Origin of the sequence: Methylobacterium brachiatum (assembly GCF_020523825.1) — a bacterium.
GTDB classification, from domain to species: Bacteria; Pseudomonadota; Alphaproteobacteria; order Rhizobiales; family Beijerinckiaceae; genus Methylobacterium; species Methylobacterium brachiatum.
On sequence record NZ_JAJALK010000001.1, the window covers coordinates 334,396 to 751,871 of the forward strand.

Genomic DNA, 417,476 nt, shown 5'->3' on the forward strand with positions numbered 1-417,476 from the left:
ACGTGATGTACCGCGCCTTTCCCGGGATCGAGACCGGCTTCGACCCGGCGACCGGCATTTTCGACCAGGAGCGCATCCTCCGGCGGTCCGGCTGGGCATGCATGCTGCACCTCCACGGGTCCGTCCATTTCGACATGCAGCCCGGCCCGACCGGAGACATGCACGAGATCCGCTGGCAGCCGGATATCCGCGGCCGTTTCCATCAGAACGCCGGTGGCCGCAGCACGCGCTCCCACGTCGAGGGCATCGATTTCCCGACCTCGGTCATCGTCGCGGGATACGGCAAGACGACCCAGATCCTGAAACGGCCCTTCCGCACCTACTACTCCGAACTCGACCGCCTCGTGGCCGGCTGCGACGCCGTGCTCTTCGCCGGGTACGGGTTCGGCGACGAGCATCTGACAGTGGCCTTCGAGGGCTTCCGGGATGCACGGAACCGCCCGGTCGCCATCATCGATTTCGCTCGGGACGACGCCATGACGATGGGCGGCGCCGATCTCGGAGGCCCCAACGCCATGGTCGACGAGATGGTCCGGACGTTCCTGACCGAGCCGAGGACCATGCGCGCCCTCGGCTACTCCGCCCCGCAAACGGTCGCGGATCTCAGGGCTGCCCGGGAATTCGAGACCTGCCTGGACCCCGCGACGCCCCTCGCCATCTGGTACAACGGCATGCTCGCAGCCTGCGACGCGCCATCCAAGGTGCTCGCGCGTCTGGCGTGACGTTCGGGTCGAGGGACTGGTGCGCAACGACCCGGAGGGCGGTGCCGAAGGACCGTGGCTCTCCGGGACCGTACCGAAGGAATTCCGATTCCGCACCGTCCAGGAGGTGGCGCAGCTCAGGCGCCGACGCCAAGTCGACGTTGCGCTGGCGAGCCTCCCGTCGGGGCGGCCAGCATCGCCGCGACGCCCTGGTCGAAGGTGCCGGGTATGTCTTGGCTGGAATCATGATCCCTGCCCGCAGGGTCGCGGGACCGGTGTCGGTCGACAGAGCCAAGGGTTCGGTTGACGAGCTTGGCCAAGCGGTATGCGGCCAGCGTTCCGCGGAAGTCGTCGGAGGCGATGCAAGCCCTCCTTGCAGGATGACGGCGCCGTTCCATCGGGTTGATGCGCCGAGCGACGGCCCGAGGTCTTCGGAGATGGATGTAAATCTTGCTTCCGGTATCCGCAGTTGCAGTCGGCTGGGATGATACGGGGCTTCAGAAGCGCGTTAGTAGCTCTTCCGCAACACCGGCGGCGGAAAGCCTGTCCAAGGCGTGCATTCGCCCGACCGACCCTTCCAATATCCGCCCGACCAAAATACCCCTAAGGGGTATCGAGTCGGAGGGTGGCATGATCGGACGGCGGACATTCCTCACCGGCGCCCTGGCGTCGGCGGCCTCGGCCCCCTTGGCAGGGACCGCCGCGCGAGCCCTGGACGGCATCGAGCGGCGGGACGAGGTCAGCTTCCTCAGGGGGCCCTACAACCTCGCCTTCTACTACCGGCTCAACAAGGCCTACCGCATCGGCGCCGGGATGCACTTCTTCCACTCGAAGCAGCACGACCTGCTGCAGCACACGCGGTTCGAGGACCGCGCCGGGGTCGATGCCCGCTTCGACAAGGAGGCGCAGGAATGGCTGCGCGATCCGCCGGCCATCGAGCCGGAGATGCCGTACTACTCCAACTACGTCGACCGGGCGATGCACACGCTGTTCCGGACCATCGACTGGACGCACATGCATCACGAGCAGACCTACGACGTGATGGCGTTCCGCGAGATCCCGTGGGCCGAGAAGAAGGCGTGGACCGACCGCGCGGTCAGATACTATCTCACGATGCAGACGCCGGGCGTGCCCCGCAGCGTCGCCCCGCTGGAGCTGACCATGCGGCGGGCGGGCATCATGATGAAGCCATACTTCAACTACTTCCGGAACTTCTACCCGCTCGACCAGAGCCTGTTTTACGTCGCCCACTGGTGGCACCCGGCCGCGTACGAGACGCAGATGATCTCGGGCAACAGCGACCAGGAGGCCGCGATGGCCCAGACCATCGACCTCATGTACCGCGAGGTGATGGCGGACCGGCCCGGCCGCATGCTGCTCTCGCGCGAGATCATGCCGCGCTACGCCCGGATGAGTCCCGAGAGCGCGAACATCTTCGACAACCTGCACATGCTCCACGGGATCGCCTACTCGATCCTCGCCTATCCCGGCTGGTCCATCGAGGAGAAGCGGGCTGAAATGTACCGGGTCATCGAGGCCATGGGCTACCAGCCCGGCGACGAGGCCTACACGCGCAGGTTCCGGGAGCCCCATCCCGAATTCGATCCGAGGACCTATCCGGCGTGGGTGCGCTCGCCCCAGGGCGCCATGGGCATGATCATGATGGACATGCTCATGGAGATGCTGCCGATGATGTACCCGGGCGGCCTGTCCAAGGCATCCCACGCCGCCATCATGCAGCAGATGATGAAAAACGGGCGGCTTGGGATCGAGCCCGGCGAGATCCCCGGCTCGCTCCACGACGCATTCATGCAGGTCGCCCCCGGCATGCGGATGATGCCCGGCTCGACCGAACCCGGCGAGACCCCGACCATGATGGTCGAGCACATGCTCTCCGCCTGGAACGCCAAGGCCGCCGGCATCCCGGACGTGGCGCCCATCGACATGACCGTCGAGCCGAGCCTCGGCCCGGCCCGTGTCGCCGTCCGCTGAGGAGCCGCGCCATGCCGAAGCTCGTCCGCACCGCCCTCGCGGCCCTCCTCGCCCTCTCCGCTGGCTCGGCGATCGCCGCGGACCACTCCAACCTGGAGGAGGGGCTGCCCATCACCATCGAGGACGCCTACCCGATCAAGGAGAACGGCCTCGAAGTGCAGTCCTACTTCCAGTACAACCGCATCCGGAACGACCCGCGCGGCGCCAGCAGCCTGATGGCGGTGCCGCGCCTGGAATGGGGCGCGTTCAAGAACTTCCAGCTCTCGGTCGAGGCCCCGTACCGGCTCGGCAACGCGAGCGACACCGACCAGGGCGAATTCCTGGCGCAGGGGTTCTACAACTTCAACCAGGAGGGGCTAGTCCTGCCCGCCATGGCGGTCGCGCTCGGGGTGAACACGCCCTACGGCCATATGGCCGGCGGCACGGAGACCGAACTCAAGTTCCTGGCGACCAAGTCGCTCGGCACCCCCGATCCGGAGGGATTGTCGCCGTATTCCTACGTCCCGCGCCAAGTTCACTTCAACGCGTCGTGGTTCCACAACTACGACCCGACGACCGGCCGGGAGGCCGAGCGGCGCGACCGCTACCGGGTCGGCGTCGCCTACAGCCAGCCGGTCTCGAACTCCGTCGTGCTGGTCGCCGACGTCTACCGCGAGACCGACCGGGAGCGCGGCCGGGCGGTCAACCTGGCCGAGATCGGCGCTCGCTACATGGCGACGCCGCAGACGGTGCTGGTCGGGGCGGTCGGCGTCGGCTTCGGCGGCGACCGCCGGCAGGACTTCCGGGTCACGGCCGGCCTGCAGCACTCCCTGAGCTTCCCGTACTCCTGGGACCCGCCGCGCTGATCCGCCCACCGCCGGCATGGGAGGGTTGCACCGCGTCGGGGAACCTTACCCCTAGGGGGTATGTTGCACCGGCATTTCCGTGGGGGTGCCGCATGTTCCCGGAGTGGTTCCACATCCTGTCCGTCTGCGCCCTGCTGCTGGGCGCGGCGTGCTCGCTGCTGCTGTCGGTGCAGGTGATCCGGCAACCGCAGCACATGACGGTCATGAACGTCGTCTGGCCGGTGAGCGCGCTGTTCGGGACGCTCGTCGTCGTCTGGGCGTATTACCGCTATGGACGGCTAGCCACGATGGAGGCGCACCATAACGCCAAGGAGCGCGGCGAGAAGCCGCCGAACATGACGCAGACCCCGTTCCCGGTCATGGTGGGCAAGGGCGCGCTCCACTGCGGCAGCGGCTGCATGCTGGGCGACGTCGCCGCCGAGTGGCTCGCTTTCCTGGTTCCGGGCGTCGCCGTCTGGTTCGGCTGGCATTCCCTGTTCGAGGAGAAGATGTACGCGGTTTGGGTGCTGGATTTCGTGTTCGCCTACGCGCTCGGGATCGCGTTCCAGTATTACGCCATCGTGCCGATGCGCGGGCTCTCTCCCGGCGAGGGTCTGGTGGCGGCCGTGAAGGCGGACACCGTCTCGCTGATCGCCTGGCAGGTCGGCATGTACGGCTTCATGGCGTTCGCCCAATTCTTCCTGTTCCCGCACTTGACCGGCCAGCGCGCGCCGGTGAACTCGGTCGAGTTCTGGTTCGCCATGCAGGTCGCGATGGTGGCGGGATTCTTGACCAGCTATCCGGTGAATTGGTGGCTCGTCGGCTCCGGCATCAAGGAGCGGATGTAGGCCGGTCCGCGCCTATCGGCGAATCACGAGGAGCCAGAAGAGGACGGCGCACGCGGTCGCGAGCATGCAGATCCGGTATGCCGCCTCGTTCGGGGCAGGGCGCATGCCCGCCCCGGTGGCGGCGCGACAGCTCGGGCACCTCGTCGCCTCGGTGCGAACCGTCCGCCCGCAGCAACCGCACTTGGATAAGAGCATGGGCGCCCCTCCCGTCCCGTGCCGAGATCTCGCGGGCCGCCGCACCTCGGTGAGGCCTCTGCGTACGGGCCGACAGGATCACCCTCTGGTCGACCGCGATGGTCCTGAATGCCTTCGTAGTGCGGCGGGGCAGGCCGACGAAGTACGTCTTCGGTGGTAGCGAGGTTTCCGGCGGCTCAAGGCGGGATGGCGGCTGCTGCCGCCGGCGGTTGGCACGCGACTCAGAGACGTACGCATAATGAGTAACGTTATGCGTACGCGTTACACGACGGGGGCGTTCGCCGACTGGGCGTTCCTCAATCCGAAGGCCTCCCGCGGCCTATCTGTCCGGTCGCCCTCGGGTCCGGCTCGCTCTCGCGCCCACACCGAGCCTCCACGCGGACCGCGACCGTTTCTTCACCGCTCGCGGCGATGATACCGGTAACGGCTTGGGATGGCGGGCATGGTGACGGAGAACGGGGTCTGGACAGCCGCGGATCGGATACGGGCCAGGCCGGCACCGCCCGGTGGCACCAAGGAGCGGGTCTCGGTCCGCACGGTCCGGAGGGAACTCGGCGGCGGGTCGTTCGGCGACATCGCTCGCGAGCTCAGGAAGTGGAAGGACAGAGAGGACTACCGGCCGGCCATCGAGCGGGCGGACCTGCCGGAGGCGTTCGAGAGGCGGCTCACGGTGATCGGGCGGGAGCTGCTTGAGATGGCCCGGGTCGAAGCGGCCCGGGCGGGTCTGGCGGACTTCGTCGGAGCGGAGGATTGCAGGGCCGCGGCGAGGGATCTGCTCGACGAGGCGCTGGACCGGGTCGATCTCTTGGAGGAGCGGGTCGCGGCATTGCAGGCCGAGCTGGACCGGGTGCGGGCCGTCGGCACTCAGGCCGGCGGGGCCGCGCCGCCCGTTTCCGCCGCGGGTGAGGCGGACTCCCTCGCGCAGGGTCGCGCCGGGCCCAGGTTTGTCGATACCGCGCACGGGCTCAAGCTGGCGCGAGAGGCGAACGACTTCTGGGGACAGGTGCGGGACGCGGTCGAAGCGGCGGTGCGCCAACGCGGCCCCATGGCGGTCCACCCGCTCCTGAGAGCGCTCTCGACCCGGCTCAAGCAGGAGGGCGAGCGGGCGGGTTTCCCGCTCACAGAGGCGTGGCTGCGCTATCACCTCCTGCGCCTGGTGCAGGACGGCAACGGGCTGACCCTCGTCGGCCACCGGTTCGGGCTGGCCGAGCCCGAGCCCGAGCCGGACGTCGCGGCGACGTCCGAGCCGCCACTCGCCGAGGCGGTCGCGGCGATGGGGAAGCGGCCGTTCTGGCGCTTGTTCATGCGGGAGGTCCACGCCCTTCTCGCCAGGAGCGGGGCCCAGACGGCGGAAGGCATCCTCGGCGGCCTGGATCCTGAGTTGGTCGCGGCGACGGGGCGCTTCCAGAGGATCACGCCCCGGCTGCTCCGGTGGAAGCTGCGCCAGCGCATAGCGGAGCGGAGGCCGTTCGAGGAACTCCCGGATGGGCGCTTCGCCGCCCTCGTGGGCGAAGCTCCCTGGGACGGTGAGAGCCCGGCCGGGGTCCCGGCGGCGAGGGCCGGACGACGCCCGCGGCCGAGGCCCGCGGCGAGCGGGGCCACCGCGGCGCGACAGCCGACTTATCCGACGCCCGCCCGCAGGCTACGCCGCGGGGTCCGGCCGCACCGGCGGGGTTCGTTGTCGTGGGGCCACCGGCATCCCGGCCGGCGGCGGGGCATCGGCCGCGCCGCGAACGTCTTCGGCGACCGTCGGGATCTGCGCGTGCGGTCCGGCGCCCTCGGAACCCGCGCCCGCGGCCGGACGCCCGATGACGACGGCGGCCACCCGTGACACGGTGCTCGCCCATCGCGCGATGGTCGGACGGCACCAGCGGGTCGGGTCCAGGGCGTCGGCGTGGTGGTTGGTCGGTCCCTCGTCGAGGACGGCGCGATGGAGGCCGATGCGGTTGCGCGACCTCCGGACGCTCTCGGCCAGCCGCTGGAATGACGACCGAATCCCTCCGGCCGGCTTCGTCGCGCCGGTCACCGGGGTCAGCGCGGACGCCCGACGGGCTTAGCGATGGCGAGCACGCCCTTCAGGCCGCTCCCGAAGCGGGCGATCGTCTCCCGGTGCCCGCGCAGCTCGCTGTAGGGCAGGTAGCGCAGGTCGAGCTCGGCCACACGCGAGAAGGCGGGCCGGGCGAACTGCGCGCGCACGTCCTCCTCGCGGTTGTCGGGCGCCACCAGGAAGAAGTTGCGCGCGGCCCCGCCCTCGACCCCGAGCGCCAGGTCGAGCATCCGCACGATGCCCGAGTAGATGCTCGTCGTGTGCTCGACCTCGAAGGCGGCCGCGACGTCTCCGGCCGACTTGTCCAGCCAGATCACGTCGATGAGCCGGACCGTCTCGGCCGACCCGTTCGCCGTCAGGCGCCCGGGCAGGCGGTCGAGGCAGCCGTCGGACAGGCGGCCCGCGGCGTAGGGGCGGTTGCCGTCGTTCGACGCGATCCAGACGTCGAAGCCGAGGGCGAGGCCGAGGTCGCGCAGCCAGCCCTGGACCTCGGTGTGGGTGTGGTCGGCCTCACGCGCGGCCAGCGCGGCCTTGGAGGCCGTGTCGGCGGCCTCCGCGCGCACGCGGTCGAGGTCCTCGCGCCAGCGGGCCAGCGCGGCGGCCCCGTCGCGCTCCGGCAGCGGGTATCGCCCGGACCCGACGTCGAACAGGAAGCCCGCGATGGCGCCGTAATCGTTGGAGAGCAGGCCGCGATGGGCGGCGTTGAGGGCGACGATGCCCCGGCGCATGGCGAGGTACTCGTCCCACTTGCCGAGCTTCACATTGGCGCCGGCGACGGCGTTGTAGCCCTTCACGATGGCCGTGTTGAACGGGGGCACAAGGGTGGGGTGCAGGAAGTACAGCAGGTTCGCCGCGGCCGGACCCAGCCCCTTGATGCGTTGCCGGTCGAGGGCGTGGATGGCGGCCAGCACCCCGTCCTCTGCGCTGCAGCACAGGCAGGCGTCGAGGAACCGGCCGAACGCAACCTGGTTGGCGCGGTCTTCGTAGATGTCGGGGATGCGCAGCTTAGGCTTCCAGAGGAAGGCGTGGTCGGCGCCCTTGAAGACCTGGCGCTGCTCCGCGATGGAGTGGACCACCGTTTCCAAGGACGAACCGCGATAGGCGTTGCCGAACGCGTCGGCCCGGATCTCGTCGATCACCGCCTGGAGGCCGCGCCGGATCGAGCGGAAGTTCTTGATGCGCTCCTCCCACAGGAACCAGGTCCGATAGGAGGCGCCGGGGTCCTCGCGCCAATGCCGGATCAGGTTGCCGATCCAGGCGTCGTCCGAGGGGCGGTGATCCGTCCCGGTCTCTTCCGTCAGGCGCATCGGCGCGGCATTCCCAAAATCCGGATTCGGGCCGGAGCATACCATCGCCGCCCCGGTCGGCGCTGTCGTCGGCAAGTCTCAGCGGCGCGCCTCTGCCGGGCAAGGCCGCGCGGGCCCGGACAGGTCGCGGCGGTCGGGACGGCGCCGTTCGGGCGGCGGTTCCATGCCCGGTCGCGAGCCCGGTCCATCAGGCCGACACCGAACCGGGACCGGCCGACCACTTCCGGTGCCCCCCCTCAGCGAGGAAGCCGATCAGGGCGTTCATCGCCGGATCGACCGCCCGGCAGACCAGCGTCGTGGCTTGGCGTTCCTGGGCGACCAGACCGGTCTGGATCAGACGGTGGAGATGATGGGAGAGCGTCGAGGCCGGGACATCGATGCGCTGCTGGAGGGCACCGACCGGCAGGCCGTCTCGGCCCGCCCGCGCGAGCGTACGGTACACCCTCAGGCGGGTCAGATTGCCGAGCGCCTCCAACTGTCGTGCCGCTAGTTCGAGCTCCATGGAAGCACCATGAAGACGCGGGACGGGGTGCGCAACCCTTATTTCTATATATCTAGAACTATCGCCGCGGAATGGGCGTTCGACCACGCGCGCCGACGCAGGGAGGTTCCGCTCCCTCGCGACCGACCGCTGCGCCCCTTCACGCTCGGATGCCCGACCCCATCAGCGCGGCGCGATGCCGTGGGGCAGCGGATCCATCGCCACCGGCGCCGAGATCGGTCGCGAGGCGCGTGACCACGGTAACCGGCTCAATCTTCCGGCACGCACGCGAACCCGAACCGTCTCCGGCGGCACCGCCTGCCCGGGCGTCCGGCAGCGGCGCGGCATCCCCGATGCGCCGTCGCCTCGTCCCTCCCGGACAAAGCTTGGGCAGCTCGATCGACCGTTCCCTGACCATGGCGCAACCCCCGTGTCCCGGCTTGCCGATTATGCCGGGAGTCGGCCACCCGTAACGCGTTACGCATAACGATACCCGTTACACGTTCGTCGAGAGGGCGCGTCCGGGACGATTTCCGAGGCTTCGAACGCCGGTCTTTCGACGTGCGCCGGCTCGCGCTGCGAAGCGGAAGCCGGTCCTCGTCGGCTCGCATCCTCCGGGCGCCCTTGCCGTGGGCCGCCTGGGAAGCGGTCAAGCGTCGTCCGGCTCGTCGCCGCGGTACGGCGACAGGCCGACGAGAACGCACGGGTCCAAGTCCCAGTCGTCGAAACCGGGGTCGAGCAGGCCGACCCCGTCCGCCGACAAGGCGTAGAACGCCTCGTAGGGGTTCGCGTCCCGGTGCGGAGCCGCCGTCGGCGCCCGGTCGCGGGAGAGGTCGCCCTGACCGATCCGGGCGCGCGAGGAGCCCGCCCCGGCGCGCACCCGGCGAGCGCTTCCGGAGCGACCGGGACGAACGGTCCCGGGCGAGGCGACGCGCGGCCGGGGTGCCGGCGAGACGCGGTTCGGTTTCGTGCGGTCGATCATCGCTCTGGTCCTTTCCGTCAGGCGCGAAGGCGGGCGGGTTGCAATGCGCGGAGGCGAGCGGTCGCCACCGGCGTCGGGCGGGCTTTGCGGACGCGGTCGCCGACGGCCTCGGCGGTGCCGACGGGCGCGTCCCGGAGAAGCGGGTCGCCCAGGGCGGCGGCGCAGTCGAGGAGCCGCTCGTGCAGGGCACGGTCCCGGGCCGGGGAGAGCGGCGACATGAGCGCGGCCAGGTCACCCGCCTCGAAGCGCTCGGCGTCCGGATCCGCCGAAACGGCGAGGAGGGTGGCGGCGAGCGCGACCGCCGCGTACCGCATGCCGCCGCCGAGATCCCCCGCGAGCAGCCGCATCTGTTCCAGCGGCGAGAGCCTCGGCAGCCGGAGCGGCAGGACGCGCGGGGCGATCCGCCAGGCCGGCTGGCCGAGCCCGCTGTCGCAGCGAAGGTGCCACGCCCCCGACGCGGTCGCGTGCAGGGCCTGGGCCGCGGTCAGCCGGCACGCGGTGGCCACGACGCGAAGGTGCCCGGGTTCGCCCGGACCGCCCTCGCGAAGCAGGTCCGTCGGCAGGACGGCGATCACGTCGCCTTCCGACCGTGCCGCCAGTCCCGAGAGGACGGCCGCCGCGTCGCCGGGATCGGGGCGGAGCAGGTCGAACGAACCCGAGAGGCGTGCCAGGCCACAGGCCTGGGCGCCGTTGGCGCCGACGGCGACGACGGTCGGACGGGTGCCGGCGGCGGTCAGGCCGCCGGCCACCAGCGCTGCGGCCAGGAGGCCGGTGCGGTCGTTGGAATGGATGGTCGCGATCACGGCGTCCTCCTTTGGGCCGATGCATCGAGGGAATCTTGCCATCTATATTTCCATAAGTCTAGAAATACAGAAATTACTGGTTATCGGATCCCTGGTCGCGCCCGGCGTACTGTCTATCGCGCTTCGCGCGGTCCCGTGCTCGTGACGACCGCCATCGGCGTCCCGCCCTCCTCGAAGGCCGGGCCGTGGGCACGGCCCCTTGTCGCGTCCGTCAGCGCCCGCGAGATCCGCACCCGTCAATTCCTGAAAGGCCTGAGGTGTGGTCCCCTCGTGCGACGCCGCCGCCGGCTCATCCCGGCATCGGCGCCTGAACGGGCGACCGTCGCGCCGAACCGGCGATCACGACGGTCGGTCAAGGCCGGCTCTCAGGGGCGCAGCGGGTCGTCTGCGCGACGACCGCCTGGGGCGTGGAAATCCAAGGACCGGCCGGCTTCGACCGCAGGTAGCCGCTCGGGTCGCCGGGCGCGGTTCGAAAGTGTCACACGATGCCTCATGCCGGTCGCGGGGAGCGGCCTCCGGCATCGTGACGCCGTTTCACCTCGGGCGTATGCGTAAGTAATTCGAGGCGCCCAACACTGTACGCCACGCCACCGTTAACCATTCCAAAAATATGGCTCTTGATAATAGTTGGAATATGCTGTTCATTTCCGCTCTTTTGCCTTAAGATTCGCGGATCAATCACAACGTGTCCGACGTCGCGCGCCCTGTGGCCATTCCACCGGGCGTGCCGGCGTCCGGATTCCGTCATGGAGATTGCCCTTGATCTCTGCCTTCTTCGGTTCCGCTGGCCGGACCCATGCCGCCTACGCCGCGCTCCTTCTCGCCGACGCCTATGGCGTTCTCGGCCGCCCCGTCACGCTCCTGCGCGTCAGGTTCCCCGAGGAGGCCCCGTTGCCGGGCCGGACGGTCACGGAGGAGGGCCTCACCGTCAGCGAGCGCGAGGCGCGCGACGCACGGGAGGCGGGAGAGATCGCGGCCGAGGCCGTGGGGCGGGACGATGATCTCGTCCTCGACCTGCCGGCGGCGTGCCTGGGGAACCTCGGGCTGAGGGCGCGCATCGACGCGCCGGTGCTGCCGGTGGGCCCGACCCCCTTCGAGGAGCATGCCGCGGCGTCGGCGCTCGCGGGCATGAACCCGTCGGAGGATTTCGGTCTGGACGTGGTCTCGCCGCCCTGGCTCCTCGGGTGCGGGCGCAGCGGCGGAGCCGCCGCTGCCGACGCGTTCGGCCGCGTCATGCGTGGGCACGAGGCGCTCGTGCCGGGTCGAGGCCGTGTCCGGACCCTGCCGACGGTCGTGCCGGCGTTCGGCCGCGGGGAGGCACAGCGCATCGCCGAAGGGGATCGCACGAGCCGCAGCCTCGGGGCCTCCGTCACGCTGCTCGCCGCCCTGCGCGCCGCCGCCGCGAACCCACATGCCGCCGAGGTCGACCCCGCCGCGTTCGCCGCGAACCTCGGTGTCGACGTCGAACAGGCTCGGGCGCCGGACGAGCGCGAGGCCGGCGACCGGCTGCGCGACCTCGCCGACGAGCTCCAGGGGATCCGCGACCAAGTCAAGCCGACGCGGGAGGACCTGCACGGCGCCCCGCGCCTTGAGCGGTGGCGGGCCTCCACCCGGTCCGTGAGAGTGCTCACCGGCGAGGTCCACGGGCATCCGAACTTCCCCGACGGCCGCCGCATCACCACGAGCGATCTGTACGCGTCCGATGGCCGGCGCTGGGCGCGCACCCTGTCGAGGTATTTCGTCCTGGGCCAACCCGACACGGGCGCCGAGCGCCTCGACCGGCACTAGCCACCGCCATCCCGTCCGAACGAACCCCGCCCGCGCGCCTCGGCGCGCGGGAGCGGGTCCGTCTTGCCCGTCACGAGCCCGGAGGACGCATGCGCGCGAGCGACGATTCCCATCCCCGCGACCGGACCCTCCCGCGCCGCGAGCCGCCCGCGGGAAGCCATCCGCTCGCGCTCTGGCGCACGGAGCGGCTTCCGGACATCGAGGCCTCCGCGATCCGGGAGGTCCGCCGAGCTCTCGCCGGCGGCGTTTGCCTGCATCATCGGTCCTGGCCCGCGGCCCGGAGGGGCGAGGCCGCGGCCGCCATCGCCGTCACGCTCGACCTAACGCGGCGCGCCGAACCGGACCCCGCCGTCGTGGACCTCGCGCTCTCGACGGTGCTCGTCGCCGCCTGGCGGGGCGATGCGGCGGCCCGCACCGTCCTCGCCCACGTCCTCGCCGGCCTGCCGCCGGACGTGCGCGGCGGGCGTCCGGGCCGACCCGGAAGGCGGCGGCCCGGACGCCGCCCCCCGCCGCGGCGGTGACCGCCGCATCCCGAACAACGGGACGATCCCGACAACCAAGGAGTCGATCACGTGCGGATCTGGACCTTCAGCGACTTGCACCGCGACCTGTCGCGGGCGCCGTGGACGCCCGGGCACATCCCCGACGCCGACGTCGCCGTCGTCGCAGGCGATGTTGGGCAGGGCCTGGCGGACACCATCCTCTGGCTGGGCCAAGCCATCCGACCGATCATGCCGGTCGTGGTCGTGCCGGGAAACCATGAATTCTACGGCTCGGCCGTGGACGAGGAGCGCGCGCTCGGACGCCGGGCCGCGGAACGGCACGGCGTGACCCTGCTCGACGACGACACCGTCGAGATCGGCGGCGTCGCCTTCTCCGGCGGCACGCTCTGGACCGACTACGGCCTCGACGGCGCGGGAAACCGCCGGCGGGCCGTGGCGGCCGCGCAGGCCGGCCTCAACGATCACCGTTGCATCGCGACGACGCGCAACCCGGGCTGGCGCACCTTCCGGCCGGAAGACGCGGCGGCCCTGCACGCCGCCAGCCGCGCCTTCCTGGAACGCGCGCTGCTGGAGGTCGACCCGCCGGGCGCGCGGGCGCGACCGCACGTCGTGGTCACGCACCACGCCCCCGCCCGTGCCTCGCTCGACCCGAGCTTCGCCGGCAGCGTGCTGAACCCGGCCTTCGCGAGCGACCTCGGCGGCCTCATCGCCGCCAGCCGCCCGGACCTCTGGCTTCACGGCCACGTCCACGCCAGCCGCGACCACCGGATCGGTCCGACCCGGATCCTGTGCAACCCCCTCGGCTACGACGGCGAGAACCCCGCCTTCGACCCCGCCTGCGTCGTCGAGGTGCCGTCGTAGGCCGTCGCCGGCGGATGCCTGCCGCGACCCGGGCCCGACGTGACCCGGCCCCGGACCTCGACCCATCCTCGGAGCAAGGCGACCATGCCCCACCTGACATTCCTGCGCGACGACCTGAACGAGGCGGAGACCGGGGACGTCGCCGCCGACGAGCGCCGTCCCGCGACCGAGACGCTCGCGGCCTTCGCGCTCGAAGCGGCGCTCTCGCCCGCCCAGCGCCGCCGCATCGCCGCCGACCCCGCCTTCGCCCTCGTCGTCCAGGTTCCGGCCGCCGACTGGGTCGAGCCGGTCCGCGAGGCGTGCGGGCGCCTGGCGGCGTGGGGTCACGTGGTGGCGCGCAACGGCGGTTCGAGAAGCGAGGACCGTGCGGACCGCGGAAACGACCGAGTGGCGGACCGGCTCGCCCGCGGCGACCGGGTGCTCGGGGTCTCGCAATCGCCTGCGCGCTACCTGCCTTCGGCCCTCGTCGCCGCGGCGGACCCGCACGTTCGGCTCCCTGGCGCGACCGACGCCGTGATCGCGCGGGTCGTCCGGGCCGCCACGGGGCGGCGTCCGACCCTGCCGCCCGGGATCGCCCGCGGGCTGGACTTCTTCGAGATCGCCGCCGCGGTGCGCGGGACGACGGCGCGGTCCTGCGTCGCGCGCCTCGCCGCGGCGGCGCGCTCGAAGGCCACCGCGGATCCCGCCGTCGGGTCGGCGCCCGATTTCGCGACCCTGGTCGGCTTCGGCGATGCACATGCCTGGGGTACGCGCCTCATCGACGAGATCGCGACCTGGCGCGCCTCCGGCGGCGCGCCCGCGTTCCAGCGGCTCGACAGGCACGTCGCCCTCAGTTCCGCCCCGGGGTTAGGAAAATCATCTTTCGTCCGCTCGCTCGCGAAGGCCGCGGGCCTGCCGCTGGTCGCGACCTCGGTCGGCGCCTGGTTCACCGGATCCGACGGACACCTGGGTGGCGTGCTCCGCGCCTGGGATGCCGCGTACACGCACGCGTGCGCGCTGGCGCCTAGTATTTTGTTCCTAGATGAGGCTGATAGTATTCCTAACAGAGCCACGATGGACAACCACGCGCGCGAGTGGTGGACCCCCTTGTGCACGAGCATTTTGCTCGGTTTCGATGCGCTCAACGCGCCCGGCGCCCCCGAGGTGTGCATCATCGCGGCGACGAACCACGGCGACAGGCTCGATCCCGCCTTGATCAGGCCCGGACGGCTGGGCCGGGTGATCGAGATCAAGCCGCCCTCGGCCGCCGACCTGGCGGTCATCTTCCGGCAACACCTCGACGACGGCGAGGTGCCCGACATGGACCTCGCGCCGCTCGGCGCGCTTGCGCTCGGCGCCAGCGGCGCCCAGGTCGCCGGGTGGGTGTCCGAGGCCCGTGCCGCCGCGCGCGCCGCCGGACGGCCGATGCGCCCGGAGGACCTGCTCGGCCGCGTCGCGCCGCCGGATCAAGGGAGCCCGGCGGACCGACGTCGGAGCGCGTACCACGAGGCGGGGCACGCCGTGGCGTTCGAGCGGATCGGTGCCCGCGTCGCCCAGGTCGACTTGGTCCCGCGCCGGGATTCGCTCGGCGCGACCTCCGTGGCGACCCGCCTCGGCCAGTCGCCGACCCGCGCGGAGATCGAGGGCCTCGCGGTCGCGCTCCTGTGCGGACGGGCCGCCGAGATCCTGTTCCTCGGGGAGCCGAGCGCCGGGGCGGGCGGCGATAGCCGCTCGGACCTCGCGCGCGTGACGACCCTGCTCGCCGGCAACCACGCCTCGCTCGGCCTCGGCGACCGGTTGACGTATCGCGGCGCCCCCCACGAGGTCGCGGTCGCGCTGTCGCTCGACCCCGCCCTTCTCGGGGCGGTCGAGCGCGACCTCGACCGGCTGAGCGGCGAGGCTTTGGCCGTCATGGAGGCGAACCGCACCGCCGTGGCGGCCGTCGCCGAGCTGCTGATCGCGCGGCGCCTGGTCTCGGGCGACGCGCTCCGGGCGCTGATCGCCGAGGCGGACCAACACCGCGCCGCGCAGGACGGAGGACAGCCGTGACGCTCCACGTTCCCGATCCGGTGGCCCGGACCGAGGTGCATGCACCGGTACCGACGGAAGGCCCGTCCGCCGTGCCGGCCGCCCCCGGGGCGCGGTCCGCCCCGTCGGAGCCCGTCCCGTTCCGTCTGTGGACCCTGTCCGACCTCAGGGTCGACCGGGCGCCCCACGTGCTGCCGGACCCGCTGCCGGACTTCGACGCCTTGCTCGTCCCGGGCGGGATCGCGCCCGGCCTGTGCCGGTCCGTGCGCTGGCTTGCGGACGCGCTCGGCGGCCGCCAGGGTCGGCGGCCGGTCGTCCTCGTCCCGGGACCGGCGGAGTACCTCGACGGCGAACCCGTGGGCGAGGCGCTCGCCGAGGCCGTGCCGCTCGGGGCGGCGCTGGGCATCACCGTGCTCCACGACGGCGCCGTTCGCCTCGGCGATCCGCTCCGGCCCGGGTTGGTCATCCTGGGGGCGACGCTCTGGACGGACTTCGCCCTCGACGGCGTCGAGAACGCCCGGACCGCCCGCGCCCACGCCCGGAGCCGCTGGACGGTGACGGACAGGGCGGCGAGCGCGCCCGGGGTGCCCTTCTTCCCGCACGACGCGGCCGGCGCGCACGCCCGCTCGCGGGCCTTTATCGAGGACGCCCTCAACGCCGTCGCCGTCGGTGCCGGCCCGTACGGCCATATGCCGAATCCGGTCCTGCGCGACATCGGCCCGGGCGACCGGGCCGCGGTCGTCACCGGCTTCGCCCCATCACGGTCCTGCCTGCCGCCCACCCTGGCGAGGCCCGTGCTCGACCCGTGGCGGGTCTGCTGGCACGCCTCCGCCCTGGACCCCGTGATGGAGGGGTGGGGCGCCCCGGCCGTCTGGATCCACGGGAACGTGCCGCAGGCCTGCGACCTGCGGCTCGGGCGCACGCGCGTCGTGAGCAACCCCTACGACCCGGACGACCCGACGAACGGGTTCGACGCCAGCCGCACGATCCTGGTCTGACAGCCGCCCCGGAGAACCGCCCCATGCACGAGACCTGCTCCCCGTCGCCCCGGCTTCGGCTCCCCTCCATGTCCGACGCGAGCGCACCCGCGGCCGGCGCGCGCTCCGCCGTCCGCCACGACCGTCGGCCGGCGGCGGAACCCGGCGCGGAAGCGGACGCGCTCCTCGTCGTCGATATCGAGACCGTGCCGGACGAAACGCTGATGCCGCCGCCCGAGGTGTGGGCCCGGGACAGGTTTCCGAAATGCGCGTGGCACGCCGTGGTCGCGGTCAGCTTCGTGCAGGCGGAGATCCTGCGCGACGGCGACACGGGACTGGAGGAATATCGGGTCACCGCCTGCAGGAGCGGCGGCGAGGCGGGCTGGGACGAGGCCCGCATCCTGCGCGGCTTCTGGCGGCACTTCGCCTCCGGCAGATTCCGGCTCGTCACCTGGAACGGCCGCGGCTTCGACATGCCGACGCTGCTCCACCGCACGATGCTCCACGGCATCTCGGCGGAAGCCTGGTTCCGGCGCGGCACGCGCTGGTCGGGCTACGGCAACCGGTACGGCGGCGCCCACGTCGACGTCATGGACGAGATGTCCGGGTTCGGGTGCGCCAGCCGGCTCACCCTGGAGGAGGCGGCCGCGCTGGTCGGCATGCCGGGCAAACTCGGCGAGCACGGGTCGCTGGTGGCCGACATGGTCGCCGCCGGCGAGATCGAGCGCGTCCGGGCGTATTGCGAGACCGACACGATGACGACCTTCGGCATCTACGTCCGCCATGCGTATCTCGCCGGCCGGACCGACGCCGCGGCCCACGACAGGGCGATCGCAGGCCTCCAGGATTACCTGGAGCTGGAGCGGACCCGCAGACCGCATCTAGGCGCCTACCTCGATGCCTGGCGACGCCTGTCCGACACGCGGCCGGCGTTCGTCGTCGACAGGGACCGCCGGGGCGGATGACCCTCGCCCTCGGGTCCCGGTCCCGTCCTCCCGGGTCGCGGGGCGCGGGGCGCGGCACCCGGATCGGGCTCGGGGCCCCGGTCCAGATCGCCGCGTCTCGGGCCCGGGCCGCGCGGCGTCGCCGGCACACCGGACCGGCCGCCGGCGCACGCGCCCGGACCGGTGACGCCCACCGCGGGCGCCGTCGTGCGACGGATGCCGAAGCGGCGCGCCGCGGTCCGGCGCCCCATGCGTTCGCGCCGTGCCGCCTGAGGCGGCCCGGTCCCCGAGAACCCCTGGATGTCGAGGCGGGACATGGCGGAACGCGCGAGCGGAACTTCACCGGGGTCGCCGTCGGGAACGTCGCGGCCGGCGGCGGCGCGGCGGCGCGGCGGCACGTCCCGGCAGGGTCGGGGACGGCGTTTGTGCCTTGCCGCGCGCCTCGCACAATGGGCTGTGCGCCCGAATCCCGGGCGCCGTCCAAGGACAGGACCGACCCGGCCCGGCCTCCGCGCACAGTCCCGGTGCGAGGTCGTGCCGTGCGCCTCGACCGGACGCCCGCGCGCCTGGGGCACCGTCCGGCCATGCATCCCGACCCCGAATTCCCGGTTTCCCCCGCCGGCGTCCGCCCGGCGCGGGCGGACGTGCACGAACTCGCGCGGGCGCGGCAGGCCATCTCCGCCCTGGCCCATCCCGACACGCGGCCCATCGTTGATACGGCCATGGGCACCCTGCATGCGGCGCTCTCCGGGGGCGGTCTCCAGGTCTCCAAGATCCCCGGGCTGCAGAGCGCCATCCGCAAACACGTCAGGCAGGCCTGGATGGATGGCATCGTCGCCCCCCTCGCCCGGTCGCGCCATCCGGCCGACCGCGCCGTGCTCGACGCGATCCCGAAGGATTTCGCCCTGAGGGCCCACGCCGAGGTGCTGGCCGCCCTGGAACGGATCGCCCGTTGGGTCCCCGAGGATGCCGAAGGCACGCGGGCGCACCTCGGGCGGGCCTTCGAGTACCTGCGGATGCTGCCGCTCATCCTGCAGGCCCTCGCCGACCTCGAAGACCTCGCGCCGGGCGCCACTCGAACGGGCCGCCCCGCGTCCGGACCCGGTTCCGCGGCCCTTGCCGACGCCGCCGCACTGGTCCAGCGCCGGCTCAGGGCGGCGCTGTCGCCGGGCCTTCCATCCTTGATCGGCGACCTGGCCGACCTGGTTCACCGCGCCCCCCCGGCCGCGGCCGACGTCCCCGCGCTGCGCTGGACGGCCGCCGCGCTCCTCGCGCCGCCCGCGCGCGGCGCCCGGACATCGGACCGGGGCGGTCCGCAATGGCGCCGGAGCCTCGCCGGCGCGCTCTCCCGCGACCTGATAGACGAGGCGCTCGCGCCGGCCGCAGGTCGACTGCTGCGCCGGCATGCCGGCCTGGAGATCGGGGACGCCCGCTATGCCCGGCAAGAGGGACACGGAGGCCGGCTAGACCTCGCCCTGTCCCGCGCCGGCGTCAGGCTGCTCCTGACGGTCCGCTTCGACGTCGCCGCCGGGCGGTTCGAGCAATCCTCCGCGGTCGTCTCGTCGGACGGCGCGCCGACGACGCTCGCGCCCGAAGACACCGATGCACTCCTCGATGCGTCCATCCCCGACGAGCTCGACACACCCGCACATCGCGCGATGCGCCGCCTCTCGCGGCTGGACCGCGCGCCCATCCTCCACATGCACGTCAACGGGACCGGCGAGCTCCAGGTCGCTCCTGAGGCGGTTCGGACGCAGGATGCCGGGTTGCTGGAGGAGCTTGTCCGCACCGCCGACGAGGAGGGAAGCGCCGTCAGGTTCGACCCGGTCCGCGACCTCGTGCTGGCGTCCGGCTTGGTCGAGATCGGCTTCGAGTGGCACGACGGGCCGGCCGGTCGGTGCCTGATCCGCGCCCCGGCCCAACCCACCGGTCGGCCAGGCCCATGACGACCAGGTCCGGGACGGCCGGGTCGCCGACCGGCTCGGGGGCCCTGTCGACGGCAAAGCCGCTCGGCCAGTGCGAGGGTCGCGATACCCGCTGACCCCCGAGGGCCAGCTTGATGAACTGCGGCATACGCCTTCGTCTCGGCGCAGATGCTGATTAGAATACGCAGACCGACATTTGGTACGGCGGCCTGTGCTCGAATGAATGCTTCATCGACTTGAAGATCGACGAACGCGGACGTGGCGTTTGCGGGCGCCCTTGGTCACTTCGATGGTCGCCAGCCGTTCGATACACGCGACACTCCGCCGGAGGATGACCCGGGGACGCGACGGACAAGATTGGCCGGGTGCGCGATCCGGTTTCACTCACCCGGTCGACCGGGCCGACCGGGTGAGGTTCCGTTTACCACGTCCGGTGGACCTGGGCGAAAGAACTTGCGGCCTGGCGGGCACCCGGTCTATGGTCCGATCAGCAGGTCGCGGAGCTACTCCGGACCTGGATGCGGACCTGGACCTGGTCGGGGGTGCCGAATGGATGTGATCATTCAGATGTGCCAGGAGCGCGACCGGGCCCGGCAAGCCGCCGCGGACAGGACGCGGCAGCTTCAGGAGCTCATGTTGGAACACGTGAGCGCCATCGCGGCGGAGACAGCCAAGGCGGCCCGCCTCGACCAGGTGATCGCGACCCTGCGGCAGGGGGCTGCCTACGCGCCGGAGCCGACGCCGGCGGCCGACCAGGCCGAGACGGAAGCGCCGGCCCAGCCGCTGCCGGCCGACGAGCCGGTCTCGGGCGGGGCCGAGCGGGAGCCGGTGCCGCAAGTCTCGGGCCTGGTCGCCCAAGTCATCGTCGACGCACTCGCGAAGGCGGGCGCCAAGGGGCTGTCGGGAAGCGAAGTCAATGACGCGGTTCGGGACGCCGGCTTCACGCTCGATGCCTCGGAGAAAAACAAGACCCGCCTTAAGAATAAAAACCTCGTTTACCATGATCGCAAGGCACAACATTGGTATCTGAAAGATCCAACGAAGGCCTCGGCGTCATAAGACCAGTCTAGATCCAACAACTCATCAATCATCGAGGAGAATGGCAATGCGCAACATATCTCGCGCAGCCCTCCGCGCGCGCTCGCGCGACCCACCGGATCGGGAAGTGATCGGAGCGGCAAAATAAAAGCGCACGGTCCGATCCGGACCGCACGCTTTGAGCTTGCCCGCAACCGAGCTGCGAAGCCGTAGCAGGTTAGGACTGGCCCGTCGGCCGAGAGCTTGAGCCCTCTCGACCGCGTCATTGCCAGACCTCGTGATCACGATTGCCGAAAACCAGACCGGCCAACCACCGGGATCAAGGCCGACATTCGAGACCGACGACGTATGCCAGCTCTCGCCTGCGAAAGCAAGCGGGCTGCGCTCCGCCTCCTCGGGATCCGCCGGCCCAAGCCGGCCGCGCCCGGACCGTCCCCGCGACGGATCCGGACCGGCCCCGCGCGACCCCATCCGAGGAGAGCATCATGAACGAGCCGTACCGCGTCGAGCCCCTCACGGCCGACTTCCAGCCGCCCCTCGCCCCCCTGATCGACCGAGCCTTCGATGCCTGGGACGGGGACGTCGCCGCGCTGCTCGGCGTCCCGCGGGGGACGTTCGAGCGGGAGACCGAGGCCAGCGAGCCCACCGAGTTCTGAGCCGCCGACGAAGCCCCGGCCTCCGGGCCGGGGCCGCCATCCCATCCCATCCCATCCCATCCAATCAACAAGGCTGGCCCCGTCCGCCTTTCAAGGACCCATACGACCATGAAGCAGCTCGAACTTTTTCCGTCGACGACTGCCGACGCTGACCGTCTCCGGGCCGAGATCCAGGCCCTCGACGAGATGACGGAGCGCGAGCGCGCCGCCGCGCTGCGCCGCCACCGCTATGTGCGGGCGGTCGAGGACCTCCCGCAGGGACGGCGGGGTGACCGCCACCTGCGGGCCGCGATCCGCGCCGTCTGCGAGCTGAGCGACGACGTCGATCCGCCCACGCCGCGCCAGGTCAGGACATGGGAAGCGCGGCTTAGGGAGGCCGGCGGCAACCCGGCCGGCCTCGCCGACCGGCGGATGGCGCGGTTGCCCCGGCAGCAGACCCACTGGGCCCCGTGGATCGGCGAGCTTGTCGACCAGGTCGTGGCCGAGGCCGACCCGCGCCTGGGCGTCACGCTGACGGCCATGGCCCGCCTCGCACAGGCGAGGTGCTTGGAAGCGGCGCCTGCGCGGGGCGGCGCGGCCGCCCACGTTCCCGGTTTCCGGACCCTCGTGCGGATGGTCGGCGACCGTCTGCGTTCCCTGCAGCAGGCGTATCGGTACCGGCAGCTCTCGTGCGGGCGTCCTCTCGCCGAGGTCGTCGTCGCCCGGGAAGTCCTGCGGCTCGCCATCCCGGAACTCGGCGCCGACCGCGTCCACCTGGTCACCGCACGCGACAGCTACAGCGGCGTGATCGTGGCGGCGGCGCTCGGCATTGCGCCGCCGGACGGGGAGGACCTGCTCGGCCTGTTCGGGGCGCGGACCGCGACGGCTGCCGCGGAGCCGCTCGGCGCCGCCCGCCTGTGCATGGGGCTGCCGGAGGTGATCGTGCTGGACCATGATCCCGCCTTCCTCGGCGCCACGTTCCAGCATTCCGCGGCGGCGCTCGGCATCCGGCTGCACTTCGCCGGGGTCGACCATCCGGGCGCTCCCTGCCGGGCAGCGGGCCTGCAGCGCTGGCTGACGGCCCGGGGGGAGGCGGTCGAGGACGCAGGAGGCCTGATGGCGGGGGCGCACGCCTGGCTCGCCGATCTGGACTTCCGCCGCTCCGGAGCGGACCGGCGGACCCCGCTGGACCGCTGGCAGGAGGGGGTCGCTCGCTATCCCATCCGGCTGTCGCCGGGGGCCGCTCCCGCGATCCGGACCGGCGAGGAATCGGGTGGCGCCGACGCAGCCGAGGGGCCTGACGGCCGCGACACCCGGCGGCGGCCCTGATGCCGGCGACCCTGCGAAGCCGTCATGTCGGCAAGCCGAGCCCGTCGCGCCCGGTCGTCACCGGCCGACGGGACTGCATCACGGGCGAGGTCCCCTCCGGCAAGGTGGGGATGGGCTATCGCATGGTGGCCTACGAGGGCCTCCTCGCGCGGGACTTCATCCTGATCCTGGAGCAGGACGATGCCGTCCTGCGCTACCAGGAGGAGCCCGCTCCCTTCCGGTGGCACGACGGCGTCCGGTGGCGCCGCTACACGGCCGACTTCGCCGTGGAGATCGACGACGGGCGGCGCATCGCCGTCGAGGTCAAGCCGCGGAAGAGGGTGATCAGGCTGGGCTGGGACGGGATCCGGCCCCGCATCGAAGCCGGCGCCAAGGCCGCCGGCTACGACGGCTTCGAGCTCTGGACCGAGGTCGAGGTCGACGCGCTCCGCGTCGCGAACGCCGCGCTCGTCGCGAGCGAGCGCACCTTCGTGGCCGACGAGGCGGAGCAGCACACCATGCGCGTCGTTCTCGACCGCTTCGGCGGCCAGGGCCTCGTCCGGGACCTCCGGGCGGCATCGGGGCTCCAGGCCCGCGCCTTCCGGGCCGTCGTGGCCCTGGTCGCGCGAGGCGAGGCCGAGCTGGCCGACCCCGGCCGACCCTTCGACGACCACGCCATGATCCGCCGCCCCGCGAACCTCAGGAGTGCACCTTGAACAGGCTCGACCAGCAGTTCCGCCTTCCCATCGGCGCGGTCGTCGTCGTCGACGGCGTCCCCTACGCCTCCGTCGCCCGCGAGCGGGCGGGCCTCGCCCTGCGCAGGCTCGCGGGCGGTTCCGAGACCGTCGTGCTGAGCGACGCCGTCCTGGTGGACCTCCACCGCGGCGGGAGGGTGCGCATGGCGGGACCCGGTGCATGCGGGGGGCTGCGCTGACCATGGGCGCGTGCCAGATCCGTCTCCAAGCGGACGCGCTCGTCATCGTCGAGGGCGTCTACCACAAGGTGCTCTCGCGCGACGAGGCCGGCGTCACGCTGCGCACCCTCGGGGCGAGGCCGGTCACGGTCACGAAGACCCATGCCGAGTTGGCCGACCTCTACTTCGGCGAGCCCAGGCGGCTCCAACTGGTGGAGGACACCGCCGCCGGGCTCCCCCAAGGCGTCAGGGACAACCTCCTGCGCAACATCGACACCTTCGACGTTCGCCAGCAGGACGCGGCGCTGATGCGCCTCGACTACGTGCAGGCCTGCGACCGGTGCTTCGCCGAGCGGACCCATAGGAAGGTCCCGAAGGGCTACGCCGATATCGCGAGGCTCGTCGCGGCCGAGCGCCGGCAGCGGGCCATCGAGAACGAGGGCTCCCATCCCGACGACGTGCCGCTCGAACGGGTGAGCGGCTCCTCGCTGAAGGGTTGGTACGGGCGCTGGCGCAAGGGCGGCAAGTCCATCGTGGCGCTGATCCCGCTGGACGACCTGAAGGGACGGGCGGGTTTCCGCCTCGATCCCGAGGTCGAGATGATCATCGCGGAGCGCGTGCGCGAGGACTGGCTCACCCGGAACGGACCGCCGCTGAGCCATGTCATCGTCTTCATCCAGGGCAGGATCGAGCGCGAGAACAAGACGCGCACCGTGCCCTTCGACGTGCCCGATGGCATGACGATCCGGCGTTGGGTGAAGGCGAACGTCAGCCAGTTCGACGTGATCTACCATCGCGAGGGCCCCGCGGCGGCGGAGCAGGCCTTCCGGCACGTCAAGAAGGCCCCCCAGGCGACGCGGCCGCTCGAAATCGTCGAGGTCGATCACACGCCCCTCGACGTGCTGGTCCTGGAGGGCGACGGCACGCCGGCGCGCGACCGGCGCCGCAAGGACAAGCGCACGAGGCGGGTCTGGCTCACGGTCGCGATCTGCGCCGCGACCCGCATGATCGTGGGATTCCACCTCAGTGACGAGCGTCCCTCCTGGACTTCGGTGATGCACTGCCTGCGCATGGCGGTGCTGCCGAAGGACCTGACCGGCATCCGGGTCGACACGGCGTGGCCCGTGTTCGGCGTGCCGGAAGTGGTCAAGCTCGATAACGGGAAGGAATTCCACTCCCGGTCGATGAAGGCGGCCGCCGGGCAGCTGCGGTTTGAGCTCCGCTACATGCCCCGGCGCAAGCCCCACCTGAAGGGCAAGGTCGAGCGCGCCCTCGGCACTATCGCGCGCGACTTCTGCGCCTACCTTCCCGGACGGACCTTCCGCGACGTGCGCGAGCGCGGCGACTACGACAGCGTCGGGCAGGCCGCCCTGACCCTGGCCCAACTCGTCGAGTTCTTCACCATCTGGGTCGTCGACATCTACCACAACCGCAAGCATGGCGGGCTGCTCGGACGAACGCCCCTGCTGCGCTGGCAGGACCTGGCGGGCTATGGCACGCGCCTGCCGCCGTCGGCCGACGACCTCGACCCGCTCATCGCCCTGGTGGTCCCGCGGACCATCCAGCGGAACGGGATCACCTTCCTCGGCCTCACCTACCAGTCCGACGAACTGAAGGGCGTCCGTCGCAGGAAGGGCTTCCACTTCGGCGACGAATTCCTCGTCAAGGCCGAAGCGTCCGATCTCGGCCACCTCCTCGTCCTGGTGGACGAGGAGGCCGGTTGGATCAAGGTCCCCTGCGAGGACGGGTTGGCCGACGGGACGTCTCTGGCGGAGTGGCGAGACGTGGTCCGCACGGCGCGTCGGATGACGCAGGAAGGCCAGCGCGTCGCTCGCGCGACGCTCGTCCGCGCGATGGAGCTGCTGCGCGCCGAATGCCGCAAGGCCGGCGTCAAGCCGAAGCGCCTGGCGAGCGCCGACGTCGACTGGTTCCGCGACCACGCCGACGACCCGATGTTCGAGGTCGCCTGGGACGTCGCGGACGAGGGCGCCCACGAGGAAGAGCGGCTGCGGACCCGACGCCCGCGGAAGGCCGCGCCGCCGGCCGCGGCCGACGCGGCACCCGCGCCCCGGGTCGGGCAGGGTGGCCGCAAGACCGCCCCGCGCCCGGCCAGCGCCCCGCAGGAAGCCCCGCAGGACGCCGCGCCGGCGGCCCGACCGGCCGGTCCGAGGCCCGTCGCCGCCGAGGCCGATCCGCGGAGCGTGACGGCGGATGTCGGCGCCGAGTTCGACCCCGACGATCCTGACAACTGGACTGCCGAGTGAGGGCCATCGCATGCCGCAAAGCCAGGACGGGGAGATCTTCCGCCCCGACGTCACCATCCTTCCCGGCCCCCAGGCCGCCCCGGTCCGCCGTGAGCGGTTCGCGATCCGCTTGAGCCCGCAGGACCTCGAACGGCGGGCCTGGAAGCGACGCGTCGACACCATCCACGTCAACACCGACGTCGTGATCAAGACCGTCGCGCGCTTCGACGAGATGCTCAAGGACCTCGGCGACGATGTCGAGGGTCAGTGCCTCGTCATCCCGGCCGCTTCCGGGGCCGGGAAGTCGCATCTGCTCGCCCGGTTGCAGCTCCGCCCGGCGCTCGTGCCGTTCCGCGACGAGTTCGGCCCCGTGCGGCCGCTGGTCTACATCAAGGCGCCGAGCCCCTGCACGCTGAAGACGCTGGGTCTCGCGCTGTACCTCGCCATGACGGAGAAGGAGCTCAGCGCCAACCTGAAGGAGCACGATATCTGGACCCGGGTGCGCCACCAGATGCACGCCCAACTCGTCTCCATCATCATGATCGACGAATTCCACCATGCCTTCCGCGGACGCACCGGTGACGAGCGGCGCACCCTGGTCGAGACGCTGAAGAACCTCGTCATCCCGGATCCGGACGATCCGCTTCGGCCGCCCGGTGCGGAGTTGCGCCCCGTCTCCCTCGTGCTCTCGGGCATGCCCTGGCTCAAGAAGGTGCTGAAGGAGGATTTCCAGCTCCTCCGGCGCTGCGTCTTCAAGCCGATCAAGCCGCTGGGTCACTCGGAAGCCTGCGTGAAGAAGGCCACGAAATTCCTGTCGCTGGTCGAGGCAAGGCTCGGCTTCCCGGCCGCGTGCGGCCTGTCGGAGCACGACATGGTTCAGCGCATGCTCAAGGCTTCGAACGGCTACACCGGTCGCATGATGCACCTCGTCAAGAAGGCGGCCTTCCGCGCCATCCAGTCGGGCAAGCCGAGCATCGGGCAGGTCGACCACCTCGGCTTCGTCTTCGAGGAGATCTTCGAGCTCGGTCCGCGCAGGAACCCGTTCCTGGTGGTCGACATCTCGACCCTGCCGAAGATGAAGGAGATCGAGTTCGAGAGGCTCACGCGCCTGACGGGGACCGCCGAGGCCGGGGTCGAGACGCAAGCCGACGACGCGTAGGGGGAAACCGATGCGGCTGACCATCATCCCGCCCGTCATCGACGGGGAATCCGCCGCGGCCCACCTGCTGCGCGCCTTCGACGTCAACGGCGAGCCGTGGAGCCGCGAACGCCTCAGGACCGCGGGCCATTCCATGAGCGACATCCTGCAGGGCCGCGCCGCCGGCCCCCTCGCGGATCGGCTCGGCCGTGGCGAGGACGCGTTCCGGGGTTGGACGCCCACCGAGATCACCAAGAAAAAGGTCGTGATCGCGGACGAGGTGGTCCACCGGGACGATTGGACGACGAACGTGCGGCGGTGGTGCCCCTGCTGTTGGCAGGACGACCTTCGCAGGACGCCGTCGGGACGACACGCGCACTGGAACATCCACCGGCGCTTCTGGTGGGACGTGGCCGCCGTCGGCACCTGTCCCCTCCATCATGTCCGCCTGGAGGCGTCCTGCCCGATTTGCCGGACGGGCGTCACCTGGGAAGCCGGCTCGCTGACCCGTTGCAGGAACGGCCATTCCCTTCTCGCCTGCGACGGCGCCAGGGTCCCGCCCGCGACGACGCTGGCGGACGCCTACGTGGTCGGCCGCCTCGGCGGCATGGCCCGGACCAGCGTGCCCCTCCTCGACGGCCTGACGCTCGCCGAGGCCTGCGACGCCATGGAGCGGTTCGGCGTCGCCCTGCTCGGGGGCGCCGACGGGGCCCTCTCGAAGTTTCCGGCGGAGCGCCATCCGGAGGTGTTCTCGGCCGGTCTCGCCACCGCCCGGGACTGGCCGCACGCCTTCGACGCCCTGCTCGACGGGATGGCCCGAGCCGACCATGTCGGCCTCGGCGCCTGGGGGGCCGAACAGGTCTATGGCTACCTGTATCTCTGGGCGAAGCGGCTGCCGGCGGGAGCGAGCGGGGATGCGGTTCGGGCGGCCCTATACGCGCATCACGCCGGTCGGGGCCCGGTTCACAAGACCTCGGTGGTGATCCGGCATGCCGACGTCCCGTTGGTCAGCCTCGCCGACATCGCCGCGGAATGCGGCCGAAGGCCGGAGTTCATCGCCGGCTACGTCAAGGCCCTGGGCGCCTGGCCGCAACGGACGAGGAGGGGTACGCCCATCGGCATCGCCCGCGAGACCGCCGCCCAGATCCGGGCGATCCTCGACCGCGCGCTCCGCGCGGAGGATCTGCCGGCGGCGCTCGGGCTGGCGAAGCGCCAGACGCGGATGTTGGTCGCGGCGCGAATCGTCCCACCCGCCGAGATCCACGCGCGCGCCGGCATCAAGGCCGACGTCTTCGACCGGGATGCCGTGGCCGCCGTGCTATCCCGGATCCGTGGCTCGGCGCCGACCGTCGGGGCCACGCCCGCCGGCCTCCTTCCGCTCGCGCGAGCCAGCCAGCACGGCAAGGTCGACGGCGTGCGCGGCACCTGCGACATGATCCTGGCCGGCCAGCTTCGGGTCAGGGCGGTCCTGCGGGACGTACCCGGCCTCGCGGGCTTCCTGGTCAACCCGGAGGACATCAGGGTCGCGCGGCGTTCGCGCGAAGGTGGGGGTCTCACCCTCGAAGAGGTCGGCCGGCGGCTCACGGTCCCGACGGACAGCGTCGGCCTGATCGTCCGGGCGGGCCTCATGGCGGGGACAGCGATGCCGTGCGGGGAGATCCTCGTGCGGGACGATGCGCTCGCGGCTTACGAGGCCGAGTACGCCACCACGGGTGCGCTCGCCAGGGAGATGGGATCCGGCGCGCGGTGGGTGCGGGAAGCCTTGGATCGGGCCGGCGTCAGGCCAGCTTTCGCGATCACATGCCGAAAGACCACGACGGTATGGCGCCGGATGGATGTCCCGACGGACCTTCGGCGCCGCATCGCCAAGACCCACGCGCCGCGACCCTAGGAGCACGCCGGGACCGCCGTTCCGCGCGAGCGCCGTCGGCGCAAAGCCATGAGCGGGGCGATGAGGATCTGCGCGGGGCGTCGACCGAGGAAGGATGTTACGCCGTCTTGGTTCGGGGACCCCGTCGCCTTCCAGGGGACGTGAACAGATTGGATCATCGCCGCGACCGTGATCGCGGCGGCCCATCGGTTCGGCTGGCGCGGCCTCGCGCTCGGATCCGTCCTCGGTGCGACCGGCGTCGCGGTGCTGGCGGCGCTGCAGGCGGCGACCTGCCGGATCGCCCGGCATTGGCTGGATTGGATCTCCGTCCTGCCGCCGCTCGGGTTCGGCCTCCAACGCGCTTATGAGGTCACCGCCGGCCTGCAAGGCCGAGACGGTGCCGACGTCCACCCTCGCGGTCAGGCTTGCACCTGCCCATCGACGCCGGCGGGCTCGGTTCGCGCCTCGGGCATCGGCAGCGGCGGGGCTGGTGAGCCTCGTGGTCTGGCCCGGCGTGTCCCGGCGCAATAAGACGGCGACCGCGACCGCCGGAAACGGATCGGGGCTCGCCGTCCTCGTCCGCCGGGCTTGCTGCTGTGGGATGGAGCGCATCGTCCGACGCATGCCGCCCGACGTGCCGGACGCAATCGCGGCGGTGACGGTCACCGGTCACGACGCCTTTCGATTCCGGCTCGGCTACACCGGCGTGGCTTGACGGGGCGTCCGGCTGGACGAAACCCATGTCGGGGACGATCTGACCGGGGCCGCCGTTCCGCCCTGCGGATCCTGCGATCTAGGAGCGGCTCGGGGTCCTGCCGGGCTCGACTTCGACCTGCGCGACGGCGACCTGCTGAACGCGCCGCGGCAGTTCGCGAGCGAGGGCGGCCTTCCTGTAAGGCGTCATCTTCCGCCACGCGCGTATTTCCGGGACCGTGCGGCCGCAACCGAGGCACCAGCCGGTCCGCCCATCCCACTGGCAAACCCCGATGCATGGGTCGTCCTTCCTCATGCTAGGGCCTCCCCGCCACGCGACGCATCGGTCGCTGGACACAGATAGGGTACCCCCCTATATATTGCGAGTACGAGGACGCCATTCATGGCTCACACGATCAAGGACAGGACCAAGCTGCTGGCGCGGGTGCGCCGGATCAAAGGACAGGCGGAAGCCGTCGAGCGGGCCCTGGAAGCCGAGCTCGGCTGCAGCGACGTCCTGATGCTGGTCGCCTCGATGCGCGGGGCCATCAACGGCCTGACCGCCGAGCTGATGGAAGACCACATCCGCCACCACGTCGTGAACCCGGACGCCGAGCCGGACGCCGAGCGCGCCCGGGGCGCCGCCGAGCTGATCGAGGTGGTGCGGACCTACCTCAAATGACGAGAGCCGCCCCATGACCCCGTTCGCCGACCTGCTGCAGCAGGGGACCGCGCATGCCTGGCTGTTCGTGCCGAGCGCGATCCTGCTCGGCGCCCTGCACGGCCTGGAGCCCGGCCATTCGAAGACGATGATGGCCGCCTTCATCATCGCGGTCCGGGGCACGGTCACGCAGGCGGTCCTGCTCGGGCTGGCGGCGACGCTCTCGCACACCGCGGTCGTCTGGGTGATCGCGCTGGGCGGACAGTATCTCGGCCAGGAATGGGGAGGCGAGACGGCCGAGCCGTATTTCCAGCTGGCGTCGGCGGTGCTCATCGTCGGCATCGCGCTCTGGATGGCGTGGCGGACCTGGCGCGAGCAGCACCACGGTCACCATCATCACCATGGCGAGCACCGGCACGTCGTGACCGGCGACAGCCGGTTGACGCTGGAGGTGTACGAGGACGGCGTGCCGCCGCGCTGGCGCCTCCGGGCCGGGACGGGTCCGCTGCCCGCGCCGGGTGCGGTCACCGTCGAGACGGTCCGTCCGGACGGCGGGCGGCAGACGTTCGCCTTCGCCGATGGGGGCGACTTCCTGGAGAGCCTGGAGGAGATCCCCGAGCCGCACGCCTTCACGGCGCGACTGCGCCTTGACGGGTCCGAGGGTGCGGAAACTCACGAGGTCGCGTTCGAGGAGCAGGATCACGACCACGGTCACATGAACCTGGGCGACGAGGACGACGCCCATGCCCGGGCGCATGCGGAGGACATCCGGCGACGCTTCGCCGGGCGTCAGGTGACGACTGGACAGATCGTGCTGTTCGGGCTGACCGGCGGCCTGATCCCGTGCCCGGCCGCCATCACCGTCCTGCTCCTGTGCATCCAGCTCAAGCAGTTCAGCCTCGGCTTCGCGCTGGTCGTCTGCTTCAGCATCGGCCTCGCGGTCACGATGGTCTCGGCCGGGGTGCTGGCCGCCCTCAGCGTCAAGCACGTCGCGTCGCGGTGGTCCGGGTTCGGTGCCTTCGCCCGTCGGGCGCCCTACGCCTCGGCAGCCCTGATCGTGCTCGTCGGCCTCTACACCGGCTGGCTTGGCTGGCAGGGCATCCATCCCGACCCCGCGGCGCACGCGGTCGGGATCGTCCCATCGGTCAGCCCATCGTAAGCGCGGTCCCGGCGGGCTTGGTCGCCCCGCCGGTCCTCGCCGCGAAAGCCCACAGCCGTCGAGGCGCCGGTGCATCGGCGGATTTAGGCGAGATGGACGCGGCTGCCCGCTCGGAGCGAACCGGTTGAGCCTCAGGACGCGTGGGTCAAGCCGACGGACTTACCGGGCTGCCACCGCGAAGACCCGCATGGCGGGGTTCCGGCGGCGCATCGCCCCGCACCTTCGCCATTCGATCGAAGCCGCGGCGCGTGGCATCCACGGCCTCGTGACCGAAGCGCCCGACGAACATCCGGCTCGGTTCAACCCGGCCGGGCCGCGGGCCAGCGTTGGTGCAGGTCGTCGATGACGAAGGCGTGGGCATGCCGGCGCGTCCCGACGCCTTCCAGGTGCGGATGGCCAGATTCGAGGTCGGGGTGCGCGTGCTCGACGACGTCCGGGTCCGAGGCCGGCCAGAGCGCCGCCGCCGCGGCGATGGCGACCAAGGTCAGCGCGCCCAGCACCGCCAGCGTGACCGGCATGCCCGCCTTCGCGCCGAGCCAACCGGCAAGTGGATAGGTCAAGAGCCAGGCGACGTGCGAGAGCGCGAACTGGGCCGCGAACACGGCCGGGCGGTCGCCGGGCGTCGCGGAGCGCCGGAGCAGCCGTCCGGTCGGGGTCTGCGCGGCGGAGTAGCCGATCCCGAGCGCCAGCCAGGCGGCCAGCAGCATAGGCCAGCCGATGACGCCGCCCCAGGTCGTGGCGGCAAAGCCGAGCAGCACGACGCCGAGGAACGCCGCCGCCGGGAGCATGACCGTGCGGTCGGGCAGCCGGTCGAGCACCCGCGGCAGCAGCAGGGCCGCCAGCATCGAGCCGCCCCCGAACAGCCCGAGCGCCACCGCGACGTCGTTCTGGGGCCGTTGCAGGAGGGCCTGCACGATCACCACCGTGTTGACGATGACCATGGAGCCGGCCGCCGCCACCGCGAGGTTCAGGGCGAGAAGCCCGCGCAGCCGCGGCGTGGCGAGGTAGATCCGCAGCCCCCGCGTGGTGCGCTCGTACACCCCCGCTTGGCGCTCGGGCGGCGTCGGGGACGGGAGCGCCACCGAGACGACCAGGGCGGCCGAACACAGGAATCCGACGACCGTGCCGCCGAACAGCCAGTGGAAGTCGATGACCGTCAGCAGCAAGGCGGCCAGTGTCGGACTGAGCAGGTTCTCCAGGTCGTAGGCGAGGCGCGAGAGCGACAGCGCCCGGGTGTAGTCACGCTCGTCCGGGAGGATGTCCGGGATGGTCGCCTGGAAGGTCGGCGTGAAGGCCGCCGAGCAGGCTTGCAGCACGAACACCAGTAGGTAGACCTGCCAGACCTGGTCGACGAAGGGCAGGATCAGGGCGACGCCGGCCCGGACGAGGTCGGTCGCAACCAGGAAAGCGCGGCGGGGCAACTGCCCGGTGAAGGCGTTCGCGATGGGCGCCACCAGCACGTAGGCCACCATCTTGATGGCGAGCGCCGTGCCCAGCACCGCCCCGGCCTCTGCCCCGGCCAACCGGTAGGCGAGCAGGCCGAGGGCCACCGTCAGCAGGCCGGTGCCGATCAGGGCGATGACCTGCGCGGCGAACAGGTGCCGGTAGGTGCGGTTCGCGAGGACGCTCAGCATCGGGGCCTTCACAGGTACTTGGCCAGCGCCTTGAACTCGGCCAGCGCCGCCTTGGCGGACTTGCCGCCGTCCGCGACGCCGTCGCCGATGCAGTGCTCCATGTGGTCCTCGATCAGCGTGCGCTTCGCGTTGGCGATGGCGCTCTCGACCGCCTGCAACTGCTGGGCGAGGTCCACGCAGGGGCGGCCCTCCTCGATCATCGCGATGACGCCGGCGAGATGGCCGTGGGCGCGCCTCAGCCGCTTGATGATCTCCGGGTGGGAGGCGTGCACGTGATTCATGTTGACATGCTATCCCCCCGGAGGGGATAAGGGAAGGGTGTTCGACGCGCCGGGATGGACGGCGCTCGCCGGGAAGAGGGTGTCGGGTGTCATTCGGACGGCGTCTCATGACGGTGGCCGTCGCGTTGCTCCTGGCGGCCGTGACGGTGATGCCGTTGCTCGCCGAGGCCCGGCACGCGGCCTCCGGTCCCGTCGCGATCGCCATGCCGCCGGTGGCGGGACAGGACCACGCCAAGGCCCACCAGGATGCCGATGACCTGGTCCACCACGCGCAATCGCACGCGCAGGGCGTGATGCCCGTCGCCGCCAAGGCTCCCGCGAGCGTGACCACGTCGGCGGCGCGGTCGTTCGCTTGCCTGGACGACGTCTTTCGAGCCGGGGGCGGGGCGCAGGGACCGTTCGAGCCTCCGAGGACCTGAGGCTTTCCGCCTCTTCCCATCCTCGAACGACGGCGCCGTGCGAGTGCGGCCGCCCGTCCATGGCACCGACATGTCCAGACTTCTCATCCCCGTTCTGCTGGCCCTCGCCGGCGGCGTCCTGATCGCGACCTGGTGGCCCGGCGCTCCCGATGCGGTCCGCACCATGCTGGCGGGCGCCAGGGGGGCCGCCGCGCCCGCCAAGCCCGAACCGCACGCGGCGGCCGGTCCGGAGCCGGAGAGATCCGGCCTCGTCAAGCTGACGGACGACCAAGTCGGCAAAGCCGGCATCCGCACGGACGGGGTCGGTGGCGGGAACCTCTCGCGCCACCTGCACGTGCCGGGCACCATCGTCCCGAACGCCAACCTGACCGCCCGCATCGCGGTGAAGACCACCGGCACGGTGGTGGAGCTGCGCAAGGGGCTCGGCGACAAGGTCGCCAAGGGCGAGGTCGTGGCGCTCCTCGACAGCCGCGAGATCGCCGACGCCAAGGGAGAATACTTGGCGGCACGCGTGTCGGCCGCCCTGCAGAAGACGCTCTACGAGCGCGACAAGGAGCTCTGGGACAGGCGCATCTCATCCGAGCAGCAGTACCTGCGCTCGCAGGCGAGCTACCAGGACCTGAAGGTCAAGGAGGACGCGGCCCGCCGCAAGCTGACCTTCCTCGGCCTCAGCCAAGCCGAGATCCAGGCGTTGCCGAACCAGCCGGAGGCGCAGTTCGAGCGCCAGGAGATCCGCTCGCCGCTCGGTGGCAAGGTCGTGGAGCGGCGCGTCGACCTCGGGGCGGCCGTCGGCCGGGACAACCTGGAGACCGAGCTCTACAGCGTCGTCGACCTGTCAACGGTCTGGGTCGATCTCGCGGTGAGCCCCGGCGACCTGCCGCTGGTCCGCGAGGGCCAGACGGTGGCCGTGCGGGCCGAGGCGACCGGCGGGGCCGCGCGCGGTCGCATCGTCATCATCGTGCCCGTCCTCGACCAGGCCACGCGCGCGGCGCGGGTCGTCGCGGAACTGGCCAACCCGGACGAGACCTGGCGGCCCGGGTCTTTCGTGGGTGCCGAGATCGTGATCTCCGACAAGCCGGTGCGGGTGCTCATCCCGGCCTCGGCCATCCAGACCTTGGAGGGCAGACCGAACGTCTTCGTGCGGGTGGCCGCGGGCTTCGAGGCTAGGCCGGTGAAGCTCGGGCGGTCGGACGACGCCGCCGTGGAGGTGACGGAGGGGCTGGAGCCCGGCGAGGCCGTGGCGGTGGCCAACACCTTCACGCTGAAGTCCGAGCTCGGCAAGGCCGCGGCGGAGGACTGAACCGTGATCCGCCCGATCCTCGCCTTCTCCGTCGCCAACCGCTACGCGGTCATTCTGGTGACGCTCATCGCGGCCGCTTTCGGGGCCTGGTCGCTTGCGCGGCTGCCCATCGACGCGGTCCCGGACGTCACGAACAACCAGGTCCAGATCAACGTCATCGCGCCGGCTCTGACGCCGGTCGAGATCGAGAAGCAGGTCACGGTGCTGATCGAGCGCGCGCTCGCCGGCACGCCGAGCCTGGAGAGCATGCGAAGCTTCTCGCGCAACGGGTTCGCCCAGCTCACGGCCGTCTTCAGCGACAAGGTCGACGTCTACTTCGCCAGGCAACAGGTGAACGAGCGCCTGGGCGAGGTGCGCAACACCCTGCCACCCGGGGCCGAGGTCAGGCTCGGGCCGATCTCGACCGGCCTCGGCGAGATTTACTGGTGGGCGGTCGAGTACCAGGCCGCCGGCGACGGCGCCCCGGTCCGCGATGGCCTGCCGGGCTGGCAGTCGGACGGCAGCTACCTGACGCCCGAGGGCGAGCGGCTGAGGTCCGACTTCGAGCGCACGGTCTACCTGCGCACGGTCCAGGATTGGATCATCCGGCCACAGATGAAGAGCGTGCCGGGCGTGGCCGGTGCCGACGCCATCGGCGGCTTCGTGAAGGAGTACCAAGTCCAGCCCGACCCGATGAAGCTCGTCGGCTATGGCCTGGGCTTCGCCGACCTGACCCGGGCCATCGGAGCCAACAACGTGACCCGGGGCGCCAACTACGTCGAGCGCAACGGCGAGGGCTATGTCGTCCGGGCCAGAGGGCTGATCGAGAACGTCGACCAGATCCGCGACGTCGTCGTGGCGACCCGGGCCGGGATACCGATCCTGGTGAGGGACGTCGCCGAGGTCGGGATCGGCCGCGAGCTCCGGACCGGCTCGGCCAGCGAGAACGGCCGCGAGGTCGTGCTGGGCACCGCCCTCATGCTCATCGGCGAGAACAGCCGAACCGTCTCGGCGGCCGCGGACGCCAAGATCAAGGAGATCAACAAGCTTCTCCCGCCGGGCATCCAGGCCCGGACGCTGCTCAGCCGGACCGACCTCGTCGACGCCACGGTCCGGACGGTGTCGAGGAACTTGGCCGAGGGGGCGCTGCTGGTCGTCGCGGTGCTGTTCCTGGCGCTCGGCAACATCCGGGCGGCAATCATCACGGCCCTGGTCATCCCGATCGCCATGATGCTGACGGCCACCGGCATGCTGGCGGGCCGCATCAGCGCCAACCTGATGAGCCTCGGCGCGCTCGACTTCGGGCTCATCGTCGACGGCGCGGTCATCATCGCCGAGAACAGCCTGCGGCACCTGGCGGAGCGGCAGCACGCGCTGGGACGGAAGCTGAGCCTGGACGAGCGGCTGGAGACCGTGCGCGTCTCGGCCGAGGAGATGATCAAGCCGAGCGTCTACGGGCAGGCCATCATCATCCTGGTCTACGTGCCGCTGCTGACCTTCACCGGCGTGGAGGGCAAGACCTTCGCACCCATGGCGCTGACGGTGCTGATCGCGCTCGTGGCGGCCTTCGTGCTGTCCCTGACCTTCGTCCCGGCGATGGTCGCGACCTTCATCACCGGGCGGGTCGGCGAGGGCGACAACCTGCTGATCCGAGGACTGAAGGCGGCCTATCGACCGGTGCTGGGCGGGGCGGTTCGGACGCCCTTGGCTTTCATAGGCGGCGCGGTGGTCGTCCTCGGGCTGGCCGGGGCCCTGGCGACGCGGCTCGGCCAGGAGTTCACCCCGACGCTCGACGAGAAGAACATCGTCATGGAGGCGCGGCGCATCCCCTCGACGGCCATCTCGCAGTCGCAGGCCATGCAGCTCGGCGTCGAGGACGCCATGAGCAAGTTCCCGGAGGTGGCCTTCGTCTACTCGCGCTGCGGCACGCCCGACATCGCCGCCGACCCGATGCCGCCGAACGCCTGTGACACCTACCTGATCCTGAGGCCCCAAGCGGAGTGGCCGGACCCGTCCGAGGCGAAGGAATCGTTGATCGCCCGCATGGACGCCGAGGCGAAGCTGATCCCTGGCACGCTGCTCGGGTTCTCGCAGCCCATCCAGATGCGCTTCAACGAGCTGATCGCGGGCGTTCGCGACGACCTCGCGGTGAAGGTGTTCGGCGAGGAGTTCGGCCCGATGGTCGAGGGCGCCCGCAAGATCGCCGGCATCCTGCGCAGCCTGGAGGGCGCCGCCGACGTAAAGGTCGAGGAGGCGGTCGGGCTGCCTTTCCTGGAGATCAAGGTCGACCGGCGCGAGATCGCCCGGCGCGGCTTGAGCATGGCGGACGTGCAGGACGTCATCGGCACGGCGGTCGGCGGCAAGGACGCCGGGCTGGTGTTCGAGGGCGACCGCCGCTTCGCCATCGTGGTCCGGTTGGCCGACGACGTCCGGGGCGACGTCGAGGCGCTGAGGAACCTGCCGGTGCCGCTACCGCCCCCGCAGGCCGCGCCCGCGCGGTCGGGCACCGGGGTCCCGGCCGCTCCCGCGCCGGCCGGCGGGATGAGCGTGCCGCTGCGGCAGCTCGCCTCGTTCGCCTTCGGCGAGGGGCCGAACCAGGTGAGCCGCGAGAACGGCCGCCGCCGCGTCGTGGTCACCGCAAACGTGCGCGGGCGCGACATCGGCTCGCTGGTGGCCGAAGCGCAGGCGCGCATCGCCGCCGAGGTGCGGCTGCCGCCCGGTTACGAGGTGAAGTGGGGCGGGCAGTTCGAGAACCTGACGGCCGCTCGCCAGCGCCTGACGGTGGTCGTGCCGGCCTGCTTCGCGCTGATCTTCATCCTGCTCCTCGGGGCGCTCGGGTCCGGGCGTGACGCGCTGATCGTGTTCAGCGCCGTACCGATGGCCCTGACCGGCGGCGTGGCGGCCCTGTGGCTGCGCGAGATGCCCTTCTCGGTCTCGGCAGCGGTCGGGTTCATCGCGCTCTCGGGCGTCGCGGTTCTGAACGGCTTGGTGCTGCTGAACCACATCCGCGCGCTCGTGGAGGAGGGAACGGCGATTCCGGATGCCGTCCGCGAGGGCGCCCTGACCCGGCTGCGGCCGGTGGCGATGACGGCCTTGGTCGCCGCCCTGGGCTTCGTGCCGATGGCCCTGGCGACGGGCACGGGTGCGGAGGTGCAGCGGCCGCTGGCGACCGTCGTCATCGGCGGCTTGGCCAGCGCGACCGTCCTGACGCTGCTGGTCCTTCCGGCGCTTTACGTCCGGTTCGGCAAGGCCAAGGCGTCCTTCCCGTCCGCTCCACGAGGCCATGTCGTGGCGTGGACCGACACACCAACACCTTAGCCGGACGACCTCGTGAGCGGTCGGATCAGGGCGTCCGCATCGCGGCGCGACAAGGTCCCGGGCAAATCGGGACAAGCTGTGTTGAGAGCGGCGCTGTCGCGGAGCCGAAAACGGGACAAGCTTTCATGAGAGTGTGTCCTGCGCAGCCGCGCGCATGGATCGGCATCACCGAGGCTGCCCGGACCGAATGAGATGGCGCCCAAGCGGCGGGGCGGCGTAACCCGATGCGTGCCGCCGTCATTCATCGCCTTTGGGAACGCCCTGTCTCTGATCGCGTGCCGCCACCGTGGCTCGACGGATCGAGGCCAGATCGGGGGCCACGAGCGGCTGTCCGCCCGGGCTTCCGACCGGCTCGGATGAAAGGTCGCCGCCCGTCGCCCCTACTCGAAAGCCCCTGGGCATCGCACGGGACAACTCGGCGGTAGAGGCTTCTGAGCCAGGCTCATTCCGGCAGGCGCCGCGCCTTCCGAGCCGCCCGTCGGGGGCAGCCGGCGCGCGGCGTCGATGTCGCCGAAGGACCGGGGTGAGGCCACCTCGCCGCGGGTCACGCCCATGGCCTCGTGGCCGGGTTCGCCGGCCGTCCTCGCCGGCGGTGGGGCCGCCGGGGCGCTCGGCTCTCAGGCTGGCCAGTTCGCCGGCCGACCCAGGAAGCCGCGGCCCGGCATGCCGCGGAGCCATGTCACGAAGGCGCTCACCCGCTCGGGCGTGAACTGGTTTCGATGGCCCTGCGTGCTGTGCACGAGATCGCGCAGTTCCTGGGGGACCAGCGGGCCCGACCCGCCCCAGTAAGCGTATTCGCGCCCGAGAAGCACCCGGTCCGTCCGACCGGTGTCGCGCACCAGGTTCGGCAGGCTGGTGACGCCCCCCGGCTCGCTATGGAAGGAATCGGCCTGGACGAAGGTGCCGTCGGCCAAGCGGCGATAGATGTTGTCGCCGTAGATCTGCATGCGGCTGCCGGACATCACGGGTCGCTTGGCGCCGAAGCGAGCGTCGTCCCAGTACCGGTCGAAGGTGAGGATCTCGTCGACCCGCATCCAGTAGACGACACGGTCCTTGATCCCGTTCGGGATCGAGCCGGTCCCGACCACGAAGTCCCCGACGCTCGCGTGCTGCCGGATCAGCGGTTTGCACGCGCTCAGCGTGCACACCCGGTGAAACGGATTGGGCGCGAACCCGAGGTCGTGGTCGATCACGTAGGAGTGGACGCGCACGCCGGCCTCAGCACTTGTTCCGCTTGGTCTGGCGCTCCGCCCGCGGCTGGGCGTCGGGCTTCAACCACTCGGGCTTCGCGTTCCTCCGCGGTAGGGCGCCCCGCAGGCTGCCCGCATCCCAGGGAACGGTATCCCCGCCGTAATCCTCGAACGCGCGCGGCAGCGTTTCGTCCTGGGTTCCAGGAGGCCAGATCCCGATCACGCGACGACCCTGGGCGGCGGCCCGCTGCATCACGCGCCCCAGCTCCTCGTCCGCGAGGCAATCGGGAGACAGCACAATCACCCCCAAGTCCTCGTCCGGCGTCTCGGCGTGACCGGCCGGGGCCTCGTCATCCGCGGGCGCGGGCTCGTCGTCTTCCGGTGCAACGGGATCCTCGACGTGCTCGCCGTCTTCCTCCTCGTCGTCGTCCCCTTCGTCGGGCTCGACGGCGGCGACCTCCTCGTCCACGACCTCGCAGCCCGCCTCGGCCAAGAGCTTGAGCAGGGCCGTGCGTTCCTCGTCGTCGACAGGACCGAGCACGCAAACCTTCGGCATGTGCGGCTTCTCCCCGGTGCCCAGGTCCTTCCGTCGCGCATTCCGCCCGGGAGCCTGGCTCAGTAAAGCTTAGGTGGTCAGCCGCGGTCGGTATGGCAAGGGTGCGTCCGGAGCGTGTGTGGGTACAGGCAACCCTGGACTGAGCGCCGGAAAGGTCCGACGATGGCAACCTGAGGATAGGCCAACCGGGAGCGGGGAGGGGACATGGATACGGTGCCGCTTAGCCTGAACGGTTATCAAGCCGGGGCGGTCCGGACGGACCGGACGCGAGGGAAGGGCACCGGCCTCGACCTGGCCGTGCTCGGCCTCTTCGGCGAGACGGGCAGCCTGCTGAGCGAGACCAAGAAGAAGCAGCGCGACGCGCGGTCCTATCTCGGCTACGAGGCGAGCGTCGTCGAGGAGATGGGCGACGCGCTCTGGTACCTGGCGGTGATCGCCGATCACGCCGGGCTGCGCTTGGGGGATCTCGCCGGCCGGGACCTCGCCGGGGGACCCGAGCCGACCTTCGCGGACCTGCAGCCGCAGCGTGCCTTGCCTTTGCACGTCCCGACCGTCGCCTTCGAGCACACCCTGCTACAGCTGGCCGGGGCCGTCGGCCGGCTGGCCGCGCTGGGGGCGCGGGGCGACCTCGCGGGAAGCCCGGACCTCCTGGAGCGTCTCTCCGCAGTGTTCGGCCTTCTCGTCGCGGCCGCGAACGAGGCCGGCGTCACCCTGGAGCAGGCCGCCATGCGCAACCTCGCGAAGGCCGAGGACCGTTGGCCGGCGACGCGCGTCGCCCCGCCGCTGTTCGACGAGGCGTTCCCGGACGAAGAGCGCCTGCCCCGCGCGTTGACCATCGACATCTTCGAGCGCACCGGCGGGAACGACAGGCGGTACGTCGTGCAGCGATGCAACGGCATCTTCATCGGCGACCGCCTGACCGACAACATCATGAAGCCGGACGATTACCGGTTCCACGACGCCTTCCACTATGCCTACGCCGCCGTCCTCGGCTGGTCGCCGGTGACGCGCGCGCTGTTCCGCCTGAAGAGGAAAAGCGAGGCCCGCGTCGACGAGGGGCAGGACGGAGCGCGCGCGATCCTGATCGAGGAGGGCGTGGCGACGTTCGTCTTCGGTGAGGCGAAGCAGCTCGGCTTCTTCGAAGGACAGCGCCCGGGCGACCTGAGCTTCGCCTTCCTGAAATCGGTGAGGCAATTCGTGCGCGGCTACGAGGTCGAGGCCTGCCCGCTCTGGCTTTGGGAAGAGGCCATCCTCGCCGGTAACGAAGCGTTTCGTTTCTTGCGGGAGAAGCGCCGCGGGCGCCTTCGGCTCGATCTGGTCGGGCGGAAGATGCTGGTCGAGGACCTGCCGACATGACACCTGGCGCCTTCATCGAGGCCCTCGCGGCGCTTCGCTTCATCGACACCTTCAACCCCTACGCCGAGGCCTGCCCGGACCACGACGGCGTCGGTGCGCCCCAGGTCCGGCGTGAGAACCTGCGCCTCGTGCTGGAGGCGGCCCTCGCCGGAGGCGTCGACTCGATCTGGATCGCGCGCGACCTCGGGTACCGTGGCGGGCGGCGCACGGGCCTGGCGCTCACGGACGAGGCCCACCTCTCCGCCCATGCCGGCCTCTACGGTCAATTGCCGCTGGCGCGGGCAACCCGCGGCCCCGCGATGACCGAGCGCACGGCGACGGTGATCTGGCAGGTTCTCCGGGACCTGCGACGTCCGATCTTCCTCTGGAACGTCTTCCCGCTCCATCCGCACGCGTCGGGCGACCCGCTGTCCAATCGCTGCCACACTCGCCGGGAACGGCAGGCGTCCCGCCACCTCCTCGAATGGCTGGTGTCGGAATTGCGGCCCCGGGTCCTGGTCGCCATCGGGAGGGATGCCGAGGCGGCGTTGGCGGACTTGGGTATGGCGGCCGAGCGGGTCCGGCACCCCAGCTACGGAGGTCAGACCGAGTTCGTCGCTCGGATGGGCGAGTTGTACGGCCTACCCGCCAAAGCTCCGCACGCGGTGCAACTCACGCTGCCGTAAGGAAACCGCAGCCGGATCTTCCCGACGTTGGTCTGGCGGGCCTCCAGGTCAGGCATGACGCACCAGCACGTGTTCGTATGCTGGCCCGGGATGAGACGCCTCGAACCTTCCCATCGCCCCGGCGGCCACGCGCACCTATGCCGGCGAGACTTCCAGGGTGCGACGCACCGGTGAACCCTAGGGGCGGGCAACGGGAAGCCGGATCACCTTGCTTTACCTTAGGCGTGCCTCCGGTCTATCGCCTTGGCGAAGATCCGGCGGACGAAGGGGGGCGGTTTGGACGCGGCGGTTCGTGCGCGATTGCTCGCCTCCATGGAAGCCGGGCGCCTCGTCCTCCTCTGCGGCGCCGGCCTGTCGATGGCGCCGCCGAGTTCCCTGCCGTCGGCCTGGACCGTGGCCGCCAGGTGCTACGACCGCTATGTCATGAGCATCGATCCGGCGTGCCCGCAGGAACTGCGCGGCGACCTGGAGTCCCTGGCGGAGATCTTCGCCAAGGAGGACATGCTCGGGTCGGTCTTCATCGACGCTCTCGTGCCCTGGGAGGATTTCGTCCGGCCGCCCAACGTCGGGCACGCCGCGGTGGCGGACTTCCTGATCACGCGCTTGGCCGCCGGTGTCGTGTCGGCGAATTACGACACCCTGATCGAGCGCCGCGCGCAGGAATACGGGTTCGATCTCCTCGCCTCCCTCGACGGCGACGAGGCAAAGGTCCAGGCCCGCAAGCACGCGCCCCTGCTCAAGTTTCATGGCTGCTCCGTCCGCGAGCGGCGCGCCACGGTCTGGACGGCCTCACAGCTCACCGAGGACCGGGTGATCGCCGCGCGCATCGAGAAGACGAAGACGTGGATGGCCCACCACCTCCGCGAGAGCGACCTGCTCGTCGTCGGCTTCTGGTCGGATTGGTCCTATCTCAACACCGTTCTCGCCGAGGCATTGACGGGCGTCGCGCCGCTGTCGGTGACGCTGGTCGACCTGGCGCCCGAGGACGTCCTGCAGGCCAAGGCGCCCGAACTCTGGACCCTGGCCAATTCGGAGAACGTCCGGTTCACGCATGTTCAGCGTTCGGGGGCCGAAGTCCTGGACGAACTCCGGAGGGCGTTCTCCCAGGCGTACCTGCGCAAGGTCCTGCACGCCGGGCGCGCCGCGTTGGAGAGCGAGCTCGGGGCGGAGTGCGAGGCGGGCTGGCTCGATCCGCCCGACCTGGGCAGCGAGGAACTCTACGACCTTCGACGGGACGCCGAGGGCGTGCCGGCCACCGCCGCGGCGACCTTGCGGAACCCGGGGCCGTCCGAGGTCCTGGGCTACGCGCACCTGTTGCTGCGGCGTGCCGGTGCCAGCCAGACCCCCGTCGGCTATGATCTCGCGGGCCGCCGGATCAGGGTCGTGAACGGCTCGGGCATGCTGCTCCAGACGGTGCAGGACCGGTTCAGGGAGACGCCGTTCGAGGTCGCCGACATCGTGGTCTGCGCCGGAGCCACCGACGTCGGCCTGCCGTTGAACGTCGTTCGGGAAGGGCGACCGGGCGACATAATCCGGCCGAGCGCCTCCGCGGCATGGCTCGACCTTCCCGCCGCCCGCAGGGAGCTCGAAGTGTGATGGACATAGCGACCCAGTCCGAGGTGCTCCTCCGGTCGGCAGGCTATGAGACTTGGACCTGGCCGGGCGGCAGCGTGCCGGTCGTCTGCTTCGAGAACGCGGCGGTCGTCGGATTCCTGCACGTCTTCGCGAGCGGCGAGAGCCTGCTCGCCGATTGGCAGCAAATCCAGCAGACCACGCTCGGCCGGCATGCGGCCTCGTTGCGCTCTGCAGGCACAAAGGCCTGGAACGTTTACGCCTTGTTCCTGGCTTGCGGCTCCGAACCGGCCCTCGCGCGGCAGATCGAGCGGATCGAGGAGGACTTCTCCATGACCCGAAAGATCGCGCGCGGCGACTTGCGCACGGTCGCCGATTTGCGAAGAACGTTGTTGCCCCTCCTGCCGGTTCTCAGCGCACCCGAGATCGGCGGGGCCGATTACCGGGCCCGTCTGCGGGCGCGGTTGAGCGACCTGCCGGACGACGCGGTGGCCGCGTTCCTGGGCGCGGCGAGCGCTTCCGAGGTGGCGCGCATCCTGGTGGATGCGCCATGAGGCTCGACTACCTCGAACTGTGCGGCTTCCGGGGCTTCCTGGAGCGCCAACGGGTGGATTTCGGCACTGGCTTCACCGTGATCTGCGGACGCAACGGCGTCGGGAAGAGCACGCTGTGCGACGCGGTCGAGTTCGCCCTCACCGGCCAAATCGACAAATACCTCGTCGACAAGGCGGCGAAGGAAAGCCTCGACGACTACGTCTGGTGGCGCGGCGAAGGCCAGCCGGAGGCGCACTTCGTCACCGTGGGATTCCGCGCCGATGACGGGAGCGGCTTCGCGGTGACGCGCTCGCGCGAGACCGGCGCAGACCGGGACGCGGCACGCATCGAGGCGATGCTCTGCGTTCCGGGCGCGAAGCCCGAGCGGGCCCTCCAGCAGGTCTGCAGGACATCCATCATTCGCGACGAATGGATCGCTGCGCTCAGCCTCGACCTAACGGAAACGCAACGGTTCGAGTTCGTGCGCGCGGCGCTGGGCGCCATCGAGGGTCCGGATTACGCCGCCAAGGCTCGCGAGGCCCTGTCCTCCGCCGAGGCCGTACACAATGCCGTCGCGCAGGCCTATGAGGAGGCGCGCGCACGTCTGACCGCGGCGCTGACCGACTTGGAGCAGATCCGGGACGTCGCCCTGCAGGCCGGGGACGTCGCGGCCGTCCTTGCCACCCTGGACGAGCTTACGCCTGGGGCCGGCCCCGACCTGGGAGCTCGGGTCGCGGCAGCTCGGAAGACGCTGGCCAGGCGCCGGTCGAACCTCGGCGAGATGGGATGGGTCGCCGACGAGGCTCGCGCGGTGGCCGCATTGCGCGACACGGTCGCGCGACAGGGCGACAGCGCAGGCCGGGACGCGGTGGCGGTGGCCGAAGCCGAGGTCGCGGTCCAGGAAGCCCGCCGCCAGCTGCAGGCCGCCGAGGCGCGCCTGGACCGGGAACAGGAAAGCGACGGCCTCGCCGCGTCGCTCGCGATCCTGGTCGATCACGGCAGCCGGATCGGCCTGCATGACGACCGTTGCCCGCTATGCCGCGCGCCGCAGGGCGCCCCCGAGTTCGAGACGGGGCTCGCATCCGCGCGCCAGCGCCTCGCCGCCCGGCGGTCGGCAGTGCCGGAGGCGCGAGGCGAGGTCGCGGCGGCCCGAACCCGGGTCGAGGATGCCGGCGAGATCCTGAAGCAGGCCGAGACGGTCGTCCATCGCCTCGCGTCCGCCCAAGCCGAGCTGGAAGCCCGGGAAGAGGCGCTTTCGGCCGAGCTCGTGCGACGTTCCCTGGATGGAGAGCTGGCCTACGACCCAGAGGCCCTGGAGGAGGTGGTGGAGGCCGAACGGAGTCGGTTGATCGACCTGGAACGGAGCATCCTCACCTTGGAAGCTTCGCAGGCGGTGGAACGCGTAACGGAGCTCGAAGCGCGCCTCGAAGCGCTTCGGGCAGAGGCCGACGACGCGAGCGACCGGCTCGCGCGCGCCCACGCTGCGGTGACGACCGCCCGGACGCTGGACCGTACGGTCCGCAGGACGAATGCCGAGATCATCGACGAGCGCCTGGCGGTTATCAGCCCGCTGCTGAACGAGCTGTACCAGCGGCTTCGCCCGCATTCCGAGTGGCGGACCATCGATTACGGCATACGCGGCGACGTCAGGCGTTTCCTGAGCCTGCGGGTCGGCAACGGCTTGAACCCGCAATTCGTGTTCAGCAGCGGGCAGAGGCGTGCGGCCGGGCTGGCCTTCCTCCTCTCCGTTCACCTGTCCCGGCCGTGGTGCAATTGGCGGACGCTCATGCTCGACGACCCGGTCCAGCACATCGATGATTTCCGGGCCTTGCACTTGGTCGAGGTCCTGTCGGCCCTGCAGCGGTCGGGCCGGCAGATCGTCTGTGCCGTCGAGGATCCGTCGTTGGCGGAATTGCTGTGCCGGCGCCTCATGAGCGAGCCCACGGCGCTCGGTCGCCGCCACGACCTGGATCTTGTTCCCGGCGGGGGTGCCTCGGTCACTCGCTCGACGGACATCGCACCAGCCATGGTCGGCGTGCTCAGGAGGGCAAGGGACCTGAGCGCGGCGAGCTGAAACGGCCTTGATTACCGACGGCGTCGGGACTGTGCTCGCCCCGGACCGGTGCTTCGACCCGCGGTCCCCGATTTCGTGACCTCGACGAGGGAAGAGGGCAGGGAGCTCGACGACCGCCTCGCAAACGCTCCCCGCTCTCCGCAGACCCCGTCCGACGTGGGTGGCGCCCTGCCCGTCGAAAGCGGAGAGCATTCCTGCGCGCGGCAATTCCGGGGAGTGGATGCCCGATCAGGCCGCGAAATCGAAAAGGTTTCGTCCCGGCCAGCGGTCCTGGCTCAAGCCCGACACGGGGATCATCATGTCCGCAGAGGGGCGCGCGGTCACGGGCGCCCCTCTGCGGAGGCCATCGGGTTCAAGCACATCCCGGGCGTGAGGACAGGATTCCCTGACAATCGGGACAAGCTCTCTTGAGTGCATACCATTGGCAGGGCCGCAAATCGGGACACGCTTTCCTGATAGTCTGCCTCGGCTGTCCTAGCCGTCCGGCTCGCCTCGTCCCGAGGCGGCTTCCTCGTGCGTGCCGGGCCGCCGTCCAGATCATCGTGGAGCGGCCGATCCGACCACGTGAGGACCGCAGCGACTGTATCGGCGAAGCCAGCCGAGCCGACCGCCAGGACGCCTTCGCGGGCCTGACCGATCTGGGCGCTCGACCGGATGCCCACCCCGGCGTTGGGGGCCGGTGGTATCCTCGCGGCCATTCCGAAAAGAAAGTACGGAAACCCGAAGGGCATGGCCCGGTCCGCAGATCACACTAAGGGTGCGGTCTGGACCCATCGGCCCTATGATCGAGCCGGCATCGGGTTTGATGCCGGCCTCTGTTTCCAAGGGTTGGACCAGGCATCCGCGCCTGGGCATGTCGGGTCTAGGGAGCAGGCGGACCACGTTCCCTACAAATCGAGATAAACTTAAATGAGGCCGCCCCTCGGGGAGTAACAGAAATCAAAACAAATTCTCATGTTAGCTTGCACCAAGGCGGGTTGTCGGATCTACTGCGGGCTGTGCTGCGCAGACTCGTTTCCGGAACCAGGCTGTAGTACAGCCGCCTCAATCCGAAAAACTGTGCCGGCGTGACGGTGAGACGAGGGCAATCTGTTATCCTCCGAGCCATTGAGGAAGCCGCAGTCGGTCGAGAACGCGGAAACGCGAGGCTGAGCGGACGTGAGGGGCCGTTCGCGAACAAGGTCAAACTTCTCTGTAAGCATGGATCTGTAAGGACAGAGTTCCGTGTGCTTTGGGCCAAGCTCATTTGAGAGCACTCCCTGTGGGGATCCCTCAAATCAGGACAAGCTTTGCCGAGAAATGACACGCTACGACGCGCCGCGCTCGGGCAGCCGCATCAGCGGCTCGCCCATGCGCAGGCGGGTGCCCTCCTGCAGATCCGGCATCAGGGTGAAGCCGGGCGGGGCCAGGACCACGATGGTCGAGCCGTGCTCGAACCAGCCCATCTCCGCGCCCTTCTCAAGGCGGGCGGTGCAGGGTAGGGGCCGGCCGGCGGTGCGGCGCAGGGCGACGCCCTCCGGCAGGAAGCCGAGGCGCAGGCCGGCCACCAGGATCGCCGCCACCGGCACCAGGGTCACGGTGTGGCCGGCGATCCGCAGGCGCAGCACGGCCCGCTCGTTGCGGCAGAACAGGGCCTCGACGCGCTTCAGCGCGATCGGGTTCACGTTCCAGGTATCCCCCCAGATGTGGCGGACCGATTCGACCCGGAGGTCGTGGGGCGCGTGGAAGCGGTGATACATCCCGGCCGTCAGCCGCAGGGTCGCGTAGGCGCCGCCCTCATGGGTGCGGGCCAGATCCGCATCGCCCCCGAGCAGGTCGGCCAGGCTGTAGGACAGGCCCTTGATCTGGAGCAGCCGGCCCGCCTCGATCCGGCCATGCGCGCCCAGGATCGCGTCGCTGGGGCTGACCAGGACGGTCGGATCCCGGGCGATCGGTCGGGCACCGGGGCGCAGCGCGCGCACGAAGGCGGCGTGGAGGCTCGGGAATCGGGTCTCGGCGGCGTCGCTGAGGTCGACGTCGCAGAACAGGCGCCAGGTCGCGATCGAGACGTCGCGCACCAGCGGCTGCTCGATCCGGCTGAACCAGCCCATGAACCTCGTCGCCAACCGTCGCGGCAGCCGGTTGGTGAGCAAAAAATTCAGATCCTCCTGGGCGCCGACCTGCGCCAGGGCGCGCCGCAGCCGCGATCCCGCCGAAACCGTCATCATGCCGTGAACCGCCTCCGATACGGCGTGGGGCGATGTCCGCACTCCTCGCCACCCTGTCCGCCACCGCCGCAGCCGCGGTGATCGCTCTGCCGAAGGCAGCGCAGCGCCTTCACTTGTCCCGGGCCAAGCATCCGTCCCTGACCGGGCACGCCCGGATGGCCCGACGGGTGGCGGGGCTGATCCCGCACTACGCCTATTCCGAGCGCGCCTTCTTCCGCTCCGACGATCCGGACGAGACGGTGGCGCTGCGCCGGGAGAACGGCTTCGCCCGGCTGGCCGAGCTCTACCGCACGCGGTTCGCCCGCACCCGGGCCGAGACCGACGCGGTGCGCGACGGGCTCTCGGACCTGCAATTCACCGGCCTGTACCGGGTGCCGTTCCAGTATGCCGGGCACGTGCGCGCGCATCTCGGCGCCGGGGCCTTCGCGGCCGCGTCGGAGGGCGTGACCGTCACGGATCTCGACGGCAATGTCTTCTACGACCTGGCCGGGTCCTACGGGGTCAACCTGTTCGGCGTCGATTTCTACCGCGCCTGCCTGGAGGCGGGTGCCGCCAAGGTCGCCGCCCTCGGACCTGTCCTGGGGCCGCTGCACCCGGTGGTCACCGGCAACGTCGCGCGGCTCAAGGCCCTGTCGGGCCTCGACGAGGTCTCGTTCCACATGTCGGGCACCGAGGCAGTGATGCAGGCGGTGCGGCTCGCCCGCTACCATACCGGCCGGCGCCGGATCGTGCGGTTCTGCGGCGCCTATCACGGCTGGTGGGGCGAGGTGCAGCCGGGCATCGGCAACCCGGTGCCGACGCGTGACACACTCACCCTGGCCGACATGTCCGAGCGGACGCTGAAGGTCCTGGCAAGCCGGCGGGACGTCGCCTGCGTGCTGGTCAACCCGCTCCAGGCGATGCACCCGAATGCCGGTGCGCCGTCCGATTCGGCGCTGGTCGACAGCGGCCGCAAGGCGTCCTTCGATCGCGCCACCTACACGACATGGCTGAAGGCGTTGCGCGCGGTCTGCACGGCGAACGGCATCGTGTTGATCCTCGACGAGGTCTTCCTCGGCTTCCGCCTCGCCCGGGGCGGGGCGCAAGCGTATTTCGACGTCCGCGCCGACCTGGTGACCTACGGCAAGACCCTGGGCGGCGGCCTGCCGGTCGGCGTGCTGTGCGGCCGGGCCGACCTGATGCGGCGTTTCCGGGAGGACCGCCCGGTGGACATCTGCTTCGCCCGCGGCACCTTCAACGCGCATCCCTACGTGATGGGTGCCATGAGCGCGTTCCTCGACCGGCTCGAGACGCCGGAGGTCGCCGCCCTGTACCGCGACCTCGACGCCACCTGGGACGCCCGGGCCGCGCGGCTCAACGCCCTGCTGGCGGAGGCCGAGTTGCCGGTACGGGTGGCGAACATGTCCACGGTCTGGACGGTCCTCTACACGCGGCCGTCGCGCTACAACTGGATGCTGCAATTCTACCTGCGTGCCGAGGGGCTGGCCCTGTCCTGGGTCGGGACCGGCCGGATGATCTTCAGCCTCGCCTACGACGACGCGGCGTTCGAGGCGGTCGCCGCCCGCTTCGTGGCGGCGGCGAACGCCATGCGGGCCGATGGCTGGTGGGAGGGCGGCGCCCCGACCGACAAGGCGATCCGCCGGGCGATCCTGCGCGAGGTCGCGGCGGTCCGGCTCGGCAAGCTGGGCGCCCGTCTCGGCCTCCGTGCGCCCGATCGGGCCTGATTGGCCTTCAGAGGGCTGCGGGCCCTTCGGAAGTGCCGTCGCAGCGCTCTGCCCTGCACCGGAACAAGGTCGAGGACCTACTGGAACCGGGACATGTCCGGCATCGCCGGGACCGGGGATCCCCCGGCTCGGCGATGCCGGTGGGGTCAGGCGCCGCGCTCGTGCGGCTCGTGCTCTTCGTTGAGCTCGCCGTGCAGCAGGGCCAGCGGCGCCTTGTGGTACAGCTTGATGTCGTGGAACGGGTCCGTGAGGATCTTGGTCGCCCAGACCAGGCCGGTCTGCACGTCGCGCACGAAGAACAGCTGCACGGTGCGGAACAGCAGGCCCGCGCCGGCCAGCCACAGCCAGATCCAGCCGACGTTGCGGATCAGGTCGGCGGTCGTCTGGTGCGGCTCGAGCAGGCCGAACAGGCTCGGATCGAAGTAGAGCGGCAGCGGCGACAGCGCCCAGATCGCCAGCAGCACGATCTTGCGCTGGAGATTGTAGCCGACCTTGATCTCTTCCTTGTGCTCGTGCGTCGCGTTGTTGACGTGGTCGTAGCCCTTCGGCTCGAAGAACAGATGGCCGGCCTGCCGGCTGGTCATCGCCACCAGCCATCCGACCAGCGCCGCCGTCGCGGGATCCTTGAAGGCCAGCGCGTAGGCCACCAGGAAGCTCACGGCACTGACCATGTGCAAGCTCTGGTTGATCCGGTTGTGGTGATAGTAGCGGTGGTCATCCCAGCGCTGGATGCGCAACGCCTCGAGAAAGCTCGCCATGCCGTACGTCTCCGTTCGATCGTGGGTGGGCTGGTAGAAGGCGGGCGCGATCAGGCGTCGCGCTTGCGCAGGCGGATCAGGGAGAAATGGCCGAGCGGCGGCAGGGCGCGGCGCTCGACGACCTCCACCGGGGCGGTCGCCGCCCAGGCGGCGTAGCGCTCCCAGGAAAACTCGGTCCGCCATCCCAGGCGGCTCGTGATCGGCATGAGCGTGTGCTCGACCAGGCGGCGCAGGCCGCCCTCGGCGCCGATCCGCGTGGTGATGACGATCTCGCCGCCGGGGCGCAGAACCCGGGCGAACTCGTCGAGGGCGGCCTCGGGATTCGGCACCGCGGTCACGACATACTGGGCGACCACCACGTCGAAGGAGGCGTCGCCGAAATCGAGATGCTCGGCATCCATGACGGCGAGGCGCTCGACGTTGCGCAGGGCCAGCCGGGCGACGCGGCTGCGCGCCTTCTCCAGCATCGGCGCCGAGATATCGATCCCGACGATGCTGGCCGCCCGCCGGTAGGCCGGCAGGGACAGGCCTGTGCCGACGCCAACTTCGAGGACGCGCCCGCCGATCCGCTCGGCCGCGGCTGCCGCCAGGGTCCGGCCCTGGGCGAAGACCGGGCCGAACACCAGGTCGTAGACCGGCGCCCAGCGGCCATAGGCCTTGGCGACGCCGTCGCGATCGAGGTCGGGGCCGAGCGTCGCCGCCCGCGGTGAACCGGTGCTCTGCGTTCCGAGGGCCATGAGGGTCCTGTCTCTCGCTGTCTGTCAGGCTGAGGCACCCGGCCGCCGGCCGCGTCGCGGGCCGAGGGATCCGGGATTCAGGGGGTGACCGGGCTCAGGCCCGGACCAAGATCACGCTGGGTTCGGGCACCGCCGCACGGCTGGGTCGCGACGCCGGTTCCGGCGGCGCCGATCCGCGGGCGGGAAACACATCGGAGCGGCCGCATGGGCTGGCTGAAAGCGGTCGATCCGCCGATGACATCACAGACATCGCGCGGGCGCGATCAGACGAAACGGCGGCGCCGGAGGCGCAAAGCTAAGCGGAACGTCATCGGCCCCACACCGTTTCTCCGCGGCGATCTTTCCGCCGGCAAAACTATGATTGTCGTTTGACGATGTTGTGACATCACAAAAGGGTCTTTTACGGAAATCCGCTTCGCTGGCAAAGCATTGGCTATGCAACAACACGGCTCGAGACCCCGATCGTCTGCGGAATCTCGTTCGGCAGCCGGATGCGACGCCCCCGATACGGGCGCGCCGATACGGGCTTCACCGGCCCGGACCGGCGGCAGGTCTCGTTCACGATGATGCGAAACGCCGGGCCGGACGTCTCAGCGGTCGGCCGGGCTTGCGCTATGGTTCGAATACCACAGTGCTGGCGGACGGTTTGTCCGACATCTTCTCGCCCTGTTGTCGACGAGATGTTCCCCGGTATCGGTTGAAGACCATGGCGCCGTTTCGCGCCGAAGGAGTGTTTCGCGTGATCGAACAAATGCGGCGTATGACCCTGGCTGTGGCGGCGATCGCCGGGCTCGCCGGAATGGCCGGTGCGGCGGAGGCCGCGCAGTGCGGCAACACGGCGGCGGGATTCGAGGCCTGGAAGCGGGAATTCGCTCAGGAGGCGCGCGGCAAGGCCAGCGCGGCGAGCCTGGCCGCCCTCGAGGGCACCAGCTACTCCACGGCCACGATCTCGGCCGATCGCGGCCAGCGCAGCTTCAAGCTGTCCCTGGAGCAGTTCCTCGCCAAGCGCGGCGGCCCGACCATCGTGTCGAAGGGCCGTCAGCTCAAGCGCACCAACGCGGCCCTGTTCGATTCGATCGAGCAGCGCTACGGCGTCCCCCCGGGGCCGCTCCTGGCGATCTGGGGCATGGAGACCGGCTTCGGCGCGGTCCGCGGCAACGTCAACACCCTCTCGGCGGTGGCGACCCTCGCCTACGATTGCCGCCGCTCCGATTACTTCACCGACCAGCTCTACGCGGCGCTGACCCTGGTCGACCGCGGTCTGCTGTCGCCGAGCACCCGCGGCGCGGCGCACGGTGAGGTCGGCCACACCCAGTTCCTGCCCAAGAACGTCCTGACCTACGGCACCGGCGATCTGAACAATGTCGGCGCCGCGCTGTCGTCGACCGCGAACTTCCTGAAGGCGCATGGCTGGCGCGCCGGCGCGGGCTATCAGCCCGGCGAGCCGAACTTCGCGGCGATCCAGGGCTGGAACGCCGCGTCGGTCTACCAGCGGGCCATTGCGCAGCTCGGAAAGCAGATCGATAACGACTGAAAATTGATCGATTGCGGATGAGACCAAGCATTCAGGCCTGAAATCTCTATCCGCCCGAAAATGGTCCCGATCGAACCGCAATCGACCACGTCGCCGCCGCAGAAAAGCCGGCCGGGCCCCGCTGATTCATCCCGGCGGGGCCGGCCGGCCCATCGATTCGCGTTGACGGCCTTCAGAGGCCGCAGCGCCGATGATCCGGCAGGCGCCCGCTCCGCGACGAGAGCATTGGCGCCCGCATGGCTATCGACTCCGTGCCGCTGGACGGCCCCACCCCCCGTACTGCGCGCCATCCCTATGCGGCGCCCCTGGCAGCCCTGACCGCCGCGGTGGCCCTCGCCGCCCTTGGAACCGGTCTCCCGCCTGCGGGACGTCCGTCCGCGGACCGGCCGGCCGCAGCCGCCCCGCCGGTCGCGCAGAGCGAATCACCCATCGAGTCCGCGACCCACGCGGCCGACGCGGAAGCCCCGGCGCCCGAAGCCTGGGGCGATGCCATTGGCGGGCCCCTCTCACGGTGGGCGTGGACGCAGATCGAACCACCCCTGCCGATCCCGGAGGCCGCGCCCGCCCCGGAGGTGCAACCGACCGAGACCCCACGGGCGGCCATGATCGTTCCGCTCCCCGTTCCGCGGCCGCCCGAATTCCGATCCACCCGCGGCCCCGATCTCGCCCGCAGGGCCGAGCGGCGGATCGCCCGCCGCGAGCCCGCGCCGGTGCCGATGCAGCCCCGGGAGGACGACCGCTCGTTCCTGGAGAAGCTGTTCGGCGTCGAGCGCGCCCCCGGGCTCGCCTATGCCGCCCTCGAGAGCCGGCCCGCGGATCTCGTGCCGCAGCGGCGCATCTCGCCGCCGCTCGCCCCCACCGATGCGCGCCCCACGGCCGGCACCGCCGTCTACAACATCGCGGCGCGGGTCGTGATCCTGCCGAGCGGCGAGCGCCTCGAAGCCCATTCCGGCCTCGGCGAAGGGTTTGACGAGCCGCGGATGGTCAATGTGCGGATGCGCGGCCCGACGCCTCCGGGCACCTACGATCTGAAGGAGCGGGAGCAGCTGTTCCACGGGGTGCGGGCGATCCGGCTCACCCCGGTCGGCGGCAACGAGGCGGTCTATGGCCGCGACGGCCTGCTGGCCCATACCTACATGCTCGGCCCGCGCGGCGATTCGAATGGCTGCGTCTCGTTCCGCGACTACGACCGGTTCCTGCAGGCGTATCTGCGGGGCGAGGTCCAGCGCCTCGTCGTCGTTGCGGGGACCCAGGATCCGCTTCCGAGCCTCGCCATGGGCTCGGCGCGCACCCAGATGGCCCGGAACGGCAACTGAGCTTCGCCCGACCGAAGCTCCACACGTCCGCCTCCGGTCAGACGGGTCAGCGATCGACGCCCGAGCGTTCCGCCTGCAGCAGGGCTTCGACCGCGCCGACGAAGCGGGCACGCGCCTCGGGCTTGGCCGCATCGAGATACGCCGCGACGAGCTTGAGCAGATAGCTCTCCGTCTCGTCCCCGGTACCGTAGAAGGCCGAGACGGGCAGCCCCAGGGCGTCCGAAATATTGCTCAGCCGATCCCGGGACACGGCCGCCGGTTTGTCGGACCCCTGCCTCATGAAACCGTCTCCCGATGCCCCGTCCGGGCGAGGCTGGCATACCGTATCCAGGCTTTACGTCGCGCGTTCAACGCACCTTTGTGCCGCGGCTCACTATAGAGGTCCATAACGCGGGCGATATCCATAATAACAACCGGGCAACGCGATCGTCCAACCCGGTTATTTTGCACCATCATGGTTCGATATGACTATGGGTCGCCTGCCGGCCGATCCACCGCAACGTCGGATAAGGAGCCCCAGAGCCGGAGAGCGCTCCGATCCGACGGATCGGTTTGCCTGTCCCCGTCGGCCCGGGGTCAGATCCCGAGGCGGCCGATCGCCGGCAGCTTGATCCCCGGCCGGCGCAGGTCGATCCCGGCCACGCCACCCAGCAGGTTGAGCTCAAGCCCCTCGACCCAAGCAAGCGTCAGGCCGAGATAGCCGCCGAAATTGATCCGGATTCCCGTGCCCGACGGCGTCCAGCCGATCCAACGGCCGTCATAGGGAAAGTCCTTGCCGATCGCGGTGGCCGGCAGGCTCGCCCGCATCTCCGGCACCGCGGCCATGACGGCCGCCACGAAGGTGTTCGAGTTCGGGCCCGGCCAGACCACGTAATCGCCCGGACTCGCGTAGCGGTACTCAGCCACCGCCTTGCGGATGCGCGGGACCATCGCCTCGGCGTCGGACCCGTCGGCCGCGAAGACGACCTCCGGGGCGTTCCCGAACCAGCGCCCGTCGGGCACGAAGCGGTCGATCCAGATCGGTTGGCCCCAAGCCGTGTAGTCGAAGCGGCGATAGCGGCGCTCGCCGCTGCCCTTGATCACGATCCAGCTATGGGTCGCGACGATGCCCCGCCAACTCACGGTGCGGGCGGAGAAGATCCGCACGACGGCATCGGGATGGGATTCGGCCGGCGGAAGGAGACCGGCGCTGGACCGGTCGGCCGAGCGCCAGTCGCCGTCGGCACGCAGCCAGTACAGCGTCGCCGAGACCGCGACCGGCACAAGGAAGAGGAGGACGAGCGCGAGGAGCGCGAACCTGATCAGGGACACGAAGCGGGCCGGGGCGTGACGGGGGACGGGCCGGATGTAGGGACGGCAAACCGCGGTTCACATGCGGCCGAACGGTGCAGCTCGGCTCAGACTTCGCGCGACAGCGCGTCGAGGAACAGTGTCGTGGCGAGCAGGTCGGCGCAGCCCCCCGGGCTCAGGCGCGCCGCCACGAAGCCGCGATGGATCGCGACGGCGCGGTCGCGCCAATCGGGGGCGGCGATCCCCCCCGCGTCGAGAAAGGCCGTGGCGGCGTCCCGCGCCCGGGTCAGCCCGTCCGCGCCGCCGCGGTGGAGCAGGTTGGTGTCGTCGAGGACGGCCAGGAGCGCGAAGAAACACTGCACCCGGGCGGCCTCGGGATCGTCCGGCGCGTGGACTCGACCGAGGCGCAGCGCCGGCAGGCCCACGGCGCGGATAGTCGGAAATCCTCCGGCCGCCTCCGCGCTGGCGCCGCCGACGCCGTAGCGGCGCGCGGCCCGTCCGCCATGGCTGTCCGCCGAGGCCGGCGCGCCTGCGATCGCCCCGCCCCACAGACGCGCCACAGCCTCGGCCCGCACTTCTGCCGAAGCAGGGACCGGTCCGGCCACGCCCGCGCCGGCGCAGATCAGCCCGAGCGAGAAGATGGCGCCGCGATGCGCGTTGACGCCACCGGTCGCCGCCAGCATCGCCGCCTCGGCCCTGAGGCCGATCGCCCGGAGCTCGTCCATCCCGGCCTCGCGCCTGCCGGCGGCCACGAGCGCGGCGAAATAGGGCCGGATCGCCGCCGCGCTGCGGCGCAGCGTGCCCGCATCCATGTCGTGGTGGCTGCCCGAATCGACCGGGCTGACGAGACCCGGCTTGGGCCAGGTTTCCAGCTCGTCGATCAGCGCCGCATGGGCGAGATCGGCGACGCGCTCGGCCCAGAGTTCCGACGCGGGGAGGGTATCCTGGAGGCCGAGGTCAGAAATGCGGCCTCTCCGGCGCAGCTTCGACATGTCGCCGTGGGTCGCCCAATGCAATCGACCCTGCAAGCGTAGCGCGGGCCTGCTACTGATCCGCGGATCACTGGTCAATTCCGCCGCCCTGCTGCGCCGAGGACCGCCGAGAAAGCCGGTGCTCGGTGCCGTGATCCTAGCCGAGCCGGACCGGCGTAGTTGCGTAGACTTCAACCGCGTACTTCAGCCCTGCGGACACGATCACAGCTGTAGAGGAAGGATGCAATCGGCACAGGCTCCGCGCGTCGCGACGAGGCGCACCGGACAACGCTCGAGACGAGACGCCGGCAGTGTTTGAGCAAGGCACGACCTTGGATCCATCGCGCCGGCCTGACCCCATGCTTGCGCTCAGCGGCGGAATACCACCCCGATGAAGGCGTGATGGCGCACCCCGCCGTAAGCGGCGGCCAGAGCGGGGGCTGTCGGCTTATTTTGTAAGTGCCTTAAGAAAGCTACAGCGAAAACCCCATTTGCGCACGCGGTTCCCCGGGGGGTACATTCGCTTGAATAGGCGAGCACTGGCTTGGCCCGGCTCTTGTTCAAACGCTTTGCCGCCCGGGGGACGCCCACCGTCGGGCCGGAGGCGGTGCGCCACGCGGTGCTGGCCGAGGAGAGCCGGAAGGTTCTCGGCGTGCCGCGCGCCTGAGGGTTCACCGCGCCGGCGGCTCCCAGATCGCGAGGGCGGAGGCGTCCACGGGGCGGGGCAGGAGGCCTTCGGCCCGGAAGGTGTCGGCGATTGTCTGCTGCTCGGACAACCCGGCGCGGGTGACCGGCTCCACCCGGTAGCTGCGGCGCGCGTTCGCCCGCAGGATCACCTCGGGCTCGATCTTCCAGAGGGGCGCCAGGCGCGCCGCCGCCTCGTCCGGCTGGGCCTTCACCCAGGCGCCGGTCTCGGCCAGCTGACCGAACAGGGCGGCGAGCACCGGGCCGTTGGCGGCCACGTAGGGATCGGCCGCGAGATAGTAGCGCTTGTACAGCGACAGCCCGGCGCCGTCGCGCAGGACCCGCGCGCCGGATTGCTGCCGGGCCGCGGAGAGGAACGGATCCCAGGCGACCCAGGCCTCGACGCCGCCGCTGGTGAGCGCGGCCCGGCCGTCGGCGGGCGTCAGGTAGGCCGGGGTGATGTCCTTGAAGGTCATGCCGGCCTCGGCAAGGGCGGCGAGCAGCAGGTAATGGCTGCCCGCCCCCTTGGTGACGGCGACCCGCTTCCCGCGCAGATCCGCGACCGCCTTGGCAGGCGAGGCTTCGGGCACCAGGATCGCCTGCGCATCCGGGGAGGGCGCCTCCTGGGCGATGTAGGTGATCCGGGCGCCCGCCGCCTGCGCGAAGATCGGGACGGTGTCGGCCACATCCGCCGAGACGTCGATCTGCCCGGCATTGAGGGCCTCCATGATCGGAAGCCCGCTGGTGAATTCGTGCCAGGACAGACCGGTCCCGAGCGGCGCCAATGCCTTCTCCAGGTTGCCGTTCTGGCGCAGCAGCGCGATCAGCGTCGAGGACCGCTGGTAGCCGATGCGCAGCGTCGTAGCCGCCTGGGCGGCGCGCAGGGGCGTGACGAGGGCGGCGGCGGCAAGGCCGGTGAGCAGGCTTCGGCGGGTTTCGGGCATCGTATCATCCGGGGCGAGGGCGCTTGCTGCACTCTACCACCCGGTGCGCGCCTCCGGTGCAAGCGGCCGGTGTGACGCAGCCGGCCGACTCCGATCAGGTCGCCTGGCCGAGGATCTCCAGGATCGTCCGGCGCAGCCGGACGAGGTCGGGATCGTCCCGGTGGCGCGGGTAGGGCGCCACGACCGGCAGCTCGGCCCGGATCGCGGCCGGGCGGTCGCCCAGCACGATCACGCGTTCGGCCAGGATCAGGGCCTCCTCGACATCGTGGGTGACCAGCACCGCCGTGAAGCGCTTCTCCTGCCAGAGCCGCAGGATCTCGGCCTGCATCGCCAGGCGGGTCAGGGCGTCGAGCTTGCCCAGGGGCTCGTCGAGAAGCAGCAGGCGCGGCTCGTTGACCAGCGCCCGGGCCAGGGCCGCCCGCTGCGCCATGCCGCCGGAGAGCTGGTGCGGGTAGGCATCCGCGAAGCCGGACAACCCGACGAGCCCCAGCGCCCTGTCGATGCGCGCCGCGCGGGCGGCGCGGCCGACGCCCTGGGCCTCGAGCCCGAGGGCGACGTTCCCGCGCACAGTCCGCCACGGGTACAGGGTCGGATCCTGGAACACGAGGAGCCGGGACGGGTCCGGCCCCTCGACCAGCTGCCCATCGACCGTGATCGCCCCCTGATCCGGCGGCTCCAGGCCGGCCACAAGCCGCAGCAGGGTGGACTTGCCGCAACCCGAGGGTCCGAGGAGCGCCACGAACCCGCCCGGCGCGACGGTGAGGCTGACCCGGTCGAGCACCGGCAGGGGCGCACCGCGGATGTCGAAGGCGTGGCTGACCGCCTCCACCTGCAGGCTGGCTCCGAGGGCCTGGTCGATCGCTTGTTCCTGCGTCGCGGCTACCATTGCACCAGCCCTTTCTGCCAGGCGAGGAGCCGGTCTCGCAGGCGGAACAGCAGGGTGATCAGCGACGAGCACATCAGGGCCATCACGATCAGCGCCGCGTACATGTTGGCGTAGGCCGCCCAGCCCTGGGCCCATTGCAGGTACCAGCCCAGCCCCGACTTCACGCCGAGCATCTCGGCCACCACCAGCACCGCGAAGGAGCCGCCGAGCCCCATGAAGAGCCCGACGAAGACGTGCGGCAGCGCCGCCGGGATCGCCACCCGCAGGATCAGGAAGCTGCGCGAGGCACCGAGCGTGCGCGCCACGTCGAAATAGGCATTGTTGACGCCCGCCACCCCGGACCAGGTCAGCACCGTCACGGGAAAGCCGGTGGCCAGGGCGACCAGGAAAGTGCTCGCCGACCACGAGGACGGGAAGACGAAGAAGGCCAGCGGGAGCCACGCGGTCGCCGGAAGCGGCCCGACGAAGCGCAGCACCGGATGGGCCCAGTAGCCGACCGCTCTGAAGGTCCCGATCGCGACCCCGAGCACGAAACCCAGCCCCGCCCCGAAGGCGTAGCCGCCGGCCAGCAGGATCAGCGAGTTCAGCGTGCTGCCGCCGAGCTTCGGCCAATCGTCGAGGAATACTTCGAGGATCGCCTGGGGCGGCGGGAAGAACGGCATCGGCAAGAGATCGAACTTCGCCGTGACCAGCTCCCAGGCCAGCAGGGCGACGGCCAGAGCCACCAGCCACGGGCTCCAATGCCGGAGTCGCGAACCGGCGGTCCCGAGCCGCCCGGCGGCCAGCCCCAGCGGCAGCAGCACCAGGCCGACAAGTCCGGCGCCCTGCGCGAAGAAACCCGTCCGCGGGAAGTCGCCCGCCTCCGGCAGTTCGAGGGTCGCGCCGGCCAGGACCAGCCAGGCGAAGCCGGCCGTGAGGATACCCCAGGACGGGATAGGCAGGCGCGTGACGCCGGCGCTGCTGCGCGGGGCCGTGCCGGCGGTGATGCTTCCGGACATGAGGCGCCTCAGCTCAGCACGTCGGCGTAGATCCGCTCGGCGAACTTGGCCGTGTCGGTCGAGCGCTTGAGAACGTTCACGAGCTTCAGCTCGTCCCCGTAAAGGGCGAGCTGCTGCTTGAGCCGGCCGCCGACCGGGCTGTCGCCGTGCTGCTGGTTGCGCAGCATCGCGGCGAGATCGCCGATCGAACCCTTGCCGCCATATCCGGCGAACGCCTTCGCGGCCGCCTCGGGGTTCTCGTGGACGGCGTGCCCGCCCTCCAGGATCGCCCGGGTCAGCGCGGTGGCGACCGCCCGATCGTTCCGCAGCAGGGTGCCGCGGACCGCCACGACGCAACAGGTTCGGTCGGCGTATTCCCCGGACAGGTTGGTCGAGATCTCGGTGAAGCGGGGATCCTTCAGCCAGATCCAGGTGCGCGGGTCGCCATCGGCCAGGGCCTGGGCCTCGCCCTTCTCAACGGCGAGGTTCAGGAGCTCGGCCGGGTATTGGCGCCATTCCACGCCATTGTCCGGGTCGATCCCGGCCTTGGCGAGCAGCAGGCTGAAGAAGTTCTTGGCCGGGCTCGCCTGATCGCTGATCGCGACGGTCTTGCCCTTCAGGGACGCGATGTCGGTGATGCCGCTGGCCTTGTCGGCGAGGAGGCGCAGGCAGCCGCCATGCACGCCCGCGGTGATCTTCACGTCGAAGCCCTGCTCCAGGGGCTTGAGCCAGCGCAGGGCCATGCCGATTCCCGCATCGGCCTTGCCGGTGGCGATGGCCTCTAGCAGCGCCTCCGTGGAGCCGCCGAAATTGACGAACTCCACGTCGAGCCCGTGCCGGGCGAAGATGCCCTGCTCCTTGGCGACCGGGGCCGCGGCGGTGCAGATCGCGGTGGCGTTCCAGGCGAGCTTCACCGGCCGCAGCGGGGCCGCAGGAGCCTCGGCCGCCACGGGCCGGCAGAGCGGGCCGGGATCGAACGGGGCGCCGGGCCCGGGCGCCCAGGCCTGGCTCGCACCGATGCCCAGGCCGAAGGGCGAGGCCATCGCGGCGGCGCTGGCGCGCAGCAGCAGGCGGCGCGAGGGCATCCGGGCCGAATCCTGGGGTCCCGGATGTGACGGGTCGTCAATCATCGCACGTCTCCGGGCCGCGCGACCGCGCGGCGATGTGGTCCGACGCAGGACGTGGCCCGGCCATGTGGCCGAGCCCATCATGCATCCTCATATTTGGTGAATGATCCGTCGAGGGATCAACAGAACGAGTATTCGGTCGCACCGGAGCAGAGTCAACGAAAGCGTCTTCTGATCTTTTCGGGGACTCGGAAAAGTTCTTCGCTAGCTTGGCTCGTCGCCCGGGACGATCTGCGTTCCACAATCAGGCCGAGCCGACGCGGTACTGGCGCGGCGGCTCGGTGCCGTTCACCGCGAAGGCGCCGACGATCCGGTCCCGGTAGATCCGGGGATTGTGCGACGCGATGGTGCGGGCGTTGCGCCAGTAGCGATCAAGGCCGAGCCCCTGCTTGACCGCCGAGGCACCCAGCGCGTCGAACAGGATGGTGGTCGCTTCGAGGACGAGATTGGTCACGACGGTGACCGCCTGGTTGACCTCGACATCCGCCAGGGCCGTGGCGCGCTCCGCCTCGGGACCCGGCGCGTCGCGGTGCAGCTCATAGGAACGTTGCAGCGCCTCGGCCGCCTTCAGCGCCACCGCACCGGCCGCGTAGGCGTTGCCGCGCACCCGGCCGACCACGGCCAGGATCTGCGGATCCTCTGCGGTGCGTCCGGCATTGCCGTGGCTGTAGACACGGTTCCGCTCGGCGACCAGGCGCCCGACATCCTCGGCCGCGGCGCGCCCGATCCCGGCGAGCGTCGCGAGATGGACCAGCTGGAAGAACGCCATCGCGTAGGGGAAGCGCGCCGGATCGGGCTTGATCAGGTCGGGCGACAGGACGACGTCCTCGAAACGGATCGTGCCGCTCGCGGTGAGCGCCTGGCCGAACCCGTCCCAATCGTCCACGATCTCGACGCCCGGCGCCCGGGTCGGGACCGCCGCCGTCAGGGCGTTGCCGTCCTCGTCATCGGCGGAGAGATGGATGTAATCCGCAAACAGCGAGCCGGTGGTGTAGAACTTCTTGCCCGACACGACCCGCTCGGCGCCGCGGCGGCGCACCACCGTGTCGAACTGGCCGACCTTGGCGGGGCCGGTCTCGGAGACGCCGCTGCCCACCGTCGCGCTGGCGGCGATCCTGACGATCCAGCGGGCGCGCCAGTCCGGGTCGGTCGAGCCGAGCACGTCCTCGGTGAAGCCGAAATGGGCCCGCAGCGCGTTGGTGACGTTGGAATCGGCCTGCGACAGCTCGATCAGCAGGTTGAACAGCTCGGGCAGGCTGGCCCCGTGGCCGCCCGCCTCCACCGGCAGGCGCAACGTGGTGAAGCCGGCCTCCTTCAGCCAGCCGATCTCCGCATGCGGCAGGCGGTGCGTGCGGTCGCGCTCGACCGCCGTGGCCCGGATCTCGGCGAAGGTGGGCCGGAAGCGCGCGGCCAGTTCCTCGTAACGCTCACTCGGGCCAGCGCCCCAACCCGCATCCCGCTGCGTCATCGCCCGAAGCTTCCCATCCTGATCGTCGCGGCCGATGCCGGACGGCGTTCGGCGCGAGACCTATGGATTCGCCAAGTCGAGCTGTGATCTCAAGCGGCAATGCGAGGAAAACGACCCGTGTCGATCGATTTGGAACCGCGATCTCTTCGCGCACTACTGTGCGAACAGGTGTTTCTCAGCGTCTGCTCTTTCGAGAAACAACATTCTCGTCGAAAAGCGACGCGGTGGGCGCAGGGCGGCATCGTGGAGAGAGACGCGCTCCCGAAGCGGCCCGGCGGGACCGCCGGACGAATCGTCTCGCAACACGCGGTCGGCGATGTGCCGACCGCTGTGATTGCGCCCGCTACCAGCTCGGCAGCACGGTGCTGCCGAACGTCTTCTCGATGAACGCCTTGACCTCGGGGCTGCGATAGCTCTCCACGAGCGCCTTCACCCAGGGCTGATCGCGGTCGGCTTCCCGGACCGCCAGGAGGTTCACGTAGGGCCCCTTCGGCTCCTCCTTGAGGATCGCGTCCGAGGGTTTCAGGCCGGCGGGCGTGGCGAAATTGGTGTTCACCGCCGCGGCGTCGACATCGTCCAGCGACCGGGGCGTCTGCGCCGCGTCGACCTCGATGAACCGGAGCTTGCGCGGGTTCTCGACGATGTCGGCGACCGTCGGCTTGAACCCGGTGCCGGCCTTCAGCTTGATCACGCCCTTGTCCTGCAGGAGCAGGAGCGAGCGGCCGCCATTGGTCGGATCGTTCTGGATCGCGATCGTGCCGCCATTCGGCACCGCGTCGAAACTCTTGTGCCGCTTCGAGTAGATCCCGAGCGGGAAGTTCACCGTCGGGGCGACGCCGACAATCCTGTAGCCGCGATCGGCCTTCTGGTTGTCGAGGAAGGGCTGGTTCTGGAACGAGTTCGCCTCGATCTCCCCGGCCGACAGCGCCTCGTTCGGGACCACGTAATCCGAGAACTCGATGATCTGCAGGTCGAGGCCGTTGCGCGCCGCGACGGGTTTCGCCGCCTCCAGGATCTGCCCGTGCGGTCCCGGCGTCGCGCCAATGCGGACCCGCTTCAGGGGCTCCGCGTGCCCGATACCGGGCAGCACGAGGAGGGCGGCAAGCACCAGGCGACGCAACATGGCAGGCGGTCTCGCGATTTCGGGGGCGAACGGGTCTGCGGCTCAGCTCTGGCGGTGGCGCCGGTTGAGGCGGCGCGCGAGGCGCTCGCCGGCACTCTGGAACACCTGCACGAGCACGATCAGGACGATCACGACCGCCAGCATCATGTCGGGCCGGAAGCGCTGGTAGCCGTAGCGGATGCCGAGATCGCCGAGACCGCCGCCGCCGACCGCGCCGGCCATGGCCGAGTAGCCCACCAGCGACACCACCGCGAGGGTGAGCCCTAGGACGATGCCGGGCAGCGCCTCCGGGATCAGCACCTTGCGGATGATCTGGGCCGGGCTCGCACCGAAGGCCCGGGCGGCCTCGACCAGACCGTGATCGACCTCGCGGATCGCCGCCTCGACCAGCCGCGCGATGTAGGGCGTGGCCGCCACCGTCAGCGGCACGCTGGCGGCGTAGGTCCCGATCGAGGTGCCGGCCACCAGCCGGGTGAACGGGATGATCGCCACCACCAGGATGATGAAGGGCGTCGAGCGCGTCGCGTTGACGATCACGCCGAGGGCGGCGTTGAGGGCGGGCGCGGCCAGCAGCTCGCCGCGCTGGCTCGTCGCCAGGAACACGCCGAGCGGCAGACCGAGCAGCGTGCCGATGACGGAGGCGAGCGCCACCATGGTCAGCGTGTCGGCGGTGGCCTGGACCAGCAGGTTGATCAGCTCAGGCGACACGGGCGGCCCCCTGGGCGGCGTCTTGAGCGGCGTCTTGGGCCGGCGGCAGATAGCCGAGGAAGTCGGCCGGGATGCCGAGGCCGGCGAGATAGGCCTGGGCCCGGGCGGTGACGTCCGGTCCCGGCGAAAGGCCGACGGCCAGGGAGCCGAAGCGCTGGCCGCCGATCTCGTCCACCGCGCCCGCCAGGATCACGGCCTCGATCCCGGTCTCGCGGGCGAGTCGGGCGATGATCGCGGTGTCGGCCTGCGCCCCCCGCAGCGACAGGCGCAGCACCGGCACGCCACCGGGCCGCGGATCGGCGGAGATCCGCTCGGCGAGGCCGGCCGGCAGGTCGAGCCCGACTTCGCCCGCGAGCAGGCTGCGGGTCACCTCGGCCTGGGGCCGGGTGAACACCTCGTAGACCGTGCCGCGCTCCACGATCGCGCCGCGGTCGATCACCGCCACATCGTCGGCGACCGCCCGGATCACCGACATCTCGTGGGTGATGAGCACGATGGTCAGGCCGAGGTCGCGGTTGATCCTCTTCAGCAGGGCCAGGATCGAGCGCGTCGTCTCCGGATCGAGGGCGGAGGTGGCCTCGTCGGAGAGCAGCACGTCCGGCTCGGTGGCGAGCGCCCGCGCGATGCCGACGCGCTGCTTCTGGCCGCCGGACAGCTCCGCCGGGTAGCGGCCGGCCTGCGCCTCAAGCCCGACGAGGGCGAGCAGTTCCGCGACGCGCGCCCGGATCGCCGCGCGTTTCCAGCCCGCAAGCTCCAGCGGCAGGGCGACGTTGTCGGCGACGTTCCGCGAGGACAGCAGGTTGAAGTGCTGGAAGATCATGCCGACCCGGGCCCGCACATTCCGCAGGTCCCGCTCGGACAGGCTCGACACCTCGGCGTCGCCGACCACGACCCGGCCGGCGCTCGGCCGCTCGAGGCCGTTGATCAACCGGATCAGCGTCGACTTGCCCGCGCCGGAGCGCCCGATCACCCCGAGGACCGTGCCGGCCGGGACCGAGAGGTCGATCCCCGAGAGCGCCGAGACGAGCGCCGCGCCCTTCCGCGCCGGATAGGTCTTCGAGACGTTCTCGAACCGGATCAACGGCGTGCTGGCGGGTTCGCTGGACGGCGGCAGGGTGGACACAGCCTGTGGGTGCTCCTCGAGCGGGACCGGTGGGTCCGCAATGCTATCGGGTGATCCGCAAGCGATCTGTATGACGGCCGACGCCGAGAGCGGTCAAGGAAAGGCGGGCACATAGTTTCCCGGCTCCAGAGAACGTTTTTTTGTGTTTCGCAATTCAGGCAGAATAATTTTTCCAGCCAAGATCGCCGATTGGCCTTGGCTCAGGGCGAGTGCGCAAAACCCAATTCCGGGGGACTCACGGCGTGCGGAAGTCTCCATCCTTCATCCTGTCGCCTGAGGAGAAGGTCTGTTCTTCGAAGCGCCGCGAATTCGAAACCTTGTTTCATTGATCGCCCGACGCCCGCGGGCTTCAATAATGGTCACGCGCTCCCGCAGCCGTCGAACCGAGGATGTCGGTTCCGGCGTGCACGACGCCGGGCGCTCACCGACCGGAGTCCACGATGACCGACGATACGCCCGCAGGACGGTTCCCGTCCCGCCGGACGCTCCTCTTGGCCGGCCTGGGCGCGGCGGCGCTGCCCGTCGCGTCGCCTCCGGCGCGTGCGGCAGCGCGCGAGGTGAAGATCAGCATGCAGCGCTCCTCGGTGTTGTTCACGATCCTCAAGGTGAAGGGCACCCTGGCCGAGCGCCTGGCGCCGCTCGGCTTCACGCCGACCTGGCACCTGTTCACCAACGTCCTCGAACCGATGAATGCCGGCGCGGTCGACATCCATGCCGACGTCGCCGACGCGGTGCCGATCTTCACCCAGTCGGCGCGGGCGCCGCTGACCTTCTACGCCCGCGAGCGCGGTGCGCCGGCCGCCGAGGCGATCATCGTGCCGGCGGATTCGCCGATCCGCACGGTCGCCGACCTCAAGGGGCGGACGGTGGGCGTCTCGCGCGGGTCCGGCAGCCACTACGTCCTGGCCGCGGCCCTGAAACGGGCGGGCCTCGGCTTCGACGACATCCGGCCGGCCTATCTCCAGGCGCCCGAGGGGGCGGCCGCCTTCGAGCAGGGCAGCCTCGATGCCTGGTCGATCTGGGACCCGTTCCTGGCCTTCGCCGAGGCCAAGCGGCCGGTCCGCACCATCGCGGACGGGTCCGGCCTGACCAGCTACCACCGCTACTACCTCGTGAACGACAGCTTCGTCGCCGCCCATCCGGAGGTGGTCGCCACGGTGTACCGGGCGCTGGTCGAGGCGGGGCAGTGGGCGAAGGCCAACCCGGAGGCGGCGGTGGCGCTGCTCGCCCCCGTCTGGGGCGACCTGCCCCCCGCCGTCGTGGCGGCAGCCAATGCCCGGCGCACTTACCTGGTGGAGCCGGTGGAGCGGGGGCAGCTCGGCGAGCAGCAGGCGATCGCCGACACCTTCCTCGACGCCAAGCTGATTCCGCGCCGGATCGACGCCACCGACGTCCCGGTCTGGACGCCGCCGGCGGTGAAGGGCTGAGCCGATGGCCGACGCACCCCGTTTCGGCATCTGGGCCGCCGTCCACGGCTCCCGGGCCGCCCATCACGATCCCGACGAACCGGACGACGCGAGCTGGGAGCGCAACCGCGCCCTGGTGCTGGAGGCCGAAGCCCTCGGTTTCGATTCGGTGCTGGTCGCCCAGCACACGATGAACCCCTACGACGAGAACCGCGACCAGCTCGAAGCCTGGACCGCCGCGGCGGCTCTGGCGGCCCTGACCCGGCGGATCGAGATCATCGCGGCGATCAAGCCGGGCCTGTACCACCCGGTGGTGCTCGCCAAGATGGCGCTCCAGATCGAGCATGTCAGCGGCGGCCGCTTCGCGCTGAACCTCGTGAATGCCTGGAACCGGGCCGAGTTCGAGCGGGCCGGCCTGCCGTTCCCGGCCCATGACGACCGCTACGCCTACGGGCGCGAGTGGATCGCCCTCGTGGACCGGCTGATGCGCGGCGAGCGCGTGACCTTCGCGGGCGCGCATTTCCAGGTCCAGGATTACCAGCTCCGCCCCGCCGGCACCGACCGGCCGCGGCCCCGGATCTATCTCGGCGGCGAATCCGAGCCGGCCCGGGCCCTGGCGGCCGATCACGCCGATATCTGGTTCATCAACGGCCAGCCGCTCGCGGATGTCCGCGGCCTGATCGCCGATGTCGCAAGCCGTCCCGCGGCCAACGGGCCGCTGCGCTACGGCCTCTCGGCCTTCGTCATCGCCCGCGAGACCGATGCGGCGGCGGAGGCCGAGCACGACCGCCTCCTCGCCCTGGCGCAGCGCGACGCGGCTCTGCGCGCCAACACCCGTGCCCGGACCGATACGGCGAGCGTCATGTTCGCCAAGACCGACGCGGCGGCGAGCCGCCATGTCGGCACCAATGGCGGCACCGCGGCCGGCTTGGTCGGCAGCTACGAGACGGTCGCGGCCCGCATCCGCGCCTTCCACGCGGCCGGTATCGACCTATTCATGCTGCAATTCCAGCCATTCGAGGCCGAGATGCGCCGGTTCGCCGAGCAGATCCTGCCGCGCGTTCGCTGACTCAGGATCTCCAATGAGCGCGCGCCGCGAACTCCACCTCAACGTCAACCTGCTGCATGCCGGCGTCTATCCCTCGGCCTGGCGGCTGCCGGACAGCCGCCCGGACGCGTTCGTCGATATCGACCACTACGTGCGCGTCGCCCGGGTGGCGGAGCGCGGCAAGCTCGACGCGATCTTCCTGGCCGACACACCGGCGATCAACGACCGGATCGATCACCGGCCGTTCATGGCGCTCGAACCGACCATCGTGCTGGCGAGCGTGGCCGCCGCGACCACCCATATCGGGCTGATCGCGACCGCCTCGACCAGCTACAACGAGCCCTACAACCTCGCCCGGCGCTTCGCGACGCTCGACCTCGTCAGCCGCGGCCGGGTCGGCTGGAACGTGGTCACTACGGCGGACGCCGCAGCCGGCCGCAATTTCGGCTTTGCCGGGGCCTCCGAGCACGGGGCGCGCTACGCCCGGGCCCGGGAATTCACCCAGGTCGTTCACGCCCTCTGGGACAGCTGGGAGGACGACGCGCTCGTGGGCGACAAGGCGACCGGGCGCTTCGCCGACAGCGCCAAGGTCCATGCCATCGACCATCGCGGCACCCATTACAGCGTCGCCGGCCCGCTCACCGTGCCGCGCTCGCCGCAAGGGCGGCCCGTGACGGTGCAGGCCGGCGGCTCGGAGGACGGCCGCGACCTCGCCGCCGCCACCGCCGACGCGGTGTTCTCCCTGGCCCAGACCATCCCGGACGGCGCGGCCTATGCCGCGGATCTGCGCGCCCGGGCCGCGCGCTATGGCCGGGATCCCGCCGCGATCGTCGTGCTGCCGGGCCTCGCCACGGTGATCGGCGGCACGGAGGCCGAGGCGCGCCGGCGCCAGGACGAACTCTGGGAGCTCGTGCCGATCGCGTACAGCCTCGCGCGCCTGGCCGGGACGCTGCGCATCGATCCCGAGCGGCTCGACCTCGACAAGCCGCTGCCCGACCCGCTGCCGCTGCCCCCCGACGCCAACCACACGATGTTCCAGGGCACCGTTGCGCTCGCCCGGCGGGACAACCTGACGGTGCGTCAGCTCCTGCGCGCGCTGGGCGGCGGCGTCGGCCACCGCATCATCGTCGGCACGCCCGAGCAGGTCGCTGACGACATCGAGGCCTGGTTCCGCGCCGGCGCCGCCGACGGGTTCAACCTGATGCCGGACGTGCTGCCGGACGGCTTCGAGACCTTCGTGGACGCGGTCGTGCCGATCCTGCAACGGCGCGGCCTGTTCCGGCGGGATTACGAGGGCACGACGCTGCGCGAGCATCTCGGGCTCGAACGGGTCGCCTGGACCCCGCCCGCCGGCCGCCGCTAGCGCGCGCATGACCGGCCCGGATGCCGGTTCGACGGAAAGCGCGCGCGGATCGTCGCGGACTGAGCGTCGAGTCGGATTGCAACCCGGGCGGGAACGGCTTTAAGGCACTTTCGCTCGCCGCCATCGGTATCGGGCCGTGCTGTAAGCCCGCGCTGTCCCGTCGGCTCACGCGGCGCGTATGGAGCGCGGCCGCTGCAGCCGGCCGGCGCGCGATCGGATCGCCCCGGGCCCGATGGGCCGGCAGAACGTCAGGAAACCGGAACCGTCATGGCGCGCACCGCATCCACGAAGCTCCCGCTCTGTGCCCTGGCGCTCACGCTGCTGGCCGGCGCGTTCGGCTCGGAAGCCCGTGCGGATGCAACCCTCGACCGGATCAAGGGCCGGCAGAAGCTGACGGTCGGGATCATCCTGTCGGGCGCGCCCTTCGGCTACATCGATCCGCAGAGCCGGGCCGAGAAGGGCTTCAACATCGATCTGGCGAAGGCGCTGGCCGAGAAGCTCGGCGTCAAGGTCGAGCTTGTCACCGTCACGCCGCCCAACCGGGTGCAGTTCCTGCAGCAGGGCAAGGTCGACGTCCTGATCGCCAACATGCAGTTCACCGAGGATCGCGCGAAGATCATGGATCACGTGCAGACCCCGTACGACCGGGCCGGCGGGGCCGCGCTCGGCCGCAAGGACAGCGGGATCAAGGATTGGACGGACCTGAAGGGCAAGCCGGTCTGCATCTCGCAGGGTTCCAACTACGCGCAGCCCCTGGCCGACACCTATGGCGCCGAGGTGAAGGGCATTCCGAGCCAGCCGGAATCCATGTTGGCGCTGCAGGGCGGCAATTGCGTCATCGCCGTCCACGTCGCCCCGACGATCAAGCTGCTGCTCGCCGACCGCCCGGACGCGTGGAAGGACTACGCCATCGTCATCCCGACCGAGCTGGAGCCGGCCGATTCGGTGATCTGGCTGCGCAAGGGCGAGCGCGACACCGGTGCGGCCCTGGACGCGGCGGTGCGCGAGCTGCACGCGTCGGGAGCCATGCTGGAGATGGCCAAGGCGAATCGCCTGGTCGATCCGACCTTCCTGGAGGAGGCACGGCGCAAATACGCCGCGCCCGCCAAGCCGTGATCGCGTCGCTGCCGGCATGATCGACCAAGCCGTCCGGACCTTCGTCGCCCTCGCGGGCGAGGTCGGCCTGCACTACGATTTCCTCCTGAGCCCGTCCGAGGTCCGGCCCTGGATCGCCGGCATGGGCACGACGCTCCTGCTCGTGCTCCTGGCGATCCCGCTGAGCCTCGCCGCGGGCGTGGCCTTCGCGGCGGCCCTGACCTCGGGCCGCCCGTGGCTCGCCGGACCGGTGCGGGCCTATGTCGAGCTCACCCGCAACACGCCGACCCTCGTCCAGCTCATGTTCGCGTTCTTCGCGCTCAACATGCTGCTGTCGAAGGCGCTCGGCGGCGCGGCGAACAACCCGTTCACGCCGTTCTTCTGGGTGGTGGCGGTGACCGGGCTCCACATCGCCGCCTTCCACGCGGAGGCCCTGCGCGGCGGGATCGAGGCCGTGCCCGCGGCCATGGTCGAGACCGCCCATGCCATCGGCTTCTCTTCGTTCGAGGTCCTGCGCTACGTGACGCTGCCGCTCGCCCTGCGCACGGCCATGCCGGCCATCGTGAACAACCTGGTCAACCTGGTGAAGCTGACCACCATCGGGTCGGCGATCGCCGTGGGCGAGGTGACCTACGCCTCGATCATGATCTGGACGCAGCGCGACAACGTCCTCGAGCTGATGATCGTGATCCTGCTGTTCTTCGGGTTCATCAACACGGTGCTGTCGCAGATCGGCCGCTACGTGGAGCGCCGGCTCGCGGTCCCGGGATACGGCGTTTGAGCACCGCGGCGCTCCCCGCGCGCGGCCGTGCCGCCCTCGGCCCGGCCTGGGCCTGGCTGGCGCTCGTCGCCGCCGGCTTCCTGCTGTGGACGGTGCTCGACGCCCGCCTCGCCCGGGACCTGCTCGACTGGCTGCCCTACCTCGCCTCGGGCTTTGCCATGAACATCCTGATCAGCGTGCTCGCCATGAGCGCGGGCACGCTCGCGGGCGTCACGCTGGGGGCGATGGAGCTGTCGGCCTCGCGGCTCGTGCGGGCGCCGGCGGTGGCCTACGTCCAGGTCTTCCGCAACGCGCCGCACCTCGTGCTGATCTTCGCCACGACGTACATCTTCCCGTTCGAGATCGTGGTGGCCGGCAACTACCTGCCGTTTCCGGACTGGTTGAAGGCGGTGTTCGGCCTCGCCATTCCGGCGAGCGCCTACGTGGCCGAGATCGTCCGCGGGGCGATCCAGTCGGTCCCGACCACCCAGTGGGACGCCGCCAAGGGCGTCGGGATGTCCCGGGGCCAGACCCTGCGCTGGATCATCCTGCCCCAGTGCCTGCGCCGGGCGCTGCCCCCCTGGATGAACCTCTACGCCTCGATCACCATGAGCACGGCCCTGGCCTCCCTGGTCGGCGTCCACGAGCTGCTGCACGCCGCCACCGACGCGAGCACGGCGGTGCGCCGCGACGACTTCACCATCGCGGTCTACCTGACGGTGCTCGCCGCCTTCTTCCTCTTCTGCTTCCCGATCTCGCGCCTGACGCGGCGTCTCGAACGCCGCTTCGCCCCGCGCTGAAGGCTGTACCCCGCCCCATGGCACAGGATTCCACCGCCCGGCCGATCCTCGTCGAACTGCAGGACGTCCACCTGTCCTTCGGGGCGGCCGAAGTCCTCAAGGGCATCGATCTGACGGTCGCGAAGGGGGACGCGGTCTCGATCATCGGCCCGTCCGGATCGGGCAAGTCCACGATCCTGCGCTGCATCAACGGCCTCGCCCAGCCGCAGGCGGGGCGGATCACCGTGGCCGGGACCCGGGTCGACACCCTGCGCAATGAGGCCGAGCGGATCGCCCTGCGCAAGCGCATCGGCATCGTGTTTCAGCAATACAACCTGTTCCCGCACCTCACCGTGCTCGAGAACATCACCATCGCGCCGACCCGCATCCTCAAGGTGCCGCGGGCCGAGGCCGAGGCCCTGGCCCGCGATCTGCTCGCCCGGGTCCGCCTGGCCGACAAGGTGGCGGCCTATCCGGGCGAATTGTCCGGCGGCCAGCAGCAGCGCGTCGCCATCGCGCGGGCGCTGACCATGCGGCCCGAGCTCGTCCTGTTCGACGAGGTCACGTCCGCCCTGGACCCTGAGATGGTCGGCGAGGTGCTCGCCGTCATCCGCGAGCTCGTCCGCGACGGGCTGACCAGCATCCTCGTCACCCACGAGATGCGTTTCGCCGAGGAAATCAGCGACACGATCGCCTTCACCGAGAACGGCCGGATCGTCGCCCAGGCCCCGCCGGCCGAGCTGTTCTACCGGTCCGGCAATCCGCGCATCCGCCAGTTCATCGGCGGCTTCCAGGGCTACCGGGACGCCGTGCAGGATCGGGAGGGAATCTGATGCCGAACCCGCGCACCGCCGCCCTCGCCGAGGCGATCGTCGCCTCGCGCCCGGAGGCCGATCCCGCCGCCATGGGTGCGGCGCGGATCGCGCTGGTGGACTTCCTCGCCTGCGCGCTGGCCGGCAGCACCGACCCGTCGCTCACGACGTTACGCGGCGTGTTCGGCGATGCCCCCGGCCGCGCCCTGGTGATCGGCTCCGCGCAGCCGGCAGACCCGTTCCTGGCGGCCCTCCTCAACGGCCATGCCGGCCACGTGCTCGATTATGACGACGTGCATGCCAGCGTGCGCGGCCACCCGACGACGGTGATCGTCCCGGCGCTGCTCGCCGCCCTCGACCCGGACGCGCTGCCCAGTGCGGACGCGTTCCTGGCCGCCTACCTGGTCGGGCTGGAGACGATGGCGCATCTCGGGCGCGCGATCGGCCCGGCCCATTACGAGCGGGGCTTCCACGCCACCGCCACCCTCGGGCCCCTGGGGGCCGCGGCGGCGATCGCGCATCTGCGCGGCTTCAGCGCCGGGACGACCGCGATCGCCCTGGGGCTCGGCGCGACGCAGGCCGCCGGGCTGCGGCTGCAATTCGGATCGGATGCGAAGCCGCTCCATGCCGGGCTCGCCGCCCGCAACGGCCTGGCGGCGGCGCGCCTCGCCGAAGCCGGCCTGTCCGGCGCCGACGATTGCCTCGACGGTCCGAACGGGTTCCTGCAGGCCTACGGCTTCGGCGACGAGGCGCCCGAGCGGGTGCTCGAAGGTTGGGGCGCTCCCTGGCAGATCGTCCGGCCCGGCCTGACCCTGAAGGCGTTCCCGTGCTGCACGGCGGCCCATCCCGTCGCGGTGGCCGGCCTCGCCCTCCACCGCGAGGGCATCCGCGACCTGGCGCGGGCGACGATCACCTTCCCGCCGGGGGGCGACGCCGCCCTGGTGGTCCGCACGCCGCGCACCGGTATCGAGGCCCGGTTCAGCCCGGAATACATCCTGGCCGCCGCCCTCGTCGACGGTGCAGTCCGGATCGACCATTTCGATGAGCGCCCGGTAAGGCCCGACCTCGCCGCCCTGGCGGCGCGGGTCGAGCGCCGGCACGACCAGACCGCCCGCCGCCTCTCCTCGGATCCGAGCACGCGCTTCGTCGTGGTCGAGCTGACGGACGGGCAGGGCCGGACGCATGAGCGGCGCATCGACGGCCTGCCGGGGCTCGCCGATGCCGACGACAAGTTCCGGGACGCGACCGCCGCATCCGAGGCGTTGCGCACCGTGCCCGATCGCGTGCGCGCCATGCAGGACGCGACGGATCTCGCCCGCCTCCTCGCCTGCCTCGCGCAACCGCGGCAGCCGTAAGCACCCCGGCCGCCCCCGAACCCCAGCCGTGAGCCCGCCCATGACGACGACCCCGCGACAGATGCATCTCGGCCTGTTCCTGCAGGGAGCCGGCCATCACGTCTCGGGCTGGCGCCACCCGCGCGCCGAGGCCGGCAGCGAGAACTTCGACCTCCTGCGCCGGGTGACGCAGATGGCCGAGGACGCCAAGTTCGACATGGTGTTCCTGGCCGACGGCCTCACCAGCGCGGTGGATGCCCACCCGTCGATGATCGCCCGGTTCGAGCCGCTGACGCTGCTCAGCGCGCTGGCCATGGTCACGAGCCGCATCGGCCTCGCGGCGACTTCCTCGACCACCTACGGCGAGCCCTATCACACCGCCCGGGCCTTCGCGTCGCTCGACCATCTGAGCGGCGGACGCGCGGCCTGGAACGTCGTCACCACGTCCTACGCGCGCACCGCCAACAACTTCTCCAAGGAGCATCCGGCACACGACGAGCGCTACGCGGTCGCCGAGGAATTCGTCGACGTGGTCTGCGGCCTCTGGGACAGCTGGGACGACGACGCCTTCGTGAAGGACAAGGCGCGGGGCATCTACGCCGACCCCGCGAAGGTACGGGTGCTCGACCATGTCGGCCGCTACTTCCGCGCCAAGGGCCCACTCAACATCCCGCGCTCACCGCAGGGGCATCCGATCCTGATCCAGGCCGGCTCATCCGGGCCGGGCCAGGATCTCGCCGCCCGCCGGGCGGACGTGGTGTTCACCGCCCAGCAGACCATCGAGGAGGCCCAAAAGTTCTACGCCAGCCTCCGGCAGCGCGTCGCGGGCTTCGGCCGCGATCCGTCCACGGTGGCGGTCATGCCGGGGATCCTGCCGGTCATCGGCCGGACGCTGGAGGAGGCGAGCGCCAAGCTGATCGAGCTCGACCACTGGACCGACATCGCCAGCGCCATGCCGCTGCTGGAAGAGCGCCTCGGCCATTCGCTGGCACCCTACGACCTCGACGGCCCGCTCCCAGACCTGCCCCTCTCGGACCAGCTGCGCAGCCGCGCCGAGCTTCTCACCGAGCTGGCCCGCCGGGAGAACCTCACCATCCGCCAGCTCGCCCTCCGGGTCGCGGCCGGACGCGGACACCACATGATCGTCGGCACGGCCACCGACGTCGCCGACCGGATGCAGGCCTGGTTCGAGGGCGGCGCGGCGGACGGCTTCAACGTGATGCCCCCCTTCTTCCCCGACGGCCTCAGCGACTTCGTGCGAGAGGTGGTGCCGCTGCTTCAGGAGCGCGGCCTGTTCCGGACGGACTACGAAGGCGCGACCCTGCGGGACCATCTCGGCCTGGCGAGGCCGGAGCCGGAGCAGCGGGCCTCCGCGGGGTAGGGGGGACCAGGCCCGGCCGCTCTTCAGGACGCTCCCGGGAGAGGCGGCATCGCTTTGGCGGGCGGGTGGACGAGGGTGCGCTGCAGGATCGATCCCAAGCGAGAGCTTCGAGCCCCATGCGTCCGCTGCTTCTGGCTCTGCCGCCTCTTGCGTGCGGCCTACGCTGTTCACGCCTCGGCGCATGAAAAATGGAAAGCCCGCGCCTCCCCCCGGTGGCTGAGGATTGCACAGGCGGATGTTTTCATTTCCCCCGGCGTGGAAGGCTCGGTCTTCGCGTCCGAGCAGTGACGCGATCGATGCGACCCACGCCATCATCCCGGGGCCCGGGATCCAGAACCGCCGACATGACAAACTCTTGCGCCAGCAGCGCTTCCGGATTTCGGGCTCATCTGCGGCGCCTCGGATTGACGGCGCCCTTGACCGGGCTTGGGGACCAGCTTTCGGATCGTGGGTCTTTCGACCCGCGTAGCCCGAGGCCCCCGCAGGCCAGGGGAAACGCACGGCGCTTCAAGCGCGTGCTGTCGACCGCGATGCGTGAATCCGCGCGTCGTCACGGGGCAGCGGGGCCGGCGCCGCACCCTGGGACGCCGACCGGTCTACGGCCTCTCCAGCGCCGGCGGCGTCGCAGGGGAAGAGCGCCCCATCGAGGCGCGATGTTTTCCGGATGGCGCCAGCCCTGAACCCTACCGGGCCCGCTCCACTTGGCCGCGGATCTCACCCTTCGGGTTCGCGGCGGTGTGGATGTTGAAATAGAGCTTGCCGGCTTCGAGGTCGGCGGCCTTGGCCTCGTCCAGGGTCGCCTCGCCGGAGAACGGGCTGCTGGTCGCGGTCACCGGCACGAGGACGCCGGCATTGACGCCGGGCAGGGCGGGGCCGTGGAAATGGGCGGTCGTGACGGGGCCGGTCAGGCCGCTATAGGTGCCGTTCCAGCTCAGCCGCTTGGTCGCCGGATCGTAGGTCGCCGTCACGGCTCCGGTGCCCTTCGACTCGGTCGCGGGGACTTCACTGCCGCCGCTGAGCGCGGCCCTGTAGGTGATGCTCTCGCCCGCGGCACGCGCGCCGGACGTCGCCAGCGGTAGGGTGAGGGCGAGGAGGGCGGCGAATCCGGTTCTGGCAAGGCGTGACATCGTACGCTCCGCTGCAGCACGGCCCCCGAGCGGGGCCACGTGTCGCAAGATAGGGGGCGGCGCCGCGCCGGTCATCGGGTTACTGGTCATCCTGGGATAAAGGTCCGGCCGCACGCGCCGGTGGGGGCGCAATGGCGATCATGGACGCGGGCGCCCCGGCGAGCGGGCATGGGCGGGAGATCACCGCCCGGGGGATCGTGCTCGGGGCCCTGATCACGATCGTGTTCATGGCCGCCAACATCTATCTCGGCCTCAAGACCGGGATGACGTTCTCGTCCTCGATCCCGGCGGCTTTGATCTCGATGGGGGCGCTTCGCCTCGTGGGCGGCGCCGGCATCCTCGAGAACAACATCGTCCAGACCCAGGCCTCGGCGGCCGGCACCCTGTGCAACGTCATCCTGGTGCTGCCGGGCCTCGTCCTGATCGGCCATTGGCACGGCTTCCCGTTCTGGGAAACGAGCCTGGTCTGCCTGATCGGCGGCTGGCTCGGCGTGGCGTTCTCGATCCCCCTGCGCCGGGCGCTGGTCTCGGGCAGCGACCTGCCGTACCCCGAGGGGGTCGCCGCCGCCGAGGTGCTGCGCGCCGGCCATTCCGAGACCGGCGAGCGCGGGCTCACGACGCTGCTCGCCGCCGCGGCCAGCTCCGGGCTGGTCGCCTTCGCGACCAGCGGCCTGCGCATCCTGGCCGACGGCGTGCTCACGGCGTTCAGTTTCGGCGGCGCCGTATTCAGCATCGGCAGTGGATTCTCCCTGGCGCTCGTCGGGGTCGGCTACCTGGTCGGGATCGGGGCGTGCCTCGCTTTGCTCACCGGCGTGGTGATCGCCTGGGGCATCATGGTCCCGGTTCTCACCGCCCTGACGCCCCAGCCGGGCCTCACCCCCGGGGAGGCCGCGCAGGCGGTCTGGTCGGGACAGGTCCGGCTCGTGGGCGCCGGGATCATCGCGGTCGGCGGGTTCTGGACCGTCGCGACGCTCGTCCGGCCGATCGCCCGCAGCGTCCGGTCGGCGCTGGCGGCCGGCGATCCGGCCCGGGCCGCCGTCCGGCAGGACCGCGACCTGCCGCTGCCCCTGGTCGGCGGGGTGGCGCTGGCTCTGTGCCTGCCGCTCGGCGCGCTGTTTGCCGGCTTCGCGGCCGATCTCGGCATCGCCGGCCCGATGCTCGTCGCCGTGGTGGCGGCCGGCCTGCTGTTCTGCCTGGTCTTCGGCGCCGCCATGGCGGCGGTCTGCGGCTACCTCGCGGGCCTGCTCGGCTCCTCGACCAGCCCGATCTCCGGGATCGGCATCCTCACCGCCATGGTCGGCGCCGCGCTGCTGCCGCTGGTCCTCGGGCCGGCGGAGAGCCCTGAGGCGCGGCGCGTCACCGTCGCGCTAGTCCTGCTCGCCGCCTCGGTGATCATCACCGCCTGCTCCATCGCCAACGACAACCTGCAGGACCTGAAGACCGGCCAGATCGTCGACGCCACGCCCTGGCGCCAGCAGCTGGTGCTGATCGTCGGGGTCGCGGTCGGCTCGCTGGTGATCGTGCCGCTTCTGTCGCTGCTCTACGGCGCCTACGGCTTCGTCGGATCGCTGCCCCGCCCGGGCATGGACCCGGCTCTGGCGCTCACCGTGCCCCAGGCCTCGCTGGTCACCCAGATCGCCGACGGCATCGTGGCCCGGACCCTGCCCTGGCCGATGCTGATGATCGGCTGCGCCCTCGGTGCGGTCATGGTCGGCCTGGAGGTCGCGCTGAAGCGGCGGGCTTTCAGCTTTCCCGCTCTCACCGTGGGGATCGGCATGTACCTGCCGCTCTCCGTCGAGATGACGATCGGGCTCGGCGGCCTCCTCGGCTTCCTGTGCCTGCGCGCCCTGCGCCGCAGCGGCGCCGATCCCGAAACCCTGGAGGCCGCCCGCCGCCGCGGCGTGCTGATCGCCTCCGGATTTCTGGTCGGCGAGAGCTTCGTTGGAATCGGCCTGACCGCGATCGACGCGGCTTCCGGCCGATCCTCGACCCTCAGCCTGGTCGGGCCGGATTTCGCCCAGACCGCGACCTGGCTGGGCGGCGCAGTGTTTGTCGGGGGATTCTTCGCGGCGATGCGGTTCATCCGCGGTTCCTTCGCAGACCCTGCGCAGAGACGCCCCGTCGGGACCCCCAAATTCCGCGCAGAGAACCGTTGACAGCCCGCGCCCGGCCTCCCTATACCCCGGCCGCTGGTCGCTGCCTTCCGGGGCACGCGCGGCTTGTGGCGGGGTAGCTCAGCTGGTTAGAGCAGAGGAATCATAATCCTTGTGTCGGGGGTTCAAATCCCTCCCTCGCTACCATCGGCATCATCGAGTTTTTTGGCGCCGCAGGCGAACAAAGTCCTAAAACCGTGCCGACCGGGTTCCACAGTCGTTGACGCGCTTGGACAGCCCCAAGTCCGTTGCTTCGCGCGGATGGGCTGATCCCCCAGCGCGAGTGATCATCATTCGGCACCTGTACCCACGGCGGCGATTTCGTCGGTCGGCCGCGAGTTCAGGCGGACGGCAGGTCTCATCCCGAGACCGGGACTTACTAGTTCCCACATCGTGTTCCGAAGAGATTTCGCCTCCTGCTCGGAAGGATTGAGGAGGGAAAAGCTTCTGCACGAAGGAGCCCGGTCTAGCCCGAACGCAGTCTCTCCGAGCCGCCGCCGAGATCGGCGCACATTGGGCGCCCACAAGGTAATTGGCAGCAGCTCTGGCTTGTCGTTGCACGCGAGGATGCGCTTGGCATTGACGATCCCGCACTCCTGACGCCGGCAGATCTGATCGCAGGAAAGCGCGATCTGCTCGCTTCTGGCCGCGCACCATCCGCGACGCCCCTATCGTCGCGACGCCAATCCAGCCGTCGGCGACGTCATGATGGTCCCCGACATGCAGCGGATTTACGGCCGGGAGTTCACCGACGGTAAGGCGCAGACCATCCTGCGGGCTTGGCGTGGGAATATTCGTCTCGACGACCTGTTCATAGGTCGGGGACAGGTCGAGCGCATGGGGCCACGATCGGCGAGCGAAGCCAGCTTGGGGACGATGGCCGGCAAGCGCCTGCGGCGATCGCGAGCGGCTCGTCTGACAAGCCAATCGGCCATGCCAGCTGCGACGTGGCCCGATCCGGTGTCGGCGCTGGGGCGCGGCTCGTGCATCCCCTCAACCTGAGCGGGCCCGACGGCGATCGATGCAGCGAGCTTCCGGCCAGAAACGGCGAAGCTTTGATCTGAATCACGGCCGCGGAGTCGTCGGCGCCGTAACCTCTTCGGCATCGCAGGCGACTGCGCATGCGCGAAGCAGACATGAAAGCCTTGGCTACGATCAACACGGATTTGGCCGCCGGGGGAGCCTCGCTCTCGGTCGCCGAACTCTGTCGCCCGGCGTCGCGTTCGGACCCCGACGAAAACGACGACGATCTGATGCCGCTCCGGCACGCGATCGATGAGAGTGTGCACGCCGCCGTCGCCCGGATGACCGGGGCCTGTCGCCGGCGGCGCTGGCCGAGGCCTGGTTCGACTGGGCCATCCATGCGGCCTTCTCGCCGGGCAAGCAGGCGGCCCTCGGTATGAAGCTGCTCCGCGAGCAGAGGCGCCTCGCCCAATCCGCGGCGCGGTACGGGCTGCTGCAGGGCGAGGCTCCGCCCCGCATCGATCCGCTGCCCCAGGATCACCGATTCGACGATCCGGCCTGGCAAGCCTGGCCGTTCAGCTTCGCCTGCCAGGCGTTCCTCTCGGCCCAGCAATGGTGGCACGACGCGACGACCGACATGCCCGGCGTGTCGAAGGCCCACCAGAACCTCGTCTCATTCGCCGCGCGCCAGGCGCTCGACGCGCTCGCGCCGTCGAACCAGCCCTGGACCAACCCGGTCGTTCTGCGCGAGAGCCTGCGGAGCGGCGGGACGACCTTTGCCAGCGGCCTGATCAACGCCGCCGAGGATACCGTGCGCGCGACCGCCGGCCCGGGGCCGGTGGGCACCGACGCCTTCCCGGTCGGGCGCGCGGTGGCAATCTCACCCGGCAAGGTCGTGTTCCGCAACCGGCTGATCGAGCTGATCCAGTACGCCCCGACCACCGATGCGGTCCGGCCCGAGCCGGTACTGATCGTGCCGGCCTGGATCATGAAATTCTACATCCTCGACCTGTCGCCCGGGAACTCGCTGGTCCGCTACCTCACGGCCCAGGGCCACACCGTCTTCATGATCTCCTGGCGCAATCCGGGCCCCGAGGACCGGGCTTTGTCCTTCGACGATTATCGCCGGCTTGGGATCATGGCGGCCCTTGACGCCGTCTCGGCGATCGTACCCGGGCGTCCGGTCCACGCGGCCGGCTACTGCCTCGGCGGCACGCTCGCAGCCATCGCGGCCGCCGCGATGAGCCGGGACGGCGACGCGCGGCTGGCCTCCCTCACCCTGTTCGCCGCGCAGCTCGATTTCACCGAGGCCGGCGAGCTGACGCTGTTCATCGGCGAGAGCCAGATCAGCTTCCTGGAGAGCCTGATGCGCAGCCAGGGCACCCTCGATTCCAGCCAGATGGCTGGGGCCTTCCAGCTCCTGCGCTCGAACGACCTGATCTGGTCGCGGATCGTCCGGGACTACCTCATCGGGCGACGCGAGCCGATGACCGACCTGATGGCCTGGAACGCCGATTCCACCCGCCTGCCGGCCCGGATGCATTCGGAGTACCTGCGCCGCCTGTTCCTCGACAACGACCTGGCGGAAGGGCGCCTGGAGGCCGGCGGCGAACCCGTGTCGCCCGCCGACATCCGGATCCCGGTCTTCGCGGTCGGCACCGAGCGCGATCACGTCGCGCCCTGGCGGTCGGTGTTCAAGATCCATCACCTTGCCGAGGCCGAGGTCACCTTCGTCCTGTGCAGCGGCGGCCACAATGCCGGCATTGTCGCGGAGCCGGGGCATCCGCACCGCCGCTATCGGATGCGCACGAAGGACGTCGCCGCACGCCACCTCGGCCCCGACGCCTGGATCGCCACCACGGACTCGACGGAAGGCTCGTGGTGGCCGGCCTGGTCCGGCTGGCTCGCTGCGCGGTCGGGGCCGCTCGGGCCGCCGCCCGGGATGGGGGCACCGGCCTCGGGCTACCCGGAGCTCGGGGACGCGCCCGGAACCTACGTCCTGGAGGCTTAGAGCCATGCCCCTCAAGCAGCCGCTTGCCGGCAAGGTCGGCCTCGTGGTCGGCGTCGCTAACACCCACTCCATCGCGACCGGCTGCGCCCGCGCCTTCCGCGCCGCCGGCGCCGACCTCGCGCTGACCTACCTCAACGACCGGGCGCGGCCCTACGTGGAGCCTGTCGCCCACGCGGTCGAGGCCGCCCTCCTGATGCCCCTCGACGTCGAGCACGAGGGCCAGCTCGAAGCCGTCATGGACCGGATCGCGGCGGGCTGGGGGCGGCTCGACTTCCTGCTTCACGCCATCGCGTTCTGCCCGAGCGACGACCTGCACGGCCGCGTGGTCGATTGCTCGAAAGCGGGTTTCACCCGGGCGATGGACATCTCGGTCCATTCGCTGATCCGCATGACCCGCTTGGCCGAGCCGCTGATGCGCGACGGCGGGTCGATCCTCACGGTCAGCTATTACGGCGCCGAGAAGGTGGTCCCGCACTACAACGTCATGGGTCCGGTCAAGGCCGCGCTGGAGGCGACGGTTCGGTCGCTCGCCGCGGAACTCGGCCCCGGCGGCATCCGGGTGAACGCCCTCTCGCCGGGGCCGATCGCGACGCGGGCCGCCTCGGGCATCGCGTGTTTCGAGGACATGCTGGCGAGCGCGATGGAGAAGGCCCCCGAGCACCGGCTGGTGACCATCGATGAGGTCGGTGCCGTCGCGGCGATGCTGGTCGGTGACGCCGCCCGAGGCGTGACCGGCAACGTGACCTTCGTCGATGGTGGCCTGAGCGTGGTGGCGTGATGGAACCGCTGCACTTCATCGAGAACCGCACCCTCGACGAGATCGCGGTGGGCGACACCGCCAGCCTGACCCGCACCCTGCGGGCGCAGGACATCAGCCTGTTCGCGCTGGTCTCCGGCGACGTGAATCCGGCCCATCTGGACAAGGATTACGCCGCCACCGACCGCTTCCACGGCGTGATCGCCCACGGGCTCTGGGGCGGGTCGCTGATCTCGGCCGTGCTCGGGACCGAGCTGCCGGGGCCGGGCACGATCTATCTCGGCCAGTCGCTGCGCTTCCTCCACCCGGTCCGGGTCGGCGACGCGATCACCGCCCGGGTGACCGTGCGCGAGAGAAACGCCGCAAATGCGCGCCTCGTGCTCGACTGCGTCTGCCTGAACGCCCGGGGCGACACGGTCATCACCGGCGAGGCCGAGGTCCTGGCCCCCACCGAGAAGGTGCGCCGGCCGCGGGCCCTCCTGCCCGAAGTCCATCTGCACGAGCGGGGCGTGCACTGGAACCGCCTGATCGCCGCGGCACGGGCCTTCGCCCCGGCCGCGACGGCCATCGTCCATCCCTGCGATGCGGCGTCCCTCGGCGGCGCCCTGGCGGCCCGGGAGGCCGGTCTGATCGTGCCGGTCCTGGTCGGACCCCGCGCCAAGGTCGAGGCGGCCGCCCGCGACGCCGGCCTCGCCCTCGATGGCATCGAGATCGTCGACGTGCCCCACAGCCACGCCGCCGCCGAGCGCGCGGTGGCTCTGGCCCGAGCCGGGACGGTGGCGGCGCTGATGAAGGGGGCGCTGCACACCGACGAGATCCTGACGCCCGCCTTCGCCCGGGACACCGGCCTGCGGACGGAGCGGCGGATGAGCCACGTCTACGCCCTCGACGTGCCGGACTATCCCAAGCCTCTGTTCATCACGGATGCCGCGGTGAATGTCGCGCCGAGCCTGGAGGACAAGCGCGACATCGTGCAGAACGCCATCGACCTGTGCCGGGCGCTCGGCCTCGCCGAGCCCAAGGTGGCGATCCTCTCGGCGGTGGAGACGGTCTCGACCAAGCTTGGCTCGACGCTGGACGCCGCCGCCCTGTGCAAGATGGCCGAGCGCGGCCAGATCACCGGCGGATGGGTCGACGGACCGCTGGCCTTCGACAACGCGGTCTCCCGCCAGGCCGCCGCAGCGAAGGCGATTGCCTCGCCGGTCGCGGGCGAGGCCGACATCCTCGTCGCGCCGGATCTCGTCTCCGGCAACATGCTGGCCAAGCAGCTGATCCACCTCGCGGGGGCCGACGCCGCCGGCCTGGTGCTCGGTGCGCGGGTACCGATCATCCTGACGAGCCGCTCCGACAGCCGGGAGGCACGGCTCGCGTCCTGCGCGCTGGCGCAGCTCTTCGCCCACCGCACCGGGACGCCCCCATGAGCCCGACGATCCTCGTGCTGAATGCCGGCTCGTCGAGCCTCAAATTCGCGCTCTACGCCGCGGGCACCGCGGAAATCCTGTGCCGGGGCGGCGTCTCCGGCATCGGCGGTGCGGTGAAGGTCGCGGCGACCGGTGCGGAGGCGTCGTTCCTCGACGCCGCGCCGCCGGTCGCGCATGACGATCACGAGACCGCGGTGGCGTGGCTGCTCGACGCGTTGCGCCGCACCCCGCGTCTTGCCCCCGGGGCTGCCGGGCATCGCGTGGTCCATGGCGGAGCGGACTTCGCCGATCCGGTCCGTGTCGATGATGCGGTGCTGGAGGCCCTGGACCGCCTCGTGCCCCTGGCCCCGGCCCATCAGCCACACAATCTCGCGGCGATCCGGGCCGTCGGGAAGGCCTGGCCCGGCCTCCCGCAGGTCGCCTGTTTCGATACCGCCTTCCACCGGACGGTGCCGCGGCTGGCGCAGCTGTTCCCGATCCCGCACGCCCTCACGGACGAGGGAATCGTCCGCTACGGCTTTCACGGCCTGTCCTACCAGCACATCGCAGAGGTGCTTCCGCAGATCGCCGGCGACGGGGCCGAGGGCCGGGTGATCGTCGCCCATCTCGGGCACGGCGCGAGCCTCTGCGCCCTGAAGGCGCGCCGCAGCGTGGCGACCACGATGGGGTTCACCGCCTTCGACGGGCTGATGATGGGCACCCGCTCCGGAGCCATCGACCCCGGATTGGTGCTCCACCTGATCCGCGAGCGCGGCCTGGATCCGGAGGCCGTCGCGGACCTCCTGAATGCGCGCTCCGGCCTCCTCGGAGTCTCGGGGCTGAGCGACGATGTCCGGGTGCTTCAGGACAGCTCCGATCCGCGCGCCGCCGAGGCCCTCGCCCTGTTCGCCTACCGGGCGGTGCGCGAGGCGGGCTCGCTCATGGCCGCGCTGGGCGGCCTCGACGCGCTCGTGTTCACGGCCGGCATCGGCGAGCACGCCCCTGCGGTCAGGGCGGCGATCTGCGCCGGTCTGGCCTGGGCCGGGATCGCCCTCGACGAGACACGCAACGAAGCCGGCGCCGGGCGGATCAGCCGGGACGGATCCGGGATCGCCGTCTACGTAATCCCGGCCGACGAGGAGGCGCCGATCGCCCGGGCGGTCGATCGTCTCGTGTTCGGCGCCTTGCCGGACTGACCGGGCTACGAGGCCGCAGCCTTATCGCCGGACGCGCGCCCGGCCGTCGTCGCACAGCGCGTGCACGGCGTCGCGCAACGCATCCAGGGGTTGCCCGGCATCGAGGCGATGCCAGACGATCGCCCCGGGGTCGCGCGCGAGCTGGCCGGACAGGACCGCCACGGTTGCGTCGGACGGATCGTTCGTCCGCCCCTCGACCCGGCGCGCCAGCGTCGCCGCCGGCGCTTCCAGCCAGATCCCGCAGAACCCGATGCCCAGCTCTTCGGCGGCCGCCGCGATGGCCGCCCGCGCGTCCGGACGGTCGAACACCGCATCCGCGACGGCGCAATGGCCGGCGGCCAGGACGCGCCGCGCCTCCCGTCGCAGCGCGGCATAGACCTGCGCCGAAACCGCCGGCTCGTAGGCCGCGGGCGGCAGACGCGTCAGGGCGTCGGCCCCGTGCAGGCGCTTGCGGATGCGATCGCTCGCCAGGATGCGGGCGCCCGGGGCTCGGCCGAGCCCCGGCGCGACCGAGGCGGCCACGCTCGACTTGCCCGAGCCGCTGAATCCCCCGATCGCGAGCAGTCGCGCGGGCGCCTCGGCGAGGAGGCTGTCGGCGAGATCGATATAGGCCCGCGCCTCCGCGATGGTGGCTGTGGGATCGGGCGCATCGGCCGCCTGGGCACCCGTGACGTGGGCACGGATCACCGCGCGCAACGCCATCAGGAACGGCAGCAGGCCGATCCCATCGGTCTCGTCGGCCTCGTCGAGGTAGCGATTGAACAGAAGGTTCGCGAGGTCGAACCGCGCCCGGTGCCACAAGTCCATCAGCACGAAGGCGAGGTCGTAGAGGACGTCCGTCGTCGCGATGTCCTCGCTGAACTCGATGCAGTCGAACGGCGTCGGCACGCCCTCGAACAGGCAGATGTTGCGCAGGGTGAGGGCGCCGTGACAGCGGCGGACCTTGCCGGCGGCGCGGCGCGCATCGAGGAGCGTTGCGTGCCGCTCCAGGGCCGCACGGAAACGCGCCGACAGCGCCTGGGCCTCGGCCTCCGGGACGAGGCCGGCGTTCCGGAGCGCGGCATCGTTCATGGCGATGAGCTTCGCGATGGCGGCGGTCCCACCGTGGTCGCGGCTGATCGCGGCGTCGGCATGGAACGCCGCGATGCGGTGGGCGAGGTCGGCGATGTGGGTGGGGCCAAGGCGTCCGGACCGCGCCATGGCGTCGAACAGGTCCGCCTCGGGAAACCGCCGCATCTCCACCACCGCGTCGACCAGCGCGCCGGACCCGTCGAAGGTCAGCGCGCCCCCGGGTTCGCGCGTGATCCGGCGGACGCCGCAATAGAGCGCGGGCGCCGTGCGCCGGTTGAGCGCGACTTCCGCCTGGCAGGCCGCGAGCCGGAGCTCGGGCGTCGAGAAATCGAGATAGGGGAAGCGGACCGCGCGCTTGCATTTGAGCACGCGATCTCCCGCCAGGAACAGGCTGGAAATATGCGTGGAGACCCTCTCGACCGTCCCGTCGCCCGCCAGTGCGCGGGTCAGGAATTGCGCGACGTCGATCTGGCTCTCGGGCAGCATGCGGGGCGTCCTCGACGGGGATCAGGCGGGTCTCGTCCGGACCCGCTCCGCGGATACGGCCGCCCCCGCGCCGGCCGTGCCGACCGACCCGAGGGCGAACGGTTTCACGATCTCGGCCACGACCAGGTACGCGACGGTGATCGCGGCGATTCCGGCCAGGACCGGGGCGGGCGGCACGACGAAGCCGATCCATGCGCCGGCCGGCGTGAACGGGAGCGCGAGCGCGACCGCCAGCGCGAGCAGCGAGGACCCGGCCAGCACGGCGCTCGGCCGATTGTGCCAGGGGCGCCCGATCGTGCGGATCACGAAGATGACCAGGATCTGTGTGGCCATCGATTCGAGGAACCAGGCGGTGCGGAACTCGTCCGGCCTGGCGCCGAAGACGACGAGCAGGAGCGCGAAGGTCGCCAGATCGAACAGGGACGAGAGCGGTCCCATCACGCCGGCGAACCGGATCAGCCGCGCCATGTCCCAGGCCTGGGGCCGCGCAACCGCCTCGTCCGGCACGCCGTCGAACGGGATGCCGACCTCGGACAGGTCGTAGATCAGGTTGTTGAGCAGGATCTGGGTGGGCAGCATCGGCAGGAACGGCAGCGCCACCGAGGCCGCGGCATGGACAGCATGTTGCCGAAATTCGAGCTGGCGCCCATGCGGACGTATTTGAGGATGTTGGCGAAGGTCCGGCGCCCTTCGGTGACGCCGTCGGCCACGACCGCAAGGTCGGGGGCGAGCAGGATCATGTCGGCGGCGGCCTGGGCGACACCGGTGGCACCTTCGACCGAGAGGCCGATATCGGCCTGCCGCAGCCCGGGCGCGTCGTTGATGCCGTCGCCCAGGAAGCCCACCACCGCGCCGTTGGCCTTGAGGGCCCGCACCACCCGCACCTTCTGGTCCGGCGTGAGGCGGCCGAAGGCTTCGACCTCGCGCACCCGCACGGCCAGGGCCTCGTCGGTCAGGGCCGCGACCTCAGGGCCGGACAGGGTGACCTCGGCCTTCAGGCCGACAAGTCCCGCGAGGCGGCGCACCACGACCGGATCGTCGCCGGACAGGATCTTCACGTGCACGCCGGCCTGCGCGAGCCGGGCGATGGCCGCGGCGGCGGTCGCCTTGGGCGGGTCGGCGAACGCGCAGAACCCCTCGAACACGAGATCGGCCTCGTCCCCGGGCTCGACCGCGCCGACCGGCCCCGTCCAGACCCGCGAGGCGATCGCGATGCTGCGCAGTCCCGCCTCGGCCAGCGCCTGCACCCGGCCGAGCGCCTGCTCGCGCTCCGCCGGGGAGAATGGCCGGACTTGGCCGTCCGCGCGCCGGCTGGCGCAGGCCGCGAGCACCGCCTCCGGCGCCCCTTTCACGATCAGGATTGCCCCCTCTGGGCCCTCGGCCAGGATCGAGCCGGTCCGCTTGGCGTAATCGAAGGCCCGGCGGCTCGCGAGGCGCCATCCCGCCGCCGCACCGGGCTCGGCCCGGACCAGGGCGGCGTCGAGGGAGCCTCGGTCGCCGCCGAGATCGGCCGCGATGGCCGCGAGCCTGGCAGGCCGCGAATCCTCGCCGCCGGCGGCGTCGAGGCTGCGGGCCAGGGCGATCTCCGCGGAGGTCAGGGTGCCGGTCTTGTCCGTGCACAGGATCGTCATGGCGCCCAGATCGTGGATGGCGGCGAGCCGCTTCACAATCACCTTGCGCTTGGCCATGCGCAGCGCGCCGCGCGCGAGCGTCACGGTGGTGATCATCGGCAGCAATTCGGGGGTGAGACCGACCGCCAGCGCGACGGCGAAGAGCAGCGAGTCGAGGACGGGCCGGCCGAAGGTGACGCGTAGGGCGAGGACGGCGATGACCAGGGCCATCGTCAGCCGCGCGACAACCAGGCCGAACGCGCGCAGGTCGTTCTGGAAGGGCGACGAATCCGCGGCCTCGGCCAGGGATGCCGCCGCAGCGCCGAACACCGTGGTGGCGCCCGTGGCGGCGACCAGGGCGACGGCCTCACCCGTCTGGGCGACCGCGCCGCGGAACAGCGCGTTCGACGCCTCGGCCGGGCTCGCCGCGGTGACGGATCCGGGGCGCTTCTCCACGGGATAAGGCTCGCCGGTCAGGGCGGCCTCCGCGGCCGTGAAGGCGCTGGCCTCGATGATCAGGGCATCGGCCGGGACGATGTCGCCGGCCCGGACCCGTATGATGTCGCCGGGCACCACCGCGTCGACCGGGACGGTGACGAAGCCGCCGTCACGCCTGACCTCCGCCTTGAGCGCCACCGACCGGCGCAGGGCTTCCGCCGCCCGGAGGGCATGCCCCTCCTGGACCGTGTCGAGGCCGACGGAGAGCGTGAGGATGGCGGCGATGATCACCCCGCCGATCCAGTCGCCGGTCACGATCGAGACCAGCGCCGCCGCCAGAAGGATGAGCGAGAGCGGCTCCATGAACCGCCGCAACACCGCCCGCAGGGCGCCCTCGGTTCGTGCGGCGGCATCGACGTTGGCCCCATAGGCGCCCAGCCGACGGGCGGCCTCCGCGGACGAGAGGCCGTCGAGACCGCAGGCCAAAGCTGCCGACAGGCTCTCGGGCGTTGCCGTCCAGAAACTCGGCTCGGGCGGTCCGGGGCGCGGCCCAGTCGGCGAAGCGGTGGTGGGGGAACGTTGAAAGAGGGCGCGTCTCGACATCGAGGAATTCCGTTGACGCAGGCAGCGACCCGGGCATGGCGCCGCTCAAACCGATGCGCACTGGCCCGGTCCCGCGAATGCCGCGGCAGCCCACGGAGCCGCGGGAGGGGGCTGTTTCTCCCTGGGGGGGGCGGGCGTCGCGGGCCACCCGGTTCGCTTGGCCCGCGACGCGCCGGGCCCGTGGTGGTCCGATATCACCCGGCCTTCGGCAGCCACCGGCGCAGGAGGGCGATGGCCGTCAGCCCGGCGATGCCAGCGGCCTGATGGTGAAGGTGGGGAACAGGACGTGCCAGACGACGGTGAGGGCGAATTGCGCGCGGGCGAGGTCCACCGCGCTGGGTAAGGTAAGGGGCGGCATCGGGTACTCCGGCTGAGCCTAAAACTTTCGACTCGGTGCCCCATGCTTGGCCGGTGCGGTCCGCGACGCCTTGCGCTGGATCAAGACAGGTGCGGTATCGGCGTCGCGGCGCAGGGGCTCGGTCGGACCGGACGCGGCCAAACCTTTGAGAACCCCGCCTTCCTGAACGGCCGGACTCTGCGGGCTGATGGCGGCCTCTTCTGGCGATCGGAATGAGGCCGGCTGCGTCGCGCGGGCGCGGCCGCGAGCAGAGCCCGGCCATGCCCATTCCGCATCCGACGCGGCGGCGCCGGAGATGACCGCTACACAGCGGGACCGAGCATCAGCTCCCCCGGTGAGAGGCAGTCGGCGGCCGCCCGTTCAGGGCACGATCTCGGGCGGCATCCCGCCGGGGATGCCGAGCGGCTCGTTCGCCGGCGGGACGTCCTCCCGCCCCGGGCCGGGCATGCCCAGCGGCTCGGGGAGCGGGTCCTGGCTGGGTTCCGGCGGGTGGGCCGGGGTCGGCGGCGGGAAGCCCGGATCGGGCTGGCCGGGCTGGCTCGGATTGAACATCGGCGTGCTCGCGCAGCTCAGTGGGACATGAGGCAACAGATGGAGGCGTTCTTGAGCAGGTCGCGCGTGACCCCGCCGAAGAACCACTCCCGCAGGCGGCTGTAGCCGTAGGCGCCGGTCACGATCAGGTCGGCGCCGAACGCGCTCGCCCCCGTCCGGAGGTCGTCCGCCACGGTCCAGCCCGAGCGCTTGGCCTGCAGCGCCCTCGCATTGACCGCGTGCAGCGACAGGTAGCGGACCACGTCCTCGATCTCGGATCGGTTCTCGACATCGTCGGCGATGCGCATCACCTGAACGGCCTCGGCCCGCCTGAGGATGGGCATGGCGTCCGACAGCGCCCGGCGCGTCTGGGGCGTGTTCTTCCAGCCGACGACGATGCGTTCGGCCGCCAGGTGCTCGGTGCCGGGCGGGACCGCCAGGACCGGGCGGCCGAGCCCCATCAGCACGTCACCGATCTCGACGGCCATGCCGGGCGTGACGCCCTCGTCGTCGGCGTAGCGTCCGACGACGATGAGGTCGGCCGCCCGCGCCTGCTGCTCGAGGAAGCGGACCGGAGGCTCGAGATCGGAGCGCCACTCGACGCGGTCGTTGAGGCAGGCGGCGTGTTGGAACACCTGCTCGGCACCTGCGAGGCCGTTCAGGGCCGCCTGGCGGATCTCTTCGATGACCATGCCCATGGGCACGGCCGTCTCGCCGTACCCTTGCGGGTAATCGGGCCGGCAGGCGGCGGTGCCGATGAGGCGCGCGCCGAGACGGAGCGCCAGGTCCGACGCGAGCCGGACCCGTGCTGGGGCATGCAGGCCGTCATCGACCGCGACCATGATGCTGGCGTAGGACATGGGGCTCGCTCCTGCGAGAGGGGGATCGAAGGACCCAGCTTGCGGGCGCTCGGGTGACGCGGCCTTGATCTGTCTCAACCCCCGGTCGTCGTGGGCGGGAGAAGGGAGCCGCTGCTGCGCGTGCAGCGCGCCGCGTCGTTTCAGCGGCTCCCGGGTTCGGAAGCCTTCAGGCCGAGAATGTCGTCGATGACCGCGTCCGTCTCGTCCCTGTTCAGCCGCAGGCTCGGCATCCGCTGATGGTGGCTTTGCAGGAAGACGTTGAGGGCGAGCCCCGTCGTCGACGGCATATGGGCGATGCTCACGAAGGACGGGCCGACGAACCCGCCCTCCTGCGGTTCGCGTCCCATGACGTGGCACTGGCTGCAGAGCTGCACGGCGACGGTCCAGCCCCGGACGCGATGGTTTTCAGCGCAGGCAGCAGATGCCGGGTCGCAGGCGCGGGCGATCAGCAGGCCGGCCAGGATTGCGGTTCGGACGGTGCGGATCGAGCTCGTCATCGCGCGTCCGCGCGCCGGAGCCAGGCCGCCGCGGAGATCGTGGCCATGCACCCGAAGGCGAGATGGGCCCATGTGGCGTTGTCGTTCGCCGCGAACCCGAGCACCCAGGGCGCGACGAGGGCCCAGATGCCGATCAGCAGCACGGCCCGTTCCAGGACGGCCCGGAAGCAGAACCGGTCGGCCCCGTAGAGCGTCGTGATCAGCAGGCCGGGAACGAGCGCGGAGGCGGCCGCACGGCTCTGATCCGTGGAAATCATAACCCAGGCCGCCAGCACCAGGGCGGCACCGGCCGCCGCCTGCAAGGTGCCGGCCGGAAGGCCGATCCCATGCCAGGCTGGCGGAGCGGCGGTTGCGCGATGGTTCGGAGAGGACATGCGACGCCTCCAGGCCACGGTCCCGGCAGCGGCCGCGACGTGCGGAGTCGATCCTTCCGCGCGCTCGATGGCTCGGCCTTGATCTGGCGCAAAGACGCGGGCGCCCGGGGCCTTGAGGCAGGTCAATGACGCGCCCGCTTCATCGGGCAGGCTTCGGCTGGCACAGAGTCCGGATCGCGCCATGCTCCTCGCCATGACGGCCAGCGTCGTCCTCGTCGTCACGACGATCCTGGTGCTCTACGAGACGCTGCGGCTGACCTCGGAGCACCTGTCGGACCTCGCGATCCCGCCCCGCGCCCGCATCCTGGCCGTGGTGCTGATGACCTTCGTGGGCCACACCGCCGCGGTCTGGATCTATGCCGGCGCCTACTGGCTGCTGGTACTCCAGCTCGGCGTCGGCGCCTTTGCGGGCGCGCCGGTCACATCCTTTGAGGATTGCCTCTACTTTTCGGTCGTGGCCTACACCTCGCTCGGCTTCGGCGACCACTTTCCAACATCGCATACCCGGCTGCTGGCCGGGGTCGAGGCGCTGAACGGCCTGCTCCTGATCGGCTGGTCGGCCTCGTTCACCTACCTCGCGATGGAGCGGTACTGGCCCCTCCACGGGAAGGCCCGCGCGCATCGGGCAGCCGGGGCCAGCAGCGACACGATGGCGGCGCCTGGCCGGGAACGCTTCTTCCCGCCGACGCCGGGCGGCTGATCGCAGGAGCGTCCTTGCGCTGGATCAAAGCGGCGGCGTCCGAGGCCCCGCAGAGTCGGTGACTCACGCGTTACGGAGGCCCGCGATGCGCACCTATCTCGTCACCATCCGCAAGCTCGTACCGGACGGCTGCGGACACGACCATCGCGCCCTCCAGAAGCGCGTCGTGGTCGCCGCGCGTTCGGATGTCGCCGCGGCCTACGCCGCCAAGGCGATGTTCTGCGAGGCCGTCGGCATCCTCGACTGGCGGCTGCGGGCCGATACCTGCGACGTCGTCGAACTTCCCAAACTGGCCGCCTGAGGAGCGAGCGATGAGCCACGATCTCGCCGAACCGGTCCACTGGCGGGGCCGGCAATGGGCCGTCACCGGCTACGGCATCGAAGCGCTGGACGGGCGGTACCATGTCCCGTTCTCCGAGATCTCGGAGGCGAGTCGGGGCCGCATGGCCTGGTTCGACGCCCTCTGCCGCCGGTACGGAACCGATCGCGACGACCTGGCCGCGGCCCTGAAGATGGCCCAGGCAATCCGGGCGGACACCGCTGATGCCGGCTCGAAACCGGCGCCATGAGCGCGCCCACGCTCCTGCCGCGCAGGACGATGGCGATCCGGAGGCACCGAGCGCGCGGTCGGATCGTTTCATCTGCGACGGCCGCGGGGCCTGTGGCTGGGGATGTCCTGATCGACGCCGGTGTCCCGGTATTCGAGCGGGGGTTCGCCGCCAAAGCGATGATCGAGGCGATGGCGTCCCGCTACCCGTATCCGGGCCGTTGCGAGGATGGCGGGCGCTCGTCGATGCGCGGTTGGATCGACTCGGCTGAGACCTTTGCGCTGGATCAATGTTCGATTGCCGGCCGAACCTAGTGTCAGCATCGGCCGGGTGCGGCCCGGGCATCTGCGAGGAGATTTCCGATGAGCGACAAGCTGATCCGCCAGAACGTCGTCGATGAACTCGACTTCGAGCCGAGCATCGACGCGGCCCATATCGGCGTCGCGGTCGACAACGGCATCGTGACCCTCACAGGACATGTGCGAAGCTACGCGCAGCGCACGAGTGCGGAGAAGGCGGTCCGGCGGGTGCGCGGCGTGCGCGGCGTTGTCGAGGAGATCACCGTGCGCTTCGCCGGTGAGACGCCGCCCCGCGACGAGGACTTGGCCATTCGGGCGGTGCAGATGCTGGACTGGTCGGCCACCGTTCCGAAAAACGCTGTGCAGGTTCAGGTGAACGGGGGCTGGGTGACGCTGACCGGTCAGGTCGAATGGCAGTACCAGAAAGAGGAAGCCTACCGGTCGATCCGGCGCCTCGCCGGCGTGTCCGGCATCATCAACGCGATCGAGGTGACGCCGAAGGCGAGTGCGCCCCATGTCCTGTCGAAGATCGAAGCGGCGCTCAAGCGCAACGCCGAGATCGAGGCGGATGGGATCAAGGTGACGGTCAAGGACGCCAAGGTCATCCTCGAGGGCAAGGTGAACGCTTGGTACGAGCGCGGCCTCGCCGAGAACGCCGCCTGGTCGGCCCCGGGCGTTCGCGCCGTCGAGGACCGCCTGACCCTGGCTTAGACCCATGCGGGGCGGGGTGGCAGGGCCATCGATCCGGCGCACCCCGCGGACGTCTCCATCACCTGTCCGTCCTTCCGGAGTCCTGCCATGACCTACGCAAGCATCATGGTCGCGGTCGATCTCGGCGACCAAGCGCGTCCCCGCACCGGCCTCGCCGCGGATCTGGCCGACACGTTCCACGCCCGGCTCATCGGCCTCGCTGCGCAGATGCCGGATTATGGCGGTTGCCCGGTCGGTCCGACGCCGGGGGGAACGTACGGCATCCCGGCAATCCGGGACGCCGTCCTGAACGATCTCAGCCGCGCCCGCACGGCGTTCGAGGACGCCGCCCGTGGGCGAAGCCGGATCGAATGGCGGTCGAGCCTCGATTTTCCGCTGGCCTTCCTGACTTCGCAGGCCGCCGCCGCGGACCTCGTGGTGCTGGGACGCGGCGATGACGGAGATCCCTGCATGGCGGTCGATCCCGGCGATGCCGTGATGCGCCTCGGCCGCCCGGTTCTGATCGTGCCGCCCCGGGTCGATCATCTGGAGGCCCGGCGCGTCGCGATCGGCTGGAAGAACACCCGCGAGGCGCGCCGGGCGGTCCAGGACGCCTTGCCGTTCCTCAAGCGCGCGTCCCAGGCCGTGATCGTGTCCATCGACGATGGGCGGGGTGCCGCCGATACGCGGGATGTCGTCGGCTTCCTGCAAGCCCATGACGTGGACGCGACCAGCGTTGCCCGGGATGCCCTCGGTGCCCCAGCCTCCGAAGCCCTTATCGACGTGGCCGCCGAATACGGCGCCGATCTGATCGTCACGGGCGCCTACGGCCATGGCCGCCTGCGCAAATGGGCCTTCGGCGGCGTGACCCGGGACCTGCTGGCCGGTGCCCCGGTCTGCTGTCTGATGAGCCACTGATCGCCGCAACGACGCGCGATCGTGCAGGCCGCGACACTGCGCAGGCTCGCCGCTATGGCCCCCGGCATTTGCGGCGGATGCGGAGGTCGTGCGCGCGCGTAACGTACCGTCGGAGTGCGGGCCGCTGCCGGATCGTCGGACCAGCCGCGTGATCGTGCCGGTCAACGGCCGGTGTTGATCCGCCTTCGGATTTCGAACGCCGCCATCGGATCGTCGGAAACCGGGGCCTGCCGGCCCGCAATCCGTGCCGCGCTGGTCGCGGAGGCGGCTCGATCGCAATCGCGCAAAAACGTCAGTGCGCCATCAGGACCGGCAGGCGCGCGTGCTCGATGACATGGCGCGTGACGCCCCCGAGCAGGAACTCGCGGACGCGGCTGTGAGTGTAGGCGCCCATCGCGAGCAGGGAGGCGGTGCGCCGTTCGGCCTCGCCGAGGATCGCCGCGCCGACCGATGTCCCGTCATGAATCGGCAGGGTCACGGCCTCGGCCACGATGCCATGCCAGCGCAGATACGCGCACAGGTCCGCGGCTCGCGCTTCGTCGAAGCGCTCGGTCTGCGCATGCACGACCGTGACCCGCGTCGCCTCGTGCAGCAACCCGATGGACTGGCCGATGAGGCGCGTCGCCTCCAGGCTGCCGTTCCAGGCCACGAACACATGGTCCAGCAGATCGTGCGGAACGGTGTCGCCGACCATCAGCGTCGGCCGCCCCACCGAGAACAGGGCCGTGTCGAGCGCGCGCCCCGTGAACGACACGTTCGGATCGGGCCGATCGACCACGACGAGGTCATGGACGCGTCCGGCCAGGGTCAGGAGCGGCTCGACCTCGCCGTAGAGCTCGGTCCAGGTCGCGAAGGTGGCGTCGAGGCGCTCGGGTCTCGCGATCAGCGGCACGGACCTGCGCTCGCACCAGGCCTGCAGGGCGGACTTGCTCTCCGCCGCCGCGGCGCGCACGCCCTGCTCGATCGCCTCGACCGTCCTGGCATCGAGGGGTACGAGGCTCGCCATGCCGGCCAGCACGTGTTCCGGCCCGGGCGACAGGAAGCTGACGCCGATATGGGCCTCGAGGCGGCGACCGAGGCGCAGCGCCGCCTCCAGCCTGTGGGTGGGATCGATCCCGGGGGCGGTGGGGACGAGCAGACAGCGCATGGACATCGGGGGACTCCTCGCTCAGCGCGCAAGGGATCTCAGGTAGGCGATGAGGGCGTCGGCCTGGTCGGGCTCGAACCGGAACTCGGGCATGCTCGGATGCCCGGTGCGAATGCCCTCGGTAAGCGCCTCGCCCAGATCCTCGACGGGATAGCGCGTGTGAACCTCGCGGAAGGGCGGCGCAGCGCGCCACGGGCTGGTTGCGGCGCGACCCACGGCATGGCAGCGAGCGCAGTGCGTCCTGGCGAGGGTCTCGCCCTGGTGCACCTGCCGGTCCCAGGCCGCGGCCTGACCACCCTGGACAGCCAGCCATGCGGCAAGGGCCGCCGCGAGGGGAGAGGCCGCGCCCATCAGTGGCTCATCAGGCAGCAGAGCGACGTGCCCTGCAGCATGTCCCGGGTGGCACCGCCGAGGATCCACTCGCGCAACCTGGAATGGCCGTAGGCGCCCATGACGATCAGGTCCGCCTCCTCGCGCCGGGCGAACCGGCGCAGCTCGTCGGCCGCACCGGTCTCGGGCTGGTGCAGCGGATGGGTGCTGACGTGGACGCCGTGACCGGACAGGTACGCCGCGACATCCGCGGCCCCCTCCTGGCCCGCGCCGGCCCCGACCACCGCGACGTGGACCCGGTCGGCCCGGGTCAGGAACGGCAAGGCGTCGTGGACCGCCCGGCGCGCTTCGCGCGTGTCCTTCCAGGCCACCACGATCCGGCTGGCGGCAAGGCGCTCGATGCCGGGCGGCGCGACGAGGATCGGACGCCCGACTTCCATCAGCAACGCCCCCACGGGAACGTCCATCAGGCCCGGGTCGCCATCGCCCGGGCCGCGACGGCCCATCACCACGAGATCGGCCGCGCGGGCCTGCTCGATGAGGTAGCTCAACGGCTCGGCCAGGGCGGAGCGCCATGCCGTCTTGACCCGCATCCCGGCCTCGCGCTCGAACAGCGCCCGGGCCTCGGCCAGATCCTCGCGCGCCCGCTGCTCCTCGATCGCGAAGATGCGTTCCGACGCGTCGGGGCTTTCCACCGGGATCATGGTGACGACCTGCCGCGCGGCGACGCCGGTCAGCTTGGCCTCGAAGCGCTCGGCGATGCCGGCGGCGAGCTGGATACGGTCCGCGGCCGCGGCCCCGAGATCCACCGAGACCATGATGTTGCAGATCGTCATGACCGCCTCCCGTTCTCGGCCTCGTTGATCCCGCGGAGGCACCCTCGCGCCCTTTTCCGGGCCGGACGTTGATCCACCTCAAAGGGAAGTCTTGCCGGCTTCGAGGCGGGTCGACCGTGGATTCACGGCACGAGGATGCCGGCGCCCTGGAGGGCGCCGGCCCCTTTCGGAACCCCGGCGAGCAGCCGCGCGCCCTTATCCTGCCAGGGTCAGGCGATCCTCGACGGCCCGCACCCCGGGCGCGGACCAAGCGGCACGCTCGGCCAGATCGCGCTCGCGCCAGACATCGACGCATCCGTCCAGGATGACCACGTCGCCGTCCACCTCGACGCGGATCGTGTCCGGATCCTTGGCGTTCCGTTTCAGGGCCGCCAGGATGCGGGCCTTCACCGCGTCCGGCTGGACCGGCGGCGTGACGGCGATGAGATTGACGATGTCGGTGACCCCGGCCAGGCGGCGCAGGGCCTTATCGACCGCCGCCTTCTGATGGTAATGGGGCACGCAGCCCTGCAGGGTCACGCAACCCTTCGCGACCTTGATCTCGACCGATCGCTCCGGAACCTGCACGTCCCATTCGAGGACCTTGGCACACCGGTCGGCGAGGGCCTCGTCATCGACCCGGACGCTGTCCGGAGGGCGGACGCCGATCTGCTCGACGACGGCGCGGACGCCGCGGACCCGGAGCGCGACGCGTTCCGCGATGCGCTTCTCGGCGTAGTTCCGGACATGCCCGGTCAGGGTCACGACGCCGTTCTCGACTGCGACCCCGATCTGCGCCGCGTCGATCATGGGGGCGAAGTCCAACTCGTCCGTCACGTGCCGGCGTACGGTCCTGTCGTCCATCTCAGGTCTCCTCCGGTCACCGGGCCTTACAGGGCCAGCCCGAGCAGCGCCGGCGTCACCACCGCGGCCGCGACAGCCAGGGCCAGCGCCTGGAAGCTGCCGATGGTCTGGTAGCGTGCGGCATCCGCGATGATCCTGGCGCCGGCGTCATTGCCGGCCTCCAGCGTGATGGGCGGCCGTACGCTGCGGGCTGTCGTGCCGTGTGTGGATCGCAGCACCAGAATCATCGTTCGCTCCCGTCTCGTCTGACGGGGCCATCCTGCCGGGTCGGTCCACGGCCGCGTTGATCCACGTCAACGCCGTTCACCTGCCGCGCCGGCATCGTCGCCCCTGAGATTCGCATCTCCTGGGAGCCCGACATGGACGCATCGCACGAGCCGAGGGACAGCCGCAGCCGCGCACGCCCGGACGCCGGGAACGACCTGGCCTTCGTGCCGGGCCCACTCGGACCGGACAGCCTCCGGCGGATCGACGCGTATTGGCGCGCGGCCAACTACCTCTCGGTCGGCCAGATCTACCTGATGGCGAATCCGCTGCTGCGCGAGCCGCTCAAGCCGGAACACATCAAGCCGCGGCTTCTCGGCCATTGGGGCACGACGCCGGGCCTCAACTTCATCTACGCGCACCTGAACCGGGCCATCTGCCAGCGCGACCTCGATATGTTGGCGGTCTGGGGACCGGGCCATGGCGCGCCGGGGCTTGTCGCGAACGCGTATCTCGAGGGGACCTACAGCGAGATCTACCCGGACGTGGCGCGCGATCTCGATGGGATGGGCCGGCTGTTCCGGCAATTCTCGTTCCCGGGCGGCATCCCGAGCCACGCTTCGCCGGAACTGCCGGGCTCGATCCACGAGGGCGGTGAGCTCGGCTATTCGCTGACCCACGCTTTCGGCGCGGCCTTCGACAATCCCGGCCTGATCGTCGCCTGCGTGGTCGGCGACGGCGAGGCCGAGACGGGCCCGCTCGCCGCCGCCTGGCACTCGAACAAGTTTCTCGACCCGCGTCACGACGGGGCCGTCCTGCCGATCCTCCATCTCAACGGCTACAAGATCGCCAACCCGACGCTGCTCGCCCGCATGCCGCAAGACGAGCTGCGCAGCCTGCTGATCGGCTACGGCTACGAGCCGACCTTCGTCGCGGGCGACGACCCGGCCTCCATGCACCAGGCGATGGCGAAGGCGCTCGACGCGGCCTTGGACGACATCGCGCAGATCCAATCGAGCGCGCGCAGCGGCGGAGCCGGGCGGCCGCGCTGGCCGATGATCGTGCTGCGCAGCCCCAAAGGCTGGACCGGCCCGAAATCCGTCGACGGGAAGCCGGTGGAGGGGACGTGGCGCGCGCATCAGGTGCCGGTCGCGGCCGTGCGCGAGAACCCCGACCATCTCGCGATCCTCGAACAGTGGATGCACGCCTACCGGCCGGAAGAGCTGTTCGACGTCGACGGTGCGCTCGTGCCCGAACTCGCGGCTCTGGCGCCGAAGGGCCCCCGGCGCATCTCGGCGAACCCGCATGCCAACGCGCACGGAACACGCGCCCTGCGTCTGCCGGATCTGCAACGCCTCGCCGTTGCCGTGGCAAGTCCGGGCCGCTCAGTCGCCGAAGCGACCCGGGCCCTGGGGACTTATCTCCGCGAGGTCCTGACCCTCAATGCGGAGGCGCGCAACTTCCGAATCATGGGTCCGGACGAGACCGCCTCGAACCGGCTGGACGCGGTGTTCGACGTTACGAACCGCGCCTGGCAGGAAACGCTCCTCCCGGGGGACGACCATCTCGCCCGCGACGGGCGCGTCATGGAAGTTCTGAGCGAGCATCTCTGCGAGGGCTGGCTCGAAGGCTACGTGCTGACCGGCCGGCACGGCCTGTTCGCGACCTACGAGGCCTTCGCCCACGTGGTCGATTCGATGGTGAACCAGCACGCCAAGTGGCTGAAATCCTCGCGCGACCTGCCCTGGCGGCGGCCGGTGCCGTCCCTGAACATCCTGCTGTCCTCCCATGTCTGGCGCCAGGACCATAACGGCTTCAGCCACCAGGATCCGGGCTTCATCGACTTCGTGGCCAACAAGCGCGGCGACACCGCCCGGATCTACCTGCCGCCGGACGCGAATAGCCTGCTCTGCGTGACCGACCATTGCCTGCGCACCTATGACCGCATCAACGTCGTCGTGGCCGGCAAGCAGCCCGCCCTGCAATGGCTGACCCTGGACGAGGCCGCCAAGCACTGCGCGGCCGGAGCCGGGATCTGGGATTGGGCCTCGAACGCGGGCGATGCGGCGCCCGACGTGGTCATGGCCTGCGCCGGCGACGTCCCGACCCAGGAAACCCTCGCGGCGGTCGACTGGCTGCGCCGGCACGTGCCGGAGCTGCGGGTGCGGGTGGTCAACGTCGTCGATCTGATGACCCTGCCTTCGCCGGACATCCACCCGCACGGGCTCGACGATTCGACGTTCGACGGTCTGTTCACCCACGACCGGCCGGTGGTCTTCGCCTATCACGGCTATCCGTGGCTCATCCATCGGCTGACCTACAGGCGGACGAACCACGCCAACTTCCACGTCCACGGCTTCATCGAGGAGGGCACCACCACGACGCCCTTCGACATGTGCGTGATGAACCGTCTCGACCGGTTCCATCTCGCGCTGGCCGCGTTGCAGGCCGTCCCGCGCCTCGGGGAGCATCGCGAGCGCGCCGAGCGCGCGCTCCGGGAGATCCTGGCGACGCATCGGGCGTTCGTCCGCCGGACCGGCGACGACCTCCCCGAGGTCAAGGACTGGACCTGGCCGGAACGGCCTCCGTCGGCGCATTCCGACCCGCGCCGGATCGAGGGCGACATCATGCAGGGCGGTCCGGAGACCGTGGAGGCTCCCCGCCCGGGCGAGACCGTGGATAGCTGGATCGCCACCCGGTAAAGCCAGGCGATGATGCACCGAATTTCGGGCAACAAATCAACCCGAAGGCCAAACCGCGCTTTCGGGTCGATGCTGGCTCGCAGGCGTGTCCTCCCGCCTGTGCCGCGGCTCAGGCCGGTGCACATCGCACTGGTATCACGGGGCCGCTCGGGGATCCGGCGAGCCGAGATGGGTTGAGCGCGCGGCCACCGGAGCGATGGCCGCGCGCGATCTGAGAGCGATCAAGGATTCAGCTCTGACCGATCGCGCCGAGTATCGCCTCCGAATAATCCCCGCATCCGAGGCCGAGTGCGACAGCCACCTCCGGCGTCACAGAAGCGTCGACCATCCCGAGCCCCGTCTCACCGCCATTCTCCCGACGTCCATCGGGGAGCAGTGCGGCGCCGGTCAGCGGTCCCGCCTCCCGGTCCAGCAACCGATCGATCTCGTTGGCCCAGAAGATTGGCACGTCGAACCAGAGGGTGCGCCACAGGATCAGCCAGGGATTCTCGAGCGGGTCCAGCCCCGGATGGCGATCGGTGTCGGCCGCGGGCAAGGGCGCGGATAGCGGCGTCATGGCGGACCTCCGGGAATGGCGTCGCCGACACGGGCGACCATGAAGGTGCGGTAGGCCGCGTCGTCGACCTCGCGGATCGAGACGTATTCGCCGGGGACGAAGGCGTGCGCGCCGAGGCGGTAGCCCGGCTCGTCGTCCGCGGTGGTGCGGTCGTCGTAGTCGATCAGCCAGGTCGCGCCGCCTTCGCCGCCGGCGCGGTGGACGAGGCGGCCGTGCCGGTCGGGCTCGCCGGTCCAGAAGCGGAGCACCCGGCAATGGTCGCGGATGGCCCGCCAGAGCGCCGCGTCGAGGTGACCGTCCGGGCCCAGGGGCGCGACGATCTCGTAGCCGCGGCCGGCACTGCCGTCCGGATAGTCCGGGCAGCGCGCCAGCGTCAGGGTCACCCGGTGCAGCGCGGCGGACGTCGTGTCGTGTTTGGAATGGGTCATGGCCCGGCTCCTCAGGACAGGGCGACGATCCGGTCCTCGACGGACCGCACGCCCGGCACCGACCAGGCCGCGCGCTCAGCGGCCTCGCGCTCGGCCGAGGCGGTCACGGCGCCCTCCAGGATGACCTTGTCGCCCGCGACGCTGACCTTGATCGCGTCCGCCTCGAACAGCGCCCCCCGCTTGAACGCCTCCAGGATCCGGTCCTTGATCGCCGTCGACCGGATTTCGGGCTTGATCGCGATGAGGTTCGTGACCCCGAAGACGCCGCCGAGCCGGCGCACGGCCGCCTCGGCGCCCATCGCCTGATACTTCCAGGGCACCGCGCCGGTCAGGGTGATCCAGCCGCCGGCGACCTTGACCTGGATGGCGTCCTTGGGGAGGTGGACGGACCAGTCGATGATCGCGAGCGCCCGCCGGGCGATCTGGTCGTCCTCGATCTTCTTGGCGTCGGCGAAGCGGACCTGGATCTCCTGGGCGATGGCGCGCACGCCCTTGACCCGGCGGACGGCGCGCTCGGCCTCGACCTTCTCGGCATAGCTGCCGACATGGCCCGTGAGGGTCACGACGCCGTTGGAGACGGCGACGCCGATATCGCCGACATCGAGGCTGGGGTCGAAGTCGAGCTCGTCGAGGACGTCGCGGCGCAGATCCTTGTCGGTCATGTCGTCTCTCCCGGTATCTCCACGTTGCGCGGAAGACCGGAATGTGGACGCGCTAGGCCGACGAGCCTTGATCCAGCGCAAGGCCGACGCGCCGTTCCGCCTGGGCGAGCCGGGCGCATCGCTCCATCTCGGTGCGCAGGACCGGGAGCGGCGCCTCGACGCCGGCATCCCGCAGGTCGTCGTGAAGCCGCGCGAGCAGATCCTCGTCGCGGGTCACCACGGCGCCGTCGGTGAAGGCCGTGACGTAGCCCTCCGACGCCTTGCCGGTCAGACCCATCCGCTCGCAGGCCCAGGTGGCCAGGAGCCTGTTGCGCCGGTTGCGGGTGTGAAAGCGCGCCTCCTCCTCGTAGGCGAAGCGGCGCTCGAAGGCTTGTTCGCGCTCGTCGAACGTCGTGGTCATGGGACGCCTCCCTCGCGGAGCTGTGCCGATTGTACCGGCAACGGACCAGGCATTCTCCGACCGGCCGCTGCGGCGGACCTTGAGACAGATCAACGTGCGCGTGGGGGGCCGGTGCCCTGCGCCGGTGGCCGCCCGACCTCGGCCGACGCGCGGGCGATCAGATCTCGTAGGCCGCGGGCGAGTCGCGCAGCCGCCACAATGCGGAGCCGGCCGAGACGATCAGGGCGACGCCGAAGCCGACATGCGCCCAGATCCCGGCGGCCGTACCCGCGAAGGCGAGGATCCAGGGCGCCGCGCAGCTCCAGAGCCCCGCGGCGGCGATGGCGTATTCCTCCCAGGCGTGGGTCTGCTTCATCGTGAGGAGGGCGAGCGCGATCACCGTCGCCCCGGTCGCCCAGGCGTTCCAGGCGGCGACGGGTTCGCCGGAGAAGTCGAAATACCAGGGGGCGACGGCCAGTCCCGCGCCCAGCAGCAGGTTCCAGATGCCGAGAAACAGGTCTTCGGGCTGGTTCTTGATCGTGCGCATCGTCCGCTCCCCTGAGCAATGTCAGGTGGGGAAGCGTGCGCCGCGCCCGTCCACCGCTCCTTGAGGTGGATCAAGCCTCAATCCTCGACCATCCGCCGCAGGCGTGCGCGGTGCAGCGTGACGGTCCGGGCGCCGGAGCGCACCAGGGCTCGCTCGGCTTCGAGCAGCGAGAAGGTGCGCGACACGGTCTCGATCGTGAGCCCGAGATAGTCGGCGATGTCGCGCCGGGTCATCGGCAGCTCGAAGGTGCCCGTGCCCCCCAAGCGGGTATCGACGTCGAGCAGGATGGCGGCGACGCGCTCATGCGCCGAGCGGCGTCCGAGCAGCAGCATGTGGTCCTGGGCGCCGCGGAGGCCGTTCGCCGCCATGTCCCAGAGATGGCAGGCCACATCGGCCCGCTGGGCCGCGACGCGCTCGATCTGCCGCCGCCGGAAGATGCGGACCTTCGTGTCGGAGAGCGCCTCGGCCGTGTGCCGGTAGCTTTCGCCCTGCTCGAAACCGAACAGGTCACCCGGCAGGTGGAAACCGGTGATGAGGCGGCGTCCGTCGCTCAGTACCTTGTGCGTGCGCACCGCGCCGGCGACGACCCGGTAGACGAATTCCGCGTCCTCGCCTTCGCCGTAGATTTCCTCCTCACGGGCATACGCGAAGGGCGTCCCGATGAGCTCGGGGCAATCCGCGAACAGAACGCTGTCCCGGTCGTCGACGGCCGGCGAGGGATGACCGGCCGGCCTGTTCGACACGATCGGCTGCACGAACGGGTTGGTCATCGGTCGCTCCTCATCGGTATCGATGGGGGCGAGACTGGCCGCTTCTCGAACGCCGCGAAATTCCGTGCGGTCGCTTAAGCAAGCTTGCATAAGGGGACTTACGTAGGCGCTCCGTACGGCTTCACATCGCCCCGGCCGCCACGAAGACCCAGCCCACCGTCGGGTTGGACGGCGCCATCGCGGCCGCCCGGATCGCCAGCATCCAGCCGACGGCAACGAGGAGCCCGTAGGCCAGCACCGCCAGGACGAGGGTTACGAGCTCGGCATGGCGCTGCAGCGCGTGGATCGACGCGCAGCCCATCGTGAAGGATGCGGCGGCGGCGACGGCGAAGAGGTCGATCGGCATGATCCTGCTCCGCGTCGGGACGAGCCGTGCTCGCAATCGCGCCGCGCCGGACGCGATGTCCCGGCGCGGCCTGTCGCGGGACGGTCGCGGCCCGATCAGATGGAGTGCGTCCGGGGGCCGTAGAGCTTCCGAAGCTCCGCACCGGCCATGATGGTGACGGCGAGCCCGACGATGACGTGGACGCCCATGGCGGAGCGAAGCTCTTCCAATCCGAGTGCCCAGGGCGCCATCGTCACCCAGAGGCCGAGGGCGAGGTTGAGGTATTCCTCCCATTCGTAGGTCACGCCGAGGGCGAACACCGCAATGAACGTGATGGCACCGCCGCAGGCGAAGGCGTTGCGCGCGGCGGCGGTCTCGTAGCCCAATCCCAGATACCAGGGCGCCAAGGCGAGCGTGATGCCGAGCAGGATGGTCACGGCATTCGGGGCCATATCTTCGGTTCGGTTCTCCAGAACGCGCATGCGTCCCTCCTCAAGACAGGGACCACGGCCGCTATCGGGCCCATGGTCGAGCGGCGGAAGACCCGTCGCCTGCACTGAGAAAATCCTTGCCGGATGCTGCGCCCAGACATTGATCTGCATCAATACGCTTTTCGCAACGCGGGGCGCGCTCTGTTATCTGTTTTCATCATCGCCGAAAGCTTGACGGATCGCTTGGCAGGCGATGCATTCGCATTGACTATCGGCTTCGTCTCTCGGGGCCGCGACGTCGAGCCTGGACTGTCGGGATCGGCGAAACGCGCCGACCGCGGCGGCGTCCACATTGCATGGAGAGTAGGGTCGCAGACCGTTCGGCCTCGCATTCCCCGACGTGCCAGGGGCGGGATTGCGCTGGATCAAGGTCGGGCCGCCCGGGAGCGGTCAGGCTCTCGGTTCAGCCGGAACGGGGAAAGTGCAGGCCGTGTCACGCACGCTGCGCCCTGGGCCACTCCGCGCAAGCCGCCGCGCCCGCAAGATCCCGCGGCGGGCTGTCTAGTCCGTCGAACCTTCGCGCGAACGCGGCTCGGCTTCGCCGGCAGCCAGCATGGTCATGAAGGCGTCGAGCGCGAGCGGCTTCTCGATCAGGGGCAGGCCGGCGTCACGGGCGCGGGCGCGGATGCCGGGGTCGGGGTGCCCGGTCATCAGCACGGCCGGCGTCGCGAGGCCGGATGCCCGCAGACGCCGGAACACTTCCAACCCGTCCATCCCGGGCATGACCTGATCGAGGATCACGAAGGCCGGGCTCGGGCCGGGAAAAGCCTGCAGCACCGCGTCGCCGCTCGCGAAGGCCTCGACGCGGTGCCCCTCGCTCTCGAGGAGGAAGCGCATCGAGTGCAGGATGGCGGGATCGTCGTCTACGACGAAGATGGTGGATGGGTCGGATGACATGACGGCGGCCGGAGGGAGCGCCCGGCTGGGGCGCCCGAGAATTGAATCTTGGCGAAAGCGTACAAGCCGACCTTGACCTATCTCAACGGCCTCTCAGGCGATGCCGGCCAGGACCGCCCAGCGCACCAGTTCCTGAAGGCTGGCCGCATGCGTCTTGGCCATGAGCTTGGCCCGATAGATCTCCACGGTCCGGTAGCTGATATCGAGGGCGCGACCGATATCCTTGCTGGTCCCGCCGGCGACGAGGCGCTCGAGCACTTGGCGCTCGCGCTCGCTCAAGGTCGCGACCCGCCGCATGAAGTCCTGAAGGGCGGGGTCGGCTGCCTCGGACGGATTACCGCGCTCCGTCGCGGCGCGCAGCGCCTGGAGAAGCAACACGTCGTCGAACGGCTTCTCGATGAAGTCGCAGGCTCCGAGCTTCATCGCCTCGACCGCCAGCGGCACGTCGCCGTGACCGGTCATCATGATCACCGGGAGCGTGTGGCCGACGGCCCGCAGGCGGCGGAGGAGTTCCAGCCCGTCGATCCCGGGCATCCGGATATCCGTCAGGATGCAGCCGGAGGCGGGCGCCGTGAGGCGTTCGAGCAAGCTTGCCCCGTCCTCGTAGAGCACAACCGTAAATCCCGCGGTGTCGAGCAGGAAGCTGATCGAGTCCCGCATGGCCGCATCGTCATCCACCACGTGCACGAGGCTATTCGCCATCGGTGATGTCTCCTTCGTGCGCGGCCTGCAGGGTCAGCCGGAAGGTCGCACCGCCGTCCGGGTTCCGCTCGACCGTGAGGCGCCCGCCATGCGCCTCGATGATGGTCCGGCAGATCGACAGCCCGACGCCCATCCCGGTCCGCTTGGTCGTGACGAAGGGCTGGAACAGGCGATCCGCCACGACCTCCGAGATACCGGGCCCGGTATCCGCCACGGCGATCTCGACCATCCCCGGGGGCAATCGTCGCGCCACGATGGCGAGGTCGCGCCGCGGGCTGTGCAGCATGGCCTCGCGGGCGTTCCGGATCAGGTTGATCAGGACCTGTTGAACCTGCACGCGGTCGGCCAGCACCGCGCCGATGCGGGGGGCGAGCGTCACCCGCAGGCTGACCCCCTCCTGGCGCCCGCCCACCAGGGCGAGGGCTGCGGCCTCCTCGATCAGCCGCGAGACGGGTTCGACACGCTTCTCCGTCTCGCCGCGGGCAACGAACTCGCGCAGGCGGCGGATGATCTGCCCGGCCCGCAATGCCTGCTCGGCGGTCTTGTCGAGGATCTCGATGGTCTTGGCGATATTCTCCGGTTCGGCCCGCGCGAGCAGGCGGCGGCAGCCCTTGGTATAGTTGCTGATCGCGCCGAGCGGTTGGTTCAGCTCGTGCGCCAGGGCGGAGGCCATCTCGCCCATCTCGCTGACACGGGACATGTGGACGAGCTCGGCCTGAAGCTCCTGGAGCCGGGCCTGGGTCTGCTGGCTCTCCGTCAGATCGTTGATGAAGCCGGTGAAGAAGACTTGATCGCCCGACCGCATCTCGCCGATGGCGAGCTCCATCGGGAAGGTCGAGCCGTCCTGCCTTCGGCCGGTCACGACCCGCGTAGTTCCGATGATGCGCCGCTCGCGGGTCCGCCTGTAGCGGTCGAGATAGCCATCGTGCTCGCCGCGCATCGGCTCCGGCATCAGCATGCGGACGTTCTGCCCGGTCGCCTCGGCCGCCGTGTAGCCGAACAGGCGCTCGGCCGCCGTGCTGAACGAGTGGATCGAGCCCACCTCGTCGATGACCACCATCGCCTCCGGAACGGTGTCAAGGATGGATTGCAGATGCGCCTCCCGCGCGCGCAGATCCGCCTCGGCGCGCTTTTCCGCGTCGATGTCGAGGACGACGCCCCGGTGCCGGACCGGGCGGCCTCCGGGATCGAGCTGCACCCCGCCGCGCGACCGAAGCCAGCAGACATGTCCGTCCGGCCGCAGCACGCGATAATCGACCTCGTAGCGTCCGCCCTCGCGCAGGGCCGTGTGGATCGCGTCCGCCCTGGCCTGGCGGTCGTCCGGATGAACCAGGGCCTGCGTGGCGGCGAAGGTATCGAGCTGCTCGGGCCGGACGCCGAACAGCTTGGCGCAGGTCGGCGAGATCGTGGCCCGACCGGTCGGAATGTCCAGCGACCAGATGCAGATGCCGACTTCGTCGAGGAGCTTGCGGAGTTCGTCGGCGGCCAGGATGCCGCCGGCCGGATCCGTGCCGGACGACACGATGGAATTCGTCATCGCTCCCAACCGAAGTGGTCACTTGGGCTGCGGTGCCGGGGGGCTTACCGGTTCGCCACCGGCATGATCCGCACGTGACCTATAGCTCGCGCCCCGGATCGGCCAAAGCTAACTTGCTCGGAATCCGGACCTTCTCCGGTGCCGGCGACAGCAATCCGTCCCATCCAGTGCCGGCAGTCGGCTCGACCCCATCGGCAGCGTCGGCGGGGTTCGGCATGGCCGGTCTTGCGCTGAATCCTTGCGCTGAATCAAAGTGACCGCGCGGCAAAGGAGCCAACCTTGGGCCCGGTTCAAACCGGAGGCGACCCATGTCGAGAAGCACGCCAAACCCTCTCACGTCCATTCGCGACGTTCTGGTCGGCACCGCCGTGGAGAGGGAGCGCGAGGAATCCTCAGCGGCGATCGGCTACGGGTTAACGCTGGCGAAACAGGCCGGCGCACACCTGACGGTGCAATCGGCCTCCTGGCGGCTGTCGGGCGATGATTCCTGGCTCTGCGAGTTCGACAGCATCGGCGCGGCGGCGATCGATCGCCGCCTCGACGCCCTGGCCCGCTCCATCGCCGACCGAACCGCCGGGAATGCGGCCCAGGCCGGGGTGATCTGCACGACGGAGACCCCGAGCCTGTCCTACCCGGAGGTGGCGAGCCGGCTCGCCGCCCGGGCGCGCCTGCACGACCTCGCCATCCTGGATGCCGGTCCGCGGACCTATGACCTCGACCGTGAGATGATCGAGAAGACGCTGTTCCATAGCGGTCGGCCTGTCATCGCCGTCCCGCCGGATCAGACGGCGTTTGCCGCGCGGCGCGTCATCGTCGCCTGGGATGGCAGCGCGCAGGCGGCCCGCGCCGCCAATGACGCCCTGCCGTTCCTCCGCGCCGCCGAGGCCGTCGAGATCGTGTCGGTCGGCGAGGACGAGGAGATCGAGGCATCGGTCCCGGGCGCCGAATTCGCCCCCCACCTGGCGCGGCACGGCGTGAGCGTCAGCGTCAACGACCTACCGGTCAAAGGCCCGGTCGCCGAGAGCCTTCGTGCCCAAGCCGGCCTGTTCCGAGCCGACATGATCGTGATGGGGGCCTATCGGCATTCCTGGACGCGGGAACGCCTCTTCGGCGGCGTCACGCGCTCGCTCCTGAGGAGCAGCCCCGTCGCGCTGTTCCTGTCCCATTGACGGCGCGAGGCGGATCATGAGCGATTGTAAATTGGCGGGTCCGGACGCCGACCCATCACGGGCTCTGGCTCGGCCGGGCCCGGTCGAGGGCAGCCCGGTGCCGGACGATGCGCACCGGGGCGAGGCCGTTGCGCAGACGCCTGTTCAGAATCGGATCCCGTGGACGGCACCGCTGGACGAGGAGAAACTCCGCGCCCTGAAGGCCGGCTGGGGATTCCTAGAATGACAGGCCGGCAAACCCGCGGCGCTGAGGCGACGGCGCCCCATCCGCGCTGATCACCGCGTCTGTCATCGCGCGACATGCGGGGCCTGTGCGAACCCCCGCATGACGTCGATCAGACGCCGCAGATGGTGCGGATCCGGTTGCGGCGACGTCCGCTCCACCAGGATCCTGATCAACCCGTCAACGAAGACCGAGGCGCCGGAATAGGCCAGCGACCAGTCCGGGAAACGACGTCCGTCGATGGCGTCGTACAGGAGAACCTCGACCTCCGCATGGCGTGGATCGCGACGGATGCTGTCCATCAACTCATCCACAGCAGCCCGCGGCCCCTCGAGGATCTGTGCGAAACGGCCCGGAGACGTGATCAGCGCGCCGGTGACCTGCAACCGCGCATTCCGGGCTCGTGACACCGCGACGATGTCGTCCACATCAGCGTCGCTCGCCATCCGCTGGCTGACGTAGAGAAGCGAACCTTCCATCCTCGTTCCCCCGACTACCTGAGGTCGACTCAGATCCCGCTGCCTCCGAGACCGGCTTTCAAGCTGCGATGTAAGGCGCGTGCGCGCGCCGGGCCTCCTGTGCGTGGGACGGCACGACGAGCCTCGTTCGAGCGATCGGCGTACCGAGGACGAGACCGCGTCAATCCATCAGTGGCTCATCAGGCAGCAGGCCGGCGAGCGGTCGAGAAGGTCGCGCGTGACACCGCCGAGGATCCACTCCCGAAGCCGTGAATGGCCGTAGGCGCCCAGGACGATGAGGTCAGCATCCTGGCGCACGGCGAAGTCGATGAGTGCGTCGCCTGCACGCCCGCGTGTCCGCAAAGAGTCGGTGGTGACGCGCGCGCCATGCCGGGCGAGATGCTCCGCCACCGCCTCGGCGGTCCCGCCTCGGCCGTCGTCGCCGACGGTGGCGACCAGAACGTGGTCCGCGACGCGCAGACAGGGCAGTGCAGCCAACACGGCCCGCCGCGCCTCGGGACAATCCTTCCAAGCGACGACGACGCGGCCGCCCTTGAGATGCCTGGCTCCCGGCGGCACGACCACGACGGGGCGACCCGCTTCCATCACGGTCGGTCCCGGCCGCACGCCGAGCGGGCCCGCATCCGCGTCGTCCGATCCGCAGCGGCCGACGACGACGAGGTCGGCGGCGCATGCACACGCGACGAGATGCGCGATCGGGTCGGCAAAGGCCGCGTTCCAGGCCGTGCGGAGCCGAGGCCCCGCGCAGCGTTCGAACACGTCGCGCGCCTCATCGAGAAGCTTGCCTATCCGGTCCGCGTTCTGCTGGAGGTGGGCGACGGCGGCCTCGATATCGTTCACCAGGATCGGGACCGGAAGCGGGTGGGCGGCAACACCGGTCAGGGTCGCCGCGAACCGGCGAGCCAGATCGGCGGCGAGGCCGATCCGGTCTGGCGCGGCACCACCGAGGTCGGCGGAGACGAGGATGTTCGCATAACCCATGGCCGGCTCTGGCCTCCGTCGTGGAGACGGAAGCTGGCCCCCGGACGGGCTCGCCGCCTTGATTCAGCGCAACCATGAGCGCCGACGCGGGCGCGTCAGGAGGGCCGCAGGCTGGCCGGCCCTTCCGCCGCGCCTTCGCCGCTGCCGCCGAGGACGCGCATGGCGTTCAGGATGACGGCGACGTCGATGGCCTCCTGAAGGAGCGCCCCCTGCAAGGGCGAGAGGTAGCCCAGGGCCGCCGCGACCATGCCGGCGACGGACAGCCCGAGACCAGCCAACACGCTCTGCAACGCGATGGCGCGGGCCCGCCTGGCGATGCGGATGGCCTTCGGCAGGGGGGCCAGGCTGTCGACGAGAAGCACGATATCGGCCGCCTCGGCGGCGGCTGCCGCCCCCCGCGCACCCAACGCGACGCCGAGATCGGCGGCTGCCAGGGCGGGCGCGTCGTTGATCCCGTTGCCCACCATCATCACCCTGCCGTTCGCCCGCTCCCGCGCGACGATGGCGGTCTTGTCCGCCGGGTCGAGGTCGGCCGCCACCTCATCGATGGTCAGGCCGGCGACGAGCGTATCCGCGACGGCGCGCCTGTCGCCGGTGGCGAGCACCACCCGCGCGATGCCGGAGGCCCAAAGCTCGGCCAGCAGCCGCGCCGCGTCGGGCCGCAACGGGTCCTCGAAAACCAGGATGGCCGCCGGCATGCCGTCGACGGCGACCAGGACCGTCGCGGCCGCCGAGTTGTCTCCGCGAATGCCGTCCGGGGGCGGGAAGGCGATGCCGCGCGCACGCATCATGCGCGGGCCGCCGACCTCGACCTGCCGTCCCGCGACGAGACCGCGAATGCCTTCGCCGGGAAGCTCCGTCACCGCCGTGGGCGGCACGAGCGCAAGGCCGCGTCCTCGCGCGTCCTCGACCAGGGCGCGGGCCGTCGGATGGCCCGAGGCCTGGTCGAGGGAGGCCGCCAGCCTCAGGACGTCCGCCTCCGTGAAGGACGGCAGGACAAACGCCGACTTCAGTCGCGCCCGGCCGAGCGTCAGGGTCCCGGTCTTGTCGATGACCAGGACCCGCACCTTGGCCAGGGCTTCCAGAGCACCGCCCCCCTTGACGATGACACCGATGCCGGCCGCTCGCGACAGCCCGGAGACCAGAGCGACGGGCACGGCCAGGATCAGGGGACAGGGCGTGGCGACGACCAGCACAGCCAGTGCCCGCAGGGGATCGGCCGTGGCGGCCCAAGCGATCCCGGCCAGAAGCAGCGTCAGCGCGAGGAAGACGAGACTGTAGCGGTCGGCCATGCGGACCATCGGCGCCTTCTGGGCCCGAGCCGCTTCGACCAGCCGGACGATACCGGCATAGGTGCTCTCGGCGGCCCGGCGCTCGGCCACGAGGGTGAAGGGCGCTCCGACATTGAGCGTGCCGCTCACCACGGCAGCGCCCAGCTCGAAGGTGACCGGCCGCGCCTCACCGGTGAGGCTCGCCTGATCGAGGACGGCCCGGCCCGCGCACACGCAGCCATCGACCGGAAGGACATCGCCGACCCGCACGAGGATGCGGTCGCCCGGCACAAGGAACTCGACGGGCACATCGCTCACGACGCCGTCCGCCTCGCGCAAAGCGGTGCGCGGCTGGCGGCCGACCAGAGCCGTCATCGCCCGACCGGCCCGCCCCGCTGCGTAGGCCTCCAGCGATTGCCCGCCTGCATACATCAGCGCGATGACGACGCCGGCCAGCGGCTGGGACAGCGCGACCGTGCCGCCCATGGATAAGGCTGCGACGAGGTCGAGGCCGATATCGCCATGGGCCAAGCTGATCGCGATCCGGATGGAGAGAACCGCGAGCACGGTCACAGTGGGAAGCGTCCAGGCCCAGGCCGCGAAGCCGGGCTGTCCCTGGGCTTGCGCCGACAGGCCGACGCAGAGGCCGATCAGCGGCAGGATCGCGAGCCAGCCCCGAAGGCCCAGGAGCAGCGCTGTCAACCCGCGCCATCGCGTTGCGGTCGAGCCCACGGCCATCCCTATATTTTCACGGCTGACGCGGCTCTCGCCGGACGGGCCTGACCGGATATTCGCGCTTCGACGAGGCAATGACTTCGATGAATCGCCGGAATACCCGCGTCCGGGTAACAGCTATCGCGGGTCGCTGCGCCGCCACGAGGCTGAGCCGTCGCCTGTCCACCTCAGCATGCGTGACCCATCATGTATCCGAAACCCGGCCTCTCACTGCGTTGCGATGGATCAAGATCATGGATCTCTGCGCCGCTCGGCTTCCCGGGCGGATCAAGTGCCATTCGGCGTCGCGCTATGGAGCGCCGACACCCGCCAGCAGCGCACCGGATCTTGTGTTCCGGCGACCCAGGGTCGCTACGATGCAACAGCTTCCGACCCGGTGCGGTCGATAATGCCGCGCCGGGCCGTCGTGGGCAGGCGCCACGACTGATTTCGAAGCCCCGCCCCGTGTCGAGCGGGCCTTTTTCATACAGCCACGCGAGATCCGCGCAGCTTCACGCTCGCCGCGAGGATGACCGAGCGTAGTTCGGCCGGCCGGACCGGCTTTGACAGGATCGGGACATCCGTCCTGCCGAGATCTTCCTGCACGCGCCCCGCATCGTGGCCGCTGATGACGACGACCGGGACGTCCCGCCCCAAGGCCTCCTGCACCGCCGCGATGCACTCTGTCCCGGTCACGCCGTTCCCGAGTTCGAAATCGGTGATGAGAAGGTCGGTTGCGGTGATGGTCTTCGGGATCGTCGGTTCCGGCTGGACCTGACATCCCCAGCGCCGGAGCAGGTTGGCGGTCGCGGCCAGGACGGCCTCGTCATCCTCGACCAGCAGGACCCGCAACCCGTTGACGGATGCCGCCGGATCGAGCGCGGGCTTGCGGCTCGCCTCGGCCGGCCTGCCGACGATCGGCAGCGGCCCGAAGGTCACGCAGGTGCCGTGGAGCGGGACGGAGCGAAGCCTGAGCTCCAGGTCCAGGAGTTCGCAGAGACGGCGCACGATGGGCAGGCCGAGACCGACGCCGTCGATGTCTTTGTCGCCCCGCTGGCGAACCCGATAGAACTCGTCGAACACCTTCGTTTGATGCTCCGGCGCGATGCCCGGGCCGCGATCATAGACCTGGACGGCGAGCCCGCCCTTACGCCGACGGCAGGCGATCAGGATCGGTCGTCCGGGCGCGTATTTGATCGCGTTGTTGACGATGTTCTGCAGCATCGTCGTGAACAAGGCGCGGTCGGTCTCCACGATCACGCGGCATGCGCGGCTGCGCAGTTCAGTCCCCGTACGCTGAGCGGCCTCCGAATTCTGGCGCAGCACATCCTCGATGATGTCATCGATCGCGACGGGTTCGATCCGGGGCTGGACCTTGCCGCTGTCGAGGGTCGAGACATCCAGCAAGGACTTGAACAGTCGCGACACGCTCTGCAGGGACCGGTCGATATTGTCGACCATCTGGAGTTCCTTGGCGCCGAGATTGGCATCGCGCAGGCAGGCGGTGAACAGGCTGATCGCGTGGATCGGTTGGCGTAGATCGTGACTCGCCTGTCCGAGGAAGCGCGACTTGGCGAGGTTCGCCTCCTGCTCCCGCTGGTAGGCGCCGCGCAAACGATTGAGCAGGATGTAGATGTAGTTCGGCACCAGAAGGGTGATGATGAACAGCGTCACGACCAGGAACGGGTTCTGCCGCCAGTAGGCGCTGAAGAACGTCGTCACCCCCATCGAGGCGAGCGCCAGCCCGGTGGTGATCTTGAGGTCGGTCTGACCGTGGCGCAGGCCATTGCCGACGATGATCCGGAGCACGATCACGTAGAGCGGCACGAACGGCGCGCCGCCGATCGCCATCGCATAGGTGATGCCGGCGAAATCGAGGCTGGTGGTGAAGGTGCGTCGCAATCGGTTCTCGCCCGGGTGATGCGAGATCCACCAATACATCCCGGCGGACAGAACCAAGTGGATCGGCACCAGATAGACGATCAGATACGTTTCCGGCGGCGCATAGCCGAGAAGGATCTGTGGAACGAGGTACAGGCACACGGATCCCATGGAGACGATGCGGATGAGTGCTTGCGCCGTCTCGTCGTCGGCGTTGCCGCCGCGATTGCGTCGTGCGGTCGTCATGGCACGATCAGGGGGTGCGGATAACGGATCCAGCCTTCGATCGGGGCCTGCCCTGAACCTCGCCGCAAGCCTGGTCCAGTTCGGCCGTCGGGCTGTCAAAGGTCCTTGCCAAGGCTGCATCGAAGCCGTCCGGTGTTTGCCGGGCCTCGCCGATCGCAGCCTTCTGCCGTCGCGTCAGATCCTGAAGCGGCGCTGCAGGACAGCCACCGCGGATTTCGGCCGCGACATGCATCCGGCCGCCGATCGCGACCCTGTTCGCCGGTTCTACGAAAACCCTGGTGACAAGACCACGTGTTTCCAGAACAAACATCAACGCAAAATTGTCTTATGTACCATGGCTTGCAGTGCGTTCTGATGATTGTTAATAAAATGATCTTAATAATTAGGCGTGTTGAACAAACAAATCGCCGATCCTGCCAAATAATGGGACCGCGTGACGCTCAATGATCGCGACAGGTTCCGGGACCGGGTCGCTGGCTCACACGGATGCCATTGTCATTGTTCCATCCGTATCAACGGTAGGTGCCGGATGCCTCGTCGAACCGGTAGACCCGGGCATCGCGTTCCGATGCCGACCGGACTTTGCCGTCCGGGCCGGCCAAGGTTCCGGTCAGCGTGACGCGGATCGGCGGCCACGCGGTAAGTCTGGCCGGATCCTCCGGAAGGATCTCGAGACGGCCCATGCTCTTGCCCATCTGACAGGGTTGGTCGCCATCGGACTCATCGCAGGCGGCACTCTCGTCGGAACCGGCCTCCACCTCACCGGCCAGTGTCCACCGCAATGGTGTTTCCCTGAAGTGCAGCAGGAGGAACGCGAAGCCGCGTGAGCCTGCGGACCCGTAAGAGGTCAGGCGCACCCCCATCATGAGACGCCCGCCGCTCACGGCCCGGACGATCGCCCCCCGGCCTTCGTCGATGTCCGGAGCGTCACCGTTCCTGTTGCCGGTACCGACTTTCCCGACCTGAAGCTGAATGCCCTTCAGACGCCAGCGCGTGTCCTCTAGCGCAAAGGTCGCGGCGGCGACCGTCCGTGTATTGGGTGTGTCCGGGTCCTCGCCGGGCGCGGGGAGCGTCGCGAACCCGGTGAACCACCGTCCGGTCTCCGTAGAGAATGCGGCGCCGTACCAGAACTCCGCCGAACGGCCGTCCTTGGCCCGGCAGGTCTTGGTGTCCTGGCTTGCGGGCCGCCCGCAGATTGCCGCCAGCACGGTCTCATTCGCGGGCGCGACGATGTCCGGGGCAGCTCGGGAAGGCGACACAATCGATGCCGCGGCCAGAGCCAGCCCCAGGACCATCAATCTGCGCAGTCGGGTCGAACGCCCGATAAGACCGCCATATCGCCTCATGGCGCCCTGCATAGCCAGAGACAAGGCCAAGCTTAAACTAGGACACCTGTACTACGAGCCCTGGACGGGGGGGGGATCGGACTGCCGTTGCGCATCGTGCCGTGCGGAGATCGGAAAAGCCGTCTGCAGGGGAATCGACAGGGTTACCCGCACAGACCGGCATTGGCGGCCTTGGCCGCCGCTGCGGATCGGGAGCTGACATCGAGCGCCCGCAGGAGCGCCGAGACGTGGATCCGGACCGTGAACGGTGAGATGTTCAGCTCCCGGGCGATCTCCTTGTTGGTGCGGCCCAGGGCGACGAGGCGCAGGACATCCTGTTGGCGCTGCGTCAGGCAAGGCAGGGTGCAACGGGGCGCCGCGAGAACCGGAGCGGGGTTTCGTTCGATGACGAAGGCTCCGTCCCGAATCGCCGCGATCGACGTCGCGATATCCGCCGCCGGCACCGACTTGCCGATGAATCCATCGGCGCCTGCGGCCATCACCGCCTCGATCGCGTCGTCGTCCTCGATCATCGAGACGATGATGATGGAGGCCTTCGGGAACTCCGTGCGCAGGGCCCCGATGGAGTGCCGGGGATCCAGGCCGGGGAACAGCAGGTCGAGGAAGAAGACCTGGGGCGGCGGGCCGGCGCGCGACAGCGCCCGAACATCGTCCATCGTGGCCGCCTCGTGGATCGTCGCCTGCGGGTAGAGCCGTTCGGCGATATGCCTCAACCCCTCGCGGAACAGGGGATGATCATCGGCGACGACGATTCGTTCTCTCGCCCAGCCGGTCATCCAACTCCCGATCGTCACATACGCTTGGGTGCAGTCCCGGACGGGACAGTCCGACCTTTAATGCCAAGCTGGCGGCTCGGGCAGTCAAGGCCAAAACCCTAGTCCAAATGCACTAGTAGACCGGTTTTGGTCGCCTGCCTAGAAGCAGTTTCCCGCAGCGTTCATGCATTTGCGGGATAATTCGAAATCTCTGGCAACTGAAGCGCGCTATTCCGGCAATCGAAAGCGTAAACTTCTCGAAGTCTTTACGCTCAACAACGTTCAGGAACCGGACGGATGTCGAACATTGAGCATCAGGCTCAGGCGCAGAACAAGACTGCCGGCCAGAGGGCGCCCGCGTCCGCTGGGGCTCCGGCCAAGCCGCCGCTTTCGCCGAGTGTGATCGCCTTCGCCGGAGGCATCGTAGCCGCTGGCGCGATCGCGGGGATCCTGCTCCTGGGCGGCGGCGAGAAGGTCGGCACGCCCGAGCGGCCTGCTCTGAGCCTGATCAAGAAGACCGATATCGATAAGGCTTCCGACACGCTGGCGCCCGAGGAGAAGGACAAGATCGTATCCGAGGCCAAGGCCTGCCAGGCGCCCCTCGCCAACATGCGCATCTCGAAAACCACCGCCGGCGCCGGCGGCGTGGTCCGCATCCGGGCAGGAAACTACCTCTCGCCGGCTTTCAACGTGGCCGATGGGCCGATCAACGTCGCGGTGCCGTTCCCGGGCCCCTACGAGGCCGGCAAGGGCGAGGTCGTCATCGAAGGCGCGGCCAAGGACGTGTTCGTCGAGTTCACGCCCGGCCTGAAGATCGACACGACCGCGGGCGTCCGGCGGGTGCCGGTCTTCTGGGACACCAGCAAGCCGTGCGGGGGCTGAGGGATGTCGAAGCAGGCCATCATCCCGTTCGTCATCTCCGGACTTGCCGTCGCCGTCCTGACGCCGCTGCTGCTGAGCACCGACTACGGCCCGGTCGCCTGGTGGAACGCCGCCGGAACGGAGATGAGATGGCGGGCCGCGATCGGGATCGCCGTCGGCCTGTTCGCTGCGCTCGGCCTCCTGGCGACCGCGACCGCCGCCCGCAAAGCCGAGGCCGCCCTCGGTCAGCCCGCCGGCGGGATCATGAGCCTGCCACGCCTGATCCTCGCGCCGCGCCGTGTCGTGGAGCCGCGCTTGCCCGAGGACGTCATCGCCACCCTCGAGGGCATGGTCGGACTCGCACCGGTCAAGCGCGAGGTGAATGCCCTGATCGCCCGGCTCGAAGTCGAGCAGCGCCGGCGTGCGGAAGGTCTCCCGGTTTCGGCGATCAGCCAGCACATGATTTTCACCGGGCCTCCCGGCGTCGGCAAGACCGAGGTCGCCCGGGCGATCGGCGAGATCTTTCGCGCCCTCGAAGTCCTGCGCCGGGGCCATCTCGTCGAGGTCGATCGGGCCGGGCTGGTGGCGGGCTATGTCGGGCAGACCGCGGCCAAGACCCTGGAGAAATGCCAGGAGGCGCTCGACGGCATCCTGTTCATCGACGAGGCCTACACGCTCGCGGGCGGGGGCGGCGGCAACGACTTCGGCAAGGAAGCGATCGACACCCTCCTCAAGTTCATGGAGGACCATCGCGACCGGATCATCGTGATCGTGGCCGGCTACACGAACGACATGCGCCGGTTCATCGACACGAATCCGGGGCTCGCCGGGCGCTTCACCAAGACGATCGAGTTCCCGCCCTACAGCCCGAAGGATCTGTGCGAGATCCTGAAACGGATGGCTGCCCGCCAGCACTTCGCCCTGCCCGACGGGTTCGAGGCGGCGCTGACGCCCTGGCTCGCGCAGCGCGCCCGCGCCGAGGATTGGTCGAATGCCCGCGAGATGCGCACGCTCCTGGAAAAAGCCCGCGAGGCGCAGGCGGCCCGCGTCGCCGTTCATGGCGGCGACCTGAGCCGTCTCGAGATCGTCGATCTGCTCCGCGCGACGGGTGAAGACGCCTGAGGACGAGGCCCTACCCGAACCGCGCAACGCTGCGCCCGCCCAGCATCAAGGCTCGTCAACCCCCATGGAACGCCTCGACAAGCATCCTGCGGCCGTCTTCCTGGTGATCGCCGGCGGCGCGACCGCCCTCCTTCTGGCCCTTCGGCCGGACCTGCTCGGCCCGCTCATGGCGACGCCCTCGGCGCTGCTGCGCAACGGCCTGATCCTCGGTGGTCTCGCGACCGGCCTGCTGGCGGCGAGCTACATCCCGGCACGCATCGAGAACATGCGGCGGGCGCTGGACCAGGCCCGGGCGAGCCGGAAGATCCGGCCGATCCAGTTCGTGGATGACGGGGCGGCGGTGGAGAAGAAGGATCTTCTCGCCACGGCGCTTGCGACCCTGGACGGCATGGTCGGCCTGGCGCCGGTGAAGCTGGAGGTCAAGGGCGTCATCGCCCGGATGCAGGTCGAGCAGCAGCGCCGCGCCCAGAACCTCCCGGTGGCGGCGATGAGCCAGCACATGGTGTTCACCGGGCCACCGGGCGTCGGCAAGACCGAGGTGGCGCGCGTGCTCGGGACCATTTTCAAGGCATTGAAGGTGCTGCGTAAGGGACATCTGGTCGAGGTCGACCGCGCCGGCCTGGTGGCGGGCTATGCCGGCCAGACCGCGATCAAGACCCTGGAGCGCTGCAAGGAGGCGCTCGACGGCATCCTGTTCATCGACGAGGCCTACGCCCTGGCGCCGGGCGGCGGGGGCGGCAGCGATTTCGGCAAGGAGGCGATCGACACCCTCCTCAAGTTCATGGAGGACAATCGCGACCGGATCATCGTGATCGTCGCCGGCTACACCAACGACATGCGCCGGTTCATCGATACGAATCCCGGTCTGGCGAGTCGCTTCACCAAGACGATCGAGTTCCCTCCCTACAGCCCATCGGAACTGGCCGAGATCCTGAAGCGGATGGCCGGGAGCCAGGGCTTCGTCCTGCCGGACGGGTTCCAGAAGGAGCTGATCCCCTATGTCGGCGCGCGGTCCAAGGCCGAGGACTGGGCCAATGCCCGCGAGATGCGCACGGTGCTGGAAAAGGCCCGCCAGGCGCAGGCGATGCGCCTGGCGGCCAATCCAGGCGGCGACATCAACCGGCTCGAACTGTCCGACATCGCCGCGGCGCTGGGCCGTCAGGCGGCCGGCGCGGTCGACATGGACGAGGCCCGGAAGGTCATCGCGCGTCTGGACGCGATGATCGGGCTCGCGCCGGTCAAGCAGCAGGTCAAGACCGTGGTGGCGCGAGTCCTGGTGGATGCCAAGCGGCGCGCGGAGGGCATCGAGGTCGGCGCGGTCAGCCAGCACATGGTGTTCACCGGACCGCCCGGCGTCGGCAAGACCGAGGTCGCCCGCATCATGGGCGACATCTTCAAGGCCCTCGGCGTCCTCCGGAAAGGCCACGTGGTCGAGGTCGACCGCGCCGGCCTTGTGGCGGGCTATGTCGGCCAGACGGCGACCCGGACGCTGGAGCGCTGCAAGGAGGCGCTCGACGGCATCCTGTTCATCGACGAGGCCTACACCCTGGCCGCCGGCGGCGGGGGCGGGGGCGGGGGCGGCAGCGATTTCGGCAAGGAGGCGATCGACACCCTCCTCAAGTTCATGGAGGACAATCGCGACCGGATCATCGTGATCGTCGCCGGCTATACCGACGACATGGCCCGGTTCATCGACACGAATCCGGGGCTCGCCGGGCGCCTCACCAAGACGATCGAATTCCCCGCCTACGATCCGTACGATTTGGTCGAGATCCTGCGCCTGATGGCGTCGCGGCAATCGTTCCGCCTGCCGCCGCGCTTCGAGACCCTGCTGATCCCGTGGATCGAGCAGCGCGCCCGGGCGCGCGACTGGTCGAACGCGCGCGAGATGCGGACGCTCCTGGAGAGGCTCCGCGAGGCCCAGGCCATCCGGCTGTCGAGCGATCCGCTCGGCGATCACGGGCAATTCGAATTGGTGGATGTCGAGCGCGCCCTGCAGGGCCGCGGCGGCGGCACCGTGTATCCGGCGACGGCGTCGTGATCCGGTCGAAACGATGAGCGTCGCGCGAGAGGATTGGCTCCGCGCGCACGGAGCCTTGTGGTACGGCGATGCCCGCTACCGGATGGCGTGGTTCGTCCTGCCGCAGGCCGTTACCTGCGCGGTGGCCGGCCTGTGCCTGGCGCTCGCCGCGCACGGCGAATGGGGCCGGCCGGCGACCGCCTCGAAGGAGCGGCTCGCGGAACTCACGGCCCTGCGCGATCGGGCCGGAAAGAGCGGCGACCGCAAGGCGTTCGAGGAACTGAGCGCGGCAGCCGCGCGCAACCAGATCGACGCGTCGACCAAGCTCGGGACGCTCTACGATCCCCTGACAGCCCCGTATTTTCCGAAGAAGCCGTCGCCGGACGACTTCTCCCGGGCCACCGCGCTCTACGGCCCGGGTGCCGCCGCCGGCGAACTCCTGGCGGTCACGCGTCTCGCCGACGTGCTCCTCGACCCGGCGAATTCCAACGGCGACCTAAAGCGCGGCTGCCGCCTCGCCCAGACCTGGATCGACGATCCGGAGACGCTCAACCGCACGATCACCGGGGAGGAGCGCCTCACCGTCAAACTGGCCAAGTGCTACGTCCACCCCGAGAGCGGCTTGCCGCAGAACCCGGTCCGGGCGGGCGAATTGGTGACCGCGGTGCTGTGGCGCAAGCATCGGCCGACGATCGACGCCTTCATCAACAATCTCGGCGCGCAGGACCCGGCGCTTGTTACCGGCATCCAGCGGCACCTGGCCGAGCAGGGGCGCTACATCGGCCTCGTCGATGGGCGTGCCAACCCGGCCCTGATCACGGCCCTGCAGGTCGAGGCGGGCATCAAGGATACGGTCGCCACCCCGAGGCCGGAGCCGCGCCGGGTGACGCCGAGCGGACCGGATCCCGAGGTGCGGGCGCTCGCCGGCGCGGCCCGGACCGATCGCCAGGCATTGGCGCGCCTGAAGAGCCTGGCCGAGTCCGGGAATGCCGACGCCCTGATCTTCTATGCCGACCTGTTCAACCCGGTAAGCAACAAGGGTGAGGTCTTCGCGCCGGATGCACAGGTCGCCGTCGCCTATTACGAGCGGGCCGCGGCAGCAGGCCAAGGCAGGGCCGCCTCCCAGGCCGCCGCGATCTACGACGAGGGCTGGGGCAACGTCGCGAAGGATCCCAAGAAGGCCGCAGCGCTCGCGATACAGGCCGTCGATCTCAAGGACTACCAGATGGAATTCTGGCTCCTGTTCGAGGAGGGCAGCAGCTGGAGCGGCGCCTTCTGGGGGGCGCTCCAGGCGGAATTGAAGGCCCGCGGCTTCTACACGCTCCCGGTCGAGAACAAGCGCAACCCCGCCGTCATCACGGCCGTGCGCGCATATCTGAAGGCAAGGTCATGAGCGGCACCGATCGAGTCAGAGCGCACGCGGCGCTCTGGTACGCGGATGCGCGTTACCGCCTCGCCTGGCTGGTCCTGCCTCAGGCCGCCGTCGCCCTCGCGGCCGGCCTCGCCCTCGCGGTCCTGAAGCCGACCGGCGAATGGGGCAAGCCGGCCGACAGCAAGGAGGACGAGAAGCTCTACCACGAATTGCTGGATAAGGCCGGCAAGGATGGCGACAAGGCCGCCTTCGACAAGCTGAAGGCCGGGGCGGATGCCGGCAATATTTCGGCGCGCTCGTTCCTCGGGACGCTCTACAATCCGGAATGGGCCTCGCTCTACCCGAAGAGCCCGGTGAAGGCCGACGCGGCCAAGGCCCTGACCTACTACCAGCAGCCCGCCGACCTCGGTTATCCCGGCGCCCAGCGCGGCATGACCGAACTGCTGCTCAATCGCGGGCGCGGTCAGTACGACCTCAAGCGGGGGTGCCGCTACGGCCTCGCCTTCTACGGAAATCCGGCCGCGATCCGGGACAACCACTTCGATTCCTGGTCGACGCTGTTCTGGATCGCAGGCTGCTATATCGACTCGGACAGTGGCGTGCCGCGCGACGCGCAGAAGGCCGCCGACATCTACATGGATACGGTGGCGGCCAAGCTGCCCCTGTCCGTCACGACCTTCACCGACGACCTCGGACGCCAGCCGCCCGATCTCGTGGCGGCGATCCAGCGCAATCTCGCGCGCCGCGGCTTCTATTCCGGTCCGGCCGACGGATCGGCGACGCCGCAGACGCTCGCGGCCGTGCGGGCGTTGGCCGGCAAGGCTGCCGGAACGGGCGGCGGAAACACCGGGAGGCCCGCGGGCAACACGCCGCCGGCACCGCCATCCGGGCCGAAGCCGACCGTCGAGGAACTCATCGCGCTCGCCAAGAGCGCGACCACCAACGCTGCCGACGAGGCGAAGCTCCGCGACCTGGCGGAAGGCGGCACGATGGTCGCGCAGTACCTCTACGCCCAGCTTCTGTCGCCGACCAACACGGTCCAGCGGATCACCGCCCCCGATGCCGCCCGGGCGATACAGTATTTCGAGCGGCTGGCGCGCGAGGCGTCCTTCGCCCCCGCCGCGACCTCGGCCGCCTTCCTGTACGATATCGGCGCCCCGAACCTGCCGCGCGATCCCGAGAAGGCGGCGGACATGACGATCCGCGCCCTCGAGCTGAAGGACGCCGACATCCTGAAGAACATCGAAGAGGACAAATGGGGCGCCGGCTTCTGGGCCGCCCTGCAGCAGCGCCTCGCCCAGCGAAACCTCTACCAGGGCCGTATCCTCGACCAGCGCAACGACCGGACCGTCCAGGCGGCGCGCAGTCTCCTCGGCAAGCAATAGGCGGCGGGCATCATGGCTCTCGATCGTGTGACGGCTCGGATCCGGACGGCCCGGTATCGGCTCGCCCTGCTGCTCAGCGCCATCGCGGTCGGCCTCCTCCTGCCGGAGGCCGCGCAGGCCCAGATCCGTGTGCGCCAGGCCGATTGCTTCCTCGAGGCCGACGGCAAGACCTACATCGACGGTCCCTGCGAGTTCCTGACCGACCCCCGCAGCTACGGGAATGGCGGCTTCCGCCTCGCCAGTTACGAGAACGGCTATCTGCGCTACGGCGCGGTTGTCACGGTGACGGCTCCCGGCAGCGGCATGGCGACCTGGACCGAGAGGCCCGGATCAAAGCCCGACGATGGCCCCTCCGACATTGTCAGATCCCCCGGCGGCGCCTGCTGGACCGGATCGCGCGTGCGGGCCTGTGCCTGGAAGATCGGGGAAGGCCGTCCGGGCTTCACGGCACCGGCGGCACCACCCGATCCCGGCACGGCCCGCACCGCCGATTGCCTGCTGGAAGTCGGGGGCGAAACCCGCATCGATGGGCCATGCCAGTTCCGGCCGGATACCGGGCGCGACGGCGGGCGCGGGTTCGAGGTGCGCTCCTATGTCGGCGGCAAGCTGGACATGATCGCGCAGCTCATCCGCGATCCCAAGGCACCGCTGGAGGCCACCGGTTTCTGGAACGGCCGTTCCGGCGCGCTCCGGGCAGCCGATCCCCTCGGCGGCCTATCTCCGAACGGCCCGTGCTGGGAGAACGGCGATGTCCGGCTCTGCGTCTGGCAGCCGGGCCAGCCCCGCGGCGCCTGGAACCGGCGTGCCGGCGACCGGCCGGCCGAGGCACGATCGGCGCCTGCCCCGGCGCCGCCCCCGCCCGCGCCCCGCGACACCGCGGAGGCGAAGGATCCGCCGCCCGGTACGTTCCTGAAGCTGTCCTTCATGGGCCGCTGCGAGTCCCTGGTGATGGACGGGGAGGACCTCACCGCCATCTGCGTCCCGGCGGCACAGAACACCTCCGTCATCGGCAGCGCGAAGGCCGGGTTCATCTTCGGCACCACCGACGGCAAAGCCATGGCGTTCATGGCGTCAACGAAGGGCTTCGTCGAAGGCGGCACCCTGCACCAACCCATCGACGAGCTCGTCTACGCCGAGCGCGACCAATCGACGATCAAGGTCAAGGGCACCTGCGAGATGCCCAACCCGATGGGCGGCCCCGTGGTCATCACGTGCAACGCCCAATCGGCGAACAGCACCTATGCGGTCCGGTTCCGCACCGACGGCAGCAAGCCGACCCTGGAGCAATCCGCACCGAAGTGAGCGTCTCGCCACGGACAGCGAGCACCCCGACCGCGTCACATCCGAGGAGCAAACCCATGGGACAAAGCATCCTGAGGACGGCCGTAGCTGCGGGCGTCTCGGTGGCGCGGTCCGGCCTCGCCGGTGCCCTCGCGCTCAGCCTGACGCTGCCGTCCTGGGCAGAGACCGTGAGCATGAACGCCCGCCCGGGCCAGCGGGCCTTCCTCCAGGGCTTCACCCATTATTTCCCGGATCAGGGCTGCCGCTCGCAGGCGGCCTCGATCGAGCTCGTCGCGCCACCGCGGGGCGGACGGATCGAGCAGCGGCGCGAGTTCAAGGTCCTCAGCGGCAAGCTCGATCAGACCGGCGGTTCGATCGACGTCGTGGACGGCTGCGAAGCCGTCAAGAAGGATTCGATGTCGATCTACTATACGGCGCGGCCCGATTTCTCCGGCCTCGACACGCTGTCCGTCGCCGTGACCTTCGGAGACGGTTCGACGGTCCCCTACACGTTCAGGATCAAGGTGGCGGACGTCGAGCGTCGCCAGGCTCCGGCGGTGACGCGAGCGCCGGCCCCGCGCGACGGCGACCCGGGTCGAGCAGCCCAGACAGCGCGCGAAGCCCCGGCGGAGCGAGCGGCCAGCACAGGCGATTTCCTCCGCGATACGGCTCGCCAGGCAACGCCCACGTCCAGACCCGCCGCGGCTGCCGCGCCTCCGAAGGCGGCCGCCCCGACCGAGACGGACGCCCCGATACCGCAGCCTCCTGCGCCGCGCGAGATGATGCCGCCCCCGAGCCCTCGGCCGCCTGCCATGCCCCAGCTCTGACAAGCCCGGACCTGCGCCGGATGACGGGGTCACTACTCAACGTCCGCGAAGATCGCAAGATCTTCGCCCGACCGCGATGTCCGGGCGGCACCGTAGATGCCGCGCCATCGAATGGAGCCCGGAGATGACGATCATCATCGGATCCATTCTCGCCGCGGGAGCCCTCTATGGGGCGGTTTACGTTTATCATGTGCGACGAGCGTTGCATTCCGCAGACCGCAATCACTTTCCCAAATCAATATTTCTTGCCTATACGGCTCTACAGGCGTCCTTGTTTATCATTGTTTTGACAGCATGCGTCTGGTTGGTGTTCCAGCTGATGTCGTAAGCATAGCGCAAGGAGTTGGTGGATATCGCATTCTGGCGGCTACAGACCGTTGTGGTCCGTCGTCCGAACCGGAGGGCGCAGATCACTCCTGGCGGGCGCTCCCGGGGCATACAATCGGATTGCCTCGCCGAAACCCGGTGTTTGCTCAGCCTCGCAACGCGGTCCGGCCTTGATCCGCGACCACGCGCAAAACCCAGCAGAGCCCCCATGTCGAACGCTCGGAAGATCCCTTCGTGGTCTTCGGCACCGAGATCGTGGATCTTTGGGTAACGCTGGTTGAACCTGGCCGGGGTGGCCGCCGCCGCCCCGCAGATCAACCCGATCCGAAGACACGATCCGAGTGTTGATCCGATCCCGACGCAGGTGGTGGCGCCGAGGGGTTGCTCGCCCGGACGCAGCCGCTGGTCGCTGCCGGAATGCAGGTCTAGGCGCTCCTTGCCCCGTCAGGTGCGGGTCCATCGGCCTATGACCGCGCGCTCGCGGCCAAGCGCGCCGCTCTCGGGTGCCGGCTACCGATCTATGAGGACCGAGCCCAGGGCACGGCGAGCATACGACCCGGCCGCCCCGGCACGGTACCCCCTCCATCTGTACGATTTGACGGTCCGGTCGCAGCCCGATGTTGTCTGCACGCATTCATGGGCCAACGTGCCAGAAGACCGGATGCGAAAGAATGTGGCCGGTCGTCTTCAAACGAGACGCGGCACTTGCTGTCGTCCTGCCTGACCGGTCCCGCCTGTTCGCGATGCGGCTCGATCTTCAACGGCGAAAACCCATGACGACGATTCCATGGACGTCTCGACAGAGCGGACGGGTCGAGCGCGAGGGCAAGCAAACGACTCGGGAGGAGGTGACGATGCGATGGTTCGACCGTGGGTCCGGCGCCGCCGTGCTCGGTGCGGTCTTGGCCCTCAACCTCGCCGCCGCGGGGCGGGTCGCCGCGCAGGCGCAGCAATCGGTGCCGCGCGTCGAGTCCGCCGTGACGGATCTGCGCTTCGTCCCTTTGAGCGATCTGCCGCGCGCCCCCGAGCGGCGGGCGACGCGCGACGCGTGCAACGATGTTCCGGTGCCGGCGCGGTCCGAGGCAGCACGATCGGTCGCCGAACGCGGCTGGTCGATCACGGGGGAGGCTGCGCTCGGCCGCTACCGGGCGGTCAGCTTCGCGGGTTCCCTAGGCCGCGGTCCAAGCGGCACCTGCCTGATCGGTGACGGCAATGTCGGCGTGTTCGACGGGCAGCGTCTCGTCGCCCTAATCTACGGGCGCGACGGGGCGCAGCGTATCGGCCGTATCGGCGCGCGCGACGACGGCACCGTCCGAATCTGGGACGGTGATGTTCAGCGTTTGCCGGTCGGCGACCTGACGGTGCATGCGGACGGAAGCCTCCTGCTGGCTTCGCTCCCGAGCGAAGACACCGTCTGTGGGGGACGCGGATCGGTGCCCGCCATCACCACCATGCCGATCGACAAGGCGCGGGCCGCCCTGATCGCCAAGGGCTGGACGCCAATTCGCGGCGCACCGAGCCCGGATTCCCGAGAACAGGACCTCGCCCGGCAGGGCATCATCGAGGTCGACAGCTGTTCCGGGACCGGACTGGCCTATTGCGCCTTCGCGTATACCGGCCCGGCGGGCAGGCTCTCGGTGACGACCATCGGCGACGCGGAGATGCCCGAAGTGTCCGCCTACGAGGTGACGTGCCGATGAGCCGATCATCCCGCGGCGGATTGCCGATCCTGGTGACGGGCATGCTCCTGTGCGGCCCCGCCTCAGCCGGGTCACCCGTCCAGCACTATAGCAACGACCGCTTCGGCTTCTCGGTCGATCTTCCGGCCGAACTGATCGCGGAACCGCCACCCGATAACGGCGACGGACAGGCCTTCCACGCCCCCGACAACACGTTGCGCGTGACCGTCTCGGGCCTGAACAACGCGCTCGATCAGACTCTGACGGACTTCATTGCGTCCGACCGCGCACGCTGCCGGCACCAGCCGCCGGACTACCTCCTCGAGCGGCCGGACCGCATCGTCTTTTCCTGCATGACGGCGGACGGCATCCTCTATCAGAAGACCATCCGGTCGGGCCGCGGGACCGACACGGCTTTCGTCAGCCTGCGCATCCGCTACCCTGCCAGCGAAAAAGCCCGGTGGCAGGCGGCGGTTGTCACCGCGTCGAACACCTTCCGGATCCTGGCTTCAGCGCGGGAGCGATGAGGGCGCGACATTCTCCACGGTTGCGGGCGACTGACGCGCGTTTGCGATCGGCGACCGACGCACGCTAGGTCCGAAATCCGGCGACATTTTCACCGCCCACCCGGTGACCCCTCCCGCAAATGATGCTTAGGCGGATCATCCCGAGCCGCCGGAGGTGCCGATGAAGCAGATTGAGGCCATCATTGCGTGGACGCCCGCGCGATGGGCGGAGCTGAAGCCCGAGACGGCGGGGCAGGTCGTCGTGGTGCCGGTGCCGGACGAAGCCGGTACTTCCAAACGCTACATGATGCGGGCGGGCGCCAGCTCCTCGGCGCTGGCCGCATTGTCGGACGAGGCGCGGATCGCCCGGCTGTTCATCGATTTCCAGACGCTCGTGGTCCGCGACGGCCTCGACCCGCAGGACGTCCACCGCGCCTTCCTGGCGATCGACGAGTACCGGTTCCGGATCGCACCGGACACCGAGGGCGCCGAATTCGAGGACCCGCCCGAGGAGGATTGAAGCCGCCGGTGAGACCGCGGTCGGACTGGGCCGCTGCGCGGTCTCGACGGCAGCCGACAATTTCAGAGGTCGGCCGTCAGCGACAGTTTGAAGGTGCGCGGCATGCCAAGGATCAGTTTGCCGGCGCCGGTCGAGGCGTAATAATCGCGGGCGGCGACATTCTCGACATTGAAGCTCGCGATCAAAGGTGTGTCGTTGATCGTGAACCGATAGCGTATACCCAGGTCGAAGCGCGTCCAATCCGGGATCTTCTGGGTGCTCACCTGGTCGTAATACTGCGCGGCCGTGTAGAGCACCCGACCCGCCAGCGAGGCGCCTGGAAGCAGATGGCGCGGCAGGTCGACCTCCGCGGTAAGATTGAGTTGCACCGCCGGAACGCCGGGCGCGACCTTGCCGTCGAACGCACCGCCGGCGGTTTTGACCAGCCGGCCGTCGAGCAATGTGATGCCGCCCAGGAGGCGGATGCCATCGACCGGCGAACCGAAGACGTTGAAATCGATACCCTTATTGTGCTGCTCACCGGTCAGCCCGTAGATGCGGGTGACCGGGTCCAGGAACGGTGACGGCAAGGCGATGTCGTAGAAGGCGAGCGTCAGGCCGAGTTCGCCGAGATCGAACTTGGCGCCCGTCTCGAGTTGGGTGGACACGGTCGGCGGGAAGACCGCGCCGGCATTCCGGGCGTCGCTGGGCGCCGTCGGACCGAGGCTCAGACCTTCGGCATAGCTGGCGTAGAGCGACATCCACGGCACGGGTTTGACCACCATGCCGGCGAGCGGCGTGACGGCACTCTTGGCGTAGGTGGACGCCAAAGCGGCCGTGACAGGATCGTAATTCCTGTTTTCGACGGATTGCCCGCGGACCCCGACGATCAGATCGATGACGTGCGGGACGACCGATACGGTGTCGACTGCCGCCAATCCCTTCAGCTCAGCCGGTTGCTGCGCGACGATTCTCGGAATGCGGGCGAAGTTCGGCGGCAGGCTCGCCAGGGGCCTGTAGAGGTTGGAGACCACGGACGGCCCGAGGCCGGACGCGTATGGATTGTCGTTGCTGTACGCCGTTCCCACGATGGCGACCGCATGGTGGACGGTGCCGGTGTCGAAGCTGCCGCGGATTCCAGCCTCGGCCGTAAGCTGCGACTGTCGATCCGGGAAGAGGATCGTCCGCCCGTTCAAGTCCCCACGGGCATTGGTGATCGTGAAGGTGGGATAGGTGAAGAACTCGCTCGTCCGTGAGCCGCCGAAGGCCGCGAAGAGCGTCCAGTCCGGCGCCACGTCGTATTCCGCCCGGGCCACGGCAAAGCCGGACTCGGAATCCGTGAAAGCCCAGCGCGGCTGCTGGTTGATCGTGAGGTCCGGTGCCCGCGGGACCGCTATGCCGGGCAGGATGCTGAAGGCTCCCGTCGGGCTGCGGTAGGCGAGGTTGTGATAGCCGGCATCCAGGCTGAAGCGGAACGCCTCGCCCCGGTAATCGAGCCCCAGCGTCGCGCCGCCGTTCCGGATCGCCTGCTGATCGATCGGGGTCTGGCCGTCGCTGTAGAACGCGTTGAGACGCACGCCCAGCGCATTGCCCTCGCCGAACCGGCGACCGACATCGACCTGGGTGCTACCGCTGGCGCGCGACATGTAGGTCGTCGTGACCCGCGTGACCGGGACGTCGCCCGCGCGTTTGGGGATCAGGTTCACGACACCCGCGACGCTGCCGTTCGGCGGAAATCCATACAGGAACGCCGCCGGGCCGTGTTGAACTTCGAACCGCTCGATGCCTTCGATGATCGGCTTACGCGCATCGCTGATGCCGTAGAGGCCGTCGAAGGCGAAATCGCGCGAGTTCAACACGACGCCGCGGACGAAGACGATGTCCTGGCTGCCGAACGGGGGTTGGGCTGTGCGGACCGCGGGGTCGTTGGCGAGCACATCGGCGACGGTGCGGGCACCCTGGTCGCGGGCCAGCTCGGCCGCGTAATTGTTCTGCGTGAACGGCGTCTCGAAGATGCTTCGGTTGCCGAGCAGGCCGACGCGGCCTTGCGCAGCCACCTGCCCGCCCGCGTAGAGCGGCGACGGCTGACCGATCGTGCCGGAGGTTGGCGGCCGGCCGATGCCCGTCTGCGTCACGCTGAGTTCGTCCAGCATCACCGCGTCTGCAGGCTCCTGCGCGACAGCCGGCGTGGCAACGGTCGCCCCGACAAGTATCGCGCACGCCGACGCCATCGAAACGAGATATCCGTGTCGCGATCCAGGTTCCGCAACAATCATGATTCTTGATACTTCGTAATTTGGAGCAAAACGCGCGGAACCGTCGAAATAATTGATCGAACATGCTCGCGGCATGTCGGCGATATCGCGATCGATATGAAATGAGTCAAGAATTTTATTCGTATTATTGAGTTAGAAAATTTCTAATTATCTGATGATCATGAGTTAATTAGGGTAAAATGTGTATTATAACCGATCAAAAACATAATCTTTCTATCGAAAATATGATCTTGAGGACATGAGTTGCGACGTGCCGACATTTACTGAAGCCGCGCTCTATATCCCGTGGCTCGGATCGCGCAGCCCACATGTCATCTTCGGATCTCGCAGCGGCTTCACGACCTCCTCGCAGCCGACGCTCGCGCAAGCGTGAGAATAACGAATACACTTCTCCCGAGAACCGCCCTATCTTCCGGTTGTGTCCTGACACCGCCGGAGGCCGGCCATGCCTGTATCCCGTCGTGCCGTCATCGCGGCCGCTGCCCTCGCGCCCCTCGGGGGGCGCCTGACCTGGGCCGCGGAGCCGCTGATCCGGCGGCCGATCCCGTCCAGCGGCGAGATGCTGCCGGCGATGGGGATCGGGACGTCCCGGCGCTACGAGGTCGAGCCCAATGCCGAGGCGGTGGCGCCCCTGAAAGCCGCGGTGCAGAGCTTCGTGTCGCTCGGCGGCTCGGTGATCGACACCGCGCCGAGCTACGGCACAGCCGAGGACGTGCTCGGCCTGATCCTCGCCGAGCCCGGCTTGCGCCAGAAGATCTTTCTGGCCAGCAAGGTCGACACCCAGGGCCGCGACGCGACGCTCGCCGAGTTCGAGCGATCCCTGAAGCGCATGAGGGTCGAGAGCCTCGATCTCGTGGCGGTCCACAACCTGATCGACGTGAACGAGAATCTGGCGGTCCTGCGCGACCTGAAGCGGGACAAGCGGATTCGCTATGTCGGCGTCACGGTCTGGAAGGACGGCCAGCTCGACGCGCTCGAAGCCGTGATGAAACGCGAACCTCTCGACTTCATCCAGGTGAATTACGCCATCGACAACCGGGCCGCGGCCGAGCGCGTGCTGCCGCTCGCCGCCGAGAAGGGCGTCGCCGTGATGACCAACGTGCCCTTCGGCCGCGACCGCCTGTTCAAGGCGGTGCAGGGCAAGGAGCTGCCGCCGGTGGCGAAGGATCTCGGCTGCACCAGCTGGCCGCAGGTCTTCCTGAAATACGTGCTCGGCCAACCGGCCGTGACCTGCCCGATCCCCGGCATGGCCAAGGTCGCCTATGTCGAGGACAACCTCGCCGCCGCCCGGGGCCCGCTTCCCGACCAGGCCCAGCGCAAGCAGTTGGAGAGCTTCATCGATGCGGTCTGATCGCACCACGCGGCGCGCTGCGCTCGCCCTCGCCGCGGGCTTCTCCTTCGCGGCCGCCCTTCCGGCGCTGGCCCAAGACAGTCCCAAGAAGATCCGGATCGGGGTGATCGGGGCCGGCAATATCGGCGGTACGATCGGCACCCTCTGGGTCAAGGACGGCCACGAGGTGATGTTCGCCTCGCGCCATCCGGACACCCTGGCGCCGCTGATCGCCGCGCTCGGGCCGAAGGCCAAGGCCGGGACGCCCGACGAGGCGATCAAGTTCGGCGACGCCGTGTTCGTGGCGGTGCCGTACAAGGCCTATCCGGACCTCTCCAAGGACCTCGCCTCCGCGCTCGCCGGCAAGGTCGTGCTCGACGCCGGCAATGCAACGCAGAAGCGCGACGGCGCGCTCTACGACGAGGTCCAGGCGAACGGGATCGGGCCGACCTCGGCCAAGTATCTTCCCGGCGCCAAGCTGGTCCGGGCGTTCAACGCCGCCAACTACAAGGTGTTCGCGAAGGCGGGCGCCGATGGCGGCAAGGACCGGCCCGGCGGCCGGATGGCGATCCCGATCGCGGGCGACGATCCGGCCGCGCTCAAGGTGGCCGAGGGTCTCGTCCGCGATGCCGGTTTCGACCCGGTCGTGGTCGGTTCGTTGAAGGACGCCGACAAGTTCGCCATGGGCTCCCCGGGCTTCGGCCACGAGGCGACCGCGCCCGAACTGCGCGAGAAGCTCGGGTTGGGGAAGTAAGGGGCGCGTGGCCGAGGCTTCGACTCCCCGCGGCCCGCTGGCGCGCCTGATCGACATCCGGCCCGGCGAGGGCCAAGCGCTCGCCTGGTCCTGGGCCTACATCTTCTCGATCCTGGCCGCCTATTACGTGCTGCGCCCGATCCGTGACCAGATGGGCGTGGCCGGGGGCATCGAGAACCTGCCCTGGCTGTTCACCGCCACGCTGGTCGGCATGCTCGCCCTCAACCTGCCCTTCGCCTACCTGGTGAAGCGCATGCCGCGGGCGCGGTTCGTGCCGATCACCTACCGGTTCTTCGCGGCCAACATCGTCGCCTTCGCGCTGACCCTGTACCTGGCGCCTCCCGATTGGGGCATCTGGATCGGTCGGGTGTTCTTCGTCTGGCTGTCGATCTTCAACCTGTTCGTGGTCTCGATCTTCTGGGCCACCATCGTCGACGTGTTCTCGAACGACCAGAGCAAGCGCCTGTTCGGCTTCATCGCGGCCGGCGCGACCCTCGGCGCCATCGCGGGCTCGGCCACCACGGCGATCCTCGCCAAGAACGTGCCGACCTGGGGGCTGATGCTCTGCGCGGTGGTGCTCCTCGAAGTCGCGGTGTTCTGCATGCGCGGGCTCGCCGCCCTGTCGGCGCGGCTCCACGCGGTGCCGGGCAGCGCCGACATGGCCCATGACGGCCAGGACCGCACCATCGGCGGCAGCGTGCTGGCCGGCGTCACCCGCACCCTCGCGTCGCCCTACCTGCTCAATATCTCGCTGTTCCTGCTGCTGTTTTCCGTCACCTCGACCTTCCTGTATTTCGAGCAGGCCGGCATCGCCAAGAACAGCTTCCCGGACCGGGGTGCCCAGACCGCGTTCTTCGCCAGCGTCGACCTCGCGGTGAATGTGCTGACTTTGGGCGTGCAGCTGTTCCTGACCGGACGGATCGTGAAGCGCCTCGGCGTCGGAGTCACGCTGGCGCTGCTGCCGGCCTTCAGCGTGCTGGGTTTCGCAGCCTTGGCCGTCTCGCCGACCATCGGGGTGATCGTGGCGTTCCAGGTCCTGCGCCGGGCCGGCAATTTCGCCATCGCCAGGCCGATCCGGGAGGTGCTGTTCACCGTGGTCCCCCGGGAGGACCGTTACAAGGCCAAGAGCTTCATCGACACGGTGGTCTACCGCCTCGGCGATCAGGTCGGGGCGTGGTCGTTCACGGGTATCCAGGGGCTCGGCTTCGGCAGCACCGGCATCGCCGGTATGGCGGTGCCGCTCTCCGTGGCCTGGCTGCTCAACAGCCTCTGGCTCGGCCGTGCCCAGGATCGGCGGCGGGCGGCTCTGGATGTCGATGGCACCGAGCCCGCGCCGGTGCCGGTCGCGACGCCGCGCCCCGCGATCTAGCGGGTCTCATTGCGGCCCGTCCAGGCGTCGGGGCGGGTGTCGACGGCCCGCCGGATGCGCCATACATCGCCAGGATGTTAAGCGGCGGTTTACCATGAAGCGCGAGGTCTCCGGATCGGCTCAGCGGGGAGCGGGGACGGCATGACGTGTGCGGCGCAGCCGGTTGCAGGCCCGAGACTCCGTGCCCTGGCGCTGCTGGCGCTGCTGGCGGCCACCCCGGTCCCGGCCGTCGCGGAGGAGCCGCTGTTCATCCGCATCCGTCCGTCCCCCGAGGGCGAGCGCGCCGCCCGGGAAGCCCTCTGGGCGCGCCGTCAGGCCCATGCCCGCGCGGTGATCGAATCCGTCTGCACCGGCTGCCTCGGGGCCTGGAAACCGGAGCCGGCGCCGCCGCCGGCTGCGACGCCGGGTCCCGTGCAGGCCAGGATTGCGGACCTGACGGCACCCGCAGGGCTTGAAACCGACACCGGCTCCGGGGCATCCGGGCCAGCTTCCGATCCATCGCTTCCCGAGAGCCAACCATGACGCAAGCGCACCCGACCAGCGGCGCCGAGCCCGAAGTCGATTGCCCCGTGAGCCTCGAGGTTCTGGGCGAGGTCTACCGGGCCGACGAGTTCGACCTGCCGATGATCCTGGAGCAGATCCCGCCGCTCAAGCGCGCCCAGCTGGCCGCCTACCTCTACGGCAAGAGCCACATGCACAAGCTCGGCCTCAAGGTCGCCCGGTCCTGCGACCGGGAGGACCTGATCCGGGTCGCCGGCGAGATCGGCTCAGTGATCCACGGCCAGGCCCATCTGAAGCCCGCCAAGCCGGCGCCGGCCGCCGCCCCGGAGCTGCGCGCCAAGACCCTGCCGGGCCAGAAGAAGGTCAGCCTCGCAGGGGCTCCGGCCAAGCCCGCGATCAGCCTCGGCGGCTCGGCCAAGGTCCGCAACTTCGACTGACTCTACCCGCGTCTGGCGCGGGCCTTGCGCGGCGATCCCCAGCCTGAGACGGGCGCATGCGTTGCGTGCGCCCCGACCTTCGGATAATCGCCCGCGATGAACACCGACCACGACAAGATCCTGATCGTCGATTTCGGCTCTCAGGTGACCCAGCTCATCGCCCGACGGGTGCGGGAGGAGGGGGTCTATTGCGAGATCGTGCCCTTCACCAAGGCCGAGGCCGCGTTCCGCGAGCAGAAGCCGAAGGGCGTGATCCTCTCCGGCGGCCCCGAATCGGTGACCGTCGAGGCGAGCCCCCGGGCACCGCAGCTTGTGTTCGAATCGGGCGTGCCGGTCTTCGGCATCTGCTACGGCCAGCAGACCATGGCGGCCCAGCTCGGCGGCGCGGTCGAGGGCGGGCACCATGCCGAGTTCGGCCGGGCCGAGGTCGAGATCCTGGCCGATTGCCCGCTGTTCAACGGCGTCTGGCACAAGGGCGAGACCTACCCGGTCTGGATGAGCCATGGCGACCGGGTCACGAAGCTGCCGGACGGCTTCACCACCGTGGCGATCTCGAAGAACGCGCCCTTTGCGGCCGTGGCCGACGCGGCACGCAACTACTACGCGGTGCAGTTCCACCCCGAGGTGGCCCACACCCCGCACGGCGCCCTGCTGATCCGCAACTTCGTGCGCGACATCGCCGGCTGCTCCGGCGACTGGACCATGGGCGCCTATCGCGAGGAGGCGATCGCCAAGATCCGCGAGCAGGTCGGCTCCGAGAAGGTGATCTGCGGCCTCTCGGGCGGCGTCGATTCGGCCGTGGCGGCCGTGCTGATCCACGAGGCGATCGGCGACCAGCTCACCTGCGTGTTCGTCGATCACGGGCTGCTGCGCCTCGGCGAGGCCGAGCAGGTCGTGGCCCTGTTCCGCGACCACTACAACATCCCGCTGGTCCACGTGGAGGCGAGCGGCATGTTCCTCTCGGCGCTGGACGGCGTCAGCGACCCGGAGGTCAAGCGCAAGACCATCGGCCGCCTGTTCATCGACGTGTTCGAGGCCGAATCCAAGAAGATCGGCGGGGCGGCCTTCCTGGCGCAGGGCACCCTCTACCCGGACGTGATCGAGAGCGTGTCGTTCACCGGCGGCCCATCGGTGACGATCAAGAGCCACCACAATGTCGGCGGCCTGCCCGAGCGCATGAACATGAAGCTCGTGGAGCCGCTGCGCGAGCTGTTCAAGGACGAGGTCCGCGTCCTGGGCCGTGAGCTCGGCCTGCCGGACGCCTTCGTCGGCCGCCACCCGTTCCCGGGCCCGGGCCTGGCGATCCGCTGCCCCGGCACGATCACGCCGGAGAAGCTCGAGGCCCTGCGCAAGGCAGATGCGATCTATCTCGACGAGATCCGTCAGGCCGGCCTCTACGACACGATCTGGCAGGCCTTCGCGGTGATCCTGCCGGTCAAGACGGTGGGCGTGATGGGCGACGGCCGTACCTACGACCACGTCTGTGCGCTGCGCGCCGTCACCTCGGTGGACGGCATGACCGCCGATTTCTACCCGTTCGACATGGCCTTCCTGGGTCGCGTCGCGACCCGGATCATCAACGAGGTGAAGGGCATCAACCGGGTGACCTACGACATCACCTCGAAGCCGCCCGGCACGATCGAGTGGGAGTGACGGGCGGGCGTCCTTGATTCGGATCACCTCGGCTGCAGCCGCGAACGTGTGATGCAATCTTATGCGTCGGGGCGGCTCGGTTCACGCCAACAGTTGAGTCGGAATGCCGAGCGCCGGCCCGGCAGCAGCTAACCGTTGGTCGAGCGTATGCACCGTGGCGCCGTGCTCCGACGCAACAGCGAGGTGCAATGCGTCGCCGCCCCGAAGTCCGAGGGAGTACTGGTCCGCGAACTTCGCTGCCAAGCGGAAATGGCTGGTCGTCACGCCAAGGACAGTGAAACTCTCGGCGAACAGTTGGGCGAATATGGCGAGTGCCGCCGCACGCTGTTCCAAGTTGACCTGTTTCGTCCGCACCTTGATGGCCATGGCCGAGGACATTTCGGTGATGGTCCAATCACTGATCAGAAGCTCGGCTTGGTTTTGCTCGGCCAGCCACGTCTGAACACGGGACGTCATCGCTTCATTCGAGAGCGCCGCGACGATCAGCGACGTATCGAGATAGATCATCAGTATCGGTCGCTGTCCCGCATCGACCGCACGAGATCGACGGCGCCTTCGGATTGTGGCGGCATCGCTGCCGTCAGCGCTTGAAGCAGCGCGAGGTCGATCGGCTTCCGCGGCTTCGTTACGGCTGTCAGGCGAGCAACCGGCTTGCCGCGACGGGTGATCTCAATCGAATCGCCTGCCGCGACCCGGTCGACCAGGGCGCTCAGTTGGGCCTTGGCATCTGCCAGCGTGATCGCGTCCATGCCGTGCTCCTGCCTATCGCAGTTCAAGTAGCGTGTTGCGCTTCGCAATTCGAGTTGGCCTGATCAGAGCCTGTCCGGAAAGTGCGACCTGTCGTTACGGCCCGCTCAGCAGCAACTCGGCCGCGATCACCCACATGGTGAGCGCGATCACGCCTTCGAGCACGCGCCAGGCGACCGGCTTGGCAAAGAGGGGCCGGAGGATGGCCGCGCCGTAGCCCAGCGAGAAGAAGAACGCGACCGAGGCCGTCATGGCACCGGCCGCGAAGGCGGGTTCCTGGCCCGGGAAGCGCGTCGAGATCGAGCCGATGAGCAGAAGGGTATCGAGATAGACGTGCGGATTGAGCCAGGTCAGCGCGAGGCATGTCGCCAGCGTCCGTCCGAGGCCGGCCGCGGATCCCGGCGCGGGTCGCAGCGCCTCGGTGGCCGCGAAGGCCGACCGGAGGCTGCGCGCCCCGTACCAGATCAGGAAGGCCGCCCCGGCATACAGCATCGCCGGCCTCAACCAGGGGGCGAGGACGACGAGGCTTCTGAAGCTGGTCACGCCCACCAGGATCAGGAGCGCGTCGGAGGCCGCGCAGGTGGCGCAGACCAGCGCCACGTGCTCGCCGCGCAGGCCCTGGCGCAGCACGAACGCGTTCTGCGCGCCGATCGCCAGGATCAGCCCGGCGCTGACGGAGAAACCGGTCAGGTAGACTTCGAACACGCGCTGTCGCTCATCGAGGGTCGAAGGTTCACGCCGCCGTCACTTCAACATCGCCATCGCCAACGCGGCGAAGCAGACGAGGGCAGCACGCGATCGCAGGACGTAGCGCCACACGAGGTTGCTTCGCTGCGCGCGCATTGACGGTGAGGATGGCAGATCTCTCAAAGCCCAGGTCGCAGGGGAAGCACGATCGCGTCCGGTGGGCCGGCACAAGCGATCGCTCTGCAGCCGGACGCCCTGCGCGCTCTGCACGCATCGCTCACGGCCCGCATAGGACCGGCTCCATGGCTGCCATGGCGGGCCGGTAGGCGGCGAGGTGCAGGCCGTCCCGGAGCGCGCCGGGCTTGGCGTACCCGGTGTCGCCGTCGCGGAGCATCGCAAACGGGTCCGCGAAGGCGCAGCCGAGGCGGGTGCACAGGGTGTGCAGGCGTTGCGAGTAATCCGGCACGGCCGCGGCATCGAGGAAGCGAGCACTCTCGCGGCCGATGGGGGGTAGGGCAGTGACGACCACCCGAGGGCTCAAGGCCTGCAGGCGCTTCACGATCGCTTCCGCACTCACCGCGAAGCGTGCCGCCGCCTCGGCCGAGCGCGGGTTGTTCTTGAGCAGGATGTCGTTGGTCCCGATCGTCAGCGCAGCGACTTTCGGATCGTGGCGGAAGATCAGGCCGGCGAGGTGATCCTGATAGGCCGCGGCGGTCGCGCCGCTGAAACCGCCATTGACGAAGTCCAAACCGCAGGGCCGCTGGCCGCCGGGCTGCAGTTCCACCTGGGAGTCGCCGGCCCAGAACATGTAATCCGCCGGCGTCTCATCCAGGCTGACTTGAACGGCGATGCCGCGCATCACCGCGTAGGCGCGGGCATCCGCGGCGGGCTTGTGCAGGTGCCATCCGGCAAGTCCGCCGAGCGCCAGCAGAACGAGGCCCGCGAGGATTGCGGAAAGGAGCCGCCTCACGGTTCGGCGCCGGCGCGGTCGACCTGCGCCTCGGGTCGCGAATCCGTCGTCGCGTAATACGGCTTGATGTCGAGGAGCGGTGTTCCGTCCAGGCAATCGAGCCCGCGCACGCGTAGACTATCGCCCTCCCGGGCGATCAGCTCGACCACCGACAGGGCGATCGGGTTGGGTCGGGCCGGGGAGCGCAGCGAGAAGGTCCCGCGCGGTCCGTCGGCGTGGCGCGGCTGCTGCACGATGAGACCCCGGGTCGCCCGATCCATCCAGTAGAGCAGGATCAGATGGGTGCAGCCCGTGATGGAGCGCAGGCCGGGCGCGTAGGCCGCATCCACCTCGACGGTGCAGACAGCATCGCTCTGCAGGCCGTTCTTCGGGCAGTCCTGCCGCGCCTGCCAGGGGGTGCGCAGCCGGCCGATGAAGTACAGGCCGGCATCGAAGCGCGCGGGCAGCGCCGCCATCTCCTCGCCGGGACGGATCCCGAACTCGTCCGTGCCCATGCATCCTCGCTCCAAGAACGCCGGGTTCTCGGGCAAGCGCCGTCTGGCCGCAAGCCCGGGTCGCGCGGCCGGGCGGGGCGGTGTAGATCCGGGCCGGGGACGGGAGGGTTCATGATCGAGCGGGAATTGCGTCCGATGCGAGCCGTCGCCGATGCCGGCAGCGCGGTCGACCGTCTGGCCGAGCTCTATGACGGCGCCGCCGAGGCCCTCCGGCAGGCGCTGGAGCGCTACCTCGCGGGCGGTCCGCCGCCGGACGCCACCGAGCGGCTCGCCTTCCGCTATCCCGAATTGCGGATCAGCTACCGCCCCGCCGGCCCGCTGCCGCGGGTGCGGCGGGCGACTGCCAAGCTCCAGGCGGCCGGAACCTACGCCACCACGGTGACGCATCCGGCCTTCTTCCGCCATTACCTGACCCGGCAGCTCCAACCGCTGATCGACGATTACGGCATCCAGATCGAGGTCGGCCTCAGCGCGCAGGAAATCCCCTATCCCTACGTCCTGGAGGCGGGGCTCGATGCGCGCGGGAGCGCGGTGGACGGCGCCGAGCTCGCCACCTACTTCCCCGTCCCGCTCCTGTCGCTGGTGGGCGACGAGATCGCCGACGGCACCTTCGATCTCGCCCAGGGCGAGCCGCTGCCGCTGGCCCTGTTCGACGCCGTGCGGGTCGATTACTCCCTGCGCCGCCTGGTCCATTACACCGGCTGCGATTGGCGCGAGGTCCAGCCCTGGATTTTGCTGACCAACTATCACCGCTACGTCGACCAGTTCGTCCGCCACGGGCTCGAGCGCCTGGCCTCGGGCGAGGAAGGGTTCGAGCGGCTGGTCCTGCCCGGCGGCATCTCCGTGAGCCGGGCGGAAGCGGCCACGGCCGATCCCGCCGCGGTGATCGCCGCCTCACCGTGGCACCGGCACCAGATGCCGGCCTATCACCTCGTTGCCCGGGGCGCCGACGGGACCATGCAGGGCACGAGCCTGGTCAATATCGGGGTCGGCCCTTCGAACGCGAAGACGATCACCGACCATCTGGCGGTGCTGCGCCCGGATTGCTGGCTGATGGTCGGCCATTGCGGCGGCCTGCGCCAGTCGCAGACCATCGGCGACTACGTGCTCGCTCACGCCTATCTCCGCCGCGACCGGATTCTGGATGAGCTGGTGCCGCCGGATGTGCCTGTGCCGGCGCTCGCCGAGGTGCAGGTCGCGCTCCAGAGCGCCGCCGCCTCGGTGACCGGCGAGCAGGCCGACGCGCTCAAGCGTCGCCTGCGGACCGGCACGGTGGTCACCTACGACGACCGCAACTGGGAGTTGCGATTCAGCCAGGAGCGTCGGCGGATCAACCAGTCGCGCGCCATCGCGGTCGACATGGAGAGCGGCACCGTGGCCGCGCAGGGCTTTCGCCTGCGCGTGCCGTATGGGGCGCTGCTCTGCGTTTCCGACAAGCCGCTTCACGGCGAGATCAAGCTGCCCGGCGCCGCCAACGCCTTCTATGACCGGGCGGTCTCCGAGCATCTGCGGGTCGGGCTGGCGGCCCTCGACGCGCTGCGGGCCGACCGGCACGGCCTGCATTCGCGCAAGCTGCGCAGCTTCGACGAGCCGCCGTTCCGATAAAGCGCGTTCCCCCGCGCATACGGACAAGCTTTCGCGGCCTTTCGGTGCTGCATTGCCGAACAGCGACGGACTGACACGCCACAATCAATCATCGAACGTGGATACGTGGGATCGATGGCACGTTGAAAAGTCATACTCCTCTCGAGGATTGGACTTTTCAATGAAGCGCTTTGCTCTCGCATCGACGGCACTTTTGGCAGCTTTCGCCTTCGTTCCCGGGGGCGCCGACGCCCGCGGGTTCGGCGGCGGCGGCGGTTTTCACGGCGGCGGGTTCGGTGGTGGCGGCTTCCATGGTGGTGGCTTCGGCGGCGGCGGCTTCCGGGGCGGCGGACTGGGCGGCGGTGGACTTGCTGGTGGCGGGTTCCGCGGCGGCGGTCTAGGTGGCGGCGGCTTCCGCGGTGCCGGTCTCGCCGGTGGTGGGTTTCGTGGCGCGGGTGTCGGGGCACCGGGGATCGGTGTCGGCCGGGGCTTTGGCGGTGGCGGTTTCCAGCGCGGCGGAGGCGTCTATGGCGGGCGCGGCGTGATCGGAAACCGCGGCTTTGCCGGTCGGGGCTACGCCAATCGCGGTTATTACGGACGGGGCTATGGCGGCTACGGGCGCGGCCTCGGTTACGGCTTGGCCGGCGTCGGACTTGGGCTGGGCGTCGGCTACGGCCTGGGTGGTTTCGGCTACGGCTATGACGATAGCTGCGCCGGCGGTTACGGCTACGGCTACGATCCGGCCTATTGCAGCACCTACGGTTACGGCTACTGAGCGTCGCACCTCTTAAAGTGGCCTCTCGACGGAAAAGCCCGGCCGGCAACGGCCGGGCTTTTCCATGTCCGCTCAGGTCTCCGGACCCGTCAGCCTTCGTCTGGGGCGAAGGCTGCGTCGTGGAGTCCCGAATTGCGAACCATTCCAAACCGGCCCATGCCTGCGGCCGCACGTGGAGCCGGGGGGCGTGGATGAGCGGGGCGGCGACTATTCCGGCGACGGCGGCTTTGCTGGTCCTATGCATGGGTCTGTGGGCGACCGCGCTTCTGCCCGAGATCGTCACCGCGCTGGCCTTCTTCGGGCTGGCGATGCTGCTGCGTCTCGGCAGCGCCGCGACGGTGTTCTCCGGCTTCTCGGCCGCAGCCTTCTGGCTGGTCCTGTCCGGTATGGTGGTGGGTCAGGGCATGACCCGCACCGGCCTCGGCGCCCGGATGGCCCGGGCGCTGGCCGGGCGCCTCTCCGGTTCCTACGCGTACTTCATCGCCGGTCTGGTGACCTTGAGCTTCCTCATCGCCTTCGTAATGCCGTCCAATCTCGGCCGGATCGCCCTGATGATCCCGGTGACGCTGGCGCTCTGCGACGGGTTCGGGCTGGTGCCCGGCCGGCCGGGGCGGACCGGCGCCGTCCTGGCGGTGGGCGTGGCGACCCCGATCCTGTCGGCGGCGATCCTGCCGGCCAACGTGCCGAACCTCGTGATGGCCGGCTCGGCCGAGCAGGTGCTGGGCTTGCACCTCTCCTACCTGTCCTATCTCCTCCTGCACGCGCCGGTCCTGGCCCTGGTCAAGGGCGTGATGCTGGTGGTGCTGATCGTGCGGCTGTTCCCCGATCGCCTCAGCCACGGCGCCCAGGCCCTTCCCGTGCTGCCGCCCGTCTCCCCGGCGGAGCGGCGCCTGGCGGTGATCCTGGCCTGCACCCTGGCCCTCTGGGTCACCGACAGCCTGCACGGCCTCGCCCCGGCCTGGGTCGGGCTCGCGGCCGCCGTGATCTGCCTGCTGCCGCGGATCGGGGTCCTGCCGCCCGAGTCGTTCCAGCAGGTGAACCTGCGGACCTGCTTCTATATCGCGGGGCTGCTCGGCTTGGTCGCGCTGGTCAACGAGACCGGGCTCGGGGCGCGGTTGGGCCATGGGCTGCTTGCGGTAGCGCCGCTCACTCCCGATGCGCCGACCCAGAACTTCGCGGTGCTGACCGGCATCAGCACCCTCATGACGCTGCTGGTCACCGCCAACGGCGCGCCGGCCCTCTACACGGCGCTGGCGGGAGAGATGGTTCAGGCCAGCGGTCTCTCAGCGCTCGCCGTCGTGTCGATCCAGGTGATCGGCTACGCGACCCTGTTCTTCCCCTACCAGGCCCCACCCATCGTCTTCGCCAGCGAGCTCGGCGGCGTGCGCCTGCGGGACGCCACCCGACTCACCCTGGCCTTCGGCCTGGCCTCGCTCCTGGTCGCCGCCCCCCTCGATTACGCCTGGTGGCGTCTGCTGGGGCAACTCAAGTGACAGATCCGCCGCTCTATCAACACGCCCTCTGCATTGCGCCGCAGCATGACACATTGCGGCTTGCCGCCGGAGGCACTAGCGCTACCACCAGATTAGAGACGGTCCAGTTCGCAGCTGCGAGGCTTCAACCCAATGGCACCCACCGCGCGCCCGACAGTGGCACAGCCGCTTTCACCGCATCTCCAGATCTATCGCTGGACCTGGACGATGGCGATGTCGGTGTTTCACCGTATTACCGGCACCGCGCTCTATGGCGGGACTGCGCTGGTGGCGATCTGGCTCGTCGCGCTTGCATCCGGGCCGGTCGCCTATTCCTACGTGGCCGGCTTCTTCGGCTCGATCGTCGGCCGGCTGATCTTGTTCGCCTACACCTGGGTGCTGATGCACCACATGCTCGGCGGGCTGCGCCACCTGGTCTGGGACACCGGCGTCGGGTTCGACCGGGAGAAGCGCCTGAGCATGGCGCGCCTGACGCTGATCGGATCCGTCGCGCTCACCATCGTCATCTGGGCGGTCGCCCTTCTGGTCCGCTGAGGAGGCCGGCATGGCTAAGGAAGAAATCCGCCAGGACACCCGCGTTTCCATCCGCACCCCGCGCGCCCGCGTTCGCGGCCTCGGCGTCGCCCATCACGGCGCCGGCCATTGGTGGCAGCAGCGGGTGACTGCCGCGGCGAACATCGTCCTGATGCTGGCCTTCGTGGTGATCGTCGCCAGCATGGCCGGCCGGGGCTACGTCGAAGCGACGCACCTGATTGCCAAGCCCCTGGTCTCGATCATCCTGATCCTGGCGCTGCTGTCGGTGACCATCCACATGCGGATCGGCATGCAGGTGGTCATCGAGGATTACGTGCACGGCCAAGGCACGAAGATCGCCGCGGTGTTCGCCAACAATGCCTACGCGGTCCTGGTGGCCGTGGCCTGCCTCTACGCGGTCCTGCGCATCGGCTTCGGACAGCCGGCCTGAACCCCGCCATCACGCATTTCGAGGAGCCGACCATGGCCGCCAACGGCACAAACGGCAGCGGGCCTGCCTACACCATTCACGATCACGCCTTCGACGTGGTGATCGTCGGCGCGGGCGGCGCGGGCCTGCGCGCCACCGTCGGCTGCTCCGAGGCCGGCCTGCGCACCGCCTGCATCACCAAGGTGTTCCCGACCCGCTCGCACACCGTGGCGGCGCAGGGCGGCATCTCGGCCTCGCTCGGCAATATGGGCCCGGACGATTGGCGCTGGCACATGTACGACACCGTCAAGGGGTCGGACTGGCTCGGCGACCAGGACGCGATCGAGTACCTCGTCCGCAACGCGCCGGCCGCCGTCTACGAGCTCGAGCATTGGGGCGTGCCCTTCTCGCGCACGGAAGAGGGCAAGATCTACCAGCGCCCGTTCGGCGGCATGACCACCGATTACGGCAAGGGCACCGCCCAGCGGACCTGCGCGGCGGCCGACCGGACCGGCCACGCCATGCTCCACACCCTCTACGGGCAGGCGGTGAAGAACCAGACCGACTTCTTCATCGAGTATTTCGCCCTCGACCTGATCATGGACGAGGAGGGCCGCTGCCGCGGCGTCATCGCCCTCGACCAGGCCACCGGCGAGATCCACCGGTTCCGCGCCCAGCAGACCATCCTGGCCACGGGCGGCTACGGCCGCGCCTACTTCTCGGCGACCTCGGCCCATACCTGCACGGGTGACGGCAACGCCATGGTGCTGCGCGCCGGGCTGCCGCTCCAGGACATGGAGTTCGTGCAGTTCCACCCGACCGGCATCTACGGCGCCGGCTGCCTGATCACCGAGGGCTCGCGCGGCGAGGGCGGCTACCTGACCAATTCCGAGGGCGAGCGCTTCATGGAGCGCTACGCCCCGTCGGCCAAGGACCTCGCCTCGCGCGACGTGGTCTCGCGCTCCATGACCATGGAGATCCGCGACGGCCGCGGCGTCGGCAAGAACAAGGACCACATCTACCTGCACCTGGACCACCTCGACCCGAAGATCCTGCACGAGCGCCTGCCGGGCATCTCGGAGAGCGCGAAGATCTTCGCGGGCGTCGACGTGACCAAGGAGCCGATCCCGGTCATCCCGACCGTGCACTACAATATGGGCGGCATCCCCACGAACTATCACGGCGAGGTGCTCACCCTCCGCGACGGTAACCCCGACACGGTGGTGCCGGGCCTGATGGCGATCGGCGAGGCGGCCTGCGTCTCGGTCCACGGGGCCAACCGCCTCGGCTCCAACTCCCTGATCGACCTCGTGGTGTTCGGCCGCGCCGCCGGCAAGCGCTGCGCCGAGATCGTCGAGCCGAACGGCCGGGCCCAGGAACTGCCCAAGGGCGCCACCGACAAGGCGCTCGAGCGCCTGGACCGCTTCCGTCACGCCAACGGCTCGACGCCGACCGCCGAGCTGCGCGCCGAGATGCAGAAGACGATGCAGAACAACTGCGCCGTGTTCCGCACCGGCGAGGTTCTGGAGGAGGGCAAGGGCCTGATCCACAAGGTCTGGAACGCCGCCGCCGACGTGAAGATCACCGACCGGTCCATGATCTGGAACACCGACCTCCTGGAGACCCTGGAGTTCGACAACCTGATCGGCCAGGCGGTGGTGACGATGGAATCGGCCGCCAACCGCAAGGAATCCCGCGGCGCCCATGCCCGCGAGGATTTCCCTGATCGCGACGACAAGGAGTGGATGAAGCACACCCTCTCCTGGCTCGATGAGGGCCGGCACCAGGTCAACATCGATTACCGGCCGGTGCACACCTACACGATGTCGAACGAGATCCAGTACATCGAGCCGAAGGCGCGCGTGTACTGAGGCCAACCATCACGATGCACGTGCCGATGCGCGGCGCGTGCATCCCCTCAGACCGGTTTCCGGTTCTGACCGATATTGCCGGATATAATCGCAATGGCCCAGTTCAACCTTCCGAAGAACTCCCAGATCACGCAGGGCCGCACCTGGGCGCCGCCGCCCGGCGCCAAGAACCTGCAGACCTTCAAGATCTACCGCTGGAACCCGGATGACGGGGCCAACCCGCGGATCGATACCTATCAGGTCGATCGCGACGATTGCGGCCCGATGGTGCTCGACGCGCTGCTGTGGATCAAGAACAAGGTCGACTCGACCCTGGTCTTCCGCCGCTCCTGCCGCGAGGGCATCTGCGGCTCCTGCGCCATGAACATCGAGGGCCAGAACGCGCTGGCCTGCACGATGGGCATCGACGAGTGCAAGAGCCCGGACAACGCCCTGCCGGTGATGACCCGCAAGGACAAGGACGGCGCGGTCCGGATCTACCCGTTGCCGCACATGCCGGTGCTGAAGGATCTGGTCCCCGACCTGACCAACTTCTACGCCCAGCACGCCGCGATCGAGCCCTGGCTGCAGACCGAGACGCCCGCCCCCGAGAAGGAGTGGCGCCAGACCCCCGAGGATCGGTCGAAGCTCGACGGCCTGTACGAGTGCATCCTGTGCGCGTGCTGCAGCACGTCCTGCCCGAGCTACTGGTGGAACGGCGACAAGTTCCTCGGCCCGGCGGCCCTGCTGCAGGCTTATCGCTGGCTGATCGATTCGCGCGACGAGAATACCGGCGACCGGCTCGATGCCCTGCACGATCCGTTCCGGCTCTACCGCTGCCACACGATCATGAACTGCGCCAACACCTGCCCCAAGAGCCTGAACCCGGCCAAAGCCATCGCCGAGATCAAGAAGATGATGGTCGAGCGGGTGGTCTGACCGCATACCGGTGAGGCGCCCCGGCCACACCGGGGCGAAAAGGCCGCTCCTCCGCAGCGGAGTCGGGGGCGGCCCAGGCGGCCGCCTTGCGGTCAGCGCATTTGGCACGGAGTCAGGGGTGAAGCGCCATCGCGCGCGACCCCAAGCCTGATCCGAAGTGGTCCGATGCTGCGCCCGAGCCTGCCGATCTTCGCTGCCCTCTGCCTGAGCGCCACCCTGGGCGCCTGTGCGACGACCCGTCTGGAGAGCCCGAGGGGCCGGGCGCCGTCTCAGGCGTCCCTGGATGCCGTGCAGGCGGTCCCGTCGGGGACCGTGACGGCGGCGCCGCTCGCGCCCCCGCCCGGTGCGAGCGCGAGCCCCGACGCGCCGCCCCCGCCCGGCGCCCAGGCGAATGCTGCGCCGAACGGGCCGACGGTGATCGCTGAGCCGGTGGCGCCCCCCGCGCCGCCGCCGCCGGTGGTCACGAGCGGCCGCGCCTCGGTGGTCGGCAGCTGGGATGCCAAGGACGCCACGGGCGCGAGCTGCAAGGTCACCCTGTCCAGCGCGCCGGCCCTCGACCTCTACAAGGCCTCGGCCTCCGGCTGTCCCAACAAGGACCTGGCACGGGTCTCGGCCTGGGACTTCCGCGACGGCGAGGTCTATCTCTACCAGCCGGGCGGCACCGTCGCGGCGCGTCTGCGCCAGGGCAACGGCGCACTCGAGGGGGCGCTGACCAAATCGGGCGCCACGCTCGCTCTGGCGCGCTGAGCCGGACGGCGCGGCCACGCACGTGGAGAGGGATCGGCCGCGACGGGCCGGTCCTGCATAAGGAATATGGTCTGGATTTCCGGCGCCGCGACGACCGCGCGCGCTTGGCGGCCAGCGCACCGCCCTTACATCAGGGCTTCCCACAGCGGTGCGCCCCAAAAATATGTTTTTGAATTGGCTTGAGCGCCGGGTCGATCCGTTCGCGCCCTTCGACGAGACGCGAACCCCGCCGCAGACGGTCCTGGGTTTCGCCGGCTTCTACCTGCGCCCGATTCGGGCGGCCCTGGCGGCCCTGTTCGTCATCGCGGTGGTGGCCGGGACGGTCGAGGCCTCGCTCTACCTGGTGATGCGCTGGTTCATCGACCTGCTCGCCACGGCCGACCGGGCCACCGTCCTGTCCGACCATGCGGTCGGGCTGGGCCTGGTATTCTTGCTGATCGCCCTGGTCCGGCCGCTCTCGATCTGGCTGCACGAGGTGCTGTCCAACCAGCTGATCGTGCCGCAATCGACCAGCCAGATCCGCTGGCGGGCGCATCTCTATACCCTGGGGCACGCGCTCTCGTATTTCCAGGGCGACTTCTCCGGCCGCCTCGCCAACCGCGTCGTGCAAGTCGGCCCGGCGGTGCGGGAGTTGGCGGTCGTGTTCATCGACACACTGCTCTACGTGGCGATCTACGCCGTGACGGCGGTCGGCCTGTTCGGCTCGATCTCGCCCTGGCTCGCCCTTCCGGTGCTCATCTGGATCGCCGCCTACGCTGCGCTCACCACTTGGTTCGTGCCCCGGGCCCGCGCCCGCTCGCACAAGACCGCCGACACCCGATCGGTGCTGATCGGCCGGATCGTCGACAGCTACACCAACATCCTGACGGTCAAGCTCTTCGCCCGTGACCGCGAGGAACGGGCCACGGTGCGCGACGCGGTCGAGGTCCATACCGACGCCTACCTGTACCAGTTCCGGCTGGTGACCCTGACCACCAGCCTGCTCGGCCTGCTGAACAGCACGCTGCTGATCGCCACCGGCGCGGCCTGCCTGATTCTCTGGCGCGAGGGCGGCATGACCACCGGCGAGGCCTCGGCCGGGCTGGCCCTGATCCTGCGGCTCATCGCCATGTCGGGCTGGGTGATGCAGACGGTCCGCGGCGTGTTCGAGAATGTCGGGGTGATCCAGGAGAGCATGCAGACCATGGCGCGGCCCCACGCGCTGGTGGACGCCCCGGAGGCCCGGGACCTCGTCGTGAAGGGCGGCGAGATCCGGTTCGAGAATGTCGGATTCCATTACGGCCGCGGCGACGCCACCGTGATCGAGGATTTCAGCCTGACGATCCGACCCGGCGAGAAGGTCGGGCTGGTCGGGGTCAGCGGTGCGGGCAAGTCCACCCTGGCGAGCCTGCTGCTGCGCCTCTACGAGGTCGAGAGCGGGCGTATCCTGGTGGACGGCCAGGACATTGCCACCGTGACGCAGCAATCCCTGCGCGAGGCCATCGCCATGGTCAGCCAGGACACGTCGCTGCTGCACCGCTCGATCCGCGAGAATATCGCCTACGGCCGTCCGGGCGCCACGCAGGAGCAGATCGAGCGCGCGGCGAAACTGGCCCATGCCGACCGGTTCATCGCCGATCTCATCGATCACAAGGGCCGCCGGGGTTACGACGCCCAGGTCGGCGAGCGCGGGGTCAAGCTCTCCGGCGGCCAGCGCCAGCGCATCGCCATCGCCCGCGTGATGCTGAAGGACGCACCGATTCTGATTCTCGACGAGGCGACCTCGGCCCTCGACAGCGAGGTCGAGGCGGCGATCCAGGACTCGCTCGACACGCTGATGGCCGGCAAGACCGTGGTGGCGATCGCCCACCGCCTGTCCACCATCGCGGCGCTTGACCGCCTCGTGGTGATCGACCGCGGCCGTATCGTCGAGGAGGGCACCCATGCCGAGCTGGTCGCCCGCGGCGGCGTCTATGCCGGGCTCTGGGCCCGCCAGTCGGGCGGCTTCCTGGACGGCGGAGCGGCGCAGTTCGACGACGCCGTGGCGTAGCGATGCGGCCGAGCTGGCATTCGGCAACATATGACAACGATCGTGACCTAACCGCCTCGCGAGGCCCTCTCTGGCAGCTTGACTTGGGGGTGGCACACGGTCTCATTGCTCAGATTAGAACGATAATGCTTTGATCGCGGCCCGGCCGGGAAATCAGGGCAGGGCACCTGCGGCCCTCACGCCAACGCACGGAGTTCCGAATCTTGGCGACCACCTCCGCCACTGCTCCCGCGACCCGGGATGGCAGCGCCCGAACGGACGGCCCCCACGAGGGCAGCCGCCGTGATTTCCTGTTCCTCGCCACCGGGGCCGGACTCGCGGTCGGGGCAGCCGCTACGGTCTGGCCGCTGATCTCGTCCATGGCGCCCGATGCCGAGACGATCGCGGCCGGCGCGCCGATCGATGTCGATCTGACACCGATCCAGGACGGCCAGATCATCAACGTGTTCTGGCGCGGCAAGCTGATCTTCGTGCGCAAGCTCACGGCCAAGGAGGTGACCGACATGCAGGCGGTCCCGCTCACGGCCATGATCGACCCCGCGCCCTTCCCGACGCGGGTCAAGAGCGGCCACGACCAGTGGCTGGTCGTCTACGGCAACTGCACGCATCTCGGCTGCGTGCCGATCGGCCACCAGGGCAATTTCGAGGGCTGGGCCTGCCCCTGCCACGGCTCGCAGTTCGACGCCGTCGGGCGCGTCCGCCACGGACCGGCACCGATCAACCTGCCGATCCCGCCCTACGCCTTCGAGACGGATACCAAGATCCGGATCGGCGAGGGTGGCAAGGAAGCGGCGTGAGAAGGACGCGGACATGAGCGGAACTGCCAGCACCTACGTCCCGAAGAGCCGCGTCGCCAAGTGGTTCGAGGCCCGGCTGCCGATCGCCGGGCTCGTGCACTCGTCCTTCATCGCCTATCCCGTCCCGCGAAACCTCAATTACTTCTGGACCTTCGGGGCCATCCTGGCCGCCTTCCTGGGGATCCAGATCGTCACCGGCGTCTGGCTGGCGATGCACTACGAGCCTTCGGCGACGGGCGCGTTCAATTCCGTCGAAAAGATCATGCGCGACGTCAATTACGGCTGGCTGCTGCGCTACGCGCACGCCAACGGCGCATCGATGTTCTTCGTCGCCGTCTATCTGCACATGTTCCGGGCGCTGTATTACGGGTCGTACAAGGCCCCGCGCGAGGTGCTCTACATCCTCGGCGTGATCATTTACCTCCTGATGATGGCCACGGCCTTCCTCGGCTACACGCTGCCCTGGGGTCAGATGAGCTTCTGGGGCGCCACGGTCATCACCAACATCCTGGCGGCGATCCCGGTGGTGGGCGACACCATCCAGACGCTGCTCTGGGGCGGATACTCGGTGGGCAATCCGACCGTGAACCGCTTCTTCTCGCTGCACTACCTGCTGCCCTGGATGATAGCCGGCGTGGTCGTGCTGCACGTCTGGGCCCTGCACGTCACCGGCCAGAACAACCCGGCCGGCATCCCGATCAAGTCGGGCAAGGACGCGGTGCCGTTCACGCCCTACGCGACCATCAAGGACGTGTTCGCGACCTGCGTGTTCATGATCCTGTTCGCCTGGTTCCTGTTCTACCAGCCGAACTACCTGGGCCATGCCGACAACTACATCGCGGCCAACCCCGCGGTGACGCCGGCGCACATCGTCCCCGAATGGTACTTCCTGCCGTTCTACGCGATCCTGCGCGCGGTCCCGAGCAAGCTCGGCGGCGTGATCCTGATGTTCTCGGCGGTGCTCATCCTGGCCTTCGCGCCGTGGCTGGATACGTCGCGGGTTCGGTCCTGCAACTACCGGCCGATCTACCGGCAGTTCTTCTGGGTGTTCATCGGTGCGACGCTGCTGCTCGGGTGGCTCGGCTCGCAGCCGCCGGAGGGGGGCTATGTCCTCGCCGCGCAGGTCTGCACGGCCTACTACTTCGCGCACTTCCTGATCGTGATGCCCCTCTGCGGCCTGTTCGAGACGCCGAAGGCGCTCCCCGGGTCGATCCTGGAGAGCGTCACGGGGCCGGGCAAACAGGTGAGTGGATCGGGTATGCCGGCGGGCGCCGCCGCCGCTCCGACCACCAAAGGCTGACGGGCTGACGACGGAACCATGATGATGACCCGCGTCCTCTCGACCACCGCCGCCGTCGCTCTCGCGGCGCTCCTGTTCGGCGCCGCGCCGGCCTCCGCGGAGGACGGGCATGGCGGCCCGATCCCGGGCCGCGTGAACTGGAGCTTCGCCGGCACGTTCGGCCGGTTCGACACTGCGCAGTTGCAGCGCGGCTTCCAGGTCTACAAAGAAGTCTGCTCCTCCTGCCATTCGATGAAGCTGGTCGCCTTCCGCAATCTCGCCCAGGAAGGCGGCCCGCATTTCTCCGCCGCGCAGGTCAAGGCCCTGGCCGCGACCTATCAGGTGAAGGACGGTCCGAACGATGCCGGCGAGATGTTCGACCGGCCCGGCCGGCCGGCCGACACGTTCCCGCCGCCCTTCCCGAACGACCAGGCCGCGGCGGCTGCCAACGGCGGCAAGGCGCCGCCCGATTTCTCGGTGATCGCCAAGGCGCGGACCTATTCCCGCGGCTCGCTCTACTTCCTGACCGACTGGCTGCCGTTCGTCGGCTATTCCGAGCACGGGCCCGACTACATCCATGCCCTGCTCAACGGCTACGAGGAGCCGCCGAAGGACTTCTCCGTTCCCGATGGCGGCCACTACAACAAGTACTATCCCGGCCACATCATCGCGATGCCGCCGCCGATCACGGACGGGCAGGTCACCTACGCCAAGGGCGAGGACGGCCAGCCCGTGGTCCCCGAGACCGTGGACCAGTACGGCAAGGACGTCTCGGCCTTCCTGATGTGGGCGGCCGAGCCGCACATGATGGACCGTAAGGCCCTGGGCTTCCGGGTCATCCTGTTCCTGATCGTCATGTCGGGGCTGCTCTACTACGTGAAGAAGAAGATCTGGGCCGATGTCGGCGGCGAGGTCCACGGCCTCCAGCCGGAGCTGCACAAGACCTTCTGAGCCGGCTCCGCACCGACTTTGCCGGATGGGCCTCCTTCGGGGGGCCCATCTTTTTTGGGCGGGGGCTGCGTGCTACCGCTCGGCGAGCGCGGCCGTCCGTCTTCCGGCGGGGCGGATCCCTTCCACCCCCTCATCCTGAGGTGCCCGCGCCGGCGAGCCTCGAAGGACGGGTCCAGGGATCGCTTCGCGTTATGGAGGCTCCTTCGAGGCCTCCGCTTCGCCCCGGCACCTCAGGATGAGGTGGCGGATGGGACATCCGACGCCCCGGCGGCGGCGCCACGACATTAGGACAAGCGGCATGACGGCAGCGGTGCTCGGGGTGATGGGCGGGTCCGGCGTCTACGATCTGCCGGGGCTCGAGGACGTGCGCGAGGAACGCGTCGCCTCGCCCTGGGGTGAGCCCTCGGACGCCCTGCGCATCGGGCGGATCGGGAAAACCCGGATCGTGTTCCTGGCCCGCCATGGCCGGGGCCACCGGCTGTCGCCGTCCGGCATCAACTACCGCGCGAATATCGATGCGATGAAGCGCGCCGGCGTCACCGACCTCGTGGCGCTCTCGGCCTGCGGGTCGTTTCGCGAGGACTTACCGCCGGGCCTGTTCGTTCTGGTTGACCAGTTCGTCGACCGGACGCATGGGCGCGCCTCCTCGTTCTTCGGCGACGGCTGCGTCGCGCATGTCTCCGTCGCGCACCCGGTCGGCCCGGCGCTGCAGGCGCGGATCGCCACGGCCGCCAAGGCCGAGGACATCGCGGTCCATCGCGGCGGCACCTATGTCTGCATGGACGGGCCGCAATTCTCATCGCTCGCCGAATCCCGCGCCTACAAGGCGCAGGGCTTCGACGTGATCGGCATGACCAACATGCCCGAGGCCAAGCTCGCCCGCGAGGCCGAGATCACCTACGCCACGATCGCGATGGTCACCGACTACGATTGCTGGCACCCCGGCCACGATGCCGTGGACGTCGCCGCGGTGATCGCGGTCGCCCGGACCAACGCCGACAAGGCGGCCCGCTTGGTGGCGCGGCTCGCCCGCGACTTCCCGGCCGAGCGTGAGCCGTGCCCGGCGGGCTCGCACCGCGCCCTCGACGGCGCGATCATGACCGCGCCGACCGCCCGCGATCCGGCGCTGCTCGCCAAGCTCGACGCGGTGGCGGGGCGCGTGCTCCAGGGATAGGGCGGCTTCGCCCTTTCCATTCCGGACGAACTCACACTAGAACGCGCTCGCGGCCCCTGGCCGGCCCCGACGCAAAGTCCGAAACAAGATGCGCAGCGCCTCCATCAGCCGGAAGACCGCCGAGACCGATATCGCGGTCAGCGTCGGCCTCGACGGGACCGGGCAGTCGAAGATCGCCACCGGCATCGGCTTCCTCGACCATATGCTCGACCTGTTCGCCCGGCACGGCCTGTTCGACCTGGAGGTCAAGGTCGACGGCGACCTGCATATCGACCAGCACCACTCGGCCGAGGATTGCGGCATCGCGCTGGGCCAGGCCTTCGCCAAGGCGCTCGGCGACAAGCGCGGGGTGACGCGCTACGCCGACATCCACCTGCCGATGGACGAGGCGCTGACCCGGGTCTGCGTCGATATCTCGGGCCGGCCGTTCCTGGTGTTCCGCACAAGCTTCCGGGTCGAGAAGATCGGCCAGTTCGACACCGAGCTGGTGCGCGAGTGGTTCCAGGCCTTCGCGATGAATGCCGGGCTGACGCTGCACGTCGAGACCCTGTACGGCGACAACGCGCACCACATCGCCGAGAGCTGCTTCAAGGGGCTGGCCCGCGCCTTGCGGAAGGCGGTGGCGATCGACCCCCGCGAAGAGGGGCGCGTTCCCTCCACGAAGGGCTCCCTGTAGACCAAGGTTTCGTCGCGCTCCCGAATGGCCGTTCCGGCTGTCGGCGAACGCTCTCACCGGGAGTTCCGCGATGCGGATGCGCAGCTACACGCTCCACCTGCCGGCCGATGCGCGGCCGGGCGAATCCATCGGCCTGGAGCGGGCTCTGCTCGTGCGGGACGGATTCTCCTGGCCGGCCTTCGCGTTCAGCGTGCTCTGGTTCCTCTATCACCGCCTCTGGATCGCGGCGCTGGTCGTGCTCGCCGGCCTGATGGCGCTCGCCGGCCTCGGTCATGCCCTCGGGCTGCCCCCGGGTATCGCCACCCTCGTGACCCTGCTGGCTTCCTGGCTGATCGGCCTCGAGGCGTCGAGCCTGCGCCGCTGGACCCTGGCGCGCCGGGGCTGGCCGGCGCGGGACGCCGTCATGGCCGCCACCCCCGAGGAAGCCGAGGCCAAGGCGCTGGGCCGCTGGCTCGACGCCACCGCGCCGGCGCCCCGCCCGCCGTTCCCGGCCGGCCCGACCCGTCGCAGCGAGCCGGTGATCGGCCTGTTCCCCGCCCAGGAAATCGCCCGGTGAGTGGCAGGTCGAGACGCGCATGAGCACCGAGACGGTCGCGATCATCGATTACGGGTCGGGCAACCTCCATTCGGCCGCCAAGGCGTTCGAGCGCGCAGCCCGCGAGGCCGGGCGCGACGCGCGCATCCGCCTGACCTCCGACCCGGCCGTCGTGGCCGCCGCCGATCGCGTCGTGCTGCCGGGCGTCGGCGCCTACGCGGATTGCCGGCGCGGGCTCGATTCCGTCCCCGGCATGGTCGAGGCCATGACCGAGGTGGCGCAGGTCGCCGGCCGGCCGTTCCTCGGCATCTGCGTCGGCATGCAGCTGCTTGCGAGCCGCGGGCTGGAATACGAGACGACGCCCGGTCTCGGCTGGATTCCGGGCGATGTCGCGCCGATCCGCCCGTCCGACCCGGCGCTCAAGATCCCCCATATGGGCTGGAACACCCTGCGGATTGCGCGCGACCACGCGTTGCTCGCCGGCATTCCAACCGGCGAGGACGGGTTGCACGCCTATTTCGTGCACAGCTTCGCGCTGGCTGCGGAACGCCCGGAGGATGTCGTGGCCCAGGCCGATTACGGCGGTCCCGTCACCGCAATGGTCGCCCGCGGCAACGTCGCCGGCACACAGTTCCACCCCGAGAAGAGTCAGCGCCTCGGCCTGGCGCTCATCGCGAATTTTCTGACCTGGCGCCCCTGAACGCGCTCCGGATTCGGCGAGAAGGAAGACAGCACCCGTGATCCTGTACCCGGCGATCGACCTGAAGGAGGGACGCTGCGTCCGCCTCGTCCAGGGGGACATGGCGCAGGCCAAGATCTTCGGCGACGATCCGGCCGCGCAGGCCGCGACCTTCGAGGAGCAGGGCTTTCCCTGGCTCCACGTGGTCGATCTGGACGGCGCCTTCGCGGGCGCACCGCGCAACGCCGCCGCAGTGGACGCGATCCTGGCCCGGGTCGGCATCCCGGTGCAGCTCGGCGGCGGCATCCGCGAGATGAAGACGCTGGAGGGCTGGCTCGCCAAGGGCGTCGCCCGGGTGATCATCGGCACGGCGGCGGTGCGCGATCCCGCCTTCGTCCGCGAGGCGGCGCGCCTGCATCCCGGCAAGATCGCGGTAGGCATCGACGCCAAGGACGGGCGCGTGGCCGTCGAGGGCTGGGCGCAGACCTCCAGCATGACCGCCGAGGAGCTCGGCCGTCGCTTCGAGGATGCCGGCGTCGCGGCGATCATCTACACCGACATTGCCCGCGACGGCATCCTGAAGGGTCTCAACGTCGAGATGACTCTGGCGCTGGCCCAGGCCGTGCGCATCCCGGTGATCGCGTCGGGAGGCCTCGCCTCCATCGACGACGTGCACCGGCTGCTCCAGCCCGATTGCGCCCTCATCGCCGGCGCCATCACCGGACGGGCCCTCTATGACGGCCGCATCGACCCGCAGGCCGCGCTCGCCGCCATCGCGCGCGCGCGCGGCCCGTCGGCGTGATAGGTTTTTGTGATCGAAGGACCTCGACTCGGAGGCTGTGATGGCCTGCCGCGGAACGGCTTACCAAGACGACTTTTACATCTGGACACAGGAGCAGGGCGCCCGCCTGCGGGCGGGCGATGTCGCGGGGCTCGACTGCCCGAACCTCGCGGATGAGATCGAGAGCTTAGGCCGGACTCAGTTCGCGACCTTGGTCGATGCTCTGCGGGGATTACTCGTGACCATGCTGACGATCGATCGCCGCCCCGGTTTGCAGAACCGACGCGAGGCGATCGAGATCGCGATGCACCGGAATCACGTCTCCGACGAACTGCAAGACAGCCCGAGTCTCAGGAACCGGCTGAGCGACGCTGTCGAGCGGGCCTATCGCTCCGCCCGCCTCGAAGCCGCGGACGCCACAGGCTTGGCGTTGAGGCACTTCCCAGAAGCCTGCCCGTACACGTATCAGGACATCATGGATCGTCCGTTCGCGATCGATCCCGAATCCTGATCGGACCGCCGAGGGCTCGTGCTCAAAACCCGCATCATCCCCTGCCTCGACGTGAAGGACGGCCGCGTCGTGAAGGGCGTCCGCTTCGAGGGGCTGCGCGATGCCGGCGATCCGGTGGAGGCGGCGAAGGTCTACGACGCGGCCGGCGCCGACGAGCTCTGCTTCCTCGACATCACCGCGAGCCGCGAGGCCCGGGGCACGCTGCTCGATATCGTCAGCCGCACCGCCGAGGCCTGCTTCATGCCGCTCACCGTCGGCGGCGGCGTGCGCACTGTCGAGGACGTGCGCGCGCTGCTGCTCGCCGGCGCCGACAAGGTCGCGATCAACACCGCCGCAGTGAAGGACCCGGACCTCGTCGCCCGGGCGGCGGAAAAATTCGGCGCGCAGTGCATCGTGGTGGCGATCGACGCCAAGCGGGTCTCCGGTCCCGGCGAACCCGCCCGGTGGGAGATCTTCACCCATGGCGGCCGCGACCCGACCGGGATCGACGCCGTCGCCTTCGCCCGCCTGGTCGCCGAGAAGGGCGCCGGGGAGCTGCTGGTGACCTCCATGGACAAGGACGGCACCCGTTCCGGCTACGACCTGGCCCTCACGCGGGCGATCAGCGACGCCGTGACCGTGCCGGTCATCGCCTCGGGCGGGGTCGGCGGCCTCGACGACCTCGTGGCCGGGGTGGCTCAGGGCGGGGCGAGCGCCGTGCTCGCCGCATCGATCTTCCATTTCGGGCAGGCGAGCGTCGCCGAGGCGAAGGCCCATATGGCGGCCGCCGGCCTCGCGATGCGTCTCGACGGCCCGGCATCATCCGCGAGGGCGCCCCTGTGACCAGCATTCTTCTCGTCAACGCGACCCTCCTCGATCCGGCGACGGGGCGCGAGACGCGCGGTGCCGTGCTGGTGCAGGACGGCCGCATCGCCGACATCGCCGAGGGCGCCGCGCCCGGAGCCCCGGCGGACGCCGCCCGGATCGACTGCCGCGGAAGAATCCTGACCCCGGGCCTGATCGACATGCGCGCCTTCGTGGGCGAGCCGGGGGCCGAGCATCGCGAGACGCTGGCCTCGGCCAGTGCCGCGGCGGCGGCGGGCGGCGTCACGACCCTGGTCTGCATGCCCGACACCAACCCGGTGATCGACGGCCCGGCGATCGTCGATTTCGTGCTCCGCCGCGCGCGCGATACCGCCTGCGTCCATGTCCTGCCCGCCGCCGCGATCACCAAGGGCCTGGCCGGCAAGGAGATGACCGAGTTCGGCCTGCTTCAGGAGGCCGGCGCGGTGGCCTTCACGGACGGGCTGCACGCCGTGGCGAACGCCCAGGTGATGCGCCGCGCCCTGACCTACGCCCGGGATTTCGACGCCCTGCTGATGCAGCATGTCGAGGATGCCGACCTCGTCGCCGAGGGGGTGATGAACGAGGGCGAGCTGGCCTCGCGCCTCGGGCTGATGGGCATCCCCCGCGAGGCCGAGACCGTCATGCTGGAGCGCGACATCCGCCTCGTGCGGCTGACCGGCGCCCGCTACCACGCGGCGATGATCTCGACCGCCGATTCGGTGGAGATCGTGCGCCGGGCCAAGCAGGACGGGTTGCCGGTGACCTGCGGCGTCTCGGTCAACAACCTCGTGCTGAACGAAAACGATATCGGCCATTACCGAACCTTCTGCCGGCTCTCGCCGCCGCTCCGCGACGAGGCCGACCGGCATGCCATGGTCCGGGCGCTCGACGAGGGCGTGATCGACGTGGTCGTCTCCGACCACAATCCGCAGGATGTCGAGACCAAGCGCCTGCCCTTCGCGGAAGCCGCCGACGGCGCGCTCGGGATCGAGACCCTGCTCGGCGCGTCCCTGCGCCTCGTCCATACCGGCGACCTCGCGCTCAACAAGCTGATCGCGGCGCTGACCGTGAACCCGGCCCGGATCCTCGGGCGCGAGGCCGGACGCCTGGCGGTCGGCGCGCCTGCCGACCTCGTGCTGATCGATCCCGATCTGCCCTACGTGCTCGACAAGCGCCGGCTGAAGTCGCGCTCCAAGAACTCGCCCTTCGACGAGGCGCGGCTCCAGGGGGCCGCGGTGCTGACCCTGGTTTCCGGGCGGATCGTGCACGCGATCGACGATCTCGCGGCGGCGGCCTGATGCTGGCCGATCTCGCGACGCCGGCCGCCCTCGGTGGCCTGGCCCTCGGCTACGCCCTGGGCTCGATCCCGTTCGGGCTGATCTTCACGCGCGTCGCCGGTCTCGGCGACGTCCGGGCGATCGGCTCGGGCAATATCGGCGCGACCAACGTGCTGCGCACCGGTCGGAAGGGCCTCGCCGCCGCAACCCTGCTGGGCGACGCCCTGAAGGGGACGGCCGCCGTGCTGATCGCCCGTCAGCTGGGCGGCGAAGGCCCGGCGCTGGCCGCCGGGCTCGGGGCCTTCCTCGGCCATCTCTTCCCGGTCTGGCTCGGCTTCAAGGGCGGAAAGGGAGTCGCGACCTTCATCGGCGTGCTGCTGGCGTTCAGCCCCCCGGCTTTGGCCGCCTTCGCGGTGATCTGGCTCGGCCTCGCCTTCGCGCTGAAATACTCGTCGCTCGCCGCCCTGGCGGCCTCCGCGGCGACGCCGCTGGTGCTGTGGGCGCTCGACGCGCCGACGCAAGCTGTGCTGCTCCTGCTGCTCGGCGTGCTGTTATGGTGGAAGCACGCGCCCAACATCCGGCGACTCGCGGCCGGCACCGAGGGGCGCATCGGCCAGAAAGGCTGAGCGTACGCGCCGGATGGCGTGATCCCGGGGGTGCGTCATGCAGCTCACCGATGCGCAGCGCCTCGACTGGCTGCGCCTGATCCGGACCGAGGGTATCGGCCCGCGCAATTTCCGTTCCCTGATCAACCGGTTCGGCGGCGCGGCGGCAGCGCTCGAGGCGCTGCCGGATTTGAGCCGTCGTCAGGGCCGGCGCATCGAGCCGTTCAGCCGGGCGCGAGCCGAGGACGAAATCGCCGCCCTGGCGCGCCTCGGCGGGCGCCTGCTCGCCACCGGGGAAGCGACGTATCCCCGTCTGCTCCAGCTCACCGACGCGGCGCCGCCGCTGATCGCCCTGCGCGGCGCGCCACAGATCCTGAACCGGCCTTCGGTGGCGCTGGTCGGATCGCGCAACGCCTCGACCGCCGGGCTCGCCTTCACGGAGCGCCTGGCCCGCGGCCTCGGCGAAGCCGGACTTGTCGTCGTGTCCGGCCTCGCCCGCGGGATCGATGCGCGGGCGCACAAAGCCACCCTGCAGACCGGCACCATTGCCGTCATGGCCGGCGGGCAGGATCGGATCTACCCGGCGAGCCATGTCGGCCTGGTGGACGCGATCCTGGGGGAGGGCGGGGCGGTCCTGGCCGAGATGCCGATGGGCTGGGAGGCGCGCGGCCGCGACTTCCCCCGGCGCAACCGGATCATTTCCGGTTTGGCCTACGGTACGATCGTCATGGAGGCGGCGCGCCGGTCCGGCTCCCTGATCACGGCGCGCTACGCCCTGGAGCAGAATCGCGAGGTCTTCGCGGTCCCGGGCTCGCCCCTGGATCCGCGGGCCGAGGGCACCAACGACTTGATCCGCCAGGGGGCAACCCTGGTGGCCGACGTGGATCACGTCCTCGACGTGATCGGCCCGATCATCGAGCGCGGTCCCGATCCCGACGCCGCCCCCGCGCGGCAACGGCCCGACCTCGCCGAGCAGCCGGATTTCTGGGACGAGATCGATCTGGAGGGACGGCCGAGCCTGCCGAACGGTGGCGCAGACCCGGATCTCGTTTTCGACGCCCCGGTCGTCGAGCCGGACGAGCCCGCGGACGACCGTCAAACAATCATCGCCCTGCTGGGGCCGAGCCCGGTCGGCACCGACGAGCTCGCGCGCAGCGCCGGCGTCGGCGCCCGCGTGGTGCAGACCGTGCTGCTGGAGCTGGAGCTCGACGGCCGCATCGAGCGGCACGGCAGCGGCGCGGTCTCGCTGGTCAGTCGCTGACCGGGTCCGCGTCGGAATCGGCGAGGTTGCGCATCACGTCGAGGCAGCCCTGCAGGATGTAGGCGGCGGCGAGCTTGTCCACGAGTTGGCCGCGCCGCGCGCGGGACGCATCCGCCTCGATCAGCGCCCGGGTCACGACGGCGGTGGACAGGCGCTCGTCGAAGAACACGTGCGGGATGTCGATGATCGGCTTCAGGTTGCGCACGAAGGCGCGGGTCGACTGAACGCGAGGCCCCTCGCTGCCATCCATGTTGAGCGGCAGACCGATCACCAGCCCGCCGACCGCGTGCTGCCGGCAGAGCGCGGCGAGGCGCTGGGCGTCGGGGGTGAACTTCACCCGGCGGATCGTCTCGAGGGGCGTGGCGATCTGGCGACCCAGATCCGACAGGGCGAGCCCGATCGTCTTGGTGCCGAGATCGACCCCGATCAGGCGCGCGCCGCCCCGCGAGGCGGCCGCGAAGGTACGGATCTCGTCGAAATTCATGGCCTGGCCCTACGCCAGCCCGGCGCCCCGCGCCAGCGTCGCCTCCGCGATCCCGTCGAACCGGGCCGGAAGCGGCGTCGCGCCCGGACCCAGGACGATGGCGGCGGAGGGTCGGGTCACGCGGTCGAAGAAGTCGGCCAGGCTCTCGCCGCCGAAACGCACGGTCTCGAGATCGGGGGCGAGCAGCCAGATGTCGTACTCGTCAGTCGCTCCGGCGACGTCCCAGAACAGGAAGCTGCCATCCTCGCCCGCGCCGAAGAAGCAGGCGCGCTCGATCACCGCCGGGTCGCCGTCCTCGACGTCGAAGCGGTGCGGCTCGCCGTCACGCTCCAGCATCGCCACCGCGTTGCCGACGCTGACGGCGATCACGCCGGCCTGGGTCGCGAGATCGCTGGCCTCGAACGGGGCCGGCACGGCGATCCGGAACTGCTCGGCGGCCAGGCCGATGCCGCAGGTCTCGCAGAAGCTCCGGTAGGAGGCCGGCAGGGGGAAGCCGAGCTCCGCGGCGGCGCGGTCGAGATCCGCCGGCTGTGCCAGGAAGCCCGCCGACAGGCTCGTGAACACCTGCTCCCACATCAAACCCGCTCCCTCGTCCACAGCGTTAACGCTCTCCGCAGATCGACCCAGATGCACCCGGATCCGTTCGCGAATAGGTAGGTTAAAACTTCGTTAATCCACGTTTCGGGTATCGCCATGCCGACGATAGGCCAGCCCAGCGCCCCAAGCCCGTCCCGCCGCAAGCAGCCCATGACCCGCAAGCAGTGCTGGATGCTGGTCCTGGCCTTCGAAGTTCTGGTCTTCGGTGTCTCGCAATCGGTCTTCCGGCCGGCGCGGCAGGCCGGGATCACGATCGAGATGTCGGTGACGCCGAACCACGTGGTGACCTGATCCACCCGGTCTAGCCGGATCTCTTCCCACGGCGCGGCCATGCAGACCACCGCCCGCGTTGCGGCGCGTCGAAGCGCAGTGCTATAGCCCGGCCCGGCGCCGGGGATGCCTCCCGGGCAGGGACGAACGGGACGGCATGTCGGTCGACGAGAAGACGGTTCGGCGCATCGCGCATCTGGCGCGGATCGCAGTCACCGACGACGAGGTCGGTCCGCTGCAGGGTGAGCTGAACGCCATCCTGGCCTTCGTCGAGCAGCTCGGCGCGGTGGACGTGTCCGGCGTCGAGCCGATGACCTCGGTCACCCCGATGGCGATGAAGAAGCGCGAGGACGTGGTCACCGAGGGCGGCCGCGCCGCCGACGTGGTCGCCAACGCCCCCGAGACCGAAGACAATTACTTCCTGGTTCCGAAGGTCGTCGAGTAGGCTGCTTCCGGCCTTCGGCGAAGCATGAATTCTGGCGGCATGCGCGCGGCGGCGCGCGCGAGGACGTGAACAGCGTGGATCCGAACGAACTCACCCTGGCCGAGGCGCGCGACGCCCTCAAGGCGAAGCGGATCTCGGCCCGCGAGCTGACCCAGGCGCATCTCGACGCGATGGCCAAGGCCCGCGTGCTGAACGCCTTCATCCGCGAGACGCCCGATCACGCCCTCAGGATGGCGGACGAAGCGGACAAGAAGATCGGCGCCGGCGAGGCCCGCCCGCTGGAAGGCATCCCGCTCGGGATCAAGGACCTGTTCTGCACCGACGGCGTCAACACCACCGCCGGCTCGAAGATCCTCGAGACCTTCGTGCCGCATTACGAATCCGCCGTCTCAGCCAATCTGTGGCGCGACGGCGCGGTGATGCTGGGCAAGCTCAATCTCGACGAGTTCGCCATGGGCTCATCCAACGAGACCAGCGCCTACGGCAACGTGGTGTCGCCGTGGCGGCGCAAGGGCTCGGACGCCCAGCTGGTGCCGGGCGGATCCTCCGGCGGCTCGGCCGCGGCGGTCGCGGCGCGGCTGTGCCTGGGCGCCACCGCCACCGATACTGGCGGCTCGATCCGCCAGCCCGCCGCCTTCACCGGCACGGTCGGGATCAAGCCGACCTACGGCCGTTGCTCGCGCTGGGGCACGGTGGCCTTCGCCTCCTCCCTCGACCAGGCCGGCCCGATCGCCCGCACGGTGCGCGACTGCGCGATCCTGCTCGGCTCGATGGCCGGCCCGGACGCCCGCGACACGACCTGCGTCGACCTCCCGGTGCCGGATTTCGAGGCCGCAATCTCCCGCGGCGTGAAGGGCCTGACCATCGGCATCCCCAAGGAGTACCGGGTCGACGGCATGCCGGCCGAGATCCAGAAGCTCTGGGACGACGGCGCCGCCTGGCTGAAGGCGGCCGGCGCGACGATCAAGGAAATCTCGCTGCCGCACACCTCCTCGGCGCTGCCGGCCTATTACATCGTCGCCCCGGCAGAGGCCTCCTCGAACCTCGCCCGCTACGACGGCGTCCGCTACGGCCTGCGCGTGCCCGGCAAGGACATCGCCGGGATGTACGAGAACACCCGCGCCGCCGGCTTCGGCCGCGAGGTCAAGCGCCGGATCATGATCGGCACCTACGTGCTCTCGGCCGGCTATTACGACGCCTATTACGTGCGCGCCCAGAAGATCCGCACGCTGATCAAGCGCGACTTCGAGCAGGCCTATGCGGCCGGCGTCGATGCGATCCTGACCCCGGCGACGCCGTCCTCCGCCTTCGGGATCGGCGAGAAGGCCTCGGCCGACCCGGTGGAGATGTACCTCAACGACGTGTTCACCGTGACGGTGAACATGGCCGGGCTTCCCGGCATCGCGGTCCCGGCCGGGATCGACGGGCAGGGCCTGCCGCTCGGCCTCCAGCTGATCGGCCGGCCGTTCGACGAGGAGACGCTGTTCGCGGTCGCCCAGGTGATCGAGGAGGCCGCAGGCCGGACGGTGCTGCCCGAGCCCTGGTGGGCATGACGGTCCCGTTCTATCCCTGGACGGTCTGGATCTGGGCCGCGTTCGATCCGGCGCTGATCGTGGTGGCGGTCTATCTCGGCTGGACCGCCAGCCAGTTCGGCAAGGTGTTCATCGCGGCGATCGCGGCGCTCGGCTTCTCGGTGCTGTTCTCCTGGGCGGTGAGCGCGGCCGGGATCCCCTGGCCGGCCCCGATCACCCATGACGGCCCGACCTTCTTCCCGGTGCGCGCGGTCGCCGCCCTGCTCTGGGCGATCTTCGGCTACGGTGCCCGGCGGGCCATCGCCCGGCGCGCTTGATTCTTGCGCGGGGCGACCCGTAAGTGATTGGACGACACCTGCTCCTACTCGCGCCCTCATCCTGAGGTGCCCGCGCGAGCGGGCCTCGAAGGAGCCTCCAGCGGCCGCGCGATCCCTGGAGCCCTCCTTCGAGGCCGCTTCGCGGCACCTCAGGATGAGAGTGGGAATGGAAGCCCCTGACAAGCCTTTCCGGCCCGGACGACCATGAACGCACCTGTCGATCCCAAAAAACTCATCAAGGGCGGCCTGCACGACTGGGAGGTGATCGTCGGCATGGAGGTCCATGCCCAGGTCTCCAGCCGGGCCAAGCTGTTCTCCGGCGCCTCCACCGAGTTCGGCGGCGAGCCGAACGACCACGTCTCGCTGGTCGATGCCGCGATGCCCGGCATGCTGCCGGTGATCAACGCCGAATGCGTCGCCCAGGCGGTGCGCACCGGGCTCGGGCTGAAGGCCCAGATCAACCTGCGCTCGGTCTTCGACCGGAAGAACTACTTCTACCCGGACCTGCCGCAGGGCTACCAGATCTCGCAGTACAAGGACCCGATCGTCGGCGAGGGCGAAGTGCTGGTCGACATGGCCGACGGCACGTCGATCACCGTCGGCATCGAGCGCCTGCATCTGGAGCAGGATGCCGGCAAGTCGCTGCACGACCAGGATCCGACCAAGAGCTTCGTCGACCTCAACCGCTCGGGCGTGGCGCTGATGGAGATCGTCTCCCGGCCGGACCTGCGCTCGTCGGAGGAGGCCAAGGCCTACGTGACCAAGCTGCGCACGATCCTGCGCTATCTCGGCACCTGCGACGGCGACATGGAGAAGGGCTCGCTGCGCGCCGACGTGAACGTCTCGGTGCGCCGCCCCGGCGAGCCGCTCGGCACCCGCTGCGAGATCAAGAACGTCAACTCCATCCGCTTCATCGGACAGGCGATCGAGACCGAGGCGCGCCGCCAGATCGCGATCCTGGAGGATGGCGGCAAGATCGACCAGGAGACCCGCCTGTTCGACCCGGGCAAGGGCGAGACCCGCTCGATGCGCTCCAAGGAAGAGGCGCACGATTACCGCTACTTCCCCGATCCCGACCTGCTGCCGCTCGAATTCGACCAGGCCTATGTCGACGCCCTCGCGGCCGGCCTGCCGGAACTGCCGGACGCCAAGAAGGCGCGGTTCGTCAAGGATTACGGCCTATCGCCCTACGATGCCGGCGTGCTCGTGGCCGAGCGGGCCTCGGCCGACTACTACGAGGCCGTGGCCAAGGGCCGTGACGGCAAGGCCGCGGCCAACTGGGTGATCAACGAGCTGTTCGGGCGCCTGAACAAGGAAGGCCTCTCGATCGAATCGACGCCGGTCTCCGCCGACCAGCTCGGCGCGATCGTCGACCTGATCGGCGAGGGCGTCATCTCCGGCAAGATCGCCAAGGACCTGTTCGAGATCGTCTGGACCGAGGGCGGCGACCCGCGCGCCATCGTCGACAGTCGCGGCATGAAGCAGGTGACCGATACCGGCGCCATCGAGGCCGCCATCGACCAGATCATCGCGGCCAACCCCGACAAGGTCGCCCAGGCGAAGGAGAAGCCGACCCTGCTCGGCTGGTTCGTCGGCCAGACCATGAAGGCCACGGGCGGCAAGGCCAACCCGGCGGCGGTCAACGCGCTGCTCAAGACGAAGCTCGGGATCGCCTGACCCGCGCTCGGATCGCGACACGATGAGATCCCGCCGCGGCTCAGCCGGGGCGGGTGATGGCAGAGCGGGTCCTGACACAAGAAACCGTAGCGGCAGCAGCTTGAGGTGGGGCCTTTCGCGTCTTCGAAGACGTGCCGTATCGGCCGCTTCTGCGCCCCTGGAGCTGCCTTCCGTCCGGCTGTTCGTTCAATGCCGCTAGGTTCCGGGCCGAACCTGTCCCTGAACCGTCTCAGCGGCGTCACGCTGCGGTGGAGTCATGCCTGTCTCCTCCAGCCTCAAATGACCGATCAAGACCAGCACATCCCTGATGCGCTGAACTATTGATCTGGTTCGTGTCCGCTGTCGCTGAACACATCCGAAGACTGCGCCGGCTTCGGAGTCGCGTCAACTCGGAATTTCCGGCCACGCTCGCTTTTCTCTGCTTTCGTCCGGCGGCACCGCAGCGCGGCGTCGCCGGATCAAACACTTATGGCGGCCCGCACGGCAGCGCAAAAATTTAGCTCGCGCCCATCCGGATCGACCGCATCCTACTTGCCGGCACCCATGTTGTTCTCGACGAGAAACCGGATCCCGCGCGCGAAGGACTCGTCGGTGTCGCCGCGCAGGTCGACGCTGTAGGCCTTCTCCGGGACGTTGCCGGAGAGCTGTTTGACGTAGACGTTGAGGTTCAGGATCAGATTGGACACCTTCTGAACCTCGCCGGTGATCGCCACGTCGGCGCCGAGCTTGCGCGCGAAATCCTCGGCGCAGCCGTTGCAGCGACGCAGATCCGCGCTCTTGGCGACCTCCTCCTTCACCGGATCGGTCGGCACGACCTCGAACAGGCCTTTCTTCGCCAGAAGGTCGCGCAGCTGGGCACTGGTGCGGTCGAGCCGCGCCCGGTCGGCCTCGTCGCCCGGCACCGGCGAGAGGTTGGAGAACTGAAAGTCGAACACCGCGGCCTTCTCGGGAGCGGCGACAGCCGGGCCGGCCGCGAGCAACAGGGCGGCCGCGCAGAAAGCGGTCCGGAACATGGGCGTCTCCTCGTCGGCGCGCAGGCGGCGCCGTAGAGAGCCAACGCGGCAAGGCACGGCGATGTCCCGATCAGCGCCGATCGGCTTCGACCTGCCCGTCGGCGGCCCTGGCGGTCGGGCCAGCCACCCGATCGCGCAGCCCCGTGAACCACGTCGGCAACGGTGCCCGGCCGGTGCCCACCACCACGGTGGCGGTCATGCCCGCCACCAGCGGCACGTCGTCGGGCTTGTGGTCGATCCGGACGCGTACCGGGACGCGCTGGGCGAGCCGCACCCAGGTATAGACCGGGTTCACATCCGGCAGCCCCTGGGTGCTGGCGGCGGCGTTGGCCGTCGAGATGCCCAGCGTGATGCTCTCCACCGTCCCGGTCAGGTGCGGCGCGTAGCCCATCAGCTTGATGTCGGCGGCGTCGCCGACATGGACGTTGGCCATCTTCGTCTCCTCGAAATAGCCGTCGATCCAGAACGAATCCGTATCGACGACGCTGATGTTCGAGGTGCCGGTGCGGGCGTAATCGCCGACGCGCATCAGCAGGTTGGTCACGCGGCCGTTGACCGTGGATTTCACCTGCGTGCGCTCGAGATTGACCTTGGCCTGGCGCAGCTGCGCCTGCGCGCTCTCCAGCGACGCCTCGGCGATCTTGGCGGTGCCGGCGTATTGCTGCTTCTCCTCCACCGAGGTCGAGACGGTGGTGAGCGCCTGGCGGCGGGCCGATTGCGCATTCTTGACCTGAAGGTCGGCCTCGCGATTCTTCACCTCGGCATCCGCCGACGTGACCGCGACCTCGAAATCCACCGGGTCGATGACGTAGAGCAGGTCGCCCTTGTGGACGAACTGGTTGTCCTGGACCCGCAGGTCGACGATCTGCCCGGACACCTGCGGGGCGATGTTGGCAACCTGCACGCGCACCCGGCCGTCCCGGGTCCACGGCGCCACCACGTAGAAGTCCCAGACGAACACGGCCGCCACGAAGGCGAGAAGCAGGATCACCCCGGTGGCAGCCAGGCGAACGATCTTCGCCCTGCGGCCGCGGCGGGCGGTCAGCCGCGGCGGATCGGCCTGGCTCTGCGCGTCCGTGCGGGAAGCGGCCTTGGGATCGTCCTCATCGGCGGTTGTGGCGGGCATCTAGATGAACGCAATCAGGAGGGCGAGGACACAGACGTAGATGCCGGCCTCGGCCAGCGGGGCGTTGGCGACGTAACGGCTGAAGCGAATGCGGGCGAAGAACCACCGCAGGCAGACGAGGATCCCGAAGGCGATGAGCGCATAGGCGACGAACGTGGAGATCAGCACCCCGCCGATGTGGATATCCTCGTACATGCCGGTCCCGAGCCAACCTCTGCGTCAGAAGCGTGCGATGTTGAGCCGACGCAGGAAGCGTCGATGGCGCGCGATGGTACGCGCTGCCGTCACCAGGTCGCTGGCAGCCCGCGCCGTGGTGAGCCGCACAATCCGGTCCTGCCGTGACGCGGCCCGGATGAGATCCCGCGCACCGGTCTCGAGCACGTGATCATCGCCGGCGGCCAGCCCGGCGCCGGCTCGCTGGATCGCGTCGCGCAGCGGCTCCACCGCCCAGAGCCGCCGAAGCTCGGCATGGGCCCGGGCCGCCGCCGCCTCCAGGCGGGCCAGCGCGAAGGCATGCGAGAGGCTGGCCCGGCGCACGGCGCCGCTTCCGGAGCTGTAGCCAGCGAACTGGAGCAGCCGGTCGGCGTTCAGGCTCGTGCGCGTCGTCGCGTCGCCACCCTCGCCGACCAGGGCATCGGCCAGGGCGCGCTGCGCCGAATCGAGGGCATAAACGCGCTGACGCTCGCGCGTGGTCGGCAGCACCAGGCGCACCACGATCGACAGGATGGTGGCGGCCACCACGACGAGGAACGCGTTCAGCAGGAAGCTCTGCGCATCGTAGCTCTGCGGATTGGACGGGCCGAGCAGCACCGGGAAGAACACGATCACGATGAAGCCGATGCCGAAGGTCTTCGGGTTCAGCGACAGGAAGCAGCCGACGAAGATCACCGGCGCCATCACGATGGCGAGCATCGGGAAGCCCTGGACCCCGTCGAGGAACACGAACCGGGCGATACCCGCGAAGGTCGCCGCCAGCGTCATGCCGATCACGACGCCGTTGGCGAATTTCTTCGGATCGGGTGTGGTAGAGGATAGAGCGGCGGTCGCGGCGACCTGTACCAGCGCGAAGGACGCCTCCGGCAGGCCGAGCGCCACGAAGGCGGCGGCGGTGATCGCGAAGCCGATCGCGACCCGCAGGGCCCCGCGCAGGGCGACCGGAAAATCCCGATGCGTCGGCAGGGTCGCGTCCCGAAGCGGCCGATGGCCTTCGGCCACCGCCCGCATGCCGTCCTGCGCGAAGGCCGCCGCACAGACCACGTCGAGGGCGCGCTGGAGGACGACGACCTCGTCGAGAGGCCGGTCGCCGTCGCGGATCGCGTCGTCGATGAGGGCGCGCAGGCGTTCGTCGTCCCGTTCGAGGGTCTCGGAATCGGGATCCTCGGTGACGCGGTGGCAGATCTGAAGCGCCTCCTCGACCGCAGGGCTGCGGGTGGGCAGGCACGCGGCCGCCGCCGCGACCGCACGGATCGCCGCCGCCAGGACGTAGAAAGCCGCGATGCAGCTGCGCGCGCCCGCGGCCCGCCAGGGCCCGTCGTCGAGTTCCCCGGCGATCGCGTTGGCGTCCGGCCGCATCGGCGCGATCGTCCGGATCAGCGCGGCGGTGCGGGACGCGCCGAGATCGCCGTTGGCGAGGGTCTCGCGCGCGTAGGCGCGCGTGTCGTCCCAGGCCTTTCGGAGCTGCGGGAGCAAGGTCCGCCACGTGCTCGGAGAGACGAGGGCATCGTTGATGAAGGTGATCACGATGATGCCCAGCACGATCACGGCGACGCGGGAGACCGCCGCGTCGAAGGTGCCCTGCGGCTCGTCGATCTGGCCCAGCGCGATGATCGCCACCGTGTAGCCCGACAGCATCGCGCCGTAGGCGCGCGTGTCCTGGAGGTATTGCGCGGTGAACACGCACAGGCCCAGCCAGGTCGTGAACGAGACCAGCAGAAGGACCCGGTCCTGTCCGAACAGCGCCATGAACACGATCGACACGGCGGCACCGATCAGCGTGCCGAGCAGGCGGTAGACGGCCTTCGAGATCGCCTGCCCGCGCTTCGGCTGCGCCAGGATCGCCACGCAGGTTGCCGCCGACGAGGCGCTGTCGAGCTGCAGCCAGAAGGCCGCAGCGAGCGCCAGCATCATGGCGATCCAGATGCGCAGGGCGAAAGCCCAGGCCGCCGGCTTGGGCACCCAGGCGTCGAGAAAGCCGAGCAGACGATCGAGAGCCGGGGCGGGGAGCGCAGGCCCGTTCGCGGCGGATGTCTCAGACATGCCGCAAGAGGCCCGTCAACGGCCAAGACCCTTGCCGATCCGCCATCTTCGCAACGGGTCCCGTTCCTGCTCGATACAAATCCAGCAACGAACGAGAAGCGCGGCGGTTCGCGTGAAAGTCAGGCTTTATCGCCGCCTTTCAAGCGCTTGTTGCAGCTGCTCCAGAATTGCGGCCATTTGGGTCCCTGCGCACTCTTCTGAGCATCGGTGAGCGCACGCCACTCGGCCCCGCACTTCTTCTGCCGCTCCCGTGCCGCGCTCTGCCCGGCGCTCGGCGCCTTCGCAGCCGGCTCCTTGGCGGCTGGCGCCTCGCTGGTGGCCGGAGCACTCGCCGGCGCCTCCTTGGCGAGGAGCGGCTGAACCATGAAGAGCGGCGCGCTCAGCACCGCGATCCGCACAAGACGGTCGATCATCGAGAATCCCCCCGGTATCGCAACGATTCCGCACCGCAGTCTCGCCGCACGGTCGCGCTTCAGACAAGAGCGTGGCGGTTTTCGCCAACAGGTCCGGGGCTCGCTCTCCGAAACGTGAGCCGCGCTCGCGCGCCGCCCTTGAGCGCGGCCGGGAAATCGTCTTCACTGCCGGGATTGTCCGAGATCGGCGGGGGATCGCCGCGCCGCCGTGTGATCGGTCGAGGAGCAGGTAGATTATGGCAGCGGTGTCGGGGCGGCCGATCGACGTCCATACCTGGAGCACGCCGAACGGCTGGAAGATCCCGGTGATGCTCGAGGAGTGCGGACTCCCGTACCGGGTCGTCCCGGTCAATATCGGCAAGAACGAGCAGTTCGCGCCGGATTTTCTGGCCATCTCGCCGAACAACAAGATTCCGGCGATCGTCGATCCGGACGGCCCGGGCGGAGAGCCGATCACGGTGTTCGAATCGGGCGCGATCCTGCAATATCTGGGTCGCAAGACCGGCCAGTTCTACCCGACGGACGAGCGCGCCCGGGTGGCGGTGGACGAGTGGCTGTTCTGGCAGGTGGCGGGGTTCGGCCCGATGCTCGGCCAGACGCACCATTTCAAGATCTACGCGCCGGAGAAAGTGCCCTACGCCATCGAGCGCTTCACCGCCGAGGCCAACCGGCTCTACGGGGTGCTGGAGCGCCGGCTCGAAGGACGGGACTACCTGGCGGGCGCGTATTCCATCGCCGATATCGCGACGGTGACCTGGGCGAAGCTGAACTTCAAGCAGGGCGTCGACATCGCCGCCCTGCCGAACGTCGCGCGCTGGCTCGAGACCGTCTTGGCGAGGCCGGCCGTGCAGCGCGGCCTCGCGGCGATCTGAGCCTCAGTTCTTGTTGGCGGCCTGCTGGTTCACGTCCGGCACGCGCGTCCAGGTCTGGGACCCGCACAGCACCTTGAGCATGCAGCCCGAGACGCTGAGCTCGGCCTCGCTCTCACGCTCCAGGCTGACGGTATAAACCTTGCCTTCCTCGATGTTGTAGAGCTCGCCGGTGAACTTCTCCTCGTCGGGCTTCAGGCCATCGATGAGCTGCAGGCCGATCACCGGGCGGTTGCGCTTCTTCGGATCCGGATTCTTCAGATCCGTCTTGGCGGCGCCGTTCTCCGCGGTCGGCGCCTTCAGCCACACGACCTTGCCGCAGACGAGCTTCTGACCCGGGCCGCACCGGTCGATCCGGATCTTGGCGCGGCCATCTCCGGTGAGCCAGGTGCCGGACGGATCCTTCCCGGTATCGGCGGAGGCGGTGGAGAGGCCGGCGAGCAGCAGGGTGGCGGACAGGGCGAGGCGCATGGTTCGTCTCCGAGTTTTGGGCACCGAGGGCGCCTGAGAGGCTGACGAAATCGGCTTGCGGCGACTGAGCCGTCGCAATCAGGCGATTTTTCGGCGGTGTTGCGGCGGAGCCACGGCCACGCTTGTTTCATAGCGCGAACGCGCGCAGCTTGAGGCCCAGTAGGGCGCCCGCTATAAGCCTGCCGCCGAAGCGAAATTTTCGCGCCTGAGATGCGCCCGGCAGCCCGGCGCGCACCCTCCGCCTTTTCCACAGACAGACCGGACAGACCATGGCCACCGAGCGCACCTTCTCGATCCTCAAGCCCGATGCCACCCGGCGTAACCTGACCGGCGCCGTGAACGCGGTGATCGAGGAGGCGGGCCTGCGCATCGTCGCCCAGCGCCGCATCCGCATGACCAAGGAGCAGGCCGAGAAGTTCTACGAGGTCCACAAGGAGCGCCCGTTCTTCGGTGAGCTCGTGAGCTTCATGACCTCCGGCCCCGTGGTGGTGCAGGTGCTCGAGGGCGAGAACGCCGTCGCCAAGTACCGCGAAGTCATGGGCGCCACGAACCCGGCCCAGGCCGCCGAGGGCACCATCCGGAAGCGGTTCGCCGAGTCGGTCGGCGAGAACACCGTGCATGGCTCGGACAGCGCCGAGAACGCCAAGATCGAGATCGCGCAGTTCTTCAAGGATTCCGACATCGCCGCTTGAGGCGGATGCCGGGGTGGCGGGCCGGGCACACCGTTCCGCCATCCTGCCACGGCGCCCCCACGGTGGGGTGAATGCCGCCCTGTGTGTCCGGTCCGCCATTGACGGATCGGCGCCCGGCGGCGTCCAACGGCCAAGGTTACTTGAACCTCAGCCCGGACCCCCAAGACCATGACGATGCGCCGCCTGCCCCTGCTGATCGCGACCGGCCTGATCGCGCTCGGCGCCACTGCCGCTCTCGCGGGCGGATCCCCGGCCCCGTTCCAGCAGTACGAGCCGGATCCGGCGCTCAAGACCGCCACGAAGGGCAATCTCGAGGGCCGCGTGCGCCACGCCTGCACGATCGTCCAGGCCCGGCTGACCAGCGCCCCCGAGGCGTCCCTGGAGCGTCCCTGCGGCTGCTACGCCAAGCAGACCCTGCGCAGCCTCGACGAGTCCGAGATCGAGGCTTACCGGGCCACCGGCTATTTCAACGATTCCGCCCGCGCGAAGGCCCTGTCGGCGCTGGACAGCTGTAAGCTGCAGCGGCCGATCTGATCATTCCGGGGCGCTGCCCCGGACCCTGCCGAAGGGACTTGTCCCTTCGGAATCCCGTTACAGGCTGAACAGGACGCCGTCCGGAGCCGCGTCGGCGATGACGACGCGGTCGCCCTCGAGGCGGGCGCGGCCGCCGGCCACCAGAGCCAGCACCGCCGGATAGAGCCGGCGCTCCTGGACGATCACCCTCTCGGCGAGGCTGTCGGGGTCATCGCCCTGGCGTACCGGGATCGCGGCCTGCGCCACGATCGGCCCGGCATCGAGCTCCGGCACCACGAAATGCACCGTGCAGCCGTGGAGCCGCACGCCGGCTTCCAGCGCCTGGGCGTGCGTGTGCGTGCCCTTGAACAGGGGCAGCAGCGAGGGATGGATGTTGAGCATCCGCCCCGCCCAGCCGGCCACGAAGCCCGGCGTGAAGATCCGCATGAAGCCGGCAAGGCAGACGAGGTCGATATCGGCGGCCCGAAGCTCCGCATCGAGGGCGGCGTCGAAGCTGGCGCGATCCGGGAAGGCCTTGTGGTCGATCGCGCGGGCCGGGATCCCGGCCTCGGCCGCCCGGGCCAGGCCGGCGGCGTCCGTCCGGTTCGACAGGACCAGCACGATCTCGGCCGGGTAGGCGGGATCCTTCGCTGCCTCGATCAGCGCGACCATGTTCGAGCCGCGCCCCGAGATCAGGACCGCGACGCGAATCTTGCCCGTGGTCGCCATCAGAGCGCGAGACGCCCGCTGAAGGTCACCGGCTCGGGCCCGCGCGCGGTGATCCGGCCGAGGCGCACCGGTGCCTCGCCGGCCCGGGTCAGGGCCTCGTCGACGTCGTCGACCGCGTCGGCAGCGGCGATCACCACCATGCCGATCCCGCAATTGAACGTCCGCAGCATCTCCGCCTCGGCGACGCCGCCCTCTCGGGCGAGCCAGCCGAACACCGGGGGCGGGGTGATCGCGTCGAGGTCGATGGCGATGCCGACATCGTCCGGCAGGACGCGGGGCAGGTTGTCCGGGAAGCCGCCGCCGGTGATGTGGGCGAGCGCGCGGATGCCGTCGGTCGCCTCCAGCGCGGCCAGCAGGGGCTTCACGTAGATCCGGGTCGGCTCCAGCAGGGCATCGCCGAGACTGCGCGAGGGATCGAACGGCGCCGGGGCGTCCCAGCCGAGGCCGGTCTTGACGACGATCCGGCGGACCAGCGAGAAGCCGTTGGAATGGACCCCGGAGGAGGGGAGGCCGAGCACCACATCCCCGGGGCGGATGCCGGGTTTCGGCAGCAGCGTGCCGCGCTCGGCGGCGCCCACGGAGAAGCCGGCGAGGTCGTAATCGGATCCGTCGTAGAGGCCCGGCATCTCGGCGGTCTCACCGCCGATCAGAGCGCAGCCCGCCTGCCGGCAGCCCTCGGCGATCCCGCGCACGATGTCGGCGCCGACGCCCGGCACCAGCTTGCCGGTGGCGTAGTAATCCAGGAAGAACAGCGGCTCGGCGCCCTGAACCACCAAATCGTTGACGCACATCGCCACCAGGTCGATGCCGATCGTGTCGTGCCGGCCGGTTTCGATGGCGATCTTGACCTTGGTGCCGACGCCGTCATTGGCCGCCACCAGGATCGGGTCGCGGAAGCCCGCAGCCTTCAGATCGAACAGGCCGCCGAAGCCGCCGATCTCGGCATCCGCCCCCGGCCGGCGCGTCGAGCGCACCAGCGGCTTGATCGTCTCGACCATCGCATTGCCGGCGTCGATATCGACGCCCGCCTCCGCGTAGGTCAGTCCCTGTCCGTCCTTGGCCGTCATGCCAGCGTCGTCCCGGTCATCATCGGGTTCGCCTTAGCGGCTTCCAACGCGCGGCGCGAGTCGGCAACGTCGAGGCTTGATCGCGAGTCTTGATCGACAGATGACCGATGCCCACTCTGCGACAGGGCGTCGTAGGTTGCGTCAGGGGCGACATCATGCGGACGCGGGCTGTGATCGGGCTGGGGGCCCTCGTCGCCCTGAGCCTTCTCGTCTACCTGCTGCGGGAGGTCATGCTGCCCTTCGTGGCCGGCATCGCGCTCGCGTACCTGCTCGATCCGCTGGCCGACCGGCTGGAGCGACTCGGGCTCGGCCGGCTGGCGGCGAGCCTCCTGATCCTGGCGCTGTTCGTGGTCGCGCTGATCGTCTCGTTGCTGATCCTGATCCCGCTGACCGCCAACCAGATGGCCGCACTCGTCAACGCGCTGCCCGGCATGGTCTCGCGGCTGCAGGGAATCATCGCCGAGCGTGCCGGCCCGCTGCTGGAGCGGATCGGCGGCGACAACGTCCTGACCGAGTTGCAATCCTCGGTGGGCACCCTGGCGAGCCAGGGCGGCGCCTGGTTGCTCGCCTTCCTCAAATCGATCTGGTCCGGCAGCCAGGCCCTGATCTCGATCGCCTCGCTGCTGGTGGTGACCCCGGTGGTCGCCTTCTACATCCTGGTCGACTGGGACCGGATGATGGCCGCGCTCGATAGCTGGGTACCGCCCCGGCACCGGGCCACGGTGCGCGACCTCGCCCGGCAGATCGACGGCGCGATCACCGGCTTCGTGCGCGGCCAGACCCTCGTCTGCCTGATCCTCGGCAGCTTCTACGCGGTCGGCCTCTGGCTGGTGGGGCTCAATTTCGGCGTGCTGATCGGCCTGATCGCCGGCTTCCTGACCTTCATCCCGTATGTCGGCACGCTCACCGGCTTCCTGCTCTCGGTCGGCGTCGCGCTGGTGCAGTTCTGGCCGTCCTCCGACTGGCTCCATCTCGGTCTGACGGTGGGGGTCTTCCTCATCGGCCAGTTCCTCGAAGGCAACGTCATCGCGCCCAAGCTCGTCGGCGAATCCACCGGCCTGCATCCGGTCTGGCTGATGTTCGCGTTGCTGGCCTTCGGCACCCTGTTCGGCTTCGTCGGCCTGCTGCTGGCCGTCCCGGTGGCCGCCTCGATCGGCGTGCTCGTGCGTTTCGCCCTGGCCCGGTATCTCCAGAGCCGCCTCTACCATGCCGAGCAGCCGGTGCTGATCGATCTCAACGACGAGGCCGGCCGGACCTTGACGGCGACCGGTACCCGGTCATCCTGACCGACCCATCTGAGCAACCCATGCGCGAGAACGCCCCACCCCGGCAGCTGGCCTTCGACCTGCCGCTCGATCCTCGCTACGGCCGCGAGGACTTTCTGGTTGGGCCGGCGAACGAAGCGGCCTACGCGCTGATCGAGGCCTGGCCGGACTGGCCGGACAGCGTGCTCGTGCTGACCGGCCCATCGGGCAGCGGCAAGAGCCATCTGGCGGCGATCTGGGCCGAGCGCGCCCATGCCTGGACCGCGTCGGCGAGCGAAGTCGGATCGGATACGGTCCAGCACCTCGTGTCGAATGGGGCGCTGGTGATCGAGGATATCGACCGGGATGCCGGCCGTGACGAGGCCGCCCTGTTCCACCTGCTCAACCGCGCCCGCGAGCTGGCCTGCCCGGTCCTGCTGACCAGCGCCGCCGGGATCGACGCGCTGGGGCTCGCGACGCCGGATCTCCGCTCGCGGCTGCGTCTCGCGCCCAACATCGCGATCGAGGCTCCGGACGACGCCCTGCTGCGCGCCGTCCTGGTCAAGCTGTTCGTGGACCGCCAGCTGGTGGTCGATCTCAGCGTGATCGACGCGCTGGCGTTGCGAATCGATCGCTCCCTGGGCCGGGCCAGGGACCTGGTGGCGGAACTCGACCGCGACGCGCTCGGGCGCGGCCGGCGGATCAGCCGACCGCTGGCGCTGGCGGTGCTCCGTCGGATGGGCTTCGACGACGAGGCCGACGCGGAGGCGTAAAACGGGAAACCGGTGGCCGTCACGAAAGCGTCGTGAAAGCTACGGGTGTAGAATGCTAAACGCGCCGCGACGGGCAAGGACAGGAATCGGAATGGAATCGACGCAGAAGCCCATGGATCGCGACGCCGCCGAAGAGGCCGCGGAGCCCCGTCGGCCCGACGCGACCAATCCGCCGCAACGCCGCGCCCCCGTGAGGCGCGCACCGGCCAGGACGACGGCCGACCAGGGCGCAACGGCCCCGGCCGCGCCGAGCGCCGCTCCGAGGACGGCATCCGCAAGGACGCCCGCTGCCAAGGCCCCATCCGCGAAGAGCGCCACGGGTTCGAACGCCGCCGCAAAGTCCGCGGGTGCCGGCAGCACGGCCGCCCCGGAGGCGGGCACGACCAGCGGAACCCCCAAGGGCGCGCCGCTTGATACCGCGCCGGCGTCCCGGGAGGCGGCCCCCGCGCCGGTCGATACCGCCGACGAGTGGCCCGCTGCCGCTGCCGCCGCGCCTGCGGAACCGGCCGCGAGCGCCGCCCGCGAGCCGGTGGTCGAAGCCGGGCGATCGCTGCGCCATTCGCCCGAGCGGTTCGTGAACCGCGAGCTGTCCTGGCTGCAGTTCAACCGCCGCGTGCTGGAGGAGGCCTCCAACCCGAACCATCCGCTGCTCGAGCGCCTGCGCTTCCTGTCGATCTCGGCGAACAACCTCGACGAGTTCTTCATGGTGCGGGTGGCCGGCCTGATCGACCAGGTCCGGGCCGGGCTGACTCTGCCGTCGCAGGACGGGCTCACGCCGTCCGAGCAGCTGAACCGCATCGGCATCGAGGTCTCGCGCCTCGCCGCCGATCAGCAGGCGCGCTGGCGCGAGTTGCGCTTGGAGTTGCAGGCCTCCGAGATCGAGATCGTCGAGCCCGCGGGCCTCACCTCCGAGCAGGCCGCCTGGCTGGAGGAGTATTTCCTCAACCACGTCTCGCCGGTGCTGACGCCGCTGGCGATCGACCCGGCGCACCCGTTCCCGTTCATCCCGAATCTCGGCACCACCATCGCGCTGATGCTGGTGCGGCCGCGCGACGGCCGGCTGTTGCGCGCCCTGATCCGGGTGCCCGGCGTCATCGACCGGTTCGTCCGCCTGCCCACCAGCGAGAGCGAGACCGCCGCGCGCCTGATCTCGATCGAGCAGGTGATCGGCATGTTCACCGGGCGGCTGTTCCCGGGCTACCTGGTCAAGAGCAGCGGCGCGTTCCGGGTGGTGCGCGATTCGGATCTGGAGATCGAGGAGGAGGCCGAGGACCTCGTCCTGCATTTCGAGACCGCTCTGAAGCAGCGCCGCCGGGGCGTGGTGATCCGCCTGGAGGTCGAGGCCGGCATGTCGGAGGAGCTGCGCAGCTTCGTCGCCGACGAGCTGGAGATCTCCGCGGACGCGATCTTCCTGATCGAGGGCATGCTCGCCTTGAACGAGCTGTCCCAGATCGTCGGGATCGACCGGCCGGACCTGAAGTTCAAGCCGTACAACCCCCGCTTCCCCGAGCGCATCCGCGAGAGCGGCGGCGACGTGTTCGCGGCGATCCGGCAGAAGGATTTCATCGTCCACCACCCCTACGAATCGTTCGATTCGGTGGTGCAGTTCCTGGCCCAGGCGGCCCGGGATCCGAATGTGGTGGCGATCAAGCAGACGCTCTATCGCACCTCGTCGAACTCGCCGATCGTCGCCGCGCTGGCCGAAGCCGCCGAACTCGGCAAGTCGGTCACCGCGCTGGTCGAGCTGAAGGCGCGGTTCGACGAGGAGGCCAATATCCGCTGGGCGCGCAACCTGGAGAAGGCGGGCGCGCAGGTCGTGTTCGGCTTCGTCGAGCTGAAGACGCACGCCAAGCTGTCGCTGGTGGTCCGGCGCGAGGGCGACAAGCTCGTCACCTACTGCCACGTCGGCACCGGAAACTACCACCCGATCACGGCCCGCATCTACACGGACCTGTCGTTCTTCACCGCGGACCCGGCGATCGCGCGCGACGTCTCGCGGATCTTCAACTTCATCACCGGCTATGCCGAGCCGGCCGAGTTGGAGCGGATGGCGGTCTCGCCCCTGACCCTGAAGAACCGGTTGCTGGAAAACATCGAGGCGGAGGTCGCCCACGCCAAGGCGGGCCGTCCGGCCGCCATCTGGATCAAGTGCAACTCCCTGGTCGATGCGCAGATCATCGACGCGCTCTACGATGCGTCCTCCGCGGGGGTTCAGATCGACTGCGTCGTGCGCGGTATCTGCTGCCTGAGGCCGGGCATCCCCGGTCTTTCGGAGACGATCCGGGTCAAGTCGATCGTCGGGCGCTTCCTGGAGCACGGGCGGATCTACGCCTTCGGCAACGGCGTCGGGCTGCCGCACCCGAAGGCCACGATCTACATCTCGTCGGCCGACCTCATGAGCCGCAACCTCGACCGCCGGGTCGAGGCGCTGTTGCCGATCACGAATCCGACCGTGCATCAGCAGGTTCTCGACCAGATCATGCTGGCCAATCTCCTGGACAACCGCCAAAGCTGGCGGCTGCTCGCATCCGGCGGCTGCGAGCGGATCCAGCCCGCGGAGGGCGAGGAACCGTTCAACGCTCACAAGTACTTCATGACGAACCCGAGTCTTTCCGGACGCGGCAAAGCATCGAAGAAGTCGAGCCCCCGGGCTTTGAGCCGCCGGGCGCAGCGTGGCTAAGTGCCCCGGCGCATGCGCAGACAATTCGACAGGTTTCGCAAGCGGGTTGTGCAGTTCTGCGTGCGAACTCTGCGCCCGGGCAGAAAGCCGGGCGGGCGTAACGTTGCCCTGCTGGTGCCATTGGGCTTAGAGCAGTCGGCGTCGCCAAGGACAGCGGCGCGGTCGAAGGCACTTCGTATCATCGACTTGGAGCCGAGTTCGGTGGCAACATCGCCGAACACAGCTCTGGATTGCACCCGTGGCCCGCCGGTCCGGCCGGCCGCGCTCCATCAAGGACTCGGACGTTTGGGCAGCCCTCGCGCCAACCTCACCCTCGCGCATTCTGCGGACAGGCCCTCGCGCGACCCGCAGCCGCCGGTGGCGATCATCGATATCGGCTCCAACTCGGTTCGGCTCGTGGCCTATGACGGCCTGAGCCGCGCGCCGACGCCGCTCTATAACGAGAAGGTGCTGTGCGGCCTGGGCCGCAACGTCCTGACCACCGGCCGGCTCAACGAGGATGCGGTCAACCGCGCGCTGACCGCCCTCGGGCGGTTCCGGGTGCTGTGCGAGACGATGCGGGTCGGCCGGGTGTTCGTGCTGGCGACCGCGGCCGCTCGCGATGCCGAGAACGGACCCGATTTCCTGCGCGCGGCCGAGGCGGCCTGCGGCCAGGAGATCCAGCTGCTGTCCGGCCGGCGTGAGGCGGAGCTCTCCGCGATGGGCGTGATCTCGGGCTTCCACGCACCGAACGGGGTCGTGGGCGACATGGGCGGCGGCTCCCTCGAACTGGTGGATGTGCGCGGCACCGTGGTCGGTCAGGGCGTGACCATGCCGCTCGGCGGCCTCGCCCTGCAGGATCTGTCCGGCGGGTCGATCAAGAAGGCCGCGAAGATCGTGCGCGAGCACATGCGCAAGGCCGAGCCGCAGCTCGAGACCCTGCGCGGACGCACCTTCTACGCGGTCGGGGGCACATGGCGGGCGCTCGCGCGCCTGCATCAGGCCGCCCGCGGCTATCCCGTTCACGTGATGCACGGCTACGCGGTGGAACCCACCGACGAGATGAGCTTCCTGCAGATCGTCGAGGAGACCGACGTCGCGATGTTGCAGGATGTCGACGCGATCTCGGAGGCGCGTCGCCCGCTCCTGGCCTACGGCGCCGTCGTCCTCGAAGAGATCATCCGGGTCGGACGGCCCCGGGAGATCGCGATCTCGGCCTCGGGGGTCCGGGAGGGGCTGTTGTTCGAGCAGCTCGACCGCGATTCCCGCCTGATCGATCCGCTGCTCGCCTCGGCCGCGGAATTCAACGCCTTGCGCGCCCGCTCGCCCCGCCACGGGGAAGAGCTGGTGGCCTGGACGGACCGGTTCGTGGCGACGCTGGACGGGCCCGAGACCGCGGACGAGCGGCGCCTGCGCCATGCGGGCTGCCTGCTCTCGGATGTCGGCTGGCGGGCCCATCCCGATTATCGCGACGAGCAGAGCATCGCAGCGATCCAGAACGCCGCCTTCGTCGGGGTCGATCATCCCGGACGGGCCTATCTCGCCCTCTCGGTGTCGCTGCGGCACAGCGGGCTGGCGCCGGAAAAGGCCAACCCGATTCTCCGTTCCATCGCTGGCCCGCGCCTGTTCGAGCGGGCGCGCCTCCTCGGCGCGCTGCTGCGCGTCGCGTTCCCGATCTCCGCCGGCATGGACGGCGCGCTCACCCGGGCACCGCTCCTCATCGAGGAGGGCCGCGTCACGCTGCGGATACCCCAGGATTGGGCCGCCCTCGCCAGCGACCGCCTGCTGAACCGCGTCCGCGGTCTCGGCCGTGTGGTCGGATTGGACGGCAGGATCGAGATCGGCGGCACCGCCGGCTGATCGTTTCGCGGCCGCGGACACCGCCTGGGCCGGCGGCCGGGACACATCGCTGCCCGTCCCGATCCCGATCTGTGATGTCGCGCGACTACGCCGGAGCGATCGGCTTTCCGCTTCCCGGCCGTAGGACCCGATGCACGCCTTCGACTGCTGCCATCCCGCTGACGTTGCGGATGGCGCTCCACGATTCTGGACCGGCGCGCTGTTGCGGCGGAACGTCCGCCGCCGGTGACCGGTAACTTGCGACGACTTCAAACCACATGAGCGCCCGTAGAAACAACTTAAGATTGAAAATATTTTCTTCGAGATCGATATTTTAACAGAAACGCCTCGAACAATATGAAAAACCAAAGATCATTATAGATCGGACTGAGGGTAGTTTCCTCATTGATTGAAGCTGCCATTTAGTATCGCGCAGACGTTGCTGTAGTCAGATGCGTGGAAATCGAGACTAAGGTATCAAATCTTCGCGAGGCCCTGCGCGGCCACCGGAGTTTGACCATGCACTGGCTCGGACGTGTCTCGATCAAAACGCTGCTCTGCCTGGTGATCGGTGCTTTGGCATTGATGTTACTGGGCTACACGACAACGGCACTCTTTCAAGCACGGGAACAAGCCAGGCAGGCCGACCGGGCCGTCACCCTGGCCCAGGCGAGCCGGCGCCTGCTCAAGACGATCCTGCCGCTGCGTCTCGAGCGCGGCTCGACCCTTGCGCTGAGCAGCGCGGAACCCGCCGGGCCGGAGACGCTGGCCTTGATCGCGACGAACCGGCAGGCCTCGGTCTCGAGCTTCGACCAGGCACAAATCCTGTTGCGTCAACAGGACGTCCCGGCGGTCACCGCGACGTTGACGCGGCTGAACGCGACGTACGAGTTCCTGAACGCCTTGCGCCCCCGCATCGACGCGGCCCTGCGTCTTCCGAAGGCGCAGCGTGACGCGACGCTCCTGCCCGCGACGCTGTCCGCGTTCCAGGATCTGCTCGACGCGCTGACCGTCACGACGGACGCGGTCGATAGCGCCATCCCGCGTTCGGATACGATCCTGCAACGCTACCTCGCGCTGAAGCGTGCAGCCTGGGCGACGCGCGTCGCGATCGGCAACGTCGCCCTGCGAATCCAGGCCTCGCTGGCGGCGGGGACGTCGTGGACCCTCCCCGAGACCGTCGCCGCCGCCGAAGAGCGCGCCCGGTTGCAGACCGCCTGGGCCAGTACGAGCGAGGCGGCAACGGAAGTCTCGGAGACGGTCCGCGCCGCCTTCCGGAAGGCCAGCGTCGAGAATTTCGAGGGCGAGGCCGCCTCAAAGTCGAAGGCGGTGTTCGACGCGCTCAGCACCGGGACGACGCCAAGCGAGACGTTCGAGAAATTCCGGGAACGGAACACGAGCGCGCAACCGTCCATCGTCCATCTCGCCTATGCAGCGCTCGACGAGATGGTGGCCCGGGCCGAGAGCCTTGCGGACGAGGCGCGCGGCGTCCTGACCCGGAATGTGGCCGCGTTGGCGGCCGTCATCGTGCTGGTCGGTCTCGGCCTGCTCGCCGTCTTCGGCGGTGTCCTGCGGCCGATCCGGACGATCTCGGCGACGATGCGAATCCTCGCCGAGGGCGATGCGAGCGTGGAAGTCCCGGCCGGCCTTTATCGGAACGAGTTCGGCCCCATGGCGGCGGCCGTGCAGGTTTTCAAGGACAACCTGATCCGCAACCGGCAGCTCGAAGCGGAAGCGACGCAGGCCCGCGTCGCGGCCGAGGCGCAGCGCAAGGCGGGGATGCACCAGATGGCCGAAGCCTTCGAGCGGGCGGTCGGCGGTATCATCGCCCAGGTCTCGGCCGCGGCTGCCGAATTGCAATCCACGGCCCAAACCCTGACGGCGACCGCGACCCAGACCGCGGACCAGTCGAGCACGGTGGCGGCTGCGGCCGAACAGGCGGCGAACAACGTCAACACGGTGGCGGCCGCCTCGGAGGAACTCGGCTCGTCGGTTCAGGAGATCGGCCGCCAGGTCGATGGAGCCGCCAAGCTGGCCCAGGGCGCGGTCGCCGAGGCGGGGCAGACCGGTGCGATGGTGCAGGAGCTGACCAACGCCGTGTCGCGGATCGGTGACGTGGTCGGGCTGATCTCGTCGATCGCCGGCCAAACCAATCTGCTCGCGCTCAACGCGACCATCGAGGCGGCCAGGGCTGGCGAGGCCGGGCGCGGCTTCGCGGTGGTGGCGTCGGAGGTGAAGGCGCTGGCCGAACAGACCGCGAAGGCGACCCAAGAGATCGCGGCCCAGATCTCCCAGGTTCAGGCGTCCACGGGCCAGGCGGTCACGGCGATCGGTTCGATCACGACGCGCATTCAGGAGATCAGCTCTGTGGCGACCACGATCGCCGCGGCGGTGGAGGAGCAGGGCGCCGCCACGCAAGAGATCGTCCGCAACGTCGGAGAGGCGGCGCAGGGGACCGGCTCGGTCACCCACAACATCACCGGCGTCGCCGAAGCCGCGGATCAGACTGGCAAGGCGACGAGCCAAGTGCTCGATGCCGCCACCGAACTATCCCAGCAATCCGAGCACCTCAGCGCCGAGGTCGCCCGTTTCCTCGACACCGTCCGGGCGGCCTGAGCCGACCATGTTGACCGATCCCGGCGGTACAGGCCGCCGGGATCGAGGCGATCACGTCACTCGGAGATCATACCGACGCCGCTTTCGCCGCTGGGCAGCGGCGCCGGCTCGGACTGCGCCTCGACCACGGCCGCGGCCGTGACGTTGACGATGCCCCGGGCGGTGACCGACGGCGTCAGGATGTGGGCGGGCTTGGCCGGGCCGATCAGCAGCGGCCCCACCGGAAGCGCGTCCGCCAGCACCTTGGCGAACTGGAACGCGATGTTGGCCGCATCGAGGTTCGGGAAGATCAGGACGTTGGCCGCCCCCTTGAGCCGCGAGCCGGGCAGCACCCGGTCGCGGACCAGCTCGGAGAGGGCCGAATCCGCCTGCATCTCACCATCGACCATCAGGTCGGGGTCGCGGGCCTGCAGCAGCGCCAGCGCCTCCCGCATCTTCATCGCCGAGGGCGAGTCCGACTGGCCGAAATCCGAGTGGCTGAGCAGGGCGATCTTCGGCGTCAGGCCGAAGCGGCTGACATGGCCGGCGCAGGCCTGGGCGACCTCGGCGATCTCTTCCGCCGTCGGATTCTGCCGGACATGGGTGTCGGCCAGGAAGTAGGCGCCCTCGCTGGTGACGATCAGGCTCATGGCGGCGCATTGGGCGATGCCCGGCGCCAGGCCGATCACGTCGCGGATGATCCGCAGCCGGGTCTCGAACCGGCCCTCCAGGCCGCAGATCAGCGCGTCGGCCTCGCCGCGCCGGACCGCGATGGCGCCGATCACGGTGTTGTTGGTGCGCACCAGGGTGCGGGCCGCATCCGGGGTGATGCCGCGCCGGCCGGCGACATCCAGGTAGGTCTGGACATAGGCCCGGTAGCGGGGATCGTCCTCGGGATCGATCAGCTCGAAATCGCGGCCCTCCTGGATCGACAGGCCGAAGCGCTTGAGCCGCGACTCCACCACCCGCGGGCGACCGACCAGGATCGGCAGCGCGACCTTGTCCTCGACGATGGCCTGGACGGCGCGCAGCACGCGCTCATCCTCGCCCTCGGCGTAGATCACGCGCTTCGGCTGGGCCTTCGCCTTGGAGAAGAGCGGCTTCATGATGAGGCCGGACCGGTGCACGAACCGGTCCAGGCTCTCGACATAGGCGTTGAAATCCGCGAGCGGCCGGCCGGCCACGCCGGACTCCATCGCGGCCTTTGCCACCGCCGGGGCGATGCGCACGATCAGGCGCGGGTCGAACGGGCTCGGGATCAGGGATTCGGGGCCGAACGGCCGAGCCTCGCCGCCATAGGCGCGGGCGACCACGTCGGAGGGGGTCTCGCGGGCGAGCGCCGCGATCGCCTTCACGGCGGCGCGCTTCATCTCCTCGTTGATGCTGGTCGCGCCGACATCGAGCGCCCCGCGGAAGATGTAGGGGAAGCACAGGACGTTGTTGACCTGGTTCGGGAAGTCCGACCGGCCGGTGCAGATCATCGCGTCGGGACGCTTCTGCTGGGCCAGATCCGGCATAATCTCCGGATAGGGGTTGGCCAGCGCCATGATCAGCGGCTTCTCGGCCATTTTCTCCAGGAGCTCGGGTTTCAGGACGCCGCCGGCCGAGAGGCCGATGAACACGTCCGCGCCCGGGATCACGTCGGCGAGCGTGCGCGCATCGGTCTCCTGGGCGTAGACGTCCTTCCAGCGGTCCATCAGCTCGGGGCGGCCCTTGTAGACCACACCCTTGATGTCGGTGACGGTGATGTTCTCGCGGGTCGCGCCGAGGGAGACCAACAGGTTGAGGCAGGCGAGCGCCGCCGCGCCGGCGCCCGACGTGACGATGCGAACGTCGGAGAGAGTCTTGCCGGCAAGCTCCAGCGCATTGAGGACCGCAGCCGCGACGATGATCGCGGTCCCGTGCTGGTCGTCGTGGAAGACCGGGATGTTCATCCGCGCCCGGCACTGCTCCTCGACCTCGAAGCACTCCGGCGCCTTGATATCCTCGAGGTTGATGCCGCCGAAGGTCGGCTCGAGGGCGCAGACCACGTCGACGAGCTTGGACACGTCCTTCTGGTCGACCTCGATATCGAAGACGTCGATCCCGGCGAATTTCTTGAATAGGACCGCCTTGCCCTCCATCACGGGCTTGGAGGCGAGCGGGCCGATATCGCCCAGGCCCAGCACCGCTGTGCCGTTGGTGAGCACCGCCACCAGGTTCTGGCGGATCGTCAGCTCGGCAGCCTGCTGCGGATCGTCGTGGATCGCCATGCAGGCGACGCCGACGCCGGGCGTGTAGGCCAGCGCCAGGTCCCGCTGGTTGCCGAGCGGCTTGGTCGCCTGGATCTCCAGCTTTCCGGGCTGCGGCAGGCGGTGGTAGACGAGCGCCCCGGCCTTGAGGTCCTCGGACATGTTATCGGCCATCGCGCACCTTCCAGCTCGCCTGCTTTCCCGGAGACGACGCGGTCGCAAACCGCGCCGGATCCCATCGTGAGGGGTCTGTTGCACCGGCTGCGCAGGGGGCGCAACCCGCATAACGAGACCCGGATCCACCTCGCCGCGCTGGCGAGGACCTTCGGTTTCTCCATAGGCTCTTATTCGTACGGGCGTCCAAAAGTGCGCTTCCCGGAGAGCGGGCGGCGCCTGACGATCGGCCGCTATTGTTCCATCGCCGACAAGGTCGAGATCCTGCTCGGCGGCGACCACCGTCTCGACTGGGCCTCGACCTACCCGTTCGCGGCGATGCGCGGGCTGTTCCCGGATGCAGGCGCCCCGGAGGATTACCATGCGTCGCGCGGCGACGTGGTGATCGGGCACGATGTCTGGCTCGGCTCCGGCTGCATGATCCTGTCCGGCGTGACCGTCGGGCACGGCGCCGTGGTGGCGGCCCGGGCGGTGGTGACCCGGGACGTGCCGGCCTACGCGGTGGTCGCCGGCAACCCGGCCCGGGTGGTGCGCCGCCGCTTCGACGAGGCCACCGTGGCGGCGCTCGTGGAGACGGCCTGGTGGGACCTGCCGCACGATGCGGTGACGCGGCTCGTGCCGCTGCTGCAGAGCGGGCGGATCGCAGACCTGCTCGCAGCGTTGCGCGCCGGCGCGGATTCCCGTACCGGCGAGCCATCCTCCCCGCCGCATGCCCGCGGGGCCGCACACGAAACCGACCCGAGATCCGGACGATGACCGACACGCCTCCCGACCGCCTGGCCGCGAACCCGAACAGCCCGTTCTACGACGAGAAGATGCTGGAGCGCGGCGTTGGCGTGCGGTTCAAGGGCGTCGATAAGACCAACGTCGAGGAATATTGCGTCAGCGAGGGCTGGGTCCGTCTCTCGGCCGGCAAGACCCTCGACCGGGCCGGCAACCCGATGACCGTGAAGCTGAAAGGCACCGTCGAGCCCTATTTCCGCGAGCCCGAGACCGGCGAGGCTTGAGACGCCCTATGCCTCACAACTCCAGGGGGAACGGGGTCGGCTCCCAGTAACGCTCTAATTCCGTACCCTGGACGTTGGCGGCCTCCCAGCCGTGCAGGATGCGCGCGAGAGCCGGCCGGTCGCCGGCGTGCAAGGGCTCGGCGACCGCATCGAGCTGCTCCCGCAACCAGCGCTGCCGCGGGACCGGATGACCCGGCAAGTTCCGATGCCAGAGATCCTGCTCCTGCCAGATCGTGCGGGCGGCATCGAGTTCACCCATCGCGATATGGACGAGCATCAGATCTTCGGGTGCTTCGTGCAGCGGACCGTATGTCTCGGGCGGGAGGGTCGCGTAGGATTCCACTGTCTCGTAGTATGACAGTTTTGGCATCGCCGTCGTCTCGATGGCTTCGATAAGGTCGGAGACCATCGTCGGATCGGACCAATGCCAGAACCTATCCGCCGACGTATCTGGCCGACTCAGATTTTCGTAAATGGTCCCTAGCGCAAGATAGTGAAATATTCTGTAGACGAAGAGTGGTGTCACCGACCATCTTGGCCAACAGCAGTTCGCATCTGAGGATCGTTCTACGAAGATACCGCAAGCCAAATGATGGACGGGCGTTTTGCATAAAAAGCGCATGCTCGTCATTTTATAGTTCGGATGACGTTTGATCAGATCTCGATAGATCGGATTAACTTGACGCGCGTTTTTCATAGCTTCGGTTTTATCATAATCATAATATACCTATAGCCTGGACCGAAACGTTTCTGAACGGCGCTTATGATATCGATTGCACGGGTAGGCCTCAAGTCGGCATTCCCCGTTTTGTGGTCGTAGACGCACACTGTTGAAAGCTGAGTTCGCTCCAGTAAGTCGAGGCGCAAAGAACATTTTGCGCCAGAATTTTGATCAACGCCCGTTGCTGGATCGTATGACGTCTCTGCAACGAAATTTGGATCTTTCCGACCATTGACGTTCTCGGCGATCCGCGCATGAACCTTATTTCCGAAGTCCTGCGCGGTCCTGAAATCATCGGACGCTCGCACCTCAGCTGCGACCGAATCGGCAAGAGCCTGCACCTCCCGGTTCCGCGGGCAAATCTGGTCCAGCTCGGTCTACCCCACTGCACCCACCCATATGGCCCGATCATCATATGCGTCCCTTGGAATGTACTCACTCGCAGGCGCTGCGAACACGGCTTTACGACCGTTGCCACTCCGCCCGGCAAGCACCGGGAAAAGCGTTCCCGCCGCCTCCAGGGTCCGCCAGATCCGCTGCCCCACCTTGCCTGGCAGGCCCCGCGCCGGTTGGCTGAACGCCTCCGACTCGGCGCCGTCCGCGGTCAGCGTGCTCCGACCCAGGATCTCACCGGTCTCGCCGTCGCGGATGGTCTGGGTCAGGCCAGAGGTCTCGAACACCGTGCGCGTTCCGTCGGGCGCGGTGACGGTGTGCTGCGCGTCCCAGTCCGCGCGGGCGTTGGCCCGGATGCGAATCGACAGCACGCGCGACCCGTCTTCGGTCACGGCCTCCTCGGTTTGGGTCTCCGCCTGACCGCCCGAATTCGCCGACATCCAACGCGCGCCGCCGGACGGAGCGGAAACCCAACGGCCGCCGTCAGGCTGGCCGGCAGGCGCCCGCGGCTGATCGGACCGGTACTTCCGGGCGAGCATCCGCTCAACCCGGATGAATCCGACTTCGACCGCGATTCCGGCAAGTTCCGAGCGGAGCGCGGCGACGTCTCGGTCGTGATGTCGGGTGGTTGATCGCGGCATCGGCCAAGCCCCAGCTGACGGACTAAAAGCCTCCACGCCGCCGCGCGCATTGCCACTACAATCCTAACGCGCGGGGCTGTCCTCCGCAGGGACTTCGTCAGTGAGCACCGCGTGTCTCGCCGCGATCGCCAAGACATAGTTCCGCTTGGCAGCCGCAATCAGGGACTCGATCTGCGCGGCGCTTCGCGCTTCCCGGATGACGAGGCTGGTGGCGACCTCGGGATGGGTTCGACGCTGCCTTGGGCGTCGCGCATGGTTCGAGAGGCGGAGCGTGGCGCGCTCGCCCTGGCGCGCGAGATAGAAGCTATCACCACGTTCGTTCCGGGCGACGATGGCGAAGCCCTCGGCCTCCAGGAGTCGCGCAGCCAGAGCCAGAGCGGCCGATGGGGGGAGGGTACTCACGGTCCCGCAGGCTCGATCGTGCCGAGGCTGCGTCGTCCGAGCGCCCGCGCCTTCAGCGCCAGCGCCGGCCGCTCGATCCCGTACCAGGACAGGGCCGCCACCGGCAGCGTCAGCGCGAGGGCAGGCGCGAGCAGGGCGAGGCCGGACGGGTCGGGCCAGAGGGCATGCAGGCTCTGCTGGATCGGCCAGCCGTAGAGATAGATCCCGTAGGACAGGTCGGCTTTTGGATCGAACAGGTCGCGTGCCATCGGTCCAAGCGCCAGCCATACGGCGCCGTAGGCCTCGGCGAGGAACAGCAGGGCCGGGTAAGCCGGCGTCCGGGCGAGGACCACGGTGGCCACAACCAGGCAGGCGAGGGCGGCGCCCGACACAAGCAGGCGGTCACGCCAGAGATACAGGCAGGCCCCGGCCGAGAAGATCAGCGGCAGACGCAGCGCGGTCTCCAGCCCTTTGGGCAGCTCCGCGCCACGCAGAGCTGCGGCTGCCGTCAGGGCAATGCCGAGCCCCGCAACGATCAGGAGCGCCGGGATCCGCCGGCGGAGGAGGCCGCAGAGGGCGGCGACCAGGACCCCGAGGTAGCAAAAGACCTCGTATTTCAGGGTCCAGATCGTGCCCAGCGGTGCCCGGTAGGGATTGGCCTCGAAGACGCCGGGCAGCGCCGCGTTGCTCTTGAAGGTCGTCAGGGTGCCGCGCATGAACGACCAGAGGCCGGGCTCGCGCAGGTATTCGGCCGGCGGCAGGCGGGTCATCGCGGCCCCGAGGACCAGCGATACGAGAAGCGTCGCGGCGACGAAGCCCGGGAGGATCCGCAGCGCCCGGGCGAGGGCGTAGTCGCGGATGCCGCGCCGGTCGCAGCTCATGGTGACCAGGAAGCCCGAGACCGCGAAGAAGCCGTTCACCGCGTGCTCGCCCAGCGTGTAGCCGGTGAGCGCCGCCAGGGGCTCGTCGCCGGCGGCCCCGGTGGCGACGCTGAAGGCGTGCGAGACGACCACCGCCAGCGCCAAAGCCAGGCGCAGGCCGGTGAAACCGTTGCGGCCCCTGTCGAGTGCGTCCGCGATCGTGGCGCCAGCCATCAGCGCAGACCCTCGCGGGCGAGGGCGTCCTGCCCGCGCAGGAAGGCGAGGGCGCCGGAAGCAGAGCCGCCATAGCGCTCGAGACCCGACCGGCGCAGGACCAGGGCCGAGAGCACGGCCTTCGGCAGGTTGGTCATGAGATGCGACACGCTCGGGTCGGGCAGGCCGTATTTGCGGCTGACATAGGCGCGCGACCACGCCTGGTGCCAACGCGACCGGAAGATCCGGCCCGGCTCCGGCGCCGAGGAGCGGCCGCGGCCGTGCAGCGCCTCGGCACCGTGGACGTGGATGAGGGCGCGCCCGGCATCGGCCACCCGCCGGCACAGGTCGTCATCCTCGTAGAACAGGAAGATGTTGTCGTCGAAGCCGCCGAGGTCGAGGAACAGGGTGCGCTCGACCATCAGGCAGGCCCCGGACAGGAACGGCGCGCAGGCATCGCCCTGGGGCAGCGACAGGCGGCCGCCGGGATTGGTCAGATACGGCGCCAGCAGCGAGCGCGCCTGGTAGAAGAAGCGCCCGTCCGGCTCGACCAGGCGCGGCGCCAGCAGCCCCGCATCCGGCCAGGCCCGGGCTGCGGCGAGCAGGGCGTCCACCGCTCCCGGTCGCAGGACCACGTCCGGGTTGACGATCAGCACCCGGTCCGCGGTCTCGGCCGCGGCGACGCCGCGATTGTTGGCGCGGCCGTAGCCCTCGTTGCGGGCGTTGCGGATCACCCGCGCGCCGGCGGCTTCGGCGATTGCCGGGGAGCTGTCACGGCTCGCATTGTCCACGACGATGGCCGGCACGTGCTGCCGGGCCAGAGCCGCGAGGCAGGCCGGCAGCACCTCCGCGCTGTCGTGGGCGACCACGATGGCGACGAGGCCGACCATCGCGGGTCGGCCCGTCCGGGCCTTACGCCTTCTTCTCCGGCAGGTTGAGGCGGATATGCAGCTCGCGCAGCTGCTTGGGCGTCGCCTCGGCGGGGGCGCCCATCATCAGATCCTCGGCGCGCTGGTTCATCGGGAACAGCACCACCTCGCGGATGTTCGGCTCGTTGCACAGGAGCATGACGATGCGGTCGACTCCCGGGGCGATGCCGCCGTGCGGCGGGGCGCCCATGCGCAGGGCGTTCAGCATGCCGCCGAACTTCTGCTCCAGCACCTCGTGGCCGTAGCCCGCGATGGCGAAGGCCTTCTCCATCACGTCGGGGCGATGGTTGCGGATCGCGCCGGAGGACAGCTCGATGCCGTTGCAGACGATGTCGTACTGGAACGCCTTGATACCGAGGATTCTCTTCGTGACTTCGCCGTCCTGGCCTTCCGTGGCCAGGGCATCGAGGTCGAGGGCCAGGAATTCCTCGCGGTCGATGTTCGGCATCGAGAACGGGTTGTGCGAGAAGTCGATCCGCTTCTCCTCCTCGCTCCACTCGTACATCGGGAAGTCGGTGATCCAGCAGAAGGCGTACTGGTCCTTGTCGCACAGGCCCAGCTCGTCGCCGATCCGGATGCGGGCCTTGCCGGCCAGCGCCGCGGCCTTCGCCTCCGTGCCGGCGGAGAAGAACACCGCATCGCCGGCCTTGGCGCCGGTCTTTTGCGCGATCAGCGCCTGGACCTCGGCCGGGATGAACTTGGCGATCGGCCCCTTGCCGGTGAGCTGGCCGGCCTCCTCCTCGAACACCACGTAGCCCAGCCCGGGGGCACCCTCGGTGCGGGCCCAGTCGTTCAGCTTGTCGAAAAACGAGCGCGGCTGCGACGCGGCCCCGGTCGCGGGGATCGCCCGGACCACGCCGCCGGACGCGATCACGCCCTTGAACGCCTTGAACGCAACGTCGTCCCGCGCGAACTCGTCGGTCACGTCGGCGATGATGAGGGGATTGCGCAGGTCCGGCTTGTCGACGCCGTATTTCAGCATCGAATCCGCGAAGGTGATGCGCGGGAAGTCCTTCGTGACGCGCTTGCCCTCGGCAAACTCTTCGAACACCCCGCGCAGGACCGGCTCCACCGCCTGGAACACGTCCTCCTGGGTGACGAAGCTCATCTCGATGTCGAGCTGGTAGAACTCACCCGGCGAGCGGTCGGCCCGGGCGTCCTCGTCGCGGAAGCAGGGGGCGATCTGGAAGTACCGGTCGAAGCCGGCGATCATCGTCAGCTGTTTGAACTGCTGCGGCGCCTGCGGGAGCGCGTAGAACTTGCCGGGATGGACCCGCGACGGCACGAGATAATCGCGCGCGCCTTCAGGGGACGAGGCGGTCAGGATCGGCGTCTGGAACTCGAAGAAGCCACCGTCACGCATCCGCCGGCGCAGCGCGTCGATGATCGCCCCGCGCTTCATGATGTTGGCGTGGAGCTTGTCCCGGCGCAGGTCGAGGAAGCGGTAGCGCAGCCGCGTCTCCTCCGGGTATTCGAGGTCGCCGAAGACCGGCAGCGGCAGCTCGCCGGCCGGGCCCAGCACTTCGAGGTCGTCGATATAGACCTCGACCGCCCCGGTCGGCAGCTCGGCATTCTCCGTTCCGGCGGGCCGGGTGCGCACGCGCCCGTCGATCCGCACGACCCATTCCGAGCGCGCCACCTCGGCCGCCTTGAAGGCCGGGGAGTCGGAATCGACCACGCATTGCGTCAGCCCGTAATGGTCGCGCAGGTCGATGAACAGCACGCCGCCATGGTCGCGGATGCGATGGCACCAGCCGGAGAGCCGGACGGTCTGTCCGACGTCGGACGGGCGGAGCGCCCCGCAGGTGTGGGAACGGTAACGGTGCATGACGGGCTTCTTCTCTGGGAAGGCCGGCACCATTCACGCGAGGCCCCCCAAGTCAAGCATGAGCGGCCGGAATCCGGTGCCGGATCGGGCCGCCGACCTACCGGATCGAGCGGTCGATCCCCATATGATGTCCATGAGGCACAACGCTTTTTCCGATCCGAAGGGCCGCCCCGCCCGGCCCGTCGAAAGCCCGCCCGGCGCCTGGCGCACGCTGCCGCTCGATGGCCGTTTCGACCTCGTCTACGAGGACGCGACCGGCACGTGGAGCAACCGCTCGCTCTCGGCGCGCGAGCTGAAGCTCGGGCCGGGGCGCACGCTGCTGGGCGGTATCGACACGCGACACGGCGGTTATCGCGGCTTCCGGGTCGACCGGATCCGCCGCCTCACCGACGGCGCGACCGGTGAGCGCGTCGAGACCGGCATCCTGGACCGGCTGCTCGGGCGCGCCGAGGCCCAGCGCCGGGCCGACGCGGTGCGGATCCGCCGGCAGACTGAGGCGCGCCGGCGTGCGGCCCTGGCCGGCCCGGCGTAGACGGCGCGACGACGTTGACCGTGTGAAACATGGGGACCTTCGCGTCGGCGGCTCCCCATGACGGCGTCGGTTGCGTATAGCCGGATTCATGGACCTGATTACGACCACCGCCGCGCTGCACGACGTCTGCACGCGTCTCGCCGAGCAACCCTTCGTGACCGTCGACACGGAGTTCATGCGCGAGACGACGTACTACCCAAAACTGTGCCTGATCCAGATCGCGGCGCCGGACGGGTCCGGCGTATTGGTCGATCCCCTGGCCACGGGCATCGACCTGCAGCCGTTCATTGACCTGATGGCGGACGAGCGGACCGTGAAGGTGTTCCACTCCGCCCGTCAGGATCTCGAGATCATCTGGCTGATGGGCGGGATCCTGCCGCAGCCGTTCTTCGACACCCAGGTCGCCGCCATGGTCTGCGGCTACGGCGACTCCGTGTCGTACGAGCAGCTCGTCAACGACGTCGCCAAGGCCAAGATCGACAAGTCCTCGCGCTTCACCGACTGGTCGCGCCGTCCGCTCTCGGAGGCCCAGCTCAGCTACGCCCTGTCGGACGTGACGCATCTGGTGAAGGTCTACGAGGTCCTCGTCGCCGAGCTCCTGCGCACGGATCGCGGCGCCTGGCTCGACGAGGAGATGGCGGTTCTCACCTCGCCGGAGACCTACCGGGCCGATCCCACGCAGGCCTGGCGGCGGCTGTCCGGCCGGATGCGCAAGCCCCGCGAGATCGCGGTGTTGATGGAGGTGGCGGCGTGGCGCGAGAGCGAGGCCCAGGCCCGCAACGTCCCGCGTGGTCGCGTGCTGAAGGATGAGGCGGTCATCGACGTCGCCTCCGCGGCACCGCGCAACGCCGAGGCCCTGGGCCGGCTGCGCACGATCCCGGCCGGGTTCGAGCGCTCGCGCACCGGCACCGATATCCTGGCGGCGGTGGAACGCGGCCTCGCGCGGGATACCGGCGACATCCGCATGCCCGAGCGGATGCGCCGGAGCGGCGGCAACGGCGCGATCGTCGAGTTGCTGAAGGTTCTGCTGAAGGCGGTGTGCGAATCCGAGGCTGTCGCGCCGAAGATCATCGCGACGGTCGACGATCTCGAAGCCATCGCGGATGACGACGCCGCCGAGGTGCCGGCGCTCCAGGGCTGGCGCAGAACCCTGTTCGGCGACAAGGCTCTGGCACTCAAGCAAGGCCGTCTCGCGCTCTCCGTCGAGAGCGGGCGCATCGTGGTCCGGGAAGTGGAGCCGACGGGCGCCGCCGATCGGCCCGTCGCGCTCGGCTGATCTGGGCGTTCCTGCTTGGACCGCCTTTGAGAGTCGGGCTTCCGGGACAGGGAACATCGACGGCGGGTCCGTAGCCGGGGCGCGCGCTCCCGCCGGCAACCCACCCGGTTTCTCGGGCTAGGGCGTCACGAGGGCGTGACACGCCGCGGTGGCAGGATTAAGTGGCAAAGGCCATTGCCACTTAATCCTGCCACCGCGTCCCGCGTATGTTCGAGCCGAACGAGATTCTCACGACGCTGACCGGGCGCGGCCTCGTTACGGCCGAGGGGTGCGAAACCGTGCGGGTTCGCTACCGCGTCGTGGTGGAGCGCCGGCAAGGCGGTCTCTTCGCCTATGGCGATCTCCATGGCAGCCATGCCGGGCTGCGGCCGATCTGGCTCGAACCCGATGCGCAGCTGCGCCTCAAGACCGGTCGCCGCCTCGACATCTCGCTGACGGACCTCGTCGGCGATACCGCGGAGTTCGAGAGCACTGGCGCGGTCGGAGCCCTCTGACGGGCGGTCTCGGGCGCAGAAATCGGTCAACCGCCGCGCAATACAGATTTGAGGCGAATCGCCCGCCCCGATTCCTCTGTTTTGCCGTCCGCCTAGATTCTGCGGCTTGCTGGCAGCGCGTGATCCGCTGAACGCTCGGCGTCCTGATTGTCCCGCTGCTCGAAGCGTCAGGACGATTCGGCAATCACAGCATCGCGATCACCGCCGCTCATTGCGTAGCCGGACAGCTTACAACCCATGCGGCGAGAGAACGCAGCATGCTCAACCTATGAAACAGGCGGCCGGTTTCCGAAGCCGGCGATTGCGCACCGCAACCCCGGGGAGGGTCGGGCGGCGTGCCAGACGGACACAGGTCAAGACCAGCCTACGCAACCGAAGCATAGTTAAACGCGGCATTCTCGCGGGCTGTGCAAGACTTGCATGGGCCTGCGTCACGCGGACGCGAGATCGAACCGTAGACCTCCTGCCGCGCTTGTGCGCCGCAACATTTCTTTTCGCGCAGCAATGACATTCCACCGGACTTTGTCATGCGAAAAGAAGCTTTCACCGTGTCGTCAGGGTCGGAGAACAGCGAGTTGACGGCGCTCAAAAATCTCTTAAGGTCCGTTCAAGCTTCGGTTTCGAGGGGGCCGCCTCAGGGATGGCGGCTCCTGGCGAGGGGATCTTTTGGTCTCCTCAAGTCCGCTACGCCCGCTACCGAAGCGTCCATCCCTGTCGCAAACAGTCAGGTCGGGGTCCGAGCGACGCCACTCTCTCAGCGCGTCTGAAAGACTCTTAAGACTTGTCGGAGGAACCCATGAGAGCGGTACATCTCCTCGCGCTCGGCGCAGGTGTCGCGGCCATCGCCGCGCCGGCGCTGGCCAACGAAAGCGTCCTGAAGAGCATCGCCAACCCGGCGGAGCAAGCGCTTCAGACCGTCGACTACGCCAATACGCGCTATTCGAAGCTCGATCAGATCAACGCGTCGAACGTGAAGAACCTCCAGGTCGCCTGGACCTTCTCGACCGGCGTGCTGCGCGGCCACGAGGGCTCGCCGCTCGTGATCGGCAACATGATGTACGTCCACACGCCGTTCCCGAACATCGTGTACGCTCTCGACCTCGAGCACGAGGCCAAGATCGTCTGGAAGTACGAGCCGAAGCAGGATCCGTCCGTGATCCCGGTCATGTGCTGTGACACGGTCAACCGCGGCCTCGCTTACGCCGACGGCGCCATCCTGCTGCACCAGGCCGACACCACCCTCGTGTCGCTCGACGCCAAGACCGGCAAGGTGAACTGGTCGGTCGTCAACGGCGACCCGAAGAAGGGCGAGACCAACACCGCCACGGTTCTGCCCGTGAAGGACAAGGTCATCGTCGGCATCTCGGGCGGCGAGTTCGGCGTGCAGTGCCACGTCACCGCTTATGACCTGAAGACCGGCAAGAAGGTGTGGCGCGGCTACTCCGAGGGCCCGGACGATCAGATGATCGTCGACCCGGAGAAGACCACCTCGCTCGGCAAGCCGATCGGCAAGGATTCCTCGCTGAAGACCTGGGAAGGCGATCAGTGGAAGACCGGCGGCGGCTGCACCTGGGGCTGGTTCTCGTACGATCCCAAGCTCGACCTGATGTACTACGGCTCGGGCAACCCCTCGACCTGGAACCCCAAGCAGCGTCCGGGCGACAACAAGTGGTCCATGACCATCTGGGCGCGTAACCCGGATACCGGCATGGCCAAGTGGGTCTACCAGATGACCCCGCACGACGAGTGGGACTACGACGGCATCAACGAGATGATCCTCACGGATCAGAAGATCGACGGCAAGGAGCAGCCGCTCCTGACCCACTTCGATCGTAACGGCTTCGGCTACACGCTGAACCGCGAGAACGGTGCCCTGCTGGTCGCCGAGAAGTTCGATCCGGCCGTCAACTGGGCGTCCAAGGTCGACATGGACAAGGGTTCGAAGAACTACGGCCGGCCGCTGGTCGTGTCGAAGTACTCGACCGAGCAGAACGGTGAGGACACCAACTCCAAGGGTATCTGCCCGGCGGCCCTCGGCACCAAGGATCAGCAGCCTGCTGCCTTCTCGCCGAAGACCAACCTGTTCTACGTGCCCACCAACCACGTCTGCATGGACTACGAGCCGTTCCGGGTGACCTACACCCCGGGCCAGCCCTACGTCGGTGCGACCCTGTCGATGTACCCGGCCCCGAACTCGCACGGCGGCATGGGTAACTTCATCGCCTGGGACGGCGTCAACGGTAAGATCAAGTGGTCCAACGCCGAGCAGTTCTCGGTCTGGTCCGGTGCTCTCGCCACCGCCGGTGACGTGGTGTTCTACGGGACCCTCGAGGGTTACCTGAAGGCGGTCGACGACAAGAGCGGCAAGGAGCTGTTCAAGTTCAAGACCCCGTCGGGCATCATCGGCAACGTGATGACCTACCAGCTCAAGGGCAAGCAGTACGTGGGCGTCCTCTCGGGCGTCGGCGGCTGGGCCGGCATCGGCCTCGCGGCTGGCCTGACCGACCCGAACGCTGGCCTCGGCGCGGTGGGTGGTTACGCGGCTCTGTCGCAGTACACCAACCTCGGTGGTCAGCTGACCGTCTTCGCTCTGCCGAACTAATCGGCCGCAGGGTCTCGGTAGCAAAATGGTGCCGGCGCGGGTTTCCGCGCCGGCATCCTTGTGATTAGAATTTGTTGTAAGAGGCTGCGGCTCAACGCGAGACGAAGGGCCTCGCTCTAGGGAGACTACACGTTGCACAACCTCAGCAACATCGTAACGCGGCCGGTTCTCGCCGCCCTCGCCCTAGCGACCGTTTCCGCGGTTGCCGTACATGCTGAGGATGCCAAGCCTGCCGATCCGGCGCTCGCCAATTCGCTCAACGCGAACGACAAGACCGCCGAGCAGGACCCCGCACTACTGAAGAAGAACGCCGCCGTTAAGGTCGAGGACGGCAAGTATCTCGATGCCGACGGCCATCCGACGTATCACGTCACCAACGACGGCAAGAAGCTCGACTGGTACACCTACTCCGGTTACCGCCGCTATCACGCCGAGTGCCACGTCTGCCACGGTCCCGACGGCATGGGCTCGACCTACGCGCCGGCACTGAAGGACTCGCTGAAGACCCTCTCGTACGAGGAGTTCATCGGTATCCTGGTCGGCGGCAAGCAGGACGTGAGCGCGTCGGAGCAGAAGGTCATGCCCGCCTTCGGCGATAACAAGAACGTCATGTGCTACTCGGACGACCTCTACACCTACCTCAAGGCGCGCGCCGACGGCGCGGTGGGCCGCGTGCGTCCCTCCGAGCACGAGGACAAGCCCGAGGCCGCCCGGAAGGCCGAGAAGGAGTGCATGGGCGGCTGATGTCCTCCCCTGCATCGTCCTTCACCCGGACGCTTGCCCTCTGCGCCCTGTCGATGACGGTGGCGCAGGGGGCTGCCGCGCAGCACCTGCCGGACACGGTCACGACCGATGTGCTGCGCGTCTGCGGCGATCCCGGCAACATGCCGTTCTCCGAACGCAAGGAAGACGGCTTCGAGAACAAGATCGCGGCGATCATCGCCGACGAGCTGAAGGTCAAGCTCCGCTATTACTGGCTGACGCAGGGTCCGGGCTTCGTGCGCAACACGCTCGGCACCGGCCTGTGCGACCTGATCATCGGCCAGGCCTTCGGCAGCGACCTCGTCCAGACCACCAACCCATACTATCGCTCGTCCTACACGCTGGTCACCCGGGCGGGTGAACTCGACGGGATCAACGCCCTCGACGACCCGCGGCTGAAGGGCAAGGCGATCGGCGTGATCGCCGGCACGCCGCCGGTGAACCGGATGGGCGATCTCGGCTTGGTCTCGACCATGAAGGCCTACGCGCCCTACCAGCTCGACCCGTCCCGCAAGTTCCAGACGGTGGGCGCCGAGATCATCGGGGCGCTCGCCGCCAAGGAGATCGACGCGGCCGTGCTGTGGGGACCGGCCGCCGGCTGGCTCGCCAAGCAATCCGGCACGCCGATGACGGTTGTCCCCCTCCTGAAGGAACCGCCGCGTCCGCCGATGGCCTACCGGATCGCCATGGGTGTGCGGCTCGGCGAGAACGACTGGAAGCGCTCGCTGAACACCGTCCTGCGCAAGCGCAAGTCCGATATCGACACGGTGCTGCGCGAGTACGACGTGCCGCTCCTCGACGACGAGGAGAGCAAGCTCGCCGAGCCGAACGAGCGCTGAGCGGGTTCAGGCCCGCTCGATCCCGCTCCGGTCGAGCTTTGCCAACGCATCGACGACCCGCTCGCCGCCGATCACGAGATCGGGGGCGATCTCGGCCAGCGGCACCAGAACGAACGCCCGCTCGCGCACATGGCGGTGCGGCAGCACGAGACGGTCGTCGTCGACGGCCGCGCCCTCATAGGCCAGGACATCGATATCGATCACCCGCGGCCCCCAGCGCTCCTCGCGGATCCGTCCGAGCGCGTGCTCGACGGCCAGGCACGCATCGAGCAGGCCGTGCGGGTCGAGGTCGGTATCCACAGCCACCGCACCGTTGAGGAACCAGGGCTGATCGGTCTTGCCCCAGGGCGGTGTCCGGTAATCGGCCGAGCGGGCAACCACCCGGATACCCGGCGTGGCGCCGAGCCCCGCAACCGCGCGGTCCAGCATGGCGGCCATGTCGCCGATATTGCTGCCGATGCCCAGATAGGCTCTCACGCGTTCTCTCCGCGGTGCCGCGTGATCTCGATGCTGACCCCGTCCAGGATCGCCGGGACCGGCGCGCTCGGCTTGTCGACCCGCACCGTGATCGCTTCGACCGTGCCGAAACGCTCGAGAATCGTGGCCGCGATCGCCTCGGCCAGAGCCTCGATCAGGTTGAAGCGCCGCTCCGTGGCGATATCCACGGCGATCTGCGTGAGATCCGCATAGCTCACCGTGTGGGCGACGTCGTCCGAGCGGCCGGCGGGCGCGAGATCGATCCGCGCATCCAAGGAGATATAGAAGCGCTGGCCGAGCACCGCCTCCTCGGGCAGCACGCCGTGGCGGCCGAACACCGCGATGCGCGCGACCCCGATCCGGTCCGTGCTCATCGGGCCTCCGGGCGCATCACGGCGTCGACAACCCGCATCGCATCGATATGGGCGGCGACATCGTGCACCCGGACGATGTCGGCCCCCAGGGTCGCCGCGAGGGTATGGGCCGCCAGGGATCCATGGAGCCGGTCCGCGGGACGGGTCTCGCGATCGTGCAGGCGGCCGAGCAGCGACTTGCGGGACACGCCGACCAAGACGGGGAAACCGAGAGCCCGGATCTCGGGCAGGCGACGGAGCGCCTCGAGGTGCTGCGACCAGGTCTTGCCGAAGCCCACACCGGGATCGAGCACGATGTCGCGGTCCGGAATGCCCGCCCGGCGGGCGATATCCAGCGAGCGCTCGAAGAAGGCCCGTATATCGGCAACGATGTCGAGGTCGGGGTCGATGGTCTCGCGGTTGTGCATGATCACGACCGGCGCGCCATGCGCGGCCGCGACCGTGGCGATGTCGGGCTCGCGCTGGAGGCCCCAGACGTCGTTGACGATGCGGGCCCCGGCCTGGAGGGCGACGCGGGCCGTGGAGGCCTTGTATGTGTCGATTGAGATCGGGACCGTCAGACGGGGCGCCACGGCCCGGATCACCGGCAGGACTCGGGCCTGCTCCTCCTCGGCCGGGACGGGAACGTGGCCGGGCCGGGTCGACTCGCCGCCGATATCGAGGATCGCGGCACCCTCGGCCACGAGGCGCTCGGCTTGCGCGACGGCTTCGGCCTCGCCGGTGAACAGGCCGCCGTCGGAAAAGGAGTCGGGCGTGACGTTGAGGATGCCCATGACCAGTGTGCGCGACCCGAGGCCGGGCAACAGGTCGGACAGGCCGGGGGAGGGGGGCACGGATCGGGTCCCGTTCTCAGGAGCGGTTCGGGACCCGGTGTGATCGAAACCACAGGCCAGCGCAACGCCGACCGTCACCGTCGCGTCATCAGCCGCGATAGCAGCGGATTTCCGCCTCGGCCTGGGCGCGCCGAAGATCCGCGACCTTGTCGTCGAAGATCTTGGTGGACTTGAACTCGTTCGCCCGGTTGCCGATGCCCTGGCGCATGGACAGGACCGTGCTGGCCTGGACGTACTTGTCGTAGGGCAGGATCGCGGCGAGCTGGTCGAGCGAGCAGGAGCAGCGCTGCATGCTCTCGCGGGTCTGGCCGTTGGCGGCCATGCAGCCGAAGACGTAATCGACCCGCGCGTCGGTGGGATAATCGTTCTCGTCCGCCGCCCAACCCGCGATGGTCGAGAGGGACAGGGCGAGGGCGGCCAGCGCGCCGCGTTCAGCCAGCTTTCTGATCATAGCTCAGCTTCTCCTCAAGCAATTCGCCACCTTCGGCATTCTTCGACTGCGCCTCGATGGAGACGATCTGGCCGGGAACCTCCGGGGACGTGATGAAGGTGTAGGTCATCTTGTCCATGCCGCGCATGCGCTGTTCCATGGCATCCTTGGCGAAGGGCTGGATCTCGACCCGCCAGCCATCGACTTCGCGACCGCCCACCGTGACCTTGGTCGGCGTCACGGCCGCGCCCTCGCGCAGACCCTTGCGGATCGCGAGCTTCAGGTAACGCGGATTCGCCTCCAGGACCTTCGCCAGCGAGCGCAGATGGTTCTCGAGGAAGAGCGAGACCACCGGGTTGCCGCTCATATCCTCGAAGGGGCCGGCCGGCATCCGGTTCATGCCGGAGAACATCGTCACGCTGATGTCCCGCCCCTCGGGGCTCTTCCCGGGCTCCAGCTTGAGCGTGACCGTATCCGAGAGCGGCGGGCCGAAGGGGCCCTTGGAAATGCCCGACCGGCGCAGGTAATCGTACGTGATCGTCGAACCGGGGGCGGCATTTTTCATATGCGGCTGGTCGAACAAGAGATCGGCCGCACTGGGCGGAGCCGCCGCGTTGACCTGGGTGACCGCTCCGGGCTTGGGCGCATCCTCGGCAAGCGCCGGCATCGCGGCCAGCACCAGCGCGACGGCTGTCGTGGCGAGAAGCTTCACGAGTTGACTTCCTCCTTGAACGGCGACCGGACGTTGCTGCCGATCGTCCGATAGACGTAATCCGGCGGGGTCTCGGCCGCCTCCTCGACGGCGAGCGCCCGCACCTTGGCGTGGAGCGGCGAGAGCGAGCAAGCTGGGTCCGTGGCCGCGGCATCGCCGGCGAGCGCCAGGGCCTGGCACCGGCAGCCGCCCCAATCCTTCTCCCGCCGGTCACAGGAGCGACAGGGCTCCTGCATCCAGTCGGTCCCGCGATAGGCAGTGAAGGCCGGGGAGTCCCGCCAGATCTCGCCGAGGGAGTGCTCGGTGACGTGCCAGAATTCGAGGCCCGGGATCGTCTCGGCCGCGTGGCAGGGCAGGACCTTGCCCTGGGGCGTGACGTTCATGAGCTTGCGGCCCCAGCCGCCGGCACAGGCCTTCGGGTATTTCGCGTAGTAATCCGGCACGACGAGGTCGATGACGAGCTGACCCTTGAGGCGCTCGCGCGCGGCCTCGACGATCCGGATCGAGGCATCGACCTGCGCCTTGTCCGGCATCAGGGCGGCGCGGTTGACGTAGGCCCAGCCGTAATACTGCGTGTGCGCCACTTCGAGCCGCTTGGCGCCCATCTTCACGGCGAGGTCGATGAAGCCCTCGACCTCGTGAATGTTGCCGCGGTGGATGACGGAGTTCAGCGTCAGCGGCAGACCGAGATCGACCACCTTGGCGGCGAATTCGAATTTCTGCGGCTGTGCGTTCTTCAGGCCGCCGATCTTCTCGGCATTCTGCGCGTCGACGCCCTGGACCGAGAGCTGCACGTGGTCGAGCCCGACATCGTAGAGCGCCTGAAGCTTGGACAGCGCGCCGCCGACCCCGGAGGTGATCAGGTTCGAGTAGAGCCCGAGATCCGCGCAGGTCTTGGTGATCTCGACGATGTCGTTGCGGGCGGTCGGCTCGCCGCCCGACAGGTGAACGTGAAGCACGCCGAGGCCGGACGCCTCGGTCAGGACGCGCTGCCAGGTCGCCGTGTCGAGCTCGCCGGACCGGCGATCGAGCTCCAGCGGATTCGAGCAATAGGGGCAGCGCAGCGGGCAGCGATGGGTCAGCTCGGCGAGCAGACCGACCGGCGCCGGCACGTCCGGCCGGTTCGGCGTCAGTGCGTTCATCGCTCCAGGACCCGTTTCTCCGCCAAGCCGTCCAGCATCACGAGGATGTCGGCTTCGATGGCGCGCGGGTCGGCCGCATAGGTCCGACCCAATTCATCGGCGATCGCCGCGACGGTGCGGTTGCCGTCCACCAGCTTGAGCACCGCCACGGCGTTGTCGTCGAGGTCGAAGGTCCGCTCGGGGGCGAGCAGGACGTGTTTGCCGCGGGTTTCGTCGTGGCGCAGGCGGACGCCGCGCGGCAGGCGCGGCCGGTCCCCGGCGACCATCTTGCGGACACCGGACGCCGCCTGAGACGCCGGCGCCTCGGCGACCAGCCCGGTCCCCGGCGTCCAGGCATCCGGCGGGATCATCCCGGGGGCGACATAGGCGAAGTAGAGGGCGTCGAGCTGGGTCCAGAGCACGTTGCACTTGAACGTCAGCGCGGCCATCGCCTGGCGCTGCAGCTCCGGCGTCGTCGCATGCGTCTTCACGTAGTCGAGGGCGAAGTCGGCGTCGCGCGGCGCCTGGGTGAGGCGCTTGTCGAAATAGGCCAGCGTGTCCTTGGTGATGAAGTCGTAGTTCTTCAGCATTCCGGCGACGCGCTCGGAGATGATGGTCGGCGAGAACATCTCCGTCAGCGACGAGGCGATCGCCTCGAGCAGGCTCTTCTCGGCGACGAAGTGGACATAGGCCTCGACGGAGAACTTCGTCGCCGAGAGGATGCCCCGGGTCGAGAGGACGTAGTCGCGCTCGAAGCCGACGCCCTCGGCGAGCTTCAGCCAGCGCTCGATCCCGCCGTCGCCCGGATGGTCGCCGTCGTGATCGACGATGCGCTGCCGCCAGATCCGGCGCAGGGACGCGTCGGTCATACGCGCGAGGACGGCGGCGTCCTTCACCGGGATCATCGCCTGGTAGTAGTAGCGGTTGAGCGCCCAGGCCCGGACCTGATCCTTCGAGAGCTTGCCATCGTGCAGGAGCCGGTGGAACGGATGCAGGTTGTGGTACCGGCGCGCGCCGATGTCGCGGAGCGCCGCCTCCAGCTCGTCCGGGCTCAGGAGGCGCTGGCTGTCAGCAGCATCGGGGGTCGGGAAGACTGCGTTCATGGCGTTTCCGGAATCCGTCCTCGGGTCGCGTTTCCTGTATTCCGATCCCGCCCTGGCTGAGGGCGTCGTCGTCATCCCAAAACCGGTCGCTGCCTTTCGAGACGAGACCCCGGTCGGGTGAATATCCGGGCTTGGTCTCGATATAGTGCCGACCGGGCCCGCACCCAACCGCTGGTCGAATGTGCCTCAGAGGGCGAGGCTCAGTCCGTCATGGCCCACTGTCCAACCGGCCGCCTCGACATCGGCCCGTTCCGGCGAGCCCTCGACCAGGACCGGGTTGGTGTTGTTGATGTGGACGAAAACCCGACGCCCGATCGCTGTGCCGGCCAGGGCGTCGATCGAACCGTTCGCGCCGCGCATCGGGACATGGCCCATGCGCCAGCCTGTCTTGGTGCCGACCCCGACCCGGATCATGTCGTCGTCGTGCAGGACGGTGCCGTCGAACAGAAGGGCGTCCACGCCGGCGATCCGGTCGCGCAGGCCGTCCGTGACCCGAGCGCAACCGGGGATATAGGCGAGGCGACGGCCATTCGCCTCGATCAAGGCGCCCACGGTGGTCTCCGTTTCGGCGCCGATCTCCATGGTCTCGTCTTCGAGCCAGAGCGGCACCTTGCCGGGTACCGGGAACAGCGTGACCGACAGGCCGGGCAGCGGCTCGAAACGCCGGTCCATGGCGACCGCCTGCCGGGCGACGACGCCCTCGGCCATCACGTCGAACACGCGGTTGGCGTTGACCGAATCCAGAATGCCGCGGGTGGCGTAGAGCGTGTAGGGCTGGCCCTCGCGCAGGGTCAGGAGACCCGCCACATGGTCCACGTCCCCGTTGGTCAGGAGGACGGACCGGATCGGCGAGTGTCGCAATCCCTCTTGGGGATGCATCTGTGGATTGTCGAAGAGCTGCTGCCGGATGTCGGGCGACGCGTTGATCAGGAGCCAGTCGGTTTCGTTTGCGGAGACCGCGATGCTCGACTGCGTCCGGGGTCGCACCCGGTCGGGCTCGGACCGCGCCATGGCGCAGATGGGGCAGCGGCAATTCCACTGCGGAAGGCCGCCGCCGGCCGCGGAGCCGAGGATCACGACGCGCATGGTGCGGTTCCCGCGATCCCCGGCCCCTGGAAACTCAGTTGAAGGTGTCGATCTCAGCGGACTCGTAGCTGGTCACTTCCATGCCGACGCAGATCTCGGACACAACGGGGGCAGCCCACTTCATGGTGTTTCTCCTTGGCGGTATCCTCACCAAGCGTCACGGGTTCCTAAGAGGCCCCTAAGACACTGATGGCGCTCTGGTTTCCGGCGCGCACTCGATATCGGCGATTCAGCTGCGGTCTTCAAGCACTAACTTGCCGGATCCTCCCAAATTTTTCGTGAGACTCGACCTAAATGCCCGGCGCCGCGTCGGAAACGTTACCGAATTCGACTTAAGTATAGTCGGTCATTGACGGAAGTCGGGACCGCGCAGCTCGAGCATGAAGCCCTTGCCCCGGACGGTGACCAATCCCGGGCCGCCGAAGCGCACGAAGTCGGCCATCTTGGAGCGCAGATAGCCGATATAGACGTCCACCACGTTGAGCGAGAGGCCGCCCTGGCTGGCCCAGAGACGGTCGAAGATGTCGGCCCGGGACACCGGCTTGCCGATGCTCTCCATCAGCATGGCGAGCAGGTCGGCCTCCCGGGGGGTCAGGCGCGCGCTGGCCTCGCCGCAGCTCGCCTGGCGGGTGTCGAGATCGAGCATCAGCCGGCCGGCGGTGATGCGCGAGCGCGGGGCCTCGGCCTGCTCCCGCCGCATCAGATGCGTGCGCAGGCGCGCCACCAGCTCATCGAACACGAACGGCTTGACGATGTAGTCGTCGGCGCCGAGCGCAAGCCCCTCGGCGCGGTCGCGGATCTCGTCGCGGGCGGACAGGAACAGGATCGCGCCCGGGAAGCCACCCTCGCGCAGCGACCGGCAGACATCGTGCCCGGACCCGTCCGGCAGGTTGATGTCGAGCAGGACCGCGCCGGGCGCCGGATCGTGGGCGGCCTTCAGCGCCTCATCGACGCAGGCGGCGGTGCCGACCTCGAACCCCTCGGCTTCCAGGCCGCGGGCCAGAAGGCCCCGGATATCGATATCGTCCTCGACGATCAGGATCCGCGTCATGCGGCCGGCTCCCTCACCTGCGCGTCGCCGGCCGCGTTCCCGGCCGTGCCGATCTCCCATGCCGGATCGAGCGCCGGCATGTCCAGGCTGACTCGGGCGCCGCGCCCGTCCGGGCCGGCGCCGAGGCGGATGGTGCCGCCATGCTGCTCGACGATCCAGCGCGCCAGGGCGAGCCCGATGCCGAAGCCGGTCTCGTCCGGGCTCGCCCCGGCACCGCGCCGGAACCGCTCGAACAGCTCGGCCTCGGAGGCGCCGAAACCCGGGCCGTCATCCGTGACGGTGATCCGGGCGCGAGCGCCGGGCTCCGCCGACAGAGCGACCTCGACCCGGGTCAGCCCCTTGGCGTGGCGCAGGGCATTGTCCACCAGGCTCTCGACGGTCTGGCGAAGCCACTCGCGGTCGGCCAGGCACTCGACGTCCTGGCTGCCGGGATCGAGGCTCAGCGCCACCCGGCGGCGGGCGGCCTCGGAGGCCATATTGTCGACGGCCTCTGCGAGCACCGAGGCGAGGCCCAGGGGGCGCTTGTCGAACTCGATCTCGCCGGATTCGGAGCGGGCGACGCGCAGCAAGTCCTCGACACGCAGCTTCAGCCGCTGCGCCCGCTTGCGGATCGTCGTGAAGACCGGCCCCGGATCGGCGCCCCGGGACACGCCGCGCAGGGCGAGATCGCATTCGCCCAGGATCACGGTGAGCGGCGTGCGCAGCTCGTGGCTGACATCGGCGAAGAAGCGCCGTCGCGAGCGGTCCACGGCCTCAAGCCGGGCATTGGCCGCGCGCAGATCCGCGGTACGCGCCGCCACCGTATCCTCCAGTGCCGCCCGGTCGGCCGCGACCCGGGATTCGCGACGGGCGAGCCGCGCGGCCATGCGGTTGACGTTGGTCATCAGCAGGCCGAGTTCGTCGCGGGTCGCCACCGAGAGGCGGGTGTCGAGGGCGCCGTGGCCGATGGCGCTCGCGGCCCGCCGGACCTCCTCGATCCGCGCCAGGGTCGGCCGGGTCACACCCCGATAGAGCACCGCCAGCAGCACCAAGGCGGCCGCCACCGCGGAGGCCGCAGCCACGCGCAGCCGTGCCGAGAGGGCCCGCGCCTGCTCTGAGCCCAGCGCCATGCTGCGCCGTTCGGCCTCGATCAGGAACGAGAGCGGCTGGCCGGTCATCGCCCCGAAGCCGTTGAGCGCGCCCTTGATCGCGTCCTGGCGCTTCTCCGGCTCCGTCTGGCGGTTGATCCGGGCCACCTGCCGGTCGAGCACGACCCGGGCGGCGCGCAACTGCGCCATCGGCCGCGTCCGCGCGGCGTATTGCATGCGGTCGGCCGGGTCGTCGCTCGGCGGGAAGCTCTGCGCGAGCGCCTCGTCCACCGTGGTCAGCGCCCGGTCGGCATTGTCGCGGGCGATCGCCATCGCCTCGGGCTGCCCGTCGGGATTGCCCACGGTCTCGACCGCCGCCAGGCCGAACTGGGTCAGGCGGCCGGACAGCTCGGCGAGCAGTTCCAGGCGTCGCTGCGCCTCCAGCGTACGGTCGACGGTGCGCTCGGCGGCCGCGATCGAGGCCAGAGCCGCGATGGCCGCGAGCATCACCACGACGGCGGTGCCGCCGAGCAGCAGCGCGAAGCGGAGCTTCAGCGAGCGCATCGGCCCCGTCCCGGAGGAAAGCGCCGTGCGCGGTTGCCGCGCGCCGTCACAGATTCTTCGGTAGGCTGCCACGCGCGGCGCAGCGCCAGCGCTCGACATGCCAATCCGGGTGGGCGGCCTGCCAGGTCGCCAGCGCGCTCTGCGAATGGCGCAGGCAGATGAACGGATTCGAGCCTTCGTAGGACATCTCGATCCGGTCCTCGCGGCAGGTCGAGGGCTGGGCGACGAGGCAGATGGACAGAAGCAGGAGCATGGGCGTCTCCCTCGTGCATCATCCCGATAGACGGTGACCGTCGCTCGGCGCGGATGATGCAGAGCCTTGCCGGCCTCGTGCGGGCCGGCTTGGGCAGAGCATATGCCGCGCGCGGCCGCTCTGCCCAGAGCGGCGTCAGGACGCGACCCAGATCTCGCCCTTGGCGATCGTGGCGAGGTCGCCGGAATAGCGGCGCAGCGGCCGGCCCAGCAGCGCGGCATGCTCCGCGCTGAGGCCCGACAGGGATTTCGCCAGGAGCTTCAGGAACACGAGGTCGTGCGTCCCGGTCTCCACGAAGGTCGGCGATAGCCGCCCGTGCGACCCGACCAGCAGGGTCCCGCGGCGCATGCCGTAACCCGGATGGTCGCCCACCGCGAGCGCGGCCAGGGTGCCGGCGATCATCCGCGATCCGGCATAGGCGCCGGCCCGGCCTGCCAGAAGAAGCCCGCGCCGCATCCGGTCGCCGAGATGGGCACCGGCCGTCCCGCGAATGATCAGCGTCGCGCCGTCGAGACCGGCTTTGGCCGCGTAGACGGCCCCACCGGCATAATCGCCGGCATCGCCCTCGATCGTGATGGTACCGCCGGTGGCGCCGGCACCCGCATAGGGGCCGGCATGGCCCGCCACGGTCAGGCTGCCGCCGGCCATGCCCTCGCCGAGGCGTTGGCCGACATCGCCGGTGACGCGGATCGCGCCCTCGGACAGGGAGGCGCCGACGCGGTCGAGGCGCTCATGGCCGCCCTCGATGGTCAGGGTGTCGGAGCCGTCGAGCGCGACCGTGAAGCAATCGCCGAGACGCATACCGGTGCGGGTCGTCCCGACCTCGAGGCGCTCGGCCTCGGCCTGGGACAGGCGGCTGAGCACCAGCGGGTTGATGTTGAGGAAGTCGAGCCGCTCGGGCGGGGCCGCGCGCAGGGTGAGGGTGCTCAAGGCTCAGCCCTCCGTCTTGGCGTCGTCGCGCGCGAGCAGGTCGCGCAGATGATAATGGTGGCGGCCGAGATTGCCGCCGTAATTTCCGGCCGTGACCGCGATCAGCCCGTGCTTGCCGCCGATCTCGGTGCCGGCATGGAGGCCGGCGCGCATCGAGTCGGACACGCCCTGCGAGGTCAGGGCGTCGATCACGATTTCCAGCACGACGCCGCACTCGGCGGGCAGCGCCGAGCCGGCCCGGCCCTTCAGGGTCGGGCAATAGGCGTCGTTGGTGGAGGCCATCATGCCCTTGGTCCGGCCGCCGACCTTCGAGCCCGAGCGGACGATGCCGCCCGGGAAGGGCAGGATCGCGCCTGGGACCGCCTTGGCGGCTTCGACCGCCGCCTCGGCGACGATGAGCGTATCCTTGTGCGTCCGCCCGAGGAACAGCAGGTTGCCGCCGCCGACCGCCCCGTCGACCGCCCGGACCGAATCCTCGCAGAGGAACTCGCCGTCCATAACGGGGATGCGCCAGTAGCGCCGGGCCTTGCCGGAGGCATCGGGCAGGCGCTTGGCGATGGCGAAACCGTCACCGAAATACCGGATCGCGCCGCCGAGCTTGATCTTGGTCGGCCCGTCCACGCCGGCATAGCAGGCTGTGCCCGGGCAGGTGAGGATGCACTGGCCGACGCGCTTGATCAGCTGTTCCTTGAGGCCGTTCGGCTCGAAGCCGAACAGCAGGATGCGCACGCCGGGCCGGCCGTCCGGAGTCTCATCCGGCGCCAGCTCGGCATCGATGCCGGCCTCAGCACCGCAGCCGATCACCGACGTGGCGAAGCCCGTCATGGTGGTGGCGGCGATCATGGCCCATTTGGCGGTGTCGTTAGTGACGATGATGGCGGTCCCGGCCACGTCGAACGCTTCCGCGAAGGTGTCGACGATCGGGATGCCGTTGAGGCTGAGCTCAGACATGGTTGTTTCCGCCACTCGCCTCGCTGATCACGCCCGGCATGGCACGGCCTCGAAGGTGTCCGCATCCGCGTCGAAGGCCGCATCCGGCACTGCGAAGCTGTCGAGCCCCGCGCCGAACCGGTCCGTCAGGTAGGTATCGGCGCGCTTGGCCATCGCCGGATCCGACTCGACCGACAGCGACAGCGTCCGGCCCGCACGCCACTCGACCACCTCGCCGTCCTCGACGATCGGCACGCCATCCTTGAGGACGAGTTTGGCGGCGGTGAACATCGCGGTGCGGTTCGTGTCGTCGCGATAGACCGCGACGTCGGCGCAGGCGCCCGGCCGCAGATGGCCGCGATCGGCGAGGCCCAGGAGCTTGGCCGGGCCGGACCGGGTCAGCTGGGCGATCTCCGAGAGGGTGTATTCCCGCTCCAGGCCCGGAAGGCCGGACCGCTCGCCGACGATGCCCGGCAGCGTCGCGATCTCGCGGTCGCGCTCGGACTTGTCCATCAGCAGATGGATGATCCGCGGATATTGCGTGAACGGGCCGCCATTGGGGTGGTCGGTGGTGAGGATCGTGCGCTCCGGATCGGTGGAGAGCAGCATGATCTCCAGGCCGATCGCCCATTGCAGCGAGCTGGTCGGGCCGCGCGGCCGGTACAGGAACGGCACGACGCCGCCGCCCTCGGCATCGCCGGCATTCAGCACCCACTTCTTCGGCTTGGCGCCCTTGCGGCCGGCGAACTGGCGCAGGATGTCGAGCGACACGGTCACGGTCTGGCCGAACACGACCTGCCCGATATCGAGGGTCGCGTTCGGGTTGTCGGCGATCGCCTGCGCGATCCGCTCGGCGGCGGAACGGAAGCCGCCGCCTTCGGTCGCGCCGTAGGCGTAGAATTGCGCGTGGGCGAAGTGGATGCGCCGACCCTCCGCCGCGTCCAGGGTCTCGACGAAGGAATCGTCCGCCCCGGGCAGGCCGAGATTGTTGCAGTGGACGTGCAGCGGGTGCGGGACGCCGATCTCCTCGACCGCGTCGAGGAGCGAGCCCATGATCTGCCGGGTCGAGAGACCGTAGACCGGGATCTCGTCGTCCAGCGACAGGCGCAGGGCGCCGTCCTTGAAGGCGGAGGCGCCGCCGGCATTGATGCACTTCACCCCGAGGCCGCGCGACGTGGCGACCGAGAGCGCCACGAGGTCGCGCACGGCGTTGCCGCCCTGGCGCTCGCGCAGCAGCTGCAGCAGCTGGTCGTCGTTGCCCATCACGGTGAGCGCGCCGCGATCCAGCAGCGGGATGTCGGCGAGTTCGAGCTGGGTCGCCAGCGCGTGGGTCGGCGGCATCGCCGGCTCCACCGCCGTGGTGTAGCCCATCCGCGCGTAGGTCGACCCGATCCAGCCCGCAGCTCCGCCCGCATGGGCGAAGGGATGCCCCTCGGGCGAGGCCTCGCTCACGTAGAGGTCGGGCAGAAGCAGGCGCGACGTGATCACGTTGCCGCCGGCGATGTGCGAATGCACCTCGACACCGCCCGCCATCACGACGCAGCCCGACGCGTCGATCACCCGATCGGGCTCCCGGCCCGCCGGCTCGACCACGCGGCCGTCCTCGATCCAGACGTCACCGACGGCATCGCGGGACGCGGTCGGATCGACGACGCGCCCGCCCCGGATCACGCTCAGCATGCGGGCTCACTCCTCGACGCGACGCGACCTTCGGCCAGGCGCTCCGTCAGGGCACCCAGCACCGACGCGGCGGACGGCAGGTCCGTCGGCGCCGAGGCCGGCCAGTAGGTCAGCGCGGCGCGCTGCTCATTCCATAAGACGCCGCCGAGATCGCGGCCGGGACGCCCGACCGCGATCACCACATCGGCGAGAGAGGCCTCGGCCTCGGCGACCAAGGCGACGGACGGCACCGCAGCCAGCCATTCCGGCCGGTCGACGGGCAGAGCGGCGAGCCAGATGACGGCATCGACCTCGCCGGCGGCGACCTGGCGGGCGACATCGAACCGCCAGGGATCGTGTTCGGGAACGCGGCGTCCGAAGCCGCTGCGCGGCGCTTGGCCGGTCAACCAAGCGGCCACGGGCACCACGGCGCGGTCCTGATCGGGCCCTGCGACGGCAAGCGTGAAGCAGCGCGTGGTCTCGTTCAGCTCCATGGCGAAGCCCTGAAGCATCTCCACGCCGAGCTCACCGAGTTCGGCGGGATCGTACAGAAGGACGCCGTATTGTGCGGCGGCGATCCGCGCGACGAGCTCGGCCCGCGGCGTGTCACCCGCGAGATGGCCCTTGGCGTAGGCGCGCAGCTCCGCGACCGCCTCAGCCAACCCGCCCGCGGACGGGCAGGACAGCGCGGCCTTCGAACCCTCGGACCCGGCGCCGAGCGCCAGGAGCGTCCGGTCCGCACCGGCGGCGCGGCCACGCGTGGGCTTTGCCCCCGTCAGGCGCTTCAGGAGCGGCGCATGCCAGGGCGCCGCGCCGACGACCAGGACGGTATCGGCCCGGCCGACCGCCTCGGCGGGCGTCGAGGTCATGGCGCCGACCCGGCTCAGCGCGCCGAGCTCGGCATAGGTGCCGACCGCGCCGGCCGTATCGATCGAGGCGCCGATGCGTCCCGCAAGATCGTAGGCCGCGCGGATCGCGGCGACGTCGGCGCTGAGGCCGGCGATCACCGGCGCGCGCGCCTTGGCGAGCAGGGATACGGCCGCCCCGATGGCGGTGTCCGCGTCCGTCGCGCCACCCTTCACCCAGGCTGCCATGCTCCCTCACGCGACGTTATTGTTTGGCTTCGGAGCGGGCGACGGCCGTAAGACCGGACGAAGCGGGTTCACTCCCGAAGGAGAATCCCGCCGGATCGGAATGGCTCGACCGCCCGACTGGTCCGGGCGGGCGGCAACTCGGCGCGCCGTCGCTGGCCTAGGTTTGCATTCATCCGCGCCCCGCGGCAAGGGGGGGGCCCACCGTGGTTCGTCCGATCGGCAGCAAGATCCCGTTGCTTCGGGCGCCCGCCGCATGGGAAAAGCCCGGCGGTTCGGCGGTGGATTGCGAAGGAATGGGCGTGGGCGAGGTCCCCCAGCGGAACACGGCAACCGCTCCGAGCAGCATCGTCCGAGTCGAGGCGCCGGCACGGCTGCATTTCGGGTTCCTCGACCTGCATGGCGGGCTGGGACGACGCTTCGGCAGCATCGGCCTCGCCATCGACGCCCCGTCCGTCGCGCTGACCGCCCGCCGGTCCGCGCATCTCTCCGTCACCGGCGCGGAAGCTGAGCGGGTCCGGGGCTACGCCCGCGCCGCGGCGGACCATCTCGGACAGCCTGACTCTGTCGCCATCGAAGTCGAGCGGACGATCCCGGCCCATGCCGGGTTCGGATCCGGGACCCAGCTCGCCTTGGCCGTAGCGGCCGCCTTGGCACGCCTCGGCGGCCACGCGTTTTCGGCGGCGGCTTTTTCCGCGAGCCTCGATCGTGGCAACCGGTCGGGCGTCGGCCTGAGCGCCTTCACGGAAGGCGGCCTGATCGTCGATGGCGGACGCGGCGGCGACGGCGGCCCGCCGCCGGTGATCGCGCGCCTGTGCTATCCCGAGGCTTGGCGCATCGTCCTCATTCTCGATCAGAGCATGGCCGGCGTGCACGGCACGCGGGAGGTGGAGGCCTTTCGCGACCTGCCGCGCTTCCCAGAGGCGCAGGCGGCGGAGATCTGCCGAATCGTGCTGATGCAGGTGCTGCCGGCGGTCGCGCTCGCGGAACCGCAGGGCTTCGGCGCCGGCATCACCCGGATCCAGGATCTGATCGGCGACCACTTCGCCCCGCATCAGGGCGGCCGCTATGCCAGCGCCGCAGTCGCGCAGGCGCTGGCCCAGGCCGCCGCGCAGGGCGTGCCCGGCTACGGCCAGTCCTCCTGGGGGCCGACCGGCTTCGTGCTGATGCCGAGCGAGGCCGAGGCGAGCGCCCTGGTGGAAAGTCTCGACCGCGGCGGGCCGCTGCGCTTCCTCATCGCCCGCGGCCGCAACACCGGCGCATCGATAACCACGGCGGACTGAACTGCCGCCCCCGGACTTGACCGCGGCACCCGCAGCGGGTTTGGACGGTCGGCAGGCGCAGGTTGATGCGCGCCCCACGGGATAGAACGTCATGGCCCGCTCGATCCTCCACATGTTGACGCCGCTCCGGCACATGAGCCCGTTCGACGTGAACATGGCCATCGATGCCGGCTTCGAGACGGTGGTGACCTACACGGAGGTCAGCCTCGCCGACGTCGTCTCGCTGACCCAGGATTCGATCTTCTCGCGCGCCCCCGCCGACGGCACCCGCACGGGCATCTTCATCGGCGGCAAGAACGCCGAGGACGCCCTCGACATGGTCGACCGGGCCAAGAAGGCGTTCGTGCCGCCCTTCGTGAACCATGTCTTCGCCGATCCCGCCGGCTCGTTCACCACCGGCGCCGCCATGGTGGCGCAGGTCTCCCGGGCGCTGCGGCAGAAATTCAACACCGACCTGACCGGCAAGCGCATCGTGATCTTCGGCGGCGCCGGCGTCGTCGCCTACGTGGCGGCGGTGATCGGCGCGCTCCAGGGCGCGCAGACCGTCCTGGTGGGCCATGACGGCGAGGAGAGGGTCTCGAAGATCGCCTTCACGATGAAGTGGCGCTTCGGCATCGAGGTCGGCGCCGTCGACGGCACCACACCGGAGGATCGCCGCCGCGCCATCCGCGACGCCGACGTGATCCTGTCCGCCGGTCCGGCCGGCATCCCGATCCTCTCGGCCGAGGATCTGAAATCCGCTCCGAAGCTGCTGGTCGCCTCCGACGTGAATGCGGTGCCGCCGGCCGGCATCGCCGGGATCGACGTCAACGCCGTCGACGTACCGCTTCCGGCCGGCAAGGGCGTGGGCATCGGCGCCCTGGCGGTGGGCAACGTCAAATACCAGACGCAGCGCCGCCTGTTCGACCGGATGCTCGCCTCCGACACGCCGCTCTGCCTCGATTTCCGCGACGCCTATACCCTGGCGGTCGAGATCGCCGGCTGAGCCGACACGGGCGCATCCCGGCATGTCCGAGGCGATCCTGATCGCCGCGCAGGCCGGGCGCGCCCTCGCGGAGGCGGCTCGGCGCGCAGGCCTGCGTCCCTTCGTGGCCGACCTGTTCGGTGATTCCGATACGCTGGCACTCAGCGAAGCCTATAGGCCGCTGCCGGGCCGCTTCGGCAGCCGGATCGCCGCCGACGCGACGCTCGCGGCGATCGACGACCTGGCGGCTTGCGCCGGATCTCGCCTCGGCATCGTCCTCGGCAGCGGGTTTGAGGACACGCCCGACCTCGTCGCCCGCATCGCAGCGCGCCACCGGCTGATCGGCGCCGACGCGGACGCCGTCGCGGCGCTGAAGGACCCGCTCGGATTCGCCGCCCTCTGCGACCGCTTCCGAATCCCGCATCCGGCGATCGCGACGGGTCCGCTGCCCGATCCGTCCGGCTGGCTGCTCAAGCGGGTCGGCGGCAGCGGCGGCAGCCATATTCGGCCAGCCACGCGCGGCCCCACGCCGGAGGGCCATTATGTCCAGGCCCGAGCACCCGGCCGGCCCCACGCCCTGAACTTTTTGGCCGACGGGCGGACGATGCAGGTGCTGGCCGTCACCGAGCAATGGTGCGCGCCGTCGCCGATGCGGCCCTATCGCTACGGCGGCGCCCTGGTCGGGGCTGCCGCGGAGGCTCCGCCTCTTCCCGAACCCCTGCTGCAGGCCGTCGCGGCGGCGGTCGAGAGCCTCATCGCGGCGACGGGGCTGCGCGGGCTCGCCAGCGCCGATTTCCTGGCCGACGAAACCGGCTGGTGGCTCACCGAGATCAACCCGCGGCCCGGCGCGACCCTCGATATCCTGGATCGCCGAAGCACGCCTCTGCTCGCCGCCCATATCGAGGCCAGCCTCGGCGCCATGCCGGCGCTCGGCCCGCAACCGGCGGATGCGGCCGCCGCGCAGATCTGTTACGCGGATCGCGAGCATGCGCCCGTCCCGGATTGTCCGTGGCCGGATCACGTGCGCGACCGCCCGCGCCCCGGCACGGTGGTCCGCCGCGACGCGCCCCTCTGCACGGTGCTTGCCCTTGGGGCCGACCGGCAGGCGGCGCTCGACAGTTTGAAGACGCGGACGGCGCGGCTCCAAGCCGACCTGGCCGCAAAGAAAACGCACCCCGAGGAAACCCTGTGATGAGTGCCAGCCAAACCTATCCCAGCGTCAACGCGCTCACGGCGCCGCTGATCGAGCGGTTCGTGGCCGATGCCGCGACCCTACGCCTGTCGGTCACGCAGGCTGCGGGCGGTGCCCGGATGGTCGATGCCGGCGCGCAGGCACGGGGCTCGATCGAGGCCGGACGGCGCATCGCCGAGATCTGCCTCGGCGGCCTCGGCACCGTGAGCATCGCCCCGAGCGGCCCGATCGCGTCCTGGCCGTATTCCGTGATCGTCCACGCGGCCGATCCGGTGCTCGCCTGCCTGGGCAGCCAATATGCCGGCTGGAGCCTCGCCGACGAGGCCGGCGATTCCGGCTTCTTCGCCCTCGGCTCCGGCCCGGGCCGCGCGGTCGCGGCCGTCGAGCATCTGTACGAGGAGCTAGGCTACCGGGATTCGGCCACCAAGACCGCCCTGGTCCTCGAAGCGGCCGGCGGACCGCCGGAGAGCGTCGTCGCCAAGGTCGCCGAGGCCACCGGCCTGCGTCCCGAGGACCTGACCTTCATCTTCGCGCCGACGCAGAGCCTCGCCGGCTCGACCCAGGTCGTCGCCCGCGTACTGGAAGTCGCCCTGCACAAGGCCCACACGGTCGGCTTCGACCTGCACGCGATCGTCGACGGGATCGGCTCGGCGCCGCTCTCGCCGCCGCATCCGGATTTCATCAAGGCGATGGGCCGGACCAACGACGCGATCATCTACGGCGGCCGGGTCCAGCTCTTCGTCGATGCCGACGATGCCGACGCCAAGCAGCTCGCCGAGCAGATCCCGTCGACCACCTCGAGCGATCACGGGGCGCCCTTCGCCGAGATCTTCTCGCGCGTGAACGGCGATTTCTACAAGATCGACGGCGCCCTGTTCTCGCCGGCCGAGGCGATCGTCACGTCGGTGCGCACCGGCGCCACCTACCGCGGCGGCCGCCTGGAGCCGACGCTGGTGGAGGCGTCGTTCGCGTAGGCGAGACAGCGCCGTCCGGCCGCGGTTCATCTCGTCAAAGTCAGCGGCCGGGACACGATCAGTCATCGGTCGCATGAGGCGGAAACTCCCTCTCCCGTGCGGGAGAGGGGACCCGCGCCATGCCAAGCGCTCCGTGGATCGGCTAGCCGCTTCGGAGAGGGAGCGTTTCGCGGGCGGCCCCGGCGACGACACCTCAAAATAATAATGACCGTAGCATTTCCCCAGCGGGGAAGCGCCGTCGAGAGTCTTCCAACCATGCGCATCGCCCTGGCGGCCGATAACGGCAATTGGCACAAGGCCCGGCTCCTGGCGGCCCTGCGGGCGCAGGGCGTCGAGCCGGTGCTGTTCTCGCTGGCCGACGTGATCGTGGCCACCGGCGGCGGCGAGCCCCTGCGGGTCCCGGGTTTTGCCGGCTCACTGCCCGGCGGCGTGCTCCTGCGGACCATCGCGGGCGGCACGTTCGAGGCGACCACCATGCGGCTCGGCGTGCTGCACGCCCTGGTCTCGGCGGGTGTCACCGTCTGGAATGCGCCCACCGCCATCGAGCGCTCGGTCGATAAGGCAGCCACCTCCCTGCTGATCGCCCGCGCCGGCCTGCCGACGCCGGAGACCTGGGTGGTCTCGACGCGCGAGGCCGCCACCGGGATCGTCGAGCAGGAGAGCCGCCCCGGCGCGCCGCTGGTGCTCAAGCCGCTCTTCGGCTCGCAGGGGGAGGGGCTGGCGCTGATCGAGCGGCCCGAGGACCTGCCGGATGAAGAGGCCGTTGCGAGGGTCTATTATCTCCAGCGCTACGTGCCCCGGCGCGACGGCCTGTGGCGCGACTACCGCGTCTTCGTCTGCGACGGCCGGGCGATCGCCGGCATGATCCGCGAGGGCGACGGCTGGATCACCAACGTCCATCGTGGCGGCCGTCCGCTGCCCTGGGCGATGCCGCCGGCTGCCGCCGAGATGGCGGAGGCCGCAGCCGCGGCGGTCGGGGTCGATTATTCCGGAGTCGACCTGGTCGAGGACGGGGAGGGCGGCTTCTCGATCCTGGAAGTCAACTCCATGCCGGCCTGGTCGGGCCTCCAGACCGTGTGCGAGACCGACATCGCCGCCACCGTGGTTCGGGGTTTTCTCGCCGCCGTCCGGGGCGCCAGCGTTCCGCGGCTCGTGGTGGCATGAGCGCCCTCGACCCGGGGCTGATCGGGACGCTCTACCGCGCCGCCTGCCTGGCGGAACTCGAAGCGCTGAAGCCCGGCAATGTCCACGCCTACGCGGCCGGCCATCGCATGGTGGTGGCGGATTTCGTGACCAGCGCCGATGTCTCGGCCCCGGAACTGGCCCGGGCCGGGGCGGGGATCGGCGAACGGGTCCGCGCCGGCGTCGCGGCGACCCTGGCGGCCGTCGGCCAGAACACCAATCTCGGCATCCTTCTGCTCTGCGCCCCGCTGGCCGCCGCAGCCGAGCAGGGGCGATCGGTCGCCGCGGTGCTCGACGCGCTGGAGGCTACGGATTCCGAAGCGGTGTTCGCGGCGATCCGGCTCGCCAATCCGGGCGGCCTCGGCCGGGCCGAGCGGCACGACGTCACGTCTGACGCCCCGCCCTACCTGCGCGCGGCCATGGCGGAGGCGGCCGGTCGCGACCGCATCGCCCGCGCCTACGACACCGGCTTCTCGGATATCGCCGCGATCGGATTGCCGGCCCTCGCCGAGGCCCGCGCCGCCGGTCTCGATCCGACATGGTGCACCACGGCGATCCACCTAGCCTATCTCCGCTCGGTCCCGGACAGCCACATCGCCCGCAAGGCCGGCCCATCGGTCGCCGAGGCCGTGCGCCGGGAAGTCGATACGATGCTGGCTAACCTCAACCTCGCGGACCGGCCGGTGGACACGTTGCTCGCCCTCGATGCCTCCCTGAAGGCACGCGCCTTGAATCCCGGGACCAGCGCGGATTTCACGGTGGCGACCGTCTTCTGGGATGCCCTGACGGCGGCCGGCGCCGCCCTCGCGTGAAGCACGGAAAAGTTCCGGCCTTTCGCGGCCCGCCGTCAAAGAAATTCCTCAGGTCCAGGGCCTTGCGCGGGTTGTGAGCCGCAGGGCCGCACTGTAGGGTCCGGCGCGCTGTCCGGCCCAACCGGCTCGGCCCAACCGGCTCGGCCGGAGGATCGGGCGCCGATAACAAGGATGGCTTCCCGGCCGCTGGCATCGCCCGGCGCCGCGGCCCTATTTCGGAATCCAGGGAGAGACACCGAATGGCGAAGATCACCAAGGTTCAGGTTGGCGAAGCCCTCGTCGGCGACGGCAACGAGGTCGCTCACATCGACCTGATCATCGGACCGCGCGGCTCGCCCGCCGAGACGGCTTTCTGCAACGGCCTCGTGAACAACAAGCACGGCTTCACCAGCCTGCTCGCGGTCATCGCGCCGAACCTGCCGTGCAAGCCGAACACCCTGATGTTCAACAAGGTCACCATCAACGACGCCCGTCAGGCCGTCCAGATGTTTGGCCCGGCCCAGCACGGCGTTGCCAAGGCCGTCCAGGACGCCGTTGCCGAAGGCATCATCCCGGCCGATGAGGCCGACGACCTGTTCATCCTGGTCGGCGTGTTCATTCACTGGGAAGCGGCCGACGACGCCAAGATCCAGAAGTACAACTACGAGGCGACCAAGCTCTCGATCCAGCGCGCCGTGAACGGCGAGCCGAAGGCTTCGACCGTCACCGAGCAGCGCAACTCGGCCCAGCATCCCTTCGCCGCCAATTAGATCGGGGACCGTCCTGGGCAGAGTGAGCCTCCGCCCGCACCGCGGGGCCTGCTCCAGCGACTGGCTTCGATCTTCTTAGGCCGATAGGAACGACCACCGACGGGACGGCGCAAGCCGTCCCGTTTTTCGTTTTCAAAGCACGCCCGAAGCTGAACGCCCCGTGTTCAGCCCGATCTGGCCGTCGATGCGGTCCGGTTGACGCGCTCGTTGGCACCGCCTAGAGGCTCCCCACCATGCTAAGCTTGTTCCCCACCGGATCGTATTACGCGCCGCTCCCTTAGCGGCGGCCTGCTTATCATGCCCATCCGCTGCGTCGTCGGCGGTTGCTCCTGTTCCTGATCCGTCGACCTCGCGCCTGCCCGAGGTCACCGTGTCAGTCTCCCAAGCCACTCAGCTCCGCCCGTTTATCGGAATCATCGGCTTCGGCGCCTTCGGTCGTCTCATGGCCCGATACCTCGCGCCCCATATGGCGTTGCGCGTCTACGACCCGCGCCCGGCCGAGCCCGAAATCCAGACCTACGGTTCCGTGCGGACGGACCTGGCGGCGGTGGCTCGCTGCCCGGTCGTCATCCTCGCCGTTCCGGTTTCCAGCCTGGCTGCGGTCGTCTCCACGATAGCCCCGCATCTCCGGCCGGGAACGCTGGTGGTCGATGTCGGCTCGGTGAAGATGGAGCCCGTGGCGATCATGCGGGCGGGACTGCCCCAGGGCGTCGAGATCCTCGGCACCCATCCCCTGTTCGGCCCGCAGAGCGCCGCCGACGGGATCGCCGGCCTGAGGATCGCCGTGTGTCCGGTCTCTGGACGGCGCGGACGGCGTGCAGCCGCGTTCCTTCGGAAAGTGCTGAAGCTGAAGGTGATTGTCACGACGCCGGAAGCCCACGACCGCGAGGCTGCAGCGGTCCAAGGCCTGACCCATCTGATCGCGCGGGTGCTCGTCGCCATGGAACCGCTCCCGACGCACATGACGACGCGCAGCTTTTCACTGCTCATGCAGGCAGTGGACATGGTCCGGCATGACGCGCCCGAGGTCTTCGAGGCGATCGAGCGGTCGAACCCGTTCGCGGCGGAGGTCCGCCAGCGCTTCTTCAGCCTTGCTGCTCACGTCGAGGCCGATCTCGCCCGGGACGGCTAGTCCGCTGCCGGCGAGCGGCCGGCCACACGAACCGCCCGGACACAGGCCGCGGAGCGTGATGGGCGAACCGGGCCGCCCAAAAGAAAAGGGGCCGCCTCGCGGCGACCCCCTTCCTCGTCTCGACGAATGGCGTGGACTTAGAAGTCCATGCCGCCCATGCCGCCGCCCGGCATGGCCGGAGCAGGGCTGTCCTTCTTCGGCGCGTCGGCGACCATCGCCTCGGTGGTGACCAGCAGGCCGGCGACGGAAGCCGCGTCCTGCAGGGCGGTGCGCACGACCTTGGCCGGATCGACGATGCCGGCCTGGATCATGTCGACATACTCCTCGGTCTGGGCGTTGAAGCCGAAGGTCTCCGAGGAGGTGTTGTCGGTGATCTTGCCGACCACGATCGAGCCTTCCACGCCCGCGTTCTGGGCGATCTGACGGATCGGGGCTTCCAGCGCCTTCAGCACGATCTTGATGCCGGCCTGGACGTCCGGGATGTCGGACTTCAGCGCGGCGACCGCCTTCTTGGCGCGCAGCAGCGCGGTGCCGCCGCCCGGGACGATGCCTTCCTCGACCGCCGCGCGGGTGGCGTTGAGGGCGTCGTCGACCCGATCCTTCTTCTCCTTGACCTCGACCTCGGTCGCGCCGCCGACGCGGATCACCGCGACGCCGCCCGCGAGCTTGGCCAGACGCTCCTGGAGCTTCTCACGGTCGTAATCCGAGGTGGTCTCCTCGATCTGCGCCTTGATCTGCGCGATCCGACCCTCGATGTCCGACTTCTCGCCGACGCCGTCGATGATCGTGGTGTTCTCCTTCTCGATGCGGACGCGCTTGGCGCGGCCGAGCATCGGGAGCGTCACGTTCTCGAGCTTGATGCCCAGATCCTCGGCGATCATCTGGCCCTTGGTCAGGATCGCGATGTCCTCGAGCATGGCCTTGCGGCGATCGCCGAAGCCCGGCGCCTTCACGGCCGCGACCTTCAGGCCGCCGCGCAGCTTGTTGACGACGAGCGTGGCGAGCGCCTCGCCCTCGATGTCCTCGGCGATGATCAGCAGCGGCTTGCCGGTCTGGACCACGGCCTCGAGCACCGGCAGCATCGCCTGGAGCGAGGACAGCTTCTTCTCGTGGATAAGGATGTAGGGATCCTCGAGCTCGGCGATCATCTTCTCCGCGTTGGTGATGAAGTACGGGGAGAGGTAGCCGCGGTCGAACTGCATGCCCTCGACGACGTCGAGCTCGGTCTCGGCGGTCTTGGCCTCCTCGACGGTGATGACGCCCTCGTTGCCCACCTTCTGCATGGCGTGGGCGATCATCTCGCCGATCTCCTTGTCGCCATTGGCGGAGATCGTGCCGACCTGGGCGACCTCGTCGGAGGTCGAGACCTTCTTGGCGCGCGCGATGATGTCCTTCACCGCAGCGGCGGTGGCGAGGTCGATGCCGCGCTTCAGGTCCATCGGGTTGATGCCGGCGGCGACGTACTTGGCACCTTCGCGGACGATGGCCTGGGCCAGAACGGTGGCCGTGGTGGTGCCGTCACCCGCGATGTCGTTGGTCTTCGAGGCCACTTCGCGCACCATCTGGGCGCCCATGTTCTCGAACTTGTCGGCGAGCTCGATCTCCTTGGCGACCGTCACACCGTCCTTGGTGATGCGCGGGGCGCCGAAGCTCTTCTCGATCACGACGTTGCGGCCCTTCGGGCCCAGCGTCACCTTCACCGCGTCGGCGAGGATGTCGACGCCGCGCAGCATCTTATCGCGCGCGTCGGCGGAGAAACGAACGTCTTTCGCTGCCATGGTTTGCCTCTTGTGGTTGGGTTGAACCCCAAGGCCTCGGACGGCCTCAAAGGGCGGGGAAAGGCGATCCGATCAGAGAGCGACGACGCCCATGATGTCGGATTCCTTCATGATCAGGAGGTCCTGACCGTCGATCTTGACCTCGGTGCCGGACCACTTGCCGAACAGGACGCGGTCGCCGGCCTTGACGTCGAGCGCGTTGACGCGGCCCTGCTCGTCGCGAGCGCCGGGGCCGACGGCGACGATCTCGCCTTCCTGCGGCTTCTCCTTGGCGGTGTCCGGAATGATGATGCCGCCCTTGGTCTTCTCCTCGCTCTCGATGCGACGGACGACCACGCGGTCGTGCAGCGGACGGAACTTCATGAGCTGCCCTCTTGCTTCAGGTCTGCAGTTGGCGTTGATGCGGCCTGCGGGACCGCTTCCAAACCCGACTGTTAGCACTCTGTCTTGGCGAGTGCCAATGACGGCGGCGAGATAGCCCTCGCCTGGTTCCGAGTCAAGGCTGTCGCACCCGCGCGCGACGGCGCGATGACGCGACATCAGCCTCCATTTCCCACGGACAACGCGCTCTCATGCTGAGCCTGCACGGACCCGACGGCGCGGTTGCGCTGGACCTCGGCGGACCGATTCCCGGCAACGCCGTCTGGCTCGACCTGAACGATCCGAGTTCCGAGGAAGCCGCCGCCGTCGAGGCGGCGACCGGTCTGCGCGTGCCGTCCCGGGCGGCGCTGTCGGAGGTCGAATCCTCCAGCCGGCTACGGCGGGTGAAGGGCGGCCTGTCGCTGTCGACGCCGATGATCACCTTCGAGCGCAGCGAGTCGCAGCTGAAGCCGCTCGGCTTCCTCCTGTCGAAGGACCACCTCGTCACCATCCGGTTCCACGAGCTGCGCGCGGTGGACTCGGCCCAGAAACGGATCGCCGACGGCGACGGCAGCGTATCCCCGAGCGAGATCTTCCTGGTCATCCTGGAGGAGCTAGTCGACAGCCTGGCGGACGCCCTCGAGGACATGGCCTCTGAGCTCGATCAGCTCTCGACGCGCATCTTCGACTTCGACCTGCGCGGCGCGAATCGCCGCCGGATGGAGAGCCCGCCGCCGCGCCGCCGCGACCTGGCGCTGCGGCGGATCCTGCGCGGGATCAGCAACCGCGGGAAGGTGCTGGGGAAGATCCGCGCCAGCTTGCTCGGCCTCGAGCGGATCGTACCGTTCGTGTCGGCCGCCTGCGACGGGCTCGGGCTGCCGGAGGACGGGCGCTTCGAGACGATTCGGCGGGATATCGAATCCCTCGACGAGTTCGAGACACGGCTGGCCGAGAACGTTCAGTTCCTCCTCGACGCGACGCTCGGGCTCATCAACATCGAGCAGAACAACGTTTTCCGCGTCCTCACCGTCGTTTCGGTGGTGGGCGTACCGCCGACCCTGATCGCCTCGATGTACGGCATGAACTTCAAACACATGCCCGAACTGGACTGGGCCTACGGCTACCCTTACGCGCTCGGCCTGATCCTGTTCAGCGCCTTGGCGCCAATCGTGTACTTCCGGATACGCGGCTGGTTCTGATATTCGCACCTACGTTTGGATCGTTTGCCGGAGGTTCCCCGAAAATCTCGGAATACTAGAAGTACAAGAGTTCAAAAATTCGCATTTCTGTCTTGCGCGCCGTAATCTAAGCCGGCACCGTTTCTGAATTCGGCAAGTTAGGTCAAAATTAACGTACTATGCGCTAGGTTTCCGCTCGAGAAGCGCGAGCAGTGATATGTTCAAAAAATCGGTTTACAGCGAGTCGCAGGCCAAGCTCGACGCCTTGAATCGGTCGCTGGCCATCATCGAATTCTCGATGGACGGCCAGGTTCTCGATGCCAACGAGAACTTCCTTAAATTGATGAAGTACACGCTCGCGGATGTCCGCGACAAGCACCATCGCATCTTCGTCGACCCGGCCTTTGCCAAGAGCGCGGAATACACGGATTTCTGGGCGAAGCTGAAGGACGGGCAATACGTCACCGGCGAGTTCCTGCGCCTCGACAAGGACGGGTCGGAGGTTTGGCTGGAAGCGACCTACAATCCGGTGCTCGATGCCCGCGGCAAGCCGGTGAAGGTGGTCAAGTTCGCCGCCGACATCTCGGCCAAGAAGAATGACATCGACCGCCTGATGTCGATGATCGACAACATGCCGGTTGCGGTGATGACCGCTGATCCGCGCAACGATTTCAAGATCAACTACCTGAACACGACCTCGCGCAAGACGTTGGCGCCCCTGGAGCAATACCTGCCGATCAAGGTCGACGAGATGGTCAACAACTCGTTCGACGTGTTCCACAAGAACCCGCACCACCAGCGCAACATGCTGGCGGATGCGAGCCGGCTGCCGCACCGGACCAAGATCAAGGTCGGCCCGGAGACGCTCGACCTGCAGGTCACCGCCGTCAACGATCGGAAGGGCCGGTATATCGGACCGATGCTGACTTGGGCGGTCGTGTCCGCGCAGGTGAACATGGCCACCGACGTGAGCCGCGTCGTCGACGCCGTCGGGTCGGCGGTCCGCGACATGCAGCACTCGGCCGAGGGGCTGACGCAGTCGGCGGATTCCGCACGCCAGAAGGCCTCGTCGGTCGCGTCGAATTCCGAGCAGATGAACGGTGCGATCCAGGAGATCTCCGGCCAGGTCGGGCGGGTCTCGGAGCGCGCTCGGCAGATCGCCATCCAGGCCGAGACCACGGACGCGACGATGCGGCAGCTGGCCGAGAACGCCCGCGAGGTCGACGCGGTCGTGAGCATGATCAAGTCGATCGCCGGCCAGACCAACCTGCTGGCGCTGAACGCCACGATCGAGGCGGCCCGGGCCGGTGCCGCCGGGCGGGGCTTCGCGGTGGTCGCCAGCGAGGTCAAGGCTCTAGCCGAACAGACCGCCAAGGCCACGGGGGAGATCACCCAGCAGGTGGCGGCGATCCAGAACGCCACCGGCGAGGCGGTCGGGGCGATCGAGATGATCACCGCCGCCGTGGCCGAACTCTCGACGCTGACCCTGGCGATGGCCAGCGCCGTCGAGGAGCAGGCGGTCTCGACCCACGAGATGTCCGGCAATATCGGCGGAGTCTCGCAGGCCGCCAATGCCACTGGTCAACTGGCGGAGGCCGTCCTGGGCGTCGCCGAGAGCCTGGCCGTCCACTCCTCGGATCTCGCGGAGAGCATCGACCGGTTCATGAAATCCGCCTGAGCCACCGGACGGGGGCAGGCCGCGGCATGAAACCCGCACGCGGCTTCCCCCGTTCCGTGGTTCGACCCGTCCGGACGGAGCTGAACCAATCGCCTACGCCCTGACCAGAACCCTGCGGCCTGCCCTCATCACCCTCGCGTGCTGCGCGCCGGCCTTCGCCCTTGCCGAACCGGCGCGCCTCGCGCCGCCGGCCGGAAGCGTGTCGATCGCCAGCTTCGCCGCGCGGGGAGCGCAGATCTATACCTGCATCGCCGGGGAGGGGGCCCCGGTCTGGAGCGCCGCCAAGCCCGACGCGGACCTTGCCCAGCCGGATGGGCGCGTCGTCGGGCGCCATTTCGAGGGTCCGACCTGGGAGATCCAGGACGGGTCCCGGGTGGTCGGGTCGGTGATCGACCAGGCCCCGGCACCGCAACCGCACGCCGTCGCTTGGCTGATGCTCTCCGCCCACGCCACCGGATCGGGAATGCTCGCGGGGACACGCTACGTGCTGCGCAGCGACACGGATGGCGGAGAGAAGCCGGCGGGCGGCTGCACGCCGGGACAGACGGTGCGCGTGCCCTACACCGCGACCTACACGTTCTATCGCTGAGCGCGCGTCAGTCCCGGGCGAGTTGTGCCCGGCCGATGGCGAAGACCCGTCCGTCCCCGAGCAGATGCGCCGTGAACCCGTTCGGGAAGAGGCCTTCGATCGCCCGGTCGCGGACATTCAGCCCGCCCGCATAGGCGCCGAAGGCCGGCATCACCAGCCGGGTGCCGTCGGTGACGAAGCAGCGCCGGCGGACCGCCCGGCCGCGCATCGCGACCTTGCCGCAGGGATGGAGATGGCCCGCGATCTCGCCGATCACAGGTTCCGCGCTCGGCTCGTGGCGCAGGACCAGGCCGCCGAGGGTCAGCGCGTCGGCATAGCGGCCGCCCACGCCCTCGCTGACCGCGGCATCGTGGTTGCCGGCGATCCAGACCCAGTCCCGTCCCTCCTGCAGGGCCGCCACCATGGCCCGGTCGCCGGGCTCCATCCGCTCCGGCCCGCGGTCGTCGTGGAACGAATCGCCCAGGGCGACCACGCGAGCGGGATCGTGGCGGGTCACAGCCTCGTGCAGGCAGGCCAGGGTCTCGCGGGTATCGTAGGGCGGCAGGAACTGGCCGGTGCGGGCTGCGTAGGACGACCCCTTCTCCAGGTGGAGGTCGGAGACGATCAGCGTGCGATGCTCCGGCAGCCATACGCCGCCGCACAGGTCCAGCATCAGGGTCTCGCCCGCCAGCAACAGGGTCGGGTGCTTGTGAGTCTTCTCGAGTCTCAGGCCGGCCGCCAAGATCGCATCCTCGGATTCGTCGGGGGAGGGCGGATCGCCGGTCAGGACAGAGCTTCCTGAAGAAGCTCGGCCTCCGCCTCGGCCAGGATCTCGTCGGCACCCTCGCCGTAGACCCGCTCACGCCCGATCTCGAGCATGACGGATACGGAGAGCGGCGAGACCCGGTCGAGAGCCCTGTGGATGATTCGCCCCTGGATGCGCTCTAGCATCATGCCGAGGCGCCTCACGTCGAGGAGTCCGGTTGCCGCATCCTGCCGCGCAGCCCGGAGCAGGAGGTGGTCGGGCTGGTGCTTGCGCAGCACGTCGTAGATCAGATCGGTTGAGATCGTGACCTGCCGGCCGGACTTCTTCAGGCCCGGATGGTGGCGCTCGATCAGGCCGGCGATCACCGCGCATTGCCGGAAGGTGCGCTTCATCATCGCCGATTCGTCGAGCCACGCCTCGAGGTCGTCACCCAGCATGTCGACCGCGAACAGGTCGCCGATGAAGTCGGGATCGAGCACGGCCCGCTCGGACACGTCCCGGGTGGTCCAGATCGCGATGCCGTAATCGTTCGCCGCGAAGCCGAGCGGGCGCAGCCCGTCGCGCTCCAGCCGGCGGGTGAGCAGCATGCCGAGCGTCTGGTGGGCCAGCCGGCCCTCGAACGGGAAGGCCGTGAGGTAATGGCGCTTGCCCCGGGGAAAGGTCTCGACGAGCAAATCGCGCTCGCCCGGCAGGACCGAGCGGCGGCGCTGCTGCTGCAGGTACTCGCCGATCTGCTTCGGAAGGCGGTCCCATTCGAACGGGTCGGCGATGATCGCCCGGACCCGCTCGGCCAGGAAGGTCGAGAGCGGAAACTTCGCGCCCGCATATGAGGGGATCGCCGGATCGGTGCCGAGCGGCGCGCGGGTCACCAGAGCCTCGTCCTCGGCCAGGCCCTCGAACCGCAGGGTCTCGCCGGCGAACAGGAAGGTGTCGCCGATCGTGAGCGTGTCGGCGAACTCGTCCTCGATCTCGCCGAGCACCCGTCCGCCCTTCGGCAGGACCGTGCCGGGCTTGCTCCGGAGCGTCCGGCCGAGCCGCACCCGCACCCGCGCCGCCTCGACGATCGTGCCGACATTCATCCGGTAGGCCTGGGCCGTCCGGGCGTCGCGCACCCGCCACAGCCCGTCGGGCCCGCGCAGGATCTTGGCGAAGCGCTCGTAGGCCCGCAGCGCGTAGCCGCCGGTGGCCACGTAATCGACGACCTGCTCGAAGGATTCCCAGGTCAGCCCCGCATAGGGCGACGCGGAGACAATCTCCTCGTAGAGACCCAGCGGATCGAAGGCGTCGGCGCAAGCCATGCCGAGCACGTGCTGGGCGAGCACGTCGAGGGCGCCGAGCCGGGCGTCTGGGGTGTCCTGCGCGGCCTCCTCGACGGCGTCCAGGGCCGCCTGGCATTCCAGCATCTCGAAGCGGTTGCCCGGCACCAGATAGGCCTTCGACGGCTCGTCCATCCGGTGGTTGGCCCGGCCGATCCGCTGCATGATCCGGCTCGCACCCTTGGGCGCCCCGACATTGACCACGAGATCGACATCGCCCCAGTCGATGCCGAGATCGAGGGTCGCGGTGCAGACGATCGCCCGCAGCTGGCCCGCCGCCATCGCGGCCTCGACGCGCCGGCGCTGCTGCGCATCGAGCGAGCCGTGGTGGATCGCGATCGGCAGGGCGTCGTCGTTGAGCCGCCAGAGCTCCTGGAACGTGTACTCGGCCTGGAGCCGGGTGTTGACGAAGACCAGCGTGGTGCGGTGCGCACGGACCAGGTCGTAGATCGCCGGCATCGAGTGCCAGGCCGTGTGCCCCGAGATCGGCAGCGACCGCCCGAGATCCAGCATGCGCAGGTCGGCCTTGGCGCCGCCCCGGACGGTGACGAGGTCGGCCATGGCGGGCGGCGAATCTGCGCGCTGCGGCACCAGATACTTGCGCAGCTCGTCCGGCTCACGGACCGTCGCGGACAGGCCGATCGACGCCAGGTCCGGGCTGAGGCGGTGCAGCCGGGCAAGCGCCAGGGCCAGCAGGTCGCCGCGCTTCGAGGTCACGAGGGCGTGCAGCTCGTCGAGGATCACGCAGCGCAGCCCGGAGAAGAACGCGGCGGCGTCGCGATGGGCGATCAGCAGCGCCAGCTGCTCGGGCGTCGTGAGCAGGATGTCAGGCGGGCGGCTGATCTGCCGGGTGCGCTTGTGCGCGGGCGTATCGCCGGTCCGGGTCTCGACCCGCACGGGCAGCGCCATCTCGGCGATCGGCGTGTCGAGGTTGCGGGCGATGTCGACCGCGAGCGCCTTCAGCGGCGAGACGTAGAGGGTGTGCAGCCCCCTCGCGGCCTTGGGCTCGGCTTTGGCGGCTTCCCGTTCCGAGAGGGCGACGAGGCTCGGCAGAAACCCCGCCAGCGTCTTGCCGGCCCCCGTGGGTGCCACCAGGAGGGCCGAGCGGCCCGCCCGGGCGATCCGCAGCAGGTCGAGCTGGTGCGACCGGGGCGTCCAGCCATGCGCCGCGAACCACGCCCGGAAGGCCGGCGGCAGGATCTCTTGGGCGTCGCTCAGGCCAGAGCCATCAGGAAGCGGTCGATCAGCTCGAGGGCGCGCTCGCTCATCGCGCTCGGGTAGCGGGCGAAGACGTGGCAGCCGCCGGGATAGATCGCGGTGTGGCCGCCATTGCCGGCCGCCGCCCAGCGGGCCGACATGTACAGCGTGTCGTCGAGGAGCGGATCGGCGGTGCCGATGGTGAACAGGGCCGGCGGCAGGCCCTTCAGGTCGGCGTAGATCGGCGAGACGTCCGGCCGGCGCCGGTCGATCCCCTCGCGGACGTAGCCGTCGGCGAATTTGGTGAGATCGCGGGTGTTCACGACGAGGCGCTCGTCGCCCCAGTTGCGCACCGACGGGGTCAGGCCGAGGTCGTAGAACCCGGCATTGAGGTTGGCGCCGCGGAACGCGCGCGGCTGGTCATGCAGGTCGCGCAGGCGCAGCAGCACCATCACGGCGAGGTGGGCGCCGACCGATTCGCCGCCGATCGTCAGCGCATGGATCCCGAACTCGGCCCGGCCCGGCCCGGCGAGCCACAGGGCCGCGGCCTCGCAGTCGAGCAGGGCGGCGGGGTAGGGATGTTCGGGGGCGAGCCGGTACTCCACCGACAGCACGACGAAGCCGCAGGCATCGGCGATGCGCTCGAGCCACGGATCCTGCTCGTCGGCGGCGCCCCAGACCCAGCCGCCCCGGTGAATGTGGAGATAGGCGCCGCGCAGCTTCGCCGGGGCCTTCGGGCGGATGACCCGGAGCTTGAGCGGGCCGGCGGGCCCCTCGATGGTCAGCCACTCGGCCCGGGCGCTGTGCGGCATCGCCGGCGCGGCCTTGGTGCCGGCGCGACGGCGGGCGCGCACCTCCTCGATGGGCAGCGACCAGGGGTCGGGCAGGGCGGCGTGAGCCGCGACGATCTCGGCATTCAGCCGAAGCGTCTCCGGATCGATCGTCGCCGGGTCGAACAGGGCGTGGTCGATCATGCTGGGTCTCGTCCCGTCGGCTTTGTCCCGCGGCCATTCCCGGCATCTTGGCGGGACGGGTCTCGCTTGCCATCTCGGGTCCGTGGGTGAAACCCGCTAACGCCTGATCCGGGATCCGGTTTCGACGCGGTGTGGTGTGCCGGCCACGGTTCCGCCCGCTTCGTCGCCGATCCGGGTGCCCCTGGCTTCATGAGGACGCGATGCTCGTCGATCACGACCGGCGCCGGCACGGTGCCCCGCCGCCGAATGGCACCTACGACGCGGAAACCTATCCGCCGCGGGCCTCCGCGCTGCGCCGATTCCTCGGCGGCTCGCCCGCCGGCGTGTTCCTGCGCCTGCTGTTCCTGTCGATGCTGGTCGGCGCCGGCATGTCGCTGCTCGGCCTCACGCCGGGCCGGCTGTTCTGGCGGATCTACGATTCGGCCCAGGCGCTGCTGGAGATCGGCCTCGCTTCCCTGCACGATTTCGGCGGCTGGATCGTCGCCGGGGCCGTCGTGGTCATCCCGCTCTGGCTGATCTCCAGGCTGTTCGCGACGGCGCGCTGAGCGCATCGCAAATCGTCTGGGTCGGCTAGGGTTGCGGCATGACGCATTCGCCTGCCGCCGCCCCGGTCCTGCCGACGCACCGTCGCGTCCTGGCCCTGGCCCTGCCGATGACGCTGGCCAACGTCACGACGCCGATGCTCGGCTTCGTCGGCGCGGCGGTGATCGGGCGGCTCGGCGACGCGGCACTGCTCGGCGCGGTGGCTTTGGGCGCCGTCATCTTCGACGCGATCTTCTGGTCCTTCGGGGCTCTGCGAATGGCGACCGCAGGCCTGACCGCGCAGGCGGTCGGCGCCCGCGACGGCGCCGAGGTCGACCGCATCCTGGCCCGGGCGATCATGGCGGGCGCCCTGATCGGCCTGAGCTTGGTCGCGCTGCAATGGCCGATCGCTCAGGCGGCCTTCGCGGTGAGCGGCGCGAGCGAGGCGGTGATCGCGGGCCTCGCCACCTATTTCCACATCCGCATCCTGTCCGCCCCGTTCGTGCTGGCGAGCTACGGCGTGCTCGGCTCGGTCCTGGGGCGCGGGCGGACCGATCTCGGCCTGCTGCTCCAGGTGGCGATCAACCTGGTCAATGTCGGGCTGACCCTCGCCTTCGTCCTCGGCCTCGGCATGGGGCTCGCCGGTGCCGCGCTGGCGGCGCTCTGTGCGGAGGCGGCCGGGCTGGCGCTCGGGCTGGTCGTGCTGGCGCGGCTCGGCTCGCGGCCGTTCCGGGTGCCTCTGCGCGATCTGCGGGACGCCGCCGCCCTGCGCCGGACGCTCAGCGTCAACCTCGACGTGATCCTGCGCACCCTGGCGCTGATCACCGCCATCGTGCTGTTCTCGGCGCTGGGCGCCAGGCAGGGCGACGTGGTGCTGGCGGCCAATTCCGTCCTGTGGAATCTGTTCATGATCGGCGGGTTCTTCCTCGACGGCTTCGCCACCGCGGCCGAGACCCTGTGCGGGCAGGCGGTGGGCGCCCGCGACGCGGAGGCGTTCCGGCGGGCGTCGGCCTTGAGTTTGCGCTGGTGCCTGGGGTTCGGGATCGCGGTCGGCCTCCTCGCCTTCCTGGGCGGGCCGGGCTTCATCGACTTCGTCACCACCAGCACGCCGGTGCGCGAGACCGCGCGGGCCTATCTGCCGCTCGCCGCCCTGGCGCCGCTCGCCGCGGCCGCGCCCTTCGCCTATGACGGGATCTATATCGGGGCCACCTGGACCCGGGCGATGCGCAACCTGATGTTGGGCGCGCTGGCGATCTACGGCGCGGTCCTGGCGCTGGTCCTGGCCTTGGGCCTCGGCAATACCGGGCTGTGGCTGGCCTTCGTGGCCTTCTTGGGGGCGCGGGGCCTGTTCCAGGCCGTCGCGTTCCCGGGGCTGTTGCGCGAAACGTTTCGCAGGCCGCCACCCTCCGCCGCCGGAAAAACCGCGCCCGACTTCGCGTAGCTTTGGCGGGCTGGCATTTGCGGCGGCCCTTCGCCGAAGGGGCAGCCTTGCCAGGAATCCGTTGCCGGCTTCCCGGTTAGTGCGGATCCTTCCAGGCCGTGGCAGCCGGCGGCGCGGCCCGGGCGACCGGCGCGGCCGGGCGCGGCAGTTCGGCCTCGGCCCGCCGCTGCGGCGCCCGGCGGACGCTGCCGGCGCGCCGGACCCGGCGGACGTGGCGCCGTCCGCGCTCACTGGAATTGCCGACGAACCCGCCGACCACGGCGCCCGCGACGGCCCCGATCGGGCCCGCCACCAGGGCGCCTGCCACCGCGCCGGAGCCGACCCCCAGGGTCGTCCGGCTCTGGGCCCGGGCGGGATCCGGTACCCCGGCCAGGGTCAGGCCGGCCAGGATGAAGACAGTCGTGAGAGCGCGCATAAGACCGGATCCCGGGATCCAAGGATGGGATAGGGCTGGCCTTTAGCCGTGAGAACATGACCAAAGCACGGCTCGATACAGTCGCCCGCCGAACTGTATCAAATGCCGCACGGACTCACCGATCCCGCAAAAGCCGATGTGGCGCGCGGGACGTTCTGCTCTAGGGTGCAGCGCAACGAAGACCGGCCGAGGAGCGGCCGCAGGAGGGAGATGCTCATGGCCACGACGACGGACCTGCGCCTGCGCCGGAGCGTGCTCTACATGCCCGGCTCGAACCAGCGGGCGCTCGACAAGGCCAAGACCCTGCCGGTGGACAGCATCATCCTCGATCTCGAGGACGCGGTCGGCCCCGAGGAGAAGGAGATCGCGCGCGATCAGGTCTGCGCCGCGGTCAAGAGCGGGGAATATGGCAGCCGCGAGCTGGTGATCCGGGTCAACGCCCCCCAGACCCCCTGGGGCGAGGCCGACCTGCACGCCGCCATCGAGGCCAAGCCCGACGCGATCCTGATGCCGAAGGTGTCGTCCTCGGCGGTGCTGGAGAGCATCGCGGACCGGCTCGAATCCCTCGACGCCCCTGAGGGCATCGCGGTCTGGGCGATGATCGAGACCCCGGCCTCGATCCTCAACATCCAGGAGATCGCCCGGGCCAAGCGCGACCCGCGCAACCGCCTGACCTGCCTGGTGCTCGGCACCAACGACCTGGCCAAGGACACCTGGGCCAAGATCGTCCCCGGCCGGGTGCCGATGCTGCCCTGGATGATGATGGCGCTCGCCGCCGCCCGGGCCGAAGGCCTGGCGATCCTCGACGGCGTCTACAACGACATCGCCGACACCGAGGGCTGCCGGGACGAGTGCCGCCAGGCCCGCGACCTCGGCTTCGACGGCAAGACCCTGATCCACCCGACCCAGCTCGAGCCGGCCAACGCCTCCTTCGCGCCGACCGAGGAGGAGGTGCGCCGGGCCAAGCTGGTGATCGAGGCGTTCGAGCGCCCGGAATATGCCAAGCGCGGCGCGATCAAGCTCGAAGGCCGCCTCTACGAGCGCCAGCACCTCGGCGTGAACCGCCGCGCGGTGACCTGGGCCGAGGCGATCAAGGCGAAGGGGTTCTGAGACGTCGCTCCCGCCCGCACCCTGCGGCGAACGATGAGCCCAGCAGGACGCTTCCGGAGGATGCGCAGCCTTGCGGTGACAGAGGCGGATGTCTCATGTCCCCAGCGGGAAGGCTTCGTCTCCTTCGTGTGGAGGCTGGACCGAAGCCGCCACGCACCGTCATCCCGGGGCCGCGCCGCGGAGCCCGGGATCCGGAGACGCCGACATGCCAAGCTCTTGCAACGGCGCCGTTTCTGGATGGCCGCCTCCGGCGACCCGTTCGGGTCCGGGCCCGCCTGCGGCGCCGCGAAACGACGGCGCGGGTTGCCGGGTATCGAGCTCCGCGCTTGATCGTCCGACCCGTGTCGCCCGTCGCCGCGAAGGGCGCGGAAACGGTTTGCCGCTGAAGGCGCTTACGACGGCGGGCGCAGGTAAGCCGATTCGAATGTCGAGCCGACAAGCCTAAGCCGGCTCGCGGTCCCGGACATAATCCCAGACCTTGGAGATGACGACCGATCCCTCGCCCACCGAGGAGGCGACGCGCTTGACGGAATGGGCGCGCACGTCGCCGACCGCGAAGATGCCCGGCTGCGAGGTAGCGTAGGGCGAGCCGGCGCCGATCGCTTCCCCGGTGAGGACGAAGCCGTTGCGATCGAGCTCGACGAGGCCGGACAGCCAGCCGGTATTGGGTGCCGCCCCCACCATGACGAACACGGCGCAGGTCGGGATCGTCCGGACCGTCCCGTCCGCGATGGTGCGGATGGTCACGGCCTCGAGCGCGTCGTCCCCGTGCAGCGCGCTGAGTTCGGCGCCGTACTCGATGGTGATCGCCGGATCCGCTTCCAGACGGCTCGACAGGTAGCGCGACATCGAGGTCGCCAGCGACGGCCCGCGGACCAGGAGCCGGACATGCCGGGCGGAGCGGCTGAGGAACATCGCCGCCTGTCCGGCGGAATTGCCGCCGCCGACGATGATGGTCTCGGTGTTCTTGCAATAGCGGGCCTCGATTTCGGTGGCCGCGTAATAGATGCCGGCCCCCTCGAAGGCCTCCAGGCGGTCGATCGGCAGGCGCCGGTACTGAACCCCGGTGGCGACGACGACCGCCTGTCCCCGGACGCGCTGATCGTTGTCGAAGGTCGCGCAAAAGGCGCCGTCTTCGAGCCGCTCCAGCTTCACCACCCGCCGGGGCATGGCGAACCGCGTCCCGAACTTCACGGCCTGGACCTCGCCGCGCCAGATCAGGTCGGCCCCGGAGATCCCGGTCGGGAACCCCATATAGTTCTCGATCCGGCTCGATGTGCCGGCCTGTCCGCCGATCGCGATATCCTCGACCACCAGGGCGCGCAGGCCTTCGGCGCCGGCATAGACGCCCGCGGCCACGCCGGCCGGGCCGCCGCCGACGATCAGAACGTCGAAGGCCTCGTCGTCCATGAGGTTGTAGTTGAGGCCGAAGAGCTGCGCGACCTTGTCGGGGGTCGGATCCGTCACGACGGTGTTCCGGCCGAAGACCACGGCGGGCCGGTCGGCGGGAACCGAGCAGCTCGTGGCGACGGACGCAGCCTCCGCGCTGCCGAGGGCGTAGGACCGGTAGGGCAGGCGGTTGCGGCTCGCGAATTCCGCGATCCGCCGAACGGCCCGGTCGTCGTCCTCGCCGATCAGCACGAGGGTGCCGTCGCGCGAATCGAGCTGGCGCCGCCGCCGCGCCGCCAGGACGGTGATGACGATGTCCGACATTTCGGGGATCTCGGCCATCAGCCGCAGCATCGCGGTGCGCGGCACCTCGATCACGTTGGTGTCGATGACCGCCCGCATCGGCATCGACCAGCTGCCGCCGTTCAGGAACGCGATCTCGCCCATGAAATGCGTCGGCCCGAGGGTGGAGGGCAGGTGCCGCTCGTCCGTGAACGGGTTCACCACCTCGACCTCGCCGTCCTCGACATAGACGAAGCGGTCCGCCGGCTCGCCGGGCCGCGCCAGGAAGGTCCCGGCCGGGTAGAGCCGCGGAACGCCCGCGGCCCGGATCGCGGCGACATGCGAGGCCGCCAGGGGAACGCGCTGCATCACGCGCAGATCAGGGCCGATCGTCTCCATGTCCTGCCCCTTTCACACAGTGGCATAGGCGGATTGGCATCGCGGGCCTGCGACACAGCCGGCATCCGGATGCCCGGCCGAGGTGCAACGAAGGATTGTCCAAGGTCAAGCTTGGCTCGCGTCCTGGCTGGGCGCGCGCAGCACTGGGTGGCCTCCCGAGAGCGGGGATGCCCACGAGGACATTCGGTTCCGCGCCGCACCTGCGCTCAAGACCCTGCCGCCTCGATCTGGCGAATACAGGCATCCAGTGTAATGCGTCGGCGGCATTCAATATTCGCACACGGCTCGACTGAGCGGCCCGGGAATGAGACGATATTCGACCGGTCGCGTCGGATGCCGTTCGATTCGTGCATCTTGAGCGCGCGGCTGAAAACCCGGGGCGGCACGATGAGCAGCGCGAACCCAGAGATTCCGGCCGAGGCCCCGGTGAAGGGCGGGCTCGTCGCCTACCTGACGGTGGACGGCGCCATGAAGGCGGCCGAGTTCTACGTCCGCGCCTTCGGAGCCGAGATCGTCACCGCGATGCCCGTCGACGACCAGGGACGGACCATGCATGTCCACCTCCACGTGAACGGCTCGTCGCTGATGCTGAGCGACGCTTTTCCCGAACACGGCCATCCCCTGCAGGCACCGCAAGCCTTCTCCCTGATGCTCATGGTTGAGGGGATCGATGCGCGCTACGCCCAGGCCGTCGCGGCGGGAGCCACCGCCCTGATGGAGCCGGCCGAGATGTTCTGGGGCGACCGCTACGGCCAGCTGCGCGATCCGTTCGGGATCGTCTGGGCGATGAACCAGGGGAAGCGCTGAGCGCCCCGTCATCCGGAAGCCGAACGCGCGGCCGGCTCCGGGAGCCGCGCCGATCCGCCCGGGAGATGCCGCCATGCCGACGATCAGCACCTGTCTGTGGTTCGCCCACGACGCCGAGGCGGCGGCGCGGTTCTACGTGTCGCTGGTGCCGGGCTCGAGCCTCGGCCCGATCCTGCGGGCGCCGGGCCCCTGGCCCGGGGGCGAGCCCGGCGCCGCGATCCTGGTGGCGTTCACGCTGGGCGGCCAGAGCTTCCAGGCCCTGAATGGCGGGATTCCGGCCGCGTACGGGACCGCCGCGTCGATCTCAATCTCCTGTGCCGATCAGGCCGAGGTCGACCGCCTCTGGCGCGCCCTCACCGCGGAGGGCGGCGCGGAGATGATGTGCGGCTGGCTGCGCGACCGCTGGGGCGTGCCCTGGCAGATCGTACCGGAAACCCTGCCGCGCCTGCTCGCCGATCCCGATCCGGCGGTGGCGGCCCGGGTCTTCGCGGCCATGCAGGCCATGGTGAAGCTCGACATCGCGGCCCTGGAGGCCGCCGCTGCCGGCCGGTGAAGTCCCGGATCCGGCGCTACGCCGCTAGGTCGTAGCGCGTCCGCTGGGTCCGCGCATCGCGGGCGGTCACGGTGACGTGGCCGTCCTCCTCCAGCGCGGAGAGCGCGCGCAGCACCAGGGCGTGCTCGACCCCGAAGCTGCGGGCGAAGGCCCGGCTGTCGCCCGGCAGGCCGAGATCCAGGGCCGCCAGCAACCCCGCTTCCAGCGCGTCCATCCCGGGCTGGGCCGCGGTCCGGCGGTCCAAAGCGGCGACGAACGCCGCCTCGTCGAGATCGCGGCCCACGCGTCTCAGGCCGCCGCCCGGGCTTCCAGGGTGACGAGCACCGACTTCGAGGTCGGCGTGTCGCTCTTCTCACCGAAGGTCGAGAGCGGCACCAGCACGTTCAGCTCCGGGTAGTAGCCCGCCACGGCGCCCCGGGGCATGTCGAATGGCACCAGCCGGAAATCCTCGGCCCGCCGGGTCACGCCGTCGGCATGGAGGCCGACGATGTCGACGCGCTCGCCGAGCCGGTCGCGGATCTCCGCGAGGTCGTCCGGATGGGCGAACAGCACCTTCCGCTCGCCGTAGACGCCGCGGTAGCGGTCATCGAGCCCGTAGATCGTGGTGTTGTACTGGTCGTGGCTGCGGAAAGTCTGCAGCACGAACGTGTTCTGGGACTTCTTCGCGACCTGGTGCTCGGTCTCGGCCGGCAGGGCGTCGGCGGAGAAGTTGGCCCGGCCGGAGGCGGTCTCGAAGACGCGTTCGGCGGCGAGGTTGCGCAGCATGAAGCCGCGCGGCTTGCGCACCCGGGTGTTGTACTCCGAGAAGCCCGGGATCGTCGCGGCGATGGCCTCCCGGATCCGGTCGTAATCGACCGCGAGCCCGGCCCAGTCGATGGCGGCCGAGCCGACGGTGGCCTGGGCCATGCCGGCGATGATCGCGATCTCCGAGCGCAGCTCCTTCGAGGCCGGCTTGTTGATGCCGCCCGAGCCGTGGACCATGCTCATCGAATCCTCGACGGTCACGATCTGGGTCTTGCCCGCGGCGTTCCGGTCGATCTCGGTGCGGCCCATGCAGGGCAGCAGGTAGCCGATGGCGCCCGGCACCAGGTGGGCGTGGTTGAGCTTGGTCGCGATGTGGACGGTCAGGCGGCAGGAGGCGAGCGCCTGGGCCACCACCGGGGTATCCGGCGTCGCCCGCAGGAAGTTGCCGCCGAGCCCGATGAACGCCTTCGACGTGCCGTCGCGCATCGCCCGGATCGCCGCCAGGACGTTGTGGCCGTGCTTGCGCGGCATGGCGAGGCCGAAATGCCGCTCCAGCGATTCGAGGAAGGCCACCGAGGGGCGCTCGTTAATCCCGACCGTGCGGTCGCCCTGCACGTTGGAATGGCCGCGCACCGGGCACAGCCCGGCACCGGGCCGGCCGATATGGCCGCGCAGGAACAGCAGGTTGGCGATCTCGCGCACGGTCGCCACCGAGTGGCGGTGCTGGGTCACGCCCATGGCCCAGGTGGCGATCACCCGCTGCGCGCCGAGATAGACATCCGCCATGGCGGAGATGTCGTCGTAGGTCAGGCCCGACTGGTCGAGGATCGCGTCCCAGCTCGTGGCCTCCACGGCGGCGCGATAGGCGTCGAGCCCGGCGGTGTGGTGCTCCAGGAAGGCGCGGTCGAGCAGCGAGGGCCGGCCGGAGGCCAGCGCCTCTTCGTCCCGGGCGAACACGATCTTGGCGATGCCCCGGAAGGCCGCCATGTCGCCGCCGGAGCGCGGCTGGAGGTAGTGGCTGGCGATCGGCTGGCTGGAGCCGCGCAGCATCTCCACGGTGTTCTGCGGGTCGGCGAAGCGCTCGAGCCCACGCTCGCGCACGGGGTTGAGCACCACGACCTTGGCGCCGCGCTCGGCCGCCCGGCGCAGGTCGCCGAGCATGCGCGGATGGTTGGTGCCGGGATTCTGCCCGACGCAGAAGATCGCGTCCGCCTTCTCGAAATCCTCCAGCAGGACCGTGCCCTTGCCGATGCCGATGGCGTCGATCAGCGCGACGCCGCTGGCCTCGTGGCACATGTTCGAACAGTCGGGGAAGTTGTTGGTCCCGTAGGCGCGGGCGAACAGCTGGTACAGATAGGCGGCCTCGTTCGAGGCGCGGCCGGAGGTGTAGAACTCGGCCTGATCGGGATGGTCGAGGCCGCGCAGGGTCGAGCCGATCTCGGCGAAGGCCTCGTCCCAGCTCACCGGCAGGTAGCGGTCGCTCGCCGCATCGTAGCGCATCGGGTGCGTGAGGCGGCCCTCGCCCTCCAGGGCGAAGTCGCTCCAGGTGCGCAACTCGGTCAGCGTGTGGCGGGCGAAGAAGGACGGCTTCGTGCGCTTGTCGGTGGCCTCCCAGGAGACCGCCTTCACGCCGTTCTCGCAGAACTCGAAGGACGAGCCGTGCTCCGGGTCGCCCCAGGCGCAACCCGGGCAGTCGAACCCGTCCGGCTGGTTCGCCTTCAGCAGGGCGCGCGCGCCCGACAGCGGCGCGCGCGAGCCGAGCAGATGCTTGCCGCAACTCTTCAGAGCGCCCCAGCCGCCGGCGGCGGATGAGCGCTTCGGAGCCCCGTCAGGCTGGGCCATGGATTGTCCTGGATGCTCTCTGAACGCGAGACCGGCTCGCAAATTCGCAACCGCGAGATAAGCGGCACAGGACAGGTGTCACAATGCCGGGCGCGCGCAGGCCCCTCATGCACGGGGCACAGGCTAAGTCACCGCTTAGCAAAGCCTTTCTAAACTGGCGGGCCGGACGCTCCGCGGCCGGTCGATCCCGCTCCGTCCTGGCGAGCGCAGCGAAGCAATCCAGGGCAGCGCGCGAGCGCCGAATGGTGCGGATCCCGATGTTGCGTCGCTACGCTCGCACCGACGGTGATCGGACGGGGAGCGGGGCGCTTAACTCAACCCGCCCTTCATTTTAATTGGCGGCTTGGACGCTCTGTGGTTCGGCTGAGGAACTCATTGAGCGAGGGGCGCCTTCGATCCGGCACGACTGTCCCGATGCCACCCACCGGTGCCGGGCGGGCGCCTGAAGGACGCCGTCATCGTGATGTCGCTGATGGAGATGGCGCGTGATCGCCCAACCGGACGTGTGACCGACAGGACGGTCATGCGCTGGCCCGCAGCCAATTCTCGACCCGCAGACCCTGGATGCGCGCGAACTCGGCAATGTTGTCGGTGACCAAGATCGCGCCCAGGGAAAGGGCATGGGCGGCGATCAGCATGTCGTTGGCACCGATCAGCCGCCCCGCGCGCTCCAGGCTTGTCCGGAGCGTTCCGTAGGTGTGAGAGGCGCCGGCCACGTAGGGCAGGATATCGATGTTGCGCAGAGCACGCTCCACTTTCTCGCTCAGCAGCTCGGACCCTTTCTTGGCAGCGCCATAGCGCAACTCGCTGGCCACGATGGCGCTCGTGCAGATCTTCGTCTCCCCGATGCCGGTGATCCGACCCAGGACGACGCTTCCGCCGCCCTGTCGGACGATCTCCGAGATGATGTTGGTGTCGAGCAGGTACCGGTCGCTCATGGATCGACCGGTTCCGCCGGGAGGTCCTGGATTGCTTCCATCCAATGCTCCTCGGGCAAAGGCGGCTCGTCCTTGAACGCCGCCAGCAGGCCGGTTTCGCCCAGTGGCGAGATTTCGAGATGGCCGTTCGGCAGGCGTCGAATGGACACGCTGGAGCCGGGAAGCTCGAATTCCCGCGGTATGCGCAGCGCCTGACTGCGACCGTTACGAAACAGGCTCGCGGTCTTCACATCCATCGCCACCTCCCATCGGCACCAGTTTGGCCTATGCCATCAGCATATGCCAGCCGGCGAGAGGCGTCGAGGATCGACGATGGCCCGCGAGGCGGACATGACCGACGCCCGTCCCACCCACACCCCATCTTGAGGCGCCCGCGTCAGTGGCCCGCGAAGGAGGGCTCCGGCCGGCCCCGCGCTCCCTGGAGGCCGCCTTCGAAAGCGACGCTGCGCGGGCCGCGACCTCAGAGGCTGTAAATTTTTTGATCTTTCGAAGACGAAGCGCGACAGGCCCCCTCTCCCGCACGGGAGGGGGGACCCGCGCATCGTTCAGGCACGCAAGCCCGTCCGTGGCTTGAAAGACTCACAGCCTGTGGGGATGAGGGATAGATGCGAAAAGCCCGGACGAACGGCGCTCACGCCGCGCGGGCCAGGTCCTCCGCGCCGCGGCCGACGACCTTTTGGAGGGCGGAGACGCCCTCCGCCGCCATGCGCTTCAGCAAGCCGGCCTTGATGCGATCCACCAGCCCCGGCCCGTCATAGACCAGCGCCGAGTAGAGCTGGACTAGGCTCGCCCCGGCCTCGATCTTGGTCCAGGCAGCCTCGGCGGAATCGACGCCGCCGACACCGATCAGCGGCAGCCTGTCGCCCACCCGCAGACGGGTCTGCGCCAGCATCCGGGTCGCCGGCCCGAAGAGCGGCCGGCCGGAGAGGCCGCCGGTCTCGCGGGCGAGGCTTGTCTCCCGCAGGCTCTCGGGCCGGGCCACCGTGGTGTTCGAGACCACCAATGCCTGGACGCCGCGCTTCAGCGCCGTGGCGCAGATCGCGTCGAGGGCGTCGAGCGCCATGTCGGGGGCGATCTTGAGAAGCACCGCGGCCGTGGCGCCGGCCGCATCGCGTGCCTCGACGGTGCGGCCGAGCAGCTCGTCGAGAAAGGCCTCGCCCTGCAGGTCGCGCAGGCCCGGCGTATTGGGCGAGGAGACGTTGACCGTGACGAAATCGACCAGCGGCGCGAGGGTCCTGGTACAGGTGACGTAATCGGCCAGGCGGTCGGTCGAGTCCTTGTTGGCCCCGACATTGACCCCGACGATGCCGGGCCGGCCGGCCCGGGCGCGCAGCCGTCCGGCCACCACCGCCAGCCCCTCGCTGTTGAGGCCGTAGCGGTTGATCACGGCCCGGTCGGCGGGGAGGCGGAACGCCCGCGGCTGCGGGTTGCCCGGCTGCGGTTGCGGCACCACGCCGCCGACCTCGACGAAGCCGAAGCCGAGGCCGAGCATCGCGTCCGGCACCCGGGCGCCCTTGTCGAAGCCGGCCGCCAGACCGACCGGGTTGGGGAAGCGGCGCCCGAGCAGGTCGACGGCCAGCCGTGGATCGTCGGCGGCCGGCTGGCCGGGGGGCAGCAGCGACAGGGCGCGTAGGGTCAGGTCATGCGCGCGCTCGGCATCGAGCCGGTGCAGCAGCGGGCGGACCAGCGGGAAGGCGGCGGCGATCATGCGTGCGGCATCCCGGCCGGCAGGACATGCCGCCCATCCTCGCCCAGGGGTAGTTCCTCCACCGACGCGACCGCGGAGAGCGGCAGGTCGCCGTAAAGGTGGGGGAACAGGGCGCCGCCGCGCGACGGCTCGTATCGCAGGGCGGCGCCCAGCCTGTCGGCCTCCACCGCGATCAGCAGCAGGTCGCCCTGGCCGGCGAAGTGGCGGGCCGCCGTCTCGGCGGTCTGCTCGGCGGTGGAGAAATGGATGAAACCGTCCGCCCGATCGACGGGCGCCCCGGTGAACCGCCCCGCCGCCTCGGCCTCGCGCCACAGCGCACGCGGGCAGATCTTGTAGATGAGCGGCATCGTCATTCCCCGGGGATCGGAGGGTCCATAGCCCATCGGCCCGGGCGCCGGAACCGGGGCGGATGGCGTGTCCCGGCCGACGCATGCGCCAGAGGTTCTCCCGCGCGTCCGTCTAAGCCTCTGCAGAAGCAGCCCGGACAACAATTCCGTCATCCCGGGGCCGCGCAGCGGAGCCCTCGATCGACGGTCCCTGGGCTTGCGAGGATGAGGGGTGGGGTGGAGGGGGTCGATCATAGCGCGCACCCGGACGCGCCGCTCTCCGCCAGCAACACCCGGAAACCAGAACCATTCCATGGGCGATTGCATTCTGCAGGTTGTAGTTCTACTTTCCTACGACTAGGCTGAGCGTCACAGAACGGTGTCCGAGACGGGGCACTCGGGCCGGCTCGTGGCGGTCTTCAATATTCCGCGCTTCTCCGGCGGTTTCGGTCCGAATCCTCCGGGGGGATTGCCTTCGTGCCCCCGAGGCAGCCGGGTGCCGGCTGGCGAGACGGGGGTGCCGGCCCGCTCACGTTGAGCCTTCGAGCCCGACATGCTGTCTCACGAGCAGATCTGGAACGCCATCGACCGTCTGGCGGAGCGCCATGGCTATTCCGCCTCCGGCCTCGCCCGGCGCGCGGGCCTCGACGCGACGAGCTTCAACCGGTCCAAACGGATCGGCGCCGACGGGCGCAAGCGCTGGCCCTCCACGGAATCGGTCTCGAAGGTCCTGGCCGCCACCGGCGCCAGCCTCGACGAGTTCCTGCGCCTGATCGAGGCCCGGGAGATCCCCGCCCGCACCATGGTCCCGCTGATCGGCCTGACCCAGGCCGGGGCCGGGCGGCTGTTCACCGACGAGGGCATGCCCACCGGCGGCGCCGGCTGGGAGGAAATCGAGTTCCCCGATCTCGGCGAGGAGCGCGCCTTCGCGCTGGAGATCCAGGGCGATTCCATGCAGCCGCTGTTCCGCGACGGCGACGTGCTGATCGTCTCGCCGACCGCCAGCGTGCGCAAGGGCGACCGGGTCGTGGTGCGCCTCCACGGCGGCGAGGTCCTCGCCAAGGAGTTGAAGCGCCGCACCGCCCGCACCGTGGAGCTGGTCTCGCTCAACCCGGAGCACGAGGACCGCGTCCTCAACATCGGCGAGGTCGCCTGGATGGCCCGGGTGATGTGGGTCCGGCAGTAGCCGCGGTCCGAGAATAAACCTGCCGCACTTGGCCCGGCCGCGGTTCGTCGCTATCGCGGGCCTCCTCGCGGGTTTCCCGCACCCGCTCAGCTCGGACGCAGCATGACGCAGCCCGGGACGGATCACGGCCAGGCGGGCGGTCCGCTGACGGGGCAGGCCCGCGCGCTCCTCGACGCGCTGCCCACGCCGAGCTTTCTGGTGGATGCGCAGGGTCGTATCCGGCACGCCAACCCGGCCTTCGAGCGCCTGACCGGGCATCCGGCCGCGGCGCTGGCGGAGCGCGGCCTCGACCTGATCCTGGCGACACGCGGGTCGGCCCCGGACCTGTCCGCCGAGGCGCCCCAGGAATTTCTCGCCGTGCGGTCGGACGGGACCAGCTTCTGGGCGAGCTTGGCCGTGGGGCGGCTCCCCGGGACCGACGAAACCGTCTGTCAGATGCTCGACGTCACGGCGCGGCGCGAGGCCGAGGGCGCCTTAGCGTTGTCCCGGCAGCGCGAGGCCCTGGGGCTGCTGACCAACAGCGTCGCCCACGAATTCAACAACTTCCTGCAGATCCTGATCGGCTACATCGACGGGCTGAAGCGGCGCCTGGGCGACCGGCCGGAGCCGTTCATTCAGCGGGCACTCAGCCGCTCAGCCGACGCCACCGAGCGGGCCGCGATCCTGACGCGCCAGCTCCTGGCCTATTCCCGCCGGATCGCCCCGGACGTGCGCCCGGTGGATCTCGACGCCATCGTGGCCGATCTCGCCGAGCGGCTCGCCCCCGACTTTCCCCCCGGGATCCGCCTCACCGTCAACACCACCCCGGGCCTGCCCCGGGCAATCAGCAACCCGACCCAGATCGAGTTCGCATTGCGGCATCTGGTCGCCAATGCCTGCGAGGCGATGCCGGCCGGCGGCACGCTGACCCTCTCGACCTTCCGGATCGATCCGAACGACCGGGCCATGCACCAACCGGGGCCGGGCACGGTCGGGATCGTGGTGAGCGATACCGGGCAGGGCATGTCGCCCGAGATGCTGGCTCGGGCGCTGGCGCCGTTCCAGACCAGCCGCGAGGCCGGACGGGGCGCGGGCCTCGCGATCGTGCACGGGCTGATGAAGCGCCAGAACGGCACGATCACCCTGGACAGCCGGCCCGGGGAGGGCACCCAGGTCCGCCTCGCCTTCCCGGCGGCGCCGGACCGGACGCTGCATTGAGGATACGGCCCGCGACAAACGTCATCACGACGACGAGAGGCGCGGACTAAAACCCGCGCTGAGCCGTCACCATATAGTCGTCGGCGGCTTCCGCCACTCGGTTCTCGTCCTCAGAGGCGTGTACATGCTCACCCAATTCTCGCGTCGTCGGCGCACGGCCGCCTTCCTGGCGCTGGCCGCTGCCCTGACCGTCGCGGCCCCCATCGCCGAGGCCCGTCCGGGCGGCGGCGGATCCTTCGGTTCACGCGGCTCGCGCACCTACACGGCGCCCTCGGCCACGCCGACGGCGCCGGGCGGCGGCTCGACCATGCAGCGGTCCCAGACCGCGCCGTCCCCCGGCATGTCGAATCCCGGCATGCAGGCGCCGGCCCAGGGTCGTCGCTTCGGCGGCGGCTTCTTCGCCGGCCTGCTCGGCGCGGGCCTGCTCGGCGCCCTGCTCGGCGGCGGCTTCTTCGGCGGCCTCGGCGGCCTTGCCTCGATGATCGGCCTGCTGTTCCAGGTCGGCTTGGTGGTGCTGGTGGTGATGCTGGCGGTGCGGTTCTTCCGTCGCCGCAGCGAGCCGGCCGGCGCCGGTGCGCCCTACGCCCGCTCGACGCTGGACGGCGGCCCGAACCCGGGTGGCCCGATGGGCGGCCCGGCCCCGGCGGCCGGCGGCTCGTTCGGCGGCGCCCGCCCGGTGCAGACCCGCAAGGTCGAGATCGGCCCGGCCGATTACCAGGCGTTCGAGCGGCTGCTCGGCGACATCCAGGACGCCTATTCCCGCGAGGATCGCGTGACCCTGGGCAACCTGGCGACGCCCGAGATGGCCGGCTACTTCGACGAGGAGCTGCGCAACAACGCCGCCCAGGGCGTGGTCAACAAGATCACGGACGTGAAGCTCCTGCAGGGCGACCTCGCGGAAGCCTGGGGCGAGGACCGCACCGACTACGCCACCGTGGCGATGCGCTACGCCCTCAAGGACGTCATGGTCGACCGCGCCAGCGGCCGGGTCGTGAAGACCGAGCCGGCTCCGGAGGCGACGGAGCTCTGGACCTTCCAGCGCCAGCCCGGCCGCGGATGGGTGCTCTCGGCGATCCAGCAGACCCGCTGATTTGGGACTTGGCGCCTCGGCCGTTCAGGCCGGGGCGCACGCTTCGAGCCGGCGCCGTTTCAATGGTGCCGGCTTTTTCATGCGTGAAAGCCGCCGGGTTTGCGGACGCAGTGTTTCCCAACATCGTCGATCGCTCCACGATGTGGTTGTTGCTCGAACGCACAAACCCGTCATTCCGGGGCCGCGAAGCGGAGCCCGGAATCCAGAACCGCAAGCGGAGCATGGTCTTGCATCGTCGGAGGCTCTGAATTCCGGGCTCGCCTGCGGCGCCCCGGAATGACGGGGTAGCGGCTTAAGCCGCAGCACGCTCGGTAAGCGCGCGACCGATCGATAGAGCTACCGTCCGCGCTGCGCATCCCACAGATTCGCCAAGGTGACGAACCCGGACACCGGCACCTCCTCGGCCCGGGCCGTTTCCAGGATCTCGGCGGCCGCCAGTAGAACGCCCGGCTCGGGCGTCAGGACCTTCAGGCTCTGGCGCAGCATCTTGCGGCGCTGGCCGAACGCCGCCCGGGTCACCGCCTCAAGGGCGCCGGCCCGACAGGGCAGGGGCTGCGCCCGGGGCATCAGCCGCACCACGCTGGACGTCACCTTCGGGGGCGGCACGAAGGCCGAGGGGCTCACGTCGAACAGGATGTCGGCCTGGGTCCGCCAGCCGCACAGCACGCCGAGCCGGCCGTAATCCGCCCGGGTCTCCGGTCCGGCGACGATCCGCTCGGCGACCTCGCGCTGAAACATCAGCACCGCCTGGTCCCACCAGGGCGGCCAGGCCTCGCCGTCGAGCCAGCCGGTGAGCAGCGCCGTACCGACATTGTAGGGCAGGTTCGCCACGATCCGGGCCGGCCCGTCGCCGATCAGCGGCCGGGGATCGAAGGCGAGCGCGTCGGCATCGACCACCTCCAGCCGGCCGGGATAATGCGCGGCGATCTCGGCAAGGGCCGGCAGGGCGCGGGGGTCGCGCTCGATCGCCACGACCCGGGCCGCGCCCTCGGCGAGCAGCGCCCGGGTCAGGCCGCCGGGTCCGGGGCCGACCTCGACCACGGTGACGCCTTCGAGGGGCCCCGCCGCCCGGGCGATCCGCCCGGTGAGGTTGAGATCGTAGAGAAAGTTCTGGCCCAGCGCCTTCTTGGGCTCCAGCCCGTGCCGGGCGACGACTTCGCGCAGGGGCGGCAGCCCGTCTCCATCGCTCACAGCTCGTCCTCGGCGTCGAAATGCTGGGCGCCCGACGCGCGCGGCCGTCCGGCATAGATGCTGAACGGAATGATGTCGGCCCCGCCCGGCCCCGGAGCGGTGCGGGCGGCCTCGGTGGCGGCGAGGCGCTCGGCCAGCCGCAGGGCAGCGATCAGGCTGTCCGGCCTCGCGACGCCGGTGCCGGCGATGTCGAAGGCGGTGCCGTGATCGGGCGAGGTCCGCACGAAGGGCAGCCCGAGGGTAACGTTGACCCCGTCATCGAACGCGATGGTCTTGATCGGGATCAGCGCCTGGTCGTGGGTCGGCGCCAGGGCGACGTCGTAGGTCGCCCGGGCCCGGGCGTGGAACAGCGTGTCGGCCGGCAGCGGCCCGCGGATGTCGATGCCGGCGGCGCGCAGCCGCGCCACTGCGGGGGCGAGCACGTCGCGATCCTCGTGGCCGATCGTCCCGGCCTCGCCGGCATGCGGATTGAGCCCGGCGAGCACCAGCCGCGACTCGGGCAGGCCGAACCGGTCGCGCAGGTCCCGGGCGACGATCCGGGCGGTGTCCTCCACCAGCTCCTGGGTGAGCAGGCCGGGCACGTCCTTGAGCGGGACGTGGATCGTCACCGGCACGACGGCGAGGTCATCGCTCCAGATCATCATCACCGGGCGCGGCGGCGTGCGGCCGGGGGGGACCGAGAGGGCGGCCAGGAACTCGGTATGGCCGGGATGGGCGAAGCCGGCCCGGGTCAGCACGAATTTGGCGATCGGGTTGGTCACCACCGCGCTGGCGCGCTTGGCCGCCACGAAGGCGACGGCGGCGGTGATCGACTCGATCACCGCCCCGGCATTGGCGGAATCCGGTGCGCCCGGCTCGGCCGACACCTTGGCGCCGCTGGGCAGTGGCACGACCGGCAGCGCCCGGGGGAACACCTCGGCGGCGGTCTCGGGATCGACCTCGGCCACCGGCACCAGACGGTTCAGGCGGTTGGCGAGGCACTCGATGAAGTCCGGGTCGGCCACCAGGAAGAACGGCGGCAGCGGGTTCGCCCCGCCGCGGGCGAGCCAAGCGCTGAGCGCGAGCTCCGGGCCGATCCCGGCCGGGTCTCCGAGGGTGAGGGCGAGAGGCGGCATCCCGGGTCTATAGCGCCGGCGGAGCGGGGGCGCATCCTTTTGGGGAAGGCTTCGGCCTCATGGTGGGAGGCGTGTGCCCGACGCGGGCTTCCCTGCGCCTACGCCGCCTACGCGGGCAGCAATGTTCAGACTTCCTCTTCTTGAAGGCGCGACGAACTCCCTCTCCCGTGCGGGAGAGGGTTGGGGTGAGGGGTGCGACCCCTCCGGAAGACCCTGGTCCCTCACCCTGTCCCTCTCCCGCACGGGAGAGGGGACCCGCGTTACATCCGGAAACGAGACAGTCCCGTCGCTGTGTGAGCGGAAAGGCGGGTTTTCAGGTGCGAAGCCTGCCGTTGAGCGGGCTCCCCGAAAAATCCCGAAAAACTACCGCACCGTGGCGATGCCGTCCGCGGTGGTGGCGGTGCCGACGTTCTGGCGGAGATCCGCCTCGCCCAGCGTCTTCAGCTCGACCCGGAGCAGCACGGTCTGGTTGCGCTCGCGCACGCCGGTGGCGGTGGCGATCGGGGAGTTGATGTAGTTCAGCGAGACGGTGGTGCACTCGTCCTGGTAGCCGCCGCCGAAACTCGCGCCCGAGAGGTAGAACCGGCCGGGATTCTGGTAGGTCGGCACCGTCCCGATCGGGTTGGACAGGTAGGCCGACAGGGCGTCCGTGTAGGTGTTGCGCACGTCGAGATAGTGCGTGAGGTCCACCAGCAGCGAGCCCGAGACGAACCAGTTCGGGGTGATGTTGTAGGTGGCGGTGGCGGTCACACCCTCGCGGTAGTGGCTGTAGCCGAGCAGCGGCTGCGCCTCGTAATACGAATAGAAGGCCGAGACCGTGAGCGGCAGGAACGGCGCGAACCGCGCCGTGGCGCCGGTCTCGAGCCGGGCGACGTGGAAGTCCGACTGGTCGAACCGCGCCCGGGTGATGAAGGTGATGTTCTGGTTCGGGGAGACCTGGAACCGCCCGACGAAGTCGGAGCGCCGGGTCTCGAGCCCGGAATCCAGGCCGACATTGGCGATGTCGCCCCGGCGGAACGAGTTCACGCCGGCGAGCTGGATGGACTCGCCGAACATGATGTTGGTGTACCAGCCGGACGGGGTGACGACGGAATACTGGCCGCCGAGATTGGTGCGGACGCCGCCCTCGGCCCGGTCGTAGCCCGAGAACTTGTCCCACTCGAACAGCGAGGTGTCGTCGAACACCAGGCTCTGGGCGTCCTCGTTCGGCAGGCGGCCGATCCGCGTCTCGGACGGGCGCGCGATGATCTGGCCGATCGGCTCCAGGGTGTGGACGCCCAGCGCGCCGAAATTGGCGACGAACGGGTAGCGGTAATCGAGCCCGACCGCCGGCATCACCCGGCCGGCGAAGCCGTCGTCGATCTTGGCGACCTGGGGGGCGAGGTCGTTCTGGTAGCCGGAGAAGCTCGGGTTGGTGAAGAACGCGTCGGTGCGCAGATACGCGAACGGCGTGAACTTCTGGCCCCACTCGTCGATGAAGCTCCGGCGCCAGGACAGCTCCGCCGAGGCGCGGGTGTTGGTGCCGGCGAGCCCATCGATCGAGCACAGGCCGCGCTGGAACACCGTGCAGGTCTGGTAGAGCGGGAAGCTGACGCCGTTCACGCTGGGCGAGAACAGGTAGCTCGAGGTGCGCGGCAGGCCCTGGAACTGGGTGGTCTCGCGGGTCAGGCTGGTGATGTTGGCCTGGAACCGGACCTCGCCGCCGATCTCGGCCGGGCCGTTGATCCGCTTGTCGTAGTCGATCACCGGGGCGACGATCGGCTGCTGCTTCTGCCAGTCGAAGCTCGACAGGCCCTTGAAGTAGTAGCCGCGCGCCTCGAACCACGACCGGTCGCCCTGGCCGACGAGGTAGGCCGTCGAGGTCGCCTCGCGGAAATAATCCGTGGTGATGTTCTGGTTGCGGATCCGGTAATTGTCGAGGAACCACTTGTCGGTGACGCCGACGAGGTCCCAGCCGGTGCGCCAGCGGTCGTTGATGTAGAACCGCCCCTGCGATTCCACAGAGCCGCGGAAGTCGCGCTCGCCGGCGCCGAGCGGGCTCGGCAGGAAGGCGGAGGGCGTCGTCTGCGAGATGCCCGACAGGCGGATGTTGTAGAAGCCGTTGTCGATCCGCTGGCGGAACTCCGCCTGGCCGAGCACGCCCTGGCGGCTCAGCAGGGTCGGGGTGATCGTCAGGTCGTAGTTCGGCGCGAGGTTGATGAAGTACGGCAGCGACACGCCCCGGCCCAACGCCGTGGTCGAGATGAAGCGCGGCGTCAGGAAGCCGGTCTTGCGCTTCACCGTCGGGTCGGCGGCCTCGAAATACGGCAGGTACGCGACCGGGATCCCGGCGATCTCCAGGGTGGAATCGTCGAAGTAGATCGTGTGGGTCTCGTTGTCGTGGATGATCTTCTTGGCGCGGATCTGCCAGAGCGGCGGCGTCTCCGGATTGTCCTTGCACGGCTCGCAGGCGGTGTAGCTGCCAGCCTCGAAGCTGGTCTGCTCGCCGTTCAGGCGCTCGGCCCGGGGGGCGGAGAAGCGCGTCCGCACTGTCTCGGCGCGCCGTTCGACGGTCTGCTGGCCGCGGAACGCGTCGACGAAGCCGGTCTTGAAGTCATCGCTCAGCTCCATGCGCTCGCCGGTCACGACGCCGCCATCGGCCTCGGTGAGGCGGACATTGCCCTGGGCGAAGACCCGGCCGCTGGCGCGGTCGTAGCGCACGCTGTCGGCCTGCAGGGTCCGCGGGCCGAAATGCAGCTCGGCGTTGCCACGCGCGGTCACGGTGTTGTGGTCGTTGTCGTAGATCAGCTCGTTGGCCTCGACCAACAGCTTGTCGCCCGGCAGCTTCCCACCAGAATTGCCGAGCTTGGGCGCGGCCATCCCCTGGGCATGCGCCGAGACGCCCCCGGCCAGCGGCGCGGCGAATGCCAGCGCAGCCAGGAGGGCCGTCTTCCGCAGGATGTGGGCGACCTTACGCAACGCGCGACCCAACCCCTGTGACGTGATCCGCCACCAACCTCACACACCCGTCTCCCGTCCCGCGATGGATCACGGGCGTCAGCCGTCTTCCTGGTACAGAAGCGTAAGCGTACCGAGAAGACTGCCTACCACGGCCGGGAACCAGGCCGCCACCGGTGCGGCGACGAGTCCGGACGCCCCGAGCCCTTCCATGACCTGTCGGACCACGTAGAGCGCGAAGCCCGCCGCGACGCCGCCGAGGACGAGTTTACCGACCCCACCAAAGCGGAAGAACCGTAAGGAAACGGTTGCGGCGACGATCACCATCGCCAGGAACAGGACCGGTCGAGCCCACAGGACATCGTACTGAAGACGGTATCGGGTGGCGTCGAGACCGGCCCGCTCGGTCCGTGCGATGGTTGTGGGAAGTTGCCAGAAAGGCACAGATTCCGGGGGGGTGAAGCGCTGCCGGACCTGCCCGGGATCGAGGTTCGAGGCGATCAGGTAGGTGTCGAACGACTCAGGCGGCGCGTCCGGCGCCAGGAGGCGCACGTCCGAGAGCTCCCAATAGCCGTCGTGGAGGGTCGCCCGCGCCGCCACGATCTGCTCGGCGAACTTGCCGGCCGCGTCGAAGGTGAAGACCGAGACGCCGGCCAGGGTGGTGGTGCCCTCGACGGCGGTCTCGGCCCGGATGATCGCCTCGCCGTCGAGGCCGCGCTGGCGGATCCACAGGTCCTTGCCGGAGGACGCCTTGGTCGATTTCGCGAAGATCTTGGCCTCGATCTCGGTGGAGCGCTGCTTCAGCAGGGCCGAGACCGGGTTGTAGATCCCGACCGCCATCGCGCCGAGCGCCAGGGCGACGAAGAAGCCGGGCTGCAGGAACTGCCAGGCCGAGATCCCGGCCGCCCGGGCGACCACCAGCTCCAGCTTGCGCGAGAGCTGGAGCAGGGCGGCCATCGAGCCGAACAGGACCGCGAAGGGCAGCACGCCCTCGGCCACGGCCGGGGTGCGGTAGAGCGAGAGCAGGGCCATCAGCCCGGTGGAGGCGCCCTCGGCCTCGCCGGCGCGGCGCAGCAGCTCGACGAAGTCGAGGGTGTAGACGAGCGCGAAGACGGTGACGAAGACGCCGAGCACCGTGCGGGCGAACCGGGCGGCGAAGTAGCGCCCGAGGGTCGGACCGATCAGCATCGGAGGCTCAGCGTGCCGAGGCGAGGCGCGGGGCGCGGAACAGGGCGCGCAGGGCCCCCGCCAGCGCGGCGTTGAAGGCGCGCACCCGCGGCCCGAAGAAGATCAGCAGGCTGGAGAGGGCGATCGCCAGGATCGGCACGCCGTAGATCGCCGCCACCGCCCCGGCGCTGCGCGCGGCGGCGCTCACCGCGGCGAAGCCCGCGATCCGCAAGCCGACCACGGCCAGGATCGCGCCCGCGACTGCGAGCCCGCGGCCCTGGCGGGTGGTGCGGGGATCGCCGAGCGCCGCGAAGGCGATGAAGACGAGCGCCAGCGGGTAGAGGCAGGCCGAGAGCCGATCGTGCAGCTCGGCCCGGAACCGGCCCTTCTGGAGCTTGTAGTAGCCCTCGGTCTGGTCGGGGAACAGGAGCTGGGCGGTCGAGCGCTCGCGCGGCTTGTAGATCGTGTCGGAATCCGGGGGCGCGAAGGCTGCCAGATCGATCGTGTAGCGCTCGAAGGTCAGGATCGAGGAATCCCGCGACTCCTTCTGCTGCTGGTGGACGCTGCCGTTCTCCAGGATTAGGAAGCTCTGCCCGTCGATATCGGCCGCAATGCCGCGATCGGCGAGGTAGACCTTGGTCTTCCCCGCCTCGCGCCGGTCCTGGATGAACAGGCCCTTGAGCACGCCGCCGGGCCCGCGCTCGCGGAAATGGAAGGTGATGCCGTTGTCGAGCTGGGTGAACTGACCCTCCTTGACGACGTTCGCGATGAAGTCGCCCCGGACCCGGGTGATCACGTCGCGCAACTCCTGGAAGCTCGCGGGCATCACCACCAGGACGAGGAAGCCCACCAGGAAACTCACGAACAGCGCCAGCGTCAGGAATGGCCGCAGCAGCGCGCGGGGCGGCATGCCGGCCGCCGACATCACGATCAGCTCGGAATCGCCGTTGAGCTTGTTCAGCGCGTAGACGGTGCCGATGAACAGCGCCACCGGGGCGATCACCACCACCAGCGTCGGCAGCGACAGGCCGGTCACGAACAGGAAGACCAGGAGCGTCTGCCCCTTGGCGGTCACGAGATCGAGCTCGCGCAGAGCCTGCGTCAGCCAGATCGTGCCGGTGAGGCCGATCAGGCAGGCGAGGCTGGCGCCCAGGGCGATCCGAAAGATGTAGCGCTCGATCTGCCTCATTGGCCCGGCAGTTCCGCCCGTCCTCTCGCGCCCTCAAGGGCCAGGGAACCGACAAAAGGGGCGATTCCAGGGCTGCTGCGCCGCGTTGCGTTTGCCGCCTCAGCGGCTACACAGAGCGGATTGCGCCCTGCGATCCGGTTTGGGCGCCTCGAAATCTGCGGAACGGCGGGCAGGGCGACGGGTATGGCGGACGGTATCGAGATCGGTTTCGGCCCCCTGGAGCAGAGCGGCCAGGGTCCGGGGGGAGCGGGCGATCTCGTGGTGTTCGTCGGCGACGACCTCGCCCTCGGATCGGCGGCGCGCGCGGCGCTCGGCAGCGCGGGCGCCGACCTCGTCGCCAAGGCCGCCGCCTCGGAGAAGTTCAAGGGCCGCTCGCTCAGCGCCATGAGCCTGCCGGCCCCCGCCGGCGTCAGCGCCGACCGGCTGGTGGTGGTCGGGCTCGGCTCCGAGAAGGACCGGGCCAAGACCGACTGGTCGGCGCTCGGCGGCTTCACCGCCGGCAAGGTCTCGGGCCGCACGGCCCGGGTGATGCTCGACTGGCCGGGCGCGACGGTCGGCGCCGCGCAGGCCGGCGAGTTCGCCCTGGGCGCGCGCCTGCGCAGCTACACGTTCGACCGCTACAAGACCAAGAAGAAGCCCGACGCCGAGGACAAGAGCCGCACCACGCTCACCTTGCTGCTCGCCGAGCACGGCACCGCATCGCGCGAAGGTGAGGCCGCCCGGACCCTGTCCGAGGGCGTGATCCTGGCCCGCGACCTCGTGAACGAGCCGCCGAACGTGCTCTTTCCGGAGGAATTCGCCCGGCGCGCCGCAGAGCTGTCGAAGCTCGGGGTCGAGATCGAGGTGCTGGAGCCGGCCAAGATGCGCGAGCTCGGCATGGGCGCGCTGCTCGCCGTGGCCCAGGGCTCGGTCCGCGAGCCGCGGGTCGTGATCATGCGCTGGAATGGCGGCCCGGCCGGCGAGGCGCCCGTCGCCTTTATCGGCAAGGGGGTGGTGTTCGATTCCGGTGGAGTCTCGATCAAGCCCGGCGGCGGCATGGAGGACATGAAGGGCGACATGGGCGGCGCGGCCGCCGTGGTCGGCGCGCTCCACGCGCTCGCATCCCGCAAGGCCCGCTGCAACGTCGTCGGCGCCATCGGCATCGTCGAGAACATGCCGGACGGCGGCTCCTACCGCCCCTCCGACATCATCACCTCCATGTCCGGCCAGACCATCGAGGTGATTAACACCGACGCGGAAGGCCGCCTCGTGCTGGCCGACGTGATCACGCATGTGGTCCGCAGCGCCAAGCCGAAGGCGATGGTCGATCTCGCGACCCTGACCGGGGCGATCATCGTGGCGCTTGGCCAGGACATCGCCGGGATGTTCTCCAACGACGACGCGCTCGCCGCCAACATCAACGCGGCCGGCGAGGCCACCGGCGAGAAGGTTTGGCGGATGCCGCTGATCCCCGCCTACGACAAGGCGATCGATTCCAAGTTCGCCGACATGAAGAACACCGGCGGCCGCCACGGCGGCGCCGCCACCGCGGCCTCGTTCATCAAGCGCTACGTCGAGGAGGTGCCGTGGGCCCATCTCGACATCGCGGGCGTGGCGATGTCGTCGAACGCCAGCGAGATCAACCGCAGCTGGGGCGCCGGCTGGGGCGTGCGCCTGCTCGACCGGCTGGTCCGGGACCATTACGAGGCGCGGTGAGACGGAGCGCGGGCGCGACGATACCGCGCCCGCGGGAGACGATATGGCGGGCTCGGTCTTAATTCGCGTCCGCCCCACCCACCCCCCTCATCCTGAGGTGGCGACGCAAAGCGGCGCCCTCGAAGGAGCCCTCCAGGGATCGCGAGAAGATTGGAGGGCTCCTTCAAGGCTCGCTTCGCTCACGCCTCAGGATGAGGGGGTGGGTTTGAGGAATTTTGATCAAGCTTCGTGGAGCGGGGGCGTCACGCGCAACCGAACGCAAGTAGCTGTGATAACTACAAAAAAGATCCTCGCCGCGATCCCGATCCTGGCCATGCTCGCCGCGCTGGCGCTGGTGGCCCTCACCGGCTTCAGCCAACGCTCGGCGGTGCCGGAGGCGTTCGAGCCCTGGATCTACGGCTATTTCATCACCCGCTATCCGCTCTTCGCCTTCGCGCTCGTCTACGGGATTGCGCATCTGGTCGCGGTCGCGGCCGGTCCCGGGCCGGCCTCCGTACCGCGAAGGATCCTGTTCGGCGCGGCCGGCGCGACAATCCTCGCGCTGGTCGGCCTCTACCCGACATTCGGCGGCCTGATCCTGCGTGGCGGCTTCGCCACCGGCGGGATGGCGTTCCTGACGCACCAGCCCCTGTGGCTGGCCTACGGGCTCGGCGCCGGCGTGGCTGCGGCGATCTTCGGCGGGATCCTCGGCCTGTTCGCCCTGCTCGCCAACCGGCCGCTGCGTCCGCGGCTCCGGCGAATCGGAGCCGGCGCGCTGGCCTTCCTGGCGCTGTGGTTCGGCGCCTGCGTGATCGGGCTCGCCGGCGATCTCGGCCTCGGTCCCTGGCCGCATCGGGCCTTCCGCCCCGCCGAGGCGGGCCTCGCGGCGCTGCTGCTGATTGTCGCCGCGCTGCCGCACGCCGCGCTCACGACATTGCGCCCGCTTCGTCGGCAGGCCTGAGGGGCCTGCCTTGCTAGTGGCCGCCCGTTCGCCCACAGTCGGGCGGTTCTGCGTAGGGACGGGACGCGGCCGTCGAGAGCCGTGCCCGCGGGAGACGACGCGATGCGCGAGGCCAGCTTGATCGAGCAGGGCACGGCGGCACGCCGGCATGAATCCGAGCCGGATCCCGCCTTCGCGAACCTGACGCCCCGGCCATGGCTCTCGTCTTACCCGCCCGGGGTCCCGGCGGAGATCGACGTCGAGAGCCTCGGCACCCTGGTCGACCTGTTCGAGACCAGCGTTGCGGACTTCGCCGACCGCCCGGCGATCCTGTGCTTCGGCTCGACCCTGACCTACGCCACCATGGGCAAGCAGGCCCGCGCCCTCGCGGCCTGGCTGCGCGCCCAGGGGCTGGCGAAGGGCGACCGCGTCGCGATCATGCTGCCGAACGTCCCGGCCTACGCGGTGGCCCTGTTCGGCGTGCTCTCGGCCGGCGGAACCGTGGTCAACGTCAACCCGCTCTACACGCCCCGGGAATTCGCCCAGCAGATCAACGATTCCGGGGCGCGGTTCCTGATCGTGCTGGAGAATTTCGGTGCCACCGTCGCGGGAGCGCTGGCGGATGTCACGCTCGAGCGCGTCCTGCTGGTCGGGCCGGGCGACGGGCTCGGGCTCAAGGGGCAGGTGATCAACCTCGCCAGCCGGCACGTGCGCAAGGCCGTGCCGCCGTTCCGGCTGCCCGACGGCCTCGCGCTGCCGTTCATGACCGCCCTGCGCCGGGGCAGCGGCATGCCGCACGCCTCGATGCCGGTCGATCCCGAGGATCTGGCCTTCCTGCAATATACCGGCGGGACCACGGGGGTCGCCAAGGCGGCGATGCTGACCCACCGCAACGTCATGGCCAATGTCGAGCAGTCGCAGCTGTTCTTCAATTCGAAGGATCCGAGCATCCTTCGCTGCGCCGTCACGGCCCTGCCGCTCTACCACATCTTCGCGCTGACGGCCTGCTTCTTCCAGTTCATGCGCAATGGCGGGTCCTGCCTGCTGATCCCCAACCCGCGCGACTGCGACGGCATGGTGAAGACCTTGAGCCGTCACCGCTTCACGCATCTGATGGGCGTGAACACCCTGTTCAACGTGCTGATCAACCACCCGAAGATCCACACGGTCGACTTCTCCCACCTCGACTTCGTGGTCGGCGGCGGGACGGCGGTGCAGCGGCCGGTTGCGGAGCGCTGGAAGGCGCTCACCGGCAACACGATCCTGGAGGGTTACGGCCTGTCGGAGACCTCCCCGGTGGTGAGCGCCAACCCGCCCGGGATCAAGGAATTCTCCGGGACGATCGGTTACCCGTTCCCGTCCACCGAGGTCTCGATCCGCGACGCCGCCGGCAAGCCGGTGCCGGCGGGCCAGCCCGGCGAGATCTGCGTGCGCGGCCCGCAGGTGATGCGCGGCTACTGGAACCGGCCGGAGGAGACCGCGCGGGCGATGACGGCGGACGGCTTCTTCCGCACCGGCGACGTCGCCGTGATGGAGCCCGACGGCCAGATCAAGATCGTCGACCGGATGAAGGACATGATCCTCGTCTCCGGGTTCAACGTCTACCCGAACGAGGTCGAGGAGGTGCTGGCCGCCCATCCCGGGGTGCTCGAATGCGCGGTCGTCGGCGCCCCGAGCGAGGAGACCGGCGAGATGGTCGTGGCCCACGTGGTCATGAAGGATCCGGAGGTCTCGACCGACGCCCTTCGGGCGCATGCCCGGACCCAGCTCACCGGCTACAAGGTGCCCCGCCGGGTGGTGCTGCACGACACGCTGCCCAAGACCAATGTCGGCAAGGTCCTGCGCCGAGTCCTGCGCGACGAGACGCCCCCCGGTTGAGGGCGCCCGCGGCGGATCGTCGTCGGCCGCGCACGTAACCGCCCGGTCCCGATCGCCGAAGGGTGAGGCTGCGGCGCTTGCGCCCCTGTCGGCCCGGGCCGATCTGTGGGCTGTTGCCGCGGGACAGGCGAGGAGATGGCGATGTTGATCCGGAGCAGGCGCGGGTGGGAGATCCCGGAGAGTCAGGCCACGTCCGAGGCCGTGTTCTTCAACCGCCGCGCGCTGATCGGTGCCGCCGCCGGTCTCGCCGCCGGCTCGGTGCTGGGCGGCCGGTCCGCCTTCGCGGCTGCGGGTGACGGGCCGCTCTATCCGGCGCCGCGCAATCCCGCCTACACGCTGGACCGGCCCGTGACGCCCGAGCGGTTTAGCGCGGACTACAACAACTTCTACGAGTTCGGCACGTCCAAGACGGTGCTGCCGGCTGCCAACGCGCTCAAGACCCAGCCCTGGACCCTGAAGATCGATGGCCTGGTGGAGAAGCCGTTCGAGATCGGCGTCGACGACCTGATCCGGAAGGTCGGCCTGGAGGAGCGGCTCTACCGCCACCGCTGCGTCGAGGCGTGGTCGATGTCGGTGCCGTGGACCGGCTTCCCCCTGTCGAAGCTCGTGGCGCTCGCCAAGCCGACATCGGGGGCGAAATACATCCGCTTCGAGACCTTCATGGACAAGGCGATGGCGCCGGGTCAGCGAGCGTTCTTCTATCCCTGGCCCTATACCGAGGGGCTGACCCTGGCCGAGGCCGGCAACGACCTCGCCTTCATGGTCACCGGAATCTACGGCAAGCCGCTGCCGAACCAGTTCGGCGCGCCGATCCGCGTCGCGGTGCCGTGGAAATACGGGTTCAAGTCGGCGAAATCGCTGGTGAAGGTCTCGTTCACCGCCGAGCGCCCCAAGACGTTCTGGGAGGGGCTGCAGGCCTCCGAATACGGGTTCTGGGCCAACGTGAACCCGGCGGTGCCGCATCCGCGCTGGAGCCAGGCTTCGGAGCGCGTGCTGGGCACCGACGAGCGGGTGCCCACTCTGATCTACAACGGCTACGGCGAGCAGGTCGCCGGGCTGTACAAGGGGCTGGAAGGCGAGCGCCTGTTCGTCTGAGCGCGAGCGCCGCCCGCCACCGTCGAGCCATGCCCGATCGGGCATGGCTCAGCTCCTTCGCGGCCACGCGACCGCTCACGCCGAACCGGTACGCCGCTCTGCGAAGCGCGCTCTATTGCGGGCAGGCATGCGCCCGCTCGAAGGCCTGCAGCTCCGCCACGGTGGCCTGTTCCTGACGCGAGAGCGGTATGCGGTCCGTCACGTCGTAGCGGCAATCCGTGTTGCCGAAGGTGCGGATCGCCCGTTGGCTGCGGAAGCAGTAGCCGGCCTGCTTGTAGATCAGGTTGCGCTGGTACCAGGCTTCCGCGCAATCGTCCGCCATCGCGCCGGAGGTCCCGGCGATGAGGGTCAGGACGAGAAGGGGTGCGCGCATCGATTCGTCTCCGTGGAAAGACCGGAGTCGAGCATCGGATGCTCAGTAGGTCCAGCGCTGTGCCTTCGAGACCAGGAAGTCGCGGAACGCCTGCACCCGGGCGACCGAGCGCATCTCTTCCGCATAGACCAGATAGCTCTCCAGGCTCGGCATCTCGGTGTCGCGCAGGACCTGGGTGAGCTGGTGGTCGCCGTCGACCGCGTAGTCCGGCAGGATACCGATGCCGGCGCCGGCCTCCATGGCCCGCTGGAGCGCGCCGATATTGTTCACCGTCAGGTGGACGCTGCGGCGGTCGCGGCCCTCGCGCCCGGCATCGGCCAACCAATGGGCCGCCAGCAGGTAGGAGGGCTCGTTGCCGCCGAATGAGACCAGGCGGTGGTCGTCGAGCTCCTCGATCGTCTTGGGCTCGCCGAAGCGCTTGACGTAATCGACGCTCGCGAAGGCGTGGTAATGCACGGTGAACAGCCGGCGCTGGATCAGGTCCGGCTGGGCCGGGCGGCGCATGCGGATCGCCACGTCGGCCTCGCGCATGGCGAGATCCAGCTCCTCATTGGTGAGGATCAGCTCGATCCGGACATCCGGGTAGAGGTCGAGGAACTCGCCGACCCGCTGGGACAGCCACGAGGTGCCGAGCCCCACCGTGGTGGTCACCTTGAGATCGCCGGTCGGCCGCTCGGAGGTCTCGACGAGGCGTGCCCGGGTGTTCTCCAGGCGCAGCTTCATGTCCCGGGCCGCCCGGAACAGCAGGTCGCCCTGCTCGGTCAGGATCAGGCCGCGGGCGTGGCGGTGGAACAGGGGCGCCTTCAGCTCGCGCTCCAGGGCGCTGATCTGGCGGCTCACCGCCGACTGGCTGAGGCCGATATCGTCGCCCGCCTTGGTGAAGCTGCCCGCCTCTGCGACGTTCAGGAAGATCCGGATCTTGTCCCAATCCAAGGCGAGAACCCCCACCACCGCGAATCCGCACCCGATCCGCGGCTCGGAAAGAGCCCTCTCGGCATCAGGCGAGCACCGGGCGATGCGTGGGCGGCCGACCCCAAGGGGACGCGGCCGGCGCCGCAGGGGCATGCAACGATTGCAGCCCTGCCCGGTCAGAACCCCTATGCGCCCGGCGCATGGTCGGACGCAAGCACTCAGATCGCGAAGTTGTTGACAGGACTTTCGTCCAACAGCGCGGTGCGGCCCGCGCTGCGTGGTCTCACTCGGCCGCGGCGGCCTGAACCGGGGTCTCGCCGATCTCCAGATTGGCGAGAAATTTCTCGGCTTCCAGCGCAGCCATGCAGCCCATGCCGGCCGCCGTGATCGCCTGCCGGTAGACGTCGTCGGTGACGTCGCCCGCCGCGAACACGCCCGGGATCTCGGTCTCGGTGGTGCCGGGCTTCACCGACAGGTAGCCACCGTGGCGCATGGGGAGCTGGCCCTCGAAGATCGCCGTCGCGGGCTGGTGGCCGATCGCCACGAACACGCCATCGGCCGGCACCTCGCTGATCTCCCCCGTGCGCGGGTCCTTGAGCCGGATGTGGGTGACCGTGGGGGCCGGCTTCTGGACGCCGCAGATCTCGGCGACCTCGCGGTGCCACAGCACCTCGACGTTGGGATGCTTAAACAGGCGCTCCTGCAAAATCCGCTCGGCCCGGAAGCTGTCCCGGCGGTGCACGACCGTGACCTTCTTGGCGATGTTGGCGAGGTAGAGCGCTTCCTCGACGGCTGTGTTGCCGCCGCCGACGACCACGACCTCCTTGCCGCGGAAGAAGAAGCCGTCGCAGGTCGCGCAGGCCGAGACGCCGCCGCCCTGAAACGCCGCCTCGGAGGGCAGGCCGAGCCACTTCGCCTGGGCGCCGGTGGCGATGATCAGCGCGTCGCAGGAATAGGTCTCGCCGGAATCCGCCTCGAGCCGGAACGGCCGCTGCTTCAGATCGACCGCAGTGATGTATTCGGAGACGATCTTGGTGCCGACATGCTCGGCCTGCAGCCGCATCTGCTCCATGAGCCAGGGGCCCTGGATCGCCTCGGCGAAGCCCGGATAATTCTCGACATCGGTGGTGATCATGAGCTGGCCGCCGGGCTGGAAGCCGGAGATCAGCAGTGGCTCGACCATCGCGCGGGCCGCGTAGATCGCCGCCGTGTAACCGGCCGGACCGGATCCGACGATCACGAGCTTGGCATGCGTGTGGGCCATCTCTCTCGTTCCCTTCAGGTCGGTCCGCTGGTCGAGGCCGCCGCACGGTGCGCGGCGTAAGCCTTGGCCAGCGCCTCGGCTATCACCGGGGTCGCGTCGATCGGCTTGTACGGCAGATCCACTAAGCGACCGGTGAACGGCCGCAGCGCGCCGGCGATCGCCAGGCCGGCGAACATCCGCCGATGCCGGATATAGGTGCGCGGCAGGTCGAACAGCAGGACCGGGGCGCCGGTCGCCACCGCCTCGCTCACCATGTTCGCCGAATCCGACGTGACCACGATCGCCTCGGCGAGCGCGAGCATGGCGACGTAGGGATTGTCGCCGGTGCCGTCCCACAGGAAGCCCCCGGTCTCGGCGGTCAGCGTCTTGACCGCGTCGCGCAGCGGGTTGGGCGTCCGGCGGGAGATCGTCACCATCAGCCGGCAGCCCTGGTCGATCAGGCTGCGCAGCTCGCCCACGAGGCGCTGCATGTCGGTCTTGCGGTAGCTCAGATGCCGGCTGTCGCCGCCGACCAGCACCGCCACCCGCGGACCGTCAAGGCTGGCGAGCCGCGGATCCGGATTGGCCCGGGCCGCGGCCAGACGGGCCGCGGTGACGAGATGCGGCGCGGTCAGGGTCGTGAAGACGTTGGGGCCGCGCAGGTCGTCGTAATCCGGCACCCAGATGAAGTCGGCGCTGTCCGCCCCGGTCCGGGGATCCTTGAGGAAGGCCGTGAAGGTCCGGCCCTCGGTCGCGCGGCGTAGCGCCCGGAGATAGGGCACCGCCCTGCGGCCCGAGGCGATCAGAAGGTCGGGATAGGGCCCCGACAGGGCGCCGTTGCGGCGACGCGGGCTCTCGCGCGGGTCGATCGGGCCCCAGGGGGCGACCCAGCCGAACGGGCCGGCGGCCGGGACCTGGCGGATCTCGAACGGGACGCCGAGGGTCTCGGCGATGCCGACGCACTGGTTCTCGTCGCCGGCCTTGCCGTCGGTGATGATCCAGGCCCGGGCCTGGGACAGTTCGGGCGCGGGCGCGCGCCGCGCGGACGGGGGGGCGAGGGGGGCGGGCGTCGCCTCCGGCGCGTCGATGCTTCTCATCGGGAACGCCTTACACCGCGGGCCGAGCTTGGGCTAATCCCGCGGCAGGTCGCGGGCGAGCCACTGGGCGTAGATGTCGGCGATGACCGACAGCCGCCGCCGCTCGAAATCCGGCTCGTACCAGGCGCCGCCGTAGCTCGACGGCGTCGCGGTCATCTGCGGATGGCGCCCGAGCACCTGCCCGTCGCGCGCCACGAGGAGCGCCTCGCCCTCCAGATAATCGGTCTCGAGATTGCCGCCGCGGCCGCGCCGCGCGCCGCCGCCGACATAGGGGCGCAACGACAGCGCCTTCACGACCACGACCAGCCGCGGCCCGCGCCCACCGATCCGTCCGGCAAAGGTCTTGCGCAGGGCGGCGGTCAGGTCAGCGGCGAGCGCGTCGGCCTGACCGCCCGCGCCCGCCTCCCGCAGCGGCCGCACATCGACGCGGATGTCGGAGAAGGCCGCGGTCGGCGGAAAATCGCCGGCCGCCACCGCGGAGGCCAGCCCGCAGAGCAGGAAGAGGCCGGCGAGCCAGCCGCGGGCGGACGCGATCATCGCGCTCAGCCGCCGTACTGGACGCCGACGACCTCGTAGGACTTGCCGCCGCCCGGCGTGGTGACCTCGACTGTGTCGCCGACGCCCTTGCCGATCAGGGCCCGGGCGATCGGCGACGTGATCGAGACGCGGCCCGCATGCACGTCGGCCTCGGGCTCGCCCACGATCTGGTAGGTCTTCTCCTCCTCCGTGTCCTCGTCCACGAGCTTCACGGTGGCGCCGAACTTGATCTTGTCGCCGGAGAGCTTCGACACGTCGATGATCTCGGCGCGCGCGATCATGCTCTCAAGCTCCATCACGCGCCCCTCGTTGTGGGACTGAGCCTCCTTGGCGGCGTGATACTCGGCGTTCTCGGAAAGGTCTCCGTGCGCGCGGGCCTCGGCGATCGCCGCGACGATGCGCTGGCGCTCCACCTGCTGGCGGTGCTTCAGCTCCTCCTCGAGAGCCGCGAATCCGCGTACCGTAATCGGAACCTTGTCTATCGTCATCGTCTCGCGCCACAATGAAGAGGCCCGGCCGAGAGTGTAGCACTCTCCCCGGGCCACGAAGTTAAGTCAGCGGGACCCTGAGGCTCAGGCCGCGAAGTATTCTTGCAAGGCGCGAACCTGGAGATCGCCTTCTAGATAGGCCTTGATCCCTTCGGCCGCGGCCATCGCGCCGGCTAGAGTGGTGTAATACGGCACCTTATGCAAGAGGGCCGCGCGCCGGAGCGAGCGCGAGTCGGACAGCGCGCCGGCGCCCTCCGTCGTATTCAGCACGAGCTGGATGTCGCCGTTCTTGATCGAGTCGACCACGTGCGGCCGGCCCTCGAGGACCTTGTTCACGCGCTCGGCCGGCACGCCGTTCTCGACCAGGAATTTCTGCGTCCCGCCGGTGGCCAGGATCGAGAAGCCGAGTTCGGAAAGGAGCTTCACGCTGGGCAGGATCCGGGCTTTGTCGGCATCCCGCACCGAGACGAACACCGTGCCGGAGCGCGGCACTTGCGTGCCCGAGCCGAGCTGGCTCTTGGCGAAGGCCACGCCGAAGCTGGCATCGAGCCCGATCACCTCGCCGGTGGAGCGCATCTCCGGTCCGAGCAGGACGTCGACGCCGGGGAAGCGGGCGAACGGGAACACCGCCTCCTTGACGGCGATATGGGCCAGCTCCTTGCGCTTGAGACCGAAGCTCGCGAGCTTCTCACCGGCCATGACCCGGGCGGCGATCTTGGCGATCGGCTCGCCGATCACCTTGGCGACGAACGGCACCGTGCGGGAGGCGCGCGGGTTCACCTCCAGCACGTAGATGTCGCCGTCCTTGATCGCGTACTGGACGTTCATCAGGCCGCCGACCTTGAGCGCCAGCGCCATCGCGGTGGTCTGGCGCTCCAGCTCCGCGATGGTCTCCGCCGAGAGCGAGCGCGGCGGCAGGGAGCAGGCGGAATCGCCGGAATGGATCCCGGCCTCCTCGATGTGCTCCATGATCCCGGCGATGAACACGTCCTGCCCGTCGCAGACCGCGTCCACGTCGATCTCGACCGCGTCCGACAGGTAGCGGTCGAACAGCAGCGGGTTCTTGCCGAGCACCGTGTTGATCTGCCCGGTCTTGTCGTTCGGGTAGCGGGCGACGACGTCGGACGGGATCAGGCTCGGCAGGGTGCCGAGCAGGTAGTCGGCGAACTGGCTCTCGTCGCGGATGATCGCCATGGCGCGGCCGCCCAGGACGTAGCTCGGGCGCACCACGAAGGGCAGGCCGAGCTCGGAAGCGATCAGCCGGCTCTGCTCCACCGAATAGGCGATGCCGTTCTTCGGCTGCTTCATCCCGAGCTTGTCGAGGAGCCGCTTGAACTGGTCGCGGTCCTCGGCGAGGTCGATGGCGTCCGGGGAGGTGCCGAGGATCGGCACGCCGGCCGCCTCCAAGGCCCGGGCGAGCTTGAGCGGGGTCTGGCCGCCGAACTGCACGATGACGCCGTGCAGGGTGCCGGCCTGCCGCTCGGTCTCGATGATCTCCAGCACGTCCTCGGCGGTCAGCGGCTCGAAATAGAGCCGGTCCGACGTGTCGTAGTCGGTGGAGACCGTCTCCGGGTTGCAGTTGACCATGATGGTCTCGTAGCCGGCATCCGACAGCGCGAAGCAGGCGTGGCAGCAGCAATAGTCGAACTCGATGCCCTGGCCGATCCGGTTCGGGCCGCCGCCCAGGATGATGACCTTCTTGGCGTCGGTCGGCTGCGCCTCGTCCACCACGGTGCCGGCGAAGGGGGCGACGTAGGTCGAGTACATGTAGGCGGTCGGCGCCTTGAACTCGGCCGCGCAGGTATCGATGCGCTTGAAGACCGGGCGGACACCCAGCGCCCGGCGCTTCGCCCGGACGTCCGATTCCTCCATCTTCGCCAGGACGGCGAGGCGGGAATCCGAGAAGCCCGCGGCCTTGAGCTGACGGAACGCCCCGGCGGTACCCGGCAAGCCGTGGGCCTTCACCCGGTTCTCCAGGTCGACGATCGCCTGGATCTGCTCCAGGAACCACGGATCGACCTTGCAGGAGGCATGGACCTCCTCGTGGCTGACGCCGAGCCGCAGGGCCTGGGCGATCTTGAGCAGCCGGTCCGGCGTCGGCACGCCGAGCGCCGCCTTGATGGCGTTGTGGTCGTCGCCGCGCCCCAGCCCCTCGATCTCGATCTCGTCGAGGCCGGTGAGCCCGGTCTCCAACGAGCGCAGGGCCTTCTGCAGCGACTCCGCGAAGCAGCGGCCGATCGCCATCGCCTCGCCTACCGACTTCATCGCGGTGGTCAGGGTCGGCTCGGCGCCGGGGAACTTCTCGAAGGCGAAGCGCGGGATCTTGGTGACGACGTAGTCGATCGTCGGCTCGAACGAGGCCGGGGTCGCGCCGCCGGTGATGTCGTTGGCGATCTCGTCGAGCGTGTAGCCCACCGCCAGCTTGGCCGCGACCTTGGCGATCGGGAAGCCGGTGGCCTTCGAGGCCAGCGCCGAGGAGCGCGAGACGCGCGGGTTCATCTCGATCACGATCATCCGCCCGTTCTCGGGGTTGATCGCGAACTGCACGTTCGAGCCGCCGGTCTCGACGCCGATCTCGCGCAGCACCGCCAGGGATGCGTCGCGCATCACCTGGTATTCCTTGTCGGTGAGCGTCAGGGCCGGGGCGACGGTGATCGAGTCGCCGGTATGCACGCCCATCGGGTCGATGTTCTCGATGGAGCAGACGATGATGCAATTGTCCGCCTTATCGCGGACGACCTCCATCTCGTATTCCTTCCAGCCGAGCACGCTCTCCTCGATCAGGACCTCGTTGGTCGGGGAGGCGTCGATCCCGCGCTCGACGATGTCGAGGAATTCCTCGCGGTTGTAGGCGATGCCGCCGCCGGTGCCGCCCATGGTGAAGGACGGGCGGATGATCGCCGGCAGGCCGACCTCAGCGAGCGCGATCAGGGCCTGGCCGAGGGCGTGCTCGCCGTAGCGCTTGCGCCGCTCGGATTCCCCGGACTGCCACTTGCGCTCGAAGGCGGCGACCGCCGCGGCGCGCGCCTGCGGCTCGGGATTGGCGGACTCGATCTTGGCGATCTCGGCCAAAAACTTCTCCCGGTCGGCCTTCTTGGCCGCGGAAGCGTTGGCGAGCGCCGATTTCGGGGTGTCGAGCCCGATCTTGGTCATGGCGTCCCGGAACAGGCTCCGGTCCTCGGCCTTGTCGATGGCCTCGGCGGTGGCGCCGATCATCTGCACGCCGTACTTGGCCAGCACGCCCATCTTCTGCAGCGACAGGGCGCAGTTCAGCGCCGTCTGGCCGCCCATGGTCGGCAGGATCGCGTCCGGGCGCTCCTTCTCGATGATCTTGGCGACGATCTCCGGGGTGATCGGCTCGACATAGGTCGCGTCCGCCATGTCCGGATCGGTCATGATCGTCGCCGGGTTCGAGTTCACCAGGACGATCCGGTAGCCCTCCTCGCGGAGCGCCTTGCAGGCCTGGGTCCCGGAATAGTCGAACTCGCAGGCCTGCCCGATGATGATCGGTCCCGCACCGACGATGAGGATCGAGGAGATGTCGGTGCGCTTGGGCATTGGCGGCCTTTTCAGGCCAAGCGCGCCCGGTCGGGCACGGCTCGGATCGGCCCTGCTCCCGGACGCGCGTGGCGGGATTGTCGTTGAACGCCGCGTTTACACGGGCGATCCGCGCATTGGAAGGCCGTGCCCGATCGGCGGTTGCGCGGGGGATCACGGAGGCGCCGGCGCGCCGCGGCCCAGATTCAAAGAGTTCTGAAGTATTCGGACGGGCGCCCGCGGCATTGTCGAGTCCGGACCGGGGCCATAAAGCTCGTCCGATCGACGGGTCCGTCGATTATAACGATACCAATTCGAGATAGACGATGATCAGGGAAACGTTCAGCGCGGCGATGCTTCTGCTCGGCGCGACGGCAGGCGCCTACGCGACCGAAGTCTCCATCAAGACGCTCAACAGCGGCCCGGGCGGCATGATGGTCTTCGATCCGGCTTTCGTGAAGATCCAGCCCGGGGATACGGTCCGGTTCGTCCCGGCCGACAAGGGCCACAACGCCGAGCTCATCAAGGGGATGGCACCCGAGGGCGCGCCGTCCTTCAAGACCGTGGTCGGCAAGGAGGAGACCGTGACCTTCGACAAGCCCGGCCTCTACGGCTTCAAGTGCTCGCCCCACTACATCATGGGAATGGTCGGCCTGATCGAGGTCGGCGACAAGCCGGACAACCTCGAGGCCGCCAAGGCGGTCCAGCACGGCAAGCTGGCCGCCAAGCGCTTCGAGCCACTGTTCGAGAAGGTGCAGTAGGGATCCGGCGGGGGCGGACCGCCGCCCTCGCTCAGAACCCGGCGTGCAGCGCGGCGAGCGCCCGGTCGATGGAGAGATAGAAGATCCCGAAGGCGACCACGGCTGCGGCAGCGAATTCCAGCGCGACGTTCGACAGCGTCTGCGCCCGGCGCAGCATCTCCCGGCCGAAATACAGGGAGACCCAGGCGAAGGCGAGGACGGCCGGCATCGCGAACAGGTAGGAGACCGTGCTCTCGACCCGGTCGAGGCCGGCGGCCGGATCGATCAGGGCGCGGATGTTGCGCACCCAGGGGGCGTAGAGCGCGGCGTAGAGCGCGGTCGCCCAGGCGAGGCAGGCCGCGACACCGAGATGGAACGTGAAGGTACGGTGCAGGCGGGAGAAGTCGTCGCGTGCCTCGTCGATGGTCATCCGGCAATCCCCTCGGACGGAACCGCCATGCGCGGTCCGTCGATGGGACGGTTAAGCCGCCGGAATTCGCGGATTTTGTGACCCCGGCGCGGCCTGAATGGGACCGCGCCGACAGTCCCTCGCCGCTCAGGCGTTCGCGGCCTTCTCGGGCTCACCGGAGCGCATCAGCGTGACGAAGCGCTCGAACAGGTAGTGGCTGTCGCGCGGGCCCGGCGAGGCTTCCGGGTGGTGCTGCACCGAGAAGGCGGGCCGGTCGGTGAGCGTCAGGCCGCAATTCGAGCCGTCGAACAGCGAGACATGGGTCTCGACCGCGCTGGCGGGCAGGCTGGCGGGATCCACCGCGAAGCCGTGATTCATCGACACGATCTCGACCTTGCCGGTGGTCTTGTCCTTCACCGGGTGGTTCGCGCCGTGATGGCCCTGGCCCATCTTCACGGTCCGGCCGCCGAGCGCGAGGCCCATGAGCTGGTGCCCGAGGCAGATGCCGAAGGTCGGCACCTTCTCGTCGAGCAGCTTGCGTATCACCGGCACGGCGTAAGTGCCGGTCGCCGCCGGATCACCCGGGCCGTTGGAGAGGAACACGCCGTCGGGCTTCAGCGCCAGGATCTCCTCGGCGCTGGTGGTGGCCGGCACCACGGTGACGTCGCAGCCGGCCTGGGCGAGCAGCCGCAGGATGTTGCGCTTCACACCGTAATCGATCGCCACGACCTTCAGGCCCTCGCCGGGCGCGCGCTTGCCGTAGCCGTCGCCGAGCGCCCAGACCGTCTCCGACCATTCCGTGGTCGCGCGGCTGGTCACCGGCGGCACGAGGTCGAGCCCCTCCATGGGGGCCAGGGCGGCGGCCCGGGCCTTCAGGGCCTCGCGGTCGAACCGGCCCTCGGGATCGTTGGCGATCACGGCGTTGGGCATGCCGTTGTCGCGGATGCGCGCGGTGAGCGCCCGCGTGTCGATCCCGGTGATGCCGACGATGCCGCGGGCATCGAGCCAGCCGTCGAGATGCGACGAGGAGCGCCAGCTCGAAGGCTTGGTCACCGCCGAGGCGATGACGGTGCCGCGCACGCCGGAGGCCGGGGCCGCCTCGAGGCTCTCCAGATCCTCGTCGTTGGTGCCGACATTGCCGATATGCGGGAAGGTGAAGGTGACGATCTGCCCGGCATAGGACGGGTCGGTCAGGATCTCCTGGTAGCCGGTCATCGCCGTGTTGAAGCAGACCTCGCCGTCGGCGACGCCCGTCCGGCCGATGCCGAAGCCTTCGAGGATGGTCCCGTCCGCCAGAACCAGCAGGGCCGTCGCCACGGGCTCGGCCCAAGGCTCGGGGGCGGAGGGGCCGGAGGCCTGCGCGGCGGCGTCTTGCAGCATCGGGTCGGTCTCGCTTATGTGCGGCCGAAGGCAGGCACCGCGTTGCGGCGCGCTCGGCTGGCGGCATGATCGTGTGCGGCGCTCTTAGCGAGCGGCCCGCGATGGGGTCAATGTGGCCCTGTGGCCGAAGCCGCTCAACACCCGCAAACTGCAGGCCAGCCCCCCGTTTCTCCCGTCGGAAGGTTTATCGAGATGCTGCGCGCCCGCCTCACCACCGAGATGAAGGAGGCCATGAAGGCCGGCGACAAGGACAAGCTCGCCACCGTGCGGATGATCCAGGCCGCCCTGAAGGACAAGGATATCGAGGCCCGCGGCCTCGGCAAGGAGCCGGCCTCCGACGAGGAGATCCTGTCGCTCCTCCAGAAGATGATAAAGCAGCGGACCGAATCCGCCTCGGTCTACGAGCAGGGCGGACGCCCGGAACTCGCCGCCAACGAGCGCGCCGAGATCGCGATCATCGAGGCGTTCCTGCCCAAGCAGATGGACGAGGCCGAGATGAAGGCGGCGGTCGATGCCGCGATCCTCGAGACCGGCGCCGCCGGCCAGAAGGACATGGGCAAGGTCATCGCCGCCCTGAAGGGCACCTTCGCGGGCCGGATGGATTTCGGCAAGGCGAGCGGGCTGGTGAAGGCCGCGCTGGCGGCCAAGGGCTGAGGCTCGGACCTCCGGCTCTCCCCGCAATCCCCCGCCCGATCGCGCCATCGATCGACCGGGCGGGACTCGGGCACCCCCGTCGCGCTATATCCAGCGGTCAAGCAATCGACCCGCAGGCCCCGTGCGCTATCCACCCCACATCCTGGAAGAGATCCGCGCCCGGCTGCCGGCCTCCTCCGTGGTCGGGCGGCGGGTGCAGCTCAAGAAGGCCGGCCGGGAATGGCGCGGCCTGTCGCCGTTCAACGCCGAGAAGACGCCGTCCTTCTACGTGAACGACCAGAAGCAGTTCTATCACTGCTTCTCCTCGTCCAAGCACGGCGACATCTTCACCTTCCTGATGGAGACCGAGGGGCTGAGCTTCCCCGAGGCGGTCGAGCGGCTGGCGAGCGAGGCCGGTGTCAGCCTGCCGGCGCCCACGGAGGACAACCGCGCCACCGAGCAGAAGCGCGCCGGTGCCATCGAGGTCATGGAGATGGCCGCCCGGTGGTTCGAGGAGCGGCTGCGCTCGGGGCAGGGCAGCGAGGCCCGCACCTATCTCGAACGCCGGGGGCTCAAGGACGAGACGCAGCGGGCCTTCCGGCTCGGCTACGCGCCGAACGAGCGCTACGCCCTGCGCGATCATCTGGCCGGGCAGGGGGTCGACAAGGCGCTGATGGTCGAGCTCGGCCTGCTCGCCGGCGGCGAGGATGTCTCGGTCCCGTACGATTATTTCCGCGACCGGGTGATGTTCCCGATCACCGACACGCGCGGCCGGGTCGTCGCCTTCGGGGGGCGGGCGCTCTCCAAGGAGGTCCGCGCCAAGTACCTGAACTCCCCCGAGACGCCGCTCTTCCACAAGGGCCGCACGCTCTACAACCTGCACGGCGCCCGCAAGGCGGCGCACGAGCGCGGCTCGATCATCGCGGTCGAGGGCTATGTCGACGTCATCGCCATGACGCTGGCCGGCCATCCCGAGACCGTGGCGCCGCTCGGCACCGCCCTCACCGAGGAGCAGCTCGCCCTGCTCTGGCGCCACGCCGACGAGCCGATCCTGTGCTTCGACGGCGACAAGGCCGGCCAGCGGGCGGCCTTCCGGGCCCTCGACATCGCGCTGCCGGCCCTCGAACCCGGCCGGTCCCTGCGGATCGCCCTGCTGCCCGGCGGCCAGGACCCCGACGACCTCCTGCGCTCGGGCGGACCGGGCGCGATCGACCAGGTGCTGCAGGCGGCGCTGCCCCTGTCGGAACTGCTCTGGCGCCGGGCGCTCGAATCCGGCCCGGTCGACACGCCGGAGCGGCGGGCGGGGCTCACCCAGACGCTGCGCGCCACCGTCGCCACGATCCGCGACGAGACGGTGAAGCGCTATTATCGCGACGACATCGAGGAGCGGCTGCGCAGCCTGTCGCCCCGCGGCGCGCGTGCGGCCGGGCCCGGGCCGGGTCCGAAGGGGCAGGGCCGTCGCTTCACCCGGCCGGGCGAGCCGGTCTCGCCACGCATCACCGGCAGCCCCAGCGCCTCGATGACCGCTTCGGCGGGCTTCTCCGGGGCCGCGCCGGTGCGCGAGGCGGTGATCGCCGGCACGCTGCTGGTCCACCCCGAAATGCTGGCCGAGTTCGGCGACGAGGTCGCGGAACTCGACTTTGAGGATCCCGACGCCCGGGCGCTCCTGTCGGTCCTGGTCGCATGTGCCGCAGAGGACGGACAAACGAACGCCGACCTGTTGCAAAGCCGCATCACACGGGCCGGTCTCGGAGAGGCGGCGGAGCGGATTCTCGCGCTCGCCCGCTCGCGCGACCGCATTACGCTGTCTCCGCACGCCGATCCGCAGCAGCGCGGGGACGCTCTCAGACAGGCGATGATCTTGCACCGGCAGGCAGGAGCGCTACATAGCGAACTTCGCGAAGCACGGCAGGCGTTTGAGGACGATCCGACCGATGCCGGGTGGGCATGGCTCTGCGAAGTCAAGGCGAGGCTGGAGACCGTCATCGCCGCCGAGGCTGAAGCCGACAAGCCGGTGTCGAACGACTCGACCGCCGCATGACGGCTGTGCGATGGCGGTGGCGACGGGCAGAGCCGCGCCATAGTTAACATTCGGTCAAGCCTCGGGCTTGCATACGGAACCCGACGACCCAAGGCGTCCGGAGCAATCCGGAGCCACTCGCAAGTATCGCGGCGCCGACGGCGTGGAGCGGCCTTCTTCAGGCCTCCGCAGCGCGCCGCATCCGAAACAATAGGCTGATCATGGCGACGAAGGCAACGGAACGGGACGAGACGGACGCTGCCCCCGAGCAGCAGACCGACGGGCCGCTCCTCGACCTGACGGATGCTTCGGTCAAGCGGATGGTCAAGCTCGCCAAGAAGCGCGGCTACGTGACCTACGAAGAGGTCAACGAGGTCCTGCCCGAGGGCCAATCCGACCCCGACCAGCTCGAGGACGTGCTGTCGCAGCTGTCCGAGATGGGCATCAACGTGGTCGAGGCGGAGGAGACCGACGAGGCGGCGGCCGGCGAGAAGACCGCCAACGGCGCCGACGGCGAAGAGGAAGAGGCCGAGGGCGGCGAGGTGGCCGAGGTCGCGCCGACGCGCGCCGTCGCGGTCACCACGACCACCAAGGAGCCGACCGACCGGACCGACGATCCGGTGCGGATGTACCTGCGCGAGATGGGCTCGGTGGAGCTCCTGTCCCGCGAGGGCGAGATCGCGATCGCCAAGCGCATCGAGGCCGGCCGCGAGGCGATGATCGCGGGCCTGTGCGAGAGCCCGCTGACCTTCCAGGCGATCATCATCTGGCGGGACGAGCTCGTGGAGGGCAAGGTCCTCCTGCGCGACATCATCGATCTCGAGGCGACCTATGCCGGCCCGGACGGCAAGAACGCCCCGCAGATCGCCGAGGGCGAAGGCGAGGAAGGTGCCGAGGACGGCGAGCCGCCGGCGCCCCCGGAGGGCGGCGACGACGAGGACGACCTCGAGAACAACGTCTCGCTCGCGGCAATGGAAGCCGAGATCAAGCCGCGGGTCCTGGAGACCTTCGACGCGATCGCCGCGAACTACCGCAAGCTGCGCAAGTTCCAGACCGAGGGCGCCGAGCGCAAGGCGGCCGGCGAGAAGAACAGCCCGGCCCAGGACCAGAAGCAGATCGAGCTGAAGGACAGCGTCGTCGCCGACGTGAAGTCGCTGTCGCTCAACAACAACCGCATCGAGGCGCTGGTCGGCCAGCTCTACTCGATCAACAAGCAGCTGATCGGCCACGAGGGCCGGCTGATGCGCTACGCCGAGAGCCACGGCGTGGCCCGCGACGAGTTCCTGCGCCACTACCAGGGCTACGAGCTCGATCCGAATTGGATGGAGCGCGTCGGCACGCTGGGCGGCAAGGGCTGGAAGAACCTGGTCGAGCGCGGCTCGAAGCAGGTGTCGGAGCTGCGCGCCCAGATCCTCGACCTCGCCTCGGAGACCGGCCTGGAGATCGGCGAGTACCGCCGCATCGTCAACATGGTCCAGAAGGGCGAGCGCGAGGCCCGGCAGGCCAAGAAGGAGATGATCGAGGCGAACCTGCGCCTCGTGATCTCGATCGCCAAGAAGTACACGAACCGCGGCCTGCAGTTCCTGGACCTGATCCAGGAGGGCAACATCGGCCTGATGAAGGCGGTCGACAAGTTCGAGTACCGGCGCGGCTACAAGTTCTCGACCTACGCCACCTGGTGGATCCGGCAGGCGATCACCCGCTCGATCGCCGACCAGGCCCGCACGATCCGCATCCCGGTGCACATGATCGAGACGATCAACAAGATCGTCCGGACCTCGCGCCAGATGCTGCACGAGATCGGCCGCGAGCCGACCCCGGAGGAATTGGCCGAGAAGCTGGCCATGCCGCTGGAGAAGGTCCGCAAGGTTTTGAAGATCGCCAAGGAGCCGATCTCCCTCGAGACGCCCATCGGCGACGAGGAGGACAGCCACCTCGGCGACTTCATCGAGGACAAGAACGTCGTCCTGCCGATCGATGCGGCGATCCAATCGAACCTGCGCGAGACCACGACCCGCGTCCTGGCGTCGTTGACCCCGCGCGAGGAACGCGTGCTGCGCATGCGCTTCGGCATCGGGATGAACACCGACCACACCCTCGAGGAGGTCGGCCAGCAATTCTCGGTGACCCGCGAGCGCATCCGGCAGATCGAGGCCAAGGCCCTGCGCAAGCTGAAGCACCCGTCGCGCAGCCGGAAGCTCCGGAGCTTCCTGGACAACTGAGCCCCCGTCGCGGCCCCCGCGGCGCCTCTCCCTACGACCGCGCAGCCACGGGGTTGCGCGGCATCCACAGTGGCGCCATGCTCGAACGCCGCCCGCCAACGCCCGGATTGCCGACGGCCTTCGCGGACGGGTCCGAGGCCGACGACGTGCCCTTCGGCGCGCTCCAGCCCTCCGTGGGCATACGCGACTGGCTGCTGGGCGAGGGCGCCCGGCTGCAGAAGGCCGAAGACATGCTCTCCGGCCTCGCCGAGCGGCTGATCGCCATCGGCGTGCCGGTGGACCGGGCCTCCACGGCGATCGATACCTTGCACTCGGAATATGCCGGGGTCGGGCGCGTCTGGACCCGGGACGGCGGCACCAGCGTGCGCCTGTTCCCGCACGGCGGCCGCTCGCAGGAGGCCTATCTCAACAGCCCGTTCCACACGGTCCACGAGACCGGCGAATGGCTGATCCTCGACGTCGCCGAGACGCCGGACGACGCCTTCGCGATCATCCCGGACCTGAAGACTGGCGGCTACACCCATTACGTCGTCGCGCCGCTCTTCTTCACCAACGGCACCAAGAACGGGATCACCTTCGCCACCAAGGCGCCGGAAGGGTTCGGCGACGACGACATCGCGATCATGCGCTTCGTCATGCCGGCGCTCGCAGCCGTGGTGGAGATGCGCGTCCTCAACAAGCAGCTCGATCATGTCTTGCGGCTCTATGTCGGCGACGAGCCGCACCGCGCGATCCTGGCGGGCGATATCCGCCGCGGGCAGGTGACGCGGATCCGCTCGGCGATCCTGTTCGCCGACATGCGCGACTACACCCGCACCTCCGCCGACATGACCCCCGAGGAGGCGGTGGGGCTGCTCAACGTGTTCTTCGACTGCCTCGTGCCGCCGATCGAGCGTGAGGGCGGCGAGGTCCTGAAATATCTGGGCGATGGCCTGCTGGCGATCTTCCGGGAATCCGGCGACGATCTCGGGGGCGCCGCCAAGGGCGCGCTCACCGCGGCCCAGAACGCTTTGGCCGCCCTCGACGAGGCCAACGCCCTCCACCAATTCTCGGTGCCGGTGGCGGCGGGAATCGCGCTGCACCACGGCGAGGCCGCTTACGGCAATGTCGGCTCCGGCTCGCGTCTCGACTTCACGGTGATCGGCCGGGACGTGAATCTCGCGAGCCGGCTCGCCCAGCTCAACCGCCTCCTGGGCGAGCCGCTTCTGATGTCGAAACCGTTCGTGGATTTCCTCTGGGGCGATCCGGTGCCGCTCGGCGAGCATGTGCTGGACGGCTTCCGCGAGCCCATGGCGGTGTTCCGGCCGAAATTCCTGCGGCCGCGCGCGCCGAGCTGAGCGGCGCGTCGTCTCCGCTCTTCCCTCCGTGCTATGACGGCCGCCGGCCGTTTGTTCGCCCCCGCTCGCGCCACCGGCGGGCGCCGGGGTTGACCGGCGCGCCCCGCGCGACCAGATCTATGCCTGTTCCAGGGAGATCCCCGGCAAGGGGCTGAGAAACCGCTGGCACGTCCACCCGGACCTGCGGCGCGGAAATCCTTTGAACCTGATCCGGCTCATACCGGCGTAGGGATTGGACCGCGGCCGCCCGACAGGCAGGCCACAGCTTCGCACCGAAGCAGACGGCCCGATCTTCGCGACGGAAATCCGCGGAGATGACTTTGGCCTATGACCGCCCCGTTTCACCGATCGGACGCCGCCGTAGCCCGGCCGGCCTGGCCGCGCAGGATTCCCTGCCCGCGCGGGCCGATGTCGTCATCGTCGGCGGTGGGCTGATCGGTCTGTCGATCGCGTGGCGTCTCGCCCGGGCGGGCCGCGCGGTGGTCGTGGTCGAGCGTGACACGATCGGGGCCGGCGCGAGCCTGGCCGCCACCGGCATGCTCGCCCCGGCCGCCGAGCACGAGCCCGGCTCGGATCCGCTCCTGCCGCTCGCCCTCGAATCGCTGCGGCTCTGGCCGGCTTTCCGCGACGCGCTGGAGGCGGAGACCGGACTACCGATCGACTATCGGCCGGACGGGACCGTCGTGGTCGCCATCGGCCGCGACGAGGTCGAGCGCCTGCGCTTCCGCTACGACCTGCAGCGCCGGTCCGGGCTCGACGCCCAGTGGCTGCCGGGCACAGAGGTACGCCGCCTGGAGCCGGGCCTGCGCCCCTCCGTCACGGCCGGCGTCCATTGCCCGATGGATCACCAGGTCGATCCGCGTCTCGTCATGGCGGCGCTGGCCGAGGCCTGCCGGCGCGCCGGCGTGATCCTGGTGGAACGCACAGCCGTCACCGGGCTCGACTGGTCCGGCGGGGCGGTCACCGGTCTCCGCGCGGGCGATCAGGGCGTGGCGGCCGGCACGGTCGTCCTCGCTTCGGGCGCCTGGAGCGGGGAGGGCGGCCTGCTGCCCGAGAGCCTCGCCCTGCCGGTGCGCCCGCTTAAGGGCCAGTCTCTGGCCCTGCGCACCAATGCCCGCACCGGCACGCTCAGTCGGATGATCTGGACCGAGCAGGTCCACATGGCGCCGAAGAGCGACGGCCAGCTCATCGTCGGCGCAACCGTGGAGGATTGCGGCTTCCGTCCGGGCGTCACCGCCGGCGGCCTCTACGCGCTGCTCGAGGGCGCCCGCCGGGTCCTGCCGGGCATCGAAGAGATGGAGGTCGAGGCCGTGTGGAGCGGCTACCGTCCGACCTCGGACGACGATGCGCCGATCATCGACACCCTCGCGCCGGGCCTGGTCGCCGCCACCGGCCATCACCGCAACGGCTACCTGCTCGCTCCGGTCACCGCCGATGCGGTGGCCGAACTCGTCACGCGGGGTGCGCTGCCGGACATCGCCAGACCGTTCACCCGGGCGCGCTTCGACCAACCCGAACCCCGGAGGGCCTCGGCATGAAGCTTCTGGTGAACGGAGAACCGCGGGATCTCGCGGTCGAGACCGTCGCGGCCCTGTTCCGGGCCGAGGCGGAGGAGATCGGCATCGAGAGCCCGCAGGGCGTCGCCATAGCGCTGAACGGGCGCGTGCTGCGCCGCCGGGACTGGGACGAGACGCCGGTCACCGAGGGCGACCGCGTCGAGATCGTCCGCGCCATGCAAGGAGGTTGATCATGGACCAGAATGTCACGCCGCTGCGCGCCGAGGCCGAGGCGGATCGCTTCACCGTCGCGGGCGTCGAGTTGGCGTCCCGGCTGTTCATCGGCACCGCCGGCTACCCGACCCAGGCGATCATGCGCGACGCCGTCGCGGTCTCGGGGGCCGAGGTGGTGACCGCCTCGATCCGCCGGGTTTCGCTCCAGGGCCACGGCTCCGACACGGTGCGCATCCTCAAGGGCAAGCGCTTCCTGCCCAACACCGCCGGCTGCGAGACGGCCCGCGACGCGATCATGACCGCCGAGCTCGCCCGCGAGGCGCTCGACACCAACTGGATCAAGGTCGAGGTGATCGGCGATCGCGAGACCCTCTACCCGGACGTGGCCGAGCTGATCGAAGCCTGCCGCCACCTCGTGGACGAAGGCTTCGTGGTGCTGCCCTATTGCAACGACGATCCGGTGGTCTGCCAGCGCCTGGAGGATCTCGGCTGCGCCGCGATCATGCCGATGGGCTCGCTGATCGGCTCCGGCATGGGGGTGGCCAACCCGGCCAATATCGAGTTGATCTGCCGCCGGGCCGGGGTGCCGGTGATCGTCGATGCCGGCATCGGCACGGCTTCCGACGCGGTGATCGCCATGGAGCTGGGCGCGGCCGCCTGCCTGATCAACACCGCGATCGCCAAGGCCGACGACCCGGTCCGGATGGCCCGCGCCATGGGCCGGGCCGTCGAGGCCGGGCGCGACGCCTATCTTGCCGGCCGGATCCCGCGCCGGGGCAGGGCCGACCCGTCGAGCCCGCAGCTCGGCCTCGTCGGCTCGTGAGGAGCTTGCCGGCGCCGCTCCTGGCGGTGACGGACCGGCAGGGGCTGTCGCGTCCGCTGATGGAGACCGTGCAGGCGCTGCTCGACGGCGGCGTGCGCTGGGTCTGGTTCCGCGACCGTGATCTCGAGCCGGAGGCGCGCTGCGCGCTCGGCGCCGACGTAGCCGGCCGGATCCGCGCGGCGGGCGCATTCCTGACGGTCGGCGGCGATGTCGCGCTGGCCCAGGCTCTCGGTGCCGATGGGGTGCATCTCGGTGGCGCGACCGGGCCGGATGCAGTTGCGGAGGCCCGCGCGGCGCTCGGGCCAGACGCCCTGATCGGCGTCTCGGCCCATGCACCCGTCGAGGTCGAAGCCGCCGCACTTGCCGGCGGCGACTACGTCACCCTGAGCCCGATCTATCCCACCGCCAGCAAGCCCGGCTACGGCCCGGCCCTGGGCCCGGACGGCATCGCAGCGGCCTGCCGCGCCGGCTTGCCGGTGGTCGCGCTCGGCGGCATCACGCCGGATCGAATCCCGGAATGCCGGGATGCCGGGGCGGCCGGCATCGCCGTGATGGGCGGGCTCATGCGTGCGCCCGACCCCGCCGCCGCGGCCCGGGCCTTCCTCGCCCCCTGGGCTGAGTAAGCGGCCCCCCCCCCCGCGTCGTTCTCGAACGCTGAGCACGATCCTGCCCTGGGAGTCCGCGCCCTGCGTCGCCGCGATCAGCCCGCGGGGCGGATGAGGCGCCGACCGAACACGGGCGCAGGTCGTCAGCCGCAGCAAACTATGTCTCAATCCGCCCCCCGATTCGGAGGGTGGCGTTGCGCGCAGACCGTTCGTCCTTTGGCTGGCGCTGGCTCGGCCGTTCCCTCGCGTTGCGCCGGGGCCAGGTGGCCCGGCTGCTCCTCGCCATCGCGGCGGGTTACGGCGTCGGGTTGGTCTTCCCGGTCGCCACGCAGCGGATCGTCGACGCGATCGTGGCCGGGCGGGCCGACCTGCCCCTGCTCGGACTGGCCGTGCTCGCCCTCCTGTCGATCGGCGCGGAGGTCGCGCTCACCGCGTTCCGGGGGCGCCTGATCATCGAGCTGGCGGTCCATCTCGACCGCCGGATGTCGCGCCGGGTCTTCGCCCATCTCCTGCGCGTGCGGATCGACGGGGCGAACTTCAAATCCGGCGAAGTGCTGAACCATTTCCAGCAGGTCACGAAGATCCGGGACTTCGTCCTGCATCAGATCCCGAACTCGGTGATCGATGCCGGCGGAGCGCTCGTCGCGTTCGGCCTCGTGTTCTACTACGACCTCGCCGTCGGCCTGGCGCTGGCCGCGGCGGCGCCGGTGATCGTCGTGATCGCCAGCAACCAGATCAGCGGCATCTGGAAATCCGCGAAAGCCTACTACCAGGCGGTCAGCGTCCGCGACGGCACGCTGGCGGAGACCGTGAACGGCCTGCCCACCGTGAAGGCGCTCGCCCTGGAAGGGCCGCGCATGCGCCGCTGGAACGCGGTCATCGCCAGCGTCCTCGGCGAGCTCAGCGCCGTGATGGACCTCCAGCGCCGCTACGGGCTGCGGTCCCAGGCGGTGTCCCGGGCCGTGACGCTGCTGGTGATCGGCGTCGGCTGCTGGCGCATCTATGGCGGCCATCTGACCGTCGGCGAGTTCCTGGCGATCCAGGTCGTCTCGGCCCGGATCACCGGCCCGCTCCTGAGCAGCGCGGACATCCTGCGCATGGCCCAGGAGGTGAACGTCGCGATCCGGGAGATCGGCAGCTTCCTCGACCTGCCCCGCGAGCGGGCGAGCCGCCATCCGCCCCTGCGCCGCCTCGGCCGAGGCGGCATCCGGCTCGATGGCGTGTCGCTGACCTATCCGGGTACGGCACGGCCGGCCCTGCAGGATCTCAGCACGGTGCTGCCGGAGCGGGGCATCGTCGCCATCGTCGGGCGCAACGGCTCGGGCAAGTCGACCCTGCTGCGCATCCTGCTCGGCCTGCAGCGCGACTATAGCGGCCGCGTGGAGATCGGCGGCGCGGACCTGCGCGATTACGATCCCCGCTGGCTGCGCGGCCGGATCGGCACCGTGGATCAGGATACGATGCTGTTCTCCGGGAGCCTGCGGGAGAATCTCGCCGGGCAGCGTCCCGACGCGGCGTCGATCGAGGCGGCGCTGCGCTTCGCCGGATTGGGGGCGCTGGTCGAGACCCTGCCCCAAGGCCTCGACACCGCGCTCGGGGAGGGCGGCCGGACCCTGTCCGGCGGTCAGCGCCAGCGCCTGTCCATCGCCCGGGCGGTGGTCCGCAACCCGCCGGTCGCGCTCCTCGACGAGCCGACCGCCTTCCTAGATCCGGAGGCCGCGCTGGCGCTGGAGCGGAACCTCACAGCCTGGGGCCGCGACCGGCTGCTGATCCTGGTCACGCACCACCTCGCCGCCGCACGCCAAGCCGACCGGATCCTGATCCTCGACGGCGGCCGGCTGCTCGGCGACGGCCGCCACGACGATCTGCTGCGCGAGGTGCCGCTCTACGCGGCGCTCTGGGAGGATTACACCCGCTCGATGGCCCAGCCCGCCGGGCGGGAAGCCGAAGCAGTGAGCTGACCTTACGGCGCAGCGGGGCCGTAGGGCGGACGCGGGATCGCCCGGTGCGCGGCCCGGAGCGCCGCCGACCAGCGCTCCCGCAGGTCGTGGAAATAACCCTCGCCGGCCTCGATCCGGTGGTTCACCTCGAGGACCAGGGCGTTCCGCCGGGCCACGGCGATGTCGATCGGCAGGCCGACGCCGAGATTCGACCGCATGGTCGAATCCATCGAGACGAGGCTCACCTTCAGGGCGTCGTAGAGGTCGCTCTCGAACTTCACCGCCCGGTCGAGGATCGGCTTGCCGTATTTGTGCTCGCCGATCTGGAGGAACGGCGCATCGGTGCTGCACTCGATGAAGTTGCCGGCCGAGTAGATCAGGAACAGCCGCATCCCCTCGCCGGCGATCTGGCCGCCGAACAGGAGCGAGATCGAGAACCGGATGCTGGCCGCCTCGAACCCGTCCTTCTCGATCGCCCGGACCCGCCGGATGGCGCGGCCGATGAGCTGCGCCGCCTGGAACATGGTCGGCGCCTCGATCAGCTTCTGGGCCGGCTCGCCGTCCTCGCCGGGCACGCCTTCCTGCAGCAGGCTCAGGACCGATTGGGTGATCGACAGGTTGCCGGCCGAGGCCAGCATCATGACCCGCTCGCCCGGCACGTTGAAATGATGGAGCTTGCGGTAGGTCGAGATGTCGTCGAGCCCCGCATTGGTGCGGGTGTCGGCGACCATCACGAGCCCTTCCTCGACGAGGACACCGACGCAGTAGGTCATGGATCTCGGGCTCTCGCGGGGGCTTCCGGCTGGCATGCGACCGGCGGCCCGACTTCAGGGAATCAGGCAGGGAATCAGGATTGCGTGGCGTCCCTGCCTTGCTCGACGCGGAGCTTGACGTCCAGGGTCTCGGTCCCGCCGCCGGTGCGGCTGCCGCGGATCGGGGCGGCGCCAAGATAGTCCAGCCCGGTGGCGACGCGGATGTAGCCGTCGGACGGGGCGTTCTCGTAGCAGGCGTCGAACGCGACCCAGCCGAGATTCGGTACCAGGGCCTCGGCCCAGCCGTGCGGCGCCTCGACATCGGCCTCGCCGTCGTCGCGGGCGCGATAGCCCGCCACGTAGCGCGCCGGGATGCCGAGATGCCGGGCGGCGGCGATGAACACGTGGGTCAGATCCTGGCAGATGCCCTTGCCGGCGGCGAAGGCCTTCCCGGACGGCACGCCGTTGACGGCCGGTCCGGGCTCGTAGGCCACCGCCTCGGGAACCGCGGCGCGCAGGCGGTGCAGCACGGCGAGCGGCGTGCCGTCACCGTCGGTGGCGACCCGCTCGGCGAAGATCTGCAGTTCCGGGGTCGTCGTGCAGAGATCCGTATCGCGCAGGTAGAACTCGTCCGGCAGACGCTCGACCGTGCCGCGGATCACCCCGTGGGTGTCCTCGGTATCGACCGCGCCGGTGACCCGGATGGTCAGCGCGTCCGCCGGCGCGTCCGGCGTGAACCAGTGGACGATGTTGCCGAACCCGTCCTCCCGGGCGGTGAGCCGCCCATCGATGGAGGTGTCGATCCGCCAGGCGCGGACATATTGACCGTCATGGTCCCGGGGCGTCAGGCGCATGACCTGCACCAGGCCGCGGGCCGGCTGCTCGTAGGTGTAGATGGTCTCGTGGACCACGCGGATGCGCATGCGCCGGGCCTGTCCGTCTCGTCCGATTGCATCATCCCGAACGGGTCTCGCCGGCCATCAGGCGACGATGATGCGGCGTCACGTTCTCGGCGCACCGTCCCGGATCCGAGCTCCGGGACGATCCGCTAGCCGACCAGATACTGCTTGGCGATGGCTTCGCCCACCCTGTTGTTCTCCGCGATGAACGCCTCGACGAACTCGTGGAGGCCCGAATTGAACACGCGGTCGATGTCCTCGCTCTCGAGCTTGGCCAGCATGTTCCCGGCCAGGCGCTGGCTCGGGCCGCGCCGTCCGTAGGCGTCGGCGATCAGGTCGAGATACTCCACGATCACGCCGTAGCAATTGGCAAACGAGCGCGGCATCTGCTTGTTCAGCATCAGCAGGTCGGCCACCAGCAGCGGCTTGACGCTCTCGCGATAGACCCAGTGATAGGCGTTGAAGGCCGAGACCTCGCGCAGGATCGTGGTCCACTGGAAGTAGTCGAGGCTGCCGCCCACCGTCTCGTTCTGCGGCAGCAGGATCTGGTATTTCACGTCGAGGATGCGCGCGGTGTTGTCGGCCCGCTCGATCGCCGTACCGAGGCGGGTGAACCAGAACGCGTCGTTGCGCAGCATGGTGCGGAAGGCCGAGCCGTCGAAGGTCAGCGAGACGGTCTTCACCCAATCGAGGAACCGGCCGAACTCGTCGCGGCTGAGCTCCTTGCCGCTGTAGTTGCGCAGCTCCAGCCAGGCGCCGTTGATGGCGTCCCACATCTCGGTGGTGAGCGCGGTGCGCACCGAGCGGGCATTCTCGCGTGCCGACTCGATGCAGGAGCGGATCGAGGACGGGTTGTGCGGGCTGAAGGCCAGGAAGTCGCAGACCGTGTCGGCGTTGATCACGCTGTAATGCGGCTTGAACAGATCCGGGTCGCCGGCCGAGGCGAGGGCGGATTCCCACTCGTTGGTCTCGCCGCCGCCATAGCTCGTGGGCAGCGAGGCCAGCCGGTGCGCCGCGTCGAGGATGCGCGCGACGAAGTCGGCGCGCTCCACGTAGCGCGAGAGCCAGAAGAGGTTGTCGGCAGTCCTGGACAGCATGGTGTGCGACTCGGCTCGGCGGCAGGCGGCGCGTCAGAAGGGGTGGAGCGGCGACTCCCTCAAGCGTCGAGCACCCAGGTATCCTTGGTACCACCGCCCTGGCTGGAATTGACGACCAGCGAGCCTTCCTTCAGCGCGACTCGGGTGAGCCCCCCGGGCACGATGCGGATCTGATCGGCGCCGCACAGCACGAAGGGCCGCAGGTCGACGTGGCGCGGGGCGACCCCGGAGGCCACGAAGGTCGGGCAGGTGGAGAGCGACAGGGTCGGCTGGGCGATGAAGCCGTCCGGCGCGTGCTTCAGCTTCTTGGCGAAATCCTCGATCTCGCGCTTGCTTGCATGCGGCCCGACCAGCATGCCGTAGCCGCCGGAGCCGTTGACCTCCTTCACCACCAGCTCGGACAGGTTGTCCATCACGTAGGCGAAGGAGTCCTTCTCGCGGCAGCGATAGGTCGGCACGTTGTGCAGGATCGGCTCCTCGCCGGTGAAGAACTTCACGATCTCAGGCATGTAGCTGTAGACCGCCTTATCGTCCGAGATGCCGGTCCCGACCGCGTTGGCCAATGTCACGGAGCCGCGCTCGTAGGCGTTCATCAGGCCGGGCACGCCGAGGACCGAATCCGGCCGGAAGACGAGGGGATCCAGGAAATCGTCGTCGAGGCGGCGGTAGATCACGTCGACCCGGCGCGGCCCCTCAGTTGTGCGCATGTAGACGACGTCGTCCTTGGTGAAGAGGTCGGACGCCTCCACCAGCTCGACGCCGAGCTTGTCGGCCAGGAACGAGTGCTCGTAGAAGGCCGAGTTGTAGCGGCCGGGGGTCAGCAGGACCACCGTCGGGTCGCGGGTGGCCGAACCCGGGGCGAGGCTGCGCAGGGTGGCGAGCAGGGCGTCGGGATAATTCTCGACGGGGGCAACCCGGTGCTTGGAGAACAGGTCCGGGAACAGGCGCAGCATCACCTCCCGGTTCTCCAGCATGTAGGAGACGCCGGACGGGATCCGGGCATTGTCCTCGAGGACGAAGAAATCCTTCTCGCCCGTGCGGACGATGTCGATCCCGGCGACGTGGACGTAGAGGTCGTGGGGCACCCGGAACGAGCGCATCTCCATCCGGTAATGGGCGTTCCGGTAGACGAGATCGGCCGGGATGATGCCGGCCTTGATGCATTCCTGGGCGCCGTAGACGTCCTTCAGGAACAGGTTGATCGCGGTCACCCGCTGCTTCAGCCCGCGCTCCAGGAAGTCCCATTCCGGCTTGGTGATCACCCGGGGGATGATGTCGAACGGGATCAGCCGCTCGGTCGATTCGTTGTCGCCGTAGACCGCGAAGGTGATGCCGATCCGGCGGAACAGCAGCTCGGCCTGGCTCCTTCGGGTGTTGAAATGCTCGGGCGGCGTCGTCTCGAGCCAGGTCTTCAGCTTTCCGTAGGCGTCGCGGACGGCGGCCGGGTCGGCGGCACCGTTGACGATCCCGTTCATCTCGTCGAAGGCCGTCAACGCCATTCCGCTTCTCCCTCACGCTCTCGCTCTTCAGGCAAGAGGCGCGCCACCCCCAACAGGGCTATACGCGCGGTCGACAACGCTCAAGACGGCAGGAAGATCAGATCAGCTTGAGGCCTTTCAGGCTGGCATGTCCGTTTCGACCGAGGATGACATGGTCGTGCACCACAATTTTCAGTGGTGCGAGGACCGAAACAATCTCCCGCGTCATCGCCACGTCGGCCGCCGAGGGCGCCGGGTCTCCGGAGGGATGGTTGTGCGTCAGGATGATCGCGGTCGCCGAAAGCTCGAGGGCCCGGCGGGCGACCTCCCGGGGATAGACCGGCGTGTGGTCGACGGTGCCGCGCCCCTGCACCTCGTCGGCGATGAGGTGGTTGCGCTTGTCGAGGAACAGGATGCGGAATTCCTCCCGCGGCGCGAACGCCATGGTGGTGCGCAGGTAATCTTGGAGCGCCCCCCAGGAATTGAGGAGGTCGCGCTCGCGGAGCGCCCCGCGGGTGAGCCGGCGGGCCGCCGCCTCGATCACCTTGAGATCGCCGGCGACCCCGCCGCTGACGCCCTCGACCTCCATCAGCCGCGCCGGCTCGGCGCTCACCACCTCGGCGAAGCTGCCGAAGCGGGCGACGAGCGCCTTGGCCAGCGGCTTCACGTCCCGGCGGGGAATCGCCCGGAACAGGACCAGTTCCAGCAGCTCGTAATCCGGCAGGGCCTCGCCGCCGGCCGCCGCGAACTTCTCCCGCAGGCGGTCGCGATGGCCGTGATAATGCGGCGCCTCCTTGGCGGCGGGCGTCGGGCTGTCGTCGAACAGCCCCGCCGCGCCGTCGTCCGGGGCCGGCGCCACGGACGGTCAGGCCGCCGGGTTGATGGGCTGATGCAGCCCCTTCGGCGAGACCGTGAAGATTTCGACGCCCGTCTCGGTCACCGCCACCGTGTGCTCGAACTGGGCCGAGAGCGAGCGGTCCCGGGTCACCGCGGTCCAGCCGTCGCCCAGCACCTTCACGGCCGGACGGCCGAGATTGATCATCGGCTCGATGGTGAAGAACTGGCCGGGCTTCAGCGGCACGTCGTAGCTCGCCTCGACGTAGTGCAGGATGGTGGGGGCGTCGTGGTAGATCCGCCCGAGGCCGTGGCCGCAGAAGTCGCGCACCACCGAGCAGCGCTCGCTCTCGGCATAGGTCTGGATCGCCCGGCCGATATCGTTGGTCGAGCCGCCCGGCTTCACCGCCGCGACGCCGCGCATCAGCGCCTCGTAGGTGATCTCGCACAGGCGCTGCGCCTTGCGGGGGACCTCGCCGACATAGGCCATCCGGCTCGAATCGCCGTGCCAGCCGTCGAGGATCAGGCAGCAATCGAGATTGACGATGTCGCCCTCGCGCAGGGGCTTGTCGTTCGGGATGCCGTGGCAGACGACGTGGTTGATCGAGGTGCAGATCGACTTGGGATAGCCGCGATAGAGCAGCGACGCCGGATAGGCACCGTGATCCATGGCGAATTCGTAGGCGAGCTTGTCGAGCTCCTCGGTGGTGACGCCGGGCTGGGTCGCCTCCATCAGGACGTCCAGGGCCTCGGCGGTCAGGCGGCCGGCCCGGCGCATGCCCTCGAATCCCTCCGGGCCGTGGATCGGCGGCTCCGGCGCCCGGCGCGTGCCCTGCGCGGTGGCCTGTTCCTGTTGCATCGTCGAGACTTTTTGCGGCGTCGTAAATCGGCTGTCGGACCTATGTACGGTGCCGGGCGCGGCAGGCCAAGCCGCCGGCACCCGGCGGCGCGCGGGTGCGCGGCTCGGGAGGCTTGCGCCGGCTGCGGGGCTGGCGGCATAAGCGGGTGCGAGACGCCCCGGAGCGTCCGGGCAGATTCGCCCCAGCGGACGGGCGCAGGGCAGGCGAGGGCCGTATGGCAGGCAAGGCGGTACCGCACTTCCACAACGAGCCGGGCGTGCCCGTGATCGCGGTCGGGGTGAAGGAATTCATGTGCATCGGCGCGCTGCCGCCGTTCGACCACCCGCACGTGTTCCTCGACATGGGCGCCGACACCGAGATCATCTGTCAGTATTGCTCGACGCTCTATCGCTACCGCGCCGGCCTGAAGGCCGACGAGGCCGATCCGCAGGCCTGCGTCTGGCACGACGCCGCCGCCGTCGCCGCGGAGTAGCGCACCCTCCCTTGCCCTCGGACAGTCGAACGCCCTTGGAGATCGGGATCGTCGGGGCCGGCATCGGCGGTCTGACCGCGGCCCTGGCCCTGTCGGATGCCGGCCACGCCGTCACGGTGATCGAGCGCCGCACCGGTTTCAGCGAAGTCGGGGCCGGGATCCAGATCTCCCCGAATGCCAGCCGGGTGCTGGCCGATCTCGGCCTGTCGGCGGCCCTGCGCCGGGCGGCGAGCGAGCCGCCTGCGGTGGAGGTCCACGCCCTCGACAGCGGCCGCCGGATCGGCGGCGTCAGCCTCGGCGCGGCGGCGCAGCAGCGCTTCGGCGCACCCTATTACGTGATCCACCGGGCCGACCTTCAGACCCTGCTGCTCGACGCCCTGCGCAGCCGCCCGGCGATCCGCCTGATGATGGGCCGCGACATCACCGGCCTGGCCGAGACCGATTCCGGCGCCGTGCTCACCGCGGAAAGCAGCGGCGGCGCGCAGGCCCTGCCGTTCGACCTCGTGATCGGGGCCGACGGGTTGCGCTCGCGCCTGCGCGGCCATCTCGACGCGGCGCCCCTGAGGCCGGGCCGGGCGGCGGCGTGGCGCGCGCTGATCCCCAGCGAGGCGGTGCCCGAGACGTTCCAGGGCCCGGCCACGGGCCTCTGGCTCGGCCGGGGCCGGCACGTGGTGCATTACCCGGTGCGCGGCGGCCGCTTCCTGAACGTCGTCGCGGTGGTGCCCGAGACGGTGGGCGACGAGGATTGGGGGCGCCTCGGCGAGCCCGCCGTGCTGCGCGCGCATCTGCGCGGCTGCGCCGGCCCCTTGCGCGACCTGCTGAGCCTGCCCGATTCCTGGCTGGTCTGGTCGCTGGCCGACCGGGCGGTGGCGCGCCCGCTGGCCGCCGGCCGGGTGGCGCTGCTCGGCGACGCGGCGCACCCGGTCCTGCCCTACCTGGCGCAGGGCGCTGGCCTGGCGATCGAGGATGCCGCCGTGCTCAGGCGGGCGCTCGCCGACCACGCGGACGTCGCCGCCGCGCTCGCGGCATATACGGCCGACCGGACCGCCCGGGTGCGGCGCGTTCAATGGGCCGCCCGCTCCAACGGCCGGACCTACCATGCCGGCCGCCTGGTGGGCTTTGCCCGCAACATGGTGATGCGCCGCCTCGGCCCCGACGGCATGCGCGACCGCTACGCCTGGCTCTACGGCTGGACGCCCCCCGCTTGATCGCGCGCGCCGGCACGGCTACCGAGGGACCCATGCGGACGTGGCGGAACCGGTAGACGCACGAGACTTAAAATCTTGCGGCCGCAAGGCCGTGCGGGTTCGAGTCCCGCCGTCCGCACCAAGCGTCTCAGACCCGATCGCTCGGCTGATGCGACGTCGGCGCTTACCAGACCGCTTCCGATGGTTTGGACTGACGCAAATCCCTTTTTCCCCCTCATTCTGAGGTGCTGCGCAGCAGCCTCGAAGGAGTCCTCCAGGGATCGCAGGGCGAGCTGGAGGGCTCCTTCGAGGCCTCCGCTTCGCTCCGTCGCCTCAGGATGAGGGCGAGGATGGGACGGACGGGTCAAACAATCTGCGAACCGATTCGGCTCGTCGCGATGTCGATTTGCGCATCCGGCGCCGCGCGCCTGGATACTAGTCCGATGGAGCCGTCGCATACGGGGGATCCGTAATGCGATTTGGGCATCGCCCTGGCCCAGGGCACCAAACAACCCGAATCCCTCGCATTTAAGCGATCAACAAAACCCTCGCGTCGCAGCGTCGTGGCAAGCTCTCCGCCAGGAGACCCCGTGATGATCGACGCGCTTCAGACTGCGACCGCCGGCATGACCCGGGCGACCGACCGGCTCGGCACGGCAGCACAGACAGTCGCGGCGATCGGCACACCGGTCGGCGATGCGGCGCTGCCGCCCGCCGTGCAGGTCGACCTGTCCAGCACCGTCGCCGATCTGATCGAATCCCAGACGTCCTTCGCGCTGAACGCCGCGGTGGCGCGCACCGCCGACCGCATGAGCGGCCAGCTCCTCGACATCAAGGCCTGAGCGCGGCGTCCGTCATTCCGCCGGGGCCGAGCGGCGGGTGGTGATCGCCGGAACCGCCAGCAGGGCCAGGATCGCGGCGGCGGCGAACAGGAGCCCCACGCCGATCGCGCGATAGGCGACCACGCCCAAAAGGCCGCCGCCGAGGAACGCGCCGACCGTCATCAGGTGGAGCCGCAGCTTGGCGGGGTCGTGACGCTTGGCCTGGGGATCGCCCGCCTTGCGGTCCAGCCAGCGCGCGAGCTCGATGCCGATATCGGTGACCATGCCGGTGACATGGGTGGTCCGCACCCGGGCATCGGTGATCTTCGTCACCGCGGCGTTCTGCAATCCCAGGACGAAGCTGAGGCCGAACACCAGCGCCTCGCCTCGGGCGGGCTCGGCCAGCGGCAGCGCGATCAGGCCGATCGCGACGAGCAGGCAGGCCTCGGCGCAGATGCTGTAGGCATAGGCGCCGTAGGACGCATGGCGGCGGCGCCGACGGATCAGCAGCGTCGAGGTCGCGGCGCCCAGCGCGAACAGGATGACGAGGAGCAGCGCCTTGGCGGCGAGGATGAGGTCGCCGGTCCCGGCCCGGTCGGAGATCGCCGACACATTGCCGGTCATGTTCGAGGCGTAGAAGCCGACCGCGTAGAAGCCGGCCGTGTTCAGCGCGCCGGCCACCGCGGCGAGGGACCAGGATAGGTTGAGATCCGCCTGGAAGGTGCGCGTCCCGCCTTCATGGACAAGCATGGAAGTGCCGATGCCGTGGAATCAAAGCCGACTGAGCCAGCAACCGTAACCGACCCCACGCCGATCGGGTACGCAATTCCGGTGCAGCCGTGCCCTGCGCGGCCCCGGCGTGCCCCGATGTCGTGGAGGCTGCGGACGAAAGCGGGCTCCGGATCCCGGCGAAACGACACGGCGCAGCCTCCCGGGAAGGCTGCGCCGTTCGGATCTCGTGACGCCCCAGCCAGGGCACCGGACCGGCTCACCAGCCGCGGTAGTGGCGGCGGTAGCCGTAATCGTCGTCGCAATCCCAGTCGTCGCGCCAGCGGCGATGGCCGTAGCCGACCGGAACGCGCTCGTAGGTAACGACCCGTCGCGTCGCGTAGACCGGCTCCACCTCCTCGTAGGCGCGGTAGACCGGGCGGGGCCGGACGACCACGGGCGTCGGCCCGTAGCCGTCATACGGGGTGCCGTAGGAATAGCTGTAGGCGGGGGCGGCCTGGGCCGCAGCGCCGATCAGGGCGCCGGCCGCCAAGCCGCCGATGATGCCCGCCGCGATGGCGCCGCCGCCGCGGGCCTCGGCGGCGGTGGAAGCGAGGGTCCCCGCGCCGATCAGCGCGGCGGCCGAAAGCACAGCGATCCGTCTCATGACCTGACTCCGAATGCAGCGCGGGACCGCCGGGGCGATCCCGATCACGGAAGACAGAATGCCTAGGATTCGCTGCATCGACGCTGAAGTGGGCTTGCAGCTTCTGTTCAGCTTTCGACCGGTGCGGCGGTCGCCGGTGCTTCCCGGATGTAGCCGCGCGAGATCAGACGGCTGCGCTCGCGGGTGCGCCGCTCGGCATCCATCAGGTCGGACAGGGCGTCGGCGATGGCGCAGCGGAGCGCGATGCCCGCGTCGCCGTCGGCGAAACCGAGATAGGCGCGGCTGATCGCGTCGACCGGGCAGGCATGGTCCTTCTGGGCGGCGAGGGCCTGGGTCAGCATCGGGATCTCCTTCGTTGCTGCCGGAACGAAAAGAGAACAAGCCAGAAGGGTTAACGTTTCGTCAACGGGCCCGGCCGCCCCATCGCGACCGCCCGTTAACCCTGTGGATAACGGGGATTTGGCACCCGCGGGTTGTGGATAGGCCTGTTCACGCCGGCCCGGCAGGCTGGGGGATCCCATCCCGGGGAATCGCGTGTCCCCCGTCAGCGGGACGGTTGCGCCACGGCGCCGACCGGGCCATCAGCGGAGGCGATGGCCGGCCCGACACCCGCACTGCCGATCGAGGCGGCGCTCCCCGCATTGCGCAGCGCGCTCGCCGCCCGGAACGCCGCCGTGCTGGTGGCGCCCCCCGGCGCCGGCAAGACCACGCGCGTCCCCTTGGACCTGCTCGACGCGCCCTGGCTGGGCGCGAAAAAGATCATCCTGCTGGAGCCGCGCCGTCTCGCGGCCCGGGCCGCCGCCGCCCGGATGGCGCAGACCCTGGGTGAGGCGGTCGGCGGCACGGTCGGCCTGCGGGTCCGGCTCGGCTCGAAGATCTCGGCGAGGACCCGGATCGAGGTGGTCACCGAGGGCGTGTTCACGCGCATGATCCTCGAAGATCCGGAGCTCGCCGGCGTCGGCGCGGTCCTGTTCGACGAATTCCACGAGCGCTCCCTCGACGCCGATCTGGGCCTGGCCTTCGCGTGCGACGCGCAGGGCGGGTTGCGCGAGGATCTGCGCATCCTGGTCATGTCGGCGACCCTGGACGGCGCCCGGGTCGCGCGGCTGCTGGGCGATGCCCCGGTCGTGGCCTCCGAGGGCCGGGCCTACCCGGTGGAGACCCGCTATGTCGAGCGCGACCCGAACCGGCGGATCGAGGATTCGGTCGCCGAGGTGACCCTGCGCGCGCTGCGGGCGGATCCAGGCTCGGTGCTGGTGTTCCTGCCGGGGCAGGCCGAGATCCGCCGGACCCACGATCTCCTGGCCGACAAGGTCGGGCCGGAGGTCCAGCTCGCCCCGCTCTACGGCGCGCTGACCCCGGCCGAGCAGGATCGCGCCGTCGCGCCGCCGCCGCCCGGCACCCGCAAGGTCGTGCTCGCCACCAGCATCGCCGAGACCTCCCTGACCATCGAGGGCGTGCGGATCGTGGTCGATTCCGGTCTGGCGCGAGTACCGGTCTACGAGCCCGGCCTCGGCCTGACCCGCTTGGTGACCGCCCGGGCGTCGCGCGCCTCGGTGGATCAGCGCCGGGGCCGCGCCGGGCGGACGGAGCCGGGCCTGTGCTGGCGGCTGTGGTCCGAGGCCGGCACCAACGCGCTCGAACCGTTCACCCGGCCCGAAATCCTGTCGGCGGACCTCGCCGGGCTGCTGCTCGACTGTGCCGCCTGGGGCGTCACCGACCCGCGCACGCTCAACTTCCTCGACCCGCCCCCTGCGGCCGCGCTCACGGAGGCCCGCGCCATGCTCGGCGCCCTCGGGGCGCTCGATTCGGACGGGCGGCTCAGCGAGATCGGCACGAAACTGCGCGCCCTGCCGCTGCCGCCGCGGCTGGCCCGGATGGTGACGGTGGCGGCCGGGACGGGCCAGGCGCGGGCCGCCGCCGACCTCGCGGCAGTGCTGGTCGAGCGCGGGCTCGGCGGCGACGGCATCGATCTCGACGAGCGGGTGGAGCGCTTTCGCCGGGACCGGGGCGGCCGGGCCGCGGATATGCGGCGCCTGGCCGAGAACTGGGCGCGGATCGCCGGGGGCGCCCAGCAGGACGACCGGGAAGCGGCCGGCCCGCTGCTGGCTCTGGCCTATCCGGACCGGGTCGCCCGGGCCCGGGGCCGGGAGGGCGAGTTCGTGATGGCCAGCGGCCGCGCCGGCCGTCTCGACCTGGCGAGCCCGCTCGCCCGGGAGACCTATCTGGTGATCGCCGACCTCGCGGGCGCCGCCGGCAATGCGCGCATCCTGGCGGCCGCCACCATCGGGGCCGAGGCGATCGAACGGCTGTTCGCCGACCGGATCGAGGCCCGCACCGAGGTGACGTTCGATCCGCAGGCCGCCGCCCTGCGGGCCCGGGCGGTCCGGCGTCTGGGCGCGGTCAATCTCGGCGAGCGGCCGTTGCCGGTCCCGGCCGACGCGGAGTCCGCAGCGATCCTGGCCCGCGGCATCGTCGGCCTCGGCCTCGACCGCCTGCCCTGGACCCCAGGCCTGTCGCAATGGCGCGCCCGGGTGCAGTTCCTGCGCGCCGCGGAGGGCAGGGATTGGCCGGACCTGTCGGACGCCGCCCTGGCCGAGAGCGCCGAAACCTGGCTGGCGCCGGCTCTTGTCGGGCGCAACGCCCTGGCGGCGATCACCCCGGACGACCTCGCCGGCGCCCTGCAGGACCTTCTGCCCTGGCAGTTGCGCGGCCGTCTCGACGCCGCGGCGCCGACCCATGTCGAGGTTCCGACCGGCTCGCGCATCCCGGTCGATTATACCGAGGCCGAGCCGGTCCTGGCCGTCCGGGTCCAGGAATTGTTCGGCCTCGACCGGCACCCGACCGCGGGCGGCCGCCCCCTCGTCCTGCACCTGCTGTCGCCGGCGCACCGCCCGATCCAGATCACCCGGGATCTCCCGGGCTTCTGGCGCGGTTCCTGGGCGGCGGTGCGGGCGGAGATGCGCGGGCGCTACCTGCGCCACCCCTGGCCGGAGGACCCGCTGGCCGAGGCCCCGACCCGGCGCGCGAAGCCGCGCGGGACGTAAGTCCGCAGGGCATCGACCCTCTCAACGACAGGACGGACGCGACGCGATGACGACCGACCCGAAGACGTTCGATCCGGCATCCGAGGGCTGGGCGGAGGTGGAGGACCACGGGTTCATCGCCCATGTCGGCCCGCTGCATGTCCGAGCCGCGGACGGCGCCTACGCGTTCCGGGCCGAGCAGAAGCACGCCAACCTGATCGGCGTTGTCCATGGCGGCATGCTGATGAGCTTCGCCGACCGCGCGCTGGGCGAGACCGCGATGCGGGCGGCGGATGGTGCGAACTGCGTGACGATCCAGCTCGAGATGAAGTTCATCGATGTCGGCCGTCTCGGCGACTGGATCGTGGTGCATCCCCAGGTGGTCAAGCGCACCGGCTCCCTGGTGTTCATGCGCGGCGATGTCCGGGAGGGAACGCGCCTCGTGGCGTCGGCGGACGGCGTCTGGAAGATCCTGCGGCGCAAGCCCGGTTGATCGCCAGACGTTCCGCGCCATAATGCCGCGATCGCCAAGATCGAGATCGACAAACGGTCGGCAGATGGGGAGGAACGTCATGCGGCAACCGCAGGTTGATGCCATCAAGACTGGGCTCGCATTGCCGTCCCGGCGCGCGATGCTTGTCGGCGCCGGCGCTGCTCTGGCTTCCGCCACGAGCGCCTTCGGCCAGCCGGAACCGCCGAGCACGGTGACCAACCCGCCGCGGGACTTCCGGCCCGGCGCATCGCCGTGTACCTATTTCAACGATCCCGACGTGATCACGGTCGATCCGTCCTTCGAGCGTTACATCGTCCCCAACAGCGCGATTCGCCGTCTCTGGACCGGCGCGCTCTGGGCCGAAGGGCCGGCCTGGAACAGCCTCGGCCGCTTCCTGATCTGGAGCGACATCCCGAACGGCCGGCAGATGCGCTGGCTGGAGGAGGACGGCCATGTCGGCGTCTTCCGCAGCCACAGCAACAACTCGAACGGCAACAGCTTCGACCGCCAGGGCCGCCAGATCTCCTGCGAGCACATCACCCGCCGGGTGGTGCGCTACGAGCTCGACGGTTCCGCCACGATCCTGGCCGACCAGTTCGACGGCAAGCCGTTCAATTCCCCCAACGACGTCGAGCAGTATGCCGACGGGTCCTACTGGTTCACCGATCCGCCCTATGGCGGCCTTCTGTACGAGGGGACGCCGGACGAGGCGGGCGGCCCGTCGAACCCGCAGGGCCATCTCAATCCGCGGCTCGGCCAACCGGCCGGTCTCCGGACGAGCAAGCGCGCGCTTCCCAACGCGCTCTACCGGATCGATCCCACCGGCCGGATCGACCAGGTCCTGACCGACGCGCAGGTGCCGAATCCGAACGGCCTGTGCTTCTCGCCCGATCACAAGACGCTCTACCTCTCCTCCACCGGCAAGGGCCCGGGCGATGCCGGCCCCGGCGGCAAGGGCGAGGTATACGCCTTCGATGTCGGGACCGGCGCCAGCCTGTCGAACCGGCGGCTGTTCTCGGACTGCGTCGTCGACGGCGTGAAATGCGGCCCCGACGGGATGCGGACCGATGTCGACGGCAACCTTTGGGTGGCGAGCAACGCGGGCCGCGCCGTCGGTTACAACGGCGTCACGGTCTGGAACCCGCAGGGCAAGCTGATCGGCCGCATCCGCCTGCCGGAGGTCTGCGGCAACCTCACCTTCGGCGGTCCGAAGCGCAACCGCCTGTTCATGACTGCGAGCCAGTCGCTCTACGCGGTCTACGTGAACACGCAGGGGGCGGGACCGGCCTGAGCGGGGAGGGCGGCTCGGGCAGGCCTTCGCTGTCGGAAGGCCCTTCCGGGCCTCCTCCAACCCAAGCTCCTCGAGCATGAGGACGGGGAGGGGGACATCCGTCTAGCCGACCTGCGCGCGCTGCGACGGTGAAGGCGGCGGACAGGGGCGACACGTCACAATCCAACCGTGGTGCGGGGCCGCGGAAGCGCTATCTGTAACGGGCATGAGCGAGGATCCCGCCCCCGACCCGACCTTGAGCCGCCTCAGCGCCGCCCTGGGCGACCTGCCCAAGCGTGGGCTGCCGCCGGTCGACACGTGGAATCCGCCCTATTGCGGCCCCATCGACATCCGCATCGGCGCGGACGGGACCTGGCACCACAACGGCTCCCCGATTCGCCGGGAGAAGCTGGTCAAGCTGTTCGCCTCGATTCTGCGGCGCGAGCCGGACGGGCGGGTCGTGCTGGTCACCCCGGTGGAGAGCGTCGGCATCACCGTGGAGGATGCGGCCTTCGTGGCCGTGGAGATGGCGGTCGACGGCGAAGGGGAGGGCCGGCGGATCTCGTTTCGGACCAATGTCGACGACCTTGTGAGCGTCGATTCCGAGCATGCCTTGCGCTTCGAGCAGGGCCCGGACGGGGCGTTGAAGCCCTATCTCCATGTCCGCCGTGGGCTCTGGGCCCGGGTGACCCGGGCGCTCACCTATGATCTGGTCGATCTCGCAGAGGAGCGCGTGATCGACGGGCGGCCGTGGCTCGGGCTCTGGGCCGGCGGCATCTTCCACACCATTGCCCCGGCCGAGGCCGCGTGAGCGACACGCGCGCCGATTTCCTCGCCCGCGCCGCGTCTCACCTGTCGCCGGACCCGCCGGGCCCGGACGACCCGACCTCGAATCCCCGTGGCGATCACAGCCTCGACCCGGACGGCAGCGCCGTGATCCCGCCGCCCCCGCATCGGCGGGCCGCCGTGCTGGTGCCGGTGGTGTTCCGGGCCGGCGGTCCCCGGCTGGTGCTGACCCAGCGTGCGGCCAACCTGCGCGACCATTCCGGGCAGGTCGCGCTGCCCGGCGGCAAGATCGACCCCGCCGATCCCGGACCGGCGGACGCGGCCCTGCGGGAAGCCCATGAGGAGATCGGGCTCGCGCCCGAAAGCGTGCGCCTGCTCGGCTATCTCGACCCCTACCTGTCCGGCACCGGGTTCCTGGTGACACCGGTGATCGGCATCGTGCCCGACGACGCCGCCTTCACGCCGAACCCGTCCGAAGTGGCGGACGTGTTCGAGGTGCCGCTGCCGGTTCTGATGGATCGGGAGCGCTACGTCCTGGAGGCGCGGGTCTGGCAGGGACGCACCCGCCGCTACTATGCCCTGACCTTCGAAGACCGCCTCATCTGGGGGGTCACGGCCGGGATCCTGAACAACCTCCGGGAGCGCCTCTACCCGGAAACCAGCACGCACCCCACGGGATAAGGTCACCGACAATCATGCTGCGCCGCCTCATCGAAGAGTTCGGCCTCTTCCTCATCCCCTTCGCGGTGTTCACGATCTACCTGGTGCTGGTCGGCCGCAATCCGCTCCGCCGGGTGCATTGGGATCCGCACCTCCTCCGCCTCGTGCTCACCGGACTCGCCATCGTGATCGGAACGCTGGTCTACGAGGGCCTGTTCTCCGAACGCCGGGCCGGCGGGTACGTGCCGCCCCACATGGAGAACGGCCGCCTCGTACCGGGCGGCTTCAAGTGACCCACGCGCTCGATCACGGCGGGCTGGCGGCCCTCCTAAACCAGCCGGGCGTGCGCCGGGCGTTGGCCGCTCTGGACGCGAAGGGCGCCGAGACCCGCCTGGTCGGTGGCTGCGTGCGCGATGCGCTGCTCGGCAATCCATCCGCCGATATCGACCTCGCGACCACGCTGCTGCCGGATGCGGTGATGGACGCCGCCCGCAGGGTACCGGGCCTCAAGGCGGTGCCGACCGGGATCGAGCACGGCACCGTGACGCTGGTCACCGGAGATGGACCGATCGAGGTCACGACCCTGCGCGAGGATGTCGAGACCGATGGCCGCCACGCCGTGGTGCGGTTCGGCGGCGATTTCGCCCGGGATGCCGAGCGGCGCGACTTCACCGTCAACGCGCTCTCCCTCGGGGCCGACGGGCGCCTGCATGACACGGTCGGCGGGCTGCCCGATCTGGCGGCCGGTCGGGTCCGCTTCATCGGCGATCCCGCGACCCGCATCCGCGAGGATGCGTTGCGGATCCTGCGCTTCTTTCGCTTCCATGCCCGCTTCGGCGCCGGCCCACCGGATGCGGCGGCGCTCGCCGCCTGTATCGCTGCGCGCGACGCCCTGGACCGGCTATCCCGCGAGCGGATCCGGGCCGAGTTCCTGAAACTCCTGACCGCCCCCGGCGGGGTGCCGATGGTCGGAACGCTGAGCGCCACGGGGCTGCTCCAGCGGATCACGGGCGGCGTCGCCGAACGCGGGCGCCTGGAACGAGCCAGCGCCGCCGCACTCTCGCCGGTGATGCGTCTCGCCGCCCTCTCGGTCGAAAGCCGGCAGGACGCGGATCGCCTGCGCGAGCGCTTGCGTCTGTCGAAGCAGGAATACGGGCTGCTTACCGGCTATGCGGATGCGCTGGCGGACCTTCACGGCCGCGCCGGGATCGACGCACCGGCCGCGCGCGCGCTGGCCGCGGAACACGGGCTGCCGTTACTCAGAGAGACGCTGGCCATCTTGTCCGGCGAGCCCCGGCCGATCCTGACGGAGGACGCCGAGCGGGCGCTGCAGGCTCTGAGCGGGGAGGGCGGTGCGCCGAGCTTCCCGCTGGCGGGGGCGGATCTCGTGGCGGCCGGCCTGCCGGCCGGACCCGCCATCGGCCGCGGATTGGCCGCGGCCCGGTCGCTCTGGTTGGAACTCGGTTGCCCGATGGGCGCCGAGACGCGGGCGACGCTGCTGGAGCGGGCGCTCGCGAGCGCGCGTGCGTGACCGATCAGAGCTTGAGCAGCGCCTTGGTCTCCTGAAGCTGGACGATCTGGCCGTTCAGCTCCTCGCGCTTCTGCAGGTCTTCGGTGGCGTCGCGCTGCAGCTCGGCCGCCTCGATGTCGCGGTCGAGGGATTCGTGCGTCAGCTCCTCGATCGGCGCGGCGCGCTCGGCCAGAACCGTCACGGCGGTCGGGCCGATATCGGCGAAGCCGCCGCGGACGTAGATCCGCTTGCCGCTGCCCTGGCTCTCGGTGATCACGATGACCCCGACCCGCAGGGAGGTCAGGACCGGGGCGTGGCCCGGCATCACGGTCATCTCGCCCTCGGTGCCGGGCAGCTGAACGGCCGTCACCTCGCCGGAATACAGCGTCCGCTCGGGGCCGACGAAATCGAAGTGGAAGGTGGCCATCTCAGGACGATCCCGGAACCGCAACGCGCTCTCCGCCCCATCGCGGGGCGGAGCTGGAGGTGGGGCGGTACGGGCGGCGCCGACGAAGCTCGCCGATGCCGCCACCCCACCCCGACCCCTCCCCGCAACCGGGGAGGGGATGCCGGCCTTAGGCGGCCTTCAGTTTCTTGGCCTTCTCCTGGGCCTGCTCGATCGTGCCGACCATGTAGAAGGCGGCCTCCGGCAGGTCGTCGTAATCGCCGTTCACCAGGCCCTTGAAGCCCTTGATGGTGTCTTCCAGCGGCACCTGCACGCCCGGCGAGCCGGTGAACACCTCGGCGACCGAGAAGGGCTGCGAGAAGAAGCGCTCGATCTTGCGGGCGCGGGCGACGGTGAGCTTATCCTCCTCGGACAGCTCGTCCATGCCCAGGATCGCGATGATGTCCTGGAGCGCCTTGTAGCGCTGCAGCGTCTGCTGGACGCGGCGGGCGACGTCGTAATGCTCCTCGCCGAGGATTGCCGGCGACAGCATGCGCGAGGTCGAGTCCAGCGGATCCACCGCCGGGTAGATGCCCTTCTCGGCGATCGAGCGGGACAGCACGGTCGTGGCGTCGAGGTGGGCGAAGGAGGCGGCGGGCGCCGGGTCGGTCAGATCGTCGGCCGGCACGTAGATGGCCTGCACCGAGGTGATCGAGCCCTTGGTGGTGGTGGTGATGCGCTCCTGCAGGGCGCCCATGTCGGTGGCCAGCGTCGGCTGGTAGCCCACCGCCGAGGGGATGCGGCCGAGTAGCGCCGACACCTCGGAACCCGCCTGGGTGAAGCGGAAGATGTTGTCCACGAAGAACAGCACGTCCTGACCCTCGTCGCGGAACTGCTCCGCGATGGTCAGGCCGGTCAGCGCGACGCGCGAGCGGGCGCCCGGCGACTCGTTCATCTGGCCGTAGACCAGGGCGCACTTGGAGCCCTCGGCCGAGCCGTTATTCTCCTTCGGGTCCAGGTTCACCTTGGACTCGATCATCTCGTGGTAGAGATCGTTGCCCTCACGGGTCCGCTCGCCGACGCCAGCGAAGACGGAGTAGCCGGAGTGCACCTTGGCGATGTTGTTGATCAGCTCCATGATCAGCACGGTCTTGCCGACGCCCGCGCCGCCGAACAGGCCGATCTTGCCGCCCTTGGCGTAGGGGGCGAGCAGGTCGACGACCTTGATGCCCGTGACCAGGATCTGCGCCTCGGTGGACTGGTCGGCGTAGGAGGGGGCCGGCTGGTGGATGGCGCGGTAGGTCTCGCACACGACCGGGCCGGCCTCGTCGATCGGCTCGCCGATCACGTTCATGATGCGGCCCAGCGTGTTCATGCCCACCGGGACCTTGATAGGCTCGCCGGTATCGGTGCACTCCTGGCCGCGGGTCAGGCCCTCGGACGTGTCCATGGCGATGCAGCGCACGGTGCTCTCGCCGAGCTGCTGGGCGACCTCGAGGACGAGGCGGGCGCCGTTGTTCTTGGTCTCCAGGGCGTTCAGGATCTCGGGCAGGTGCCCGTCGAACTGCACGTCGACCACGGGGCCGATGACCTGGGTGATCTTGCCGACCTTGTTGGAGCCGGCGCCGGGGATTGCGGTGTTCGCCATCGTAAACCTACCCTTCAAGCTGTGCGTTCAGGTCGCGGAGCCTCAGAGAGCTTCCGCGCCCGAGATGATCTCGATGAGTTCTTTGGTGATCATGGCCTGACGCGTGCGGTTGTAGATCAGCGTCTGCTTCTTGATCATCTCGCCCGCATTGCGGGTGGCCGAGTCCATGGCGCTCATCCGCGCACCCTGCTCGGACGCGGCGTTCTCCAGGAGCGCCCGATAGACCTGCACGGTGAGGTTCTTCGGCAGCAGCGTCTCCAGGATCGCCTCCTCAGAGGGCTCGAATTCCAGGGCGGCGTTGCCGTTGGCGCTCTTGACCGCGGTGTCGGCCGCCGGCAGCTCCGCCGGGATCAGGCGCTGCGCGGTGGGGATCTGCGAGATCACCGACCGGAACTCGGAATAGAACAGGGTCGCGACGTCGAACTCGCCGGCCTCGAAGCGCGTCAGGATCTTGTTGGCGATCTCGGCGGCGAACTCGTAATCGACCGGGCGATTGCCGCGGATATCCATGCTCTCGACGATCTGGTCGCGGTAGAGGCGACGCAGCTGGTCGTTGCCCTTTTTGCCGACCGTCATGATCTTGACGGTCTTGCCCTCGGCGGTGAGCTTCTGGATGTATTCCCGGACCGCCAGGCGGACGATCGAGGAGTTGAACGCGCCGCACAGGCCGCGATCGCCGGTGCAGACGACCAGGAGATGGGTCTGCTCGGAACCGGTCCCGGACAAGAGCTTCGGGGCGCCAACGCCGCCGACCAGATTGCCGGCGAGGTTGCCGAGCACCTGAGCCATCTTCTCCGCGAAGGGACGGCCGGCCTCAGCGGCCATCTGCGCCCGGCGCAGCTTGGCGGCGGCGACCATCTGCATGGCCTTGGTGATCTTCTGCGTCGCCTTCACCGAGGTGATGCGGTTGCGCAGGTCCTTCAAACTCGCCATCGGGCCGCGTCCAGATCCGTTCCAGGGCCTCTCCTCCCCCGTGCGGGGAGGAGCCGAAGGTGGGAATTGTGCCGGGTCTGGCGGCCGATGGTGCGATCAGCACCGGTGCCGCCCCCAACCCTCCCCACCGGAGGCGGGGAGGTCACACGGGTCAGCGCCCGATTAGGCGCCGATCGACTTGGCCACGCCCTCGACCACGCTCTTCAGCTTGCCGGCGCTCTCGTCCGACAGGTCCTTCGAGGTGGCGATGGCGCTAAGCAGGTCCTGGTGCTTCGTGCGCAGCGTGCTGAGCAGGCTGTCCTCGAAGGCGCGGATCTTGCTCACCGGGAGCTTGTCCAGGTAGCCGTTCACGCCGGCGTAGATCACGGCGACCTGCTCTTCCATCTTCAGCGGCGAGAATTGCGGCTGCTTCAGGAGCTCGGTGAGCCGCGAGCCGCGGTTGAGGAGCTGCTGGGTCGAAGCGTCGAGATCCGAGCCGAACTGCGCGAAGGCCGCCATCTCGCGGTACTGCGCCAGCTCGCCCTTGATCTTGCCGGCGACCTTTTTCATCGCCTTGGTCTGGGCCGAGGAGCCCACCCGCGACACCGAGAGGCCGACGTTCACCGCCGGGCGGATGCCCTGGTAGAACAGGTCGGTCTCGAGGAAGATCTGGCCGTCGGTGATCGAGATCACGTTGGTCGGGATGTAGGCCGAGACGTCGTTGGCCTGGGTCTCGATGACCGGCAGCGCGGTCAGCGAGCCGTTGCCGGCGGCGTCGCCCATCTTGGCGGCGCGCTCGAGCAGGCGGCTGTGGAGGTAGAACACGTCGCCCGGATAGGCCTCGCGGCCCGGCGGGCGGCGCAGCAGCAGGGACATCTGGCGGTAGGCCACGGCCTGCTTGGACAGATCGTCGTACACGATCACGGCGTGCATGCCGTTATCGCGGAAATACTCGCCCATGGCGCAGCCGGCGAAGGGCGCGATGAACTGCATCGGCGCAGCGTCCGAGGCGGTGGCCGCGATGACGATCGAGTATTCCAGGGCACCCTGGTCCTCGAGCACCTTCACGAACTGGGCGACCGTGGAGCGCTTCTGGCCGATGGCGACGTAGATGCAGTAGAGCTTGGACTTCTCGTCCCCGCCCGCAGCATGGCCCGGCTTCTGGTTGAGGATGGTGTCGAGGGCGATGGCGGTCTTGCCGGTCTGACGGTCGCCGATGATCAGCTCGCGCTGGCCGCGGCCAACCGGGATCAGGGCGTCGATCGCCTTCAGGCCCGTGGCCATCGGCTCGTGCACCGACTTGCGCGGGATGATGCCCGGCGCCTTCACGTCGACCCGGCGACGCTCGGTGGACTGGATCGGGCCCTTGCCGTCGATCGGGTTGCCGAGGCCGTCGACCACGCGGCCGAGCAGGCCCTTGCCGACCGGCACGTCCACGATCGCGCCGGTGCGCTTGACGGTCTGGCCTTCCTTGATCTCGCGGTCGGAGCCGAAGATCACGATGCCGACGTTGTCCTGCTCGAGGTTGAGCGCCATGCCGCGCACACCCGACTCGAACTCGACCATCTCACCGGCCTGGACGTTGTCGAGGCCGTAGGCGCGGGCGATGCCGTCACCGACGGACAAGACCTGCCCGACCTCGGAGACCTCGGCCTCTTCGCCGAAGTTCTTGATCTGGTCCTTCAGGATCGCGGAGATCTCGGCGGCGCGGATGTCCATACTCGGGCCTCTGTCGCTAAATCGTCAGTGCATGTTCGGATCGGATGGGGCGCGCTTACTGCGCGGTCCGCATCGCGAGGCGGATACCGTTGAGCTTGGTCTTCAGGGACGCGTCGATCATCCGCGAGCCCATCCGGACGACGAGGCCGCCGATCAGGCTCGGATCGACGACCAGGTCGAGATCGACATCGGCCTTGGCGATGTCGCGCAGCGACGCCTTGATCTCCTCGATCAACGCGTCGGACGGCCGTTCGGCCACCCGCACCTCGGCGCGCACGACACCCTTCGAGTCCTGAACCAGCGACCGGAAGGCCCTGATCATGCCCGGCAGGGCGAACAGGCGCCGATTCGAGGCCGCGAGGCGGATGAAGTTTCCGGCGAGACCACCGATCCCGGCACGGTCGAGGACGGCGCCGATGGCGGCGGTCTGCTCCACCGGGGTGAAAGCCGGGCTGCGGACGAGGCGGCGCAGGTCCGCGCTCTCCTTCAGCAGGGCATCGAATTGATTGAGGGCCTCGGCGACCGCGTCGACCTGGCGCTCGTCACGCGCGAGCTCGAAAAGGGCGGAAGCGTACCGGCCCGCCACGCCTGCGACCAGGGGACCAGCCTCGGAACCGTTCTGCGCCACCCGTCGCTCTCTTCTCTGTTGCCCGCCCGATCCGCGCGCTCCGGCCGGGAACGCGGTGCGGATCTCGTTCGGGACGTGGGATCGCGCCAGCAGCGGGAAGGGTCGAGAACCAGCCCTTGTGGCGCGGCGACCGCCTAGCATGCCAGCATGGCCGCACGCAACACGGACCGGCGCGGCTCTGCGCGATACGGCGGCGGAAGTGTGACGCAGCCGGCCTCAGCAGGCCAGCCGATCGCACCGCCGGGTGCTGGCGATCATCTTCGCCATGGCGTTGGCGCCGGGATGGCCGAGGATGCCGCTGTTGCCCAGGACGTAGGAGGGCGTGGCGTAGAGGCCGAGATCGGCCGCCATCCGCATCTGGCTCTTGAGGGCCTGCCGGACCTCCTCGCTGTCGGCGATCTCCTCGACCTCCGCCTGCGGGATGCCGAGCGCCGCCGCGGCCGTGAGGGCGCCGGGCCCGTCGATCCGTCCGGGTTTCCCCAGGAGCGTGCGGTAGAAGGTCCAGGCGGCGGCCGAGCCGAGCTTGCGCTGGACCGCCAGCATCACCTTGGCGGCCTGGGCGGATTGCGGCGACAGGATCGGATTGTTGACGAGGCCGACGCGCAGGTCCGGATCGGATTCGTGCAGGGCCACGACGTCGGCGGCGGCTTTGCGGCAGTACGGGCAGTTGAAGTCGAAGAACTCGTACAGGGTGGTCTGGGCCTCGCGCGGGCCGGCATAGGTGACGCCGCGCAGCGCCGGGATCTGGCCGGTGATCTCCCCCGGCAGAATCGAGTTCGCGACCGGCCTGCCGTCATCGCCCGTCACCGCAACGCGCTGGCCGTAGGATTGGGCGGCGGCCCGTCCGAGTCCGACGCCGACGGAGGCACCGGCGGCGGCAGCGATGAGGTTACGACGGGTCAGCACCATGAACATCGTCCGGGACGGGAGGGGTTTCGGGCCGAGGCGGGGCCGCAACGCGGATGCGCGCCGCCGTGATGGCGCAGGTCCGTGAACGCCGCCCTACCGGATGCCGGCCGGACGGTCGCCCACCGCCCAGGCCAGGGCCTGTTCCAGGCGGTCGTTGCCCCAGAACAGCTCGCCGTCATCGGCGAGAAAGGTCGGGGCGCCGTAGATGCCGCGCGAACGGGCTTCCTCGACGGCGACCCGAAGCCGGGTCTTGTTGGCCTCGCCGGCGGCGGCGCGCACGGTCTGGGTGCCGTCGAGCCCGAGCGAATCGAGGATCTCGACCACGGCGGCCGGCTCCGCGATCGAACGCCCCTCGGCGAAGCTCGCGGTGAAGACCGCCTTCGAGAACGGCACCAGCCAATCCTGATCGTGACCGTAGATCGCCGCCCGCACCGCGCTCAGGCTGTTCTGCGGGAATTGCGCCGGCCGGGTGAGCGGCGGCAGGCCGAGGCGGGCGGCCTCGCGCTCCACGTCGCGCCACATATTCTTGCCCTTGGCCGGGTAGAGATTGAACGGCGAGGTCGTCCAGCCCTGCGAGGCGAAGAGCGGGCCGACCAGGAACGGCCGCCAGCGCACGGCGACCCCTGCCGCCTCCGCGGCCGCCTCGATCCGCATCGCCGCCAGATAGGAATACGAGGAGGCGAATTCGTACCAGAACTCCAGGGTGGGCTGGCGCGCCATGGACTTCGCTTCTCCGATGCTTGTCGTGCTGCGGGGATCAGGCAATGCCCACGCCGCGCCGTGCCTCACACGGCCGCAAGGCCGTCATGAGGCGAAACGCTGTCGATCGTCCGGCAACAGGCTACGCGCGAGGCGGCACGCCGGTTGCAGGCCGATGACACCCGCGATAAGCCGCCGACACCCTGCACCAGTTCCGGAACCAGCATGTCCGATCCCGCGAAGAGCCCCGTGAAGAAGGTCGTGCTGGCCTATTCCGGCGGCCTCGACACATCGATCATCCTGAAGTGGCTGCAGACCACCTATGGCTGCGAGGTCGTCACCTTCACGGCCGATCTCGGCCAGGGCGAGGAGCTCGAGCCGGCCCGCCGCAAGGCGGAGCTGCTCGGCATCAAGCCCGAGAACATCTACATCGAGGACCTGCGCGAGGAATTCGTGCGGGACTACGTGTTCCCGATGTTCCGGGCCAACGCCGTCTACGAGGGCGTGTACCTGCTCGGCACCTCGATCGCGCGGCCGCTGATCGCCAAGAAGCAGATCGAGATCGCCGAGCGCGTCGGGGCCGACGCGGTCTGCCACGGCGCCACAGGCAAGGGCAACGACCAGGTCCGGTTCGAGCTCGGCTATTACGCCCTCAAGCCCGACGTCACGGTGATCGCCCCCTGGCGGGAATGGGACCTGCGCTCCCGGGAGCAGCTGATCGCCTTCGCCGAGCAGCACCAGATCCCGATCGCCAAGGACAAGCGCGGCGAGAGCCCGTTCTCGGTGGACGCCAACCTCCTGCACGCCTCCTCGGAGGGCAAGGTGCTCGAGGATCCGGCCGTCGAGGTGCCCGACTACGTGTTCTCGCGGACGATCTCGCCGGAGCAGGCGCCGGACACGCCGACCATCATCACCATCGGCTTCGAGAAGGGCGACGCAGTCTCGATCGACGGCGAAAAGCTCTCGCCCGCCAGCCTGCTGGCCAAGCTCAACCAGCTCGGCCACGACAACGGCATCGGCCGGCTCGACCTCGTCGAGAACCGCTTCGTCGGCATGAAGAGCCGCGGCATGTACGAGACCCCGGGCGGCACGATCCTGCTGCCCGCCCACAGGGCGATCGAGTCGATCACGCTGGACCGCGGCGCGGCCCACCTCAAGGACCAGCTGATGCCGCAATACGCGGAGCTGATCTATAACGGCTTCTGGTTCTCGCCCGAGCGCGAGATGATCCAGGCGCTGATCGACAAGAGCCAGGAGAAGGTCACCGGCACGGTGCGGCTGAAGCTCTACAAGGGCGGCGTCCACGTGATCGGCCGCGAGAGCCCGCACTCGCTCTACGACCAGGACCTCGTGACCTTCGAGGAAGGCGCCGTGGCGTACGATCACCGCGACGCCGCGGGCTTCATCAAGCTGAACGCGCTCCGGCTGCGCACCCTGGCGCAGCGCAAGAAGCGGGACGCCTGAGCGTCCCCGGGGGCCCGCGCTCAGGCGGGCTCCCACACCGAGGCGGCGTTCCGGCGGAAGGTGCCGGGCCCGAGATCGGCGTAGCGCAGGAAGATCTGGAAGGCCGGCTGCATCTCGCGGTGAAGCCGGACCAGGTTCTCCGGTTCGGTGCCGCCGCCGAGATGCCGGCCCATGTCGAGCGTGTAGGCCTCCGCTCCGCCGTAGGGCCGCTCCGGGTCGATCCGCGGCACGCCGTGATCGTCGTCCCACATGTGGTTGAGCCGCGGGATCAACGCGAGATGCTCCTCCGTCACCGCGAAGGTGATGTGCTCCGGGGTCTCGCCCGTGGCTAAATCCCGGAACACGTCGGTGATCGCCGCGCAATCCAGCTTCGCCAACGGGTTGTGGTACTGGTAGCGGCCGGGCTTCAGCCGGGCATTCTGCGAGAACACGGCGAGCCCATCCTCCAGCGCCCGGTGCTCCTCCTCGGCGCCGTCATCGTCCCCCGTCACGTTGGCGATGTCGCCGTCCCGGTCCCGGCTGCCGTAGGGCGCCTCCGGGTGGATCATCGGCGCGCCGGGCTCGGCGCCGTTCCAGGCGACCACCATCCGGCGGATCAGGGCGATGCGCTCGAGGGTGAGGTCGTAGACGGCGTCGGTCATTGTCATTCGGTCCCGGATATCGCGGCTCTGGCGCTCCTCTTACAGAGGCGATTCGGTGCCTGCTACCGCCCGAACGGCCTTGTGTCTCCACGCGATCGGTCCTACGTATATCCCAACTGGATATCCCATAGCCCGATTGAGATATCTTCAGGAGGTTGCGCATGGCCAGTTCTACGGTGTTCTCCAGCAATCGCAGCCAAGCGGTGCGGCTACCCAAGGCGGTCGCTTTCCCTGCCGACGTGCATCAGGTCGATGTCTTGAAGATTGGCCGCAGCCGTGTGATCGTTCCACAGGGGCAGAGATGGGACGATTTTTTTCTGAATGAGCCGTGCGCGAGCGAAGATTTTATGAATGAACGCGTGCAGCCGGCAGCGGAGACACGCGAGCTGTTCTGATGTTTACGTACATGCTTGATACAAACATCTGCATCTACGTCATAAAGAGGCATCCTGCCGCAATGCGTGAAAAATTCAATGCGCTCGCGGAGCAGCTTTGCATTTCGAGCATCACGTTCGGCGAATTGTATTATGGGGCGGAAAAATCGGTGCGCCGCGCCGAGAATCTGACGAATATCTCTCGCTTCGTAGCACGGCTGGAAGTGCTGCCCTTCACCGATAAGGCAGCGGTCCATTACGGGCAGGTCCGGGCCGAACTGGAGCGGGCCGGAACACCGTGCGGTATCCATGACATGCAGATCGGCGCTCACGCTCGCAGTGAGGGGCTGATCGTCGTCACCAACAACATGCGGGAGTTCAACCGTATGCCCGGGGTAAGGTCGGAAAATTGGCTGACCGCACCCACTGGACCGGCCGCCTGACACCGACATGCACCTCCTCGACCGATACCTGCCGACCTACCAGTTCAGCGAGACGCATGCCTGTCTGATCGCCGCCGAGCCTGCCGCGATCCTCGACAGCGTCGTCGCCTATCGCCCGGATTCGGATCGGTTCTTCCGGACGGTGATCGGCCTGCGCGAGATTCCGATGCGCCTCCTCGGCAGGCCGGACGGGCCGCGCGCCCCGTTCGGCTTCGACGATTTCACCCTGCTCGACCGGAGCGCGGACGAGATCGTCTACGGGCTGGTCGGACGATTCTGGCGTCCGGATTACGGGCTGGAGCCGGTGGCGGACGGCCCAGCGTTCCAGGCATTCGCGGCGGGAGACGTCGCCAGGCTCGCGTTGGCCTTTGCCACCCGGCGTCATCCGGACGGCCGAACCCTATTGGTCACCGAGACGCGGATCGACTGTCCCAGCCGCGCCGCACGCCTGAAATTCACGCTCTACTGGCTCGTGATCCGGCCCGTGAGCGGCCTCGTGCGCCGGCGCATGCTCGCATCGATCCGGCGCGCCAGCGAGCAGCCCCCGGGGGAGCGATCGGGACACGTCACCGCCTCAGGCAACCCGTGAGCCCCTCGATCTGACCCATCATCGCCTGGATCTGGGCGGCCCGGCGGCGGACCCCGGGGGAGGGGCGGCCGGCGCTGCGGGTGATCGGGTTCGGCAGGACGGCGGCCAGGAGGGCGGCCTCGCCCCGGGTCAGCCGGCTCGCATCCTTGCCGAACCAGTGCCGGCTCGCCGCCTGGGCGCCGTAGATGCCGTCGCCCCATTCGGCGATGTTGAGATAGATCTCCATCATCCGCCGCTTGCCCCAGAGGGCATCGAGCGCCAGCGCGAGCGGGATCTCGAAGGCCTTGCGGATGTAGGACCGGCCCGGCCACAGGAAGACGTTCTTCACGGTCTGCATCGCGATGGTCGAGGCGCCCCGGCTCGGTGAATCCTCGTCCTCCACGACCTCGCGGATCGCCCCGAAATCGACGCCGTAATCCAGGCAGAAGCGCTGATCCTCCGAGGCGATCACCGCCTGCGGCAGGACCGACGCGATCGCGGCCAGCGGCACCGGATCCCGGCTCACCGGCTGAAGCGTCAACCACCGTCCGAGCATCAGAGTCGACGGCGGCGTCACCGCGCTATAGACGAGCGCCAGCGTGAGCGTGAAGATGAAACCGAGGGCAGGGAGCAGCAGCAGCGCTCCCACGAGCCGGCGCACACGGCGGGAGCGCCTCGGGCGAGCGCGCGGCAGCTCGCGTGGCCCGTCTCTCGAGACGGCGCGCGACGCCGCGATCCGCCTGGGTCCGGTTCGGTCGTACTTGATTTCATCTCCGCGCAAAGCGACGCCCGATTGATTTCGCCAGGCCAAGACCGGACGCAGCGCCCGATGACCTCGACTCCCTCAACGCAGGCTCAGACCGGTTCGGTCAAGACGGCCACCCCCGCCGCCGAGTTTTCCCACAGGCTGGCGCAGGTCGCCGAGACGGTCGAGACCTTCCTGGTCGAACGGCTCGGCCCGGAAATCGGCCCCGGCGAGATCGCCCGGCCGCCGCGCCTGATGGACGCGATGCGCCACGCCGTGCTGGGCGGCGGCAAGCGCCTGCGCCCGTTCCTCGCCATCGAGACCGCCCGGATGCTGGGCGGCTCCGAGGCCGCGGCGCTGGCGGCCGGCGCCGGGGTCGAACTCGTGCATTGCTACAGCCTCGTCCACGACGACCTGCCGGCGATGGACGACGACGACATGCGCCGCGGCAAGCCGACGGTGCACAAGGCCTATGACGAGGCGACCGCGATCCTGGTCGGCGACGCCCTCCAGACGCTGGCTTTCGAGATCGTGGCCGACCCGACCTGGCAGCCGGATGCGCGGATCCGCGCCGACCTGGTGCTCGGGCTGGCCCGCGCCTCAGGCCTCGGCGGCATGGTCGGCGGCCAGCTCCTCGACCTCACCGCCGAGGGGCGGTTCGGTGCGGCCAATATGGATGTGGACGACACCCTGCGGATGCAGGCCATGAAGACCGGCGCGATCCTGGCCTTCTCGGTGGAAGCCGGCGCGATCGTCGGCGGCGCCGACGCGGGACAGCGCGCGGCGCTGCTGCGCTATGGGCTGGCGCTGGGCCAGGCGTTCCAGATCGCCGACGACATCCTGGACCGGGAAGCCTCGCCCGAGGCGATGGGCAAGGCGACCGGCAAGGACAAGGATGCCGGCAAGGCTACGCTGGTCGACCGCCTCGGCCTCGACGGCGCCCGCGCCGAATGCGACCGCCTCGTCGGCGTCTGCGAGGATGCCGTCGCACCCTGGGGCGAGGGCGCGCGCACCCTTCGCGATGCCGCCCGATTCACGGTTGCCCGCAAGACCTAAGGCCATGCATCGGTGAGGGCGGTTCGCCGTCACGCATGCTCACGGCACAGGGCGACGCCGGATCTCGACAATTGAGCGGGTCGGTTTGACCGGCCCGCAAGGACGGCGCCGCGATCGTCGGGCATGCCCTCCTCTCCGTCGCTTTCCCGTATCCTGGCCGCCGGCACGGGCCTCGGCGGGCTCGGCTACATGATGGCTCACCCGGACCCTTCCGTGGAGAGCATCCTGATTGGTCTGGCGTGCGTGATCCTGTGCGCCGGCCTGTCCGCGATGCCGGCTCCCAAGAAGCCGATCCGGCGCGAAGCGGCCCCGATTCAGCCGCCGCCCCGGCAGCCGGAGCCGCAGGCGATCCAGCTCCTGCCCGGGCCGCAACCCCATCGGCTGCTCATGGCCAAGGTCATGCAGCCCGGCTCCGAGCCCCCCGCGGCGCCGAGCCAACAGGAGCGCAGCGACGACCGGCAGCCTCAGCGGACGCCGTAGATCCGCGGCGAGGGACCGGCCTTCGCCGCCGGTCAGGCGCGGTTCTTCTTGTTGTAGACGTCGAGGCAGACCGCAGCCAGGAGCACGACGCCCTTGATGACCTGCTGGTAGTCGATACCGATCCCGAGGATCGACATGCCGTTGTTCATCACGCCGATGATGAACGCCCCGATGACGACGCCCGAGACCTTGCCGATGCCGCCGGCCGCGGAGGCGCCGCCGATGAAGCAGGCCGCGATGACATCGAGCTCGAAGCCGACGCCGGCCTTCGGGGTCGCGGTGTTCAGGCGCGCGGCGAAAATCATGCCGGCGAGCCCGGCCAGGGCGCCCATATTGGCGAAGGTCAGGAAGGTCAGCCGCTCGGTCTTGATCCCCGACAGGCGCGCGGCCTTGATGTTGCCGCCCAGCGCGTAGATGCGCCGCCCGATCGTCGTCCGCGTGGTGATGAAGCGGTACAGCATCACCAGCACGAACATGACGATCAGCACGTTCGGCAGGCCGCGATACGCGCTCATCTGGTACGCGAAGGCGAGGATCACGATGGTCGTGATGCCGTTGCGGAAGATGAACGACGCGACGCTGTCGGGCTGACTGCCATGCCGCACCTGAACCGTGCGGCGCTGCCAGTTGACCCCGAACAGGATGAGCGCGAGCAGCGCCCCGATCAGCAGGGAGGTCCAGGGGCCGGCGAAATTGGTCAGGAACCCCTTGGCGAGGAGCTGGAACACCTCCGGGAACGGCCCGATCGAGGCGCCCTGCAGCAGAGCCAGGGTCAGGCCCCGGAAGACCAGCATGCCGGCCAGGGTGACGATGAAGCTCGGAATGCCGAGATAGGCCACGAACGCGCCCTGCAGACCGCCGATGGCGGCCCCGACCGCGAGGCAGACCACCGTGGCCGAGAGGGGATCGAGGCCGACGCGGACCATCAGCAAGGCGGCGAGCGCGCCCACGAAGCCCACGATCGACCCGATCGACAGGTCGATATGCCCGGCCACGATGACCAGCAGCATGCCCAGCGCCATCACGACGACGTAGCTGTTCTGCAGGATCAGGTTGGTCAGGTTGAGCGGCTGAAACAGCACGCCGTTGGTGGTGTACTCGAAGAACAGCGTGATCAGCAGCAGGGCGATCAGCAGCCCGTAATCCCGGAACTGCGAGGTCCCGAGGAAGCCGCGTTTCGCGCCCGCATCGGCGGCGGGCTTGGCCTCGGGCAGGGACTCGGGAAGGGACTCGGTGCCGGGGATCATCGACTTGCCCGCAGAGATATCGCTCATCCGTTTCGTTCCTTCGAGCGCATGATTGCGCGCATGATCGCCTCCTGGCTCGCTTCCGAGCGCTGGAACTCGCCCAAGAAACGCCCCTCGTTCATCACGTAGATGCGGTCGCACATGCCGAGCAGCTCCGGCATCTCCGACGAGATCATCAGCACGGCCCGGCCGCCATCGGCCAACTCGTTGATGATCGAGTAGATTTCGTATTTGGCGCCGACATCGATGCCCCGTGTCGGCTCGTCCAGGATCAGCACCTTGGGGTGCGTGAACAGCCACTTGCTGAGCACGACCTTCTGCTGGTTGCCGCCCGAGAGGTTGACCGTCTGCTGCGCCACGCCGAAGGATCGGATGCGCATCTTGGTCCGGTAATCGGTGGCGACCTGGCGTTCCTTGTCCTCGTCGATCACCGCGGCCGTGGACACGCCCGGCAGATTCGCCAGCGTGGTGTTCTTGGTAATGGTCTCCTCGAGAACGAGGCCGAGCTGCTTCCGGTCCTCGGTCACGTAGGCGATGCCCGCCGCGATCGCCTTGCCGATGGTCGAGACATCGACATCCCGGCCCTCGATCCGGACGCGGCCCGAAATGCCCTGGCCGTAGGAGCGGCCGAACAGGCTCATCGCGAGTTCGGTGCGGCCGGAACCCATCAGGCCGGCGATGCCGACGATCTCGCCCTTGCGGACGGTGAGGTTGACGTTGCGCACCACCGGCCGGTCGGCGTGGACGGCGTGGTGCACCGTCCAGTCGCTCACCTCGAGCATCACGTCGCCGATCCGCGGCTCGCGGACCGGATAGCGGTTGGCCATCTCGCGGCCGACCATGCCCCGGATGATGCGATCCTCGTCGATCGACCCGTCGCGGCAATCGAGCGTCTCGACCGTGGTGCCGTCGCGCAGGACGGTGATCCGGTCAGCGACCTTCGCGATCTCGTTGAGCTTGTGCGAGATCAGGATCGACGCGATGCCCTGCTCGCGGAAGCGGATCAGCAGGCGCAGGAGCGCGTCGCTATCCTTTTCGCTGAGGCTCGCGGTCGGCTCGTCGAGGATGAGCAGCTTGACCTTCTTCGACAGCGCCTTCGCGATCTCGACGAGCTGCTGCTTGCCGACCCCGAGATGGGTCACCAGCGTATCGGGATTCTCGTCGAGGCCCACGGTCCTGAGGAGTTCGACCGCCCGGGCGAACATGCGGTCCCGGTCGATGATGCCGAACCGGGCCGGCTCGTTGCCGAGGAAGATGTTCTCGGCGATCGACAGGAACGGGACCAGCGCGAGTTCCTGGTGGATGATGACGATCCCGACGCGCTCGCTGTCGGAGATGTCCCGGAACTGGCAGAGCCGGCCCTCGTAGTGGATCTCGCCCTCGTAGGTGCCGTGGGGATAGACCCCGCTCAGCACCTTCATTAGCGTCGACTTCCCGGCGCCGTTCTCGCCGACCAGGGCGTGGATCTCGGCGGGCTGGACCGTTAGGTTGACGTCGGAGAGCGCCTTCACGCCGGGGAATGTCTTAGTAATCCCGCGCATTTCGAGGACGGGCTGCATGCGACCAATTCCGGCTCGTCGTTCATGAGGTCGGCAGCCGATGCCGGGGATGCCAGCATCGGCCAGGATCGGTCGGAGCCGGCGCCCGGCCCCGGAAGGCTTACTTGAGCTGGTCGAGCGTGTAGTAGCCCGTATCCACCAGGGCCGGCTTCCAGTTGGCCTTGGTGACGATCACGGGCTTCAGCAGGTAGGCCGGAACGACCTTCTTGCCGTTGTTGTAGGTCTTGGTGTCGTTGACCTCCGGCTGCTTGCCGGACACGATGGCGTCGATCATCGCGACCGTCACCTTGGCCAGCTCGCGCGTATCCTTGAAGATCGTCGAATATTGCTCGCCGGCGATGATCGACTTGATCGATTGCAGCTCGGCATCCTGGCCGCTGACGACCGGCATCTTCAGGCTGCCGGACCCGTAGCCGACGCCCTTGAGCGACGAGATGATGCCGATCGAGATGCCGTCGTAGGGCGACAGGACCGCGTCGAGCTTGGCGTTGCCGTAATAGGCCGAGAGCAGGTTATCCATGCGGGCCTGGGCCGTGGCCGGATCCCAGCGCAGGGTCGAGACCTTGTCCATGCCGGTCTGGCCGGACCGCACGACGAGCTTCTTCGCGTCGATGTAAGGCTGCAGCACCGACAGGGCGCCGTCGTAGAAGAAGTAGGCGTTGTTGTCGTCCGGCGAGCCGCCGAACAGCTCGATGTTGAACGGCCCCTTGCCGTCCTTCAGACCGAGCCCGTCGACGATCGAGCTGGCCTGCTGCACGCCGACCTGGAAATTGTCGAACGTGGCGTAGTAATCGACGTTGGGGGTGCCCTTGATCAGGCGGTCATAGGCGATGACCTTGACGCCGCTATCCTTGGCCTTCGACAGAACGTCGCTCAGCGTGGTCCCGTCGATCGAGGCGATCACCAGGACCTTGGCGCCCTTGGTGAGCATGTTCTCGATCTGGGCGAGCTGGTTCGGGATGTCGTCGTCGGCGTATTGCAGGTCCGGCTTGTAGCCCTTGGCCGCCAGCAGCTTCACGATGTTGTTGCCGTCGTCGATCCAGCGCTGGGACGACTTGGTCGGCATGGCGACGCCGATCAGGTCGCCGCCGGCGGCGAGCGCCCCGGGAACGGCGAAGCCCACCAGCATCGAAGCGGCGAGTGCGAGCTTGAGAAAGGTCTGCCTGGTGATCATCAAGTCCCCCCGGTCGTAGCGTAGTCTTGTGCGCCTCTTCGGCGCACTTCGCATTGTGCGAATGTTTTTTTGATTTGCAGAAGTCATCGCGTGGCCGGATCGATACGTCCGGTCCGGAACGATCACCTTGCGCCGGCGCGTGGATCCCGGCTCATCCGGGGCGACCGAAAGTCGTCGGCCTCGCAGCACCCCGTTCACGCGCTCTGCAGACGCTCGGCGACGGGACGCGCGATGGCGATGCACAGGCGCGAGGGCCCTCGACCTGTGCGCGACCGAGTTCGGACCCCGGCCGTTTTGTTCAGAGATTTGTATGAGTTATAAAACCGGGCGTCAATCGGCGCCGCGCGGCGCGCACGGAAAAACCGTGGCTGTTCGTAAGCGCAAATCCGCCGGCTCGGCGCGACGCGGTCTCCGGGCGGCGCAGGCCTGAGCGGCGGGCGCGGCGATCGCCTGGGCGCGCCGCTCCGGGAAGCTCAGCCGCGGCCGACGAACGGCATCTTGGTCGCCATGACGGTAATGAACTGGACGTTGGCGGACAGGGGCAGGTTGGCCATCATCAGCACCGCGTCGCCGACATGGTCCGGGTCCATCACCGCCTCGGCCCGGATGGAGCCGTCGGCCTGGGCGACGCCCTCCTTCATCTTGCCGCCCATCGGGGTGTCGGCATTGCCGATATCGATCTGGCCGCAGGCGATGTCGTAGGCGCGCCCGTCGAGCGAGGTCGCCTTGGTCAGCCCGGTCACCGCGTGTTTCGTGGCCGTATAGGCGATCGAGTTCGGCCGCGGGGCATGCGCCGAGATCGAGCCGTTGTTGATGATCCGCCCGCCCCGGGGATCCTGGTCGCGCATGATCCGGAAGGCGTGCTGGGTGCACAGGAACAGGGCGGTGAGGTTGGTGTCCACCACCTGCCGCCACGTCTCCAGCGGCAGGTCTTCCAGGGGGACAGGCGGCGCGCCGATCCCGGCATTGTTAAACAGCAGGTCCAGGCGGCCGAACCGCGCCTTGGTCTGCGCGAACAGGTTGGCGATCGAATCCGGGTCGGTCACGTCCGTGGCGACTACGAGCGCGCGCCCGTCCTCGATCTGCGCCGCGACCGCGTCGAGGGGGGCCTGCCGCCGCCCCGACAGCACCACACTCCATCCGGCCCGGGCGAGGGCCAGGGCCGAAGCCTTGCCGACCCCCGTCCCCGCTCCGGTCACGATCGCGATCCGATCAGCCCCCGACATCGCTGCCTCCCTGTTTATGGCGTTGTCCTGCCTGTACCGGACGGCCGTGGCGGCGCGAAGGGCGATCCGTTTCAGATCGGCCCGAACCGTCGCGGACCGCACCACCGCCAACACGCTATAGTGGTACGGGGGAAGCGGGCCGGGAGCGGGGCGATGCGGGCGTATGGGATGGCGGACGTGACCGGGGCGGGGCGGGGGTGAGCCAACCCGAGATCCCGTTCCTCGCCGGTCTCGACCCTGGAGCGGTCGAGGCGGTGCGGGCTCGCATAGTCGCGCTGACGGTGCCCGGGGGCCGGACGCTGTTCGAGCAGGGCGAGACCGGGGATGCGCTCTACACCCTGGTCTCCGGCGCGGTCGGCGTTTCGACCCGCGACCATCACGGGGTCCAGACCCGGATCGCCCGGCTCCGCCCGCCCGCGATCTTCGGCGAGATGGCGCTGTTATCCGACGCGCCGCGGGCGGCGACCGTGACGGCTTTGCGCGAATCCCAATTCCTGTGCCTCACCCGCGCGGCCTTCGAGACCGTGATCGCGGAGCATCCGCACACGCTCCTGTACTTCGCGCGAATGCTCGCCGAGCGCCTGCGCACGCTCTACGAGGGGCATTCGGTCCACCACGCGCCGCGGACCTTCCTGGTGATGGCCGTGACCGACGGCCCCGATCCCGAACCGTTCGCGCAGGCCTTCGCCACCGCCCTGGACGCCATCCTGCCGGGAAAGACCGGTTGCCTGAGCCATTGGCCGGAGGGTGCCGACGAGGATGGAGTCCAGGCCTTCGAGGCCCGTCATGCGCGGACGGTGTTCGTGGCCCGGGACATCGATTGCCCCTGGTGCCGCCTCAGCCAGCGCCTCGGCGACCACGTTCTGCTCCTGGCCGAGCCCGGCGCGCCGCCGCGCCCGGACGTGACCGCCTATCTGGAGCGGGTGCGCTCCGACTGGATCCGGATGGATCTGGTCGTGCGCCAGGATCCTCGGGCGCCGCACCCGAAGGCCCTGCATCCGGCCGTCGCGGCCATGCCCGCGGCGATGCGGATCCAGCTCCGTCCCGGGCGGGCGGACGATATCGGACGGCTGGCGCGGCTCGCCAGCGGCCTCGGGCGGGGCCTGGTGCTGGGCGGAGGCGGCGCGCGGGCGCTCGCCCATCTCGGCGTTCTGCGCGCCCTGGACGAGGCCGGTTGCGCGCCGGATTTCGTCGGCGGCACCAGCATGGGCGCGGTGATCGCCGCCAGCCTCGCCATGGGCTGGAGCCTCACCGAGATCCGGGAGCAGACCGAGGCCGCCTTCGCGGGCCGCAACCCGATCAACGATTACACGCTGCCGATCCACGCCCTGACCCGCGGCGCCAAGGTCGATGCGAGCCTCGCCGAGCGCTATGGCGGCGCGCGCATCGAGGATCTGTGGCTGCCGTTCTTCTGCGTGTCGTCGAACCTGACGACCGGCCGCGCCATGATCCACCGCGCCGGCGACCTCCCCAAGGCGCTGCGCGCCAGCATCGCGATCCCGGGGCTGCTGCCGCCGGTCCTGTGCGACGAGGGCGTCCTGGTCGATGGCGGCATGATGAACAACGTGCCGGCGGACGTGGCGGCCGATCTGGAGCGCGGTCCGGTCCTGGCCGTCGATGTCGGCAGCGACCGGGCGTTCCAGGACATGCCGACACGGGGCTGGCGCGGCCGGCTCCTGCGCAGGCTGATCGGATCGCCGGCGGCGATGCCGGGCCTGGCGCCGCTGCTGCTGCGCGCCGCCACCGTGTCGAGCGACGCGCAGACGATGGTGGCCGCAGCCCATGCCACGGCCCTGCTCAGGCCACCGCTCGCCGGCATCGACCTGCGGGCTTGGTCGAGCTTCCGGGAATCCGCCGAGCTCGGCTACCGGGACACGCAAGCGAATATCGCGGCCGGCCATCTGGCGCCGTGGCTCGACCCGATGCGCTGACGGATCGAGGCGCCGCCCCCGGCGGTCGGGCGTGTGCCAGCGCACGGCGGCGATCCGCACGCGGTAACCGAACGGCCGGGGCAACGATCTTCCCTGTGAGACGACACGTTGAGCCCGAAGATCATGATTCCTCATTCAGCCAGACCGCGCGCGACGACCGAGACGACCGGGGCGCGAAGCCTACGCGACGCCGCGGGGTCGCCCTATGTCCCGGCGACCGGTGCCCTGCTGCACGGCGCGGCCTTCGTCCTGCTCTGTCTCTGGACGCGGACCTCCCCCGACCGGCTCAGGGACCAGCTCGATCCCGGGGCGGATTCCTGCTCCGCGCTCGGCTTCTGACCGGACGGATGCGTGGCGGTCCCGCGGGGTGAGCCCGTGGGCATGAGGGAGCAAGGTACGGGATGACGGATGTGGCGGGCGTCGCGTTTCGTCGGGTCGGCCTGCCGGGGCTGAGCCTGCACGTCGCAGAGGCCGGCTCCGAGGCGGGTCCGCCCACCATCCTGCTGCATGGCTTCCCGGAATTCTGGTACGGCTGGCGGCACCAGATCGGGCCGCTCGCGGAGGCAGGCCTGCGGCTCGTCGTGCCCGACCAGCGCGGCTACGGCCTCAGCGACAAGCCGGACGGGGTGCCCGCCTATCACCTCGACAAGCTGGCCGGCGACGTGATCGCCCTGGCCGACGCGTACGGTTTCGCGACGATCCGTCTGGTCGGCCACGATTGGGGCGGGCTCGTCGCGTGGTGGACAGCCAGCCACTATCCCGACCGGATCGCGCGGCTCGCGATCCTCAACGCGCCGCATCCGGGCGTTGTCGGGGCTTACATCCGCAGCCATCCGGGGCAGTGGCTGCGCAGCGCCTATGTCGGGCTGTTCCAGCTGCCAATCCTGCCGGAGCGGCTGCTCACGGCCGACCGATGCCGGGCTCTGCGGCACGCGCTGACCGGCACGAGCCGGCCGGGCGCCTTCGCGCCGTCCGACCTCGACCGCTACGTCGAAGCCTGGCTGCAGCCCGGCGCGATGACCGGGATGCTGAACTGGTATCGGGCGCTTGCCCGATTGCCGCGGGCGACGCCGCCCCGGGTCCGGGTGCCGACCCTGATCCTCTGGGGCAAGCAGGACACCGCCCTCCAACCCGGCCTCGCGGAGGCGAGCCTGGACCTCTGCGAGGCCGGGCGGATCGAATGGTTCGATCAGGCGACCCACTGGCTCCCCCATGAGGAGCCGGCTGTGGTGAACGCCGCGCTGCGGCACTTCCTGACCTGAGCGCCGGTTCGAGCGCAGAGGCGCGAACCCGTTCCCTCATTCTTCCGCGACCGGGAAACCGCATCCGCGCCGAGCGATCCGCAAGCGCTTGCAGTGCTCGGGTTCGATCGCGGCCACTGGATAATCTTCCCAGAAGTTGCATCACCACAGTCAAAATGATGCGCAAGGTTAGTTTCGTCGGCTCGCTACGGCCGGCATCACCGATTAATCCGGCGTTTTGTCAGATTGCGCAGGAGCATTTTTGCCTAGCCCACCGGAACATCTCGGTGCGCGAGCCATTATGATGGCACCTCTCAGACTAGACCGGAGCATTTCAAAGATGTCATTTCGTTCACTGCTGACCGCGGGCCTGTTTTTCGGCGGCCTCGTCGCCGGGACAGCGGCGGTCCAGGCCGCGCCGGCGATGCCGCAGCCGGGCCTGGCCGGCGCCGGCATGGTCGATACCGTGGCGATGCATCACCATCGCCACCATCGGATGCACCGGCACCATTCCACGCGCCATGAGCGTCGGATGCGCCGCATGAACACGATGCGTCACGGCAACCCGAACGCGAAGAACCCGGCCCTGCGCGGCTACCAGCAGAACCTCGGCAACACCACCGGCGGCCCGCGCTACTGAGCCGGATCAACCGGTCTTCGAACGACAGCCCGGCGCCCATGGCGCCGGGTTTTTTGTTGCGCGGGAGGCTTCATCCACCGGTGGTGACGGCTTCTCCCCAGGCGCGTCGCTCCGCACGGCCTGATTCGGCGGGCCCACTCTGCTAAGAGGCGCCATGGCCCGAACCGCCGTCCGCTCCGCCCCCGAAACGCCCCCCGCCGCCGCCCTGGATCCGGCCGGCGCCACGCCCATGATGGCGCAGTATATCGAGATCAAGGCGGCCAATCCCGATTGCCTCCTGTTCTACCGGATGGGAGATTTCTACGAGCTGTTCTTCGGCGATGCGGAGATCGCGACGCGGGCGCTCGGCATCGTGCTGACCAAGCGTGGCCGCCACGGCGGCGCCGAGATCCCGATGTGCGGCGTCCCGGTGGACCGGGCCGACGATTACCTCAGCCGCCTGATCGCCATGGGCAACCGGGTGGCCGTCTGCGAGCAGACCGAGGATCCCGCCGAGGCCAAAAGGCGCGGCCCGAAATCGGTGGTGCGGCGGGAGGTGGTGCGCCTCGTCACGCCGGGCACCATCACCGAGGACCGCCTGCTCGACCCCGCCAGCGCCAACCTCCTGCTGGCGATCGGGCGGCGCAAGACCGGGGAGGGCGCGACTGCCTATGGTCTCGCCGCCATCGACATCTCCACCGGCCGCTTCTCGCTGAGCGAGGTGCCCGCCGGGGATCTCGCCGGCGCGATCGCCCGGCACGATCCCCGCGAGATCGTCCTGTCCGAGGCGATCCACGCCGATCCGGCGCTGGCGCGGATCTGGCAGGAGAGCCGGGCCGCCATCGTCCCCCTGGCGCAGGCGGAGCTGGAGCCCGCCGCGGCCGAGCGGCGGGTGCGGGAGCAATACGGCGTCTCGACACTCGACGGCTTCGGCAGCTTCACCCGGGCCGAGATTCAGGCGGCCGGGACCGGCCTACTCTACATCGCCCGCACGCAGCTCGCCGCCCGGGCGCCGCTCTCGGTGCCGACCCGCGAGGCGGCGGGCTCGACCCTCGCGATCGACGCCGCGACCCGCGCCAACCTGGAGCTGACCCGCACGCTCGCAGGCGAGCGTACCGGAAGCCTGCTCGACACGATCGACCGGACGGTGACCGCCAACGGCGCCCGGCTGCTGGCCGAGCGCCTGGCCGGGCCGCTGACCGACCTGACGCGGATCGCGCAACGGCACGAGACCGTGGCGTATCTCGTCGAGAACCACACCCTGTGCCGGGCGATCCGCGACACGCTGGCTCGGGCGCCCGATCTGGCGCGGGCGCTCTCCCGGGTGGGCCTGGGGCGCAGCGGCCCCCGGGATCTGGCGGCGATCCGCGACGGGCTGACGGCCGCCGCCGGGCTCGGGGCGGTGCTGAACGAGGCCGGCGGGGCGACCGTCGAGCTCGCCGCGATCGCCGAGGCGCTCGGCGCGGCCGATCCCGCTCTGGCGGCGGAGCTGCAGGCGGCGCTGGCCGACGAGCTGCCCCTGTCCCGGCGGGATGGCGGCTTTATCCGGGCGGGCTATTCGGACGAGATCGACGAGGCGCGGCTGCTCGGCCAGGATTCGCGCAAGGTCGTGGCGGCGCTCCAGGCCCGCTACGCCGAGGAGACCGGCTGCCGAACCCTGCGGATCAAGCACAACAACCTGCTGGGGTTTTTCATCGAGGTACCGCAATCGGTGGGCGAGGCCTGCCTCAAGGGCTTGCAGCGCGAATTCGTGCATCGGCAGACCATGGTGGACGCGATGCGGTTCACCAGCGTCGAGTTGGGCGACCTGGAGCGACGGATCAGCGGCGCATCGGAGCGTGCGCTCGCCCTGGAATCGGACCTCTTCGACGCATTGGCCCGCCGGATCGTCGAACAATCTTCGCAGGCGGCACAGGTCGCCGAAGCGATGGCGGCCCTCGACGTCGCCGCCAGCAACGCCGAACTCGCGGTCGAGCTGGATTGGCGCCGCCCGGAGGTCGACGATTCGCTGGCCTTCGCGATCACCGGCGGTCGTCACCCCGTGGTCGAGGCGGCCCTGCGCCGGGCCGGCGAGCCGTTCATCGCCAACGATTGCGACCTGTCGGGCGAGACGCGGGGCCGGATCCGGCTGATCACCGGCCCGAACATGGGCGGCAAGTCGACCTTCCTGCGCCAGAACGCGCTGATCGCCGTTCTGGCGCAGATGGGCGCCTTCGTGCCGGCCCAATCGGCGCGGATCGGCCGGGTGGACCGGCTGTTCTCGCGGGTGGGGGCGGCCGACGACCTGGCGCGGGGGCAATCGACCTTCATGGTCGAGATGGTGGAGACCGCGGCGATCCTGAACCAGGCGACGCGCCACTCCCTGGTGATCCTCGACGAGATCGGCCGCGGCACCGCGACCTTCGACGGGCTGTCGATCGCCTGGGCCTGCCTGGAGCATCTCCACGAGGCCAATGCCTGCCGGGCGCTGTTCGCCACCCATTTCCACGAGCTGACGGCCCTGGGCGACCGGCTGGCCCGGCTCGACAACGCCACCCTGAAGGTGGCCGAGCACCGGGACGGCGTGGTGTTCCTGCACGAGGTCGTGCCGGGCATCGCCGAGCGCAGCTACGGCCTGCAGGTGGCCCGCCTCGCCGGCCTGCCCGCCAGCGTCGTGGCGCGGGCGGGCGCGATCCTCAAGAGCCTGGAGAAGGCCGAGCGCGGCCGCCCGGCCCGGGCCAAGATCGACGACCTGCCGCTGTTTGCGGCGCTCGCCCCGCCGCCACCGCCGGAGCCCCCGGCGGAGGATCCGCTGGGCGCGCTCCTCGACGCGATCGACCCCGATGCGCTGACCCCGCGGGAGGCGCTGGATGCGCTCTATCGGCTGAAGCGCGAGCGGGCGGCGAAGGGGTAGTGGGGAGCCTCCCACCAACCTCCCTCATCCTGAGGGGCCTGGCGACGGAACCGTCTTAAGAAGCAAATCTCACAGCGCCGGCGCGAAGGAGAACCCGTCCGGGGCGCTGTGGGTCGGCACGCGGCCGGCGCGTCGGTCGGCGACCCAGTCGAGGATGCTGGCGACCACGCGCTCGGAATAGGGTTTTGCGATCACCCCGATGGCGCCGGCGAAGTCGTCTGGGATGCGCTTGGCGTTGGCGGTCATGAACACCACGGTGATCCGCGGGTCGGATGCGAGCGCCCGGGCGACCTCGACGCCGGTCGGGCCGTCCACCAGGTGGATGTCCACGAAGGCGACGTCCGGCTCGGCCGAGCGGCCGAGCGCGATGGCCTCCGCCGAGCTTCCCGCGATGCCGACCGTGACATGGCCGAGATCGTCGAGCAGGCACTCGAGTTCGAGCGCGATCAGCACCTCATCCTCGACCACGAGGATACGGAGCGCAGCATCCGCGCCGGCGTTCCCATCCCGCATGCGATCTCCTGTTTGGCGTCTGGACCGCTGAGCTTTTCACGAGCTTGAAGCGTTCGGGCCGGATTCTCAAGTCGGCGAGAGCAGCGGGATATCGATCGCGACATAGGTGCCGGGCCCGGCATCCGCCCACGCGATCGTGCCGCGGAGCTGCCGGACCACCATCTCCACGAGATTGCGCCCGAATCCGGCCGGGTTCGGCGGCGCGGCCGCCAGGCCCACGCCATCGTCCCGGATCGTCAGCTGCATGCCCGATTGCGTCCGGCGGGCGGTGATCGAGACGCGCCCCTCGCGGGCGTTCGGGAAGGCGTGGCGCAGGGCGTTGGCGGTCAGCTCGTGGATCAGCAGGGCGAGCGGCGCCGCCATGGCGGCCGCCACCGCGATCGGCTCGACCTCGGCCTCGACCCGCTGCTTCTCGTGATCGAGCCCGGCATTCACGTCGGACAGGAACTCGGATGCGAAGTCGCCGAGGTTGAAATGGGTGCAGTCGCCCTCCGAATAGAGCATCCGGTGGGCGGTGGAGAGCGCGCCGATCCGCTCGGCCATGCCCTGCAGCGCGTCTCGGGCCTCACCCTCCGGGGTGCGGCGGGCCTTGAGCAGCATCAAGGAGGAGATCACCTGAAGATTGTTCTTCACCCGGTGATCGACCTCGTGGAGCAGGGCGGTCTTCTGCTCCAGGGCGGCGCTCAGGTCGTGGGTCCGGGCCGCGACCAGACGCTCCAGCTCGTCGTTGGTGACCCGCATGGTCACCTCACGCTCGCGGGTATGGGTCATGTCGGCCTGGGCCGCGTAGAAATAGGCGAGGCCGGCCTCGTCATGGACCGGCGTGACCGTCATCGCGCTCCAGTAGGGCGTGCCGTCCTTGCGGTAGTTCAGAAGCTCGGCGGTCACCGGCTCGCCGGCCTCGATGGCGGCGTGGATCCGGGCGACCTCGGCCGGGTCGGTCCCGGGCCCCTGCAGCATGCGGCAGTTGCGCCCCAGCAATTCGTCGGTGGCGAAGCCGGTCAGGCCCAGGAACGCGTCGTTGACCCAGGTGATCGGGTTGTCAGGCGCCCGTGCGTCGGTGATGACCATCGGCGACAGGCTGCGCGCGAACGCATCGACCAGCATCGCGTGCGGCGGGCTGGGCTCGGTTGAGGTACTCAACACATCATTCCACACTTGGTCGACACGACTCGTCCGCGCTCTGTGACGGCGTGGCGGAGCCGGGCGTGCTCCGCGCGTGCGGGACGTGGACACCACGTTAAGCAGTCATCGACCATGATTAAGGCGCACGGCCTCCCGATCCAGCCCCGGCCCGAACGGCCCAAGGCTGCCACGTTTTCGCGAGATCAAGGCCAGTAAGGCTCAGGAGTTCCATGCCATGGCCAACCCGCCACAGGCTGCCCACCGCTTTCATCTGCGCGATATCGTCCAGGACCGGCGAATCCTGCTGATGCTGGCCCTCGGATTCTCATCCGGATTGCCGCTCCTGCTGGTGCTGGGGACCTTCACGCTGCGGCTTGCCTTCTCGGATATCGACGTGCGGGCGATCGGCTTGTTCAGCTACGTGGCGCTGCCGTACTCGCTGAAATTCCTTTGGGCGCCGGCGATCGACCGGCTGAACGTGCCGGTCCTGACCGCACGGCTCGGCCGGCGCCGGGCCTGGATGGTCACGACCCAGGCCGCGGTCGCCCTGTGCCTGATCCTGATGGCCTTCTCGGACCCGAAGACCAACCTGGCGCTCCTCGGCCTCGGCGCCTTCCTGGTGGCCTTCTGCGCGGCCAGCCAGGACGTGGTGGTGGACGGCTGGCGCATCGACGCCGCCGGCAGCGACTTCCAGGGCATCCTGGCGGCGACCTCGAACCTCGGCTACCGGCTCGGGCTGATCGCGGCCGGGGCGGGCGCCCTGTTCATCGCCTCCGCCGGGGGCTGGACGATCGCCTACCTGACCATGGCGGCCCTGATGCTCGTCGGCATGATCGCCGCGCTGCTGGCGCCGGCCTTCGACGCGCCGCCGCGGGTGCAGGCGGACTCCACCGGCCATTCCCGGTTCTGGTCGATGCGCCGGGCCGTGCTCGAGCCGCTGACCGAGCTGCACGGCCGGTTCGGCGGCGCGCTCTGGGGCATCCTGCTGCTGGTGGCGCTCTACCGGCTGCCGGACTTCCTCTCCGGGGTGATGGCGAGCCCGCTCTACCGGGCGCTCGGTTTCGACCTGAAGGAGATCGCCACCGTCACCAAGCTCTACGGCATCTGGGTCGGCATCGCGGGCGGCTTCGCGGGCGGTTGGGCGCTGGCCCGGCTGGGCCTGTTCCCGACCCTGCTGCTCGGCGCCTTCCTGGCCGCGTCCTCGCACCTCGCCTTCGCCTGGCTCTCGGCCGGCGCGCCGGAGATCTGGCGCTTGACGGTGGCGATCTCGATCGAGAACTTTTGCGGATCCTTCGCGGGCATCGTCCTCATCGCCTACATGTCCAGCCTCACCAGCACGGCCTATGCGGCGACGCAGTACGCGTTGTTCTCCTCGCTCTACGCGCTGCCGGGCAAGCTGATCGCCGGCTCCTCTGGCTTCGTGGTCGCGGCGATCGGCTATCCGGCCTTCTTCGTCATGACTTCGCTGGTGGGCATCCCGGTGCTGATCCTCTGCCTGGCGGTCGGGCGGCGCGGGCAGCGGGAGGACGAGGCCGCGGCACGGGCGGCCGAGGCGGCGGGGAACCGCATCCCGGGGCCCGAGCTTCCTTCCACGGCGCGGGCCTCCGGCACCGCGTGATGCGACCAGATCCAGGAATTCACGGATGAGCACGAGCGACCTCACTCGCGCCGACGCGACGCTGCCGGCCCCGATCCCCGAAACCGCCCTGAGCGACGCGGATCTGGCCGCCCTGCGCCGGGCCGTGCAGGTGCTGGAACGGCCGAGCCTGGCCGCCCGCCTGTCCTCGGCGGCCGGGGCCCCCCTCGACATCATCGGCCGCTCGCTGCCGGCCCCGGTGACCGAGGCGGTCGGCCGCTCCACCGAAGCGGCGATGCGCGGCGCCCTGCGGGTCGCGCTGGCGACCCTGCCGCGCAAGGACGTCGTTCCGGCCGACGGCACCGAGATCGAGGCGGTCGCCGCCAAGGCGGAAAGCCGGCTGACCCGTCTGCTCGGATCGGGCGACACCAAGCACAAGGCGTTCGCGGCGCTCTCGGGCGCGCTGGGCGGGGCGTTCGGCCTGGCGACCCTGGCGGTCGAGCTTCCGGTCTCGACCACGCTGATGCTGCGCTCGATCGCCGAGATCGCCCGCGAGGAGGGCGAGAACATCGAGACGCCGGAAGGCGCGCTGGCCTGCGTCCAGGTCTTCGCCCTGGGCGGCCGGACCAGTACCCAGACCGAGGCGGGCTCGGCACTCACCGAGAGCGGCTACTTCGCCGTGCGCGCGGCCCTGGCCAAGACGCTCGCGGAGGCGGCCCGCTACGCCGGCAGCAAGACCCTGCTCGACCAGTCGGCGCCGGCGCTCATCCGGTTCACCGCGCAGATCGCGGCCCGGTTCGGCCTGGTGGTCTCGCAGAAGGTCGCCGCGCAAGCCGTGCCGGTGCTGGGCGCCTTCGGGGGCGCGGCGGTGAACACCGCCTTCATGAGCCATTTCCAATCCACCGCCCGCGCGCATTTCACGGTCCGACGGCTGGAGCGCACCTACGGGGCGGCCGCCGTCCGGGCGGCCTACGAGGTCGAGAAGGCGGCGCTCGGGGTGGCCTGAGCGGTTTCTTCCCGCTTCGCCGTCATTGTGAGCGCACCTTGATCCGTCCTCCCAGTGCCTCCAGAAACGATCCGGGCGGCGCGAAGCGACGGAGGCGATTCTGATCAGCAACGCGGAGATGGTGGCCCGGCTCGCCCTGGCCGCGCTCGCCGGGAGCGTGATCGGGCTGGAGCGCGAGCGGCTCCTCTGGGCGGCGGGCCTGCGGACGCACATGCTCGTCTGCGTCGGCTCCTGCCTCATCATGATCGTCTCGGCTTTCGGGTTCAGCGACGTGCTCGGCACCCAGCACGTCGTGCTCGATCCCTCCCGCATCGCCGCGCAGGTCGTGTCGGGCATCGGTTTCCTCGGGGCGGGCACGATCCTGCTGCGCGGCGAGGTCGTGAAGGGCCTGACCACCGCGGCGAGCCTGTGGGGCGTGGCGGCGATCGGCCTGGCGGTGGGCAGCGGGCTCTACGTGCCGGCGCTCGCAACCACGGCCCTGGTGGTCGGGATCCTGGCCGGGATCAAGCCGTTCGAGGAGCGCTGGCGCGAGCGGATGCGGTCGCAGACGCTCCGCATGACCGTGCGCCGGGGCACGATGTCGATCGACACGCTCCACGCGGTCACGGGCGAGCGCGCCTCGCGGGTGCGCCAGTTCACCACCCGCCCGGCCTCCGACCCGAATCTCGACGAGATCACCGTCACCTTCGTCCGGCTGTCCCGCACCAGCTTCGAGGCGATCGCCGCCAAGCTGCGCGAGACCCCGGACGTGGTCTCGGTCGATACCGTCAACAGCTGACGGTCAGGCAGCCGCCTCGCCGTCCAGGAACAGGCGATAGGCCGGGTTCTCGGTCTCGTCGGTGGCCGGGTAGCCCAGCGCCTCGATCGCCGCGTCGAACCGGGCGCGCTCGGCCGGCGGCACCGCGATCCCGGCGAGCACCCGGCCGTAATCCGCACCGTGGTTGCGGTAGTGGAACAGGGTGATGTCGAAGCCCGGACCGAGCGCGTCCAGGAACTTCATCAGCGCGCCGGGCCGCTCCGGGAACTGGAAGCGGAACAGCCGCTCATGCGCGACGCCCACGGCCCGGCCGCCGACCATGTAGCGGACATGGACCTTGGCCATCTCGTTGTCGCTCATGTCGAGCACCCGGTAGCCGGCCTCGCGCAGGTCGGCGATCAGGGCCTGCTTCTCGCGCTTGCCGCCCGCGATGTTGATGCCCACGAAGATCTGCGCCTCGGCGCCCGGCGCGTGGCGGTAGTTGAACTCGGTGATCGCCCGCGGCCCGAGCGCCCGGATGAACGCCCGGTAGGCGCCGGGCTGCTCCGGGATGGAGACGCCGAGGAGAACCTCGCGCTGCTCGCCGATCTCCGCCCGCTCCGCGATGTGGCGCAATCGGTCGAAGTTGAGATTCGCCCCCGAGGAGATCGCGATCAGGGTGCCGTCGCCGCCCTCGCGCTCGGCATAGAGCTTGGCCCCGGCGAGGCTCAGCGCCCCGGACGGCTCGGAGACGGCGCGCGTGTCGTCGAAGATATCCTTGACCGCCGCGCACATGGCGTCGGTATCCACCGTGATCACCTCGTCGAGATGCTCGCGGCACAGCCGGAACGTCTCCTCGCCGGCCTGGCGCACGGCGACGCCGTCGGCGAACAGCCCGACCGAGGGCAGGCTGACCCGCGTGTCGGCGGCCAGCGCCGCGGCCATGCAGGCGGCATCCTCCGGCTCGACGCCGATCACCTTGGTGCCGGGCCGCAGGTACTTCACGAAGGTCGCGATCCCGGCGGCCAGCCCGCCGCCGCCCACCGGCACGAAGATCGCCTCGATCGGGCCGGTATGCTGCTCCAGGATCTCCTTGCCGATGGTCCCCTGGCCGGCGATCACCTCGGGATCGTCGAACGGGTGCAGGAAGGTCAGGCCCTGCTCGGCCTCCAGCAGCCTGGCCTGGGCCAGCGCCTCGTCGAAGGCGTCGCCGTGCAGCACCACCTCGGCGCCGCGGGCCCGGCAGGCATCGACCTTGATCGACGGGGTGGTGCGCGGCATCACGATCACCGCTCGGGCCCCGAGCTTGGCCGCGGCCAGCGCCACGCCCTGCGCGTGGTTGCCCGCCGAGGCGCAGACCACGCCGCGCGCGATCTGGTCCGGGCTCAGCCCCGACATCTTGTTGTAGGCGCCCCGCAGCTTGAACGAGAAGACCGGCTGCAGATCCTCCCGCTTCAGCAGCACGGGCCGGCCGAGCCGCTGCGTCATCCGGGGCATCGGATCGAGCGGGCTCTCGATCGCCACGTCGTAGACGCGGGCGGTCAGGATCTTTCGGATGTAGTCGGTCATGGTTTCGGGACTTCGGCGCGCGGCGCGGATGGGCGGAGATAGACCCTCGCGCGGCGAGATGCGAGCGGGGGCCGGTCAGGTCAGATGCCGTGCCCAATCCTGGCGGCCGTGCAGGACGCGGACGATCAGGATGCCGTCCGCCTGCTCGACATACGCGACGACATGGGCGCGGTAGGGATACAGCCGCACCGGCCGCACGAAGTCATCCCGGAGGCGAGCCATCAGCGGGTTCTCGGCCAGCAGGATGAACAGGGCCTTCAACCCTGCATAGTACCGCTCGGCCCGGTCGCGGCCGAAGGTGGCGGAACCGGACACATAAAGCTCGATGAGATCCCGGTCCGCCTGCCGCGTCGTCCGGATGGTCACCGATTCTGGGTAACCCGCACGCGCTCCCGGGCCTCGGCCAGGACATCATCCAGCGACCGCTCACTGACGCCACTGTCGAACCCTTCGGCAATCAGCGTCTGAAGCTGCGCAAGGCCGTCAATCTTTTCCTGATCGCGGCGGATCAGATCGCGGACATAGTCGCTGGCACTGCCAAAGCGCCCGGTCTCGGCCTGAGCCTCGACCCAGTCCTTCATCGCCTCAGGCAACGACACGTTCAGAGTCACCATGCCGAACGGCCTCCATCGTCGCGCAGCATGACAAAGATTTTGACCGGATACCATTCCGACTCAGCTTGGCAGCCAGCGAGACGTCGAACCGATCATCCTTGCACCAGGGTGCTGCGCAACATAAATCAATCCGCGATCACGGATAAGTTTCGATGCCGCTGGCCCGCCACGCTCTCACGGTCCCGGAAGCCGCCTTCGTCACCCAGTCCAGCGTGCGCGGGGTGAACAGCGAGATCGATGCCGGGATCGTCGCGGGGCGCGGGCAAACCGTCCGTGAGATCGGCAGCGCCGATCTGCTCTACCTCGCCGCCGTGCGCGATCTGCGCGTCGATCTGGCCCCGGCCCTGCGGCAACGCCTGCGCGATGCGATCGTGGCGGCTCATGAAGCGCAGGGGAACACCGCCCGGATCGGTCATCTCAGCGTCGCCCTCGACGCCGTGGAGGCCGAACTCGCCGATCGACTGCGGATCCTCCATCAGCTGCGCGACGAGGCGATCGAGCAGAACACCGAGGTCCTGGGCGGCGAGCCGGTTCTGCGCGGAACGCGGATCCCGGCCCGGCACGTCGCCGACATGGTCCGGCAAGGGACCTCTCCGGAGACGCTGGCCGAGGAATTCGACCTGACGCCCGATCAGGTCTCCGCTGCCATCCTCTTCGACCGCGTCAGCCCGCGCCAGGGCCGCCCGCCCCGGAAGGCGCGCCGCGTTGTACCTGCTCCTTGACGAGTGCTGCCCGAAATCCCTGATCGGCATCGCGGACGGGTTGGGCCACACCGCGCAGCGGACCCTCGCCATCGCCGAACTCGGCCGCCAGGCGACGGATGCAGCGATCTTCGCCTTCGCATGCGAGGCCCGCGCGATCGTGGTCACGGTGAACGCGGGCGATTTTCTGGCCCTGGCCGCGCGGGTGCCGGATCATCCGGGGCTGGTCCTGCTGCCCTCGTTGCCGCCGGGCGAGACCGGCCAGCTGTTCCGAAAGGTCCTCAGGGCTGCGGACGAGGCGCTGCGGAAGCCGGGTGGCGTGATCCGGATCAACCGCGCCGGCCGCCGTCACCGCTCCGGAGCGTCATAGATCCGGGGGCACCTCACCCGACCCGCTCCACCAGAGCCGCCACCCACACCAGCAGAGCCGCCATCTGCGCCATGAAGGTGCCGGCCGAGGCGAGGTCCTTCACGGTGCCGATCATCGGGTGGTGGTCCGGGTGGACGTGGTCGCAGAGCTTCTCCACCGCGGTGTTGAGGAACTCGGCAGCCAGCATCAGCAGCAGGCTCACCATCAGGGCGACCCGGACCCACAGGGTCGCGCCGAGGAGGAGGGCCACCGGTACGCCGAGCGCCAGCAGCATCAGTTCCTGCCGCACGGCCCGCTCGGTGCGGGCACCGTGGCGCAGGCCGCGCCAGGAATTGAGGAAGGCGAGGACCAGGGCGTTCATCGGGCCGCGCCCTCCGGCACCGACCGGCTGATCCATTTGGCGAGCAGCGGCCCGGTGAGCAGCACCACGAACAGGCGCAGGGTCTGCACGGCCAGGACGAAGGACACGTCCGCCTTCGAGCCGACCGCGATGATCGCAACCGAATCGAGGCCGCCCGGGCTCGTGGCCAGCACGGCGGTGAGCAGGTCGATCGGCAGCAGGAAGGTCAGGCCCCAGCCCCAGGCGGCGCAGAGCGCGATCACCGAGAAGGTCGCCGCCAGGATGCCGGGCAGCGCCGAGAGGGTGAGCCGCAGGGTCTCGCGGGTGAAGCGCAGGCCGACATAGATGCCGATGCAGGCATAGGCGAGTTCGAGGATCGTCACCGGCAGAGACATCCGCACCAGGCCGCTGGCATGGAGCAGGCTGCCGAGCACCATCGGGCCGACCTGCGCGCCCGCCGGGATCCGCAGGGCCAGGGCCGCGCCGGCCCCGACCACCGCGACCGCCAGCGTGGCGAGCAGCGAGAGCGGACCGGTCACCTCGACCGCGCCGGCGGCGGCGCCCGGAACCGGCGCCTCCATCAGGAAGCGGGCGGCGAGCGAGGCCGAGAACACCACCGCGGCGACGCGGACATATTGCATGAAGGCGACGAGGCGCGGATCCGCGCCGAAATCCTCGGCCATCGCCACCATGGCGGACGCGCCGCCGGGGGACGACCCCCAGGCCGCCGTGGTGCCGGGCAGGACCCGCAGCCGGGTCAGGACCCAGCCGACGAGCCCGCTCGCCGCCACCGTCACCAGCACGACCGCCACGATCAGCGGCCCGTCATCCAACAGGGTCTGGGCGATCTGCCCGGTCACCGCGTGGGCCACCAGGCAGCCGATCATCGCCTGCGCGGCGTTGAAGGCGAAGCGCGGCACGTGCAGCCGGGAGCCGGCGACCCCGAAGGCGATCGCCGCGATCATCGGGCCGAGCAGCAGCGCTGCGGGGAAGCCCGCCTGCAGCAGGCCATACGAGACGGCTGCCGACGCGACGGCGAGGGCGGCCCATAGGCCGAGGGTGCGGGAGGAGGGCAAGGCGACCGGTGGGGATTCACCCGCACTGATTGCCGGGCGTGAGGGCCGCTACACCGCAATATGGGCCCTGTCACGGCAAAGATTCGTTTTGGGAATGCCGATGTCAGGGTCGGCAAGGTCCGGTGTTCGCGTGGGGTTGCGTGAACCCGTTTCTCTCAAGCTGAAGCATTTCGACCGCTTCGGGCTCGCCCCATAGCTTATCCCACCCCCCCTCATCCTGAGGTGCCGAAGCGAAGCGGAGGCCTCGAAGGAGGCCTCCAGCCGGCCGCCCGATCCCTGGAGGGCTCCTTCGAGGCTCGCTGCCCTCGCGCCTCAGGATGAGGGAATTGGATTGGAAGGGTGCCGATCAGGAACGGCCTTACGGTCCCTTTCTGATGTCTCCAAAAGCCGCATCCAGCCGGCCACTTGCCGCCGCGAGCGCGGAGCGGCGATCGGCCAGCCAGGTCCGGTCGGCGTCGAGGCGCGTCCGGGCGGAAGCGAGCATGCGCCGGACCTCCGCGGGTTGCGGGCCGCCGAGTCCCTTGGCGGCCTCGATCATGCCGCGGGCCGACAGGGCGGCCCGGAACCGGGCCTCGTCGAGGGGCAGGTCCGGCGTCAGCCCCGAGCCGGCCGCGGCCTCCGCGTAGATCCGCTTCACCTCGGCGAAAGGCAGGTCGGCCGGGCGCAGATCGTGGCTGCGGCCGTAGCTGACTAGCTCGGAGGCGAAATGGTGCCCCAGCCGGAACGGCACGTCGGCCTCGCGCTGGAGCGTGTCGGCGAGCTCCGTGGTGGTGGAATAATCCGCCGCAACCTCGTCGGCGGCCCGGTCGCGGTCGATCACCAGCCCGTCGAGCACGCGGGCCCAGCGCCGGCAGGTCTCGGCCGCCTCGGAGACCGTCCGGCCCGGCGGCTCGGCCTGGTTGCGCTTGTAGTCCGGCATACCGGACTCGACGTTGTGGGCCATGATGACGAAGGCCTGCGCGGCACCGACCACGTCGCTGGCCTTCATGCGCAGGCTGTAGAGCGCCACCGGATTGCGCTTCTGCGGCATGATGCTGCTCGGGCCGGTCAGTGCGCCCTCGCGCAGCAGGATCCATGGCCGGGTCTGGTGATACTGCGCGTAGAGATCCTGCGCGAAGCTGCCGGCCGTGGTGGCGAGGTTGGCGGACAGGTCGGTCAGCTCGAGGCCGAGATCCATCGGGGCGAGCTGGCCGGCATCGTAGCTGTTCTCCACCGGCGCATCGAAGCCCAGCAGCCCGGCGAGGCGGGCGCGATCGACCGGGAAGCTCGAGGTGCCGAGCGCCGCGGCGCCCAGCGGCGACAGGTTCACGCGCGCCCAGCTCTCCCGCAGGCGATCGGCGTCGCGGGCCAGCGCCCCGGCATAGCCAAGCAGGTAATGGCCGAGCGTCGTCGGCTGCGCCTGCACGCCGTTGGTGTAGGCGGGGACGATCGTGTCGGCCTCCCGCTCGGCGACGGCCAGCAGGGCGGCGCGGGTCTTGTCCAGGGCCTCGGCGAGGTCGAGCAGCCGGTCCCGCTGGTCGAGCTTCAGCACGGTCGGGATGATGTCCTGCCGGCTGCGGCCGGAATGCATCCGGGTCGCGTCCGGGCCGGCGATCGCGGTGATCAGCGGCTCGATCCGCAGGTAATCATCCGGCCGCTCGGCCCCCGGCTTGGCGGCCTCCGCGGCGACCTGGTCGAGGGCCCGGGCGATCCGCGCCCCGAGATCCCGCGGGACGATGCCGGCCTCCACGGTCATCACCAGGGAAGCGCGGTCGATGGCGTCGATCCGGGCGAAGGTATCTTGGGAGGCGGCGAGGGTCGTCGCGGGGGTGAGGAGGGCGACCAGGGTCGCGATCAGTCTGCGCCGCATGCACGTGCTCCTATGCGCCGCCGTTTCGCGCCGGCGAGGGCATTCTGTTCGATCCGGCGTGTAATCACACATCACAATCCGGCTTGGGGGCGGGGAAGGCGACTATTCGGACGTCTTCGGCATGCCGGCAGCTGCATGAATCACCCCGTCATTCCGGGGCGCCGCAGGCGAGCCCGGAATCCAGATCCGCCGACACTGTACGACCTAGCTCGACCTGTGTTTCTGAATTCCGGGCTCCGCTTCGCGGCCCCGGAATGACGGGGCGGGCCGACGAATGCCGTGCCCCAGAACCCAAACCTAAAAACCTATGCCGCCCCGTCCCGGCAGGCCGCGGTGCCGGCGGGCGCGTGCGCGCGAAAGAACGCCGCGAGGTTCGCGAGGCCCGGGGCGCGGGGGTCGCTCGCCCGCCAGGCCAGCGCGATGGTGCGGCCGGGGCCATCGACATCGAAGGCCCGGGTGACGGTCAGGCCGGTCGGGTCGGGGCCGGGGGGCACGGCGAGCGCCGGCAGCAGGGTGTAGCCGCTCCCGGCCGCCACCATCGAGCGCAGGGTCTCCAGGCTGGTGGCGTGGCGCCCGACCGAGGAGCCCGCACCGCAGGCCGCGATCGCCTGGTCGCGCAGGCAATTGCCTTCGTCGAGGAGCAGCAGGTCCGGCCCGGCGATCTCGGTGGCCGAGAGGGCGCCGCCGCGGGCGAGCGCGTGCTCGGCCGGGCAGGCGAGCCAGAACGGCTCGACGAAGAGCGGCGCCACCGCCAGTCCGACCGGGGGCAGGGGCAGGGAAACCAGGGCGGCGTCGATGCGCCCGTCGCGCAGGCCTTCGACGATCTCGGCGGTGCGCGATTCCGACAGGGACAGCGTCAGCAGCGGGTATTGCTGACGCAGCGGCCGCAGCACCAGCGGAAAGAAGTAGGGGCCGAGCGTCTGGATCGCGGCCAGGACCAGCCGGCCGGTGAGCGGCGAGCCGCGGCCCTCGGTGGCGAGCGCCAAGAGCCGCTGGGCCTCGGCCAGGACGATGCGCGACTGCCGGACGATCCCCTGGCCGGCCTCGGTGAGCAGCACCCGGCGGTTCGAGCGCTCGAACAAGGTGAGCCCGAGGGTCGCTTCCAGCTTACGGACCTGCACGCTCAGGGTCGGCTGGCTGACGTTGCACCGCTCGGCGGCCCGGCCGAAATGGCCCTCATCGGCGACCGCGACGACATATTCCAGGTCGCGAAGTGACAGACCGGCCAGGTTCATAGGCTGCGTCTATCACGGCGTTTGCGACGATGCATTAGCCAAGGGGCCTGGAGCGGTCCATAACCTCGTTGGAACGGTTTCAGTCTGGCGAGTCGGCCCCATATGCCGCTCACGGACTTCACGGAGAGACGAGACGCATGAGCGATCAACGCCCGATCCTGACCACCCGCCAGGGCCATCCGGTCCGCGACAACCAGAGCACCCGCACGGTCGGTGAGCGGGGTCCCGCGACGCTCGAGAATTACCAGTTCATCGAGAAGATCACCCATTTCGACCGTGAGCGGATCCCGGAGCGCGTCGTGCACGCCCGCGGCGCCGGCGCCCACGGCTGGTTCGAGGCCTACGGCAAGATCGGCGACGAGCCGGCTTCCAAGTACACCCGTGCCCGGGTGCTGAACGAGACCGGCGTGAAGACGCCGATGTTCGTGCGCTTCTCCACCGTGGCCGGCGCCAAGGAGAGCCCGGAGACCGAGCGCGACCCGCGCGGCTTCGCGGTGAAGTTCAAGACCGTCGATGGCAACTGGGACCTGGTTGGCAACAACCTCAAGGTGTTCTTCATCCGGGACGCCATCAAGTTCCCCGACATGATCCACGCGTTCAAGCCGGATCCGGTGACCAACCGCCAGGAGGCTTGGCGCTTCTTCGACTTCGTGGCCCAGCACCCCGAGTCGATCCACATGGTGACGCACCTCAAGTCGCCCTGGGGCATTCCCGCCAACTATCGCGAGATGGAAGGCTCGGGCGTCAACACCTACAAGCTGGTCAACGACCAGGGCGAGGCCGTGCTCTGCAAGTTCCATTGGGAGCCGAAGCAGGGTGTCCGCAACCTGACCTCGCAGCAGGCCTCCGAGATCCAGGCCAAGGATGTCGGCCACGCGACCCGCGACCTGTACGACAACATCAAGGCCGGCAACTTCCCCGAGTGGGAATTCTGCGTGCAGATCATGCCGGACGGCCCGAACGAGCACCTGTCGTTCGATCCGCTGGACGACACGAAGCTGTGGCCGGTGGACCAGTTCCCGCTGCTGCCGGTGGGCCGCATGGTGCTCGACCGGGTGCCGGACAACTTCTTCGCCGAGGTCGAGCAGTCGGCCTTCGGCACCGGCGTGCTGGTCGACGGCATCGACTTCTCGGACGACAAGATGCTGCAGGGCCGGACCCTGTCCTACTCGGATACCCAGCGCTACCGCGTCGGCGCCAACTACCTGCAGCTGCCGATCAACGCGCCGCAGCCCGGCGTGAAGGTCTACTCGAACCAGCGGGACGGCCAGATGACCTACACGGTCGACGGGACCGGCCCGAACAAGCACATCAACTACGAGCCCTCGACCCTGGCCGAGGGCCTGCGCGAGGCCCCGAAGCCGGCCAAGGACTACCACCAGCCGGTGCAGGGCCAGCTCGGCCGCTACCAGACCTCGCGTACCGAGGACGACTACACCCAGGCCGGCGTCCGGTACCGCTCGTTCCAGGATTGGGAGCGCGAGGACCTGATCGCCAACCTCGTGGCCGATATGAAGCAGTGCCCCGAGCCGATCCAGCTGCGGATGGTCTGGCACTTCTGGCACGCGGACGAGGATTACGGCCGCCGCGTCGCCGAGGGTGCGGGCATCGATCTGGAGAAGGCCAAGGCCCTGCCGCCGCTGCCGGGCCGCGCCGCCCCGCACAAGCGCCTGCAGGCCGAGACCTACACCGACGGCTCCCAGGCCCACCGGGTCGCCGCGGAGTAAGTTTTTTACGCAGCGCCGAACCGGCCTGGACTGAATGAAGGCCCCGCGGGTGCGAACCCGCGGGGCCTTTCTTTTGGCCGCATCGCGAAGCGCCGTCCCCGCTCAAGGGCAACGGCGGCGGACGTGCCCCCGGCCGAGATAGGTCTGGGTCACCGGATCGTAGGTCCTGAAGCGGCGGGCGCAGGCCGCCACCGCGGCCGCGAGATCGGCCGGGTCCGTCTCGACCACGGGCGGCACGTCGGCGGGCGCCACGTAGACCGGGCGCCGGTAGACCCGCGGCGCGTAGACATAGGCGTCGTCGTAAAACGGATCGCCGAGATCGCCCCATAGGGTGACCCAGGCCGAAGCCGAGACCGAAGCCCGCGAGCCCGTAGCCGTAATAATCGTCGTACCAGGGGCGATAGATATAGGGACGTCGGAACGCGAAGCCGGGCCGGTGGCCCCGCCAGCCGACGATGGCCGGGCCCGGCCGGACCGGCCCGAGGGGCCGTCCCCAGGCGCCGACCCGGGTCCCGATCCCGCCGTGGAAGCCGGGCCCGAACCCGCGCGCCTCGGCGCCCACAATCGTCAGTGGAAGCGCAATGATCGCAGCTGCTACCAGTAGAAGCGAAGACTTGTCGATACGTGCCATGCCGTTCACCCGAAGCAACGCGCCGGTCCCGCGCAGAAGCGGACTCGGCGCAATAGTTCGGGTTATCCCGGCCCGGCCGCTTCTCGCGTCAAGAGTTCTCGGCGCACCTGTCAGGCCACGCGAACTTCACTGTCGCGCGGACAGGCAATTGACGAGGGAAGGGCTGCTCTGCGGCGTCCGCCGCCTCGATCAGCGGCCGCCGGCCGGCAGCGGCGGCTGAAGCGGCGCGCTGCCCGGATCCGGCGCGGCGGCGCTGACCTTGCGGTCGCGGCCGGCGGCCTGCCCGACCAGGATCGCCGCGATGGCGATGGTGACGAACAGGGCGCCCGGCAGCCCCCAGCCGCCGGTCGCCTCGTGGGCGAGCCCGAAGGCGAGGGGGCCGAGGCAGGCGCCGGTATAGCCGATGCCCTGCGCCATGGCCGACAGCCCGGCGGCGCTGGCGGCATCCGCGGCGCGCAGGACGATCAGGGTCAGCCCCAGGCCGAAGCAGCCGCCGATGCCGAAGCCGAGCGCGCAGGCGGCGGGGATGCGCAGAGCCTCGGAGCCGTAGGCGAGCACCAGGAAGGATGCCGCCGTGAGCCCCGGAATGGCGACGATCCAGGCCCGCTGGTCCCGCGCCCGAGCGGCCAGCATGGCAGTGAGCAGCGCGCCGGGCGCCTGGATCAGCGTCATCAGCGAGGCGTAGAGGCCGGCATCGAGCGCCGAGAGGCCGCGCGCCTGGAGCAGCAGCGGCAGCCAGCCGAACAGGGTGTAGGCGAGCGAGGATTGCAGGCCCATGAAGCCCGTGACCCACCAGGCGAGCGGATCGCGCAGGAGACGTCCGGCGGACGGCGCCCGGGTCGAGGCCGTGCGGCGGGCGAACGGGATCCACAGGAAGGCGGCCACCAGCGCCGGCAATGCCCAGACAGCCAGCGCCGAGGGCCATCCGCCGCCGAGCGCGTGCTCCACCGGCACGGCGGCGCCCGCGCCCGCGGCCGCGCCGAGGCACAGGGTCATGGTGTAGAGGCCGGTCATCAGGCCGCCGCTACCGGCGAAGTCGCGCTTCACCAGGGCCGGCAGGAGCACGTTGTCGAGCCCGATCCCGATGGCGGCGAGCGCCGTCCCGACGAAGAGGGGCCCGAGGCCGCCGAGCCCGCGCAGGGTCAGGCCTGCGGCGAGGATCGTGGCGCCCACGAGCACGGCGAGATCGGGCCCGATCCGGCGGATCAGCGGCGCCGCCAGGGCGCAGGCGATGCCGAGGCACAGGACCGGCAGGGTGGTGAGGATCGCGGCGCCCCCCGCGCTGAGACCGGTGCTCTCCCGGATCGTCGCCAGCAGCGGGCCGATCGTGCTCAGCGCCGGGCGCAGGTTGAACGCCACCAGCATCAGCGCGAGCCCCAGCAGGATCCGGCCCGGGGCCGTACGCTCGGGGCTCATGCCCGCCGCCGGGCCGTGAGGGCGCCGCCCAGGCAGGCGGCCAGCATCAGCGCGAAGGCGGCGTCGCCGAGCTGCCCGTACAGGGTGCCGCCGACGATTCGGGCGGGCAGGTCGGCATCGAGCCAGCTTTCCTGATCGAGCTCGGTCCGGGCGACGATCCGGCCATGGGGGTCGATCACGGCGGAGATCCCGGTATTGGCGTCGCGCACCAGCGGCAGGCCCTCCTCGACGGCCCGCAGCCGGGCCTGCGCCAGGTGCTGGCGCGGGCCCGGCGTGTCGCCGAACCAGGCATCGTTGGTGACGTTCAGGATCAGCCCAGGCGGCCGCGGCACGGAGGCGGCATTGGCCGGAAGGATCGCGTGCGGAAAAATCGCCTCGTAGCAGATCGTGGCCGCCACCGGGGGCAGGCCCGGCACCGCCAGGATCCGCTGGGCCGCCAGGGTGCCGGCCGAGAAGCCGCCGGGGATCGCCACGAACTGGCGCAGGCCGAGCGCACGCAGCGCGGCGTCGAGGGGGGCCGGCAGGTACTCGCCGAACGGGACGAGATGGACCTTGTCGTAGGTGTCGGAGATCACGCCGTCCGGCCCGATCACCATGACGGCGTTGAAGTAGCGCAGGCGCTCGCCCGGCAGGGGCTCTTCGGCCCGGGCCGCACCGGTGACGAGCTGCTGCCCGGGCTTGAGGCCCGCCGCCACCTTGGCCAGGGCGTCGGGATCGCGCTGGATCAGGAACGGGAAGGCCGATTCCGGCCAGACGATATGGGTCGGCTCGGGCGCGCCGGCCTCGGTCGGGCGCTGGCTCAGCTCGATGTAGCGGTCGACGATGTCGGCGCGGTTCTCGGGCCGGAACTTGGCATCCTGCGGCAGGTTCGGCTGGACGAGGCGCAGGCGGACGCCCGCCACCACCGGATCGGGCGGCCCGAGGCGCACGGCCCCGTAGAGCGCCATGCCGATCAGCACGATCGCGGCGGCGGCGCTTGGCCCGAACCGGCTGCGCGGATGCGAGCCGGTGGCGAGGGTCGCCGGGGCGGCGCAGATCAGCACCGCCAGCACGGTCAAGCCGTAGAGGCCGATCACGGCGCCCCATTGCATCAGCCAGAGGTTCTGGGCGAGCGCCATCCCGAGGGTGTTCCAGGGGAAGCCCGTGAACAGGTGGCCGCGCAGCCACTCGGCGGCGCCGATCCCGAAGGCGAGGGCGGCGATCCGGGCGGGGCCGCGCAGCCAGAGCAGGCCAGCGGCGCCGAACCCGGCGCCGTAGAACAGGCCGAGCGCGAAAGGCAGGCCGACGACGCCAAGCGGCATCGCCCAGAGGAACTCGTCGGCCTCCACCAGGAAGGCCTGTCCGAGCCACCACAGGCCGGCGGTGAGGTAGCCGAAGCCCCAGGCCCAGCCGACCACGAAACAGGGCCAGAGGCGCCGCGGGGCGGTCCGGTCCGCGGCCGCCCCGTCCATCAGCCAGACCGCCACCGACAGGGAGACGGTCAGGGCCGGCAGGAACCCGTAGGGCGGCATCGCCAGCGCGCCCAGCGCGCCGGCGAGCCAGGCGAGGCCGAGCCGGCGCCAGCCCTTCAGCCGGGCGATCGCCCGCACGAAGCCCGAGGCGGGGCGGCCGAGCGGGCTGCTCGGGGCGGCCACGTCCCGGGCGTGCCCCACGGTCAGGACCGCCACGCAGCACCCGTCACGCGAAGATCCTCATGGATGCGGCGTCTCGGGCACCGGCGCCGGGGTGGGCGGGGGCAGGGCCAGCGGCACCACGGTGCTGATCCGCGCCGCGCCCTTGTGGAAACGCAGCCGCTTCAGGCGGCGGGGATCGGCGTCGAGCACCTCGAATTCGAGGTTGCCCGGCCCGGCGATGAGCTCGCCCCGGGACGGTACCCGGCCGGCCAGGGTGACGATCATGCCGCCCAGCGTATCGATCTCCTCGGCCATGTCGCCGACCGCGGCCACGAGGTCGACGCCGGTGGCCTCGGAGACCTCGGCGAGGGGCGTGCGGGCATCGGCCACGAACACCTCGTCCTCGCCGTCGACCCGCTGGACCTGTTTGGCCTCGGTGACGTCGTGCTCGTCCTCGATGTCGCCGACCACGACCTCGATCAGGTCCTCGATGGAGATCAGCCCGTCGGTGCCGCCATACTCGTCGATGACCAGGGCCATGTGGGTGCGCGTCGCCTGCATCCGCACCAGCAGGTCGATGGCCGGCATGGACGGGGGCACGAACAGGACCGGCCGCTGGATGCGGGCGGCCGCGAGCGTGGTGGTGAGGTCGACCTTGCCGAGGTCGAGGGACCTGTGCATCCGGGTGGGCGGGCGCCGGGTGGTGCGCGGCGTGACGGTGGCGTCGGCCTCGCCCTCGGCGGGCGTGGCGGGCCGGACCGCGGATGCCGCGCTGCGCCGGGCAGGCTCGGCCTTGGCGGCGATGTGGTCGACCAGATCGCGGATGTGGACCATGCCGCGGGGGTCGTCCAGCGTCTCGCCATAGACCGGCAGGCGGGAATGGCCGGCGCTGCGGAACAGCTTGAGCAGATCGCCGAGATTGGTATCGTTCGAGACCGCGACAATGTCGGCCCGAGGGACCATCACGTCGTCGACCCGCACCTTGTGCAGGCCGAGCACGTTCTTGAGCATCACCCGCTCGAGGGGGGTGAGACCGCTCTCGCCGGCATCGGGCTCGGCGAGCGCCTCCTCAAGCCCCTCGCGCAGCGAATCGCGCGGCTTGAGATGGAGCGCCTGCAACAGGCGGTCGTACCAAGGGTCCCGGGTCTGGGACTCGCCCTCGGTGGAACTGGGCGCGGCCAGGGCCGCGCCGCGACTTCGATCGTTGCTCATGTCTCTCGGATCTGGGGGCGGTGGGGAATCGGCCGCTCAGGCATAGGGATCTGGAATGCCCAGGGTCGCGAGGGCCGCGACTTCGAGCGCCTCCATGGCCTCGGCCTCGGCCTCGCCGTTCTCGTGGTCCTGACCGAGACAATGCAGGGTGCCATGGACGAGGAGGTGCGCGAGGTGATTCTGGAGCGGCTTCGACTGCTCGGCACTCTCGCGCACTAGGGTCTCGTAGGCAAGGACCACGTCGCCGAGCGGCAGCGCGGCGCCCGCATGCCGGGGCTGCGGGGCGGCCGGGAAGGACAGCACGTTGGTGGGCTTATCCTTGTTGCGCCAGGTGCGGTTGAGCTCCTGGACGGTGGCGTCGTCGGTCAGCATGACGCTGACCTCCACGGGCCCGTCCGGCGGCTCGGGGGCGGCGGCCAGCCCGGCCTCGACGGCGCGGATCACCAGCGATTCGAGGTCCGGGATCGCGGTTTCCCAGCGCGCGTCCTCGACCGTGAGGTCGATGTCGTGGGGCGTGCTCACGCCAGCGGCCGGCGCCGGGGGTTGGGATTGCGGTCGGCATCGCCGTCGCCGTGCGCGGCGCGCTCGTAGGCGGTGACGATCCGGCGCACGAGGTCGTGACGGACCACGTCCACGTCCTTGAAGGTCACCCGGCCGATCCCCTCGACGCCGTCGAGGACGTTCACCGCCTCCACGAGGCCGGATTTCTGGCCCGGCGGCAGGTCGACCTGGCTGGGGTCGCCGGTGATGATCATGCGCGAGCCCTCGCCGAGGCGGGTCAGGAACATCTTCATCTGCATGGAGGTGGTGTTCTGCGCCTCGTCGAGGAGCACCACCGCGTTGGTCAGCGTGCGCCCGCGCATGAAGGCGAGCGGCGCGATCTCGATGATCCCGGTCTGCAACCCGCGGTCGACGTGGCGCGCCTCCATGAAATCGTAGAGGGCGTCGTAGATCGGGCGCAGATACGGATCGACCTTGTCGCGCATGTCGCCGGGCAGGAAGCCCAGGCGCTCCCCGGCCTCCACCGCGGGACGGGACAGAATCAGGCGCTCGGCATGGCCCTGCTCGAGCAGCGAGACCGCGTGGCCGACCGCGAGCCAGGTCTTGCCGGTGCCGGCCGGGCCTTCCGCGAAGACCAGCTCGTTGGTCCGCAGCAGCTTGATGTACTGATCCTGCGCCTGGTTGCGCGCCCGCACCGCCCCACGCTTGCGCGTGGCGATCTGCTCGAAATGCGGCTTGTCGGCCTCCGCGGCGATGTCCTCGGCGGGGAACAGGGTCGCCTGGGCGGTGGCCTCCCGGATCGCGCCGTCGACATCGCCGAGCGTCAGGGTGCTGCCGCCGGTCCGCACCCGGGCGTAGAGCTTCTGGAACACCCGCCGGGCCTTCTCGGCGGCGTCGGGCGAGCCCTTGATGACGAGGTGGTTGCCGAGCGCGGTGGCGGTGACGTCGAGCCGGCGCTCGATATGGGCGACGTTCTGGTCGTATTGACCGAAGACGAGGCTCGCGAGGCGGTTGTCGTCGAAGGTCAGCGGAACCTCGACCGTCTCGTCCGATCCGGGCGGCCTCGCCGCCGGCCCGCGGCCCCGCAGGGCGCCGCGCACGCCAGACCCGTCCGACGCGCTCAACCTGTGATCCTCACCGCCATCCCCATCGATACGATCCTCACGCCGCCACGGCCTCCGAGGCAAGCTGCCCGAACAGGCTGTTGGTTCCGGCCCGGACGATCCGGACCGGCACGACCGACCCGATATGGTGGGGCGGCGCGTCGAACTGCACAGCCAGAAGGTGCGGCGTCTTGCCCGCGACCTGGCCGGGATGCCGCCCCGCCTTCTCGACCAGGACGTCGAAGACCTGGCCGACCGCGGCCCGCTGATAGGCGTAGCGCTGCTCGTCCAGCAGCGCCTGCAGCTCGGCGAGCCGCTCGGCCATCACCGAATCGGGGACCATGTCGGCGCGCTCGGCCGCCGGGGTGCCGGGGCGGGGGCTATACTTGAACGAGAACGCGCTCTCGAAGCCGATCTCGCGCACCAGGTTCAGGGTGTCGGCGAAGTCGGCGTCGGTCTCGCCTGGGAAGCCGACGATGAAGTCGGAGGACAGCGCGACGTCCGGCCGGGCGGCGCGCACCCGGTCGATCAGGCTGCGATACACGTCGCGCGTGTGCTTGCGGTTCATGGCGGCGAGGATCCGGTCCGAGCCCGACTGCACCGGCAGGTGCAGGTAGGGCATCAGGGCCGGCACCTCGGCATGGGCGCGCACCAGCGCGTCGTCGAAATCGTTGGGGTGGCTCGTGGTGTAGCGGATCCGCGCGAGGCCGGGGATCTTCGCGACCGCCCGGATGAGATCCGCCAGCCCGACCGGGGCGCCGTCGGGCCCGAGCCCGTGATAGCCATTGACGTTCTGGCCGATCAGCGTGAGCTCGCGGGCGCCGCCCTGCGCGAGCTTCTCGGCCTCCGCCAGCACCGCCGACACGGGGCGCGAGACCTCGGCACCCCGGGTATAGGGCACCACGCAGAAGGCGCAGAACTTGTCGCAGCCCTCCTGCACGGTGAGGAACGCGGTCGGCCCGGAGGTGCGGCGCCGGGGCAGATGGGTGAACTTGTCCTCGACCGGGAATTCGGTGTCGACCACCCGGCGCTCGCGGGAGCGGGCCAGGAGGTCGGGCAGGCGGTGATAGCTCTGGGGTCCGACCACCACGTCGACGGCGGGCTGCCGGGCCTGGATCTCGGCGCCCTCGGCCTGGGCGACGCATCCGGCGACGACGATCCGGGTGTCGAGGCCGCGGGCCTCCCGCTCGCCCTTGAGCACCCGCAGGCGGCCGAGCTCGGAATAGACCTTCTCGGCGGCCTTCTCGCGGATGTGGCAGGTGTTGAGGACGACGACGTCGGCCTCCTCCACCGAATCGGTCGGCGTGAACCCTTCAGCGCCCAGCACGTCGGCCATGCGGGCCGCGTCGTAGGCGTTCATCTGGCAACCGTAGGATTTGACGAAGGCCTTCTTCAACGCGTGCCGCCCTAAACCGTCCGCTCGTCCGATGTGCCGGCGCCGATCCTGCGCGGATCGGCCGGCCGCAGGCCTGTAGCATGGATCGCGCGGATCGTCGCGACGCCTTCGGGCCGCGGAAGCCCCACGAGAAACGCCGGACCGCCCGGTAGGTGGGGCAATCCGGCGTGGGGTTCGACAGGGGCGGCGGGGGTTGCCCGCCACCCGTTCAGTGGGCGACCGGAGCGGCGGCCGGGACGGCGAGCACCATGTCCTGGAAGAACGGCACGTAGGCCTGGAGCATTACGAACAGGCCGACCAGGCAGGCCAGCGCGATCGAGTGCCAGAACACGAAGCGCAGGATCGTGCCCTCCTGACCGAAATAGCCGGTGGCCGTGGAGGCGACGACGATCGACTGCGCGTCGATCATCTTGCCCATCACGCCGCCCGACGAGTTCGCCGCCGCCATCAAGACGCCCGACAGGCCGAGCTGCTCGGCGGTGATCCGCTGCAGCCCGCCGAACAGGACGTTCGAGGCCGTGTCCGACCCGGTCAGCGCGACGCCGAGCCAGCCGAGCAGCGTGCCGAAGAACGGGTACAGGATGCCGGTGCCCGCGAAGGCGAGGCCCAGCGTGGCGTCGACGCCGGCGTAGCGGGTGAGCACGCCGAGCGCGAGCATCGCCGCGATGGTGATCAGCGAGAAGCGCAGCGCCCAGATCGTCTCGATATAGGCGGTGACGAGGCGCAGCGGCGAGAACCGCATGATCAGCCCGGAGATGATCGCCGCGATCAGCACCCCGGTCCCGGTGTAGGACATGTAGGTGAACAGGAAGACCGCGCCCTCGGGCACCGGCTTGGCCACCACCGGCGGCACCTTCATGATCGCGTTGTGCAGGCCCGGCACCTCGTATTTCCAGGTGAAGAGCGGGTTCACGATGCCCTTGAACCAGCCGGTGCCCCAGATCGCGACGACCACCGAGAGGATGATCCACGGCAGCCAGGCCAGCAGGATATCGCGCTGCGAGGCCGTGCGCGTGCCGATATGCACGGGGGGCGTGCCGGGAACGCCGGCGCCGAGCGGCGACGGGCGCGGGGCCGCCAGGGCCAGGGACGGATCGTGGCCGCGCAGGGCCGGCGATGTCCAGATCTCCCGCGGCTGCCAGACCTTCAGGAACAGCACGAGGGCGAGCATCGACGCGATCGAGGCGCCGATATCGACGATCCACGGATTGACGTAGTTCGAGATCAGGAACTGCGCGGCCGCGAAGGATCCGGCGCAGACCAGGATCGGCGGCCAGACCCGGACCATGCCGCGGAAGCCCGCGAACACCCAGATCAGCCAGAACGGCACGATCAGCGAGAACAGCGGCAGCTGCCGGCCGATCATCGCGCCCAGGATCTCCGGCGGGTAGCCGGTGACCGAGGCCAGGCCCTGGATCGGCGCGCCGAGCGCCCCGAAGGCCACCGGCGCGGTGTTGGCGATTAGCGACAGGCCCGAGGCCGCGAGCGGCGAGAAGCCCAGCCCGATCAAAATCGCCCCGGTGACGGCCACCGGCGTGCCGAACCCGCCCGCGCCCTCGAAGAAGGCGCCGAACGCGAAGGCCACCAGCAGGAGCTGCAGGCGCCGGTCGGCGGTGATGCCGGCCACCGATTGCTGCAGCACCGAGAACCAGCCCTTCTCCACCGTCAGCCGGTAGAGGAAGATGACGTTGAGGATGATCCAGCCGATCGGGAAGAAGCCCGTGACCATCCCGAGGATGGCAGCCCGGGACGCCAGCCCGGCCGGCATGCCGAAGCCCACGATGGCGACCAGCAGGGCGAGGCCCAGCGCGATGACGGCGGCGATATGAGCTTTCACGCGCCCGCTCGCGATCATGGCGAGCAGGGCGATCACCGGGACAGAGGCGGCCAGCGTCGAGAGCCATGGGCTCCCGAACGGATCATAGACCTGGTTCCAGGGTTGCAACGGGCGTCCTCCGATACCCCGACTTCACGGGTTTCGGCCTAGCTATCAGAGGCCCACCAGCCGCTCAACTCACATGCATCATGTATTCATGGGGTGGTTTTACCGGGTCGTCGCGGTCGGGACTCGATCCGTCCGCGGCATGATTGCGCGGGCCGCGCAGCGACCCAACGCGGCGGCGGACGGCCGGATGCAGCACGTCACCGGGTCGCTTGGCGGCGCGCAAGGACGGGGGAACCGGTCGGGTCCGGCGCCCCGAGGCGCCTCAGACCGTGGCGATCTCGGATCCGCCGAGATCGAGCCCGGGTGGGGCCGGCCGGGCACCGAGCGACGGCTGGGCCTCGCCGCGACCGGTGCGGATGCCCGTCAGGGCGGCGCGCACCTCGGCCTCCGCGGCCGCGGTCGCGACCTTCCGGTCGGTGGTCGCCTCGAAGGTGATCGGCTTGCCCCAGACCACCTGGACGTCGATCGGGCCGCCCTGCACGAAGGTCGCGAGATGCGGCGCCAGGTCCATGTCGCCGTACCAGGCGATCTCGGACCGTTCGGAGCGCACCACCGGCAGGCCGTTGCGCCGGGGATAGGCGATCGCCAGCGGCTGGAGGCGCACACGGCCCCGTCCGGCCTCGGCCTGCAGGGCGGCCCGCGCCGCGCCAACCAGCGCCGAGCGGAACGGCAGAAGCCGGTTGCCGTCGCCGGTGGTCCCCTCCGCGAACAGCACCACCAACTCGCCTTCGGCCAGGCGATGGCCCATCGCGGTGCTCACCGTGGCGGTGGCACCGCGGCGCTGCCGGTCGATGTAGATCGTGCGCTGGAGCGCCGCGAGCGCGTTGATCACCGGCCAGCTGGCGATCTCCGATTTCGCCACGAAGGAGAGCGGGCGCAGCGAGCCGATCACCACGATGTCCAGCCACGACACGTGGTTCGACAGCACCAGGGCCGCCTCGCCGGGATCCGGCGGCGTCCCGGACTGCGTCACCCGGACGGAGAACAGCCACAGGAAGAGGCGATGGAACAGGATCGGCGCCACGGTCGTGCGGCGGCCGAGCAGCCGCATCGCGATCCAGTGCGGCGGCGCCAGCACCAGGAAGGCGAGGGCGAGCAGAGCGCAGCGCCCGATGAGGCCGAGGCGGCTCACGCCGTTACAGGTCGGCGCTCATGGTCAGCGCGGTCGCCCGGCTGCCGTCGGCCTTGAGATAGTATCCGGTGCGCTCGCCGACCTTGCGGAAGCCGTGGCGGGCGTAGAGCTTGAGCGCGGGAACGTTGCCCTCGTCGACCTCCAGATGGACCCGGCTGATCCCGGCATGCGCCAGGCTGGACAGGTGCTCGCGCAGCAGCCGGCGACTATGCCCGCCGCCGCGAAGCGCCGGGGACAGCACCACGGTCAGGATCTCGGCCTCGTCGGCGGCGCGGCGCGACAGGACGAAGCCCTGGAGCGTCCCGGCCCGCCACAGGGCATGGGCCTGCGTCGAGCGCTCGCACAGCATGCGCTCGAACTCGTGGGCCTCCCAGGGCCGGGCGAAGGCGGTGGCGTGCAGCCGGGCGAGCGCCGGCGCCTGCGCGGCGTCGGCGAGCGGTGCCACGTAGGGCTCGGGGGTGAGGGCGTCCCACCAGGCGGCCCACCAGTCGAGGGGCCAGAACGGGAGGGGACGCGTCATTGCCGCGCGATCCTGGCATGGTCCTGGGGCCGCGCATCGGGCCCGCGGAGGTAGAGCGGACGCGGCAGGGCCTGGGCCGGGTCGGCCACGAGACCGAGCGAGGCCACGGCGGTGATCTCGGGTGCGCCGAGGCCGACGACGCGCGCCGCGACCCCGCGGGCGGCCAGGGCGGAAGCCACCAGGGTTGCGCCCGAGCCGGTGAGCACCACGGGGCCCGATCCCAGCCGTTCCGCGGCCGTCTCCACCGGGAGGTGGGCCGGCGCGAGCCCGTCGCTCGAGCCGAGCGCCTGTACGTAGACGGCACCGTGCCGGGCATCGATCGCGGCGGCGATCACGCCCTCCACGGAGTCCGCCAGCAGCGGCGCGAGCAGGGCCGAGAGGGTGCCGACGCCGACGACCGGCTTGCCGGTGGCGAGGCCGATGGCCCGGGCCGCCGAGAGGCCGACCCGCAGCCCGGTATAGCTACCGGGTCCCACCGTCACGGCGATGCGGTCGATCGACTCGAAGCCGCCCTCGACCCGGGCGATCACCCGCTCGATCAGCGGTAGCAGTGCCTCGGCATGGCCGCGCACCATCGGCAGCGACTCGGCCGAAAGCGGCGCGTCGGCATCGTCCGCGGCGACGCAGGCGGCGCACAGGTCCAGCGCTGTGTCGATGGCTAGGATACGCACGCCCACTCCCGAATGCCGGACCGGACCGACGACCGCTCCCATTCTGCCCCGAAGGGCACGAAGACCCTAGCGTTAGAACAAAACCGCCGCCCCGTCAGCGCGGGGCGGCGGAGAGAACCGCGTTGGCGGTGAAGTGTTGCCGGCTTGCGCCGGTCTGCAGCTCCTAAGGGGCCTCAGGCCGCCCGGACCACCGAGAGGAATGCGCGGACCTCGGCGTTCAGCCGCTCGGATTGCCGGGACAACGCGGAGGCCGAATCCAGCACCAGGGTGGCCGCCGAACCGGTCGCCTCGGACGCCTGCGCCACACCGACGATGTTATGCGTCACCTCGCCGGTCCCGCTCGCCGCCTGCGCGACGTTGCGGACGATCTCCTGGGTCGCGGCGCTCTGTTCCTCGACCGCGGCGGCGATGCTGGTGGCCACGCCGTTGATCTCGCGGATCAGACCCACGATCGAGCCGATCGCCGAGGCCGCCTGGCCGGTGGCGCCCTGGACCCGGCCGATCTGCGCGGCGATCTCGTCGGTGGCCTTGGCGGTCTGCTCCGCCAGCTCCTTCACTTCGGCCGCGACCACGGCGAAACCGCGCCCGGCCTCGCCGGCGCGGGCCGCCTCGATGGTGGCGTTGAGCGCGAGCAGGTTGGTCTGGCTGGCAATCGACGCGATCAGGCCGACCACGTCGCCGATCCGCGCCACGGCGGCGCTCAGCTCCTGCATCAGCACGCCGGTCTGGTCGGCCTGACCCACCGTCCTCTGGGCCAGGTCGGACGCGCCCTCGACCTGGCGGCCGATCTCGCCGATCGAGACCCCGAGCTCCTCGGCCGCCGCCGCTACGGTGTTGACGTTGGCTGCCGCCTCTTCGGCCGCGGCGGCCACCGCACTGGTCTGGCCGGCGGTCTCGGTCGCGGTGCCGGTGAGGGTCTGCGCCGTGGTCTGGAGCTCGGTGGCCGAGGTCGCGACCTGGCCGACGATGCCGCCCACCGCCTCCTCGAAACGGTCGGCCAGCTCGGCCATCGCGCGCCGCTGCTGCTGCGCCGCGGCCTCGTCGGCCTTGCGCTTGAGATCGGCCTCCTCGGCGGCCTTTCGGGCCATCATCGCCTTGATGCCCTCCACCGCCCGTCCGACCGCGCCGATCTCGTCGCCCCGGCGCGCCTCCGCGATCTCGGCCTCGATCTCGCCCTTGGCCATGCGCTGGAGCACCGCGACCAAGCAGTTGAGCGGCCCGGTGATGCCGAGGGTGGAGACCAGGAGCGAGGAGAGGATGCCGATGACCAGGCCGAAGGCGCCGAAGCCGATCAGGCTGTAGCGGGTCGCGTTCGTTTCGGCGGTGAGGTCGCTCGAGCGCTTGCGCATGTAGGCTTCGATGGAATCGCCGAGCTTGGTCCCCTCGATCCCGAGGGTGGCGAAGATCGGCTCGCTCACCTCGCGCGCCACCTTCAAGGCGGCTTCCTTCTGCCCGGCCACGGCGAGGCGCCGTGCCTCCGACGCCGCCGCCACGAAACGGTTGGTGCGCTCACGCTGCGCCTGGATCGCATCGGAGAAGGCCGGCACCTGCTGTGCGAGATCGGACAGGGTCTTGTCGGCCTGCGCCACGATGACGTCGAACTGCGCGCCCGCCTGGCGGACCTGCTCCGAATCCGTCTCGGCGATCGTCCGGTACATCAGGTAGTTCAGCGTGTTGTTCAGGCGATTGGTCCGCCGCACGTTCGACACGGCCTTCGCCTCCCGGGCGATCAGGTTCGTGTAGATCGCGTCGATCACGACCATGCGGGACTGGGCGAACCAGATGCAGCCGCCCACGATCACCGCGATGATGAGATTGATCGCCAGGAGCTTCGTAACGATGTTCGTGCGGCTGAGGAGGTTCATGCGGAGCCCCGGGAATCGTCCGGCCACGAACAACCCGACGAAACCTTACGTCAAGCCCAGGACGTCGAAACCCACGGATGTCATGACTGCAAGCATTCCGCGCATTCAGTGACCAGGCATTTCTATAATAAGTCCATGCCTACGCGATCATGACCTTATCTTACCTTGTCGTCCGATCATCGTGACGTCGATAGTGCCATCGCGCGATTCACCCGATCGGTGACAAGTCGTGCCGAGCCTCTCGATCAGTTCCCGCGGCGGCGGCGCGAGCCTGGCTCGACCTCACCCTCAGCAAACGAAACGCCGGCGGGCTTGCGGCCGCCGGCGTCGGTCAGATCGGGATCGATGGGGACCGCGTTGGGCCTCAGACGGCCTGGACCTCGCGGATCTCCGGCAGGAAGTGCCGGAACAGGTTCTGCACGCCGTGCCGCAGGGTGGCGGTGGAGGAGGGGCAGCCCGAGCAGGCGCCCTTCATCTCGAGATAGACCACGCCTTCCTTGTAGCCGCGGAAGGTGATGTCGCCGCCATCGCCGGCCACCGCCGGGCGCACCCGGGTCTCCAGCAGGTCCTTGATGGTCACGACCGTATCGTGGTCGGCCTCGTCATAGAACTCGTCCTCGCCATCCTGGTCGTCGAGGCCGCCTTCGGCCATCACGGGGGCGCCGGACTGGAAATGCTCCATGATCGCGCCGAGCACGGCGGGCTTCACCTGAGCCCATTCGGACCCGTCCTCCGCCTTGGTCACGGAGACGAAGTCGTGGCCGAAATAGACGCCGGCGACGCCCGGGACGGCGAACAGCGCGGACGCGAGGGGCGAGCGGTTGGCCGCCTCGGCGTCCCGCGCCTCGAAGGTGGATTCGGGCAGGACGACGCGGCCCGGGAGAAACTTGAGGGTTGCCGGGTTCGGCGTGGCTTCGGTCTGGATGAACATGGTCGGCGAACTCCGCTGCGCCGGTTCAAGGCCGGCCGGGACAGGTGCCGCGAGGCACCGCCTTCCATGTGGACCGGCGAGGGGATTTTCTCAACCGGGGCCGCGCGCCTGGAGAGTGGACATTCGTGCCACGCCCCTTCAGGACGGCGCAAACGGGATGCTGACGGAGCCGGCGGTGGATGTAACCGGAGAAGAGACGCTCGCGCAGGAGTTGCTGAAGGATCTGCGCGCCGCGCAGGCCAAGCTGGAGGCCGCGCGCGAGGACGCGGCGTCGCTGAAGGTGCTGCTCGCCCTGCGCACGCACCAGCACGATCTGGCCTGGCAAGATGCGCAGCGCCTCGCCGCCGAGTTGGAGAGCGCGCGGTCGCGGGCGACCGGCCTCGAAGCCGCGCTGGCCGAGGCCCGGGCCGACGTCACCGCCGCGGAGGCCCTGGCCGAGGCCGAGGAACGCACGGAGGCGGTCCGGGCCGTGCTCGGCGCGGTGCTCGACAGCATCGGCAGCCGTGCCCTCGACCGGCGGCGGTTCCAAGAGATCATCGCCCGGGCCGGGCGCGAGGCGCCGAGCGACGGTCCCGGGGCGGCCCGGCACGCGGTGCTGCTGACCGAGGCGCGGCGGGTTCTGGGCATCTCCGGCTGAGGCGATCTGGCGGCCGGGCCCGCCCGACGGCAGAGGGTTAACCCGCCTTTAACCACCCGCTCGCATCGTCGATCCCAGGACGGAGTGGAGATCGGACTCATGCAGATCAGCGAGCAGCACGTGCGCGAATGCGCCTATTACATCTGGGAGAAGGAAGGCCGGATCCACGGTCACGCCGTCGCCCACTGGATCCGCGCCGAAGCCGAGCTGCGCGCCGGCGTCGTGCTGGCGGACGGCCAGGCCGTCGCGGCCAAGCCGGTCGCCGCGAAGGCGCCGGCTTCCAAGGTTGCCGCCCCCAAGGCTGCCGCCAAGACCGCGGCTCCGAAGGCCCCGGCCAAGGCCGCCACCCCCAAGGCTGCCGCCTCGAAGACCGTGACGCCGAAGGACGCGCTGGCCAAGCCGGTCGCCGCGAAGACCGCCAAGGCCTCGAAGGCCGCCGTGACCGCCGGTCTCGCCGCCAAGGCCAAGCCGGCCCGCGCCCCGGCCTCGATGCACTGAGCCGACGGCGCTTCCTGCGTCAGCGCGGCTGTTTCAGGAGCCCGCCCCTTCACCGAGGGGCGGGCTCCTGCCGTTTCCGAGGCCCTCAAGACTGGAACAGCCCGACGCCGCCACCGTTGTCCGCCGTGACGCGTACGCCGTGCGCCGCCAGGAGGGCCGTGATGCGCGCCGTGATCTTCGACATCGATGGAACGCTGCTCGACAGCGTCGACCTGCACGCCAAGGCCTGGGTGGAGGCCTTCGCGCATTTCGGCGTCGAGACCGACGCCGCGAAGGTCCGCAGCCAGATCGGCAAGGGCGGCGACGAGCTGATGCCGGTGTTCCTGCCGCCCGAGCGGATCGAGCGCGAGGGCAAGGAGATCGAGAGCTACCGCTCGGATCTGTTCAAGCGAAAGTATCTGCCGGAGGTCCGGCCCTTCCCGGCGGTCCGGCCGCTGTTCGAGCGCATCCGCGCGGCCGGCCTGAAGATCGCCCTGGCCTCTTCGGGCAAGGGCCCGGAGGTCGAGCGCTACCAGGAGATCCTGGGGATCGCCGATCTGGTCGACGTCGTGACCAGCTCGGACGACGCGGATCGTTCGAAGCCGCATCCCGACATCTTCGAAGCCGCCGCGCAAAAGCTCGAAGGGTTCGGCAAGGACGAAATGATCGTGATCGGCGACACGCCCTACGATGCGCAAGCGGCCTCGAAGGCCGGGCTGCGCACGATCGGCGTGCTCTGCGGCGGCTTTCCGGAGGCCGATCTGTCCGGCGCGGGCTGCGTCGCGATCTACCGCGACCCGCAGGATCTCCTCGACGGATTCGATCGCTCGCTGCTGGCGACAAGCTGAGCGAGGGCAAAAGCAAGGGAAATCTGGAGCTTCGCGCGCGCCCTCCACGGTTTCCCATGCTCTGTGTTGCAGTGCGGTGACGGTACACGACGCCGGCTACGCAAATGCGCGAATGGGGCTGGCGCGGTGAGGCCGGAAGGCGTAGCCACCCGGCCGCCATCTGGAACGTCTCAAAGCACGAGCGCCGCGCATGCCCCAGACTCACCAGGCCAGCCCAGCACCGCGTTTCGTGCCTGCGGCCAAGCCCCTGGCCGACCAAATCGCCGAGGCCATCGCGTGCCGGTCGACGCCGCTCAGCCACCTGCTGCGGCTGATGTCGGCGCTGAACGCCGAGGGCGGCAACGAAGCCCTGCGCCACAAGCTGCGCGTCCGCATCGGCGCCCCGCTGGACGCCTGAGCGCGCGTTGCTGGCGGCGCCTCAGCGCCGCCGGTGCCGGCGATGCTTGCGCTTCGGCGCTTGGGCTGCGGCCTGATTCGTCCGGGCCATGCAGGCGAAGTAGATCTGCCGGCCGATCTCTTCGAGTTCCAGTCCCTGCGGATTCGGTGCTGAGAAGACCTTGGCGCGGGCCTCGTTCCGGCAGGCCGCGTCTTCCGGGCTGCGGATCGGCGGCTCGGCCCGAGCCGGCGCGCCGACGATCAATGCAAGCAGCACGGCCGAGACCATTGCGGGGACCCGCATCCTGGCTTGGATACTCAACATACCGGAGCGTATTCCTCGTGAGACCGAGCCGCCGAGATAGGGCCGGATCGCTCTGCCGTGAAGCTTCGTCAGACTGCTGGTCCCGGGCGGGACGCCGCCCCGGCTGACCGCCCGTTCGCTGCCGATCTTGCCGCGCAACCTCAGGGCACGACCCAGAGGCACCGGCCGGACCCCGCAACCGTCATGCATTCGTAGGGCGCCCCGCCGATCAGCGCCCGCTGCTCCACGGTCCCGATATCGGCCTTCGGAATCGTGCGGCATCCCGCTTCCGGCGCCTCGCGCGCTGGACCGGTCGCGGCATCGATTCGGCGGGTGGCAAGCAGCGTCTCACAGGCGGTGACGGTGCTTCGATCCTGCGCCGCGCCTTGGCTCGCTCCCAGAACCGCGATCGGCAGCGCCGCCAGGATGATTCGAGACCGCATCGCTTCCTCGCCGTTGGGATCGATCGTGGGCTGGATCACCGGCCGCACCGCGAAGCCGGCATGCCGGCGCGGCTCTCAACACCGGTCGGCAGGAGATAGTTGCGGGGGGACGCCGCTCCGGCTGCGCCTGCCGGACCGCCCGGAGCGGACGCGCCCGGAGACGGGCCGTCCCCCTCGGCGAAGCCCCGCCATGAGGAGCGCCGGCTGCGAAGCGCGATCATCGCCGTCGAACGGGACAGCCGGTCCACCGGGCGAAGCGGGGAGAGACGATGGCGGCGGATCCGAATCTTCGGCGACCCCGGCGCCTGGCGACCGGTCGACGGCATCCTGGCGCGCACGCCGGGCGGCCTGGAGACCATCGTGCGCCGCGGGCGGTCGAGCCCGGAACCGGAGGCGGCGATCGGCCATTGCCGCATCCAAATCCCATCGAACCGCGTCGCGTATGTCCCTGTCGAAGAAGCTGAAGGTCGGCCTCGACGAAACCCGTATCCTGATCCTGGGCTCGCAGATCCTGCTGGGCTTCCAGCTCCAGGGGGCCTTCCGGCCGACCTTCGAACAGCTGCCGTTTCACAGCCGTGTGGTCTGGGTCGCCACGCTGGGGCTCATCACCCTGGCGGTCGCCCTTCTGATCACGCCGTCGATCCAACACCGGCTAGTTGAGGAGGGCCACGACACCAAGCGTCTGCTCGGCGTGATCCGCCTCTGCGCCGGCCTCTCGCTGGCGCCGTTCGCCCTGGCGCTCGGCGCCGACCTCTTCCTCGCGGCGGAGCCGGTCCTCGGGACCGGGTTGGCCGCGTCCATCGGCATCGTCGCCGGCCTCACCGCGCTGCTGTTCTGGTACGGGCTGCAAGCGCTGAAGGCCCGCACCACCGGCGAACAGGAGCGCACCATGACGAGCGCCGAACCGGAGCACGAGCACACGTCGCTGGAGACGAAGATCGAGCAGATGCTCACCGAGGCGCGCGTGATGCTGCCCGGGGCCCAGGCGTTGCTCGGCTTCCAGCTGGTCATCATCTTCTCGGAGACGTTCGAGGCCCTGCCGTTCATCACGAAGCTGATCCACCTCGCGGCCATCGGCTTCCTCGCCCTGACGGTGATCTGGCTGATGGCGCCCGCCGCCTTCCACCGCGTGGTCTATGCAGGCGCGGACACGCCCGACCTCCACAGGCTGGGGACCCGCTTCCTGCTCGCCGCGAGCGTGACCTTGGCGCTCGGCATCGCGGCCGATCTCGGCGTCGTCGTGGCGACGATCCTGAAGTCTAGCGCAGCGGGCATGGTCGCGGCCGGCATGTCCCTCGTCGTGCTGAGCGGCCTCTGGCACGTGTATCCGGCGCTGCTGCGCAGGCGGCGCTCGCTGCGGGCCTGAGGCGCCAAACGACAACGCCGCCCGCCTGGGGGCGGACGGCGTTCGAGCGCGTGATCGATCTGCGCCGGGACCGGCGCGGCAGCTTCAGCGCTTGGCTTTGGCCTTGCGGGCGGCGTAGCGGGCGTCGCGCTGCGCCTTCTTCATGGCGAGTTCGGCGGCCTTGCGCTCCTGGGCGGCGGCGAGTTCCGCAGCTTCGCGGGCGAGGCGCGCAGCGAGTTCGGCCTCCTCGCGCAGACGCTTCTCCTCGGCGGCCTTCCGCTCGGCGGCGATCCGGGCAGCCTCGCGCTCGCGGGCGCGCTCTTCGCGGGCCTGGACGATCGCGGCCCGGGCCTTCGCCTTGGCGATCACCTCGGGGTCATCGGCCGGCGGGCGGGACTTGAACTTGGCCAGCAGGGCGGCCTTGGCGTTCTGCGAGTGCTGGCGGCGGTCGTCGAAATTCCGGTAGTCGAATGCGCTCATCTGACCTTTCTCGGTTGGGTACGTCACGCGTCTTGCGGGGACGACCGGCTACGCCGGTCACGTACTGAGACTGCAGGTTCCGCGACCGTCCCCGGGCCCCGGAACCGCACCGATCCATCGGCGCTGCCGATGGTCCGACCCGAGCGCTCGGCTCACGCTGGAGCGCTCGGGTCGGACCATGTCTGGAAAAAACGGGACAGCCCTTAGACCCAGCCTCCCCCAAGACGCAATCGGGTCTGCGTGCTGAGATGGCGGGTAACGCGACAATCCACGTCGACTCTGTAAAAGTTTTACCCGACGATGCTGAAAAACCTCAGCCCGACGGTGAAATCGTCGGTCGCCGGGGGGCCGAGCCGCAGGCTCGTTTCAATGCAAGTCAGGTAGGTCGCACGCGCTTGAACGGCAAGACCGGCGGCGCGGCACGATTGCCGCAGCGGCCGGCCGGGGCAAACGAGAGCCAGGAGTGGCGATGCGTATCGTGACGACGTCCGAGATCACGGCCGAAGCCTTCGCGGCCTACGGGGAAGTCCTGGCCGCGCCGGTGACGGAGCCGAGGCAGGATCACGCCGGTCGAATCCAGAACGCGCGCCCGGCGGCCCGCGCCAATCTCGCCCTGGTGCGCAGCGACCCGTTCGACCGGCTGATGCCGCTGCGCCGCCTGGAACAGCACCGCCACTCGAACCAGGCGTTCCTGCCGCTCTCCGTCGAGGCCTATCTCGTGGTCGTGGCGCCGGACCGCGACGGCAGCCCCGACGAGGATCGGATCCGGGCCTTCCGCGTCCCGGGCCATATCGGCATCAACTACCGGGCCGGCGCCTGGCACGCGCATATGATGACCCTGCGCGAACCGGGGGTGTTCGCCATGCTGGTCCACGAGGACGGCACCGAGGCGGATTGCAGCTTTGCGCCGATCACGCCTCTGACGCTCGCCCTGCCGTGAGTTGCCCAACAGATAGGCAATTTCCCCATCAGGCTCGAACTCTTCCGGTTCGGCCAGGGACTTGCTCAGAAATTGGGCATCATGGGATCTGCGACGGCCTAAGTGGCGAGGCGCGTTCGGCACGATGCCTGCAAACGCCGAGGGCCGGCCGCCCGAATGGCCGGTGTGAGGATCGCAATGCCTGAGACGCCCCCGCCATTCGACCCGGATGCCTACGCGGCGCTCGCCGCCCCGCTTCTCGGGCTGGCGCTCGATCCGGCCTGGTTGCCACCCATCACCGCGAACCTGCGTGTCCTGGCGGCGGCGGCCGACCTCGTGGCGGACTTCCCGCTCCCCGACGCGGTCGAGGCGGCGCCGAGGTTCGAAGCATGAGCGGGCCTGCCATCCCTGATGCCACGACCATCGCCGCCGCGATTGCGGAGCGCCGTTCGAGCGCCCGGGAGATCGTCGCGGGCACGCTCGACCGGATCGCCCGGATCGACGGGTGGGTGGGCTCCTTCACCGACGTGCTGCCCGAGCGGGCGCTGGCCCGCGCCGACGCGATCGATGCCGCGATCGGTCGCGGCGAGGCGATGGGCCCGCTCGCCGGGGTGCCCTTCGCGGTGAAGAACCTGATCGACGTCGCCGGCCTGCCGACCCGCGCCGGATCGAAGATCAACAGGGACCGGCCCCCGGCCGTGCGCGACGGTACCGTGGTGCGGCGCCTGGAGGCCGCCGGGGCGATCCTGGTCGGCGCGCTCAACATGGGCGAATATGCCTACGACTTTACGGGCGAGAACGTCCACGACGGCGACGCCCACAATCCCCACGCCCTCGACCATATGACCGGCGGCTCGTCCGGTGGCTCCGGCGCGGCTCTGGCGGCCGGGCTGGTGCCGCTGACCCTCGGCTCCGACACCAACGGCTCGATCCGGGTGCCGGCGGCCTTCTGCGGCTGTTTCGGGATGAAGCCGACCTACGGGCGGATCAGCCGGGCCGGCAGCTTCCCCTTCGTCGGCAGCCTCGACCATCTCGGCCCGATGGCCCGCAGCGTCGCCGACCTCGCTTTGGCCTACGACGCCCTGCAGGGCCCGGACCCGGAGGATCCGGTCGCCACCACCCGGGCGCCCGAGCCGGCCGCCGCCAGCCTGGAAGCCGGGATCGACGGCCTGCGCATCGCGGTGGCGGGCGGCTACTTCGCCCGCGGCGGCGACCCGGAGGCGTTCGCCGCGGTCGCCCGCGTCGCCGAGGCGCTCGGCGCGAGCCGCACGGTCGAGCTCCCCGAGGCCCACCGCGCACGGGCCGCGGCCTACCTGATCACCGCGGCCGAGGGCGCGACGCTGCATCTCGACCGCCTGCGCACCCGGCCGCAGGATTTCGACCCGGCGGTGCGGGACCGGCTGATCGCCGGGGCGATGATCCCGGCGCCCTTCGTCGAGCGCGCCCAGCGCTTCCGCCGCTGGTACCGCGACGCGGTGCTGACGCTGTTCGACGGCGTCGACGTGATCCTGGCGCCGGCGACGCCCTGCCGGGCGCCGAAGGGCGGCCAGACGCACTTCGTCATCGACGGCGTGACCCTGCCGGTGCGGGCCAATATCGGGCTGTTCACCCAGCCGATCTCGTTCATCGGCCTGCCCGTGGTGGCGGTACCCGTCCGGCTCGATGCCGGGCTGCCGCTCGGCGTCCAGGTCATCGCCGCGCCCTGGCGCGAGGATCTGGCCCTGCGGGTCGCCCGCCAGCTCGAGCGGGACGGGATCTGCACGGCGCCCGTGGCGGAGCTCGGCTGATGGTCATCGACGATCCCGCCGTGAAGGCCGAGGTCGAGGCCGCGTTCCGGGCCTACGAGGTCGCGCTCACCACCAACGACGTCGCCACCCTGGAGGCCCTGTTCCGGGACGATCCCCGGACCATCCGGTACGGCATCGGCGAGAATCTCTACGGCATGGACGCGATCCGCGCCTTCCGGCGCGCCCGCTCGCCGGTGGGCCTGGAGCGGGTGCTCGCCCGGACGGAGATCACCACCTACGGGCGCGACTTCGCCACCGCCATGACCCTGTTCACCCGGGACAACGCCCCCGGCAAGACCGGCCGCCAGAGCCAGACCTGGGTGCGCTTCCCCGAAGGCTGGCGGGTGGTCGCCGCCCATGTGAGCGTGATCGCGGCGGACTAGCTTTCGCCGGCTCCGTGCATGGGCCGGGACCGGTTGGCCGCGGGCTTGCATACGGTCCAGCGTATTCCGGGCCCGCCCTCCCGGACCAACGCGAGTCCCCGATCCGACATGCTGTCTCGTCTGAAAACTCTCAGTGCCCGTGCGGCGCTCGCCGGCGCCCTCGCGCTCTCCGCGAGCACCGCGGCCCTCGCGCAAGGCACGCTGCGGATCGGCATGACCGCGTCCGACATCCCGCTGACCACCGGCCAGACCGACAATGGCGGCGAGGGCATGCGGTTTCTCGGCTACACGGTCTATGACGGCCTGATCAATTGGGACCTGTCGAGCGCCGAGCTGGCCTCCGACCTCGTGCCCGGCCTCGCCACCAGCTGGACGGTCGACGCCGCCGACAAGACCAAGTGGACCTTCAAGCTGCGGCCGGGGGTGAAATTCCACGACGGCTCCGACTTCACCGCCGACGCCGTGGTGTGGAACCTCGACAAGCTGCTGAAGTCCGACGCGCCGCAATACGATCCGCGCCAATCCGCGCAGGGCAAGACCCGCATCCCGGCGGTCGCCACCTACAAGGCGGTCGATCCGCTGACGGTCGAGATCGTCACCAAGGCCCCCGACGCGACGCTGCCCTACCAGATCGCCTGGATCATGATGTCCTCGCCCGCCCAGTGGGAGAAGGTCGGCAAGTCCTGGGACGCCTTCGCCAAGCAGCCCTCGGGCACCGGCCCGTGGAAGCTGACCCTGTTCGCGCCCCGCGAGCGCGCCGAGATGGTGCCGTTCAAGGAGTACTGGGACACGAACCGGGTGCCCAAGCTCGACAAGCTCGTGCTGGTGCCGCTGCCCGAGGCCAATGCCCGGGTCGCCGCGCTCCGCTCCGGCCAGGTCGACTGGATCGAGGCGCCCGCGCCCGACGCCGTGGCCTCGCTCAAGGGCGCCGGCTTCACCATCGTCACCAATGCCTACCCGCATAACTGGACCTGGCACCTGTCCCAGGTCGAGGGCTCGCCCTGGAACGACATCCGGGTCCGGAAGGCCGCCAACCTCGCCATCGACCGCGACGGCCTGAAGGAGCTGCTCGGCGGCCTCGCGATCCCCGCCAAGGGCTTCATGCCCCCCGGCCATCAGTGGTTCGGCCACCCGACCTTCGACGTGACGTACGATCCGGAGGCGGCCAAGAAGCTGCTCGCCGAGGCCGGCTACAGCCCGGCCAAGCCCCTGAAGCTCAAGGTCGCGATCTCGGCCTCGGGCTCGGGCCAGATGCAGCCGCTGCCGATGAACGAGTTCGTCCAGCAGAACCTCGCCGACGTGGGCATCCAAGTCGATTACGAGGTGGTCGAGTGGAACACGCTGATCAACATCTGGCGGGCCGGTGCCAAGGCCGACATCTCCCGCGGCGTCTCGGCGATCAACTATTCGTACTTCATCCAGGACCCGTTCACGGGCTTCATCCGTCACCTGCAGAGCAACTTCGCCCCGCCGAACGGCACCAATTGGGGCTATTACAGCGACCCGGCGATGGACAAGCTGTTCGACCAGGTCCGCAACACCTTCGACAAGTTTGAGCAGACGAAGGTCCTGGAGAAGGTCCACGAGAAGTACGTGGACGATGCGCTGTTCATCATGATCACGCATGACGTGAACCCGCGGGCGATGAGCCCGAAGGTGAAGGGCTTCGTCCAGGCCCAGAACTGGTTCCAGGACTTTTCCAAGATCACCATCGCGACGGCGGGGCGGTGATGAAAGGAGGGCCGGTCTCAGTACCTCCTGGGCTACGGACGGCCCCCGTGTGAGGCACAGGCGCTGTTGCAGGTCGCAACGCGCTCCCTCTCCCGGGCGGGAGAGGGTTGGGGTGAGGGATCAGGTCCATCCAGAGAGGTCGCACTCCTCACCCTATCCCTCTCCCGCACGGGAGAGGGGACCCGCGCCTTAGCTCGTCTGCGGCAGGGCCGCGGCTGAGAACGAAACCTGTGTTGCCCGTAGCCCCTGCGGGGGAACACCTCCGACTGGAACGCGACATTGGGGCCCATGATGCTGATCTACATCCTCAAACGCTTGGTCTACGTGACGCCCGTGGCGTTCGGCGTCAGCCTGGTCTGCTTCATGCTGGTGCATCTCGCGCCGGGCGATGCCCTGAGCGCGGTGCTGCCGGCGGACGCGACCCAGGAGACCATCAACGAGATGAAGGCCGCCTACGGCTTCGATAAGCCGTTGCCGGTCCAGTACCTGATCTGGCTGTGGCATGTGCTCCACGGCGATCTGGGCACCTCCATCGCCACCGGCCGGCCGGTGCTCGGCGAGGTCAGCCGCGCGGTGGTCAACTCGCTGATCCTCGCCTCGGTGGCGACCGTGATCGGCTTCACCTTCGGAACGCTGTTCGGCTTCGTGGCCGGCTACCACCGCAACTCGGTGGCCGACCGGGCCGCCTCCGCGCTCTCGGTCTTCGGCGTGAGCGTGCCGCATTACTGGCTCGGCATGGTGCTGGTGATCGTGTTCTCGGCGACGCTCGGCTGGCTGCCGCCCACCGGCGCCGGGCCCGACGGCTCCGGCAACTGGCGGCCCGATTTCGACCATCTGCGCTACCTGATCCTGCCGGCGGTGACGATGTCGGTGATCCCCACCGGCATCATCGCCCGGACGGTCCGCGCCCTGGTGGCCGACATCCTGGCCCAGGACTTCGTGGAGGCCCTGCGCGCCAAGGGCATGGATGAGTTCGGCGTGTTCAAGCACGTCGTGCGCAACGCCGCCCCGACCGCGCTGGCGATCATGGGCCTGCAGCTCGGCTACCTGCTCGGCGGCTCGATCCTGGTCGAGACCGTGTTCGCCTGGCCGGGCACCGGCTTCCTGCTCAACGCCGCGATCTTCCAGCGCGACCTGCCCCTGCTCCAGGGCTCGATCCTGGTGCTGGCGATGTTCTTCGTCGTCCTCAACCTGCTGGTGGACGTGATGCAGACCGCCCTCGACCCGCGCATCGAACGCGCCTGACCCGGAGGCCGATGATGAACGCACCGATCACCGCATCCGCCATGGCGCTCGACGGCGGCGTGCTCGCCCCGAGCGACGTCGCCCCCGAGGCGGCCTTCGTCCCGTCCCGCGGCTTCTGGGGCCATGTCGGCCACCGCCTGGTGCGCGATCCCGTGGCCATGGGCGCCGGCGCGCTGATCCTGCTCATCGTGGTGATCGCGATCCTGGCGCCCTGGATCACCCCGATGGACCCGTACAAGGGGTCGATGCTGCGCCGGCTGAAGCATGTCGGCGATGCCACCTACTGGCTCGGCTCGGACGAGCTCGGGCGCGACATGATCAGCCGCCTGATGCTGGGCGCCCGGCTGTCGCTGTTCATCGGGGTCACCCCGGTGCTGATCGCCTTCGTGATCGGCTCCGCCATCGGCATCCTGGCCGGCTATGTCGGCGGCTGGCTCAACACGATCCTGATGCGCACCATCGACGTGTTCTTCGCCTTCCCGTCGGTGCTGCTGGCGATCGCCCTCTCGGGGGCGCTGGGCGCCGGCATCTTCAACTCGATCGTGTCGCTGACCTGCGTGTTCGTGCCCCAGATCGCCCGGGTCGCCGAGAGCGTCACGACCGGCATCCGCAAGCGCGACTACATCGACGCGGCCAAGCTGTCGGGCGCCTCGCCGCTGACGATCATGCGGGTGCAGGTGCTCGGCAACGTCGTCGGGCCGATCTTCGTCTACGCCACCAGCCTGATCTCGGTCTCGATGATTCTGGCCTCGGGTCTGTCCTTCCTGGGTCTCGGCGTGCGCCCGCCGGAGCCGGAATGGGGCCTGATGCTCAACACCCTGCGCACCGCGATCTACGCCAATCCGGTCGTCGCGGCCCTGCCGGGCGTGTGCATCTTCGTCGTCTCGATCGCCTTCAACCTGTTCTCGGACGGCCTGCGCGCCGCGATGGAGATCCGCCAGTGAGCGTCATCCCGAGCGCCCCCGACCCGTTCGCCCATGACCGCGGCGGACCGGCCCAGCCGCTCCTGTCGGTCTCGGGCCTCTACAAGCACTTCCCGGTCCGCAAGGCCGGGGGCAAGAAGCAGGTCGTGCGCGCTGTCGACGGCGTCGATTTCAACGTCCTCAAGGGCGAGACCCTGGGCATCGTCGGCGAATCCGGTTGCGGCAAGTCCACCACCGCCAAGCTGCTGATGGGCCTGATCGAGCGCGATTCCGGCACCCTTCTGTATGACGGCCAGGCGGTGGGCGAGCGGGCGATGCCGTGGCGGTCCTACCGCCGCCAGGTCCAGATGGTGTTCCAGGACAGCTACGCCTCGCTCAACCCGCGCATGACCGTCGAGCAGTCGATCGCCTTCGGCCCCAAGGTCAACGGCGTGCCCGGGCGCGAGGCCGTGGAACGCGCCCGCGCCCTGCTGGCCCGGGTCGGCCTGGAGCCGAAGCGCTTCGCCGGCCGCTACCCGCACGAGATTTCCGGCGGCCAGCGCCAGCGGGTCAACATCGCCCGCTCGCTCGCCCTGGAGCCGCGGCTGGTGCTGCTCGACGAGGCGGTCTCGGCGCTCGACAAGTCGGTGGAGGCCCAGGTGCTGAACCTGCTCCTCGATCTCAAGGCCGAGTTCGGCTTGACCTACATCTTCATCAGCCACGACCTGAACGTCGTGCGCTTCATCTCCGACCGGGTGATGGTGATGTATCTCGGCCGGGTCTCGGAGATCGGGCCCTCCGACACGGTGCTCGACGCGCCGGCCCATCCCTATACCGAGGCGCTGCTCGCCTCGATGCCGTCGCTGGATCCGGACAACCGCACCCAGGTCGCGCTTCTGCAGGGCGACCCGCCGAACCCGATCGACCCGCCCCGCGGCTGCCGGTTCCACCCGCGCTGCGGCCTCGCCGAGCCGATCTGCGGGGACAAGGAACCGCCGCTCGACGCCGTCGGGCCGCTGCACCGGGTCGCCTGCCTCGCCCGCCAGCCCAGCTCCGGCCACTCCGCCGCCCCGGCCCGGGCGCTCGCGGCATGAGCGCCCCGATGTCGAACCCCGAACCCGCCGTCACCCTCGAGAATCTGCGCGTCGCCTTCGGCAAGGTGCAGGTCGTCGACGGCGTCGACCTGACCGTGGAACGCGGGCAGGCGATGGCGCTGATCGGCGAATCCGGCTCCGGCAAGAGCGTCACCCTGCGGGCGATCCTGCGGTTGTTCCACGAGGGACGCAGCCGGATTGAGGGCAGGATCCTGGCGGCCGGCCGGGACGTGCAGGCGCTGAGCAAGCGCCAGCTCGCCGATTTCCGCGGCGGCGACGTCTCGATGATCTTCCAGGAGCCGCTGCTAGCCTTCGACCCGGTCTACACGGTCGGCCGCCAGATCACGGAGGCGATCCAGCGCCACGAGAAGATCTCCGGCGAGGACGCCCGCAAGCGCGCGCTCGCCCTGTTCGAGCGGGTGCGGATCCCGAGCCCGGAGCGGCGGCTCGACAATTACCCGCACGAGATGTCGGGCGGGATGCGCCAGCGGGCCATGATCGCGCTCGCGCTCGCCTGCCGGCCGCAGGTCCTGCTGGCCGACGAGCCGACCACGGCGCTCGACGCGACGGTGCAGATCCAGGTGCTGCTGCTGCTGCGCGAGCTGCAGCGCGACCTCGGCCTGTCGATCATCATCGTGACCCACGATCTCGGCGCGGCGGTCGAGGTCGCCGACCGGATCGCCGTGATGTACGCCGGCAAGATCGTCGAGACCGGGACTGCCCATCAGGTCGTGCTCGACCCGCACCATCCCTACACGATCGGCCTGCTGCGCAGCCGAGCGGAGGGGGCGCTGGCCAAGGGCTCCCGCCTCCAGACGATCCCGGGCAGCCCCCCCGACCTCGCCAATCGGCCCCCGGGATGCCCGTTCGCGCCGCGCTGCTTCCTGGCCGAGGATCAGTGCCGCCGGGAAATGCCGCCGGTGGCCGAGATCGCCCCCGGTCACAGGGTGGCCTGCTGGCGGACCGAGGACGCCGCGGCCGCCTACCGGGCCGGGCCGACCCCGGTGCGTGCGGCGGAGCCGGTCCCGGCCTGAACCCCGGAGTCGACGCGTCCGCGCGAAGCCTTTATCCGGCATCGCGCGGCTTTCAGGCGGCGGATCACCGTGCGACCGGCCGCCCGAGCATCGCGATGAGCCCATCCGCCTCCGAGATCGTCCTGGTTCCCCGCGGGGAGGCCGGCCATTTCCTGCCGGCGGCTCTGGGCTGGTTGGGCAAGCCGATCACCGTCACGGCCCATCCGGGCGCGGCCAACCACATCCTGTGCCTGCCGGTTCTGGACTTCGTCCGGCTCGGCTTCCCGGAGGCGAACGGGCGGCTCGACCTCCTCGAGCCCGGCGACGTCGAGAACCTGCGCTCCGGACGGGCGGCCCTGCTGCTCGATCTGTCGAACGAGGGGCCGGGCCTCCACGCCCCGACCTTCGAGGCGCTTCACCGCAACCTCAAGGGTCTCGGCATCCCGCGGGCGCAGGTCATCCTGGTCAGCCAGAACCGGGCGCTCCGGCTCGACTACGAGCAGCTCTACGGCGAGGGCCTGCGCTTCTGGACCTTCGACTTCTTCCCGCTCCAGGTCGCCCTCTGGCTCGACGACGAGGCCGGTCCGAGGCTCTTCTCCCAGCATCCCCTCGAGCGGACCGGCTACGCGCCGCTCGCACACGACACCGGCCCGGCCCGGTTCCTCTGCCAGAACGCGGCCCTGCGCTGGCACCGGGTGCTGCTCTACCGCTGGTTCCAGATCCAGCGCCTCGACCGCGACGGCCTGATCTCGTTCCACGGGATCGGCGCCGACAACCCGAAGGCGGGCGGCATCGACGTGTTCCACGCGCCGCCGGAGATCGCGGACGCCTTCGGGCCGCTGCTCGCGGATGTCGGCACCTGGATCCCAAGGCAGGCGCGGCGGATCGATACACCGGCGCCGGGCGGCGACATGGTGCTGACGCTCGATACCCAGGCCTATGCGGCGTGCGACCTGACCATCATCTCCGAGACGGATTTCTTCGAGCTCGGCGTCGAGCGCGTCACGGAGAAGTCGCTGAAGGCCGCCGCCATGGGGCTGCCCTTCGTGATGGTGGGGGCGCCCCGCGCCGTGGCGCTCCTGTCGGAACTGGGCTTCCACACCTTCGGCAGCCTGGTCGACCACCATTACGACCGGGTCGCCGACCCGATCGAGCGCCTGCCTGAGGTGTTCCGCTCGATCGAGGCGGCCTGGGCCGATTGCCGGCACGACCGCGCCGCCTGGCAGCGCCGGGCGCGGGAGCAGGCCGAGGCGAATGTCGCGCATGCGCGCCGCGGGTTGCTGCGGCAGCTCGACCGGGTGATGGTCGCGCCCCTGGTGGAGCGGCTCGCCCGGTTCATGGAAACGGGCACCCTCGTGCACTGACCCGCGCCCCGCCGTGATCCTCGAAACCTCGATCGCGCTCCTGCGCTGCACGGCCTGCGACCGCGGCCACTACGTCCCGGTGCGGTTCTGCCCATTCTGCGGGGCCGACCAGGCACGGCGGAAAGCCGAATCACCACCGCCGCCACCACCGCCCGAGGTGCACGCACAGCCCCCGGTGGGCATCCCCCCGGAGCCCCCGCCGCCCGAACCCCCACCCGAGGATCCACCCGCACCGCCGCCGGCCGAGCCTGAACCGGCCCCGCCGAAGCCGGTCTGGACGATGCGCCGGCCCCCGCAGCGGCGCGGACGGCTCGTCCGCCTCCGTCAGGCGGTCCTGGCGCTCGCGGCCATCGTCGGCCTCGCGGCCCTGGCGCTGGCGCGCCGCGACGTCGTCCCGGCCCCGACGCGGGTCGAGGTCGGGCCGGCCTGGACCGCGGTGGCGCTGAAGTCCTTCCGCAACGTCGCGCTGCTGCGCCTCACCGCGGACGGCGCGTTCAGCTTGCGGCTCGACGGCGAACGCGTGCAGCGGGTCAGTCCGTCGAGCGGTGCGACCGTGCGGCCCAAGACCCTCCGGAGCCTGGAATTGCGATCCGGCCGCGGCCCGATCACCGTGACGCTGACCCCGCGGGGCGAGTGAGCGGGCGGGATCCGGGGCGGTCTCAGCGGGCCGGCCGCAGCGTCTCGGCCAGGCGCCGCACCGCCGGCTCGATCGCCCGCTCGGGCACAGCCGCGTAGCCGAGGAGCAGCCCCGGCTCCGGCGCGCCGGCATGGTAGGCCGAGAGCGCGACCGCGGAGATCCCGGCATCGGCGAGGCGCGCGACGGCTTCGCCATCGTCGCGCGTGGAGGCCCAAGCGGGCCCCGGCCGCGCGATGAGGTGCATCCCACCCTCCATCGGGGCGACGGCCACCACGTCCGCGGCGTGGCGGCGGGCCGCCTCGACCAGGGCCTCCTGGCGCAGAGCGTAGAGCCGCCGGGTCCGGCGCAGGTGACCGGCGAGGTGGCCGTCCGCGATGAAGCGGGCCAGCGCCCATTGCCCGATCCCCGGGGGTGCCGGCCCGATCTCGGCAAGCGCCCGGTTCACCGGCGCCACGAGCCCGCGGGGCAGGACCAGGTAGCTGAGACCGAGCGCGGGCAGCAGGAGCTTGGAGAAGCTGCCGGCATAGATCACCCGGCCGCCGCGATCGAGCGCGCGCAGCGGCGCCAAAGGACGCCCAGCATAGCGGTAGGCGCCGTCGTAATCGTCCTCGACGATCCAGCCCGCGGCGGTTTCGGCCCAGGCCAGGAGGTCGAGGCGGTGCTCCAGGCTCATGGCGTGGCCCAGGGGATAATGGTGGGCCGGCGTCACCACGGCCAAGCGCGCGCCCTGCAGGAGCGGGCCGGCGCCGGCCACCGCGAGCCCGCCGGGACCGACCGGGATCGGGACCGTGCGCAGGCCGGCGCTCGCGAGCGCCAGGGCGATCCCGGGAAAGCCCGGCTCCTCGACGAGCGCCGCCTCCCCGGGATCGAGCAGCAATTCGGCGAGCAGGCGCAGGCTCTGGCGAATGCCCGCCGTGACGATCACGTCATCGGCCTCGCAGACGACGCCCCGCACCTGCGCGAGATAGGCGGCGATGGCCGCTCGCAGCGCCGGTGCGCCGCGGGGATCGGGCCGCTCGGCCGGTCCATGGCGCCACTCCGCCTGGAGCAGGCGTGCCCAGACCGCGTACGGAAAGGCATCGAGCGCCGGCCGGCCGAGCGCGAAGGCGTCCGGGACGCCGGGACCGGCCATGAACCGCGGGGCCGGCGTCGCGACGCGGCGGGCGCCGCGCCGTGACAGGCTCGGCACGACCGCGGGCGCCGGCCGCTGCGCCGGGTCCGATCGCGGCAGGGTATCGTCCGGCAAGGTCGCGGCGACACGGGTGGCCGAGCCGGATCGGGCCGTCAGGTAGCCCTCGGCGATCAGTTGCTCGAGGGCGAGCACCACCGTCCCGCGGGCGCAGCCGAGATCGGCCGCCATCACCCGGGAGGCCGGCAGCCGGGCCCCGCGCGGCAGCCGGCGGTCGAGGATCGCCGCGCGCAGGCCCTCGCGCAGCTGGACATGCAACGGCGTCGGCCCGTCCGGATCGAGGCTGACGGGCAGCGGCAGCGGGCCCCGGGCCATGGCAGCAAGCGGTCCAGTCGGATTTCGGAAACCGGACCTTTTGCCTGATCCGCCCCGCGGTCAAGCAGAGCCGCGCCAACAGGGACAAAGTCGATGTATCAGCCGCCGCACTTTCGGGACGAGACGCGCGCGGCGCAACACGGGCTCATCCGCGCCTATCCGCTCGGCCTGCTGATCACCGGCGGCGCGGCCGGCCTGATCGCCGACCCGGTGCCGTTCCTGCTGGACGAATCCGGCCCGCACGGCACCCTGCGCGCCCATCTCGCCCGCGCCAACCCGCACTGGCAGGCTCTCGCCGAAGCCGAGGAATGCCTGGTCGTGTTCCAGGGGCCGCAGGGCTACGTCACCCCCGGCTGGTACGCGAGCAAGCGCGAGCACGGCCGGGTGGTGCCGACCTGGAACTACGCCACGGTCCACGCCTGGGGCCGCCCCCGGGTGATCGAGGACGCGGATTGGCTGCGCCGCCAGGTTGCCGACCTCACCACCCTGCGCGAGACGCCGCGCGCCGCGCCCTGGGCGGTGGACGATGCGCCGGCACCGTTCGTGGCGGCCCAGCTCCGCGCCATCGTCGGCATCGAGATCCCGATCACCCGTATCGAGGGGAAGTGGAAAATGAGTCAGAACCGACCCGAGGCCGACCGCGCCGGTGTGGTTGCCGGGATGCGGGCTGAGGGCGAGACGGCCCTGGCCGAGTTGGTCGCCGAGCGGAGTGGATTATGAGCGCGCGCGTCAACGCCTTCGGCCAGCCGATAGGCCCGGCCCTGCCGGACTGGACCCCGCGTCCGCGGCCGCCGCGGGCGCCGATGGCGGGCCGCTTCTGCAGGGTAGTGCCGCTCGATGCCGAGGCTCATTCGGTCGGCCTATTCGCTACTTACAGGGCTGCACCCGACCGGAGCGGTTGGACCTATCTCGGCGACGAGATGCCCGAGAGCGAGGCGGCCTATCGGACGCGCCTCGAAACGCAGGCGCAGAGCCAGGATCCGCTGTTCCACACGATCCTCGACCCGGCGACCGGCGCCCCGCTGGGGATCGCCTCCTACCTCCGGATCGACCCGGGCAACGGCGTGATCGAGGTCGGCCATCTCCATTTCGGCCCGGGGCTTCAGCGCTCTCCCGCATCGACCGAGGCGATGGCACTGATGATGGCCCGGGCCTTCGACGAACTCGGCTACCGCCGCTACGAGTGGAAATGCGACAGCCTCAATGCCCCGTCCCGGGCGGCGGCGCTGCGCCTGGGCTTCACCTTCGAGGGCATCTTCCGCAACGCCGTCGTGGTGAAGGGCCGCTCCCGCGACACGGCGTGGTTTTCAATCACGGACGCGGACTGGCCGCGGGTGCGGGCGGGCTTCAAGGCTTGGCTCGACCCGGCGAACTTCGATGGAGACGGCCGGCAGCGGCGTGGGCTCGCCGAGTTACGCGGCGAGCCCAGCTGATCTCAGCCCCCGGCGGCCAGAAAGGCCTCCGCGGTGCGCAGGCTCAGTGCCATGATGGTCAGAGCCGGGTTCGCGGCGAGCGAGCTCGGGAAGGTCGAGCCGTCGCAGATCCAGAGGTTGTCGATGTCGAAGCTGCGGCCGACGGGATCGACCACGGCGCTCGAGCCGTCGCGCCCCATCCGGCAGGTGCCGATCGTGTGGGCGACCCGCTCCAGAACCCAGATATCCTCGGCGCCGGCGGCCTCCCAGAGGTCGCGCATCACCTTGGTGGCATGGGCGTTGAGGCGCTCCTCGTTGGTGCTGTAGCCGAAGCTGATCTGCGCCTTGCGCATCCCGCGGGCATCGGTCTCGTCGGAGAGGGTCAGCACGTTGGCATCGCAGGGCAGCGTCTCGCCGTTGATGCCGATGCCGGCGACGTGGTTGTAGCCGTCGAGATAATCGAGCAGCTTCTGGCCCCACAGGCCGCGCCCGCGCGCCACCGCGTTGCCGAAGGTCAGCGGCACCACGCCGAGGCTCTGGATCAGGTAGCCGCCGGCGAAATCGGACCCCGCGCGGATGAAGTCCTCGGTGATCAGTGACGAGGGGTAGCCGCGGTTCATCCGCACCTCGTTGGCGAAGGTGCCCCAGACCTGCGTGGCGACGTGGCCCATGTAGTTGCGGCCAACCTGATCGCTCGAATTGGCCAGCCCGAGATGCAGGAGCAGCCGCGGTGTCTCGACGGCGCCCGCGCAGAGGAACACCGCGCCGCAACGCTGGCGCCGCTCCTGGCCGTCCTGGATATAGACCACCGCGGTGACCCGGCCGTCGCTGCCGCGCTCGAGCCCGTGGACGAAGGCCCCGGCCCGGATTTCGGCCCCGTGGGTGAGCGCGAGCGGCAGGTAGGTGACATCCATGCTGGCCTTGGCGCCGTTGCGGCAGCCCTGGTGGCAGAAGCCGCAATTGATGCAGGCGTTGCGGCGGGGACCGCCCTCGGATTCGAAGTCCTGCGAGACCACCGCCGCGGGGGCGTCGGCCCAGCGTATGCCGAGGCTGTCGCAGGCGCCGGCCATGAGCTGCGCGGGGGCGTTGCGCGGCACCGGGGGGAGGGGATAACGGCGGCCGGGATCCCAGGGATAGGATTGCGGCCCCGAGACCCCGATGAAGCGCTCGACCCGCTCGTAGTACGGGGCCAGCTCCTCGTAGCTCAGCGGCCAGTCGACGCCTTCCCCGGTCTCGGTATGGAGGCGCAGGTCGCGGGCATCGGCGCGGGGCACGAAGGCGCCCCAGTGCAGGGTTGAGCCGCCGACCCCGGTGCCGCTGTTATTGGCCCCGAACGCCTCAGGGGTGGAGCCGCCGCTCAGGCGCTCCTCGGTCCAGTAGATCTCGTCGGCCAGGGTCTCGTCGAACGCGAAGCGCTCGGGTGTGAAGTTCGGTCCCGCCTCCAGGGCCACGACCTTGAGGCCGGCCGCGGCCAGCCGCGCCAGCAACGGCGCGCCGCCGGCCCCGGTGCCGACGATGACGGCATCGACGGACTCGTCCGTGCGGTAGGTCCGCATCCCGTCGAGGTTCATCGGACCACCTCCGCCTGGGTCGCGCGTGGTTCCCAGGGTTCCGGCGCGTCGAGACCGACCTCATGAAAGCCCGGAAGCCCGTCCGCGATCGGACCCGGACGGTCGCCGCCGGCCCCGATGCCCGAGAAGCCGACCCGGGCCAGGGCCGCCGGATGGCCGAGCCAGAGGCGGACCGCGTCGGCGCGCAGATCCTCGAACCAGAACCGCATCCGGTCGCCGTCGAGCCGTCCGCCCAACGCCTCGGGCACCGACAGCGCGCCGCGCTCGGCGAGGGTCAGCAACGCATCCTGATTCGACCCGTCGAGCACCGTGAAGGGGCGGCCCTGGGCGGCCCGTGCCGCCGCATCCAGGGTGCGCAGGGCGGCCCGATACGCCTCCGGGTCGGGCGGCAGAGCCACGAAACGCCAGCCGTCTCCGGCGCCGGACGCGAGACGCGTGTCGATCCGGGCGGCGAGATCCACGCCGGCCGCCGGCAGGACGCGGGCACAGGCGGCGCGCAGGATCGCCAGCTCCACCGGATCGAGCGCTTCCGGGGCATAGGCGGGATCGTCCGGCTCCGCGCGGGCCGCGAGGGCGCCGCGCAGGCGGCTGTTGACCCGCTCGGAGCCGATCAGCGCCGCGTAGGCGGACGGCACCTGGGCGGCCCGCGCAGCATCCGCCTGCGGGCGATCGCGCCAATGGGCGCGGACGATTTCGGCCAGGGCTTCGGGCCGCTCCATCGGCAGGAGATGGCCGACGCCCTCCACGGTCACGATCCGGTGATGGGCGAGGTGCGGCGCCGTCAGGGCCGTCTGCGCATCGGCGCCCAGATCCGCGTCCTCGGATCCCGCGAGGATAAGGCCCGGAATCCGCAGGACGCCGATCCGCCGGCACCAATCCTCGCGGGAGCCCGCCTCGAGCCAGGCCGTCCAGGCCTCGGGGGCCGCCTGCAGCACGTCGGCGACCGCGCGCGCTTCGGTCTCCGGGTCGAGCGCCGTGCCGACATTCTCCTGCACGAAGGCCCGGGCCTCGCGCTGGCGCGTCTCCGGATCGGCATCGATCCAGGCGATCATCTTGGCCCGCCGGTCGTCCGGGATCGGCTCCGGGCTCGGCGGGGAGCCGGAGATCAGGACCAGATCGGTCAACCCCTCCAGGCCCGCCTCGCCGTCCTCGGAGCGGCGGGCGAGGGCCAGGGCGACCTTCGCGCCCATGCTGTGGCCGGCAATGGCGAAGCGCGCCGGCGCCCGGGCGCGGATCACGCCCGCCACGTGGTCGGCCATGGCCGCGATGGAAAAGCCCGTCGCCCCGGACGCGTCGCCGAAACCGGGAAGGTCCACCGGCAGGCAGGCCGGAATCCCCCCGAGAATGCGGGAGAACGGCGCCCAGCTTCGGGCGCTGCCGCCGAGGAAATGGAGGCACAGGAGGAGATCAGGCGCGGACATCGCACCGACATCGCGCGAGCCTGGAATGCTTCAAGCGTACGCGACGCCGCACGGCCGCGTTCGTGCGGAGTGGCGCTGTCGCGGCCGGCATGGAATCCTGACGCCGGAGCGAGGAATCATGACGTCCGACATCGATCTGGCTTGGCGGGTCGAGGAAGCCTGCCTCAACGCCTGGCCGAGCCCGCGCCAGCTTCTGGTCCACGGCTATCTGCTGCGTGCCACCGGGGGCAGCTCGAAGCGGCAGAATTCCCTGAATCCCCTGCGCGGCAGCGGCGCGCCCGAGCCGGCGATCGCGGCCGGACAGGCGCTCTACGCCGCCCTCGGGCGCCGGGCGATCTTCCGGGTGCCGGCGATCGCGCCGCAGATGGAGCCGCTCCTGGCAGGGGGCGATTACGCCGTCGTCGACGAAACCTGCACGCTATTTCGCGATCTCGACGACCTATCGGGCGGCCCGGATCCGGCGGTCAAGCTCATGCCCGCGCCCGATGCCGAGTGGCTCGCCCTGCGCGATGCCGTGAACCGGGCCGACGCGGCCGCCGCCCGGGCGTTCCGCGACACGGTCGAAACCCTGATCCTGCCGCGGGCCTTCTCGGCGGTGCCGGCGGAGGGTGGGATCGGCGCCTTCGCGTTCGGGGTGCTCGACGGCGACCTGCTGGTGATCGAGTCGGTTGCGACAGTCGAGCATCTGCGCGGGCGCGGCCATGGCAGGCGCGCCGTCGGCGCGTTGCTGCACTGGGCCCGCGGGCAGGGCGCGCGGGCGGCCTGCCTCCAGGTGATCGCCGCGAATACGCCGGCGCGGGCATTGTACCGGGGGCTGGGATTCGCGCGCGAGCTGTACCGGTATCACTACCGTGTCGGGCCGGAGCCGGCCTGAGCCTGTTTGCTCACGCGTCGAAGAGCGACCCCTGCCGCGTCGGCGCGGCGGCGTTCGGGGCATTGCGCTTCCCGCTCGCGCCGTCGGAGGCCGGCTGAGACCGGGCGGCGCGTCGGGCGGGCTTGGCGGATACGGACGGGTCTGAGGTCCCGTCCGGCACCGCGTTCACCGTCCCGTCGGCGAATTGCAGGCTGAGGCGGCTGGCGGTCGCAGCCTCGGCGGCGTGCCGGACCGGCAGGCCGGCGGCGTCGCGAACGAGGACGTAGCCGCGCTCCAGCACGGCCCGGTAGCTCAGCGAGCCGAGGAGATGCGCCAAGCCCTCCAGCCGGTCGCGGCGGCGCTCGACGCCGCGCAGGCCTGCCTGGGTGAGGCGGTTCGACAGGGCGACGAGGCGGTCGGCCCGGCGCGCCTGCAACGCCCGCGCCCGCTCCAGGCTGGCATCCCGGGCGACGACCAGGCGGCGGCCGAGCTGGGACAGGGCCTCGCCCTTGCGCTGGACGTCGTTGCGCAGGGCGGTCAGCGGCCGGTGATCGATCCGGGCCAGCCGCGCCCGCGCATTGGCGAGCGCCACGTCAGGCGAGCGCCGAGCCATCCGGTCGAGGAGCAGTTGCAGCCGGGCGCGGTGCCGGCTGGCCCCCGCCGCGAGGGCCGGGGCGAGGCGCGCCTCGGCGAGGTCGAGGCGCTGGCGCTTGGCCGCCAGCAGGGCATCGGCGCTCGGCAGGGCGCGGGCCAGCGCGCGCAGGTCGGACCGGTCGCGCTCGACCCGGCGGCCGATCGACCCGACCGCGCGGGCGGAGAGGTCGGCCACCGTGGCAACCAGATCGGCCCGGACCGGCACGGCCATCTCGGCGGCGCCGGTCGGGGTCGGCGCCCGCCGGTCGGAGACGTAATCGATCAGCGTGGTGTCGGTCTCGTGCCCGACCGCCGAGATCAGCGGGATCCCGCTCTCGAAGGCGGCGCGGACCACGCATTCCTCGTTGAAGGCCCAGAGATCCTCGATGGAGCCGCCGCCGCGCGCGACGATCAGCACGTCCGGGCGCGGGATGGCGCTGTTCGGGCCCAGGGCGTTGAAGCCGCGGATCGCCGCCGCGACCTCCTCGGCCGCGCCGTCGCCCTGGACGCGCACCGGCCAGACCAGCACCGGCCGCGGGAACCGATCCTCCAGCCGGTGGAGGATGTCGCGGATCACCGCCCCGGTGGGCGAGGTGACGACGCCGACCACGCGCGGCAGGTAGGGGATCGCCCGCTTGTGCTCGGGAGCGAACAGCCCTTCGGCGGCAAGCTGCTTCTTGCGCTCCTCCAGCAGGGCCATCCAGGCACCGAGGCCGGCCGGCTCCAGGCTCTCGACCACGATCTGGTAGGAGGACTTGCCCGCGAAGGTGGTGATGCGGCCGGTGGCGACCACCTCCAGCCCCTCCTGGGGCTTCTGGCGCAGGCGCCCGAACACGCCCTTCCAGACGACGGCGTCGATCCGCGCCTGTCCGTCCTTCAGGGAAAAATAGGCGTGGCCGGAGCCGTGCTGCCCGCGATAGCCGGAGATCTCGCCGCGCAGCCGGACATGGCCGAACGCGTCCTCCAGGGTGCGCTTGAGCGCGCCCGCCAGTTCGCCGACCGACCATTCCGGCTGGTTGGCGGTGAGCACGCTGGTCGGCGGGATATCCGCCGCAGGCGAGGCTGCGGGGCGCGGAGGCGGCACGAGGGGCATGGGCGGACGCTAGAGCAAGAGGCGGAAAAGTGGAAACCGGATTTCCGCCCGATCAAACCCGCCGTTGGGGCATGTGACAGATCGGGCGAAACCGTCTGCCAGCCGGATCGCCGCTTATCGGAAATCCATCTCCCAATCGCGGCCGCCATAGAAGATGCGCAGGATCACAACGCGGTGCTCCTCAACCGTAAAGGCAACCGTGACACGCCGCGCGAAGCCGATCGTGCGCAGGCCCGGTCGGAGATCGCTGTGCAAGCTCCCGCGCTCCGCACCGTATTCGAGCCGCTGACAAAAATTGCGGATGCTCTCTTCGAAGCCCGACGCGATCACGGGTGTGCTGGCCTTCGCGACGGTGTCGTAGATCCATTCCAGGTCATCACCGGCGGCGGGCGCGTAGCTGATGCTCCGCCGTCTCACGCACTGTCCCGCAGCCGCGCGTCGTGACGCCGGCGCATCCGCTCGGCCATGTCCTCCGACGAGATCGCGCGCTCGGGATGCGTTTTCATCTCGTCGTAGGTCGCAACCACCTCGTCGCGAAGCCAGCGCTCGACGGCGGCGTCGCGCTCCTGCAGCGCGCGTAGACCGGCGCGCACCACCTCGCTCGCGCTCGCGAACGCACCGGTCTTCACCTGTGCATCGATGAAGGCGGCCTGCTCGGAGGGAAGGCTGAAGGTTCGCTTCTCGGTCGCAGCCATGCGGGCTCCTGCGATGGCGGTATGACTATATCATACCATTGTCGGGGCGCTCCGCAATCTTGGGCAGGCCCTTGCCCCACGGAGCCAAAGCCGTCCGTGATGGAAGGACCGGCAAGGCGCCTGCGCCGGCAGCGATACCCTATTCCACCGCCAGTTCACGCGGCGCGTCCGAGATCGAGACGCGGGGGACGAACAGCGACAGCACCAAGGTCAGCAGGGCCACCGCGAAAACCGTCCAGAACGTGCCGTGCAGGGCGTGCTGGAGCCCGTCGCGGATCGCGTCGCCGCCGGCTCCGAGGCTTGCGGGATCGTCGAGGAGGCGCCGGAGCTGGCCGGAATCCACCGGCGGGCCGTCGACCGGGTTGACCAGGCGGTAATTCAGCACGGCACCCAAGGCGGTGGCCCCCAGGGTGGAGCCGAGGTTGCGGGCGAAGATGTTCGAGGCGGTCGCGGCGCCGCGCTGCGCCCAGGTCACGCTGTCCTGGATGATCACGATGGCGGCGGTCGAGAGGAAGCCCATGCCCAGCCCCATCACGATCGAGCCGCAGGCCGCGACGATGGGCGAGGTCTCCGACCCCAGGGCGACGAAGGCGGTGGCGCCCAGCGGCAGCAGGGTAGCGCCGACCAACAGGGTCGGGCGCAGGCCGAAGCGCACGAAGTTGCGCGCCGCCGTGGTGGCGCCGATCGGCCAGCCGAGCACCATCAGGGTCAAGGTCAGGCCGGCGATCAGCGGCGATTGCCGCAGCACGCCTTGGACGTACATCGGCAGGAAGGCGGTGAGCCCGATCACGGTCATGCCCGAGAGCAGCGTCGCCGCGTTGGTCGTGGCGATCGGGCGCTGCATCCACAGGCGGATGTCGAGCATCGGGTCTGCCGCCCGGCGCTCCTGGAGCACGAACAGGATGGCGGCCACGACGAAGCCGAGGGCCGGCCAGAACGCCGCCGCGGCCGAGGTGCCGGCCTCGGTCAGGGCCATCATCAGCGCGGCGATGGCCGCGGTGAACAGGGCGGCGCCCAGCGCATCGATCGGCCGGCTGCGGCGCTCGACGCTCTCCCGCAGGTAGACCAGGAACAAGCCGGCCGCGACCACGCCCACGGGCAGATTGATCCAGAAGATCCAGGGCCAGCTCAGATGGCCGATGATCAGGCCGCCGACCAGCGGTCCGGCCACCGAGGAGATGCCCCAGACGCTGGCGAGATAACCCTGGACCTTGCCGCGCTCCCGGGCCGGGTAGAGGTCGCCGATCACCGTCAGGCTCACCGGCTGGATCGCCCCCGCGCCGACGCCCTGCACCAGGCGGAACAGGATCAGCGAGGGCATCGACCAGGCGAGCCCGCAGAGCAGCGAGCCGGCCAGAAAGACCGCGATGCCGAACAGCAGCACCGGGCGGCGTCCGTAGAGGTCGGACAGCTTGCCGAACACGACCGTGGTGGCGGTCTGCGTCAGCAGGAACGAGCCGAAGACCCAGGCATAGAGGTGGAGGTCGCCGAGCTGAGCGGCGATCTGCGGCATGGCGGTCGAGACGATGGTCGCCTCGATGGCGATCATGAACATCGCCGCCATCACCGCGGCGAGGACCAGCGGGCGGCGCGTCTCGGAAGGACTGGGCATGGGCGCGGTCTAGGCCCGGGGCCGGCCCGGACCTAGCGAGGAAAAGGCGCTCCCGCGCGGCCCCGCTTCCGGGCCGTGCGGGAGCGCACATCCTTCCTCAGGCTTCGAGCTCCGCGTCGAGGTCGCGACCGCGGGTCTCGGGCAGCAGGAAGGCCGCGATGGTCCCGATCAGGCTGAAGGCCGCGAGGTAATAGGCCGGCGCCAGCCGGTCGCCGGTCGCGGCGATCAGCCAGTTGATCACGTAGTTGGTGCTGCCGCCGAAGATCGATACCGAGAGCGCGTAGACGATCGACAGCCCGGCACTGCGCACCGCGCGCGGCAACGCTTCCGGGATGCCGACGATCACCGCGGCGGCGTTGATCGAGGACAGGGCCGAGAGCAGGAACGTCACCGCGTAGACGCTGGCGGCGCTCGGGGCACTGACCACCCAGGCGAAGGCCGGCACGGCCAGGACCAGGATCAGCGCCCGCGGCCAGATCATCACGGGGCGCCGGCCGAACCGGTCGGCGAGCCAGCCGCCCAGCAACGGGAAGATCACCGAGGCGAGGCCGAGCGCGATCGGCACCGCGGTGGCCGCGGTCTCGCTCAACCCCAACGTTGCGCCGGCAAAGACCGGCATGTTGGTGCCCACCGCGTTCGAGACGGTCGAGGCCGCGATGACCAGGAAGGTCAGACCCAGCAGGCGGCCATGCTCGCGCAGGAGCTGCCCGAACACCGCGACCGTCGAGGACGCCGCGTGGGGATCCTCCTCGGCGCCGCCGGTTTCGGGCAAGTGGCTCCGGATCACGAGGCCCACCGGCACGACGCACAGGCCGAGGGCGAACATCACCCGCCAGCCCCAGGCCGACATCGCCTGGTCGCCGACGATGAGCGCCAGGATGGTCGCCACGATTCCGGCGAACAGCGCCGCGCAGCCCTGGCTGGCGATCTGCCAGCTGGTCACGAAGCCGCGCTTGGCCGGCGGCGCCGATTCGAGGAGATAGGCGGTGGACGGGCCGACCTCGCCACCGAGGGCGAGCCCCTGGATGAGGCGGCCCGCGATCACGATGACCTGCGCCCAGCCCCCGATCGCCGCGTAGGACGGGCAGGCGGCCAGCATCAGCATGCCGAGCGCCATCAGCGCGATGGTGATCAGCATGGCCGGTTTGCGCCCGGCCCGATCCGCGAAGGCGCCGATCAGCGCGCCGCCGATCGGCCGCATCACGTAGCCGATGCCGAACAGGGCCAGCGACGCGAGCAGGCTGTGGGTCGGATCGGTCGCCGGAAAGAAGGCCTCGCCGATCGGCTTCGCGAAGAAGGCGTAGACGGTGAAATCGTAGAATTCGAGGGCGTTGCCGAGCACCACGGCGCCGACCGCCTTGCGGTCGAGAGCGGTGTGGGGTGCGGCGCCGGAGGGTAGCGTCGTCTTGGCGTCCAAAATCTTGGCATCCATCAGCGGGCCGGCTCCCCGGACGGCGGATGCTTGGCGATTCCCCCGGATACCGGCTCGGCACCGTCGGCGACGGCCTCGTCGTAGCCGGCAAGCCAGCGCGTGCGGGCCTGCGTGCCCTCGGCATAGGGGCAGGCCTCGCGCGCTAAGCCCTTTCCGGGGGCGGCGCGGCCGAGGGCGTGCGTGTCGAGATCGTTCGGGGGCGAATCCATGCTGGCGCTGCTCCTCATGCGTCGCGTTCGCGCCGATGTAGGGCAGGTGGCGCCTGCCGGCGCGCTCAATGCAGCGTTGGATCCGCGTCCGGCGGCAGGGAGACGGCCTCGCTGAACGGAAATTCGAGCACCACCTCGCCGGCCGCATCGGTGACGACCAGGCAGGCGGTCATCAGCCGGGCCTGATTCCGCGGATCGGCCAGGGCTGCACGGATCGTCTCCTGGGCCTTCTCCCAGGCCTGGTCCGGATCGCGCAGCTCGACGCCAGTCGGATCGGTGATCGTGTCGTCACCAATCTGCGTGTGGAAGAAGTAGCGCGGCATGGCCCTCATCCCCGGTCTCGAGCGCTCCCGCGGAGCGCACCCTCACCAGATGGGGATCGCAGCGGCCGAGGTCAGCCGTTGGCGGCACGCAGCTCCGGAGCTCCGGGGACAGGGCGGAGGTTGTGCACCGTCGCGGACGCCGTGCCGGTGCGGTGCAGCTTCTCCATCGCCATGAGCGGCCGCAATTCGGGCTCGGCGAAGTCCATCAGCCGGGCGTTGCGCCAGCGCGGCTTGCCGGCCCCGCGGCCGAACCAGCGCGGGCGCACCTCCTCCACCAGCAGCACGAGCCGGCCCGTCCAGGACTTGCGGAACCAGAAGCGCCCCGTCAGAGCCATCGTCCCATCTCCCTGAAGGCCGGCCCAGCCATCGCTCCGATGCCGCCCGGCTCTCGGCGCCTCCAATACCGGACTTGGCCGTGCAAGTACCGGTCGACCGGGCCGTTCCATCGCGGATCGACCGATATCCACAGGCCTGGGAGGGGGACGCAGAAGGCTCAGCGCGCGAGGTGGCGCAGGATCAGCCCGAGCACCAGCAGCCAGACCAGCCCTGAGATGACGTAGACGAAGCCGCGCAGGAGCGCCGATTCCAGAGCCTGATGCGCCGAGCGCGGATCGGCCCGCCGGCTCCCGCGATGCACGGGCGGTGGCGCCGGCTCGGCGACGGAGCCGGGCGGAAGAGCCAGGTAGCGCGTCAGGCTCTCGGGCAGCGTGCGGTGATCGGTGTTCACGGCTGTGGAGGTTACGCGCCGCCGGCCGCGCGCGGCAAGGCATCTCCTGCGGGTGAATCGGCTGCGGGCGCGTGGTACAGGTTGCCGACCCCGGCGGCACGGCCGGCCCTCGGCGTCCGATCATGTCCCTGCCCCCTGTCCTGATCACGGGCGTCGCCGGCTTCATCGGCAACGCGCTCGCGCTGCGCTTCCTCGAAGCCGGCCGGCCCGTCGTCGGTCTCGACAACGTCAACGCCTATTACGACGTCGGCCTGAAGGAGGCGCGGCTGCGGCGGCTCGAACCCTTCGCGGGCTACAGCTTCGAGCGCCTCGATCTCACAGACGGCGCCGGGCTCGCCGCGCTGTTCCGCCGCCACGGCTTCCGGACCGTCATCCATCTCGCGGCGCAGGCGGGTGTCCGCCATTCGCTGACCGACCCGCATGCCTACGCGTCGAGCAATCTCGTCGGCTTCCTGAACATCCTCGAAGCGTGCCGGCACGGCGGCGTGGCGCATCTGCTCTACGCCTCCTCGAGCTCGGTCTACGGCGCGGTCACGGCCATGCCGTTCTCGGTCCACCAGAACGTCGACCATCCGGTGAGCCTCTACGCGGCGACCAAGAAAGCCAACGAGCTGATGGCCCACAGCTACAGCCACCTCTACGGGCTGCCGACCACGGGCCTGCGCTTCTTCACCGTGTACGGGCCCTGGGGCCGGCCCGACATGGCGATGTATCTGTTCACCCGCGCCATCCTGGCCGGCGAGCCGATCCAGGTCTTCAACGAAGGCCGGATGCGCCGGGACTTCACCTATATCGACGACATCGTCGAAGGGATCGTCGCGCTCTCCGAGAAGCCGGCCGCCCCGAACCCGGCCTGGAGCGGCGACGCCCCCGATCCCGGCACGAGTGCGGCGCCTTACCGGGTCTACAACATCGGCAACAACGAGCCGGTGGAGCTGATGCGGATGATCGCGCTTCTCGAGGAGGCGCTCGGACGCAAGGCGGAGACGATCCTGCTGCCGATGCAGCCCGGCGACGTCCCGGCCACCTACGCGGATATCGAGGATCTGACGCGCGCAACCGGCTTTCGTCCGGCGACCCCGCTGAAGCTCGGCATCGAGCGCTTCGTGGCGTGGTACCGGAGCTATCACGGCCTCTGAGCGCGACGCCGATAGCCGAGCAGGGCCGCGATCCCGACGAAGATCGCCAGAGCCGTCCACATCCCGCCTTCACCGAGCTTGCCGACGACGACCCACAGACGGTCCGGCTCCTCGGCGACTGTGAGCACGACCACGCCGAGCGTGCTGAGCGTGACTAGGATCGCCAGGGCGCGAAAACTCATGGCGGCGCTCCGCTGCCGGCGTCGCCGATTGCGCGCGATCCGGCTCGATCAGCTTACGGCGCCACGGATCGCCCGTGCAATCCGATGCGGCTCCGAGCCCGCGCCGGAACGCGCCGCTTTCCAGCTTCCATCCGTCGCAGGCGGTGAAGCGCGCGGCCGGGTGTTGAGGGTCTGGCCGGCCGGCTCATCCACCGGGACGACGGCTTCGCACGGCTAGGCCGTTGCACCACGGGTGTGTATTATTTAGAGCTGTTCCAGGCAGGCAAGCTCTGCTCTAAACGCTGCCGCGTCAGCGGCCATAAGGAGGAAATCCATGCGTTCTTTCGTTCTCGGCGCCGTCCTTGCCGCCCTGATCCCTCTCTCGGCGCAGGCCCAGGAGGCCGGTGATGCGGCCGCCGGCGAGAAGGCTTTCGCCCCCTGCAAGGCGTGCCACAATTTCCAGAAGAACGGCGTGGGTCCGGACCTCAAGGGCGTCGTGGGTCGTAAGGCCGGCGTCTACGAGGGCTACAACTTCTCGGCCGCTCTCAAGAACTCGGGCATCACCTGGGACGAGGCCAATCTGCACGAGTGGCTGAAGAACCCGAAGGCGAAGGTGCCCGGCACCAAGATGATCTTCCAGGGCTACCCCGACGACAAGAAGATCAACGACGTGATCGCCTACCTCAAGACCCAGTCCTGATCCGTCGCTCTCGCGCGTGAACTGATTCCGGGGCATCCGCGCGGACGCGCGGATGCCCTCGTGCATTCTGGGCCGGCGCGGGCGGCAAACTAGTCCGGGATGAGGCCGTTCTGAAGGCCGAGCCGCAGGGTGACGAGGTCGTTCAGCAGGTCCTTCCGGCCCTGCATGTCGAGGCCGGTCCGGTCGCCCGCCTCGTCGGGCAGGCAGGCGAGCACGTCGCGCAGCTTCGCGCCGGCCGGCGTGAGGAAGATGCTGACCTGGCGCTCGTCCGCCCGATCCCGGGCGCGCCGCACGCGACCCGAGGCCTCCAGGCGCTTGAGCAGCGGGGTCAGGGTCCCGGAATCGAGGAACAGGCGGTTGCCGATCTCCTTGACCGACAGGCCATCCTCCTCCCAAAGCACCAGCAGGACGAGGTATTGCGGGTAGGTCAGCTCATGCTGCCCGAGAAGAGTGCGGTAGGCCCGGCCGAAGGCGTGGGCCGCGGCGTAGACGGCGAAGCACAGTTGGTTGTCGAGGCGCTGCCGGTCCCGCTGCGATAGCTGGTCGACGGTCGCACGACCCGCCTGGTTCGGCTCAGCGCCGCTCTGCGAGGCAGTCGGGCCTGACATCGGTTGAACTCTCTCTGGTAAAGGCGGGCTATCGTACCGGTATGCCGAAGGGCGACTCTTAGTCAGTTCGTGAAACCTGTACAATTCTCGGAGACGGACGACGTGCCATCCATCCTCTGCGGCGTTCAGCCGTCCATGAGGGGGTGCAGGTCTCGTACCATCGCCTTCAGGCGTTCATCGAGAACATGCGTGTAGATCTGCGTGGTCGAGATGTCGGCGTGCCCCAGCAATTCCTGGACGATGCGCAGATCGGCGCCGTTCTGCAGCAGATGGCTGGCGAAGGCATGCCGCAGCACGTGCGGGCTGACGCGGTCGGGACGTAACCCGGCGGCGACCGCCACGGCCTTCAGGTCCCGGGCGAAGGCCTGCCGGGTGAGATGGCCGCTGTCGCTGTCGGCCGGGAACAGCCACGGGGATTCCTCGGGCACCGCGGCGAGGTGCGCGGTCATCGCGACCCGGGACGCCTCGGTCAGCGGGACGAGCCGCTCGCGGCCGCCCTTGCCCTTGATGAACAGGTAGCGCTCCCGGGTGGTGCCGGCGGCGCGCGGCAGGGCGACGAGCTCGGAGACGCGCAGGCCGGTGGCGTAGAGAAGCTCGAGCAGGCAGACCATCCGGCGGGCGCGCCGCGCCGGCCCCGCCTCCGTGGCGGCCGCGGCCGCTTGCGCGGTGGCCAGCAGTCCGTCCACCTCGGCGATCGACAACACCTTCGGCAGGGTCCGGCCCCGGCGCGGGCCCGAGACCGCGACGCTCGGATCGGCCTCGGCATAGCCCTCGGCATAGAGAAACTTGTGGAAGCCGCGCACGCAGGACAGGCGGCGCGCCGCCGACGAGGCCATGAGGCCCCGCGTCTCCAGATCCGCCACGAAGGCCCGGAGGCTGTGCGTATCGGCCTCCTCGAGCGGGATGCCTGCGCGACGTAGATAGGCGAGGTAATCGTCGAGATCGCGTCGATAGGCGGCCAGGGTGTTGGCGCCGGCCCCGCGCTCGGCGGCGAGCATGTCGAGATAGGCGGCGACCTCCGGGGAGGGGAGAGGAGCCGGGGCGCCGTCCGGGACCGCGCTCAACGGCTGCCCGGTTGAAGCTTCGAGGCCGGGATCGTCACGGTCATCTCCCGGGGGGTCGGGACCACGAAATTCGCCAGCGCGAACATCGCCGCGAAGACGAGACCGGCCAGGATCGCGATGGTGGCGAAGAAACGAAACAGGGTCGGCACGTCGGTCGAACCTCGGGCAGACGGGCGCAGGCAGCGGGAGGGGAGCGCACGAAAAGCCCTCCCAAGATGTCGCGAGAGATCGGTTTCCACCACGCGATCGCGGCGCTGACAAGGCCTGGAAGGACACAGGGATGCGTTTCGCTGGCCGCTTGAATCGCGCTAAGAGCCTGGCGCAGGATTGAAAGCCCTCCGCGAGGCGCGTGCGGGGCGGCGACAGGGAGCCGGAGACGCCACGACCATGCGATGCTGCCGTCGATGAACGAAGGGGACGTCGGTGAACCGATCGAGGCGCGCCTGCGCCGGGCGCTGGGCCTGCGCTCGATCGTGCTCGTCGGCTTGATGGGGGCGGGCAAGAGCACGGTCGGCCGGCGCCTGGCCAGCCGGCTCGGGCTGATCTTCAAGGACGCCGACAGCGAGATCGAGGCGGCGGCCGGCCTGACCATCCCCGACATCTTCGCGATCTACGGCGAGCCGAGCTTCCGCGACGGCGAGGAGCGGGTGATCTCGCGTCTCCTGCGGGCCGGGCCGCTGGTGCTTGCCACCGGCGGCGGCGCCTATCTGCGCGAGGCGACCCGGGCGCGGATCCGGGAATCGGCCATCTCGGTCTGGCTCAAGGCCGATCTCGACGTGCTGATGCGGCGGGTGCGCAAGCGCGGCAACCGGCCCCTGCTCCACACCGAGGATCCCGAGGCGACGATGCGCGACCTGATGGCGGTCCGCCACCCGGTCTATGCGGCGGCCGACGTGGTGGTGATTTCCCGGGAAGTCTCCCACGACCGTGTTGTCCAGGACGTGCTGGAAGCTTTGGACGCGCACCTGAACGCCGCGGCCCCGAGCCCGATCGCGGCTCAATAACGAAGACCGAGCGAGCCCATCCGTGACCGAGCCCTCGACCCATCCTGTTCCCCTGACGGTCCACGTGCCGCTCGATGCCGGGCGCGACTACGACGTCCTGATCGGGCGCGGCCTGATCGAGACGGCCGGCGCTCGGGTGGCCGCCCTCGGGGGCCGGCGGGCGGCGATCGTCACCGACGCGAACGTCGCCGCTCTCTACGGTGATCGCCTGCGGACCAGCCTGGAGCGCGCCGGCCTCGGTTCCGGGATCGTCACCGTGGCGCCGGGCGAGGGCTCGAAATCCTATGCCGGCTACGCGCAGGTCTGCGACGGGTTGCTGGCCCTGAAGGTCGAGCGCGGCGATCTCGTCGTGGCGCTCGGCGGCGGCGTGGTCGGCGATCTCGCCGGGTTCGCGGCCGCGACTTTGCGCCGGGGCGTGCGCTTCGTGCAGGTCCCGACCAGCCTGCTCGCCCAGGTCGATAGCTCGGTGGGCGGCAAGACCGGGATCAACGCCCCGCTCGGCAAGAACCTGATCGGCGCCTTCCACCAGCCCCGCCTGGTGCTCGCCGATACGGCGACCCTCGACACCCTGTCCGAGCGCGAGATGCGGGCCGGCTACGCGGAGGTCGCCAAATACGGGCTGATCGCGGATGCCGGGTTCTTCGACTGGTGCGAGGCCAACTGGCGCGGAATCTTCTCCGGCGGTCCCGAGCGCGAGGAGGCGGTTGCCGCCTGCTGCCGCGCCAAGGCCGCGGTGGTCACCCGTGACGAGCGGGAGGACGGCGAGCGCGCTCTGCTCAATCTCGGCCACACCTTCGGCCACGCTCTGGAGCGGATCACCGGTTACGACTCGGCGCGGCTGGTGCACGGGGAGGGGGTCGCGATCGGCACGGCCCTGGCCTTCCGGTTCTCGGCCAGGCTCGGGCTCTGCCCCGGGCAGGATGCCGGCCGCGTCGCCAACCACCTGGCGCTCGCCGGCCTGCCGACCCGTCTCCAGGCGGTGCCTGGCGGCTGCGGCGACGCCGACGCCCTCGTCGAGGCGATGGCCCAGGACAAGAAGGTCCGCGACGGCGCCCTGACCTTCATCCTCGCCCGCGGGATCGGCCAGAGCTTCATCGCTCCCGGGATCGACCGGTCCGACGTGCGGGCGTTCCTGCAGGACGAGCTCGCCGCCGACCTGCGCCCCTGACCCTGCCATCGGCCTTGCCTTGCGCCGGTCGGACCGCTAAGAGCCTGCCACATCCGGGACGGTTCAGACCGTCGCGAGATTCTGGCTCGGATCATCCCCGGGACAGGAGGTCGAGGTCGGTTCGCCGATCTTGCCGGTTGCCGGTGTAGCTCAGTGGTAGAGCAGCGCTTTCGTAAAGCGAAGGTCGGGGGTTCAAATCCCTCCTCCGGCACCATTTCCTCTGCAAGCTGGTCCAGGCGCGCAGGCGATTCGGAAACATTCCAGCCTGTTGCAGCTGCTTCGATGGATCGTCGGGCGGCGCGGTGTGGAATTCCGCCCCCGTCTGTCATCGTCCGCGGAACCGGACGCACCGTCCCCGTGTAGGGCGATCGGTGCCGTTTCTCGGCGCAGCAGACGGGATACGCCATGAAAGCCGAGATCCTGGGCGTCCGGTTCGTCCACGAGGGCTGGAGCCGGTTCGGGATCGCGACGGTGCGTCTCGCCGACGGCGCCGTGGTCGAGCGCGAGATTGAGGATCACGGCAATTCGGTCGGGGTCCTGCCCTATGACCCGGAGCGGAAGGTCGCCACGCTGGTGCGCGAGCTGCGGGTACCGCCCCTCTTCGCCGCCGGTGAGCAGGTGCAGCTGGAAGCGCCGGCCGGCCTGATCGACGACGGCAGCCCGGAGGAGAACGGCCGCCGGGAGGCGCTCGAGGAGGTGGGCCTGCGCCTGCACGACCTCGAATTCGTCGGCGCCACCTATTCCTGCGCCAGCCTGACGACGGAAAAACTGCACCTCTACCTCGCGCCCTACGGCCGGGCGGATCGCGCCGAGGGCGGCGGCGGCGCCGAGGGCGAACACGAGAACATCCGGATCGTGGAGATGCCGCTCGCCGAACTCGCCGGCATGGCGGACCGGGCCGAACTCAACGACCTGAAGACGTTGACGCTGGTCCTGGCCCTGCGCGCCCGGCATCCGGAGCTTTTCGCGGCGTGAGAATCCGCTATCGCGTATTCGCGCAATGGTTGATCACCGGCGCGGTGTTTCTCGCGGTCGCCTGGATCGCGTTCCATCTGCGCTGAGCAGACCCCCGTCTCAGGAAACGAAGCGATGAGCGAAGACGCCGGCACCGCCGAACCGCACGGCCTCGACCGGGGTCTCACCAATTACGGCGACCGCGATTTCGCCCGCTACCTGCGGCGGTCCTTCGCCCGGTCCATGGGCATCTCGCGCACCCTTCTGGACAAGCCGGTGGTCGGCATCGCGATGACTCCGTCGGGGTTCAACAATTGCCACCGGAGCATGCCCGAGCTGGTGGAGGCGGTCTCCCGCGGGGTGCTCGCCGCCGGTGCCCTGCCGCGCCCGTTCCCGACCGTGTCGCTCGGGGAGGTTTTCCTCAATCCGACCAGCATGATGTACCGCAACCTCATGGCCATGGACACGGAGGAGATGATCCAGGCCCAGCCGATGGATGCGGTCGTGCTGATCGGCGGCTGCGACAAGACCGTGCCGGCCCAGCTCATGGGTGCGGCCTCGGCGGGCCTTCCGGCGATCCAGGTGGTGACCGGCCCGATGTCCACCGGGCGCCATCGCGGCCAGCGGCTCGGCGCCTGCACGGATTGCCGGGGCTTCTGGGCCAAGTACCGGGCCGGGACGGTGGATGCGGAGGAGATCGCCGAAGTCGAGGGCCGGCTCTCGGTCACGGCCGGCACCTGCGCGGTGATGGGCACCGCCTCGACCATGGCCTGCATCGCCGAGGCGCTCGGCATGTCGCTGCCGGGCACTGCCGCGATCCCGGCGGTGCATTCGGACCGGCTGGTCGCCGCCGAGGAGACCGGCCGCGCCGCCGTGCGGCTGATCCAGACCAAGATCACCCCGGCTGAGGTCATCACCCGCGAATCCGTGGAGAACGCGATCCGGGTCCTGATGGCGGTGTCCGGCTCCACCAACGCCATCGTGCACCTGACGGCCATCGCCGGGCGCCTCGGCATCCGCATCCCGTCCGGGCGCTTCAACGAAATCTCGGACGAGACCCCGGTGCTGGTCGACCTGAAGCCCGTGGGCGACGGCTACATGGAGGATTTCCACGCCGCGGGCGGCATGGGTGCGCTGCTCCGCGAACTGCGCCCGCTCCTGCATCTCGGCACCGTGGACGTGGAGGGCCGCACCCTCGCCGAACGCCTGGACGAGCCGCCCGGCTGGGTCGACCGCTCGGTCATCCGCGCCTTCGACAATCCGGTTTCGCCAGTGGGCGGGCTTGTGGCGCTCAGCGGCAACCTTGCCCCCGACGGGGCGATCTTCAAGCGCGCCGCCGCGACGCCGGAGCTGTTCGAATCCGAGGGGCGGGCGGTGGTGTTCACCGGCCTCGAAGACCTCAGCCGGCGGATCGACGACCCGGACCTCGACGTAGCCCCGGGCGACGTGCTGGTGCTTCAGAATGCCGGGCCGCACGCGGCCGGCATGCCGGAAGCGGGCTACCTGCCCATTCCCAAAAAGCTCGCCCGGGCGGGGGTGAAGGACATGGTGCGGATCTCCGACGCGCGGATGTCCGGCACGGCCTTCGGGTCGATCGTGCTGCACATCGCCCCGGAGGCGGCCATCGGGGGCCCGCTCGGCGCCGTCCGCGACGGCGACCGGATCCGCCTGTCGATCCGGGACAAGCGGATCGACCTGCTGGTGGACGAGGCCGAGATCGCCCGCCGGCTCGCCGACCATGAGCCGCCGCCAGCGCCCAAGCGCGGCTACAAGGCGCTCTACCGGCGCACCGTCACCCAGGCGCCGGACGGCTGCGACTTCGACTTCCTGATTGGGGAGGGCGAGCCGCGCTGACGCGCGCGGCTTGATCCGCGGCCGCCCCGGGGCCATCGTTCGGCGAAGAATCGGGAGGAGTCGACCATATGACGCGCGCCTGCATCGTGGGCTGGGCCCACAGCCCCTTCGGCAAACTCGAGGAACCGGATGTCGAGGCGCTGGTCGCGCGCGTGTCCGGCGAAGCGCTGGCGCATGCGGGCGTCGAGGATTCCCAGGTCGACGGCATCTATGTCGGCGTCATGAATACCGGCTTCTCGAAGCAGGGTTTCGAGGGGTCTCAGGTCGCCCTGAATCGACCGGGCCTCGCCCATGCGCCGGCGACGCATCTGGAGAATGCCTGCGCCACCGGCTCGGCCGCGCTCTACGCGGCCCTCGACTTCGTCGATAGCGGCCGCGGCCGGATCGCCCTGGTGGTCGGTGCCGAGAAAATGACGGCGAAGTCCGTGGCTGAGACCGGCGACATCCTGCTCGGTGCCTCCTACCGGAAGGAGGAGGCCGACATCGAGGGCGGGTTTGCCGGCGTGTTCGGGCGGATCGCGGCGGGCTACTTCCAGCGCTACGGCGACCGCAGCGAGGAACTGGCGCGGATCGCTGCCAAGAACCACCGCAACGGCGTCGCCAACCCCTACGCGCAGCTGCGCAAGGATCTCGGCTTCGCGTTCTGCAACACGGTCTCCGACAAGAACCCCTACGTGGCGGCGCCGCTGCGCCGGACCGACTGCTCGCTGATCTCGGACGGCGCCGCCGCCCTCGTGGTCGCGGATGCCGAGACCGCCGAGGGGCTGGCGCGGGCGATCGGCTTCCGCGCCCGGGCGCATGTCAACGACATCCTGCCCCTGTCGCGCCGGGATCCGACCGAATTCAAGGGTGCGCGGCTCGCCTGGGAGAAGGCGCGGGCGCAGGCCGGGATCGGCAATGACGACCTGTCCTTCGTCGAGACGCACGATTGCTTCACCATCGCCGAACTCATCGAGTACGAGGCGATGGGCCTGGCCGAGCCGGGCCAGGGCTACCGGGTCGTTCGCGAGGGCCTGACCGAGAAGGGCGGCCGCCTGCCGGTCAATCCCTCCGGCGGCCTGAAGGCCAAGGGCCATCCGGTCGGTGCCACCGGTGTCTCGATGCACGTGATGGCCTGCCTCCAGCTCATGGGTGAGGCCGGCGAGATGCAGGTCCCCGGCGCGAACCTGGCCGGGATCTTCAACATGGGCGGCGCGGCGGTGGCCAATTACGTGTCGATCCTGGAGCGGCGGCGGTAGCGCCACTCCTTATCGGGCCAGCGGAGGAGGGGGATGACTCCCCCTCAGCCGAGCTTGTCGAGCGCCTGCTTGAGGTCGGCGATCAGGTCGGCCTCGTTCTCCAGGCCGATCGACAGCCGCACGGTCTCGGGACCGACCTGGGCGGCTTCCTTCTCGTGCTCCGGCAATTGCCGGTGCGTGGTCGAGGACGGGTGGATCGCCAGCGACTTGATCTCGCCGATGTTCACGAGGTGCGAGATCAGCTCCAGCCCGGCGATGAAGGCCAGCGCCGCCGGCTCGCCGCCCTTCAGCGCGAAGGTGAAGATCGAGCCCGGCCCCTGCGGGGTGTAGCGCTGCGCCAGCTCCTCCCCGGTCTGGCCGGGCAGGCCCGGATAGCTCACCCAGGCCACCGCCGGATGGTCCTTGAGGAAGGCCGCCACCGCCCGGGCATTGGCGCAGTGGCGCTCCATGCGCAGCGGCAGCGTCTCGATGCCCATCAGGGTGAGGAACGCGTTCATCGGCGACAGGCCGGGGCCGAGGTCGCGCAGGCCGAAGAACCGGCAGGCCGCCGCGAAGGGTGTCTCCGGGAAGCTCTTGGTCAGGACCAGGCCGTCATAGTCCGGCCAGGGCTCGGTGATCAGGTTGTAGCCGCTGGTCCGGGTCCAGTCGAAGGCACCGGCATCGCAGATCATGCCGCCGATGGTCTGGCCGGAGCCGCCCAGGAACTTCGAGGTCGAGTGCACGACGATGTCGGCCCCGTGCTCGATCGGCCGGATCAGGGCCGGCGAGGCCAGGGTGTTGTCGACGACGAGGGGCAGGCCGTGACGGCGCGCCACCGCGGCGATGCCGGCGAGATCCATCACCGACGCGCAGGGGTTCACGATCGATTCGCAGATGATCGCCCGGCACTCCGGCGTGATCGCGGCCTCGAAATCCGCGGGGGTCATGCCGCGGGCGAAGCGCGGCTTCAGGTCGTAGCGGCCGTCGAGGCGGCGCATCAGGCCGAGGGAGCCGCCGAACAGGCGCGGCGAGGCCACGTAGGCGTCGCCGCTCTTCATCAGCGTCATCAGCACGAGCAGCATCGCCGATTGCCCGGACGACACCGCGACGCCCGCCTTGGCGCCTTCCAGGTCGGCGACCCGGCGCTCCAGGGCGGCCACCGTCGGGTTCGAGCCCCGCGAATAGGAGAAGCCGGACCGGCGGCCCGCGAAGATGTCGGCCGCCTGTTCGGTGGAATCGAACACGAAGCCGTTGGTGAAGTAGATCGGCTGGATCCGGGCGCCGGTGGCGGGGTCCGGCGCCGCGCCGGCATGGATGGCCCGGGTCGCGAAACGGTGCTTGCGGCTCAATTCCGTCATGGCTCTCGGTCGGCTGTTCGGCGCCCGGATCGTCGCTGCGCCCGAGCCGGAAGAGGCTTCACGCCGCGCGACGGATGAAGGCCTGCAGGGTTCGGACCAGGGTGGTCGGCTCGTAGGGCTTCGGGATGAACCGGGCGCCCTCCGGCATGTCGTTGGGGCCGGGCGTGCCCATGCCGGACACGACCAGCACGGGAATTGTCGGCCAGCGATGCGCCACGAGGCGGGCCAGGGCGAACCCGTCCATCGAGCCCTGCGGCATGTCGACATCCGTCATCAGGACGCCGACATCGTCGCGGTTTTCCAGGACCTTGAGCGCTTTGTCGGCGTGGCTGGCTTCCAGCACGGTAAATCCGGCATCCGCCAGGGTGTCGGACGCCTCCATGAGCAGGAGGCCGTCATCCTCCACCAGCAGCACGACGGGTTGGTCGGACGGGCTCTCTGTCATCAGACCTGCGGAGGTTCAGTCGCGACGCGCGAAGCCCGCGCCGTATTCCCCGTACCTGCCCCCGTCAAGGCGCGGGGGCCGGGCGTAGGACAGCCGTCTCAGGCCGCCTCCTCGCGCTTGCCCAGGCGCTTGTCGAGATAGGTGTCAACGGTCTGGGTCAGCTCGTCCACCTTGCCGTCGAAGAAGTGGTTGGCGCCCTCGACCACCTGGTGCTCGATGATCACGCCCTTCTGGACCTTCACCTTCTCGATCACCGGCATGACCTCGCGGGCCGGCGCGACCCGGTCTTCGGAGCCGTGGACGAACAGGCCGGAAGACGGGCAGGGGGCCAGGAAGGTGAAGTCGAAGCGGTTGGCCATGGCGGCGATCGAGATGAAACCCTCGATCTCCGGTCGGCGCATGAGCAGCTGCATCCCGATCCACGCGCCGAAGGACACGCCGGCGATCCAGCACGACTTCGCCTCCGGGTTGACCGACTGCACCCAGTCGAGCGCCGCAGCCGCGTCGGACAGCTCGCCCGAACCGTGGTCGAACGAGCCCTGGCTGCGCCCGACCCCGCGGAAATTGAAGCGCAGGGCTGCGAAGCCGCGATTGGCGAAGGTGTAGAAAAGGTTGTACACAATTTGATTGTTCATCGTGCCCCCGAACTGGGGGTGCGGATGCAGCACGATGGCGATCGGCGCGCCGCGCTTCTTGGGGGCCTGGTAACGGCCTTCCAGACGTCCGGCCGGGCCGGTGAAGATGACTTCAGGCATCGTTCGACTCTCGTTTCAGCGGTCGCCGGCCGCGCGATCGTGGGCAGTGAAAAGGCAGCCTTGACTCACCGCACGCACACCATACAAACGCTCTTAGAACAGTTCTAGGCGATTAGAACTATTCTAAAGTAGGTGAGCTTGCGGGAAATGCTTGCTCCCTGCACCAGCCGTTCGGTTGGCGAGACCTCATTTGTCGGCGCGCCTTAGCACGGCGGACCGGTGCGCGGGCAAGGAATTGTAACGCGCCGTACCCAGGGGACGACACGGAATCAGCATGAGCCGGGCCCGCGCCTATCTCGATCACAACGCGACTGCCCCGGTCCGCCCGGCCGTGGCAGAGGCGGTGGCGCGCGCGCTGATGCTCCCCGGGAACCCCTCGTCGATCCATCAGGAGGGCCGTGCCGCCCGCGCGGCCCTGGAATCCGCCCGCGGGCAGGTCGCCGCCCTGGTGGGTGCCAGCCCGGCGCAGGTGGTGTTCACCAGCGGCGGGACGGAGGCCGCGAATGCGGTCCTGTCCGGGGCGCTCGGGCGCCGTGGGCAGCCGAAGCCGACGCGGCTGCTGCATTCGGCGACGGAGCACCCCTGCGTGGCCGCCGGCCACCGTTTCCCCGAGGGCGCGGTCGAGCAGCTCCCGGTCACCCCCGACGGCGTGATCGACCTCGCTGTCCTCGAACGCCGGCTCGCCGCGCTGGCGGATGAGAGCTTGCTGATCTCGGTCCATGCCGCCAACAACGAGACCGGGGCGGTCCAGCCCCTGGCCGACATCGTCGCCCTGGCGCGCGCGCATGGCTCCGCGCTGGTGCACAGCGATGCCGTGCAGGCTGTGGGCAAGATCGCCCTCGACATGGGCGCCCTCGGGCTCGATGCGCTCACCCTGTCGGGCCACAAATTCGCGGCCCCGAAGGGCGTCGGCGCGATGATCCTCGCCGACGACGTGGCCCTGGACGACGCCTTCCTGCGCGGCGGCGGGCAGGAGCGCCGGCAGCGCTGCGGGACCGAGTGCTTGCCGGCCATCGTCGGCATGGGCGAGGCGGCGCGGCTCGCCGGCGAGGCGCTCGACCGGGAGGCCGCACGCCTCTCGGGCCTGCGCGACCGGATCGAGACCGGCCTCCTTGCCCAGGCGCCCGACGCGGTGGTGTTCGCTGCCCGCGCCGTGCGCCTCCCCAACACGCTCAGCTTCGCGGTCCCGGGTCTCGATGCCCCCGCGGCGCTGATCGCCCTCGATCTCGCCGGCGTGGCGGTGTCGTCCGGCTCGGCTTGCTCCTCGGGCAAGGTCGCACGCTCGGCGACGCTGACGGCGATGGGCGTCGATCCCAAGCTTGCCGGGGGGGCGCTGCGCGTCAGCCTCGGCTGGAACACGGTGGACGAGGATGCGTCATGCTTTCTCGACGCCTTCGAACGGGTCTTGCAGCCCCTATATAAGCGGCGAGGGTGCGCGGCCTGAGCGGCCGCGTCCCACGCTTTCCGAAAGACGCTTCCCGGTCCTTGAAACCGGGCTTGCCAGGAGACGCTGATGCCTGCCGTGCAGGAAACAATCGACCGGGTCCGCTCGATCGACCTCGACCAGTACAAGTACGGGTTCGAGACCACCATCGAGATGGAGAAGTCCGCCAAGGGCATCTCCGAGGATGTCGTGCGCTTCATCTCGGCCAAGAAGAACGAGCCGGCTTGGCTGCTGGAATGGCGCCTCGACGCCTACCGCCGCTGGCTCACCATGAAGGAGCCGGACTGGGCGCGCGTCTCGTACGACAAGGTCGATTATAACGACATCTACTACTACGCCGCGCCCAAGCGCCCGGCGGCGATGTCGCTCGACGAGATCGATCCCGAGATCCTGAAGACCTACGAGAAGCTCGGCATCCCGCTGCGCGAGGTCGAGGTGCTGGAAGGCATCGCGCCGGAGCGCCGCGTCGCGGTCGACGCCGTGTTCGACTCGGTCTCGGTGGCGACCACCTTCAAGAAGGAGCTCTCGAAGGCCGGCGTGATCTTCATGCCGATCTCCGAGGCGGTTCAGGAATATCCCGAGCTGGTCCAGAAGTACCTGGGCACGGTGGTGCCCTCGACCGACAACTTCTTCGCGACGCTGAACTCGGCCGTCTTCTCCGACGGCTCGTTCGTCTACATCCCGCCGGGCGTGCGCTGCCCGATGGAGCTGTCGACCTATTTCCGCATCAACGAGCGCGACACCGGCCAGTTCGAGCGCACGCTGATCATCGCCGACAAGGGCTCCTACGTCTCGTATCTGGAGGGCTGCACCGCCCCGAAGCGCGACGACAACCAGCTCCATGCCGCGGTGGTCGAGCTGGTCGCCCTGGACGACGCCGAGATCAAGTACTCGACGGTCCAGAACTGGTACCCGGGCGACAACGAGGGCAAGGGCGGGATCTACAACTTCGTGACCAAGCGCGGCGATTGCCGCGGTGCCCGCTCGAAGATCTCCTGGACCCAGGTCGAGACCGGCTCGGCGATCACCTGGAAGTACCCGTCCTGCATCCTGCGCGGCGACGAATCCCGCGGCGAGTTCTACTCGATCGCGGTGTCGAACGGCATGCAGCAGGTCGATTCCGGCACCAAGATGATCCACCTCGGCAAGAACACCACCAGCCGGATCATCTCGAAGGGCATCTCCGCCGGGCGTTCGCAGAACACCTATCGGGGCCTCGTCTCGGCCCACAAGAAGGCCAAGAACGCCCGCAACTTCACCAATTGCGACTCGTTGCTGATCGGCGACCAGTGCGGGGCGCACACCGTGCCCTACATCGAGTCGAAGAACGCCTCGGCGGTGTTCGAGCACGAGGCGACCACCTCGAAGATCTCCGAGGACCAGAAGTTCTACTGCCTGCAGCGCGGCCTCTCCGAGGAGGAGGCGACCGCCCTCATCGTCAACGGCTTCGTCCGCGACGTGCTGCAGCAGCTGCCGATGGAGTTCGCCGTGGAGGCCCAGAAGCTGATCTCGATCAGCCTCGAAGGCTCGGTCGGCTAAGTCCGAAGTCAATCGGATACCCCAGGCGATCGCGGCACCCCCGCGGTCGCTTTCCGGATCGCGTGACGGCTCTCACGCGCGGCATCCGGAGCTGAAGGCCTTCGAAATGGCCGTCTCGGTGACGGCGATAAGGAACTGACGGCACGCGGTCGGCGCATGAACCCGGCTCGCCGTTCGATAGGACTTGAACTAACATGTTGGAAATCAAGAACCTCGTCGTGCAGATCGAGGACAACCGCATCCTGAACGGCCTGAACCTGACCGTGAACGACGGTGAGGTCGCGGCGATCATGGGGCCGAACGGGTCGGGCAAATCGACCCTGTCCTACGTCATCGCCGGCAAGGAGGACTACGAGGTCCTCGACGGCGAGATCCTGCTCGACGGGCAGAACGTGCTGGAGATGGCCGCCGACGAGCGCGCCGCGGCCGGCATCTTCCTGGCCTTCCAGTACCCGCTGGAGATCCCCGGCGTCGGCACCATGACCTTCTTGAAGGCGTGCCTGAACGCGCAGCGCAAGGCGCGCGGCGAGGCGGAGATCTCGACCCCGGACTTCATCCGCAAGGTCAACGCCGCGGCCGACAAGCTCGAGATCAACAAGGAGATGCTCAAGCGCGCCCTCAATGTCGGCTTCTCCGGCGGCGAGAAGAAGCGCATGGAGATCCTCCAGATGGCGCTGCTCGAGCCAAAATTCTGCGTGCTCGACGAGACCGATTCCGGCCTCGATATCGATGCCCTGCGCATCGTCTCCGAGGGCGTGAACGCGCTACGCGCGCAGGGCCGCTCGTTCCTGGTGATCACCCACTACCAGCGTCTGCTCAACCACATCGTGCCCGACACCGTGCACGTCATGTCGAAGGGCCAGATCGTGAAGACCGGCGGCAAGGACCTGGCGCTCGAGCTCGAAGCGTCGGGCTATGCCGAGTACCGCACCAACGAGGCCGCGTAAGCCCATGGCCGACATCCAGAACCTGCGCACCAGCGCCGAGACCGGGCTGTCGAACCTGTTCGAAGCCGCGCGTAAGGGCTTCGCTTCGGAAGAGGCGATCGCCCGCGAGGAGGCGTTCCGCTTCTTCGAGGCCGCCGGCTTGCCGAGCCGGCGCGTCGAGGCGTTCAAGTACACCGACTTGCGCGCCGCCATGAAGGAGGCGGTCCCGCCGGCCGAGGCGCCGTCGCCCGAGGTCGCTCAGGCCGCCGTCGCGTCGGCCAAGGGGTTTGCCGGCCTCGATGCCGCGCGCCTGACCTTCGTGAACGGTCATCTGATCCGTCCGCTGTCGGACCTAGACGGCTTGCCGGCCGGCCTCACCGTCACGCCGCTCAACGACGCGATGGGCAAGGGCGATGCGCGCCTGCGTCTGCTGGCCCCGGTCGAGCAGGCGCGGGAGAACCCGGTCTTCCAGCTCAACACCGCGTTCCTGGCCGACGGCGCCCTGATCTCGGTCGCCCCCGGCACGAAGATCGAGCGGGCGCTGCATCTGCGCTTCGTCGGCACCGGGTCGGAGGGTTTCTCGACCGCCACCCGCGTGCTGGTCGATCTCGGCGCGGGTGCCGAGCTGACCCTGCTGGAAAGCCACGAGGGGCCGGACGACATCACCTACCAGCCGAACGATGCGCTCGACGTGCGCGTCGGCATGCAGGCGGTGTTCCGCCACGCCCGGCTCAACCGCGAGGGCAAGGCCGCCATCGCGCTCTCGACGATCAGCGTGCGTCTCGACGACGAGGCGCGCCTGGAGACGGTCAACCTGGTCACGGGTGCCGTCCTCTCCCGCCACCAGATCTTCATGCATGTCGCGGGCGAGAACGTGAACGCCGTCGTCAACGGCGCCGCGATGCTGGGCGACGGTCAGCTGGCGGACTCGACCCTGCTGGCCGACCATGCCGCCGTCGGCGGCGTCGGCCGGGAGATGTTCAAGACGGTGATCGACGGGGACGCCACCGGGGTGTTCCAGGGCAAGATCATCGTGCGCCAGGCGGCCCAGCAGACCGACGGCAAGATGAAGTCGGATTGCCTGCTCCTCAGCGACGAGGGGCAGATGATGAACAAGCCGGAGCTGGAGATCTTCGCCGACGACGTCGCCTGCGGCCACGGCGCCACCTGCGGCGCGCCGGACGAGGACCTGCTGTTCTACCTGATGGCCCGCGGCCTGCCCCGCGCGGTGGCCGAGAGCCTGCTGGTCCAGGCCTTCATCGGCGAGGCGGTCGAGTCGGTCTCGCACGAGGGCGCCCGCGCGGCGCTGATCGGCGAGATCGAGGCCTGGCTCGCCGCGCGCGCCTGACCCATCGGCCGATCTCGTCCCGAGGTCGGCCGGGAATGCGAACCCGAACCCCCGGAACCCGGCAAGGCCGTCGCGTTGGGCGGTTCGTGGGTCGCCAAGAACTTCGGAGGCCTCTGCCGAGACCTCCGCTTCTCTCCGGCCCCTCGGATCGAGGTGGCCCATGGGACGGACTTAGGTCTCAGAAGGTCGCGACAATGAACGCACCCGTCCTCACCAAAGGCTACGACGTCGCGGCGGTCCGCAAGGACTTCCCGATCCTGTCGCAGACGGTCTACGGCAAGCCGCTGGTCTATCTCGACAATGCCGCCTCGGCGCAGAAGCCCCGGCAGGTGATCGACGCCATGGTCTCCTGCATGGAGACCGGCTACGCCAACGTCCATCGCGGCCTGCACTTCATGGCGAACGCCGCCACGGAGGGGTTCGAGGGTGCCCGCGAGACGACGCGCCAGTTCCTCAACGCCGCCTCCACGGACGAGATCATCTTCACCCGCAACGCCACCGAGGCCTACAACCTCGTGGCCTCCAGCATGGGCTGGGCCGGGCTGATCGGCGAGGGTGACGAGATCATCCTGTCGATCATGGAGCATCACTCCAACATCGTGCCCTGGCACTTCCTGCGCGAGCGCCGCGGAGCCGTGATCAAGTGGGCGCCGGTCGACGAGGACGGCAACTTCCTGGTCGACGAATACGAGAAGCTGTTCACGCCGCGCACCAAGATGGTGGCGATCACCCAGATGTCGAACGTGCTGGGCACGGTGACGCCGGCCGCGGAGATCGTCCGCATCGCCCATGCTCACGGTGTGCCGGTTCTGCTCGACGGCGCACAGAGCGCCGTCCACCAACCGATCGACGTGCGCGCGCTGGACTGCGACTTCTTCATCTTCACCGGCCACAAGGTCTACGGCCCGACCGGCATCGGCGTCCTCTACGGCAAGAAGGAATGGCTGGAGCGGCTGCCCCCCTATCAGGGCGGCGGCGAGATGATCCGGACCGTCAGCCAGGATACGGTGACCTACAACGACCCGCCGCACCGGTTCGAGGCCGGGACGCCGGCGATCGTCGAGGCGGTCGGGCTCGGGGCGGCGCTCGAATACATGCTAGGGTTGGGCCGGGAGAACATCGCCGCGCACGAGGCGATGCTGACCCGCTACGCCCACGAGCGTCTCGGGGCGATGAACGCCCTGCGGATCATCGGTACGGCCAAGGGCAAGGGCGGCGTCGTCAGCTTCGAGATGAAGGGGGCGCACGCCCACGACATCGCCACGGTGATCGACCGCCAGGGCGTGGCGGTGCGTGCCGGGACCCATTGCGCCATGCCGCTGCTCACGCGCTTCGGCGTGACATCCACCTGCCGGGCCTCGTTCGGCCTCTACACGACCACCGCCGAGATCGATGCCCTTGCCGAGGCGCTCGGCAAAGCCGAGATGATGTTCGCCTGATCGGCGCAATGTCCCGACCCTGATTGTGCGGGCGATGCGCGAGCTGCGATGAAACCGGTTCCGTCTGCGCGGGTCCGGGGGAGAAGAAAACCATGAGCACCGACGCCACAATCACCGGCGGCGCCAACGCCCCCGCGGTCGAAGCCGCCTCGGCGATCCCGCCGGCCGAGCTCGACCGGCTGACCGACGACATCGTCGCGGCGCTGAAATCCGTCTACGATCCGGAGATCCCGGCCGACATCTACGAGCTCGGCCTGATCTACAAGGTCGATATCGGCGACGACCGGAAGGTCGCGATCGACATGACGCTGACAGCCCCCGGCTGCCCCGTTGCCGGCGAGATGCCGGGCTGGGTCGAGAACGCGGTCAGCGCCGTGCCGGGCGTGCAATCCTGCGCGGTGACCATGGTGTTCGATCCGCCGTGGGATCAGAGCCGGATGTCGGACGAGGCCCGGGTCGCCCTCGACATGTGGTAGGGCGCGTCAGGCTGCTTCACGCCATGGGCTCGAAGCAGTCGATCGCAGAACACAGACACCCGTCGCACAGGCCCGACAAGGCGCGGTGGCCCATGCGACGGCGAAACCGTCGGGGATTTTGGGCCGATACCGGCAAAACACGACCGGTCCGGACAGACGGGATTATTATTCCCGCGATCGAACCCGCAGAGCCTTCGGTCGAGCGCGCCTCAAACACGCAGCATCCAGCGCTCGCGATGAAACGATAGACAAATCCATTATATCTCAGCTTGCTTCGAATCGGACATTCAGCGCCAGCGCGCAGCCTTCGTGTATCAATCCAGACGGGTTTTTAAGCGTTCGCTAACCACGATTGCCCACAGCAGCAATCCGGCGGCCGGTATGCGCGGCGTCGCTTGATGCGAATGGTGGGGACGGATGGGTCCGGGTTACGTGGTCGCGGCACTCCTTGAAGGGGCCGGCCTCAGCGGTCTGGTGGTTGCCGCGTTCGTGATGCGTACGGAGCGGATGGCACGCGTGGCCGAGTTGCGCACGGTGCTGCGAACCGGTCAGTCGGCGACCGCTGTCGTGAAGCCTGCCGTGCCACGGCGTTGGCGCATGGCCGCGCCGCGCATCGTCAGCGTACCGGTCGTCGTGCAGCCCCGCGGCGCCATGCGGCCGAGGGAATCCGCCGCCCGCTCGGCCCTGGGTCGCGCCTTCGTGCAGGCCGCCCCGCTGCCCGTTCGCGGCATGGCCGCCTCGATCAGCGCAGGATGACGTCGAGGCCGCTGCCGAGCAGCGTGACGGCGCTGAGCAGCAGCATGAACTTCAGGTCTTCGAAACGGGCGCTCATGATCGATCCTGACCTCTAAGGGCGTGGGTTGCTGTCCGGGTGCTGAATTATCGTCCGATGAACGGCTTTTTCGCGAGTCGTTTGAGGAACTGTTAGGCATTGGTCCGCGCTTTCCATTCGGTAACGTTGATCACCGGTTAAGATCGCTGCGTCGTGCTGGATCCGTCTTAACTCCGGCGCGGTGGGGTCGCGGTGCGGGGCCGCACGGTCATGCAGCAACAGGAAGGGCGCAGGCCTATGACGCAGCCATCGGCCAGCCCCGTCCTGCGGGCGCGCGACTGGCTTTTCCGGGATCGGCGGACGGGCGCCATCACCGTGGCGCAGTGGCCCAACCTGCCGCTCTGGCTGTTTTTCGGCCTCATGCTCGCCGCCTGGCTCGCCCGCGGCGCCGAGCCCGCCGCCACGTGGCTGAGCCTTGCCGCCGACGTCGCGCTCGGCTGGTGGGCGATCGATGAGCTTGTCCGCGGCGTCAATCCGTGGCGGCGGCTGCTCGGTCTCGCCACGCTGATCGGTCTCGCGACCCTGATCGCCCTGCGGGGCGGCGGCTGACGCGGCTCTCGGCTGACTTGACCCGTCCAGCCACCCGAGCGTGTTCCGCCTGACCGCTTCTCAGGGGGCGTTGGACCAATTGAGGCGACCGGCCATTATAGCTGCGTCGATCGACCATGCTTCAAAGACCAGTCTCTAGGTCAAAGAAATCAGATCTCGCACGGCGATATAGGATGAGATTTGAAATTCAGAATGCGTCTCGTCCTCAGTAAACTACTGAGAAGCGTAACGGTGGATTGCAGCGCCGCCAAAAGTCATGAATGGTCGCGCCGGATTTCGACCCGAGTCGTGCCGGCCCCGTGGGCGCATGCTCCCACGCTCGGCTTCTATGGGGGCTGGGAGGCAGGATGAGCGACGCAGTACGCTTCGGATCGACCGATGCCGCACCTCGTTTCGACGAGGAAGAGCGGCTTCTCGGTCGGATTGCCGGCATGCTCAACCTGCCCGTCGCGGTCTTTCGGCGCGGCCACGCCGCCTCTTCGCCGGACAAGGGTCCGACGGCGTCCGAATGCGCGACGATGCTGGCGGCCTTCACGCGCATCCGCGACCCGGATGCCCGTCGGGAATGCCTGGCGATGGTCGAGGGCCGCGCCGAGGCGTAGCCGGGCGGGCCCTCCCGCTGTGCGCCGGCACACATCGGCCCGCTGAGAGCCGCGCCCGTCGCGTGCTATAGGGGCGCCCGCTTCCGAGAGCGGCCCGCCGACCGGCGGGTTGTGTGGACCGTCGCGATGTCCTCGGCAGCGGCATCCCCCAAGCCGGGACGATCGTCCCCGGCACACGATGCCCCGCGTGCGATTCAGGCCCTGATGCCGATTATCTCCATCTCGAAGCTGTCGAAGACCTACAAGTCGGGCTTCACCGCGCTGAGCAACATCGACCTCGCGATCGAGCGCGGCGAGATCTTCGCGTTGCTGGGCCCGAACGGGGCCGGCAAGTCGACGTTGATCAACATCGTCTGCGGCATCGTCACACCGAGTTCCGGGACGGTGATGGTTGATGGCCACGACATCGCCGCGGATTACCGCGCCGCGCGCCGGGCCATCGGCCTGGTGCCCCAGGAGCTGACCACCGACGCCTTCGAGACGGTGCTGAACACGGTGAGCTTCTCGCGCGGCCTGTTCGGGCTGCAGCCGGATCCGGGCCATATCGAGAAGATTCTGCGCGCCCTGTCCCTCTGGGACAAGCGCGACAGCCGCCTCATGACCCTGTCCGGGGGGATGAAGCGCCGGGTGCTGATCGCCAAGGCGCTGTCCCATGAGCCTCGGGTGCTGTTCCTCGACGAGCCGACGGCCGGCGTCGACGTGGAGCTGCGCCAGGACATGTGGGGGCTGGTGCGCGATCTGCGCCAGCAGGGCGTCACGGTGATCCTGACGACCCATTACATCGAGGAAGCCGAGGAGATGGCCGACCGCATCGGCGTCATCCGGCGGGGCCAGATCATCCTGGTCGAGGAGAAGGCGGCGCTGATGCGCAAGCTCGGGCGCAAGCAGCTGACGCTTCAGCTCCAGGCACCGATCACCGAGATTCCGCCGGAGCTCTCCGATTACGGGCTGGTGCTGGCCGGCGACGGCCGCGAGCTGGTCTACACCTACGACACGCGCGCCGAGCGGACCGGCATCACCGGGTTGCTCACCGGCCTGGCAGCCGCCGGCATCCGGTTCAACGATCTCCATACGGAACAGTCCTCCCTCGAGGACATCTTCGTCGGCCTCGTGCGCGAGGGCGAGGCGAGGGCATGACAACCGGCACGAGCGCGACGATGAACATGAACTGGCCGGCCGTCCGGGCGATCTACCGGTTCGAGATGGGCCGCTTCTGGCGCACCGCCGGGCAGAGCATCCTCGCCCCGGTGATCTCGACCACCCTGTATTTCGTGGTGTTCGGGGCCGCGATCGGCTCGCGGGTCTCGGCGGTGGACGACGTGCCCTACGGGCTGTTCATCGTGCCCGGGCTGATCATGCTCTCGTTGCTGACGCAGAGCATCTCGAACGCCTCGTTCGGCATCTACTTCCCGCGCTTCGCCGGCACGATCTACGAGATCCTGTCGGCCCCGATCTCGCCGCTGGAGGTGGTGCTGGGATTCGTCGGCGCGGCGGCCTCGAAGTCGATCCTGATCGGCCTGATCATCCTGGCCACCTCGGCGCTGTTCGTGCCGTTGCGGATCGATCACCCGATCTGGATGGTCGGCATCCTGCTGCTGACCGCGGTCACGTTCAGCCTGTTCGGCTTTGTCATCGGGCTCTGGGCGGACGGGTTCGAGAAGCTCCAGCTGGTGCCGCTCCTCGTCGTGACGCCACTGACCTTCCTGGGCGGCAGCTTCTACGCGATCAACATGCTGCCGCCGTTCTGGCACGCGGTGAGCCTGGTCAACCCGGTCGTCTACCTGATCAGCGCGTTCCGCTGGGCGTTCTTCGGCAAGGCCGATGTCAGCATCGCGATCAGCCTCGGGATGACCGCGTTGTTCCTGGTGATATGCCTCGGCCTCGTCACCTACATCTTCCGGACCGGCTACCGCCTCAAGAGCTGATTTCAGGGCTGCGCCGCGAGGAATGCCAGCACGCCGTCCCGGTGCGGCTTGGCGCCGACAGCGGTGGAATGGTCCTTGCCCTCGATCTCGAGCGCGCGCGCATCCGGGATCAGGGCAGCCAGCGCTGGGCCGGAGCCCGCAACCGTGTCGAGGGTGCCGACCGAGACCAGCACCGGCACCTCGATCTGGGCGAGTTCCGCCCGGCTCAGGGTCTGGCGCGAGCCGCGCATGCAGGCGGCCAGCGCCCGCAGGTCGCTGCGCGTCTGCTCGGCAAAAGTCCGGAACGCCGCGGCGGTCGGGTTCGGGGCGGGCGTGCCGGCGGGCGCTTCGAGGGCCTCGGCGATCCCGGACGGGAGGCCCTTGCCCTCCACGAGATGCATGCCGAGGCCGCCGATCAGGGCGGAGCGGACCCGGTCGGCATAGTCCAGGGCGACATGCGCGGTGATCCGGGCCCCCATCGAGTAGCCCATCACGTGGGCGCGCTGGATCCCGAGATGGTCGAGCAGCCGCACCGCGTCCCCGGCCATGGCCTCGGAGCTGTAGGCCGCCGGGTCGTAGAGCTTCTCGCTCTCCCCGTGGCCGCGATTGTCCAGCGCGATCGCCCGATAGCCGGCCTGGGTCAGCGCCCGCACCCACTGGGTGTTGACCCAGTTGACCGCGTGGTTCGAGGCGAAACCGTGGATCAGCAGGACCGGCGTACCGGCCCCTTCCGCCGGAGGGACGTCGATATAGGCGATCCGCACGCCGTCCGAATCGAAGGAATCCATGCCGCGCAACCCGTTCCGTGTCGGTGCTCTCACGAAGCGCGACGCTTAGACCACAGCGCCCCAAAGGAGCAACGCGGATCGGTCCGCTTGCGGGGCGGGGCCCCGGCTGGCACACCGCCCCGGTTATGACCGATACCAAGCCCTACGGCACCTACGAACCGGCCGGCCTCGTCGCGGCGATTACCCGGCGGACGAACCGGATCCCGGCCGAATCCTGGTACGGGCGGCGCCTCGCGCTGTTCCTGCGCCGGATCGCGATCTCCCGGCTGGGCGGCAAGCCCCTCGACGTGACCCGATACGGGGCCCGGATGCGGCTGCACCCCTACAACAACAACTGCGAGAAGAAGGTGCTGTTCACGCCGCAATTCTTCGACCCGCAGGAGCGGGCCATGCTGCAGGCGCGCCTGCCGCAGGATTGCGTGTTCCTCGATATCGGCGCCAATATCGGCGCCTATGCTCTGTGCGCGGCGGCGTTCTCGGGACCGGCCGCCCGGATCGTCGCGGTCGAGCCGCAGCCCGACGTGTTCGCCCGCCTGACCTACAACATCGCCCAGAATTCGTTCCACACCGTGAAGGCGGTGGCCTGCGCGGTGGCCGACAAAGCCGGCGAGCTGACCCTGTTCATCGACCCCCGCAACCGCGGGGAATCGAGCCTGCGGATCGTGGGCACCAATGAGGGCGCACGGATCACCGTGCCGGCCGTGACGCTCATCGGATTGCTGCGGGCCGAGGGCCTGACGCGCGTCGACGCGATCAAGCTCGATGTGGAAGGCGCCGAGGACCTGATCCTCGAGCCGTTCCTGCGCGAGGCGCCGGAAGCGCTGCTCCCGCGCATCCTGCTGATCGAGAACGGCACCGGACAGTGGCAGCTCGACCTGCCCAGGCACCTGGAAGGGTTCGGCTACCGCGAGATCTCGCGCTCCCGCCTGAACCTGATGTTCGAGCGCCGGGCGCCGGTCAGGGCGGCGTGATCACCGGGATCTCGTCGGTCAGGGCGACGCCCGCCGGGCTGACGGCGCACCGATAGGCGCGCACTTCCACGCCCGCCGCGCGGGCCTCCCGGAACGCCCGGTCGAAGGCCGGGTCGATGTCCCGGGCGACGTCGAACGCCTCCGCGTGCATCTGCACCACGATGACCACCAGGGCCCGGCCGCCGTCTGCGACCACCTGGGCGAGGTCGCGCATGTGCCGGGCGCTGCGGGCGGCGACGCAGTCCGGGAATTCCGCGAGGCCGGGGCGACGCATCATGTGGCAGTTCTTCACCTCGACGTGGCACGGCCCGGCCGCCGCGCCGCTCGCGAGGAAATCGACCCGGCTGGCCTGCGCGTAGCGGACCTCCGGCCGGAAGACGTCGTGGCCGGCGAGCGCACCGATCACGCCGGCGCGAAACGCCTCGGCCACGAGCGCGTTCGGGCGCAGGGTGTTGATGCCGACCCATTGCGGACCGCCCGGCAGGTCGGCTTCCACCAGTTCCCAGGTCAGAGGCAGCTTGCGGGTCGGGTTGGTCGAGCGCGACAGCAGCACCGGCCGGCCCGGCAGGTTGAGGCCGAGCATGGCGCCGGGATTGGGGCAATGGGCGGTGACGAGGCCGTCGTCGCTCTCGATATCGGCCAGGAAGCGCTTGTAGCGCTGCACGAGCCGTCCCGGGATGAGCGGCGCGGCGAAGAGCATCGGATATCTCCGGGTTCGTGTGGTCCGGGCCGGCGGCCGCGCTATCTGCTGACCATCCGCCGTCGCAGGTGTCACCGCTGGAGCGGCGAGACCGATGCGCGCAGGATCGATCGGCCGGATCGCGATCCGGCCCCGACCTTCCCTCCGACCATAGAGTCCCATGGACCAGCCTTCCGATCCGATCACCGCCGCGATCCTCGTCATCGGCGACGAGATCCTGTCGGGGCGCACCAAGGACAAGAATATCGGCACCATCGCCGACTTCCTCACCGCCGCCGGGATCGACCTGCGCGAGGTGCGGGTCGTGCCGGACGAGGGCGCCATGATCATCGAGGCGGTGAACGCCCTGCGGGCGCGCTACACCTACCTGTTCACCACCGGCGGGATCGGCCCGACCCATGACGACATCACCGCCGATTGCGTGGCCGAGGCCTTCGGGGTCGGCATCGACATCGACGAGCGGGCGCGGGCGATGCTGCTGGAGCGCCACAAGCCCGAAGACCTGAACGCGGCCCGCCTGCGCATGGCGCGGATCCCGTTCGGAGCCGACCTGATCCCCAACGCGGTCTCGAAGGCGCCGGGCTTCCGCATCGGCAACGTCCATGTCATGGCCGGGGTGCCGAGCGTGATGCAGGCCATGCTGGACGCCATCGCGCCGACCCTGAAGGGCGGCGCCGCGATGATGTCCGAGACCATCGAGGCGGGCGGGCTGCCCGAGGGGCACTACGCCAGCGATCTCGGCGAGATCGCCAAGGCCCGGCCGGCCGTGTCGATCGGCTCCTATCCGGCGATGACGCCGGACGGGTTTCGCAACCGGATCGTCGTGCGCAGCCGGGATGCGCAGGCCCTCGCGGAGGCGCGCCAGGCCGTCGAGGCGTTGTTGGCACAGCTGGCGGCCTGAGATCCCGGCCTCCGATTGGGTTGCGTCGCGGAGCTGAGCGGATGATTCGGGACCAGAACGAACGAGCCGACAAGGAGGCCCGGCGCGACGAGCTGCTCAAGGAAGTCTCCGAGATCGGACGGCCGGACGCCTACGTCCTGCACGAGGTGATCCGGCTCGAAGGCGACGAAGAGCTGCGGCGCCACGGCCTCGCCCTGTTCCTGTCGGCCTTCGCGGCGGGCCTCAGCATCGCCCTGTCGCTGATCGTGCCCGGGGTGCTGAAGAGCCACCTGCCCGAGGCCGACTGGGTGAAGGTCGTCACCACGATGGGCTACTCGATCGGCTTCCTGGTGGTCGTCCTGGGACGCCAGCAGCTGTTCACCGAGAACACGATCACGCCGATCCTGCCGCTGCTGCACGACCGCTCGATCAAGACGGCGTTCCGCGTGGTGCGGCTCTGGCTGATCGTCCTGTGCGGCAATATCCTTGGAACGCTCGCCATCGCCACGGTGCTGGCCCATGCCGGCGCGTTCGAGCCGCCGGTGCTCAAGGCCTTCGCCGAGATCAGCCACGACGCCATCGCGCACGGATTCTGGTCCACCTTCGTGAAAGGGGTGTTCGCCGGCTGGATGATCGCCCTGATGGTCTGGTTCCTGCCCGCGACCGGCAGCGCCGCCCCCTTCGTGATCCTCCTGATGACCTGGCTGGTCTCGCTCTGCGGCCTGGCCCATATCGTTGCCGGATCGGTGGAGGCCTTCTTCCTGCTGATCACCGGCGCCGCCTCGCTCGAGGATTACGGGATGCGGTTCTTCCTGCCGACGCTGCTCGGCAACACGATCGGCGGCGTCACCCTGGTGGCGGTCCTGAATTACGGCCAGGTCGCGCCCCAGGTCGAGGAGACCAAAGAGGTCGAGGGTGAGCGCACCGATTGACCGGGGGCGCTAGTCGAGGCTCACCGGCGGACTGATCAGGTGATCGAGGTCGTCGAGGATCCAGGTCATCGTCCCGCGCAGAGGACCGTACAGGCCGATCTGGTGCTGCCGGTACAGCAGATCGTGCGTGAGGCGCGCCGAGAGGCCGTTCAGGCGGCCGCCTCCGAACGTGTAGCGCCCCAGCGTGCCCCAGCCGTTGAAATCGGCCAGGGAGACGATGGCGCCCTTCTCGACGTAGTGGAACGGCGGCAGTTCCGACGCCACCGTGTCCCCCCGGGCCAGCGCCCGCCCGAGATGAGACGCGAGGTGCTGCGCCTGCTGCCGGGCCGCCTGGGCCGTGGCGGGGACCGGCTTGCCCGTCTTGGGATCGGTCTGGCTGGCACAATCCCCGAGGGCGACGATCGCGGGATCCCGGGTTGTGCGCAGGTCGGGACCGACCACGAGTTGCCCGGTCCGCGAGCGCTCCAGGCCCTCGACCGCGCCGAGCACGTCCGGCGCTTTCACGCCGGCCGCCCAGACCTTGAGCCCGGCGGCGATGCGGCTGCCGTCCTGCAACGTGAAGCCGGACGCATCCGCGCCGGTGACCATGGCGCCGGTCCGGACCTCGACGGCGAGATCCGACAAGGTCCGGGCGGCCGCCCGGGATACCCGCTCCGGGAAGGCCGGCAGGAGGCGCGGCCCGCTCTCGATCAGGGTCAGGCGCAGCCTGCGCGGCAGGTCCGGTGAGCCGTAATCCGAAGCCAGGTTGATGGCGTGCTTCAGTTCCGCCGCCAGCTCGACGCCGGTGGCGCCCCCGCCCACGATGGCGATCTCGAGCATCTCGGGGCTATCGAGCCGGGCCAGCAGATGGCGCCGCAGCTGGCGGTGGAACGACTCGGCCTCGGTGAGGTCGTCGATGGTCAGGCAATGCTCGGCCACCCCGGGGGTCCCGAAATCGTTGGCCCGGCTGCCGATGGCGAGGACCAGGAGATCGTAGGCGAGATCCGCCTCCGGCCGCCCCTGCGCCGCCTCGACCGCGAGGCGGACATGACGGGCCGGGCGGTCGATCCCGATCAGGGTTCCCGGCTGAAACCGGAAGCCGTTGCGCCGCGCCTGCGCGAAGAAATCGACCTTCTGCCGGTCGGGCCGGGCGGTTCCCGCCGCAAAGGTGTGCAGCATCGGCTTCCAGACATGGGACAGGCTGCGATCGGCCAGGACCACCTCGGCCTTGCCGCCTCGCCCGAGGCTGGTGGCGACCTCGATGCCCGCGACGCCGCCGCCGATGATCACGATCCGTGCTTTGTCCGCCATGCCGTCTCCTGGAATTTCGTTTCCGGTGAACGCGGTGCAGGCGTCGATGTTCGGACGTGGCTACCAGTCCCTCAAGTGGCCCGTGGCGACCGGCCGGGTGAAGGAGCTTCCAAGCCGCTCGAACGCGCGTGGACTGGTCGTCGTCCGATCGCTCAGGGACATCGCGCGGCGCCCCCGTGCGAAGGCCGATCCAAACCGTCCTCGCGCCAACCCAGGGCGTCCTCGGTGACCGGCGGGCTGGGTCGCGAGCTTCCAGCCGGTGCCCTTCGTAACGATCCATTAACCATTTGATCGTTGATGAAAACTGATGTTAAACGCGGCTTTCAGCCATAATTAGCGGAATATCTGCCTAGAAGGGGCGGCTTGAATGGTCGATCTCACCGGTTATCGCCTGACCTTCGACGACGAATTCAATACGCGAAGCATCTCGTCGACCGGTGCCGGAACCACGTATGCCGATACCCGTGCCGAGTGGCGGAGCGCCGACGGGACGGCCGATACCGGCTTCGGGCGGTCCTCCTTCGTGGATCCCGCCTCGGGCTACGATCCGTTCAGCGTCCGGAACGGCATATTGTCGATCACCGCCGTGCCGGACCGGACCCCGTCGGGGGTTCCCGGCAGCTGGGAATCCGGCCTGATCACCACGCAGGGGAGTTTCTCGCAGACATACGGCTACTTCGAGATCCGCGCGGATTTCTCGAACGATCCGAATGCCTGGGACGCCTTCTGGCTGCTGCCGAACCAGCAGAGCGCGCAATCGAGCAGCACGAACGGCCACCAGGAGCTGGATGTCGTCGAGCATTACGGCAACGGCGACCGGAGCGTGTACAGCACGATCCACACGACCGATCCGCAGAACGGCATCCGCTGGCAGGACAATCGTCAGGTCGTCACCGAGCTGAACGATCCGTCCGGGTATCACACCTACGGAATGAACTGGCAGCCGGACAAGATCAGCTTCTACGTCGACGGCCAGCTCACCGGCTCGCAGACCACACCGTCGGACCTGCACAGCCCGATGTATCTGCTGGCCAACCTCGCGGTCCGCAGCGAGGGGACGGCAACCGGAAGCCCGATCACGTCGAACATCGACTACATCCGGGTCTATTCCAACAGCGCGAACGCGGTCGCCGTGCCGCGGGGCCGGGTTTCCTCGCCGGATGGGTACGATCCGGGCCTCTACGGGGCCGTGGCCGCCCGGTCGACCTTGACCGTCGGGGCTGTTTCATCGCCCGTCCGGGGTGGGGCGGCCGCGCCATCATCTGTGTCGGGTCCCGCTGCCTCATCGCCGGCCACCGGGGCCGCCGCGTCATCGCCGGCGACCGGTCCGGCGACAGCGTCGCCCGCAACGGGTACCGCCGCGGCGCCGTCGGGAACGACGGTCGAACACGGATCGTCGCCCTCCGCCAACCCGGCCCCGTGCTACTGCACCGGCACCCGGATCCTCACCGAACACGGCGAGATCGCGGTCGAGGATCTTCGGGTCGGCCAGAGGGTCGTGACCGCTTCGGGACAGCGGCGCCCCATCCGGTGGATCGGGACGCGCCGCTACCCAGGGTTGACCGCGCCTCCCGCGGACAGGCCGGTTCGGATCAGGGCCGGCGCCCTGGCCGACGGCGCGCCCGCCCGGGATCTCCGGGTGTCACCGGACCACGCGCTCCTGCTGGATGGCCTGCTCGTCGCCGCGGGCCATCTGGTCAACGGCCGAACCATCACCCGCGGCGAGGCGGTGATCGATCTGACCTACTGGCATGTCGAGCTCGACACCCACGACATGCTGCTGGCCGAGGCCATTCCCGCGGAGAGCTTTCTCGCCGCCGCCGGCCTGCGCGCGCAGTTCGACGGCGCGGACGCGCGGCCGGACATGGGTTCGGCGCCGAAACCCTATGCCGAGCGTGTCGCGCATGGCCCTGCGCTGACAGCCCTCAACCGCCGCCTGAACCTGCGGGCCGGCCTGTCGGTGGACGCGCCGGGATTCGGGCCGCTTCGCGGCAATCTCGACCTGTGTGAAATCCGGGACGGCGACCTGCGCGTCGCCGGTTGGGCGCAGGATACGGCGCATCCGGCCGGACCGGTCTGCCTCGACATCGTGGTGGACGGGATCGTGGTCGCGATGACACTCGCCGAGATCGACCGGCCCGACCTCGGCGCGGCCGCGATCGGGGCGGGGCGGCACGGATTCGACCTCGGCCTGGAGAGCGGCCTGATGCCGGCAGTGCCCCACAGGGTGTCGGTGCGTCGTTCGATGGACGGCGCGATGATCGGCGCGATGGTGTTCGATGCCGCGGGCGGATGGCGCCCGGCACAGGTCGCCTGATCCTAGAAGGGGCCGCCGTGACGCTGCGGGGCAGTATCGACGTGCTCAGCCACCGCCGCATCGTCGGCTGGGCCTGGGAAATGGACGCGCCCGACGTTCCGGTGACCGTCCTGGTCGCGATCGAGCGGCGCGTCCTCGGACGGTGCCGGGCCGACCTGTTCCGCGAAGATCTCGCCATCGAGGGTATCGGGACGGGACGGTGCGGCTTCGCGTTGGACCTTCCGCCCGGCCTGCTGTCGCCCCGCCAGGATTACGCGATCAGCGTGCGGCGGGAGGGCGACGGGGCGCATGTGCCCGGATCACCCTACGTGCTGGCGGCGACGTTCCGGATCGTCCCCGCGCCCTAGAGCGTTTTCGGTTTAATCTGGGTCGTATCCTGCGGCAGCGAAGAAGTTGGCGCACTCGTCTGGGGTGACAGTGTCGATGAGGTGTCCGATGGCCGACCATAGCCCTTCGACGGTGCGCTCGGCGGCCTTGCGCAGCAGCGCCTTGAGCTTCGAGAAGGCCATCTCGATCGGGTTGAAGTCCGGGGAGTAGGGCGGGAGGAACAGCAACTGCGCGCCGGCCGCTTCGATGGCTGCGCGCACGGCCGGTCCCTTGTGGCTGCCGAGGTTGTCCATCACGACGATGTCGCCGGGTGTGAGTTCGGGTACGAGCACGCGCTCGACGTAGGCCTTGAAGACGT

Annotated in this window: 406 protein-coding genes, 3 tRNA genes, 2 pseudogenes and 1 riboswitch (1 of these 412 running past the window's edge); of the genes and pseudogenes, 221 read left to right on the forward strand and 190 right to left on the reverse strand. The window is 69.8% G+C overall.

The window, feature by feature from the left end:
- The 5 genes from LGR69_RS01625 to LGR69_RS01645 form a co-directional block, all read left to right on the forward strand.
- On the forward strand, nucleotides 1–722 hold the 3' portion of the coding sequence (locus tag LGR69_RS01625; protein ID WP_007565552.1) for an SIR2 family protein. Its footprint begins 451 nt before the window's first position; 722 of the gene's 1,173 nt are visible here — the last part of the coding sequence; the start codon falls outside the window, past its left edge; the stop codon is at nucleotides 720–722.
- A 609-nt stretch (nucleotides 723–1,331) separates the two neighbouring features.
- Nucleotides 1,332–2,693, forward strand: coding sequence for a hypothetical protein (locus LGR69_RS01630; RefSeq protein WP_007565553.1), 1,362 nt, complete (start codon nucleotides 1,332–1,334; stop codon nucleotides 2,691–2,693).
- An 11-nt stretch (nucleotides 2,694–2,704) separates the two neighbouring features.
- Nucleotides 2,705–3,538 carry a hypothetical protein gene (locus LGR69_RS01635; RefSeq protein WP_007565555.1) on the forward strand — a complete coding sequence of 278 codons (834 nt, stop codon included), beginning with the start codon at nucleotides 2,705–2,707 and terminating at the stop codon, nucleotides 3,536–3,538.
- A 92-nt stretch (nucleotides 3,539–3,630) separates the two neighbouring features.
- The gene (locus LGR69_RS01640; RefSeq protein WP_007565557.1) at nucleotides 3,631–4,365 is read left to right on the forward strand and encodes a DUF4396 domain-containing protein; all 735 of its coding nucleotides are present in this window, start codon (nucleotides 3,631–3,633) and stop codon (nucleotides 4,363–4,365) included.
- A 637-nt stretch (nucleotides 4,366–5,002) separates the two neighbouring features.
- Nucleotides 5,003–6,391: a DNA-binding protein gene (locus LGR69_RS01645; protein ID WP_007565560.1), complete on the forward strand. Its 1,389-nt coding sequence runs from the start codon at nucleotides 5,003–5,005 to the stop codon at nucleotides 6,389–6,391.
- A gap of 200 nt (nucleotides 6,392–6,591) precedes the next feature.
- On the opposite strand, the gene LGR69_RS01650 is transcribed toward LGR69_RS01645, so the two are convergent.
- The 4 genes from LGR69_RS01650 to LGR69_RS01665 form a co-directional block, all read right to left on the reverse strand.
- Nucleotides 6,592–7,914, reverse strand: a complete 1,323-nt coding sequence (locus LGR69_RS01650) for a hypothetical protein (protein ID WP_007565562.1) — start codon at nucleotides 7,912–7,914, stop codon at nucleotides 6,592–6,594.
- A gap of 187 nt (nucleotides 7,915–8,101) precedes the next feature.
- Nucleotides 8,102–8,416, reverse strand: a complete 315-nt coding sequence (locus LGR69_RS01655) for an ArsR/SmtB family transcription factor (protein ID WP_007565564.1) — start codon at nucleotides 8,414–8,416, stop codon at nucleotides 8,102–8,104.
- Nucleotides 8,417–9,044: 628 nt separating this feature from the next.
- Nucleotides 9,045–9,377, reverse strand: a complete 333-nt coding sequence (locus LGR69_RS01660) for a hypothetical protein (protein ID WP_007565566.1) — start codon at nucleotides 9,375–9,377, stop codon at nucleotides 9,045–9,047.
- A gap of 17 nt (nucleotides 9,378–9,394) precedes the next feature.
- Complete coding sequence (locus LGR69_RS01665; RefSeq protein WP_007565568.1) at nucleotides 9,395–10,180, reverse strand: hypothetical protein; 786 nt, start codon at nucleotides 10,178–10,180, stop codon at nucleotides 9,395–9,397.
- A 759-nt stretch (nucleotides 10,181–10,939) separates the two neighbouring features.
- Here LGR69_RS01665 and LGR69_RS01670 point away from each other — a divergent pair.
- The 16 genes from LGR69_RS01670 (at nucleotide 10,940) to LGR69_RS01745 (ending at nucleotide 28,861) form a co-directional block, all read left to right on the forward strand.
- A complete protein-coding gene (locus tag LGR69_RS01670; protein WP_007565570.1) occupies nucleotides 10,940–11,968 on the forward strand; it encodes a hypothetical protein in 1,029 nt (342 codons plus the stop codon).
- A gap of 89 nt (nucleotides 11,969–12,057) precedes the next feature.
- A complete protein-coding gene (locus LGR69_RS01675) occupies nucleotides 12,058–12,489 on the forward strand; it encodes a hypothetical protein (RefSeq protein ID WP_007565572.1) in 432 nt (143 codons plus the stop codon).
- A 51-nt stretch (nucleotides 12,490–12,540) separates the two neighbouring features.
- Nucleotides 12,541–13,332: a metallophosphoesterase gene (locus LGR69_RS01680; RefSeq protein WP_007565574.1), complete on the forward strand. Its 792-nt coding sequence runs from the start codon at nucleotides 12,541–12,543 to the stop codon at nucleotides 13,330–13,332.
- Between the two features lie 84 nt (nucleotides 13,333–13,416).
- The gene (locus tag LGR69_RS01685) at nucleotides 13,417–15,360 is read left to right on the forward strand and encodes an AAA family ATPase (RefSeq protein WP_230364972.1); all 1,944 of its coding nucleotides are present in this window, start codon (nucleotides 13,417–13,419) and stop codon (nucleotides 15,358–15,360) included.
- Nucleotides 15,357–16,337, forward strand: a complete 981-nt coding sequence (locus tag LGR69_RS01690) for a metallophosphoesterase family protein (RefSeq protein ID WP_007565578.1) — start codon at nucleotides 15,357–15,359, stop codon at nucleotides 16,335–16,337. Before LGR69_RS01685 ends, LGR69_RS01690 begins: the two co-directional genes overlap by 4 nt.
- 68 nt (nucleotides 16,338–16,405) lie before the next feature.
- Nucleotides 16,406–17,281, forward strand: coding sequence for a 3'-5' exonuclease (locus LGR69_RS01695; protein ID WP_230364973.1), 876 nt, complete (start codon nucleotides 16,406–16,408; stop codon nucleotides 17,279–17,281).
- A gap of 518 nt (nucleotides 17,282–17,799) precedes the next feature.
- Nucleotides 17,800–19,206, forward strand: a complete 1,407-nt coding sequence (locus tag LGR69_RS01700; RefSeq protein WP_007565582.1) for a hypothetical protein — start codon at nucleotides 17,800–17,802, stop codon at nucleotides 19,204–19,206.
- A 528-nt stretch (nucleotides 19,207–19,734) separates the two neighbouring features.
- Nucleotides 19,735–20,244: a hypothetical protein gene (locus tag LGR69_RS01705; protein WP_007565585.1), complete on the forward strand. Its 510-nt coding sequence runs from the start codon at nucleotides 19,735–19,737 to the stop codon at nucleotides 20,242–20,244.
- Nucleotides 20,245–20,708: 464 nt separating this feature from the next.
- A complete protein-coding gene (locus tag LGR69_RS01710; protein WP_007565587.1) occupies nucleotides 20,709–20,879 on the forward strand; it encodes a hypothetical protein in 171 nt (56 codons plus the stop codon).
- A gap of 108 nt (nucleotides 20,880–20,987) precedes the next feature.
- Nucleotides 20,988–22,187 (forward strand): hypothetical protein, encoded by a 1,200-nt coding sequence (locus tag LGR69_RS01715; RefSeq protein ID WP_007565589.1) that lies wholly within the window; start codon nucleotides 20,988–20,990, stop codon nucleotides 22,185–22,187.
- Nucleotides 22,187–22,882, forward strand: a complete 696-nt coding sequence (locus LGR69_RS01720; RefSeq protein WP_007565591.1) for a TnsA endonuclease N-terminal domain-containing protein — start codon at nucleotides 22,187–22,189, stop codon at nucleotides 22,880–22,882. Before LGR69_RS01715 ends, LGR69_RS01720 begins: the two co-directional genes overlap by 1 nt.
- Nucleotides 22,879–23,100 (forward strand): hypothetical protein, encoded by a 222-nt coding sequence (locus LGR69_RS01725; protein WP_007565593.1) that lies wholly within the window; start codon nucleotides 22,879–22,881, stop codon nucleotides 23,098–23,100. The genes LGR69_RS01720 and LGR69_RS01725 overlap by 4 nt, the downstream gene beginning before the upstream one ends.
- Nucleotides 23,082–25,343, forward strand: a complete 2,262-nt coding sequence (locus LGR69_RS01730) for a DDE-type integrase/transposase/recombinase (protein WP_007565595.1) — start codon at nucleotides 23,082–23,084, stop codon at nucleotides 25,341–25,343. The genes LGR69_RS01725 and LGR69_RS01730 overlap by 19 nt, the downstream gene beginning before the upstream one ends.
- 10 nt (nucleotides 25,344–25,353) lie before the next feature.
- Nucleotides 25,354–26,481 (forward strand): ATP-binding protein, encoded by a 1,128-nt coding sequence (locus tag LGR69_RS01735; RefSeq protein ID WP_007565597.1) that lies wholly within the window; start codon nucleotides 25,354–25,356, stop codon nucleotides 26,479–26,481.
- 10 nt (nucleotides 26,482–26,491) lie between these two features.
- Nucleotides 26,492–28,351 (forward strand): TniQ family protein, encoded by a 1,860-nt coding sequence (locus tag LGR69_RS01740; RefSeq protein ID WP_007565600.1) that lies wholly within the window; start codon nucleotides 26,492–26,494, stop codon nucleotides 28,349–28,351.
- 168 nt (nucleotides 28,352–28,519) lie between these two features.
- Nucleotides 28,520–28,861 carry a hypothetical protein gene (locus LGR69_RS01745; protein ID WP_039903404.1) on the forward strand — a complete coding sequence of 114 codons (342 nt, stop codon included), beginning with the start codon at nucleotides 28,520–28,522 and terminating at the stop codon, nucleotides 28,859–28,861.
- Nucleotides 28,862–29,123: 262 nt separating this feature from the next.
- Here the strand turns inward: LGR69_RS01745 and LGR69_RS01750 are convergent, their stop codons facing one another.
- Nucleotides 29,124–29,339 carry a DUF1289 domain-containing protein gene (locus LGR69_RS01750; RefSeq protein ID WP_007565605.1) on the reverse strand — a complete coding sequence of 72 codons (216 nt, stop codon included), beginning with the start codon at nucleotides 29,337–29,339 and terminating at the stop codon, nucleotides 29,124–29,126.
- An 87-nt stretch (nucleotides 29,340–29,426) separates the two neighbouring features.
- On the opposite strand from LGR69_RS01750, the gene LGR69_RS01755 reads away from it, so the two are divergent.
- Both LGR69_RS01755 and LGR69_RS01760 read left to right on the forward strand, forming a co-directional pair.
- Entirely contained in the window at nucleotides 29,427–29,705 is a 279-nt protein-coding gene (locus tag LGR69_RS01755; RefSeq protein WP_007565607.1) for a metal/formaldehyde-sensitive transcriptional repressor, read from the forward strand.
- Nucleotides 29,706–29,718: 13 nt separating this feature from the next.
- Entirely contained in the window at nucleotides 29,719–30,843 is a 1,125-nt protein-coding gene (locus tag LGR69_RS01760; RefSeq protein ID WP_007565609.1) for a nickel/cobalt efflux transporter, read from the forward strand.
- A 299-nt stretch (nucleotides 30,844–31,142) separates the two neighbouring features.
- Here LGR69_RS01760 and LGR69_RS01765 read toward each other — a convergent pair whose 3' ends face one another.
- Together LGR69_RS01765 and LGR69_RS01770 are read right to left on the reverse strand one after the other, a co-directional pair.
- Nucleotides 31,143–32,477: an MFS transporter gene (locus tag LGR69_RS01765; RefSeq protein WP_007565612.1), complete on the reverse strand. Its 1,335-nt coding sequence runs from the start codon at nucleotides 32,475–32,477 to the stop codon at nucleotides 31,143–31,145.
- 8 nt (nucleotides 32,478–32,485) lie between these two features.
- Entirely contained in the window at nucleotides 32,486–32,758 is a 273-nt protein-coding gene (locus LGR69_RS01770) for a metal-sensing transcriptional repressor (protein ID WP_007565613.1), read from the reverse strand.
- A gap of 107 nt (nucleotides 32,759–32,865) precedes the next feature.
- Here LGR69_RS01770 and LGR69_RS01775 point away from each other — a divergent pair, with 107 nt between their 5' ends.
- The 3 genes from LGR69_RS01775 to LGR69_RS01785 all read left to right on the forward strand — a co-directional run bounded on the left by LGR69_RS01775 (nucleotide 32,866) and on the right by LGR69_RS01785 (nucleotide 37,774).
- On the forward strand, nucleotides 32,866–33,177 hold the full coding sequence (locus tag LGR69_RS01775; protein WP_007565615.1) for a hypothetical protein: 312 nt from the start codon (nucleotides 32,866–32,868) through the stop codon (nucleotides 33,175–33,177).
- 70 nt (nucleotides 33,178–33,247) lie between these two features.
- Complete coding sequence (locus LGR69_RS01780; RefSeq protein WP_230364975.1) at nucleotides 33,248–34,477, forward strand: efflux RND transporter periplasmic adaptor subunit; 1,230 nt, start codon at nucleotides 33,248–33,250, stop codon at nucleotides 34,475–34,477.
- 3 nt (nucleotides 34,478–34,480) lie between these two features.
- Complete coding sequence (locus LGR69_RS01785; protein ID WP_007565618.1) at nucleotides 34,481–37,774, forward strand: efflux RND transporter permease subunit; 3,294 nt, start codon at nucleotides 34,481–34,483, stop codon at nucleotides 37,772–37,774.
- 617 nt (nucleotides 37,775–38,391) lie between these two features.
- Here LGR69_RS01785 and LGR69_RS01790 read toward each other — a convergent pair.
- Nucleotides 38,392–38,985 carry an Nmad2 family putative nucleotide modification protein gene (locus tag LGR69_RS01790; protein ID WP_007565619.1) on the reverse strand — a complete coding sequence of 198 codons (594 nt, stop codon included), beginning with the start codon at nucleotides 38,983–38,985 and terminating at the stop codon, nucleotides 38,392–38,394.
- 7 nt (nucleotides 38,986–38,992) lie between these two features.
- A complete protein-coding gene (locus LGR69_RS01795; protein ID WP_007565621.1) occupies nucleotides 38,993–39,520 on the reverse strand; it encodes a hypothetical protein in 528 nt (175 codons plus the stop codon).
- 204 nt (nucleotides 39,521–39,724) lie between these two features.
- Between LGR69_RS01795 and LGR69_RS01800 the strand changes: the two genes are divergently transcribed.
- From LGR69_RS01800 to LGR69_RS01820, 5 genes are all read left to right on the forward strand, one after another.
- Entirely contained in the window at nucleotides 39,725–40,876 is a 1,152-nt protein-coding gene (locus tag LGR69_RS01800) for a nucleoside triphosphate pyrophosphohydrolase family protein (protein WP_007565623.1), read from the forward strand.
- Complete coding sequence (locus LGR69_RS01805) at nucleotides 40,873–41,541, forward strand: uracil-DNA glycosylase (protein WP_007565624.1); 669 nt, start codon at nucleotides 40,873–40,875, stop codon at nucleotides 41,539–41,541. The genes LGR69_RS01800 and LGR69_RS01805 overlap by 4 nt, the downstream gene beginning before the upstream one ends.
- 312 nt (nucleotides 41,542–41,853) lie before the next feature.
- Nucleotides 41,854–43,137: an SIR2 family protein gene (locus tag LGR69_RS01810; protein ID WP_007565626.1), complete on the forward strand. Its 1,284-nt coding sequence runs from the start codon at nucleotides 41,854–41,856 to the stop codon at nucleotides 43,135–43,137.
- Between the two features lie 74 nt (nucleotides 43,138–43,211).
- The gene (locus tag LGR69_RS01815; RefSeq protein ID WP_230364976.1) at nucleotides 43,212–43,667 is read left to right on the forward strand and encodes a hypothetical protein; all 456 of its coding nucleotides are present in this window, start codon (nucleotides 43,212–43,214) and stop codon (nucleotides 43,665–43,667) included.
- Complete coding sequence (locus LGR69_RS01820) at nucleotides 43,664–45,721, forward strand: ATP-binding protein (RefSeq protein WP_007565629.1); 2,058 nt, start codon at nucleotides 43,664–43,666, stop codon at nucleotides 45,719–45,721. The genes LGR69_RS01815 and LGR69_RS01820 overlap by 4 nt, the downstream gene beginning before the upstream one ends.
- 1,307 nt (nucleotides 45,722–47,028) lie before the next feature.
- On the opposite strand, the gene asd is transcribed toward LGR69_RS01820, so the two are convergent.
- Nucleotides 47,029–47,928: an archaetidylserine decarboxylase gene (gene asd, locus LGR69_RS01825; protein WP_230364977.1), complete on the reverse strand. Its 900-nt coding sequence runs from the start codon at nucleotides 47,926–47,928 to the stop codon at nucleotides 47,029–47,031.
- A 32-nt stretch (nucleotides 47,929–47,960) separates the two neighbouring features.
- Here asd and LGR69_RS01830 point away from each other — a divergent pair, with 32 nt between their 5' ends.
- A complete protein-coding gene (locus LGR69_RS01830; RefSeq protein WP_230364978.1) occupies nucleotides 47,961–49,652 on the forward strand; it encodes an aminotransferase class III-fold pyridoxal phosphate-dependent enzyme in 1,692 nt (563 codons plus the stop codon).
- 146 nt (nucleotides 49,653–49,798) lie between these two features.
- Here the strand turns inward: LGR69_RS01830 and LGR69_RS01835 are convergent, their stop codons facing one another.
- Nucleotides 49,799–50,410 (reverse strand): hypothetical protein, encoded by a 612-nt coding sequence (locus tag LGR69_RS01835; RefSeq protein WP_007565635.1) that lies wholly within the window; start codon nucleotides 50,408–50,410, stop codon nucleotides 49,799–49,801.
- A gap of 50 nt (nucleotides 50,411–50,460) precedes the next feature.
- A complete protein-coding gene (locus tag LGR69_RS01840; protein ID WP_091861572.1) occupies nucleotides 50,461–51,147 on the reverse strand; it encodes a class I SAM-dependent methyltransferase in 687 nt (228 codons plus the stop codon).
- Between the two features lie 751 nt (nucleotides 51,148–51,898).
- Here LGR69_RS01840 and LGR69_RS01845 point away from each other — a divergent pair.
- Together LGR69_RS01845 and LGR69_RS01850 are read left to right on the forward strand one after the other, a co-directional pair.
- Nucleotides 51,899–52,681, forward strand: a complete 783-nt coding sequence (locus LGR69_RS01845) for a lytic murein transglycosylase (RefSeq protein WP_039903410.1) — start codon at nucleotides 51,899–51,901, stop codon at nucleotides 52,679–52,681.
- A gap of 236 nt (nucleotides 52,682–52,917) precedes the next feature.
- Nucleotides 52,918–53,997, forward strand: a complete 1,080-nt coding sequence (locus LGR69_RS01850; protein ID WP_230364979.1) for a DUF2778 domain-containing protein — start codon at nucleotides 52,918–52,920, stop codon at nucleotides 53,995–53,997.
- Between the two features lie 46 nt (nucleotides 53,998–54,043).
- On the opposite strand, the gene LGR69_RS01855 is transcribed toward LGR69_RS01850, so the two are convergent.
- The 3 genes from LGR69_RS01855 to mdcB all read right to left on the reverse strand — a co-directional run bounded on the left by LGR69_RS01855 (nucleotide 54,044) and on the right by mdcB (nucleotide 56,279).
- On the reverse strand, nucleotides 54,044–54,277 hold the full coding sequence (locus LGR69_RS01855; protein WP_230364980.1) for a hypothetical protein: 234 nt from the start codon (nucleotides 54,275–54,277) through the stop codon (nucleotides 54,044–54,046).
- Between the two features lie 296 nt (nucleotides 54,278–54,573).
- Nucleotides 54,574–55,308, reverse strand: coding sequence for a DUF3750 domain-containing protein (locus LGR69_RS01860; protein WP_230364981.1), 735 nt, complete (start codon nucleotides 55,306–55,308; stop codon nucleotides 54,574–54,576).
- Nucleotides 55,309–55,394: 86 nt separating this feature from the next.
- On the reverse strand, nucleotides 55,395–56,279 hold the full coding sequence (mdcB, locus tag LGR69_RS01865; protein ID WP_230364982.1) for a triphosphoribosyl-dephospho-CoA synthase MdcB: 885 nt from the start codon (nucleotides 56,277–56,279) through the stop codon (nucleotides 55,395–55,397).
- A 523-nt stretch (nucleotides 56,280–56,802) separates the two neighbouring features.
- Here mdcB and LGR69_RS31760 point away from each other — a divergent pair.
- Entirely contained in the window at nucleotides 56,803–56,925 is a 123-nt protein-coding gene (locus tag LGR69_RS31760; protein WP_268868315.1) for a hypothetical protein, read from the forward strand.
- A 4-nt stretch (nucleotides 56,926–56,929) separates the two neighbouring features.
- Here the strand turns inward: LGR69_RS31760 and LGR69_RS01870 are convergent, their stop codons facing one another.
- The 8 genes from LGR69_RS01870 to LGR69_RS01905 all read right to left on the reverse strand — a co-directional run bounded on the left by LGR69_RS01870 (nucleotide 56,930) and on the right by LGR69_RS01905 (nucleotide 65,298).
- The gene (locus tag LGR69_RS01870; protein ID WP_230364983.1) at nucleotides 56,930–57,886 is read right to left on the reverse strand and encodes an aliphatic sulfonate ABC transporter substrate-binding protein; all 957 of its coding nucleotides are present in this window, start codon (nucleotides 57,884–57,886) and stop codon (nucleotides 56,930–56,932) included.
- Between the two features lie 94 nt (nucleotides 57,887–57,980).
- Nucleotides 57,981–58,772, reverse strand: a complete 792-nt coding sequence (locus LGR69_RS01875) for an ABC transporter ATP-binding protein (protein WP_230364984.1) — start codon at nucleotides 58,770–58,772, stop codon at nucleotides 57,981–57,983.
- Entirely contained in the window at nucleotides 58,766–59,770 is a 1,005-nt protein-coding gene (locus LGR69_RS01880) for an ABC transporter permease (RefSeq protein WP_007565650.1), read from the reverse strand. Before LGR69_RS01880 ends, LGR69_RS01875 begins: the two co-directional genes overlap by 7 nt.
- An 8-nt stretch (nucleotides 59,771–59,778) precedes the next feature.
- Complete coding sequence (locus tag LGR69_RS01885) at nucleotides 59,779–60,879, reverse strand: ABC transporter substrate-binding protein (protein ID WP_230364985.1); 1,101 nt, start codon at nucleotides 60,877–60,879, stop codon at nucleotides 59,779–59,781.
- A gap of 241 nt (nucleotides 60,880–61,120) precedes the next feature.
- Complete coding sequence (locus LGR69_RS01890; protein ID WP_230364986.1) at nucleotides 61,121–62,344, reverse strand: acyl-CoA dehydrogenase family protein; 1,224 nt, start codon at nucleotides 62,342–62,344, stop codon at nucleotides 61,121–61,123.
- Between the two features lie 343 nt (nucleotides 62,345–62,687).
- Entirely contained in the window at nucleotides 62,688–63,467 is a 780-nt protein-coding gene (locus LGR69_RS01895; RefSeq protein ID WP_091861538.1) for a MetQ/NlpA family ABC transporter substrate-binding protein, read from the reverse strand.
- Nucleotides 63,468–63,509: 42 nt separating this feature from the next.
- Nucleotides 63,510–64,175 carry a methionine ABC transporter permease gene (locus LGR69_RS01900; RefSeq protein WP_230364987.1) on the reverse strand — a complete coding sequence of 222 codons (666 nt, stop codon included), beginning with the start codon at nucleotides 64,173–64,175 and terminating at the stop codon, nucleotides 63,510–63,512.
- Nucleotides 64,165–65,298 (reverse strand): methionine ABC transporter ATP-binding protein, encoded by a 1,134-nt coding sequence (locus tag LGR69_RS01905; RefSeq protein ID WP_230364988.1) that lies wholly within the window; start codon nucleotides 65,296–65,298, stop codon nucleotides 64,165–64,167. Before LGR69_RS01905 ends, LGR69_RS01900 begins: the two co-directional genes overlap by 11 nt.
- Before the next feature lie 440 nt (nucleotides 65,299–65,738).
- Between LGR69_RS01905 and LGR69_RS01910 the strand changes: the two genes are divergently transcribed.
- The 9 genes from LGR69_RS01910 (at nucleotide 65,739) to LGR69_RS01950 (ending at nucleotide 75,276) form a co-directional block, all read left to right on the forward strand.
- Nucleotides 65,739–66,725, forward strand: coding sequence for an aliphatic sulfonate ABC transporter substrate-binding protein (locus LGR69_RS01910; RefSeq protein ID WP_230364989.1), 987 nt, complete (start codon nucleotides 65,739–65,741; stop codon nucleotides 66,723–66,725).
- A 4-nt stretch (nucleotides 66,726–66,729) separates the two neighbouring features.
- The gene (locus tag LGR69_RS01915; RefSeq protein ID WP_007565658.1) at nucleotides 66,730–67,773 is read left to right on the forward strand and encodes an LLM class flavin-dependent oxidoreductase; all 1,044 of its coding nucleotides are present in this window, start codon (nucleotides 66,730–66,732) and stop codon (nucleotides 67,771–67,773) included.
- A gap of 13 nt (nucleotides 67,774–67,786) precedes the next feature.
- A complete protein-coding gene (locus LGR69_RS01920) occupies nucleotides 67,787–69,115 on the forward strand; it encodes an LLM class flavin-dependent oxidoreductase (protein WP_230364990.1) in 1,329 nt (442 codons plus the stop codon).
- Nucleotides 69,116–69,382: 267 nt separating this feature from the next.
- On the forward strand, nucleotides 69,383–70,231 hold the full coding sequence (locus LGR69_RS01925; RefSeq protein WP_230364991.1) for a transporter substrate-binding domain-containing protein: 849 nt from the start codon (nucleotides 69,383–69,385) through the stop codon (nucleotides 70,229–70,231).
- 16 nt (nucleotides 70,232–70,247) lie between these two features.
- Nucleotides 70,248–70,991, forward strand: a complete 744-nt coding sequence (locus tag LGR69_RS01930) for an amino acid ABC transporter permease (RefSeq protein WP_230364992.1) — start codon at nucleotides 70,248–70,250, stop codon at nucleotides 70,989–70,991.
- 56 nt (nucleotides 70,992–71,047) lie between these two features.
- Nucleotides 71,048–71,770: an amino acid ABC transporter permease gene (locus LGR69_RS01935; protein ID WP_230365211.1), complete on the forward strand. Its 723-nt coding sequence runs from the start codon at nucleotides 71,048–71,050 to the stop codon at nucleotides 71,768–71,770.
- Nucleotides 71,771–71,787: 17 nt separating this feature from the next.
- On the forward strand, nucleotides 71,788–72,582 hold the full coding sequence (locus tag LGR69_RS01940; RefSeq protein ID WP_230364993.1) for an amino acid ABC transporter ATP-binding protein: 795 nt from the start codon (nucleotides 71,788–71,790) through the stop codon (nucleotides 72,580–72,582).
- A complete protein-coding gene (locus LGR69_RS01945) occupies nucleotides 72,582–73,916 on the forward strand; it encodes an MmgE/PrpD family protein (RefSeq protein WP_091861510.1) in 1,335 nt (444 codons plus the stop codon). Before LGR69_RS01940 ends, LGR69_RS01945 begins: the two co-directional genes overlap by 1 nt.
- Before the next feature lie 40 nt (nucleotides 73,917–73,956).
- Nucleotides 73,957–75,276, forward strand: a complete 1,320-nt coding sequence (locus LGR69_RS01950; RefSeq protein ID WP_007565667.1) for an LLM class flavin-dependent oxidoreductase — start codon at nucleotides 73,957–73,959, stop codon at nucleotides 75,274–75,276.
- Nucleotides 75,277–75,959: 683 nt separating this feature from the next.
- Here the strand turns inward: LGR69_RS01950 and LGR69_RS01955 are convergent.
- Nucleotides 75,960–76,403, reverse strand: a complete 444-nt coding sequence (locus LGR69_RS01955) for a CHRD domain-containing protein (RefSeq protein WP_230364994.1) — start codon at nucleotides 76,401–76,403, stop codon at nucleotides 75,960–75,962.
- Nucleotides 76,404–76,534: 131 nt separating this feature from the next.
- Between LGR69_RS01955 and LGR69_RS01960 the strand changes: the two genes are divergently transcribed.
- The 7 genes and pseudogenes from LGR69_RS01960 (at nucleotide 76,535) to LGR69_RS01990 (ending at nucleotide 84,883) form a co-directional block, all read left to right on the forward strand.
- Nucleotides 76,535–78,559, forward strand: a complete 2,025-nt coding sequence (locus LGR69_RS01960; protein WP_230364995.1) for an OPT family oligopeptide transporter — start codon at nucleotides 76,535–76,537, stop codon at nucleotides 78,557–78,559.
- Nucleotides 78,560–78,626: 67 nt separating this feature from the next.
- Nucleotides 78,627–78,703 (forward strand) — tRNA-Met (locus LGR69_RS01965).
- Between the two features lie 558 nt (nucleotides 78,704–79,261).
- Nucleotides 79,262–79,558, forward strand: coding sequence for a hypothetical protein (locus tag LGR69_RS01970; protein ID WP_230364996.1), 297 nt, complete (start codon nucleotides 79,262–79,264; stop codon nucleotides 79,556–79,558).
- 251 nt (nucleotides 79,559–79,809) lie between these two features.
- Nucleotides 79,810–81,530: pseudogene (locus tag LGR69_RS01975) on the forward strand (PHA/PHB synthase family protein).
- 4 nt (nucleotides 81,531–81,534) lie between these two features.
- Nucleotides 81,535–82,308, forward strand: coding sequence for an enoyl-ACP reductase FabI (gene fabI, locus LGR69_RS01980; RefSeq protein ID WP_122160703.1), 774 nt, complete (start codon nucleotides 81,535–81,537; stop codon nucleotides 82,306–82,308).
- On the forward strand, nucleotides 82,308–83,708 hold the full coding sequence (locus LGR69_RS01985; RefSeq protein ID WP_230365212.1) for a bifunctional enoyl-CoA hydratase/phosphate acetyltransferase: 1,401 nt from the start codon (nucleotides 82,308–82,310) through the stop codon (nucleotides 83,706–83,708). Before fabI ends, LGR69_RS01985 begins: the two co-directional genes overlap by 1 nt.
- Complete coding sequence (locus LGR69_RS01990) at nucleotides 83,705–84,883, forward strand: acetate/propionate family kinase (RefSeq protein WP_230364997.1); 1,179 nt, start codon at nucleotides 83,705–83,707, stop codon at nucleotides 84,881–84,883. The genes LGR69_RS01985 and LGR69_RS01990 overlap by 4 nt, the downstream gene beginning before the upstream one ends.
- A 21-nt stretch (nucleotides 84,884–84,904) precedes the next feature.
- On the opposite strand, the gene LGR69_RS01995 is transcribed toward LGR69_RS01990, so the two are convergent.
- The 7 genes and pseudogenes from LGR69_RS01995 to LGR69_RS02025 all read right to left on the reverse strand — a co-directional run bounded on the left by LGR69_RS01995 (nucleotide 84,905) and on the right by LGR69_RS02025 (nucleotide 91,711).
- On the reverse strand, nucleotides 84,905–86,440 hold the full coding sequence (locus tag LGR69_RS01995) for a bifunctional aminoglycoside phosphotransferase/ATP-binding protein (protein WP_230364998.1): 1,536 nt from the start codon (nucleotides 86,438–86,440) through the stop codon (nucleotides 84,905–84,907).
- 21 nt (nucleotides 86,441–86,461) lie between these two features.
- A pseudogene (gene mgtA, locus LGR69_RS02000) lies at nucleotides 86,462–89,091 on the reverse strand (magnesium-translocating P-type ATPase).
- Between the two features lie 238 nt (nucleotides 89,092–89,329).
- Nucleotides 89,330–89,449, reverse strand: a complete 120-nt coding sequence (locus LGR69_RS02005) for a cytochrome ubiquinol oxidase subunit I (protein WP_230364999.1) — start codon at nucleotides 89,447–89,449, stop codon at nucleotides 89,330–89,332.
- Nucleotides 89,450–89,809: 360 nt separating this feature from the next.
- Nucleotides 89,810–90,001, reverse strand: coding sequence for a hypothetical protein (locus LGR69_RS02010; protein ID WP_230365000.1), 192 nt, complete (start codon nucleotides 89,999–90,001; stop codon nucleotides 89,810–89,812).
- Between the two features lie 17 nt (nucleotides 90,002–90,018).
- Nucleotides 90,019–90,840, reverse strand: coding sequence for a universal stress protein (locus LGR69_RS02015; RefSeq protein WP_230365001.1), 822 nt, complete (start codon nucleotides 90,838–90,840; stop codon nucleotides 90,019–90,021).
- A gap of 140 nt (nucleotides 90,841–90,980) precedes the next feature.
- Nucleotides 90,981–91,337 (reverse strand): cytochrome C552, encoded by a 357-nt coding sequence (locus LGR69_RS02020; protein WP_230365002.1) that lies wholly within the window; start codon nucleotides 91,335–91,337, stop codon nucleotides 90,981–90,983.
- Complete coding sequence (locus LGR69_RS02025) at nucleotides 91,334–91,711, reverse strand: SPW repeat protein (RefSeq protein ID WP_230365003.1); 378 nt, start codon at nucleotides 91,709–91,711, stop codon at nucleotides 91,334–91,336. Before LGR69_RS02025 ends, LGR69_RS02020 begins: the two co-directional genes overlap by 4 nt.
- A 181-nt stretch (nucleotides 91,712–91,892) precedes the next feature.
- Between LGR69_RS02025 and LGR69_RS02030 the strand changes: the two genes are divergently transcribed.
- The 5 genes from LGR69_RS02030 to LGR69_RS02050 all read left to right on the forward strand — a co-directional run bounded on the left by LGR69_RS02030 (nucleotide 91,893) and on the right by LGR69_RS02050 (nucleotide 94,866).
- A complete protein-coding gene (locus LGR69_RS02030; protein ID WP_230365004.1) occupies nucleotides 91,893–92,411 on the forward strand; it encodes a potassium channel family protein in 519 nt (172 codons plus the stop codon).
- Between the two features lie 85 nt (nucleotides 92,412–92,496).
- On the forward strand, nucleotides 92,497–92,712 hold the full coding sequence (locus LGR69_RS02035; protein ID WP_230365005.1) for a hypothetical protein: 216 nt from the start codon (nucleotides 92,497–92,499) through the stop codon (nucleotides 92,710–92,712).
- Between the two features lie 10 nt (nucleotides 92,713–92,722).
- Nucleotides 92,723–92,980 (forward strand): hypothetical protein, encoded by a 258-nt coding sequence (locus LGR69_RS02040; RefSeq protein WP_230365006.1) that lies wholly within the window; start codon nucleotides 92,723–92,725, stop codon nucleotides 92,978–92,980.
- Nucleotides 92,981–93,321: 341 nt separating this feature from the next.
- Nucleotides 93,322–93,969, forward strand: a complete 648-nt coding sequence (locus LGR69_RS02045; RefSeq protein WP_230365007.1) for a BON domain-containing protein — start codon at nucleotides 93,322–93,324, stop codon at nucleotides 93,967–93,969.
- Between the two features lie 87 nt (nucleotides 93,970–94,056).
- Nucleotides 94,057–94,866 (forward strand): universal stress protein, encoded by an 810-nt coding sequence (locus tag LGR69_RS02050; protein WP_230365008.1) that lies wholly within the window; start codon nucleotides 94,057–94,059, stop codon nucleotides 94,864–94,866.
- 292 nt (nucleotides 94,867–95,158) lie between these two features.
- Here LGR69_RS02050 and LGR69_RS02055 read toward each other — a convergent pair whose 3' ends face one another.
- From LGR69_RS02055 to LGR69_RS02075, 5 genes are all read right to left on the reverse strand, one after another.
- The gene (locus LGR69_RS02055) at nucleotides 95,159–96,019 is read right to left on the reverse strand and encodes a universal stress protein (protein ID WP_230365009.1); all 861 of its coding nucleotides are present in this window, start codon (nucleotides 96,017–96,019) and stop codon (nucleotides 95,159–95,161) included.
- A gap of 15 nt (nucleotides 96,020–96,034) precedes the next feature.
- Nucleotides 96,035–96,364 carry a c-type cytochrome gene (locus LGR69_RS02060; RefSeq protein ID WP_230365010.1) on the reverse strand — a complete coding sequence of 110 codons (330 nt, stop codon included), beginning with the start codon at nucleotides 96,362–96,364 and terminating at the stop codon, nucleotides 96,035–96,037.
- Complete coding sequence (locus LGR69_RS02065) at nucleotides 96,364–97,179, reverse strand: universal stress protein (protein ID WP_230365011.1); 816 nt, start codon at nucleotides 97,177–97,179, stop codon at nucleotides 96,364–96,366. The genes LGR69_RS02060 and LGR69_RS02065 overlap by 1 nt, the downstream gene beginning before the upstream one ends.
- 195 nt (nucleotides 97,180–97,374) lie before the next feature.
- Nucleotides 97,375–98,022: a BON domain-containing protein gene (locus LGR69_RS02070; RefSeq protein WP_230365012.1), complete on the reverse strand. Its 648-nt coding sequence runs from the start codon at nucleotides 98,020–98,022 to the stop codon at nucleotides 97,375–97,377.
- Nucleotides 98,023–98,048: 26 nt separating this feature from the next.
- Nucleotides 98,049–98,249, reverse strand: a complete 201-nt coding sequence (locus LGR69_RS02075; protein WP_230365013.1) for a hypothetical protein — start codon at nucleotides 98,247–98,249, stop codon at nucleotides 98,049–98,051.
- A 132-nt stretch (nucleotides 98,250–98,381) separates the two neighbouring features.
- Between LGR69_RS02075 and LGR69_RS02080 the strand changes: the two genes are divergently transcribed.
- Complete coding sequence (locus tag LGR69_RS02080; protein ID WP_230365014.1) at nucleotides 98,382–100,928, forward strand: phosphoketolase family protein; 2,547 nt, start codon at nucleotides 98,382–98,384, stop codon at nucleotides 100,926–100,928.
- A gap of 229 nt (nucleotides 100,929–101,157) precedes the next feature.
- On the opposite strand, the gene LGR69_RS02085 is transcribed toward LGR69_RS02080, so the two are convergent.
- The 11 genes from LGR69_RS02085 to LGR69_RS02135 all read right to left on the reverse strand — a co-directional run bounded on the left by LGR69_RS02085 (nucleotide 101,158) and on the right by LGR69_RS02135 (nucleotide 108,222).
- Nucleotides 101,158–101,484 carry a hypothetical protein gene (locus tag LGR69_RS02085; RefSeq protein ID WP_230365015.1) on the reverse strand — a complete coding sequence of 109 codons (327 nt, stop codon included), beginning with the start codon at nucleotides 101,482–101,484 and terminating at the stop codon, nucleotides 101,158–101,160.
- On the reverse strand, nucleotides 101,481–101,912 hold the full coding sequence (locus LGR69_RS02090) for a hypothetical protein (protein WP_230365016.1): 432 nt from the start codon (nucleotides 101,910–101,912) through the stop codon (nucleotides 101,481–101,483). Before LGR69_RS02090 ends, LGR69_RS02085 begins: the two co-directional genes overlap by 4 nt.
- Before the next feature lie 11 nt (nucleotides 101,913–101,923).
- Nucleotides 101,924–102,574 (reverse strand): BON domain-containing protein, encoded by a 651-nt coding sequence (locus LGR69_RS02095; protein WP_230365017.1) that lies wholly within the window; start codon nucleotides 102,572–102,574, stop codon nucleotides 101,924–101,926.
- A gap of 52 nt (nucleotides 102,575–102,626) precedes the next feature.
- Nucleotides 102,627–102,974, reverse strand: a complete 348-nt coding sequence (locus LGR69_RS02100) for a DUF1476 domain-containing protein (protein WP_230365018.1) — start codon at nucleotides 102,972–102,974, stop codon at nucleotides 102,627–102,629.
- A gap of 157 nt (nucleotides 102,975–103,131) precedes the next feature.
- Nucleotides 103,132–103,500, reverse strand: coding sequence for an SPW repeat protein (locus LGR69_RS02105; RefSeq protein WP_230365019.1), 369 nt, complete (start codon nucleotides 103,498–103,500; stop codon nucleotides 103,132–103,134).
- A gap of 77 nt (nucleotides 103,501–103,577) precedes the next feature.
- Nucleotides 103,578–104,270: a helix-turn-helix domain-containing protein gene (locus LGR69_RS02110; RefSeq protein WP_230365020.1), complete on the reverse strand. Its 693-nt coding sequence runs from the start codon at nucleotides 104,268–104,270 to the stop codon at nucleotides 103,578–103,580.
- A 121-nt stretch (nucleotides 104,271–104,391) separates the two neighbouring features.
- Nucleotides 104,392–104,616 (reverse strand): hypothetical protein, encoded by a 225-nt coding sequence (locus tag LGR69_RS02115; protein WP_230365021.1) that lies wholly within the window; start codon nucleotides 104,614–104,616, stop codon nucleotides 104,392–104,394.
- A gap of 95 nt (nucleotides 104,617–104,711) precedes the next feature.
- Nucleotides 104,712–105,077: an SPW repeat protein gene (locus tag LGR69_RS02120; protein ID WP_230365022.1), complete on the reverse strand. Its 366-nt coding sequence runs from the start codon at nucleotides 105,075–105,077 to the stop codon at nucleotides 104,712–104,714.
- Nucleotides 105,078–105,587: 510 nt separating this feature from the next.
- On the reverse strand, nucleotides 105,588–105,983 hold the full coding sequence (locus tag LGR69_RS02125; RefSeq protein ID WP_230365023.1) for a response regulator transcription factor: 396 nt from the start codon (nucleotides 105,981–105,983) through the stop codon (nucleotides 105,588–105,590).
- Nucleotides 105,984–106,076: 93 nt separating this feature from the next.
- Complete coding sequence (fixJ, locus tag LGR69_RS02130) at nucleotides 106,077–106,685, reverse strand: response regulator FixJ (protein ID WP_230365024.1); 609 nt, start codon at nucleotides 106,683–106,685, stop codon at nucleotides 106,077–106,079.
- Nucleotides 106,675–108,222 carry a sensor histidine kinase gene (locus tag LGR69_RS02135; RefSeq protein ID WP_230365025.1) on the reverse strand — a complete coding sequence of 516 codons (1,548 nt, stop codon included), beginning with the start codon at nucleotides 108,220–108,222 and terminating at the stop codon, nucleotides 106,675–106,677. Before LGR69_RS02135 ends, fixJ begins: the two co-directional genes overlap by 11 nt.
- 308 nt (nucleotides 108,223–108,530) lie before the next feature.
- Here LGR69_RS02135 and LGR69_RS02140 point away from each other — a divergent pair, with 308 nt between their 5' ends.
- The gene (locus tag LGR69_RS02140) at nucleotides 108,531–109,391 is read left to right on the forward strand and encodes a universal stress protein (RefSeq protein ID WP_230365026.1); all 861 of its coding nucleotides are present in this window, start codon (nucleotides 108,531–108,533) and stop codon (nucleotides 109,389–109,391) included.
- Nucleotides 109,392–109,679: 288 nt separating this feature from the next.
- On the opposite strand, the gene LGR69_RS02145 is transcribed toward LGR69_RS02140, so the two are convergent.
- From LGR69_RS02145 to LGR69_RS02175, 7 genes are all read right to left on the reverse strand, one after another.
- Nucleotides 109,680–110,093: a BLUF domain-containing protein gene (locus LGR69_RS02145; RefSeq protein ID WP_230365027.1), complete on the reverse strand. Its 414-nt coding sequence runs from the start codon at nucleotides 110,091–110,093 to the stop codon at nucleotides 109,680–109,682.
- 168 nt (nucleotides 110,094–110,261) lie between these two features.
- Nucleotides 110,262–111,074, reverse strand: a complete 813-nt coding sequence (locus LGR69_RS02150) for a universal stress protein (RefSeq protein WP_230365028.1) — start codon at nucleotides 111,072–111,074, stop codon at nucleotides 110,262–110,264.
- A gap of 95 nt (nucleotides 111,075–111,169) precedes the next feature.
- Nucleotides 111,170–113,083, reverse strand: coding sequence for a heavy metal translocating P-type ATPase (locus tag LGR69_RS02155; RefSeq protein ID WP_370881341.1), 1,914 nt, complete (start codon nucleotides 113,081–113,083; stop codon nucleotides 111,170–111,172).
- A gap of 459 nt (nucleotides 113,084–113,542) precedes the next feature.
- Nucleotides 113,543–115,186 carry a hybrid sensor histidine kinase/response regulator gene (locus LGR69_RS02160; protein WP_230365029.1) on the reverse strand — a complete coding sequence of 548 codons (1,644 nt, stop codon included), beginning with the start codon at nucleotides 115,184–115,186 and terminating at the stop codon, nucleotides 113,543–113,545.
- 7 nt (nucleotides 115,187–115,193) lie between these two features.
- Nucleotides 115,194–115,496, reverse strand: coding sequence for a hypothetical protein (locus tag LGR69_RS02165; protein ID WP_230365030.1), 303 nt, complete (start codon nucleotides 115,494–115,496; stop codon nucleotides 115,194–115,196).
- A gap of 202 nt (nucleotides 115,497–115,698) precedes the next feature.
- Entirely contained in the window at nucleotides 115,699–116,481 is a 783-nt protein-coding gene (locus LGR69_RS02170) for a hypothetical protein (RefSeq protein WP_230365031.1), read from the reverse strand.
- 194 nt (nucleotides 116,482–116,675) lie between these two features.
- Nucleotides 116,676–117,308 carry a LuxR C-terminal-related transcriptional regulator gene (locus tag LGR69_RS02175; protein WP_007565674.1) on the reverse strand — a complete coding sequence of 211 codons (633 nt, stop codon included), beginning with the start codon at nucleotides 117,306–117,308 and terminating at the stop codon, nucleotides 116,676–116,678.
- Between the two features lie 276 nt (nucleotides 117,309–117,584).
- On the opposite strand from LGR69_RS02175, the gene LGR69_RS02180 reads away from it, so the two are divergent.
- The 10 genes from LGR69_RS02180 to LGR69_RS02225 all read left to right on the forward strand — a co-directional run bounded on the left by LGR69_RS02180 (nucleotide 117,585) and on the right by LGR69_RS02225 (nucleotide 129,187).
- Nucleotides 117,585–118,169: a hypothetical protein gene (locus LGR69_RS02180; protein WP_230365032.1), complete on the forward strand. Its 585-nt coding sequence runs from the start codon at nucleotides 117,585–117,587 to the stop codon at nucleotides 118,167–118,169.
- A 3-nt stretch (nucleotides 118,170–118,172) separates the two neighbouring features.
- Nucleotides 118,173–119,270 (forward strand): AAA family ATPase, encoded by a 1,098-nt coding sequence (locus tag LGR69_RS02185; protein ID WP_230365033.1) that lies wholly within the window; start codon nucleotides 118,173–118,175, stop codon nucleotides 119,268–119,270.
- Between the two features lie 64 nt (nucleotides 119,271–119,334).
- Nucleotides 119,335–121,311, forward strand: coding sequence for an AAA family ATPase (locus LGR69_RS02190; RefSeq protein WP_230365034.1), 1,977 nt, complete (start codon nucleotides 119,335–119,337; stop codon nucleotides 121,309–121,311).
- 13 nt (nucleotides 121,312–121,324) lie between these two features.
- Nucleotides 121,325–122,683 (forward strand): hypothetical protein, encoded by a 1,359-nt coding sequence (locus LGR69_RS02195; RefSeq protein ID WP_230365035.1) that lies wholly within the window; start codon nucleotides 121,325–121,327, stop codon nucleotides 122,681–122,683.
- Nucleotides 122,680–124,047 (forward strand): peptidoglycan-binding protein, encoded by a 1,368-nt coding sequence (locus LGR69_RS02200; RefSeq protein WP_230365036.1) that lies wholly within the window; start codon nucleotides 122,680–122,682, stop codon nucleotides 124,045–124,047. The genes LGR69_RS02195 and LGR69_RS02200 overlap by 4 nt, the downstream gene beginning before the upstream one ends.
- A 12-nt stretch (nucleotides 124,048–124,059) precedes the next feature.
- The gene (locus LGR69_RS02205; protein ID WP_230365037.1) at nucleotides 124,060–125,349 is read left to right on the forward strand and encodes a hypothetical protein; all 1,290 of its coding nucleotides are present in this window, start codon (nucleotides 124,060–124,062) and stop codon (nucleotides 125,347–125,349) included.
- A gap of 56 nt (nucleotides 125,350–125,405) precedes the next feature.
- The gene (locus tag LGR69_RS02210) at nucleotides 125,406–126,155 is read left to right on the forward strand and encodes a hypothetical protein (RefSeq protein WP_230365038.1); all 750 of its coding nucleotides are present in this window, start codon (nucleotides 125,406–125,408) and stop codon (nucleotides 126,153–126,155) included.
- 998 nt (nucleotides 126,156–127,153) lie between these two features.
- Nucleotides 127,154–128,182: a hypothetical protein gene (locus LGR69_RS02215; protein ID WP_230365039.1), complete on the forward strand. Its 1,029-nt coding sequence runs from the start codon at nucleotides 127,154–127,156 to the stop codon at nucleotides 128,180–128,182.
- Nucleotides 128,173–128,688, forward strand: a complete 516-nt coding sequence (locus LGR69_RS02220) for a hypothetical protein (protein WP_230365040.1) — start codon at nucleotides 128,173–128,175, stop codon at nucleotides 128,686–128,688. The genes LGR69_RS02215 and LGR69_RS02220 overlap by 10 nt, the downstream gene beginning before the upstream one ends.
- A 160-nt stretch (nucleotides 128,689–128,848) precedes the next feature.
- Nucleotides 128,849–129,187, forward strand: coding sequence for a hypothetical protein (locus LGR69_RS02225; RefSeq protein ID WP_230365041.1), 339 nt, complete (start codon nucleotides 128,849–128,851; stop codon nucleotides 129,185–129,187).
- Nucleotides 129,188–129,249: 62 nt separating this feature from the next.
- Here LGR69_RS02225 and LGR69_RS02230 read toward each other — a convergent pair whose 3' ends face one another.
- Nucleotides 129,250–131,397 carry a TonB-dependent receptor gene (locus tag LGR69_RS02230; RefSeq protein WP_230365042.1) on the reverse strand — a complete coding sequence of 716 codons (2,148 nt, stop codon included), beginning with the start codon at nucleotides 131,395–131,397 and terminating at the stop codon, nucleotides 129,250–129,252.
- A 490-nt stretch (nucleotides 131,398–131,887) separates the two neighbouring features.
- On the opposite strand from LGR69_RS02230, the gene LGR69_RS02235 reads away from it, so the two are divergent.
- The 6 genes from LGR69_RS02235 to guaA all read left to right on the forward strand — a co-directional run bounded on the left by LGR69_RS02235 (nucleotide 131,888) and on the right by guaA (nucleotide 137,486).
- Nucleotides 131,888–132,793 (forward strand): aldo/keto reductase, encoded by a 906-nt coding sequence (locus tag LGR69_RS02235; protein WP_230365043.1) that lies wholly within the window; start codon nucleotides 131,888–131,890, stop codon nucleotides 132,791–132,793.
- Nucleotides 132,783–133,526 (forward strand): NADPH-dependent F420 reductase, encoded by a 744-nt coding sequence (locus tag LGR69_RS02240; protein WP_230365044.1) that lies wholly within the window; start codon nucleotides 132,783–132,785, stop codon nucleotides 133,524–133,526. Before LGR69_RS02235 ends, LGR69_RS02240 begins: the two co-directional genes overlap by 11 nt.
- 7 nt (nucleotides 133,527–133,533) lie before the next feature.
- Nucleotides 133,534–134,895, forward strand: coding sequence for an NTP/NDP exchange transporter (locus LGR69_RS02245; protein ID WP_230365045.1), 1,362 nt, complete (start codon nucleotides 133,534–133,536; stop codon nucleotides 134,893–134,895).
- Nucleotides 134,896–135,036: 141 nt separating this feature from the next.
- Nucleotides 135,037–135,417, forward strand: a complete 381-nt coding sequence (locus LGR69_RS02250) for a hypothetical protein (protein WP_007564276.1) — start codon at nucleotides 135,037–135,039, stop codon at nucleotides 135,415–135,417.
- Nucleotides 135,414–135,833 (forward strand): hypothetical protein, encoded by a 420-nt coding sequence (locus tag LGR69_RS02255; RefSeq protein WP_007564278.1) that lies wholly within the window; start codon nucleotides 135,414–135,416, stop codon nucleotides 135,831–135,833. Before LGR69_RS02250 ends, LGR69_RS02255 begins: the two co-directional genes overlap by 4 nt.
- A gap of 96 nt (nucleotides 135,834–135,929) precedes the next feature.
- Nucleotides 135,930–137,486 carry a glutamine-hydrolyzing GMP synthase gene (guaA, locus tag LGR69_RS02260; protein ID WP_007564280.1) on the forward strand — a complete coding sequence of 519 codons (1,557 nt, stop codon included), beginning with the start codon at nucleotides 135,930–135,932 and terminating at the stop codon, nucleotides 137,484–137,486.
- Nucleotides 137,487–137,567: 81 nt separating this feature from the next.
- Here guaA and LGR69_RS02265 read toward each other — a convergent pair whose 3' ends face one another.
- The 5 genes from LGR69_RS02265 to tsaA all read right to left on the reverse strand — a co-directional run bounded on the left by LGR69_RS02265 (nucleotide 137,568) and on the right by tsaA (nucleotide 140,384).
- On the reverse strand, nucleotides 137,568–137,993 hold the full coding sequence (locus tag LGR69_RS02265; RefSeq protein ID WP_091857619.1) for a type II toxin-antitoxin system VapC family toxin: 426 nt from the start codon (nucleotides 137,991–137,993) through the stop codon (nucleotides 137,568–137,570).
- Entirely contained in the window at nucleotides 137,993–138,235 is a 243-nt protein-coding gene (locus LGR69_RS02270) for a type II toxin-antitoxin system Phd/YefM family antitoxin (RefSeq protein WP_230365046.1), read from the reverse strand. Before LGR69_RS02270 ends, LGR69_RS02265 begins: the two co-directional genes overlap by 1 nt.
- A gap of 94 nt (nucleotides 138,236–138,329) precedes the next feature.
- On the reverse strand, nucleotides 138,330–138,938 hold the full coding sequence (locus LGR69_RS02275; protein ID WP_007564286.1) for a LysE/ArgO family amino acid transporter: 609 nt from the start codon (nucleotides 138,936–138,938) through the stop codon (nucleotides 138,330–138,332).
- A 259-nt stretch (nucleotides 138,939–139,197) separates the two neighbouring features.
- Nucleotides 139,198–139,890, reverse strand: a complete 693-nt coding sequence (locus tag LGR69_RS02280; RefSeq protein ID WP_230365047.1) for an SGNH/GDSL hydrolase family protein — start codon at nucleotides 139,888–139,890, stop codon at nucleotides 139,198–139,200.
- On the reverse strand, nucleotides 139,887–140,384 hold the full coding sequence (tsaA, locus tag LGR69_RS02285; protein WP_230365048.1) for a tRNA (N6-threonylcarbamoyladenosine(37)-N6)-methyltransferase TrmO: 498 nt from the start codon (nucleotides 140,382–140,384) through the stop codon (nucleotides 139,887–139,889). Before tsaA ends, LGR69_RS02280 begins: the two co-directional genes overlap by 4 nt.
- 111 nt (nucleotides 140,385–140,495) lie before the next feature.
- Here tsaA and LGR69_RS02290 point away from each other — a divergent pair, with 111 nt between their 5' ends.
- The 22 genes from LGR69_RS02290 (at nucleotide 140,496) to dprA (ending at nucleotide 162,095) form a co-directional block, all read left to right on the forward strand.
- The gene (locus LGR69_RS02290) at nucleotides 140,496–141,989 is read left to right on the forward strand and encodes an AMP nucleosidase (protein ID WP_091857634.1); all 1,494 of its coding nucleotides are present in this window, start codon (nucleotides 140,496–140,498) and stop codon (nucleotides 141,987–141,989) included.
- 160 nt (nucleotides 141,990–142,149) lie between these two features.
- Nucleotides 142,150–142,743 (forward strand): hypothetical protein, encoded by a 594-nt coding sequence (locus LGR69_RS02295; RefSeq protein ID WP_230365049.1) that lies wholly within the window; start codon nucleotides 142,150–142,152, stop codon nucleotides 142,741–142,743.
- Between the two features lie 191 nt (nucleotides 142,744–142,934).
- On the forward strand, nucleotides 142,935–144,236 hold the full coding sequence (locus LGR69_RS02300; RefSeq protein ID WP_230365050.1) for an SLC13 family permease: 1,302 nt from the start codon (nucleotides 142,935–142,937) through the stop codon (nucleotides 144,234–144,236).
- Between the two features lie 132 nt (nucleotides 144,237–144,368).
- Nucleotides 144,369–144,770: a succinate dehydrogenase, cytochrome b556 subunit gene (sdhC, locus tag LGR69_RS02305; protein WP_091857641.1), complete on the forward strand. Its 402-nt coding sequence runs from the start codon at nucleotides 144,369–144,371 to the stop codon at nucleotides 144,768–144,770.
- Nucleotides 144,771–144,780: 10 nt separating this feature from the next.
- Nucleotides 144,781–145,200, forward strand: a complete 420-nt coding sequence (sdhD, locus tag LGR69_RS02310; RefSeq protein WP_230365051.1) for a succinate dehydrogenase, hydrophobic membrane anchor protein — start codon at nucleotides 144,781–144,783, stop codon at nucleotides 145,198–145,200.
- 32 nt (nucleotides 145,201–145,232) lie between these two features.
- Nucleotides 145,233–147,050, forward strand: coding sequence for a succinate dehydrogenase flavoprotein subunit (gene sdhA / locus LGR69_RS02315; protein WP_007564304.1), 1,818 nt, complete (start codon nucleotides 145,233–145,235; stop codon nucleotides 147,048–147,050).
- Nucleotides 147,051–147,143: 93 nt separating this feature from the next.
- Nucleotides 147,144–147,968 (forward strand): succinate dehydrogenase iron-sulfur subunit, encoded by an 825-nt coding sequence (locus LGR69_RS02320; protein WP_007564306.1) that lies wholly within the window; start codon nucleotides 147,144–147,146, stop codon nucleotides 147,966–147,968.
- A gap of 165 nt (nucleotides 147,969–148,133) precedes the next feature.
- The gene (locus LGR69_RS02325; RefSeq protein WP_091857644.1) at nucleotides 148,134–148,715 is read left to right on the forward strand and encodes an AprI/Inh family metalloprotease inhibitor; all 582 of its coding nucleotides are present in this window, start codon (nucleotides 148,134–148,136) and stop codon (nucleotides 148,713–148,715) included.
- Nucleotides 148,716–148,878: 163 nt separating this feature from the next.
- Nucleotides 148,879–150,744: an ABC transporter ATP-binding protein gene (locus tag LGR69_RS02330; RefSeq protein ID WP_230365052.1), complete on the forward strand. Its 1,866-nt coding sequence runs from the start codon at nucleotides 148,879–148,881 to the stop codon at nucleotides 150,742–150,744.
- Nucleotides 150,745–150,947: 203 nt separating this feature from the next.
- Nucleotides 150,948–151,541, forward strand: a complete 594-nt coding sequence (petA, locus tag LGR69_RS02335) for a ubiquinol-cytochrome c reductase iron-sulfur subunit (protein ID WP_268868316.1) — start codon at nucleotides 150,948–150,950, stop codon at nucleotides 151,539–151,541.
- A gap of 13 nt (nucleotides 151,542–151,554) precedes the next feature.
- The gene (locus LGR69_RS02340; protein WP_091857651.1) at nucleotides 151,555–152,841 is read left to right on the forward strand and encodes a cytochrome b; all 1,287 of its coding nucleotides are present in this window, start codon (nucleotides 151,555–151,557) and stop codon (nucleotides 152,839–152,841) included.
- Between the two features lie 21 nt (nucleotides 152,842–152,862).
- Nucleotides 152,863–153,771: a cytochrome c1 gene (locus LGR69_RS02345; RefSeq protein ID WP_370881351.1), complete on the forward strand. Its 909-nt coding sequence runs from the start codon at nucleotides 152,863–152,865 to the stop codon at nucleotides 153,769–153,771.
- A gap of 298 nt (nucleotides 153,772–154,069) precedes the next feature.
- Entirely contained in the window at nucleotides 154,070–154,945 is an 876-nt protein-coding gene (locus LGR69_RS02350; RefSeq protein ID WP_230365053.1) for an S-methyl-5'-thioadenosine phosphorylase, read from the forward strand.
- An 88-nt stretch (nucleotides 154,946–155,033) separates the two neighbouring features.
- Nucleotides 155,034–155,621 (forward strand): imidazoleglycerol-phosphate dehydratase HisB, encoded by a 588-nt coding sequence (gene hisB, locus LGR69_RS02355; protein WP_122160647.1) that lies wholly within the window; start codon nucleotides 155,034–155,036, stop codon nucleotides 155,619–155,621.
- Nucleotides 155,622–155,697: 76 nt separating this feature from the next.
- On the forward strand, nucleotides 155,698–156,177 hold the full coding sequence (locus LGR69_RS02360; RefSeq protein ID WP_425375051.1) for a DUF2628 domain-containing protein: 480 nt from the start codon (nucleotides 155,698–155,700) through the stop codon (nucleotides 156,175–156,177).
- A gap of 19 nt (nucleotides 156,178–156,196) precedes the next feature.
- Complete coding sequence (gene hisH, locus LGR69_RS02365; RefSeq protein WP_007564323.1) at nucleotides 156,197–156,856, forward strand: imidazole glycerol phosphate synthase subunit HisH; 660 nt, start codon at nucleotides 156,197–156,199, stop codon at nucleotides 156,854–156,856.
- A gap of 37 nt (nucleotides 156,857–156,893) precedes the next feature.
- On the forward strand, nucleotides 156,894–157,637 hold the full coding sequence (gene hisA, locus LGR69_RS02370) for a 1-(5-phosphoribosyl)-5-[(5-phosphoribosylamino)methylideneamino]imidazole-4-carboxamide isomerase (RefSeq protein ID WP_230365054.1): 744 nt from the start codon (nucleotides 156,894–156,896) through the stop codon (nucleotides 157,635–157,637).
- Nucleotides 157,638–157,677: 40 nt separating this feature from the next.
- A complete protein-coding gene (locus tag LGR69_RS02375) occupies nucleotides 157,678–158,127 on the forward strand; it encodes a DUF29 domain-containing protein (RefSeq protein WP_230365055.1) in 450 nt (149 codons plus the stop codon).
- An 18-nt stretch (nucleotides 158,128–158,145) separates the two neighbouring features.
- Nucleotides 158,146–158,949, forward strand: a complete 804-nt coding sequence (hisF, locus tag LGR69_RS02380; RefSeq protein WP_007564329.1) for an imidazole glycerol phosphate synthase subunit HisF — start codon at nucleotides 158,146–158,148, stop codon at nucleotides 158,947–158,949.
- Complete coding sequence (locus LGR69_RS02385) at nucleotides 158,946–160,250, forward strand: dihydroorotase (protein WP_230365056.1); 1,305 nt, start codon at nucleotides 158,946–158,948, stop codon at nucleotides 160,248–160,250. Before hisF ends, LGR69_RS02385 begins: the two co-directional genes overlap by 4 nt.
- Entirely contained in the window at nucleotides 160,250–160,855 is a 606-nt protein-coding gene (plsY, locus tag LGR69_RS02390) for a glycerol-3-phosphate 1-O-acyltransferase PlsY (RefSeq protein WP_230365057.1), read from the forward strand. The genes LGR69_RS02385 and plsY overlap by 1 nt, the downstream gene beginning before the upstream one ends.
- Before the next feature lie 37 nt (nucleotides 160,856–160,892).
- On the forward strand, nucleotides 160,893–162,095 hold the full coding sequence (gene dprA, locus LGR69_RS02395) for a DNA-processing protein DprA (protein WP_230365058.1): 1,203 nt from the start codon (nucleotides 160,893–160,895) through the stop codon (nucleotides 162,093–162,095).
- On the opposite strand, the gene ruvX is transcribed toward dprA, so the two are convergent.
- Both ruvX and LGR69_RS02405 read right to left on the reverse strand, forming a co-directional pair.
- On the reverse strand, nucleotides 162,085–162,579 hold the full coding sequence (ruvX, locus tag LGR69_RS02400) for a Holliday junction resolvase RuvX (protein WP_007564337.1): 495 nt from the start codon (nucleotides 162,577–162,579) through the stop codon (nucleotides 162,085–162,087). The genes dprA and ruvX overlap by 11 nt on opposite strands.
- Before the next feature lie 9 nt (nucleotides 162,580–162,588).
- Nucleotides 162,589–163,155 carry an SMI1/KNR4 family protein gene (locus tag LGR69_RS02405; protein ID WP_230365059.1) on the reverse strand — a complete coding sequence of 189 codons (567 nt, stop codon included), beginning with the start codon at nucleotides 163,153–163,155 and terminating at the stop codon, nucleotides 162,589–162,591.
- Nucleotides 163,156–163,326: 171 nt separating this feature from the next.
- On the opposite strand from LGR69_RS02405, the gene LGR69_RS02410 reads away from it, so the two are divergent.
- From LGR69_RS02410 to gatB, 5 genes are all read left to right on the forward strand, one after another.
- A complete protein-coding gene (locus LGR69_RS02410; RefSeq protein ID WP_165486560.1) occupies nucleotides 163,327–163,467 on the forward strand; it encodes a hypothetical protein in 141 nt (46 codons plus the stop codon).
- Nucleotides 163,468–163,603: 136 nt separating this feature from the next.
- Nucleotides 163,604–163,891, forward strand: coding sequence for an Asp-tRNA(Asn)/Glu-tRNA(Gln) amidotransferase subunit GatC (gatC, locus tag LGR69_RS02415; RefSeq protein WP_007564343.1), 288 nt, complete (start codon nucleotides 163,604–163,606; stop codon nucleotides 163,889–163,891).
- Nucleotides 163,892–163,965: 74 nt separating this feature from the next.
- Entirely contained in the window at nucleotides 163,966–165,444 is a 1,479-nt protein-coding gene (gene gatA, locus LGR69_RS02420) for an Asp-tRNA(Asn)/Glu-tRNA(Gln) amidotransferase subunit GatA (protein ID WP_230365060.1), read from the forward strand.
- On the forward strand, nucleotides 165,441–165,740 hold the full coding sequence (locus tag LGR69_RS02425; protein WP_007564346.1) for a hypothetical protein: 300 nt from the start codon (nucleotides 165,441–165,443) through the stop codon (nucleotides 165,738–165,740). Before gatA ends, LGR69_RS02425 begins: the two co-directional genes overlap by 4 nt.
- 204 nt (nucleotides 165,741–165,944) lie before the next feature.
- Nucleotides 165,945–167,417, forward strand: a complete 1,473-nt coding sequence (gene gatB, locus LGR69_RS02430; protein WP_230365061.1) for an Asp-tRNA(Asn)/Glu-tRNA(Gln) amidotransferase subunit GatB — start codon at nucleotides 165,945–165,947, stop codon at nucleotides 167,415–167,417.
- A 527-nt stretch (nucleotides 167,418–167,944) separates the two neighbouring features.
- Here gatB and LGR69_RS02435 read toward each other — a convergent pair.
- The 5 genes from LGR69_RS02435 to LGR69_RS02455 form a co-directional block, all read right to left on the reverse strand.
- On the reverse strand, nucleotides 167,945–168,430 hold the full coding sequence (locus LGR69_RS02435) for a DUF3280 domain-containing protein (RefSeq protein ID WP_230365062.1): 486 nt from the start codon (nucleotides 168,428–168,430) through the stop codon (nucleotides 167,945–167,947).
- Between the two features lie 70 nt (nucleotides 168,431–168,500).
- Nucleotides 168,501–169,556 (reverse strand): biotin/lipoyl-binding protein, encoded by a 1,056-nt coding sequence (locus LGR69_RS02440; RefSeq protein WP_230365063.1) that lies wholly within the window; start codon nucleotides 169,554–169,556, stop codon nucleotides 168,501–168,503.
- Nucleotides 169,557–169,751 carry a DUF1656 domain-containing protein gene (locus tag LGR69_RS02445; protein WP_230365064.1) on the reverse strand — a complete coding sequence of 65 codons (195 nt, stop codon included), beginning with the start codon at nucleotides 169,749–169,751 and terminating at the stop codon, nucleotides 169,557–169,559.
- A gap of 24 nt (nucleotides 169,752–169,775) precedes the next feature.
- Nucleotides 169,776–171,812, reverse strand: coding sequence for an FUSC family protein (locus tag LGR69_RS02450; protein WP_230365065.1), 2,037 nt, complete (start codon nucleotides 171,810–171,812; stop codon nucleotides 169,776–169,778).
- A gap of 119 nt (nucleotides 171,813–171,931) precedes the next feature.
- Nucleotides 171,932–172,225 (reverse strand): hypothetical protein, encoded by a 294-nt coding sequence (locus LGR69_RS02455; RefSeq protein WP_007564358.1) that lies wholly within the window; start codon nucleotides 172,223–172,225, stop codon nucleotides 171,932–171,934.
- A 236-nt stretch (nucleotides 172,226–172,461) separates the two neighbouring features.
- On the opposite strand from LGR69_RS02455, the gene LGR69_RS02460 reads away from it, so the two are divergent.
- Nucleotides 172,462–173,097, forward strand: coding sequence for a glutathione S-transferase N-terminal domain-containing protein (locus LGR69_RS02460; RefSeq protein WP_007564360.1), 636 nt, complete (start codon nucleotides 172,462–172,464; stop codon nucleotides 173,095–173,097).
- A 3-nt stretch (nucleotides 173,098–173,100) separates the two neighbouring features.
- Here LGR69_RS02460 and LGR69_RS02465 read toward each other — a convergent pair whose 3' ends face one another.
- A complete protein-coding gene (locus tag LGR69_RS02465) occupies nucleotides 173,101–173,565 on the reverse strand; it encodes a DUF2147 domain-containing protein (RefSeq protein WP_007564362.1) in 465 nt (154 codons plus the stop codon).
- Between the two features lie 269 nt (nucleotides 173,566–173,834).
- On the opposite strand from LGR69_RS02465, the gene ndk reads away from it, so the two are divergent.
- Together ndk and LGR69_RS02475 are read left to right on the forward strand one after the other, a co-directional pair.
- Complete coding sequence (ndk, locus tag LGR69_RS02470; protein WP_050732727.1) at nucleotides 173,835–174,257, forward strand: nucleoside-diphosphate kinase; 423 nt, start codon at nucleotides 173,835–173,837, stop codon at nucleotides 174,255–174,257.
- Nucleotides 174,258–174,425: 168 nt separating this feature from the next.
- Nucleotides 174,426–174,791, forward strand: coding sequence for a hypothetical protein (locus tag LGR69_RS02475; protein WP_007564365.1), 366 nt, complete (start codon nucleotides 174,426–174,428; stop codon nucleotides 174,789–174,791).
- Nucleotides 174,792–174,848: 57 nt separating this feature from the next.
- Here the strand turns inward: LGR69_RS02475 and purN are convergent, their stop codons facing one another.
- Together purN and purM are read right to left on the reverse strand one after the other, a co-directional pair.
- The gene (purN, locus tag LGR69_RS02480; RefSeq protein WP_230365066.1) at nucleotides 174,849–175,499 is read right to left on the reverse strand and encodes a phosphoribosylglycinamide formyltransferase; all 651 of its coding nucleotides are present in this window, start codon (nucleotides 175,497–175,499) and stop codon (nucleotides 174,849–174,851) included.
- On the reverse strand, nucleotides 175,499–176,566 hold the full coding sequence (purM, locus tag LGR69_RS02485; RefSeq protein ID WP_230365067.1) for a phosphoribosylformylglycinamidine cyclo-ligase: 1,068 nt from the start codon (nucleotides 176,564–176,566) through the stop codon (nucleotides 175,499–175,501). The genes purN and purM overlap by 1 nt, the downstream gene beginning before the upstream one ends.
- Nucleotides 176,567–176,721: 155 nt before the next feature.
- On the opposite strand from purM, the gene LGR69_RS02490 reads away from it, so the two are divergent.
- From LGR69_RS02490 to LGR69_RS02510, 5 genes are all read left to right on the forward strand, one after another.
- Nucleotides 176,722–177,852 carry an AI-2E family transporter gene (locus tag LGR69_RS02490; protein ID WP_007564372.1) on the forward strand — a complete coding sequence of 377 codons (1,131 nt, stop codon included), beginning with the start codon at nucleotides 176,722–176,724 and terminating at the stop codon, nucleotides 177,850–177,852.
- 20 nt (nucleotides 177,853–177,872) lie between these two features.
- Nucleotides 177,873–178,583, forward strand: coding sequence for a P-loop NTPase family protein (locus tag LGR69_RS02495; RefSeq protein WP_230365068.1), 711 nt, complete (start codon nucleotides 177,873–177,875; stop codon nucleotides 178,581–178,583).
- 91 nt (nucleotides 178,584–178,674) lie between these two features.
- Nucleotides 178,675–181,263: an RNA degradosome polyphosphate kinase gene (locus LGR69_RS02500; protein ID WP_230365069.1), complete on the forward strand. Its 2,589-nt coding sequence runs from the start codon at nucleotides 178,675–178,677 to the stop codon at nucleotides 181,261–181,263.
- Nucleotides 181,264–181,548: 285 nt separating this feature from the next.
- Nucleotides 181,549–183,102 carry an exopolyphosphatase gene (gene ppx, locus LGR69_RS02505; protein WP_091857677.1) on the forward strand — a complete coding sequence of 518 codons (1,554 nt, stop codon included), beginning with the start codon at nucleotides 181,549–181,551 and terminating at the stop codon, nucleotides 183,100–183,102.
- Nucleotides 183,103–183,600: 498 nt separating this feature from the next.
- Nucleotides 183,601–185,697, forward strand: a complete 2,097-nt coding sequence (locus LGR69_RS02510) for a methyl-accepting chemotaxis protein (RefSeq protein WP_122160628.1) — start codon at nucleotides 183,601–183,603, stop codon at nucleotides 185,695–185,697.
- A 56-nt stretch (nucleotides 185,698–185,753) separates the two neighbouring features.
- On the opposite strand, the gene LGR69_RS02515 is transcribed toward LGR69_RS02510, so the two are convergent.
- Nucleotides 185,754–188,081 (reverse strand): NADP-dependent malic enzyme, encoded by a 2,328-nt coding sequence (locus tag LGR69_RS02515; protein ID WP_307354548.1) that lies wholly within the window; start codon nucleotides 188,079–188,081, stop codon nucleotides 185,754–185,756.
- A 78-nt stretch (nucleotides 188,082–188,159) separates the two neighbouring features.
- Between LGR69_RS02515 and LGR69_RS02520 the strand changes: the two genes are divergently transcribed.
- A complete protein-coding gene (locus LGR69_RS02520) occupies nucleotides 188,160–188,837 on the forward strand; it encodes a CatB-related O-acetyltransferase (RefSeq protein WP_230365216.1) in 678 nt (225 codons plus the stop codon).
- Complete coding sequence (locus tag LGR69_RS02525) at nucleotides 188,834–189,088, forward strand: DUF3297 family protein (protein ID WP_007564388.1); 255 nt, start codon at nucleotides 188,834–188,836, stop codon at nucleotides 189,086–189,088. Before LGR69_RS02520 ends, LGR69_RS02525 begins: the two co-directional genes overlap by 4 nt.
- 13 nt (nucleotides 189,089–189,101) lie before the next feature.
- Here the strand turns inward: LGR69_RS02525 and LGR69_RS02530 are convergent, their stop codons facing one another.
- The 6 genes from LGR69_RS02530 to aspS form a co-directional block, all read right to left on the reverse strand.
- Complete coding sequence (locus tag LGR69_RS02530; protein ID WP_230365070.1) at nucleotides 189,102–189,497, reverse strand: hypothetical protein; 396 nt, start codon at nucleotides 189,495–189,497, stop codon at nucleotides 189,102–189,104.
- A 689-nt stretch (nucleotides 189,498–190,186) separates the two neighbouring features.
- A complete protein-coding gene (locus LGR69_RS02535; protein ID WP_230365071.1) occupies nucleotides 190,187–190,843 on the reverse strand; it encodes a hypothetical protein in 657 nt (218 codons plus the stop codon).
- Nucleotides 190,844–190,906: 63 nt separating this feature from the next.
- Nucleotides 190,907–191,245, reverse strand: coding sequence for a hypothetical protein (locus LGR69_RS02540; RefSeq protein WP_230365072.1), 339 nt, complete (start codon nucleotides 191,243–191,245; stop codon nucleotides 190,907–190,909).
- Nucleotides 191,242–192,318: an acyltransferase family protein gene (locus LGR69_RS02545; RefSeq protein WP_230365073.1), complete on the reverse strand. Its 1,077-nt coding sequence runs from the start codon at nucleotides 192,316–192,318 to the stop codon at nucleotides 191,242–191,244. The genes LGR69_RS02540 and LGR69_RS02545 overlap by 4 nt, the downstream gene beginning before the upstream one ends.
- Nucleotides 192,318–193,187: a glycosyltransferase family 2 protein gene (locus LGR69_RS02550; RefSeq protein WP_230365074.1), complete on the reverse strand. Its 870-nt coding sequence runs from the start codon at nucleotides 193,185–193,187 to the stop codon at nucleotides 192,318–192,320. Before LGR69_RS02550 ends, LGR69_RS02545 begins: the two co-directional genes overlap by 1 nt.
- A gap of 22 nt (nucleotides 193,188–193,209) precedes the next feature.
- Nucleotides 193,210–195,054: an aspartate--tRNA ligase gene (gene aspS, locus LGR69_RS02555; protein ID WP_230365075.1), complete on the reverse strand. Its 1,845-nt coding sequence runs from the start codon at nucleotides 195,052–195,054 to the stop codon at nucleotides 193,210–193,212.
- Nucleotides 195,055–195,187: 133 nt separating this feature from the next.
- Here aspS and LGR69_RS02560 point away from each other — a divergent pair, with 133 nt between their 5' ends.
- The 6 genes from LGR69_RS02560 to xoxJ all read left to right on the forward strand — a co-directional run bounded on the left by LGR69_RS02560 (nucleotide 195,188) and on the right by xoxJ (nucleotide 201,559).
- Entirely contained in the window at nucleotides 195,188–195,586 is a 399-nt protein-coding gene (locus tag LGR69_RS02560; RefSeq protein WP_205836185.1) for a hypothetical protein, read from the forward strand.
- 88 nt (nucleotides 195,587–195,674) lie between these two features.
- Nucleotides 195,675–196,862, forward strand: a complete 1,188-nt coding sequence (gene rnd / locus LGR69_RS02565; RefSeq protein WP_230365076.1) for a ribonuclease D — start codon at nucleotides 195,675–195,677, stop codon at nucleotides 196,860–196,862.
- A gap of 206 nt (nucleotides 196,863–197,068) precedes the next feature.
- A complete protein-coding gene (locus tag LGR69_RS02570) occupies nucleotides 197,069–197,356 on the forward strand; it encodes a hypothetical protein (RefSeq protein WP_007564406.1) in 288 nt (95 codons plus the stop codon).
- Between the two features lie 796 nt (nucleotides 197,357–198,152).
- Nucleotides 198,153–199,958: a lanthanide-dependent methanol dehydrogenase XoxF1 gene (gene xoxF1 / locus LGR69_RS02575; RefSeq protein ID WP_007564409.1), complete on the forward strand. Its 1,806-nt coding sequence runs from the start codon at nucleotides 198,153–198,155 to the stop codon at nucleotides 199,956–199,958.
- A 132-nt stretch (nucleotides 199,959–200,090) separates the two neighbouring features.
- Nucleotides 200,091–200,702, forward strand: a complete 612-nt coding sequence (locus LGR69_RS02580) for a c-type cytochrome, methanol metabolism-related (RefSeq protein ID WP_007564411.1) — start codon at nucleotides 200,091–200,093, stop codon at nucleotides 200,700–200,702.
- A complete protein-coding gene (gene xoxJ, locus LGR69_RS02585; RefSeq protein ID WP_230365077.1) occupies nucleotides 200,702–201,559 on the forward strand; it encodes a rare earth element methanol dehydrogenase accessory protein XoxJ in 858 nt (285 codons plus the stop codon). Before LGR69_RS02580 ends, xoxJ begins: the two co-directional genes overlap by 1 nt.
- Nucleotides 201,560–201,565: 6 nt before the next feature.
- Here xoxJ and folK read toward each other — a convergent pair whose 3' ends face one another.
- The 16 genes from folK to LGR69_RS02665 form a co-directional block, all read right to left on the reverse strand.
- A complete protein-coding gene (folK, locus tag LGR69_RS02590; protein ID WP_007564415.1) occupies nucleotides 201,566–202,036 on the reverse strand; it encodes a 2-amino-4-hydroxy-6-hydroxymethyldihydropteridine diphosphokinase in 471 nt (156 codons plus the stop codon).
- Nucleotides 202,033–202,410: a dihydroneopterin aldolase gene (folB, locus tag LGR69_RS02595; RefSeq protein ID WP_230365078.1), complete on the reverse strand. Its 378-nt coding sequence runs from the start codon at nucleotides 202,408–202,410 to the stop codon at nucleotides 202,033–202,035. The genes folK and folB overlap by 4 nt, the downstream gene beginning before the upstream one ends.
- Entirely contained in the window at nucleotides 202,407–203,243 is an 837-nt protein-coding gene (gene folP / locus LGR69_RS02600) for a dihydropteroate synthase (RefSeq protein ID WP_230365079.1), read from the reverse strand. Before folP ends, folB begins: the two co-directional genes overlap by 4 nt.
- 88 nt (nucleotides 203,244–203,331) lie before the next feature.
- The gene (locus LGR69_RS02605; protein ID WP_230365080.1) at nucleotides 203,332–203,694 is read right to left on the reverse strand and encodes a hypothetical protein; all 363 of its coding nucleotides are present in this window, start codon (nucleotides 203,692–203,694) and stop codon (nucleotides 203,332–203,334) included.
- A complete protein-coding gene (locus LGR69_RS02610; protein WP_007564423.1) occupies nucleotides 203,675–204,385 on the reverse strand; it encodes a hypothetical protein in 711 nt (236 codons plus the stop codon). The genes LGR69_RS02605 and LGR69_RS02610 overlap by 20 nt, the downstream gene beginning before the upstream one ends.
- Nucleotides 204,382–205,527: a pyrroloquinoline quinone biosynthesis protein PqqE gene (pqqE, locus tag LGR69_RS02615; RefSeq protein WP_230365081.1), complete on the reverse strand. Its 1,146-nt coding sequence runs from the start codon at nucleotides 205,525–205,527 to the stop codon at nucleotides 204,382–204,384. The genes LGR69_RS02610 and pqqE overlap by 4 nt, the downstream gene beginning before the upstream one ends.
- Nucleotides 205,524–206,609, reverse strand: a complete 1,086-nt coding sequence (pqqC, locus tag LGR69_RS02620) for a pyrroloquinoline-quinone synthase PqqC (RefSeq protein ID WP_007564427.1) — start codon at nucleotides 206,607–206,609, stop codon at nucleotides 205,524–205,526. Before pqqC ends, pqqE begins: the two co-directional genes overlap by 4 nt.
- A gap of 186 nt (nucleotides 206,610–206,795) precedes the next feature.
- A complete protein-coding gene (gene pqqB / locus LGR69_RS02625; protein WP_230365082.1) occupies nucleotides 206,796–207,695 on the reverse strand; it encodes a pyrroloquinoline quinone biosynthesis protein PqqB in 900 nt (299 codons plus the stop codon).
- 34 nt (nucleotides 207,696–207,729) lie between these two features.
- The gene (gene pqqA, locus LGR69_RS02630; protein WP_007564431.1) at nucleotides 207,730–207,819 is read right to left on the reverse strand and encodes a pyrroloquinoline quinone precursor peptide PqqA; all 90 of its coding nucleotides are present in this window, start codon (nucleotides 207,817–207,819) and stop codon (nucleotides 207,730–207,732) included.
- Nucleotides 207,820–208,041: 222 nt separating this feature from the next.
- Complete coding sequence (locus LGR69_RS02635) at nucleotides 208,042–208,746, reverse strand: response regulator transcription factor (protein ID WP_007564433.1); 705 nt, start codon at nucleotides 208,744–208,746, stop codon at nucleotides 208,042–208,044.
- On the reverse strand, nucleotides 208,743–210,377 hold the full coding sequence (locus LGR69_RS02640) for a sensor histidine kinase (protein WP_230365083.1): 1,635 nt from the start codon (nucleotides 210,375–210,377) through the stop codon (nucleotides 208,743–208,745). Before LGR69_RS02640 ends, LGR69_RS02635 begins: the two co-directional genes overlap by 4 nt.
- A 46-nt stretch (nucleotides 210,378–210,423) precedes the next feature.
- On the reverse strand, nucleotides 210,424–210,630 hold the full coding sequence (locus tag LGR69_RS02645; protein WP_007564437.1) for a hypothetical protein: 207 nt from the start codon (nucleotides 210,628–210,630) through the stop codon (nucleotides 210,424–210,426).
- A 135-nt stretch (nucleotides 210,631–210,765) separates the two neighbouring features.
- Nucleotides 210,766–211,560, reverse strand: coding sequence for a formylmethanofuran dehydrogenase subunit C (locus LGR69_RS02650; protein ID WP_230365084.1), 795 nt, complete (start codon nucleotides 211,558–211,560; stop codon nucleotides 210,766–210,768).
- A gap of 3 nt (nucleotides 211,561–211,563) precedes the next feature.
- Entirely contained in the window at nucleotides 211,564–212,511 is a 948-nt protein-coding gene (fhcD, locus tag LGR69_RS02655; RefSeq protein WP_230365085.1) for a formylmethanofuran--tetrahydromethanopterin N-formyltransferase, read from the reverse strand.
- A 27-nt stretch (nucleotides 212,512–212,538) separates the two neighbouring features.
- The gene (locus LGR69_RS02660; protein WP_122160613.1) at nucleotides 212,539–214,170 is read right to left on the reverse strand and encodes a formylmethanofuran dehydrogenase subunit A; all 1,632 of its coding nucleotides are present in this window, start codon (nucleotides 214,168–214,170) and stop codon (nucleotides 212,539–212,541) included.
- Complete coding sequence (locus LGR69_RS02665; RefSeq protein WP_230365086.1) at nucleotides 214,164–215,243, reverse strand: molybdopterin-binding domain-containing protein; 1,080 nt, start codon at nucleotides 215,241–215,243, stop codon at nucleotides 214,164–214,166. The genes LGR69_RS02660 and LGR69_RS02665 overlap by 7 nt, the downstream gene beginning before the upstream one ends.
- Nucleotides 215,244–215,542: 299 nt before the next feature.
- On the opposite strand from LGR69_RS02665, the gene LGR69_RS02670 reads away from it, so the two are divergent.
- The 8 genes from LGR69_RS02670 to LGR69_RS02705 all read left to right on the forward strand — a co-directional run bounded on the left by LGR69_RS02670 (nucleotide 215,543) and on the right by LGR69_RS02705 (nucleotide 223,528).
- On the forward strand, nucleotides 215,543–216,523 hold the full coding sequence (locus LGR69_RS02670) for a beta-ribofuranosylaminobenzene 5'-phosphate synthase family protein (protein WP_230365087.1): 981 nt from the start codon (nucleotides 215,543–215,545) through the stop codon (nucleotides 216,521–216,523).
- 91 nt (nucleotides 216,524–216,614) lie between these two features.
- Nucleotides 216,615–217,508, forward strand: coding sequence for an NAD(P)-dependent methylenetetrahydromethanopterin dehydrogenase (locus tag LGR69_RS02675; RefSeq protein ID WP_007564450.1), 894 nt, complete (start codon nucleotides 216,615–216,617; stop codon nucleotides 217,506–217,508).
- Between the two features lie 22 nt (nucleotides 217,509–217,530).
- A complete protein-coding gene (locus LGR69_RS02680; RefSeq protein ID WP_230365088.1) occupies nucleotides 217,531–218,679 on the forward strand; it encodes an ATP-grasp domain-containing protein in 1,149 nt (382 codons plus the stop codon).
- Nucleotides 218,679–219,653, forward strand: coding sequence for a methenyltetrahydromethanopterin cyclohydrolase (gene mch, locus LGR69_RS02685; protein ID WP_007568577.1), 975 nt, complete (start codon nucleotides 218,679–218,681; stop codon nucleotides 219,651–219,653). Before LGR69_RS02680 ends, mch begins: the two co-directional genes overlap by 1 nt.
- 255 nt (nucleotides 219,654–219,908) lie before the next feature.
- A complete protein-coding gene (locus LGR69_RS02690) occupies nucleotides 219,909–220,817 on the forward strand; it encodes an ATP-grasp domain-containing protein (RefSeq protein ID WP_230365089.1) in 909 nt (302 codons plus the stop codon).
- Nucleotides 220,814–221,647 (forward strand): triphosphoribosyl-dephospho-CoA synthase, encoded by an 834-nt coding sequence (locus LGR69_RS02695; protein ID WP_230365090.1) that lies wholly within the window; start codon nucleotides 220,814–220,816, stop codon nucleotides 221,645–221,647. Before LGR69_RS02690 ends, LGR69_RS02695 begins: the two co-directional genes overlap by 4 nt.
- A gap of 239 nt (nucleotides 221,648–221,886) precedes the next feature.
- Entirely contained in the window at nucleotides 221,887–222,396 is a 510-nt protein-coding gene (gene fae / locus LGR69_RS02700; RefSeq protein WP_007568574.1) for a 5,6,7,8-tetrahydromethanopterin hydro-lyase, read from the forward strand.
- A gap of 370 nt (nucleotides 222,397–222,766) precedes the next feature.
- Complete coding sequence (locus LGR69_RS02705; RefSeq protein ID WP_307354544.1) at nucleotides 222,767–223,528, forward strand: prephenate dehydrogenase; 762 nt, start codon at nucleotides 222,767–222,769, stop codon at nucleotides 223,526–223,528.
- 137 nt (nucleotides 223,529–223,665) lie between these two features.
- Here LGR69_RS02705 and groL read toward each other — a convergent pair whose 3' ends face one another.
- Both groL and groES read right to left on the reverse strand, forming a co-directional pair.
- The gene (gene groL, locus LGR69_RS02710) at nucleotides 223,666–225,306 is read right to left on the reverse strand and encodes a chaperonin GroEL (protein ID WP_230365092.1); all 1,641 of its coding nucleotides are present in this window, start codon (nucleotides 225,304–225,306) and stop codon (nucleotides 223,666–223,668) included.
- Between the two features lie 72 nt (nucleotides 225,307–225,378).
- Nucleotides 225,379–225,669, reverse strand: a complete 291-nt coding sequence (groES, locus tag LGR69_RS02715; protein ID WP_007567860.1) for a co-chaperone GroES — start codon at nucleotides 225,667–225,669, stop codon at nucleotides 225,379–225,381.
- A 209-nt stretch (nucleotides 225,670–225,878) separates the two neighbouring features.
- On the opposite strand from groES, the gene LGR69_RS02720 reads away from it, so the two are divergent.
- The 3 genes from LGR69_RS02720 (at nucleotide 225,879) to LGR69_RS02730 (ending at nucleotide 229,111) form a co-directional block, all read left to right on the forward strand.
- Nucleotides 225,879–226,865, forward strand: coding sequence for a CorA family divalent cation transporter (locus LGR69_RS02720; RefSeq protein ID WP_122160606.1), 987 nt, complete (start codon nucleotides 225,879–225,881; stop codon nucleotides 226,863–226,865).
- Between the two features lie 196 nt (nucleotides 226,866–227,061).
- Nucleotides 227,062–228,522, forward strand: coding sequence for a methyl-accepting chemotaxis protein (locus LGR69_RS02725; RefSeq protein WP_122160605.1), 1,461 nt, complete (start codon nucleotides 227,062–227,064; stop codon nucleotides 228,520–228,522).
- Nucleotides 228,523–228,721: 199 nt separating this feature from the next.
- Nucleotides 228,722–229,111 carry a DUF3455 domain-containing protein gene (locus tag LGR69_RS02730; protein WP_230365093.1) on the forward strand — a complete coding sequence of 130 codons (390 nt, stop codon included), beginning with the start codon at nucleotides 228,722–228,724 and terminating at the stop codon, nucleotides 229,109–229,111.
- A gap of 7 nt (nucleotides 229,112–229,118) precedes the next feature.
- On the opposite strand, the gene pdeM is transcribed toward LGR69_RS02730, so the two are convergent.
- Genes pdeM through LGR69_RS02745 form a run of 3 tightly spaced genes read right to left on the reverse strand, consistent with a single transcriptional unit; the run spans nucleotide 229,119 to nucleotide 233,343 of the window.
- Nucleotides 229,119–229,832, reverse strand: coding sequence for a ligase-associated DNA damage response endonuclease PdeM (pdeM, locus tag LGR69_RS02735; protein WP_007567852.1), 714 nt, complete (start codon nucleotides 229,830–229,832; stop codon nucleotides 229,119–229,121).
- A 41-nt stretch (nucleotides 229,833–229,873) separates the two neighbouring features.
- Entirely contained in the window at nucleotides 229,874–232,390 is a 2,517-nt protein-coding gene (locus LGR69_RS02740; RefSeq protein WP_230365217.1) for a ligase-associated DNA damage response DEXH box helicase, read from the reverse strand.
- Nucleotides 232,387–233,343, reverse strand: a complete 957-nt coding sequence (locus LGR69_RS02745; protein WP_007567848.1) for an alpha/beta hydrolase — start codon at nucleotides 233,341–233,343, stop codon at nucleotides 232,387–232,389. Before LGR69_RS02745 ends, LGR69_RS02740 begins: the two co-directional genes overlap by 4 nt.
- Nucleotides 233,344–233,543: 200 nt before the next feature.
- On the opposite strand from LGR69_RS02745, the gene LGR69_RS02750 reads away from it, so the two are divergent.
- Together LGR69_RS02750 and LGR69_RS02755 are read left to right on the forward strand one after the other, a co-directional pair.
- The gene (locus LGR69_RS02750) at nucleotides 233,544–233,888 is read left to right on the forward strand and encodes a DUF6460 domain-containing protein (RefSeq protein ID WP_050732683.1); all 345 of its coding nucleotides are present in this window, start codon (nucleotides 233,544–233,546) and stop codon (nucleotides 233,886–233,888) included.
- 38 nt (nucleotides 233,889–233,926) lie between these two features.
- On the forward strand, nucleotides 233,927–235,306 hold the full coding sequence (locus LGR69_RS02755; RefSeq protein WP_230365094.1) for an MATE family efflux transporter: 1,380 nt from the start codon (nucleotides 233,927–233,929) through the stop codon (nucleotides 235,304–235,306).
- A gap of 76 nt (nucleotides 235,307–235,382) precedes the next feature.
- Here the strand turns inward: LGR69_RS02755 and LGR69_RS02760 are convergent, their stop codons facing one another.
- Nucleotides 235,383–235,721: a hypothetical protein gene (locus tag LGR69_RS02760; RefSeq protein WP_230365095.1), complete on the reverse strand. Its 339-nt coding sequence runs from the start codon at nucleotides 235,719–235,721 to the stop codon at nucleotides 235,383–235,385.
- Nucleotides 235,722–235,937: 216 nt separating this feature from the next.
- Between LGR69_RS02760 and LGR69_RS02765 the strand changes: the two genes are divergently transcribed.
- On the forward strand, nucleotides 235,938–236,831 hold the full coding sequence (locus LGR69_RS02765) for an HpcH/HpaI aldolase/citrate lyase family protein (protein ID WP_007567840.1): 894 nt from the start codon (nucleotides 235,938–235,940) through the stop codon (nucleotides 236,829–236,831).
- Nucleotides 236,832–237,272: 441 nt separating this feature from the next.
- Here the strand turns inward: LGR69_RS02765 and LGR69_RS02770 are convergent, their stop codons facing one another.
- Complete coding sequence (locus tag LGR69_RS02770) at nucleotides 237,273–238,901, reverse strand: FAD-dependent oxidoreductase (RefSeq protein WP_230365096.1); 1,629 nt, start codon at nucleotides 238,899–238,901, stop codon at nucleotides 237,273–237,275.
- A gap of 387 nt (nucleotides 238,902–239,288) precedes the next feature.
- On the opposite strand from LGR69_RS02770, the gene LGR69_RS02775 reads away from it, so the two are divergent.
- On the forward strand, nucleotides 239,289–239,708 hold the full coding sequence (locus LGR69_RS02775; protein WP_039904112.1) for a VOC family protein: 420 nt from the start codon (nucleotides 239,289–239,291) through the stop codon (nucleotides 239,706–239,708).
- A 73-nt stretch (nucleotides 239,709–239,781) separates the two neighbouring features.
- Nucleotides 239,782–240,261, forward strand: coding sequence for a VOC family protein (locus LGR69_RS02780; RefSeq protein WP_230365097.1), 480 nt, complete (start codon nucleotides 239,782–239,784; stop codon nucleotides 240,259–240,261).
- Nucleotides 240,262–240,277: 16 nt separating this feature from the next.
- Here LGR69_RS02780 and LGR69_RS02785 read toward each other — a convergent pair whose 3' ends face one another.
- The 6 genes from LGR69_RS02785 to LGR69_RS02810 form a co-directional block, all read right to left on the reverse strand.
- The gene (locus tag LGR69_RS02785) at nucleotides 240,278–240,544 is read right to left on the reverse strand and encodes a hypothetical protein (RefSeq protein ID WP_230365098.1); all 267 of its coding nucleotides are present in this window, start codon (nucleotides 240,542–240,544) and stop codon (nucleotides 240,278–240,280) included.
- 5 nt (nucleotides 240,545–240,549) lie between these two features.
- Nucleotides 240,550–242,847, reverse strand: coding sequence for an FdhF/YdeP family oxidoreductase (locus LGR69_RS02790; RefSeq protein ID WP_230365099.1), 2,298 nt, complete (start codon nucleotides 242,845–242,847; stop codon nucleotides 240,550–240,552).
- Between the two features lie 521 nt (nucleotides 242,848–243,368).
- Entirely contained in the window at nucleotides 243,369–243,785 is a 417-nt protein-coding gene (locus tag LGR69_RS02795) for a type II toxin-antitoxin system VapC family toxin (RefSeq protein WP_230365100.1), read from the reverse strand.
- Nucleotides 243,782–244,021, reverse strand: coding sequence for an antitoxin (locus LGR69_RS02800; protein ID WP_230365101.1), 240 nt, complete (start codon nucleotides 244,019–244,021; stop codon nucleotides 243,782–243,784). Before LGR69_RS02800 ends, LGR69_RS02795 begins: the two co-directional genes overlap by 4 nt.
- Before the next feature lie 395 nt (nucleotides 244,022–244,416).
- A complete protein-coding gene (locus LGR69_RS02805; protein WP_230365102.1) occupies nucleotides 244,417–245,493 on the reverse strand; it encodes a quinone-dependent dihydroorotate dehydrogenase in 1,077 nt (358 codons plus the stop codon).
- Complete coding sequence (locus LGR69_RS02810) at nucleotides 245,490–245,840, reverse strand: DUF952 domain-containing protein (protein WP_230365218.1); 351 nt, start codon at nucleotides 245,838–245,840, stop codon at nucleotides 245,490–245,492. The genes LGR69_RS02805 and LGR69_RS02810 overlap by 4 nt, the downstream gene beginning before the upstream one ends.
- 532 nt (nucleotides 245,841–246,372) lie before the next feature.
- Between LGR69_RS02810 and LGR69_RS02815 the strand changes: the two genes are divergently transcribed.
- From LGR69_RS02815 to LGR69_RS02825, 3 genes are all read left to right on the forward strand, one after another.
- Nucleotides 246,373–247,005, forward strand: a complete 633-nt coding sequence (locus LGR69_RS02815; RefSeq protein ID WP_007567824.1) for a S24 family peptidase — start codon at nucleotides 246,373–246,375, stop codon at nucleotides 247,003–247,005.
- 102 nt (nucleotides 247,006–247,107) lie between these two features.
- Nucleotides 247,108–248,202 (forward strand): two-component system sensor histidine kinase NtrB, encoded by a 1,095-nt coding sequence (locus LGR69_RS02820; protein WP_230365103.1) that lies wholly within the window; start codon nucleotides 247,108–247,110, stop codon nucleotides 248,200–248,202.
- Nucleotides 248,203–248,326: 124 nt separating this feature from the next.
- The gene (locus LGR69_RS02825) at nucleotides 248,327–249,292 is read left to right on the forward strand and encodes a TIM44-like domain-containing protein (protein WP_091857760.1); all 966 of its coding nucleotides are present in this window, start codon (nucleotides 248,327–248,329) and stop codon (nucleotides 249,290–249,292) included.
- Nucleotides 249,293–249,628: 336 nt separating this feature from the next.
- Here LGR69_RS02825 and rsmA read toward each other — a convergent pair whose 3' ends face one another.
- The 5 genes from rsmA to lptF all read right to left on the reverse strand — a co-directional run bounded on the left by rsmA (nucleotide 249,629) and on the right by lptF (nucleotide 256,891).
- Nucleotides 249,629–250,483, reverse strand: a complete 855-nt coding sequence (rsmA, locus tag LGR69_RS02830; RefSeq protein WP_230365104.1) for a 16S rRNA (adenine(1518)-N(6)/adenine(1519)-N(6))-dimethyltransferase RsmA — start codon at nucleotides 250,481–250,483, stop codon at nucleotides 249,629–249,631.
- Nucleotides 250,480–251,598: a 4-hydroxythreonine-4-phosphate dehydrogenase PdxA gene (gene pdxA, locus LGR69_RS02835; RefSeq protein ID WP_230365105.1), complete on the reverse strand. Its 1,119-nt coding sequence runs from the start codon at nucleotides 251,596–251,598 to the stop codon at nucleotides 250,480–250,482. Before pdxA ends, rsmA begins: the two co-directional genes overlap by 4 nt.
- Nucleotides 251,599–251,961: 363 nt before the next feature.
- The gene (locus LGR69_RS02840; RefSeq protein ID WP_230365106.1) at nucleotides 251,962–254,556 is read right to left on the reverse strand and encodes an LPS-assembly protein LptD; all 2,595 of its coding nucleotides are present in this window, start codon (nucleotides 254,554–254,556) and stop codon (nucleotides 251,962–251,964) included.
- Between the two features lie 78 nt (nucleotides 254,557–254,634).
- Complete coding sequence (gene lptG, locus LGR69_RS02845) at nucleotides 254,635–255,723, reverse strand: LPS export ABC transporter permease LptG (RefSeq protein WP_007567817.1); 1,089 nt, start codon at nucleotides 255,721–255,723, stop codon at nucleotides 254,635–254,637.
- Between the two features lie 7 nt (nucleotides 255,724–255,730).
- Nucleotides 255,731–256,891 carry an LPS export ABC transporter permease LptF gene (gene lptF / locus LGR69_RS02850; RefSeq protein ID WP_007567816.1) on the reverse strand — a complete coding sequence of 387 codons (1,161 nt, stop codon included), beginning with the start codon at nucleotides 256,889–256,891 and terminating at the stop codon, nucleotides 255,731–255,733.
- A 183-nt stretch (nucleotides 256,892–257,074) separates the two neighbouring features.
- On the opposite strand from lptF, the gene LGR69_RS02855 reads away from it, so the two are divergent.
- The 4 genes from LGR69_RS02855 to msrP all read left to right on the forward strand — a co-directional run bounded on the left by LGR69_RS02855 (nucleotide 257,075) and on the right by msrP (nucleotide 262,478).
- Nucleotides 257,075–258,586, forward strand: a complete 1,512-nt coding sequence (locus LGR69_RS02855; RefSeq protein WP_230365107.1) for a leucyl aminopeptidase — start codon at nucleotides 257,075–257,077, stop codon at nucleotides 258,584–258,586.
- A gap of 268 nt (nucleotides 258,587–258,854) precedes the next feature.
- Nucleotides 258,855–259,526 carry a hypothetical protein gene (locus LGR69_RS02860; RefSeq protein ID WP_230365108.1) on the forward strand — a complete coding sequence of 224 codons (672 nt, stop codon included), beginning with the start codon at nucleotides 258,855–258,857 and terminating at the stop codon, nucleotides 259,524–259,526.
- Nucleotides 259,527–259,628: 102 nt separating this feature from the next.
- Nucleotides 259,629–261,383, forward strand: coding sequence for an AMP-binding protein (locus LGR69_RS02865; protein WP_230365109.1), 1,755 nt, complete (start codon nucleotides 259,629–259,631; stop codon nucleotides 261,381–261,383).
- Nucleotides 261,384–261,524: 141 nt separating this feature from the next.
- Nucleotides 261,525–262,478 (forward strand): protein-methionine-sulfoxide reductase catalytic subunit MsrP, encoded by a 954-nt coding sequence (gene msrP, locus LGR69_RS02870; protein ID WP_230365110.1) that lies wholly within the window; start codon nucleotides 261,525–261,527, stop codon nucleotides 262,476–262,478.
- A 112-nt stretch (nucleotides 262,479–262,590) separates the two neighbouring features.
- Here the strand turns inward: msrP and LGR69_RS02875 are convergent, their stop codons facing one another.
- The 7 genes from LGR69_RS02875 to carB all read right to left on the reverse strand — a co-directional run bounded on the left by LGR69_RS02875 (nucleotide 262,591) and on the right by carB (nucleotide 270,686).
- A complete protein-coding gene (locus LGR69_RS02875) occupies nucleotides 262,591–262,851 on the reverse strand; it encodes a YARHG domain-containing protein (protein ID WP_230365111.1) in 261 nt (86 codons plus the stop codon).
- Nucleotides 262,852–262,893: 42 nt separating this feature from the next.
- Entirely contained in the window at nucleotides 262,894–263,784 is an 891-nt protein-coding gene (locus tag LGR69_RS02880; RefSeq protein WP_039904094.1) for a LysR family transcriptional regulator, read from the reverse strand.
- A 262-nt stretch (nucleotides 263,785–264,046) separates the two neighbouring features.
- Entirely contained in the window at nucleotides 264,047–265,027 is a 981-nt protein-coding gene (gene trxB / locus LGR69_RS02885; RefSeq protein ID WP_230365112.1) for a thioredoxin-disulfide reductase, read from the reverse strand.
- Nucleotides 265,028–265,041: 14 nt separating this feature from the next.
- Nucleotides 265,042–266,103 carry a mitochondrial fission ELM1 family protein gene (locus tag LGR69_RS02890; protein WP_007567782.1) on the reverse strand — a complete coding sequence of 354 codons (1,062 nt, stop codon included), beginning with the start codon at nucleotides 266,101–266,103 and terminating at the stop codon, nucleotides 265,042–265,044.
- A gap of 33 nt (nucleotides 266,104–266,136) precedes the next feature.
- Nucleotides 266,137–266,640, reverse strand: a complete 504-nt coding sequence (locus LGR69_RS02895; RefSeq protein ID WP_007567781.1) for a hypothetical protein — start codon at nucleotides 266,638–266,640, stop codon at nucleotides 266,137–266,139.
- Nucleotides 266,641–266,645: 5 nt separating this feature from the next.
- Nucleotides 266,646–267,122 (reverse strand): transcription elongation factor GreA, encoded by a 477-nt coding sequence (greA, locus tag LGR69_RS02900; protein WP_193375366.1) that lies wholly within the window; start codon nucleotides 267,120–267,122, stop codon nucleotides 266,646–266,648.
- 90 nt (nucleotides 267,123–267,212) lie between these two features.
- Nucleotides 267,213–270,686 carry a carbamoyl-phosphate synthase large subunit gene (gene carB, locus LGR69_RS02905; RefSeq protein ID WP_230365113.1) on the reverse strand — a complete coding sequence of 1,158 codons (3,474 nt, stop codon included), beginning with the start codon at nucleotides 270,684–270,686 and terminating at the stop codon, nucleotides 267,213–267,215.
- A gap of 305 nt (nucleotides 270,687–270,991) precedes the next feature.
- On the opposite strand from carB, the gene LGR69_RS02910 reads away from it, so the two are divergent.
- Nucleotides 270,992–271,426: a pseudoazurin gene (locus LGR69_RS02910; protein WP_122160585.1), complete on the forward strand. Its 435-nt coding sequence runs from the start codon at nucleotides 270,992–270,994 to the stop codon at nucleotides 271,424–271,426.
- 31 nt (nucleotides 271,427–271,457) lie between these two features.
- Here the strand turns inward: LGR69_RS02910 and LGR69_RS02915 are convergent, their stop codons facing one another.
- On the reverse strand, nucleotides 271,458–271,835 hold the full coding sequence (locus tag LGR69_RS02915; protein WP_230365114.1) for a hypothetical protein: 378 nt from the start codon (nucleotides 271,833–271,835) through the stop codon (nucleotides 271,458–271,460).
- 126 nt (nucleotides 271,836–271,961) lie between these two features.
- Nucleotides 271,962–273,194: a glutamine-hydrolyzing carbamoyl-phosphate synthase small subunit gene (gene carA, locus LGR69_RS02920; RefSeq protein ID WP_230365115.1), complete on the reverse strand. Its 1,233-nt coding sequence runs from the start codon at nucleotides 273,192–273,194 to the stop codon at nucleotides 271,962–271,964.
- A 192-nt stretch (nucleotides 273,195–273,386) separates the two neighbouring features.
- Here carA and LGR69_RS02925 point away from each other — a divergent pair, with 192 nt between their 5' ends.
- The 9 genes from LGR69_RS02925 to LGR69_RS02965 all read left to right on the forward strand — a co-directional run bounded on the left by LGR69_RS02925 (nucleotide 273,387) and on the right by LGR69_RS02965 (nucleotide 284,525).
- Nucleotides 273,387–273,848, forward strand: coding sequence for a GatB/YqeY domain-containing protein (locus LGR69_RS02925; protein ID WP_007567769.1), 462 nt, complete (start codon nucleotides 273,387–273,389; stop codon nucleotides 273,846–273,848).
- A 121-nt stretch (nucleotides 273,849–273,969) separates the two neighbouring features.
- A complete protein-coding gene (gene dnaG, locus LGR69_RS02930) occupies nucleotides 273,970–275,868 on the forward strand; it encodes a DNA primase (RefSeq protein ID WP_230365116.1) in 1,899 nt (632 codons plus the stop codon).
- A gap of 200 nt (nucleotides 275,869–276,068) precedes the next feature.
- Nucleotides 276,069–278,069, forward strand: a complete 2,001-nt coding sequence (rpoD, locus tag LGR69_RS02935) for an RNA polymerase sigma factor RpoD (protein WP_007567764.1) — start codon at nucleotides 276,069–276,071, stop codon at nucleotides 278,067–278,069.
- Nucleotides 278,070–278,146: 77 nt separating this feature from the next.
- Nucleotides 278,147–279,406 carry an adenylate/guanylate cyclase domain-containing protein gene (locus LGR69_RS02940; protein ID WP_230365117.1) on the forward strand — a complete coding sequence of 420 codons (1,260 nt, stop codon included), beginning with the start codon at nucleotides 278,147–278,149 and terminating at the stop codon, nucleotides 279,404–279,406.
- 121 nt (nucleotides 279,407–279,527) lie between these two features.
- A riboswitch (TPP riboswitch) is annotated at nucleotides 279,528–279,656 on the forward strand.
- 64 nt (nucleotides 279,657–279,720) lie between these two features.
- Nucleotides 279,721–280,944, forward strand: coding sequence for a glycine oxidase ThiO (gene thiO / locus LGR69_RS02945; RefSeq protein WP_230365118.1), 1,224 nt, complete (start codon nucleotides 279,721–279,723; stop codon nucleotides 280,942–280,944).
- Nucleotides 280,941–281,153 carry a sulfur carrier protein ThiS gene (thiS, locus tag LGR69_RS02950; RefSeq protein WP_007567757.1) on the forward strand — a complete coding sequence of 71 codons (213 nt, stop codon included), beginning with the start codon at nucleotides 280,941–280,943 and terminating at the stop codon, nucleotides 281,151–281,153. The genes thiO and thiS overlap by 4 nt, the downstream gene beginning before the upstream one ends.
- A 2-nt stretch (nucleotides 281,154–281,155) precedes the next feature.
- Nucleotides 281,156–281,959, forward strand: a complete 804-nt coding sequence (thiG, locus tag LGR69_RS02955) for a thiazole synthase (protein WP_007567755.1) — start codon at nucleotides 281,156–281,158, stop codon at nucleotides 281,957–281,959.
- The gene (locus tag LGR69_RS02960; protein WP_230365119.1) at nucleotides 281,956–282,582 is read left to right on the forward strand and encodes a thiamine phosphate synthase; all 627 of its coding nucleotides are present in this window, start codon (nucleotides 281,956–281,958) and stop codon (nucleotides 282,580–282,582) included. Before thiG ends, LGR69_RS02960 begins: the two co-directional genes overlap by 4 nt.
- Nucleotides 282,583–282,758: 176 nt before the next feature.
- Nucleotides 282,759–284,525, forward strand: coding sequence for a peptidase domain-containing ABC transporter (locus LGR69_RS02965; protein WP_230365120.1), 1,767 nt, complete (start codon nucleotides 282,759–282,761; stop codon nucleotides 284,523–284,525).
- A 2-nt stretch (nucleotides 284,526–284,527) separates the two neighbouring features.
- Here LGR69_RS02965 and LGR69_RS02970 read toward each other — a convergent pair whose 3' ends face one another.
- From LGR69_RS02970 to map, 6 genes are all read right to left on the reverse strand, one after another.
- Nucleotides 284,528–285,277, reverse strand: coding sequence for a peptidase (locus LGR69_RS02970; protein ID WP_230365121.1), 750 nt, complete (start codon nucleotides 285,275–285,277; stop codon nucleotides 284,528–284,530).
- A gap of 74 nt (nucleotides 285,278–285,351) precedes the next feature.
- The gene (locus LGR69_RS02975; RefSeq protein ID WP_230365122.1) at nucleotides 285,352–286,179 is read right to left on the reverse strand and encodes a transglutaminase family protein; all 828 of its coding nucleotides are present in this window, start codon (nucleotides 286,177–286,179) and stop codon (nucleotides 285,352–285,354) included.
- A gap of 125 nt (nucleotides 286,180–286,304) precedes the next feature.
- Complete coding sequence (locus LGR69_RS02980; RefSeq protein WP_007567743.1) at nucleotides 286,305–287,252, reverse strand: alpha-E domain-containing protein; 948 nt, start codon at nucleotides 287,250–287,252, stop codon at nucleotides 286,305–286,307.
- A gap of 59 nt (nucleotides 287,253–287,311) precedes the next feature.
- Nucleotides 287,312–288,751, reverse strand: a complete 1,440-nt coding sequence (locus LGR69_RS02985) for a circularly permuted type 2 ATP-grasp protein (protein ID WP_007567741.1) — start codon at nucleotides 288,749–288,751, stop codon at nucleotides 287,312–287,314.
- A gap of 97 nt (nucleotides 288,752–288,848) precedes the next feature.
- Nucleotides 288,849–289,589 carry a RadC family protein gene (gene radC / locus LGR69_RS02990; RefSeq protein ID WP_370881340.1) on the reverse strand — a complete coding sequence of 247 codons (741 nt, stop codon included), beginning with the start codon at nucleotides 289,587–289,589 and terminating at the stop codon, nucleotides 288,849–288,851.
- Between the two features lie 6 nt (nucleotides 289,590–289,595).
- A complete protein-coding gene (gene map, locus LGR69_RS02995; protein ID WP_007567737.1) occupies nucleotides 289,596–290,423 on the reverse strand; it encodes a type I methionyl aminopeptidase in 828 nt (275 codons plus the stop codon).
- Between the two features lie 215 nt (nucleotides 290,424–290,638).
- On the opposite strand from map, the gene LGR69_RS03000 reads away from it, so the two are divergent.
- The 4 genes from LGR69_RS03000 to LGR69_RS03015 all read left to right on the forward strand — a co-directional run bounded on the left by LGR69_RS03000 (nucleotide 290,639) and on the right by LGR69_RS03015 (nucleotide 292,925).
- Entirely contained in the window at nucleotides 290,639–290,896 is a 258-nt protein-coding gene (locus tag LGR69_RS03000; RefSeq protein ID WP_050732645.1) for a zinc-finger domain-containing protein, read from the forward strand.
- Nucleotides 290,897–290,907: 11 nt separating this feature from the next.
- Nucleotides 290,908–292,104: an FAD-dependent monooxygenase gene (locus LGR69_RS03005; protein ID WP_230365123.1), complete on the forward strand. Its 1,197-nt coding sequence runs from the start codon at nucleotides 290,908–290,910 to the stop codon at nucleotides 292,102–292,104.
- A 34-nt stretch (nucleotides 292,105–292,138) separates the two neighbouring features.
- Nucleotides 292,139–292,225, forward strand: a tRNA-Leu gene (locus tag LGR69_RS03010).
- A gap of 451 nt (nucleotides 292,226–292,676) precedes the next feature.
- A complete protein-coding gene (locus LGR69_RS03015; RefSeq protein WP_230365124.1) occupies nucleotides 292,677–292,925 on the forward strand; it encodes a flagellar basal body rod C-terminal domain-containing protein in 249 nt (82 codons plus the stop codon).
- 12 nt (nucleotides 292,926–292,937) lie between these two features.
- Here LGR69_RS03015 and LGR69_RS03020 read toward each other — a convergent pair whose 3' ends face one another.
- From LGR69_RS03020 to LGR69_RS03030, 3 genes are all read right to left on the reverse strand, one after another.
- Nucleotides 292,938–293,654, reverse strand: coding sequence for a YoaK family protein (locus LGR69_RS03020; RefSeq protein WP_230365125.1), 717 nt, complete (start codon nucleotides 293,652–293,654; stop codon nucleotides 292,938–292,940).
- A gap of 238 nt (nucleotides 293,655–293,892) precedes the next feature.
- Nucleotides 293,893–294,279 carry a hypothetical protein gene (locus LGR69_RS03025; RefSeq protein WP_230365126.1) on the reverse strand — a complete coding sequence of 129 codons (387 nt, stop codon included), beginning with the start codon at nucleotides 294,277–294,279 and terminating at the stop codon, nucleotides 293,893–293,895.
- 107 nt (nucleotides 294,280–294,386) lie between these two features.
- The gene (locus LGR69_RS03030) at nucleotides 294,387–294,620 is read right to left on the reverse strand and encodes a hypothetical protein (protein WP_007559340.1); all 234 of its coding nucleotides are present in this window, start codon (nucleotides 294,618–294,620) and stop codon (nucleotides 294,387–294,389) included.
- 252 nt (nucleotides 294,621–294,872) lie between these two features.
- Between LGR69_RS03030 and hrpB the strand changes: the two genes are divergently transcribed.
- From hrpB to LGR69_RS03065, 7 genes are all read left to right on the forward strand, one after another.
- Nucleotides 294,873–297,326 (forward strand): ATP-dependent helicase HrpB, encoded by a 2,454-nt coding sequence (gene hrpB, locus LGR69_RS03035; protein ID WP_230365127.1) that lies wholly within the window; start codon nucleotides 294,873–294,875, stop codon nucleotides 297,324–297,326.
- A 46-nt stretch (nucleotides 297,327–297,372) separates the two neighbouring features.
- A complete protein-coding gene (locus tag LGR69_RS03040) occupies nucleotides 297,373–297,798 on the forward strand; it encodes a PaaI family thioesterase (RefSeq protein ID WP_122160568.1) in 426 nt (141 codons plus the stop codon).
- 79 nt (nucleotides 297,799–297,877) lie between these two features.
- Complete coding sequence (locus LGR69_RS03045) at nucleotides 297,878–299,089, forward strand: SMP-30/gluconolactonase/LRE family protein (RefSeq protein ID WP_370881339.1); 1,212 nt, start codon at nucleotides 297,878–297,880, stop codon at nucleotides 299,087–299,089.
- A gap of 205 nt (nucleotides 299,090–299,294) precedes the next feature.
- Nucleotides 299,295–299,879 carry a DUF1285 domain-containing protein gene (locus LGR69_RS03050; RefSeq protein ID WP_230365128.1) on the forward strand — a complete coding sequence of 195 codons (585 nt, stop codon included), beginning with the start codon at nucleotides 299,295–299,297 and terminating at the stop codon, nucleotides 299,877–299,879.
- The gene (locus tag LGR69_RS03055; protein WP_230365129.1) at nucleotides 299,876–300,535 is read left to right on the forward strand and encodes a CoA pyrophosphatase; all 660 of its coding nucleotides are present in this window, start codon (nucleotides 299,876–299,878) and stop codon (nucleotides 300,533–300,535) included. The genes LGR69_RS03050 and LGR69_RS03055 overlap by 4 nt, the downstream gene beginning before the upstream one ends.
- Before the next feature lie 14 nt (nucleotides 300,536–300,549).
- Nucleotides 300,550–300,807 carry a DUF6111 family protein gene (locus tag LGR69_RS03060; RefSeq protein WP_091862280.1) on the forward strand — a complete coding sequence of 86 codons (258 nt, stop codon included), beginning with the start codon at nucleotides 300,550–300,552 and terminating at the stop codon, nucleotides 300,805–300,807.
- On the forward strand, nucleotides 300,804–302,045 hold the full coding sequence (locus LGR69_RS03065; RefSeq protein WP_230365130.1) for a CCA tRNA nucleotidyltransferase: 1,242 nt from the start codon (nucleotides 300,804–300,806) through the stop codon (nucleotides 302,043–302,045). Before LGR69_RS03060 ends, LGR69_RS03065 begins: the two co-directional genes overlap by 4 nt.
- 4 nt (nucleotides 302,046–302,049) lie before the next feature.
- Here LGR69_RS03065 and LGR69_RS03070 read toward each other — a convergent pair whose 3' ends face one another.
- The 7 genes from LGR69_RS03070 to LGR69_RS03100 form a co-directional block, all read right to left on the reverse strand.
- Nucleotides 302,050–302,451, reverse strand: coding sequence for a F0F1 ATP synthase subunit epsilon (locus LGR69_RS03070; protein ID WP_007566550.1), 402 nt, complete (start codon nucleotides 302,449–302,451; stop codon nucleotides 302,050–302,052).
- Between the two features lie 148 nt (nucleotides 302,452–302,599).
- Complete coding sequence (gene atpD / locus LGR69_RS03075) at nucleotides 302,600–304,057, reverse strand: F0F1 ATP synthase subunit beta (RefSeq protein WP_007566551.1); 1,458 nt, start codon at nucleotides 304,055–304,057, stop codon at nucleotides 302,600–302,602.
- A 42-nt stretch (nucleotides 304,058–304,099) separates the two neighbouring features.
- The gene (locus tag LGR69_RS03080) at nucleotides 304,100–304,990 is read right to left on the reverse strand and encodes a F0F1 ATP synthase subunit gamma (RefSeq protein ID WP_007566552.1); all 891 of its coding nucleotides are present in this window, start codon (nucleotides 304,988–304,990) and stop codon (nucleotides 304,100–304,102) included.
- A gap of 162 nt (nucleotides 304,991–305,152) precedes the next feature.
- Nucleotides 305,153–306,688 (reverse strand): F0F1 ATP synthase subunit alpha, encoded by a 1,536-nt coding sequence (gene atpA, locus LGR69_RS03085; protein ID WP_007566553.1) that lies wholly within the window; start codon nucleotides 306,686–306,688, stop codon nucleotides 305,153–305,155.
- A 55-nt stretch (nucleotides 306,689–306,743) separates the two neighbouring features.
- Nucleotides 306,744–307,316 (reverse strand): F0F1 ATP synthase subunit delta, encoded by a 573-nt coding sequence (locus LGR69_RS03090; RefSeq protein ID WP_007566554.1) that lies wholly within the window; start codon nucleotides 307,314–307,316, stop codon nucleotides 306,744–306,746.
- 216 nt (nucleotides 307,317–307,532) lie between these two features.
- Nucleotides 307,533–308,225 (reverse strand): DsbA family protein, encoded by a 693-nt coding sequence (locus tag LGR69_RS03095; protein ID WP_122162784.1) that lies wholly within the window; start codon nucleotides 308,223–308,225, stop codon nucleotides 307,533–307,535.
- A gap of 93 nt (nucleotides 308,226–308,318) precedes the next feature.
- The gene (locus LGR69_RS03100) at nucleotides 308,319–308,945 is read right to left on the reverse strand and encodes a 2-hydroxychromene-2-carboxylate isomerase (protein ID WP_007566558.1); all 627 of its coding nucleotides are present in this window, start codon (nucleotides 308,943–308,945) and stop codon (nucleotides 308,319–308,321) included.
- Between the two features lie 204 nt (nucleotides 308,946–309,149).
- Here LGR69_RS03100 and LGR69_RS03105 point away from each other — a divergent pair, with 204 nt between their 5' ends.
- Complete coding sequence (locus LGR69_RS03105) at nucleotides 309,150–310,388, forward strand: argininosuccinate synthase (RefSeq protein ID WP_007566559.1); 1,239 nt, start codon at nucleotides 309,150–309,152, stop codon at nucleotides 310,386–310,388.
- Between the two features lie 20 nt (nucleotides 310,389–310,408).
- On the opposite strand, the gene LGR69_RS03110 is transcribed toward LGR69_RS03105, so the two are convergent.
- Complete coding sequence (locus LGR69_RS03110) at nucleotides 310,409–311,029, reverse strand: hypothetical protein (RefSeq protein WP_007566560.1); 621 nt, start codon at nucleotides 311,027–311,029, stop codon at nucleotides 310,409–310,411.
- Between the two features lie 161 nt (nucleotides 311,030–311,190).
- On the opposite strand from LGR69_RS03110, the gene vapB reads away from it, so the two are divergent.
- From vapB to LGR69_RS03125, 3 genes are read left to right on the forward strand one after another with little or no spacing between them, the layout of a single operon-like run.
- Nucleotides 311,191–311,424, forward strand: coding sequence for a type II toxin-antitoxin system VapB family antitoxin (gene vapB / locus LGR69_RS03115; protein WP_147854048.1), 234 nt, complete (start codon nucleotides 311,191–311,193; stop codon nucleotides 311,422–311,424).
- A complete protein-coding gene (vapC, locus tag LGR69_RS03120; RefSeq protein WP_230365131.1) occupies nucleotides 311,424–311,846 on the forward strand; it encodes a type II toxin-antitoxin system tRNA(fMet)-specific endonuclease VapC in 423 nt (140 codons plus the stop codon). Before vapB ends, vapC begins: the two co-directional genes overlap by 1 nt.
- A gap of 7 nt (nucleotides 311,847–311,853) precedes the next feature.
- On the forward strand, nucleotides 311,854–312,435 hold the full coding sequence (locus LGR69_RS03125) for a hypothetical protein (RefSeq protein ID WP_230365132.1): 582 nt from the start codon (nucleotides 311,854–311,856) through the stop codon (nucleotides 312,433–312,435).
- On the opposite strand, the gene mtgA is transcribed toward LGR69_RS03125, so the two are convergent.
- Nucleotides 312,413–313,075, reverse strand: coding sequence for a monofunctional biosynthetic peptidoglycan transglycosylase (gene mtgA / locus LGR69_RS03130; protein WP_230365133.1), 663 nt, complete (start codon nucleotides 313,073–313,075; stop codon nucleotides 312,413–312,415). The two genes, LGR69_RS03125 and mtgA, sit on opposite strands and share 23 nt — an antisense overlap.
- A 168-nt stretch (nucleotides 313,076–313,243) precedes the next feature.
- Between mtgA and LGR69_RS03135 the strand changes: the two genes are divergently transcribed.
- Complete coding sequence (locus LGR69_RS03135; protein WP_230365134.1) at nucleotides 313,244–314,215, forward strand: polyprenyl synthetase family protein; 972 nt, start codon at nucleotides 313,244–313,246, stop codon at nucleotides 314,213–314,215.
- Nucleotides 314,216–314,338: 123 nt separating this feature from the next.
- On the forward strand, nucleotides 314,339–314,695 hold the full coding sequence (locus LGR69_RS03140; protein ID WP_230365135.1) for a hypothetical protein: 357 nt from the start codon (nucleotides 314,339–314,341) through the stop codon (nucleotides 314,693–314,695).
- Nucleotides 314,696–314,727: 32 nt separating this feature from the next.
- Here the strand turns inward: LGR69_RS03140 and mmsB are convergent, their stop codons facing one another.
- From mmsB to LGR69_RS03160, 4 genes are all read right to left on the reverse strand, one after another.
- Complete coding sequence (gene mmsB / locus LGR69_RS03145) at nucleotides 314,728–315,969, reverse strand: multiple monosaccharide ABC transporter permease (RefSeq protein WP_230365136.1); 1,242 nt, start codon at nucleotides 315,967–315,969, stop codon at nucleotides 314,728–314,730.
- The gene (gene mmsA / locus LGR69_RS03150; protein ID WP_230365137.1) at nucleotides 315,966–317,501 is read right to left on the reverse strand and encodes a multiple monosaccharide ABC transporter ATP-binding protein; all 1,536 of its coding nucleotides are present in this window, start codon (nucleotides 317,499–317,501) and stop codon (nucleotides 315,966–315,968) included. Before mmsA ends, mmsB begins: the two co-directional genes overlap by 4 nt.
- Before the next feature lie 100 nt (nucleotides 317,502–317,601).
- Complete coding sequence (chvE, locus tag LGR69_RS03155; protein WP_230365221.1) at nucleotides 317,602–318,630, reverse strand: multiple monosaccharide ABC transporter substrate-binding protein; 1,029 nt, start codon at nucleotides 318,628–318,630, stop codon at nucleotides 317,602–317,604.
- Nucleotides 318,631–319,148: 518 nt separating this feature from the next.
- Nucleotides 319,149–319,901, reverse strand: a complete 753-nt coding sequence (locus tag LGR69_RS03160) for an SDR family oxidoreductase (RefSeq protein ID WP_230365138.1) — start codon at nucleotides 319,899–319,901, stop codon at nucleotides 319,149–319,151.
- Nucleotides 319,902–320,098: 197 nt separating this feature from the next.
- Between LGR69_RS03160 and LGR69_RS03165 the strand changes: the two genes are divergently transcribed.
- The 5 genes from LGR69_RS03165 to mutS all read left to right on the forward strand — a co-directional run bounded on the left by LGR69_RS03165 (nucleotide 320,099) and on the right by mutS (nucleotide 326,585).
- Nucleotides 320,099–321,832: a patatin-like phospholipase family protein gene (locus LGR69_RS03165; RefSeq protein WP_230365139.1), complete on the forward strand. Its 1,734-nt coding sequence runs from the start codon at nucleotides 320,099–320,101 to the stop codon at nucleotides 321,830–321,832.
- A gap of 123 nt (nucleotides 321,833–321,955) precedes the next feature.
- The gene (locus LGR69_RS03170; protein ID WP_007566572.1) at nucleotides 321,956–322,171 is read left to right on the forward strand and encodes a hypothetical protein; all 216 of its coding nucleotides are present in this window, start codon (nucleotides 321,956–321,958) and stop codon (nucleotides 322,169–322,171) included.
- Nucleotides 322,172–322,233: 62 nt separating this feature from the next.
- A complete protein-coding gene (locus LGR69_RS03175) occupies nucleotides 322,234–323,094 on the forward strand; it encodes an alpha/beta fold hydrolase (protein WP_230365140.1) in 861 nt (286 codons plus the stop codon).
- A gap of 319 nt (nucleotides 323,095–323,413) precedes the next feature.
- Nucleotides 323,414–323,713: a hypothetical protein gene (locus tag LGR69_RS03180; protein ID WP_122160551.1), complete on the forward strand. Its 300-nt coding sequence runs from the start codon at nucleotides 323,414–323,416 to the stop codon at nucleotides 323,711–323,713.
- 154 nt (nucleotides 323,714–323,867) lie between these two features.
- Nucleotides 323,868–326,585, forward strand: coding sequence for a DNA mismatch repair protein MutS (gene mutS / locus LGR69_RS03185; RefSeq protein ID WP_230365141.1), 2,718 nt, complete (start codon nucleotides 323,868–323,870; stop codon nucleotides 326,583–326,585).
- 69 nt (nucleotides 326,586–326,654) lie between these two features.
- Here mutS and LGR69_RS03190 read toward each other — a convergent pair whose 3' ends face one another.
- Together LGR69_RS03190 and LGR69_RS03195 are read right to left on the reverse strand one after the other, a co-directional pair.
- A complete protein-coding gene (locus LGR69_RS03190; RefSeq protein WP_007566579.1) occupies nucleotides 326,655–327,098 on the reverse strand; it encodes a response regulator in 444 nt (147 codons plus the stop codon).
- 66 nt (nucleotides 327,099–327,164) lie between these two features.
- Nucleotides 327,165–328,205: a histidine kinase dimerization/phosphoacceptor domain -containing protein gene (locus LGR69_RS03195; RefSeq protein WP_230365222.1), complete on the reverse strand. Its 1,041-nt coding sequence runs from the start codon at nucleotides 328,203–328,205 to the stop codon at nucleotides 327,165–327,167.
- Between the two features lie 253 nt (nucleotides 328,206–328,458).
- Here LGR69_RS03195 and LGR69_RS03200 point away from each other — a divergent pair, with 253 nt between their 5' ends.
- The 3 genes from LGR69_RS03200 (at nucleotide 328,459) to LGR69_RS03210 (ending at nucleotide 331,583) form a co-directional block, all read left to right on the forward strand.
- Nucleotides 328,459–329,841: an AmpG family muropeptide MFS transporter gene (locus LGR69_RS03200; protein ID WP_230365142.1), complete on the forward strand. Its 1,383-nt coding sequence runs from the start codon at nucleotides 328,459–328,461 to the stop codon at nucleotides 329,839–329,841.
- A 25-nt stretch (nucleotides 329,842–329,866) separates the two neighbouring features.
- Nucleotides 329,867–330,805 (forward strand): EcsC family protein, encoded by a 939-nt coding sequence (locus LGR69_RS03205; RefSeq protein WP_230365143.1) that lies wholly within the window; start codon nucleotides 329,867–329,869, stop codon nucleotides 330,803–330,805.
- A gap of 118 nt (nucleotides 330,806–330,923) precedes the next feature.
- On the forward strand, nucleotides 330,924–331,583 hold the full coding sequence (locus tag LGR69_RS03210; RefSeq protein ID WP_007566585.1) for an MgtC/SapB family protein: 660 nt from the start codon (nucleotides 330,924–330,926) through the stop codon (nucleotides 331,581–331,583).
- A gap of 3 nt (nucleotides 331,584–331,586) precedes the next feature.
- On the opposite strand, the gene ilvA is transcribed toward LGR69_RS03210, so the two are convergent.
- The 3 genes from ilvA to LGR69_RS03225 are packed head-to-tail and all read right to left on the reverse strand — an operon-like array spanning nucleotide 331,587 to nucleotide 333,724.
- A complete protein-coding gene (gene ilvA, locus LGR69_RS03215; protein WP_370881350.1) occupies nucleotides 331,587–333,170 on the reverse strand; it encodes a threonine ammonia-lyase, biosynthetic in 1,584 nt (527 codons plus the stop codon).
- A gap of 15 nt (nucleotides 333,171–333,185) precedes the next feature.
- The gene (locus LGR69_RS03220) at nucleotides 333,186–333,476 is read right to left on the reverse strand and encodes a type II toxin-antitoxin system RelE/ParE family toxin (RefSeq protein ID WP_279885119.1); all 291 of its coding nucleotides are present in this window, start codon (nucleotides 333,474–333,476) and stop codon (nucleotides 333,186–333,188) included.
- Nucleotides 333,473–333,724, reverse strand: a complete 252-nt coding sequence (locus tag LGR69_RS03225) for a type II toxin-antitoxin system ParD family antitoxin (RefSeq protein WP_230365146.1) — start codon at nucleotides 333,722–333,724, stop codon at nucleotides 333,473–333,475. The genes LGR69_RS03220 and LGR69_RS03225 overlap by 4 nt, the downstream gene beginning before the upstream one ends.
- A 152-nt stretch (nucleotides 333,725–333,876) precedes the next feature.
- Between LGR69_RS03225 and LGR69_RS03230 the strand changes: the two genes are divergently transcribed.
- Both LGR69_RS03230 and LGR69_RS03235 read left to right on the forward strand, forming a co-directional pair.
- Nucleotides 333,877–334,446 carry a DUF433 domain-containing protein gene (locus LGR69_RS03230; protein ID WP_091862346.1) on the forward strand — a complete coding sequence of 190 codons (570 nt, stop codon included), beginning with the start codon at nucleotides 333,877–333,879 and terminating at the stop codon, nucleotides 334,444–334,446.
- Nucleotides 334,430–334,795 carry a DUF5615 family PIN-like protein gene (locus LGR69_RS03235; RefSeq protein WP_230365147.1) on the forward strand — a complete coding sequence of 122 codons (366 nt, stop codon included), beginning with the start codon at nucleotides 334,430–334,432 and terminating at the stop codon, nucleotides 334,793–334,795. Before LGR69_RS03230 ends, LGR69_RS03235 begins: the two co-directional genes overlap by 17 nt.
- 13 nt (nucleotides 334,796–334,808) lie before the next feature.
- On the opposite strand, the gene LGR69_RS03240 is transcribed toward LGR69_RS03235, so the two are convergent.
- From LGR69_RS03240 to LGR69_RS03255, 4 genes are all read right to left on the reverse strand, one after another.
- On the reverse strand, nucleotides 334,809–335,156 hold the full coding sequence (locus LGR69_RS03240; RefSeq protein ID WP_007566598.1) for a diacylglycerol kinase: 348 nt from the start codon (nucleotides 335,154–335,156) through the stop codon (nucleotides 334,809–334,811).
- Entirely contained in the window at nucleotides 335,153–336,211 is a 1,059-nt protein-coding gene (locus LGR69_RS03245; RefSeq protein WP_230365148.1) for an AbrB family transcriptional regulator, read from the reverse strand. The genes LGR69_RS03240 and LGR69_RS03245 overlap by 4 nt, the downstream gene beginning before the upstream one ends.
- A 358-nt stretch (nucleotides 336,212–336,569) precedes the next feature.
- Nucleotides 336,570–338,060 (reverse strand): argininosuccinate lyase, encoded by a 1,491-nt coding sequence (locus tag LGR69_RS03250; protein ID WP_230365149.1) that lies wholly within the window; start codon nucleotides 338,058–338,060, stop codon nucleotides 336,570–336,572.
- Between the two features lie 305 nt (nucleotides 338,061–338,365).
- Nucleotides 338,366–339,295 (reverse strand): LysR substrate-binding domain-containing protein, encoded by a 930-nt coding sequence (locus LGR69_RS03255; RefSeq protein ID WP_230365150.1) that lies wholly within the window; start codon nucleotides 339,293–339,295, stop codon nucleotides 338,366–338,368.
- Nucleotides 339,296–339,432: 137 nt separating this feature from the next.
- Here LGR69_RS03255 and LGR69_RS03260 point away from each other — a divergent pair, with 137 nt between their 5' ends.
- Nucleotides 339,433–341,022, forward strand: coding sequence for a catalase (locus LGR69_RS03260; RefSeq protein ID WP_007566607.1), 1,590 nt, complete (start codon nucleotides 339,433–339,435; stop codon nucleotides 341,020–341,022).
- A 102-nt stretch (nucleotides 341,023–341,124) separates the two neighbouring features.
- Here the strand turns inward: LGR69_RS03260 and LGR69_RS31995 are convergent, their stop codons facing one another.
- The 13 genes from LGR69_RS31995 to LGR69_RS03325 all read right to left on the reverse strand — a co-directional run bounded on the left by LGR69_RS31995 (nucleotide 341,125) and on the right by LGR69_RS03325 (nucleotide 355,958).
- Complete coding sequence (locus LGR69_RS31995) at nucleotides 341,125–341,274, reverse strand: BA14K family protein (protein ID WP_230365151.1); 150 nt, start codon at nucleotides 341,272–341,274, stop codon at nucleotides 341,125–341,127.
- Nucleotides 341,275–341,842: 568 nt separating this feature from the next.
- Nucleotides 341,843–343,069 (reverse strand): MFS transporter, encoded by a 1,227-nt coding sequence (locus tag LGR69_RS03270; RefSeq protein WP_122160542.1) that lies wholly within the window; start codon nucleotides 343,067–343,069, stop codon nucleotides 341,843–341,845.
- On the reverse strand, nucleotides 343,066–344,721 hold the full coding sequence (gene lnt, locus LGR69_RS03275) for an apolipoprotein N-acyltransferase (protein ID WP_370881349.1): 1,656 nt from the start codon (nucleotides 344,719–344,721) through the stop codon (nucleotides 343,066–343,068). Before lnt ends, LGR69_RS03270 begins: the two co-directional genes overlap by 4 nt.
- A gap of 39 nt (nucleotides 344,722–344,760) precedes the next feature.
- On the reverse strand, nucleotides 344,761–345,894 hold the full coding sequence (locus tag LGR69_RS03280) for a hemolysin family protein (protein ID WP_230365152.1): 1,134 nt from the start codon (nucleotides 345,892–345,894) through the stop codon (nucleotides 344,761–344,763).
- Between the two features lie 36 nt (nucleotides 345,895–345,930).
- A complete protein-coding gene (ybeY, locus tag LGR69_RS03285) occupies nucleotides 345,931–346,416 on the reverse strand; it encodes an rRNA maturation RNase YbeY (protein WP_230365153.1) in 486 nt (161 codons plus the stop codon).
- Nucleotides 346,413–347,519, reverse strand: a complete 1,107-nt coding sequence (locus LGR69_RS03290; protein WP_007566619.1) for a PhoH family protein — start codon at nucleotides 347,517–347,519, stop codon at nucleotides 346,413–346,415. The genes ybeY and LGR69_RS03290 overlap by 4 nt, the downstream gene beginning before the upstream one ends.
- A gap of 37 nt (nucleotides 347,520–347,556) precedes the next feature.
- On the reverse strand, nucleotides 347,557–348,894 hold the full coding sequence (gene miaB, locus LGR69_RS03295; protein ID WP_230365154.1) for a tRNA (N6-isopentenyl adenosine(37)-C2)-methylthiotransferase MiaB: 1,338 nt from the start codon (nucleotides 348,892–348,894) through the stop codon (nucleotides 347,557–347,559).
- 208 nt (nucleotides 348,895–349,102) lie between these two features.
- Nucleotides 349,103–350,839 carry an L-lactate permease gene (locus tag LGR69_RS03300; protein ID WP_230365155.1) on the reverse strand — a complete coding sequence of 579 codons (1,737 nt, stop codon included), beginning with the start codon at nucleotides 350,837–350,839 and terminating at the stop codon, nucleotides 349,103–349,105.
- 262 nt (nucleotides 350,840–351,101) lie between these two features.
- Nucleotides 351,102–351,971, reverse strand: coding sequence for a lysophospholipid acyltransferase family protein (locus tag LGR69_RS03305; RefSeq protein WP_230365156.1), 870 nt, complete (start codon nucleotides 351,969–351,971; stop codon nucleotides 351,102–351,104).
- Nucleotides 351,972–351,975: 4 nt separating this feature from the next.
- Nucleotides 351,976–352,491, reverse strand: coding sequence for a GNAT family N-acetyltransferase (locus LGR69_RS03310; RefSeq protein WP_007566627.1), 516 nt, complete (start codon nucleotides 352,489–352,491; stop codon nucleotides 351,976–351,978).
- Nucleotides 352,488–353,162: a tRNA (adenosine(37)-N6)-threonylcarbamoyltransferase complex dimerization subunit type 1 TsaB gene (tsaB, locus tag LGR69_RS03315; protein ID WP_230365157.1), complete on the reverse strand. Its 675-nt coding sequence runs from the start codon at nucleotides 353,160–353,162 to the stop codon at nucleotides 352,488–352,490. The genes LGR69_RS03310 and tsaB overlap by 4 nt, the downstream gene beginning before the upstream one ends.
- A gap of 173 nt (nucleotides 353,163–353,335) precedes the next feature.
- Nucleotides 353,336–355,027 (reverse strand): methyl-accepting chemotaxis protein, encoded by a 1,692-nt coding sequence (locus LGR69_RS03320; RefSeq protein ID WP_230365158.1) that lies wholly within the window; start codon nucleotides 355,025–355,027, stop codon nucleotides 353,336–353,338.
- Between the two features lie 364 nt (nucleotides 355,028–355,391).
- Nucleotides 355,392–355,958: a NifU family protein gene (locus LGR69_RS03325; RefSeq protein WP_050732597.1), complete on the reverse strand. Its 567-nt coding sequence runs from the start codon at nucleotides 355,956–355,958 to the stop codon at nucleotides 355,392–355,394.
- Between the two features lie 175 nt (nucleotides 355,959–356,133).
- Here LGR69_RS03325 and LGR69_RS03330 point away from each other — a divergent pair, with 175 nt between their 5' ends.
- The 4 genes from LGR69_RS03330 (at nucleotide 356,134) to LGR69_RS03345 (ending at nucleotide 358,317) form a co-directional block, all read left to right on the forward strand.
- The gene (locus LGR69_RS03330) at nucleotides 356,134–356,595 is read left to right on the forward strand and encodes an atp-dependent helicase (RefSeq protein ID WP_370881338.1); all 462 of its coding nucleotides are present in this window, start codon (nucleotides 356,134–356,136) and stop codon (nucleotides 356,593–356,595) included.
- 99 nt (nucleotides 356,596–356,694) lie between these two features.
- On the forward strand, nucleotides 356,695–357,093 hold the full coding sequence (locus tag LGR69_RS03335) for a DUF2934 domain-containing protein (RefSeq protein WP_230365160.1): 399 nt from the start codon (nucleotides 356,695–356,697) through the stop codon (nucleotides 357,091–357,093).
- A gap of 161 nt (nucleotides 357,094–357,254) precedes the next feature.
- Complete coding sequence (locus LGR69_RS03340; RefSeq protein ID WP_230365161.1) at nucleotides 357,255–357,920, forward strand: HAD family hydrolase; 666 nt, start codon at nucleotides 357,255–357,257, stop codon at nucleotides 357,918–357,920.
- Nucleotides 357,921–358,110: 190 nt separating this feature from the next.
- A complete protein-coding gene (locus LGR69_RS03345; protein ID WP_007566640.1) occupies nucleotides 358,111–358,317 on the forward strand; it encodes a hypothetical protein in 207 nt (68 codons plus the stop codon).
- Between the two features lie 21 nt (nucleotides 358,318–358,338).
- Here the strand turns inward: LGR69_RS03345 and LGR69_RS32160 are convergent, their stop codons facing one another.
- Together LGR69_RS32160 and LGR69_RS03355 are read right to left on the reverse strand one after the other, a co-directional pair.
- The gene (locus tag LGR69_RS32160; RefSeq protein WP_370881337.1) at nucleotides 358,339–358,758 is read right to left on the reverse strand and encodes a hypothetical protein; all 420 of its coding nucleotides are present in this window, start codon (nucleotides 358,756–358,758) and stop codon (nucleotides 358,339–358,341) included.
- 2 nt (nucleotides 358,759–358,760) lie between these two features.
- The gene (locus LGR69_RS03355) at nucleotides 358,761–359,090 is read right to left on the reverse strand and encodes a hypothetical protein (protein WP_230365162.1); all 330 of its coding nucleotides are present in this window, start codon (nucleotides 359,088–359,090) and stop codon (nucleotides 358,761–358,763) included.
- A 394-nt stretch (nucleotides 359,091–359,484) separates the two neighbouring features.
- Here LGR69_RS03355 and LGR69_RS03360 point away from each other — a divergent pair, with 394 nt between their 5' ends.
- A complete protein-coding gene (locus tag LGR69_RS03360) occupies nucleotides 359,485–360,408 on the forward strand; it encodes a DUF6328 family protein (protein ID WP_230365163.1) in 924 nt (307 codons plus the stop codon).
- Nucleotides 360,409–360,492: 84 nt separating this feature from the next.
- Here the strand turns inward: LGR69_RS03360 and LGR69_RS03365 are convergent, their stop codons facing one another.
- The gene (locus LGR69_RS03365; RefSeq protein WP_091862395.1) at nucleotides 360,493–360,867 is read right to left on the reverse strand and encodes a DUF6481 family protein; all 375 of its coding nucleotides are present in this window, start codon (nucleotides 360,865–360,867) and stop codon (nucleotides 360,493–360,495) included.
- A gap of 469 nt (nucleotides 360,868–361,336) precedes the next feature.
- Here LGR69_RS03365 and LGR69_RS03370 point away from each other — a divergent pair, with 469 nt between their 5' ends.
- From LGR69_RS03370 to LGR69_RS03420, 11 genes are all read left to right on the forward strand, one after another.
- Nucleotides 361,337–361,807 (forward strand): ureidoglycolate lyase, encoded by a 471-nt coding sequence (locus LGR69_RS03370; protein WP_230365164.1) that lies wholly within the window; start codon nucleotides 361,337–361,339, stop codon nucleotides 361,805–361,807.
- 177 nt (nucleotides 361,808–361,984) lie between these two features.
- Complete coding sequence (locus LGR69_RS03375) at nucleotides 361,985–362,179, forward strand: AtzG-like protein (protein WP_230365165.1); 195 nt, start codon at nucleotides 361,985–361,987, stop codon at nucleotides 362,177–362,179.
- Nucleotides 362,176–363,573: an AtzE family amidohydrolase gene (locus LGR69_RS03380; RefSeq protein ID WP_230365166.1), complete on the forward strand. Its 1,398-nt coding sequence runs from the start codon at nucleotides 362,176–362,178 to the stop codon at nucleotides 363,571–363,573. The genes LGR69_RS03375 and LGR69_RS03380 overlap by 4 nt, the downstream gene beginning before the upstream one ends.
- Nucleotides 363,573–363,956, forward strand: a complete 384-nt coding sequence (hpxZ, locus tag LGR69_RS03385) for an oxalurate catabolism protein HpxZ (protein ID WP_091862404.1) — start codon at nucleotides 363,573–363,575, stop codon at nucleotides 363,954–363,956. Before LGR69_RS03380 ends, hpxZ begins: the two co-directional genes overlap by 1 nt.
- A gap of 108 nt (nucleotides 363,957–364,064) precedes the next feature.
- Nucleotides 364,065–365,687: an ABC transporter substrate-binding protein gene (locus LGR69_RS03390; RefSeq protein WP_230365167.1), complete on the forward strand. Its 1,623-nt coding sequence runs from the start codon at nucleotides 364,065–364,067 to the stop codon at nucleotides 365,685–365,687.
- Nucleotides 365,688–365,978: 291 nt separating this feature from the next.
- Nucleotides 365,979–366,932, forward strand: coding sequence for an ABC transporter permease (locus tag LGR69_RS03395; RefSeq protein WP_091862414.1), 954 nt, complete (start codon nucleotides 365,979–365,981; stop codon nucleotides 366,930–366,932).
- A gap of 14 nt (nucleotides 366,933–366,946) precedes the next feature.
- The gene (locus LGR69_RS03400) at nucleotides 366,947–367,876 is read left to right on the forward strand and encodes an ABC transporter permease (protein ID WP_007566660.1); all 930 of its coding nucleotides are present in this window, start codon (nucleotides 366,947–366,949) and stop codon (nucleotides 367,874–367,876) included.
- Nucleotides 367,873–368,928 carry an ABC transporter ATP-binding protein gene (locus LGR69_RS03405; protein ID WP_230365168.1) on the forward strand — a complete coding sequence of 352 codons (1,056 nt, stop codon included), beginning with the start codon at nucleotides 367,873–367,875 and terminating at the stop codon, nucleotides 368,926–368,928. Before LGR69_RS03400 ends, LGR69_RS03405 begins: the two co-directional genes overlap by 4 nt.
- 8 nt (nucleotides 368,929–368,936) lie before the next feature.
- Nucleotides 368,937–369,962, forward strand: coding sequence for an ABC transporter ATP-binding protein (locus LGR69_RS03410; protein WP_007566664.1), 1,026 nt, complete (start codon nucleotides 368,937–368,939; stop codon nucleotides 369,960–369,962).
- 95 nt (nucleotides 369,963–370,057) lie between these two features.
- Complete coding sequence (locus tag LGR69_RS03415) at nucleotides 370,058–371,305, forward strand: hypothetical protein (protein WP_230365169.1); 1,248 nt, start codon at nucleotides 370,058–370,060, stop codon at nucleotides 371,303–371,305.
- Between the two features lie 13 nt (nucleotides 371,306–371,318).
- Nucleotides 371,319–371,942 carry a hypothetical protein gene (locus LGR69_RS03420; protein ID WP_230365170.1) on the forward strand — a complete coding sequence of 208 codons (624 nt, stop codon included), beginning with the start codon at nucleotides 371,319–371,321 and terminating at the stop codon, nucleotides 371,940–371,942.
- A gap of 22 nt (nucleotides 371,943–371,964) precedes the next feature.
- Here the strand turns inward: LGR69_RS03420 and pdxR are convergent, their stop codons facing one another.
- Complete coding sequence (pdxR, locus tag LGR69_RS03425; RefSeq protein WP_230365171.1) at nucleotides 371,965–373,446, reverse strand: MocR-like pyridoxine biosynthesis transcription factor PdxR; 1,482 nt, start codon at nucleotides 373,444–373,446, stop codon at nucleotides 371,965–371,967.
- 93 nt (nucleotides 373,447–373,539) lie between these two features.
- Between pdxR and LGR69_RS03430 the strand changes: the two genes are divergently transcribed.
- Together LGR69_RS03430 and LGR69_RS03435 are read left to right on the forward strand one after the other, a co-directional pair.
- Nucleotides 373,540–374,166 (forward strand): FMN-binding negative transcriptional regulator, encoded by a 627-nt coding sequence (locus LGR69_RS03430; protein WP_091862428.1) that lies wholly within the window; start codon nucleotides 373,540–373,542, stop codon nucleotides 374,164–374,166.
- Nucleotides 374,163–374,879 (forward strand): GNAT family N-acetyltransferase, encoded by a 717-nt coding sequence (locus LGR69_RS03435; protein WP_230365172.1) that lies wholly within the window; start codon nucleotides 374,163–374,165, stop codon nucleotides 374,877–374,879. The genes LGR69_RS03430 and LGR69_RS03435 overlap by 4 nt, the downstream gene beginning before the upstream one ends.
- 2 nt (nucleotides 374,880–374,881) lie before the next feature.
- Here the strand turns inward: LGR69_RS03435 and LGR69_RS03440 are convergent, their stop codons facing one another.
- Both LGR69_RS03440 and LGR69_RS03445 read right to left on the reverse strand, forming a co-directional pair.
- On the reverse strand, nucleotides 374,882–376,429 hold the full coding sequence (locus LGR69_RS03440) for a GMC family oxidoreductase (RefSeq protein WP_230365173.1): 1,548 nt from the start codon (nucleotides 376,427–376,429) through the stop codon (nucleotides 374,882–374,884).
- Nucleotides 376,426–377,850, reverse strand: coding sequence for an alpha/beta hydrolase (locus LGR69_RS03445; RefSeq protein ID WP_230365174.1), 1,425 nt, complete (start codon nucleotides 377,848–377,850; stop codon nucleotides 376,426–376,428). Before LGR69_RS03445 ends, LGR69_RS03440 begins: the two co-directional genes overlap by 4 nt.
- A gap of 118 nt (nucleotides 377,851–377,968) precedes the next feature.
- On the opposite strand from LGR69_RS03445, the gene LGR69_RS03450 reads away from it, so the two are divergent.
- Nucleotides 377,969–378,724: a GNAT family N-acetyltransferase gene (locus LGR69_RS03450; RefSeq protein WP_230365175.1), complete on the forward strand. Its 756-nt coding sequence runs from the start codon at nucleotides 377,969–377,971 to the stop codon at nucleotides 378,722–378,724.
- A gap of 10 nt (nucleotides 378,725–378,734) precedes the next feature.
- Here LGR69_RS03450 and xseA read toward each other — a convergent pair whose 3' ends face one another.
- The 9 genes from xseA to LGR69_RS03495 form a co-directional block, all read right to left on the reverse strand.
- A complete protein-coding gene (gene xseA / locus LGR69_RS03455) occupies nucleotides 378,735–380,429 on the reverse strand; it encodes an exodeoxyribonuclease VII large subunit (protein ID WP_230365176.1) in 1,695 nt (564 codons plus the stop codon).
- A 114-nt stretch (nucleotides 380,430–380,543) separates the two neighbouring features.
- Nucleotides 380,544–380,846, reverse strand: a complete 303-nt coding sequence (locus tag LGR69_RS03460) for a type II toxin-antitoxin system RelE/ParE family toxin (protein WP_007566683.1) — start codon at nucleotides 380,844–380,846, stop codon at nucleotides 380,544–380,546.
- Nucleotides 380,843–381,124, reverse strand: a complete 282-nt coding sequence (locus LGR69_RS03465) for a type II toxin-antitoxin system ParD family antitoxin (RefSeq protein ID WP_230365177.1) — start codon at nucleotides 381,122–381,124, stop codon at nucleotides 380,843–380,845. The genes LGR69_RS03460 and LGR69_RS03465 overlap by 4 nt, the downstream gene beginning before the upstream one ends.
- A 139-nt stretch (nucleotides 381,125–381,263) precedes the next feature.
- Nucleotides 381,264–382,736: an MDR family MFS transporter gene (locus tag LGR69_RS03470; protein ID WP_230365178.1), complete on the reverse strand. Its 1,473-nt coding sequence runs from the start codon at nucleotides 382,734–382,736 to the stop codon at nucleotides 381,264–381,266.
- A gap of 97 nt (nucleotides 382,737–382,833) precedes the next feature.
- Nucleotides 382,834–384,168, reverse strand: a complete 1,335-nt coding sequence (locus LGR69_RS03475) for an MFS transporter (protein ID WP_230365179.1) — start codon at nucleotides 384,166–384,168, stop codon at nucleotides 382,834–382,836.
- Complete coding sequence (locus LGR69_RS03480) at nucleotides 384,168–384,377, reverse strand: Rmf/CrpP family protein (protein ID WP_050732572.1); 210 nt, start codon at nucleotides 384,375–384,377, stop codon at nucleotides 384,168–384,170. The genes LGR69_RS03475 and LGR69_RS03480 overlap by 1 nt, the downstream gene beginning before the upstream one ends.
- Before the next feature lie 65 nt (nucleotides 384,378–384,442).
- On the reverse strand, nucleotides 384,443–384,700 hold the full coding sequence (locus LGR69_RS03485) for a DUF6894 family protein (protein WP_230365180.1): 258 nt from the start codon (nucleotides 384,698–384,700) through the stop codon (nucleotides 384,443–384,445).
- A 71-nt stretch (nucleotides 384,701–384,771) separates the two neighbouring features.
- Nucleotides 384,772–385,035 (reverse strand): hypothetical protein, encoded by a 264-nt coding sequence (locus tag LGR69_RS03490; RefSeq protein ID WP_091862458.1) that lies wholly within the window; start codon nucleotides 385,033–385,035, stop codon nucleotides 384,772–384,774.
- 158 nt (nucleotides 385,036–385,193) lie between these two features.
- Nucleotides 385,194–385,427: a hypothetical protein gene (locus LGR69_RS03495; protein ID WP_230365181.1), complete on the reverse strand. Its 234-nt coding sequence runs from the start codon at nucleotides 385,425–385,427 to the stop codon at nucleotides 385,194–385,196.
- A 122-nt stretch (nucleotides 385,428–385,549) separates the two neighbouring features.
- Between LGR69_RS03495 and LGR69_RS03500 the strand changes: the two genes are divergently transcribed.
- Nucleotides 385,550–386,566 carry an NAD-dependent epimerase gene (locus LGR69_RS03500; protein ID WP_230365182.1) on the forward strand — a complete coding sequence of 339 codons (1,017 nt, stop codon included), beginning with the start codon at nucleotides 385,550–385,552 and terminating at the stop codon, nucleotides 386,564–386,566.
- Here the strand turns inward: LGR69_RS03500 and LGR69_RS03505 are convergent.
- Nucleotides 386,554–386,748 (reverse strand): hypothetical protein, encoded by a 195-nt coding sequence (locus LGR69_RS03505; protein WP_230365183.1) that lies wholly within the window; start codon nucleotides 386,746–386,748, stop codon nucleotides 386,554–386,556. The two genes, LGR69_RS03500 and LGR69_RS03505, sit on opposite strands and share 13 nt — an antisense overlap.
- A gap of 313 nt (nucleotides 386,749–387,061) precedes the next feature.
- Here LGR69_RS03505 and LGR69_RS03510 point away from each other — a divergent pair, with 313 nt between their 5' ends.
- Nucleotides 387,062–387,427: a c-type cytochrome gene (locus LGR69_RS03510; RefSeq protein WP_007566702.1), complete on the forward strand. Its 366-nt coding sequence runs from the start codon at nucleotides 387,062–387,064 to the stop codon at nucleotides 387,425–387,427.
- A gap of 89 nt (nucleotides 387,428–387,516) precedes the next feature.
- Here LGR69_RS03510 and LGR69_RS03515 read toward each other — a convergent pair whose 3' ends face one another.
- The 3 genes from LGR69_RS03515 to LGR69_RS03525 form a co-directional block, all read right to left on the reverse strand.
- A complete protein-coding gene (locus tag LGR69_RS03515) occupies nucleotides 387,517–388,035 on the reverse strand; it encodes a MarR family winged helix-turn-helix transcriptional regulator (RefSeq protein ID WP_007566704.1) in 519 nt (172 codons plus the stop codon).
- 125 nt (nucleotides 388,036–388,160) lie between these two features.
- The gene (locus LGR69_RS03520) at nucleotides 388,161–389,033 is read right to left on the reverse strand and encodes a site-specific tyrosine recombinase XerD (RefSeq protein ID WP_230365225.1); all 873 of its coding nucleotides are present in this window, start codon (nucleotides 389,031–389,033) and stop codon (nucleotides 388,161–388,163) included.
- A 62-nt stretch (nucleotides 389,034–389,095) separates the two neighbouring features.
- Nucleotides 389,096–389,248: a hypothetical protein gene (locus LGR69_RS03525; protein WP_007566707.1), complete on the reverse strand. Its 153-nt coding sequence runs from the start codon at nucleotides 389,246–389,248 to the stop codon at nucleotides 389,096–389,098.
- 255 nt (nucleotides 389,249–389,503) lie between these two features.
- Between LGR69_RS03525 and LGR69_RS03530 the strand changes: the two genes are divergently transcribed.
- The 6 genes from LGR69_RS03530 to LGR69_RS03555 all read left to right on the forward strand — a co-directional run bounded on the left by LGR69_RS03530 (nucleotide 389,504) and on the right by LGR69_RS03555 (nucleotide 395,317).
- Nucleotides 389,504–390,103 carry a shikimate kinase gene (locus tag LGR69_RS03530; protein WP_039903768.1) on the forward strand — a complete coding sequence of 200 codons (600 nt, stop codon included), beginning with the start codon at nucleotides 389,504–389,506 and terminating at the stop codon, nucleotides 390,101–390,103.
- Between the two features lie 22 nt (nucleotides 390,104–390,125).
- Entirely contained in the window at nucleotides 390,126–391,271 is a 1,146-nt protein-coding gene (gene aroB, locus LGR69_RS03535) for a 3-dehydroquinate synthase (RefSeq protein ID WP_230365184.1), read from the forward strand.
- Between the two features lie 139 nt (nucleotides 391,272–391,410).
- Nucleotides 391,411–391,485 (forward strand) — tRNA-Thr (locus tag LGR69_RS03540).
- A 191-nt stretch (nucleotides 391,486–391,676) separates the two neighbouring features.
- Nucleotides 391,677–392,246 carry an NUDIX domain-containing protein gene (locus LGR69_RS03545; protein WP_230365185.1) on the forward strand — a complete coding sequence of 190 codons (570 nt, stop codon included), beginning with the start codon at nucleotides 391,677–391,679 and terminating at the stop codon, nucleotides 392,244–392,246.
- 114 nt (nucleotides 392,247–392,360) lie between these two features.
- A complete protein-coding gene (locus LGR69_RS03550) occupies nucleotides 392,361–394,079 on the forward strand; it encodes an IlvD/Edd family dehydratase (protein WP_230365186.1) in 1,719 nt (572 codons plus the stop codon).
- Between the two features lie 68 nt (nucleotides 394,080–394,147).
- A complete protein-coding gene (locus LGR69_RS03555; RefSeq protein ID WP_122160507.1) occupies nucleotides 394,148–395,317 on the forward strand; it encodes an acetyl-CoA acetyltransferase in 1,170 nt (389 codons plus the stop codon).
- A 44-nt stretch (nucleotides 395,318–395,361) separates the two neighbouring features.
- Here LGR69_RS03555 and LGR69_RS03560 read toward each other — a convergent pair whose 3' ends face one another.
- From LGR69_RS03560 to LGR69_RS03570, 3 genes are all read right to left on the reverse strand, one after another.
- Nucleotides 395,362–396,654, reverse strand: coding sequence for an O-acetylhomoserine aminocarboxypropyltransferase/cysteine synthase family protein (locus tag LGR69_RS03560; RefSeq protein WP_230365187.1), 1,293 nt, complete (start codon nucleotides 396,652–396,654; stop codon nucleotides 395,362–395,364).
- Nucleotides 396,655–396,712: 58 nt separating this feature from the next.
- The gene (locus tag LGR69_RS03565; protein WP_007566721.1) at nucleotides 396,713–397,099 is read right to left on the reverse strand and encodes a response regulator; all 387 of its coding nucleotides are present in this window, start codon (nucleotides 397,097–397,099) and stop codon (nucleotides 396,713–396,715) included.
- A 98-nt stretch (nucleotides 397,100–397,197) separates the two neighbouring features.
- Complete coding sequence (locus tag LGR69_RS03570; protein WP_007566723.1) at nucleotides 397,198–397,854, reverse strand: alpha/beta hydrolase; 657 nt, start codon at nucleotides 397,852–397,854, stop codon at nucleotides 397,198–397,200.
- Nucleotides 397,855–398,128: 274 nt separating this feature from the next.
- Between LGR69_RS03570 and LGR69_RS03575 the strand changes: the two genes are divergently transcribed.
- The 11 genes from LGR69_RS03575 to LGR69_RS03625 all read left to right on the forward strand — a co-directional run bounded on the left by LGR69_RS03575 (nucleotide 398,129) and on the right by LGR69_RS03625 (nucleotide 408,934).
- A complete protein-coding gene (locus LGR69_RS03575; RefSeq protein WP_230365188.1) occupies nucleotides 398,129–399,298 on the forward strand; it encodes a cysteine desulfurase family protein in 1,170 nt (389 codons plus the stop codon).
- A gap of 69 nt (nucleotides 399,299–399,367) precedes the next feature.
- Entirely contained in the window at nucleotides 399,368–400,837 is a 1,470-nt protein-coding gene (sufB, locus tag LGR69_RS03580) for a Fe-S cluster assembly protein SufB (protein WP_007566727.1), read from the forward strand.
- A gap of 194 nt (nucleotides 400,838–401,031) precedes the next feature.
- Complete coding sequence (gene sufC / locus LGR69_RS03585) at nucleotides 401,032–401,784, forward strand: Fe-S cluster assembly ATPase SufC (RefSeq protein ID WP_007566729.1); 753 nt, start codon at nucleotides 401,032–401,034, stop codon at nucleotides 401,782–401,784.
- A 4-nt stretch (nucleotides 401,785–401,788) separates the two neighbouring features.
- On the forward strand, nucleotides 401,789–403,111 hold the full coding sequence (locus tag LGR69_RS03590; protein WP_230365189.1) for a SufB/SufD family protein: 1,323 nt from the start codon (nucleotides 401,789–401,791) through the stop codon (nucleotides 403,109–403,111).
- A gap of 194 nt (nucleotides 403,112–403,305) precedes the next feature.
- A complete protein-coding gene (locus LGR69_RS03595; protein ID WP_230365190.1) occupies nucleotides 403,306–404,550 on the forward strand; it encodes a cysteine desulfurase in 1,245 nt (414 codons plus the stop codon).
- Nucleotides 404,551–404,642: 92 nt separating this feature from the next.
- On the forward strand, nucleotides 404,643–405,026 hold the full coding sequence (locus LGR69_RS03600) for an SUF system Fe-S cluster assembly protein (RefSeq protein WP_007566736.1): 384 nt from the start codon (nucleotides 404,643–404,645) through the stop codon (nucleotides 405,024–405,026).
- A 417-nt stretch (nucleotides 405,027–405,443) separates the two neighbouring features.
- The gene (locus LGR69_RS03605) at nucleotides 405,444–405,782 is read left to right on the forward strand and encodes a hypothetical protein (protein ID WP_230365191.1); all 339 of its coding nucleotides are present in this window, start codon (nucleotides 405,444–405,446) and stop codon (nucleotides 405,780–405,782) included.
- A gap of 313 nt (nucleotides 405,783–406,095) precedes the next feature.
- Complete coding sequence (locus LGR69_RS03610) at nucleotides 406,096–406,407, forward strand: hypothetical protein (protein WP_091862495.1); 312 nt, start codon at nucleotides 406,096–406,098, stop codon at nucleotides 406,405–406,407.
- 347 nt (nucleotides 406,408–406,754) lie between these two features.
- Nucleotides 406,755–407,009: a hypothetical protein gene (locus LGR69_RS03615; RefSeq protein WP_230365192.1), complete on the forward strand. Its 255-nt coding sequence runs from the start codon at nucleotides 406,755–406,757 to the stop codon at nucleotides 407,007–407,009.
- A 204-nt stretch (nucleotides 407,010–407,213) separates the two neighbouring features.
- Nucleotides 407,214–408,146: an ABC transporter ATP-binding protein gene (locus LGR69_RS03620; RefSeq protein ID WP_370881336.1), complete on the forward strand. Its 933-nt coding sequence runs from the start codon at nucleotides 407,214–407,216 to the stop codon at nucleotides 408,144–408,146.
- A gap of 26 nt (nucleotides 408,147–408,172) precedes the next feature.
- Nucleotides 408,173–408,934, forward strand: coding sequence for an ABC transporter permease (locus tag LGR69_RS03625; RefSeq protein WP_230365227.1), 762 nt, complete (start codon nucleotides 408,173–408,175; stop codon nucleotides 408,932–408,934).
- A 2-nt stretch (nucleotides 408,935–408,936) separates the two neighbouring features.
- On the opposite strand, the gene LGR69_RS03630 is transcribed toward LGR69_RS03625, so the two are convergent.
- The gene (locus tag LGR69_RS03630; protein ID WP_230365193.1) at nucleotides 408,937–409,701 is read right to left on the reverse strand and encodes an alpha/beta fold hydrolase; all 765 of its coding nucleotides are present in this window, start codon (nucleotides 409,699–409,701) and stop codon (nucleotides 408,937–408,939) included.
- Between the two features lie 125 nt (nucleotides 409,702–409,826).
- Between LGR69_RS03630 and LGR69_RS03635 the strand changes: the two genes are divergently transcribed.
- The gene (locus LGR69_RS03635) at nucleotides 409,827–410,672 is read left to right on the forward strand and encodes an FkbM family methyltransferase (protein WP_230365194.1); all 846 of its coding nucleotides are present in this window, start codon (nucleotides 409,827–409,829) and stop codon (nucleotides 410,670–410,672) included.
- Here the strand turns inward: LGR69_RS03635 and sfsA are convergent.
- Complete coding sequence (sfsA, locus tag LGR69_RS03640) at nucleotides 410,659–411,372, reverse strand: DNA/RNA nuclease SfsA (protein WP_230365195.1); 714 nt, start codon at nucleotides 411,370–411,372, stop codon at nucleotides 410,659–410,661. The two genes, LGR69_RS03635 and sfsA, sit on opposite strands and share 14 nt — an antisense overlap.
- Nucleotides 411,373–411,532: 160 nt before the next feature.
- Between sfsA and LGR69_RS03645 the strand changes: the two genes are divergently transcribed.
- A complete protein-coding gene (locus LGR69_RS03645) occupies nucleotides 411,533–412,273 on the forward strand; it encodes a competence/damage-inducible protein A (protein WP_230365196.1) in 741 nt (246 codons plus the stop codon).
- Between the two features lie 41 nt (nucleotides 412,274–412,314).
- Nucleotides 412,315–413,184 carry a formate/nitrite transporter family protein gene (locus LGR69_RS03650; protein ID WP_007566759.1) on the forward strand — a complete coding sequence of 290 codons (870 nt, stop codon included), beginning with the start codon at nucleotides 412,315–412,317 and terminating at the stop codon, nucleotides 413,182–413,184.
- 9 nt (nucleotides 413,185–413,193) lie between these two features.
- On the opposite strand, the gene LGR69_RS03655 is transcribed toward LGR69_RS03650, so the two are convergent.
- Complete coding sequence (locus tag LGR69_RS03655; RefSeq protein ID WP_007566760.1) at nucleotides 413,194–414,474, reverse strand: NAD(P)/FAD-dependent oxidoreductase; 1,281 nt, start codon at nucleotides 414,472–414,474, stop codon at nucleotides 413,194–413,196.
- A gap of 367 nt (nucleotides 414,475–414,841) precedes the next feature.
- Here LGR69_RS03655 and LGR69_RS03660 point away from each other — a divergent pair, with 367 nt between their 5' ends.
- Nucleotides 414,842–416,791 (forward strand): Hint domain-containing protein, encoded by a 1,950-nt coding sequence (locus LGR69_RS03660; RefSeq protein ID WP_230365197.1) that lies wholly within the window; start codon nucleotides 414,842–414,844, stop codon nucleotides 416,789–416,791.
- Between the two features lie 17 nt (nucleotides 416,792–416,808).
- Entirely contained in the window at nucleotides 416,809–417,138 is a 330-nt protein-coding gene (locus tag LGR69_RS03665) for a hypothetical protein (RefSeq protein ID WP_230365198.1), read from the forward strand.
- A gap of 12 nt (nucleotides 417,139–417,150) precedes the next feature.
- On the opposite strand, the gene LGR69_RS03670 is transcribed toward LGR69_RS03665, so the two are convergent.
- Nucleotides 417,151–417,476, reverse strand: a 326-nt coding sequence (locus LGR69_RS03670; protein ID WP_230365199.1) for a transposase, incomplete at its 5' end; no start/stop codon positions are given.

Coding starts and splice junctions, on each gene's coding strand:
- LGR69_RS01895 (WP_091861538.1), bottom strand. CDS start 63,467: ATGTTGCGTCGCCTGGTGCTTGCCGCCCTCCTCGTGCTGCCCGGTATC.
- LGR69_RS02110 (WP_230365020.1), bottom strand. CDS start 104,270: ATGACCAACCCGTTCGTGCAGCCGATCGTGTCGAACAGGCCGGCCGGT.
- vapB (WP_147854048.1), top strand. CDS start 311,191: ATGGCCAGTTCTACGGTGTTCTCCAGCAATCGCAGCCAAGCGGTGCGG.
- LGR69_RS02290 (WP_091857634.1), top strand. CDS start 140,496: ATGATCGAGCGGGAATTGCGTCCGATGCGAGCCGTCGCCGATGCCGGC.
- LGR69_RS02270 (WP_230365046.1), bottom strand. CDS start 138,235: ATGGACGCGATCACGCTGGCAGATGCCAAGGCCCAACTGAGCGCCCTG.
- LGR69_RS02460 (WP_007564360.1), top strand. CDS start 172,462: ATGGCAGCGGTGTCGGGGCGGCCGATCGACGTCCATACCTGGAGCACG.
- LGR69_RS02820 (WP_230365103.1), top strand. CDS start 247,108: ATGACGCAGCCCGGGACGGATCACGGCCAGGCGGGCGGTCCGCTGACG.
- LGR69_RS01880 (WP_007565650.1), bottom strand. CDS start 59,770: ATGTCCGGAAGCATCACCGCCGGCACGGCCCCGCGCAGCAGCGCCGGC.
- LGR69_RS03555 (WP_122160507.1), top strand. CDS start 394,148: ATGACGCGCGCCTGCATCGTGGGCTGGGCCCACAGCCCCTTCGGCAAA.
- LGR69_RS03635 (WP_230365194.1), top strand. CDS start 409,827: ATGACCGATACCAAGCCCTACGGCACCTACGAACCGGCCGGCCTCGTC.
- LGR69_RS03310 (WP_007566627.1), bottom strand. CDS start 352,491: ATGACGCGTCCCCTCCCGTTCTGGCCCCTCGACTGGTGGGCCGCCTGG.
- LGR69_RS02255 (WP_007564278.1), top strand. CDS start 135,414: ATGACGCAAGCGCACCCGACCAGCGGCGCCGAGCCCGAAGTCGATTGC.
- LGR69_RS03040 (WP_122160568.1), top strand. CDS start 297,373: ATGACGACCGACCCGAAGACGTTCGATCCGGCATCCGAGGGCTGGGCG.
- LGR69_RS02790 (WP_230365099.1), bottom strand. CDS start 242,847: ATGGCCCAGCCTGACGGGGCTCCGAAGCGCTCATCCGCCGCCGGCGGC.
- LGR69_RS02795 (WP_230365100.1), bottom strand. CDS start 243,785: ATGAGCGACCGGTACCTGCTCGACACCAACATCATCTCGGAGATCGTC.
- fhcD (WP_230365085.1), bottom strand. CDS start 212,511: ATGTCTGAGCTCAGCCTCAACGGCATCCCGATCGTCGACACCTTCGCG.
- LGR69_RS03595 (WP_230365190.1), top strand. CDS start 403,306: ATGAACGCACCCGTCCTCACCAAAGGCTACGACGTCGCGGCGGTCCGC.
- groL (WP_230365092.1), bottom strand. CDS start 225,306: ATGGCAGCGAAAGACGTTCGTTTCTCCGCCGACGCGCGCGATAAGATG.
- atpD (WP_007566551.1), bottom strand. CDS start 304,057: ATGGCGAACACCGCAATCCCCGGCGCCGGCTCCAACAAGGTCGGCAAG.
- fixJ (WP_230365024.1), bottom strand. CDS start 106,685: ATGGCGAATAGCCTCGTGCACGTGGTGGATGACGATGCGGCCATGCGG.
- LGR69_RS02500 (WP_230365069.1), top strand. CDS start 178,675: ATGGAATCGACGCAGAAGCCCATGGATCGCGACGCCGCCGAAGAGGCC.
- LGR69_RS01805 (WP_007565624.1), top strand. CDS start 40,873: ATGACACCTGGCGCCTTCATCGAGGCCCTCGCGGCGCTTCGCTTCATC.
- LGR69_RS03225 (WP_230365146.1), bottom strand. CDS start 333,724: ATGGTGACTCTGAACGTGTCGTTGCCTGAGGCGATGAAGGACTGGGTC.
- tsaA (WP_230365048.1), bottom strand. CDS start 140,384: ATGGGCACGGACGAGTTCGGGATCCGTCCCGGCGAGGAGATGGCGGCG.
- LGR69_RS02440 (WP_230365063.1), bottom strand. CDS start 169,556: ATGCCCGCCACAACCGCCGATGAGGACGATCCCAAGGCCGCTTCCCGC.
- LGR69_RS02180 (WP_230365032.1), top strand. CDS start 117,585: ATGTCGAACATTGAGCATCAGGCTCAGGCGCAGAACAAGACTGCCGGC.
- pdxR (WP_230365171.1), bottom strand. CDS start 373,446: ATGGCCCGGGGCCCGCTGCCGCTGCCCGTCAGCCTCGATCCGGACGGG.
- LGR69_RS03505 (WP_230365183.1), bottom strand. CDS start 386,748: ATGAGTTTTCGCGCCCTGGCGATCCTAGTCACGCTCAGCACGCTCGGC.
- LGR69_RS03630 (WP_230365193.1), bottom strand. CDS start 409,701: ATGGATTCCTTCGATTCGGACGGCGTGCGGATCGCCTATATCGACGTC.
- LGR69_RS02605 (WP_230365080.1), bottom strand. CDS start 203,694: ATGATCAGAAAGCTGGCTGAACGCGGCGCGCTGGCCGCCCTCGCCCTG.
- LGR69_RS03440 (WP_230365173.1), bottom strand. CDS start 376,429: ATGAACCTCGACGGGATGCGGACCTACCGCACGGACGAGTCCGTCGAT.
- LGR69_RS02200 (WP_230365036.1), top strand. CDS start 122,680: ATGAGCGGCACCGATCGAGTCAGAGCGCACGCGGCGCTCTGGTACGCG.
- LGR69_RS02360 (WP_425375051.1), top strand. CDS start 155,698: ATGCGCAGCTACACGCTCCACCTGCCGGCCGATGCGCGGCCGGGCGAA.
- LGR69_RS03375 (WP_230365165.1), top strand. CDS start 361,985: ATGCCTGAGACGCCCCCGCCATTCGACCCGGATGCCTACGCGGCGCTC.
- xoxF1 (WP_007564409.1), top strand. CDS start 198,153: ATGAGAGCGGTACATCTCCTCGCGCTCGGCGCAGGTGTCGCGGCCATC.
- LGR69_RS02510 (WP_122160628.1), top strand. CDS start 183,601: ATGCACTGGCTCGGACGTGTCTCGATCAAAACGCTGCTCTGCCTGGTG.
- LGR69_RS02320 (WP_007564306.1), top strand. CDS start 147,144: ATGGCCCAGTTCAACCTTCCGAAGAACTCCCAGATCACGCAGGGCCGC.
- LGR69_RS03335 (WP_230365160.1), top strand. CDS start 356,695: ATGCAGATCAGCGAGCAGCACGTGCGCGAATGCGCCTATTACATCTGG.
- LGR69_RS02635 (WP_007564433.1), bottom strand. CDS start 208,746: ATGACGCGGATCCTGATCGTCGAGGACGATATCGATATCCGGGGCCTT.
- rpoD (WP_007567764.1), top strand. CDS start 276,069: ATGGCGACGAAGGCAACGGAACGGGACGAGACGGACGCTGCCCCCGAG.
- mdcB (WP_230364982.1), bottom strand. CDS start 56,279: ATGTCGAAGCTGCGCCGGAGAGGCCGCATTTCTGACCTCGGCCTCCAG.
- LGR69_RS02240 (WP_230365044.1), top strand. CDS start 132,783: ATGCGGTCTGATCGCACCACGCGGCGCGCTGCGCTCGCCCTCGCCGCG.
- LGR69_RS02165 (WP_230365030.1), bottom strand. CDS start 115,496: ATGTTTGTTCTGGAAACACGTGGTCTTGTCACCAGGGTTTTCGTAGAA.
- rnd (WP_230365076.1), top strand. CDS start 195,675: ATGGACCTGATTACGACCACCGCCGCGCTGCACGACGTCTGCACGCGT.
- carA (WP_230365115.1), bottom strand. CDS start 273,194: ATGCTGCAAGACGCCGCCGCGCAGGCCTCCGGCCCCTCCGCCCCCGAG.
- gatC (WP_007564343.1), top strand. CDS start 163,604: ATGTCGGTCGACGAGAAGACGGTTCGGCGCATCGCGCATCTGGCGCGG.
- guaA (WP_007564280.1), top strand. CDS start 135,930: ATGAACACCGACCACGACAAGATCCTGATCGTCGATTTCGGCTCTCAG.
- LGR69_RS02120 (WP_230365022.1), bottom strand. CDS start 105,077: ATGCGCGTTCTGGAGAACCGAACCGAAGATATGGCCCCGAATGCCGTG.
- LGR69_RS02010 (WP_230365000.1), bottom strand. CDS start 90,001: ATGTTCAATCCGAGCCAGCCCGGCCAGCCCGATCCGGGCTTCCCGCCG.
- LGR69_RS03360 (WP_230365163.1), top strand. CDS start 359,485: ATGTCCCTGTCGAAGAAGCTGAAGGTCGGCCTCGACGAAACCCGTATC.
- hrpB (WP_230365127.1), top strand. CDS start 294,873: ATGGCCGGCCCGACACCCGCACTGCCGATCGAGGCGGCGCTCCCCGCA.
- LGR69_RS02530 (WP_230365070.1), bottom strand. CDS start 189,497: ATGGTCTCCGACCTTATCGAAGCCATCGAGACGACGGCGATGCCAAAA.
- LGR69_RS01750 (WP_007565605.1), bottom strand. CDS start 29,339: ATGAGGAAGGACGACCCATGCATCGGGGTTTGCCAGTGGGATGGGCGG.
- LGR69_RS02475 (WP_007564365.1), top strand. CDS start 174,426: ATGACGATGCGCCGCCTGCCCCTGCTGATCGCGACCGGCCTGATCGCG.
- LGR69_RS03575 (WP_230365188.1), top strand. CDS start 398,129: ATGAGCCGGGCCCGCGCCTATCTCGATCACAACGCGACTGCCCCGGTC.
- LGR69_RS03560 (WP_230365187.1), bottom strand. CDS start 396,654: ATGACGGAATTGAGCCGCAAGCACCGTTTCGCGACCCGGGCCATCCAT.
- LGR69_RS02660 (WP_122160613.1), bottom strand. CDS start 214,170: ATGCTGAGCGTGATCCGGGGCGGGCGCGTCGTCGATCCGACCGCGTCC.
- LGR69_RS03445 (WP_230365174.1), bottom strand. CDS start 377,850: ATGTCCGCGCCTGATCTCCTCCTGTGCCTCCATTTCCTCGGCGGCAGC.
- LGR69_RS01810 (WP_007565626.1), top strand. CDS start 41,854: ATGGAAGCCGGGCGCCTCGTCCTCCTCTGCGGCGCCGGCCTGTCGATG.
- LGR69_RS03660 (WP_230365197.1), top strand. CDS start 414,842: ATGGTCGATCTCACCGGTTATCGCCTGACCTTCGACGACGAATTCAAT.
- sdhC (WP_091857641.1), top strand. CDS start 144,369: ATGGCACCCACCGCGCGCCCGACAGTGGCACAGCCGCTTTCACCGCAT.
- LGR69_RS02035 (WP_230365005.1), top strand. CDS start 92,497: ATGCGCACCTATCTCGTCACCATCCGCAAGCTCGTACCGGACGGCTGC.
- LGR69_RS02090 (WP_230365016.1), bottom strand. CDS start 101,912: ATGACCCATTCCAAACACGACACGACGTCCGCCGCGCTGCACCGGGTG.
- LGR69_RS01705 (WP_007565585.1), top strand. CDS start 19,735: ATGGATGTGATCATTCAGATGTGCCAGGAGCGCGACCGGGCCCGGCAA.
- LGR69_RS01840 (WP_091861572.1), bottom strand. CDS start 51,147: ATGGCCCTCGGAACGCAGAGCACCGGTTCACCGCGGGCGGCGACGCTC.
- LGR69_RS02925 (WP_007567769.1), top strand. CDS start 273,387: ATGCTGCGCGCCCGCCTCACCACCGAGATGAAGGAGGCCATGAAGGCC.
- aspS (WP_230365075.1), bottom strand. CDS start 195,054: ATGCACCGTTACCGTTCCCACACCTGCGGGGCGCTCCGCCCGTCCGAC.
- LGR69_RS01695 (WP_230364973.1), top strand. CDS start 16,406: ATGTCCGACGCGAGCGCACCCGCGGCCGGCGCGCGCTCCGCCGTCCGC.
- LGR69_RS01650 (WP_007565562.1), bottom strand. CDS start 7,914: ATGCGCCTGACGGAAGAGACCGGGACGGATCACCGCCCCTCGGACGAC.
- LGR69_RS03620 (WP_370881336.1), top strand. CDS start 407,214: ATGCCGATTATCTCCATCTCGAAGCTGTCGAAGACCTACAAGTCGGGC.
- LGR69_RS02865 (WP_230365109.1), top strand. CDS start 259,629: ATGCGCGAGGCCAGCTTGATCGAGCAGGGCACGGCGGCACGCCGGCAT.
- LGR69_RS02515 (WP_307354548.1), bottom strand. CDS start 188,081: ATGGCCGATAACATGTCCGAGGACCTCAAGGCCGGGGCGCTCGTCTAC.
- trxB (WP_230365112.1), bottom strand. CDS start 265,027: ATGGCCCACACGCATGCCAAGCTCGTGATCGTCGGATCCGGTCCGGCC.
- mmsA (WP_230365137.1), bottom strand. CDS start 317,501: ATGCAGCCCGTCCTCGAAATGCGCGGGATTACTAAGACATTCCCCGGC.
- LGR69_RS02915 (WP_230365114.1), bottom strand. CDS start 271,835: ATGACCATCGACGAGGCACGCGACGACTTCTCCCGCCTGCACCGTACC.
- LGR69_RS02720 (WP_122160606.1), top strand. CDS start 225,879: ATGCTGAGCCTGCACGGACCCGACGGCGCGGTTGCGCTGGACCTCGGC.
- LGR69_RS02765 (WP_007567840.1), top strand. CDS start 235,938: ATGGCCACGACGACGGACCTGCGCCTGCGCCGGAGCGTGCTCTACATG.
- LGR69_RS03655 (WP_007566760.1), bottom strand. CDS start 414,474: ATGGCGGACAAAGCACGGATCGTGATCATCGGCGGCGGCGTCGCGGGC.
- pqqC (WP_007564427.1), bottom strand. CDS start 206,609: ATGAACGCAGTCTTCCCGACCCCCGATGCTGCTGACAGCCAGCGCCTC.
- carB (WP_230365113.1), bottom strand. CDS start 270,686: ATGCCCAAGCGCACCGACATCTCCTCGATCCTCATCGTCGGTGCGGGA.
- sdhA (WP_007564304.1), top strand. CDS start 145,233: ATGGCCGCCAACGGCACAAACGGCAGCGGGCCTGCCTACACCATTCAC.
- LGR69_RS01755 (WP_007565607.1), top strand. CDS start 29,427: ATGGCTCACACGATCAAGGACAGGACCAAGCTGCTGGCGCGGGTGCGC.
- LGR69_RS01835 (WP_007565635.1), bottom strand. CDS start 50,410: ATGGCGAGCTTTCTCGAGGCGTTGCGCATCCAGCGCTGGGATGACCAC.
- LGR69_RS03550 (WP_230365186.1), top strand. CDS start 392,361: ATGAGCGAAGACGCCGGCACCGCCGAACCGCACGGCCTCGACCGGGGT.
- LGR69_RS02295 (WP_230365049.1), top strand. CDS start 142,150: ATGAAGCGCTTTGCTCTCGCATCGACGGCACTTTTGGCAGCTTTCGCC.
- LGR69_RS02375 (WP_230365055.1), top strand. CDS start 157,678: ATGGCCTGCCGCGGAACGGCTTACCAAGACGACTTTTACATCTGGACA.
- LGR69_RS01885 (WP_230364985.1), bottom strand. CDS start 60,879: ATGATTGACGACCCGTCACATCCGGGACCCCAGGATTCGGCCCGGATG.
- sufC (WP_007566729.1), top strand. CDS start 401,032: ATGTTGGAAATCAAGAACCTCGTCGTGCAGATCGAGGACAACCGCATC.
- LGR69_RS02095 (WP_230365017.1), bottom strand. CDS start 102,574: ATGACCGACAAGGATCTGCGCCGCGACGTCCTCGACGAGCTCGACTTC.
- LGR69_RS02545 (WP_230365073.1), bottom strand. CDS start 192,318: ATGGCTGGCGCCACGATCGCGGACGCACTCGACAGGGGCCGCAACGGT.
- LGR69_RS01760 (WP_007565609.1), top strand. CDS start 29,719: ATGACCCCGTTCGCCGACCTGCTGCAGCAGGGGACCGCGCATGCCTGG.
- LGR69_RS02495 (WP_230365068.1), top strand. CDS start 177,873: ATGCGCGAGAACGCCCCACCCCGGCAGCTGGCCTTCGACCTGCCGCTC.
- LGR69_RS03605 (WP_230365191.1), top strand. CDS start 405,444: ATGGGTCCGGGTTACGTGGTCGCGGCACTCCTTGAAGGGGCCGGCCTC.
- LGR69_RS03470 (WP_230365178.1), bottom strand. CDS start 382,736: ATGCCCAGTCCTTCCGAGACGCGCCGCCCGCTGGTCCTCGCCGCGGTG.
- LGR69_RS02190 (WP_230365034.1), top strand. CDS start 119,335: ATGGAACGCCTCGACAAGCATCCTGCGGCCGTCTTCCTGGTGATCGCC.
- msrP (WP_230365110.1), top strand. CDS start 261,525: ATGTTGATCCGGAGCAGGCGCGGGTGGGAGATCCCGGAGAGTCAGGCC.
- LGR69_RS01940 (WP_230364993.1), top strand. CDS start 71,788: ATGGCACAGGATTCCACCGCCCGGCCGATCCTCGTCGAACTGCAGGAC.
- LGR69_RS01845 (WP_039903410.1), top strand. CDS start 51,899: ATGCGGCGTATGACCCTGGCTGTGGCGGCGATCGCCGGGCTCGCCGGA.
- LGR69_RS03510 (WP_007566702.1), top strand. CDS start 387,062: ATGCGTTCTTTCGTTCTCGGCGCCGTCCTTGCCGCCCTGATCCCTCTC.
- LGR69_RS02230 (WP_230365042.1), bottom strand. CDS start 131,397: ATGGCGTCGGCGTGCGCGATACTTGTCGGGGCGACCGTTGCCACGCCG.
- LGR69_RS03320 (WP_230365158.1), bottom strand. CDS start 355,027: ATGAACCTCCTCAGCCGCACGAACATCGTTACGAAGCTCCTGGCGATC.
- LGR69_RS02210 (WP_230365038.1), top strand. CDS start 125,406: ATGGGACAAAGCATCCTGAGGACGGCCGTAGCTGCGGGCGTCTCGGTG.
- LGR69_RS02455 (WP_007564358.1), bottom strand. CDS start 172,225: ATGATCGACCGTCTTGTGCGGATCGCGGTGCTGAGCGCGCCGCTCTTC.
- LGR69_RS02745 (WP_007567848.1), bottom strand. CDS start 233,343: ATGATCGACCACGCCCTGTTCGACCCGGCGACGATCGATCCGGAGACG.
- LGR69_RS03365 (WP_091862395.1), bottom strand. CDS start 360,867: ATGAGCGCATTCGACTACCGGAATTTCGACGACCGCCGCCAGCACTCG.
- LGR69_RS02465 (WP_007564362.1), bottom strand. CDS start 173,565: ATGCGCCTCGCCCTGTCCGCCACCCTGCTGCTCGCCGGCCTCTCCACC.
- LGR69_RS03520 (WP_230365225.1), bottom strand. CDS start 389,033: ATGCTCGCCGCCGAGCGCGGGGCCGGCGCCAACACCCTGGCCGCCTAT.
- LGR69_RS01930 (WP_230364992.1), top strand. CDS start 70,248: ATGATCGACCAAGCCGTCCGGACCTTCGTCGCCCTCGCGGGCGAGGTC.
- hpxZ (WP_091862404.1), top strand. CDS start 363,573: ATGGTCATCGACGATCCCGCCGTGAAGGCCGAGGTCGAGGCCGCGTTC.
- plsY (WP_230365057.1), top strand. CDS start 160,250: ATGCTGGCCGATCTCGCGACGCCGGCCGCCCTCGGTGGCCTGGCCCTC.
- LGR69_RS02435 (WP_230365062.1), bottom strand. CDS start 168,430: ATGTTCCGGACCGCTTTCTGCGCGGCCGCCCTGTTGCTCGCGGCCGGC.
- LGR69_RS03615 (WP_230365192.1), top strand. CDS start 406,755: ATGAGCGACGCAGTACGCTTCGGATCGACCGATGCCGCACCTCGTTTC.
- LGR69_RS01675 (WP_007565572.1), top strand. CDS start 12,058: ATGCGCGCGAGCGACGATTCCCATCCCCGCGACCGGACCCTCCCGCGC.
- pqqA (WP_007564431.1), bottom strand. CDS start 207,819: ATGAAGTGGGCTGCCCCCGTTGTGTCCGAGATCTGCGTCGGCATGGAA.
- LGR69_RS02175 (WP_007565674.1), bottom strand. CDS start 117,308: ATGACCGGCTGGGCGAGAGAACGAATCGTCGTCGCCGATGATCATCCC.
- LGR69_RS02645 (WP_007564437.1), bottom strand. CDS start 210,630: ATGCTCCTGCTTCTGTCCATCTGCCTCGTCGCCCAGCCCTCGACCTGC.
- asd (WP_230364977.1), bottom strand. CDS start 47,928: ATGATGACGGTTTCGGCGGGATCGCGGCTGCGGCGCGCCCTGGCGCAG.
- LGR69_RS01820 (WP_007565629.1), top strand. CDS start 43,664: ATGAGGCTCGACTACCTCGAACTGTGCGGCTTCCGGGGCTTCCTGGAG.
- LGR69_RS02640 (WP_230365083.1), bottom strand. CDS start 210,377: ATGCGCTCGCTGAAGCTCCGCTTCGCGCTGCTGCTCGGCGGCACCGCC.
- sfsA (WP_230365195.1), bottom strand. CDS start 411,372: ATGCTCTTCGCCGCGCCGCTCATCCCGGGACGGCTCGTGCAGCGCTAC.
- LGR69_RS01780 (WP_230364975.1), top strand. CDS start 33,248: ATGTCCAGACTTCTCATCCCCGTTCTGCTGGCCCTCGCCGGCGGCGTC.
- LGR69_RS02725 (WP_122160605.1), top strand. CDS start 227,062: ATGTTCAAAAAATCGGTTTACAGCGAGTCGCAGGCCAAGCTCGACGCC.
- LGR69_RS03395 (WP_091862414.1), top strand. CDS start 365,979: ATGCTGATCTACATCCTCAAACGCTTGGTCTACGTGACGCCCGTGGCG.
- sufB (WP_007566727.1), top strand. CDS start 399,368: ATGCCTGCCGTGCAGGAAACAATCGACCGGGTCCGCTCGATCGACCTC.
- LGR69_RS03160 (WP_230365138.1), bottom strand. CDS start 319,901: ATGTCGGGGGCTGATCGGATCGCGATCGTGACCGGAGCGGGGACGGGG.
- LGR69_RS03020 (WP_230365125.1), bottom strand. CDS start 293,654: ATGCTTGTCCATGAAGGCGGGACGCGCACCTTCCAGGCGGATCTCAAC.
- LGR69_RS03400 (WP_007566660.1), top strand. CDS start 366,947: ATGAACGCACCGATCACCGCATCCGCCATGGCGCTCGACGGCGGCGTG.
- LGR69_RS01995 (WP_230364998.1), bottom strand. CDS start 86,440: ATGCTGCCCGAGAGCCAGATCGACGTCGCGCAATTCCTGACCCGCGCA.
- LGR69_RS02045 (WP_230365007.1), top strand. CDS start 93,322: ATGAGCGACAAGCTGATCCGCCAGAACGTCGTCGATGAACTCGACTTC.
- LGR69_RS01765 (WP_007565612.1), bottom strand. CDS start 32,477: ATGCTGAGCGTCCTCGCGAACCGCACCTACCGGCACCTGTTCGCCGCG.
- LGR69_RS03110 (WP_007566560.1), bottom strand. CDS start 311,029: ATGACCGACGCCGTCTACGACCTCACCCTCGAGCGCATCGCCCTGATC.
- LGR69_RS02155 (WP_370881341.1), bottom strand. CDS start 113,083: ATGGCCGTGGGCTCGACCGCAACGCGATGGCGCGGGTTGACAGCGCTG.
- LGR69_RS02235 (WP_230365043.1), top strand. CDS start 131,888: ATGCCTGTATCCCGTCGTGCCGTCATCGCGGCCGCTGCCCTCGCGCCC.
- LGR69_RS02080 (WP_230365014.1), top strand. CDS start 98,382: ATGGACGCATCGCACGAGCCGAGGGACAGCCGCAGCCGCGCACGCCCG.
- LGR69_RS03530 (WP_039903768.1), top strand. CDS start 389,504: ATGAACGAAGGGGACGTCGGTGAACCGATCGAGGCGCGCCTGCGCCGG.
- LGR69_RS02225 (WP_230365041.1), top strand. CDS start 128,849: ATGAAGCAGATTGAGGCCATCATTGCGTGGACGCCCGCGCGATGGGCG.
- LGR69_RS02125 (WP_230365023.1), bottom strand. CDS start 105,983: ATGTCATCCGACCCATCCACCATCTTCGTCGTAGACGACGATCCCGCC.
- LGR69_RS02215 (WP_230365039.1), top strand. CDS start 127,154: ATGTGGCCGGTCGTCTTCAAACGAGACGCGGCACTTGCTGTCGTCCTG.
- LGR69_RS01970 (WP_230364996.1), top strand. CDS start 79,262: ATGATGGTCCCCGACATGCAGCGGATTTACGGCCGGGAGTTCACCGAC.
- LGR69_RS02525 (WP_007564388.1), top strand. CDS start 188,834: ATGACCGACACGCCTCCCGACCGCCTGGCCGCGAACCCGAACAGCCCG.
- LGR69_RS03270 (WP_122160542.1), bottom strand. CDS start 343,069: ATGAGCCCCGAGCGTACGGCCCCGGGCCGGATCCTGCTGGGGCTCGCG.
- LGR69_RS03230 (WP_091862346.1), top strand. CDS start 333,877: ATGCCGCTGGCCCGCCACGCTCTCACGGTCCCGGAAGCCGCCTTCGTC.
- LGR69_RS02895 (WP_007567781.1), bottom strand. CDS start 266,640: ATGATCGCGTCCGCCCGCGGCTGGCTCGCCGGCCTCTTCCTGCTCTGC.
- mutS (WP_230365141.1), top strand. CDS start 323,868: ATGGCCCGAACCGCCGTCCGCTCCGCCCCCGAAACGCCCCCCGCCGCC.
- LGR69_RS02150 (WP_230365028.1), bottom strand. CDS start 111,074: ATGGGTTATGCGAACATCCTCGTCTCCGCCGACCTCGGTGGTGCCGCG.
- LGR69_RS03070 (WP_007566550.1), bottom strand. CDS start 302,451: ATGGCCACCTTCCACTTCGATTTCGTCGGCCCCGAGCGGACGCTGTAT.
- LGR69_RS01640 (WP_007565557.1), top strand. CDS start 3,631: ATGTTCCCGGAGTGGTTCCACATCCTGTCCGTCTGCGCCCTGCTGCTG.
- LGR69_RS02265 (WP_091857619.1), bottom strand. CDS start 137,993: ATGATCTATCTCGATACGTCGCTGATCGTCGCGGCGCTCTCGAATGAA.
- LGR69_RS01920 (WP_230364990.1), top strand. CDS start 67,787: ATGAGCGCGCGCCGCGAACTCCACCTCAACGTCAACCTGCTGCATGCC.
- LGR69_RS02665 (WP_230365086.1), bottom strand. CDS start 215,243: ATGGCAGCCTGGGTGAAGGGTGGCGCGACGGACGCGGACACCGCCATC.
- LGR69_RS02550 (WP_230365074.1), bottom strand. CDS start 193,187: ATGGTCGGCCTCGTCGCCATCGTGGTCGCCCACGACAGCGCGGAGGTG.
- LGR69_RS02065 (WP_230365011.1), bottom strand. CDS start 97,179: ATGACGATCTGCAACATCATGGTCTCGGTGGATCTCGGGGCCGCGGCC.
- LGR69_RS02020 (WP_230365002.1), bottom strand. CDS start 91,337: ATGACGAGCTCGATCCGCACCGTCCGAACCGCAATCCTGGCCGGCCTG.
- LGR69_RS03415 (WP_230365169.1), top strand. CDS start 370,058: ATGAGCCCATCCGCCTCCGAGATCGTCCTGGTTCCCCGCGGGGAGGCC.
- LGR69_RS03390 (WP_230365167.1), top strand. CDS start 364,065: ATGCTGTCTCGTCTGAAAACTCTCAGTGCCCGTGCGGCGCTCGCCGGC.
- gatB (WP_230365061.1), top strand. CDS start 165,945: ATGAACGCACCTGTCGATCCCAAAAAACTCATCAAGGGCGGCCTGCAC.
- pqqB (WP_230365082.1), bottom strand. CDS start 207,695: ATGCGCGTCGTGATCCTCGGCTCCGCGGCCGGCGGCGGCCTTCCGCAG.
- LGR69_RS02980 (WP_007567743.1), bottom strand. CDS start 287,252: ATGCTGTCCAGGACTGCCGACAACCTCTTCTGGCTCTCGCGCTACGTG.
- mch (WP_007568577.1), top strand. CDS start 218,679: ATGAGTGCCAGCCAAACCTATCCCAGCGTCAACGCGCTCACGGCGCCG.
- LGR69_RS03195 (WP_230365222.1), bottom strand. CDS start 328,205: ATGCTGGTCGATGCGTTCGCGCGCAGCCTGTCGCCGATGGTCATCACC.
- LGR69_RS01795 (WP_007565621.1), bottom strand. CDS start 39,520: ATGCCGAAGGTTTGCGTGCTCGGTCCTGTCGACGACGAGGAACGCACG.
- LGR69_RS02890 (WP_007567782.1), bottom strand. CDS start 266,103: ATGAGAAGCATCGACGCGCCGGAGGCGACGCCCGCCCCCCTCGCCCCC.
- LGR69_RS03645 (WP_230365196.1), top strand. CDS start 411,533: ATGGACCAGCCTTCCGATCCGATCACCGCCGCGATCCTCGTCATCGGC.
- LGR69_RS02975 (WP_230365122.1), bottom strand. CDS start 286,179: ATGCGCATCCGCGTGGTCCACGAGACCATCTACACCTACGAGCAGCCG.
- LGR69_RS03175 (WP_230365140.1), top strand. CDS start 322,234: ATGACGGATGTGGCGGGCGTCGCGTTTCGTCGGGTCGGCCTGCCGGGG.
- lptF (WP_007567816.1), bottom strand. CDS start 256,891: ATGAGGCAGATCGAGCGCTACATCTTTCGGATCGCCCTGGGCGCCAGC.
- LGR69_RS02085 (WP_230365015.1), bottom strand. CDS start 101,484: ATGACGCCGCTATCCGCGCCCTTGCCCGCGGCCGACACCGATCGCCAT.
- LGR69_RS01830 (WP_230364978.1), top strand. CDS start 47,961: ATGTCCGCACTCCTCGCCACCCTGTCCGCCACCGCCGCAGCCGCGGTG.
- LGR69_RS03565 (WP_007566721.1), bottom strand. CDS start 397,099: ATGACAGAGAGCCCGTCCGACCAACCCGTCGTGCTGCTGGTGGAGGAT.
- lptG (WP_007567817.1), bottom strand. CDS start 255,723: ATGCTGATCGGTCCGACCCTCGGGCGCTACTTCGCCGCCCGGTTCGCC.
- LGR69_RS03545 (WP_230365185.1), top strand. CDS start 391,677: ATGAAAGCCGAGATCCTGGGCGTCCGGTTCGTCCACGAGGGCTGGAGC.
- LGR69_RS03650 (WP_007566759.1), top strand. CDS start 412,315: ATGATTCGGGACCAGAACGAACGAGCCGACAAGGAGGCCCGGCGCGAC.
- LGR69_RS02810 (WP_230365218.1), bottom strand. CDS start 245,840: ATGCCGCTCATCTACAAGATCTGCCCGCGTGCGCTGTGGCGCGAGGCC.
- chvE (WP_230365221.1), bottom strand. CDS start 318,630: ATGCTGGTGGGCTTCGCCGTTCCCGGGGCGCTCGCCGCCGGCGGCGAC.
- LGR69_RS03105 (WP_007566559.1), top strand. CDS start 309,150: ATGTCCGATCCCGCGAAGAGCCCCGTGAAGAAGGTCGTGCTGGCCTAT.
- LGR69_RS02145 (WP_230365027.1), bottom strand. CDS start 110,093: ATGGAAGGTTCGCTTCTCTACGTCAGCCAGCGGATGGCGAGCGACGCT.
- LGR69_RS02170 (WP_230365031.1), bottom strand. CDS start 116,481: ATGGTCCTGGGGCTGGCTCTGGCCGCGGCATCGATTGTGTCGCCTTCC.
- LGR69_RS02445 (WP_230365064.1), bottom strand. CDS start 169,751: ATGTACGAGGATATCCACATCGGCGGGGTGCTGATCTCCACGTTCGTC.
- LGR69_RS03135 (WP_230365134.1), top strand. CDS start 313,244: ATGACCTCGACTCCCTCAACGCAGGCTCAGACCGGTTCGGTCAAGACG.
- LGR69_RS02070 (WP_230365012.1), bottom strand. CDS start 98,022: ATGGACGACAGGACCGTACGCCGGCACGTGACGGACGAGTTGGACTTC.
- LGR69_RS02800 (WP_230365101.1), bottom strand. CDS start 244,021: ATGGATGTGAAGACCGCGAGCCTGTTTCGTAACGGTCGCAGTCAGGCG.
- LGR69_RS03045 (WP_370881339.1), top strand. CDS start 297,878: ATGCGGCAACCGCAGGTTGATGCCATCAAGACTGGGCTCGCATTGCCG.
- LGR69_RS02910 (WP_122160585.1), top strand. CDS start 270,992: ATGATCAGGGAAACGTTCAGCGCGGCGATGCTTCTGCTCGGCGCGACG.
- LGR69_RS02105 (WP_230365019.1), bottom strand. CDS start 103,500: ATGCGCACGATCAAGAACCAGCCCGAAGACCTGTTTCTCGGCATCTGG.
- LGR69_RS03590 (WP_230365189.1), top strand. CDS start 401,789: ATGGCCGACATCCAGAACCTGCGCACCAGCGCCGAGACCGGGCTGTCG.
- LGR69_RS02535 (WP_230365071.1), bottom strand. CDS start 190,843: ATGCCGCGATCAACCACCCGACATCACGACCGAGACGTCGCCGCGCTC.
- LGR69_RS02410 (WP_165486560.1), top strand. CDS start 163,327: ATGACCCGCAAGCAGTGCTGGATGCTGGTCCTGGCCTTCGAAGTTCTG.
- folB (WP_230365078.1), bottom strand. CDS start 202,410: ATGAGCACGGACCGGATCGGGGTCGCGCGCATCGCGGTGTTCGGCCGC.
- LGR69_RS02770 (WP_230365096.1), bottom strand. CDS start 238,901: ATGGAGACGATCGGCCCTGATCTGCGCGTGATGCAGCGCGTTCCCCTG.
- LGR69_RS03095 (WP_122162784.1), bottom strand. CDS start 308,225: ATGGTGCTGACCCGTCGTAACCTCATCGCTGCCGCCGCCGGTGCCTCC.
- LGR69_RS02025 (WP_230365003.1), bottom strand. CDS start 91,711: ATGTCCTCTCCGAACCATCGCGCAACCGCCGCTCCGCCAGCCTGGCAT.
- LGR69_RS02195 (WP_230365035.1), top strand. CDS start 121,325: ATGAGCGTCGCGCGAGAGGATTGGCTCCGCGCGCACGGAGCCTTGTGG.
- LGR69_RS03480 (WP_050732572.1), bottom strand. CDS start 384,377: ATGGATTCGCCCCCGAACGATCTCGACACGCACGCCCTCGGCCGCGCC.
- LGR69_RS02675 (WP_007564450.1), top strand. CDS start 216,615: ATGGCCCGCTCGATCCTCCACATGTTGACGCCGCTCCGGCACATGAGC.
- LGR69_RS03490 (WP_091862458.1), bottom strand. CDS start 385,035: ATGGCTCTGACGGGGCGCTTCTGGTTCCGCAAGTCCTGGACGGGCCGG.
- LGR69_RS02250 (WP_007564276.1), top strand. CDS start 135,037: ATGACGTGTGCGGCGCAGCCGGTTGCAGGCCCGAGACTCCGTGCCCTG.
- LGR69_RS01710 (WP_007565587.1), top strand. CDS start 20,709: ATGAACGAGCCGTACCGCGTCGAGCCCCTCACGGCCGACTTCCAGCCG.
- thiO (WP_230365118.1), top strand. CDS start 279,721: ATGACTTTGGCCTATGACCGCCCCGTTTCACCGATCGGACGCCGCCGT.
- dprA (WP_230365058.1), top strand. CDS start 160,893: ATGCAGCTCACCGATGCGCAGCGCCTCGACTGGCTGCGCCTGATCCGG.
- LGR69_RS01950 (WP_007565667.1), top strand. CDS start 73,957: ATGACGACGACCCCGCGACAGATGCATCTCGGCCTGTTCCTGCAGGGA.
- pdxA (WP_230365105.1), bottom strand. CDS start 251,598: ATGCCGCCTCTCGCCCTCACCCTCGGAGACCCGGCCGGGATCGGCCCG.
- LGR69_RS03255 (WP_230365150.1), bottom strand. CDS start 339,295: ATGAACCTGGCCGGTCTGTCACTTCGCGACCTGGAATATGTCGTCGCG.
- LGR69_RS03050 (WP_230365128.1), top strand. CDS start 299,295: ATGAGCGAGGATCCCGCCCCCGACCCGACCTTGAGCCGCCTCAGCGCC.
- LGR69_RS03000 (WP_050732645.1), top strand. CDS start 290,639: ATGGCAGGCAAGGCGGTACCGCACTTCCACAACGAGCCGGGCGTGCCC.
- LGR69_RS02115 (WP_230365021.1), bottom strand. CDS start 104,616: ATGCCGATCGACCTCTTCGCCGTCGCCGCCGCCGCATCCTTCACGATG.
- LGR69_RS01945 (WP_091861510.1), top strand. CDS start 72,582: ATGCCGAACCCGCGCACCGCCGCCCTCGCCGAGGCGATCGTCGCCTCG.
- LGR69_RS02330 (WP_230365052.1), top strand. CDS start 148,879: ATGTTTTTGAATTGGCTTGAGCGCCGGGTCGATCCGTTCGCGCCCTTC.
- LGR69_RS02560 (WP_205836185.1), top strand. CDS start 195,188: ATGAGGCACAACGCTTTTTCCGATCCGAAGGGCCGCCCCGCCCGGCCC.
- LGR69_RS03340 (WP_230365161.1), top strand. CDS start 357,255: ATGCGCGCCGTGATCTTCGACATCGATGGAACGCTGCTCGACAGCGTC.
- LGR69_RS02940 (WP_230365117.1), top strand. CDS start 278,147: ATGCTCGAACGCCGCCCGCCAACGCCCGGATTGCCGACGGCCTTCGCG.
- groES (WP_007567860.1), bottom strand. CDS start 225,669: ATGAAGTTCCGTCCGCTGCACGACCGCGTGGTCGTCCGTCGCATCGAG.
- LGR69_RS01800 (WP_007565623.1), top strand. CDS start 39,725: ATGGATACGGTGCCGCTTAGCCTGAACGGTTATCAAGCCGGGGCGGTC.
- LGR69_RS01960 (WP_230364995.1), top strand. CDS start 76,535: ATGGCGATCATGGACGCGGGCGCCCCGGCGAGCGGGCATGGGCGGGAG.
- LGR69_RS01775 (WP_007565615.1), top strand. CDS start 32,866: ATGACGGTGGCCGTCGCGTTGCTCCTGGCGGCCGTGACGGTGATGCCG.
- LGR69_RS03325 (WP_050732597.1), bottom strand. CDS start 355,958: ATGTTCATCCAGACCGAAGCCACGCCGAACCCGGCAACCCTCAAGTTT.
- LGR69_RS03380 (WP_230365166.1), top strand. CDS start 362,176: ATGAGCGGGCCTGCCATCCCTGATGCCACGACCATCGCCGCCGCGATT.
- LGR69_RS03210 (WP_007566585.1), top strand. CDS start 330,924: ATGGTGGCCCGGCTCGCCCTGGCCGCGCTCGCCGGGAGCGTGATCGGG.
- LGR69_RS01890 (WP_230364986.1), bottom strand. CDS start 62,344: ATGACGCAGCGGGATGCGGGTTGGGGCGCTGGCCCGAGTGAGCGTTAC.
- LGR69_RS02490 (WP_007564372.1), top strand. CDS start 176,722: ATGCGGACGCGGGCTGTGATCGGGCTGGGGGCCCTCGTCGCCCTGAGC.
- LGR69_RS01915 (WP_007565658.1), top strand. CDS start 66,730: ATGGCCGACGCACCCCGTTTCGGCATCTGGGCCGCCGTCCACGGCTCC.
- LGR69_RS01645 (WP_007565560.1), top strand. CDS start 5,003: ATGGTGACGGAGAACGGGGTCTGGACAGCCGCGGATCGGATACGGGCC.
- LGR69_RS02690 (WP_230365089.1), top strand. CDS start 219,909: ATGCGCATCGCCCTGGCGGCCGATAACGGCAATTGGCACAAGGCCCGG.
- LGR69_RS01740 (WP_007565600.1), top strand. CDS start 26,492: ATGCGGCTGACCATCATCCCGCCCGTCATCGACGGGGAATCCGCCGCG.
- LGR69_RS03140 (WP_230365135.1), top strand. CDS start 314,339: ATGCCCTCCTCTCCGTCGCTTTCCCGTATCCTGGCCGCCGGCACGGGC.
- LGR69_RS01730 (WP_007565595.1), top strand. CDS start 23,082: ATGCGGGGGGCTGCGCTGACCATGGGCGCGTGCCAGATCCGTCTCCAA.
- LGR69_RS02825 (WP_091857760.1), top strand. CDS start 248,327: ATGCTCACCCAATTCTCGCGTCGTCGGCGCACGGCCGCCTTCCTGGCG.
- LGR69_RS01870 (WP_230364983.1), bottom strand. CDS start 57,886: ATGCCCGAAACCCGCCGAAGCCTGCTCACCGGCCTTGCCGCCGCCGCC.
- LGR69_RS03205 (WP_230365143.1), top strand. CDS start 329,867: ATGAGCACGAGCGACCTCACTCGCGCCGACGCGACGCTGCCGGCCCCG.
- LGR69_RS03200 (WP_230365142.1), top strand. CDS start 328,459: ATGGCCAACCCGCCACAGGCTGCCCACCGCTTTCATCTGCGCGATATC.
- pqqE (WP_230365081.1), bottom strand. CDS start 205,527: ATGAACGCACTGACGCCGAACCGGCCGGACGTGCCGGCGCCGGTCGGT.
- LGR69_RS03190 (WP_007566579.1), bottom strand. CDS start 327,098: ATGCGGGATGGGAACGCCGGCGCGGATGCTGCGCTCCGTATCCTCGTG.
- LGR69_RS02100 (WP_230365018.1), bottom strand. CDS start 102,974: ATGACCACGACGTTCGACGAGCGCGAACAAGCCTTCGAGCGCCGCTTC.
- LGR69_RS02450 (WP_230365065.1), bottom strand. CDS start 171,812: ATGTCTGAGACATCCGCCGCGAACGGGCCTGCGCTCCCCGCCCCGGCT.
- LGR69_RS02030 (WP_230365004.1), top strand. CDS start 91,893: ATGCTCCTCGCCATGACGGCCAGCGTCGTCCTCGTCGTCACGACGATC.
- LGR69_RS01660 (WP_007565566.1), bottom strand. CDS start 9,377: ATGATCGACCGCACGAAACCGAACCGCGTCTCGCCGGCACCCCGGCCG.
- LGR69_RS01635 (WP_007565555.1), top strand. CDS start 2,705: ATGCCGAAGCTCGTCCGCACCGCCCTCGCGGCCCTCCTCGCCCTCTCC.
- LGR69_RS02695 (WP_230365090.1), top strand. CDS start 220,814: ATGAGCGCCCTCGACCCGGGGCTGATCGGGACGCTCTACCGCGCCGCC.
- LGR69_RS02780 (WP_230365097.1), top strand. CDS start 239,782: ATGCCGACGATCAGCACCTGTCTGTGGTTCGCCCACGACGCCGAGGCG.
- LGR69_RS03345 (WP_007566640.1), top strand. CDS start 358,111: ATGCCCCAGACTCACCAGGCCAGCCCAGCACCGCGTTTCGTGCCTGCG.
- ndk (WP_050732727.1), top strand. CDS start 173,835: ATGGCCACCGAGCGCACCTTCTCGATCCTCAAGCCCGATGCCACCCGG.
- LGR69_RS02135 (WP_230365025.1), bottom strand. CDS start 108,222: ATGACGAATTCCATCGTGTCGTCCGGCACGGATCCGGCCGGCGGCATC.
- LGR69_RS02040 (WP_230365006.1), top strand. CDS start 92,723: ATGAGCCACGATCTCGCCGAACCGGTCCACTGGCGGGGCCGGCAATGG.
- LGR69_RS02005 (WP_230364999.1), bottom strand. CDS start 89,449: ATGCCGCCCCTTACCTTACCCAGCGCGGTGGACCTCGCCCGCGCGCAA.
- LGR69_RS01685 (WP_230364972.1), top strand. CDS start 13,417: ATGCCCCACCTGACATTCCTGCGCGACGACCTGAACGAGGCGGAGACC.
- thiG (WP_007567755.1), top strand. CDS start 281,156: ATGGACCAGAATGTCACGCCGCTGCGCGCCGAGGCCGAGGCGGATCGC.
- mmsB (WP_230365136.1), bottom strand. CDS start 315,969: ATGAGCGATATCTCTGCGGGCAAGTCGATGATCCCCGGCACCGAGTCC.
- LGR69_RS02875 (WP_230365111.1), bottom strand. CDS start 262,851: ATGCGCGCACCCCTTCTCGTCCTGACCCTCATCGCCGGGACCTCCGGC.
- LGR69_RS02680 (WP_230365088.1), top strand. CDS start 217,531: ATGTCCGAGGCGATCCTGATCGCCGCGCAGGCCGGGCGCGCCCTCGCG.
- LGR69_RS01985 (WP_230365212.1), top strand. CDS start 82,308: ATGGAACCGCTGCACTTCATCGAGAACCGCACCCTCGACGAGATCGCG.
- LGR69_RS01735 (WP_007565597.1), top strand. CDS start 25,354: ATGCCGCAAAGCCAGGACGGGGAGATCTTCCGCCCCGACGTCACCATC.
- LGR69_RS02160 (WP_230365029.1), bottom strand. CDS start 115,186: ATGACGACCGCACGACGCAATCGCGGCGGCAACGCCGACGACGAGACG.
- LGR69_RS03430 (WP_091862428.1), top strand. CDS start 373,540: ATGTATCAGCCGCCGCACTTTCGGGACGAGACGCGCGCGGCGCAACAC.
- vapC (WP_230365131.1), top strand. CDS start 311,424: ATGTTTACGTACATGCTTGATACAAACATCTGCATCTACGTCATAAAG.
- xseA (WP_230365176.1), bottom strand. CDS start 380,429: ATGCCCCTCGTGCCGCCTCCGCGCCCCGCAGCCTCGCCTGCGGCGGAT.
- LGR69_RS02570 (WP_007564406.1), top strand. CDS start 197,069: ATGTTCGAGCCGAACGAGATTCTCACGACGCTGACCGGGCGCGGCCTC.
- LGR69_RS03060 (WP_091862280.1), top strand. CDS start 300,550: ATGCTGCGCCGCCTCATCGAAGAGTTCGGCCTCTTCCTCATCCCCTTC.
- LGR69_RS02405 (WP_230365059.1), bottom strand. CDS start 163,155: ATGTGGGAGCAGGTGTTCACGAGCCTGTCGGCGGGCTTCCTGGCACAG.
- LGR69_RS02050 (WP_230365008.1), top strand. CDS start 94,057: ATGACCTACGCAAGCATCATGGTCGCGGTCGATCTCGGCGACCAAGCG.
- atpA (WP_007566553.1), bottom strand. CDS start 306,688: ATGGACATCCGCGCCGCCGAGATCTCCGCGATCCTGAAGGACCAGATC.
- purN (WP_230365066.1), bottom strand. CDS start 175,499: ATGGCGACCACGGGCAAGATTCGCGTCGCGGTCCTGATCTCGGGGCGC.
- LGR69_RS03450 (WP_230365175.1), top strand. CDS start 377,969: ATGACGTCCGACATCGATCTGGCTTGGCGGGTCGAGGAAGCCTGCCTC.
- LGR69_RS03125 (WP_230365132.1), top strand. CDS start 311,854: ATGCACCTCCTCGACCGATACCTGCCGACCTACCAGTTCAGCGAGACG.
- LGR69_RS02060 (WP_230365010.1), bottom strand. CDS start 96,364: ATGGGCGCGGCCTCTCCCCTCGCGGCGGCCCTTGCCGCATGGCTGGCT.
- LGR69_RS03025 (WP_230365126.1), bottom strand. CDS start 294,279: ATGAGACGGATCGCTGTGCTTTCGGCCGCCGCGCTGATCGGCGCGGGG.
- LGR69_RS01875 (WP_230364984.1), bottom strand. CDS start 58,772: ATGGTAGCCGCGACGCAGGAACAAGCGATCGACCAGGCCCTCGGAGCC.
- hisH (WP_007564323.1), top strand. CDS start 156,197: ATGAGCACCGAGACGGTCGCGATCATCGATTACGGGTCGGGCAACCTC.
- LGR69_RS03100 (WP_007566558.1), bottom strand. CDS start 308,945: ATGGCGCGCCAGCCCACCCTGGAGTTCTGGTACGAATTCGCCTCCTCG.
- LGR69_RS02350 (WP_230365053.1), top strand. CDS start 154,070: ATGACGGCAGCGGTGCTCGGGGTGATGGGCGGGTCCGGCGTCTACGAT.
- purM (WP_230365067.1), bottom strand. CDS start 176,566: ATGACGGCCAAGGACGGACAGGGACTGACCTACGCGGAGGCGGGCGTC.
- LGR69_RS02325 (WP_091857644.1), top strand. CDS start 148,134: ATGCTGCGCCCGAGCCTGCCGATCTTCGCTGCCCTCTGCCTGAGCGCC.
- LGR69_RS02425 (WP_007564346.1), top strand. CDS start 165,441: ATGACGGTCCCGTTCTATCCCTGGACGGTCTGGATCTGGGCCGCGTTC.
- LGR69_RS03485 (WP_230365180.1), bottom strand. CDS start 384,700: ATGCCGCGCTACTTCTTCCACACGCAGATTGGTGACGACACGATCACC.
- LGR69_RS03610 (WP_091862495.1), top strand. CDS start 406,096: ATGACGCAGCCATCGGCCAGCCCCGTCCTGCGGGCGCGCGACTGGCTT.
- hisB (WP_122160647.1), top strand. CDS start 155,034: ATGCGCAGCGCCTCCATCAGCCGGAAGACCGCCGAGACCGATATCGCG.
- LGR69_RS02970 (WP_230365121.1), bottom strand. CDS start 285,277: ATGACCTACTGCGTCGGTGTCCTCGTCGAGGAAGGGCTCGTGATGGTC.
- LGR69_RS02775 (WP_039904112.1), top strand. CDS start 239,289: ATGAGCAGCGCGAACCCAGAGATTCCGGCCGAGGCCCCGGTGAAGGGC.
- xoxJ (WP_230365077.1), top strand. CDS start 200,702: ATGTCCTCCCCTGCATCGTCCTTCACCCGGACGCTTGCCCTCTGCGCC.
- LGR69_RS02855 (WP_230365107.1), top strand. CDS start 257,075: ATGGCGGACGGTATCGAGATCGGTTTCGGCCCCCTGGAGCAGAGCGGC.
- LGR69_RS01850 (WP_230364979.1), top strand. CDS start 52,918: ATGGCTATCGACTCCGTGCCGCTGGACGGCCCCACCCCCCGTACTGCG.
- LGR69_RS01955 (WP_230364994.1), bottom strand. CDS start 76,403: ATGTCACGCCTTGCCAGAACCGGATTCGCCGCCCTCCTCGCCCTCACC.
- LGR69_RS03500 (WP_230365182.1), top strand. CDS start 385,550: ATGTCCCTGCCCCCTGTCCTGATCACGGGCGTCGCCGGCTTCATCGGC.
- LGR69_RS03180 (WP_122160551.1), top strand. CDS start 323,414: ATGTCATTTCGTTCACTGCTGACCGCGGGCCTGTTTTTCGGCGGCCTC.
- LGR69_RS01720 (WP_007565591.1), top strand. CDS start 22,187: ATGCCGGCGACCCTGCGAAGCCGTCATGTCGGCAAGCCGAGCCCGTCG.
- LGR69_RS01715 (WP_007565589.1), top strand. CDS start 20,988: ATGAAGCAGCTCGAACTTTTTCCGTCGACGACTGCCGACGCTGACCGT.
- LGR69_RS02075 (WP_230365013.1), bottom strand. CDS start 98,249: ATGATTCTGGTGCTGCGATCCACACACGGCACGACAGCCCGCAGCGTA.
- LGR69_RS01855 (WP_230364980.1), bottom strand. CDS start 54,277: ATGAGGCAGGGGTCCGACAAACCGGCGGCCGTGTCCCGGGATCGGCTG.
- ruvX (WP_007564337.1), bottom strand. CDS start 162,579: ATGAATTTCGACGAGATCCGTACCTTCGCGGCCGCCTCGCGGGGCGGC.
- LGR69_RS03170 (WP_007566572.1), top strand. CDS start 321,956: ATGATTCCTCATTCAGCCAGACCGCGCGCGACGACCGAGACGACCGGG.
- LGR69_RS01925 (WP_230364991.1), top strand. CDS start 69,383: ATGGCGCGCACCGCATCCACGAAGCTCCCGCTCTGTGCCCTGGCGCTC.
- LGR69_RS01990 (WP_230364997.1), top strand. CDS start 83,705: ATGAGCCCGACGATCCTCGTGCTGAATGCCGGCTCGTCGAGCCTCAAA.
- LGR69_RS03475 (WP_230365179.1), bottom strand. CDS start 384,168: ATGGATGCCAAGATTTTGGACGCCAAGACGACGCTACCCTCCGGCGCC.
- LGR69_RS02755 (WP_230365094.1), top strand. CDS start 233,927: ATGACGCATTCGCCTGCCGCCGCCCCGGTCCTGCCGACGCACCGTCGC.
- LGR69_RS02760 (WP_230365095.1), bottom strand. CDS start 235,721: ATGCGCGCTCTCACGACTGTCTTCATCCTGGCCGGCCTGACCCTGGCC.
- LGR69_RS03240 (WP_007566598.1), bottom strand. CDS start 335,156: ATGAACGCCCTGGTCCTCGCCTTCCTCAATTCCTGGCGCGGCCTGCGC.
- LGR69_RS03600 (WP_007566736.1), top strand. CDS start 404,643: ATGAGCACCGACGCCACAATCACCGGCGGCGCCAACGCCCCCGCGGTC.
- LGR69_RS01655 (WP_007565564.1), bottom strand. CDS start 8,416: ATGGAGCTCGAACTAGCGGCACGACAGTTGGAGGCGCTCGGCAATCTG.
- LGR69_RS03250 (WP_230365149.1), bottom strand. CDS start 338,060: ATGCGGCGCAGACTGATCGCGACCCTGGTCGCCCTCCTCACCCCCGCG.
- LGR69_RS03370 (WP_230365164.1), top strand. CDS start 361,337: ATGCGTATCGTGACGACGTCCGAGATCACGGCCGAAGCCTTCGCGGCC.
- LGR69_RS03410 (WP_007566664.1), top strand. CDS start 368,937: ATGTCGAACCCCGAACCCGCCGTCACCCTCGAGAATCTGCGCGTCGCC.
- LGR69_RS03435 (WP_230365172.1), top strand. CDS start 374,163: ATGAGCGCGCGCGTCAACGCCTTCGGCCAGCCGATAGGCCCGGCCCTG.
- LGR69_RS01910 (WP_230364989.1), top strand. CDS start 65,739: ATGACCGACGATACGCCCGCAGGACGGTTCCCGTCCCGCCGGACGCTC.
- LGR69_RS02985 (WP_007567741.1), bottom strand. CDS start 288,751: ATGGCGTTGACGGCCTTCGACGAGATGAACGGGATCGTCAACGGTGCC.
- LGR69_RS03465 (WP_230365177.1), bottom strand. CDS start 381,124: ATGGCTGCGACCGAGAAGCGAACCTTCAGCCTTCCCTCCGAGCAGGCC.
- LGR69_RS03030 (WP_007559340.1), bottom strand. CDS start 294,620: ATGCTGACCCAGGCCCTCGCCGCCCAGAAGGACCATGCCTGCCCGGTC.
- LGR69_RS02345 (WP_370881351.1), top strand. CDS start 152,863: ATGATGACCCGCGTCCTCTCGACCACCGCCGCCGTCGCTCTCGCGGCG.
- LGR69_RS03515 (WP_007566704.1), bottom strand. CDS start 388,035: ATGTCAGGCCCGACTGCCTCGCAGAGCGGCGCTGAGCCGAACCAGGCG.
- LGR69_RS02185 (WP_230365033.1), top strand. CDS start 118,173: ATGTCGAAGCAGGCCATCATCCCGTTCGTCATCTCCGGACTTGCCGTC.
- LGR69_RS02805 (WP_230365102.1), bottom strand. CDS start 245,493: ATGATCGCCGCCGCCTTCCCGCTGGTCCGCCCGCTGCTGCACCGGCTC.
- LGR69_RS02140 (WP_230365026.1), top strand. CDS start 108,531: ATGTCGAGAAGCACGCCAAACCCTCTCACGTCCATTCGCGACGTTCTG.
- LGR69_RS02300 (WP_230365050.1), top strand. CDS start 142,935: ATGAGCGGGGCGGCGACTATTCCGGCGACGGCGGCTTTGCTGGTCCTA.
- LGR69_RS01630 (WP_007565553.1), top strand. CDS start 1,332: ATGATCGGACGGCGGACATTCCTCACCGGCGCCCTGGCGTCGGCGGCC.
- thiS (WP_007567757.1), top strand. CDS start 280,941: ATGAAGCTTCTGGTGAACGGAGAACCGCGGGATCTCGCGGTCGAGACC.
- LGR69_RS02815 (WP_007567824.1), top strand. CDS start 246,373: ATGCTGTCTCACGAGCAGATCTGGAACGCCATCGACCGTCTGGCGGAG.
- LGR69_RS03625 (WP_230365227.1), top strand. CDS start 408,173: ATGAACTGGCCGGCCGTCCGGGCGATCTACCGGTTCGAGATGGGCCGC.
- LGR69_RS03570 (WP_007566723.1), bottom strand. CDS start 397,854: ATGCCTGAAGTCATCTTCACCGGCCCGGCCGGACGTCTGGAAGGCCGT.
- LGR69_RS03080 (WP_007566552.1), bottom strand. CDS start 304,990: ATGGCGAGTTTGAAGGACCTGCGCAACCGCATCACCTCGGTGAAGGCG.
- map (WP_007567737.1), bottom strand. CDS start 290,423: ATGCAACAGGAACAGGCCACCGCGCAGGGCACGCGCCGGGCGCCGGAG.
- LGR69_RS03260 (WP_007566607.1), top strand. CDS start 339,433: ATGAGCGATCAACGCCCGATCCTGACCACCCGCCAGGGCCATCCGGTC.
- LGR69_RS03280 (WP_230365152.1), bottom strand. CDS start 345,894: ATGAGCAACGATCGAAGTCGCGGCGCGGCCCTGGCCGCGCCCAGTTCC.
- fae (WP_007568574.1), top strand. CDS start 221,887: ATGGCGAAGATCACCAAGGTTCAGGTTGGCGAAGCCCTCGTCGGCGAC.
- fabI (WP_122160703.1), top strand. CDS start 81,535: ATGCCCCTCAAGCAGCCGCTTGCCGGCAAGGTCGGCCTCGTGGTCGGC.
- LGR69_RS02750 (WP_050732683.1), top strand. CDS start 233,544: ATGCTCGTCGATCACGACCGGCGCCGGCACGGTGCCCCGCCGCCGAAT.
- LGR69_RS02340 (WP_091857651.1), top strand. CDS start 151,555: ATGAGCGGAACTGCCAGCACCTACGTCCCGAAGAGCCGCGTCGCCAAG.
- LGR69_RS02055 (WP_230365009.1), bottom strand. CDS start 96,019: ATGTCCATGCGCTGTCTGCTCGTCCCCACCGCCCCCGGGATCGATCCC.
- LGR69_RS02015 (WP_230365001.1), bottom strand. CDS start 90,840: ATGTCCTACGCCAGCATCATGGTCGCGGTCGATGACGGCCTGCATGCC.
- LGR69_RS03015 (WP_230365124.1), top strand. CDS start 292,677: ATGATCGACGCGCTTCAGACTGCGACCGCCGGCATGACCCGGGCGACC.
- sdhD (WP_230365051.1), top strand. CDS start 144,781: ATGGCTAAGGAAGAAATCCGCCAGGACACCCGCGTTTCCATCCGCACC.
- LGR69_RS02205 (WP_230365037.1), top strand. CDS start 124,060: ATGGCTCTCGATCGTGTGACGGCTCGGATCCGGACGGCCCGGTATCGG.
- LGR69_RS01770 (WP_007565613.1), bottom strand. CDS start 32,758: ATGAATCACGTGCACGCCTCCCACCCGGAGATCATCAAGCGGCTGAGG.